The 449,866-nt window shown below is 71.6% G+C and carries 434 protein-coding genes, 2 tRNA genes and 1 pseudogene (2 of these 437 only partly in view); 191 read left to right on the forward strand and 246 right to left on the reverse strand.

The features are described from left to right. Positions 1–1,317, forward strand: the 3' portion of a protein-coding gene (locus AB5J73_RS02215; protein WP_370967578.1) for a putative bifunctional diguanylate cyclase/phosphodiesterase. 990 nt of this gene lie to the left of the window's left edge; only the last 1,317 of its 2,307 coding nucleotides appear in the window; its start codon lies beyond the left edge, outside the window; the stop codon is at positions 1,315–1,317. A 69-nt stretch (positions 1,318–1,386) separates the two neighbouring features. On the opposite strand, the gene AB5J73_RS02220 is transcribed toward AB5J73_RS02215, so the two are convergent. After that, positions 1,387–2,208, reverse strand: coding sequence for a cyclase family protein (locus AB5J73_RS02220; RefSeq protein WP_370967580.1), 822 nt, complete (start codon positions 2,206–2,208; stop codon positions 1,387–1,389). 98 nt (positions 2,209–2,306) lie between these two features. On the opposite strand from AB5J73_RS02220, the gene AB5J73_RS02225 reads away from it, so the two are divergent. The 3 genes from AB5J73_RS02225 (at position 2,307) to AB5J73_RS02235 (ending at position 7,014) form a co-directional block, all read left to right on the forward strand. Then, the gene (locus tag AB5J73_RS02225; protein WP_370967582.1) at positions 2,307–2,729 is read left to right on the forward strand and encodes a DUF5709 domain-containing protein; all 423 of its coding nucleotides are present in this window, start codon (positions 2,307–2,309) and stop codon (positions 2,727–2,729) included. 266 nt (positions 2,730–2,995) lie between these two features. Further along, a complete protein-coding gene (locus AB5J73_RS02230; RefSeq protein WP_370967584.1) occupies positions 2,996–5,767 on the forward strand; it encodes a BTAD domain-containing putative transcriptional regulator in 2,772 nt (923 codons plus the stop codon). A 23-nt stretch (positions 5,768–5,790) separates the two neighbouring features. Continuing rightward, positions 5,791–7,014: a DUF222 domain-containing protein gene (locus AB5J73_RS02235; RefSeq protein WP_370967586.1), complete on the forward strand. Its 1,224-nt coding sequence runs from the start codon at positions 5,791–5,793 to the stop codon at positions 7,012–7,014. Between the two features lie 803 nt (positions 7,015–7,817). Here AB5J73_RS02235 and AB5J73_RS02240 read toward each other — a convergent pair. After that, positions 7,818–8,186 (reverse strand): MerR family transcriptional regulator, encoded by a 369-nt coding sequence (locus tag AB5J73_RS02240; protein WP_086858471.1) that lies wholly within the window; start codon positions 8,184–8,186, stop codon positions 7,818–7,820. Between the two features lie 54 nt (positions 8,187–8,240). On the opposite strand from AB5J73_RS02240, the gene AB5J73_RS02245 reads away from it, so the two are divergent. Next, positions 8,241–9,398 carry an MFS transporter gene (locus tag AB5J73_RS02245; RefSeq protein WP_370967588.1) on the forward strand — a complete coding sequence of 386 codons (1,158 nt, stop codon included), beginning with the start codon at positions 8,241–8,243 and terminating at the stop codon, positions 9,396–9,398. Between the two features lie 60 nt (positions 9,399–9,458). On the opposite strand, the gene AB5J73_RS02250 is transcribed toward AB5J73_RS02245, so the two are convergent. Continuing rightward, positions 9,459–10,652, reverse strand: coding sequence for a glycoside hydrolase family 18 protein (locus tag AB5J73_RS02250; RefSeq protein WP_370972873.1), 1,194 nt, complete (start codon positions 10,650–10,652; stop codon positions 9,459–9,461). A 156-nt stretch (positions 10,653–10,808) separates the two neighbouring features. On the opposite strand from AB5J73_RS02250, the gene AB5J73_RS02255 reads away from it, so the two are divergent. Continuing rightward, entirely contained in the window at positions 10,809–11,201 is a 393-nt protein-coding gene (locus AB5J73_RS02255) for a hypothetical protein (RefSeq protein ID WP_370967590.1), read from the forward strand. On the opposite strand, the gene AB5J73_RS02260 is transcribed toward AB5J73_RS02255, so the two are convergent. Together AB5J73_RS02260 and AB5J73_RS02265 are read right to left on the reverse strand one after the other, a co-directional pair. Beyond that, positions 11,195–12,532: an aspartate aminotransferase family protein gene (locus tag AB5J73_RS02260; RefSeq protein ID WP_370972875.1), complete on the reverse strand. Its 1,338-nt coding sequence runs from the start codon at positions 12,530–12,532 to the stop codon at positions 11,195–11,197. The two genes, AB5J73_RS02255 and AB5J73_RS02260, sit on opposite strands and share 7 nt — an antisense overlap. Before the next feature lie 50 nt (positions 12,533–12,582). Next, on the reverse strand, positions 12,583–13,167 hold the full coding sequence (locus AB5J73_RS02265; RefSeq protein ID WP_370967592.1) for a YdeI family protein: 585 nt from the start codon (positions 13,165–13,167) through the stop codon (positions 12,583–12,585). 85 nt (positions 13,168–13,252) lie between these two features. Here AB5J73_RS02265 and AB5J73_RS02270 point away from each other — a divergent pair, with 85 nt between their 5' ends. Next, entirely contained in the window at positions 13,253–13,786 is a 534-nt protein-coding gene (locus AB5J73_RS02270; protein ID WP_370967594.1) for a GNAT family N-acetyltransferase, read from the forward strand. Here AB5J73_RS02270 and AB5J73_RS02275 read toward each other — a convergent pair. Next, positions 13,776–14,243 carry a nitroreductase family deazaflavin-dependent oxidoreductase gene (locus AB5J73_RS02275; RefSeq protein ID WP_370972878.1) on the reverse strand — a complete coding sequence of 156 codons (468 nt, stop codon included), beginning with the start codon at positions 14,241–14,243 and terminating at the stop codon, positions 13,776–13,778. The genes AB5J73_RS02270 and AB5J73_RS02275 overlap by 11 nt on opposite strands. Before the next feature lie 23 nt (positions 14,244–14,266). Next, the gene (locus AB5J73_RS02280) at positions 14,267–16,195 is read right to left on the reverse strand and encodes a glycosyl hydrolase family 28-related protein (RefSeq protein ID WP_370967596.1); all 1,929 of its coding nucleotides are present in this window, start codon (positions 16,193–16,195) and stop codon (positions 14,267–14,269) included. Positions 16,196–16,327: 132 nt separating this feature from the next. Here AB5J73_RS02280 and AB5J73_RS02285 point away from each other — a divergent pair, with 132 nt between their 5' ends. The 4 genes from AB5J73_RS02285 to AB5J73_RS02300 all read left to right on the forward strand — a co-directional run bounded on the left by AB5J73_RS02285 (position 16,328) and on the right by AB5J73_RS02300 (position 18,963). After that, on the forward strand, positions 16,328–16,957 hold the full coding sequence (locus tag AB5J73_RS02285; protein WP_370967598.1) for a class I SAM-dependent methyltransferase: 630 nt from the start codon (positions 16,328–16,330) through the stop codon (positions 16,955–16,957). Between the two features lie 96 nt (positions 16,958–17,053). Beyond that, on the forward strand, positions 17,054–18,232 hold the full coding sequence (locus AB5J73_RS02290) for a PucR family transcriptional regulator (protein ID WP_370967600.1): 1,179 nt from the start codon (positions 17,054–17,056) through the stop codon (positions 18,230–18,232). Between the two features lie 39 nt (positions 18,233–18,271). Next, the gene (locus tag AB5J73_RS02295) at positions 18,272–18,751 is read left to right on the forward strand and encodes a DUF2975 domain-containing protein (protein ID WP_370967602.1); all 480 of its coding nucleotides are present in this window, start codon (positions 18,272–18,274) and stop codon (positions 18,749–18,751) included. Further along, positions 18,751–18,963 (forward strand): helix-turn-helix domain-containing protein, encoded by a 213-nt coding sequence (locus AB5J73_RS02300; protein ID WP_370967605.1) that lies wholly within the window; start codon positions 18,751–18,753, stop codon positions 18,961–18,963. Before AB5J73_RS02295 ends, AB5J73_RS02300 begins: the two co-directional genes overlap by 1 nt. On the opposite strand, the gene AB5J73_RS02305 is transcribed toward AB5J73_RS02300, so the two are convergent. Next, entirely contained in the window at positions 18,884–19,474 is a 591-nt protein-coding gene (locus AB5J73_RS02305) for a hypothetical protein (RefSeq protein WP_370967607.1), read from the reverse strand. The genes AB5J73_RS02300 and AB5J73_RS02305 overlap by 80 nt on opposite strands. Positions 19,475–19,722: 248 nt before the next feature. Between AB5J73_RS02305 and AB5J73_RS02310 the strand changes: the two genes are divergently transcribed. After that, the gene (locus tag AB5J73_RS02310; protein WP_370967608.1) at positions 19,723–20,787 is read left to right on the forward strand and encodes a DUF3068 domain-containing protein; all 1,065 of its coding nucleotides are present in this window, start codon (positions 19,723–19,725) and stop codon (positions 20,785–20,787) included. Here AB5J73_RS02310 and AB5J73_RS02315 read toward each other — a convergent pair. Then, complete coding sequence (locus AB5J73_RS02315) at positions 20,784–21,479, reverse strand: class I SAM-dependent methyltransferase (RefSeq protein ID WP_370967610.1); 696 nt, start codon at positions 21,477–21,479, stop codon at positions 20,784–20,786. The genes AB5J73_RS02310 and AB5J73_RS02315 overlap by 4 nt on opposite strands. Before the next feature lie 145 nt (positions 21,480–21,624). Here AB5J73_RS02315 and AB5J73_RS02320 point away from each other — a divergent pair, with 145 nt between their 5' ends. Next, the gene (locus tag AB5J73_RS02320) at positions 21,625–22,779 is read left to right on the forward strand and encodes a glycosyltransferase family 4 protein (RefSeq protein ID WP_370967612.1); all 1,155 of its coding nucleotides are present in this window, start codon (positions 21,625–21,627) and stop codon (positions 22,777–22,779) included. 22 nt (positions 22,780–22,801) lie between these two features. On the opposite strand, the gene AB5J73_RS02325 is transcribed toward AB5J73_RS02320, so the two are convergent. The 3 genes from AB5J73_RS02325 to AB5J73_RS02335 are packed head-to-tail and all read right to left on the reverse strand — an operon-like array spanning position 22,802 to position 25,732. Further along, positions 22,802–23,860, reverse strand: coding sequence for a hypothetical protein (locus AB5J73_RS02325; protein WP_370967614.1), 1,059 nt, complete (start codon positions 23,858–23,860; stop codon positions 22,802–22,804). A gap of 3 nt (positions 23,861–23,863) precedes the next feature. Beyond that, positions 23,864–24,046 carry a hypothetical protein gene (locus tag AB5J73_RS02330; RefSeq protein WP_370967616.1) on the reverse strand — a complete coding sequence of 61 codons (183 nt, stop codon included), beginning with the start codon at positions 24,044–24,046 and terminating at the stop codon, positions 23,864–23,866. Between the two features lie 3 nt (positions 24,047–24,049). Then, positions 24,050–25,732: a hypothetical protein gene (locus AB5J73_RS02335; RefSeq protein ID WP_370967618.1), complete on the reverse strand. Its 1,683-nt coding sequence runs from the start codon at positions 25,730–25,732 to the stop codon at positions 24,050–24,052. 70 nt (positions 25,733–25,802) lie between these two features. Here AB5J73_RS02335 and AB5J73_RS02340 point away from each other — a divergent pair, with 70 nt between their 5' ends. After that, positions 25,803–27,005 carry a polysaccharide biosynthesis protein gene (locus AB5J73_RS02340; RefSeq protein WP_370967620.1) on the forward strand — a complete coding sequence of 401 codons (1,203 nt, stop codon included), beginning with the start codon at positions 25,803–25,805 and terminating at the stop codon, positions 27,003–27,005. A gap of 136 nt (positions 27,006–27,141) precedes the next feature. On the opposite strand, the gene AB5J73_RS02345 is transcribed toward AB5J73_RS02340, so the two are convergent. Further along, positions 27,142–31,146 carry an alpha-(1->3)-arabinofuranosyltransferase family protein gene (locus AB5J73_RS02345; protein ID WP_370967622.1) on the reverse strand — a complete coding sequence of 1,335 codons (4,005 nt, stop codon included), beginning with the start codon at positions 31,144–31,146 and terminating at the stop codon, positions 27,142–27,144. A 93-nt stretch (positions 31,147–31,239) separates the two neighbouring features. Between AB5J73_RS02345 and AB5J73_RS02350 the strand changes: the two genes are divergently transcribed. Continuing rightward, a complete protein-coding gene (locus AB5J73_RS02350) occupies positions 31,240–31,914 on the forward strand; it encodes a class I SAM-dependent methyltransferase (protein ID WP_370967624.1) in 675 nt (224 codons plus the stop codon). Here the strand turns inward: AB5J73_RS02350 and AB5J73_RS02355 are convergent. After that, entirely contained in the window at positions 31,908–33,665 is a 1,758-nt protein-coding gene (locus AB5J73_RS02355) for a hypothetical protein (protein WP_370967626.1), read from the reverse strand. The two genes, AB5J73_RS02350 and AB5J73_RS02355, sit on opposite strands and share 7 nt — an antisense overlap. Beyond that, positions 33,662–35,242, reverse strand: a complete 1,581-nt coding sequence (locus tag AB5J73_RS02360) for a substrate-binding and VWA domain-containing protein (RefSeq protein WP_370967628.1) — start codon at positions 35,240–35,242, stop codon at positions 33,662–33,664. The genes AB5J73_RS02355 and AB5J73_RS02360 overlap by 4 nt, the downstream gene beginning before the upstream one ends. Positions 35,243–35,502: 260 nt before the next feature. On the opposite strand from AB5J73_RS02360, the gene AB5J73_RS02365 reads away from it, so the two are divergent. Further along, the gene (locus AB5J73_RS02365) at positions 35,503–36,303 is read left to right on the forward strand and encodes a hypothetical protein (RefSeq protein WP_370967630.1); all 801 of its coding nucleotides are present in this window, start codon (positions 35,503–35,505) and stop codon (positions 36,301–36,303) included. Between the two features lie 3 nt (positions 36,304–36,306). Here the strand turns inward: AB5J73_RS02365 and AB5J73_RS02370 are convergent, their stop codons facing one another. After that, complete coding sequence (locus tag AB5J73_RS02370) at positions 36,307–37,707, reverse strand: PLP-dependent aminotransferase family protein (protein WP_370967632.1); 1,401 nt, start codon at positions 37,705–37,707, stop codon at positions 36,307–36,309. Between the two features lie 47 nt (positions 37,708–37,754). On the opposite strand from AB5J73_RS02370, the gene AB5J73_RS02375 reads away from it, so the two are divergent. Both AB5J73_RS02375 and AB5J73_RS02380 read left to right on the forward strand, forming a co-directional pair. Continuing rightward, on the forward strand, positions 37,755–38,210 hold the full coding sequence (locus AB5J73_RS02375; protein ID WP_370967634.1) for a carboxymuconolactone decarboxylase family protein: 456 nt from the start codon (positions 37,755–37,757) through the stop codon (positions 38,208–38,210). After that, positions 38,207–39,577 carry an MFS transporter gene (locus AB5J73_RS02380; protein ID WP_370967637.1) on the forward strand — a complete coding sequence of 457 codons (1,371 nt, stop codon included), beginning with the start codon at positions 38,207–38,209 and terminating at the stop codon, positions 39,575–39,577. Before AB5J73_RS02375 ends, AB5J73_RS02380 begins: the two co-directional genes overlap by 4 nt. Positions 39,578–39,668: 91 nt before the next feature. Here the strand turns inward: AB5J73_RS02380 and AB5J73_RS02385 are convergent, their stop codons facing one another. Beyond that, a complete protein-coding gene (locus AB5J73_RS02385) occupies positions 39,669–41,132 on the reverse strand; it encodes an MFS transporter (protein WP_370967639.1) in 1,464 nt (487 codons plus the stop codon). Between the two features lie 86 nt (positions 41,133–41,218). On the opposite strand from AB5J73_RS02385, the gene AB5J73_RS02390 reads away from it, so the two are divergent. Beyond that, positions 41,219–41,593 carry a MarR family winged helix-turn-helix transcriptional regulator gene (locus tag AB5J73_RS02390; RefSeq protein WP_370967641.1) on the forward strand — a complete coding sequence of 125 codons (375 nt, stop codon included), beginning with the start codon at positions 41,219–41,221 and terminating at the stop codon, positions 41,591–41,593. Here AB5J73_RS02390 and AB5J73_RS02395 read toward each other — a convergent pair. The 9 genes from AB5J73_RS02395 to glyA form a co-directional block, all read right to left on the reverse strand. Then, the gene (locus AB5J73_RS02395) at positions 41,590–42,876 is read right to left on the reverse strand and encodes a S1C family serine protease (RefSeq protein ID WP_370967643.1); all 1,287 of its coding nucleotides are present in this window, start codon (positions 42,874–42,876) and stop codon (positions 41,590–41,592) included. The genes AB5J73_RS02390 and AB5J73_RS02395 overlap by 4 nt on opposite strands. 106 nt (positions 42,877–42,982) lie before the next feature. Next, the gene (locus tag AB5J73_RS02400; protein WP_370967645.1) at positions 42,983–43,462 is read right to left on the reverse strand and encodes a cyclodeaminase/cyclohydrolase family protein; all 480 of its coding nucleotides are present in this window, start codon (positions 43,460–43,462) and stop codon (positions 42,983–42,985) included. Between the two features lie 3 nt (positions 43,463–43,465). Beyond that, positions 43,466–45,892, reverse strand: a complete 2,427-nt coding sequence (locus AB5J73_RS02405) for an FAD-dependent oxidoreductase (RefSeq protein ID WP_370967647.1) — start codon at positions 45,890–45,892, stop codon at positions 43,466–43,468. A gap of 9 nt (positions 45,893–45,901) precedes the next feature. Further along, complete coding sequence (gene purU / locus AB5J73_RS02410) at positions 45,902–46,744, reverse strand: formyltetrahydrofolate deformylase (protein ID WP_370967649.1); 843 nt, start codon at positions 46,742–46,744, stop codon at positions 45,902–45,904. Then, positions 46,741–47,208, reverse strand: a complete 468-nt coding sequence (locus tag AB5J73_RS02415; protein ID WP_370967651.1) for a sarcosine oxidase subunit gamma — start codon at positions 47,206–47,208, stop codon at positions 46,741–46,743. The genes purU and AB5J73_RS02415 overlap by 4 nt, the downstream gene beginning before the upstream one ends. After that, a complete protein-coding gene (locus AB5J73_RS02420) occupies positions 47,198–49,735 on the reverse strand; it encodes a 2Fe-2S iron-sulfur cluster-binding protein (RefSeq protein ID WP_370967653.1) in 2,538 nt (845 codons plus the stop codon). Before AB5J73_RS02420 ends, AB5J73_RS02415 begins: the two co-directional genes overlap by 11 nt. Further along, the gene (locus AB5J73_RS02425) at positions 49,732–50,010 is read right to left on the reverse strand and encodes a sarcosine oxidase subunit delta (RefSeq protein WP_370967657.1); all 279 of its coding nucleotides are present in this window, start codon (positions 50,008–50,010) and stop codon (positions 49,732–49,734) included. The genes AB5J73_RS02420 and AB5J73_RS02425 overlap by 4 nt, the downstream gene beginning before the upstream one ends. Before the next feature lie 8 nt (positions 50,011–50,018). Continuing rightward, positions 50,019–51,233 carry a sarcosine oxidase subunit beta family protein gene (locus AB5J73_RS02430; protein WP_370967659.1) on the reverse strand — a complete coding sequence of 405 codons (1,215 nt, stop codon included), beginning with the start codon at positions 51,231–51,233 and terminating at the stop codon, positions 50,019–50,021. After that, positions 51,230–52,504, reverse strand: coding sequence for a serine hydroxymethyltransferase (glyA, locus tag AB5J73_RS02435; RefSeq protein WP_370967661.1), 1,275 nt, complete (start codon positions 52,502–52,504; stop codon positions 51,230–51,232). Before glyA ends, AB5J73_RS02430 begins: the two co-directional genes overlap by 4 nt. 57 nt (positions 52,505–52,561) lie before the next feature. Here glyA and AB5J73_RS02440 point away from each other — a divergent pair, with 57 nt between their 5' ends. Beyond that, on the forward strand, positions 52,562–53,209 hold the full coding sequence (locus AB5J73_RS02440) for a GntR family transcriptional regulator (RefSeq protein ID WP_370967663.1): 648 nt from the start codon (positions 52,562–52,564) through the stop codon (positions 53,207–53,209). Here AB5J73_RS02440 and AB5J73_RS02445 read toward each other — a convergent pair. Both AB5J73_RS02445 and AB5J73_RS02450 read right to left on the reverse strand, forming a co-directional pair. Continuing rightward, a complete protein-coding gene (locus AB5J73_RS02445) occupies positions 53,206–54,327 on the reverse strand; it encodes an aromatic ring-hydroxylating dioxygenase subunit alpha (RefSeq protein ID WP_370967665.1) in 1,122 nt (373 codons plus the stop codon). The two genes, AB5J73_RS02440 and AB5J73_RS02445, sit on opposite strands and share 4 nt — an antisense overlap. A gap of 128 nt (positions 54,328–54,455) precedes the next feature. Beyond that, on the reverse strand, positions 54,456–55,031 hold the full coding sequence (locus tag AB5J73_RS02450; protein ID WP_370967667.1) for a TetR/AcrR family transcriptional regulator: 576 nt from the start codon (positions 55,029–55,031) through the stop codon (positions 54,456–54,458). A 91-nt stretch (positions 55,032–55,122) separates the two neighbouring features. Here AB5J73_RS02450 and AB5J73_RS02455 point away from each other — a divergent pair, with 91 nt between their 5' ends. From AB5J73_RS02455 to AB5J73_RS02480, 6 genes are all read left to right on the forward strand, one after another. Continuing rightward, positions 55,123–56,589 (forward strand): aldehyde dehydrogenase family protein, encoded by a 1,467-nt coding sequence (locus AB5J73_RS02455; protein ID WP_370967669.1) that lies wholly within the window; start codon positions 55,123–55,125, stop codon positions 56,587–56,589. 33 nt (positions 56,590–56,622) lie between these two features. After that, positions 56,623–58,191, forward strand: coding sequence for an amino acid permease (locus AB5J73_RS02460; protein ID WP_370967671.1), 1,569 nt, complete (start codon positions 56,623–56,625; stop codon positions 58,189–58,191). 9 nt (positions 58,192–58,200) lie between these two features. Further along, complete coding sequence (gene betA / locus AB5J73_RS02465; protein ID WP_370967673.1) at positions 58,201–59,868, forward strand: choline dehydrogenase; 1,668 nt, start codon at positions 58,201–58,203, stop codon at positions 59,866–59,868. A gap of 181 nt (positions 59,869–60,049) precedes the next feature. After that, a complete protein-coding gene (locus AB5J73_RS02470) occupies positions 60,050–60,370 on the forward strand; it encodes a bifunctional 3-phenylpropionate/cinnamic acid dioxygenase ferredoxin subunit (RefSeq protein ID WP_370967675.1) in 321 nt (106 codons plus the stop codon). Then, complete coding sequence (locus tag AB5J73_RS02475) at positions 60,367–61,512, forward strand: NAD(P)/FAD-dependent oxidoreductase (protein ID WP_370967677.1); 1,146 nt, start codon at positions 60,367–60,369, stop codon at positions 61,510–61,512. The genes AB5J73_RS02470 and AB5J73_RS02475 overlap by 4 nt, the downstream gene beginning before the upstream one ends. Positions 61,513–61,550: 38 nt before the next feature. Further along, the gene (locus tag AB5J73_RS02480) at positions 61,551–62,060 is read left to right on the forward strand and encodes a putative immunity protein (protein WP_370967679.1); all 510 of its coding nucleotides are present in this window, start codon (positions 61,551–61,553) and stop codon (positions 62,058–62,060) included. Here AB5J73_RS02480 and AB5J73_RS02485 read toward each other — a convergent pair. The 7 genes from AB5J73_RS02485 to pdhA all read right to left on the reverse strand — a co-directional run bounded on the left by AB5J73_RS02485 (position 62,047) and on the right by pdhA (position 68,362). Continuing rightward, on the reverse strand, positions 62,047–62,937 hold the full coding sequence (locus AB5J73_RS02485; RefSeq protein WP_370967681.1) for a hypothetical protein: 891 nt from the start codon (positions 62,935–62,937) through the stop codon (positions 62,047–62,049). The two genes, AB5J73_RS02480 and AB5J73_RS02485, sit on opposite strands and share 14 nt — an antisense overlap. Continuing rightward, positions 62,934–63,461, reverse strand: a complete 528-nt coding sequence (locus tag AB5J73_RS02490) for a hypothetical protein (protein ID WP_370967683.1) — start codon at positions 63,459–63,461, stop codon at positions 62,934–62,936. The genes AB5J73_RS02485 and AB5J73_RS02490 overlap by 4 nt, the downstream gene beginning before the upstream one ends. 76 nt (positions 63,462–63,537) lie before the next feature. Then, positions 63,538–64,524: a hypothetical protein gene (locus AB5J73_RS02495; protein ID WP_370967686.1), complete on the reverse strand. Its 987-nt coding sequence runs from the start codon at positions 64,522–64,524 to the stop codon at positions 63,538–63,540. Further along, positions 64,521–65,069, reverse strand: a complete 549-nt coding sequence (locus tag AB5J73_RS02500; protein WP_370967688.1) for a hypothetical protein — start codon at positions 65,067–65,069, stop codon at positions 64,521–64,523. Before AB5J73_RS02500 ends, AB5J73_RS02495 begins: the two co-directional genes overlap by 4 nt. A 53-nt stretch (positions 65,070–65,122) precedes the next feature. Continuing rightward, a complete protein-coding gene (locus tag AB5J73_RS02505) occupies positions 65,123–66,298 on the reverse strand; it encodes a dihydrolipoamide acetyltransferase family protein (protein WP_370967690.1) in 1,176 nt (391 codons plus the stop codon). Further along, positions 66,291–67,286, reverse strand: coding sequence for an alpha-ketoacid dehydrogenase subunit beta (locus tag AB5J73_RS02510; protein WP_370967692.1), 996 nt, complete (start codon positions 67,284–67,286; stop codon positions 66,291–66,293). Before AB5J73_RS02510 ends, AB5J73_RS02505 begins: the two co-directional genes overlap by 8 nt. Next, entirely contained in the window at positions 67,286–68,362 is a 1,077-nt protein-coding gene (gene pdhA / locus AB5J73_RS02515; protein ID WP_370967694.1) for a pyruvate dehydrogenase (acetyl-transferring) E1 component subunit alpha, read from the reverse strand. Before pdhA ends, AB5J73_RS02510 begins: the two co-directional genes overlap by 1 nt. A 125-nt stretch (positions 68,363–68,487) precedes the next feature. Between pdhA and AB5J73_RS02520 the strand changes: the two genes are divergently transcribed. The 3 genes from AB5J73_RS02520 to AB5J73_RS02530 all read left to right on the forward strand — a co-directional run bounded on the left by AB5J73_RS02520 (position 68,488) and on the right by AB5J73_RS02530 (position 72,296). Next, the gene (locus AB5J73_RS02520) at positions 68,488–68,964 is read left to right on the forward strand and encodes an Lrp/AsnC family transcriptional regulator (protein WP_370972880.1); all 477 of its coding nucleotides are present in this window, start codon (positions 68,488–68,490) and stop codon (positions 68,962–68,964) included. A 15-nt stretch (positions 68,965–68,979) separates the two neighbouring features. Beyond that, positions 68,980–69,465, forward strand: coding sequence for a DUF2199 domain-containing protein (locus AB5J73_RS02525; protein ID WP_370967696.1), 486 nt, complete (start codon positions 68,980–68,982; stop codon positions 69,463–69,465). Positions 69,466–69,707: 242 nt separating this feature from the next. Next, complete coding sequence (locus AB5J73_RS02530; RefSeq protein ID WP_370972882.1) at positions 69,708–72,296, forward strand: exo 1,3/1,4-beta-D-glucan glucohydrolase; 2,589 nt, start codon at positions 69,708–69,710, stop codon at positions 72,294–72,296. 52 nt (positions 72,297–72,348) lie between these two features. Here the strand turns inward: AB5J73_RS02530 and AB5J73_RS02535 are convergent, their stop codons facing one another. From AB5J73_RS02535 to AB5J73_RS02550, 4 genes are all read right to left on the reverse strand, one after another. Beyond that, a complete protein-coding gene (locus AB5J73_RS02535) occupies positions 72,349–72,771 on the reverse strand; it encodes a hypothetical protein (RefSeq protein WP_370967698.1) in 423 nt (140 codons plus the stop codon). 654 nt (positions 72,772–73,425) lie between these two features. Next, the gene (locus AB5J73_RS02540; RefSeq protein ID WP_370967700.1) at positions 73,426–74,847 is read right to left on the reverse strand and encodes a sugar ABC transporter ATP-binding protein; all 1,422 of its coding nucleotides are present in this window, start codon (positions 74,845–74,847) and stop codon (positions 73,426–73,428) included. A gap of 1 nt (position 74,848) precedes the next feature. Then, complete coding sequence (locus AB5J73_RS02545; RefSeq protein ID WP_370967702.1) at positions 74,849–75,889, reverse strand: sugar ABC transporter substrate-binding protein; 1,041 nt, start codon at positions 75,887–75,889, stop codon at positions 74,849–74,851. Continuing rightward, entirely contained in the window at positions 75,831–76,880 is a 1,050-nt protein-coding gene (locus tag AB5J73_RS02550) for an ABC transporter permease (protein WP_370967704.1), read from the reverse strand. The genes AB5J73_RS02545 and AB5J73_RS02550 overlap by 59 nt, the downstream gene beginning before the upstream one ends. Before the next feature lie 105 nt (positions 76,881–76,985). On the opposite strand from AB5J73_RS02550, the gene AB5J73_RS02555 reads away from it, so the two are divergent. Genes AB5J73_RS02555 through AB5J73_RS02565 form a run of 3 tightly spaced genes read left to right on the forward strand, consistent with a single transcriptional unit; the run spans position 76,986 to position 80,054 of the window. Further along, entirely contained in the window at positions 76,986–77,729 is a 744-nt protein-coding gene (locus AB5J73_RS02555; protein ID WP_370967706.1) for an SDR family NAD(P)-dependent oxidoreductase, read from the forward strand. A 52-nt stretch (positions 77,730–77,781) separates the two neighbouring features. After that, on the forward strand, positions 77,782–79,230 hold the full coding sequence (locus AB5J73_RS02560; RefSeq protein WP_370967709.1) for a GMC oxidoreductase: 1,449 nt from the start codon (positions 77,782–77,784) through the stop codon (positions 79,228–79,230). Between the two features lie 53 nt (positions 79,231–79,283). Next, the gene (locus AB5J73_RS02565; protein WP_370967711.1) at positions 79,284–80,054 is read left to right on the forward strand and encodes an IclR family transcriptional regulator; all 771 of its coding nucleotides are present in this window, start codon (positions 79,284–79,286) and stop codon (positions 80,052–80,054) included. Between the two features lie 12 nt (positions 80,055–80,066). Here the strand turns inward: AB5J73_RS02565 and AB5J73_RS02570 are convergent, their stop codons facing one another. From AB5J73_RS02570 to AB5J73_RS02580, 3 genes are all read right to left on the reverse strand, one after another. Next, positions 80,067–80,498, reverse strand: a complete 432-nt coding sequence (locus AB5J73_RS02570) for a hypothetical protein (RefSeq protein ID WP_370967713.1) — start codon at positions 80,496–80,498, stop codon at positions 80,067–80,069. A gap of 8 nt (positions 80,499–80,506) precedes the next feature. After that, positions 80,507–80,992: a hypothetical protein gene (locus tag AB5J73_RS02575; protein WP_370967715.1), complete on the reverse strand. Its 486-nt coding sequence runs from the start codon at positions 80,990–80,992 to the stop codon at positions 80,507–80,509. Positions 80,993–81,071: 79 nt separating this feature from the next. Beyond that, positions 81,072–82,196: a PucR family transcriptional regulator gene (locus AB5J73_RS02580; RefSeq protein WP_370967717.1), complete on the reverse strand. Its 1,125-nt coding sequence runs from the start codon at positions 82,194–82,196 to the stop codon at positions 81,072–81,074. A 117-nt stretch (positions 82,197–82,313) separates the two neighbouring features. Here AB5J73_RS02580 and AB5J73_RS02585 point away from each other — a divergent pair, with 117 nt between their 5' ends. After that, positions 82,314–83,177: an esterase/lipase family protein gene (locus tag AB5J73_RS02585; protein ID WP_370967719.1), complete on the forward strand. Its 864-nt coding sequence runs from the start codon at positions 82,314–82,316 to the stop codon at positions 83,175–83,177. A 1-nt stretch (position 83,178) separates the two neighbouring features. Here AB5J73_RS02585 and AB5J73_RS02590 read toward each other — a convergent pair whose 3' ends face one another. Further along, entirely contained in the window at positions 83,179–83,622 is a 444-nt protein-coding gene (locus tag AB5J73_RS02590; RefSeq protein WP_370967721.1) for a MarR family winged helix-turn-helix transcriptional regulator, read from the reverse strand. Between the two features lie 39 nt (positions 83,623–83,661). Between AB5J73_RS02590 and AB5J73_RS02595 the strand changes: the two genes are divergently transcribed. Next, positions 83,662–84,555 carry an alpha/beta hydrolase gene (locus AB5J73_RS02595; protein WP_370967723.1) on the forward strand — a complete coding sequence of 298 codons (894 nt, stop codon included), beginning with the start codon at positions 83,662–83,664 and terminating at the stop codon, positions 84,553–84,555. On the opposite strand, the gene AB5J73_RS02600 is transcribed toward AB5J73_RS02595, so the two are convergent. Then, entirely contained in the window at positions 84,552–87,686 is a 3,135-nt protein-coding gene (locus AB5J73_RS02600; RefSeq protein WP_370967725.1) for a GH92 family glycosyl hydrolase, read from the reverse strand. The two genes, AB5J73_RS02595 and AB5J73_RS02600, sit on opposite strands and share 4 nt — an antisense overlap. A 157-nt stretch (positions 87,687–87,843) precedes the next feature. Between AB5J73_RS02600 and AB5J73_RS02605 the strand changes: the two genes are divergently transcribed. The 3 genes from AB5J73_RS02605 to AB5J73_RS02615 are packed head-to-tail and all read left to right on the forward strand — an operon-like array spanning position 87,844 to position 90,740. Further along, entirely contained in the window at positions 87,844–88,539 is a 696-nt protein-coding gene (locus AB5J73_RS02605; protein WP_370967727.1) for a response regulator transcription factor, read from the forward strand. After that, positions 88,529–90,433, forward strand: a complete 1,905-nt coding sequence (locus AB5J73_RS02610; protein WP_370967729.1) for a sensor histidine kinase — start codon at positions 88,529–88,531, stop codon at positions 90,431–90,433. The genes AB5J73_RS02605 and AB5J73_RS02610 overlap by 11 nt, the downstream gene beginning before the upstream one ends. Then, entirely contained in the window at positions 90,393–90,740 is a 348-nt protein-coding gene (locus AB5J73_RS02615; protein WP_370973568.1) for a hypothetical protein, read from the forward strand. Before AB5J73_RS02610 ends, AB5J73_RS02615 begins: the two co-directional genes overlap by 41 nt. Here the strand turns inward: AB5J73_RS02615 and AB5J73_RS02620 are convergent. The 7 genes from AB5J73_RS02620 to AB5J73_RS02650 all read right to left on the reverse strand — a co-directional run bounded on the left by AB5J73_RS02620 (position 90,673) and on the right by AB5J73_RS02650 (position 97,370). Then, positions 90,673–90,873: a twin-arginine translocation signal domain-containing protein gene (locus AB5J73_RS02620; RefSeq protein ID WP_370967731.1), complete on the reverse strand. Its 201-nt coding sequence runs from the start codon at positions 90,871–90,873 to the stop codon at positions 90,673–90,675. The genes AB5J73_RS02615 and AB5J73_RS02620 overlap by 68 nt on opposite strands. Before the next feature lie 9 nt (positions 90,874–90,882). Next, positions 90,883–91,710 carry a carbohydrate ABC transporter permease gene (locus AB5J73_RS02625; protein ID WP_370967733.1) on the reverse strand — a complete coding sequence of 276 codons (828 nt, stop codon included), beginning with the start codon at positions 91,708–91,710 and terminating at the stop codon, positions 90,883–90,885. After that, positions 91,700–92,584 carry a carbohydrate ABC transporter permease gene (locus tag AB5J73_RS02630; RefSeq protein ID WP_370967735.1) on the reverse strand — a complete coding sequence of 295 codons (885 nt, stop codon included), beginning with the start codon at positions 92,582–92,584 and terminating at the stop codon, positions 91,700–91,702. The genes AB5J73_RS02625 and AB5J73_RS02630 overlap by 11 nt, the downstream gene beginning before the upstream one ends. Further along, positions 92,581–93,870, reverse strand: a complete 1,290-nt coding sequence (locus AB5J73_RS02635) for a sugar ABC transporter substrate-binding protein (protein ID WP_370967738.1) — start codon at positions 93,868–93,870, stop codon at positions 92,581–92,583. The genes AB5J73_RS02630 and AB5J73_RS02635 overlap by 4 nt, the downstream gene beginning before the upstream one ends. 73 nt (positions 93,871–93,943) lie before the next feature. Further along, complete coding sequence (locus AB5J73_RS02640) at positions 93,944–94,999, reverse strand: LacI family DNA-binding transcriptional regulator (RefSeq protein ID WP_370967740.1); 1,056 nt, start codon at positions 94,997–94,999, stop codon at positions 93,944–93,946. A gap of 48 nt (positions 95,000–95,047) precedes the next feature. Continuing rightward, the gene (locus AB5J73_RS02645; protein WP_370967742.1) at positions 95,048–96,664 is read right to left on the reverse strand and encodes an FAD-dependent oxidoreductase; all 1,617 of its coding nucleotides are present in this window, start codon (positions 96,662–96,664) and stop codon (positions 95,048–95,050) included. Between the two features lie 148 nt (positions 96,665–96,812). Further along, positions 96,813–97,370 carry a TetR/AcrR family transcriptional regulator gene (locus tag AB5J73_RS02650; protein WP_370967744.1) on the reverse strand — a complete coding sequence of 186 codons (558 nt, stop codon included), beginning with the start codon at positions 97,368–97,370 and terminating at the stop codon, positions 96,813–96,815. 78 nt (positions 97,371–97,448) lie between these two features. Here AB5J73_RS02650 and AB5J73_RS02655 point away from each other — a divergent pair, with 78 nt between their 5' ends. Then, complete coding sequence (locus AB5J73_RS02655) at positions 97,449–98,585, forward strand: YbfB/YjiJ family MFS transporter (RefSeq protein WP_370967746.1); 1,137 nt, start codon at positions 97,449–97,451, stop codon at positions 98,583–98,585. On the opposite strand, the gene AB5J73_RS02660 is transcribed toward AB5J73_RS02655, so the two are convergent. From AB5J73_RS02660 to AB5J73_RS02690, 7 genes are all read right to left on the reverse strand, one after another. Then, positions 98,551–99,516 (reverse strand): RNA polymerase subunit sigma-70, encoded by a 966-nt coding sequence (locus AB5J73_RS02660; protein WP_370967748.1) that lies wholly within the window; start codon positions 99,514–99,516, stop codon positions 98,551–98,553. The genes AB5J73_RS02655 and AB5J73_RS02660 overlap by 35 nt on opposite strands. Continuing rightward, entirely contained in the window at positions 99,506–100,273 is a 768-nt protein-coding gene (locus AB5J73_RS02665; RefSeq protein ID WP_370967750.1) for an isocitrate lyase/phosphoenolpyruvate mutase family protein, read from the reverse strand. Before AB5J73_RS02665 ends, AB5J73_RS02660 begins: the two co-directional genes overlap by 11 nt. Positions 100,274–100,276: 3 nt before the next feature. Then, positions 100,277–101,683 carry an MFS transporter gene (locus AB5J73_RS02670; protein ID WP_370967752.1) on the reverse strand — a complete coding sequence of 469 codons (1,407 nt, stop codon included), beginning with the start codon at positions 101,681–101,683 and terminating at the stop codon, positions 100,277–100,279. Positions 101,684–101,756: 73 nt separating this feature from the next. Then, complete coding sequence (locus AB5J73_RS02675) at positions 101,757–102,911, reverse strand: 4-hydroxybenzoate 3-monooxygenase (protein WP_370967754.1); 1,155 nt, start codon at positions 102,909–102,911, stop codon at positions 101,757–101,759. Positions 102,912–102,981: 70 nt separating this feature from the next. Beyond that, positions 102,982–103,719, reverse strand: coding sequence for an IclR family transcriptional regulator (locus AB5J73_RS02680; protein ID WP_370967756.1), 738 nt, complete (start codon positions 103,717–103,719; stop codon positions 102,982–102,984). 43 nt (positions 103,720–103,762) lie between these two features. Then, entirely contained in the window at positions 103,763–105,529 is a 1,767-nt protein-coding gene (locus tag AB5J73_RS02685; RefSeq protein ID WP_370967758.1) for a chitinase, read from the reverse strand. 88 nt (positions 105,530–105,617) lie between these two features. Then, the gene (locus AB5J73_RS02690; RefSeq protein ID WP_370967760.1) at positions 105,618–106,178 is read right to left on the reverse strand and encodes an AAA family ATPase; all 561 of its coding nucleotides are present in this window, start codon (positions 106,176–106,178) and stop codon (positions 105,618–105,620) included. Between the two features lie 255 nt (positions 106,179–106,433). Here AB5J73_RS02690 and AB5J73_RS02695 point away from each other — a divergent pair, with 255 nt between their 5' ends. Next, the gene (locus AB5J73_RS02695) at positions 106,434–106,856 is read left to right on the forward strand and encodes a hypothetical protein (protein WP_370967763.1); all 423 of its coding nucleotides are present in this window, start codon (positions 106,434–106,436) and stop codon (positions 106,854–106,856) included. Between the two features lie 19 nt (positions 106,857–106,875). Here AB5J73_RS02695 and AB5J73_RS02700 read toward each other — a convergent pair whose 3' ends face one another. Together AB5J73_RS02700 and AB5J73_RS02705 are read right to left on the reverse strand one after the other, a co-directional pair. After that, positions 106,876–108,747, reverse strand: a complete 1,872-nt coding sequence (locus AB5J73_RS02700) for a serine/threonine-protein kinase (RefSeq protein ID WP_370967765.1) — start codon at positions 108,745–108,747, stop codon at positions 106,876–106,878. Further along, positions 108,744–109,538, reverse strand: coding sequence for a hypothetical protein (locus AB5J73_RS02705; protein WP_370967768.1), 795 nt, complete (start codon positions 109,536–109,538; stop codon positions 108,744–108,746). Before AB5J73_RS02705 ends, AB5J73_RS02700 begins: the two co-directional genes overlap by 4 nt. Before the next feature lie 175 nt (positions 109,539–109,713). Between AB5J73_RS02705 and AB5J73_RS02710 the strand changes: the two genes are divergently transcribed. The 5 genes from AB5J73_RS02710 to AB5J73_RS02730 all read left to right on the forward strand — a co-directional run bounded on the left by AB5J73_RS02710 (position 109,714) and on the right by AB5J73_RS02730 (position 115,556). Further along, positions 109,714–110,487, forward strand: coding sequence for a hypothetical protein (locus tag AB5J73_RS02710; protein ID WP_370967770.1), 774 nt, complete (start codon positions 109,714–109,716; stop codon positions 110,485–110,487). A gap of 77 nt (positions 110,488–110,564) precedes the next feature. Beyond that, positions 110,565–111,341, forward strand: coding sequence for an ArsR/SmtB family transcription factor (locus AB5J73_RS02715; RefSeq protein WP_370967772.1), 777 nt, complete (start codon positions 110,565–110,567; stop codon positions 111,339–111,341). Positions 111,342–111,509: 168 nt separating this feature from the next. Next, positions 111,510–112,709 (forward strand): EfeM/EfeO family lipoprotein, encoded by a 1,200-nt coding sequence (locus AB5J73_RS02720; protein WP_370972885.1) that lies wholly within the window; start codon positions 111,510–111,512, stop codon positions 112,707–112,709. Then, positions 112,706–113,902, forward strand: a complete 1,197-nt coding sequence (locus AB5J73_RS02725; protein WP_370967774.1) for a Dyp-type peroxidase — start codon at positions 112,706–112,708, stop codon at positions 113,900–113,902. Before AB5J73_RS02720 ends, AB5J73_RS02725 begins: the two co-directional genes overlap by 4 nt. 31 nt (positions 113,903–113,933) lie before the next feature. Next, positions 113,934–115,556 carry a phospholipase C gene (locus AB5J73_RS02730; RefSeq protein ID WP_370967776.1) on the forward strand — a complete coding sequence of 541 codons (1,623 nt, stop codon included), beginning with the start codon at positions 113,934–113,936 and terminating at the stop codon, positions 115,554–115,556. 60 nt (positions 115,557–115,616) lie between these two features. Here the strand turns inward: AB5J73_RS02730 and AB5J73_RS02735 are convergent, their stop codons facing one another. From AB5J73_RS02735 to AB5J73_RS02755, 5 genes are read right to left on the reverse strand one after another with little or no spacing between them, the layout of a single operon-like run. After that, entirely contained in the window at positions 115,617–116,030 is a 414-nt protein-coding gene (locus AB5J73_RS02735; RefSeq protein ID WP_370967778.1) for an ATP-binding protein, read from the reverse strand. Positions 116,031–116,062: 32 nt separating this feature from the next. Further along, complete coding sequence (locus tag AB5J73_RS02740) at positions 116,063–116,419, reverse strand: STAS domain-containing protein (protein ID WP_370967780.1); 357 nt, start codon at positions 116,417–116,419, stop codon at positions 116,063–116,065. Between the two features lie 34 nt (positions 116,420–116,453). Then, positions 116,454–116,894, reverse strand: a complete 441-nt coding sequence (locus tag AB5J73_RS02745) for a response regulator (RefSeq protein ID WP_370967782.1) — start codon at positions 116,892–116,894, stop codon at positions 116,454–116,456. Beyond that, a complete protein-coding gene (locus tag AB5J73_RS02750) occupies positions 116,891–118,411 on the reverse strand; it encodes an ATP-binding protein (RefSeq protein WP_370967784.1) in 1,521 nt (506 codons plus the stop codon). The genes AB5J73_RS02745 and AB5J73_RS02750 overlap by 4 nt, the downstream gene beginning before the upstream one ends. Next, positions 118,408–119,604 carry a PP2C family protein-serine/threonine phosphatase gene (locus tag AB5J73_RS02755; RefSeq protein ID WP_370967786.1) on the reverse strand — a complete coding sequence of 399 codons (1,197 nt, stop codon included), beginning with the start codon at positions 119,602–119,604 and terminating at the stop codon, positions 118,408–118,410. The genes AB5J73_RS02750 and AB5J73_RS02755 overlap by 4 nt, the downstream gene beginning before the upstream one ends. A gap of 196 nt (positions 119,605–119,800) precedes the next feature. On the opposite strand from AB5J73_RS02755, the gene AB5J73_RS02760 reads away from it, so the two are divergent. Further along, entirely contained in the window at positions 119,801–120,151 is a 351-nt protein-coding gene (locus tag AB5J73_RS02760; protein WP_370967788.1) for a hypothetical protein, read from the forward strand. Positions 120,152–120,225: 74 nt separating this feature from the next. Here AB5J73_RS02760 and AB5J73_RS02765 read toward each other — a convergent pair whose 3' ends face one another. The 5 genes from AB5J73_RS02765 to AB5J73_RS02785 form a co-directional block, all read right to left on the reverse strand. After that, positions 120,226–121,443 carry an RNA polymerase sigma factor gene (locus AB5J73_RS02765; protein WP_370972888.1) on the reverse strand — a complete coding sequence of 406 codons (1,218 nt, stop codon included), beginning with the start codon at positions 121,441–121,443 and terminating at the stop codon, positions 120,226–120,228. Further along, the gene (locus tag AB5J73_RS02770; protein WP_370967790.1) at positions 121,440–121,778 is read right to left on the reverse strand and encodes a YciI family protein; all 339 of its coding nucleotides are present in this window, start codon (positions 121,776–121,778) and stop codon (positions 121,440–121,442) included. Before AB5J73_RS02770 ends, AB5J73_RS02765 begins: the two co-directional genes overlap by 4 nt. A 63-nt stretch (positions 121,779–121,841) precedes the next feature. Next, the gene (locus tag AB5J73_RS02775; protein ID WP_370967792.1) at positions 121,842–123,179 is read right to left on the reverse strand and encodes a DUF2252 family protein; all 1,338 of its coding nucleotides are present in this window, start codon (positions 123,177–123,179) and stop codon (positions 121,842–121,844) included. A 34-nt stretch (positions 123,180–123,213) separates the two neighbouring features. Further along, the gene (locus AB5J73_RS02780; protein WP_370967794.1) at positions 123,214–124,269 is read right to left on the reverse strand and encodes a DUF6801 domain-containing protein; all 1,056 of its coding nucleotides are present in this window, start codon (positions 124,267–124,269) and stop codon (positions 123,214–123,216) included. A 65-nt stretch (positions 124,270–124,334) separates the two neighbouring features. Then, complete coding sequence (locus AB5J73_RS02785) at positions 124,335–125,567, reverse strand: DUF6801 domain-containing protein (RefSeq protein WP_370967796.1); 1,233 nt, start codon at positions 125,565–125,567, stop codon at positions 124,335–124,337. 320 nt (positions 125,568–125,887) lie between these two features. Between AB5J73_RS02785 and AB5J73_RS02790 the strand changes: the two genes are divergently transcribed. Together AB5J73_RS02790 and AB5J73_RS02795 are read left to right on the forward strand one after the other, a co-directional pair. Then, positions 125,888–126,451 (forward strand): hypothetical protein, encoded by a 564-nt coding sequence (locus AB5J73_RS02790; protein WP_370967798.1) that lies wholly within the window; start codon positions 125,888–125,890, stop codon positions 126,449–126,451. Further along, positions 126,448–127,638 carry a lipase family protein gene (locus AB5J73_RS02795; protein WP_370967800.1) on the forward strand — a complete coding sequence of 397 codons (1,191 nt, stop codon included), beginning with the start codon at positions 126,448–126,450 and terminating at the stop codon, positions 127,636–127,638. The genes AB5J73_RS02790 and AB5J73_RS02795 overlap by 4 nt, the downstream gene beginning before the upstream one ends. On the opposite strand, the gene AB5J73_RS02800 is transcribed toward AB5J73_RS02795, so the two are convergent. Further along, complete coding sequence (locus AB5J73_RS02800) at positions 127,639–128,235, reverse strand: hypothetical protein (RefSeq protein WP_370967802.1); 597 nt, start codon at positions 128,233–128,235, stop codon at positions 127,639–127,641. Between the two features lie 39 nt (positions 128,236–128,274). Here AB5J73_RS02800 and AB5J73_RS02805 point away from each other — a divergent pair, with 39 nt between their 5' ends. Next, the gene (locus AB5J73_RS02805; protein WP_370967804.1) at positions 128,275–128,808 is read left to right on the forward strand and encodes a GtrA family protein; all 534 of its coding nucleotides are present in this window, start codon (positions 128,275–128,277) and stop codon (positions 128,806–128,808) included. Here the strand turns inward: AB5J73_RS02805 and AB5J73_RS02810 are convergent. Next, on the reverse strand, positions 128,698–129,402 hold the full coding sequence (locus AB5J73_RS02810; RefSeq protein WP_370967806.1) for a GNAT family N-acetyltransferase: 705 nt from the start codon (positions 129,400–129,402) through the stop codon (positions 128,698–128,700). The two genes, AB5J73_RS02805 and AB5J73_RS02810, sit on opposite strands and share 111 nt — an antisense overlap. 189 nt (positions 129,403–129,591) lie before the next feature. Next, complete coding sequence (locus tag AB5J73_RS02815; protein ID WP_370967808.1) at positions 129,592–130,788, reverse strand: helix-turn-helix domain-containing protein; 1,197 nt, start codon at positions 130,786–130,788, stop codon at positions 129,592–129,594. Positions 130,789–130,977: 189 nt separating this feature from the next. Here AB5J73_RS02815 and AB5J73_RS02820 point away from each other — a divergent pair, with 189 nt between their 5' ends. The 4 genes from AB5J73_RS02820 (at position 130,978) to AB5J73_RS02835 (ending at position 136,398) form a co-directional block, all read left to right on the forward strand. Next, a complete protein-coding gene (locus AB5J73_RS02820) occupies positions 130,978–132,180 on the forward strand; it encodes a PucR family transcriptional regulator (protein WP_370967810.1) in 1,203 nt (400 codons plus the stop codon). 498 nt (positions 132,181–132,678) lie between these two features. After that, on the forward strand, positions 132,679–133,611 hold the full coding sequence (locus AB5J73_RS02825) for an alpha/beta fold hydrolase (protein ID WP_370967812.1): 933 nt from the start codon (positions 132,679–132,681) through the stop codon (positions 133,609–133,611). Between the two features lie 216 nt (positions 133,612–133,827). Further along, a complete protein-coding gene (locus tag AB5J73_RS02830; protein ID WP_370967814.1) occupies positions 133,828–135,183 on the forward strand; it encodes a helix-turn-helix domain-containing protein in 1,356 nt (451 codons plus the stop codon). 18 nt (positions 135,184–135,201) lie between these two features. Beyond that, positions 135,202–136,398, forward strand: coding sequence for a PucR family transcriptional regulator (locus AB5J73_RS02835; RefSeq protein ID WP_370967816.1), 1,197 nt, complete (start codon positions 135,202–135,204; stop codon positions 136,396–136,398). 1 nt (position 136,399) lies between these two features. Here the strand turns inward: AB5J73_RS02835 and AB5J73_RS02840 are convergent, their stop codons facing one another. Beyond that, positions 136,400–137,083 (reverse strand): methyltransferase domain-containing protein, encoded by a 684-nt coding sequence (locus tag AB5J73_RS02840; protein ID WP_370967818.1) that lies wholly within the window; start codon positions 137,081–137,083, stop codon positions 136,400–136,402. Positions 137,084–137,111: 28 nt separating this feature from the next. On the opposite strand from AB5J73_RS02840, the gene AB5J73_RS02845 reads away from it, so the two are divergent. After that, on the forward strand, positions 137,112–137,495 hold the full coding sequence (locus AB5J73_RS02845; RefSeq protein WP_370967820.1) for a MerR family transcriptional regulator: 384 nt from the start codon (positions 137,112–137,114) through the stop codon (positions 137,493–137,495). Here AB5J73_RS02845 and AB5J73_RS02850 read toward each other — a convergent pair. The 14 genes from AB5J73_RS02850 to AB5J73_RS02915 all read right to left on the reverse strand — a co-directional run bounded on the left by AB5J73_RS02850 (position 137,484) and on the right by AB5J73_RS02915 (position 151,503). After that, complete coding sequence (locus AB5J73_RS02850; RefSeq protein ID WP_370967822.1) at positions 137,484–138,626, reverse strand: KR domain-containing protein; 1,143 nt, start codon at positions 138,624–138,626, stop codon at positions 137,484–137,486. The genes AB5J73_RS02845 and AB5J73_RS02850 overlap by 12 nt on opposite strands. Before the next feature lie 125 nt (positions 138,627–138,751). After that, positions 138,752–140,095, reverse strand: coding sequence for an AMP-binding protein (locus tag AB5J73_RS02855; protein ID WP_370967824.1), 1,344 nt, complete (start codon positions 140,093–140,095; stop codon positions 138,752–138,754). Positions 140,096–140,112: 17 nt separating this feature from the next. Then, positions 140,113–140,700 carry a hypothetical protein gene (locus AB5J73_RS02860; RefSeq protein ID WP_370967826.1) on the reverse strand — a complete coding sequence of 196 codons (588 nt, stop codon included), beginning with the start codon at positions 140,698–140,700 and terminating at the stop codon, positions 140,113–140,115. Beyond that, entirely contained in the window at positions 140,697–141,194 is a 498-nt protein-coding gene (locus AB5J73_RS02865) for a hypothetical protein (RefSeq protein ID WP_370967828.1), read from the reverse strand. Before AB5J73_RS02865 ends, AB5J73_RS02860 begins: the two co-directional genes overlap by 4 nt. Further along, on the reverse strand, positions 141,191–142,297 hold the full coding sequence (locus AB5J73_RS02870; protein WP_370967830.1) for an MCE family protein: 1,107 nt from the start codon (positions 142,295–142,297) through the stop codon (positions 141,191–141,193). Before AB5J73_RS02870 ends, AB5J73_RS02865 begins: the two co-directional genes overlap by 4 nt. Beyond that, positions 142,297–143,268 (reverse strand): MCE family protein, encoded by a 972-nt coding sequence (locus AB5J73_RS02875; protein ID WP_370967832.1) that lies wholly within the window; start codon positions 143,266–143,268, stop codon positions 142,297–142,299. The genes AB5J73_RS02870 and AB5J73_RS02875 overlap by 1 nt, the downstream gene beginning before the upstream one ends. Continuing rightward, positions 143,265–144,263, reverse strand: coding sequence for an MCE family protein (locus tag AB5J73_RS02880; protein ID WP_370967834.1), 999 nt, complete (start codon positions 144,261–144,263; stop codon positions 143,265–143,267). The genes AB5J73_RS02875 and AB5J73_RS02880 overlap by 4 nt, the downstream gene beginning before the upstream one ends. After that, positions 144,263–145,273, reverse strand: coding sequence for an MCE family protein (locus AB5J73_RS02885; protein ID WP_370967836.1), 1,011 nt, complete (start codon positions 145,271–145,273; stop codon positions 144,263–144,265). Before AB5J73_RS02885 ends, AB5J73_RS02880 begins: the two co-directional genes overlap by 1 nt. Further along, positions 145,270–146,286: an MCE family protein gene (locus AB5J73_RS02890; RefSeq protein WP_370967838.1), complete on the reverse strand. Its 1,017-nt coding sequence runs from the start codon at positions 146,284–146,286 to the stop codon at positions 145,270–145,272. Before AB5J73_RS02890 ends, AB5J73_RS02885 begins: the two co-directional genes overlap by 4 nt. Further along, positions 146,283–147,488: an MCE family protein gene (locus AB5J73_RS02895; protein ID WP_370967840.1), complete on the reverse strand. Its 1,206-nt coding sequence runs from the start codon at positions 147,486–147,488 to the stop codon at positions 146,283–146,285. Before AB5J73_RS02895 ends, AB5J73_RS02890 begins: the two co-directional genes overlap by 4 nt. Continuing rightward, positions 147,485–148,246 (reverse strand): MlaE family ABC transporter permease, encoded by a 762-nt coding sequence (locus AB5J73_RS02900; protein ID WP_370972891.1) that lies wholly within the window; start codon positions 148,244–148,246, stop codon positions 147,485–147,487. The genes AB5J73_RS02895 and AB5J73_RS02900 overlap by 4 nt, the downstream gene beginning before the upstream one ends. 54 nt (positions 148,247–148,300) lie before the next feature. Further along, on the reverse strand, positions 148,301–149,095 hold the full coding sequence (locus tag AB5J73_RS02905) for an MlaE family ABC transporter permease (protein ID WP_370967842.1): 795 nt from the start codon (positions 149,093–149,095) through the stop codon (positions 148,301–148,303). Next, on the reverse strand, positions 149,092–149,826 hold the full coding sequence (locus AB5J73_RS02910; RefSeq protein WP_370967844.1) for a hypothetical protein: 735 nt from the start codon (positions 149,824–149,826) through the stop codon (positions 149,092–149,094). Before AB5J73_RS02910 ends, AB5J73_RS02905 begins: the two co-directional genes overlap by 4 nt. Positions 149,827–149,937: 111 nt before the next feature. Then, on the reverse strand, positions 149,938–151,503 hold the full coding sequence (locus AB5J73_RS02915; protein WP_370967846.1) for a DUF6801 domain-containing protein: 1,566 nt from the start codon (positions 151,501–151,503) through the stop codon (positions 149,938–149,940). Positions 151,504–151,757: 254 nt separating this feature from the next. Between AB5J73_RS02915 and AB5J73_RS02920 the strand changes: the two genes are divergently transcribed. Together AB5J73_RS02920 and AB5J73_RS02925 are read left to right on the forward strand one after the other, a co-directional pair. Beyond that, positions 151,758–152,693, forward strand: coding sequence for an ATP-binding cassette domain-containing protein (locus tag AB5J73_RS02920; protein WP_370967848.1), 936 nt, complete (start codon positions 151,758–151,760; stop codon positions 152,691–152,693). Next, on the forward strand, positions 152,690–153,523 hold the full coding sequence (locus tag AB5J73_RS02925) for an ABC transporter permease (RefSeq protein ID WP_370967850.1): 834 nt from the start codon (positions 152,690–152,692) through the stop codon (positions 153,521–153,523). Before AB5J73_RS02920 ends, AB5J73_RS02925 begins: the two co-directional genes overlap by 4 nt. A gap of 69 nt (positions 153,524–153,592) precedes the next feature. On the opposite strand, the gene AB5J73_RS02930 is transcribed toward AB5J73_RS02925, so the two are convergent. From AB5J73_RS02930 to AB5J73_RS02950, 5 genes are read right to left on the reverse strand one after another with little or no spacing between them, the layout of a single operon-like run. Continuing rightward, on the reverse strand, positions 153,593–154,720 hold the full coding sequence (locus AB5J73_RS02930) for a glycosyltransferase (RefSeq protein ID WP_370967852.1): 1,128 nt from the start codon (positions 154,718–154,720) through the stop codon (positions 153,593–153,595). After that, complete coding sequence (locus tag AB5J73_RS02935) at positions 154,696–155,472, reverse strand: alpha/beta fold hydrolase (RefSeq protein WP_370967854.1); 777 nt, start codon at positions 155,470–155,472, stop codon at positions 154,696–154,698. The genes AB5J73_RS02930 and AB5J73_RS02935 overlap by 25 nt, the downstream gene beginning before the upstream one ends. Then, positions 155,460–155,750 carry a phosphopantetheine-binding protein gene (locus AB5J73_RS02940; protein ID WP_086856267.1) on the reverse strand — a complete coding sequence of 97 codons (291 nt, stop codon included), beginning with the start codon at positions 155,748–155,750 and terminating at the stop codon, positions 155,460–155,462. The genes AB5J73_RS02935 and AB5J73_RS02940 overlap by 13 nt, the downstream gene beginning before the upstream one ends. Further along, positions 155,747–159,583 (reverse strand): beta-ketoacyl synthase N-terminal-like domain-containing protein, encoded by a 3,837-nt coding sequence (locus AB5J73_RS02945; RefSeq protein ID WP_370967857.1) that lies wholly within the window; start codon positions 159,581–159,583, stop codon positions 155,747–155,749. Before AB5J73_RS02945 ends, AB5J73_RS02940 begins: the two co-directional genes overlap by 4 nt. Further along, a complete protein-coding gene (locus AB5J73_RS02950; protein ID WP_370967859.1) occupies positions 159,577–165,333 on the reverse strand; it encodes an SDR family NAD(P)-dependent oxidoreductase in 5,757 nt (1,918 codons plus the stop codon). Before AB5J73_RS02950 ends, AB5J73_RS02945 begins: the two co-directional genes overlap by 7 nt. Positions 165,334–165,538: 205 nt before the next feature. Between AB5J73_RS02950 and AB5J73_RS02955 the strand changes: the two genes are divergently transcribed. Together AB5J73_RS02955 and AB5J73_RS02960 are read left to right on the forward strand one after the other, a co-directional pair. Next, positions 165,539–166,324 (forward strand): SDR family oxidoreductase, encoded by a 786-nt coding sequence (locus tag AB5J73_RS02955; RefSeq protein WP_370967861.1) that lies wholly within the window; start codon positions 165,539–165,541, stop codon positions 166,322–166,324. Between the two features lie 2 nt (positions 166,325–166,326). Beyond that, a complete protein-coding gene (locus tag AB5J73_RS02960) occupies positions 166,327–167,292 on the forward strand; it encodes an aldo/keto reductase (protein ID WP_370967863.1) in 966 nt (321 codons plus the stop codon). A gap of 39 nt (positions 167,293–167,331) precedes the next feature. On the opposite strand, the gene AB5J73_RS02965 is transcribed toward AB5J73_RS02960, so the two are convergent. Next, positions 167,332–169,824: a CHAT domain-containing protein gene (locus AB5J73_RS02965; RefSeq protein ID WP_370972893.1), complete on the reverse strand. Its 2,493-nt coding sequence runs from the start codon at positions 169,822–169,824 to the stop codon at positions 167,332–167,334. A gap of 207 nt (positions 169,825–170,031) precedes the next feature. Beyond that, positions 170,032–170,208, reverse strand: coding sequence for a hypothetical protein (locus AB5J73_RS02970; RefSeq protein ID WP_370967865.1), 177 nt, complete (start codon positions 170,206–170,208; stop codon positions 170,032–170,034). Between the two features lie 259 nt (positions 170,209–170,467). On the opposite strand from AB5J73_RS02970, the gene AB5J73_RS02975 reads away from it, so the two are divergent. The 4 genes and pseudogenes from AB5J73_RS02975 to AB5J73_RS02990 all read left to right on the forward strand — a co-directional run bounded on the left by AB5J73_RS02975 (position 170,468) and on the right by AB5J73_RS02990 (position 173,833). Beyond that, positions 170,468–170,827 carry a VOC family protein gene (locus AB5J73_RS02975; protein WP_370967867.1) on the forward strand — a complete coding sequence of 120 codons (360 nt, stop codon included), beginning with the start codon at positions 170,468–170,470 and terminating at the stop codon, positions 170,825–170,827. 75 nt (positions 170,828–170,902) lie between these two features. Beyond that, entirely contained in the window at positions 170,903–172,573 is a 1,671-nt protein-coding gene (locus tag AB5J73_RS02980; RefSeq protein WP_370967869.1) for a hypothetical protein, read from the forward strand. A 15-nt stretch (positions 172,574–172,588) separates the two neighbouring features. Then, positions 172,589–172,972, forward strand: a pseudogene (locus AB5J73_RS02985) (NUDIX domain-containing protein); the annotation flags it as partial. A 36-nt stretch (positions 172,973–173,008) separates the two neighbouring features. Then, on the forward strand, positions 173,009–173,833 hold the full coding sequence (locus tag AB5J73_RS02990) for a DUF72 domain-containing protein (protein ID WP_370972896.1): 825 nt from the start codon (positions 173,009–173,011) through the stop codon (positions 173,831–173,833). Between the two features lie 48 nt (positions 173,834–173,881). Here the strand turns inward: AB5J73_RS02990 and AB5J73_RS02995 are convergent, their stop codons facing one another. Both AB5J73_RS02995 and AB5J73_RS03000 read right to left on the reverse strand, forming a co-directional pair. Beyond that, positions 173,882–174,409, reverse strand: a complete 528-nt coding sequence (locus tag AB5J73_RS02995) for a hypothetical protein (protein ID WP_370967871.1) — start codon at positions 174,407–174,409, stop codon at positions 173,882–173,884. 152 nt (positions 174,410–174,561) lie between these two features. Beyond that, positions 174,562–175,752, reverse strand: a complete 1,191-nt coding sequence (locus AB5J73_RS03000) for an MFS transporter (RefSeq protein ID WP_370967873.1) — start codon at positions 175,750–175,752, stop codon at positions 174,562–174,564. 99 nt (positions 175,753–175,851) lie between these two features. Here AB5J73_RS03000 and AB5J73_RS03005 point away from each other — a divergent pair, with 99 nt between their 5' ends. Together AB5J73_RS03005 and AB5J73_RS03010 are read left to right on the forward strand one after the other, a co-directional pair. After that, on the forward strand, positions 175,852–176,922 hold the full coding sequence (locus tag AB5J73_RS03005) for a DUF5937 family protein (RefSeq protein ID WP_370967875.1): 1,071 nt from the start codon (positions 175,852–175,854) through the stop codon (positions 176,920–176,922). Positions 176,923–176,986: 64 nt separating this feature from the next. After that, a complete protein-coding gene (locus tag AB5J73_RS03010; protein WP_370967877.1) occupies positions 176,987–177,850 on the forward strand; it encodes an aminoglycoside phosphotransferase family protein in 864 nt (287 codons plus the stop codon). A 312-nt stretch (positions 177,851–178,162) separates the two neighbouring features. On the opposite strand, the gene AB5J73_RS03015 is transcribed toward AB5J73_RS03010, so the two are convergent. The 3 genes from AB5J73_RS03015 to AB5J73_RS03025 form a co-directional block, all read right to left on the reverse strand. Continuing rightward, a complete protein-coding gene (locus tag AB5J73_RS03015) occupies positions 178,163–178,900 on the reverse strand; it encodes a pyrimidine reductase family protein (RefSeq protein WP_370972898.1) in 738 nt (245 codons plus the stop codon). Beyond that, positions 178,897–179,511 (reverse strand): dihydropteroate synthase, encoded by a 615-nt coding sequence (locus AB5J73_RS03020; RefSeq protein ID WP_370967879.1) that lies wholly within the window; start codon positions 179,509–179,511, stop codon positions 178,897–178,899. Before AB5J73_RS03020 ends, AB5J73_RS03015 begins: the two co-directional genes overlap by 4 nt. Positions 179,512–179,631: 120 nt before the next feature. Continuing rightward, positions 179,632–179,931: a YciI family protein gene (locus tag AB5J73_RS03025; RefSeq protein ID WP_370967881.1), complete on the reverse strand. Its 300-nt coding sequence runs from the start codon at positions 179,929–179,931 to the stop codon at positions 179,632–179,634. 179 nt (positions 179,932–180,110) lie between these two features. Here AB5J73_RS03025 and AB5J73_RS03030 point away from each other — a divergent pair, with 179 nt between their 5' ends. From AB5J73_RS03030 to AB5J73_RS03050, 5 genes are read left to right on the forward strand one after another with little or no spacing between them, the layout of a single operon-like run. After that, positions 180,111–181,019: a hypothetical protein gene (locus tag AB5J73_RS03030; RefSeq protein ID WP_370967883.1), complete on the forward strand. Its 909-nt coding sequence runs from the start codon at positions 180,111–180,113 to the stop codon at positions 181,017–181,019. Positions 181,020–181,052: 33 nt separating this feature from the next. Further along, positions 181,053–182,234, forward strand: coding sequence for a histidinol-phosphate transaminase (locus AB5J73_RS03035; RefSeq protein WP_370967885.1), 1,182 nt, complete (start codon positions 181,053–181,055; stop codon positions 182,232–182,234). Positions 182,235–182,245: 11 nt separating this feature from the next. After that, positions 182,246–183,169: a phosphotransferase enzyme family protein gene (locus tag AB5J73_RS03040; RefSeq protein ID WP_370967888.1), complete on the forward strand. Its 924-nt coding sequence runs from the start codon at positions 182,246–182,248 to the stop codon at positions 183,167–183,169. Positions 183,170–183,222: 53 nt separating this feature from the next. Further along, positions 183,223–183,912 (forward strand): TetR/AcrR family transcriptional regulator, encoded by a 690-nt coding sequence (locus AB5J73_RS03045; RefSeq protein ID WP_370967890.1) that lies wholly within the window; start codon positions 183,223–183,225, stop codon positions 183,910–183,912. A 46-nt stretch (positions 183,913–183,958) separates the two neighbouring features. Next, complete coding sequence (locus AB5J73_RS03050; protein WP_370967892.1) at positions 183,959–184,807, forward strand: LLM class F420-dependent oxidoreductase; 849 nt, start codon at positions 183,959–183,961, stop codon at positions 184,805–184,807. Here the strand turns inward: AB5J73_RS03050 and AB5J73_RS03055 are convergent, their stop codons facing one another. Both AB5J73_RS03055 and AB5J73_RS03060 read right to left on the reverse strand, forming a co-directional pair. After that, complete coding sequence (locus tag AB5J73_RS03055) at positions 184,808–185,524, reverse strand: nitroreductase/quinone reductase family protein (protein WP_370967894.1); 717 nt, start codon at positions 185,522–185,524, stop codon at positions 184,808–184,810. A gap of 174 nt (positions 185,525–185,698) precedes the next feature. Then, on the reverse strand, positions 185,699–186,526 hold the full coding sequence (locus AB5J73_RS03060) for a hypothetical protein (RefSeq protein WP_370967896.1): 828 nt from the start codon (positions 186,524–186,526) through the stop codon (positions 185,699–185,701). 61 nt (positions 186,527–186,587) lie between these two features. On the opposite strand from AB5J73_RS03060, the gene AB5J73_RS03065 reads away from it, so the two are divergent. Then, positions 186,588–188,111: an AMP-binding protein gene (locus tag AB5J73_RS03065; RefSeq protein WP_370967899.1), complete on the forward strand. Its 1,524-nt coding sequence runs from the start codon at positions 186,588–186,590 to the stop codon at positions 188,109–188,111. Here the strand turns inward: AB5J73_RS03065 and AB5J73_RS03070 are convergent. The 8 genes from AB5J73_RS03070 to AB5J73_RS03105 all read right to left on the reverse strand — a co-directional run bounded on the left by AB5J73_RS03070 (position 188,108) and on the right by AB5J73_RS03105 (position 195,181). Further along, positions 188,108–189,211: an epoxide hydrolase family protein gene (locus AB5J73_RS03070; protein ID WP_370967901.1), complete on the reverse strand. Its 1,104-nt coding sequence runs from the start codon at positions 189,209–189,211 to the stop codon at positions 188,108–188,110. The genes AB5J73_RS03065 and AB5J73_RS03070 overlap by 4 nt on opposite strands. Continuing rightward, positions 189,208–189,753 carry a dihydrofolate reductase family protein gene (locus AB5J73_RS03075; protein WP_370967903.1) on the reverse strand — a complete coding sequence of 182 codons (546 nt, stop codon included), beginning with the start codon at positions 189,751–189,753 and terminating at the stop codon, positions 189,208–189,210. The genes AB5J73_RS03070 and AB5J73_RS03075 overlap by 4 nt, the downstream gene beginning before the upstream one ends. Before the next feature lie 25 nt (positions 189,754–189,778). Next, entirely contained in the window at positions 189,779–192,091 is a 2,313-nt protein-coding gene (locus AB5J73_RS03080) for a molybdopterin-dependent oxidoreductase (RefSeq protein ID WP_370967905.1), read from the reverse strand. Between the two features lie 11 nt (positions 192,092–192,102). Continuing rightward, positions 192,103–193,128 carry an LLM class flavin-dependent oxidoreductase gene (locus AB5J73_RS03085; protein WP_370967907.1) on the reverse strand — a complete coding sequence of 342 codons (1,026 nt, stop codon included), beginning with the start codon at positions 193,126–193,128 and terminating at the stop codon, positions 192,103–192,105. Continuing rightward, a complete protein-coding gene (locus tag AB5J73_RS03090) occupies positions 193,125–193,616 on the reverse strand; it encodes an SRPBCC family protein (protein WP_370967909.1) in 492 nt (163 codons plus the stop codon). Before AB5J73_RS03090 ends, AB5J73_RS03085 begins: the two co-directional genes overlap by 4 nt. Positions 193,617–193,685: 69 nt before the next feature. Next, the gene (locus AB5J73_RS03095) at positions 193,686–194,189 is read right to left on the reverse strand and encodes a winged helix-turn-helix transcriptional regulator (protein WP_370967911.1); all 504 of its coding nucleotides are present in this window, start codon (positions 194,187–194,189) and stop codon (positions 193,686–193,688) included. Positions 194,190–194,221: 32 nt separating this feature from the next. Continuing rightward, the gene (locus AB5J73_RS03100; RefSeq protein WP_370967913.1) at positions 194,222–194,791 is read right to left on the reverse strand and encodes an N-acetyltransferase family protein; all 570 of its coding nucleotides are present in this window, start codon (positions 194,789–194,791) and stop codon (positions 194,222–194,224) included. Positions 194,792–194,800: 9 nt separating this feature from the next. Continuing rightward, positions 194,801–195,181, reverse strand: a complete 381-nt coding sequence (locus tag AB5J73_RS03105; RefSeq protein WP_370967915.1) for a cupin domain-containing protein — start codon at positions 195,179–195,181, stop codon at positions 194,801–194,803. 52 nt (positions 195,182–195,233) lie between these two features. On the opposite strand from AB5J73_RS03105, the gene AB5J73_RS03110 reads away from it, so the two are divergent. Continuing rightward, on the forward strand, positions 195,234–196,199 hold the full coding sequence (locus AB5J73_RS03110; RefSeq protein WP_370967917.1) for a helix-turn-helix domain-containing protein: 966 nt from the start codon (positions 195,234–195,236) through the stop codon (positions 196,197–196,199). Positions 196,200–196,202: 3 nt separating this feature from the next. Here the strand turns inward: AB5J73_RS03110 and AB5J73_RS03115 are convergent, their stop codons facing one another. After that, positions 196,203–201,422: a hypothetical protein gene (locus AB5J73_RS03115; protein ID WP_370967919.1), complete on the reverse strand. Its 5,220-nt coding sequence runs from the start codon at positions 201,420–201,422 to the stop codon at positions 196,203–196,205. 152 nt (positions 201,423–201,574) lie between these two features. Here AB5J73_RS03115 and AB5J73_RS03120 point away from each other — a divergent pair, with 152 nt between their 5' ends. Continuing rightward, entirely contained in the window at positions 201,575–202,357 is a 783-nt protein-coding gene (locus AB5J73_RS03120; protein WP_370967921.1) for a hypothetical protein, read from the forward strand. Here the strand turns inward: AB5J73_RS03120 and AB5J73_RS03125 are convergent. Beyond that, positions 202,354–202,935 carry a TetR/AcrR family transcriptional regulator gene (locus AB5J73_RS03125; RefSeq protein ID WP_370967923.1) on the reverse strand — a complete coding sequence of 194 codons (582 nt, stop codon included), beginning with the start codon at positions 202,933–202,935 and terminating at the stop codon, positions 202,354–202,356. The genes AB5J73_RS03120 and AB5J73_RS03125 overlap by 4 nt on opposite strands. A 71-nt stretch (positions 202,936–203,006) precedes the next feature. Here AB5J73_RS03125 and AB5J73_RS03130 point away from each other — a divergent pair, with 71 nt between their 5' ends. From AB5J73_RS03130 to AB5J73_RS03140, 3 genes are all read left to right on the forward strand, one after another. Then, positions 203,007–203,471: a GNAT family N-acetyltransferase gene (locus AB5J73_RS03130; RefSeq protein ID WP_370967925.1), complete on the forward strand. Its 465-nt coding sequence runs from the start codon at positions 203,007–203,009 to the stop codon at positions 203,469–203,471. A gap of 99 nt (positions 203,472–203,570) precedes the next feature. Beyond that, on the forward strand, positions 203,571–204,461 hold the full coding sequence (locus AB5J73_RS03135; protein WP_370967927.1) for a hypothetical protein: 891 nt from the start codon (positions 203,571–203,573) through the stop codon (positions 204,459–204,461). A 228-nt stretch (positions 204,462–204,689) separates the two neighbouring features. Beyond that, on the forward strand, positions 204,690–205,025 hold the full coding sequence (locus tag AB5J73_RS03140; protein WP_370967929.1) for a hypothetical protein: 336 nt from the start codon (positions 204,690–204,692) through the stop codon (positions 205,023–205,025). 6 nt (positions 205,026–205,031) lie between these two features. Here the strand turns inward: AB5J73_RS03140 and AB5J73_RS03145 are convergent, their stop codons facing one another. Beyond that, positions 205,032–206,522, reverse strand: coding sequence for an FGGY-family carbohydrate kinase (locus tag AB5J73_RS03145; RefSeq protein WP_370967931.1), 1,491 nt, complete (start codon positions 206,520–206,522; stop codon positions 205,032–205,034). 58 nt (positions 206,523–206,580) lie between these two features. On the opposite strand from AB5J73_RS03145, the gene AB5J73_RS03150 reads away from it, so the two are divergent. From AB5J73_RS03150 to AB5J73_RS03165, 4 genes are all read left to right on the forward strand, one after another. Next, positions 206,581–207,576: a LacI family DNA-binding transcriptional regulator gene (locus AB5J73_RS03150; protein WP_370967934.1), complete on the forward strand. Its 996-nt coding sequence runs from the start codon at positions 206,581–206,583 to the stop codon at positions 207,574–207,576. A 34-nt stretch (positions 207,577–207,610) separates the two neighbouring features. Further along, positions 207,611–208,975 (forward strand): DHA2 family efflux MFS transporter permease subunit, encoded by a 1,365-nt coding sequence (locus AB5J73_RS03155; RefSeq protein WP_370967936.1) that lies wholly within the window; start codon positions 207,611–207,613, stop codon positions 208,973–208,975. An 83-nt stretch (positions 208,976–209,058) separates the two neighbouring features. Then, complete coding sequence (locus AB5J73_RS03160; protein ID WP_370967938.1) at positions 209,059–210,552, forward strand: alpha/beta hydrolase; 1,494 nt, start codon at positions 209,059–209,061, stop codon at positions 210,550–210,552. Between the two features lie 72 nt (positions 210,553–210,624). Then, positions 210,625–211,443 (forward strand): SGNH/GDSL hydrolase family protein, encoded by an 819-nt coding sequence (locus AB5J73_RS03165; protein WP_370967940.1) that lies wholly within the window; start codon positions 210,625–210,627, stop codon positions 211,441–211,443. 1 nt (position 211,444) lies between these two features. Here AB5J73_RS03165 and AB5J73_RS03170 read toward each other — a convergent pair whose 3' ends face one another. Beyond that, positions 211,445–211,618 carry a hypothetical protein gene (locus tag AB5J73_RS03170; RefSeq protein ID WP_370967942.1) on the reverse strand — a complete coding sequence of 58 codons (174 nt, stop codon included), beginning with the start codon at positions 211,616–211,618 and terminating at the stop codon, positions 211,445–211,447. Positions 211,619–211,767: 149 nt separating this feature from the next. Here AB5J73_RS03170 and AB5J73_RS03175 point away from each other — a divergent pair, with 149 nt between their 5' ends. Next, a complete protein-coding gene (locus tag AB5J73_RS03175; protein ID WP_370967944.1) occupies positions 211,768–212,208 on the forward strand; it encodes a GNAT family N-acetyltransferase in 441 nt (146 codons plus the stop codon). Here the strand turns inward: AB5J73_RS03175 and AB5J73_RS03180 are convergent. Both AB5J73_RS03180 and AB5J73_RS03185 read right to left on the reverse strand, forming a co-directional pair. Further along, a complete protein-coding gene (locus tag AB5J73_RS03180) occupies positions 212,205–212,831 on the reverse strand; it encodes a hypothetical protein (protein ID WP_370967946.1) in 627 nt (208 codons plus the stop codon). The two genes, AB5J73_RS03175 and AB5J73_RS03180, sit on opposite strands and share 4 nt — an antisense overlap. Before the next feature lie 100 nt (positions 212,832–212,931). Continuing rightward, positions 212,932–213,627: an SDR family oxidoreductase gene (locus AB5J73_RS03185; protein WP_370967948.1), complete on the reverse strand. Its 696-nt coding sequence runs from the start codon at positions 213,625–213,627 to the stop codon at positions 212,932–212,934. Positions 213,628–213,730: 103 nt separating this feature from the next. On the opposite strand from AB5J73_RS03185, the gene AB5J73_RS03190 reads away from it, so the two are divergent. From AB5J73_RS03190 to AB5J73_RS03200, 3 genes are all read left to right on the forward strand, one after another. Then, on the forward strand, positions 213,731–214,645 hold the full coding sequence (locus AB5J73_RS03190) for a LysR family transcriptional regulator (protein WP_370967950.1): 915 nt from the start codon (positions 213,731–213,733) through the stop codon (positions 214,643–214,645). Positions 214,646–214,839: 194 nt separating this feature from the next. Then, positions 214,840–215,994 (forward strand): lytic transglycosylase domain-containing protein, encoded by a 1,155-nt coding sequence (locus tag AB5J73_RS03195; protein WP_370967952.1) that lies wholly within the window; start codon positions 214,840–214,842, stop codon positions 215,992–215,994. A gap of 5 nt (positions 215,995–215,999) precedes the next feature. After that, entirely contained in the window at positions 216,000–216,251 is a 252-nt protein-coding gene (locus AB5J73_RS03200; RefSeq protein ID WP_370967954.1) for a hypothetical protein, read from the forward strand. Here AB5J73_RS03200 and AB5J73_RS03205 read toward each other — a convergent pair. Beyond that, positions 216,248–217,018, reverse strand: a complete 771-nt coding sequence (locus AB5J73_RS03205; RefSeq protein WP_370967956.1) for a TetR/AcrR family transcriptional regulator — start codon at positions 217,016–217,018, stop codon at positions 216,248–216,250. The genes AB5J73_RS03200 and AB5J73_RS03205 overlap by 4 nt on opposite strands. Positions 217,019–217,078: 60 nt before the next feature. Here AB5J73_RS03205 and AB5J73_RS03210 point away from each other — a divergent pair, with 60 nt between their 5' ends. After that, the gene (locus AB5J73_RS03210) at positions 217,079–217,495 is read left to right on the forward strand and encodes a DUF1992 domain-containing protein (protein ID WP_370967958.1); all 417 of its coding nucleotides are present in this window, start codon (positions 217,079–217,081) and stop codon (positions 217,493–217,495) included. Between the two features lie 216 nt (positions 217,496–217,711). Here AB5J73_RS03210 and AB5J73_RS03215 read toward each other — a convergent pair whose 3' ends face one another. After that, complete coding sequence (locus AB5J73_RS03215; RefSeq protein ID WP_370967960.1) at positions 217,712–218,368, reverse strand: YidC/Oxa1 family membrane protein insertase; 657 nt, start codon at positions 218,366–218,368, stop codon at positions 217,712–217,714. A gap of 58 nt (positions 218,369–218,426) precedes the next feature. Further along, entirely contained in the window at positions 218,427–218,699 is a 273-nt protein-coding gene (locus AB5J73_RS03220; protein ID WP_370967962.1) for a DUF6412 domain-containing protein, read from the reverse strand. Positions 218,700–218,766: 67 nt separating this feature from the next. On the opposite strand from AB5J73_RS03220, the gene AB5J73_RS03225 reads away from it, so the two are divergent. The 4 genes from AB5J73_RS03225 (at position 218,767) to AB5J73_RS03240 (ending at position 222,145) form a co-directional block, all read left to right on the forward strand. Next, positions 218,767–219,888, forward strand: coding sequence for a metallophosphoesterase (locus tag AB5J73_RS03225; RefSeq protein ID WP_370967964.1), 1,122 nt, complete (start codon positions 218,767–218,769; stop codon positions 219,886–219,888). Positions 219,889–219,981: 93 nt separating this feature from the next. After that, entirely contained in the window at positions 219,982–220,626 is a 645-nt protein-coding gene (locus tag AB5J73_RS03230) for a DUF998 domain-containing protein (RefSeq protein WP_370967966.1), read from the forward strand. After that, positions 220,623–221,414 (forward strand): alpha/beta fold hydrolase, encoded by a 792-nt coding sequence (locus tag AB5J73_RS03235; protein ID WP_370967969.1) that lies wholly within the window; start codon positions 220,623–220,625, stop codon positions 221,412–221,414. The genes AB5J73_RS03230 and AB5J73_RS03235 overlap by 4 nt, the downstream gene beginning before the upstream one ends. Before the next feature lie 83 nt (positions 221,415–221,497). Beyond that, on the forward strand, positions 221,498–222,145 hold the full coding sequence (locus tag AB5J73_RS03240; protein ID WP_370967971.1) for an HAD family hydrolase: 648 nt from the start codon (positions 221,498–221,500) through the stop codon (positions 222,143–222,145). Here AB5J73_RS03240 and AB5J73_RS03245 read toward each other — a convergent pair. After that, positions 222,131–222,598, reverse strand: coding sequence for an NUDIX domain-containing protein (locus AB5J73_RS03245; RefSeq protein WP_370967973.1), 468 nt, complete (start codon positions 222,596–222,598; stop codon positions 222,131–222,133). The two genes, AB5J73_RS03240 and AB5J73_RS03245, sit on opposite strands and share 15 nt — an antisense overlap. 114 nt (positions 222,599–222,712) lie before the next feature. On the opposite strand from AB5J73_RS03245, the gene AB5J73_RS03250 reads away from it, so the two are divergent. Then, positions 222,713–223,150: a DoxX family protein gene (locus tag AB5J73_RS03250; protein ID WP_370967975.1), complete on the forward strand. Its 438-nt coding sequence runs from the start codon at positions 222,713–222,715 to the stop codon at positions 223,148–223,150. 24 nt (positions 223,151–223,174) lie between these two features. On the opposite strand, the gene AB5J73_RS03255 is transcribed toward AB5J73_RS03250, so the two are convergent. From AB5J73_RS03255 to AB5J73_RS03275, 5 genes are all read right to left on the reverse strand, one after another. Then, the gene (locus AB5J73_RS03255; protein ID WP_004561734.1) at positions 223,175–223,777 is read right to left on the reverse strand and encodes an ATP/GTP-binding protein; all 603 of its coding nucleotides are present in this window, start codon (positions 223,775–223,777) and stop codon (positions 223,175–223,177) included. After that, positions 223,758–224,129, reverse strand: coding sequence for a DUF742 domain-containing protein (locus tag AB5J73_RS03260; RefSeq protein WP_004561733.1), 372 nt, complete (start codon positions 224,127–224,129; stop codon positions 223,758–223,760). Before AB5J73_RS03260 ends, AB5J73_RS03255 begins: the two co-directional genes overlap by 20 nt. After that, complete coding sequence (locus tag AB5J73_RS03265; protein WP_086859064.1) at positions 224,126–224,539, reverse strand: roadblock/LC7 domain-containing protein; 414 nt, start codon at positions 224,537–224,539, stop codon at positions 224,126–224,128. Before AB5J73_RS03265 ends, AB5J73_RS03260 begins: the two co-directional genes overlap by 4 nt. Further along, complete coding sequence (locus tag AB5J73_RS03270) at positions 224,539–227,043, reverse strand: nitrate- and nitrite sensing domain-containing protein (protein WP_370967978.1); 2,505 nt, start codon at positions 227,041–227,043, stop codon at positions 224,539–224,541. Before AB5J73_RS03270 ends, AB5J73_RS03265 begins: the two co-directional genes overlap by 1 nt. Before the next feature lie 587 nt (positions 227,044–227,630). Further along, complete coding sequence (locus tag AB5J73_RS03275) at positions 227,631–228,287, reverse strand: transcriptional regulator (RefSeq protein ID WP_370967981.1); 657 nt, start codon at positions 228,285–228,287, stop codon at positions 227,631–227,633. Between the two features lie 196 nt (positions 228,288–228,483). Here AB5J73_RS03275 and AB5J73_RS03280 point away from each other — a divergent pair, with 196 nt between their 5' ends. Further along, the gene (locus tag AB5J73_RS03280) at positions 228,484–230,334 is read left to right on the forward strand and encodes a long-chain fatty acid--CoA ligase (protein WP_370967983.1); all 1,851 of its coding nucleotides are present in this window, start codon (positions 228,484–228,486) and stop codon (positions 230,332–230,334) included. Between the two features lie 66 nt (positions 230,335–230,400). On the opposite strand, the gene AB5J73_RS03285 is transcribed toward AB5J73_RS03280, so the two are convergent. Then, the gene (locus AB5J73_RS03285) at positions 230,401–231,300 is read right to left on the reverse strand and encodes an SDR family NAD(P)-dependent oxidoreductase (RefSeq protein ID WP_370967985.1); all 900 of its coding nucleotides are present in this window, start codon (positions 231,298–231,300) and stop codon (positions 230,401–230,403) included. 385 nt (positions 231,301–231,685) lie between these two features. On the opposite strand from AB5J73_RS03285, the gene AB5J73_RS03290 reads away from it, so the two are divergent. After that, positions 231,686–232,900, forward strand: a complete 1,215-nt coding sequence (locus AB5J73_RS03290; RefSeq protein ID WP_370967987.1) for an MFS transporter — start codon at positions 231,686–231,688, stop codon at positions 232,898–232,900. 348 nt (positions 232,901–233,248) lie between these two features. Continuing rightward, positions 233,249–234,661, forward strand: coding sequence for a GGDEF domain-containing protein (locus AB5J73_RS03295; RefSeq protein WP_370967989.1), 1,413 nt, complete (start codon positions 233,249–233,251; stop codon positions 234,659–234,661). Here the strand turns inward: AB5J73_RS03295 and AB5J73_RS03300 are convergent. Then, positions 234,639–235,694 carry a hypothetical protein gene (locus AB5J73_RS03300; RefSeq protein ID WP_370967992.1) on the reverse strand — a complete coding sequence of 352 codons (1,056 nt, stop codon included), beginning with the start codon at positions 235,692–235,694 and terminating at the stop codon, positions 234,639–234,641. The two genes, AB5J73_RS03295 and AB5J73_RS03300, sit on opposite strands and share 23 nt — an antisense overlap. Before the next feature lie 167 nt (positions 235,695–235,861). Here AB5J73_RS03300 and AB5J73_RS03305 point away from each other — a divergent pair, with 167 nt between their 5' ends. From AB5J73_RS03305 to AB5J73_RS03315, 3 genes are all read left to right on the forward strand, one after another. Beyond that, the gene (locus tag AB5J73_RS03305) at positions 235,862–238,012 is read left to right on the forward strand and encodes a phospholipase (RefSeq protein ID WP_370967994.1); all 2,151 of its coding nucleotides are present in this window, start codon (positions 235,862–235,864) and stop codon (positions 238,010–238,012) included. 380 nt (positions 238,013–238,392) lie between these two features. Beyond that, a complete protein-coding gene (locus AB5J73_RS03310; RefSeq protein ID WP_370972901.1) occupies positions 238,393–239,814 on the forward strand; it encodes an LCP family protein in 1,422 nt (473 codons plus the stop codon). Between the two features lie 182 nt (positions 239,815–239,996). Further along, positions 239,997–240,467, forward strand: a complete 471-nt coding sequence (locus tag AB5J73_RS03315; protein ID WP_370967997.1) for a helix-turn-helix domain-containing protein — start codon at positions 239,997–239,999, stop codon at positions 240,465–240,467. Between the two features lie 63 nt (positions 240,468–240,530). On the opposite strand, the gene AB5J73_RS03320 is transcribed toward AB5J73_RS03315, so the two are convergent. Continuing rightward, positions 240,531–241,988, reverse strand: a complete 1,458-nt coding sequence (locus tag AB5J73_RS03320) for a flavin-containing monooxygenase (protein WP_370967999.1) — start codon at positions 241,986–241,988, stop codon at positions 240,531–240,533. 73 nt (positions 241,989–242,061) lie between these two features. Between AB5J73_RS03320 and AB5J73_RS03325 the strand changes: the two genes are divergently transcribed. Next, positions 242,062–242,661 (forward strand): TetR/AcrR family transcriptional regulator, encoded by a 600-nt coding sequence (locus tag AB5J73_RS03325; protein WP_370968001.1) that lies wholly within the window; start codon positions 242,062–242,064, stop codon positions 242,659–242,661. Between the two features lie 205 nt (positions 242,662–242,866). Further along, positions 242,867–243,286: a hypothetical protein gene (locus tag AB5J73_RS03330; protein ID WP_370972903.1), complete on the forward strand. Its 420-nt coding sequence runs from the start codon at positions 242,867–242,869 to the stop codon at positions 243,284–243,286. 3 nt (positions 243,287–243,289) lie between these two features. On the opposite strand, the gene AB5J73_RS03335 is transcribed toward AB5J73_RS03330, so the two are convergent. After that, positions 243,290–243,511 (reverse strand): DUF3618 domain-containing protein, encoded by a 222-nt coding sequence (locus AB5J73_RS03335; RefSeq protein WP_086864478.1) that lies wholly within the window; start codon positions 243,509–243,511, stop codon positions 243,290–243,292. Positions 243,512–243,610: 99 nt separating this feature from the next. Here AB5J73_RS03335 and AB5J73_RS03340 point away from each other — a divergent pair. Next, a tRNA-Leu gene (locus tag AB5J73_RS03340) sits at positions 243,611–243,684 on the forward strand. 123 nt (positions 243,685–243,807) lie between these two features. Here AB5J73_RS03340 and AB5J73_RS03345 read toward each other — a convergent pair. Together AB5J73_RS03345 and AB5J73_RS03350 are read right to left on the reverse strand one after the other, a co-directional pair. Continuing rightward, positions 243,808–243,945, reverse strand: coding sequence for a hypothetical protein (locus AB5J73_RS03345; RefSeq protein WP_370968003.1), 138 nt, complete (start codon positions 243,943–243,945; stop codon positions 243,808–243,810). 166 nt (positions 243,946–244,111) lie between these two features. Continuing rightward, positions 244,112–245,059: a saccharopine dehydrogenase NADP-binding domain-containing protein gene (locus AB5J73_RS03350; protein WP_370968005.1), complete on the reverse strand. Its 948-nt coding sequence runs from the start codon at positions 245,057–245,059 to the stop codon at positions 244,112–244,114. A 70-nt stretch (positions 245,060–245,129) separates the two neighbouring features. On the opposite strand from AB5J73_RS03350, the gene AB5J73_RS03355 reads away from it, so the two are divergent. Together AB5J73_RS03355 and AB5J73_RS03360 are read left to right on the forward strand one after the other, a co-directional pair. Beyond that, positions 245,130–246,047, forward strand: coding sequence for a helix-turn-helix domain-containing protein (locus tag AB5J73_RS03355; RefSeq protein WP_370968007.1), 918 nt, complete (start codon positions 245,130–245,132; stop codon positions 246,045–246,047). An 8-nt stretch (positions 246,048–246,055) separates the two neighbouring features. Then, the gene (locus AB5J73_RS03360; RefSeq protein ID WP_370968009.1) at positions 246,056–246,808 is read left to right on the forward strand and encodes an NAD(P)-binding domain-containing protein; all 753 of its coding nucleotides are present in this window, start codon (positions 246,056–246,058) and stop codon (positions 246,806–246,808) included. Here AB5J73_RS03360 and AB5J73_RS03365 read toward each other — a convergent pair. Next, positions 246,802–247,884: an aldo/keto reductase gene (locus AB5J73_RS03365; protein WP_370968011.1), complete on the reverse strand. Its 1,083-nt coding sequence runs from the start codon at positions 247,882–247,884 to the stop codon at positions 246,802–246,804. The genes AB5J73_RS03360 and AB5J73_RS03365 overlap by 7 nt on opposite strands. A gap of 116 nt (positions 247,885–248,000) precedes the next feature. Between AB5J73_RS03365 and AB5J73_RS03370 the strand changes: the two genes are divergently transcribed. The 6 genes from AB5J73_RS03370 to AB5J73_RS03395 all read left to right on the forward strand — a co-directional run bounded on the left by AB5J73_RS03370 (position 248,001) and on the right by AB5J73_RS03395 (position 254,608). Then, entirely contained in the window at positions 248,001–248,894 is an 894-nt protein-coding gene (locus AB5J73_RS03370) for an AraC family transcriptional regulator N-terminal domain-containing protein (protein ID WP_370968013.1), read from the forward strand. A 50-nt stretch (positions 248,895–248,944) separates the two neighbouring features. Then, positions 248,945–249,832 (forward strand): hypothetical protein, encoded by an 888-nt coding sequence (locus AB5J73_RS03375; RefSeq protein WP_370968015.1) that lies wholly within the window; start codon positions 248,945–248,947, stop codon positions 249,830–249,832. Between the two features lie 134 nt (positions 249,833–249,966). Then, positions 249,967–250,149 carry a hypothetical protein gene (locus AB5J73_RS03380; RefSeq protein ID WP_370968017.1) on the forward strand — a complete coding sequence of 61 codons (183 nt, stop codon included), beginning with the start codon at positions 249,967–249,969 and terminating at the stop codon, positions 250,147–250,149. A gap of 193 nt (positions 250,150–250,342) precedes the next feature. Then, on the forward strand, positions 250,343–250,888 hold the full coding sequence (locus AB5J73_RS03385) for a hypothetical protein (RefSeq protein ID WP_370968019.1): 546 nt from the start codon (positions 250,343–250,345) through the stop codon (positions 250,886–250,888). Between the two features lie 117 nt (positions 250,889–251,005). Next, complete coding sequence (gene bcp, locus AB5J73_RS03390) at positions 251,006–251,479, forward strand: thioredoxin-dependent thiol peroxidase (RefSeq protein ID WP_370968022.1); 474 nt, start codon at positions 251,006–251,008, stop codon at positions 251,477–251,479. 6 nt (positions 251,480–251,485) lie between these two features. Then, the gene (locus tag AB5J73_RS03395; RefSeq protein ID WP_370968024.1) at positions 251,486–254,608 is read left to right on the forward strand and encodes an NACHT domain-containing NTPase; all 3,123 of its coding nucleotides are present in this window, start codon (positions 251,486–251,488) and stop codon (positions 254,606–254,608) included. Here AB5J73_RS03395 and rdgB read toward each other — a convergent pair. Genes rdgB through AB5J73_RS03420 form a run of 5 tightly spaced genes read right to left on the reverse strand, consistent with a single transcriptional unit; the run spans position 254,605 to position 258,243 of the window. Next, on the reverse strand, positions 254,605–255,207 hold the full coding sequence (rdgB, locus tag AB5J73_RS03400) for an RdgB/HAM1 family non-canonical purine NTP pyrophosphatase (protein ID WP_370968026.1): 603 nt from the start codon (positions 255,205–255,207) through the stop codon (positions 254,605–254,607). The genes AB5J73_RS03395 and rdgB overlap by 4 nt on opposite strands. Next, positions 255,204–255,980 (reverse strand): ribonuclease PH, encoded by a 777-nt coding sequence (rph, locus tag AB5J73_RS03405; protein ID WP_125313011.1) that lies wholly within the window; start codon positions 255,978–255,980, stop codon positions 255,204–255,206. Before rph ends, rdgB begins: the two co-directional genes overlap by 4 nt. A 24-nt stretch (positions 255,981–256,004) precedes the next feature. Then, complete coding sequence (locus tag AB5J73_RS03410) at positions 256,005–256,772, reverse strand: MBL fold metallo-hydrolase (protein WP_370968028.1); 768 nt, start codon at positions 256,770–256,772, stop codon at positions 256,005–256,007. Between the two features lie 29 nt (positions 256,773–256,801). Beyond that, the gene (murI, locus tag AB5J73_RS03415; protein WP_370968030.1) at positions 256,802–257,608 is read right to left on the reverse strand and encodes a glutamate racemase; all 807 of its coding nucleotides are present in this window, start codon (positions 257,606–257,608) and stop codon (positions 256,802–256,804) included. Beyond that, positions 257,605–258,243 (reverse strand): rhomboid family intramembrane serine protease, encoded by a 639-nt coding sequence (locus AB5J73_RS03420; protein ID WP_370968032.1) that lies wholly within the window; start codon positions 258,241–258,243, stop codon positions 257,605–257,607. The genes murI and AB5J73_RS03420 overlap by 4 nt, the downstream gene beginning before the upstream one ends. Before the next feature lie 93 nt (positions 258,244–258,336). Between AB5J73_RS03420 and AB5J73_RS03425 the strand changes: the two genes are divergently transcribed. Next, positions 258,337–259,188 (forward strand): arylamine N-acetyltransferase, encoded by an 852-nt coding sequence (locus AB5J73_RS03425; protein WP_370968034.1) that lies wholly within the window; start codon positions 258,337–258,339, stop codon positions 259,186–259,188. Here the strand turns inward: AB5J73_RS03425 and AB5J73_RS03430 are convergent. Beyond that, positions 259,146–259,862 carry an aspartate/glutamate racemase family protein gene (locus AB5J73_RS03430; protein WP_370968037.1) on the reverse strand — a complete coding sequence of 239 codons (717 nt, stop codon included), beginning with the start codon at positions 259,860–259,862 and terminating at the stop codon, positions 259,146–259,148. The genes AB5J73_RS03425 and AB5J73_RS03430 overlap by 43 nt on opposite strands. On the opposite strand from AB5J73_RS03430, the gene AB5J73_RS03435 reads away from it, so the two are divergent. Further along, on the forward strand, positions 259,852–260,700 hold the full coding sequence (locus AB5J73_RS03435) for an MBL fold metallo-hydrolase (RefSeq protein WP_370968039.1): 849 nt from the start codon (positions 259,852–259,854) through the stop codon (positions 260,698–260,700). The two genes, AB5J73_RS03430 and AB5J73_RS03435, sit on opposite strands and share 11 nt — an antisense overlap. Before the next feature lies 1 nt (position 260,701). Here the strand turns inward: AB5J73_RS03435 and AB5J73_RS03440 are convergent, their stop codons facing one another. From AB5J73_RS03440 to AB5J73_RS03450, 3 genes are all read right to left on the reverse strand, one after another. Beyond that, entirely contained in the window at positions 260,702–261,652 is a 951-nt protein-coding gene (locus AB5J73_RS03440) for a PLP-dependent cysteine synthase family protein (protein ID WP_370968041.1), read from the reverse strand. Positions 261,653–261,655: 3 nt separating this feature from the next. Continuing rightward, positions 261,656–261,928 carry a MoaD/ThiS family protein gene (locus tag AB5J73_RS03445; protein ID WP_020640924.1) on the reverse strand — a complete coding sequence of 91 codons (273 nt, stop codon included), beginning with the start codon at positions 261,926–261,928 and terminating at the stop codon, positions 261,656–261,658. Positions 261,929–261,992: 64 nt separating this feature from the next. Beyond that, entirely contained in the window at positions 261,993–262,400 is a 408-nt protein-coding gene (locus AB5J73_RS03450) for a M67 family metallopeptidase (RefSeq protein ID WP_290053640.1), read from the reverse strand. A gap of 70 nt (positions 262,401–262,470) precedes the next feature. Here AB5J73_RS03450 and AB5J73_RS03455 point away from each other — a divergent pair, with 70 nt between their 5' ends. After that, on the forward strand, positions 262,471–262,848 hold the full coding sequence (locus tag AB5J73_RS03455; protein WP_370968044.1) for a hypothetical protein: 378 nt from the start codon (positions 262,471–262,473) through the stop codon (positions 262,846–262,848). Position 262,849: 1 nt separating this feature from the next. Here AB5J73_RS03455 and AB5J73_RS03460 read toward each other — a convergent pair whose 3' ends face one another. From AB5J73_RS03460 to clpS, 3 genes are read right to left on the reverse strand one after another with little or no spacing between them, the layout of a single operon-like run. Continuing rightward, positions 262,850–263,830, reverse strand: coding sequence for a P1 family peptidase (locus AB5J73_RS03460; RefSeq protein ID WP_370968046.1), 981 nt, complete (start codon positions 263,828–263,830; stop codon positions 262,850–262,852). Beyond that, positions 263,827–264,384 (reverse strand): DUF2017 domain-containing protein, encoded by a 558-nt coding sequence (locus AB5J73_RS03465; RefSeq protein WP_160699687.1) that lies wholly within the window; start codon positions 264,382–264,384, stop codon positions 263,827–263,829. The genes AB5J73_RS03460 and AB5J73_RS03465 overlap by 4 nt, the downstream gene beginning before the upstream one ends. Then, a complete protein-coding gene (clpS, locus tag AB5J73_RS03470) occupies positions 264,381–264,680 on the reverse strand; it encodes an ATP-dependent Clp protease adapter ClpS (protein ID WP_086679752.1) in 300 nt (99 codons plus the stop codon). Before clpS ends, AB5J73_RS03465 begins: the two co-directional genes overlap by 4 nt. A 74-nt stretch (positions 264,681–264,754) precedes the next feature. On the opposite strand from clpS, the gene AB5J73_RS03475 reads away from it, so the two are divergent. The 3 genes from AB5J73_RS03475 to AB5J73_RS03485 are packed head-to-tail and all read left to right on the forward strand — an operon-like array spanning position 264,755 to position 267,289. Beyond that, a complete protein-coding gene (locus AB5J73_RS03475; protein ID WP_370968048.1) occupies positions 264,755–266,056 on the forward strand; it encodes a nicotinate phosphoribosyltransferase in 1,302 nt (433 codons plus the stop codon). A gap of 13 nt (positions 266,057–266,069) precedes the next feature. Beyond that, the gene (locus AB5J73_RS03480) at positions 266,070–266,648 is read left to right on the forward strand and encodes an isochorismatase family protein (protein ID WP_370968050.1); all 579 of its coding nucleotides are present in this window, start codon (positions 266,070–266,072) and stop codon (positions 266,646–266,648) included. Further along, positions 266,645–267,289, forward strand: a complete 645-nt coding sequence (locus AB5J73_RS03485; RefSeq protein WP_370968052.1) for a bifunctional 4-hydroxy-2-oxoglutarate aldolase/2-dehydro-3-deoxy-phosphogluconate aldolase — start codon at positions 266,645–266,647, stop codon at positions 267,287–267,289. Before AB5J73_RS03480 ends, AB5J73_RS03485 begins: the two co-directional genes overlap by 4 nt. A 68-nt stretch (positions 267,290–267,357) precedes the next feature. Here the strand turns inward: AB5J73_RS03485 and AB5J73_RS03490 are convergent, their stop codons facing one another. After that, a complete protein-coding gene (locus AB5J73_RS03490) occupies positions 267,358–267,975 on the reverse strand; it encodes a choice-of-anchor P family protein (protein WP_370972906.1) in 618 nt (205 codons plus the stop codon). A gap of 207 nt (positions 267,976–268,182) precedes the next feature. Here AB5J73_RS03490 and AB5J73_RS03495 point away from each other — a divergent pair, with 207 nt between their 5' ends. From AB5J73_RS03495 to AB5J73_RS03510, 4 genes are all read left to right on the forward strand, one after another. Continuing rightward, positions 268,183–268,773 (forward strand): biotin transporter BioY, encoded by a 591-nt coding sequence (locus AB5J73_RS03495; protein WP_370968055.1) that lies wholly within the window; start codon positions 268,183–268,185, stop codon positions 268,771–268,773. Between the two features lie 154 nt (positions 268,774–268,927). After that, positions 268,928–270,979, forward strand: a complete 2,052-nt coding sequence (locus AB5J73_RS03500; protein ID WP_370968057.1) for an ATP-dependent DNA helicase — start codon at positions 268,928–268,930, stop codon at positions 270,977–270,979. Positions 270,980–271,138: 159 nt separating this feature from the next. After that, positions 271,139–271,480 carry a hypothetical protein gene (locus AB5J73_RS03505; protein ID WP_370968059.1) on the forward strand — a complete coding sequence of 114 codons (342 nt, stop codon included), beginning with the start codon at positions 271,139–271,141 and terminating at the stop codon, positions 271,478–271,480. Positions 271,481–271,782: 302 nt separating this feature from the next. Continuing rightward, positions 271,783–271,938: a hypothetical protein gene (locus AB5J73_RS03510; RefSeq protein WP_370968061.1), complete on the forward strand. Its 156-nt coding sequence runs from the start codon at positions 271,783–271,785 to the stop codon at positions 271,936–271,938. A 3-nt stretch (positions 271,939–271,941) separates the two neighbouring features. Here AB5J73_RS03510 and AB5J73_RS03515 read toward each other — a convergent pair whose 3' ends face one another. The 4 genes from AB5J73_RS03515 to ctaD form a co-directional block, all read right to left on the reverse strand. Then, entirely contained in the window at positions 271,942–272,343 is a 402-nt protein-coding gene (locus AB5J73_RS03515) for an OsmC family protein (RefSeq protein ID WP_370968063.1), read from the reverse strand. 16 nt (positions 272,344–272,359) lie between these two features. Further along, positions 272,360–273,139: a peptidyl-tRNA hydrolase gene (locus tag AB5J73_RS03520; protein WP_370968065.1), complete on the reverse strand. Its 780-nt coding sequence runs from the start codon at positions 273,137–273,139 to the stop codon at positions 272,360–272,362. After that, positions 273,136–274,365, reverse strand: coding sequence for a phosphoserine phosphatase SerB (gene serB / locus AB5J73_RS03525; RefSeq protein ID WP_370968067.1), 1,230 nt, complete (start codon positions 274,363–274,365; stop codon positions 273,136–273,138). Before serB ends, AB5J73_RS03520 begins: the two co-directional genes overlap by 4 nt. A 116-nt stretch (positions 274,366–274,481) precedes the next feature. Beyond that, positions 274,482–276,269 carry a cytochrome c oxidase subunit I gene (ctaD, locus tag AB5J73_RS03530; RefSeq protein ID WP_370968069.1) on the reverse strand — a complete coding sequence of 596 codons (1,788 nt, stop codon included), beginning with the start codon at positions 276,267–276,269 and terminating at the stop codon, positions 274,482–274,484. A 133-nt stretch (positions 276,270–276,402) separates the two neighbouring features. On the opposite strand from ctaD, the gene AB5J73_RS03535 reads away from it, so the two are divergent. Then, positions 276,403–277,233 carry a phosphotransferase gene (locus tag AB5J73_RS03535; protein WP_370968071.1) on the forward strand — a complete coding sequence of 277 codons (831 nt, stop codon included), beginning with the start codon at positions 276,403–276,405 and terminating at the stop codon, positions 277,231–277,233. Here AB5J73_RS03535 and AB5J73_RS03540 read toward each other — a convergent pair. Then, positions 277,221–277,982 (reverse strand): alpha/beta fold hydrolase, encoded by a 762-nt coding sequence (locus AB5J73_RS03540; RefSeq protein ID WP_370968073.1) that lies wholly within the window; start codon positions 277,980–277,982, stop codon positions 277,221–277,223. The genes AB5J73_RS03535 and AB5J73_RS03540 overlap by 13 nt on opposite strands. Between AB5J73_RS03540 and AB5J73_RS03545 the strand changes: the two genes are divergently transcribed. Beyond that, the gene (locus AB5J73_RS03545) at positions 277,981–278,520 is read left to right on the forward strand and encodes a GNAT family N-acetyltransferase (RefSeq protein ID WP_370968075.1); all 540 of its coding nucleotides are present in this window, start codon (positions 277,981–277,983) and stop codon (positions 278,518–278,520) included. The genes AB5J73_RS03540 and AB5J73_RS03545 overlap by 2 nt on opposite strands. Before the next feature lie 35 nt (positions 278,521–278,555). Here AB5J73_RS03545 and AB5J73_RS03550 read toward each other — a convergent pair whose 3' ends face one another. From AB5J73_RS03550 to AB5J73_RS03560, 3 genes are all read right to left on the reverse strand, one after another. Next, a complete protein-coding gene (locus AB5J73_RS03550; protein WP_370968077.1) occupies positions 278,556–278,864 on the reverse strand; it encodes a hypothetical protein in 309 nt (102 codons plus the stop codon). A 553-nt stretch (positions 278,865–279,417) separates the two neighbouring features. Further along, on the reverse strand, positions 279,418–280,518 hold the full coding sequence (locus AB5J73_RS03555) for an NAD/NADP octopine/nopaline dehydrogenase family protein (protein ID WP_370968079.1): 1,101 nt from the start codon (positions 280,516–280,518) through the stop codon (positions 279,418–279,420). Positions 280,519–280,614: 96 nt separating this feature from the next. Further along, complete coding sequence (locus tag AB5J73_RS03560) at positions 280,615–281,739, reverse strand: alkaline phosphatase family protein (RefSeq protein WP_370968081.1); 1,125 nt, start codon at positions 281,737–281,739, stop codon at positions 280,615–280,617. 102 nt (positions 281,740–281,841) lie between these two features. On the opposite strand from AB5J73_RS03560, the gene AB5J73_RS03565 reads away from it, so the two are divergent. Beyond that, entirely contained in the window at positions 281,842–282,051 is a 210-nt protein-coding gene (locus AB5J73_RS03565; RefSeq protein WP_125312985.1) for an FmdB family zinc ribbon protein, read from the forward strand. On the opposite strand, the gene AB5J73_RS03570 is transcribed toward AB5J73_RS03565, so the two are convergent. Next, positions 282,048–283,166 (reverse strand): PLP-dependent aspartate aminotransferase family protein, encoded by a 1,119-nt coding sequence (locus AB5J73_RS03570; protein WP_370968083.1) that lies wholly within the window; start codon positions 283,164–283,166, stop codon positions 282,048–282,050. The genes AB5J73_RS03565 and AB5J73_RS03570 overlap by 4 nt on opposite strands. Before the next feature lie 58 nt (positions 283,167–283,224). Between AB5J73_RS03570 and AB5J73_RS03575 the strand changes: the two genes are divergently transcribed. Further along, positions 283,225–283,701 carry an Lrp/AsnC family transcriptional regulator gene (locus tag AB5J73_RS03575; protein ID WP_370968085.1) on the forward strand — a complete coding sequence of 159 codons (477 nt, stop codon included), beginning with the start codon at positions 283,225–283,227 and terminating at the stop codon, positions 283,699–283,701. A 2-nt stretch (positions 283,702–283,703) separates the two neighbouring features. On the opposite strand, the gene AB5J73_RS03580 is transcribed toward AB5J73_RS03575, so the two are convergent. Both AB5J73_RS03580 and AB5J73_RS03585 read right to left on the reverse strand, forming a co-directional pair. Beyond that, the gene (locus AB5J73_RS03580; RefSeq protein WP_370968087.1) at positions 283,704–284,228 is read right to left on the reverse strand and encodes an adenylate kinase; all 525 of its coding nucleotides are present in this window, start codon (positions 284,226–284,228) and stop codon (positions 283,704–283,706) included. After that, positions 284,212–284,676 (reverse strand): Lrp/AsnC family transcriptional regulator, encoded by a 465-nt coding sequence (locus tag AB5J73_RS03585; protein WP_370968089.1) that lies wholly within the window; start codon positions 284,674–284,676, stop codon positions 284,212–284,214. The genes AB5J73_RS03580 and AB5J73_RS03585 overlap by 17 nt, the downstream gene beginning before the upstream one ends. A gap of 93 nt (positions 284,677–284,769) precedes the next feature. Between AB5J73_RS03585 and AB5J73_RS03590 the strand changes: the two genes are divergently transcribed. The 4 genes from AB5J73_RS03590 to AB5J73_RS03605 all read left to right on the forward strand — a co-directional run bounded on the left by AB5J73_RS03590 (position 284,770) and on the right by AB5J73_RS03605 (position 287,052). After that, positions 284,770–285,609: an LLM class flavin-dependent oxidoreductase gene (locus AB5J73_RS03590; protein ID WP_370968091.1), complete on the forward strand. Its 840-nt coding sequence runs from the start codon at positions 284,770–284,772 to the stop codon at positions 285,607–285,609. Continuing rightward, positions 285,606–286,031, forward strand: coding sequence for a nucleoside deaminase (locus AB5J73_RS03595; RefSeq protein ID WP_370968094.1), 426 nt, complete (start codon positions 285,606–285,608; stop codon positions 286,029–286,031). Before AB5J73_RS03590 ends, AB5J73_RS03595 begins: the two co-directional genes overlap by 4 nt. Then, the gene (gene tsaA / locus AB5J73_RS03600; RefSeq protein ID WP_370968096.1) at positions 286,028–286,438 is read left to right on the forward strand and encodes a tRNA (N6-threonylcarbamoyladenosine(37)-N6)-methyltransferase TrmO; all 411 of its coding nucleotides are present in this window, start codon (positions 286,028–286,030) and stop codon (positions 286,436–286,438) included. Before AB5J73_RS03595 ends, tsaA begins: the two co-directional genes overlap by 4 nt. A 104-nt stretch (positions 286,439–286,542) precedes the next feature. Next, on the forward strand, positions 286,543–287,052 hold the full coding sequence (locus AB5J73_RS03605; protein WP_370968098.1) for a hypothetical protein: 510 nt from the start codon (positions 286,543–286,545) through the stop codon (positions 287,050–287,052). Here the strand turns inward: AB5J73_RS03605 and AB5J73_RS03610 are convergent, their stop codons facing one another. The 8 genes from AB5J73_RS03610 to AB5J73_RS03645 form a co-directional block, all read right to left on the reverse strand. Continuing rightward, positions 287,053–288,819, reverse strand: coding sequence for a 3-hydroxyacyl-CoA dehydrogenase family protein (locus tag AB5J73_RS03610; RefSeq protein ID WP_370968100.1), 1,767 nt, complete (start codon positions 288,817–288,819; stop codon positions 287,053–287,055). 118 nt (positions 288,820–288,937) lie between these two features. Next, on the reverse strand, positions 288,938–289,609 hold the full coding sequence (gene dhaM, locus AB5J73_RS03615) for a dihydroxyacetone kinase phosphoryl donor subunit DhaM (RefSeq protein ID WP_370968102.1): 672 nt from the start codon (positions 289,607–289,609) through the stop codon (positions 288,938–288,940). Further along, the gene (gene dhaL / locus AB5J73_RS03620; RefSeq protein WP_370968105.1) at positions 289,606–290,235 is read right to left on the reverse strand and encodes a dihydroxyacetone kinase subunit DhaL; all 630 of its coding nucleotides are present in this window, start codon (positions 290,233–290,235) and stop codon (positions 289,606–289,608) included. The genes dhaM and dhaL overlap by 4 nt, the downstream gene beginning before the upstream one ends. Beyond that, complete coding sequence (gene dhaK, locus AB5J73_RS03625; protein WP_370968107.1) at positions 290,235–291,236, reverse strand: dihydroxyacetone kinase subunit DhaK; 1,002 nt, start codon at positions 291,234–291,236, stop codon at positions 290,235–290,237. The genes dhaL and dhaK overlap by 1 nt, the downstream gene beginning before the upstream one ends. Before the next feature lie 67 nt (positions 291,237–291,303). Then, on the reverse strand, positions 291,304–292,311 hold the full coding sequence (locus AB5J73_RS03630; protein WP_370968109.1) for a DUF3558 domain-containing protein: 1,008 nt from the start codon (positions 292,309–292,311) through the stop codon (positions 291,304–291,306). 47 nt (positions 292,312–292,358) lie between these two features. Then, complete coding sequence (locus tag AB5J73_RS03635) at positions 292,359–292,643, reverse strand: hypothetical protein (RefSeq protein WP_370968111.1); 285 nt, start codon at positions 292,641–292,643, stop codon at positions 292,359–292,361. Positions 292,644–292,653: 10 nt separating this feature from the next. Continuing rightward, positions 292,654–294,351, reverse strand: coding sequence for a sodium:solute symporter family protein (locus AB5J73_RS03640; protein ID WP_370968113.1), 1,698 nt, complete (start codon positions 294,349–294,351; stop codon positions 292,654–292,656). A 198-nt stretch (positions 294,352–294,549) separates the two neighbouring features. Then, complete coding sequence (locus tag AB5J73_RS03645) at positions 294,550–295,326, reverse strand: hypothetical protein (protein WP_370968115.1); 777 nt, start codon at positions 295,324–295,326, stop codon at positions 294,550–294,552. Between the two features lie 415 nt (positions 295,327–295,741). On the opposite strand from AB5J73_RS03645, the gene AB5J73_RS03650 reads away from it, so the two are divergent. Further along, positions 295,742–296,434 (forward strand): ribosomal protein L7/L12, encoded by a 693-nt coding sequence (locus AB5J73_RS03650; RefSeq protein ID WP_370968117.1) that lies wholly within the window; start codon positions 295,742–295,744, stop codon positions 296,432–296,434. 2 nt (positions 296,435–296,436) lie between these two features. On the opposite strand, the gene AB5J73_RS03655 is transcribed toward AB5J73_RS03650, so the two are convergent. Beyond that, positions 296,437–296,643 carry a DUF1653 domain-containing protein gene (locus AB5J73_RS03655; protein WP_370968119.1) on the reverse strand — a complete coding sequence of 69 codons (207 nt, stop codon included), beginning with the start codon at positions 296,641–296,643 and terminating at the stop codon, positions 296,437–296,439. A gap of 1 nt (position 296,644) precedes the next feature. Continuing rightward, positions 296,645–297,304, reverse strand: coding sequence for an endonuclease NucS (gene nucS / locus AB5J73_RS03660; protein WP_370968121.1), 660 nt, complete (start codon positions 297,302–297,304; stop codon positions 296,645–296,647). A 36-nt stretch (positions 297,305–297,340) separates the two neighbouring features. Between nucS and AB5J73_RS03665 the strand changes: the two genes are divergently transcribed. Then, the gene (locus AB5J73_RS03665) at positions 297,341–297,886 is read left to right on the forward strand and encodes an NUDIX domain-containing protein (RefSeq protein ID WP_370968123.1); all 546 of its coding nucleotides are present in this window, start codon (positions 297,341–297,343) and stop codon (positions 297,884–297,886) included. Here AB5J73_RS03665 and AB5J73_RS03670 read toward each other — a convergent pair. The 4 genes from AB5J73_RS03670 to AB5J73_RS03685 form a co-directional block, all read right to left on the reverse strand. Further along, positions 297,858–298,322 carry a DUF2867 domain-containing protein gene (locus tag AB5J73_RS03670; RefSeq protein WP_370968125.1) on the reverse strand — a complete coding sequence of 155 codons (465 nt, stop codon included), beginning with the start codon at positions 298,320–298,322 and terminating at the stop codon, positions 297,858–297,860. The two genes, AB5J73_RS03665 and AB5J73_RS03670, sit on opposite strands and share 29 nt — an antisense overlap. After that, entirely contained in the window at positions 298,319–298,819 is a 501-nt protein-coding gene (locus AB5J73_RS03675) for a TetR/AcrR family transcriptional regulator (RefSeq protein ID WP_370968127.1), read from the reverse strand. The genes AB5J73_RS03670 and AB5J73_RS03675 overlap by 4 nt, the downstream gene beginning before the upstream one ends. A gap of 67 nt (positions 298,820–298,886) precedes the next feature. Further along, the gene (locus AB5J73_RS03680) at positions 298,887–299,660 is read right to left on the reverse strand and encodes an enoyl-CoA hydratase-related protein (RefSeq protein WP_370968129.1); all 774 of its coding nucleotides are present in this window, start codon (positions 299,658–299,660) and stop codon (positions 298,887–298,889) included. Next, the gene (locus AB5J73_RS03685; RefSeq protein WP_370968132.1) at positions 299,657–300,619 is read right to left on the reverse strand and encodes a GlxA family transcriptional regulator; all 963 of its coding nucleotides are present in this window, start codon (positions 300,617–300,619) and stop codon (positions 299,657–299,659) included. Before AB5J73_RS03685 ends, AB5J73_RS03680 begins: the two co-directional genes overlap by 4 nt. A 71-nt stretch (positions 300,620–300,690) precedes the next feature. Between AB5J73_RS03685 and AB5J73_RS03690 the strand changes: the two genes are divergently transcribed. Further along, positions 300,691–301,233, forward strand: a complete 543-nt coding sequence (locus AB5J73_RS03690) for a cysteine hydrolase family protein (protein ID WP_370968134.1) — start codon at positions 300,691–300,693, stop codon at positions 301,231–301,233. Here AB5J73_RS03690 and AB5J73_RS03695 read toward each other — a convergent pair. The 3 genes from AB5J73_RS03695 to AB5J73_RS03705 all read right to left on the reverse strand — a co-directional run bounded on the left by AB5J73_RS03695 (position 301,226) and on the right by AB5J73_RS03705 (position 304,392). Beyond that, a complete protein-coding gene (locus AB5J73_RS03695) occupies positions 301,226–303,241 on the reverse strand; it encodes a protein meaA (RefSeq protein ID WP_370968136.1) in 2,016 nt (671 codons plus the stop codon). The two genes, AB5J73_RS03690 and AB5J73_RS03695, sit on opposite strands and share 8 nt — an antisense overlap. Before the next feature lie 84 nt (positions 303,242–303,325). After that, positions 303,326–303,850 carry a hypothetical protein gene (locus AB5J73_RS03700; protein WP_370968138.1) on the reverse strand — a complete coding sequence of 175 codons (525 nt, stop codon included), beginning with the start codon at positions 303,848–303,850 and terminating at the stop codon, positions 303,326–303,328. Positions 303,851–303,909: 59 nt separating this feature from the next. Further along, positions 303,910–304,392 (reverse strand): PH domain-containing protein, encoded by a 483-nt coding sequence (locus AB5J73_RS03705; protein WP_370968140.1) that lies wholly within the window; start codon positions 304,390–304,392, stop codon positions 303,910–303,912. Positions 304,393–304,635: 243 nt separating this feature from the next. On the opposite strand from AB5J73_RS03705, the gene AB5J73_RS03710 reads away from it, so the two are divergent. Both AB5J73_RS03710 and AB5J73_RS03715 read left to right on the forward strand, forming a co-directional pair. After that, positions 304,636–305,262 carry a LysE family translocator gene (locus AB5J73_RS03710; protein WP_370968142.1) on the forward strand — a complete coding sequence of 209 codons (627 nt, stop codon included), beginning with the start codon at positions 304,636–304,638 and terminating at the stop codon, positions 305,260–305,262. Beyond that, positions 305,262–305,885: a LysE family translocator gene (locus AB5J73_RS03715; protein WP_370968144.1), complete on the forward strand. Its 624-nt coding sequence runs from the start codon at positions 305,262–305,264 to the stop codon at positions 305,883–305,885. The genes AB5J73_RS03710 and AB5J73_RS03715 overlap by 1 nt, the downstream gene beginning before the upstream one ends. A 97-nt stretch (positions 305,886–305,982) precedes the next feature. Here the strand turns inward: AB5J73_RS03715 and AB5J73_RS03720 are convergent, their stop codons facing one another. From AB5J73_RS03720 to AB5J73_RS03730, 3 genes are read right to left on the reverse strand one after another with little or no spacing between them, the layout of a single operon-like run. Continuing rightward, positions 305,983–307,173, reverse strand: coding sequence for an alpha/beta hydrolase family protein (locus AB5J73_RS03720; protein WP_370968146.1), 1,191 nt, complete (start codon positions 307,171–307,173; stop codon positions 305,983–305,985). Beyond that, on the reverse strand, positions 307,170–307,988 hold the full coding sequence (locus AB5J73_RS03725; protein WP_370968148.1) for an NmrA family NAD(P)-binding protein: 819 nt from the start codon (positions 307,986–307,988) through the stop codon (positions 307,170–307,172). The genes AB5J73_RS03720 and AB5J73_RS03725 overlap by 4 nt, the downstream gene beginning before the upstream one ends. Next, complete coding sequence (locus AB5J73_RS03730) at positions 307,981–308,412, reverse strand: nuclear transport factor 2 family protein (RefSeq protein WP_370968150.1); 432 nt, start codon at positions 308,410–308,412, stop codon at positions 307,981–307,983. The genes AB5J73_RS03725 and AB5J73_RS03730 overlap by 8 nt, the downstream gene beginning before the upstream one ends. Before the next feature lie 91 nt (positions 308,413–308,503). On the opposite strand from AB5J73_RS03730, the gene AB5J73_RS03735 reads away from it, so the two are divergent. Beyond that, positions 308,504–309,097: a TetR/AcrR family transcriptional regulator gene (locus tag AB5J73_RS03735; protein WP_370968152.1), complete on the forward strand. Its 594-nt coding sequence runs from the start codon at positions 308,504–308,506 to the stop codon at positions 309,095–309,097. Between the two features lies 1 nt (position 309,098). On the opposite strand, the gene murA is transcribed toward AB5J73_RS03735, so the two are convergent. Then, a complete protein-coding gene (gene murA, locus AB5J73_RS03740; protein ID WP_370968154.1) occupies positions 309,099–310,373 on the reverse strand; it encodes a UDP-N-acetylglucosamine 1-carboxyvinyltransferase in 1,275 nt (424 codons plus the stop codon). A 61-nt stretch (positions 310,374–310,434) separates the two neighbouring features. Here murA and AB5J73_RS03745 point away from each other — a divergent pair, with 61 nt between their 5' ends. Further along, positions 310,435–311,007 (forward strand): cob(I)yrinic acid a,c-diamide adenosyltransferase, encoded by a 573-nt coding sequence (locus AB5J73_RS03745; RefSeq protein WP_370968156.1) that lies wholly within the window; start codon positions 310,435–310,437, stop codon positions 311,005–311,007. Here AB5J73_RS03745 and aroA read toward each other — a convergent pair. From aroA to AB5J73_RS03815, 14 genes are all read right to left on the reverse strand, one after another. Continuing rightward, complete coding sequence (gene aroA, locus AB5J73_RS03750; protein ID WP_370968158.1) at positions 311,004–312,242, reverse strand: 3-phosphoshikimate 1-carboxyvinyltransferase; 1,239 nt, start codon at positions 312,240–312,242, stop codon at positions 311,004–311,006. The two genes, AB5J73_RS03745 and aroA, sit on opposite strands and share 4 nt — an antisense overlap. Positions 312,243–312,252: 10 nt before the next feature. Continuing rightward, a complete protein-coding gene (locus tag AB5J73_RS03755) occupies positions 312,253–312,573 on the reverse strand; it encodes a putative quinol monooxygenase (RefSeq protein WP_370968160.1) in 321 nt (106 codons plus the stop codon). A gap of 67 nt (positions 312,574–312,640) precedes the next feature. Next, positions 312,641–313,075: a DUF2550 domain-containing protein gene (locus AB5J73_RS03760; protein WP_125312947.1), complete on the reverse strand. Its 435-nt coding sequence runs from the start codon at positions 313,073–313,075 to the stop codon at positions 312,641–312,643. A 25-nt stretch (positions 313,076–313,100) separates the two neighbouring features. Next, positions 313,101–313,466, reverse strand: a complete 366-nt coding sequence (locus AB5J73_RS03765; RefSeq protein ID WP_125312946.1) for a F0F1 ATP synthase subunit epsilon — start codon at positions 313,464–313,466, stop codon at positions 313,101–313,103. A 114-nt stretch (positions 313,467–313,580) separates the two neighbouring features. Next, positions 313,581–315,008 carry a F0F1 ATP synthase subunit beta gene (gene atpD, locus AB5J73_RS03770; protein ID WP_370968163.1) on the reverse strand — a complete coding sequence of 476 codons (1,428 nt, stop codon included), beginning with the start codon at positions 315,006–315,008 and terminating at the stop codon, positions 313,581–313,583. Next, complete coding sequence (locus AB5J73_RS03775; protein ID WP_370968165.1) at positions 315,008–315,946, reverse strand: F0F1 ATP synthase subunit gamma; 939 nt, start codon at positions 315,944–315,946, stop codon at positions 315,008–315,010. Before AB5J73_RS03775 ends, atpD begins: the two co-directional genes overlap by 1 nt. 11 nt (positions 315,947–315,957) lie before the next feature. After that, positions 315,958–317,595, reverse strand: coding sequence for a F0F1 ATP synthase subunit alpha (gene atpA / locus AB5J73_RS03780; RefSeq protein WP_370968167.1), 1,638 nt, complete (start codon positions 317,593–317,595; stop codon positions 315,958–315,960). Positions 317,596–317,652: 57 nt separating this feature from the next. Then, entirely contained in the window at positions 317,653–318,477 is an 825-nt protein-coding gene (locus AB5J73_RS03785; protein ID WP_370968169.1) for a F0F1 ATP synthase subunit delta, read from the reverse strand. Between the two features lie 7 nt (positions 318,478–318,484). Next, on the reverse strand, positions 318,485–319,045 hold the full coding sequence (locus tag AB5J73_RS03790; protein WP_086861262.1) for a F0F1 ATP synthase subunit B: 561 nt from the start codon (positions 319,043–319,045) through the stop codon (positions 318,485–318,487). A gap of 29 nt (positions 319,046–319,074) precedes the next feature. Then, the gene (locus AB5J73_RS03795; protein WP_160696687.1) at positions 319,075–319,332 is read right to left on the reverse strand and encodes an ATP F0F1 synthase subunit C; all 258 of its coding nucleotides are present in this window, start codon (positions 319,330–319,332) and stop codon (positions 319,075–319,077) included. 55 nt (positions 319,333–319,387) lie between these two features. Continuing rightward, positions 319,388–320,173, reverse strand: coding sequence for a F0F1 ATP synthase subunit A (atpB, locus tag AB5J73_RS03800; protein ID WP_370968172.1), 786 nt, complete (start codon positions 320,171–320,173; stop codon positions 319,388–319,390). 522 nt (positions 320,174–320,695) lie between these two features. Beyond that, complete coding sequence (locus tag AB5J73_RS03805) at positions 320,696–321,139, reverse strand: hypothetical protein (RefSeq protein WP_370968174.1); 444 nt, start codon at positions 321,137–321,139, stop codon at positions 320,696–320,698. A 48-nt stretch (positions 321,140–321,187) separates the two neighbouring features. Beyond that, positions 321,188–322,345, reverse strand: coding sequence for a glycosyltransferase family 4 protein (locus tag AB5J73_RS03810; RefSeq protein ID WP_370968176.1), 1,158 nt, complete (start codon positions 322,343–322,345; stop codon positions 321,188–321,190). Positions 322,346–322,419: 74 nt separating this feature from the next. Next, a complete protein-coding gene (locus AB5J73_RS03815; protein WP_086861254.1) occupies positions 322,420–323,070 on the reverse strand; it encodes an L-threonylcarbamoyladenylate synthase in 651 nt (216 codons plus the stop codon). Between the two features lie 399 nt (positions 323,071–323,469). Between AB5J73_RS03815 and AB5J73_RS03820 the strand changes: the two genes are divergently transcribed. Beyond that, positions 323,470–325,443, forward strand: coding sequence for a M6 family metalloprotease domain-containing protein (locus AB5J73_RS03820; RefSeq protein WP_370968178.1), 1,974 nt, complete (start codon positions 323,470–323,472; stop codon positions 325,441–325,443). A 206-nt stretch (positions 325,444–325,649) separates the two neighbouring features. On the opposite strand, the gene prmC is transcribed toward AB5J73_RS03820, so the two are convergent. After that, positions 325,650–326,516, reverse strand: coding sequence for a peptide chain release factor N(5)-glutamine methyltransferase (prmC, locus tag AB5J73_RS03825; protein ID WP_086861252.1), 867 nt, complete (start codon positions 326,514–326,516; stop codon positions 325,650–325,652). Positions 326,517–326,612: 96 nt separating this feature from the next. Continuing rightward, a complete protein-coding gene (locus AB5J73_RS03830; protein ID WP_370968180.1) occupies positions 326,613–326,960 on the reverse strand; it encodes a MerR family transcriptional regulator in 348 nt (115 codons plus the stop codon). A 57-nt stretch (positions 326,961–327,017) separates the two neighbouring features. Here AB5J73_RS03830 and AB5J73_RS03835 point away from each other — a divergent pair, with 57 nt between their 5' ends. The 8 genes from AB5J73_RS03835 (at position 327,018) to AB5J73_RS03870 (ending at position 333,625) form a co-directional block, all read left to right on the forward strand. Beyond that, positions 327,018–327,821, forward strand: coding sequence for a TIGR03619 family F420-dependent LLM class oxidoreductase (locus AB5J73_RS03835; protein WP_370968182.1), 804 nt, complete (start codon positions 327,018–327,020; stop codon positions 327,819–327,821). 32 nt (positions 327,822–327,853) lie between these two features. Further along, positions 327,854–328,855: a glycosyltransferase family 2 protein gene (locus AB5J73_RS03840; RefSeq protein WP_370968184.1), complete on the forward strand. Its 1,002-nt coding sequence runs from the start codon at positions 327,854–327,856 to the stop codon at positions 328,853–328,855. Continuing rightward, positions 328,852–329,283 (forward strand): GtrA family protein, encoded by a 432-nt coding sequence (locus AB5J73_RS03845; protein ID WP_370968186.1) that lies wholly within the window; start codon positions 328,852–328,854, stop codon positions 329,281–329,283. Before AB5J73_RS03840 ends, AB5J73_RS03845 begins: the two co-directional genes overlap by 4 nt. Positions 329,284–329,301: 18 nt before the next feature. After that, positions 329,302–330,756 carry a hypothetical protein gene (locus AB5J73_RS03850; protein ID WP_370968188.1) on the forward strand — a complete coding sequence of 485 codons (1,455 nt, stop codon included), beginning with the start codon at positions 329,302–329,304 and terminating at the stop codon, positions 330,754–330,756. Between the two features lie 113 nt (positions 330,757–330,869). After that, entirely contained in the window at positions 330,870–331,853 is a 984-nt protein-coding gene (locus AB5J73_RS03855; protein ID WP_370968190.1) for a glycosyltransferase family 2 protein, read from the forward strand. Continuing rightward, complete coding sequence (locus tag AB5J73_RS03860) at positions 331,850–331,990, forward strand: hypothetical protein (protein ID WP_370968192.1); 141 nt, start codon at positions 331,850–331,852, stop codon at positions 331,988–331,990. Before AB5J73_RS03855 ends, AB5J73_RS03860 begins: the two co-directional genes overlap by 4 nt. Beyond that, on the forward strand, positions 331,983–333,248 hold the full coding sequence (locus AB5J73_RS03865; RefSeq protein ID WP_370968194.1) for a mannosyltransferase family protein: 1,266 nt from the start codon (positions 331,983–331,985) through the stop codon (positions 333,246–333,248). The genes AB5J73_RS03860 and AB5J73_RS03865 overlap by 8 nt, the downstream gene beginning before the upstream one ends. Continuing rightward, on the forward strand, positions 333,248–333,625 hold the full coding sequence (locus AB5J73_RS03870) for a VOC family protein (RefSeq protein WP_370968197.1): 378 nt from the start codon (positions 333,248–333,250) through the stop codon (positions 333,623–333,625). The genes AB5J73_RS03865 and AB5J73_RS03870 overlap by 1 nt, the downstream gene beginning before the upstream one ends. Here the strand turns inward: AB5J73_RS03870 and prfA are convergent. The 8 genes from prfA to argS all read right to left on the reverse strand — a co-directional run bounded on the left by prfA (position 333,622) and on the right by argS (position 343,980). Then, the gene (gene prfA, locus AB5J73_RS03875) at positions 333,622–334,692 is read right to left on the reverse strand and encodes a peptide chain release factor 1 (protein WP_370968199.1); all 1,071 of its coding nucleotides are present in this window, start codon (positions 334,690–334,692) and stop codon (positions 333,622–333,624) included. The two genes, AB5J73_RS03870 and prfA, sit on opposite strands and share 4 nt — an antisense overlap. A gap of 79 nt (positions 334,693–334,771) precedes the next feature. Continuing rightward, the gene (rpmE, locus tag AB5J73_RS03880; protein WP_003102730.1) at positions 334,772–334,999 is read right to left on the reverse strand and encodes a 50S ribosomal protein L31; all 228 of its coding nucleotides are present in this window, start codon (positions 334,997–334,999) and stop codon (positions 334,772–334,774) included. Between the two features lie 184 nt (positions 335,000–335,183). Continuing rightward, complete coding sequence (gene rho, locus AB5J73_RS03885; RefSeq protein WP_370968201.1) at positions 335,184–337,124, reverse strand: transcription termination factor Rho; 1,941 nt, start codon at positions 337,122–337,124, stop codon at positions 335,184–335,186. A gap of 401 nt (positions 337,125–337,525) precedes the next feature. Further along, the gene (gene thrB / locus AB5J73_RS03890; protein ID WP_370968203.1) at positions 337,526–338,410 is read right to left on the reverse strand and encodes a homoserine kinase; all 885 of its coding nucleotides are present in this window, start codon (positions 338,408–338,410) and stop codon (positions 337,526–337,528) included. Positions 338,411–338,513: 103 nt separating this feature from the next. Beyond that, entirely contained in the window at positions 338,514–339,575 is a 1,062-nt protein-coding gene (gene thrC, locus AB5J73_RS03895; RefSeq protein WP_370968205.1) for a threonine synthase, read from the reverse strand. Continuing rightward, a complete protein-coding gene (locus AB5J73_RS03900; RefSeq protein WP_370968207.1) occupies positions 339,572–340,885 on the reverse strand; it encodes a homoserine dehydrogenase in 1,314 nt (437 codons plus the stop codon). The genes thrC and AB5J73_RS03900 overlap by 4 nt, the downstream gene beginning before the upstream one ends. Before the next feature lie 5 nt (positions 340,886–340,890). Continuing rightward, entirely contained in the window at positions 340,891–342,321 is a 1,431-nt protein-coding gene (lysA, locus tag AB5J73_RS03905; protein ID WP_370968209.1) for a diaminopimelate decarboxylase, read from the reverse strand. Between the two features lie 3 nt (positions 342,322–342,324). After that, positions 342,325–343,980, reverse strand: coding sequence for an arginine--tRNA ligase (argS, locus tag AB5J73_RS03910; RefSeq protein WP_370968211.1), 1,656 nt, complete (start codon positions 343,978–343,980; stop codon positions 342,325–342,327). A gap of 196 nt (positions 343,981–344,176) precedes the next feature. Here argS and AB5J73_RS03915 point away from each other — a divergent pair, with 196 nt between their 5' ends. Then, the gene (locus AB5J73_RS03915) at positions 344,177–344,986 is read left to right on the forward strand and encodes a DUF3105 domain-containing protein (protein ID WP_370968213.1); all 810 of its coding nucleotides are present in this window, start codon (positions 344,177–344,179) and stop codon (positions 344,984–344,986) included. Continuing rightward, positions 344,983–345,675, forward strand: a complete 693-nt coding sequence (locus AB5J73_RS03920) for a DUF305 domain-containing protein (RefSeq protein ID WP_370968215.1) — start codon at positions 344,983–344,985, stop codon at positions 345,673–345,675. Before AB5J73_RS03915 ends, AB5J73_RS03920 begins: the two co-directional genes overlap by 4 nt. A 19-nt stretch (positions 345,676–345,694) precedes the next feature. On the opposite strand, the gene fxsT (AB5J73_RS03925) is transcribed toward AB5J73_RS03920, so the two are convergent. From fxsT (AB5J73_RS03925) to AB5J73_RS03935, 3 genes are all read right to left on the reverse strand, one after another. Next, positions 345,695–348,301, reverse strand: coding sequence for an FxSxx-COOH system tetratricopeptide repeat protein (gene fxsT / locus AB5J73_RS03925; protein WP_370968217.1), 2,607 nt, complete (start codon positions 348,299–348,301; stop codon positions 345,695–345,697). A gap of 62 nt (positions 348,302–348,363) precedes the next feature. Then, positions 348,364–349,284, reverse strand: a complete 921-nt coding sequence (locus AB5J73_RS03930) for a cation diffusion facilitator family transporter (RefSeq protein WP_370968219.1) — start codon at positions 349,282–349,284, stop codon at positions 348,364–348,366. Positions 349,285–349,438: 154 nt separating this feature from the next. After that, positions 349,439–350,551, reverse strand: a complete 1,113-nt coding sequence (locus AB5J73_RS03935) for an epoxide hydrolase family protein (protein ID WP_370968221.1) — start codon at positions 350,549–350,551, stop codon at positions 349,439–349,441. A 149-nt stretch (positions 350,552–350,700) separates the two neighbouring features. Between AB5J73_RS03935 and AB5J73_RS03940 the strand changes: the two genes are divergently transcribed. The 4 genes from AB5J73_RS03940 (at position 350,701) to AB5J73_RS03955 (ending at position 355,747) form a co-directional block, all read left to right on the forward strand. Next, positions 350,701–350,773: transfer RNA gene (locus AB5J73_RS03940), tRNA-Arg, on the forward strand. A 198-nt stretch (positions 350,774–350,971) separates the two neighbouring features. Then, entirely contained in the window at positions 350,972–353,638 is a 2,667-nt protein-coding gene (fxsT, locus tag AB5J73_RS03945; RefSeq protein ID WP_370968223.1) for an FxSxx-COOH system tetratricopeptide repeat protein, read from the forward strand. Between the two features lie 231 nt (positions 353,639–353,869). After that, positions 353,870–355,384 (forward strand): carbohydrate-binding protein, encoded by a 1,515-nt coding sequence (locus tag AB5J73_RS03950; protein ID WP_370968225.1) that lies wholly within the window; start codon positions 353,870–353,872, stop codon positions 355,382–355,384. Positions 355,385–355,471: 87 nt separating this feature from the next. Continuing rightward, positions 355,472–355,747: a YggT family protein gene (locus AB5J73_RS03955; protein ID WP_160699161.1), complete on the forward strand. Its 276-nt coding sequence runs from the start codon at positions 355,472–355,474 to the stop codon at positions 355,745–355,747. Here AB5J73_RS03955 and AB5J73_RS03960 read toward each other — a convergent pair. Next, a complete protein-coding gene (locus tag AB5J73_RS03960; RefSeq protein ID WP_370968228.1) occupies positions 355,744–356,394 on the reverse strand; it encodes a TetR/AcrR family transcriptional regulator in 651 nt (216 codons plus the stop codon). The two genes, AB5J73_RS03955 and AB5J73_RS03960, sit on opposite strands and share 4 nt — an antisense overlap. Before the next feature lie 115 nt (positions 356,395–356,509). Here AB5J73_RS03960 and AB5J73_RS03965 point away from each other — a divergent pair, with 115 nt between their 5' ends. Both AB5J73_RS03965 and AB5J73_RS03970 read left to right on the forward strand, forming a co-directional pair. After that, positions 356,510–357,691: an FAD-dependent monooxygenase gene (locus AB5J73_RS03965; RefSeq protein ID WP_370968230.1), complete on the forward strand. Its 1,182-nt coding sequence runs from the start codon at positions 356,510–356,512 to the stop codon at positions 357,689–357,691. Between the two features lie 69 nt (positions 357,692–357,760). After that, positions 357,761–358,747: an MCE family protein gene (locus AB5J73_RS03970; protein ID WP_370968232.1), complete on the forward strand. Its 987-nt coding sequence runs from the start codon at positions 357,761–357,763 to the stop codon at positions 358,745–358,747. Here AB5J73_RS03970 and AB5J73_RS03975 read toward each other — a convergent pair. Further along, positions 358,744–359,457, reverse strand: a complete 714-nt coding sequence (locus AB5J73_RS03975; RefSeq protein WP_370972908.1) for a class I SAM-dependent methyltransferase — start codon at positions 359,455–359,457, stop codon at positions 358,744–358,746. The genes AB5J73_RS03970 and AB5J73_RS03975 overlap by 4 nt on opposite strands. Then, positions 359,408–359,980 (reverse strand): PaaI family thioesterase, encoded by a 573-nt coding sequence (locus AB5J73_RS03980; RefSeq protein ID WP_370968234.1) that lies wholly within the window; start codon positions 359,978–359,980, stop codon positions 359,408–359,410. The genes AB5J73_RS03975 and AB5J73_RS03980 overlap by 50 nt, the downstream gene beginning before the upstream one ends. A gap of 64 nt (positions 359,981–360,044) precedes the next feature. Between AB5J73_RS03980 and AB5J73_RS03985 the strand changes: the two genes are divergently transcribed. Beyond that, complete coding sequence (locus tag AB5J73_RS03985) at positions 360,045–360,470, forward strand: MarR family winged helix-turn-helix transcriptional regulator (RefSeq protein ID WP_370968236.1); 426 nt, start codon at positions 360,045–360,047, stop codon at positions 360,468–360,470. Here AB5J73_RS03985 and AB5J73_RS03990 read toward each other — a convergent pair. Beyond that, positions 360,379–361,188 (reverse strand): class I SAM-dependent methyltransferase, encoded by an 810-nt coding sequence (locus AB5J73_RS03990; RefSeq protein WP_370968238.1) that lies wholly within the window; start codon positions 361,186–361,188, stop codon positions 360,379–360,381. The two genes, AB5J73_RS03985 and AB5J73_RS03990, sit on opposite strands and share 92 nt — an antisense overlap. Next, positions 361,188–362,105: a proteasome assembly chaperone family protein gene (locus tag AB5J73_RS03995; RefSeq protein WP_370968240.1), complete on the reverse strand. Its 918-nt coding sequence runs from the start codon at positions 362,103–362,105 to the stop codon at positions 361,188–361,190. Before AB5J73_RS03995 ends, AB5J73_RS03990 begins: the two co-directional genes overlap by 1 nt. A gap of 173 nt (positions 362,106–362,278) precedes the next feature. Between AB5J73_RS03995 and AB5J73_RS04000 the strand changes: the two genes are divergently transcribed. From AB5J73_RS04000 to AB5J73_RS04030, 7 genes are all read left to right on the forward strand, one after another. Further along, the gene (locus AB5J73_RS04000) at positions 362,279–362,788 is read left to right on the forward strand and encodes a PH domain-containing protein (RefSeq protein ID WP_370968242.1); all 510 of its coding nucleotides are present in this window, start codon (positions 362,279–362,281) and stop codon (positions 362,786–362,788) included. Beyond that, positions 362,785–364,320: a PH domain-containing protein gene (locus AB5J73_RS04005; protein WP_370968244.1), complete on the forward strand. Its 1,536-nt coding sequence runs from the start codon at positions 362,785–362,787 to the stop codon at positions 364,318–364,320. Before AB5J73_RS04000 ends, AB5J73_RS04005 begins: the two co-directional genes overlap by 4 nt. A 77-nt stretch (positions 364,321–364,397) precedes the next feature. After that, positions 364,398–365,093 (forward strand): family 16 glycoside hydrolase, encoded by a 696-nt coding sequence (locus tag AB5J73_RS04010; RefSeq protein WP_370968247.1) that lies wholly within the window; start codon positions 364,398–364,400, stop codon positions 365,091–365,093. 110 nt (positions 365,094–365,203) lie between these two features. Next, complete coding sequence (locus tag AB5J73_RS04015; protein ID WP_370972910.1) at positions 365,204–365,989, forward strand: IclR family transcriptional regulator; 786 nt, start codon at positions 365,204–365,206, stop codon at positions 365,987–365,989. A gap of 31 nt (positions 365,990–366,020) precedes the next feature. Next, a complete protein-coding gene (locus AB5J73_RS04020) occupies positions 366,021–366,524 on the forward strand; it encodes a GNAT family N-acetyltransferase (protein WP_370968249.1) in 504 nt (167 codons plus the stop codon). A gap of 133 nt (positions 366,525–366,657) precedes the next feature. Beyond that, complete coding sequence (locus AB5J73_RS04025) at positions 366,658–366,855, forward strand: hypothetical protein (protein ID WP_072476601.1); 198 nt, start codon at positions 366,658–366,660, stop codon at positions 366,853–366,855. Further along, positions 366,834–367,271 (forward strand): VOC family protein, encoded by a 438-nt coding sequence (locus tag AB5J73_RS04030; protein ID WP_370968252.1) that lies wholly within the window; start codon positions 366,834–366,836, stop codon positions 367,269–367,271. Before AB5J73_RS04025 ends, AB5J73_RS04030 begins: the two co-directional genes overlap by 22 nt. 48 nt (positions 367,272–367,319) lie before the next feature. Here AB5J73_RS04030 and AB5J73_RS04035 read toward each other — a convergent pair whose 3' ends face one another. Together AB5J73_RS04035 and AB5J73_RS04040 are read right to left on the reverse strand one after the other, a co-directional pair. After that, positions 367,320–368,588 (reverse strand): aspartate aminotransferase family protein, encoded by a 1,269-nt coding sequence (locus AB5J73_RS04035; protein ID WP_370968254.1) that lies wholly within the window; start codon positions 368,586–368,588, stop codon positions 367,320–367,322. Between the two features lie 93 nt (positions 368,589–368,681). Beyond that, positions 368,682–369,863: a CaiB/BaiF CoA transferase family protein gene (locus AB5J73_RS04040; protein ID WP_370972913.1), complete on the reverse strand. Its 1,182-nt coding sequence runs from the start codon at positions 369,861–369,863 to the stop codon at positions 368,682–368,684. Between the two features lie 172 nt (positions 369,864–370,035). Here AB5J73_RS04040 and AB5J73_RS04045 point away from each other — a divergent pair, with 172 nt between their 5' ends. Continuing rightward, positions 370,036–371,988 (forward strand): NPCBM/NEW2 domain-containing protein, encoded by a 1,953-nt coding sequence (locus AB5J73_RS04045; protein ID WP_370968256.1) that lies wholly within the window; start codon positions 370,036–370,038, stop codon positions 371,986–371,988. A gap of 127 nt (positions 371,989–372,115) precedes the next feature. Next, positions 372,116–374,035 (forward strand): NPCBM/NEW2 domain-containing protein, encoded by a 1,920-nt coding sequence (locus AB5J73_RS04050; RefSeq protein ID WP_370968258.1) that lies wholly within the window; start codon positions 372,116–372,118, stop codon positions 374,033–374,035. Here the strand turns inward: AB5J73_RS04050 and AB5J73_RS04055 are convergent. Further along, a complete protein-coding gene (locus tag AB5J73_RS04055; RefSeq protein ID WP_370968260.1) occupies positions 374,025–375,011 on the reverse strand; it encodes a winged helix-turn-helix domain-containing protein in 987 nt (328 codons plus the stop codon). The genes AB5J73_RS04050 and AB5J73_RS04055 overlap by 11 nt on opposite strands. 85 nt (positions 375,012–375,096) lie before the next feature. On the opposite strand from AB5J73_RS04055, the gene AB5J73_RS04060 reads away from it, so the two are divergent. Continuing rightward, entirely contained in the window at positions 375,097–375,351 is a 255-nt protein-coding gene (locus AB5J73_RS04060; RefSeq protein WP_370968262.1) for a hypothetical protein, read from the forward strand. On the opposite strand, the gene AB5J73_RS04065 is transcribed toward AB5J73_RS04060, so the two are convergent. Genes AB5J73_RS04065 through AB5J73_RS04090 form a run of 6 tightly spaced genes read right to left on the reverse strand, consistent with a single transcriptional unit; the run spans position 375,306 to position 383,347 of the window. After that, positions 375,306–375,983 (reverse strand): GntR family transcriptional regulator, encoded by a 678-nt coding sequence (locus tag AB5J73_RS04065; RefSeq protein WP_370968264.1) that lies wholly within the window; start codon positions 375,981–375,983, stop codon positions 375,306–375,308. The two genes, AB5J73_RS04060 and AB5J73_RS04065, sit on opposite strands and share 46 nt — an antisense overlap. A gap of 4 nt (positions 375,984–375,987) precedes the next feature. After that, entirely contained in the window at positions 375,988–376,773 is a 786-nt protein-coding gene (locus AB5J73_RS04070) for an SDR family NAD(P)-dependent oxidoreductase (RefSeq protein WP_370968266.1), read from the reverse strand. Position 376,774: 1 nt separating this feature from the next. Beyond that, entirely contained in the window at positions 376,775–378,475 is a 1,701-nt protein-coding gene (locus AB5J73_RS04075; protein WP_370968268.1) for a hydantoinase B/oxoprolinase family protein, read from the reverse strand. Then, on the reverse strand, positions 378,472–380,505 hold the full coding sequence (locus tag AB5J73_RS04080; RefSeq protein ID WP_370968270.1) for a hydantoinase/oxoprolinase family protein: 2,034 nt from the start codon (positions 380,503–380,505) through the stop codon (positions 378,472–378,474). Before AB5J73_RS04080 ends, AB5J73_RS04075 begins: the two co-directional genes overlap by 4 nt. Next, positions 380,502–382,124: a thiamine pyrophosphate-binding protein gene (locus tag AB5J73_RS04085; RefSeq protein WP_370968272.1), complete on the reverse strand. Its 1,623-nt coding sequence runs from the start codon at positions 382,122–382,124 to the stop codon at positions 380,502–380,504. Before AB5J73_RS04085 ends, AB5J73_RS04080 begins: the two co-directional genes overlap by 4 nt. Before the next feature lie 44 nt (positions 382,125–382,168). Continuing rightward, positions 382,169–383,347 carry an NAD(P)/FAD-dependent oxidoreductase gene (locus AB5J73_RS04090; protein WP_370968274.1) on the reverse strand — a complete coding sequence of 393 codons (1,179 nt, stop codon included), beginning with the start codon at positions 383,345–383,347 and terminating at the stop codon, positions 382,169–382,171. 80 nt (positions 383,348–383,427) lie between these two features. Between AB5J73_RS04090 and AB5J73_RS04095 the strand changes: the two genes are divergently transcribed. From AB5J73_RS04095 to pqqB, 6 genes are all read left to right on the forward strand, one after another. Next, complete coding sequence (locus tag AB5J73_RS04095; RefSeq protein ID WP_370968276.1) at positions 383,428–384,792, forward strand: wax ester/triacylglycerol synthase family O-acyltransferase; 1,365 nt, start codon at positions 383,428–383,430, stop codon at positions 384,790–384,792. 126 nt (positions 384,793–384,918) lie between these two features. Further along, positions 384,919–385,005, forward strand: a complete 87-nt coding sequence (gene pqqA, locus AB5J73_RS04100; RefSeq protein WP_086864059.1) for a pyrroloquinoline quinone precursor peptide PqqA — start codon at positions 384,919–384,921, stop codon at positions 385,003–385,005. 1 nt (position 385,006) lies between these two features. Further along, positions 385,007–385,696, forward strand: a complete 690-nt coding sequence (gene pqqC / locus AB5J73_RS04105; protein ID WP_370968278.1) for a pyrroloquinoline-quinone synthase PqqC — start codon at positions 385,007–385,009, stop codon at positions 385,694–385,696. Continuing rightward, on the forward strand, positions 385,693–385,959 hold the full coding sequence (pqqD, locus tag AB5J73_RS04110) for a pyrroloquinoline quinone biosynthesis peptide chaperone PqqD (protein WP_370968280.1): 267 nt from the start codon (positions 385,693–385,695) through the stop codon (positions 385,957–385,959). Before pqqC ends, pqqD begins: the two co-directional genes overlap by 4 nt. Beyond that, a complete protein-coding gene (gene pqqE / locus AB5J73_RS04115) occupies positions 385,950–387,014 on the forward strand; it encodes a pyrroloquinoline quinone biosynthesis protein PqqE (RefSeq protein ID WP_370968282.1) in 1,065 nt (354 codons plus the stop codon). Before pqqD ends, pqqE begins: the two co-directional genes overlap by 10 nt. Continuing rightward, on the forward strand, positions 387,011–387,838 hold the full coding sequence (gene pqqB / locus AB5J73_RS04120; protein WP_370968285.1) for a pyrroloquinoline quinone biosynthesis protein PqqB: 828 nt from the start codon (positions 387,011–387,013) through the stop codon (positions 387,836–387,838). Before pqqE ends, pqqB begins: the two co-directional genes overlap by 4 nt. Here the strand turns inward: pqqB and AB5J73_RS04125 are convergent. Beyond that, positions 387,735–388,274, reverse strand: a complete 540-nt coding sequence (locus AB5J73_RS04125) for an aldo/keto reductase (RefSeq protein ID WP_370968287.1) — start codon at positions 388,272–388,274, stop codon at positions 387,735–387,737. The genes pqqB and AB5J73_RS04125 overlap by 104 nt on opposite strands. Between AB5J73_RS04125 and AB5J73_RS04130 the strand changes: the two genes are divergently transcribed. Then, on the forward strand, positions 388,178–388,699 hold the full coding sequence (locus tag AB5J73_RS04130; protein ID WP_370968290.1) for an ArsR/SmtB family transcription factor: 522 nt from the start codon (positions 388,178–388,180) through the stop codon (positions 388,697–388,699). The two genes, AB5J73_RS04125 and AB5J73_RS04130, sit on opposite strands and share 97 nt — an antisense overlap. Positions 388,700–388,796: 97 nt before the next feature. Continuing rightward, positions 388,797–390,020 (forward strand): MFS transporter, encoded by a 1,224-nt coding sequence (locus AB5J73_RS04135; protein ID WP_370972916.1) that lies wholly within the window; start codon positions 388,797–388,799, stop codon positions 390,018–390,020. Here AB5J73_RS04135 and AB5J73_RS04140 read toward each other — a convergent pair. The 3 genes from AB5J73_RS04140 to AB5J73_RS04150 are packed head-to-tail and all read right to left on the reverse strand — an operon-like array spanning position 390,017 to position 392,709. Then, the gene (locus tag AB5J73_RS04140) at positions 390,017–390,274 is read right to left on the reverse strand and encodes a hypothetical protein (protein WP_370968293.1); all 258 of its coding nucleotides are present in this window, start codon (positions 390,272–390,274) and stop codon (positions 390,017–390,019) included. The two genes, AB5J73_RS04135 and AB5J73_RS04140, sit on opposite strands and share 4 nt — an antisense overlap. Positions 390,275–390,331: 57 nt before the next feature. Next, on the reverse strand, positions 390,332–391,714 hold the full coding sequence (locus AB5J73_RS04145; RefSeq protein WP_370968295.1) for an amidase: 1,383 nt from the start codon (positions 391,712–391,714) through the stop codon (positions 390,332–390,334). Then, complete coding sequence (locus AB5J73_RS04150) at positions 391,711–392,709, reverse strand: D-2-hydroxyacid dehydrogenase (protein WP_370968298.1); 999 nt, start codon at positions 392,707–392,709, stop codon at positions 391,711–391,713. Before AB5J73_RS04150 ends, AB5J73_RS04145 begins: the two co-directional genes overlap by 4 nt. A 104-nt stretch (positions 392,710–392,813) precedes the next feature. Here AB5J73_RS04150 and AB5J73_RS04155 point away from each other — a divergent pair, with 104 nt between their 5' ends. The 3 genes from AB5J73_RS04155 (at position 392,814) to AB5J73_RS04165 (ending at position 395,156) form a co-directional block, all read left to right on the forward strand. Continuing rightward, positions 392,814–393,554, forward strand: coding sequence for an Asp/Glu/hydantoin racemase (locus AB5J73_RS04155; RefSeq protein ID WP_370968301.1), 741 nt, complete (start codon positions 392,814–392,816; stop codon positions 393,552–393,554). Between the two features lie 134 nt (positions 393,555–393,688). Beyond that, on the forward strand, positions 393,689–394,435 hold the full coding sequence (locus AB5J73_RS04160) for a maleate cis-trans isomerase (protein WP_370968304.1): 747 nt from the start codon (positions 393,689–393,691) through the stop codon (positions 394,433–394,435). Position 394,436: 1 nt separating this feature from the next. Further along, positions 394,437–395,156: a GntR family transcriptional regulator gene (locus AB5J73_RS04165; RefSeq protein ID WP_290049529.1), complete on the forward strand. Its 720-nt coding sequence runs from the start codon at positions 394,437–394,439 to the stop codon at positions 395,154–395,156. 397 nt (positions 395,157–395,553) lie between these two features. On the opposite strand, the gene AB5J73_RS04170 is transcribed toward AB5J73_RS04165, so the two are convergent. Genes AB5J73_RS04170 through AB5J73_RS04180 form a run of 3 tightly spaced genes read right to left on the reverse strand, consistent with a single transcriptional unit; the run spans position 395,554 to position 398,603 of the window. Next, on the reverse strand, positions 395,554–396,024 hold the full coding sequence (locus AB5J73_RS04170) for a DUF4262 domain-containing protein (RefSeq protein ID WP_370968308.1): 471 nt from the start codon (positions 396,022–396,024) through the stop codon (positions 395,554–395,556). Positions 396,025–396,084: 60 nt separating this feature from the next. After that, complete coding sequence (locus tag AB5J73_RS04175; RefSeq protein ID WP_370968310.1) at positions 396,085–397,143, reverse strand: tartrate dehydrogenase; 1,059 nt, start codon at positions 397,141–397,143, stop codon at positions 396,085–396,087. Then, on the reverse strand, positions 397,140–398,603 hold the full coding sequence (locus AB5J73_RS04180) for an NAD-dependent succinate-semialdehyde dehydrogenase (protein ID WP_370968312.1): 1,464 nt from the start codon (positions 398,601–398,603) through the stop codon (positions 397,140–397,142). The genes AB5J73_RS04175 and AB5J73_RS04180 overlap by 4 nt, the downstream gene beginning before the upstream one ends. Positions 398,604–398,695: 92 nt before the next feature. Between AB5J73_RS04180 and AB5J73_RS04185 the strand changes: the two genes are divergently transcribed. Together AB5J73_RS04185 and AB5J73_RS04190 are read left to right on the forward strand one after the other, a co-directional pair. After that, positions 398,696–399,952 (forward strand): aspartate aminotransferase family protein, encoded by a 1,257-nt coding sequence (locus tag AB5J73_RS04185; RefSeq protein ID WP_370968314.1) that lies wholly within the window; start codon positions 398,696–398,698, stop codon positions 399,950–399,952. 2 nt (positions 399,953–399,954) lie between these two features. Then, on the forward strand, positions 399,955–400,452 hold the full coding sequence (locus AB5J73_RS04190; RefSeq protein ID WP_370968316.1) for a DUF3830 family protein: 498 nt from the start codon (positions 399,955–399,957) through the stop codon (positions 400,450–400,452). Positions 400,453–400,993: 541 nt separating this feature from the next. Here AB5J73_RS04190 and AB5J73_RS04195 read toward each other — a convergent pair. Further along, positions 400,994–401,815, reverse strand: a complete 822-nt coding sequence (locus AB5J73_RS04195; protein ID WP_370968318.1) for an aldo/keto reductase — start codon at positions 401,813–401,815, stop codon at positions 400,994–400,996. Positions 401,816–401,995: 180 nt separating this feature from the next. Between AB5J73_RS04195 and AB5J73_RS04200 the strand changes: the two genes are divergently transcribed. From AB5J73_RS04200 to AB5J73_RS04215, 4 genes are read left to right on the forward strand one after another with little or no spacing between them, the layout of a single operon-like run. Beyond that, entirely contained in the window at positions 401,996–403,381 is a 1,386-nt protein-coding gene (locus tag AB5J73_RS04200; protein ID WP_370968320.1) for an FAD-binding oxidoreductase, read from the forward strand. Then, positions 403,378–404,940 (forward strand): acetolactate synthase large subunit, encoded by a 1,563-nt coding sequence (locus AB5J73_RS04205; RefSeq protein WP_370968322.1) that lies wholly within the window; start codon positions 403,378–403,380, stop codon positions 404,938–404,940. Before AB5J73_RS04200 ends, AB5J73_RS04205 begins: the two co-directional genes overlap by 4 nt. A 45-nt stretch (positions 404,941–404,985) precedes the next feature. Next, the gene (locus tag AB5J73_RS04210; RefSeq protein ID WP_370968324.1) at positions 404,986–405,786 is read left to right on the forward strand and encodes an SAM-dependent methyltransferase; all 801 of its coding nucleotides are present in this window, start codon (positions 404,986–404,988) and stop codon (positions 405,784–405,786) included. A 51-nt stretch (positions 405,787–405,837) separates the two neighbouring features. Next, positions 405,838–406,644 (forward strand): SAM-dependent methyltransferase, encoded by an 807-nt coding sequence (locus tag AB5J73_RS04215; protein WP_370968326.1) that lies wholly within the window; start codon positions 405,838–405,840, stop codon positions 406,642–406,644. Here the strand turns inward: AB5J73_RS04215 and AB5J73_RS04220 are convergent. Continuing rightward, a complete protein-coding gene (locus AB5J73_RS04220; protein ID WP_370972919.1) occupies positions 406,641–408,053 on the reverse strand; it encodes an MFS transporter in 1,413 nt (470 codons plus the stop codon). The two genes, AB5J73_RS04215 and AB5J73_RS04220, sit on opposite strands and share 4 nt — an antisense overlap. 86 nt (positions 408,054–408,139) lie before the next feature. After that, positions 408,140–408,595: a DUF3761 domain-containing protein gene (locus AB5J73_RS04225; RefSeq protein WP_370968328.1), complete on the reverse strand. Its 456-nt coding sequence runs from the start codon at positions 408,593–408,595 to the stop codon at positions 408,140–408,142. Between the two features lie 80 nt (positions 408,596–408,675). Here AB5J73_RS04225 and AB5J73_RS04230 point away from each other — a divergent pair, with 80 nt between their 5' ends. The 3 genes from AB5J73_RS04230 to AB5J73_RS04240 all read left to right on the forward strand — a co-directional run bounded on the left by AB5J73_RS04230 (position 408,676) and on the right by AB5J73_RS04240 (position 412,576). Next, positions 408,676–409,740: a sensor histidine kinase gene (locus AB5J73_RS04230; RefSeq protein ID WP_370968330.1), complete on the forward strand. Its 1,065-nt coding sequence runs from the start codon at positions 408,676–408,678 to the stop codon at positions 409,738–409,740. 7 nt (positions 409,741–409,747) lie between these two features. Continuing rightward, entirely contained in the window at positions 409,748–410,413 is a 666-nt protein-coding gene (locus tag AB5J73_RS04235) for a response regulator (RefSeq protein WP_370968332.1), read from the forward strand. A 114-nt stretch (positions 410,414–410,527) separates the two neighbouring features. Then, a complete protein-coding gene (locus tag AB5J73_RS04240; RefSeq protein WP_370968334.1) occupies positions 410,528–412,576 on the forward strand; it encodes an MMPL family transporter in 2,049 nt (682 codons plus the stop codon). Here AB5J73_RS04240 and AB5J73_RS04245 read toward each other — a convergent pair. The 3 genes from AB5J73_RS04245 to AB5J73_RS04255 form a co-directional block, all read right to left on the reverse strand. Further along, positions 412,573–413,451 carry a hypothetical protein gene (locus AB5J73_RS04245; RefSeq protein ID WP_370968336.1) on the reverse strand — a complete coding sequence of 293 codons (879 nt, stop codon included), beginning with the start codon at positions 413,449–413,451 and terminating at the stop codon, positions 412,573–412,575. The genes AB5J73_RS04240 and AB5J73_RS04245 overlap by 4 nt on opposite strands. Positions 413,452–413,603: 152 nt before the next feature. Beyond that, on the reverse strand, positions 413,604–414,077 hold the full coding sequence (locus AB5J73_RS04250; RefSeq protein ID WP_370968338.1) for a hypothetical protein: 474 nt from the start codon (positions 414,075–414,077) through the stop codon (positions 413,604–413,606). 43 nt (positions 414,078–414,120) lie between these two features. After that, a complete protein-coding gene (locus AB5J73_RS04255) occupies positions 414,121–416,457 on the reverse strand; it encodes a GH92 family glycosyl hydrolase (protein WP_370968340.1) in 2,337 nt (778 codons plus the stop codon). Positions 416,458–416,562: 105 nt separating this feature from the next. Here AB5J73_RS04255 and AB5J73_RS04260 point away from each other — a divergent pair, with 105 nt between their 5' ends. Beyond that, positions 416,563–417,153: a flavin reductase family protein gene (locus AB5J73_RS04260; RefSeq protein WP_370968342.1), complete on the forward strand. Its 591-nt coding sequence runs from the start codon at positions 416,563–416,565 to the stop codon at positions 417,151–417,153. Positions 417,154–417,207: 54 nt separating this feature from the next. Here the strand turns inward: AB5J73_RS04260 and AB5J73_RS04265 are convergent, their stop codons facing one another. After that, a complete protein-coding gene (locus AB5J73_RS04265; RefSeq protein WP_370968344.1) occupies positions 417,208–419,379 on the reverse strand; it encodes a 3-hydroxyacyl-CoA dehydrogenase NAD-binding domain-containing protein in 2,172 nt (723 codons plus the stop codon). Between the two features lie 8 nt (positions 419,380–419,387). Further along, on the reverse strand, positions 419,388–420,599 hold the full coding sequence (locus AB5J73_RS04270; protein WP_370968346.1) for an acetyl-CoA C-acetyltransferase: 1,212 nt from the start codon (positions 420,597–420,599) through the stop codon (positions 419,388–419,390). A 149-nt stretch (positions 420,600–420,748) separates the two neighbouring features. Between AB5J73_RS04270 and AB5J73_RS04275 the strand changes: the two genes are divergently transcribed. The 3 genes from AB5J73_RS04275 (at position 420,749) to AB5J73_RS04285 (ending at position 424,050) form a co-directional block, all read left to right on the forward strand. Then, positions 420,749–421,927 carry a TetR/AcrR family transcriptional regulator gene (locus AB5J73_RS04275; RefSeq protein ID WP_370968348.1) on the forward strand — a complete coding sequence of 393 codons (1,179 nt, stop codon included), beginning with the start codon at positions 420,749–420,751 and terminating at the stop codon, positions 421,925–421,927. A 99-nt stretch (positions 421,928–422,026) separates the two neighbouring features. Continuing rightward, a complete protein-coding gene (locus tag AB5J73_RS04280; RefSeq protein ID WP_370968350.1) occupies positions 422,027–422,215 on the forward strand; it encodes a hypothetical protein in 189 nt (62 codons plus the stop codon). A 53-nt stretch (positions 422,216–422,268) separates the two neighbouring features. Next, on the forward strand, positions 422,269–424,050 hold the full coding sequence (locus tag AB5J73_RS04285; protein ID WP_370968352.1) for an HEXXH motif-containing putative peptide modification protein: 1,782 nt from the start codon (positions 422,269–422,271) through the stop codon (positions 424,048–424,050). 21 nt (positions 424,051–424,071) lie between these two features. On the opposite strand, the gene AB5J73_RS04290 is transcribed toward AB5J73_RS04285, so the two are convergent. The 5 genes from AB5J73_RS04290 to AB5J73_RS04310 form a co-directional block, all read right to left on the reverse strand. Next, the gene (locus tag AB5J73_RS04290; protein ID WP_370968354.1) at positions 424,072–424,329 is read right to left on the reverse strand and encodes a hypothetical protein; all 258 of its coding nucleotides are present in this window, start codon (positions 424,327–424,329) and stop codon (positions 424,072–424,074) included. 391 nt (positions 424,330–424,720) lie between these two features. After that, entirely contained in the window at positions 424,721–429,187 is a 4,467-nt protein-coding gene (gene fxsT, locus AB5J73_RS04295) for an FxSxx-COOH system tetratricopeptide repeat protein (protein WP_370968356.1), read from the reverse strand. A 1-nt stretch (position 429,188) separates the two neighbouring features. Beyond that, on the reverse strand, positions 429,189–430,250 hold the full coding sequence (locus tag AB5J73_RS04300) for an AAA family ATPase (protein ID WP_370968358.1): 1,062 nt from the start codon (positions 430,248–430,250) through the stop codon (positions 429,189–429,191). Positions 430,251–430,284: 34 nt separating this feature from the next. Then, positions 430,285–431,724 (reverse strand): hypothetical protein, encoded by a 1,440-nt coding sequence (locus AB5J73_RS04305; protein ID WP_370968360.1) that lies wholly within the window; start codon positions 431,722–431,724, stop codon positions 430,285–430,287. A 94-nt stretch (positions 431,725–431,818) separates the two neighbouring features. Then, positions 431,819–432,733: a hypothetical protein gene (locus tag AB5J73_RS04310; protein WP_370968362.1), complete on the reverse strand. Its 915-nt coding sequence runs from the start codon at positions 432,731–432,733 to the stop codon at positions 431,819–431,821. 118 nt (positions 432,734–432,851) lie between these two features. Between AB5J73_RS04310 and AB5J73_RS04315 the strand changes: the two genes are divergently transcribed. Then, on the forward strand, positions 432,852–434,060 hold the full coding sequence (locus AB5J73_RS04315; RefSeq protein WP_370968364.1) for a low temperature requirement protein A: 1,209 nt from the start codon (positions 432,852–432,854) through the stop codon (positions 434,058–434,060). On the opposite strand, the gene AB5J73_RS04320 is transcribed toward AB5J73_RS04315, so the two are convergent. Continuing rightward, a complete protein-coding gene (locus AB5J73_RS04320; protein ID WP_370968366.1) occupies positions 434,052–434,876 on the reverse strand; it encodes a helix-turn-helix transcriptional regulator in 825 nt (274 codons plus the stop codon). The two genes, AB5J73_RS04315 and AB5J73_RS04320, sit on opposite strands and share 9 nt — an antisense overlap. Before the next feature lie 102 nt (positions 434,877–434,978). On the opposite strand from AB5J73_RS04320, the gene AB5J73_RS04325 reads away from it, so the two are divergent. From AB5J73_RS04325 to AB5J73_RS04345, 5 genes are all read left to right on the forward strand, one after another. After that, positions 434,979–435,773, forward strand: coding sequence for an SDR family NAD(P)-dependent oxidoreductase (locus AB5J73_RS04325; protein WP_370968368.1), 795 nt, complete (start codon positions 434,979–434,981; stop codon positions 435,771–435,773). Between the two features lie 102 nt (positions 435,774–435,875). Continuing rightward, positions 435,876–437,171, forward strand: a complete 1,296-nt coding sequence (locus AB5J73_RS04330; protein WP_370972922.1) for an acyl-CoA dehydrogenase family protein — start codon at positions 435,876–435,878, stop codon at positions 437,169–437,171. A 15-nt stretch (positions 437,172–437,186) separates the two neighbouring features. Next, entirely contained in the window at positions 437,187–438,392 is a 1,206-nt protein-coding gene (locus AB5J73_RS04335; protein ID WP_370968370.1) for an acyl-CoA dehydrogenase family protein, read from the forward strand. 47 nt (positions 438,393–438,439) lie between these two features. Then, positions 438,440–438,673, forward strand: a complete 234-nt coding sequence (locus AB5J73_RS04340; protein WP_370968372.1) for a hypothetical protein — start codon at positions 438,440–438,442, stop codon at positions 438,671–438,673. 3 nt (positions 438,674–438,676) lie between these two features. Further along, entirely contained in the window at positions 438,677–439,549 is an 873-nt protein-coding gene (locus AB5J73_RS04345) for an N-acetylmuramoyl-L-alanine amidase (RefSeq protein WP_370968374.1), read from the forward strand. Here the strand turns inward: AB5J73_RS04345 and AB5J73_RS04350 are convergent. The 3 genes from AB5J73_RS04350 to AB5J73_RS04360 all read right to left on the reverse strand — a co-directional run bounded on the left by AB5J73_RS04350 (position 439,538) and on the right by AB5J73_RS04360 (position 442,134). Continuing rightward, the gene (locus tag AB5J73_RS04350) at positions 439,538–440,605 is read right to left on the reverse strand and encodes an alpha/beta fold hydrolase (RefSeq protein ID WP_370968376.1); all 1,068 of its coding nucleotides are present in this window, start codon (positions 440,603–440,605) and stop codon (positions 439,538–439,540) included. The genes AB5J73_RS04345 and AB5J73_RS04350 overlap by 12 nt on opposite strands. 111 nt (positions 440,606–440,716) lie before the next feature. After that, entirely contained in the window at positions 440,717–441,562 is an 846-nt protein-coding gene (locus AB5J73_RS04355) for an SDR family oxidoreductase (protein ID WP_370968378.1), read from the reverse strand. A 59-nt stretch (positions 441,563–441,621) separates the two neighbouring features. Further along, complete coding sequence (locus AB5J73_RS04360; RefSeq protein ID WP_370968380.1) at positions 441,622–442,134, reverse strand: GNAT family N-acetyltransferase; 513 nt, start codon at positions 442,132–442,134, stop codon at positions 441,622–441,624. A 159-nt stretch (positions 442,135–442,293) separates the two neighbouring features. On the opposite strand from AB5J73_RS04360, the gene AB5J73_RS04365 reads away from it, so the two are divergent. From AB5J73_RS04365 to AB5J73_RS04375, 3 genes are read left to right on the forward strand one after another with little or no spacing between them, the layout of a single operon-like run. After that, complete coding sequence (locus tag AB5J73_RS04365; protein ID WP_370972925.1) at positions 442,294–442,815, forward strand: YbaB/EbfC family nucleoid-associated protein; 522 nt, start codon at positions 442,294–442,296, stop codon at positions 442,813–442,815. A 15-nt stretch (positions 442,816–442,830) separates the two neighbouring features. Next, on the forward strand, positions 442,831–443,166 hold the full coding sequence (locus AB5J73_RS04370) for a hypothetical protein (RefSeq protein WP_370968382.1): 336 nt from the start codon (positions 442,831–442,833) through the stop codon (positions 443,164–443,166). After that, positions 443,163–444,503, forward strand: coding sequence for a hypothetical protein (locus AB5J73_RS04375; RefSeq protein WP_370968384.1), 1,341 nt, complete (start codon positions 443,163–443,165; stop codon positions 444,501–444,503). Before AB5J73_RS04370 ends, AB5J73_RS04375 begins: the two co-directional genes overlap by 4 nt. A gap of 1 nt (position 444,504) precedes the next feature. Here the strand turns inward: AB5J73_RS04375 and AB5J73_RS04380 are convergent, their stop codons facing one another. The 4 genes from AB5J73_RS04380 to AB5J73_RS04395 all read right to left on the reverse strand — a co-directional run. Further along, on the reverse strand, positions 444,505–445,659 hold the full coding sequence (locus tag AB5J73_RS04380) for an acyl-CoA dehydrogenase family protein (RefSeq protein WP_370968386.1): 1,155 nt from the start codon (positions 445,657–445,659) through the stop codon (positions 444,505–444,507). Continuing rightward, positions 445,656–447,641 (reverse strand): acetyl-CoA carboxylase biotin carboxylase subunit, encoded by a 1,986-nt coding sequence (locus AB5J73_RS04385; RefSeq protein WP_370968388.1) that lies wholly within the window; start codon positions 447,639–447,641, stop codon positions 445,656–445,658. The genes AB5J73_RS04380 and AB5J73_RS04385 overlap by 4 nt, the downstream gene beginning before the upstream one ends. Positions 447,642–447,643: 2 nt before the next feature. Beyond that, positions 447,644–449,257, reverse strand: a complete 1,614-nt coding sequence (locus AB5J73_RS04390; RefSeq protein WP_370968390.1) for a carboxyl transferase domain-containing protein — start codon at positions 449,255–449,257, stop codon at positions 447,644–447,646. 145 nt (positions 449,258–449,402) lie between these two features. Beyond that, positions 449,403–449,866, reverse strand: the 3' portion of a protein-coding gene (locus tag AB5J73_RS04395) for an SGNH/GDSL hydrolase family protein (protein WP_370968392.1). 307 nt of this gene lie beyond the right edge of the window; 464 of the gene's 771 nt are visible here — the last part of the coding sequence; the start codon falls outside the window, past its right edge — the gene reads right to left on this strand; the stop codon is at positions 449,403–449,405.

Genomic DNA, 449,866 nt, shown 5'->3' on the forward strand with positions numbered 1-449,866 from the left:
GACAACAGGTTGCTGCTGCGCCGGGTGTACGAGGGCCAGCAGCAGCTGACCCACCAGGCCTACCACGACCCGCTGACCGGCCTGGCCAACCGCGCGCTGTTCGCCGACCGGCTGGACCGGGCGGTCGAGAACGGGCCCCGGCCACTGGTGCTCATCTTCGTCGACCTCGACGACTTCAAGGAGGTCAACGACCGCTTCGGCCACGCGGGCGGCGACGTCCTGCTGCACGCCGTCGCCCAGCGGCTGCTGAGCTGCGTGCGCGCGGGCGACACGGTCGCGCGCCTCGGCGGCGACGAGTTCGCGATCCTCCTGGAAGGCGAGGTGGACGCCCCGCAGGCCGTCGCCGACCGGATCCAGGGCGTGCTGCGGCGGCCGTTCGCGGTGCACGGCACGCTGGTCCCGGTCCGGGCGAGCATGGGACTGGTGGTGCCGGACCCGGCCGAACCGCTGATCACGTCGGACGTGCTGCTCGGCCGCGCCGACACGTCGATGTACGCGGGCAAGCGGCTCGGCAAGGACACCACGGTGGTGTACCGCCCCTCCGAGGACGGCCCGCCCGACTTCCCCGCGGCCCTGCGCCGCGCGAACGGCGGCATCCCGGCGGGTTTCGGCCTGGTGTTCCAGCCGATCGTCCGGCTGCCGGACGCGAACCCGGTGGCGGTCGAGGCGCTGGCCCGGTGGACCTCGCGCGACGGCACGTCGGTGTCGCCCGAGACGTTCGTCCGCGCGGCCGAGGGCGCGGGCCTCGGCGCGGAGCTGGACGCGCTGGTGCTGGACCTGGCCTGCCGCGAGATCACGGCGGCCGGCGTGGACCTGACGGTGCACGTCAACGTGTGCGCCAGCCGCCTCGGCGCCGAGGCGCTCGAAGAGAGCGTCGGCGCGAGCCTTGCCCGCTACGGACTGCCCGCGGACCGCCTGGTCGTGGAAATCACCGAGACGGTCCCGGTCCCCGACCTCGCCGCGGGCGCCGACGCGATCCGCCGCCTGCAGGCCCTCGGCGTCCGGGTGGCGCTCGACGACTTCGGCGCCGGGTACAGCTCGCTGACCGTGCTGCACGCGCTGCCGGTCGACCTGATCAAACTGGACCGGGCGCTGACGACCGGCGTCCAGCCCGAGCGGGACGCGGCGCTGTGCCGGTCGCTGGTCGGGCTGTGCCGCGACCTCGAGGTGGCGGTGGTCGCCGAGGGCATCGAGACGGCCGAGCAGGCGGAGCTGGTCACCAGGGCGGGCTGCCCGACCGCCCAGGGCTACCGGTTCGGCCACCCGGCCCCGCTGTCGTCGCTCCGCCTGTCGGCCGCCCCGCTCACCGCGAGCTGAAGGGGACTTTCCCCGCAGGTGCGGCGAGGAAAGTCCCCTTCAGCGCGTCAGCTGAGAGGAACGTCCCCTTCAGCCCGCCGTCACCCCCGGCGGCAGCACCCCGAAGATCGTCGCCGTCGAGCCCGCGCCCTTCCGGTTGATCGGGCCGCCCGCCAGCACCCACGCCCCCGTCGTCGGCAGCGCTTTCAGGTTGGCCAGGATCTCCAGGCTGATCCGGTGGCGCCGGTAGACCAGCTTCGACACCGTGTACGTCTCATCGGTGCCGACGTCCGGGCTGTACGTGTCGGTGCCGGTGCCGCCGCGGCGGCCCAGCCGTCCCGTGTCGATCAGCCAGCGGACCGCGGGGATCGAGAAGCCGGGCTGGTGCAGCACGTCGTCCGCGTCGGCGTTCGGGAAGGCGGGGGTGCCCCACTTGGCGTCCCAGCCGGTCCACAGCACGACGACGCTTTCGTCCGGGATGCGGCCGTTGCGCCGCTCCCATGCCTTGAGGTCGTCGATCGTCACCGCGTAGTCCGGGTTGTGCGCCGCCTTCGTTCTCACATCGATCTTGACGGCGGGCCGGAACAGGTCGGCCGGGTCCATCTCGTCGGCCAGCGGCTCGCCGGTGTTGAAGTGGCCGGGCGCGCCCCAGTGCGTGCCGGTGTGCTCGCCCTCGCGGACGAACTGCAGGTAGTAGCCGTTGTCGGGGATGGTGGCGATGGTGTCCAGCTCGAAGGGCGGGTCGCCGGGGAAGACGTTGGTCGTCGCCGGGTCGTTGACGTGCGACAGGTTGACCAGGTTCAGCTGGTCGAGGCGCACCGGCGGGGTCGCCGCCTGCGCCGTCCGCCCGGAAAGCGCGGCGCCGAACACCCCGGCCAGCCCCGCGGCCAGCACCCTGCGTCTCATCGGCATGGGGATCACCTTTCACGCGAACGCCGCCCGTGCGGCGGCCTGCACGGTCCTATCACCCAGGCTCGGCACGGCCAAGGAGTTGCGCGAGGATGGACGGCATGGACGACTCCGAAGACCGCGCCGACGACGGCATCCTCGACCCCGAGGACACATTGGACGACCGCGACGAACTGGCCGAGGGGTACTCCCCGCCGGAACGCGCGCAGGCGACCGAAGGCTGGGGCACCACCGCCCGCGAGACGGCGGAGGGCGAAAGCTGGGAAGCGCGGCTGGCCCGTGAAGTACCGGACCTGTCGTCGGACGAGGACGGCGACGGCCTCGGCGACAGCGAGGACACCGACGGCGAACTGGTGGACGACGAGGTCGGCGACGTGCGCGCGGGCCGGCTGGTCGCCACCGACGAGGGCTTCGGCAAGGACAGCGACGAAGAGCTGTACGCGTCGGACGCGGGCATCGACGGCGGCGCGGCCTCGGCGGAGGAAGCGGCGGTCCACGTGATCGACCCGTCCCGCCGCTGGTGAGGCGACGGAACGGACCCGGGGTTCGAGGGTGCCCGGGCCCGCTCCGTCATCCGCCGGATCGACGGCGGCCGGTGGAGTAGCCGGCCACCACGGGGAAAGGCGATCCGGCCCGCGGTCGTGGCAGGGAAACACGAACCGCCCCCTCGACGGTTCGTGCCGGGCGCCACCGACCCGTTCCACGGTGCCGGACGGGCCTTGCGCGAACCTTTCCCGTCCCTTTCCGGGTCGGTTACAGTGGGCGCCCGGACGAGCACGGGAGGGGTTCGGTGCGGTTCAGGCTGCTGGGCGAGCTCGCCGTCCGCGCCGGCGACCGGGTCGTGGAGCTCCGGCGCCCCCGCGTCCAGGGGTTGCTCACCGCGCTGCTGACCGACCTGGGCAAGGTGGTGCCCGCCGACGTCCTCGCCGAGCGCGTCTGGGGTGAGCGGCTGCCCGCCCATCCGCGCAATGCCTTGTACAGCTACGTTTCCCGGCTGCGCACGGCACTCGGTGCCGCGCTCATCACGCAGCGCTCGGGCGGCTACGTGCTCTCGGCGGATCCCGAAACCGTCGACCTGCACGTCTTCTTGCGGCTGCTCGGCGAAGCCGGGGCGAGCACCGACGACGGGGAGAAGACGGCGCTGCTGACGCGGGCGCTGGACCTGTGGCACGGCGAGGCGTTCGGCAGCCTGGACACGCCGTGGTTCGTGAACCAGCGGGAGGCGCTGGCGAGCCGCCGCCTCGGCGCGCAGCTGGACCTCGCCGACCTGAAGCTGCGCGGTGGCCGGCCCGGCGACCTCGTGCCCGAGCTGACCGCGCTGGCCGAAACCCACCCGCTGGACGAACGCGTCCGCGGGCAGCTGGTGCTCGCGCTGCACCACGCCGGCCGCCAGGGCGACGCCCTGCGCGAGTACGACCGCATCCGCCGCCTGCTGGCCGAAGAGCTCGGCACCGACCCCGGTGCGGCGCTGCGGCAGGTGCACGAACGGGTGCTGCGCGGCGACCCACGCCCGCGCCCCGCCGCGGCGAGACCGGTCCCCCACCAGCTCCCCGCGGCCCCGGCGTCGTTCGTCGGCCGGGCCGGCCTGCTGGCGGAGCTGGACCGGGCCGCGGAAACCGCGGGCCCGGTGGTGATCTCGGCGATCGGCGGCGCGGGCGGGATCGGGAAGACCTGGCTGGCGCTGCACTGGGCGGCCGGGAAGCTCGGTGAATTCCCGGACGGCCAGCTGTACGTGAACCTGCGCGGCTTCGACCCGGTCGCCGAGCCGATGCCGGTTTCCGTTGCGGTGCGCGGGTTCCTGCACGCGCTGGGCGTGGCCGGCGCCGCGGTGCCGCCGGATCCGGACGCCCAGCTCGCGCTGTACCGCAGCCTGCTGGCGGGAAAGCGCGTTCTCGTCGTGCTCGACAACGCCGCCGACAGCGGGCAGGCCGCCCCGCTGCTGCCCGGCAGCCCCACCTGCCGCGTGCTGGTGACCAGCCGGAACCGGCTCGGCGGGCTCGTCGCGGCGCACGGCGCCCGGCCGGTCCCGCTGGACGTGCTGTCCGCGCGCGAGGCGCGGGAACTGCTCGACCGCCAGATCGGCCGCGAGCGGCTCGACGACGCGACGGCCGGCGAGCTGATCCGGCTGTGCGCCGGGCTGCCGCTCGCGCTGGGCATCGTCGCAGCCCGCGCGGCGACGTCACCGGAACTGCCGCCGTCGTCGCTGGCCGAGGAACTGCGCGACCAGGCGGCGCGGCTGGACGGGCTGGACGCGGGCGAGGCCGGCCTGAGCCTGCGGACGGTGTTCTCGTGGTCCCTGCGCCACCTCACCGAGGAGGCGTCGGGGTTGTTCGGCCTGCTGGCGACCGCCCCCGGCCCCGACATCGCCCTGCCCGCCGCTGCGGCGCTGGCCGCCCGCCCGCTTGCCGCGACGCGGAAGGTGTTGCGCACACTGGAAAACGCGCACCTGCTGACGCGAACGGCGAGCGGCCGCTACCGGATGCACGACCTCGTGCGGCTCTACGCGTCCGAGGAAGCGGAACGGGCGCTGCCGGAAGACGTCCGCGAGGGCGCGTTGCGGCGGGTGACCGACTTCTACCTCCAGACGTCCTGGCACGGCCACCTCGCGATCGAGCCGCTCCAGACGCCGATCCCGATCGAGCCGCCCCTGCCCGGCGTCGAGCCGCAGCGGTTCTCGAGCCAGGCCGAAGCGGTGCGCTGGTTCGCCGCCGAGCACGCCTGCCTGACCGCCACGACCGAAGGGGCGGCGGCGCGCGCCTGGCACACGCAGGTCTGGCAGCTGGCCTGGCTGCTCAACGAATTCCGCGCCCGCCAAGGCCAGCTGCGCGAGCGCGAGTCCGCGGGCCGGCTCGCACTCGCGGCCGCGGAACAGCTCGGCGACGTGACCGCGCAGCTGATCGCGTACCGGATCCACGCCAGCGCAAGCATTTTCGCGGGACACCCCGAAGTCGCGCTCGAGTGCCTGCCGACGGCGCTGGCGCTGGCCGAGCGCGCGGGCGACCGGCTGCAGCAGGCCCACCTGCGCTACGTCCTGGCCGGCGCGTGGGAGTACCACTCGCAGGACTACCGGGCCGAACTCGAGCAGTGCCAACGCATCTTCGAGCTGATCGAGCCGGACGACGCACCCCGCCTCTACATCAGAGCCCTCGACCTGGTCGGCTTCTGCCACTTGCAGTGGAGCGACTGGCCCCAGGCCCGGCACTGGCTCGACCGGGCCGCGGCGGTGGCACGCAAGTACGGCGACCCGGACGGCGAAGCGCACGCCATCGGCAACCTGGGTTTCGTCGCACTGCGCAGCGGGGATTGGCCCGAGGCCGTGGGAAATCTGGAGCGGGCGGTCGCCATCCTGACGACGATCGGCAACGAGCGCCACGCAACGTTCTTCCTCGTCGGCCTCGGCGACAGCTACCGCCTGGTGGGCCGCGAGGACGACGCACGCCGGGTGCTCCACGACGCGCTCGACCGCTACCGGGCCCATCCGGAAGGCGCGCAGCTCAAGGAAGTCGAGGCGTGTTTCCTTGCCCTTGAGGGTTTGCCACCTGATCGAGTGATGAACAGGTGATCGATCGTCGGTAATCTTGGTGCGTGGACAGAGAAACGGTGTGGCAAGCGGATGCGGGGGCCTTGGCCGACCGCCTCCGTGAGCTGCTCACCGTCGTACGGTCCGCTGAGGCGGAGATCGGTGCGGTGCTCGTGGAAATCGAGTCCCGCGGGGTGCAGGAACTGTTCGGATACCGTTCTGCGGCGCGGCTTTACGAGCATCTCGCCGACGTCCCCCGCGCTGCCGCCGTACGGACCGTCGCCCGTGCCCACGCCCTGCACCCCAGCCGCTCTCTCGACGCCGCGCCCTCTCTCGCTCCCGCCACCGGTACCGCCGCCCTCACCGGAGGGCTGAGCACCCCGATGATCGACACCATCATCACCGCCCTCACCGCAATCCCTCCGGAGCACCGCGACACCGCCGAAGCAGACCTACTGGCCTTCGCCGCCGACAACTGCCACAAACAAGTCGCCGCGCTCGGTGCCCGGATCATGGCCCACCTCGACCCCGACGGACCCGAGCCTGCGGACACCGAGCCCGCCACCCCCGCTCGCGAACTATCGCTGCGCCGCAAACGCACCGGAACCTGGGAACTGTCCGGCCGCTTCGACGACGAGACCGGCACCCGCGCCAGTGCGCTACTCGACGCGTTGGCCGAACGCCGCCACGCCGACGACGGCCCCGACCTGCGTTCCCCGCAGGAGCGTTACGGCGACGCGTTCTCCGACGCGGTGGACCTGGCCCTCGACTCCCCAGAGCTGCCGACCCAGGCCGGGGAACGCGCCCACGTCATGGTCGCGGTCTCCCTCACCGACCTGCAGTCCGGCCTCGGCACTGCGACCCTCGGCGACACCGGCCTGCTCTCCGCCGCCGAAGCCCGCATCCACGCCTGCGACTGCAAACTCATCCCCGCCGTCCTCGGCAGCACCAGCGAACCCCTCGACCTCGGCCGGGCCCGCCGCCTCATCTCACCCGGCTTGCGCCGGGCACTGTTCCTGCGCGACCGGGGTTGTGCGTTCCCGGGCTGCCACCGCCCACCCCGACATTGCCAAGGCCACCACATCCGCCACTGGGCCGACGGCGGCCCCACCGACCTGACCAACCTCGTCCTGCTCTGCGGACACCACCACCGGCTGCTGCACCGCTCCGGCTGGCAGGTCCGCATCGCCACCGACGGCCACCCCGAGTTCCTCCCGCCACGGTTCCTGGACAAACGCCGAAAACCCCGGCGCAACAACCTGCACCAGCCACTGCCATTCGCAGCCTGACAACCGAACACAGGACAGGCCCGCAGCCACCGGCTACGGGCCTACCCGCACGTCCGCCCCTACCGGCAGACCGCGTCAAGCCGAGTTTCTCCCCGGCGCCAGTCCCGCATCGGCCCACCGCACTACACCTGCCCGACAGAAACCCGATCCCACCAACGAGAACGCCAGCCAACAGAACCGGCAGCCACCACTAATCCCACCCACTCCCAGCGCCAACCGCCCACCTCGACAGGTCGAGAACCACCCCGCCCCAGCGCCATCAACCAAGTCCAGACCGACCCCGCCGCAGGCACGCCCCCCACTCCCGACACCAACCCCGCCCACCCCGGCAAGTCGAGAACGCTCCCGCTCCGCCGCCGGCGGCAAGCGCCTCCGCACTCCCGACGCCACTCACCTGACCGCCCCTGGCAGGCGAGGAGCACCGCCAGCCAAGTCCCGACCCGGCCCGACGGCAGGACGCCCGCGCTCCTAGCACCAACTCGCCAACCCGGTAGGCCAGGACCACCCACGCCCCGACGCCACCAGCCACGTCCAGACCGCCCCGGCAGCACGCACGCCCGCACCCCCAGCACCCGCCCCGGCAGGCCAGGACTACCGCGCCCCGGCGTCACCGGTGAAGTCCAGATCGGCGCCGATGGCAAGCACGCCCCACCCCCGCCCACCCCAACAGGTCGAGAACCACCCCGCCCCAGCGCCGCCGACCAAGGCCAGACCGGCTCGGCAGCAAGCACGTCCCCGCTCCAGCGCCACCAGCCAAATCCAGACCGCCCCGCCGGCAAGCACTCCCCCGACCACCCAACCCCCTAAACGCGGTTGTACTCCCGCACCGCATCCAGATACTCCGAAATCGCGTCCCGGTTCCGCAGCAGGCATTCCGCGCGCCGAGCCATCCGGTCGCGCTCCGCCTCCAACGTCGCCAGCATCTCCGGCGTCGCGTCCGGGAAGTAAATCGCCCGCGGCTTGTCGAGGCACGGCAGGATCTGCTTGATGATCCGGGTCGGCAACCCGGCATCCAGCAAACCGCGGACCTGGAGCACCCGGTCGACCGTCGGCTCGTCGTAATCCCGGTACCCGTTCGCCCCGCGGGAAGCGATGATCAAGCCCTGCTCCTCGTAGTACCGGAGGAGCCGGCGCGCGGTTCCGGTGCGTTCCGCCAGTTCGCCGATCCGCATGTGCGCCACCTCACCTAGACCTTCACACGTATGTGAAGGTTCCAGCATAACCGCATGACGATCTCCAGTACCCGGACGGCGACGGCCGCCCTCCTCGCGTTGACCACCGCCGCGTTCGTCACCGTGCTCACCGAGGCGCTGCCCGCTGGGGTGCTGCCCGGGATGAGTGCCGGGCTCGGTGTCGGTGAGGCCGCTGCGGGGCAGGCCGTGACGGTCTACGCGCTCGGGACCGCGCTCACCGCCGTCCCCCTCGCCGCGGCCACCTCGGCCTGGCCGCGCAAACGCTTGCTGCTGACCGGGGTGGCCGGGTTCGCCGTGGCCAACACCGTGACGACGGTGTCGGGGGACTACGCGCTGACGATGGTGGCCCGGTTCGTCGCCGGGGTCGCCGCCGGGGTTGTCTGGGCGTTGCTGGCCGGCTATGCGCGCCGGCTTGTTCCGGGCGCACCGGGGAAGGCGATCGCCGTCGTGATGGCGGGCATTCCCCTGGCGCTTTCGCTGGGCGTCCCGGCCGGGACGTTCCTCGGCGACCTGCTCGGCTGGCGCTGGGCGTTCGGCGTGATGTCGGTGCTCGCGGCCGTGCTGCTGGCCTGGATCGCCGCGCGGGTGCCGGACCAGCCCGGGCAGGCGGACGGCCGGTTCCCGGTCCGGCGCACGCTCGCCGTGCCCGGGGTGGCTCCGGTGCTCGCCGTGACGCTCGTGTTCGTCCTGGCGCACACCGTGCTCTACACCTACATCGCGAGCTTCCTGGCCGACGCCGGGCTGGGCGGTTCGGTCGACGTCGTCCTGCTGGTGTTCGGGGTCGCGTCGATGGCGGGGATCGGGATCGTCGGCGCGGTGATCGACCGGGCGCTGCGGGCGCTGACGGTGCTCAGCACGCTCCTGGTCGCGGTGGCCGCGGCACTCCTGGCGCTGTTCGCGGGCAGCCCGGTGCTGGTCTACGCCGCCGTGGCGCTGTGGGGGCTCGGCTGGGGCGGGGTCCCGACGTTGCTCCAAACGGCCGCCGGGAACGCCGGTGGCGAGGCGGCGGACAACGCGCAGGCCGTGCTCGTCACACTGTGGAACGCGGCGATGGCCGCGGGCGGGGTGGCCGGCGGGGTCCTGCTCGACGCCGCCGGGGCGGCGGCGTTCCCCTGGACGTTGCTGGTGCTCCTGCTGCCGGTGCTGGCCGTGGTGCTCGGCGCGCGGCGGCACGGCTTCCCGGCGTCCTGAGTGGACGAAGGGCCCGGACGCGCTCGCGCCCGGGCCCTCCAGTTCTGGGGAGGGGCGGAGTCAGCAGCGGCCCGCGATGGCCCGCAGCAGCTCCGCGTTCGCGGTGTCGCCGGACAGCTCCCAGGCGAACACGCCGCCGAGGCCCTGCGACTTCGCGTAACCCGCCTTGGCCGAGGCCGTTTCGGGCGTGTCGTAGCTCCACCACTGCGAGCCGCACTTCGCGTATGCCGTACCGGCGACCTTCCCGGTGGCGGGGCAGGTCGTCTTGAGGACCTTGTAGTCCTCGACGCCCGCTTCGTAGGTGCCCGGCGCCGGGCCGGTGGCGGTGCCGCCGGGCCGCTGCTGCGTGACGCCGTCCCAGCCGCGGCCGTAGAAACCGAGGCCGAGCAGCATCTTCGACGACGGCACGCCCTGGTGGCGCAGCTTCTGGATGGCCGCGTCGGCGTAGTAGCCGGCGTGCGGGATGCCCGGGTAGGACCGCAGCGGCGAGTGCGGCGCGGTGGGCCCGGTCGGCTGGCCGCCCGCGACGAAGTAGTCGTAGGTCATCACGTTGTACCAGTCGAGGTACCGGCTCGCGCTGCCGTAGTCGGTGGCGTCGATCTTGCCGTTCTTCGAGCCGTCCGCGGTGATGGCGGCGGTGACGAGCCGGTGCCCGAACTTCGCGCGCAGCGCCTTGACCAGTTCGGTGAACGCCTTCGGCCCGCTGGTGTCGCAGGTGTCGCCGCAGGCGTTGGGGTATTCCCAGTCGATGTCTATGCCGTCGAAGACGCCGGCCCAGCGCGGGTCGTTGACGAGGTTGTAGCAGGACTCGGCGAACGCGGCCGGGTTCTTCGCGGCCTCCGGAAAACCGGCCGACCAGGTCCAGCCGCCGAAGGACCACAGCACCTTCAGCTTCGGGTGCAGCTTCTTCAGCTCGAGGATCTGGTTGAAGCTGCCGTGCAGCGCACCGGGTTCGGCGCTGTCGGCCTGGCCGCTGACGCTCGTGGCGGCGTCGTAGGGCATGTCGTGGTCGGCCCACGGGTCACCGACGGCGCAGCCGCCGCCCGTGACGTTGCCGAACGCGTAGTTGATGTGGGTCAGCTTCGCGGCCGAACCGGACGTCTCGATGTCCTTGACGTGGTAGTTGCGCGCGTAGACGTCCCAGTCGGCGAAGTAGGCCATCACCTTGCCCTGGGCCGGCCCGGCCTCGGCCGGTGGCGCGATGACGGCGGCACCGGCCAGTGCAAGCGCGACAGCGGCGATGCTCTTTCTCATACGGTGCACGAAAATCTCCTTCGGCGAACCGCCCGGTCGGGTCCGCAGAGGCTAACAGGTCCAGACCACTGCGGACCAGAGCTAAACGTTGGGGTCAAAGGGTTTCCCGGTACCCCCGCAGCCGGGTGCGGATTCACGGCGTGCGATGATCGGCGGATGACCGAGTTCGGCTGCGCGCGCTGCTCGGGCGCCGACGCCCTCACCGCGCTGGCGTTCTGCACGACTCGCCTGCGCGAGACCCACCGGCTGGTCGAGCGCTCGCATTTCGGCATTTCGCTGCGCGAATGCCCCGAATGCGGCCAGGCTTTCGCCGCGATCTTCACGGAATTCGTCGACTGGAAGGGCGGGGAGGACGCGCAGTACTTCGACTTCGTCCCCCTCACCGCCACCGAGGTGACGTCGTTGGCGGCGCAGGGATCCCGCGTCGACCTCGCGGAGCTCGGCGCGCTCGGCAGCGTCCGGCGGCGGCTCTCGTCGAGCTGGCCGACCGGTGAGGAGAAACGGATCGGCTGGCGGACGGACTCCCTTTCGGTGCGCGAAGGCTACTGAGCCAGCCGGAGGATCGCGGCGGCCGAACGGTCGACGTCGGCCTCCGTCGTGGACCAGTTGGAGACCGAGATCCGCAGGTAGCGGCGGCCGCGCCAGGTGGTGCCGCCCAGCCAGCAGGTGCCGTCGTCCTGCACCTTGCGGACGAGCTCGTCCGTTCCGTCCCCGAAGGACACCAGGACCTGGTTGAGCACGACGTCGTTGGCGATTTCGGCGCCACCGTCCTCGAGCCGCCCGGCGAACCGGCGCGCGAGCCGGCAGCAGCGGTCGACGAGTTCGGCGACGCCGTCGCGGCCCAGTTCGCGCAGCGCCGCCCAGACGGTGAAGCCCCGGGCGCGACGCGAGGACTCCAAGGTCAGGTCGCCCATGCCGGAGACTTCGCCGGCGCCGGTCAGGTAGGCGGCACGGTAGGCGATCGCCTCGGCGTGGACGTCCGGCCGGGCGCAGAAGACGAACCCCGAGTCGTACGGGACGTTCAGCCACTTGTGGCCGTCGCAGGCCCAGGAGTCGGCGAGCTCGACGCCGTCGAGCAGCCCGGCCGTGGCCGGGTTCGCCGCGGCCCACAACCCGAAGGCCCCGTCGACGTGCACCCAGGCCCGGTGGGCACGCGCGGCTTCGCAGGCGGCGCGCAGGTCGTCGCAGGCGCCGGTGTTGACGTTGCCCGCCTGGAGGCAGACGATCACCGGCCCGCTCCCGGCGTCGAGGGTGGTCCGGAGGGCGTCGACGTCGATGGCCCCTTGACGGCCGGCGGCCACCGGTTGGATGGCGCCGGTGCCGAAGCCGAGCAGCCGCAGGGCGCGGTCGATGGTGGCGTGCCGTTCTTCGCTCGCGACGATCCGGACCCGCGGCGCACCGAGGAGCCCCTCGCGCTCGACGTCCCACCCGGCTTCGGCGAGGACGTGGTGCCGCGCGGCGGCGAGCCCGACGGTGTTCGCCCCCTGGCCGCCGGTGACGAACCCGGTGGACGCCGTGGCCGGAATGCCGAGCAGTTCCTTGAGCCACCGCCCGGCGACTTCCTCCGCGGCGGCCGCGGCCGGCGAGAGCACGGCGTTGAAGCCGTTCTGGTCCCACCCGGTGGCGAGGACGTCGGCCGCGGTGGCGGCCGGCAGGGCACCGCCGACGACGAACCCGAAGAACCGCGGCCCGGCGGTGGCGACGAGCCCCGGACCGGCGGCGCGGGCGAGCTCTTCGAGCACTTCGGACGGTGGGGTCGAGCCGTTTTGAAGGGGACCGCCGAAGGCCGCGGAAGCCGCCGCGGTGGCGACCGGCCGGTCCGGGAGGCCGGCCCGGTAGTCGGCGGCCAGCTCGGCGGCCCGGGTCAGGAGCGCACGCATCTCGTCCACCCGCCGACTGTAGGCCGGGCCCGCCGGTTTCGGCTGCGCGGTCAAGCCACCCCGGGGTGGGCCGCGCGCCGGTTCTGCCTGGCCAGCGCCACCGTCTCGGCGATCCGCCGGTCCCGCGTCTCCGGTCGCTTCGCCTTCGCGATCCACTCCAGGATCAGCCTCCGCGACGACGGCGGGAACCCCTCGAAGCACCGCCGAGCCACCGCCTCCCCCTCGAACGCCTGGCTGAGCTCCGGTGGCACCACGCCGTCCTGGGCCTCGGCGAGCGCGTCCCAGGTCCCGGTCCGCCGGGCCAGGTCGACCGTCGCCTGGCCCGCCGGGGTCATCAGCCCGGCCGCGGTGAGCCGCGCCACCCGCTCCCGGTTGACCCGGCTCCACGTGCTGCGCGGCTTCCGCGGCGTGAAGCAGAGGTACGTGCTCTCCGCGTCCCGCCGGAGCGCCTTGCTGTCGATCCACCCGAAGCACAGCGCCTGCTCCATCGCCTCGTGCACCCGGACGCCGGGCACCCGGCTGTGCTTGCGGCGGATCACCAGCCACACCGCCGGGACCGACGCCGTCGCCAGCCAGCTCCGCCAGCCGGCCACCGACGTGACCTCCACCACCGCGACACCCTCGATGTGCTCCATGCCCACATCATCGGCCCTGAAGTGTTCATCTTCTGAGCACTTTGCCGCGGGAACAATCCCGGTCTTCCCGGCGTAGCGTCCTGGTATGGAGACCCCGCTGAACACCGACCGGCTCGTGATCCGGGACTGGACGGTGGACGACGCCGAGGCCGCGTTCGCCGTCTACGGCGCGGAGGACGTCACGCACTGGCTGACCCCGGCCATGGACCGCGTCGGCGACATCGACGCGATGCGTTCGGTGCTGTACGCGTGGCAGGAGGCGCAGCCGAACCTGCCGCCGCCGCGCGGGCGCTGGGCGATCGAGCGCAAAGAGGACGGTGCCGTGATCGGCGGCCTCGGCATCCGGTTGCTGCCACCGTTCGAAGAGGACCTCGAACTGTCCTGGCAGCTCAGTCCCGGCGTCTGGGGCCAGGGCTACGCGTCGGAAGCGGCGACCGCGCTCATCGAGTGGGCCTTCACCCAGGACACCGAAGAGCTCTTCGCGGTCGCGCGGCCGAACAACACGCGGGCGATCGCCGTCGCCAAGCGGCTCGGGATGCAGTGGGTCGGCGAGACCGACAAGTACTACAACCTGCGGCTCCAGGTGTACCGGATCCGGCACACCGACCTCATCGGCTGACCGGCTCCAGCAGGAAGACGCGGATTTCGCGGTGCTCGGCCCGCACGGCGTAGCGGTCGTACGCGGGCCAGTACCCGGCGACGGCGTCCCACATCTCCTGGCGCTCGGCACCGGTCAGGAGGCGGCCGGTGACCTGCGCGGTCCGCCCGTGCACGGTCACCGTGGCCGCCGGGTGCGCGAGGAGGTTCGCCGACCAGGCCGGGTGGGCCTCGCCGCCCCAGTTGGAGCCGATCACGACGTAGCCGCCGGCGCGCTCGACGTACAGCAGCGGCACCTGCCTCGGCTCGCCGCTGCGGCGGCCGATCGTGGTGAGCAGCAACGTCCGCAGCCCGACCGCCGCGCCGACCCCGACCCGGCCGCCGCTGATCCGCAGCAGCACCCGGTCGGCCGGCACGAGCGCCCGCCCCACGGCGGCGAACGCCCTGCTCTTGCCGAACCCCGCGAACACACCCCGCAAACCAGCCACGGTCGAACCTTAGGTCACCACCCCGACGGCGCCGGCGGCGCCACGACCGGCGGCCGGTCGTCGCAGGTGATCGTGTTCGGCAGCAGCCATGGCGCCAGCCAGCCGCCGTCGTTGCCGCCCAGGTCCGTCAGCGAGAACTCCGAACCCGTCGGCGGGAAGGTGAACGCCCCGCAGTTGTTGACGCCCACCGCGCCGACGTTGCGCGCGTCGACGTCGCGGAACGACGCCGACCCCGCCGACCGGGCGCTGAGCACCGACGTCCCGGTGCCGTCGACGCGCAGGTCCGCGAACCGCACCCCGGTGATCCGGTACTTGTCCTTCACCGGGAAGTCGGTGACCAGCATGATCGCGTTGTAGGTGTTGTCGAGGAAGTGGTCGCCGGTCACCTCGACGTCCGCGGCGATGTCCTTCTCCAGCGCGTAGAACCAGATCGCGCCCAGTCCGATCTTCCAGTTCAGCTCGAACGTCCCGGCCCGGACGGTGGTGTTGCCGGTGATCCGCAACGACCCGCCGAAGGCCTCGGCGCCGAACCGCGAGCCCACCTGGATCGCGCTGCCCTCGCGGATCGGGTCGGCGACGAGGTTGCCCGAGACCGTGTTGTCCACGCCCCCGTACAGCGCGATCCCGTTGGCCAGCACCGGGGTCTGGATCGTGTTGTGGTCGAACGTGTTCCGCGCGTCCTGCGTCTTCTCCGACCACATCGCCAGCCCGTCGTCACCGGTGTTGCGGACGAAGTTGTTCGCCACCAACGAATCCGTGACCCCCGTGTGGAAGTTCAGCCCGTCGGCGATCTGGTCGGCGATCACGGTGTTCGTGAGGCGGAAGCGGCTCATCGGCCCGTCGAACCAGAGGCCGACCTTCGTGTGGTGCAGGTACATCGAGTCCACAGTGGAGTCGCTGAGCGCGCCGCCGATCGCGTTGACCTGGTCGGTGTCGACGCGTTCCCGGACGTCGCCTTCGATCGCGAAGCCCGAGAGGTGGACGTCGTGGCTGCCCCCGGCGGCGGCTTCTTCGCCGTAGACGCCGACACCGTGCCCCTTGACGATCGTGTACCAGCTGCCGGCGCCTTCGATCGTGACGTCGTCGACGATGACGTGCCGGTCGACCTGGTAGGTGCCCGGCGGCAGGTAGACCTTCAGGTGCGCGCGCCGCGCGAAGGCGATGGCGCGGTCGATGGCGCCGGCCGAGTCGCGGCGGCCGGTCGGGTCGGCGCCGAAGAGCACCGCGTTGGCCGCGAAGGGAACCACGCGGGGTGGCGCCACCTGCTCGGAGTCGAGCAGGTCGACGACCGTCCACGCGGCGGCGGCCGACGCGGTGAGGCGCACCTTGTCCCCCGCGCGGTACGACTTGCCGAGCAGGAGCCGCTGCTCGTCGTAGAAGTGGCTGGGGCGGAACGGTTTCGCGATCGCCGGCGCCGGCGTGGTCGCCGCGGGCACGCACGAGCACTCGGTGATCCACCAGTCCGGGTGCAGCAGGTCCGCGTCCGGGTCGTTGCTGAACGGGTACTGGTTGTACAGCCAGGAATACTGCGACGTCAGGGTCATCCGCTGCCGGTGGCCGCCGTTCACCGCGACGTCGAGGGGCGCGGTGGTGCCGCCGCCGCGCGGGGCGTCGGGGATGCTGTAGCGGACGGTGATCGCGTTCGCCGCGGCGGGCAGCGTGAACTCGACGTACTGCCCCGGCGCCAGCCGCACGGCCCGCCGGCCGGACGCCTCCGAGGGAAGCGTGTACGCCGAGCGGTCGGGGCCGATCACGACGCCGTCGGTGCGCGCGTTCTCCGCCTCCTGCTCCAGGAACCCGACGGCGGCGCCGCGCCCGGCGACCAGCGCGGGGTCGAGCGCGGCGCGCGTCACGACCGGCCGGCCGGCGGCGGCCGCCGGTGCGGCCACCGAGACGAGAGCGGTGACCACGGCGAGCGCGGCTCCGAAGGTGCGTCGCGACATCCAGGGCCTCGTTTCGCCGGAGGGACTGCGGCGGAAGAGTAGGCCACGCTCGCGTATCAAACAAGACTTTGCCCTGAAATTGCAACAGGAAGTCAATTCCTTGCGTCCGGTTCCTTCTGGCAGAGTTCAGGCATGACCCGCCCCGAATCCGCCGCCGAAGTCTTCGACGCGCTCGGCAAGGACTACGAACTCGCGTTCCGCACCGCGACCGCCCAGCGCGCGGCGATCACCGACCTCCTCGCGGACCTGCCTCCCGAGGCGAAGGTGCTCGACCTCGGCGCGGGCACCGGCCGGCCCACCGCGGAACTGCTGGTCGCCGCCGGCCACGACGTCACCGGGTACGACGTCGCACCGAAGATGGTCGAGCTCGCGCGCGCCCAGGTCCCCGCCGCCCGGTTCGAGCTCGGCGACCTGCGTGAACTGTCCTTCGAGCCCGGCAGCTGGGACGCGATCACGGCGTTCTTCTCGATGCTGCAGCTCCCCCGGGCCGACCAGGAGACGATGATCGGCCGGCTGGCGGCCTGGCTGAAGCCGGGCGGCCTGCTGGTGTTCGCCACCGTGCCCGCCGACGTCGACGGGGTCGACATCGTCTTCATGGGACACCCGGTCCGCGCCAGCAGCTTCACCGCCGAGGCGCTCGCCGAGCGGATTCGGGGCGCGGGCCTGGAGATCCTCCGCGAGGACCAGGCGGAGTTCGTCCCCGACCACCCCGGCGCCGGACCGGAGCCGCACGTCTACCTGACCGCGCGCAAACCGGCCTGAGTCCGTCAAGACCTCACCGGCACGATCACCCGGCGGATATGAATTTTGCTCAAGTTCGTGCATGTCCTGGGCCGCGGACCCGAGCTAAAGTGAGGAATGGGCATCGAAGCTCTGGCCAGGCCGGTACCTCGCGAGCACCGCGAGCTCGTGCGCGAGATGCTGGCCAGGCTGCCGGAGTTCGCCGATCGGCTCGCCCGCCTGCTCAGCGAAGAAGACGAGTTCTACCGCCAGGTCGAGCACGTCGCGCCCGGCGAGCTGCGCCAGGTCTGCCGGGCCAACCTCGAACGAGCGCTGACCGCGCTGGTCGAAGGCCGCGGCCTCGCCCTCGACGCCGCCCGCAAGACCGGGCTCGTCCAGGCGCGCCAGGGCATTCCCCTTCCCGCGGTGCTGCGCGCGTTCCGGATCGGCGGCACCTTCGTCTACGAAGCCCTGCTCGAACTCGCCGGCCCGGACTTCCTCAACCCGACCCGGACGATCGAGATCAACTCCTACGTCTGGAAGGCGATCGACCTCTACTCCGACGCGCTGACCACGGCGTACGAAGAGGTCGCGGCCGAGCCGTCGCACGCGAACGCGCGGCTGCTGGACGACCTGCTGCGCGGGCGGCTCGCGAGCCAGACCGAGATGGAGGCGGCCGCGCGCGAACTCGGCCTGCCCACCGCGGGGATGTTCGTCGCGGTGGTCACCGAACGCATCGAGCCGGAGGAGCAGGACTCCGTCGAAGCGCTGCTGCGGGCCCGCCGCTGGCGGTCGGCGTGGCGCCCCGGCGGCGAGGCGGGCCTGGTCGCGATCGACCGGATCGAGGACGTCCGGCGGCTGCGCGAGGTGCTGGGGTCGCTGCCGGTGGCGGCCGGGATGAGCAAGCCGTTCAGCGGGTTCCCCGACGTCCCGGACGCGCTGCACCGCGCCCGGATCGCCCGCCGCTCGCTGCCGTCGGCGACCGCGGGCGTGGTCGTGTTCGGCGATTCGCCGGTGACGACGCTGGTGGCCGCGGCACCGGGGATGGCCCGCGACGTCGTCCGCTCCGCGCTGTCCGGGGTGCTCGCCCTGCCCGGCGCGGAACGCAAGGTCCTGCTCGACACGCTGCTCGCCTGGTTCGCCGGCCACGGCTCGGCGAAGGAGGCCGGCGACCGGCTGTTCGTGCACCCCAACACGGTCCGCTACCGCCTGCGGCGCGTGCAGGAACTGACCAAGCGCGACCTCACCGACCCGGTCGACATCGGCGAGCTGTACGTCGCGCTGGAGTCGGTGCGACTGGACCCGGAGCTCGACTGATCTATTGACTTTCGATAGGTATCGAGCGATAGTCGTCGCATGATTCCCGAGAAGTGGGCCGTGCGCGCGCTCAGAGTCTTCCTCGTGCTGCTGTTCGGCGTCCTCGTCGTGTTCCAGACGCTGTCGCTGCCGGGCGGGATCGCTTACACGACGTCGCAGAACCCGAACGACGCGAACCTGCGCTGGCCGCTGACCGCCATCGCGGTGTTCCTCGTGCTGTGCGTCGAGGTGGTGCTCGTCGCGACCTGGAAGCTGCTGACCCTGGTCAAGAACGACCGGATCTTCACCACCGCGTCCCTGAAGTGGGTCGACGTGATCGTCTGGGCGGTGGCCGCCGCGTGGCTGGTCTTCGTCGGGATGCTGCTCTTCGTCGGCTTCAACGCCGACGACCCGGGGATGCCGATGCTGCTGTTCCTGGTGACCGTCGCGATCACGGTGTTCGGCCTGCTCCTGGTGGTGATGCGGGCCCTGCTGCGCCGGGCCACCACGCTCCAGTCCGACATGGAAGCGGTCATCTGATGCCGATCGTCGTGCGCATCGACGTCGAACTGGCGAAGCGGAAGATGAGCGTCGGGGAGTTCGCCGAAAAGGTCGGGCTGACCCCGGCGAACGTGGCGGTGCTGAAGAACGGGCGCGCGAAGGCGGTGCGGTTCAGCACGCTGGAAGCGATGTGCCGGGTCCTCGGCTGCCAGCCCGGCGATCTGCTGGAGTGGGTCGAGGACGAAATCTAGCGCCGCTCGCGTCCGCCGCCACCAGCCCGGCCAGTTCCAGCAGCGTTCCCTCGAACCCCGGGCCGGCGGTGAGCTCCACCGTGAGCGGACCCCCGCGCCGGTCCGTGCCCACCGGGAGCGCCACCGCCGGTTCCGTCCACTGGGGACGGTCCGGGGTGGCCGAGACGACCACGTCCGGCCGGGTCGTGCCGCGGCGGCGGCCGGCCGCGTCGAGGTCGAGCACCACGTTGCCGTGCAACGAAAGCAGAGCGGCGACGTCGGCCACCGCGTCGCGCAGCTCGCGGTCGGCGATCGAGTCCGAGTGGGCGCCGATCGCCGGGCGGGACGGCTCACCGCCCAGTCCCGGGACGAGGCGGGCGAGGTCGCCGGGGGCGCACGTGAGCACGCGGATGCCCGGCACGCCGGCCAGCGGGTCGGTGATGGTGATGCCCGCGCTCGCGGCCGCCGCCACGATCCGGGCCCGCCAGCGCGCGGTGGCCGCGATGGCGACCAGCGAAGGGTCCTGCGACAACAGGGAGTTTCTCCTTTGCTCTCCGGCGCGGCGGGTGGGATCGTCCGATGGTGGGGCCGTGCCCGTTGTGCCCGGGAACAAACATGTTTGGTCGCTTGGTCCGAACGGCGGCGCCCATGCGACCTTCCGGTCGCACGCGGCAGCTGTGACCGCCAGTCACACTTTGACGCACGACGTGGCGCGGGCCACTATCCGTGCACTGATTACCGCCGGGTAATTTGTGTCCGGAGTACGACCCTGGAGGACCGTTGCGACGAGCTTTCGGCCTGATCTTGCTGGCACTGGGGGTGTTCGCGGTCGCGGGGGCGGTCCTCCTGCCGACCTACGTGTACCCGAAGCTCGCCAAGGTGCCGCTGGACCAGGACTCGACGTCGGTGCTCGAGGGCACCGCGAGCAAGGTCCTCGCCGTCACCGACAAGGGCCAGGGCCCGGTCACCGAGATCCGCGAGAACGCCAAGCTGACCGCGACCGCCCACGTGCAGGCGAACTTCGCCGCGCCGGAGATGCGCCAGGACACCGATTACGCGGTCTGGCTGCTCGCGGTGAAGGTCACCGACGACGCCGACGACACCATCGTCAGCGCGAGCAAGCGGCAGGTCTGCTTCGACCGGCGCACCGGTGAAGGCTACGACCCGCGCGGCGACACCGATCCGCCGTGCGACGCCAAGAGCAGCTACGTGGTCGAGCTCAAGGACAAGGCCGACAAGGACGGCGAGACGCCGGCGGAGACGAACGACTACAAGGCGCAGCCCGGCCTGAACTTCAAGTTCCCGTTCGGCACCGAGCAGAAGGACTACCGGGTCTACGACGACAACACCGGCGCGGCCGTCACCGCGCGGTACACCGGCACCGAGACGGTGAACGGGATCGAGACCTACAAGTTCGTCCAGGACATCCCGGACACGAAGCTCGCGACGAAGGCGGTGCCCGGCTCGCTCGTCGGCTCCACCCAGCCGACCGCCGACGCCGAGCTCTACTACCGCGGCGTCAACACGATGTGGGTCGAGCCGGTGACCGGGATCCAGGTCAAGCAGCAGCAACAGCAGCACCAGGAGCTGCGCACCGGCACCACGCCCCCGACCGTCGTCTTCGACGGCACCTTGGCCTACAACGGGAAAACCATCTCGCAGATGGTGGACCAGGTGAACGCGAACAAGGGCAGGCTGGAGTTCCTCTCGAGCACCGGCCCGCTCTGGCTCGGGATCGGCGGCGGCGTGCTGATCATCGTCGCGATCGTGCTACTGGTCCGCCGCCGCCCGGCCGAGCCGCCCGCGCCGCCGCGACGGCGTCAGGTGGCCTTCGCCCGCACCTAACGCTTCTTCAGCACCAGCACCAGATTCCACGAAGCGATTTCGCGGAGGCCGGGAACCCGCACGATCCCCATCGCCCAGCCCGGGTGATAACGCGGGTACCCGGCCACCAGATCGGCGAGCGGCGTCGTTTTCGCCCAGCGCAGCGCGGCGCCGACGGAAACCGGGAACAGGCTTTCCCCGAATTTGTTCTTCGGCTGCTTCCCGAGTTTCCGGGCATAACGCCGCCGGGCGTAGTGGCCGCCGAAGAAGTGCCACGGCGCGGTCTCGTGGCCGCCCCACGGTGAATACCACGGGGTGAACGACGCGAAGACCGTGCCGCCGGATTTGGTCACGCGGCACATCTCGTCGAGCATGACCCACGGCTCGGCGACGTGCTCCAGCACGTTGGAGGAGTAGCAGACGTCCACGGATCCGGTGCGCACGGGCAGTTCCGTGCCGCTGGCGCGGATCATGTTCTCCCCCGGCTCGCCGCGCGCGGACAGCTCGCCGACGTCCGGGTCGAGGCCGAGGTAGACAGCACCGGCCGCGCGGAAGGCGTCGGAGAAATAGCCGGGACCACCGCCGACGTCGAGCACCGTGCGCCCGGACAACGGGGCGTGGGACGCCAATTGCCGGACGGAGTCGGCGGCGAGCGTGGAATAGAAGCCGTCGGGGTCCGTCTGCTCGGTGAGGAACGCCCGGAACAGCGTCACGGAACGGCCGAGCGTGGCGCGATGGGGTCGGGCCGTCGCGGAGAGCACGGGATTACCTACCATTGAACCGTCGCTTTCCCGAATACGTTCATCTACTGTGTACGCACCAGTAACCTAGCACCGTCGCTACAGTTGGGATAACCCGATGGAACGTCCTCGTGTGCTCCTCGTCAACTGGCGCGACACCGGCCACCCCGAGGGCGGCGGGTCGGAGCGGTACGTCGAGCGGATGGCCGAAGGGCTCGCGAAAGCGGGGTACCGGGTCGAAATCCAGTGCGCGGCCTACCCGGGCGCGACCGCGGGCGAGTGGCGCGACGGCGTCCGCTACCGGCGCCGCGGCGGGAAGTTCGGCGTGTACGCGCACGCGTTGCGCGCGATCCGCCGGGCCCGCGCCGACCTCGTCGTCGACGTGCAGAACGGCATGCCGTTCTTCGCCCGGCTGGTCGCCGGCTGTCCGGTGCTGGTGCTCGTGCACCACGTCCACGAAGAACAGTGGATCAGCGCGCTCGGCGAGGCACTGGGCCGGGCGGGCTGGTGGATCGAGTCGCGGCTGGCGCCGTGGCTGTTCCGCAAGTGCCGCTACGTCACGGTTTCCGAGGTCACCAAGGGCGAACTGGCCGGCCTCGGCGTCGAGCCGGAGCGCGTCACCGTGGTGCCGAACGGACTGGACGCGCCGCCGGCGTGCGACTCGGCGCGGAACCCCGAGCCGACCCTGGTCGCGGTGAGCAGGCTGGTGCCGCACAAGCGGATCGAGCACGCCATCGACGTCGTCGCACGGCTCGCCGGGCGCTGGCCGTCCCTGCGACTGGAGGTCGTCGGCCAGGGCCCGTGGGACGAGGTGCTGCGCGCGCACGCGGCTTCGCGGGGCGTCACCGACCGCGTGGTGCTGCACGGCTGGGTCGACGAGCGGGCCAAGCACGAGATCCTCGCGCGCTCGTGGCTGCACCTGTGCCCCTCGGTCAAGGAGGGCTGGGGCATCGTCATCATGGAAGCCGCGGCGCACGGCGTGCCCTCGGTCGCCTACCGTGCCGCCGGCGGGGTCGCCGAATCCATTGTGGAGGGCCGCACCGGACTGCTGGCCGACGACTTCGACCACTTCACCGCGCAGGTCGACGGCCTGCTCGCGGACGGGCTGCGCCGCGCGGAGATGGGCCTGGCCGGCGCCGAGCGGGCCGGGACGTTCAGCTGGGACCGCAGCGCGGCCGAGTTCGCTTCACTGGTGCGGGAAGTCTCCGGGCGGCCGGCGCCCCGGCCGCGCGTCTTGGCCGGCGTGCCGGAACTCGCCGAACCGCGGCCCTGACGAGCCGGAGGGGACGTGCCCGTCACCGCGGCGGGGCTTGGTCCCGGACCGCGTCGCCGAACTCGGCCAGCAGGCGAGCCGCGGCGGGCGCGTCGAAGTCCTTGCGGCGGGCCCGCACGGTGACCGTGGTGGTGCCGCCGGTGGTCGCGGCGCCGAACGCCACGCCCGACCGGCCGCTCGCGGCCGGGTAGAACGCGATCGAACGCACGGTGTCCCCGGTGGACACCACGCCGAGGTTCGACACCAGGAACGTCGAGCCCAGCCGGCCGGCCAGCAGGCGGGTGCCCAGCCGGGCGAGCCGGCTGCTGCGCGCGGGGAAGTCCGGCTCGGGCGGCCGCACCCGCAGCAGCCCGGCGACGTCCGCCGCGCGGGAACCCAGCCGCAGCCGGAAGAACGCGCTGTCGTGCACCGGTTCCGGTGCGGCACCGGAGCGCCGGGACGCGCCCAGCGCGGCCACGACCCGCGCGGTCCGGGCGCCGTGCGCGCGGTTCCAGCGTTCGGTGGCGCGGGCGGCGGCCGTGACGAACCCGGGGGCGCCGAGCCGCAGCCGGGGTTCGTGGTGGGCCGCGAAGACGTCCCCTGAGGACGGTGCGGCCCGATCCGGCACGATCCGGCCCGGCGGCGCGAAAACCGCCTCAGCGAGCCGCTGGACGGCCGAAACGGCAAAGGGTTTGGCGCCCCCGCGTTCGCCGATCCCGGTCGCCGCCGAGGAAACCGGGACGTCGAGCAGGATGCCGAGCAGGGCCAGAAGGCCGAGGCCGTCGAGCGCGCCGTGGTGCGCGGCGACGAGCAGCGCGGGTGCGTCCGCGCGGACGGCGACGCGGACGAGCGGCGCGGCGCGTTCGTAGGGCTCCGAAGCGAACCGGGCGCGCACGGCGGGCAGGTCGTCCGCCGGCTCGATCCCGGGCACCGCACCGAGGTGCGGGTACTGCTGGATCGCGGCCGCGAGGCGCGCCCGGAGCTTTTCCGGTTCCGGTGCGGCCGCGGCCAGTTCCGCTTCGAGGAGGATGCTCCAGGAAACGGTGGGGTCGCCGTAGAGCCCGACGACGCGGTGGGCGTGGTCGGAGGCGAGCCGGGTCACGCGTCAGCGGTTCCCGTAGATCTTGCCGGGGTGGTCGGCCGGGTTGTACTTCACCTGCGCGTTGAGCTTGTCCTGCACCTGGGCGGAAGCGTCCGGGTCCGCGCCCTTGACGAGGGCGAACCCCGCCCCGGTCGCCACCCCGCCGCCGATGATGACGGCGACGACCGCGCCGATGACCGTGCCCACGTGTCACTCCTTCCGCGGCGGGGAAATCCTGCCGCGGCCCAATGTACGCATCGGTAACATGCGGCACAACAGTGCGACGCACAGCAATCCCAGCGCTACTCCGTTCGCCACCAAGGCGGGCGTCCACGAGATCTCTTTCACCGACGGCACACCCGGTGTCCGGTAGAGCGTCAGCCAGTCACCCGACCACACCGTTGTCGCGCCGCCGAGCAACCGCGGGTCGACGTACCCGGGGGTCCCGTGTTCGACGAGGACCCAGCCGATCCCCGCGTCGGTCAGTTCCCGCGCGGACGTCGCGGCGCGCACGTCGCCGATCCTCGGGTCCTCGCCGGCGATGCGGTCGGCCCCCACCTGCAGCGTGTCGTCCATCAGCACGGGTTTCGGCAGCGCGCGCGGTGCCGGGTCGAGCTGCGTGCGGTCGTCGTTCCAGGCGAACCCGCGGAACGCCGAGAGCGGCAGGACGAGCACGTCCCCGGGGCGGTCGTCGAGCACTTCGGACACTGCCCGCCAGTCGTCCGGGTACTGCGCGGTGCCGAGCCGGCCCCAGCCGCCCCACGCCAGGTCCGGCATGGTGACCAGCGGGAGGGCGATCGCCGCGGTGGCCAGCGCGAGCCGGCCGCGCTCGGTCTTCAGCTTCGCGGCGGCGGCTTCGACGGCCAGCGCGAAGCCGAGCGCGAGCGGCAACGCCCACCAGGCCACCCACTTCTGGGCGTCACGCAGGAGCCCGGCGCCGGGGACGTACCGCGTCGCGGCGGTGAGCAGCGCGGTCCCGCCCGGCAACGTCGCCAGCGACGCCAGCAGCACGCCCGCGGCCCCGAGCAGGGACAGCGACCACGCCGGCGCGCGGCCCCACCGCTCCGCCAGCGGCCGGAGCCCGGCCACGGCGATCGCGACGACGACGAGGGTCAGCACCGGGACCAGCGGCATGGCCCGGCTGCCGGGTACCGTTTCGGCGTTCCAGATGCCGCCCAGCCCGAGCACGCTGAGCAGCGCGGGGCCCCAGCTTTCGGCGCGGGCGCTGAACGCCGTCACCCCGGCCGGGTCGGAGAACGTGCCACCGGCGTTGAGGAACGTGGGCACCAGCCACGGGAGGTTCAGCACGAGGGCGATCGGGATCGTCTGCCAGAGCCGCCGGGACCCGGCCGTCACCACCATGACTGCGGCGGCGAGCACGCCACCCGGCGGGGTCAGGACCGCCGCCGCGCTCGCGAGCACCAGCCTCGGCAGGGAATTCGGTTCGTGCCGGCGCGCCCCCAGTCCCGCGGCGGCGATCCAGGGCAGGCACGCGTAGGTCAGCAGCAGCGGCCAGTGCCCGATGAACAGCCGTTCGGCGACGTAGGGCGTCCACGCGTAGGCGGTCGCGGCGACGAGCCGGGTGCCGAGGCGGCCGGTCGGGACGAGCCGGCCGGCGCCGAGCGCCGCCGCGAAGATGGCCAGCAGCAGCACGATCTTCTGCACGAGGTCACCGGGCAGCACGGTGGTGGCGAGCGCGACCGCGGCGTCGGCGGGCACGGACCGCGGCAGCGTGCTGCCGAGACCGAACGCGTCCGGCACGAAGTACTGCTCCGGCGCGAACACCATGTCGTAGCCGAGGGTGAACCCGCGCCGCAGCAAGGGCGCGCAGACGGCGAACGCGAGCACCGCGGACCACGCGGGGAGCGCGAACCGCCTGCCCGGTGCGTCCACGGCCCTTCCTTTCCGGTGCGTGCGAGGTTATGGTCGCTGCTCATTACCCGCCGGTAATGGGAGCCCGCCGTTGAGCGTAGCCACCGAAACCCCGGCCCGGACCGGCAACCGGGTCGCGGCGATCCTCGTCTCGCTCGCGCTCGCGGGCAACAACGCGGCGAGTTACGTGCTCAGCCTGGTGGCCGCGCGGATCCTCGCGCCCGGCGCGTTCGGCGAGCTGAGCTCCCTGCTGGCGGTGCTGGTGATCGGCGTCGTCCCGGCGATGGGGCTGCAGACGGTCGTCGCCCTGCGGGTGGCGCGTTCGTCGTCGCCGGCCGAGGGGCCGCTGTTCGCGCTCGGCCTGGTGACGAGCGGGATCGTCGCGACGGCCGCACTGACGCTCAGCCCGTTGCTGGTGCTCCTGCTGCACCTGGGCGCGCTGACGCCGGCGCTGCTGGTGACGGCCGCGCTCGGGCCGTTGACGCTGCTGGGCCTGTTCCACGGGCTGCTGCAGGGCGCGCACCGGTTCGCGCGGCTGGCCGGGCTGATCGCCTCGGAGGGGTTCGGCAAGGTCGGCGGCTCCCTGCTCGGCCTGCTCCTGACGGGTTCGACCACCGGCGCGCTGGCCGGGACCGCGCTCGGCTCGCTCGCGGTCGTGGTGGCGGGCTGGCAGCTCTGCGGCCGCCCCCGCCCGCGCTGGGCCGACCGCCACGGCGGCGAAGTGCTCCACACGGCGCAAGCGATGCTGGCGCTGGTCCTGCTGGTGAACCTCGACCTGGTGCTGGCGCGGCACACGCTGCCGGCCGCCGCGGCGGGCGAGTACGCGCTGGGTGCGATCGTCACGAAGATCGCGTACTGGCTGCCGCAGGCGGTGGGGGTGCTGGTGCTGCCGCGGTTCGCGGCGGCTTCGGGACGGCGGCGGGTGCTGCCGGTGGCGCTGGCGGTGTGCGCCGGCCTGGATGCCCTGGTGCTGCTGGTTTCGGTGGTCGTGGGGCCGTCGTTGCTGGCGGTGATCGGGGGTTCCCGCTACGCCGGGAGCACGATGCCGGTCTGGCCGTTCGCGCTGGCGGGGTCGATGCTGGCGCTGGTGCAGATCCTGCTGTACGCGCGGCTGGCCGACGGCGACCGCCGCGTGACGCTGCTGATGTGGTCGGCGGTGGCCGCGGAGGCGCTCCTGATCGTTTCGTGGCTGCACGGGTCCGCCACCCAGGTCGTGACGGCGGCGGCGGGCTGCGCGGGCGGCCTCGCGGTGGCCGGCGCGATCCTCGAACTCCGGTCCCGCCGGACGTCTTGAGTGAGCAAGGCCGGGCCCTCGAGGACCCGGCAAGCTCCTTGCCGGTGACACCGGCTCCACCAAGGTCGCGAATGACTCATTGGGGACCTCGGAGGTCCCCAATGAGTCATTCGCGACACCACCCCGGCCGAGCCGCTCAGGTCGTCGGGTCGGTGGGGTTCTCCTTGCGGGTGAACCAGTCCACGCACGTCGCCACCATCGCCGCCGCGGCCAGCAGCAGCGCCGCCTGGGTCACCGGGCCGTACGCCCACTCCTGGCCGTGGCCCAGCACCCGGCCCGTCACCGAAACGGCCGCCGCCACGGCCATGCCGCCGAACGCGAGGTAGCGGGGTGCCCGCTCGGAGAACTGGCGCACCAGCAGGCACGCGATCAGCAGCACCACCGGCAGCATCCCGCCCAGCGCCACCAGCAGCCCGATCAGCACCACCGGCACCGCGGAACCACCCGCGGCGACCGGGAACGGCCGCCGCCGGGCCGGCCACGCCACGCCGATCAGGACCAGCAGCACCGCCACCGCGCCGATCAGCAACCCCAGCCGGTACGAGGAGTCCGGCGTGAACGCCAGCGAAACCACCCCGCCCGCACCGGCCGGGACGAGCCAGGCCTGCTGCCAGCCGTCCACGCGGGTGCGGGCCAGCTCGCGACCATCCACAGTGGCCACCCAGCCCGCGTTCGCGTTCTCCGGGATCGCCAGCACCGCCTCCGCACCCGGCCCGACCGTGACCGTCCGGGCAGTCGCGTCCCACGTCCCCACCTGCACCGTCCGGTGCCCCGGCGGCGCGGACGACGCCTTCACGGGACGCAGCCACAAATCCTGGACCACGAACGAGTCCGACCGGTCCGTCCGCAGCTCGTGCCCGCCCTCCGGCAACGCGATGCCCCCTTCGGAGTCCCGGCACATCCGCAGTTCCAAGGCGCGGTGGGCGGTGATGTCGGCCAGCGTCCCCTGCACCGACGTGCGGTAGTCGAGGCCGTCGAGGTGGATGTTCGGCCCCGACCCGCACGGCACCGTGAACGCCGGGTCCGGGCCGGGCAGCAGCCCCGGCGTTCCCGACAGCTCCAGGCTGCCGATGCCGGCCACCGCGCGGGCGGTGGGATCGTCGTCGTCGCCCGGCAGCACGAGCTGCAGCTGGTCGGTGTCCAGCGGCTCGAACGACGCCGATCCGCCCGCGTCGAGCTCGACCGTCCGCGCGCCCGACCGGCCGACCAGTTCCACCTGCCGCGGCACCCGGGCCCCGCTGGCGGGCGAAACCCCGATGTGCAGCCCCGAAATCCGCTTCGGCGCGGACCAGCCGAGGGTGAGCGTCGGCCGCAAGTCCGTGACGTCGGGGCGCCACGTCGTGCCCGCGTCGCCGTCCACGGCCGCGAAGCCCGACGCGGCCGGGTCGCCGGCGAGCTGCGACGTCGAGGCGACCGTCACCCCCGGCAGCTGCACCGGGTTGCGGCCGCCGCCCGCCGGCAGCACCGAGCCGCCGACCAGGTACGTCTCCTCGGCCGGGGTGCTGAACAGGCGCCGGATCCCGTCGGGCTCCTCGCCGTCGCGCGCGGCCGAAGCGTCGCACCGGACGGCGTCGCGCACCGGCAGGCACGCGTACCGCGGCGCCGCACCGCGCGTGAAGGCGAAGCCGGGCGCCGGGCCGACCGGCAGGTCCGCGGGCACATCGAGGGCGCGCTGCGGCTCGGTGCCGGGGATCTTCAGCTCCGCGATCCCGACGTTCCCGTCCTGCCGCCCGACCACCAGCGACAGCAGCGTGATCCGCACCTTGCGGGTGACCCCGCCCGCGACGCTGTAGTTGTGCGCGCCCGCGCCGCGGATCACCGGCTGGTCGACCGAGCCGTTGTCGGTGGTGATCCGGATCCGGGTCGGCGGCCAGCCCACCCGGATGTCGTCGACCAGCTGCAGGTCCACCGCGGTGACCAGCCGCGGGGTGTCCAGCTCCACCTCGAGCCACTGGCCGATCGGGCCGGTGAACGACGACGAGTGCCACGCCGTGCGCGGGTCGCCGTCGATCGCGGCGAACGGCTGGTGGCCCGGGTCGGACCCGCCGAACGCGTCCGCGAAGGACGCCGCCGTGGACGCCGTCACCGCGCGGATCCCCCGGTAGGCGGCCACGGTCTGGTGCTCCGGCCCGGGGAACGGCAGCACGTCGCCCGCCGCGCGCTGCTGGCGGTAGGCCTCGCCCGCGGTCAGCGTCTGGCTGAGGTTGTCCCGGACGCCGCCGACGTTCCGCTCGGCGCGGCGCAGGCCGTCGGTCACCAGGCGCGGCCCGCCGGGCGAACCGCCGTCGCCGGTGAGCACGGTCGGCGTCGCGGGGTCGAGCTGACCGGAACCGAGCAGCGGCAGCAGGTTCTCCGGGCCGCCGCTCACCGTCGGGACGTCCGTCGTGGACGTCGCGGTGGCGAGCGGCACCGGCCGCTGCACCTGGTAGACCTCCAGCGGGCCGAACTCCGCCGCCTTGGCGATGCCCGGCGAGCCGGCCAGCCCGGCGCGCAGGGTGGCGATGGGCGGCGCGGTGGTCCGCTCGCGCTCGATGTCGTTGCGCAGCAGCAGGAACCGGTACCCGGACCGCGCGAGCAGCGCGGCCAGCCCCGGATCGCCGCGGCCGTCGGCGAGCGCCGCGTCCACGGAGTCCATCAGCCGCGTGTTCCCTTCGGACCCCAGCGGCACCTGGTTGCGCACCGCCCACGGGCTCTTCGCGATCGCCTGCGCGGGCTCGTCGACCGTGCGGCCCCAGTCGTACTCGCCGAACCCGGTAGCCGGCAGCAGCAGCGTCCGGGCGTTCGGGTCGGCCTTCGCGACGTAACCCATGGCGTCGTACCAGTAGCCGGGAACCTCGTCCCAGCCCGGCCCGGACCGCAGGTTCAGCAGCCACGCCGGCGCGGCCATCACCAGCACCAGCAGCAGTCCCAGCGCGGGCCGCAGGAACCGGCGCGCGGACGTCACCCTCGCCGGGCTCGAAACGCCGTGCACGAACGCGAGCATCAGCGGCAGCCGCAGCACCGGTTCGAACTTGTGGACGTTGCGCAGCGGGGCGAGCGGACCGTCGAGCAGGTGCCGGACCTGCTCGGCGACCGGGCTGTCGAGCGTGCCGACGTAGCCGATGGTCAGCAGGGTCAGCCCGGTGAGCACGCCGAGGACGAGGAACCGCCGCTCCGGCAGGCCGCGCCGGGTGAGGCCGACCAGGCCGACGCCGGCGACCAGCCCGGTGGCCAGCATCAGCACCGGGTTGTCGATCAGCGACCAGCCGCCCGGCCACCACGGCGTGCCCTGCACGACGTAGGCGACCCACTGGTTGGTCCCGCGCAGCACCTCGAACAGCGACATCGGCGCGGTGGTGTTCGTCGCGGACTCGATGTAGTCCAGGAACGGCAGGCTGTATTCGCCGAGCAGCAGCAGCGGCAGGATCCACCACAGCGTCACGCCGACGACGAAGACGAACCACCACAGGACCAGCTCGACGTGCCTGCGCGTCCACTCGCGCGTGAGCAGCCACAGTCCCGGCAGGACGAGCGCCATCACGACCATCGCGCCGTTGACCCCGCCCATGCACAGCACGGCCAGCGCGGACAACCCGGCCGCGCGCCGCGGGGACCCGATCGTCCCGGCCCGCACCAGCGGCACCAGCACCCACGGCAGGAGCACGGCGGGCAGCATTTCCGCGGACAGACCGCCGATTTCGGTCAGCATGCGCGGGGCGAGCGCGTAGCCGAGCGCGCCGATCAGCCGCGTGCGCTCGGTGCCGATCTTCATGGCGCGCGCCAGCAGCAGCGCCCCGCCGAACGCGGCCGACAGCAGGATCGCGCCCCACAGCCGTTGCGCGATCCACGCGGGCACGCCGGCGGCCTGGCACAGCGCGAAGAAGGGGCCCATCGGGAAGAGGTAGCCGTAGGCCTGGTTCTGCAGCTCCCCCGCCGTGGCCTGGGGGTTCCACAGGTGCAGGGCGCGGCCGAGGAAGGCGAGCGGGTCGACGGCGAGGTCGAGCTTGGTGTCGAACGTCGTCTTCCCCGGCATCTGCAGGAACGACAACGTGGTCAGCGCCAGCACGATCCAGGTGCTCGGCCGCCGGAAGAACGCACCCCCGCGGCCGCGCCCGGAAGGTGGGGCGTCGTCCCGGGTTCGTTCGCGGGTGCCGGTTACCATCCGGTAGATACTAGGCGGAAACCTGGCTACCATGTGCCGACGATCCTCCCGACTTCAGGCAGGTGCGCCATCTCGTTCGACGATGCCTGGGCCTTGGCCGAGCCGGTCAAGGGCTGGATGACGCGCGCGCAGGGCGAAGCGTTGTGGAACGCCGCCTGCCGGCTGGAAAAGGGTGACGTCGTCCTGGAGATCGGCAGCCACCAGGGCCGGTCCACGATCGTCCTCGGCGCGGCGGCCCGCACGGTGGGCGCCACGGTGATCGCGGTGGACCCCTTCGTGGACGGGCGGCTCTTCGGCGGATCCCCGACGCGGCAACTGTTCGAGCGCAACGTCCGCCGCGCCGGCCTGGACGACGTCGTCGAGCTCGTCGCCGGTTACAGCACGGAACTGCGCCCTCACTGGGATCGGCCCCTACAGCTGCTTTACATCGACGGCAAGCACGACTACTGGACCTACACCGACGACCTGCGCTGGTCGGCGCACCTGCCGCCGGGCGCGGAAATCCTGGTGCACGACTGCTTCTCCTCGATCGGCGTCACGCTCGGCACGATCGCGAAGGTCCTTTTCGGACGCCGGTACACCTATGTGGACCGGGCGACGTCGCTGGCGCGGTTCCGGCTGGCCCCACCGGCCGCCCGCGACCGGCTGCGCGTGGTGGCGCAGTTGCCGTGGTTCCTGCGCAACGTCGTGCTGAAGGTGCTGCTGCGCCTGCGGTTGCGGCCGGTCGCGCGCCTGCTCGGCCACGACAGCCCGTACGACCCCTACTGAGTCACGGGCGTGCCCACCTCGGCCTTGGCGACGCAGACCGGCGCGCCCGGGCTGGACAGGCGCACGGCGACGCTGTCGAAGAGGCCGTCCACCGGCAGGTACAGCGAGTGCAGCCCGGCCTGGAACCAGACCGGCGTGCGGTCCACCAGTCCCTCGCCACCGTCCGAAGTGTAGTAATCGAGCTTGAGCAGGTGCCGGCCCAGCACCGGTTTGTCCAGGCCGACGCGCACCGGGGTCTCGGCGATCGCGTAGCCGCAGTTCGGCACCGGGCCGGGGACACCGCGGGAAACCGGGTCCACGCCGGTGATCTTGTGCGGCGTGCCGGTGGCGTCGAGCAGGTGCATCCGGCTCGTGGGCTGGTCGAAGTGCGTACCCGGCAGCAGGCCGACCACCCGGGACGCGCGCGAGTCCGCGCCGAACCATTCGTGCACCACGTCCGACGGCACGAAGGTGTCGTAGAAGACCAGGTCCGGGTCCGCGCCGACGGCGGCGCGCACGTTCCCGACGTACTGCCCCGAGTGCTCGAACCGCAACGCCGGAGCCAGCCGCGAGAACCCGGAAGCGGAACTGGCGAGCAAAAGCACGCACAGCGCTAGCGCGATCGGCCGTTCACGCTTACCGCCGGACGGCGCAACTTCCGCCGGTGGCAGGAAAGCGAACGCTCCACAAAGGGCGGCCACGAGCGCCAGGTCGGCGACGTACCGCGGATCGTCCCCGGCCGACGGGCCGACTTCGCGCAACCGGGTCAGCGCGAGCAGGGCGACGTCCACGGCGAACACGGCCGCGAGCAGTCCCCAGGCACCCCACGCCCGCCGGCCGCCGAGCCGCCCGCCGGCGAGCACCACGGCCAGCGCGGCCACCACCAGCACAGCCACGACGGCGAACGGCGTCGGCGCCCAGGTCGCGCCCGGTCCCGGACCGGACCACGGCCCGCCGGCCAGGCCCGGCAGCAGGGTGTCCCCGAGCATCCGGCCGGTCAGATCGGCCACCGGCCCGGCGGACAGCGGCGACGCGCCCGTGCCGACCTGGCTCGACGTCAGCGCGAAGAAGGCCACCACGAACGCCACCAGCACCGCGGCCTGGCCGAGCCAGTAGCGGGCGTGGCCGCGGAAGGACCGTCCGAGCAGGACGGTCACCGCGGCCAGCAGCACCGGGATCACCGCGGCCTTCTCGTAGAACGCGAGCCCGAACAGCGTCCAGGCGAAGGACCCGAGCCACCACCGGCCGCCGTCGGCCAGGTACCGGACGTGCGCGTGCAGCGCCGCGGCGGTGGCCAGCACGACCGGCACCACCTGGACGCCGAACGACCACCACAGCGTCGGCACCAGCAGCAGCGTCGACGCCGTGAACACGGTGAACGGCACCAGGATCGCCCACCGGCGGCCGAAGCAGCGCACGAGCAGGCACCAGAAGAAGACCGTCGCGAGCGCTTTCATGAGCAGCAGCGGCAGCACGAACACGCCGAAGTCCAGCGGCGCCCACCAGGTCAGCACCGCGGCGAGGAAGAACCCGCCGGGCTGCAGGTGCCCGTGGTAGTCCTGGAAGAGGAAGCCGGGGTCGAACGGGCCGGCCGCGGCCGCCTGCCAGGTCACGACGAAGTCGTCCTGCGCGAAACTCCCGTGCAGCGCCGCCCACGCGTGCAGCGCCAACGGCACGAGCCCCGCGACGAACGCGGCGAGGACCAGGGTGGACGGTCTTCGGATCGCCCGTGGCGCGGGGGTTTCCTTCTCCAGCAGCACGGGGGTCCTCACTTCTTGCAGGCGGGCGGCTGGCACATGAGCTTGCTCAGCGCTTGGTAGAAGACGTCGGAGATCTTGCGCGGGTCCGGCGTGGTGAAGGATTCGCCGCCGGTCGCGGCGGAGACCTGCCGCAGTTCGCTCGCGTCGATGTCCGGCCCGATGCCGATCCCGATGACGGGCAGCGGTTTCCGCGGGTCCTGCAGCCGGTTCAGCTCGGCGAGCAGGCCGGGCAGCCCGATCGAGTCGCTGTCTTCGTTGCGGCCGTCGGTGAGCACGACGACGACGTTGATCCGGCCGAGCTGCCAGTTCTGGCGGGCGTTCTGGTACGCGGCGAGGATCGAGTCGTACAGGCCGGTCGCGCCGCCGGGCTTCGGCTTGACCGCCTGCAGCGTCGCCACCCCGCCCGCGCCGAGCTGCTGCGAAATCGACCGCATCGGCAGCAGTTCCTTGAAGTCCTTGTCGCCGTCGAGCTTGGTGGAGAACAGCCACAGGCCGATCTCGGTGGTCGGCTTGAACAACCCGAGACCCTGCGTCGCGGCTTCGAGGGTGAGGGCCATCCGGCTCCGGCCGGTGCCCGGGACGGTGGCGGCCATCGAGCCGGACACGTCGAGCAGCACCTGGACGCGGGCGCTGAGGTTCGCGCCCGCCCACGCCTGGAGCGCGGCGTACACCGCTTCCGGCGGCGGTGGCCCGGCCGGCCGCGGTGCCGCGTTCGTCCGTGTGTCGCGCGGGCGGTCGCCGAGCAGCTGGCCGGCCGGCGTCCGGAACCCGCCGTCGGCGAACGCTTTCGTCGCGGTCTGGTCGAGCAGGAGCCGCAGGAAGCGTTCGGCCGCCGAGCGCGAGGCTTCCGATGCCCGCGGCAGCACGACGTACGGGTAGTCGAAGCCCGGCACGCCCGCCGCCGGGTACGCGGCGACGAGCTTGCGGGCCAGCACCGACTGCTCCGACGCCGGCCACGCGGTGTACGGCTCCTTCACGGCCGACAGCTCGCGGATCTTCTCGGTGAACGCCGCGGCCGGGTCGGGCGCGTCCTTCGTGAGCTGCTGCAACCCGATCAGCGCGGCGATCGCCGCGGGGTCGCGGCCCGGGTCGGGCAGCCCGACCGGGTTTCCCGCGAGGACGTCCGACCAGGACGGCGACTTCCCCGGCCAGCCCACCCGTTTCGCGACGTCGTCGGTGAGCGCCAGCACCACCGGCGAACTCGCCACCGACTGACCGGTCTCGGGCAGGTTCCACGCGCCGCCGTCGCGGGCCTGCGGCAGCCACGCGCTCGACTCCGGCACCCAGACGTCCGGGCCGGTGGCGCCGTTGGCTTCGAGGGCGGCCGCGGTGGCCGGCGACGCGCCCGGCGTGACTTCGACGGCGTAGCAGTCCTGCTGCGGCACCGTCCCGGCGAGCGCGGTGAGCACCGGCGCGATGTCCGGCGCGGCCGTGACCCGCACCGGGGTGGTCGTGTCGCAGCCGCCGCCGGCCAGCCGGTCCTTGAGGTAGTCGACGCCGGCCCAGGCGAGCAGGGCGACCACGAGCAGCGCGCTCAGGACGACGACCCGCGCGTCGATGCGCCGGGCCCGCGCCGGGTGTGCCGCCATGCACGTCCTTCCGTGGTGAAGTGCTGGCAGCTTGCCAGCCGGGTGAGCGGGAAGCCAGTACCGGCAGCGGACCGTGACCATCGCCGGGTGAAGCCGCGGTGAAGGAATTGCGCCGTGCGGCCATTTTGGTGATTGACAAGAACCGCGTAACGTTTCCCGCTTGACGCCCGTCCCACTTGGGTAACATCACCATGGCGAATCGCGGAGACGATTTCGCCGTCCCCGAAACGGCGATGTGGCACCGAACGGAGACGCAACCCGTGCGCACGATGTACGACGCGGTCACGGCCGCGAACATCCCCGCCGACGCCCGGATGGTCGCGGGGTACATCGACAAGATCAAACTCGAACCCTGGTCCGCCGCCGACTGGGCGCGCTTTCCCCAGGCCCTGAAGATCACGATCGTCAAGAAGGCGTCCACCAACGACGGCCACGTCCTGGACGTCGAGCCCGGCGACGCCACGCCCGGCGAAGCACCGGGCTGGGTCCGGATGCGCCGCGCGGCGGGCGCGGACCCGACCGTCTACTGCAGCCTGTCGACCTGGCCGTCGGTGCGCTCGGCGTTCTCGTCCGCCGGCGTCGCCGAGCCGCACTACTGGATCGCGCACTACAACGGCGATCCCACGATCCCCGCCGGGGCGATCGCCAAGCAGTACGCCGGCAACGTCGCCCCCGGCTACGACATCTCGTCGGTCGTCGACTTCTGGCCCGGAGTGGACGGAACCGCACCCGCCTCGACTGGAGTGGAGATCATGGAGCGCATCACCGTCACCCCGCCGAACGGCGAGCAGCACGCCGTCCGCGTCTTCCTGTCCGGCAGCCCCGGCGCGGCGGTCGTCATCCGGCCCCGCCTCGGCGGCGACGGCTTCTCGAAGCCGATGTGGGTCGGTGACATCTTCGCGTGGGGCAACGACCACCAGGGCGTCGGCCACAACCCGACGCAGACCCCGGGGTACAACAACAAGCTGACGTCCCACCGGCGGTACGAGTTGCCGGGCGCGGTGTGGGCGGACATCAACTACAGCTCGGCGGATCCCTTCGAGATCGACATCGTCGGGTAGCGCTCAGGCGGGCGGCAGCGCTCGGCACAAGGCGTCGAGCGCTGCCGGGTAAGCGTGCTCGGGCGGGGTCGCGTAGCCGACCACCAGGCCGTCCATTGTGGACATGGTCGCCGCCGGGTGGCGGAACGCGGCCAGCCCGTCCAGCGCGAGTCCTTGCCACGCCGCGGCTTTCACCGCCGACGGCTCGGTTCCCGGCGGCAGGCGCAGCACCGCGTGCAAGCCCGCCGCGATGCCGGTGGGCACGACGTGCGGTGCCCGCGCGGCCAGCGCCGCCACGAGCAGGTCGCGGCGGCGGCGGTAGCGCTGCCGCATGCGGCGGATGTGCCGGTCGTAGGACCCCGAGTTCAGGAACTCCGCCAGGGTCAGCTGGTCCAGCACGCCCGCCCACGCCTCGCGCTCGCCCTTCACCGCGAGCACCGCGTCGACGAGGTGCGCCGGCAGCACCAGCCAGCCCAGCCGCAGCGCCGGGGACAGGCTCTTGCTGACCGAACCCACGTAGACGACGTGCTCGGGGTCCAGGCCCTGGACCGCGCCGATCGGCTTGCGGTCGTAGCGGAACTCGCCGTCGTAGTCGTCTTCGAGCAGGACGCCGCCGGTCGCGCGGACGTGGCCGAGCACCGCGGTGCGGCGGTCGTGGTGCAGCGGGCCGCCGGTCGGGAACTGGTGGGCCGGGGTCAGCAGCACCGCCGGGACGTCGAGGTCCTCGACGCGCGCGCCGTGCTCGTCCAGGTCCACGGGAACGGTCGGGACGGCCGCCGCGGCGAAGATCGCGCGGTGGAAAGCCAGGCCGTAGGACTCGACGGCGAGCGGGCCGGGCAGCACCGCGGGGAACAGCAGCCGCAGGGCGTGCGCGAAGCCCGAGCACACCACGATCCGCTCCGGCGACGTCCGCACGCCGCGCGCCCGGGCCAGGTACTCGGCGAGCGCTTCCCGCAGTTCGCGGCGACCGCGCGGGTCGCCGGGGCCGAAGGCGTCGTGCGGGGCGACGGTCAGCGCGCGGCGCGCCGCGGCGAGCCATTCGGTGCGCGGGAACGACGTCGCGTCCGGCTGGCCTTGGCGGAGGTTGTACCGAGGGGCCGGCGCGGACGGCGCTTTTCGAGGCACCCGCACCGGTTCCAGCGGCTCGGCGCGCTCGGCGACGCGCGTGCCGGAGCCCTGGACGGCGGTGAGCCAGCCCTCGGCGACCAGCTCGGCGTAGGCGTCGGCGACGGTGTTGCGGGCCAGCCCCAGGTCCGCGGCCAGTGACCGGTACGGCGGCAGCCGGGTGCCCGGGGCGAGCCGTCCGGCGCGGACGGCGTCCCGCAGCGCGGTGATCAGCGCGGCCCGCTTGCCGCCGGTGCCCGACAGCTCCAGGTGCAGGTCGGCGCCGAGCCGCTCCCCGGAATTGACCCACGAATCCGTCACGGAAATGCACCCTACACGCGGGTCAACCAGGCCCTAGATTTCTGGTCATGACGAACCGAGTGAACTTCGCCAAGTCCGCCCCGAAGGCCTTCAAGGCCCTGATCGGCTTCGACGCCGCCGCCCGCGCCGGGCTCGACCCCGCGCTGGTCGAGCTGGTCCAGATCCGCGCTTCACAGCTCAACCGCTGCGCCTACTGCCTGCACATGCACACCTCCGACGCCCGCAAGGCCGGCGAGAGCGAGGAGCGGCTGCACATGGTCGCCGTGTGGCACGAGGCCGCGAACTTCTTCAGCGAGAAGGAGCAGGCCGCGCTGGCACTGACCGAAGCCGTCACGCTGATCCCCGGCGGCGTCCCCGACGACGTCTACGCCCGCGCCGCCGGCCAGTTCGGCGAGGAAGAACTGGCCCAGCTGCTCGCGCTGATCTTCACCATCAACACGTGGAACCGCATCGCCATCACCACGGCGAAGGTGCCCGGCACGGACGAGCGGGTGGCCCGGTGACCCGCCGCCCGGCCGCGGTGCTGGCGCTGCTGGCGTTCGCGCAGCTCATCATTTCCCTCGACTACAACATCGTGTACGTGGCGCTGCCGGACATCGGCCGCGACCTCGGGTTCACCGCGCAGAGCCTGCAGTGGGTGGTGAGCGCCTACGCCGTGGCGTTCGGCGGCGCGCTGCTGCTCGGCGGCCGGGCGTGCGACCTGTTCGGCCCGCGGCGGGTGTTCGCGCTGGGTTGCACGCTGTACGCGGTCTCGTCGCTGGCGGGCGGGCTGGCCGGGGACCCCGGCCTGCTCGTCGCGGCCCGCGCCGGCCAGGGCCTGGGCGGCGCGCTGCTCTTCCCGGCGACGCTGACGCTGGTCAGCACCAGTTTCGCGGCGGGCCGCGAGCGCAATCGCGCGTTCGCGGTCTGGGGTACGGCGGGCGGCAGCGGGATGATCCTGGGCTCGCTGCTGGGCGGGGTGCTGACGCAGGCGTTCGGCTGGGCGGCGGTGTTCTTCGTGAACGTCCCACTGGCCGCGGCCGCCGCCGCGCTCGCTTTCCCGTTGCTGGCCAAGGATCCCGCTCGCGAACCGGGCCGCCGGTTCGACCTCGCCGGCGCGCTGACCGCGACGCTCGGCACCACGCTGGTGGTGTTCGCCCTGGTCGAAGGCCCGGAGCTGGGCTGGACGTCGGGCGTGGTCCTCGGGACCGCGGCGGCGGGGCTCGCGCTGCTCGGCGCGTTCGCCGTGGTCGAACGCCGGGGCCGCGACCCGCTGCTCCCCCTGCGGCTGCTGAAGGAACGCAACCTCGGCACCGGCGTGGTCGTGACGTTCCTCTACATGGGCACGTTCGGCACGCTGCTGTACTTCTTGACCGGGTACTTCCAGGGCGTCCACGGCTACGGCGCGCTGGCGACCGGGCTCGCGTTCGGCGTGCCGATGGTCGCGATCGCCGCGGGTTCGCAAGCCGCCGGCCGGTTGGCGACCCGCTACGGCACCCGCCCGACGCTGGTGGCTTCACTGGTCGTCGGCGGGGCGGGCGCGCTGCTGCTCGGCCTGTCGATGACGCGTTCGGCGTCCTACCTCGACGTGGTGCCGGCGCTGGTGGTGCTGGGGCTGGGCCAGGGCGCCGGGTACACGCTGATGTTCGGCGCCGCGGCGGCCGGGATCCCGGCACGGGACCAGGGCGTCGCGTCCGGGGTGGCCTCGACGGCGCAGCAGGTCGGCGGCTCGGTGGGGCTGGCGGTGTTCGTCGCGGTGGCGAACGCGGGCACGTCCGAAGTGGACGGTCTCCGCACGGCGGTCCTGCTGGCCGCGGCGGGAATCGCGCTCACGGCGGTGGCCGCGCTGCGCTTCAGCGGCTCCCGGCAGCTCGCCCCGGCTCCGGCTTGAAGCGCCCCAATGTGGCGTTGGTTGCGTCAGACGCACCCAATGTGGCGTTCGGTGCGTCTGACGCACCGAACGCCACATTGGGGCGCTTGGATCAGTCGGCGAGGGCCAGGAGGTCGGCCTCGGGGACCGGCTCCGGCTCCTCGGCCGGGCGCTTGCGGGCGGCCAGGCCGCTGATCGCGATCAGCAGGCCGAGCACCGCGATGCCGGTGACCACGCTCAACGCCGGGGTCAGCCCGGTGAGCAGCGCGGCCGGGGAGGCCTCGCGGCCGCCGTTGGCGGTCAGGACCGCCGTCACCACCGCCAGCCCGATCGCGCCGCCCACCTGCAGGGACGTGTTCAGCAGGCCGCCGGCCAGGCCCTGCTCGTTGTCGGCGACGCCGGCCGTGCCCTGGATGTTGAGCGACGAGAACGCCAGCGTGAAGCCGATGCCGAGCAGGATCATGCTGGGCAGGACGAAGCCCGCGTACCCGGAGTGCTCGTCGACGCGCAGGAACAGCGCGTAGCCGATGACGTGCGCGACCACGCCCGCGAAGATCGTGCGCGGGGTGCCGACGCGGTCGATCAGCGGCTCGATGCGCGGCGAGCCGAACGCCACGATCAGGGCGGCGGGCAGGAAGCCCAGCGCCGTCTGCAGCGCGGACCAGCCCAGCACCCGCTGCAGGTAGAGCATCACGACGAACTGGAACCCGATGTACGCGCCGAAGAACAGCGCGCCGCCGAGGTTCGCGCGGGCCAGCGGCCCCGAGCGCAGGATGCCCAGGCGCAGCAACGGGTGCGGGCTGCGCTTCTCGATGACCACGAACGTCACCAGCAGGGCCAGCGCGACCACGAACGTGATGAGCGTGCGGGGCGCGGCCCAGCCGATCTCCGGTGCTTCGACGACGCCGAACACCAGCAGCAGCGAACCGGCGGCACCGGTGATGGCGCCCGGGAAGTCGTACCCACGGCCTTCTTCGCGCTGGTAGGACGGGATGAGCTTCCACGCCGAGACCAGGGCGACCAGCGCGATCGGCGCCGGGAGCAGGAACGTCCAGCGCCAGCCGACCTCGGTCAGCAGGCCGGAGAACACGAGGCCGGCGGAGTAGCCGCTGGCGCCGAACACGGCGAAGATGCTGATCGCCTTGTTGCGGGCCGGGCCTTCCTGGAACGTCGTGGTGATGATGGACAGCGCGGCCGGCGCCGTGAACGCGGCCGCCAGGCCCTTGATGAACCGGCTCGCGATGAGCAGCGCGCCGTCGTCGACGAGCCCGCCGAGCAGCGAGGCCAGCGCGAACACGCCGACGGCGACGAGGAACACCCGGCGGCGGCCGAGCAGGTCGGCCGTGCGGCCGCCGAGCAGCAGCAGCCCGCCGTAGCCGAGCACGTAGCCGCTGACGACCCATTGCAGCGCGTTGGTGGAGAGGCCGAGGTCGGCCTGGATGGCGGGCAGCGCCACCCCGACCATCGACACGTCGAGCGCGTCGAGGCCGATGACGATCGAAACGGTGAGCAGGACACCCCAGAGACGTGCGTCCCACCGCGTTGAGGTGGTGGACAAGGACACGGAAGAGCTCATGGCGGCGACAGTACATGCACACGCATCTAATGTCTAAGCATTTAATGTATTTGCATCTGATGTGCGTGCATGCTAGGTTGGTCGCTGTGAGCGACGTCGCTGAGCAAGGCCTGGTGCAGGAGTGGCACGAGCTGCTGGCGCGCTACTCGGCCGTGTTCAGCACGCTCGAGTGCCGTCTGCAGGAGCGCCACGGGATCGGCGCGAACGAGTTCGAGGCCCTCGAGCGCCTCGCGACCTGCGACTTCAAGTGCCGCTCGGCCGACCTGACCGGCGCCATCCACCTGAGCCAGAGCGCCACCTCACGGCTGGTCGCCCGGCTGGAGAAGGAAGGCCTGGTCGAGCGCGCGCTGTGCGACGTGGACCGGCGCGGCATCTTCGTGACGATCACCGACGCCGGCCGCGAGCGCTACCTCGCGGCGAAGCAGACCCACCGCGAAGTGCTGAACGAGACGCTCCGCTAACCGACCGGGCCCTCGATCGCCTTCACCGGCACCTGCCGCTGCGCGCCGCCGGCGCTCGTCACCGTCAGGGTCAGCTGGTCGTCCGGGTGGTGGGTGTCCATCACGCTCGTCAACGTCGTCGCCGAGTCGACCGCCCTGCCGTCGATGGCCGTGATGACGTCGCCCGCCGCGAGCCCCGCTTCCTGCGCCGGGCCGCGCGGGACCACCTGGCGGATCTGGGCCCCGCCCCGGCCGTCGGTGACCGAGACGCCGATGAAGGCCGTCTTGCCGATGTGGACCGTGTCCGACGCCGTGCCCGCGACGATCCGGTGGGCGATGTCGACGGCCTGGTTGATCGGGATCGCGAAGCCCTGGCCGGCGCCGCCGCTGCGGCGGCCGTTGAGCTGGTAGCCGGTGGACGCGGCCGTGTCGACGCCGATGACCTGCGCGTCCGCGTTGACCAGCGGGCCGCCGGAGTCACCCGATTCGATGTTCGCCCGGACCTGGATCAGGCCCTTGAGCTGCTCGGACGAGCCGCTCGACTCGTCCGACGCCGTGATCGACTGGTCGAGCGCCGTCACCGTGCCGGGCGCGGGCACCGGGTCGCCGCCCTTGCCGCCCGCGTTGCCGAGGCCGAGGATCTGGTCGCCGACGGCGACCTTCGACGAGTCGCCGATGACCGCGGTCGGCAGGCCGGACGCCTTCCGCAGCTGCAGGACCGCGATGTCTTCGCCGCGGTCGTAGCCGACGACGTCCGCGGTGTAGGTGTCGCCGGTGCCGATGCTGGTGACCTTGATGCTGGTCGCCCCGGCGACGACGTGGTTGTTCGTGAGCACCTCGCCGTCGGGGGTCAGCACGATGCCGGTGCCCGCCGCGGCCGCGCCCTGCAGGCCGAGCTCCGTCTCGATGTTCACGATGGCCGGGTTGACCTTGGCCGACACGGCGTCGACATCGAGCACCGTCTGGGACGCACTGGGCTGGCCGGAGAAGCCGAAGTTCTGGTTGCCGCTCGCGGTGGGGCTGTTCGCGTCGGCGATCAGGTGCCCGATGCCGAGCCCGGCGACCACGGCCAGCGCGATCGCGACCACGGTGAGGCTCAGCGCCCGCAGCGGGTGGCGCTTGCGCGGCGGCGGCTGGTACGCGGGTGGCGGGTAGGCCTGGAACGGCTGCGTGTACTGCGGGTACGGGCGGCCCCACTGGTCACGGGGCTGGTCGTAGTACTGCTGCTGCCCGTACTGGCCGTAGTACTGCTGGTGAGGCGGGTATTCGCCGCCGCCCTGCGGTCCTCGGTCGTACTCGCTCATGCACAGCTCCAGCCCTCGACAAGCCTCCGGCCCCTCCAGGAAACGCCGGTTTCCTGAGAATTTCCTGGCGCCCTTCCATGGACTTGCTGTGATTTACCCGAGGACCTCAGCCGGTAACCACCGACGCCGTCAGCCGGGCGGCCCGGTCGCGGAGCGCGGGCACCCGCGGGTCGGCCGCTCCCGAGTGGACCGCGATGCTCACCCCGGCCGTCGTCGCCGCGGCGCGGGCGGCCTCGGCCACCGCCGCCAGGTCGGTGGCCACGAGCGCGTCCGGCGGCACCCGCTCCGCCAGGTCGAGCACCGCCGCCGCGGCGGTGATCACCTCCGCCGCCGGTTCGCACGCGTGCCGGCGTGCGTCGGCCAGCGCGGCCTCCCGTGCTTCGCCCGGCGGCAGCCGGTGCGCGCGGGTGAGCCCCCGGAACGCGTGCGCCTCCTTCTCGGCCAGGCGCAGCGCGTGCATGCTCAACGTCTCGGCCGAGAGCAGGGCCGCGGCCTGGGCCACGTGCAGGGCCGCCGTCGCGCCGCCGCCCGGGGACGCTTCGGACGCGAGGGTCTTCAGGTAGTCGCTCATGATCTGATCACGCATGGCTCACCGCCGGATCCGTTCCATGCCGGGGTCGACCAGCGGCTCGGCGGCCACGGTGGCCGCGACCCGGCGGCCGAAGTACTCGATCTCCACACCGCTGCCGACGTCCGCCGACGCCGGGAGCCACGCGTAGGCGATGGGCCGCCCCACGGTGTACCCGTACGCCGCGCTCGTGACGTACCCCGAAGCCACGCCGTCGACGAACACCGGTTCCTTGCCCAGCACCACCGTGCGGCCGTCGTCGATCGTCAGGCAGCGCAGCCGCCGCGACGCGGTCCGGCCCTCGAGCGCGTCCCGGCCCAGGAACTCCCCCTTCGCCGGCCGCACCGCGAAGTCGACACCGGCCTCGTACGGGTCGTGCTCGGTCGTCATGTCGGTGCCCCACAGCCGGTAGCCCTTTTCCAGGCGCAGGCTGTTGAACGCCGCCCGCCCGGCCGCGATGACGCCGAGGGGCCGCCCGGCCGCCCAGAGCGCGTCCCACAGCCGCAGGCCGTTGTCCGCGCTCGTGTAGATCTCCCAGCCGAGTTCGCCCACATAGGACAGTCGCATCGCGACGACCGGGACTCCCGCGATCCGTGCCCGGCGTGCCCGGAAGTACTTCAGCCCGGCGTGCGAGAAGTCCTCGCGGCTCAACGGCTGCACGAGGTCCCGCGCCAGCGGGCCCCAGACGCCGACGCAGCACGTCCCGCCGGTGATGTCCCGGACCTGCACCCCGGGAGGCGCGTGCTTGACGAAGTGGTCGACGTCGATGCCGCCGTTGATCCCGACCTGGAACAGCTCCGGTTCCAGCCGCGCCACCGTGACGTCGCTGCGGATGCCGCCGGCGTTGTCGAGCATCAGCGTGTAGGTCACCGAGCCGACCGACTTGTCGAGCTGGTTGGTCGTCAGCGACTGCAGGAATTCCAGCGATCCGGGTCCGCTGATCTCCACTCGCTTCAACGGGGTCATGTCGTACAGCGCGACTCCGTTGCGCGTGTGCCACGCCTCGGCCGCCGCGATCGGCGAGTGGAACTGGGCCGACCACGCGTCCCGCGCCGGCGGTAGCCAGTCGTGCGGCAGCTGCTTCAGCAGCGGCGCGTTGGCCTCGAACCAGTGCGGCCGCTCCCACCCGCCCGCTTCCAGGAACACCGCGCCCAGCTCGCGCTGCCGGGCGTGGAACGGCGTCACGCGCAGATCGCGCGGGGAAAGCTTGGGCTGCAACGGGTGCAGGATGTCGTAGACCTCGACGAAGTTCTGCTGCGCGGTCTCGTGCACGTACGACGGCGCGAGCTGGACCTCCTCGAAGCGGTGGACGTCGATGTCGTGGGTGTCCACTTCGGAATGCCCGTCGACGAGCAGCTCGGCGACCGCCTTCGCGATGCCCGCGGAGTGCGTCACCCAGATCGCCTCGGCCAGCCAGAACCCGCGGACGTCGGCCGACTCGCCGACCAGCGACTGGCCGTCCGGGGTGAAGGAGAAGATGCCGTTGAAGCCCTCTTCGACCTTGGTCTGCCGCAGCGCGGGCAGGAGCAGTTTGCTCTGCTCCCAAGAAGGCGCGAAGTCGTCCTCGGTGAAGGGCAGCATCGACGGCATCGCGGTCGCGGTCACCGAGTGATCCAATGTGGACTCTTCGACCGGCATCGGCCGGTGCGCGTAGGAGCCGATGCCGATCCGGTCGACGTGCTCGCGGAAGTACAGGTCCTGGTCCTGGTGGCGCAGGATCGGCAGGCTCGCTTCGACCTCTTCGGTGTTGCGCCCGGCGAGTTCCGCGACCTGCCCGGTCTTGACGTACTGGTGCGCCAGTGGCAACAAGGGGACGTCCATGCCCGCCATCGCACCGATCTCGCGCCCCCAGAACCCGGCGCACGACACCACGACGTCGGCCGGGAAATCCCCCTGGTCGGTCCGGACACCCGTGACGCGGCCGCCGCTCCGGAGCACGTCGGTGACGCGGGTCGAGCCGATGAACTTCGCGCCCCGCGAACCCGCCCGCGCGGCCAGCACCTCGACGGCCTTCGCCGCCCGCGCGAGTCCGTCGGTCGGGGTGTGCAGCGCACCGAACACCTGCGAGCCGTCCAGGAGCGGCCAGCGCTCGACACATTCGGCGGCGTCGATCAGCGCTCCTTCGACACCCCACGACGTCGCCCAGCCGTGCTTGCGCTTGAGGTCCTCCCAGCGGGCCGGCGTCGTCGCCACCTCCATGCCGCCGACCTGGAGGAAGCAGTCCAGCTCCAGGAACTTCTCGACGGTGTACTTCGCGAAGTCCGTCATCGCCTTGGCCGCGTTGGTCTGGAACACCAGGCCGGGCGCGTGCGAGGTGGACCCGCCGGTGCGCGGCAGCGGGCCGCGGTCGAGCACGGTGACGTCGGACCAGCCGCGGGCGGTCAGCTCGTCGGCGAGGTTCGCGCCGACGATGCCGGCGCCGATGATCACGACTCGCGGTGCGGTCATGGCGAACTCCTAACGGAAGACGACGGTGCTGTTGCCGTTGAGCAGGACGCGGCGTTCGCAGTGCCAGCGCACCGCACGGGAAAGGGCGAGGGCTTCGGCGTCGCGGCCGACGGTCACGAGCTCGCGCGGCGAGTACGTGTGGTCGACGCGCTGGACCTCCTGCTCGATGATCGGGCCCTCGTCGAGGTCGGGCGTGACGTAGTGCGCGGTCGCCCCGACGTACTTGACACCGCGGTCGTAGGCCTGGTGGTAGGGCTTGGCGCCCTTGAAGCCGGGCAGGAACGAGTGGTGGATGTTGATCGCGCGGCCTTCGAGCTTCCGGCAGAGCGCGTCGGACAGCACCTGCATGTACCGGGCCAGCACGATCAAGTCCACTTCGTACTCACCGACCAGGTCGAGCAGCCGCTGCTCGGCCTCCGGCTTGGTGTCCGCGGTGACCGGCACGTGCACGAACGGGACGCCCGCCGCCTCGGCCATCGGCCGCAGGTCTTCGTGGTTGGACACGACCACCGCGAGCTCCGCGCCGAGCCCGCCCGCGCGCCAGCGGAAGAGCAGGTCGTTGAGGCAGTGCCCGAACTTCGACACCATCACGAGGATCCGCGGCGGCGTGCCGTCGGAGAACCCGTATTCCATTCCGAAGTCCCCCGCCACCGGCGCGAACGCGCGGGTCAGATCGTCCACAGTGGTCTCTTCGGTGCAGGTGAACGACGTGCGCAGGAACAGCGAGCCGCGGACGTCGTCGTCGAACTGCTGGTGCTCGACGATGTCGCAGCCCTGGCCGACCAGGAACGTCGTGACGGCGTGCACGATCCCGGCGCGCTCCGGGCACTTGAGCGTCAGGGTGAAGGTCACGAGACGTACTCCAGGCTCGCGTCGGCCAGCCACGCGTGGAAGTAGTCCGAGAAGGACTGGCGCACGAGGATCGTGAAGCCGTCTTCGCGGACCATCAGCACGATCCCGGTGCGGGCCAGCAGGGTCTGGACGCACGTCCCCGGCGGCGACGCCGCCAGGTCGACGGAGCACCCGTGGGCCAGGACGTCGGCCGCGTGCGCCCCGGTCAGCCGCACGACGTTGCGCTGCGCCGACACATCCACGACGGCCGCACTTTCACGTGAAAGTGCGGGTTCCAGTTCGGCTTGGCGGCCGGGCTCGGCGAGGACGAGGTACTCGTCGGGGCCCATCCAGAGGAGGTCGGCACCGTTGCCGCTGGTGTAGGTGCACGGGCCGGGCAGCGGGACGCCGAGGAGGGTGTCGCCCTCGCGGAGGCGCACGGTGAGCTGGGTGCGGAACGGTTCGTCGACCGCGTCAACCGTCACGGCGGGCTCCTTCCTTGTCGAAGAGCACGGATTCGGTCACGGTCACCGGCACGACCTGATCGCCGACGGGCACGTACAGCGTTTCGCCGATCCGCTCGCGACCCGAGCGCACCAGTGCGAGCGCGAAAGTGCGGCCGAGGGCGACGCTGTCGTAGCTGGAGGTGACGTGGCCGAGCATCCGCACCGGCGGTTCGGGTACGACGTCGGACTCGATGATCTGCGAGCCCTCCGGCAGCAGCACCGACGGGTCCACCGGGAGCAACCCGACCAGGTGCTTGCGGTCGGGGCGGTTGTTCTCGGCGCGGGCGAACGACCGCTTGCCGAGGAAGTCGGCCTTCTTCTTCGACACCGCCCAGGACATGCCGAGGTCCTGCGGGGTGACCGTGCCGTCGGTGTCCTGGCCGATGATCGGGTAGCCCTTCTCGGCGCGCAGGACGTGCATGGTCTCGGTGCCGTACGGCGTCGCTCCTTCGTCCACGATGGACTGCCAGAGCGCGGGTCCGTGCCACGACGGGACGTTGATCTCGTAGGCCAGCTCGCCGGAGAAGCTGATCCGGCAGACCCGGGCCGCGATTCCGGCGACCTCGGCGTCCTGCCAGGTCATGAACCCGAACGCCTCGTTCGAGACGTCGAGGCCCGGCGCCAGGCGGCCGAGGACCTCCCGCGAGCGCGGCCCGACGAGCGGGACCGTCGCCCAGTGCTCGGTCACCGACGTCGCGAAAACGCGCAGGTGCGGCCACTCCGTCTGGAGCCACTCCTCCATCCACTCGAGGACCATCGCCGCGTTGCCGGTCGTGGTGGTGACCAGGAAGCGTTCCTCGCCGACGCGGATGACCGTGCCGTCGTCGAGCACCATCCCGTCCACCCCGCACATCACGCCGTAGCGGATCCGGCCGACCTTGAGGGTGCTCATCACGTTCGTGTAGAGCATGTCGAGGAACCGGCCGGCGTCCGGGCCCTGGACGTCGATCTTGCCCAAAGTCGACCCGTCCATCACCGCGACGTCGGTGCGGGCCGCGCGGCACTCGCGCCGGACGGCGTCGCGCATCGACTCGCCGGGCCGCGGGTAGTACCACGGGCGCTTCCACTGCCCGACGTTCTCGAACTCGGCGCCGTGCTCGACGTGCCACGGGTGGATCGTCGTGACGCGCACGGGGTCGTGCAGCTCGCCGCGGTTCCGCCCGGCCAGCGCGGCGAACGCGACCGGCGTGTAGGGCGGGCGGAACGTCGTCGGCCGGCGGTCGGCGAGGTCGGCGCCCAGCGCTTCGGCGGTGATCCCGGCGGCGAGCATGCCGGACGTCTTGCCCTGGTCGTGCGCGGTGCCGATGGTGGTGTACCGCTTGACGTGCTCCAGCGAGGTGAGCCCGGCGCCGGTGGCGCGCAGGACGTCGGACACCGTGGCGTCCCGCTGCTGGTCGACGAACCGGGTGTCCACTTCGGACTCCGGCGCGGGCACCTGCCACAGCACCTCGGTCTCGGGCAGCCCCTCGCCCGCGGCGGCGCCGACGACGCTCACGTCCGGCAGGTCACCGGCCGGGACGTAGGAGCCGAGCTCCGGGGAGTAGCGCAGGGTGCCCCGCGCCTGGCTGTAGAGGTGCACGGCCGGGTTCCAGCCGCCGGACACCAGCAGCAGGTCGCACGGCACCCGCTCCCCTTGCGTCGAGCCCAGGGGTCCGACGTGGGCGGCGGTGATGTGCGTGTCGCCGTCGGTGCCGATGACGCCGTAGCCCTGGCGAGCGTCGACGATCCGCACGATCTCGGCCCCGGCCCCGGCCAGTTCGGTGGCGGCGTCGTACGCGGAGTCGTTGGTGGTGAACACGACCACGCGCTGACCGACCAAGACTCCGTACCGGTTCAAGTACGTGCGGGCGGCCGAAGCGAGCATGATGCCGGGGCGGTCGTTGTCCGGGAACACGATCGGCCGCTCGTGGGCACCGGTCGCGATGACGATCCGCTTCGCCCGGATCCGCCAGACGCGTTGCCGCGAGACGCGTTCGGGGGCCGCGGGCTCGCCCCGGCGTTCCAGGGCGAGCACGAACCCGTCGTCGTAGACGCCGAACGCCGTGGTGCGCGAGAGGAACCGGACGCCATCGGGAGCTTCGCCGTCGGGCTGGTCGTCGACGAGCAGCACCCGGCCGGAAGCCGCGGCAGCGGCCGCGCGGCCCGCGGGCCCGGCGCCGATGACCAAGACGTCGCAATGGGCGTGCTTCGCGTCGTACCGCGCCGGGTCGGGCTCGGCGGCCAACCGGCCCTGACCGCGCAGGCCGCGGGCGACCAGCCCGTCGTACAGCTCGACCGTGGTCGCCGGCAGCATCGGCTCCGGGAACGGCGCTTCGATCTGGACCAGCGCGTTCGAGTCCTCGACGCCGGCGCCGACGATGCCGCGCGGCCGGCCGTACTTGATGCTGGTCGCGACGTGGTGGATGCCGTTGGCCAGCAACGCGGAAGCCAGGGTGTCGCCGAGGAAACCGGTCAGCTCGCGGCCGTCGAAGGTGAACTTGAGCGGGACGCCGGAGAGCCGGGTCATGAGGTCACCGGCCTGGGCTCGTCGAGGCGGTAGATCGCCAGGAGGTCGTGCGTGCGGGTGTCGCGGACGGCGTTGAACCACCGGCGGCAGCCCGCGGAGTGGCTCCAGCGCTCCGCGTACGGGCCGCTCGGGTTGGCCCGGAAGAAGACGAACTTGGCCCAGTCCTCATCGGACAGTGCGGCCGGGTCCTCCGGGTAGGCGACGTGGGCCTGGCCGCCGTAGTGGAACTCGGCCTCTTCACGCGGCCCGCACCAGGGGCAGGGAATGAGTTGCACGGATTCTCCTAATGGGCGACGGCGGCGGCGCCGTGCTCGTCGACGAGGGCACCGGTGGTGAACCGGTCGAGGGTGAACGGTTCGGCGTACTCGTGCGGCTTCCCGCGGGCGATGGTCGCCGCGAAGACGTCGCCGACGCCGGGGGTGGCCTTGAAGCCGCCGGTGCCCCAGCCGCAGTTGAGGAACAGGTTCTCGACCGGGGTCAGGCCGATGATCGGCGACGCGTCCGGGCTGACGTCGACGATCCCGGCCCACGTCCGCAGCAGGTGCGCCCGCGCGAACACCGGGAACAGTTCCAGCGCGGCCGCCATCTGCTCTTCGATGATGTGGAACGAGCCGCGCTGGCCGTAGCCGTTGTAGCTGTCGATGCCCGCCCCCATCACGAGTTCGCCCTTGTGCGCCTGGGAAACGTAGACGTGCACGGCGTTCGACATGACGACCGTCGGGTGGACCGGCTCCAGCAGCTCGGACACCAGCGCCTGCAGCGGGTGCGAGTTCAGCGGCAGGTCGAGCCCCACCAGGCGAGCCAGCACGGACGTGTGCCCGGCCGCGCACAGCCCGACCTTGCCCGCGGCGATCCGGCCCCTCGACGTCTCGACACCGGTGACCCGGCCGTCCCTTGTGGAGATACCGGTGACCTCGCAGTTCTGGATGAGGTCGACCCCCAGTTCGTGCGCGGCGCGGGCGAAGCCCCACGCCACGTAGTCGTGCTTCGCGATGCCCGCGCGCGGCTGGTAGGTCGCGCCGAGCACCGGGTAGCGGACGTCCGGGGAGGTGTTGACGATCGGGCAGATCTCCTTGACGCCGGCCGCGTCCACCCATTCGGCGTCGATGCCGTTGAGCTTGTTGGCCTCGACGCGGCGGACGCTGTCGCGGACGTCCTGCAGGGTGTGCGCGAGGTTCAGCACCCCGCGCTGGCTGAACAGGATCGGGTAGCCGAGGTCCTCTTCCAGGCCTTCCCACAGCTTGAGGGAGTGCTCGTAGATGCCGGAGCTCTCGTCCCAGAGGTAGTTGGAGCGGATGATCGTGGTGTTGCGGGCCATGTTGCCGCCCGCGAGCCAGCCCTTTTCCAGCACGGCGACGTCGGTGATGCCGAACACCTTGGCCAGGTAGTACGCGGTGGCGAGGCCGTGCCCGCCGCCGCCGACCACGACCACGTCGTAGGCCTTCTTCGGCTCGGGGTTGTCCCAGAGGAAGTCCGGGTGCTCCGGCAGGTCGGTCATCGGGTCTCCTCCCCGGGGTACAGCGGGAACGCTTCGGCGAGCGCGGTGACGCGGGCCCGCAGCTTCCCGGCGTCGTAGCCGGGCTCGAGCGCCTCCGCGATGACGTCGGCGGCCTCGCGGAACTCGGCGTCCCCGAAACCGCGGGTGGCCAGGGCCGGCGTGCCGATCCGCAGGCCGGAGGTGACCATCGGCGGGCGCGGGTCGAACGGGACGGCGTTGCGGTTGACGGTGATGCCGACCTCGTGCAGCCGGTCCTCGGCCTGCTTGCCGTCCAGTTCGGAGTCGCGCAGGTCGACGAGCACGAGGTGGACGTCGGTGCCGCCGGTCAGCACGGAGATCCCCGGCTCGGCCAGCAGCCGTTCGGCGAGGATCTTCGCGCCGCGCAGGGTCCGCTCCTGGCGTTCGGCGAACTCGGGCTCGCCCGCCATCTTGAACGCGACGGCCTTGGCGGCGATGACGTGTTCGAGCGGACCGCCCTGCTGACCGGGGAAGACGGCGGAGTTGACCTTCTTGGCCAGCGCCGGGTCGTTCGTCAGCACGACGCCGCCGCGCGGGCCGCCGAGGGTCTTGTGCGTGGTGGTCGTCGTGACGTGCGCGTGCGGCACCGGCGACGGGTGCAGCCCCGCCGCGACCAGGCCGGCGAAGTGGGCCATGTCGACCATCAGGTACGCGCCGGCCTCGTCGGCGATCTCGCGGAAGCGGGCGAAGTCGAGCCGCCGCGGGTAGGCCGACCAGCCGGCGATGATCAGTTTCGGCCGGTGCTCCTTCGCCAGCCGCTCGACCTCGGCCAGGTCGACGCGGTGGTCCTTTTCGGACACTTCGTAGGCGGCGACGTCGTAGAGCAGGCCGGAGAAGTTGATCCGCATGCCGTGCGTCAGGTGCCCGCCGTGGGCGAGCGAGAGGCCGAGGATCTTGTCGCCGGGCTTGAGGAGCGCGGCCATCGCGGCGGCGTTGGCCTGGGCGCCGGAGTGCGGCTGGACGTTGGCGAACCCGGCGCCGAACAGCGCCTTGACCCGGTCGATGGCGAGCTGCTCGAGGACGTCGACGTGCTCGCAGCCGCCGTAGTAGCGCCGGCCGGGGTAGCCCTCGGCGTACTTGTTGGTGAGCACCGAGCCCTGGGCCTGGAGCACGCTGAGCGGCGCGAAGTTTTCGGAGGCGATCATCTCCAGCGTCGTCCGCTGGCGGCGCAGCTCGGCGCCGATGGCCGCGGCCACCGCCGGGTCGTAGTCGGCCAAGGACCGGTCGAGCACTGAGCCGAGCGTGGCGGTCATTGCGAACCTTTCGTGGTCGACTTCTGATATATCAATCGTCGATGTAGGCTAAGCGCCATGCACCCGCAGGTCAATCCCCCATCCCTGGCGGAACAGGCGTACCGCTTCGTCCGTGATCGCCTGGTCATGCTGGACATCCCGCCGGGCTCGCCCATCACCGAAGAGGAGCTCGGCAGCGAACTCGGCATGGGCCGCACGCCGATCCGCGAAGCACTGAAGCGCCTGGAGTCCGAACGGCTGGTCGTCGCCTACCCGCGACGCGGGACGTTCGCCACCGACGTCAACATCTCCGACCTCGCGCACATCTCCGAGGTCCGGCGGACGCTGGAGCCGATGGCCACGGCCGCCGCGGCCGAGCGCGCGACCGCGGCCGACCGGGCCACCCTGACCGAGCTGCGCGCGCAGCTCGACACCGGCGTCCCCGCCGGGGACAACGCCGAGCTGCTGCGCACCGACCTCGCCCTGCACCGGGCGATCTACCGGTGCGTGCACAACCCGTACCTCGAGGACACGCTGATCCGGTACGACAACCTGGCGACCCGGATCTGGTGCGTGTTCGTGCCCCGGCTGTCCGGGATGGCCGGCCACGTCGACGAGCACGTCCCGCTCCTCACCGCGATCATCGAGGGCGACGCCGAGAAGGCCGCCGCGCTGACGCTGGAGCACGTCACCGGCTTCGAGGCCGCCATCCGGGCGCTGGTCTAAGGGGCCAGCCGGGCCCGGACCCAGTCGTGGAACGCGCCGATGTGGTGCTCGCTGGGCACGAGCACCCCGCCGTTGGCGTACGACCGCGAGTCCATCGCCAGCTGGCAGCGTTCGCACGCCTCGAAGTCCTGCAGGTTGACGCGGTGGAACAGCTCGACCGAGCGGGTCAGGTCGCGCCCGGACTCGACCACCTCCGGCAGGTACAGCCAGTCGCAGCGCACCAGCGTCCGGTCCGGGGCCAGCGGGAACATCCGGTGCAGGATCACGTGGTCCGGGACCAGGTTGACGAACACCCCCGGCTTGATGGTGATCGCGTAGTACTTGCGGTCCTGGGCTTCGGTGACGCCGGGCAGCCGGTCGACGCCTTCGCCGCCGTCGATCGTGAAGCCCTTGATCTCACCGCCGAACTCGGCGCCGTGCCCGACGTAGTACTGCGCGGCGTAGCCGTCGGCGAACTCCGGGAGCACTTCGGTGAGCTCCGGGTGGATCGTCGCGCAGTGGTAGCACTCCATGAAGTTTTCGATGATCTGCTTCCAGTTCGCCTTCACGTCGTACTCGATGCGCTTGCCCAGCGCGAGCCCGCCGATGCCGTAGGCGTCGATCTCTCCGGCGCCGCCGAGGCGTTCGGTGACCGCGCCGACGACGGTCTCTTCGAACGACGGCGGCTCGTCGGCCAGGCACACCCAGGCGTAGCCGAGCCACTCGCGCAGGTGGACCTTCGTGAGCCCGAACTCGGTCCGGTCGACGTCCGGCATCCCGGTGAGGTTCGGCGCGGCGACGAGCTTGCCGTCCAGCCCGTACGTCCAGGCGTGGTACGGGCACTGGAAGGCGCGCTTCACGGTCCCGCTCCCGGCCGTGCAGAGCCGGGCGCCGCGGTGACGGCAGACGTTGAGGAACGCGGCGAGCCCGCCGTCGCGGCCCCGCGCGACGAGGACGCTCTCCCGGCCGATCTGCACGGTCTCGAACGACCCGGGCGTCGGCAGGTCGGCGCTGCGCACGGCGCAGAACCAGTCCGCCTCGAAGATCTTCGCCTGCTCCAGCGCGAAGATCTTCGGGTCGGTGTAGGAGGTGCCGGGCAGGGTGGCGAGCAGGCTGGGCGGGAGATCGATAGCGGTCACCGGCGTGGTCCTCTCCGCGGATCAGTACGGGAGTTGCGCAGAACGCGTCTTGTTGCTCACTCCGGAACAGAGTGACTGCCGCCACGCACGGCTGTCAACCCGTGTTTTTCAGTGCCCGCACAAGGGGTTCAGGCCGGCCCGTCGATCGCCCGCCGGAACAGTGTTTCGATCTCCGCGCGGCCCGGCCGGGGGTCGGCCAGCGCCAGCTGCATCAGCAGGCCGCAGAACAGGCCGGCCAGCAGGCGGCCGGTCAGCGGGTCCGTCCGGGAGCCGAAGAACGCGATGAGCGCCTCGTCCCACGCCGCGCTCGCCTTGCGGAGCGCGGGCCGGTGCAGCGCCGCGACGTACAGGTCGTACTCGACGACGGTGTCGCGGTACTGCTCGTTGACGTAGCCCATCACCAGGTCGGCGAGCGCCGCGGCGAAGTCGGCGTCCGGCGGGAGCGCGGACTCCCACTCCTTCAGCGCGTGGACGTTCTTCTCGGCGGCCTCGTGCAAGGCGACCTCCAGGAGGTCGTCCAGCGTCGCGAAGTGGTAGGTCGTCGAGCCGAGCGGGACGCCGGCCGCCGCGGCGACCGAGCGGTGGGTGACCCCGTCGATCCCCCGCTGGGCGACCACCTCGATCGCCGCCTGGGCGATCCGGGCGCGCCGCTCGGGGTCGTTCGGACCGCGGCGCCGCGTCGCGCCGGGTTCGCTCTTCGCCATCGAGCCCCCTTGTGGACATCTGTACACGCTTCGCGTACAAATGTACGCACTCCGGGCACCGAGCAGCCACTACCGATCCGGGAAGGGCCGCATGAAGGACCTCCACATCGACGGGAGCTGGGCGGACGCCGCCGCCGGCACGCACTCCGCCGTGCTGAACCCCGCCACCGGCGAAGTCATCGAAACCGTCGCCGAGGCCGGCCGCGAAGAAGTCGACGCCGCGGTCGGCGCCGCTCGCCGGGCGTTCGACGAGGGCCCGTGGCGCCGCACCACCGCCGCCGAACGCGGCGCGCTCCTGCGCAGGACGGCCGACCTCCTGGTCCGCGACCGCGAAGAGCTGGCCCGGACCGAGAGCCTCGACACCGGCAAGACGCTGGGCGAGGGCCGCATCGACATCGACGACGTCACGAACGTCTTCCGCTACTACGCCGACCTGGCGGACAAGGACGCCGGACGGCTGGTCGACGCGGGCAGCGCGACCGTAGTCAGCCGGATCGTCCACGAGCCCGTCGGCGTCTGCGCGCTGATCGCGCCGTGGAACTACCCGCTGCTGCAGATGTCCTGGAAGGTCGCGCCCGCCCTCGCCGCGGGCAACACCGTGGTCCTCAAGCCGAGCGAGGTCACCCCGCTGACCACGATCAAGCTGGTCGCCCTGCTCGACGAAGCCGGCGCGCCACCCGGCGTCGTCAACCTGCTGCTCGGCCCGGGGCACGTCGGCGCGGCGATGGTCGAGCACCCGGCCGTGGACCTGGTTTCCTTCACCGGCGGCTACGCGACCGGCGAGAAGATCATGACCGCCGCCGCGAAGGGCGTCCGCCGGGTCGCGCTGGAACTCGGCGGCAAGAACCCGAACGTGGTCTTCGCCGACGCCGACTACGACACCGCCCTCGACTACGCGCTGATGGCCGCGTTCGTCCATTCGGGACAGGTCTGCTCGGCGGGCGCGCGGTTGATCGTCCAGGATGGGATCCATGACCGGTTCGTCGCGGACCTCGCCGCGCGCGCCGAGAAGATCCGGGTCGGCGACGGCATGGACCCGGCAACCGAGACGGGCCCGCTCGTCTCGGCGCAGCACCGCGCCAAGGTCGAGGGGTACATCGAAAGCGCTCTCCAGGACGGCGCCACCCTGCGAGCGGGCGGCAAGCGCCCCGAAGGACCGGAGTACGAAGGCGGTTTCTTCCTGCGCCCCACCGTGTTCTCCGAGTGCACCCGGGACATGGCCATCGTCCGGGAAGAGGTCTTCGGCCCGGTCGTCACCGTGGAACGCTTCGCCGACGAGGCCGACGCGATCGCGCTGGCCAACGACACCGAGTACGGGCTCGCCGGAGCCGTGTGGACGTCGGACGCGTCCCGCGCCCAGCGGGTCGCCGGGGCCCTGCGCCACGGCACCGTGTGGATCAACGACTACCACCCCTACCTGCCGCAGGCGGAGTGGGGCGGGTTCGGGAGATCCGGCATCGGCCGCGAGCTCGGACCGTCCGGGCTGGCGGAGTACCAGGAGAGCAAGCACGTCTACCAGAACATCGATCCCGTTCCGCAGCACTGGTTCAAGGGCTGACCCCTCCCCCACCCACCACGTGAGGACGTTGCGATGACCACTCAGGAAATACCGGCGGGCGGGGGGCCTGCTGCCGACGACAGTTCCGACCTCGAGAAGTTCGGCTACCGCCAGGAGCTCGAGCGCTCGCTCGGCTCGTTCTCCAGCTTCGCCGCCGGGTTCAGCTACATCTCCATCCTGACCGGCGTGTTCCAGCTGTTCTTCTTCGGCTTCGGCTCGGGCGGGCCGGCGTTCATCTGGACCTGGCCGCTGGTCTTCCTCGGGCAGTTCGCCGTCGCCCTGTGCTTCGCCGAGCTCGCCGGCCAGTTCCCGCTCGCGGGGTCGGTTTACCAGTGGGCCAAGCAGATCGCGAAACCCGCGACGTCGTGGCTGGCCGGCTGGATCATGATCATCGGCGCGATCGTGACGGCGGGCGCCGTCGCGGTGGCCTACCAGATCATCCTGCCGCAGGTCTCGACCGCGTTCCAGATCGTCGGCAGCGACTCCGACGCCGGGCTGACGTCCACCCCGGGCGGCGCGCAGAACGCCATCATCCTGGCCGTGATCCTGGTCGTGTTCGCCACGATCGTGAACATCATCGGCGTCCGGCTGATGGCGAAGATCAACAACTTCGGCGTCGCGGTCGAGCTCGGCGCGAGCGTCCTGCTCGTGATCGCGCTCGCCATCCACATCAAGCGCGGCCCCGGCATCGTGTTCGACACCCACGGCACCGGCGACGGTCACTCGTTCGGGTACCTCGGGGCGTTCCTGGTGGCGTCGCTGATGAGCGCGTACGTCTTCTACGGCTTCGACACCGCCGGTTCGCTGGCCGAGGAAACCACCCAGCCGCGGCGGCACGCGCCGCGCGCGATCCTGCGGGCGCTCGCGGCGGCGTTCATCGTCGGCGGCCTGATCATGCTGTTCGGCATGATGGCCGTCGGCAACCTCAACGCCGACGAGCTGAGCACGTCCGGCATGCCCTACCTGCTCAAGAGCACCCTCGGCGAAGGCCTCGGCGACGCGTTCCTGATCTGCTCGGCGATCGCGATCACCGTGTGCTGCCTGGCCGTGCAGACCGCGGCGATCCGGATGACGTGGGCGATGGCCCGCGACGGCCGCCTGCCGTTCAGCAAGGCGATGGCGAAGGTGTCGCCGCGGTCGAAGACGCCGGTGCTGCCGGCGCTGCTCACCGGCGGCCTCACGATCGTGGTGCTGCTGATCAACCTGGGCAACCAGCGGGCGTTCTTCATCCTGACCTCGACCGCGATCATCCTGTTCTACATCCCCTACCTGATGGTCACCGGCCCGATGCTGGTGCGCCGCCTGCGCGGGCACTGGCCGCGCCCGGAGCACGGCCCGTACTTCAAGCTGGGCCGCTGGGGCACGCTCGTGAACCTGGTGGCGGTGCTCTACGGCGCCGCGATGACGGTGAACCTGATCTGGCCGCGCGCCGAGGTGTACGGCGACGACCACTGGTACTTCCAGTGGGGCGCGGTGATCGTCACCGGGCTGATCGTGATCATCGGTGCGATCATGCTCTACGTCCGGCGCCGCACCTGGGGTTCATCGCACACGAGCCCCGAGCACATGCCGGACGACGCCCCGGACACCCTGCCCGGCTGAGGAGGACGCATGAGTTCCGATACCTACGACTTCGTCATCGTCGGCGGTGGCTCGGCGGGCTGCGCGCTGGCGAACCGGCTGTCGGCCGATCCCGCCAACAAGGTCCTCGTCCTGGAAGCGGGCCGGTCGGACTACAAGTGGGACGTCTTCATCCACATGCCGGCCGCGCTGACCTTCCCGATCGGGTCGAAGTTCTACGACTGGGGTTACCGCAGCGAACCCGAGCCGCACATGAACCGCCGCCGCATCTACCACGCGCGCGGCAAGGTGCTCGGCGGGTCGTCCAGCATCAACGGGATGATCTTCCAGCGCGGCAACCCGATGGACTACGAACGCTGGGGCGGCGACCCCGGGATGTCCACTTGGGACTACGCGCACTGCCTGCCGTACTTCAACCGCATGGAGAACTGCCTCGCCGATGCCCCCGGCGGGCAGTGGCGCGGCCACGACGGTCCGCTCGAACTGGAGCGCGGCCCGGCGTCGAACCCGTTGTTCCAGGCGTTCTTCGACGCCGCCGAGCAGGCGGGCTACCCGCGCACCGACGACGTCAACGGCTACCGGCAGGAGGGGTTCGCGGCGTTCGACCGCAACGTCCGGAAAGGACGGCGGCTGTCGGCCGCGGGCGCGTACCTGCACCCGGTGCTGAACCGGCCGAACCTCACGGTGAAGACGCACGCGTTCGTGTCGCAGATCCTCTTCGACGGCACGCGCGCGGTCGGGGTCGAGTACACGCAGGGCCGCGGCGTGCCGGGCGAGGTGTACGGCAAGGAGATCATCCTCTGCGGCGGCGCGATCAACAGCCCGCAGCTGCTGCAGCTGTCCGGCGTCGGCAACGCGGCGGAGCTGGAGAAGCTCGGCATCGACGTCGTCAAGGACCTGCCGGGCGTCGGCGAGAACCTCCAGGACCACCTGGAGGTGTACATCCAGTACGCCTGCAAGCAGCCGGTGTCGATGCAGCCGTCGCTGGCGAAGTGGAAGCGGCCCTACATCGGCGCGCAGTGGCTGTTCCTGCGGTCCGGGCCGGCCGCGACCAACCACTTCGAGGGCGGCGGGTTCGTCCGGTCGAACGACGAGGTGAAGTACCCGAACCTGATGTTCCACTTCCTGCCGGTGGCGATCCGCTACGACGGTTCGGCACCCACGGAAGGCCACGGCTACCAGGTGCACGTCGGCCCGATGTACGCCGACACCCGCGGGTCGGTGAAGATCACTTCCACCGATCCGCGGCAGCACCCGGCGATCAAGTTCAACTACCTGTCGACCGAAACCGACCGCAAGGAATGGGTCGAAGCCGTGCGGGTGGCGCGGAAGATCCTCAACCAGTCCGCGCTGGACCCGTACAACGGCGGCGAGATCTCGCCGGGGCCGTCGGTGGAAACGGACGAGGAGATCCTCGACTGGGTCGCCCGGGACGCCGAGACCGCGCTCCACCCGTCGTGCACGGCCAAGATGGGCGTGGACGAGAAGTCCGTCGTCGACCCGCAGACCATGCGGGTGCACGGCACCGAGGGCCTGCGCGTCGTCGACGCGTCGGTCATGCCCTACATCACCAACGGCAACATCTACGCGCCGGTGATGATGACCGCCGAGAAGGCCGCCGACCTGATCCTCGGCAACACCCCGCTCGCCCCGCTCAAGCTGCCGTTCTACCGGCACGGGGAAGCCGCCGCGAAGTAGCCCGGACGCACGAACGCCCGTACCGCCATCCCCGGTACGGGCCTTCGGCGTGCCCGGGAAGTGTGTTGCCCGCTAACGAAAAACTACCCGGGCGTACCCCCTTGACGACGCCGGGAGCCGTGCTCACACTTGTTGCGTATCACAGTTGATGTTCCCCCATGCGCAACATAACGGAGGCGACATGATTCGCGCGTGCACGGTGGACGAGCTGCCCCCCGGTGAGTCCGTCCGGATCCCCGGGGCCCCCGCCGTCGCGGTGTTCCACACCGAGGCCGGGGAGCTGTACGCCATCGACGACACGTGCACCCACCAGGACGCTTCCCTCGCCGACGGCTGGCTCGAAGGCTGCTTCGTCGAGTGCCCGCTGCACGCGGCGCTGTTCGACCTGCGCACGGGCGTGCCGACCTGCCTGCCGGCCAAGGAGCCGGTGCGCACGTACCCCGTCCTCGTCGACGACGGGGTCGTCTACGTCCAGGGCGTGGCGGGCGAGGACGCCGCGTGAAGCGGGTCGCCGTCGTCGGTGCTTCGCTCGCCGGGGTCCGCGCCGCGCAGGAGCTGCGCGCGCAGGGCTACGACGCCGGGATCGTGCTGATCGGCGAAGAGCCGCACCTGCCCTACGACCGGCCGCCGCTGTCCAAGGCGTTCCTGGCCGGGACGGCCTCGCCGGCGTCGCTGGAACTGCTCGACGCGGGCGACCTCGCCTCGCTGGCCCTGGACTTCCGGCTCGGCGTGCGCGCGACGGCACTGGAGCCTTCGAACCGCCGCGTGCTGCTGTCCGACGGCGGCTCGGTGCACGCCGACGGCGTCGTCATCGCCACCGGCGGCCGCGCGCGCACGCTGCCGGGGTTCGAGGGCGCCCACACGCTGCGGACGCTCGACGACGCGGTGGCGTTGCGGTCTTCGCTGGTGCCCGGGGTGCGCGTGGCGATCGTCGGAGCCGGGTTCATCGGGGCCGAGGTGGCCTCGACGTGCCGTTCGCTGGGTCTGGACGTGGTCGTCCTGGAAGCGCTGGCCGCTCCGCTGGCGCCGGTGCTCGGCCCGTCGCTGGCCGCGGTGTGCGCCCGGCTGCACCGCGACCACGGCACGGACCTGCGCTGCGGCGTCGCGGTGGCGGGCATGGACGCGGCCGGCGTCCACCTGGCCGACGGCTCGCTCGTCCCGGCCGACGTGGTCGTGACCGGCGTCGGCATGACACCGGCGACGGACTGGCTGGCGGGCTCCGGGTTGAAGGTCGGCGACGGCGTCCACACGGACGCGGGGCTGGTGACTTCGCTGCCGTCCGTGGTCGCCGTCGGCGACGTGGCCCGCTACCACGCCGGCGGGACCGGCCGGCGGCACGAGCACTGGACGAACGCGTCCGAGCAGGCCCCGGTCGCGGTGGCCAACCTGCTGGCCGGGCGGACCACGCGGACGTACGAGCCGAGCGGGTACGTCTGGTCGGACCAGTATTCGGGGACCTTGCAGCTGGCCGGGCACCCGCGGCCGGACGACACGCTTTCCTACGTCGACGGCGACCCGGCGTCCTCGTCGTTCGTGGCGGCGTTCCAGCGGGACGGCGAGACGGTCGGGGTGTTCGCGCTGAACAACGCGAAGCTGTTCAACCGCCTGCGCCGGCAGGCCCTGCGCCGGCCCGCGACCGTCTGAAAGCCTCAACCGGGGTTTCAAGGATACGCTTCAGCCACATGGAGCTGACCCTCGACGAACTCCGCGCGTTGACGAGCTGGGCCGCGGCGTGCGCTTCGCGCGTCTTGCCGGTGTACGAAGCCCGCGTCCCCGGCGACACCCGCCCCCGCTCGGCGATCGAGGCGGCGGAGGCGTTCGCCGCCGGGGATCCGCGCACGAAGGTCCTGCGTACGACGGCCTGGGCCGCCCTCGCGGCGGCGGGCGAGACGACCGACCCGGCGGCCTCGGCGGCCGCCCGGTCCGCGGTGGCCGCGGCGGGGGCCGCGTACTTGCACCCACTGGAGTCACCGCACCAGGTGAAGCACATCGTCGGCCCGGCCCAGCAGGCGGCGCTGGCCTCCGAGCTGGCCGGCGGCGACGCGGCGGCGGAGATCCGGTGGGCCCTCTCGCAAGCCCCGCCTGAGGTGCCGGACCTGCTTCGCCGCTTCCCGCCGGGAAAGCCGGGCCGCACCCGGCTGGGCGAGCTGCACCGGGAGCTGGAGACCGCCCTGCGCGTCAGCGGGGGCTGATCTCCGGGAGCGCCGCCTTCTTGTCCCGGAGCATGTTCCGGACCGCGCGGACGACGGTGTCGATGCCCGCCGCCGGCAGCCGGGCCTGGTGGTCGGGGTGGCGTTCGTCGGAGATGCCGACGACGATCGCGCTCGCGTCCCCGCTCGAGACGACCAGCCGGAACTCGTGCAGCAGCGCCCGCTCGAACCGGTGGCCGCCGTCGTCGTCCGCGATCTGCGCGGTGACGCGGGTGCCCTCGCGGATCGCCGTCGAGACGGCCACCACGTCCGCGTAGTGGTACTCGTGGGTCTCTTCCTGGAACAATCCGGCCACCCGCAGGTCGATCACGCACCGGTAGAGCCCCAGGTGGTAGTCGGTCGGGCAGATCGCCAGCACGGCGTACTGCGAGAACCGCCAGATCCCGTCCCGGCCGACCACCGCGCGGGACGTGGGGACCGGACCGGTGACGATCAGCGGCTCGCGCGGGGACTCCTCACGCAGCGGTTGCGCCAGTGGGTCCCAGTCCGCGGGGTCGAGTTCGAGGTCTTCGGCGGTCAGGTCGAGCCGGTCCAGCGCGCGCCGCCGGACCTTCGCCAGCTCGTGGTCGCGGATCTTGTCGATGATGGCGTCCCGCGGCTTGGGGAGCGCCGCCTCGCGAGCGTCGCGGTAGGCCTCGAACAGCAGGAAGCCGCGCACCGCGGCGGCCCCGCCGCCCACGACGAACACGACGCCGATCGGCCAGGAGCCGGTGATCGACGTGAACACCCCGAACAGGAGCAGGGCGAGCCCGCCGAGCAGGTAACCCCAGACGCGTTGGCGTTCCCGCTCGCCCGGTACCGCCGCGAAGTAGCGGTCGACGACTTCGCGGCGGTCTTCGCCGTAGTCGGACTCGGTCATGCCCGGCCCTCCGTCCCCTGGCTCGCGGCCAGGACTCGCCACACCCGGTTCTCCGGCGCGGTCACGTGCTCGAGGATCGTCCGGACGTGGTCCGGCCCGGCCGCCGCGACGAGTTCGGCCAGCAGCCCGGATACGGGTCCGCCGCGCTCCCAGAACCGTCCCCGGTCCTCGTCGGTCAGCAGCAGGAGGAGCCGGGCGTGCGGGAGGTGCGCGGTGCGGCGGAGCCGGTCGCGGACGGCGGTCAGCTCCCGGCTCGACCGGACCCGGTGCGGCCGGTTGCCGCGCAGCAGCGCCAGCGCGAGGAAGAAGTCCAGCCCGGGATCCGCGGGCGCCGCCCGGGTGAGGTCCGCGATGGCGGTCTCGTAGTCCCTGCGCGCCAAGGCCCGCAGCCCGTCGGCCCGGAAGTCCCGCTCGGGGCTCGCGGGGTGGTGGACGTCCCCGAGGTACACGGTCCCTGCTTGGACGACCGTGCCGTGCACGTCGCCGCGCACGGTGTTCCGCGAGCTGTCGCCGGGCTGTTCCATGGCCCTACAGTCGCCGGTGCCCGCCGCGATGTTCCGCGCCGGACCAGAACCAGCCGAACGGACGAACGCGGCCGGGCTAGAGGGCGAGGTCGTCGAGGTCCGACTCCAGGCGGGCGCGCCAGGTCCACCGGCGTTCCGTCGTGTCGGCGCCGTCCGCCGCCGGCGGCCCCAGGGGCAGCGCCTGGTCCGTGACCTTGAACGTCACCCGGTACGCCAGCACCGAAGCCGCCGTGCGGAGCCAGGTGTCGCCGGTCGAGCCGGTGGGCGGGGCGACGCCCAGCGCGTGGCCGAACCAGGTGGGGAGGAGGGCGTTCGAGCCGAGGGCGTCGGTGATGCGGGTGCGGAGGCGGACCTGCAGGTCGTGCCACGCCCGTTCGGCGCGTTCCAGCTGCGGCACCACCCGCGCCTCGACCGCGTCCGCCTCGCGCAGCGCCAGCCGCGCCTGGTCCGCCGCGGCCTCCGCCGCCGGGATCTCCTCGTCCAGCAGCGTCCGGCGGCGGGTGGTCAGCGCGCGCAGGCGGGACTCCGCGTCGCCGCGGGAGCGGGAGCCGCGGTCGGTGGCCGCCAGGACCCCGATGACGTCCAGCAGGTCGGCGTCGCACCGGGCATGTGCCTCGTGCACCGAAGAAAGGCGCGCGATCTCCTCTTCGTACCGCGCGCGCTGCTCCTTCGTGACGAGTTCCTTGTGCAGGTCGTCCCACCGCGCCGCCTCGGCCGCCAGCGCGCGCGTCTCCGCGCCGACGTCGTCGAGGTCGACGCGCGGGACGCCGTCGGCCACGCGGACCGCGCGCTCCAGGGCGTGGACCTGCTGCTGCAGCCGCTCCAGCCGGCGGCCGAGCAGGTCGATCCGGTCCTCCTGCCGGGTCGCGCCGCCGCTTTCGAGCCGCTCGCTGAGGTCGGCGACGTCCCGGCGCAAGCGGTCGTCGGTCTCCTCGACGGCGGCACGCAACCCGTCCACCGCCGCGAACAGCTCGTCGAGGTCGCGGCGCGTGGTGTCGACGGGCTCGACGTACTCCTGCTCGAACTCGGGGTCGTCGCCGTAGGTCGCGTAGCCGTGGCTCACGGGATCCGGCTTTCCCGCCAGAGCAGCCCGGCCGTGGCCGCGATCCCCAGCGCCGCCAGGATCGTGCAGACCACCGCCGGCGGCCACGGGAGCAGCGCGCCCACCAGCAACCCCGCCGTCACGCTGCCCGCCCACGCCGCACGCGTCCGCTCGCGGATGACGTCGCCGACCCGGCGGACCGGCGCGAAGCCGATCCACAGGCCCGCGGCGAACAGCGGGACCAGCGCGAACAGCCACACCGGCGAAAGCACCTCGAACAGCACGAGCGCCCCGGCGACCAGCGGCACCAGCACCGGCGCGGCCGCGAACCACACGACCGCGCGCTGCGTCGCCGCGTGCCGGGCCTCGAGTTCGGCGTTGGCGAGCCGGTGCTTGGCCTCGTCGAACGCCAGCTCGGCGTCGAGCAGCCGGTGGGCGCTCGCGACGAGCCCGTCCATCGCCTCGACGTCGCCGGGCGGGGTCGAAAGCCCGTCGCGCAGGTCCTGCTTGAGCCGGGTCACCCGGCCTTCCGCCAGGTCGCGGTCGTGCTGGGCTGGAGTCGTCACGCGAACACTTTAAGTGCCGCGGCCGTCACGGCAGGCCAATGCGGCCGGTGCGTCTACAAATCACCGAGGGCGGTGACGGGTGACTCCACGCAGTCGGCGACGAACCGCAGGAACCCGCCGGCCGTGCCGCCGTCGCAGACGCGGTGGTCGAACGCCAGCGTCAGCTCGCAGACCTTGCGCACGCCCAGCTCGCCGTCGACGACCCACGGCCGGTCGATGATCCGGCCGATGCCGAGGATCGCCGCCTCGGGGTGGTTGATGATCGCCGCGGACCCGTCGACGCCGAAGACGCCGTAGTTGTTGACGGTGAAGGTGCCGCCGGTGAGGTCCGCGGGCGCCAGCTTGCCGTCCCGCGCGGTGCGGGCCCGGTCGCCGATCGCCGCCGAGAGGTCCCGCGTCGACAGCGCCCCGGCGTCGCGCACCACCGGCACGACCAGCCCGCGGCCGGTCTGCGCGGCGAACCCGAGGTTGATCTCGTCCAGCAGGACGATCTCGTCGCCCTCGACGCGCGAGTTCAGCTCCGGGTACTTGCGCAGCCCGGCGACGGCGAACCGCGCGATCAGCCCGAGCAGGCTGACCGGCCGGTCGGACTTGGCGTTGAGGGCCGCGCGGGCGGCGACCAGCCCGGTCGCGTCGACGTCCACCCAGACCGTGGCCTCGGGGATCTCGCGCCGGGACGTCGTCAGCTTGTCCGCGACGGCCTTGCGCACGCCGGTCAGCGGGATCCGCTTGCCCTTCGCGACGGGCTTCTTCAGCGCCGCCTCGACGTCGGCCCGGCGGATGATCCCGTCGGCGCCGGAAGCGGTGACCTTCGCGAGGTCGATCCCGTTGTCCGCGGCCAGTTTCCGGACGAACGGCGAGATCACGCCGGGCGCCTTGGCCTTCGGCGCGGGCGCCTCCGGACGCCGCGCGCGCTTGCGCCGGGTCGCGGGCGCGGTGCCGTAGCCGATGAGGACGTTGCCGCTGCCGGCGGACGTCGTGACACCGGGTTCGGCGAACCCGCCGACGCTCAGCAGCGGCGCGCCGACCGGCAGCAGCTGCCCCGGCGCGCCGTGCAGCGCGGACACCACGCCGGCGAACGGCACCGGCACCTCGACCGCGGCCTTCGCCGTCTCGACCTCGACGACGATCTGGTCGACCTTCACGGTGTCGCCGACGCCGACGTGCCAGTTCAGGATCGCCGCCTCGGTCAGGCCTTCGCCGAGGTCCGGCAGCAGGAAGTCAGGCACCGGCCACCACCGGGGTGTCGTGCCACTGCAGGCGCGCGATGGTGTCGAGGATCCGGTCGACGTCCGGCAGCGTGTGGCGCTCCAACTTCGGCGCCGGGTACGGGATGTCGAGCCCGGTCACCCGCAGCACGGGCGCGTGCAGCTGGTGGAAGCACTGCTCGGTGACGCGCGCGACGACCTCGGCGCCGTAGCCGCCGAAGCCGGCGGCCTCGTGCACGACCACCGCGCGGCCGGTGCGGCGCACGGACGCCGTCACGGTCTCGTCGTCGAACGGGCTCAAGGAACGCAGGTCCACGACCTCGACGTCCCAGCCTTCGTCCTTCGCCGCCTCGGCGGTTTCCAGCGCGGTGGCGACCATCGGGCCGTACGCGATGAGCGTGACGTCCTTGCCGTGGCGGCGCACGACGGCCTTGTCCATGGCCGGGCCGGTGCGGGTGAACGTGACCTCTTCGCCGGACCAGTAGCGCGCCTTGGGTTCGAGGAAGACGACGGGGTCCGGCGACTCGATGGCGTCGCGGAGGAGGTCGTAGGCGTCCTGCGCGGTGCCCGGCGTGACGACGCGCAGGCCCGGCGTGTGCGTGTAGTAGGCCTCGCTGGAGTCGCAGTGGTGTTCGACGCCGCCGATGCCGCCGGCGTAGGGGATGCGGATCACCATCGGCAGCGAAAGCGCGCCGCGGGTGCGGTTGCGCAGCTTCGCCACGTGCGAGGTGATCTGCTCGAACGCCGGGTAGGCGAAGGCGTCGAACTGCATCTCGACGACCGGGCGGAACCCGCCCATGGCCATCCCGACGGCGAACCCGACGATCCCGGACTCGGCCAGCGGCGTGTCGAAGCAGCGGTTCTCGCCGAAGTCGGCGGTGATCCCGTCGGTGACCCGGAAGACCCCGCCGAGCGCGCCGACGTCCTCGCCGAAGACGAGCACCCGGTCGTCGTCCTTGAGCGCGTCCCGCAGTGCGGCGTTGAGCGCCTGCGCCATCGTGGTCGTCATCAGACCTCCAACTCGGCTTCGAGGGCCGCCCGCTGGGCTTCCAGCTGGCGGGTCGGCTCGGCGTAGACGTGGTCGAACAGGGACATCGGGTCGAGCTCGGGCTCGGCGTTCAGCGTGTCGCGGACGGTCTGGGCGAACTCCTCGGCTTCGGCGTGGCAAAGCTCGATTTCGGGCTCGCTCAGGGCGTTCCGGTCCTTGAGGTAGGTCTCGAGCCGTCGCAGCGGGTCCGCTTCACGCCACTTCGCGACTTCTTCGGCTTCGCGGTAGCGGGTGGCGTCGTCGGCGTTGGTGTGGGCGTCGATGCGGTAGGTGTGGGCCTCGACGAGCACCGGCCCCCGGCCTTCGCGCGCGTGCCGCACCGCGTCGTCGAGGACGGCGAGGACCGCGACGGCGTCGTTGCCGTCGACCTGCTCCGCGCGCATGCCGTAGCCGACGCCCTTGTACGCCAGCGCTTCCGCGGCGCTCTGCTTCTCGAAGGGGACGGAGATGGCGTAGCGGTTGTTCTGCACGAAGAACACCGCGGGCGCCTTGAAGACGGCGGCGAAGTTGAGCGCCTCGTGGAAGTCGCCCTCACTGGTGGCACCGTCCCCGATGAGCGCGAGCGCGACGGCGTCCTCGCCCTTCCGCTGCATCGCGTGGGCGAGCCCGGCGGCGTGCAGGGTCTGCGTGGCGAGCGGCGTGCACTGCGGCGCTACGCGCGTCTCGGCGGGGTTGTAGCCGCAGTGCGCGTCGCCGCGAAGCAGCGTCAGGACCTCGCCGGGCTTGAGACCGCGCGCGATGAGGGCGACCGAGTCGCGGTAGGTGGGGAAGAGCCAGTCGTCGTCCTGCAGCGTCAGCGCGGCGGCGACCTGGCAGGCCTCCTGGCCGGCACTGGAGGGGTAGACGGCGAGGCGGCCCTGCTTGGTGAGCGCGGTCGCCTGGACGTCGAAGCGGCGCCCCAGGACCATCAGCCGGTAAGCCGCTTTGAGCCGGTCTTCAGCCGGCTCGGCGTACCCCTCGTGCAGCTCGACGCGGCTCCCGTCCTCGGCCAGGAACCGGACCGGGGTCGCGGACGGCAGCAAGGTCTTCACGGACACCACCTCTCGCAGACATATGATGCTGAAATGGTGGTTCTCGGCGGTGTTGTGTTCAAGGGTTCGGCGAAATGAGCGACAAACAGTCGTCTTCGGGGTCACCTGGAGACCAAACGTCCACGGGTGGCCTGACTCACGGCGGCCTGCCGGGACGAACGGCACCGGCGTTGGACGACGTCGATCGCGCGATGCTGGCGGAGCTGTCGGCGGACGGCCGCCTGGCGGTCCGTGCCCTGGCGGAGAAGCTGCACGTTTCGCGCACGAACGCTTACGCACGGTTGGAAAGACTGCTGGCGGAGGGCGTGATCACGGGTTTCGGCGCCCGCATCGACCCGCGCCGCGCGGGACTGGGGACGTCGGCGTACATCATGGTGACGGTCGAGCAGACGTCATGGCGGACGATGGCGACGGATCTGCACGAGATCCCGTACGTCGACCACGTGGCCCTGGTGGGCGGGGACTTCGACATCCTGCTGCTGGTCCGGACACCGGACAACCAGACGCTGCGCGACGTGGTGCTGGAGCGGCTGCAGGCCTTGGAGGGGGTGCGGTCGACGCGGACCTGGCTGATCTTCGAGGAACTCCCCGGATCGGTGCTGAGCTGACCTACGCTGCCGACCATGACCGGCTACACCTGCACGAGCTGCGGCGAGCACCACGAAGAACTCCCCTTCGCCTACAGCGCACCCGCGCCGGCCTTCTGGCGGGACGATCCCGCCGACGTGCTCGAACCCGAACGCTGCGTCATCGGCGGCGAGCACTACTTCCTCCGCGGCCGCCTGGTCCTGCCGGTCCTCGACGCCGGTGAAGACTTCGAGTGGGGTGCCTGGGTCTCCGTCAGCAAGGACAACTTCTTCCGCGCCGAAGAACTCTGGGACAGCCCGCGCCGCACGGCCGAACCGCCGTACTTCGGGTGGCTCGCGACCGAATTGCCCGGGTACGAGCCGGGGACCCTCAACCTCAAGACCAACCTGCACACCCGCCCGCCCGGGGAGCGGCCGCTGATCGAGGTGGAACCGACCGGGCACCCGCTCGCCGTCGAGCAGCGGGACGGGATCACGCTGATCCGGGTCCAGGCCGTCGCCGAACTGCTCCGGCACTCCTGACGAACGGGCAAAACCCTTGCCCGCCAGCACCCTTGTACTTCACCGCCACAGCGACTAGATGTGATCCCGTCGCCGCCCGACTCTTATTTTATGTCGAGAAATAACTACCCCGAAACCTATTGACGTCGCTCGCTCGCCCGGTGAGGATCGGCCGGTCCGCCGTTCATCGCAGAATGGACCAGACCATGGCCAGAAGATCCCGCGCGTGGGTCCGTGCACGCCGAAGTTCGCTCGTCACCCTGATGAGCCTGAGCCTGCTGGGCGGGGTCGCCCAGGCGCTCCCCGCCCAGGCCGAGGCGCCACAGCCCGTCATCGGCCAGCCCGCCAAGGACGCGAACGGCTGCGCCAAGATCGAGAAGAGCCTGCCCACCCTCGCGGACTGGCCGAAGGTCGACAGCCGGTTCAAGGGCAAGGCCGACGACGAGGCGCGCATCGCCAAGATCCTCGCGGGCATGACCCTCGAGGAAAAGGTCGGGCAGATGACGCAGCCCGAGATCACCTCGATCACCCCCGACGAGGTCAAGCAGTACGCCATCGGCTCCGTCCTCAACGGCGGCGGCGCGTGGCCCGGCGGCAACAAGCACGCCACCCAGCAGGACTGGCTGAACCTCGCCGACGCCTACTGGAACGCCTCCAAGACCAGCCGCACCAAGATCCCCGTCATCTGGGGCATCGACGCCGTGCACGGCAACAACAACATCTACGGCGCGACCCTCTTCCCGCACAACATCGGCCTCGGCGCCGCGCACGACCCGTGCCTGGTGCGCGACGTCGCCGGCGCGACCGCGCGGCAGATCCGCGCCACCGGCCAGGACTGGGCCTTCTCGCCCACCCTCGCCGTCGTGCAGGACGACCGCTGGGGCCGCACCTACGAAGGCTTCTCCGAGGACCCGCGCATCACGCGCTCCTACGGCTTCGAGGCCATCGACGGACTGCAGGACGGCGCCACCAAGCGCATCGGCTACAACGGCGTGATCGCCACCGCCAAGCACTTCATCGGCGACGGCGGCACGCTCAAGGGCCAGGACCAGGGCGTCAACCCGTCGTCCGAGGCCGACATGATCAACATCCACGGCCAGGGCTACTACGGCGCGCTCGCCGCCGGCACCCAGACCGTCATGGTGTCGTTCAACAGCTGGACCAACACCGACCTCGGCATCAACGAGGGCAAGCTGCACGGCAGCGACAAGGCGCTGAACCAGATCCTCAAGGGCAAGATGGGCTTCGACGGCCTCGTCGTGTCGGACTGGAACGGCATCGGCCAGGTCACCGGCTGCACGAACTCCTCGTGCCCGCAGGCGATCAACGCCGGCATCGACATCGTGATGGTGCCCGCCGACTGGAAGGCGTTCATCACCAACACGATCGCCCAGGTGCAGAGCGGCCAGATCCCGATGGCGCGCATCGACGACGCCGTCACGCGCATCCTGCGCGTCAAGCTCCGCGACGGCCTGTTCGAGTCGCAGAAGCCGTCCGACCGCTCCTACGCGAACTCCGACGAGGCGCTGAAGGACAACTGGCTGGCCCGTGACGCGGCCCGCGCGTCGCAGACGCTGCTCAAGAACAACGGCAACGTGCTGCCGCTGAAGCCGAAGTCGAAGGTGCTGGTGGTCGGCAAGAGCGCCGACAACATCCAGAACCAGACCGGCGGCTGGACGCTGAGCTGGCAGGGCACCGGCAACACCAACGCCGACTTCCCGAACGCCACCTCGATCCTGTCCGGCATCAAGCAGGACCTCGGCGACGCGAACGTCACCTTCGACGCCACCGGCAGCGTGGACCCGAAGGGCTACGACGCGGTCATCGCCGTCATCGGTGAGACGCCGTACGCCGAGGGTGTCGGCGACCTGACCCGCAAGACCCTCGAGGCGTCGAAGCTCTACCCCGAGGACCTGGCCGTGCTGGACAAGGTCAGCGGCAAGGGCACCCCGGTCGTCACCGTCTACGTCGGCGGCCGCCCGCTGTACATGAACAAGGAGATCAACCGCTCCGACGCGTTCGTGGCGGCCTGGCTGCCCGGCACCGAGGGCGGCGGCGTCGCCGACATGCTGGTCAAGGGCAAGGACGGCACGGGCTACCAGGGCACGCTGTCGTACTCGTGGCCGAAGAGCGCGTGCCAGTCGCCGCTCAACCCGTGGTCCCCGGACTACGACCCGCTGTTCAAGCTGGGCTACGGCCTGAAGTCGGGCCAGCGCGTCACGATCGGCCAGCTGGACGAGACCCCGGGCCCCGCGGCCTGCGGCACGACCGGCGGCGGCGGGACCGCGACCGAGGACCTGTCGATCTTCGACCGCACGGACGTCGCCCCGTACAAGAGCTTCATCGGCTCGGCCTCGAACTGGGGCGGCACGGAGATCGGCCCGGACGGCGCGGCGGAGCACCCGGAGATCAACACCGTCCCGACGGACGTCAACGTGCAGGGCGACGGCCTGAAGACGACCTGGACCGGCACCGGCCCGGCCCAGCTCTACCTCCAGAACCCGGCGGGCACGAACGACCTGCGCAGCTACCTCAACGCCGACGGCGCGCTGGAGTTCGACACGATCGTGCAGCAGGCACCGGCCAACCGGACGGTGATCAGCATGCACTGCGTCTACCCGTGCTTCTCCGAGGTGAACGCGACGAAGCTGTTCACCGACCTCGCGGGCGGCGCGAAGACGACGGTGAAGATCCCGTTGTCCTGCTTCAACAACGGGCTGGACTTCGAGAACATCAACACCCCGTTCCTGGTCTACACCGACGCGCCGTTCCAGGCGTCGTTCGCGAACGTGCGCTGGGTACCCAACGGGGCGAAGGATCCTGATGCGAGACCTTGTTCGAGTTTGACCTAGGTACCGGCCGGGCCGGGAGCGACCAGCTCCCGGCCCGGTTCCTTTCACGGTTCTACGCGCTGACTTTCGTGTGCTCCGTCAGCAATGCTTGGGCCAGCCGCCTTGCCCACGCGGCCGCCGCCAAGAGCTCGCCCGCACTCAGCTTCGTCCACGCCACCATGATCGTGTCGACCTGATCGAGCCGCAGGCCACACCCGCTCAAGAACAGTCGCACCTGACCCGGACCGGTCGGCAGCCCGGTTCGCCCGGACGCGACCAGGTTGTACGCGGAACTGCGTGCGATGGACGTTTTTGCCGCCACCTGCCCGGCAGTCAGCCCTGAACGGTCGAGAACGAGGCGCAGCGTTCCCAGGAATTCCGGAACGGTGGCCGGGGTCAGTTCGCTCGGTCGCAGGACGACTCTCTGCGTGGAACTGAAAGTATCCGGCCCCCGGTCGGTGACCGAAGTACGCCGCAACTCGAGGCCGTTGATCACCCCAGAACGACTCCAGGGCAGTCGACGACCCGCGGGCGGCCTCACATGTCCCCCGCCGATTCGACCACCGGGCGAAACACTCGGACATACATGTTCAGCGTCACGGAAATCCCCGCTACGCCACCCTCCGCTGACAAGCCGAGCGCGGTGAGGCTCGCCATGAGAAAAGGAAGGTAATTCCTGCAGAGCAAGGTAGAGCCGACTCCGAGCAACAGCAATCCGATCCGGATGGTTGCGTTCGGAAGATCGCCTGCGACGAGTGCGCACGGCCGGTACCGCTTTCCCACCATCATCAGTCTCCCGGATGTGCAGCACCCCGGGTGCCCGGGATGACGGTCCAGTCGGTGAAGTCGGAGACGCCGGGTCTCTCGTCCGACGCGAGGTGGCACTCGGCGACGGACGCTTCCCACCTGGAGGGCACCGCACCAGCGGGATCGAAACAGGCGCACAATTCCGGTATATACCAGTATTGCGAGACCGGCGTAGCTCTGGTTGCATGCAACACGGGCGCGGACACGGTCCGCCCACGTTCCGGGTGTCGAGACGGTGAAGTCGGAGCACGGAACTCGGATGGAGGCCGGTGGCACGGCGCTCCATCACCCGAAGCCTCGGCGGTCCGAACCGGATCACCGAGGCTTCGATCCCTGGAATGCGTCAGCCGCTCGCGTTCATCGCCACGCTCAACGCCCGCTCGGACAGCTCCGTCCGGGTCAGCCGCGCCACCACCCGGCCGCGCTGGAACACCAGTACCCGGTCGCAGAGCTCGCACAGCTCCGCCAGGTCCGTCGACGCCAGCACGACCGGCTTGCCCGCCGCCGCCAGCGAAGAGATCACCGCGTGCATCTCCGCTCGCGCGCCGACGTCGACGCCGCGGGTCGGGTCGTCCAGCACCAGGAGCCGGAGGTTGACCTCGAGCCACTTCGCGAAGACCACCTTCTGCTGGTTGCCGCCCGAAAGACCGGCCACGAGGTCGTCCGGGGCGCCACGGATCCGCAGCCGCTCGATGTGGCGGCGGGCGGCCGCGCGGTGGGCTTCGCGGCGCAGCCACCGGCCGCCGCGGCCGGCGCCGAGCCAGGTGGCCGCGCTGGTGTTGAGCCACACCGGCTGGTCGAGCATCAGGCCGTAGCGCTTCCGGTCGCTGGGGACGAACGCGATCCCGGCCCGGACCGCGGCGCGGACCGAACGCGGCGCGGGACGGCCCCCGATGTGGATCCGGCCGGGGCCCGGTGCCCGGCCGGACAGCGCCGCCAGCACCTCGAGGTGTCCCGCGCCCTGGAGTCCCGCGAGTCCGACGATCTCGCCCTCCGCCACGGCGAACGCGGGCTCCTCGACCACGACCGCCGGCGGCCGGTGCCGGGGCGAAGGCCGCTCCGCGACGGAACCGACCAGCCGCTCCCCCAGCATCGCCTCGACCACGCCGTGGAGGTCCACCGACGCCCGCGCCACACCGGCCAGCACCACGTGGCCGTCGCGCAGCACGGTGATCCGCGAAGCGATCCGCAGCACCTCCTCCAGGAAGTGCGACACGTACACCACGGCGACGCCCCGCGAGACCAGCTTGCGCAGCACCGCCATCAGCCGCTCGACGGCGTCGGCGGGCAGCGCCGACGTCGGCTCGTCGAGGATCAGCACCGCCGGGTTCCGCAGCAGCGCCCGGCCGATCTCGAGCAGCTGCCGGTCCGCCAGCGACAGCGACCCGGCCCGGGCGTCCGGGGACACGTCCAGTCCCAGCTCGGCCAGCACCGGCGCCGCGAGCGAAGCCAGCCGTCGCCGGTTGAGCAGGAACAGGTTCTCCAGCACCGTCAGGTCCGGGAACACCGCCAGCTCCTGCGCCACCAGCGCGACCCCGCGGCCGACCGCGTCGCGAGCGGACGAGAACGCCACCGGCGAACCACCGAGCGACAGCGATCCCGCGTCCGGCCGGAGCACGCCCGAAAGGATCTTGACCAAAGTGGACTTGCCGGCGCCGTTCTCGCCGACCACGGCGTGCACCTCGCCCGGCGTCACCGCGATGTCCACTTCGGACAGTGCGGTGACGCCGCCGTAGCGCCGGGTCAGGCCGGTCGCGCGCAGCACGTCAGCGGGCCTCGGCCAGCGGCCGCACCAGGGCCGCCGGGTTCGCCAGGATCCGGTCGATCTCGGGCTTGTAGAAGTCGTACGCGGCCTGCGTCGACGTCTGCCGCTTGATGACCGCGTCGATGTTCGACGAGTCGACGACCAGGCCCGGCATCCGCAACCAGCCCTGCGGCAACGGTTTCTTCTCCTTGACCGAGCGGATCAGCAAGGCCGTCACGACGTAGCCCTTGAGGAAGTGCTCGGGGTCGACGGTGACGAAGTCGAGGCCGTCCTTGACGCCCTGCAACGTCTTCGCGTCGACGTCCGCGCCCGCGACGAGGTACTTGCCGTTCTCCGTCTGCTTGATCTTCGCCAGGTCGTAGCTGTCCGCGTCGCCGACGCCGAGGAACGCCAGCGCGCCCGGGTTCGCGTGCACCAAAGCCGCCCACGCGCCGTAGTTCTGGTTGGGGTCGCTGTAGGTCTGGAACGGGCCGAGCACCTTGATGCCGGGCGCCTTGGCGTTCAGCGTCTCCTTGATGCCGCGGGCGCGGCTGTCCAGCACCGGCGTGCCCGGGTTCGGGACGCCGACCACGACCGTCCCGGAAGGGTTGGCGGGTAGACGCTTCAGCAGTTCCGAAGCGAGCTGCACCCCGAGGTCGTGGTTGTCGTTGCCGACGTAGAACGTGATCTTGCTGCCGTCGGTGGGCGCGGTGTCCAGCGCGACCACCGGGACGCCGCGGTCGATCGCGGTCGCGGCCGGGCGGGTGAAGATCGGCGGGTCGAGGTTCTCCAGCACCACGCCGTCCGGGTTGGTCTGCGTGAGGTTGGTGAACAGCTGCTGCTCGGCGGGGCCGTCGGTGTTGGGCGGCCCGACCGCCTTGAAGTCGACGCCACCCTCGTGCCGCGCCGCCGTTTCCGCGCCCTCGACCATCTCGTGGGCGAAGTTGAGGCTGATGTTCGCCACGGCGATGCCCATCTTGAGGGTGCCGCCGGACTGCCCTGAGCTACCGCACGCGGTCGCGGTCAGGCACGCGATCAGGGCCAGGATCGGGATGCGTTTCACGGGATCTCCTCGGGAAGAGGCCACGGCCGCGCGTGCGGCGCAGCACGCTGTCGAAGGCGACGGCGAGCAGGATCACCGCGCCGGTGGCGAACGTCGTCCAGTTGATCGGCACCTGCAGGAACACCAGGCTGGCGGCGACGGTGGTGAGGATGAGGTTCCCGAGCACCGCGCCGGGCACCGAACCGCGCCCGCCGGCGAGCGGGGTGCCGCCGATGATGCAGGCGGCGATGGCGGTCAGCTCGTAGCCGTTGCCGACCGTCGGGTCGCCCGCGGTGAAGAACGCCAGGCCGAGCACGGCCGCGACGCCGCCCATGAACCCGGACAGGCCGAGCGCGGCGATCCGCGTCCGGGCGATCGGCAGGCCGCTGAACTCGGCGGCGTCCGGGTTGGACCCGACGGCCCGCACCCGGGCCCCGAACCGGGTCCGGGTGAACACGACCGTGAGCACGGCGGTCAGGGCGAGCAGCACCCAGACCGACGTCGGCACGCCGGCCAGCTCGCCGCCGAGCACGGCGAAGAACGCGTGGTCCAGGGGCAGGCCGCTGATCTGCTTGCCGTCGGCCAGCGCGAGCGCGGCGCCGCGGAACAGCAGCGCGGCGGCGAGGGTGACGATGAACGAGGGCAGCCGCAGGAACGTCGTGATCGCGCCGTTGAGGCAGCCGAGCGCGGTCGCGACGAGCAGGATCGCGGGCAGCGCGAGCCACGGCGACCAGCCGGCCCGGATCAGCACCGCGCCCAGCACGATCCCCAGCGCGTACTGCCCGCCGAGGGACAGGTCGACCTCGCGCATCGCCAGCGGGAACACCATCCCGCAGGCCATCAGGCCGACGTAGACCGAGCTCTGCGCGGTCGAAAGCAGGTTGACCGGGCGCAGGAAGTCCGGGTGCGCCAGCCCGACGACGACCACCAGGACGACCAGGACCAGCACCACCCCGAGCTCGTCGCGCACGACGTGCCGGTACCACGGGCGCGGGGCGGTGTCGGCGGACATAGCCGCGAAGGTCACCAGCCCGTCACCGGTTCGGCAAGACGCGCGTTTCGGTGGGTGAAACGGCGGCCTTGCCCGCGGACCGGGCCGGCCGCCAGGCTGCCGGCCATGCCGTCCAGCAGCCGGGTCGCCGTGGTCACCGGGGCCGCCAACGGGCTCGGCCAGGAGTTCTCCGTCGCCCTCGCCGGGCTCGGCCACCGCGTGGCCGGTTGGGACATCGAGAACCAGGCCGAGACGTCCGCGCGGGTGATCGCCGCGGGCGGGGAGTTCCTGCCGGTGACCGTCGACGTGACGCACCCGGTGGCCGTCGAGGCGGCGGTGGAGCAGGTCGTCGACGCGTTCGGCGCACTGCACATCGTCGTCAACAACGCCGGGATCTACCCGCCGATCGCCTTCGAAGAGACCACTGTGGACGATTGGCGCGCGGTCCTGCGGCTGAACCTGGAAGGCCCGTTCCTGGTCACCAGCGCCGCGCTGCCGCACCTGCGGGCGGCCGGCTGGGGCCGGGTCGTGAACATCGTGTCCGCGGTCGTCTTCCTCGGCCCGCCGGACCTGGTCGCCTACACGACCTCCAAGGCGGGGCTGGTCGGGTTCACCCGCTCGCTGGCCGCCGCCGTCGGCGCGGACGGCATCACGGTGAACGCCATCTCCCCCGGGCTGACATCGACCGCGACCGCCGCGCGGACGACCGGCGCGGGCGGCGGCTTCGAGCGGGTCCGCGCGCGGCAGGTCGTGCCCCGCACGGAACGCCCGGCGGACCTGGTCTCGACGCTGCGGTACGTGTGCGACGAGGGCAGCGGGTTCCTCACCGGCCAGACGCTCAACGTCGACGGCGGTTCGGCGTTCCACTGAATCAGGGAAAGTGACGACGCACTGAATCAGGGAAAGTGACGGGGAGGGCGGTGTGCACCAGCTGCTGGGCGCCGGCGAGGCCGCGGTGGTGACCCGGGTCTGCGAGCTGCTCGTCCCCGGCTCGGCCGCCGCCCGGCCGGACCGGTACCTCGCCGCGGCCCTGCCGGCCCTGGACGCGGGCGAGGAGGACGCGGTGCGCGCCGCGATCGGGGTCATGGCCGGCGTTTCGGACGCGGCGGAGCTGGCCCGGCTGGCCGGCAGCGCCGCCTTCGACCGGTTCCGGCGGCTGGCGATCGAGGCCGGCTACGGCGACCACGCCCCGCCGGGGCGGCGCGGCCCCGACGGGGCGGACGTCCTGGTGGTCGGCCGCGGCGGCACGCAGCTCGCCGCCGACCTGGCCGGGCGCGGCGCGGACGTGCTGCTCCTCGACAGCGTCCCGGCGCCCGCCCGGTTCGCCGCCGCCGGGGACGACGTCACCCTGGCCGCCGAGCCCGAACCGGTCGCCGCGGAACGCGCGCCCGAGACGTTCCTCGCCGGCCTGTCGCCGTGGTACGACCACGTCGAAGCCCGGCTGGGCCCGCCGGACGGGCCGCCGCCGCGGGACCGGCGCGTCGAGCCCGGCTTCACCGCCCTCGGCACCGGGCTGCGGCCGCTGCGCACCTGGTCCCCGCGTCCGGACCCGGGCGGGGCGCGGCTGCGCACCCGCTGCGCCGTCCGCCACGTCGTGCTCGACACGGCCGGCCGCCGGCCGCGGGTCACCGGTGTCGCCTACACCCGCGACGGCGGCGACGGCGAGCTGCGCGCCCCGGTCGTCGTGCTCGCCGCCGGTCCGCTGGACACCCCGCGGATCCTGCTGCGGACCTGGGAAAACGCCGGGCTCGACACGCCATCGGGGCGGCTGGTCGGCCGCGGTGTCGGCCTGCGCCCGGCGCGGTACGTGTACGGCCGGTTCGCCGAGGAGGGCGACTGCCGGACGGGCGCGTGCTGGCAGGGCGGCGAGGTTACCGTCGAAGCCACGGTCCGGCCGGAACCCGTCGCCTTCGCCCAGGGGCTCGTCGACGCCCGGCACCGCCCGCTGTGGGGCGCGGGACTCGCCGGGGCCGTCCGGGCCTACGGCCGCTGGAGCGGGCTGCGGGTGCTGGTCACCGACGACAACACCGCCGTCGCGGACCTCGGCGTCGGCGGCGAAGTCGTCGTGGGCAAGCGGTTCTCGGCGGCCGAACGGCGGAAGCTGGCCACGGCGCTCGAGTTCGCGGTCGCGGTGCTCCGCGCCGCCGGTGCCCGCGAGGTCGTCTGGAGCGGGCTGTCCGCGGCCCACCCCCAGGGCGGCGCGCCGATGGGCGACGACCCGGCGCGCTCGGTGACCGGCCCGGACGGCCGCTGCCACGACGTCGACGGCCTGTACGTCGGCGACGGCTCGCTGCTGCCGGCCGTGCTGCCGGTGCGGCCGGCCCTGACCGTGCTCGCGCTCGCCGCGAAGGTCGCCGGGGCGATCCGGTGACCGCTCGGCTCACCGGCGTTGCCCCCGGTTCGCGGCCGGATCATCATCACGGGATGACCGGCCCGCCGAAGTCCGTGCTCGCCCGCGGCCTGCTGCTGCTGGACGCGTTCTCCTCCGCCGACACCGAGCTGTCGCTGGCCGAACTGACCGCGCGGACCGGCCTGCCGAAGCCGACCGTCCACCGGCTGGCCGCGGAGCTGGTCGCCTGGGGCGGCCTGGAACGCGGCGACGGCCGCTACCGCCTCGGCATGAAGCTGTTCGAGCTCGGCCAGCGCGTCCCGCGGCGGCGCGACCTGCGCGAGGCGGCGCTGCCGTACCTGGAGGACCTATACGAGGCGACGCACGAGAACATCCACCTCGCGGTCCAGGACGGCCCGCACACGCTGTTCCTGGAGAAGGTCAGCGGACGGCGGTCGATGCCGATCGAGTCGGAGGTCGGCGGCAAGCTCCCGCTGCACTGCACGGCGACCGGCAAGGTGTTCCTCGCGCTCGGGCCTCCGGCCTACTTCCGGCGGGTCGCCCTCGCGGGACTGGCCCGCTGGACCCCGCGCACGATCGTCGCACCGGGCCGCCTGCGCCAGGAGCTCGCCCGCGCGGCGACGAGCGGCTACGGCGTCAACCACGAGGAGTACGAAGTCGGGGTGTCGGCGGTCGCGGCCCCGGTGTTCGACGCCCGCCGCCGTGTCCTGGCGGCCCTGTCGATCACGGGCAATGCGGCGAAGCTCGACCTCGACCGCCTGGCCCCGGCGGTGCGGACGGCGGCGCTGGCGTTGTCGCGGGAACTGGCGCTGGCGCCGGTGCGGAACCCGCTGGACGGGGGCTGAGCGGCGCCGGGCTCAGTGCTGCCTGCCGTAGGACTTCTGGCACGGGTAGCCGTCGTTCGTCGCCGACCAGCTCGCCGGATAGCCGTTCTGGGCCCAGGCCGCGTAGGCCTGCGCGTAGCTGTAGCCGGCGGCGTGCAGCCACTGGCACGGTGTCTGCCCGGCCGCCGGGGTGATGGCGATCCACGGCTGCGAGGTGATCCAGCTCGGCTGGGCGTACCACTGGCTCGACGCGGCGACGCCCGCCGGGGCGGCGGTCACGGTTTGCGGCGGGGGCACGAAGACGGTCTGCGGCACGGGCGCGGTCACCGTCGGCGTGCTCGGCGCGGTCACCGTCGCGGTCGAAACCGGTGCCTGGGAAGCGTTCCCGGCGATCGTGCGCGGCAACCCGCACGAAGCCAGTGCGAGCACGGCGGAAAGCGCCGCGACTGTCCGAAGTGTACGCATGGCGGTCCTCATCCCGTCCTGGTCATGTGACTCCCGACGATGACACCGCCGGAAACGGTGTACGTACCGGAAAACGTGCGGGTCGTGCCGTCGGTCTGGGCCGCCGACAGCACCACGTGGACGGTGCTGCCGCGGACGTCGGTGACGGTCAGCGTGTCCCACACCGTCGTCGCGAAACCGCCTGCGTACTTGGCGTACCCGCCGCCGCCCGCGATGCGGCTGCCGCCGAGGGACCACGCGGTGGCGTAGTCGTGCCGGTTGATCGCGTCGTAGTAGGCGATCACCGTGCCGGCTTCCGGGGTTTCCCTCGGCGGCAGGGAAACCGGCGGCTGGACGTACACCGGTGCGGGCACCGCGACCGTCGCGGTGCTGGTGACCGGCGCCTGCGGGACCACCGTGACCGGCACCGGCACGCCGGTCACCGGGATCCCGCACGCGGCCGCGCCCAGCAGCACCAGGGCGGCCACGGCGATTCTGGTCGCGTTCACGGCCATCACCTTCTTCCGTGTCCGCCCCCTGGAATCGGGCGGCCGGCGGGATCCGCAACGGATCCGGAGAACCGCGACGCAAGCGTTATCCCGTGGGATCCTGCCGGGAGATGTCGTAAGCCGTCATCGCGGCGGTCAGGTGGCGGGCGTCCGCGGGGCGCGTCGCGTCGTAGCCGGTGATCAGCTGGACGCGCCCGAGCCGGTAGGTGAGCGTGTTGCGGTGGATGTTCAACGCCGTCGCCGCTTCGCCGCGGTTGTAGCCCGAAGTCACGAACGCGCGCAGGGCGTCGATCAGGTGCGGGTGGTCTTCCAGCGGCACCAGGATCGCGGCGAGGGCTTCCCGCGCCGGGCTCGGCCGGGCCAGCTGGTACTCGATCGCCAGGTCCGCCAGGCGGTAGAGCCGGGGCGGGCGGCGCAGGCTCTCCGCCAGCCCGAGGACCTCCCCGGCTTCGGCGTGCGCGGCCGGGATGTCCGCGAGCGCCCGCGCGTGGGCGGCCGCCGCGGTGCACGGCCGCCCGCAGACGCGGTCCACGCGCGCCGCGACGGCGTCGGCCGCGACCCCGGCGGGCACCAGGAGCACGCCGCCGTCGCCCTTGAACGTCACCAGGACGCCCGGCTGGGTGTCCAAATCGGACCGGACCGCGCGGAAGAGGTCCGTCGCCGCGCGGGCACCCGCCGAGGCGGGCAGGGACGGCAGGTGGAAGACGACGACGTCGTAGCTCTCCGCCAGGTCGCGGCGCCGCACCGGACGGCCCGAAAGCAGGCTGGCCGCCAGGTTCTGGTGATCCTCGCGCCGCTCCCAGTCGAGGTCGTCGCGCTCCTTCAGGTACGCCGAGGCGACCCGCGGCATCACCTCGCCGAGGAAGTCCAGCATCCGCGCGCCGAGCAGCGCGCGGTCGCCGGCCGCCAGGTCCCACGCGACGCTCGCGGCCAGCGGGTAGATCTTCAGCACGGCGTCCAGCGGCAGGCCGTCGCGGGCCCGCTCGGCACCCCACGCGATCGGCAGCGCCAGCTCCTGCGCGGTCGGCCGCCGGTCCTCCGCGACGGTCGTCAGGAACAGCTCGAACACCGCCCGCGCGTTCGCGACCAGGTCGCCTTCCAGCACGCTCGCCGGCAGCAGCCGGTAGGCCGGGATCTCGGCGGCGCACCGGGCGATCATCGCGGCCGCGATCTCCCCGGCCCGCGGGAACAGCGCGTCGACGGCGTCCATACCCGGCATTGTCACCGTGCACAAACGGCCACGGCAAGTTTCTGCGCGTTTTGCCAGCAGACAGCGTTGATCAAGGAGCGCATGCTGTGCATGACAACCAGACGAAGGGACTTCGCAATGGCGCGGGGAACGAAACGATGGCTGGCCGCGATCGGCTTGGCGGGCGCGCTGGCGCTGAGCGCGGCGGTCCCGGCCCAGGCGGCCGGCGGCGGCGGCAACAACGACTTCGCGTGCCGCCCGAGCGCCGCCCACCCGAACCCGGTCGTGCTGCTCCACGGCACCTTCGCCACCTACTACGAGGACCTGAACTTCCTCCAGGCCGACCTGGCCGCCCGCGGCTACTGCACGTTCTCCCTGACCTACGGCGCCTACCCGCAGTTCCCCTTCGCCGGCGGGCTCAAGCCGGTCGCGGAGTCGTCGCTGGAGATCAAGGACTTCGTCGAAAAGGTCCGCGCGGCCACCGGCGCGGCGAAGGTCGACGTCGTCGGGCACTCCGAGGGCGGCCTCCAGTCGATCTACCTGGCCAAGATGCAGGGCATCCAGAGCGAGATCGGCAAGGTCGTCGCGATCGCCCCGCCGACGCACGGCGCCAACGCGTCCGGGCTGCTGACGCTGGCCTACACGCTGCTGGGCAAGAGCACGTGGGACACGATCGTGAAGACGATCGGCCTGCCGATCTTCGCCGACGAGCTGGACGGCGGCGCCGCGATCGTCGCGCTCAACACCGGCCCGGTCGCCCAGCCCGGCATCGACTACACGGTCATCACCTCCCGCTACGACGAGCTGGTGACCCCGACCGAGACGTCCTTCATCCGCGAGCCCGGCGTGCACAACCGGTACGTCCAGGACTCGTGCCCGTTCGACCCGGTCGGGCACATCGGCGAGGCGTACGACCTGAATGTCTGGCACCTGGTGCGCAACGCCCTCGACCCGGCGAACGCGGCACCGATCAAGGTCTGCGCGGTGGGTTCGCCGGGCTGAGTCAGCCCGTCGGCAAGCCGATCCGGTCGCGCTCGAGGGTCGCGCGCAGCCGGGAGAGGGCCTGGCCGGCGGCGTCGTCGAAGGCGTCGCCGACCAGCTCGGTCAGCAGCTCGGTGACGGTCCGGCCGGCCGCCTCGGCCAGGCTCGCCCCTTCGGCGGTCAGCACCAGCAGGGACGACCGCCGGTCGGCCGGGTTCGGCTGCCGGGCGATCCACCCGCGCCGCTCCAGGCGGTCGACGCCCTTGCTGGTCGCGCCGATGCCGATGGCGAACTCGGCGGCCAGGTCGGCGACACGGGAGCCGGGGTGTTCGCGCAGGTGGCGCAGGAATTCGTACTGCGAGGTGACGATCCCGTGCCGTTCGCGCAGCCGGTCGTTGAGCGCGTTGTAGAGCCGCGTCTCACAGCGGACCAGGTCGGCGAAGACGTCGCTCAATTTAGTTGCCACGGCATATACTGTAGTGGCAGCTACTTCGGAGGGGCGACGATGAGCAGGGAACAACGCGCGAAGATCGACGCGGTGCTGCGCGCACCGGCACCCGGGGGCCCGCGATCGGTCGAAGAGATCCGGTCGGGGTTCGCGGCGCTGATGGCCACGATGATCGTGCCGAAGGACATCCGGACCGCGGAAAGCACGCTCGGCGGCCGCCGGGCCCTGCGGGTCGAGCCGGCCGGCGAGCCGCGTCCCGGGACGATCCTGTACTTCCACGGCGGTTCGTTCGTGTTCGGCTCGCCGGAGACCGCGCTCTCGCTGACCGGGAACCTGGTGGCCAGGACCCGGTTCCCGGCGGTCTCACTGGACTACCGGCTGGCGCCGGAGCACCCGTTCCCGGCCGCGAGCGACGACGCGCTCGCCGCCTACCGGGCGCTGCTCGAAAGCGGCGAGGCCCCGTCGGCCGTCGCGTTCGCCGGGGATTCCGCCGGCGGCGGCCTCGCCGTCACGACGTGCCTGCGCGCCCGCGCCGCCGGCCTCCCGCTGCCGGCGGCGATCGTGGCCTTCTCCCCCGGGCTCGACGGCACCCGCACCGGCGAAAGCATGCGGACGAAGGCGGCCGCCGACCCGATCCTGACGCGCGACGGCCTGGACCACACGGGCGCGCTGTACCTCGCGGGCCAGGACCCGCACCAGGAGCTGATCAGCCCCGCGGTGCTGGCCGACCTGACCGGCTTCCCGCCGGTGCTGCTCCAGGTGGGCACCAACGAACTGCTCCTGGACGACTCGACGCGCCTGGCCGCTCGCGCGCGAGCCGCCGGGGTGGACGTCGTCCTCGACGTCACCGCGGACGTCCCGCACGTGTTCCAGGCCTTCGCCGGCGTCCTGGACGAGGCCGACCAGGCCCTCGACCGCGCCGCCCTCTTCCTCACCCAGCGAGTCCGTTAGGCGAGGCCGATCGCGAAGACGTGCAGGTCGGGGTCCGAGGGCAGGGTCACCGACGCGATCGTCTTCCCGGCCGGGGCGTCGAACGGCGCCGTCGCGTACACCGACGCCCCGCCGCCCTGGCCGCCCGGCTGGTTGCGGTGGTCCGTGCGGGCCACCAGCGTGTTGCCGAACACCGGGTCCGTGCCGCCGCCCGGGAAGACCCAGTCGCCGAAGGACAGGTCGGCCTGGCCGGTGGTGCCGTCGGTGAACGTCACCGTCGCCGACGCCCGGTGGTCGCCGTTCGAGGCCGTGCCGATGAACGACAAGCGGGTCCCGGACACCTGGATCGGCTGCCCGGCGGGCACCACGTTGTCCGGACGTCCGGCCGGCGCCGCGGGCCAGGTGAACGACGTGCCCGCCGCCTGCGTGACGTGCCCGCCGGTCAGCCCGGCCGCGGCCAGTGCCTGCCGCGAGAGGCTGTTGCCGGCGCCGTCGATGTCGGCCGAGCCGGCGTCGCCGTCGTCGGAGATGCCCACGTTCGAGTACGCGGCCGCAAGTCCGCCCGGCGGCGCCACCAGCACGATCACCGAGCCGGGTACGGACGTAGCACCGCCGCGGACGGTCACCGGCACCTGGTAGTAGCCCTCGGGCGTCCCGGCGGCGACCGACACGTTCAGCTTCGCGGTCCCGCCGCCGGTCCGGTCGTCGAGCCGGAGCTGCCGCGGCCCGGTCACCGAGACACCGGGCGGCGCCTGCGTCGCCACGTCCAGCACGCGGTCGTGCCCGCCGAGCCGCTGCCCGCTCACGGTGACCTCGCCGGTGCCGCCGGGCGCGACGACGACCTGGTTGGTCACCGAGGCCAGGTACGGCTTCTCACCGTCGCGATAGGACGGCGGCGCCGCATCGGCCGCCCAGCGCTTGTCCGGAGTGGACACCAGCGAGAAGTCCAGCCGGCCGCCGTCCCGCGCGGTGTTCGCGGGCAACGACGTCCGGTTCCAGTCGCGGCCGTTCAGCGAAAGCGCGTGGACGTACGTCGCCGGTGCCTGGGGCGCCCGGATGTCGAGCGTCCGCCCGGACGGCAGCGACAGCACCGCGCGCTCGAACAGCGGGCTGTGCACGACCAGGTCCGGCGTCCCCGGCGTGGCCGGGTAGATGCCGAGCGCGGCCCAGACGTACCACGACGACTGCGCGCCGAGGTCGTCGTTGCCCGGCTCGCCGTCCGGGGTCGCGCTGAACAGCGTCGTCGCGATCTCGCGGACCACCTGCTGGGTCTTCCACGGCTGCCCGACGTGGTCGTACAGCCACGGGACGCCGAAGTCGGGTTCGTTGCCGGCCCACATGTACGGCTCGTTCGGGCCGACGTTCAGCTTCTGGAAGAAGGTGTCCAACCGGGACGCCACGGCGGCGGGCCCGCCCATCGCCGTCACCAGCCCGGCCGGGTCCTGCGGCACCAGCCACGTGTACTGCGCCGCGTTGCCCTCGTCGAAGCCGTCCTGCCCGAACTTGCCCGGCGGCGGCGGGACGTACGCGGGGCCGTCCGGGAAGCGCCCGTCCTGCGCGCGCGGCTGGACGTAGCCGGTCAGCGGGTTGAAGAGGTTCTGCCAGTTCTGGCCGCGTTTCGTGAACTCGCGGGCGACGTCGCGGTCGCCGATGCCCTGCGCGAACCGCGCGATGGCGAAGTCGTCGATCGCCCACTCCAGCGTGATCGACGCGCCGACGCGGGCGTGGTCGCCGCGGGACGCGTCGTTGTTCGGCAGGTACCCGCGGGCGACGTAGTCGGCGATGCCCCGGCGTTCCTGGTACGCCCCGGGCGTTCCGTCGACCGAGGTCGCACCCTTGACCAGGTACTTCAGCGCCGTCTTGACGTCGAAGTCCCGCGCGCCGAACGCGTACAGGTTCGAGAGCAGCGCGACCGAGCTGTCGCCGGTCATCTGGCCGGTGTAGTCGTTCGCCATCGGCCAGCGCGGCCACCAGCCACCTTGGACGGCGTCGTTCGTCAGCGACTGCGCCATGTCACTGGCTTCTTTCGGGAAGAGCATGGCGTGCAGCGGCGCGAGCGAGCGGTAGGTGTCCCAGTCGGAGAAGTTCGCGTACTGGTGCCGCCCCTTCGGCAGGGTCCGGACCTGGTCGTCGAAGCCGATGTACCGGCCGTCGGCGTCGTCGAACGTGTTGGGGTGCAGCAGCGAGTGGTACAGGGCGGTGTAGAACGTCTTGAGCTGCGCGGTGTCGCGGCCCGCCACGCGGATCTTGCCCAGGGCCTGCGCCCACTTGTCGCGTGTGGACTTCCGGACCGCGCCGAAGTCCCAGCCGGGGACTTCGGCGGCCATGTTGGCCCTCGCGCCGTCGACGCCCACGTAGGACATCGACACCTTCGCGTGCACGGTCCCGGAACCGAACGTCAGGTACGCGCCCGCGTGCGGCGAGTCGACGCTGTCGGTGCCCGGTTTCACCGTCGAGCCGTCCCAGGTGCCGTGCGCGGTGAACGGCTGGTCGAACGTGATGTCGTAGAAGACCGTGTACTTGTTCGGCTTGCCGCAGAAGTTGCCGGTGGTGGCCGACCCGCTCACCTCGCGGTCGCCGGTGATCCGCAAGGTGGCGGCGGAGTTGCCGGCCAGGCTGGCACCGCCCTTGACGAGCACCTGCGGCGTCGACCCGGCCGGGTAGGTGAACGTGGCGAGCCCGGTGCGGGTCGTGGCGGTCAGCTCGGCCCGGACGTTCGAGTCGGCGAGCGTCACGGCGTAGTAGCCCGGCTCGGCCTGCTCGCCGTAGTGGCCGAAGTGCTCGACGCGGTTCCAGGGCGCGCTGCCGACGTCGCCGGTGACCGGCAGGATCGGCACGTCACCGAACGCATTGCAGCCGACCGACGCGTGGTCGAGGCTGAAACCTCGGATCTGGTCGGAGTGGTACTGGTAGCCGGCGTACGCGCCTTGGGTGTCCGGCGAGAACTGCATCATCCCGAACGGCGCCGCCGGGCCGGGGAAGTTGTTGATTTCGCCGACCGAGCTCCCGCCGCGACCGGTCCCGATCAGCGGGTCGACATAGGCCGCCGGGTCCCCGACCAGCGGTGACAACGTTGTCGGAGCCGCCGAAGCGACGGTGGGCACGCCGATCACCGCCGTCGTGGCCAGCGCCACCATGAACCTGTACCGCACCCGGTGCCTCCCAGAGCCGACAGCCTTGTCATCCGACCTTTGCCTGCGCTGCACCTCCGGGTCAACACTTTGACAAAGACCTGGCTCGTGCCCTCAAGGTATGAAGATCCGGTCAGGATCGGGTGGCGGGCGTGTCAGGACGCCTAACCTCGACCCCGTGTGCGCACGTGTACTGGTCGCCGAGGACGACGAGAAGCAGGCCGAGGTCCTCCGGCTCTACCTCGAGAGCGAGGGCCACACCGTGGTGCTGGCCCCGGACGGCCGGGCCGCCCTCGACGAAGCCCGCCGCGACCGCCCCGACCTGCTGGTCCTCGACGTGATGATGCCGAAGGTCGACGGCCTCGACGTCTGCCGGATCCTGCGGCAGGAGTCCGACGTGGCGGTGCTGATGCTCACCGCCCGCGCCACCGAGGACGACCTGCTGCTCGGGCTCGACCTCGGCGCGGACGACTACCTGACCAAGCCGTACAGCCCGCGGGAGCTGATGGCCCGGGTCCGGACGCTGCTGCGGCGGACCGCCGGCCGGCGTGAACCACCGGACACCGCGTTGCGCGCCGGCGCGCTGCGGCTCGACCCGGTCCGGCACGAGGTGTCGGTCGGCGGCCGGCCGGTGGAGACCACCCCGGGCGAGTTCCAGCTGCTCGAGACGCTGATCCGGCAGCCGGGCCGGGTCTTCACCCGCCGTCAGCTGCTGGAGCTGACCCGCGGCGACGACCGGTTCGTCAGCACCCGGATCATCGACGTCCACGTGCTCAACCTGCGCAAGAAGCTCGAGCCGGACCCGCAGAAGCCGGTCTACCTGCGGACCGTGTTCGGCGTGGGCTACAAGCTGACGGCGGAAAATGACACGTAGCTTCCCGAGGCGGCGCAGCCTCGTCGTCCGGCTCACCGCCGTCTCCCTGCTCATCGCGCTCGCCTCGATCGCCGCGACCGCGTGGCTCGCGGTGCAGACCACCACCCGCGCGATCCAGCAGGAGCAGGGCCAGGCCCTCTCCGGCGACGCCACGATCTACACCGAACTGCTGGGCTACGCGGCGGCCAACCACACGTGGGGCCAGGCGGGGCCCCGGCTGAAAGCGCTCTCGGAGCAGACCGGCCGCCGGATCGTGCTGACCACCCTCGACCGGCACGTCCTCGGCGACTCCGGCGGCACCCCGGTCACGCTGCCGGTCAAGGCGACCGCGTCGGTCGACCCGCTGCACGTCGACCCGGTGCTGCTGCCCCAGGCCGGGACGAGCGGGATCGACCCGCGCGCGGCCGGCCCGTTCCGGCTGCCGGCGGCCGAACGCGAGGACCTCACTTCGCTGGCCACGAAGACCGCCGCCTGCCTCGCCACGGTCGGCCTCCCCAGCCAGGTGCGCGAGTCGCCGAGCGGGCGGCCGCAGCTCGCCGGGCTCGATCCCCTGTCCGCGCGCTACTTCGCTTCGAAGTGCGGCCTCTACGAGCTGGCCCAGCCGACGCCGACCGAACAGGCCGCGCTCGACAGCCTCAACGACGCCGTCAACCGCTGCCTGCAGAGCCAGGGCGCGGACAAGGTGCAGCTGGGCCTCGACCTGGAAATCCTCGGCGGCACCGACCAGCGGCCGGCCCAGGGCTGCCTCGACGCGGCCCGCCGCGAGCAGCTGACGCCGTTCGTCGCGCCGCCCGCGCTGCTGTTCACGCTCGGGCCGGGCGGGTCGCAGCTGCCGACGTTCACGCTGTCGCGGGAGAACCTGACCCGGATCCTCGCCGTGACCGGTGGCGTGCTGGTGCTGGCCGTCGCGCTCACGGTGCTGGTGGCGACCCGGCTGTCCCGCCCGCTGCGGGCGTTGACCGAAGCGGCGAAACAGGATCGCCCGGCGCCGGTGAAGTCCCGCGACGAGGTCGGCTACCTCGCCGCCGCGTTCAACGACCTCACCGCGCGGCGGGAGCGCATCGAGGAGCTGCGCAAGGCGATGGTCAGCGACATCGCGCACGAGCTGCGCAACCCGCTCAACGTCATCCGCGGCCGGCTGGAGGCCGCCGAAGACGGCCACCTGCCCTTCGACCGCGCGCTGAGCGCCTCCCTTCTCGAAGAAACCGTGCTGCTGCAGCACATCGTCGACGACCTGCAGGACCTCGCCGCCGCCGACGCCGGGCAGCTGCGGCTGCACCCCGAGCTGCTCGACGCGGCCGAGCTGGCCGGCCACGTCGCCGTCGCGCAGGCCGACCGGGCCGCCGCGGCCGGCGTCGGGCTCACCGTCGAAGCCGACGGCGACACCGTGCTCGCGGCCGATCCGGTGCGGCTGCGCCAGATCGTCGGCAACCTGGTGACGAACGCGGTCCGGCACACCCCCGCCGGCGGCCGCGTGACGATCCGCGTTTCGTCCACTGTGGACGTGGTCACGCTGGCCGTCGAAGACACCGGAACCGGGATCGCCGCCGCGGACCTGCCGCACGTGTTCGACCGGTTCTGGCGGGCCGAGAAGTCCCGCAACCGCCAGACCGGCGGCAGCGGGCTCGGCCTCGCCATCGTGCGGCACCTCGTGCAGGCCCACGGCGGCACGGTCGCCGTCGAGTCCGAAGTGGACAGCGGATCGACGTTCACCGTCCGGCTGCCGAAAGCGGATCCCGGTGGCGAGGGTGCCGGGGTGCGGGATCCGCAGGAGGCGCAGCCGCCGGGCACCGTCGCGGAGGAAGGTGACGGGGGTCGCGGTGACGGTCGCGGCCAGGGCGGTGCCCCAGCCGATGGTGATCGTCGCGCCGCCGCAGCGGATCGTCAGCCCTGACGCCGTGGCGCTCGCGTCGGTGCCGTGGGAGACCGGGGCTCCGCCGGCGAACCGGACGTCGTCGCCCGGGTGCAGCACCAGCGGGATCTGCTCGGTCAGCGGGGGATCCGGGTCCAGCTTCAACGCCAGCTGGGCCGAGGAGAGCCCGGACGCGTTCTGGTTGGCGTACTCGACCGGGTGCGCCCAGATCGGGCTGGCCGGGTTCAGGAACCACGTCATGCCCTGGTGCAGCGCGGCGGTCAGCTCGCCGCGCCGGGCCGGCAGTGCGTCGGCCTGCCGCAGGTTGGCGAGGGTCTTCGCGAGGTAGCCCATGCCGAACCCGGTGGCGGCGGGGCGAGCGGCGGGAACGGCCCCGCCGGCGGGGGTACCGCGGCCGAAGCCGTCCCCGCGAGGCTGAGCAAGGCGGCGGCTCCGCCGAGGAAGGTCCTGCGATCGATCACGACTGCCTCCTAGCCCTTGAGGCCGCTCTGGGCGAGCCCTTCGACGAACTGGCGTTGCGCGATGACGAACACGAGCAGCACCGGCACGACCGTCGTGGTCGCGGCGGCGAGCTGGACGTTCCAGAGGTGACCGCCGTAGACGTCGACGTACTGCGTGAGCGCCACCGGCAGCGTGAACCTGCTCTTGTCGGTCAGGTAGACCAGCGGTTCCAGGAAGAAGTTCCACGTGTTCAGGAAGGTGAAGATCGCGACCGCGGCCAGCGCGGGCTTCGCGATCGGCAGCGCGACGCGCCGGTAGAGCCCGAACCGCGAGAGGCCGTCGAGCCGGCCCGCTTCTTCGAGCTCGCCCGGGATCGTGATGAAGAACTGGCGCATCACGAACGTCGCCAGCACGCTCGGCGCCCCGAAGATCGGGACGACGACCAGCGGCCAGTGCGTGTTCGTCAGCCCGAGGTCGTCGACCACCCGGAACAGCGGGATGATCGTGACCTCGCTCGGCACCATCAGTCCGATGAGGATCAGCGCGAACAGCTTCTCGCCGCGGAACCGGATGCGGGCGAACGCGTACCCGGCCAGCGAGGAGAAGAACATCGTGCCGAGCGTGACCAGCACCGCGATGTAGAGGCTGTTGAAGTACTGCTGCGCCAGCGGGAAGTCCGTGAAGGCAGTCCGGTAGTTCTCCCACTGCGGCTGGTTCGGAAACAGCTTCGGCGGGTAGGCGAGGACCTCGTTGGCCGGCAGCAGCGACGCCGTGATCATCCACCAGGTGGGGAACACGAACGGCACGGCCAGCACGACCAGCACCGCGTAGCAGGCGATCTTCGCCCTACGACTCATGGAACACCCACCGCTTCCGCATCCGCCACTGCAGCAGCGTGAGCACGAGGATCACGAGGAACAGCACGACGGCCAGCGCGGAACCGTAGCCGAGGTCGTGGTTGGCGAAAGCCTGCTGGTAGAAGTAGAACACCAGGACGTTGGTGCTGTCCGCGGGCCCGCCGAGGGTCAGCACCTGGATCTGCGCGAACACCTGCAGCGCGCCGGCCACGGTGATGATCGCGGTGAGCAGCGTGGTCGGGCTGATCATCGGCAGCGTCACCGAGCGGAACCGGCGCCACGGCCCGGCGCCGTCCAGCTGCGACGCCTCCACAATGGACTGCGGGATGCCTTGCAGCGCGGCGAGGAACAGCACCATGTTGAGCCCGACGTTCTTCAGCACCTGCACCACGATCACCGACAGCATCGCGGTGCCGTTGCCGCGCAGCCAGTTCGGCCCGTCGACGCCGACCGCCTGCAGGAGGGAGTTGATCCCGCCGTTGTCCTGCAGGAGGAAGTTCCACACGATCGTCCAGGCGACGAGCGTGACGACCACCGGCGAGAAGAAGACCGTGCGGAACACCGTGGTGCCGCGCAGCTTCAGGTTGAGCAGCAACGCCAGCGACAGCGCGAGCGCCAGGTTGAGCACGACCAGGCCGACGCAGAAGATCGCCGTCGCGCGGGCGACCTTCGGCGCGGTCGGGTCGTCGAAGAGCTTCGCGTAGTTGTCCGCGCCCGCGAACGTCGACGTCCCGGCGAGCAGGTTGACGTCCTGGAAGCTGTACCAGACGACCGCGACCAGCGGGGCCACGACGAAGGCGAGGAACCCGAGGGCTTGCGGGGCGATGAACAGCCACCCCGCCAGCTCGTCCCGCCGCCTCGACGTGAGGGTCACCGGCTCAGCGCCGGGTCGATGGCCTGGCAGACCCCGGCCAGCGCGGCGGGCACGTTCGCGTCCGGCTGCCACATCGGGTCCAAAGCGGACTGCACGAGCGACGCGATCCGCGCGCTGCCGGTGTGCGACGGCAGCACCGCGCCGGTCTTGATCCCGTTCACCACGACGTTCTGCAGCTGTTCCTGGCTGAACAGCGGGTTGGCCTTGGCCAGGGTGGCCGCGTTGAGCAGGCTGTCGCGGGCCGGCGGGAAGTACTGGCCGAGCTTCGCCGAGTTGGCCGGGTTCGTGAAGTACGCGAGGAAGTCCGCGGCGGCCTTGGCGTGCTTGCCCTTCACCGGAACGCCGATCCCGGCCTGGCCGATGACCTGCGCGTTCGCCTTCGGCCCGGCGGGCAGCGGGACGATGCCCCACTCGAACGGCTTGGCCTTCAGCAGCCCGGCCCGGCTGATCTGCGCGATCGTCAGGCCGGCTTCCCCGGCGAAGAAGTCCGCCGTCGTGCCCGGGCCGGGCAGCGCCTTGTCGGTGAAGATCGCCTGGTGCAGAAAGGTCATCGCGGCCGTCATCTCCGGCGAGGTGAAGCCGCACGTCTTGCCGTCCGGGCCCCAGGCGTCGGCACCGAAGCCGCGCCACACCGAGGCGAGCAGCACCCACTGCTTGTACTCGAACTCGCGGATGACCAGGCCCGCCTTGCCGGTGTCCTTCGCGGCGACCTGGGCGGCGATCTGCCTGGCGGCGTCCCACGTCCACCGTCCACTCGCGACCAGCCGGTCGGGCGTCTCGGTGATCCCGGCCCGGGTCAGCAGGTTCTTGTTGTAGAACATGCCGAACGGCGACGTCGAGAACGGGTAGGCGTAGAGGCCGTCCTCCTTGGTCCACAGCTTCGTCGCGGACGGGACCAGTTCGGCCGCGTTGTATCCCGCGGCCGCGTCCAAAGTGGGCTTGAGGTTCGTGAGGGCGCCGGACTGGACGAAGTCCGGGGCGTCGCGTTCGAGGATCCACGCGAGGTCCGGCGGGTTGCCGCCGGAGAGCTGGGTGGTCAGCGCGGCCGAGTAGGCGCTCGTGTCACCCGGGACGACGTCGAATTCGACCGACGCGACCTCCGGGTGGGTCTTGCGGTATTCGGTGGCGATGGAGTCGAAGAGGGCGAGCTGGTTCTTGTCCGTCGTCCAGACGGTCATGCGCAGTGCGATGTTCTTGTCGTCGCCGGCGCCGCCCGAGCACGCCGTCGAAGCCAGTGCGACGGCGGACAGGGCCGCGGCGAGCAGCCGGATTCTCCGGTAGGCCACGATGCCTCCTGGTTATTCGAATTAGCACGGACGGTAAGCGTCGCCCCGTGCACTGTCAACCGGCCGTTCGGCCTCAGCGGGAGTCTGTTGTGGAGGGTCCGGCCGCGGTGGCGCCTGCGTGGATCGTGCACGGCAGGAGCAGCTGGCGCGGCTGGGGTTTCTTCAACAGCTCGACGAGCACGCGCACGGCGTGCACGCCCATTTCGTGGCGCGGGATGCGGAACATCGACCAGTCGGTCGCGGTGCTCGGCACCGCGTGCGCCTGCGGCTGCTGCGACGGGTCGGCGTCACCCAGCACGACGAGCGAAAGGTCCTCGGGCACGGTCAGTCCCAGCTCGTGCGCGCACGCCAGGATGCCGTCGGCCATCGCCGAGCTCTCGACGAGCAACGCCGTCACGCCTTCGTCGCGCGCCTGCCGCAACGCGATCGCCGGGTCCTCCGCCAGGAACACGAGCGGCGGACGGCGGTGCTTGCGCGCGGCGGCCTCGTACCCGGCGCGGCGGTCGAGCGTCGGCTCGTTCTCCTCGGTGACGCTGAGCAGCCCGATCCGGCGGTGCCCGAGGCCCCACAGCCACTCGTGGACCTCACGGGTGGCGGCGACGTAGTCCGCGCCGACGTAGCTGATCGGCCCGGTCGGCGACTCGCGGCGGCCGACGAACACGAACGGGAACTGCTCCTCGACCAGCTGCGCGAGCTCCTGCGGGTCGTTGTGCCTGCCGAGCAGGATCGAGCCGTCGGCGATGCGCAGCCGGTTCGTGCCCGCTTCGTAGATGCGGCGGCGCCCGTCGCGGCGGCCACCGCTGGTGAACAGCAGCAGGTCGAAGCCCTGCTGCTCGGCCTCCTCTTCGATGCCGAGCAGGAACGGCCGGTAGAAGTCGGCCACCCCGGACGGGAACACCGACTCGTAGGTGAACACGCCGAGGATCTGGTTGGACCCCCCGCGCAGCCGGCGGCCCATGATGTCCACGGTGTAGCCGGTTTCGCGGAGCACCTGCTGCACGCGGTCGCGGGTCTCCGGGGTGATGCGCAGGCTGTCGGAACCGTTGAGCACCATGGACACGACGGCCTGCGAGACTCCGGCCAGGCGCGCCACCTGGGCCTGCGTGACCCGGCCCGAACCCGCCGTCATCCGTGACTCCCTCCCGCGCGACTGCGCCAGACCTTACCGGCGGCACGGTCAGTACCCCCGCACTTCCGGCCACCGGCGTTCCACCCCGGCGGCGTCCAGCACGCGCGCGAAGTCCTCGAAGAGCCGGCTGTCGGCCTGGACCGCCCGCGGCTCGACGTCCTCGCTGACGGCGAACGCGGCGAGCAGCCCGGCGACCTCGCCGACGTTCCACTCGACGGGGTGCAGCCGGAAGCAGCCGTTCGTGATGTGCGTGGTGCCGATGTTCTTGCCCGCGGGCAGCAGGTTCGCCGTGCGGACGGGCAGCAGCGCGCCGAGCGGGATCTCGTACGGCACGCTGGCGACGTCGATGTAGTTGTCCCCGCCGGTCGACGGGTGCAGGTCGATCCGGTAGCTCCCGACCCCGACGGCGTCCGCGCGGCGGACCCGCCCGTCGACCCCGAGGATCTCGGCCGAGACGTCGTGTTCGGTGACGGTCGTGACGGCCTTGATGCGCCGGGCTTCGCGGACGTACGCGGACTTCGCGAGACCGTCCTTCGTGCCGGTGACGTCGGGACGGAGCTTGAGCCCGGGGAAACCGGTACCGCCGTCCGCGCGGGGCGCCTCGGTCTGCAGCCAGTGGAGGACGGACAGGCTCAGCTGCTTGGCTTCGTGGTGCGCGGTTTTCACGTCGGCTTCGCCTGCGTGGCCGGGGATGGTGAGGGCGGGCTTGAGCCAGTAGTCGTTGAGCGGCCAGTTGACCAGCGTGACGTCGGAGTCGAAGGCGCCGGCGGTGTGCAGGCCGCGGGCGAGGATGCGGCGGAACGTCCACAGTTCCTTGTCCCCGGCGTCGGCGCTCTGGTCGGCGCTGACGGCGAGGGGGTCGCCGGGCGGGTTCGGCACGAAGGTGCGCTTGACCGGGTCGAGGGTCCGCGGGTCGGGGGCGACGAAGCCGAGCAGCGGGCCGGGCCAGAAGTCCGGCTGGTAGTCGCGCCAGAAGCCGTACATCGCGGGCTTGTCGATGACGTGGTTTTCGCCTTCGTGGTGGGAAACCGCGAAGCAGTAGGTGATGCCCTGCAGGTTGGCGGGATCGGCCGCGTCCGGCGCGTGCGGCTCACCGTGCTCGGACTTCGCTTCCGCCCCGGTGACGTGTTCGGTCCCGGCGAGCGGCAGGAGGTCCCCGTTCTCGGTGGCGTCGAGGACGTACCGGGCTTTGACGACGACGCGTTCCTCGCCCTCGAGGACCACGGCCTCGACGCGGTCGCCGGTGGTGTGCACCCCGACCGGGCGGTGGTCGCGCAGGACGTGGATCCGCCCGGCGCTGACGTGCGGCGCGAGCATGGCTTCGACCACGGCGAGCGCCACCCGCGGCTCGTGGCAGAGCTTGCTGACCTTCCCGGCCCCGGGGTTGAGCTCGGCGTGCTTCGCGGCTTCGGCGCGGAGCGGGTAATGGCGGCGGTAGTGGTCGCGGATGCCCGCGCGCAGCTCGCGGTAGGTGCGGGTGGACCCGAACCGCTCGATCCACGGGTTTTCGTCCGGCGGAACGGCTTGCGCGGTGAGCTGGCCGCCGAGCCAGTCGGTCTCCTCGGTCAGCACGACCCGCCGCCCGTGGGAGGCCGCGGCCAGCGCGGCGGCGACCCCGCCGAGTCCCCCGCCGACGATGAGAATCTCGGTGCCCAGTTCCTTCATGAAGCCTTCCCGCAGGTGATAATTCGAATTACTACGCGGGTATGGTGCGCACGGCAAGCTCAAGGAGTCAAGAGGCTGAAGGGGACGTTCCACTCATCCCACGCGCTGAAGGGGACGTTCATCGCATCTGATGCGATGAACGTCCCCTTCAGCCGAGCAGCGACGTCGCCAGTCGCTTCGCCGTGCGGAACGGAGCCGCGTCCTGGGCGACCACCGACTGCACCGCGGCGCCCTCCAGCACCAGCATCAGCTCGTCCGCCAGCCGCTCGGCCGCCCCGGCGCGGGCGAGCTGGGCGCGCAGGTAACCGTGCAGCGCCGTCTTGTGGTGGCGGACGACTTCGCGGACCGGGTCGGCGGGGTCGGGGAACTCCGAAGTCGCGTTGAGGAACGCGCAGCCGCGGTACCCGTCGCGGGACAGCCAGGCCTCGTACGCGTCGAACACCGCCAGCACCCGCTCCCGTGGCTCCGGGTGCGCCGCCGTGATCTCGTCGACCTGCTCCTGCCACGCGCGGTCGCGTTCCCGCAGGTACGCCACGACGAGCCGGCTCTTCGACCCGAAATTGCCGTAGAGGGCCGCCTTAGTGACGCCCGCCTCCGCGGCCACCGCGTCGACCCCGACGACGTGGATGCCGTCCCGGTAGAACAGCGCCGACGCTGCCTTGAGCACCTTCCCGCGCGCGTCGCCGGGACGAGTCCGGCCCATCATACCTCCCGGTCTACCGCATTACCTGGCACAACCGTACCACCCCTTGACAGCAAACAGACCGGTCTGTCTGATGGGGGCATGGCGACCAAGACCGGAGAGACGACGACGTCGTGGTGGCCCCTCGCCGCGGCCGGCGCGGGGGTCATCGCCCTCTGCTACGGGTTCGCGCGCTACGCCTACGGGTTGTTCGTGCCCCGGTTCAGCGAGACGTTCGGGCTGACCACCGTCGGCGTCGGCGTGCTCAGCGGCCTCTCGACCGCCGGCTACGCGGCCGGGCTGCTGCTGGCCCCGCGGACGTCGGCGCACTCGGCGCGCGGCACCGTGCTGCTCGCCGGCGTGGCCGCCACGACCGGGCTCGCGCTCATGGCGCTGGCCCCGGCCGTCGCCGTGTTCGCCGCCGGGATCGTGGTCGCCGGCGCCAGTGCGGGGCTCGTGTCGCCCGGCGTCGCCCAGCTCATCGGGGAGAGCACCGGCCAGGCCCGGGCGCAGACCTGGGCCAACACCGGCACCGGCCTCGGGCTCGCCGCGTCCGCGGGCACGCCGCTGCTGGCCATCGGCTGGCCGGTGATCTGGGCGGTGTTCGCCGGGCTCGGCGCGGTGGTGACGCTGCTCGCGTGGCGGACGCTCCCCCGCTCCCGGCCCGCCGCCGCGGTCACCGGGTCCGGATCGGGCCTCAGGCCGCTGGTGCTCAACTCCGCGCTGATCGGGGTGACGAGCGCGCCGTACTGGACGTTCTCCGGCTCCCGGCTCGCCGAAGCCGGCCTGAGCCCGGTGGCCGCGACCTGGTGCTGGGGCACGATCGGGGTCGCCGGGCTGCTCGGCGGCCTGGCCGGCCGGGTCGTCGGCCGCGCCGGGCTGCCGGCCGCCACCCTCGCGACCTGGACGCTCGCCGCGGCCGGCCTCGCCCTGCTGGCCGTGCCGGGCCTCGGGCTGTTCGGCGCCCTGCTTTCCAGCGCGCTCTTCGGCAGCACCTACATGGCGTTGACCGGGTTGTGCATCGTCTGGGCGGCCCGCGTGTCACCCGCGCGGCCCGCCCGCGGCGTCACCTGGTCCTTCGCCGGGCTGGGCGTCGGGCAGACGGCCGCCGCCCCGCTGGCCGGGGCAGCAGCCGCGAGCACCGGCCTGGGACCGGTGTTCATACTGACCGGTCTGATCGCGCTTCTCGCGTGGACTCCCTGGTTCAAGCCAGCCGGGCCGGCAGACCGGCGGCCGTGACGAGGTCCGGACCGGGGAACTTCACCGCTCGCGACAAGCGCTGCCCGGTCACCGTGAACACCCACAGCCCTTCGGCGCGCAGGACGCCTTCGCCGTCCGGGCGGTAGCTGCCCGCGGCGGGCTGGCCGTTGGCGCGCGTGGGCCGCAGCCGGATCCCCCGGTCCGCCCGGAAGGCGTACCGCTCCAGGAACGGCAGGCACACGCGCACCCCCTTGAACCACACCGGGTGCGGCATGGCTTCGAGGCTGAAGTCGTCGTGGATGACGGTCCGGATGGCCGCCGTGTCCTGCGCTTCGAACGCCGCGACGTAGCGGTCGAGCAGCGTCCGTTCGACCTCCGGGTCCGGCGGCTCGGCCTCGAGGTCGAGTTCGTCGAGCCGCTGCCGGGCCCGCTGCAGCAGGCTCTTCACCGCGGGCACGCTGACGCCGAGCGTCTCCGCGATTTCGGCGGCGGACCACGACAGCACCTCCCGGAGCAGGAACGCCGCCCGCTGCCGCGCCGGCAGGTGCTGCAGGGCCGCGATCAGCGCCAGCCGCACCGACTCGCGCCGGACGACGACTTCGCCCGGGTCGCCGAGCACCGCGTCGGGCAGCGGCTCGAGCCACGCGAGCGAGCCGGCGCCGAACACCCGGGCATCGGGATCGCTCGACGGCGCCCCCAGCCCGGCGGGCAGCACCCGCCGGCTGCGGTGCGTCAGCTCGGTCAGGCAGGTGTTGGTCGCGATCCGGTACAGCCAGGTCTTGAGCGACGAGCGCCCCTCGAAGGCGTCGACCCCGCGCGCGGCCCGGAGGTACGTCTCCTGGACGACGTCTTCGGCGTCCTGGTAGGACCCGGTCATCCGGTAGCAGTGGGCGAGCAGCGCGGGGCGGAGCGCGCCGAACTCGTCCCGCAGCCGCGCGCTCCCGGTAAGCGGCACCGCCTCAGCCGACATCGCGCACTCCCCGTTCGTGGATGGCTTCCAAAGCTTCCCTCATCCCCGCGAAACCCGAGCGGTGGAACCGGGGCCCGTACGACACCCGGGCCACGCCCAGCGCCGCCAGCCCGGCGAGGTCCAGCGCCGGGCTGGTGTTGCCGTTGACCGGCCCGCCGACTTCGGTGACGACCCGCGCGAGCGCGTCGCCGGGTGCCCCGATCGGGTACACGCAGTCCGCGCCCGCCTCCCGGTAGCGGCGGCCCCGCCGGACGGCCTCCGCCACCCGGTCCGCCTCGGGCACCCCGGCGGGCGGCAGGAACACGTCGATCCGCGCGTTGACGACGAGCGGGACCCCGCTCGCGTCGGCGGCCGCGCGCACCTCGGCCAGCCGGTCCGCGTGCGCTTCGGCGTCCGCGAGCCCGCCGGCGCGGTGGTCGGTGTCCTCGAGGTTGCACCCGGCCGCCCCGGCTTCGAGGAGCCGGTCCACCAGCTCCCCCGGCGCCAGCCCGTAGCCGGCCTCGGCGTCGACGGTCACCGGGACTCCCACGGCGCGGGCGATCCGGGCGGCCGCCGCGAACATCTCCCGCCACGGCGCCGCTTCGCCGTCTTGGTACCCGAGCACGTCGGCCACGGCGGCGCTGGAGGTCGCCACCACCGGGAAGCCGGTCTCGACGACGAGCTCGGCACTGGCTTCGTCCCAGGCGTTCGGCAGCACCAGCAGCTCACCGCCGTGCAGTTCGCGCAGCAGGCCGGCGTGGGCGTTCAGGTCGGTCACGGCTCAGTTCTCCTTCGGTTCGCGACGGGGGACGAAACAGCCGGCCAGCACGCCGGCGGCGGCGAGGGCGGCGCTGAGCACGACGGCGGCCGTGAACCCGGCGGTGAACGCTTCCCGCGACGAATAGCCGCCGGCCAGCGAGAACCCGGCGACCAGGACGGCCACGCCGAACGCGCCGCCGAGCTGCCGCATCGCGCTGAAGGCGCCGGAGGCCTTGCCGAGGAACCGCGGCCCGGCCGAGGTCAGCACCGCGCTCTGCACCGCGGGCAGGCACATCGCGATGCCCGTGCCCGACAGCACCAGCGGCGCGGCGAGCACCCAGTACGTGGCCGACGGCCCGGCGACCACGGCGACCCAGAGCATGGCCAGGCCGTGCAGCCCCAGCCCCGCGACGATGAACGGCCGCTCGCCGAAGCGGCCGACCAGCCGCCCGGCCAGCTGCGGGACGACCACGGTGGTCAGCCCCCACGGTGCCAGCCCGGCCCCGGCGGCGAGCGGCCCGTAGCCGAGCCCTTCCTGCAGGAACTGGGCCATGAAGAAAGTCGCGCCCAGTGCGGAGGCCCAGTGGCAGAAGATCACCGCGTTGCCCGCCGAGAACCGGCGCGAGCGGAACAGCCCGGGCGGGAGCATCGGGTGCGCCGCCCGCCGCTGCCAGGCGACGAACGCGCCGAAGGCGATCAGCCCGGCCGCGAGCGGTCCCGCGACGCCGGGCCAGCTCGCGGTGCCGACCTGCGCCAGCCCCCACACCACCCCGAACGAACCGGCGCCGGCCAGCAGCAGCCCCGGCACGTCGAGAGCGCGATCGGGCCCGTGGCTCTCCTCGACCCGCGTCCGGGCGAGCACGACCAGGACCGCGCCCACGGGGACGTTGAGCCAGAAGATCCACGGCCAGGAGATGCCCGCCACGACGGCCCCGCCCAGCAGCGGGCCGAGCGGCACCGCCACCCCGCTCACGCTCGCGAAGACGCCGAGCGCCTTCGGCCGCAGCTCCGGTGGGAAGGCGGCGCCCAGCAGCGCCAGCGCGAGCGGCATGACGAACGCGGCGCCGGCGCCCTGCAGCACCCGGCCGGCGATCAGGGTGCCGGCGTCCGGGGCGAGGGCGCAGACCAGCGACGCCAGCGCGAACACGCTCACCCCGGCCGTGAACAGCCGCCGCCGTCCCCAGCGGTCCCCGGCGGCCGCGGCCGTCATGAGCAGGACGGCGAAGCTCAGGCCGTAGGCGTTGACCGTCCATTCGAGCTCGGCGGCCGACGCACCCGTGCCGGCCTTGATCGCGGTCAGGGCGGTCGCCACGACGAGCGCGTCGAGCACGACCATCATCGAAGCGACGGAGGTGATCGCCAGGACCCACCTTCGCTTCGCTGCTCCTACCTCCGGTACCGCCGGTGTGGGCGGGGTTTCGACGCGCACTCGGGACTCCTCGCGGCTCGGTTGCGGTGCTGCCGAGTGATGGACACCGCGCGAGCCGGAAAGGAATCGGTGGTTACAGCGGCAGTCCCGAGTAGTTGTCCGCGAGCTCGGTCGCCGCGGCCGCCGACGTCACCGTGCGGCGCAGCTGGGCCAGCTGGAGCTGGGCGTCGAAGTCGTCGCCGTGGCGGTGCAGCATCGACGTCATCCACCACGAGAAGTGCGTGCAGCGCCAGACCCGCCGCAGCGCCGTGTCCGAGTACGCGTCGACGAGCTCGTCCGTGCCGTCCTTCAGGGAAGCGGTGAGCGCCTTGGCCAGCAGGGCGACGTCGGCGACGGCCAGGTTCAGGCCCTTCGCCCCGGTCGGCGGCACGATGTGCGCGGCGTCCCCGGCGAGGTAGAGGTTGCCGTGCCGCATCGGCGTCGCGACGAAGCTGCGCATCGGCAGCACGCTCTTCTCGGTGATCGGCCCCGTCTCCAGTGCCCACCCGGGGTGCCCGAGACGGGTCGCGAGCGCGTCCCAGATCCGGTCGTCGCTCCACCCGGCGATGTCCTCGTCCGGCGCCACCTGGAGGTAGAACCGGCTCACCCGCGGCGAGCGCATGCTGTGCATCGCGAAGCCGTCCGGGTGCCAGGCGTAGATCAGCTCGTCGGCCGACGGCGCGACGTCGGCCAGCACGCCCAGCCACGCGAACGGGTAAGCGCGCTCCCGGATCTCGGCGCCGGGGATGGACGCCCGGCTCGGCCCGTGGAACCCGTCGCAGCCGACGACGACGTCCGCGTCGACCCGCTGCGCCCGCCCGGCGTCGTCCACGAAGGTCACGTGCGGCTTCCCGGTGACGTCGTGCAGGGTGACGTCGGACGCCGAGTAGTACGCCGGGCGGCCGGCCTTCTCGCGCGCCGCCATGAGGTCCTTGGTGATTTCGGTCTGCCCGTAGATCGTCACCGACCGGCCGACGAGGTCGACGAAGTCCAGGTGGTGCCGTTCGCCGGGCCACTGCAGGTGGATGCCCCGGTGCTCCATGCCTTCGACGTCGAGCCGGGCACCGAGCCCGGCCTCGCGCAGGAGGCCGACCGTGCCCGCTTCGAGCATGCCCGCGCGGATGCGCGCCTGGACGTAGCCGGCGGTCTGCCGTTCGAGCAGCACCGAGTCGATGCCTTCGAGGCCGAGCAGGTGGGACAGCAGCAGCCCGGCCGGGCCGGCGCCGACGATGGCGACCTGGGTGCGCACGGGAACGTCCTTTCGCGGGGAGAGCCCGAGCATGGAACGCCCAGCCCGGTGCGCTCTACGACATTCTCATTCACTGAGAGAGTGTCCGCGAGATTCCCCGCGCCGCCGCGCGCAACGCCGGGATCTGCATCCGCGCGGAGTCGTCGCTGGGCACGATCACCGACAGCGCCGCGACGACGTCGCCGCCGCGTCCCCGCAGCGGGACGGCGATCCCCGTGGTCTCTTCGTCGATGAAGCCCGCGCAGTACGCGTAGCCGTCCCGCCGGACGTCGGCGAGGAACCGCCGCAGCCGCGCCGGCTCGGTCAACGTCGTGCGCCGGAAGGCGTCCAGCGGGCCCCCCAGCACCTGCTCCTGCAGTTCGGCGGGCGCGTGGGCGAGCAGCACCAGCCCGGACGACGACGCGTGCAGCGGCAGCCGCCCGGCCACCCGCGTCACGTTGACGACCGCGCCGGGCGCGGACAACCGCTCGACGAACAGCACTTCGCGGTCCTCCAGCACGGCGAGCTGCGTGTGGTGCCCGACGACGGCGTGCAGATCCTCCATGAACGGCAGCGCCGCTTCGCGCAGCCCCAGCGTCGGGGACGCGCGCGAAGCCAGCTCCCACAGCCGGACGCCCACCCGGACCCTCCGATCGGTGTCGCGCCGCAGCCAGCCGTGCCCGACCAGCTCCTCGACCAGCCGCGACGCCGTCGCGACGTGCAGCCCGGCCCGCCGCGCGATGTCGGTGACGCGCAGCGCGGGCGCGTCCGGTTCGAACGTCTCGAAGATCCGGACGACGCGCGTCAGCACGGAGTCGCGTTTCACCACGTCAGGCAGTGTGCCCCACCGGAGCGGGGCACACCGTCCGGCGTCACGGCAGCGAGTTCAGGAACGGCTCGTGGCTGTTCTGGAACTCCCAGTTGTAGTACTTGTCCCAGTTGATCGACCAGGTCATCAGCCCGCGCAGCGCCGGCGACGTGCCGCCGCGCAGCGTGTACGAGCCGCAGCCGCTGCCCTTGACCAGGCAGTTCACCGCCGTCTGGACGTCCGCCGGCGACGTGTAGCCGTTGCCGGCGCTGACCGCGGCGGGCAGGCCGATCGCGATCTGGTCCGGCCGCAGCCCGGGGAAGAACTGGCCGGTGTTCGCGACGCTGAAGCCGGCCTTGAGCATGTCGGTCATCGCGATGTGGAAGTCGGCGCCGCCCATGTTGTGGTACTGGTTGTCGAGGCCCATGACCGGCCCGGAGTTGTAGTCCTGGACGTGCAGCACGGTGAGCGAGTCCCGCAGCGCGTGGATGACCGGCAGGTAGGCGCCGGTCCGCGCGTCCCCGGCGCTCGTGCCACCGTAGAACTGGTAGCCGACCTGCACGAAGAACGTCTCCGGCGCCATCGTCAGCACGAAGCCCGAGCCGTACTTGGCCTTGAGCGTCTTCAGCGCGGAGATCAGGTTGACGATCACCGGCGTGGTCGGGTTGCGGAAGTCGGTGTCCCCGGCGTTGAGCGACAGCGAGTGGCCCTCGAAGTCGATGTCGAGGCCGTTGAGCCCGTACTTGTCGATGATCGCCGAGACCGAGCTGACGAACTTGTCCCGCGCGGCGGTGGTGGTCAGCTGCACCTGGCCGTTCTGCCCGCCGATGGAGATGACCACCTTCTTGCCCTGGGACTGCTTGGCTTTGATCGCGGCGATGAAGTCGGCGTCGCTCTCGACGTTCGGGCATTCGGCGACCGGGCAGCGGGTGAAGCGGATGTCCCCCGAAGTGACCGAAGTCGGCTCCCCGAAAGCGAGGTCGATGATGTCCCAGGCGGCCGGCACGTCGGCCATCCGGACGTAGCCGGAGCCGTTGGCGAAGCTGGCGTGCAGGTAGCCGACGAGCGCGTGCTTGGGCAGGCCGGTGTCGACGCACCCGGTGGTGCTCGCGGTGGCGGTGGCGCTCTTCGGCGACTCGCCGGCGCTGTTGTAGGCGGCGACGGCGTAGCTGTGGGTTTCGCAGGCCTTCAGACCGGAGATCGTGGCGCTCGTCCCGGTGACGGTCGCGACGGCGGTGCTGCCTTCGTAAACGCGGTAGCCGGTCACGGTGCCGGCGCTCGCGCCCCAGCTGAGGGCGATGGAGTTCGTCGTGATGCTGCCGGTGGCCGGTGCGCCGGGCGCCCCGGGCGTGCCGGGGGTGTTGCCGCCCGGGCCGTCGAGGACGACGTCGTCGGCGTAGTAGGTGCCGGCGCCGTACCAGCCGTGGAGGTAGAGCTGGGCGGAGGTCTGGTTGCCGGTGGTGAAGGTGAGTTGCAGCTGGTTGTAGGCGCCCGAGTTGCCGGACCAGGTGGAGGCGCCGCCGGTGATGCCGAGGTAGACGGGGTTCCCGCGCACCCAGGCGGAGACGGTGTAGGTGGTGTTCGGCTGCACGGACACGGTCTGCGAGCACTGGGCGTAGTCCGCGCCGGCCGGCGTGGCGGCGAGGGCGTAGCCGCCGCCGTGCACGGGCGTGCTGACGGTGGTGGCGCCGGAGCAGGTCCAGCCGGAGAGCGAGCCGGCTTCGAAACCGGGGTTGGCGAGGAGGTTGGCCGCTTCGGCATGGCCGGTCACCAGACCGGAGAGTGCCAGCACGAAGGCGGCGAGGGTCGCGGACAGTCTGGAACGCCTCATCGGGTCCTCCAGTCGGGGAGATACCCGATATTGTCTAGACCAATATGTAAAATGTCCAGACCAAAGGTGCCCTTCGGCGCACCTGCGCTCAGGAACGCAGCTCCACCAGCAACCTGGTCACCAGCCGGGTCCGCCCCGCGCGGGACCGGTCGATCACCTGCACACTGCTCCAGCCCGCCGGAACCCGGTCGGCGAGCAGGTCCTCGCGCCACTTCCCCACCCGCCGCACGTGGCGCGCGAACGACCGCGGCCGCACCACCCGGCCGCGACTGCGCTGCCCCGCCAGCGCCTGCTCCGCCGGGACGTCGAGGAACAGCAACCGCACCGGCCGGCCGCTCACCGCGCCGACCACGGCCAGCAGGGCGCGGGTCGAGGCCCGCGTCGAGGGCTCGTGGACCACGATCGGGCCCGCCACCCCGAGCGCGCGGCCGACGATCCGCGCCCGGTGCCAGGCGTGCACCACCGGCCGGTAGCAGCGGTACGGCACCGAGGGGATCGCCGTCCCGAGCCGCTCGCGGACCTGGTCGGAGTCCAGCACCGGCAGGCCCGTCGCCGCGTGGCGGAGCATCGTCGTCTTGCCCGCGCCCGGGAGACCCGCCACGACCAGCATGTCGCGTGGCCCGAGTTCGATGACAGTGGGCTCGCTCATGCCCGCTCAACGCCCGGCCGATGGTAATGGTTCCTTTACCATCGACTCACGGACAGTAATGGGCACGTCTTCCGCGCGGTGCGCGCCACCCGGCCGGACGCGCGGCCGTCACACGCCGTGCCACGAGGCCCGAAACCCATGCGGGACAACGCATCCGACGACGGCCAGTTCGGGTGAAGTTCCCGTCCACCCCTTCCTCGCGCCCGGAAAATCCTTATCTTCTGAAGGGGACGCCGCTAGAACAGAGGACTCCTCATGACCCAGTCGCTGGCACTCCCGGTCCAGGAATTCTGTCTCGATTGGACGCTCACGGGCGAGGAAGGCAGCAAGGTCGCGGTCACCCTCAGCGGCCAGGTGTCGCTGCTCGACAACAACCGGTTCTACAAGATCGACGGCGTCGTCTACGTCACGGAGGGTGACACCGACATCCGCGCGGTCGGCAACCCGTGCCTGTCCGTACGGCGCAACGGCGTCGAGAAGTCCGGGCGCCAGTGGGGCTGGGAAATGTGCTCGGCCCGCAAACGCCTGGGCGCGCTCACCACGATGGAGGGCTACTTCGTCCGGACGGGCTACTGGGCGCCCGCCGACCGCGCCATCCAGCTGAGCCTCTGCGCCGAATCCGGGTGGAGCCGGCGCAAGAGCTACAGCCCGCACGTCACCGTCCGGATGGTCGACTGACCGCTGAGGCTTGGTCTGGTCAGGCCGCCGACGGCCGGACCGGCCTCGCTGTGGACGCCCGGCGCCGCGCCGCCGCGACGACCAGCCCGGCCGCGAGCGCCCCCGCCACCGCGCACCCGGCGCCGAACCCCGGCGACGGCTCGTGCAGGCGCAGCACCGAAACGCACAGCCACACCGCCGCGCCGAACAGGATGCCGAGCACCGGGCCGCCGACCGACGCGCCGCGCCAGCGGTGGCCGTTGCGGATCGTGCGCAGCCCGGATTCGAGGTAGGCGAGCGCGAACAACGCCAGGATGAGGCTGCCCGCGCCCATCGCGCTGGCCAGCGGGTGCTGGCTGGTGAGGAGCGTGAAGGTCTGCGTGATCGGGCCGGTCCGGACGGTCGCGGTGACCGCGCCGCCGACGATCCACCGCGCGATCCCGGGCAGGGTGAGTTCCGCGGTGAAGCCGTTCCCCTCGGGTTTCGCGTCGGTCTCGGCCGACCCGAGCGGAATCCCGGCCGCGGACAGGTCGATCGCGACCGGCCCGGGGTTGCCGGGACCGCTGAAGATGAGCGGTTTGCTGAGGTCCACCTCGACCGGAGCCGAAACGGAGGTCCCCCCGAGGTTCAGCGTCGGCGACGCCGAATGCGGCAGCCGTCCGGGGTTGAGCAGGGCGAGAACGACCAGCGCGAGGGCGGCGAGCCCCGCGCCGACGCGCAGCCACACGACCGTCGCCTGGAGACCACTCGCCGGATCGGCGGTTTGGCCGGGCGCACCGCCGGTCAGGTTCGGGTCGAGCTGGGCACGAGTCGCGGCCAGGGTGGGGTTCGGGCCGCCGGGACGGGGGCCGGACCGGTTCCGGGCGGGGTCCGCCCCCGGCACACCAAGCCCGGCCGCGCGTGCGCCGGGTCCACCGGCCCCGGCCATGCCGTGCCCGCCCGCACCAGCCGCGCCAAGCCCACCGGCACCCGCGCCGAGGCCGGCTGCCGGCGGAGTCGGGCCGGTCGGCGAGTTCAACCCCGCGATCACCCTCGGCGGCAGGTGCAGCACCGGTACCCCGGACCGCTCCAGCCAGCCCGGGCCGTACACCGCCGTCGCCGCCGCTGCGAGATCGGCCGCGAACGACTCCGCCTCGCGGTACCGCGCATCCAGCTCGCGGGCCAGGCTTCGCATCACCACCCCGGCGATCGGCATCGGCACACCCGCGATCGGCGCCGGGTCGGTGAACATGTGCTGGCGCATCATGCTGATCGCGCCGCGGGTGTTGTCGAACGGCAGGCGGCCCGACAGCAGCTCGTAGAGCACCGTTCCCGCCGCGTAGACGTCCGCCGCCGGGCTCAGGGCGTTGCCCATCGCCTGCTCGGGCGCGATGTACGCCGGGGTGCCGAGGATCTCGCCGCCGTGGGTCACCAGCGTCGCGCCCTCGCTGATCACGCGCGCGATGCCGAAGTCGGCCACCTTCACCACGCCCTGCGTGCTGAAGAGCAGGTTCCGCGGCTTGACGTCGAGGTGCAGCACGCCGGCCCGGTGCGCCGCGTGCAGGCCGGCCAGCATCGCCAGGCCGATCGCGCACGCCTGCTCGCCGCTCACGCCGTCGCCGTGGAAGCGGCTGTGGACCGTGCCGCCGTCCAAGCGCTCCATCACCAGCAGGTGCTCGCGGCCGGTGCGGACGTAGTCGTACACCGGGACGATGTGCGGGTGGTCCAGGCTCGCCAGCACCCGCGCCTCGCGGTCGAAGAGCTCGCTGCTCGCCGCGTGGTTGAGGATGTCCCACGGCAGCTGCTTGATCGCGACGCTGCGGCCGAGCGTCCGGTGCACGCCCGCGAACACCACGCCCATGCCGCCTTCGCCGATCTCCGCCCCGATGTCGTACTGCGGCAGGGCGGCGATCAGCTCGGCCGGTGCGCTCATCGGGTGAATTCCTGCGTGGACGGCAGCGGCAGCCGGACCGTGGCGCCGTCTTCGGCGGGCGTGACCGCCGGGGGCGCCGGGTGCGGGGTCAGGTAGCCGAGCAGGAACGCGATCGCCGCGGCGCCCAGCACCACCGGGATCTCGATCGCCGGCTCCGGCGGGACGAGCCGCAGCACCGACAGGCTGATCACCGCGACCAGGCCGGTGCCGAACCCGGCGGGCAGGAAGCGCAGGCCGCGGCGCCAGCGGTTGGGCGCCAGCCGGTGGCGGGCCAGCGCGAGCAGCGCGGCCGCCCAGGCGAGCACCGTCAGGACAAGCATCGCCAGACCGAAGACGCCGTACACCGACCAGACGGAGCCGCGGACGTCGGCGACCGTCGTCGCCTCGCCGAGCGTGGCGCGCTGCGCGTCGAGCAGCTCCACCGACGAGGGCAGCAGCCCGGTCGCCTGCCCGCTGAGGTCACCGAGGTCCAGCACGAACGTCCGGGTCGCCGAGCCGCGGGACGGCACCTCGAACGGCGCCGTCGTGTCGTAGGCGAAGAACGTGAGCGCGAGGGCGACCCCCGACAGCCGCACGCTGCGGACCTTCACCGGCGCGGTGCCGGTGTTGGTGGCCACGACCTTCAGCTCCACCTGGCCCGCCGGGTCGATCGGGACGGTGGCGTCCTCGATCGGCCGCTGGTCGATCGACACCTGCACCTCGAGCGAGCCGGAATCGGCCGACGCGGCCGGCGCGCCGAGCACCACCGCGCACAAACCCAACGCAACCCCCGCCGCGATGACACGTCCCATTGGGCATCCCCTACTTGCGTTATCCGACTGGTCCGGAATGCTACAGCGAGCACACACCGGGGAGGGACGTCCGATGCGATTCGTGGTTCGGCTGTTTTTGGGCGCCGTGGCCGGAACGTTGCTCTTGCTCACGTTCGCGGGCAACGCCGATGCACAAGTTCCGCCATCGGTTGGTTTGAAACCGTCGAGTGGCCCCGCGGGCAGTTCCTTCACCATTTCCTGGAACGGTTTCCCGGCCTGCCGGACCATCAATTTCTTCTGGGCGGGCACCACGCTCGGCTCGAAGGTGGCGCCGGCGACCAGCGGGCAGTTCCCGGCCGCCGTCCCCGCCGCCGCGAAGCCGGGCTCGTACACGGTGACCGCGACCTGCACGAGCCAGAAGCAGACCGCCAGCGGGACCTTCGTCGTCACCGGGGTCACCACCACCACGCCACCGCCGCCGGTGACGACCACCCCGCCGCCGCCCGTGACCACGCGGCCGACCCGGCCGGGCACCACCACGACCCCGCCGGTCACGACCAGCACCACTCCGCCGTCCACCACGACCACCCCGCCGACGACCACCCCGCCGCCCAGCACGCCCGGCACCCCCACCACGTCCAGCACCGAGCCCAAGCCGGGTGAACTGGTGCTCGACCGGCCGAGCATCCAGCCCGGGGAGTCGCTCGCCGCCTCCGGGCGGGGCTGTCAGCCCGGCCGGGTGGTGACGCTGACCTCCGACGGCGCCGAGGTCGGTTCGGCCTACACCGACAGCTCCGGCGCGTTCACCGCGCCCGTCGAGTTCACCCGGATCGAGGCCGGGCGGCACACCGTCGTCGCCGAGTGCGGGGTGCGGCTGACCGGGGCCGTCGACCAGGTCGTCACCCGCTCCTCCGGCGGGCAGACCGGCACGCTGGTCGTCCTCGTGTTCTTCGTCCTCGCCGGCGTCACGGTGATCCGCTTCCGGTGATCCCCGGTTGACAGGCAACCGCGCGGCTGCCTATCGTGAAAAGGCAGCCAAACGGCTGCCTTTTGGAGGAAGGCGCGATGGACGAGGTCTTCAAAGCGCTGGCCGACCCCAGCCGCCGCCGGCTGCTGGACGTGCTCAACGAGCGCAACGGCCAGACCCTGCGCGAACTGTGCGCGGGGCTGGCGATGGCCCGCCAGTCGGTGAGCAAGCACCTGGCCGTGCTCGAGGCGGCCGGGCTGGTCACGACCACCCGGCGCGGCCGGGAAAAGCTGCACTACCTCGACGCCGCGCCGATCAACGCGATCGCCGACCGCTGGATGACCCGCTACGACCGCAGGCGGGCCGGCGCGCTGGCCGACCTCAAACGAGCACTGGAGTCCGCACCGATGAACGAATTCGCTTACACGACCTACATCAACACGACGCCGGAGAAGCTCTGGCAAGCGCTTACCGACCCGACCTTCACCCGCCAGTACTGGGGTGTTTCCTTCGAAACCGACTGGAAAAAGGGGTCGCCGATGACCTGGACCGAAAGCGGTGCGAAAACCGCGGACCCGGAACAGGTCGTCCTCGAATCGGATCCGTACCGCAGGCTGTCCTACACCTGGCACACCTTCACGGCGGAATGGGCGAACGGAAACGGCATCGACGGGGAAACGCTTTCGAAACTGCAGGCGGAAAGCCGCACGAAGGTCACGTTCACCCTCGAACCGCACGGGGAAATGGTGAAGCTGACGGTGCTGCACGACGGTTTCGACGACGACAGCACGACGCTGGCGATGTGCAGCCAGGGCTGGCCCGCGCTGCTCTCCAGCCTGAAGACGCTGCTGGAGACCGGCGTCCCCCTTCCGTGATCCCGGCCAATCGGTCGTTCCTCCTGAACGCGACACATCTGGCACAGGAAAAAGTCTGAATCCTCCCCCTTTCGTGGGCGGCAGGCTGAAGTCCGGGTGAATTCCCTCCGATCGACGCCATCCGATGCGGTTTCGCGGGCGTTAGGCTCGCATAATCCGTGACCGGTGATGGTCCGATCGAGTGACGGGAGAGTGCGCGTGCCGGGGTCAGTACGTGCTCGCTGGATCGTGGCGGCGGTCGTGCTCGCCGTCGTGGCGGGCGCCGCCGTGGTGTTCTGGCCCCGCGGCGCGGCCGCCGGGGACCCGGAGATCGCGGTTTCGCGCTCGACGTGCGGCACCGGCTGGTCGGCGCCGAAGCCGGGGCCGCAGACCTTCCGCCTGCACAACACCGGCTCGGTGACCGCCGAGGTCGACCTGATCGACCCGGCGACCGGCGTGATCTACGGCGAGGTCGAGGGCCTCGGCCCGGACACCACGCGGCCGCTGCAGGTCAACCTCGGCAACGGCAGCTACGCGTTCCGCTGCCTGCCCGAGGACGCGGGCGCGATCGTCGGGCCCGCCGTGCGGGTCAGCGGCGGGGCCGAGCGGACCGGGCCGGGCGTCGCGCCGGTGACGCACAACGACCTGCTCGGCCCGCTCAAGGCCTACCAGCAGCACGTCGCGACCGGGCTCGGCGAGCTGGTCGCGAACACCGGCGCGCTGAAGGACGCCGTCCACGGCGGCGACCGCGCGGCGAGCGAGGCGGCCTGGCTGACCGCGCACCTGACCTACGAACGCCTCGGCGCCGCCTACGACGCGTTCGGCGACTCCGACGGCGCCCTCAACGGCACCGCCGACGGCCTGCCCGCCGGCCCGGCCGACGCCGGGTTCACCGGCTTCCACCGGCTGGAGCGGGGCCTGTGGCACGGCGAGGACCTGGGCGCGCTCGCCGCCGTCGCCGACCGGCTGGACACCGACGCCCGCGCGCTGCAGGCGTCCTTCGGCGACAGCCAGGTCGACGGCAACGACCTCGGGCTGCGTGCGCACGAGATCATGGAGAACACGCTGCAGTTCGAACTCACCGGCCGCACCGACTACGGCAGCGGCACCAACCTGGCCACGGCCCGCGCCAACCTCGACGGCACGCGCGCGGTGCTCGACGTCCTCCGCCCGCTGCTCACCCCGCGCTACCCCGATCTGTCCAAACTGGACAGCTGGCTGACGCGCACGCAGGCCGCTTTGGACGCCGCGCACCGCCCGGACGGCAGCTGGCCGCCGCTGACGCAGCTTTCCCTCCGGCAGCGGCAAAAGCTGAACGCCGACGTCGGCGAGCTGACCGAACTGCTGGCCCCGATCGCCGCGATCGCCGAGCCGAGGAGGGTCTCGTGACCGGCCTGCCTCGCCGCTCGTTCCTGCGCCGGGCCGCGATGGGCGCCGGTCTGACCGTCGCCGCCGGGGCCGGGCTCGGCGCCTCCTCCGCCATCGACAGCGCGGCGCCCGTTCCCTTCCACGGCAGGAACCAGGCCGCCATCCTGCGGAACCCGCCGACGCAGACGATCGTCGCGTCCTTCGACGTCGTCGCGGAGTCGAAGGCCGAGCTGACCGACCTCTTCCGCGCGATCACCGACCGGGCCCGGTTCCTCACCACCGGCGGCGCTCCCGCCGCGCTCGGCATCAGCGCGCCACCGGCGGACTCCGGGGTGCTCGGACCCGTCGTGCCCGGCGGCGACCTCGGCGTGGTCCTCGGGGCCGGTGCGTCGCTCTTCGACGACCGGTACGGCCTGGCGAAGCTCAAGCCGGCCAAGCTCAAGCCGATGACGACGTTCCCGAACGACGCCCTCGACCCCACGCAGTGCCACGGCGACCTCAGCCTGACGCTGTCGGCGAACACCACCGACACCGTGCTGCACGCGCTGCGCGACATCGCCCGCGCGACCCGCGGCGGCATGCAGCCGCGCTGGCGGATCACCGGCTTCAGCTCCCCGCCGCGCCCGGCCGGGACCCCGCGCAACCTGATGGGGTTCAAGGACGGCACCGCCAACCCGACCGGGTCCGAAGTGGACAGTCTGGTGTGGACGACCGGCGCCGGCGAACCCGCGTGGACCGCCGGCGGCAGCTACCAGGTGGTCCGGCTGATCCGGATGCTGGTGGAGTTCTGGGACCGGGTTTCGCTGGCCGAGCAGGAGAACATGTTCGGTCGCCGCCGCGACACCGGCGCCCCGCTCGACGGCACCGAGGAGACCGACGTCCCCCGCTACGCCGACGACCCGATCGGCACGGTGATCCCGCTGACCAGCCACATCCGCAAGGCCAACCCGCGCACGCCGGAGACCGACGCGAGCCGGATCCTGCGGCGCGCGGTCAACTACGACCGGGGCGTCGACAGCAACGGCAACCTCGACATGGGCCTGGTCTTCGTCTGCTACCAGCAGGACCTGGAGCGCCAGTTCGAGGCGGTCCAGACGCGGCTGGCCGACGAACCCCTGACCGACTACATCTCCCCGTTCGGCGGCGGCTACTTCTTCGCGCTGCCGGGCGTCACCGGCCCGGACGACCACTTCGGCCGCTCGCTGCTCGCCTGAACCGCGAACCCACCACGAAAGGAAATCCACTGTGGACAAGAGGACCCGCCGGCGACGGCGCGGCCTGCTCGGCGCCGGGGCGCTCGCCTCGGTGGCCACGCTGGCCATCGTCACCGGCTCCGCGGCGAGCACCGCGGACGCCCAGCCGCTGAACCTGTTCCCCGCGCACTGGATCCCCACGTCGACGCCGATCAAGCACGTCGTGGTCATCTTCGGCGAGAACATCTCGTTCGACCACTACTTCGGCACCTACCCGAACGCGGCGAACACGGACGGCACCCCGTTCACCGCCGCCCACGGCACGCCGAAGGTCAACGGCCTCGACAAGAAGCTGCTGACCGACAACCCGAACGCGTACAACCCGAAACGGCTCACGCACGAGCAGGCGCTGACCTGCGACCAGAACCACAACTACGGCGCCGAGCAGGCCGCCTTCAACGGCGGCAAGATGGACAAGTTCGTCGAGAAGACCGAGACGGACAAGTGCACCGGCCAGCCGGTGCTGTTCGGCGAGCCCGGCCTGGTGATGGACTACTACGACGGCAACACCGTCACCGGCATGTGGAACTACGCCCAGAACTACGCGCTGAACGACAACTCGTTCGACACGAACTTCGGGCCGTCGACGCCGGGGGCGCTGAACCTGATCTCGGGCAACACCCACGGCGTCCAGGCGGTCGACCCGGTCACGCACGAGCCGGTCAGCGACGCGTACGCGGTGCAGTCGCCGGACGCGAACGGCGTCGGCACGATGATCAACGACCCGGACCCGGCGTGGGACGACTGCTCGGGCAAGAACCACACGAGCAAGGACAACCTGGCCACGATGCACGGCCGGAACATCGGTGACCTGCTCAACCAGCGCCACGTCACGTGGGGCTGGTTCCAGGGCGGCTTCCGCCCGACCGGCACGGCCAACGGGTACGCGGTGTGCGGCCGGACCCACACGAACGTCGGCGGCAACGCGGTCGTCGACTACAGCCCGCACCACGAGCCGTTCCAGTACTACCCGTCGACGGCGAACCCGAAGCACCTCCCGCCGTCCTCGGTGCAGGCCATCGGCCAGACCGACCGCGCGAACCACCAGTACGACGTCTCGGACTTCGACGACGCGCTCAAGGCCGGCTCGATGCCCGCGGTGAGCTTCCTGAAGGCCCCGGAGTACCAGGACGGCCACGCGGGCTACTCGGACCCGCTGGACGAACAGCAGTTCGTGGTCAGTGAGATCACCAAGATCCAGCAGTCCCCGGACTGGAAGTCGACGGCGATCGTGCTGGCCTACGACGACTCGGACGGCTGGTACGACCACGTGGCGTCGAAGGTGATCAACGGCTCGCAGGACGCTTCGCAGGACCAGGCGGTCTGCACGGGCAAGCCGGCGGTACTGGGCGGCTACGCGGACCGCTGCGGCTACGGCCCGCGGCTGCCGCTGCTGGTGGTTTCGCCGTACAGCAAGGTCAACCACGTCGACCACACCCTGACGGACCAGACGTCGGTGCTGAAGTTCATCGAGGACAACTGGTTCACCGGCCGGATCGGCGACTCGTCGTTCGACGCGCGGGCCGGGTCGCTGACCGGGATGTTCGACTTCTGGTGGCCGCGGGCGAAGAAGGTCACCCTCGACCCGAAGACCGGAGCTGTCGCCCACAGCTAGCCCGAGCACCCCAATGTGGCGTTCGGTGCGTCAGACGCACCGAACGCCACATTGGGTGCGTCAGCCGACGGGGTCGAGGTCCCAGGACAGGGTGACCACGGTCCCGCCGTCGCCGGAGGAGATGTCCGCGTGGTCGGCGCTCGCGCGCAGCAGGAGCAGGCCGCGGCCGCGCGGGGAGACCGGGCGGGGGTCGACCACCGGGGTGCGCCACTGGCCGTGGTCGGCGATCACCACTTCGATCCGGTCCGCGTGCGCCCTCGCGTCCAGGTCGACCACCCCGGAGCCCGCGCCGTCGTAGGCGTGGTCGGCCACGTTCGCCAGCGCTTCGTAGGCGGCCAGCACGATGTCGCGTGCCCGGGCCTCGTCGACGCCCGCCGCCAGCACCCACGCCATCAGGTCGTGGCGGAGCCGCCGCAGCGCTTCGGGGACCGCTTCGACGCCGTGGCAGCGGAACGACCCGGCGGGTTCGTGCATCGGGGCTCGCCCTTCTTCCGTGCCGGGGGCCGTCACTCGAGTGCTTCGTCGATCGTCGGGTGGACGCTGATCCACGTGTCGAGACCGGTGGTCTTGAGCGGGCCGGACGTCACCGGGGAGTCGCTGACCACCCGCAGCGCGTGCTCGGCCAGCCGCCGGTGCGCCGAGGCGAGCACCTGCAGGCCCGCCGAGCAGAAGAACGTCACCGACCGCAGGTCGACCACCAGCGTCTCCGGCTCGTCGGCCAGCACCACGGCCACGACGTCCTCGAACTCCGGCGCGCTGACCAGATCGATCTCCCCCGCCACGCCCAGCACCGCGGCGCGGCCCCGCCAATCGAGCGTGACCGCCAGTTCGGTGGCGGGAAGATCCCGTGATGAAGAGCCCACGGCCCCTTATCGTGCCCCACTCCCCGGCAAACGGCTACCGGTGCGGGAGCTGGACGACCGTGACCCAGAAGTCGTCGATCTTCCGGACCACCTCGATGAACTTCTCGAAGTCGACCGGCTTGGTGACGTAGGCGTTGGCGTGCAGCTCGTAGCTGCGCACGATGTCCTCCTCCGCTTCGGACGTGGTCAGCACGACCACGGGGATCGTGCGCAACCCCGGGTCCCGCTTGATCTCGCCGAGCAGCTCCCGGCCGTCCTTGCGGGGCAGGTTGAGGTCGAGCAGGATCAGCCCGGGCCGCGGCGCCGCCCGGAACCGCCCTTCGCGGTTGAGGAACTCGAGCGCCTCCACCCCGTCGCTGGCCACGTGCAGCGCGTTGCGGATCTTGTGGTGCTCGAACGCTTCCCGCGTCATCAGCACGTCGCCGGGGTCGTCCTCGACGAGCAGGATGTCGATCGGAGCAGGCGCCTGCGTCATACTTCCCCATCGTCCTCTCGCGCCGGCAAGGTGAAGCGGAACGTCGTGTCCGCGGCCGCGGTGTCGAGCCAGATCCGGCCGCCGTGGTACTCGACGATCCGGCGGCACAGGGCGAGCCCGATGCCCGTCCCCGGGTAAGCGGACCGCGTGTGGAGGCGCTGGAACAGCGCGAACACCCGTTCGGCGTATTCCGCGTCGATGCCGATCCCGTTGTCCGACACCGAAAACACCCAGTCGTCGCCGTCGCGCTCCGCGGTGACCCGCACTTCCGGCGGGGTTTCGCCCTTGAACTTCAGCGCGTTGCCGATCAGGTTCTGGAACACCGCCGTCATCAGCGCCGGCTCGACGCGCACCTCGGGGAGGTCGACGTGGGCGACCTTGCCGCCGCTCAGGGAGAGCGCGACCTCCAGGTTCGCCAGCGCGTCGTCGACCAGCCGGTCCACACCCACCAGCACGTGCTCGCCCGGTTTCCGGCCGACCCGCGAAAACGCCAGCAGGTCGTTGATCAGGACCTGCATCCGCTTCGCGCCGTCGACGGCGAACTCGATGTACTGCTCGCCGCGCTCGTCGAGCAGGCCCTGGTAGCGCCGCTGGAGCAGCTGGCAGAAGCTGGCCACCTTCCGCAGCGGTTCCTGCAGGTCGTGCGAAGCGACGTAGGCGAACTGCTCCAGGTCGGCGTTGGACCGCTCCAGCTCGCGCGTCCGCCGGTCGAGCATGGCGTGCGCGCGCTCCAGCTCGGCGACCTCGTCGAGGATGCGCTGCCGCATGGCTTCGACGTCGGCGCCGAGCTGCGCGATCTCCCGCGGCCCGCTGCCGTGCACCGGGCGGTGGACGTCCTGGTCGGCGACCTGCCGGACCTCGCCGGCCAGCTCGAGGATCGGCCGGGTGATGATCCGCCGCAGGCCGAGGGAGAGCACCGCGAACAGCACCACGAGCAGCACGGCGATGGCGACGAGCATCGCGGTCAGCAGGTTCGCCGCGGCGTCGAGCTGGCTGCGGCCGGCGTCGCGGACCGCGGCGAGGTGGCCGAGCTGCGTGTCGAGCGCCGCGCGCACCGCGTTGAACTGCTCGCGGCCGCGCTCGACCTGCGCCGGGGTCACCGGCGGTGCGCCCGGCGCGATGGTCGGCGCGGCCGTGGCCTGCCACGTCGTGGCCGCGCGCAGCACGGTTTCGAGGTCGTCGCCGAGCTCGGTGCCCGGGACCGCGCCGGACTCCCGCAGCTGGCTCACGGCGTCGGCCTGCGCCCGGACGCCGTCGGTGTAGGGCGCGAGGAAGTCCGGCTGCCGCCCGAGCTGGTAGCCGCGGACGCCGGTTTCCTGGTTCAGCAGCGCGGTGGACAGCTGGAGGGCGCTGAGCCGCTGCGGGCCGATCACGTCGAGCAGGCGGTTGCGGGCGTCGGTCAGGTTGTTCAGCGCGATCCCGCCGCCGATCAGCGCGGCGAGGAGCAACGCGGTCTCCGTGACGGCGAGCAGGGTCAGCCAGCGGCTGATGGACCAGCCACGTGCTTCGGCGGTCATCGGGTCGGCTCCCCGGGTTCGTGGCTGAGCAGGGCGAGGGCGACGTCGTCGTCGAGCGGGCCGGCGTTGAACCGCTCGGCGCGGGCGATCAGCTCGTCGAGCAGGTCCGTGCCGTCGAGCCCGCCGCGGTGCCGGATGTCGAGCACGAGCTCGGCCATCCGCTCGTGGCCCAGCCGCTCGGACCCGGCGCCGACGCGGCCTTCGAAGACGCCATCGGTGTAGAGCAGCAGCGACCACCCGGGCTCCAGCGGGACCTCGAGGGCCTCCCACTTCGCGCCCTCGACGATGCCGAGCGGGACGCCGACGCGGCCGCCGGAGAGCAGGTGCCCGTCGCCGGGGGTGAGCAGCAGCGGCGGCAGGTGGCCGGCCAGCGACAGGCGCAGGGATCTCCGGTCCGGCGCGACGACGACCATGCAGACGGTGGCGAACAGCGGCTCGATCCGCTCGTGCACCAGCACCCGCTCGACCATGCTCAGCACGTCGGCCATCGGCAGGCCGGCCATCACGAGCGAGCGCCACGCGATCCGCAGCGCGACGCCGAGCGCGGCTTCGTCCGGGCCGTGGCCGCAGACGTCGCCGATCATCACGTGCACGGTGCCGTCGGCGAGCTCGATCGCGTCGTAGAAGTCGCCGCCCAGCAGGGAGCCGTTGCGGCCCGGGCGGTAGCGGGTGGCGAGGTCGAGGTGCGGGTCGCGCAGCAGCGGGACGGGCAGCAGGCCGCGTTCCAGCCGCGCGTTCTCCCGCGCGAGCAGCTGCTGCTGGAGGAACTGCTGCTCGACCTGCTCGGCGCGCTTGCGCTCGCGGGCGAAGCGCAGCGCCTTCACCAGCAGCGGCCCGTCCACCTGGTCCTTGACGAGGTAGTCCTGCGCGCCGGCGGCGACCGCGGCGACGCCGGTGGCCTGGTCGTGCCCGCCGGTCAGGACGACGATCGCGACGCCGGGCGCGTGCTGGCCGAGCTTCGTCAGCCCGCTGAGGCCCATCGCGTCCGGCAGCTGCAGGTCGAGCACGACGCAGTCGGCGGTGAGCGGGCCGGTGAGCGCGGCGGCGAGCGTTTCGACGCGTTCGAGCGAGAACGGCACGGCCGTGTCCGCCAGCATCTCCTCGACCAGCAGCGCGTCGCCGTCGTCGTCCTCGACCAGCAGCACCCGCAGGCGGGTGCCGGGATCCCACGATGAGTCGTGCGCGGCGGTCACCGGCTTCTCCCGTTCGGCTGCCCTCGGCCAGCACATCCAGACGATCAACCCTAGCGGCACCGGCGGCGGCCGCCTACGGCCGCGGAACCGGTCTCACCGGGGTAGCGCTTTATAGCACCCCGACGTGACACCTGGCGGGTAACAGTTCGGTTCACGGCCGTGCCGGATCCGGGTGTTCCCGGCCTAGGCTCCGGCCATGCCCGCGCCCCGCGCCGCTTTCGCCTGGTGGGGTGCGACGGCGTGCTGGTTCCTCGGCTCGCTGCTCGGCGGGCGCCGGACACCCGTGGATTCGGCCGTCCCGCCGCCGGTCGCCGTACTCGCGTACGTCCTTTGCGCCGGGCTCTGGGCGCTGCTGGTGTACGGCGTGTACCGCGGGGTCAAGGGGACCCGGACGGCGCTGGCGGTCGTCGGCGCGCTCGGCATCGTCGACCTGGTGGTGCAGCTGGTCGGCGACGTCGTGACGCGCAGCTTCGGGCACGGCGCGTTCTTCCTGGCCGCGCTGGTCCTTTCGGGCGCGGGGTTCGTGCTGCTGTTCAGGTCCCGCTGAGCTGAAGGGGACTTTCCGGCGATGTGCTGAGAGGAAAGTCCCCCTCAGCGCGTCAGATGCGAGCAACGTCCCCTTCAGCTGAGGCGCGCGGCGAGGAACTCCTGCTCGACGGCGTTGTCGCTGAGGTCGAGGGCGGCCCGGTAGGCCTCGGCCGCCTCGGCGTCGCGGCCGAGGCGGCGCAGCAGGTCCGCCTTGGTGGCGGGCAGGTAGCGGTAGCCGGCCAGCCTGCCGCCGGCCTCCAGCCGGGCGACCTCGGCGAGCGCCGCCGCCGGACCGTCCACCATGGACAGCGCCACCGCGCGGTTGAGCGCCACCACCGGGGACGGCCACAGGCCCAGCAGCACGTCGTAGAGGGTCAGGATCTGCGGCCAGTCCGTCTCGGCGTAGCTCGGCGCCTGCGCGTGCAGCGCGGCGATCGCGGCCTGGACGCTGAACCGCCCGGGCGGGCCGGTCTTCAGCGCTTCGACGACGAGTCGGTCGGCCTCGGCGATCAGCGCGGTGTCCCAGCGGGCGCGGTCCTGGTCCGCCAGCCGCAGCAGCCGCCCGGCGGTGTCGGTCCGGGTCACGCGGCGGGCCTGGTGGACCAGCAGCAGCGCCAGCAGCCCGGCGACCTCGGTGTCGGCGGGCAGCAGGGCGCGCAGCATCCGCGCCAGGTCGAGGGCCCGCGCGGTCAGCTCGTCGCGGACCAGGTCGGCCCCGGTGGACGCGGTGTGCCCGGCCGAGAAGAGCAGGTGGACGACGGTCAGCACGACCGACACGCGGGCGGGCAGGTCGGCGGCGGCCGGGACGGCGTACGGGATGCTCGCGGCCGCGATCTTCTTCTTCGCCCGCGTGATCCGGGCGGCCATGGTCGGCTCCGGCACGAGGAAGGCGTGCGCGATGTCGGCGGTCGCGACCCCGCACACCAGGCGCAGCGTCAGCGCGATCTGGGCTTCCTGCGCGAGCGCCGGGTGGCAGCAGGTGAACACGAGCCGGAGCCGGTCGTCCGGGATCGGCCCGGCGGGCTCCGGCGGGCCGGCGGCCTCGGGCTCGACCAGCAGCGGCAGCTTGCGCCGCAGGACCTCCCGGTGCCGGACGCCGTTGAGCGCGACCCGGCGGGCGACCGTGGTCAGCCACGCGCCGGGCCGGTCCGGGACGCCGTCGCGCGCCCAGCGCTCCAGCGCCCGCAGGTACGCGTCCTGGACGGCTTCTTCGGCCTCGTCGAGGTCGCGGGTGACCCGCACCGTCGCGGCGAGCACGTAGGCCCACTCGCGGCGGTGCGCCTCGGCGACGGCGTCCGCGGCGGAGGTCAGTCCGGCACCACCTGGAAGTCGATCAGCGGCCGGACCTCGACGCCGCCCTCGACGACCGGGGTCAGCTTCGCGCAGGCGAGCGCGTGGTCGAGGTCGCGGGCTTCGAGCAGGTAAACCCCGGCCAGCACCTCCTTGGTCTCCACGAACGGCCCGTCGGTGACGAGGTCGCCGCGGATTGCGGTGGCGGTCTCGTTGGGCCGCAGCGCCAGGCCGGCGGTCACCTTCCCGCCCAGTTCGCCGATCCGGTCCGGCAGTCCCAGGTGCCGGTCCATGATCTCCTTCGGCAGGTCTTCGGCGGGCACCCGCTCGTAGATCAGCACCGCGTACTGCGCCATGTCCGTTCCTCTCGTCGTGGTCCTTTCCTACCCCGTCACGCGAGAGGCGGCGAAATCGACAACTCAGAACAACGGACGTCCGGAGTTCTTCGCGGCGACGTACGCCTGCCAGTCGGTGGTGGCCTGGTCGGCGTAGCTCGTCGCGAAGGCCCGGGTCTCGGCCTGCAGCCCGGGCACCGACGCGATCGCGCCGTCGATGGCCGCGTCCGCCGAGTAAGCGAGTCCGGTGCCGGGAATGTCCTGGTCGGCGCGGGAGTGCGCGGCGGCGAGCAGACGGCCGACGTCGCGCACGGTGTCGTCCCAGATCGCTGACGACGTCAGGTCGCCGATTTCCAGGTCTTCGGCGAACGGCGACTTCTCCTTCACCAGCACCGGGGTGCTCCCGACGCTCGCCCAGCCGGCCAGCGAGTCGGACTGGTTCGCGAGCCACCGCAGCGCCAGCGCCGGGCGCTGCCCGCCGGTCAGCGTCGTGGCGTTCGGCGCGAGCTGCTTCGGGCCTGGGTCGACCGCCTGCTTGAGCTCCAGGATCCGGTCGTCGGACGCCGAGGTCGTGTCGCCCTCGACGAGCACGTACCAGCGGAACCGGCCGAGGCTGCCGGTGCCCGCGCCGGTCCGCCGCCGCACGTCCTTCACGACGGCTTCGGACGCCTTGAGCGGCTTGCCCGCCGTGGTCCGGTAGGCGGCGACGGCGTCGGCGACCTGCGTGCGGGTCGTCGCGGACACGGTCTGCAGCTCGGGGTCGGCCTTGAAGTGGCCGCCGGTGGTCCACTTCGCGACGAGGTCGGCCCGCTTGTCCGCCGCGGCGGCATCGATCAGGTCGCTGACGAGGTCGGAGGTGCTGCCCGCGGTCAGCCGCCAGCTCGCTTCTTCGCCGGTCCCGTGGAACTTCCCGATCCACTGGGCGTATTCGGCGACGAACGTGTCGACGTCGGTCGCGATCTGGCTCGCACTGCGGCCGTCCTCGCGCCCGGCGAGCACGATCGAAACGGCTTCGCGGCGCAGCTCCCACGTCCACGAACCGCGCCAGGCGTCGTCGGTGTCGGTGAGCGCGAACTGCTCTTCGTTGTCGGCCCCGCGGTCGGCGCCGGTGTTCTCGAGGTGGGCGTCGCCGGTCAGCCAGACGTCGCCGCCCGCGGTGGCGTACGCGGACGGCGGCAGCTCCCCGAGATCCCGGTAGTACAGCGGCGAAGTCCCGCGGAAGAACGCCCACGCGCCCGACGCGAGCGTCTGCGTCCGCAGCGCCAGCTCGTCGTCGGTCGCGCCGGCGTTCAGCACGTGCAGCGCGTGGTCGCGGTCGTACACCACCGCGACCGGGTCCCGGGCGAGCCCGGCCGCCTCCCCGGGCGCGGCGGTGGCGAGCAGCGTGACCACGACCAGGGTCCCCACAGTGGTTCGGCGCATCCGACCACAGTTACCGGGTCGAGGTGAACCCCGGTCAGCGCGCGGCCAAAGTGACGGCGAACGTGTTGCCGTCACTTTGGACCAGCGAACTCAGGTACGCCGTGAACGTCCCGCAGCCGGTCAGCGCCGGGATCGCGTAGCTGCCGGCCAGTGGACCGCCGGCAGCCAGGGTGAACCCGGTACCGGTGCGCAGGTCGACCGGGATCGCCGCACCCGCCCGGCAACCCGCGTCGGCGACCGGCAAGCCGAAGAGCGTCACCTGCGGGAGTGTCAGAGCCAGCCGGGAATGCGCCACGAAGCCGTCGCCTGCCACCTCGCCGGTCTGCGGGCCGTCCGGGCTGAACTGCAGGTCGGCCGTCCCGGGCACGAACCCGAAGACCTTGAACTCCGCCCGCGTCCGGTCGAACGCCGGCGTGAACCCGGTGAACGAGCCGGTGAGCGGCGCGACCGCGCCCAGCGCCTTCACCGTCGTCGTGCCGGTGACCCGGTAGTCGCGCGAAGCCGGGCTGCCGAGGTCGAAGCTCAGCAGCACCGGGTCCTGGCCGGCGTCGAGCGTGCAGTCCGAGGTGAACGAGCCGAGCCCGGTGAACGAGCCGTCGGCCTTCTTCGGCGTCAGGCGGGTGCTGAAGCCGCCGATGGTCAGCGCCGTCTTGCCCGCGTTCGGCAGCTGCACCGGCGGGACCGAGCCCGCCGCCGCCGTGGTGAACGGCCCCGACGCCGGGACCGCCGTCTTCGCCACCGTCAGCGGCAGGGCGAGCGGCAGCGTCAGCGGGCCGTTGGTCAGCGTCACCCCTGCGGACGCCGTCCCTTCGATGCTCGCCGCGCCGACCAGGGCCAGGCCGCGGGTGGACTTGTCGGGCACGGTCACCGAGACCGCGAGGTCCGACGTGGTGAACGTGCCGCCGGGCGCGGACGGCACGTCGAACGACGCCTTGATCTCGACGTCCAGCTTCTGCAGCCCGATCAACGGGAACGGGCAGGTGTAGCTCAGCTTCTTGGTGATCGGCGTCGACGCGTGCGCGGGCACGGCCGCGAGCGGCAGCACCAGGCAGGCGAGGGCCGCCGCGAGCGTCGACCGGGCGTTCGGCACGGGATTTCCCTTCGAGGGCATGGCACCGGCCCCCGCCGCGGCGCGACGGGGGCCGGTAGTCCGGGTCACTTCTTGGCGAGCACCAGGTCCAGCGAGTTGCCGTCGCTCTTGGCGAACGCGCTGATGTAGTCGTTGAACGCACCGCAGTTCTGCAGCGCCGACAGCGAGTAGGTGCCCGACAGCTTGCCGCCCTTGAGCAGGTCGAAGTCGGGACCGGTGGTCATCTCGCTGGTCGAGGGGGTGACCGTGCCGCACTTCGGGTCGCTGCTGATCGGGAAGCCGAACAGGTTCACCTGCGTGAGGAACGTGTCGAACTTGATGTGCGCCTTGAAGCCGGTGCCCACGAGCTCACCGGTCTGCGGGCCGTTCTGCACGACCTTGACGTCCGAGCTGCCCGGCAGGAAGCCGAGGAGCTTGAAGTCGGTGTGCGTCGGGTCCAGCGCCAGGTTGCCGACGAACGTCTTGGCCGACAGGTTCACGTCGGCGTCGAACGAGCCCTTGATCGGCGCGGTGCTGCCGAGGGACTTCAGCGCGGTCTGGCCGGTGATGCCGAAGGAGTACTTGATGCCACCGCCCGGCGGGGTCGTGGTGGGCGGGGTGGTCACCGGCGGCGTGGTGGTCGGGGGTGTCGTCACCGGCGGCGTGGTGGTGGGCGGGGTGGTCGTCCCGCCACCGTTGATGGTGATGGTGATGGTGGCCAGGGTGTTGTTCTGGCCGGCGTCCTGGGTGCAGGGCGCGTCGATGGTGCCGTCCGGCGTGATGCCGGTGACCGAGCCGTCCGCCTTGCGCGGGGTGACCTTGAGCTGCAGGTCGCCCACGGTGATCTTCGCCTGGCCGGGCTGGGTGAACGTCAGCGACGGCGTCTTGCCCGACGCGTTGATGTTCAGCTCACCGGAAGCCGGGATGTTCGTCTTGTCCAGCGTGATCGGGACGTTCACCGGCAGGTTGAGGCTCGGCGCGGCGACGGTCGCGGCCGCCGTCGCGGTGCCCTCGATCGTCGTGGCACCGATCAGGCTGAGGCCGGCGACGGTGTCCGCGTTGATCGTGGACACGGCCTTGATGTCGAAGGCGCCGGTCGGCTGGCCGGTGTTGACGGTGGTCGGCAGATCGGTGTTGATCACCACCTTCAACGACTGCGAACCCACCAGCGGGAGGGTGCAGTGGTAGTTCAGCGTCAGCGAGATCGGGTCGGCGGCGCTGGTCTGCGCCCCGACGAGGAGAGCGGTGGCGACGAGCCCCACCGCGCCCGCGGCCGCGGCGGCCGCGACCGTCTTCTTCTTGCCTCTTGGGTGAGTCACGATGGTCCTTCCGTGTATCAACAGTGATACGAAACGGCGCGCGTTTTCCCCGTAAATCGCTACCGGAGAGTAAGCTAACGAGCGCGGATGGCGCCGATCAAGAGCTTTACCGGAAAACGTCGCGACGCACCGGCAAATTGTCACACCGGCACGCCATCACGCACGAGTTCCTAGCAGCCCGGGGAAGGTTTCCCCAGCACAGCGCGGTCGCCGAACCGCTGACGCGCGTGACAACTCCCCGGCGCGGAATGTTGACGCACGTGCCAACCGGTCATTCTCTCCTTGCTCGCGCACAACCGCGCCGCGTAGCTTCGAAACCCATGAAAAGAATGCACAGCGCGGTGCTCGCAATGGCGGCGACCGCACTTCTGTCGTGCGCTGCCTGTGGCTCCGACGCCCCCGCCGACCCCGGCCGCCACGCCGACCCGGCGGCACTCGCCTGGGTCGACAAGGTGTGCACCGGGGTGGCCGCGGGTTCGGCGAAGCTGGCCCAGCCGCCCGCCGTCGACAACGCCGACCCGGTGAAGACCCGGGACGCGATGGTCGACTTCCTGGGCAGGCTCGGCTCCGCCCTCGACGACATGGCGGGCGGCATCCACGGGGCCGGCGTCCCGCCCGTCCCGGATGGACAGTCCGCAGTGGACAAAGCCACCGGCAACCTCACCGCGACCAAGACCAAGGTCGGTGAGACGAAGACCAAGATGGAGCAGGCGAAGGTCACCGACGACGCCAGCCTGCGGCAGGTCATCGCCGACGCCGACGCCACCATGGGGCAGCTCGCCGACCCGGAGGGCCCGATCAAGGACCTCAAGGCGAACCCGGAACTGGACCTGGCGTTCAGCGAGTCCGCGACCTGCAAGCGCGTCTACGGGAGCGGCGCGTGACCGCCCGCCGCGTGCTCGCCGCGCTGGTGGCGCTGGTCTTCGCGACGGCGCTCGCCCCCGCGGCTTCGGCGGCGCCCGCGGCCGGGACCGGCCCGTTCGATGACTCGTTCTACACGCCGCCGTCCCCGCTGCCCGCGGGCAAGCCGGGCGACGTGCTCCGCTGGCGGCCGTCGAACGCGGGCCCGCGCAAGGCATCCGTCGACGCGTGGCAGGTGATGTACCTGTCGACCGACGCGCTCGGGCGGCCCGACGCGGTCACCGGCACCGTGCTGGTGCCGAAGACCGCGAACCTGGCCACCGCCCCGATCGTCTCGTTCGACCCGGGCACGCACGGGCCCGCGTTCGCCTGCACGCCGTCGAAGATGATCGACATCGGCGCGTTCTACGAACAGCCCGGCCTCGACGACCTGCTCGACGCGGGGTACGCCGTGTCGGTCCCGGACTACGAGGGCTACCAGAGCACGCCGAAGACGACCTACGTCGTGGGCCGCTCCGAAGGCCCGGCGGTGATCGACGGGGTCCGCGCGGCCCAGCGGCTCACCGCGGCCGGGCTGTCTTCGACGTCGAAGGTGGTGTTCCGCGGCTACTCCCAGGGCGGCGGCGCCGCGGCGTGGGCCGGGGAGCTGCAGCCGACGTACGCGCCGGAGCTGAACCTCGTCGGGATCGCGGCCGGCGGCGTGCCCGCCGACCTGGTCCAGGTGACGCTGCAGCTGGACGGCAAGTTCGGGTTCGGCGTGTTCGCCTACGCACTGGCCGGGCTCGACCAGGCCTACCCCGAACTGCAGCTCGACTCGTTCCTCAGCGACAACGGCCGCGCGAAGCTCGCCGAAATGAAGCAGAGCGCGTGCACGTTCGAGCTGCTCACGACGTACGCGAACCAGAAGATCGCGGACTACACGACCGGCCCGGGCTACATCAAGCCCGCGTGGGTGGCCCGGCTGAACGAGAACAAGCTCGGCGGCACCCCGCCGAAGGTGCCGGTGTTCCAGTACCACGGCACCGGCGACCAGCTGGTGCAGTTCGCGCAGGCCGACGCGCTGCACAAGGCGTACTGCGCGGCCGGTGTCCAGGAGACGTGGCAGACCTACGACACCGACCACATCACGCTGGTCTACACCGGCAACGCCGACGTCCTGGCCTTCGTCAAGGACCGGATCGCCGGGAAACCGGCGAGCTCGAACTGCTGATCAGCGGTTCCGCCCGCCGTGCGGGCGCTGCTGCCACGAGCTGATCACCGAGCTGACGTACTCGCGCCACTGGTCCTGCGGCGGCGTCGACGACGCCGTCGCGGGGCCCGCGGGCTTGCGGCCCGCGACGGCGGGCGCGCTCGTCGGCCGGACCGGGGAGTCGTGCACCTCCGCGGTGAGCGGGGGCGGCGCCGCGGACGCGCTCATCGTTTCCACCGCCTCGCTGGAGGTCGGCGGCGGGACGGTGGCGGAGGCACCGGGCGGCGGCACGGCCGTCCCGCCGACCTGGTGCGGCTGGAGCAGCACGACGGCGGCCAGCCCGAGCGCGACCACGCCGCCCGCGGCGAGGATGAACGGCTTCGTCCGGCGTGAGGTGTCGGCCGGCGGCGCCTCCTGCGGGCGCTCGTCGCCGGGCTCCGGCGCCGCCAGTTCGGCGTCGAGGATGGCGAGCGGATCGGGCTTGGGCTCCGGTTCGGGCGCGGGTTCCGCGGCGAGCTTCGCGTCGAGTTCACCGCGGATCACCAGCGGCCTCGTCTGCGAGAGGTTCACCAGTTCGGCGACCGAGGGCAGCTCGCTCCCCTCGCCCTTGCGTGCCATCGAAAGACCTCCACCCTGTCGGCGTCACCTGGAGGAACCATGCCCGAGCCGCGAGAGCTGCTCCGCTTCGCCGTCGTCGGCTCGGCCGCGTACGGGGTCACCCTACTGGGCGACTACAGCCTGAAGCTCACCGTGTTCCGGGAGAAGCCGGTGACGGCCCTCGCGATCGCCACGATCGCCTCGACGGCGTTCGCGTACCTGCTGTCCCGGCGCTGGTCGTTCGCGGGCCGGGGCGGGCACCGGCGGCTGCGCGAGGCGACGCTGTTCTTCGCGGTCAACGCGGGTGCGGTGGCGGTGAACCTGGTGCCGCCGCTGGTGTCGCGGTACGTGCTGCTCCTGTCGGTCCCGCACGTGGGTTTCGCGGCGCAGGAGATCGCGGACTTCGTCGCGGGGATGGTGCTGGGCACGGTGGCCGGGACGGCGTTCCGCTGGTACGGCTACCGCCGGTGGGTGTTCCCGCGGTCAGCGCCACCAGTTGGCGTCCCCCAGGCCGGTGAACCCGAGCTTGTCGTAGAGCGGTTTCCCGGCCCGGGCCGCGGTCAGCGTGACGGGGCGGTCCTCGAAGTGCCGTAGGACGGCGTGCATGAGCGCCCGCCCGACGCCCTTCGAGCGGTGTTCCGGCAGCGTGGTGACCCAGTAGACCCCGCCGACGCCGCCGTGGTCCATGGTGACGCAGGCGCCTTCGCCGTCCTTGACGAAGACGGCCTGGTCCAGGAGCGCGGGCGGGAAGACCGTCCCGGGCGCGAGGGGCTGGTACTCCTCCAGCGGAAAGCCGTGGACGACGATGTCTTCGGCTTTCCCCAGCTCGGCGACGGTCCGGACGCGGCTGACCGTCGTTTCGGCCGGCACGGGCGCGGGTTCGCGGACCATGACCGGCAGCTGCCCCGCGGTCATCCCGAGATCGTCGAGGTCGAGCACGCGGAAGGGGTCCTCGACCACGACGGTCCGGCCGTCGGCCCGCTTGACCCGGGCGAGTTCGGTGAGCTCTTGGGTGGTGCTCTCGTCCGGCTCACCGGTGCGCAGCATGATCCGGAAGCGGCGGCCGTCGACGGCGGTGAAGCCAGGGCGTTCGAGGACGCCATCGCCGCGGGCCCGGGCCAGCGCGGTCCACATCGCGACGGCGTTCTCGCTGGCTTGCCGCAGCCGCTCGGTGAGCAATCCGGTCATGCCGGGCAGCTTAGGGTCGGTCGCGGTCCGGGAGGTCGTGACCGAGTCGTGCACCTCTGGTCCGGTGACCACTGCTCCCCAAGGTCGCGAATGACTCATTGGGGACCTCCGAAGTCCCCAATGAGTCATTCGCGACACCACCGCGGCCGCCGGCACCACCCGGCCTCACCGAGACACCGGCCTCAAGGGTCAGCCGCGGTCCGGGAGCGCCCGCTCGGCCAGCAGCGCCAGCTCCAGCCGCAGGCGCTCGCCCGGGTCGTCCAAGCGGGCCCCGAACAGCTCCGACAGCTTCTTCAGCCGGGCGCGGATCGTCTGCGGGTGCAGGTCGAGCAGCCGGCCCAGCTCCGGGGCGCTCCCGCGCGTCTGGACCAGCGCCAGCAGCGTCTCCGCCAGCTGCTCCCGCCGCCGCCCGGACAGGCCCGACAGCGGCTCCAGCGTCGTCTCCGCGAGCTGCGTGACGAGGAACTCGTCCGCCAGCAGGAGCAGCGTCGTCACGTGGTCGCGGCACCAGACCACCGGGCCCGGCGCGTCCAGCAGCCCGCGCGCCGCCAGGTCGACCGCGCGGCGGGCCACCCGGAACGACTCGGGGGCCGACGCGAGCGGGACCAGCGGGCCGACCGCCGCCGTCCAGCCCGCCGGGAGGGCGGCCAGGCCCGCCAGGTCCGTGTCCGGGGCCGGGGTCAGCGCGGCCGGCGGGTCGCCCGCCGGGTCGGCCGGGACGTGCTCGGGCAGCAGGCCCGGCGGGAACTCCGGGGCGCCCGGCAGCGCCCGGAACGCCACCGCGGCCACGCGCGAAGGCACCGGGAGCCCGGAGGCGGCGACCAGACCGTCCACTTCGGCCGGTGTGCGGCCGCCGAGGAGGGCGCGCAGCACGCGGCGGTGGCGTTCGCCGGTGCCGGACACCGCCGCTTCGGCCGCGCTGTAACCCTCCGCGACCGCCGCCATCGACGTCTCGACGTCGGCGAACATGCCCTCGGCCGCGCCGTACAGGACGTCGCCGGACAGGCCGGCTTCCCGTGCGATGTCGGCGATCCACCGCCAGGTCACCCGGCTCGACACGCGCACGGCCGCCTGCACGGACTCGCGGCTCAGGCCATTGTGGAACGCCGCGCGCCCGTGCCCGCGGAACTCGGCGAGCCGGTCGGCCTGCCACATCGCGGGCGTGCCGACGCGGTCGATGTCGCGCTCGATCCCGCGCCGCGCCTGCTCGATGGACGAGACGCGCAGCGGGCCGGCGGCCAAAGTCCGGGAATATTCCGGAACCTCGGCGGCGATGGCGTCGACGCAGGCCCGGGCGATCTCCGGGATCCGCGGCCGCACGGCGTCGCCGAGCTCGTGCGGCAGCCGGGCCCACACGGAGCCGTCCGAGGCAGCGGGAACGCGCATGGGGAATTCAGTCCTCCACTGGGAATTGGCGCCTCAGAAATAACCCCCGCCACCTGACACGGAGCGTAGAACCCACACCCGTCCGTGTCAAAAGGACGGGTGCGCGTCACCCTTTCAGGGAACCAGTCGTTGATTATTCCGTCACGCACCGGTCGGATACGCTCAGCTGACACCGGACTCGAAGGGGGATTGGTGGTCGAGTACCGCAGCTTCCGCCTGCTGGCCTCGCTGCCACGCGCGCTCGGCGCGGGCCTGCGCCCGCACGTCGGGCACGCCGCGGCCGCGATGATCCAGGAGGTCCAGCGCACGGTCCCGGCCTACGGCCAGCCGCTCAAGGGCATTTTCGGGAAGGTACTGGTCAAGAGCGTCGAGTACGCGGTGCAGCACTGCGTCGACTCGATGGGCGAGCCGGACCTGTCCCACGAGCACTGGCTCGAGTTCTACCGCGGCCGCGGCCGGATCGAGTTCACCGAAGGCCGCAACCTCGACGCGCTGCAGGACAGCGCCACGATCGGGGCGAGGGTGGCCTGGCGGGCGATGCACCCCGGCGTCGTCGCGGCCGGCGTCGACCCGGCGGTCATCTCGGTCGCGGCGGAGGCCATCTTCGCCTACGTCGACGAGCTGTGCGCGACCGCGATCGAGGGCTACCAGCAGGCCCAAGCCCAAGCCGAAGGCGCCGTCCCGGTCCGGCGGCGGCGCCTGCTGGAGCTGATCGTCCAGGGCCCGGAAGGCGCCGCGAGCAGCATCGCGGAGCTGGCCGGCGGTGCGGGCTGGCCGCTGCCGGAGACCGCGGCGATGGTGGCCCTCGAGCGCGGCCCCGACGCGGCCGACTTCCCGGCCGACCTGCTCGGCGACGGCGTCCTGGCCGACCTCGACGGTCCCGAGCCGCACCTGCTGACCCGCGATCCGGACACCGAGCTGGCGCCGCTGGCGGCCAAGCTCGACGGCTGGCGCGCGGCGGTCTCGCCGACGGTCCCGCTGGCCGACGCCCCGGCCGCGCTGCGCACCGCCCGCCGCGCGCTGTCGCTGTCCGGCCCGGACACCCCCGGCCCGATCATCTGGTGCCGCGACCACCTGGCCACGCTCTGGCTGCTCGCCGAGGACTTCCTGGCCGCCGAGCTGGCCCGCCAGAGCCTCGACCCGTTCGCCTCGCTCACCGAAAAGCAGCGCGACCGGCTGGGCGAGACGCTCCTGGCCTGGCTGGAGACCCGCGGCGGCGCCCCGGAGATCGCCCAGCGTCTGGGGGTGCACCCCCAGACGGTCCGCAACCGCCTGCGCCAGCTGGAGGAGCTGTTCGGCGACCGCCTCAAGGACGCGGACGACCGGCTGGGGATGCAGCTGGCCCTGCGGGCGCAACGCCTGATGCGAGCCCACCGGCCATCCGACGGCTGACCGCAGCCCGCAAGCACCCCAATGTGGCGTTGGTTGCGTCCAGCGCACCCAATGTGGCGTTCGGTGCGTCTGACGCACCGAACGCCACATTGGGGCGCTTGGGGGCACCGGCTCAGCGGCGCGTCCGCGCGGGTGCGCCGCCCCGGGGGTGGGCGGGGCCGCCGAGCACGCGGTCGAGCGCGCGCACCGGCATCGGCAGCACCCGGCGCCAGGGGCGGCGGGCGGGGCTGCGCCGCGGCAGGCCGGGGGCGAAATGAATACTCGCGCGGCAGGACATCAGCGCGTCCGGTGCGTCATTGCGACCATGCCTTCGAGAATTACCCGGATACCGGCGGAATGTCGATACACTTTCCCCACACCCCGGGAAAACCCGCACGCGCACGCGGCTTTCCGCAAAACTTCTTGTCATGCTCGGCGCGGATTCCGGCGCGGTGGTGTTCACCACACCGGCGGAAGTAGTCGGATGCCCTATTTTCGGGTTCGCGAGAAAGGCCGCCGATGACACTCGAGACGCACGACCTCACCTTGCACGGCCGGCACATCCGGTTGCACGAGCACCTGCCCGGCCCGGACGCCGGGGACGAAGCGATCGTGCTGCTGCACGGGATCGCGGGCAGCGCCGAGACCTGGGCACCGGTGCTGGAACGCTGCGCCGCACTCGGCCGCCGGGTCCTCGCGCCGGACCTGCCGGGGCACGGGGAATCCGACGCGCCGCGGACGGACTACGGGCTGGGCGCGATGGCGAGCATCGTGCGGGACGTGCTCGCGGTGTCCGGCGTGCGGCACGCGACCGTCGTCGGGCACTCGCTCGGCGGCGGCATCGCGATGCAGTTCGCCTACCAGTTCCCGGAAATGTGCGACCGCCTCGTCCTGGTCGGCAGCGCCGGCCTCGGCCCGGAGGTGAGCCCGGTGCTGCGGGCGACCGCGCTGCCCGGGGCGCGGCTCACCGTGGCGCTCGCGGTGAACCGGTGGACGCTCGCGATCGCGCGGGCCGCCGCCCGCGCGGGACGGCGGCTCGGGGGATCGTTGAAACCTGAAACACGGGAACTGGCCAGGCACTTCGGCTCGCTGGCGGACCCCGGGCGGCGGCGCGCGTTCCTCGCCATCGCACGCAGCCTGATCGACCTGCGCGGCCAGCGCGCGAGCGCCGTGGAGAAGCTCTACCTGGCCGAATCCGTGCCGATGCTGCTGGTCTGGGGCGCGCGCGACCCGCTGATCCCGGCGGTGCACGGAAGCCGGACCGCGGCACTGCTGCCGGACAGCCGCTTGACGGTGCTGGAAAACGTGAAACACTTTCCACACGTGGCCGATCCGGACGGGTTCTGCCTGCTGCTGAACGAGTTCGTCTCGGGGACCACGCCCGCGCGGCTGACGCTCGACGACGTCGTCGCCCGCCTCCTGGCCGGGAACCCCGTGCGCGAAGCCTCCTGAAAAGTTGTCACCCGCGCACCATCGGCTCCCGGCGGAAGTGTCACCTCCCCTCGCGGCGTTCCACCCGTTCGGGTGTAGTCCGGACGGGTTACCCCAAAGTCAGCGGAGAACCCGTTGACAGTGCCGTTCGCGCGAAATTATGTTGCCTGAGCCACAAAAATCGGATCGGCTTCGACGACGAAGAGGCCGATTTTGTTGCCAGCAAGGATAAAACACATGACCGACGTGGACACCGGGTTCGCCGGCCCCGCTCTGCGGGCAAACCGGCCCCATCCCGGCGAGCGCTCTTCCGGACCGGCTTACCGGCAGCAGTCCGTGTCGGCCGACCGGCCCCGGCCCGCCTACCCACCCGCCCCCCGGACCCCGGTGGACCCCCAGCACGGCCGCGTTTCCGGCGCCATCGGGCTGTGGGCTTCGCTGCCCCGCGAACTGGCCGTGCGGTTCAAGCCGCGGGTCGACCCGCTCGCCCGCGCCATCCTGCAAGAGGTCCAGCGGGCGGTGCCCGAGTACCGCCAGCCGCTCGAAGGCGCGTTCGGGCACATCATCACGCAGGGTGTGCGGCAATCGATCATCCAGTGCCTCGACAGTGTCGGCACCCCCGGTGCCGTCCCGCTCGAAACGTGGACGACCGTGTTCCGCAACCTCGGCAAGATCGAGTTCAACGAGGGCCGCAGCCTCGACTGCCTGCAGACCGCGTACCGGGTCGGCGGGCGGGTCGCGTGGCGGCACATCTCGGAGTTCGGGCAGGCCGCCGGCCTCGCCGCCGACACGCTGTGCACGAGCGCCGAGGCCATCTTCGCCTACGTCGACGAGATCTCCGCGCTGTCGATCGAGGGCTACACGGCGGCCCAGACGCGGGCCGCCGGCACCCGGGCCCGCCGCCGGAGACGGTTGCTCGACCTGCTCCTCGCCGATCCGCCGTCCGCGCCGCAGACCATCACCGCGCAGGCCGCCACGGCGCAGTGGCCGCTGCCGGCCGAGGTCACGGTCGTCGCCCTGGAACCCCGGTCCGACCAGCACAGCCTCGCCGCGCCGGACCTGCACTCGGACGTCCTCGTCGACCTCGAGGGCAGCGAACCGTGCCTGGTCACCGGCGACCCGGCCAAGCACCTGACCAACCTGCCCGAGCGGCTGCGCGGCTGGCGCGCGGTGGTCGGCCCGACCGTGCGGCTCACCGACGCGCCGCGGTCGCTGCTCTGGGCGCGCCGGACGTTGAAGCTCGTCCAGCGCGGGGTGCTGCCGGACGCGCCGGTGACGCGCTGCACCGACCACCTGTCCACGCTGTGGCTGCTCGCCGACGAGTTCCTGGTCCGCGAGCTGTGTTCGCGCAGCCTGGAGCCGTTCAAGGACCTCACCCCGAAGCAGCGGGCCCGCCTCGGCGAGACGCTGCTGATCTGGCTGCAGTCCCGCGGCAGCGCGCCCGAGATCGCGAAGCGGCTCAAGGTGCACCCGCAGACCGTGCGCTACCGCATGCACCAGCTGATCGACCTGTTCGGCGACCGGCTGAACAACGCCGACGACCGGCTCGACATGGAGATCGCCCTGCGCGCGGAGGCACTCCTCGGTTCCTGACCACGATGAGGTGGGCGGATGACGGGACCACCCGTCGAAACGACGTACGGGCCGATGCTCGGCGGCGACGGACGGCCGGGCCAGCTGTGGGCCCTGCTCCCCCGGGAGCTGGCCGCGGTGTTCCGGCCGCGGATGCTGGACGTCGCCGACGAGGTGCTGCGCGAGATCCAGCGGACCATCCCGGATTACGCGCGGCCGCTCGACGGCGCGTTCGGCAAGGCGCTGCGGGCCGGCGTGCAGGCGGCGATCCTGCAGTTCATCGACCGGATCGCCGCGTCCGGCCCGGCGCCGGACGACCGGCGGAAGCTGTTCGTCGGGCTCGGCGTGCACGAGCTCGCGCAGGGCCGCAACCTCGACGTCCTGCAGGCGGCCTACCGGGTCGGCGCGCGGGTGACCTGGCGGCGGATGGCGGAGGTCGGGACGCGGGCCGGCGTGCCGTCGGCGACCCTGTGCCTGCTGGCCGAGGCGATCTTCGCCTACATCGACGAGCTGTCCGCGTTGTCGATCGAAGGCCACGCGGCGGCGCAGGCGCGCGCGGCGGGTGCGCTGGAACGGCGCCGCCGCCGGCTGCTGGACCTGCTGCTGGCGGACCCGCCGTCGCCGTCGCGGACGGTGCAGGAAGCCGCCGCGGCGGCGGACTGGCCGCTGCCGCACCGGCTCGTCGCGGTGGCGCTCGACGGGGCCGGCGACGTCGGCGGCCTGGACGCGCTGGAGGACTTCGAAGACGGGACGCCGCGGCTGCTGCTGGCCGCGCCCGAGGACCGCGGCGCGCTGACGGCCGCGCTGGCCGGGCACCGCGCCGCGGTCGGGCCGCCGGTACCGCCGCGCCAGGCGGCCCGGTCGCTGGCGACGGCGCGGGAAGCCCTGCGCCTGGTGGCCGCCGACGTCCTCCCGGACGAACCGCTGACGTGGTGCGAAGACCACCTCGCGACGCTGTGGCTGCGCAAGGAACCCTTCCTCGCCACGGAGGTGTGCCGCCGCCGGCTGGCCCCGCTGACCGCGCTGACGCCGAAGCAGTACAACCGCCTCGCGGGCACGCTGCTCGCGTGGCTGGAGACGTGCGGCAACGTCCGGGAGGTCGCCGACCGGCTGGCGATCCACCCGCAGACGGTCCGCGCCCGGGCCCAGGAGCTGGAAACCCTGTTCGCGGACCACCTCCGCAACCCGGACGACCGCTTCGAGATGATCCTCGCCCTCCGCGCGACCTTGACGTAGCTCAGCGGCTCCCGGCCGCCACCACGAACGGGACCGCCACGAACAACCGGTCCTCGCGCGCCCTGGCCGTCTGTTCGTCGAGCCAGGCGCCTTCGCCGCCGAGGTCGGCGAGCATCGGCAGGCACGCGGCGTCGGTCCAGACCGCGGTGCGCACCTCGACCGTGACGTCGGTGAACCCGTTGTCCAGCAAGAGGTTCCGGTAGCGCCGCGCGACCCGTGGGCTGGGCACCCGGTCCGCGCGGGCGTGGACGAGCGCGCGGGTGCGCGCGGGGTCGTCGGAGTCGATCACGAAGGTGTCCCAGTCCTGCCCGGTGAGCACCGCGCGCCCGCCGGGGACCAGCACCCGGCGGGCTTCGCGGACCGCCTGCCCGGGGTCGGCGAGGGTGTGCAGCACCTTGTCGGCGCGGTAGCCGGTGACCGAACCGCCGGCCAGCGGCAGCGAAGCCGCGTCGGCGACGTGGAATTCTCCCGCGGGCCAGCGTTCGGCGGCGGCCTCGACCATGGCGGCGTTCAGGTCGACGCCGATCGCGCGGACCCCGCGGGCGGCCAGTTCACCGACCGCGCGCCCGCCGCCGCAGCCGACGTCGACCACCGTCGTTCCCAGTCCTCGGTAGGTGAGTTCTCGCAGGTCACGGGCCTGGGGGCGGTCGTCGAAGGCGTCGAGGAGAGCAAGCAGCGTGGACATGGCCGTCATCCTGCGACTTAATGTCGGCATGAAGTCAATAGGCGAGGTGGCGGCCCGGTTCGGGGTGCCGGCCCACGTGCTGCGCCACTGGGAGGCGGAGGGGCTGCTGGCGCCCGCGCGCGCCGGGAACCGCCGCCGCTACACCGACGCCGACCAGCACCGGGTCGCGGCGATCCTGGTCTCGAAGGAGGCGGGTCTCGGCCTCGCCGACATCCGGGCGGTGCTGGCGGCCGAGTCCGCGTCGGCGCGTGAAGAACTGCTCGCCGAGCACCGGCGGCGGCTGACGGCGCGGCTCGCCCGGACGCAGGCCGCGCTCGACCTGCTCGCCGGCGGCCCCTGCCCGCACGACGACATCATGACCTGCCCGCACTTCCGCGGCCTGCTGGCCGGGCGGCTGCCCTCAGACGCCTGACGCGTCCTCCCCGAACAGCTCCGTGCGCTGCACGAATTCGTCGAGGACCGCCGAGAAGTACGGCCGCCAGACCGCGGGCGAGAGCTGCCCGGTGCCGACCCGGGTGATCGCCGCGGGGAGCCCGCGGGACCGCCGCCAGGCCGCGAACGCGTCCAGCCAGGCGTCCGCCGCCGCCCCGCCGACCCGGCCCGGCGAACCGAACAGCGCCGTGGCCGGCGAGCACAGCAGCCACCAGCCGGGCGGGGTTTCCGAGGTGGCTTCGTGCAGCCGCCGCGCCCCCAGCACCCGGGCCCGCCACGCGGTGTCGGCGTCCTCGGCGAACACCCCGGCCGCGTGCACGATCCCCCGCAACGGCAAGCCACCCGACGTCGCTTCGGCGATCAGCCGGTCCGCGACGCCGGATTCGGCGAGGTCCCCGGGGACGACCACGACGTCCGCGCCGGGGAGATCGGCCGCCCCGCCCCGCCGTCCGGAAAGGACGATCCGGGTGGCCCCGTGGTCCGCCAGCCAGCGCGCGGTGGCCAGCCCGAGCGTGCCGAACCCGCCGGTGACCACGTACGCCCCCGGCCCGGCGGGGACTTCGGGGGCGACGGGGACGCGGGTCAGCCGCGCCGCGTACCGGACGCCCCCGCGCCAGCGCACTTCGTCCTCCGGTGCGTCCGCGCGCAGCTCGCGCGCCAGGGAGTCCACAGTGGAGCGGACGTCGAAGTCGGCGATGCTCGCCCGCAGGTCCGGGCGTTCGCAGGCGAGCACCCGGATCAGCCCGCGCAGGAACTCCAGCCCCGGTTCGCCGTGCGCCCGCGTCACCAGGTGGAAGCGGACGCCGCGGTCGAGCCGCGCGACCACCGCCGAGATCGTGCGCAGGAGCTCGCGCGCGTCTTCGGGGTCGTGGTAGGCGTGCGGTGCCCCGGTGAGGAAGACGACGCCGCGAACCGGCCGTCCGGCCAGGAACCCGGGCAGCTCGCCGATGTCGTCCTGCGGCAGCGAAAGAGCCTCGTCGCCGGTCTCGGCCAGGGTCAAGGCGAGCGAGACGGCCCGGGCGAGCGCGGCCGGGTGCTCGTCGGTGAGCAGCAGCCACGACCCCGGCGGCAGCGGCGGCACCGGCGGCAAGGGCGCCTCGGGCCAGGTCACCTCGAACGCCCGGGTGGCGAACGGGACGCCCGCCGACCTGTCGTGGAGGCCACTTCGAGGAACTTGAAGTTCGTCGAAGTGGCCTCCACGAACCTCGGCGGCGTGTTCGTCCTCCACCGGCCCGGTCACCGCAGGCCGTCCGGGGTCGGCAGGCCGGCCAGGTAACGCTCCCGGCACTCGGCCCGGGTCGGTGGCAGCTCGCCCGCGCTCAGCACGACGACCCGGCGCGGCGTGAGCCCGTGCCGGGTCGACAGCGCGCCGCGCACGGCCCGCTCGACCGCACCGCGCGGCGGGACGATCCCCGCGGCCAGCTCGACGACGAGGACGACCTGCGCGCCGGGGACGGCGAACGCGGCCGCGTCCCGGACCGCCGGATGGGCTTCCCCGGCGGTCGCTTCGAGGTCCCGCGGGTGGTGCCCGGCGGCGAAGTCGGCGTCGAGGACGGACAGTTCCCCGGATTCGGCGAGGACACCGAGGTGCCCGGTCCGCAGCCACCACCGCGGCTCGTCGTCCCCGGCGATGAGGGCGCAGAAGACGCGGGCGGACTCCGCCGGCCGGTTCCAGTAGCCGCGGGCGACGTTCGGCCCGCTCACCCAGATCTCGCCGGCTTCGCCCGCGGGCAGCCGCCGTCCGCCGGGGTCGACGATCGCGACGCGCTGACCGGCCGGGTGTCCACAAGCGACCAGCGCGGTCGCTTCGGCCACGGTGTAGCACACCCGCAGCTGCCCGGCCGCGAACGCGGCGCGCACCCGGGCCAGCTCCGGGTCGGCGAAGCTCACCAGAGTGGTGACGGGGCCGAGCTCCACCAGGGACTCCAGCCGCGCGGAGACCACCACCGGCCGCCCCGTCACCAGCGGCACCGCCACGCCGAGCAGCAGGCCCAGCGGATCGCCGCCCGGCAGCCGGCTCACCAGGGCACCGGGTCCCAGCACTCCCGCCGCCTGCCGGGCGTTGGCGACGACGTTCGCGTGCGTGACCAGCACCCCGCCCGGGTACTGCAGGTAGGCCACATCCCCGGCGGCCACCGGGTCCTCGGTGAAGCCCGGCGCATCGGGAACGGCGTCCACGGCGAGCACCCGGTGCCCGCAGGTGTCCAAAGTGGCCAGGAAGCGCCGGGTCGCCGCGACCGTGGCCGAAGTCGCCAGCACGATCGCCGGTTCCGCGTCCGCGAAGACGCGAGCGCGGTCCGGGCCGGCCGGGATCGCGACCAGGCCGGCGCGGAGCGCACCGAGGAACGCGACGACGTGCTCCACCGGGTGCGCGACGAGGACCGCCGCGCGCTGTCCCCGTTCGGTGACCTGGCGCAGGGCCGCGGCGACGGCGGTCACCCGGCGGTCCAGCTCGCCCCAGGTCACCGTCGTCGCTTCGCCGTCGTCGAGCCAGGTAAGCGCTTCCTCCGTTCCCGCGGCCGTGGCGCGGGCCGTCAAGAGGGTGGCGAGCGTGGTGGCCCGTTCAGAACTCGTGAGCATCGGTCCCTCGTGCATTCTCAGGCGGCGGACATCCCGGTGACGCGCCACTTCCCGCCGACGCGCTCGGCCGTGACGCTCAGCTGCGCGGCCCCGGTGCTGCGCTGCCCGTCGCCCCGCGTCCCGGTCTGGTCGAGGAACACCAGCAGCGCCGCGCGGTCGCCGTCCAGGAGCTTCACGCCGGACGCGACGGCGGTCGAGGTGACCACCAGCTTCTGGTCCGCGGCGAGCTTGCGCACCTGGCCGAAGAGCTGGTCGTACTGGGCCAGCGCGGGACCGGTGAGGACGTCCTTCGCCGCCTGCTCGCTCTTGGCCGGGTCGTCGAACCGGTAGGAGAAGACCGTGCCGAGCGCGGCACTGATCTGCTTCGCGGCGTCGGCGGTGCCGGCCACATCGGACAGTGCGCTGTTGTGCGCGACGACGGCGTTCGTGCTCCGCGCTTCGAGCGTGAACCACACGGCGAGCCCCGCCAGCACGACGGCGACCACCGCGAGCACCGGCCGGGTCCGGCGCCGGGGTGCCACGACCGGCGTTCCGGACGGCTCCGGCGCCGGGTCGTGGTGCCGGCCGGCCACCTTCACCGAGCGCTTCTTCGTGGGCACGGTCATGGCGTCTCCCCCGTCGGGACCTGACCCAGCCCGGTGACCCGCCAGCCGTCGGGCCCGCGGGTCAGCTCAGCCTGGAACCGGTTGCGTTTCGTCACGGCTTCCCCGCCTTCGGGCGCCACCACCAGCTCCACCGACGCGATCAGCTTCGCCGTGCCCGCACCGGTGTCCACTTCGGTCACCGCCGCGTCGGTCACCTTGCCGGTGGTGACGGTCTTCGCCTGCGCGATCCGGTCGAGGCTGCCCTGGCGGTCGGCGGCCAGCTCGTCGTGCAGCGCACCGCCCGACAGGTCGAGCCAGCGCTGGTACCCCGGTGCCGCCTGGCGGTAGTCCAAAGTGGTCAGTCCGGCGACGGCGCTCCGGCCCGCGCCCAGCGCGTCTTCGCGGACGACCGCGCGCGCGACACCGTCGTCGTGGGCCGCCTGCCACCAGGTGAACCCCGACCACCCGGCGGCGACGGCCGCCAAGACCGTTGCCACCGACAAGAAGATCTTCACGGCCGTCCTCCCGGTGCGTTCTGCGAGCCCCGCACGTTCGTCGGGTCGCCCTTCGGCAGCGCGCAGCGCGCGGCCGTGTTCAGCGGGCGGGTCGAGGTGTCCAGGCCGTCGCGGTACGGCGTCGAGTACCCGGTCGTGCACGGCGGCGGGTCGAAGAAGGTCAGCGACAGCCCGAAGTGGGCACCGTCCGGGCGGACCACCGCGCTGCCCGCGGCGACCGCCCGCGGTGCGGTGATCAGCAGCTGCCGGAGCCCGTCCCGCCGGCTCTCCAGGACGTCCGCGGTGGTCAGCAGGTTCGCCAGCAGCACACCCAGCTGTGGCCCGGAGTCGCGGATCAGCGCGCTGACTTCGTTCGCCGCGGCCGGCACCGCCGGGATGAGCGTGCGCAGGTCGCCGTCGGCCTGCTTCAGGGTCGACGCCAGCAGCTTCGCGTTGGCCCCGAATTCTCGGATCGCGCCGGCCTGCTGGACCTGCGTGTCGAGCACCACGTGCGCGTCGGTGACGAACCGGGTCAGCGGTGCCACGTGCGCGCTCGCCGCCTGCACGAACTCGATGCCGCGGCCGACGAGCTGGTCGAGCGCCGGGCCGGCGTCGGAGGTCGCGTTGTACAGCTCGTCGACGACCGTCCGCAGCGCGGGCTTGGGCACCGAGTTGGCGAACGTGTCCACTGTCGACAAGACGACGTCGACCGGCAGCGGGATCTTCGTGTCCGCCTGCGTGATCACCGAACCGTCCCGCAGCTTCGGCCCGCCGTCGGCACGCGGGCGCAGGTCGACGTACTGCTCGCCGACGGCCGACCGGTCCGCGACGACGGCCTCGGTGTCGGCCGGGACCGGCGCGGTACCGGAGTCGATCTCCAGGTCGGCTTCCATCCCGGCCGGGGTCAGGCGCAGCTCGCCGACCCGGCCGATCGGCACCCCGCGGTAGGTGACCTCGGCGCCTGCGAAGATGCCGCCACCGGTCGGGAACTGCGCCTTCACGGTGTAGCCGCGGTCGAAGAACACCTTGTCCAGGCCCGCGTAGGTGGCTCCGACGTAGGCCACGCCGAGTACGGCGACGACCACGAAGATCGTCACCTGGACGCGCACGAACCGGGTCAGCATCAGTGACCCACCTTGAGGAAGCCGTTGAGGTAGTCGCCGCGGATGGTGTCGAGCGCCGCGTCCGGGAACGGGAAGGTGAAGATCATCTCCATCGCCTTCGGCAGCTTGTCGCCGGAGTCGGCCAGCCGCCGCAGCAGCGGTTCGAGGGCCTTGAGGTCGGCGACCAGGTCGTCCTTGCTGCGGTTGACCGTGTCGACCGCGACCGAGGTGAGGCCGTCGAGGGACTTGAGCATCCCGACCAGCGCCTCGCGCTGCTGGTTGAGCACGCCGATGCCGGGCGTGAGGCCGTCCAGCGTCGTGGTGATCTGGTCGGTGTGCGCGTTCAGCGTCTGCGCGAGCTTGTTGACGCTCTCGATCGCCCGCGTGATCTCGGTGCGGTGCTCGTCGAGCCCCTTGACGAAGGCGTCCAAACTAGACAGCAGGCTGCGAGCGGCCGTCTCGCGGCCGCCGAGGGCTTCGTTGAGCTGGTGGCTGATGTTCTGGACCTGCGCCACCCCGCCGCCGTTGAGCAGCAGCGACAGGGCCCCGAAGACCTCCTCGATCTCGGGCGTCAGCGTGGACTGGTCCAGCGGGATGGTCGCCCCGTCGAGGAGCCGTCCCGACGGCGTCGCGTCGGGCGGCGCGGCCAGCTCGACGAACTTCTCGCCGAGGATGCTGGCCTGCCGCAGCCGGGCGACGGCGTTGCCCGGCAGGTCGACGTCGCCGTTGAGGAGCAGGTCCACGACCGCGCTGTGCCCGTCCGGCGCCAGCTCCACCTTGACGACCTGCCCGACCGGGACGTCGTTGACCTTGACGCCGGACTGGGGCACCAGGTCGAGCACGTTGGTGAAGCTCGCGGTGACGTGGATCGGGTGGTCGCCGAGCGCGGCACCGCCGGGCAGCGGGATGTCGTAGACGCTGACCCCGCGCCCGCAGCCGGTGGTGACGAGCGCGAGCGTCACCACCGCGGCGAGCTTGACCAGGGACTTCATTTCCCCTCCGGGAACTCGAGGAGGTTGCCGCGGCCGTCGATGGTCCCGTTCGCCTGGTCGTAGGCACCCAGGAGGTTGGTCAGCGCGTTCGGCGCCGCTTGCAGCGCTTCGGCGAGGGAATCCTTCTGGTCGACGAGGATCTTGGTGACGTCGGCGAGCTTGTCCACCTCGGTCTGCACCTTGCCGCGGTTGTCCTTGATGAACCCCTGCACCACGCTCAGCGCCTGGGTCAGCTCGGTCAGCGCGCCGGAGAACTGGTCGCGCTGGTCGGCCAGCACCTTGCTCAGCGACGCGATCTGCGAGATCGCCTGCTTCACCTGGCCGTCGTTGGCGGCGAGCATGGCGGTGAACTTGCTGATGTTGTCCACCGAGCCGAACAGATCGTCCTTCGAATCGCTCGCGGCACGGGCGAACTCGCCGAGGTTCTTGATCGCCGTGCCGATGGTCTGCCCGTTGCCGCTGAGGTACTCGGCCGACTTGGTCAGCACTTCGCTGACCGCGCCGTCCTTGTTGGCCCCCTGCGGTCCCAGCGCGGACATCAGCTGGTTGAGGCTGTGCAGCAGGTCGTCGACCTCGACCGGGGTCGCGGTCCGCTCGCGCGGGATCGAAGCGCCGTCGGGCAGCTGCGGCCCGCCGCGGTAGACGGGCGTGATCTGCACGTACCGGTCGGCGACCAGGCTCGGCGTGATGACCACGGCGCCGGCGTCCGCGGGCAGCTGCGCGTCCGGCTTCAGCGTCATCGTCACCTTGACGTCGGTGCCGTTGGGCTCCACTTTCGACACCGAGCCGATGGCGACGCCGAGCACGCGGACGTCCGAGTTGGGGTAGATGCCCACGGCGGCGGTGAAGTACGCGGTCAGCGTCCGCTCGCCGGGCGCGGTCGCGATCGGCCACGCCGCCGAGACGGCCAGCGCGAGCACGACGCCGACCGTGAGCGCCCGCAGTCTCGTCCGCCGGCGCGCCCGCGCTCCCAGGTCGATCAGCTGGTGCGCCATCAGCGTCCCCCGTTCTTGGGCGGCAGGCAGCTTCCCGGCGTGCCGCCGGTGGGGATCAGCCCGCAGATGTAGGTGTCGATCCACCGGCCGTTGCCGACGGCGTTGCCGAGCAGCCGGTAGAACGGCCCGGCCAGGCGCAGGCTGTCCTCGAGCTTCCCCTGGTTCTGCTGCAGCACGGTGGCGACGCGGTCGAGCTGGTCGAGCGCCGGGCCGAGCGTCTTCTGGTTGTCCGCGACCAGCCCGCGCAGCTGGATCGCCAGGTTCTTGATGCCGCTGAACAGCTGCGCGATCGCGTCCTTGCGCGCGTTCAGCTCGGTGAGCAGCGTGTTGCCGTCCCGGATCAGCGCCTGGATCTGGTCGGACCGCTCGCCCAGCGTCTTCGAGACCTCGTTGGTGTTCCGGAACAGCTTGACGAGCTCTTCGTCGCGTGACGCCAGCGTTTGCGACAGCGCGGCGATGCCGTCGAACGCGGTTCGCACGTCCTGCGGCGCCGACGCGCCGAGCGTGTCGGACAGCGTGCGGAACGCCTGCGCGAGCTGGTCGGTGTCGATCGCCCCGACCGTGCTCGCCAGGTCGTTGAAGACCGCGGTGACGTCGTAGGGCGAGCTCGTGCGCTCGGGCGGGATCGGCTGCTCCGGGTCGAGCTCGCCGTTGCCGACCGGGTCGAGCACGAGGTTCTTCTGGCCGAGCAGCGTCTTGATCTTGATCGCCGCCGTCGTCCGGTTCCCGACCCAGGTGTCCTTGACGCGGAACAGCACCTCGACGTGGTCGCCGGCCAGCCGCACGTCGCTGACCTCGCCGACCTTCACCCCGGCCACGCGCACCTCGTCGTTCGGCTTCAGCCCGGCCGCTTCGCGGAACTCCGCCTTGTACGTCGTGCCACCGCCGACCAGCGGGAGGTCGTCGGAGAAGAAGGTGGCGCTGCCGACCAGGGCCATCACCAGCGCGGTCACCGCGCCGACCGCGATCGGGTTCCGCGAGCGGAACGGCTTGATGCGAGGCGGTTTCACCGGCACCTCCCGGCCGTGACGGGGATGCCGGGCGGCGGGCCACCCGGTGCGGGCTTCGCGTCGGTCTCCACCGAGCACAGGTAGAAGTTCGCCCACGAGCCGTAGGAGAACAGCGTGCCGATCCGGTCGAGCTTCTTCGGCAGGTTGTCGACGAACTGCTGGAACACCGGGGTGTTGTCGGCCAGGTTCTTCGACAGGTCCCCGAGCGCGGTGATGCTGTCCTTGAGCGGACGGCGCCCCTGCTCCAGCAGCCCGGCGGTGGCGGTGGTCAGCTCGCCGAGGCCGCCGATCGCCTGCCCGATCGGCTTCGCGTCCGCGGCCAGGCCGGTGACCAGCTGCGCGGTGGTGTCGACGAGCGCGTCGAACTGGTCGCCTTGCGCGTTCACCGTGTCGAGGACGGTGTTGAGGTTGCCGATCACCTGCCCGATGACGGCGTCCTTGCCGGCCAGGGTGGACGTCAGCGAAGCCGTGTGCCGCAGCAGGCTTTCGATGGTGCTCCCCTCGCCCTGCAGCACCTGGATGATCTCGAACGACAGCTGGTTGACGTCGTTGGGCGACAGCGCCTGGAAGAGCGGCTTGAAGCCGTTGAACAACGCGGTGAGGTCGAGGGCGGGTTTGGTCCGGTCCAGCGGGATCTCCGCGCCTTCGGCCAGCGTGGGCGAGGTGTCGGTGGCGCCGGGGTCGACCGAGAGGTACCGCTGCCCGACGAGGTTGCGGTAGCGGATCGTGATCGACGCGGACGCGGTGAGCCGGTGCTTGCGGTCGACGGAGAACGCGACGTCGGCCAGCCGGTGCTCGACGACGTGCACCTCGTCGACCTGGCCGATCCGGACGCCGGCCATGCGGACCTCGTCGCCGGGGTTGACCGAGGTGGCGTCGGTGAAGCGGGCGGTGTAGCCGATCGTGGCGCCGACGCTGGAGTTGGCGATGGTGATCGCGAGGATCGCGGTGGCGACCGCGGTGACCAGGAAGAAGATCAGGCCCTTGACGGCGGGCCCTGCGACGCTCCTCATCGGACGGTCACCTCCGTCCCGCGCAGCGCCGGTCCGATCAGGACACTGCTCCAGTCCGGCACGTCACCCAGGGCCGGCTTCAGGAGCTCGGCGACCAGCTGCCGCTCGCCGGGCGAGTTGGCCGGGCCCAGGTCGCCGTCGGTGGCGAACGCGGCCCCCGAGGCCGCCGCGCCCCCGCCGTAGCACTTCGGGCCGCCGGTGGCGTCGAAGCGCGGGGTGTCCCGGCCGGGGACGTACTTGTCGCGCGGGTCCTGCACGGTGAGCGTCACGTGCAGTCCCGGCTCGTTCGTGCCCTTGCCGAGTGCCTTCTCCATCAGCGGCTTGAGCCGGTTCACCGCGTCGAACAGGCACGGGAACTCGGGCGAGTACTGGGAAAGCAGCTCCAGCGACGGGCGGCTGGCGACGGAGACGCCGATGATGTTGTCCTTGTTCTTCCGCAGGAAGTCGTTCAGGTGCCCGGTGGCGCTGGTGACGCTCGTGTAGAGGTTGTCCAGGTCGGCGCGGGTGTCCACGATGGTCTTGGCGGTGGTCGACAGGTCGGTCAATGCCTGCAGGATGTCCGGCGCGGCGGTCGTGTAGACGTCGGCCGCGTTCGCCAGCCCGGTGATGTCCGCCTTGAACTGCGGCATCAGCGGGTTCACCTGGGCCAGCAGGTCCTGCAGCTTGACGATGCTGTCGCCGATCGGCTGCCCCCGGTTGTCGAGGGCCTGCGAGATCGCGCCGAGGGAGCTGTTCAGCTTCTGCGGCTGGACCGCGCGCAGCAGCGGCAGCAGGTCGCCGAGGACGCGTTCGAGCTCGATCGCGCTCGACGAGCGGTCCTGCGCGATGACGTCCCCCGCGCTGAGCGTCCCCTGTGGACGGTCCGGGAGCACGAGGTTGACGTACCGCTCGCCGAAGACGGTCTTCGGCAGCAGCCGCGCGGAGACGTTGCCGGGCAGCTGGCCGATCTTCGCCGGGTCGAGCGCGAGGTCGATCTCGGCGCCGGTGCGCGTGCTGCGCACCGCCCGGACCTCGCCGAACGGCACGCCCTTGACCTTCACCTCGGCGGTCGGCGCGAGCTGGTTGCCCACGCGATCCGCTTGCAGCGTCACCAGCTCGGAGTCGTCGAAGTCCTTGTCGTAGATGGCGACCGCGAGGTAGCCGAGCAGCACGAGCACACCGAGGAAGGCGACCCCGGCGAGCTGCGTGGCGAAGCGGCTCATCCGGACACCTTCACCGTCGTCGTCGCACCCCAGATGGCCAGGGACAGGAACAGGTCGAGCACGCTGATCAGCACGATCGACGTCCGCACGGCCCGGCCGACCGCGACCCCCACCCCGGCCGGGCCGCCGCCGGCCCGGTAGCCGTAGAAGCAGTGCGTCAGGATCACGCCGACGCTGAAGACGAGCACCTTGCCGAACGACCACAGCACGTCGCCGGGCGGCAGGAACAGCGTGAAGTAGTGGTCGTACGTGCCGCCGGACTGGCCGAAGAAGACGACCGTGGTCAGCCGCGAGCCGAGGTAGGAGATCAGCAGCCCGATGACGTACAGCGGGATGATCGCGATGAACCCCGCGACGATCCGGGTGGTGACCAGGTACGGCATGCTCCGCACGGCCATCACCTCCAGCGCGTCGATCTCCTCCGAGATCCGCATGGCGCCCAGCTGCGCGGTGAACCCACTGCCCACTGTGGACGACAGCGCGAGCCCCGCGACCAGCGGCGCGATCTCGCGGGTGTTGAAGTACGCCGTCAGGAACCCGGTCATCGCCGAGATGTTGATCTGGTTCAGCGCGCTGAACCCCTGCAGGCCCACGGTGACGCCGGTGAACACGCACAGCCCGACCATCACGCCGATCGTGCCGCCGATCACCGCGAGCGCGCCGCTGCCGAACGTCACCTCCGCCAGCAGCCGCACCACCTCGCGGAAGTACCGGGTCACCGCGAGCGGGACGGCGGCGATCGCCCGGACGTAGAACATCAGCTGGTCGCCGAGTTCGAACAGCCGGTCGCCGGGTTTGCCGAGGATGGCCACTCAGGTTCCCTTCGCCGGGACGAGCTGCAGGTACAGCGCGGTCAGCACGGTGTTGACGAAGAACAGCAGCAGGAAGGTGATGACGACGGACTGGTTGACGACGTCGCCGACGCCCTTGGGGCCGCCCTTCGGGTTCAGGCCGCGATAGGACGCGACCACCCCGGCGAGGTAGCCGAAGATCACCGCCTTCACGGAGCTGACGACGAGGTCCGGCAGCTGCGCGAGGGCGTTGAAGCTGGCCAGGTAGGCGCCGGGGGTGCCGCCTTGGATGATGACGTTGAAGAAGTAGCCGCCCAGCACGCCGACGACGCTGACGAGCCCGTTGAGCAGCACGGACACCCCGACGGCGGCCTGTACCCGCGGCACGATCAGCCGGTGGATCGGCGAGACGCCGAGCACCTCCATCGCGGCGATCTCCTCGCGGATGCTGCGCGCGCCGAGGTCGGCGCAGATGGCGCTGCCGCCCGCGCCGGCGATGATCAGCGTCGTCACGATCGGGCTCGCCTGCTGCACGACGGCCAGCACGCTGGCGGCGCCGTTGAACTGCTGGGCGCCGATCTGGCTGGTGAGCGAGCCGAGCTGCAGCGAGATGACCGCGCCGAACGGGATGGACACCAGGATCGCCGGCGTGATGGACACGCTGGCGATGAACCAGAACTGCTGGACGAACTCGCGCACCTGGTACGGGCGGCGGGCCATCGCCAGGATGATGTCGAGGCCCATCGCGCACATGCGGCCGAACTCGCGCAGGCCGTTCGCCGCTCGCCGGGGCGCTTCGCTGAGCAGGGTGGTCATGCCGGCTTGCACCCGGAGCTGAAGCACCGCAACGTGAGGTTCGAGACGAAGGTGTTGCCCGGTCCCGAAACCAGGCCGGTGAGCAGCCGGCTCAGGTCCTCGTGCCCGGTGCACCCGGCGAACGCGGGCGTCGTGAACGTCGAGGTCACCTTGACCGGCGGGGCGGGCAGCGAAATGGGCACCAGCGCCTTGATGTTCACCGACGCGGGCTGGGCCGTCCGGCAGTTCGCGCCGACGTCGAGCGCCTTGCCGTCGACCCGCACGCCCGAGAGCTTGATGAACACCTTCGCGGTCACGTCGGTGTCGGCGCAGATGTTCGTCTGCGTGGCCTTGCAGTCCTTGTCCTTGCCCGTGTGCACGGTGGCCGTGCCGGTGGCGTCGCCGTCCGGGACGATCTCGACCCGGCCGGTGGTGGCCATGAACCGGAACGCGACGAAGTAGCCGTCGGTGGGCGGGATGGCGAGCTTGCCGGTGATCGGCACGGTGTTGGTGAGGCCGCCGAGCGCGCCGTCGAAGGTGCCCGGCGGGAAGGCGATGTCCGACCCGAGCTTGGCCACGTGGCTCGTGGTCGGCTGCTGCGCGTCCCCGAGGGTGAACCCGAAGGGGATTTGCGTGGCCGCTTGCGGCTGCGCCTGGGACGCGTCCTCGTTGGGCGCGGCTTGCGCGGCACCCAACGAGAACGCGGCCAGCACCAGCACGAGCGGCAGCGAGAACCGGGTCAGCACGGACATTCGGCCTTCCTCATCGAAGGTGATCCTTTCCGAAGCTACTGACGATTCTCGTTGCGGGACAAGGGTTGTTCACGTTCTTGTCACGCGGGTCTGCGTTTTCGCAGCCCTACTTCACTTCTTGGTGAGGGTCACTTCCAGCTTGTTGCCGGGGCCGGAGGTGAGGCCGCTGATCAGACCGGTCAGGAAACCGCAGCCGGTGAACTGCGGGATGCCGTAGGTCGCGGTCAGCTTGCCGCCCTTGAGCGGGTCGAACCCGGGCGCCGAGGCGAGCGGCACGTCGGCCGGCTTCACCGTGTGGCACGACTTCGACTGCAGGATCGGGAATCCGAACACCCGCACCTTGGTCAGCTGGACGTCGATCTGCGCGTTCGCCTTGACCGCGCCGCCGGTGAGCGTGCCGTTGATCGCGCCGACCTGGTCGAGCTTCACCGTCGCCGACGCCGGGATGAAGCCGAGGACGCGGAAGTCCACGTCCGACTTCGGCAGCGCGAGCTGCGCGCCGAACTTGCCGGACGCGGCGTCGAGCTTCGCGTCCAGGCTGCCCGGGCCGAGCGGCAGCGTGGCGTGCAGCTGCTTGAGGAACGACTTGCCCTTGACCGAGTACTTGACGTCGATGCCGCCCGGCGGCGTGGTCGGCTGGGTCGTCGGCTCGCTGGTGGGCGTCGACGGTTCGGTGGTCGGGGTGGTCGGTTCCGTGGTCGGCGTGGTGGGTTCGGTGGTGGGAGTCGTCGGCTCCGTGGTCGGAGTCGTCGGCTCGGTCGTCGGCGTGGTCGGCTCCGTCGTGGGAGTCGTGGGCTCCGTCGTCGGGGTCGTCGGCTCCGTCGTGGGCGTCGTCGGCTCCGTCGTCGGCGTGGTCGGCTCCGTCGTGGGAGTCGTCGGCTCCGTCGTCGGCGTGGTCGGCTCCGTCGTGGGAGTCGTGGGCTTCGTCGTCGGGGTCGTCGGCTCCGTCGTCGGCGTGGTCGGCTCCGTCGTGGGAGTCGTCGGCTCCGTGGTCGGGGTCGTCGGCTCGGTGGTGGGGGTGGTCGGCGTGGTCGGGGTCGTCGGCGTCGTGGTGCCGCCCGCCGGCTTGATCTCGAACGTGCCGAGCAGCTGGTTCTGGCCCGGGACGGCGACGCAGTCCGACGTGAACGTGCCCAGGTCGGTCGGCTGGCCGTCCGCGGTGCGCGGGGTCATCGTGGTGCTGAAGTTCCCGACCGTCACCGACGCGGTGCCGGGGCTGGGGAACGTCACCGCCGGCGCCTTGCCGCTGCTCTTGACGTGGAACGCGCCCGAGGGCGGCACCGGCGTCGAGGCGATGGTCAGCGGCAGGTTCAGGTTCAGCGTCTTGTCGACCGGGTACTTCAGCTGCGCCGCGGCCTTCGCCGAGCCGTCGAGCGAGGTGGCGCCGACCAGGGCGAGGCCCTCGGTGGCGGTCTCCGGCACGGTGACGTCGACGTCGAAGGTGATCGGCGTCGACGAGGCACCCGCGACGGCGTTGTCGGGCAGGTTCGTGTCGATCTTCACCGCCAGTACCTGGTCGCCGATCAGCGGGAACGGGCAGTTGTAGTTCAACGTCAGGGTCACCGGCGCGGCCTCGGTCGGCCCGGCCCCGACGAGCACCACGGTCGCCGCGACCCCCGCGGCGGTGGCGGCGGCCAAGCCGAACGCAGGCTTTCTCGACTTCCACGAAAATCTCACGGGTCGTCACCTCAGGGAATGGGGGAATTTCAGCGAAAAGTACCTCCGTGTTTCCGGCCGAACAAGCGACCGTGAATTCTTTGTCACCCGCGGGGGATCACCCTCGTCGGGAAGGGTCACGCAGGTCAGCGGTTGTCACACGCGTGCGATGCGCGCCGTCGAAAATTGTCATGCGCACGGCCGGTGGCCGCGATCTTCTTGCTCGCAGCTGCCGCGTCCCGTTACCTTTTCCAAAAGTAGGGGAAGGAGCGGCCATGAACCAGCCGGTCATCGCCGTGACCGACCTCGCGAAGCGGTACGGCGAAGTCACCGCGCTCGCCGGGATCAGCCTGACCGTCGCCCGCGGCGCGGTGCTGGCGGTCCTCGGCCACAACGGCGCCGGGAAGACCACGTTGGTCGACATCCTCAGCACGCGCGTCCGGCCGAGCGCGGGCACCGCTCGCGTGTGCGGCTACGACGTCGTGCAGCGCGGGCGGGCGGTCCGGCGGCGGATCGGGGTGACCGGGCAGTTCGCCGCGGTCGACGACGCCCTGTCCGGGCGCGGGAACCTCGTGCTGATCGCCCGGCTGCTGGGTGCGAAACCGCGGCAGGCGCAGGCGCGCGCCGCCGAGCTCATCGCGTCCTTCGGCCTCGAAGACGCCGCCGACCGCCCGGCCGCCACGTATTCCGGCGGCATGCGGCGGCGGCTGGACCTCGCCGCGGGCCTCGTCGGCGCGCCGCAGGTGCTGTTCCTCGACGAACCGACGACCGGACTGGACCCGGTGAGCCGGTCCGGGCTGTGGTCGGTCGTCGAAGGGCTCGCCGCGCGCGGTACGACCGTCGTGCTCACCACCCAGTACCTCGAGGAGGCGGACCGGCTGGCCGACCACGTCGTCGTCCTCGGCCTCGGGCACATCACGGTGTCCGGGACGCCGGCGCAGCTCAAGGGCCGGCTCGGGAACCGGACGGCGACGCTGACCTTCGGCACCGAGCTGGCGCTGCAGCGAGCCGTGGACGCGTTGTCCCGCTTGGGAATGGCGGCCGGGCGCACCGGGCTCGTCCTCGCCGTGCCGCTGAGCGGGCCCGGCGACATCCCGGTGCTGGTGCGCGCGCTCGACACGGCGGGCGCGCCGCTGCGGGACCTGACGGTGACCGAGCCGACGCTCGACGACGTCTACCTGTCCCTCCACCGGACGGCGGTCGGCTGGTGACCCAGGCCCGGCACCGAGCGGCCGTCTCCGCGCTCGGCGACCCGGCCGCGTGGCCGGAATCCGGCTTCTGGACCCAGGTCCGCGTGCTGGCGGGCCGGTCGCTGCGCACGGCGTTCGGCGACCGCCGGCTGGTCTTCTTCGGACTGTTGCAGCCGGTGGTGCTGCTGTTGCTGTTCAGCCAGGTGTTCAGCGGCGTCGGCGCCCTGCCGGGCGTGGCGGCGTACCAGGGTTACGTCAACTTCCTGGTCCCGGCGACGCTGGTGAACATCGCGATGACGACGGCGATGAGCTCGGGCGCGGGCCTGCTGGCGGAGATCTACGGCGGCTTCACCGGCCGGCTCCGCTGCCTGCCGATCTCGCTGGTCTCGGTGCTGGTCGCGCGCACCCTGGCCGACTCCGCGCGGCTGGCGGTCCAGCTGGTGGTGACGGCCGTGGCGAGCGTGCTGTTCCTCGGCTTCCGTCCCGCGGGCGGCGTGCTGGGCCTGGGACTGGCGCTGCTGCTGACGCTGGTGGTGGGCTGGTGCCTGAGCTGGGTGTTCGTCGCGATCACGACGTGGCTGCGCAAGGCGGAAACCCTGCAGGCGGCATCGTTCGTGGTGATGTTCCCGCTGATGTTCTCCTCCAGCGCGTACATGCCGCTGGACACGATGCCGGCGTGGGTCCGGGTGGTTTCGGCGGTCAACCCGCTGACGTACGCGATCGACGCGACCCGCGCGCTGGCGTTGGCCCGCCCGATCGGCTGGTCGGTCGTGACGGCCCTGGTGATCGCGGCGGTGGCCGCGGTGGCGGGCTCCACCCTGGCGGCCCGCACCTTCCGCAACCACGCCTGAAGGGGACGTTCAGTGCATGTGGTGAGCTGAAGGGGACTTTCCTCGCATCTGATGCCATGAACGTCCCCTTCAGCCCAGTGCCTCCAGGTGCGTCGCCGCTTCCTCCGCGCCACCCGCCGCCTCGAAGGAGTCGCGGATGCGGGCCGCGCCTTCGCGGTGCTCGCCGGCCGCCTCGATCGCTTTGCGGAGGTCGCTCGCCTTGGCGCGGCCGAACCGCACCCGCACGCCCGCCGACGCCGTGACCACCTGCTGGGCCAGCATCGACTGGTCGTCCCGGATCGGGGCCACCACCAGCGGGACCCCGGCCGAAAGCGCTTCGCACACCGTGTTGTGCCCGCCGTGGCAGACCACCACCGACGCGCGCGCGAACACCGCCACCTGCGGGATCCGCCGCGCCAGCACGACGCTTTCACTGATCAAGCTGCCGGACGGGTCCACCACCAGCCCTTGCACGGACGGCATGCCCGCCAGCGCGTCCACGCTCTCGGCGAGGAACCGGGCGCCCGCCGCCGCGTTCGACGTCCCCAGCGTCACCACGACCAGCGGCCGATCGTCCACAAGGGACCACTCGCCCGGCGCCGCGGGCAACGCCGGGCCGACGTAGGACACCGGTACCGCCAGCCGGGACTCGCCGGCCAGTGCCCGGGTCGTGAACGCCAGCACCAGGTGCGGCGAGAACCGCAGGTCGCCGAGCAGCACGCCGTGCCGCGCGCGCAGGCCCGCCTGGAGATCGTCCACCCAGGACGCGATCTTCGGCAGCGAACCCAGCGGGTCGGCCAGCTCGGTGGACGTCGACGCCGACGTCGCCCACGGCAGCCCGCACCGCGCGGCCACCAGCGCGCCCGCCATCGCCTGCTGGTCCACCACGACGACGTCCGGCTCGAACGCGGCGACGGCCGCGGAAACCCCCGGCACCATCGCGTCCGCCAGCGGCACCAGGTACGACTCCCACAGGTACTTCAGCGCCGCGAACCCGCGCAGCTCCGGGGGCCGCAGCGCCAAGGCGAACGGAGCGGAGTCCCCGGCCGGGAAGACCCGGCCGGAGACCATTGTGGACAGTGCGGGTACCGGGCCGCACCACGCCACGGTGTGCCCCCGCGCCTCGAGCACCGACGCCACCCCGTGCAGCGGCGCCACGTGCCCGGCCAGCGGCGGGACGACCAGCAGGACCTTCACGCCGCGTGCCGATCGATCCACTCGAGCACCAGCTCGCGGACCTCGCGGTGCTGCTCGACCAGCACCGAGTGCCCTTGGCCTTCGAACACGTGCAGTTCCCCGTGCGGCAGCAACGACGTCAACGCTTCGAGGTCGTCGGCCTGGTAGCCGTGGCTGCCCAAAATGGACAGTACCGGGCAGCCGATCGCCGCCACCTGCTCCCAGGTGAGCAACGGCCCGAGCGGCACCTCCTCGGCCATCTTCGTCGACGTGATCCGCTCGGCCGCCAGCCGCGCGAGCCGCCGGTGGTGCGCGCTGAAGTTCGCCTCGATCCAGTCGAAGCTCTCCTCCACCTGCAGGAACCGCACGGTGTGCGCGAGGATCTCGCTCATCTTGCCCGCCCACACCTCGGTCGCGGGCTCGGACTCGATGCACACGATGCTGCGCACGCGGTCCGGGTTCGCCACGGCGTAGCTGTAGGCGAGCGTGCCGCCGAAGCTGTTGCCCACCAGGTGCACCGGCCGGTCGACGGCCAGCTGCACCAGCAGGTCGTCGAGGTCGGCGACGAAGTCCCCGAGCGTGTAGCCGTGCACCGGGCGCTCGGTCTTGCCGTGCCCGCGCAGGTCGTAGCTGATCACGTCGATGCCCGCGGCCGCGACCGGCGGCGCCAGCGTCAGGTAGAAGCTCGCCAGGCTGTCGGTGCCCATGCCGTGCAGGAACACCACGGTCTCGGTGCCGCCGGCGGGCACGAGCTGCACGTTCGTGCGCAGCCCGTTGACGGTCATCGTGGGCACGTGCGCTCCCCCACGAACCGGGCGATGTCGCCGACGGTCAGGCCGATGACGTCGTCGAGGTCCTTCTCCGCCAGGTGCTCGGCGAGGTTGACGTCCGCGCCGAAGTGCTCGGCGAGGATGCTCGCGAAGGTCACCAGGTCGATGCTCTCCAGCTGCAGGTCCTCGTGGAACGTCGTGTCGGGCGTGATCTCGATGCCGAGCACCTCGGCGTCGCCGACGAGCTCGGCGAGCAGCTCGGCGACGACGTCGAACGTCGCGGACGCGTGGTCGATGGTCATGGCGTGCTCCTGTGGTGTGCGATGGCGGTCTCCCCGGTCAGCTCGACCGTGACGGCGTGCCCCGGCAGCTCCCGGTGCCTGCCGGACACCGTGCCGTCGTCGTGGACGCGGATTTCCGCCGGGTACACGGGTTCGGCGAGCCGGGCCCGGACGGCGTCCTTCGCGGCGATGCGCCGCAGCAGCCACCCGCGCTGCTCGCGCGGCGGCACGGCGGCGAACTCGGCCCGTTCCTCCGCGCTGAGGTAGATCCCGGCGTAGATGTCGCGCGCGGCGACCGTCGGCCAGCGGTCGGTGACCGCGACCGAGCCGTCCTCCCGCCGCTCGGACAGCAGGTTCTCCGCGGGGAAGGCGTAGACGCGGTGGGCCGCGCGGTCGCACGGGAACCGGACGTCCCGCCAGCCTGCGATGCGCGCCAGCGCCCGGCCGTCCCGGACCAGCTCGGCGTCCATCTCGAGGACCTCGGGCCGCGGCAGCCGGACCCGCACCTGGCAGGCCACGCGGGTCCCCGGCGGCGGTTCGGGGCCGTACCAGGTGAGCTTGCCGATCGAGCGCGGGAACGCGAGCAGGTCGTCGGACCGGGTCGCCATCAGCCAGCAGCCGAGCAGCTGGCCGACGTTGTCGAGCAGCCCGCCGGGCGCGGACGGCACCACCAGCTCGCCGCGGATGTGCTGCTCGCCGAGCCCGGTCAGCCGGGCCAGGCCCTGGTAGGCCGGGCCGTGGAACATCTCGCGCCGCTCGTAGATCTCGGCCGCGCTCAGCGGCGGCGCGGTCTCCGGCCCGGGCACCCCGGCCGGCGGTGGCGGGGCCGCGAACACCCCGGCCTCGACGGTCAGCAGCGCGTACGGTCCGATCTCGACGGTCACCCGGTCGCCCTCGCGGCTGAGCGACAGCGGCACCCGCCGGGCGGGCGACGCGATCAGCCAGCGCGAGAAGACGGCGTCCCGCACGGTCACCGCCTTCGTGCCCGGCCAGGTGCGTTCGACGGCCCGGCAGGCGAGGTCGACCAGCGTCGTCGCGGGCACCACCGGGCGGAAGTCGTCCTCGTCGGGCCAGTCGTCGCGCTGCCGGAAGAACCGGTGGTCGCGCAGGTACGGCATCGCGGCCAGCGAGACGTCCACTGTGGACTCGACCCGGCGGCGGGCGGCCGCAGCGACGACGTCCGCCGCGGTCCGGCGGGTTTCGGTGAGCAGCGCGGTGAACTCGGCGACGATCGCGTCCGGCACCCCGGCGGGCAGGTCGGGCGGCGCCGCGCCGTCCAGCAGGCCCCGGGCCGACTCCCCCAGCGACAGCAGGGGTTTCCCGGTGTTGAGCCGGATCCGCCGCGGCTCCAGCGCCGCGAAATCGGGGTCGCCACCCTCGGTCCACAGCGCGGTCGCGACCCGCCGCAGCTGCGCCAGCCCGGCCCGGGTGCCGGACGCGGCCGCGACGACCAGGTGCCGCCGCTCGCCGAGCGTGTCGGTGACGAACGAGCCGAGCTGCCCGGCGCCGGCCTGCACGAACGCCCGGAACCCGGCGTCGTGCAGCGCCTCGGTCAGCTGCCGGAACCGGACCGGGCGCAGCAGGTGGTCGAGGTAGAGCCGCCGGACGTCGGCCGCGGCCGCGGGGTACGGCCGCGTCGTCGTCGCCGACCACACCGGCACCGCGGGCGCCAGCAGGTCCAGGTCCGCGACGAGCCGCGCGAACGGCGCGAGGTGCGGTTCCAGCAGCGGGGTGTGGAACCCGGACCGGAACGGCAGCGTCCGGGCCACGATGCCGAGCCCGCGGCAGGTCGCCGCGAACTCCGTGACGGCGTCCGGCGGGCCGCAGACGATGGTCTGCCGGGCCGCGTTCTCGTGCGAGATCACGAGGTCGCCGGGGAGCAGCTCGGTCACCCGCGCGGCGGCGCAGCCCAGCACCAGGTAGTCCGCCTCCGGCAGCTCGAACCCGCCGGGCCAGTACCGCTCCAGCAGATCGGGCTCGGCCCGGTACATCCCGGCGGCCTGCATGGCCGTCCACTCGCCGGCGCTGTGCCCGGCGAGCGCGTCCGGGCGGATCCCCAGCCGCCGCAGGGCGTGGTCGAGCAGCAGCCCGGTCGACGACACGCTCGTGGCACGGGCGGGCACGGTCGCCGTCGACCACTGTGGCCGGTCGAGGCCGAAGTGCCGGGCCACGTCGTCGAGGCGCGGCTCGGCGTCGGCTTCCAGACCCGGGTAGAGGAACGCGGTCTTGCCGCCGGGCAGGAGCGGGTCGACCGAACACCAGATGTCGCCGCCGCCGTGCCACGACCGGCCCTCGGCCGCCACCTTCGCGAGCACCCGGCGGGCGGTGGCCAGCTTGCGCTCGTCCGCGCCGACGATCCCGAGCCGGCAGGGCCCGTCGCCTTCGCCGGGCTTCTCGAGCTGCTCCAGCAGCGCTTCCGGCGTCGCCGCGGCCAGCCGCAGCACGCGTTCCGGCTCGTCGACGCGGATCCGCCGCTTCGGCGCCGGGTCCCCGGCCTCGAGCACGACGTGGGCGTTCACCCCGCCGAAGCCGAAGGCATTGACCGCGGCCACCTTCGGCAGCTCGCCCCACGGCTCGGCCTCGGCCAGCACCCGGAACCGGGTCTTGTCCAGCAGCGGGTTCGGGTCGGCGCAGTTGAGCGTCGGCGGCAGGACCCCGTGGTGCAGCGCGAGCGCGACCTTGACCAGCCCGGCGACCCCGGCGGTCGGCAGCGTGTGCCCGATCATCGACTTGACCGAGCCGATCACCGGGCGCGTCCCGCCGGCCTGGCCGAAGACGTCGGCGACGGTGGTCAGCTCGGCGGCGTCCCCGGCCGGCGTGGCGGTGCCGTGCGCCTCCAGCAGGCCGATCTCCGCCGGGTCCAGCCCGGCCCAGGCGCGCCGCAGGGCGAGGGTCTGCCCGGCGACGGACGGGCTGAGCAGGCTCGCGCCCCGCCCGTCGCTCGACGTGCCGCTGCCGCGGATCACGGCGTACACGCGGTCGCCGTCGCGGCGGGCGTCGGCCAGCCGCTTGAGCACCACGATCGCGGTGCCCTCGCCGATGAGCATGCCGTCGGCGGCGCGGGACAGCGGACTGATCCGCTGGCTCGGCGACAGCGCGCCGAGCTGCGTGAACAGCGCCCAGAGCGTGTCGTCCTGCGTCTGGTGCGCCCCGCCGGCCAGCACGACGTCGCAGCGGCCGCGGGTCAGCTCGCCGATCGCCTGGTCCACCGCGACGAGCGAAGACGCGCAGGCCGCGTCCACCGTGTACGCCGGGCCGCCGAGGTCGAGGCGGTTGGCGACGCGGGCCGCGGCGAGGTTCGGCACCAGCCCGGCCGCGGTCTCCGGCCGGAACTCGCCCAGCGGCTCCAGCAGCGCGGTCCGCAGCCGGTCGAGGACGTCCGGGCCGGCCGAAGGCATCAGCTCCCCGACCGTGCGGGTGATCTGCCGGACGGTGCGGACGCGCTGGTCGAAGCCCTGCAGGCCGGGTGAGAGGTACCCGCCGCGGCCGAGCACGACGCCGATCCGCTCGGGGTCGCCGAGCCGGCCGAGGCCGCCGGCGTCCCCGACCGCGGTCACCGCGACGGCCAGCGCCGTCAGCTGGTCCGGCTCGGTGCCGTCGAGGGACGTCGGCGGGACCCCGTGCGCGACCGGGTCGAACTCCAGGGTGTCCGCGGTGAAGCCGCCGCGCCGGCCGTGGGTCCGGTCGGGCGCGGCGCCGTCGTGGCCGTGGAACACCGGGTCGCGGCGGTGCGGCGGGATCTCGGTGACGGCGTCGGTGCCCGCCACCAGGTTCCGCCAGTACTGGTCCACTGTGGACGCGCCGGGCAGGAACACGCCCATGCCGGTGATCGCCACCGGCTCCTGGCTCACCACAACGACGCCGTGTACAGGACCGCGCGGTCCGTGCCGTAGGCGAGTTCGCGCAGCAGGGCCGCGACGCCCTCGTCCGCGTCGAGCAGGCCGACGTCCCGGCGTTCGTACTCGCGCGCCAGCTCCGGTGAAACCATGCCGCTGTGGTCGGCCGCGGGTGCCCACGGTCCCCAGTGGACGGTCACCGCCCGGCCCGGCCAGTTCTTCGCCAGGGACTCCAGCGCGTCGTTCGCCGCGGCGTAGTCGGTCTGGCCGCGGTTGCCGAGCACCGCGGCGATGCTGCCGAAGAAGGTGACGAACCCGGGCTCGGCGCCGGTCTCCGCGAGGGCGGCGAGGAGCGTGCGGGCACCGTCCGCTTTGGTCTCGAAGACCGTCCGGAACGACCGCTCGTCCTTGTCCGCCATGAGCTTGTCGTCGAGCACGCCCGCGGCGAAGACGACGCCGTCGACCTGGCCGCGCAGGTCCTTCACCAGGTGGTGCACGGCTTCGGCGTCCCGCACGTCGAGCGACCGGTACGCGGGGTCGCCACCGGCCGCGCGCACCTCGTCGAGGGTGCGCCCGATCTCGCGCTGGGCCAGCACGGTCCGCACCCGGCGTTCGATGTCGGCGACCGAGCCACCGCGGCCGGCCAGCACCGCCCGCATCGCGGCGGGGTCGGCGGGCAGGTCGTCCGGCCCGCCCGGCCACGGCGTGCGCCCGGCGAGCTCGATCCGGCAGCCGGAAGCGGCGAACGCGACGGCCGCGCGCGCGGTGATCCCGCGGGCGCCGCCGACCAGGAGGACCACGGAATCCGGGCCGAGGCCCAGCGCGGCGAGCTCGCCGCCGCCCGGCCCGGCGCCGGAGTAGGCGATCGAACCGAGCTCGGCGGGCCGCGGTTCGATCGTGAACCGGCCGCCGCCGTCGTGGCCGACCACGGACGGCCCGTCGCTCAGCGCCTCGTCGACCAGCACCTTGCCGACGTCCTGCGTGACCTCGACGAGCCGGGTGCCGCCGTCGCGTTCCAGCGCGGCTGACCGGATCAGGCCGCGCAGCCCCGGCACCGCGTCCGGTTCGGCCGCCACGAGCACGGTCCCCCGCAGCGCCTTGAGCCGGGCGAACACGTCCGTCAAGTCGCGGGCGAGGAGCACGGTGATGTCCGCGTCCCCGGTCACGACCGCCGCGCCGGCCGCGGCGAACGCGGCCGCCACGGAAGCGTCGCCGCCGACCACCGCCACGGACTTCCCTTGCAACCGCCCGGGATCCGGGTCGAGCGGCACCGGTACCCGGTCGAGCCGGTACCGGGTCGGCGCGCTGGCCGCCGGCGTCGGGCTCAGCCAGCTCTCCAGGTGCGCGGTCAGCGCGTCGGCCGTCCGGTCGCGGCTGAGCTGGTCGGTGCGGTCGTCGGCCGGCAGCCCCAGCCGGGACAGCAGCGTGCCCGCGATTTCGGTGCGCTTGATCGAGTCGATCGACAGGTCGGCTTCGAGGTCGAGGTCGCCGGCGATCATCTCGGCCGGGTAGCCGGTGCGTTCGCTGATCACGCCGATCACCGTGCCCAGGACGTCGGCCGGCTTCTCGGCCACCGGTTCGGGCTCCGGTTCCGTGTGCACCACCGGTACCGGAGCCGGCGCCGGGGCGGGCACGGGTGCCGGGACGGGCGCGCTGCCGAGGTAGCCGAGCATCACTTCCCGTTGCGCCGCCACGAGTTCGCGGGTGGTGCGCAGGAAGTCGACGACCGCCTGGTCGCGGCCGGGAGCGGGCTGGGTCATGGCGGTACTCCGGATTCGTCGGGCCGGGGGCAGGGCGGGGACCTCGGCGCCGGGCGCGCGGGCGGATCGCCCGTCCACGGCCCAGGCGGTGGCGGACGGCGCCGGGGGCCGCGCGCGCCGCAGGCGGTCGGTGCGGACGTCGACACCGGCGGCGGCGAGCTTCCCCAACGCGGTAAGGAAGCCGGTCAGGTCGGGGCCGCAGGCGACGACGGTGTGCGGGCGGTCGCCGAGGATCTCCCCGACCAGCCGGGACAGCACCCGGCCGGGACCGGCCTCGACGAACGTCCGCGCGCCCGCCGCGTACATCGCTTCGATCTGGTCGAGGAACCGCACCGGCGCGCCGATCTGCGCGGCGAGTTCGGCCTCGACGTCACCGGCGGCGTAGGGCGCCGCGGTGCGGTTCGCCCACACCGGCAGCTTCGGGTCCGCCAGGGACTCCCCGGCGAGGTCCGCCGCGAAGACGTCCCCCGCGGCGGCGACCAGCGGGCTGTGGAACGCGCAGGCGACCGGGATCCGCTTGGCGGCGAGCCCGGTCTCCCGCAGCCGCCGGACCGCGCGTTCGACCGCCGCCACCGAGCCGGAGAGGACGACCTGCTCGGGTGCGTTGTGGTTGGCCACCACGACGTCCGGGCCGATCAGGGTGGGCGTCAGCGCGTCCCGCGGTGCCTTGACGGCGGCCATCGCGCCGGGCTCGGCGACCTCGGCGATGGCCCGCGCGCGGGCCCGGCTGAGCCGCAGCAGCGTCCCGGTGCCGAACGCGCCCGCGACCGACAACGCGACCAGCTCGCCGTAGCTGTGCCCGGCCAGGAAGTCCGGCCGGACGCCGGCCCGCTCGAGCAGCCGGGCGACCGCGATCTCGACGAGCCCGAGCGCGGGCTGCGCGATCCGCGTGTCGGTAAGGGCGTTCTCCTGCTCCTGGACGGCGTCCGCGGCGAACACCCGGGGCGGGAACGCTTTCCCGGCGACGTCGGGGGCGAGCTTGAGCAGCTCGGCCAGGTCCGGGAAGTGCACGAACAGCTCGGCGAGCATGCCGGGGCGCTGGCTGCCCTGGCCGGGGAAGAGGAAGGCGACCTTCCCGGGGTCGGCGTCGGCGCGCCGGATCCCGGCAAGGGCTTTCTCGGCTTCGGCGGGCCAGTCGCGCGGGCCGTGCCGCCGGTCCGGGGCGACCGGGCCCGCCCCGAGCACGGCGTGGAAGTTGGTGCCGCCGAAGCCGAACGCGCTGACCCCGGCCAGCCGGGCCGGCTCCGCCCACGGGCGCGCCGCGGTGGTGAACGTGAACGGGCTGGTGGCCGGGTCCCAGGCCGCGTTCGGCCGGCTCAGGTGCAGCGTCGGCGGGACCACTTCGTGCCAGAGCGACAGCGCCGCCTTGATCAGCCCGGCCAGCCCGGCCGCGCACTTCGTGTGGCCGATCTGGCTCTTGACCGAGCCGAGCGCGCAGCTGCCGGGCGCGGCACCCGCGTCGGTGAAGAACCCGGTCAGCGTCCGCAGTTCGGTCGCGTCCCCGACCACCGTGCCGGTGCCGTGCGCCTCGACGAGCCCGACGTCCACCGGGGACACCCCAGCGTCGCGGTAGGCGCGTTCGAGGGCGCGGTACTGGCCTTCCGGGCGGGGCGCGGTCAGGCCGAGCGCCTTGCCGTCGCTGGCCGCGCCGACGCCCTTGACCACGGCGTAGACCCGGTCGCCGTCGCGCTCGGCGTCGGCGAGGCGCTTGAGCACCAGGCAGGCGACGCCCTCGCCGAGCGCGATCCCGTCGGCGGCGGCGTCGAACGGACGGCAGCGGCCGGTCGGCGAGAGCGCGCCCGCCGAGGTGAACATGAGGTAGTCGTGGATCCCGTTGTGCAGGTCGACCGCGCCGCAGAGGACCAGCTCGCTCGTCCCGGCGCGCAGTTCCTTGGCGGCCAGGTCCAGCGCGGCCAGCGAAGACCCGCACGCGGCGTCCACCGTGTAGTTCGCGCCACCGAGGTCGAGCCGGTTCGCGATCCGGCCGGAGATGACGTTGGCGAGCGTGCCGGGGAAGGTGTCCTCGGTGGGTTCGGGCAGCTGCGCCAGGAGTTCCGCCGGCACTTCGTCGAGGTAGCCGTCGAGCAGGGACCGCAGGGTGCCCGCGTTGGCGAGGTCGCCACCTGCTTCCGCGCCGAACACGACGCTCGTGCGTTCGCGGTCGAAGTCCCGGTTCGCGTACCCCGCGTCTTCGAGAGCCCGGCGCGCGGTCTCCAGCGACACCAGCTGCGCCGGGTCGATGCTGCCCATCGCGGACGGCGGGATCCCGAAGTCGAGCGGGTCGACGGCCACCGGCGGCAGGAAGCCGCCCCACTTCGACGTCGACTGTCCGAAGTAGACTTCCGGGTCCCAGCGCTCCGGCGGCACCTCGGTGACGGCGTCCTCGCCGCGCAGGACGTTCGACCAGAACGCTTCGAGGTCCGGCGCGCCGGGGAACGTGCAGGCCATCCCGATGACGGCGATGTCGCAGGAGTCCCCCGCCGGGACGGGTTCCTCGGGGCGGGTGAACGTTTTCCCGGCCGTGACTTCGCGGTGCAGCCGCGCGATCGTCGTCCGCCGGTCGCGCAGCACGGCGACCTGCCCGGCCATGAACATCCCCTCGGCGAGCTGGGTTTCCTCGTCGAGCACCGCGCCGCCGTGGCGGACGCCCTTGCTCGCGACGCGCAGCCGTCCGGTGTTCAGCTCCTCCAGCCGCTGCCAGGCTTCCTGCGCGGGCACGTCCCGCAGGCTCGCTTTGACCCGCTCGAACTCCGCGGTGTACGGGCTGGGCAGGCAGCGCGTGCGGTGCCCCGGCGCGGTTTCCAGCGTGGTGGTGGCCTCGGCTTCGAGCGCCCGCCGCTGGAACAGGTCCGTGATCGCGCCGTGCGCCACGGCTTCTTCGGTGAAGAGGTACGCGGTGCCCATCAGGACACCGACGGCGTCGAGCGGTGCCGCCATCGCCCGGACCACCGCCGCCGAGCGGGCGTCGTGGATGCCGCCGGCGAAGAGCACTTCGACGTCCTTCGCCGCGCCGAGTACGGCCAGTTGTTCCTCCCACAGCTCGAAACTCGGGCGGGGGCCGACGTGCCCGCCGCATTCGGCGCCCTCGAAGACGAACCGGCGGACGCCGGCGTCGAGGTACTGGCCGAGCAGGATCGGCGACGGCACGTGCACGAAGGTCGCGATCCCCTCGGCCTCGAGCGCCTTGGCCTGCCCGGGTTTCCCGCCCGCGATCAGCACGCACCGCGGCCGGGCGGCCCGGATCGCGGCGAGCTGGGCGGCACGCAGGTCGTCGGGGACGAAGCCGAGGATCCCCGCACCCCACGGGCGGTCGCCGAGCAGCTCGGCGGTGCGGGTCAGCAGTTCGGTGGTGCGCGTGCCGTTCGCGGTCGCCACGGCGACGAACGGGAACCCGCCCGCTTCGGCGACCGAGGCCGCGAACCCGGGCTGGTCGCTGACCCGCGTCATCGGCCCCTGGACGACCGGGAGCGCGGTGCCCAGCGTCCGCAGGAGCCGGTCCGGCGAGGTCACCCCGGGGACGGTGGCGCCGGTGATCCGGCGCACGTCCGATTCCACAGTGGACCTCGTGACCACGCCGGCCGCCCCGCCGGCCAGCGCGCCGACCGCGGTCCGCGGCCCGGCCACGGTTCCCCACACCGGGACGTCGAAGGCGTTCAAGAGCTGTTGCAGCAGCACGAAGTCACTCAGCTCACCACCTCGCGCGACCAGCCCCAGCGCGCCTCGGGCCACCGCCTCGGCGGCCGTGGCGACGTCACCGACCTCGGCGAGGACACCCGCCCACGGCGCTTTCGTGCGGACGGCGAACGCCGCACCCGCGGGCAGCGGGCCGTCGGTGCGCACCCCGTAGGGCACCCGGACCCGGGCGGCGACCAGTGCCACGGCCGCCGGATCGGCGCCGTCGAGCACGCCGAGGCCACCACCGCGGGCGACCGCGGCGACGGCGTCCGGGTCGCCGATGCCGAGGCAACGCAGCCGTCGAACGTGCGACGGCGGGACGAGCTCGGCCATCGGCGGACCTCCTGAGCGCGGGGCGGGGCGATCTTCAGAAATAACGCACCGGACCGGTGAAAAGCAATACTCGTGCTAGAGTACGAAACCGTGGGACACCGCATGATCATAGCCCTGACCAGCACTTTTATCACCTGGATCGCAATCTCGGAATGCATTTCCCGCACGCAAGTGACAATTCGACTTTGAAATACCTGGAGCCCGCGTGGAACTGACTGGACGGGTCGTCGCGCTGACCGGCGCGGCACACGGGATCGGGGCCGCCATGGCCCGCCGCTTCGCCGCCGAGGGGGCGGCGGGCGTGGTGGTGTCCGACGTCGACGAGACCGGCGCGGCCCGGGTGGCGGCCGAGATCACCGCCGCGGGCGGCCGGGCCGTCGCGGTGGCCGCCGACGCGACGTCCAAAAAGGACCTGAAGGCGCTGGTCGCTACCGCGCGAACCGAGTTCGGGCCGGTGGACCTGTTCTGCGCCAACGCCGGCGCGGCGTTCGGCACCGGCGTCCACGCGTCCGACGAGCAGTGGCAGAAGTCCTGGGAGCTCAACGTGCTGCAGCACGTCCACGCCGCCCAGGCCGTGCTGCCGGCGATGCTCGCGCGCGGCGAAGGGTACCTGCTGCTCACCGCGTCGGCCGCCGGGCTGCTCGGCACCCCGGGCGACGCGCCGTACTCGGTCACCAAGCACGCGGCCGTCGGCCTCGCCGAGTGGCTCGCGATCACCTACCGGCCCCGCGGGGTCCGGGTCAGCGCGCTGTGCCCGCTCGGCGTCCGGACGGCGCTGCTCGAACCCGGGATCGCCGCCGGCCACCCGGCCGCGCTGGCCATCGCGGCGGCGGCGCCGCTGCTCGAACCCGAGGACGTCGCCGAGGCGGTCGTGCACGGGCTCGGCAAGGAGGAGTTCCTGATCCTGCCGCACGAATCCGTGCGGGAATCGTTCGCGCGCAAGGCGGGCGCGGTCGACGCGTGGATCGACGAGATGGCCGTGGGAGGCTGAAAGTGGAGTACCGCAGGCTCGGCGCGAGCGGGCTCGCCGTCAGCGAGATCGCGTACGGCAACTGGCTGACGCACGGCGGACCCGGCTGCGTCGCCGCGGCGCTGGACGCCGGCGTCACGACGTTCCACACCGCCGCGGCGTGGGACGGCGGCGCGGCCGAAGAGGCCTACGGCGCAGTGTTTTCCGGCCTGGACCGCGACGAACTGGTTCTGTGCACCGGGGTGTTCTGGCCGGAGGGCCCGGGCCCGAACGCCGCCGGGCTGAGCCGCAAGCACGTGATCGCGTCCTGCGAGGGCTCGCTGCGGCGGCTGCGCACCGACCACGTCGACGTCTACCAGCTGCTGCGCTTCGACTACCGGACGCCGGTCGCGGAGACGTTCCTGACGTTGTCGGACCTGGTGCGGCAGGGGAAGATCCGGTACGTCGGCACGTCGGAGTGGACGGCCGAGCAGCTGCTGCAGGCCCACGAAGCCGCGCAGCGGTACGACGTCCCGCTGATCGCCAACCAGCCGCACTACTCGATGCTGTGGCGGGTGGCGGAGGCGCAGGTCATGCCGGTCGGCGACCGGATCGGCGTCGGGCAGTTCGCCTCGGTGCCGCTCGCGCAGGGCGTGCTGACCGGCAAGTACCGCGACGGGCGGATCCCGGCGGGCTCCCGCGCGGCCGGGCCGGCGTACGCGCGGCCGTTGCTGATGCCGGAACTGCTGGAGCGCGTGGAACTGCTGCGCGGCGTCGCTGACGACGCCGGCCTGACGATGGCGCAGCTCGCGCTGGCGTGGACGCTGCAGCACGAAACGGTCGCCGCGACGGTGACCGGGGCGAGCACGCCCGAGCAGGTCACGGAGAACGCGAAGGCCGCCGGCGTCCGGCTCGACCTCGACGTCCTGACCCGGATCGACCACCTGCTCGGCAGCTTCGTCCAGACCGACCCGCGGCTGGTGTGGTCCCCGCCCGCGCAGCCGCGCTGAAGGGGACTTTCCTCGCATCACATCGCAGGAAAGTCCCCTTCAGCCCGCGCCGAGGCAGACGAACGGGCGGCGGAACGGGTCCACGGCGATCGCGTCGGCCAGCGCCAGCGCCGGGCTCTCGCGCTCGGCCAGCGCCCGGTAGTAGTCGTCCATCGCGGCCGCCGAGGCCAGGTCGCCGACGCGGGACAGCGGCGCGATCACCGTCCGCGAGCCGCTGGCCAGCAGCGCGCTGGCGAAGCCGAGGGCTTCGTCGCCGGGCCGGATCCGGTTCAGCGCCAGCTCGCACGCGGCGAAGACGACCTGCCGCGGCGGCTGCCGCAACCCGGCCATCTCGTGCCCGAAGAGGGCACCGTCGGCGAGTTCGAGCCGGGAGAAGAGCGCGTTCTCCGGCTCGTGCGCCCCGTGCGCGGCGAAGTGCGCGAGCTTCGCGCCGTCCATCGCGCGCAGCACGGACTTCACGGTGGCCTTGGCGCCGGTCATGGTCGTCGCGGTGCGGTAGTGCGTGGTCAGCTTCTCGAGCTCACCGCGCGCCCCGGCCAGCCCGGGCCCGCGGACGAGCACGATCCGCCGCGCCCGGGTCAGCTTGGTGAGCTCGGCGGCGAGCCAGGCGGTCGCCGAGGGCGCGACGACGGTCGGCCGTCCCCGCAGCCCCGGCAGCACGCCCCACGGCACGGCGTAGAGCGGCCCGGTCGGGACGATCACCAGGTCCCGCTCGCCGAACAGCTCGGCGAGGGGCTGGATGAGCTGCGCGTCGAGCTTGTCGGCCTGCTTGCGCGCGGACGCCATGACGACCTCGGCCAGCCGCTCGGGCAGGTTGTCCGGCGCGAGCGCGTCGAGGTCGACGTTGAGCACCCGCGCGGACTCCGCGGCGGCCCCGGCCGACCCGAGCCGCACGAGCCGGCACTCGCCCCCGGCCACGACGACGGCGACCAGCTCGTCCCCGGAGGCGGCGAAGCTGATCATTGCTCGTTCCCCGAGCCGCGCGACGACTTCGGGCAACCCGGCCACCGGCCGCGGCCGCCCCCACCGCCCGGTGTGCCAGCCGAGCCGCTGGGCCTCGCGAAGCCGTTCGTTGTACTTGGCCCGCAGCCCGGCGATCGGGTGCCCGTCGTGCTGGGCCTCCTGGATGGCCTGCCCGAGCCCGCGCACCTCGGCCACGCTCGCGGCCAGCTCGGGATCGGTGCCGGCCGAGAGCGGCTCGTACCGGTAGGTCTGCGCGCGCGTGCGTTCGAGCCAGACGAACAGCCGCCGCGCGTCGTTGCGTTCGAGCACGAGCTTCACGGCGAGGTCGGCCAGCTCCTGGCCGTGGAGCGCGGTCCCGGACACGAGGTCGAGCCCGCCCATCCGGTCGCGCACGGCGTCGAGCTCGGTGAGCCCGGACCGGATTTCGGTGAGCGCTTTCGCCTGCCGCCCCTGCGCGACGGCGAGCTCGGCCCGGCAGAGGCGGCGCAGCATCCGGTAGTCGATCGGGGTGAGCTGCCCGGGCCGCGGCACCGTCCGCAGGGTCTCGACGGCCCGCCGGAGGTTCCCCCGCCGGATGTCCAGCCGCACGGCGAGCATCCGCGCGGTGGCGGCCTGCTCGGTCAGCAGCGGCGCGGGCATCTTCGCCGCGATCCGCAGGGCGCGGGTCGGCAGCGCGGCCGGGATCGCCCCGGAACGCAGCGTTTCCCGCACGTCGGCCTGCAGCCCGATCAAGGTCGCGTTGGCGACGCAGGTGCGGCAGCCGACCTTGAGCATCCCGCGCCGGGCCGACGCGGCCATGCCCCGCGCCAGCACGAGCTCGTCGTTCATGAGGGCGGCGGACGCGCGGTGCAGCTCGGCGTTCGCGCGCTTGCGGGTGACGTTGTGCTGCTCGTTCATCATCGCGAGGGCGTCGTCGAGGTGGCCGCCGGCCTCGTCCGCCAGCCCGGCCGCCATCAGCGCCTGCGCCTGCTCGAGCCGGAGCTGGAGCGGGACTTCGAGGCCGAGGGCCTGGTAGGTGCGCTCCCCGATCTGGTACAGCCGCAGAGCCTCGGGCAGGTCGCCGGTGCGGTGCGCGAGCACGCCGAGGCTGCGGCGCACGTCGGCCGCTTCCACCCGCAGCTCGTGCTTCTCGGCGAGCTCGAGCGCCCGGGTCAGGTCGCCATGCGCCTCGCGGACGTTGCCGAGCTTCGCGTGCGACCAGCCGCGCGCCGAGAGCGTCTGCACGAACGCGCCCATGCGGGCCGCGGGGTTCGTGCCGTGCGCCAGCCGGTACTCGTGGTGTTCGAGCGACTCTTCGAAGTACCCGATGCTGTCTTCGTTCCGGCCCACGGTCATGAGCTTCATGGCGTAGTTGTGGTTCAGCGACGCGCTGAGCTCGGCCTTGAGCACGGGATCGGTGACCGCGTCGATCAGCAGGCGCACGTCGTCGAGGCCGGCCAGCCCCGCGGGGACGTCCCCGGTGATCTCCGTGGAGATGGCGGCCAGGGTGCTGGCCAGGCGGATGCGCGTCACCAGCCAGTCCGTGCGGTGGGCCGGCGCCACGGGGTGGATCGAGTCGAGCAGGTTCATCCCTTGGCGAAGCTGCCGGACCCCGTCGTGGTAGCGCCCCAGGCAAGAAGCGGCGGAGGCCGCCTTCTGCAGCGTGCGCACCCGCTCGAGCACATCGGTGGGTTGGGGGTTCGTCACAGGCACACTCCTATGACAGCACAGCCGAGGGCAGAAGGAAGCCCGCCTACCGGCGAAAGATCGGCAGACGGGCGACCACCTTCGGATGATTCAGTTCACGCGCTGGTAGCAGGGGTCGCCGCAGTTGGGCGAAACCACCGGCGTTTCGGGCTTGTGCCCGACGTGCACCCAGCCGTGCTCGTCGGGCTCCGGGTGCGGAACCACCGGGCCGGCCTGCTCGATCGGCTCCGGCGTCTCTTCCGGCTTCGTGTCCGTGGGCGTCGACATGGTCGATCTCCTCTCCCCTGGGGATCTGCATGGGGACGCTGACCGTGACGGTGAGTCCCCCGTCGCGGGGCCCTCTCCCCGCGAACGGCCCAATAGTTCCACAACGGAGCAATGATCGGGAGAGTTTTCGCTACGGAAAGTCAGCCCCAAAGCTCTGATCAGGCTAGACGCCCCCCACGGAACGTCCTAAAGGGTGAAGTCTGTAACGACGTCCACTGCGGACGTGCATCGAAGGGAGATCCGCGGGTACCACCCGATCATGAAACTGACCTCCACCGTGCTCGGCGCGCCGGAGCCCCGCGCGCTCGCCGGGTTCTACTCGAAACTGCTCGGCTGGCCGATCCGCACCGACGAGCCGGAGTGGGTGACGCTGCGCCCGGACGACGGCGGCGCGGGTCTCTCGTTCCAGCTCGAAACCGGCCACGTCCCGCCCACCTGGCCGCCCGCCGACGGCGCCCAGCAGATGCAGCTGCACCTCGACATCGAAGTCGACGACCTCGCGGCGGCGACGGCCGCCGCGGTCGCCGCCGGCGCCGTCGTCGCGGACTTCCAGCCGCAGGACGACGTGCGCGTCTGCTTCGACCCCGCCGGGCACCCGTTCTGCCTCTGGACGAGGTGACGCCCCGCGTTCGACCGGTCACAGGATCCGCTATGTTCGGCTGAGGCCTGGTCGCGGCGAACGGAGTTGAGTCCTGTGGGGGTGCACCGGATCTGGCACCACGGCCTGGTCCCCACCGAAGGAAAACGCCCCCTGGACGCCTTGCGCAGCAGGCTGATCACCCGCCAGCGGCAGCACGACGACTACACCGTCACCGATCTCGGCTCCTCCGACGACGGCGGATCGCGCCGGTGCGACCTCGAATTCGCTTACGGCGACGGCGAAGGCCGCTACTCCGTTCAGGTATTCCTGTCCCTCTGCTACCGCGCCGGCGAGGACCGGGTGACGTGGCTGCTGGCCGCGGCGTGCACGCGGCCGTGGCGCAGCTGCCACGTCGCGCCGGCGCACCGGATCGGCCTGGAAGAGCTGGGCGCCAGCGGCCACGACGAAATCCCGATCGAAACCCCGGTGCTGGCCATGCGCGGCTGGTCCCGCGAGGAGTGCGACCACCTCGCCGACCTGCTGGGCGAGGCGCTGGTGGCCCCGTGGCGGACGTCGGCGGTGCTGGTGCTCGCCGAGCCGCCGACGGTACCCGTCTCGGGCTGGCCGGGGCTGGTCAACGTCTTCGACGTCGACGACCGCTTCCGCCGCACGCTCAACCGGAACCTCCCCCTCGGCTGCGCGGTGCCGCCGGGCGCGCGGCTGTACACGCCGCCGTGCGACCAGCTCCCGGATTTCGTCGAAACCGCCAGCCCGGTGTCCGGCGAAGCGCTCGAAGGCGCGATCACGCAGCTCATCCAGGCGCGCGGCCGAACGCCGCTGCCCGAAGAGTGGGCCGAGGTGGCGAGCGTGCGGGCCTGGTACGCGGCCGATCCGTTCGTCGCGCCGGAACGGGAACCGGACGCCGAACTGACCGGGAAGCTCGGCCGCGCCGAGCGCGAGCTGGCCGAGGCGCGCCGGGTGATCACGATCCTGCGGAAGAAGGCGAAGGCCCACGCCGAAGAGCGCGATCGCCACGCGTGCGAGGTGAAGGCCCTGCGCGGCCGGCTCGAGGACGTCTCCGCGACCGACGTCGCGTGCCTGCGCAAGCAGCTCGCGCAGCTGCAGGAGGAGGTGGACGACTACGCGCGCGCGTTCGAGGAGACCGAAGCCGAGCGCGACGAGCTCCGGCGCGTCAACGGGTTGCTGGCGGGCCGCCTCGCCCGCCACCACGACGCGGACGACGAAGTGGCCGCCGCCGGCCGCCCGCCGGAGGAGTTCCCCAGCTTCGCCGAGCTGATCGCCACCGCGACGGCGTCGCTGAAGCACCTCGCGATCACCGCCGACCCGGCACCGGCAGCGATCCTCGACCACCACCCGAAAGCCGCCGCCTGGCGCCGCAAGGCGTGGGACGCGCTCCGGACGCTCGACGCGTACGCGAGCGCGCGCACGTCGTCGCTCGGCGCGGGCCAGGACCCGGGCCCCGGCTTGTCGGACGTGCTCGCGTTCGCCCGCACGGGCCAGCCGGGTTCGCTGATCAGCGCCAACATCATCGCGCTGGCCGAGTCGGACACGGTGACCACGAACGAGCGGCTCCGCCAGGCCAGGACGTTCCGCGTCGACCCCCGCACCAACCCGGCGGGCCGCGACTACTTCGGCGCCCACATCGCCTTGGAGCGCTTCAAAGCGCCGGCCCCGCGCCTGCACTTCCTCGACGACACGGACCGGACGGGCACGGTGTACGTCGGCTACCTGGGCGCCCACCTGCCGACGTCGAAGACCAACTGAGCGAGAATCGCCCGCATGACGGAGAAACACCTGGCGTACTGCTGGATCACGCGCGGCGAGCGAGTGCTGTTCCTCCGCCGCGCGGCCGGCGTGTTCCGCGCGGGCCAGTGGGAGCTGCCGGGCGGAACGGCCGAGCCGGGCGAGCCCTTCGAGACGACGGCGGTCCGCGAAGCGGCCGAGGAAACCGGCTTGAGCGTTCGCGTCACGGGCGAGCTGGGGCGCGACGAGTGGCCGGACATCGCGGGCCGCGACCTCCAGATCCACGCTGTGGTCTACGCGGTCGAGGAAACCGGCACGGGCGAGGTCGTCCTCAACCCGGCGGAGCACGACGACTTCGCTTGGCTGACGCGGGCGGAAGCGCGGGAACTGCCGTTACCGGAACACTTCCGCCGGCTGCTGTCGCCTGGCTCTCCCCGTCTCCACGTCGGCTGTGCGATGTGGACCCACAAGGCGTGGCCGGGCCGGTTCCTGCCGCCGTCGCTGCCGCCCAAGGAGCGTCTGCACGCCTACGCCGGCTGGTGCAACGCGGTCGAAGGCAACACGACGTTCTACGCCACCCCCGCCCGCTCGACGGTGGAAACCTGGGCGGAGCAAACCGGTCCGGCCTTCCGGTTCGTGGTCAAGGTGCCCAAGATCGTCACGCACGAGCGCCGGTTCCACGGCGTCGAGACCGAGATGCGCACGTTCCTGGACGCGATCGAGCCCCTCGGCGACCGCGCGGTCCTGTGGACCCAGCTGCCCGGCTCGTTCGGTCCGTCCGATGTCGACGCCTTGGCCCGCTTCCTGCGCCGTCTCCCGGCCGGCCGCCGCCGCGCGGTGGAGGTCCGCCACCCGGAGTTCTTCACCGACCCCGCGTCGACCGCGCTGCTGGAGGGAACCCTGGCCGGCGTGGACGCCGAGTGGGTGCCGTTCGACACCACGGTCTTCTTCCAGAGCCCGCCGATCAGCGCCGCCGAGCAGGAGGCGTGGGCGAAGAAACCCAGGCTGCCCCGCCGATCGACGGCGTTGACCGACCAGCCGATCATCCGCTACCTGGGCCGTGATTCGATCGAGGAGACGGTCTCGGGTTGGCGGCCATGGGTGGAGGCGGCCGCCGGCTGGCTGCGAGAGGGCCGTACGCCGACAGTTTTCGTGCACACACCGGACAACAACGACGCCCCGGCGTTGGCCCGCCGCTTCCACGACGAGGTGCGGGCGCTGGTGCCGAGCCTCGAGGCTTTGCCGGAGCCGGCCCCGATCGAGCCGGCAACGCTGTTCTGAGCGGGGCCGGCTCGATCGGCGTAGCGTGTACCGATCAGCGACGGTCGCCTAGCTGAGCACGAACGAGCTGGCTCGATCCGACCAGTTCGTCGCCACGCACTTGGTCAGATCGGTGCATCGGTCGATGAACACCGACGAGGCACCGGTCAGGGTGAACCCGTCGTAGAGCTTGATGTCGCATTTGCTCGGGTTGCTGGTGTAGGTGCTGACCGAGGTGAACGTGTTGTTCATGTTGATGCCGTTGTTGTACGAGTAGATGCTCAGGTCGTACAGCTCGTAATCGTTGTTGCTGTACGAGGCGGTGCACACGTGATCGCCGGACAGGATGTTGTACCCGCCGCCCTGGTTGTAGTTGACCCAGTTGTACATCGCCACCAGGTCGTAGTCGGCGGCGGCCGATCGGTGTGCCTGCAGCTTCGACATCGAGTCGAAGCAGACCGTGGTGTGCCTGCTCAGGCTGGTGTTGCAGAAACTTCCGGTACCGGTGCTGCCGGCCGTGGCGGCGTTCGCCGCGGCCGGTTGGGCCAGGACGGCCACGGCGATCATCGACAGGGCAGCGAGAAACCTGCGTTTCATGATCTCTTCCTCCCTCAGGACCCGGCGTCGGACCGACGCCCGGGAACGCCGGCGAGTGGCGTCCGCGAGGCCCACGCGCGGACCTTCGACCCGGTTTAGCCGGCGCGGAAAGACCCAACGGCTCGGTCACCTCGACGGCCGTGGCCGGTCCGTCACCGGTCACGTTCCTTCTCCGCGGCCACGGCCGACGCGGACAGCAGCGTCGCGGCGGCGAGGCCGCCCCACAGGGTTGCCGGGCCGCGGGTGGCGAGGGCGGTGATGACCGCCGGGGAGACGGCGAGGCCGAAGCCCGTCGAGAGCTGGAAGCGGGCGAGGGCGCGGCCCAGGACGTGGGCCGGTGCGAGGGCGGTGACGAGCGCGGTGGCGCTGCCCGCGTAGCCGATCTCGCCGATCGTGCAGACCACGGACACCGCGGCGACGGCCGGGGCGCCCCAGCCGTCGGACAGGGAAGAGGCCGCGAGGAACGCGAGGTAGGACGCGGTCAGCACGACGCCGCCGAGCACCAGCACGGTCCGGCGGGGGAAGCGGGACAGCAGCACGGTGATCGGCACCTGCAGGGTGACCACCAGCACCGTGTTGGCCACGAAGACGGCCGCCGCCCACACCGGGGACGCGTGCAGCTGGGTCACCAGGACCAGCGGGACCGCGATTTCGGGGACGTTGAGGCAGAAGGCGTAGACCACGTTGGCGGTCAGGAGCGCGCGCATCCGCGGGGCGGGCCCGTCGGCCGTGACCGCAACGTCGACCGGCCGCGCGCGGAGGCGGACCGACCACGCCAAGGCCGCCGCGGCGAGGTAGGCGAGCCCGGTCGCGGCCGCCATCGCCCGCACCGCGGTGGTGCCGCCGGCCAGGCACGCGGTGGCGAGGAGCGCCCCCACGCCCAGGCCGGCGTTGCGCAGCGCGCGGCCGCCCGCGAGCGCGGCGTCGCGTTCCCGCCCGTGGGCGACCGTGGCCACGAGCGCCGCGTGGGCGACCGGCCACGCCTGGTTGCCGATGCCGAGGAAGAGCGCCGCCGCCGCGAACGGCCCGGCGTGCCCGGGCGGCGCGGCCAGCAGCAGCGCCACGCCCACCACTCGCACCAGCATCGACGCCGCCACGACCGTGCTGCGCGCGCCGCCGTCCAGCCACCGGCCCACCACGGGCACGCACCCCAGGCCCACGACGATGCCCGCCGTCATGGCGATGCCGGTGACCGGCGCGGACAGCCCGAGCACCGTCACGCCGTAGAGCAGCAGAAAGGGCCGCAGCAGGCCGGTGCCGAGCGCGTCCACGACCACGGCGGCGGCGTAGCGGGAACCGCCGGAAGCCCGGACGAGGGCGCGCGGGTGGATCTTGGTCGTCATGACGTCCACGGTGCGGCCGCCCGCCGGTCTGGCCGCGTCGATTGACGAACACCGTCAACCGGCGCCGCGGCCGGCGATCGGGCCGGTGAGAATGCGGGGATGACGTTGAGGATCACGCTCGGCGGCCCGCCGTCCGAGCGGCTGCGGTTCGCCGCTTCGCCGCTGGCCGAGCTGACCGCGATGCTGCACGCGCTGGCCGAGCCCGCGCACCACCCGCAGTTCGCCGGCTGGGCCGCGGACGTCTGGACCGGGTTGCGGCCGGAACTGGCCGACCGGCTCAGGGAAGCGGAGTTCCTCTGGCGTTCGTCGCGGGCCGACTTCCTGGTCCCGGCCGTCCCGCGCCCCACCCTCGCCGAGGAGCTGGACGACGTGGACCGGCTCGACGACGAAACCTACGTGACGGCGGCGCTCATCACGACGTGCGGCAACAACCGCGTCCACTTCGGCGCGCCGTCCCCGTTGTCCGACGCGACGGCGCGCGAGCGGGCCCTGGACCTCGCCCAAGCCCGCGGCGCGCGCCAGGAGGCGTTCGCGGAACGCCTGCTCGCGGACCCGGCGGCCGTGCGAACGCGGGTGCGCCGCACTCTCGAACTGTGCGCGGAAGCCTTCTTCGACGCCGCTTGGACCGGCATCGCCGCGCAGCTCGCCGGGGACCTGCGCCTGAAGAACGACCTGCTCCGCCGCAACGGCATCCAGGCGGCCCTCGCGTCCGTCTCCGGTTCGGTCACCCTGTCTCCCGACGGCGGCTGCATCGTCGTGGACAAGCTGCAGGACAACACGACGGCCGGTAACGGAGTCGTCTTGATCCCCAGTGTCTTCGGGCACCCGCACCTGATCGCGATCCACGCTCCCGGCCGGGAGCCGGTGGTGCAGTACCCGATCGCCCCGCCGGATCCGGTCCCGCTGGAGACGGTCACCCGCCGGCTGGCGGCCCTGGCCCACCCGGTGCGGCTGCGCCTGCTGCGCACCCTCGCCCGCGGCCCGCACACGACCGGCGAGCTGGCCCTCGCCTGGGGACTCTCGGCTCCGGAGGTTTCCCGCCACCTCGCCGTCCTGCGCCGCGCGGGCCTCCTCACGCCCCGGCGGCAGGGCCGGTACGTCCGCTACTCGGTCAACGTGCCCGAGCTGACGGCGCTGGGGACCGACCTGCTGGCGGCCGTACTGCGATAACCGGTTGAGCGAACCGATCGGTCGCTGACAGGCTGCCGTCAGCCGTCACCCGCGGGAGCCGTCCTTGACCGTCGAAACACCCCCGCCGATCGACGCCGCGCTGACGAGGCGGCTGGTCGACACGCAGTTCCCGCAGTGGGCCGGGCTGCCCCTGCGGCGGCTCGACCCGGCCGGCTCGGACCACGTGATCCACCGGCTGGGCGAAGAACTCTCCGTTCGCCTCCCCCGCCATTCCGGCGCGATCGAGCAGGCGGAGAAGGAAGCCGAGTGGCTGCCCCGGCTCGCCCCGCACCTGCCTCTCCCCGTCCCCGTCCCGGTGGCGGTGGGCGCACCCGGCTGCGGCTACCCGTGGCCGTGGGCGGTGTCGCGCTGGCTGGACGGCGAGCCGGCGACCGTCGAAGCCCTTTCGGACTCGCACGAAGCCGCTCGCGCACTGGCGGGGTTCCTGACCGCGCTCCACGGGTTCGACGCCGAACCGGCCGAGGACCTCACGCGCCGGCCACTGGCCGCCCGGGACCGGGCGACGCGGTCCGCCATCGCGGAAACCGGGGACACCTTCGGCACCACGGCGATGACCGAGCTGTGGGCCGCGGCCCTCGCCCACCGCGACCCGCCCCGGGTGTGGTGCCACGGCGACTTCCACACCGGCAACCTGCTGACGACCAACGGCCGCCTCAGCGCCGTCATCGACTTCGGCGAACTCGGCGTGGGCGACCCGGCGTGCGACCTGATCATCGCGTTCACCCTCATGTCGGCGGAGACGCGAGCCACGTTCCGCGCCGCGCTCGGAGTGGACGACGCCACCTGGACTCGCGGTCGAGGCTGGGCGTTGGCCACCGGGTTGAACGCGTACACCACCTACGCCGCGGTGAATCCCCACGTCGCGGCGCAGACCACCCGCCAGATCACCCAGGCCCTCGCCGGCTGAACGGTCCCGGTTAGGCGCCTGATCAACTCTTGGCCACCAGCGTGACAACCGTGATCACGAAACTCACGACACCGAGCACTTCGGCGAGAAGCGTGAGGCCGTCCTTGCCGACTTTGATGGACGGCACCCGCGCACCTCCCCGACGGAGGAGCAACGCCAGGTTGTCCGAGCCGCCGCCGTCTCACCCGTGATGGGACACGACGAAGCGGAAGGCACCGGCGAGCTGGTGCGCCGCGGAGCGACGTCCGGTGCTCGATGCCGCGCCTGCGTGCCGTCCCGACCGCCGTGAACCGGCTGGGCGACGCGGTGGAGTCACCGGGCCGTCAGGTACCGCAGCAGCACGCTCTCCCCGTCCGTGAGCACCGAAGCCAGCTCCAGCGCCGCCGGGTCCACCACCCCGCCGAGAGCCGCGCGGCTCGACGTGCCCGCCACCAGGAACGGCGCCACCGTCAACCGGAACTCGTCGACCACGCCCGCCTCGATCAGCGAACCGAACAGCCGCGGGCCGCCCTCGCAGTCGATGCGGCCCATGCCCTCCGCCACCAACGTCGAGACCACGCCGGCGCCCGAAACCTCGTTGTCCCCCACCACGAACACCCGCGCGCCGTTCGAGGCCCACGCCGAACGCAGCGACTCGGGAGCCGCCGAAGACGTGAACACCAGGGTCGGGACCGGCGCTCGAGTGATCACCGGCGCGTCCGGCGGCAGTGAACGGCCCGAAGTCACCACCGCCACCGGGGCGATCGGCGCCAGCCCGAACCGACGCCGGCGCTCCGCCGTGCGCGCGTCCGGGCGCATGCCCTCGAAGCCCTCCGCCATCGCCGTTCCCGCGCCCACCAGGACGACGTCCGCGAGGTCGTTGCCGAGCCGGTAGACGATCCGGTCGGCCGGGGTCGAAAGGCCGCCCGACACGCCGTCGACGGTGATCGCGCCGTCCGCGCTCGACACGAAGTTCACGGCCAGCCAGCGCGGGTCGGCCGGGTAGGCGTACAGCTGCTCGAGGTCCTCGTCGGCCAGTTCACGCTCGGCCGGCCAGACCTGCCGGATCACTCCCACCGGACCGCCTTCGCCGGCGGGCGGGTGCCCGCGATGCTCGCCGCCATCTCGGCCACGTGCCTCGTCGGGCGCGGGTGCGCCGTGCGGATGATCGCGGCCCCGGCCGACGCCGTCAGCGCCGCCAGCGCCAGGCCCGCCGGGGTCCCGTCGCCCGCCACTCCGGCCAGCACCGGCACGTCCGGGGGCAGCGACGGCGCCTCGCGCACGACCCCGACGTCGAGCACGGCCCCCTCGGCGGGCACACCGCGCGCCACCGCTTCGGACACCGACGGTCCGGCGTACCCGGCCCCGAAGCGAGCCGCGACGTCCACCAGGTCGGCGCGGGCGAGGATCAGGTCCGCACCGGCGGAACAACTGGCCGAAGCGACCGAAGCGTCCGCGGTGTCGACCGCCAGGACGAGGTCGGGAAAGGTCTCGCGTGCCCACGCGAGCAGGGGTTCGACGCCGGTTCCGGCGAAACCCACCAGGTCGGCGCCGTCCGCGACGGCACCCGAAACCGCCTCCCGCGCCGCATCGGGCTCCGGGAGCACCTGCACCACGGCCAGCACCAGCGCGTGGTCACCGCTCAACCGGCGGCCCCGGAAGACGAGGTCGGGGGTCTTCATCGCGCTCTCCCTGCTGGACATCCGTGCTTCGCGATCATAAGCGAGCCCGGCGGGGTGAGCTTTGTTCGCCGTCAGGTGGCGGGGCACCGTCGCCGGGCCACCCGACTCGCGACGGTCTCCTCAGGAGGCGAGTGCCTCGTTGATCGCCTGCAGTTCGTGCGCCGTGCGCGAGGCCGTGAACTCGATGACGTCGTACCGGGCGAGCCGCTGGACCACGAACGGGTCGCTGGCGAGCACGGCGTCGAGCTTGCCCCGCAGCATCGGGCGGGTCAGGATCACGCGGTCGGCCGCGCCGTTACCCTTTCCGCAAACCAGGAAGAGTCCTTTCGTGAATTGTTTGCGCACCCACTCCGAATGATCCGGGAGCGCGTAGTCGACTTCTGTTTCGGGCGCTGTGTAGGTCAGCAGTGCGATGTACATGATTCGATGGTAGGACTCCCGCGGCCACCGCGCACCCGAAGTTCCGGTCAAGAAAACGGGATTTCCTTTACCAAAACTTTTTCGACATTCTCACCGATTGCCGTACGCCTGTCGTCGTACGACGCGGTGTCGCCGCCGGGCCGACGCGGCGAGGGCCCGGCGGCGCGACACTACCGGCCATGAACGCACTGACGAGGATCTGGCACGACGGCCGGCGGGCCGAACGCGTCGCCTACGCCGTCGGCGCGGCGCTGTTCCTGAGCGGCGTCGCCCACGCGGTCGCGCTGCTCGCCACCGGCGGCTCGTGGCTGGGGCCGCTGTCGCTGCGCAAGGCCGTCACGTTCGGCCTGTCCTTCGGGCTGACGCTGGCGTCGGTCGCCTGGGCGACGTCGTTCCTCACCGTTCGCGACCGGTGGCGCACCGCGCTGCTCGGCGCCTTCACCGCCGCGAGCGTCGTCGAAGTCGTTCTGGTCAGCATGCAGGCGTGGCGCGGGGTGCCGTCGCACTTCAACTTCGAGACGCCGTTCGACAACGTCGTTTCGATGACGCTCGCCGCGGGCGGCGGGGTGCTCATCGTGACCGTCATCGGTTTCACGGCCGCCGCGCTGGTCGAGCCGGGCCCGGCCGCGCCGAGCCTGCGCCTGGCCGTGCGCGCCGGCCTCGTCGTGCTGCTCGTCGCGCTGGCCACCGGCGCGGTGATGATCGGCCGCGGCGTCGTGGCGGCGCGCGGCGGCGACCCGCAGCTGGCCTACACGACGGCGGGTTCACTGAAGCCGCTGCACGCGGTGGCGATGCACGCGATCCTCGTGCTGCCCGCCCTGGCCTGGCTGCTGCGGTTCACCCGCTGGCCCGAGGCGCACCGGCTGCTCGTGGTCAAGGTCGCCGTGGCCGCCGACGCCGTGCTGACCGCCGTCGTCGGCGTCGAGTCCTTCACCGGCGTGGCCCCGCTCGCCGCGCCGCTGCCGGTCACGGCCCTCTCCGCGCTGGCCGCCCTCGCGCTGGCCGGCACCGGCGGCTACGCGCTGAGCGGCGTTGAACCGCGTTCCCGATTCGTACGTGTTCGCGATGGGAAGGCAAGGGGCCGGTAAAGCGGCGGACGGAGAACACGCGTGCGGCACGGTATGACCACCAGGGGCCTGTTCCAGCAGAGCGCGGCCCACAGCCCGTCGTTCTTCTCCGTGGCCAGGGCGATGGGACAGCACGCCGACGACCTCGCGGACTTCTGCATCCCCTGCAACCCCTACTTCCCGACCGACGAGATGTTCGGCGAGCTGGAGCGCAACCTCCGCACCATCCTGAAGTTCTACCCGAGCGACGCCGGCGCGATCACCGCGCAGCTGGCGAGCGTGCTGCGGCTCAACCCGTCGACGATTTCGCTCGCCAACGGCTCGACCGAGCTGATCACCTGGATCGACCAGCTGCTGGTGGACTCCAGCGTCGCGGTGCCGATCCCGACGTTCGGCCGCTGGACCGACCAGCCGCTGGAGACCGGCAAGCGCGTCGACATGTTCGTGCTCAAGGAGGCGGACAACTTCGAGCTCCGCGTGGACGAGTACATCGACTTCATCAAGCGCCGCGGCTCCCGGGTCGCGGTGCTGTGCAACCCGAACAACCCCGACGGCGGCTACCTTTCGCGGCGCGAGGTGATCCGGTTCATGGACGCCCTCGAGGACCTCGACCTCGTGGTGATCGACGAATCGTTCATCGACTTCGTCGAAGTGGAGATGAACGCGTCGGTGGCGGCCGAAGCCGTCGTCCGGCCCAACGTGATCGTGCTGAAGAGCCTCGGCAAGAACTTCGGGCTGCACGGCATCCGCTTCGGCTACCAGGTGTCGAACCCGGCGCTGACGCGCAAACTGTCGGCCGCGCTGCCGAAGTGGAACCTGAACTCGCTCGCCGAAACCGTGATCTTCATGCTCGCCGAGCACCGCGCGGAATACGAGGAAAGCCTCAAGAAGCTCGCGCTCGACCGGTTCATGATGAATTCGCAGCTGAACCAGTTCCAGGAGCTGACGGTCTACCCGTCGCAGGCGAACTTCCTGCTCGTCAAGCTGCCGGCTTCGGTCGACGGCGCCGAGCTGTGCGACTACCTGCTCGCCGAGCACCACCTGCTGGTGCGCCAGTGCGGCAACAAGATCGGCATGACCAGCCAGTTCATGCGCTTCGGGGTGCGGCCGGACACCGAGGTCGAGCGGCTGGTCGAAGGGCTGCGCGGGGTCGAGCGGCTCGGCGGCGGGCGGCACGCGACGCCGACGATCGAGCTCGTCTCGCACTCCCGCGAACCGGAACGGTCGATCAGCTGAGCACGTGGGCGATGGCCGACTTCCAGGCGAACACCCGGCCGTTCGCCGAGCTCGACCGCGCCGGCCGCACGCGCCGCCTGCGCCGGCTCGCCGAAGCGGCGTTGACCGCCTACGACGTGCCGGTGGCCCGGCTGAGCCCGCTGGCGCACGGGCTCAACACGACGTTCCGCGTCGACGGCGCGGACGGCCACCGGTACGTCCTGCGCGTGCAGCGCCCGGACGGTCCGGGGCCCGCGCGGGTGCGGTCCGAGATGGCGTGGCTCGCGGCACTGGGCCGGGAAACGGACCTCGTCGTCCCGCTGCCGGTGCCGACGCGCGAGCGGGACCTGATCGTCGTGGTCGCCGACCCGGCGGTGCCCGAACCCCGCACCTGCGTGCTCTGCCACTGGGTCGACGGCCGGTTCGTCGACGAGCGGCTCAGCGCGCCGCAGCTGTACGCGGTGGGCGAGTTCACCGCGCGGCTGCACCTGCACGGCGCCCGGATGAACGGCCTCGACCGCGGCCGCGTCGACGACCTCACCGAGTTCGGCCGCACGCAGGTGGACGGCTTCTCCGCGGCGGTCGTCGAGCGGGCGGTCGCCCAGACCGGCGACGAGCGGATCCGGGACGCGGTCGCGCGCGTTCGCGCGGTGCGGGCCGAGCTGGGCTTCGGTTCCGACGCCTTCGGCCTGGTGCACGGCGACCTGCGCCAGGTGAACTACCTGTTCCACCGCGGCCGGGTGCGGGCGATCGACTTCGACGACTGCGGGTTCGGGCACTACGCCTACGACCTCGCGGTGGCCCTCGCCGAGCTCCGGCACCTGCCGCAGCGGGACGAGCTGCGGGAGGCCCTGCTGGACGGCTACCGTTCGGTGCGCCCGGCCGCCGCCACAACCGACCCGCTGGTCCTGGCCGCCTTCGCCGCCCTCCGCCGCGTCCAGCTCCGCCTCCGCTGACCCGCACTTTCACGTGAAAGTGCGGCGTTACAGCTTGGCGTTACAATTGCTATATGGCTGGACGATCGAGCAACGCCACCAGTACCCGGGACCGCCTGCTGCTGGCCGCGGGTCAGCTGCTGCACGAGGCCGGCGACGGGCCGGTGTCGACGCGGGCGATCTGCGAGCGCGCCGGCGTCCAGGCACCCACGCTGTACCACCACTTCGGCAGCAAGCAGGGCCTGCTCGACGCCGTCGTGAACTACGGCTTCACCCAGTACGTCCAGGCGCCGGACGCCGGCGGCGACCCGGTGGACCGGATCCGCGCGGGCTGGGACCGGCACGTCGAGTACGGCCTGGCGCACCCCGCGTTCTACGTGCTGCTCTACGGCCAGATCGAGCCGGGCGTGCCGTGCAACCTCACGTCGAGCGCGGAAGCGATGCTGCTGGAGCTGTTCACGCCGCTGGCGCGCGAAGGCCGGTTGCGCGTCGAGGCCGCGGAGGCCGCGCGGCAGTTCGCGGCGGCCAACAGCGGGGTCACCCTCAGCCTCATCGCCCAGCCGGAAGACGACCGCGACCTGGGGATGTCCGCGCAGGTCAGGGAGTCCGTGCTGGCCGGACTGCTCGCGGACGAACCGACCGGCGGCTCGTCCGTAGGAGCGCTCGCTGTCGCTTTGTCGACCGCGCTCGCGGACGACGTCGACGCGCTCACGACCACCGAGCGCCAGATGCTGCGGGAGTGGCTGCACCGGATCGCGGGCTGACGCCGAACTCTGGGCACCGATCGCTACATTTGATACATTGTCGTCTATGGCAAATGTAGTGAACCAGTTCGGCCTGTTCCTCGCCCCGCACCGCGACGACGCGGCCCGGAAGGAGCAGGCGATCGCGGCGGACGAGCTCGGCTACGGCGCGGTCTGGCTCGGCACCGGCCGGAACTCGGTCGGCGACCTGGCCTTCGTCGAAGACCTGCTCGCCTCGACCGAGCGGATCACCGTGGCGACGGCGATCGTCAACATGTGGGTCGACGAGCCGGAAACCCTGGCGGAGTCCTACCACCGGCTGGCCGGCCGGTACGGAAAGCGCTTGCTGCTGGGCATCGGCGTCGGGCACCCCGAGTCGGTCACCGAATACCGCAGCCCCTACGACAAGATCGTCGACTACCTCGACCGGCTCGACGCGGCCGGTGTCCCGGCGGACGCCCGGATCCTCGCCGCGCTCGGCGACCGCGTGCTGAAGCTGGCCGCCGAGCGCACCGCGGGCGCGCACCCGTACCTCGTGCCGGTCGAGCACACGCGGCACGCCCGGTCGATCCTCGGCGCGGGCAAGCTGCTCGCCCCCGAGCAGAAGGTGGTCGTCGACGACGACCCGGTGGCCGCGCGCGCCATCGGCCGCCCCTACGTCCAGAACCCGTACCTCGGCTTGCGGAACTACGTGAAGAACCTGCTGCGGCACGGGTACACCGAAGCCGACGTCGCCGGCGGGGGCAGCGATCGCCTCATCGACGACCTGGTGCTGCACGGCTCGGCGGAGACGATCGCGAAGGGGCTGCGGTCCCATGTGGACGCCGGGGCGGACCACGTGGCGGTGCAGGTGCTCGGCCCGGCACCCGACGTCGAACTGGTGCACCAGCGACGGCTCGCCGAGGTGCTGCTCTGATCAGTCCGGGGCCGGGGCCAGCGCGTTCAGGGCGTTGACGATCGTGCTTTCCTCATAGGTGAAGTGAGCGTCCAATTCGGACGCCAGCCGGTCGAACTCCGCGCGCAGCCGGACGGGATCGGGCTCTTCGCCGACCAGCCGCTGGATCTCTTCCTGCAGCCGCGCGACGACACCGTGTTCTTCCTCGAGCTTCGCCAGCGCGGGCGCGAGCGCCGGGAACCGCGCGGCGAGCATGGGGAAGATCGCGCCGCCTTCCCCGGTGTGGTGGCGGGTGAGCGCGGTGCAGAACCCGGCGCACTTCGTGGTCAGGCACCGGGTTTCCCCGTCGCGCAGGCTCCGCAGTTCGGCGCGGAGCCAGTCGTGCACCTCGACGAGCCAGTCGCCCATGCGGCGCCCACGGTCGAGCCGGTGCAGCTCGACCACGGGCAGGATCCGGGTCGTTCGCGCCTGGTACTGCGCGAACCCCGGTTCCCGCTCGGCGACCGCGGCGAACAGCGCGTCGCGGTCCGGCGGCAGCGCGGCCATCGCCTCGAAGGTCTCCGCGTCCGTTTCCACGGTGACCAACGGGTTGTGGCGGATGTTGTGGTACCACGCGGGGTGCTCCGGCGAACCCATCGCCGAAGCGACGACGACCAGGCGGCCGTCGATCGTCAAGTCCCCCAGGGGAACCCGGTGCGGACGGCCGGTGCGGGCACCGGTGGTGGTGAGGTGGATCAAGCTGCTCCTTAGGCGATGAAGGTGATCGCCGGAGGCCGTCAGCCGACACGGAACGGGCGCGCGGAGGGCACACTCCTGCCGGGGAACGGCAGAACGTGTCGTCTCAAGGGGGCTGAGTAGCCACTACCTCCGTGCGTAGGCCCATCCGGGGCGCATCCGCACAGTAGCACGGGATCAGCGCGCGGCGTCAGCGGCTTTCTGCGCCTCGTTGGCGGCTTCGTCGGCCCGCTCGTAGCTTTCCTTCGCCTGCTCGAACTCCGCCGTCGCGCGCTCGGCTCGTTCCTCGGCTTCGGCGAGCCGGGTGCGCAGGTCCTCGACGCGCGCGGTCGCCTGCTCGGCGGCCCGCTGCGTGCGGACGAGGTCGCGCTCGACGACCGCGCGCTCCTTGGCCAGTTCGGCGGCTTCCTTGCGCAGGCGGTCGCGTTCCGCGCGGGCCCGGGCGCGTTCCTCTTCCTCACGGCGGTGATCGCGCTTGGGCTTCGCCGGCTCGGCCTTGTCCACGAGCTTCTTCGCCCGCTTCCCGGTGGCGGGCGGCACGGTGGCGGCGAGGGTGAACCACTGGTCGGTGTCCTGGTGCGCGACCGACGTCAAGCGCCCGGCGACCGCGAGCGCGGCGGTGTCCGGGTCGGCCGCGACGGCTTCGAGCGTCGCCTCGACCTCGCGGGAGACGGTGTCGCTCATCGACGCCAGCCCGTGCACGATCCGCCGGACGAGTTCGCCGCGGCGCCGGGTCAGCGCACGCAGTTCGTCCCCGGCGAGCCGGGTGTGGGCATCCCGAAGCTCCGCACCCAGCTCGGCGAGTTCCCGCAACTCGCTGTCGTCTTCCCGCGCCAGCCGGTTGACGATCGCCGCCGCCGTCGTCGGCTTCCGCAGCTCCTTGATCTGCTTCGCGAGCTCGGCGTCCCCTTCGGCCTTCGCCGCTTTCGCCGCCGCGTTGCGCGCGCTGACGAACTCCGCGAGGTCGCCCCCGTAGAGCTCGCCGGCCACCGTGTCCAAGTCCATCGTGCTCCAGCGAACCACATCGGACTGGTGCGAGCACCTGCGACGAGTCATCATCGGGGGCATGTTCTTCGATCTGGGTGTCCGGGACTTCCTCGACCGCGCGGAAACGGTGTACCCGGACCGCGTCGCGGTGGTCGACGAGCCGGACCAGCCCGCGCCGAGCTGGGGTTCGCTCACCTACCGCGAAGTGGCGCGCCGGGCCCGCGCGCAGGCCGCCCACCTCGACGCGCTGGGCGTGCTGGCCGGCGGGCGCGTCGCGGTGGTGTCGCACAACGCCGCGCGGCTGCTCGTGTCGTTCTTCGGCGTGTCCGGCTGGGGCCGGATCCTGGTGCCGGTCAACTTCCGGCTGGCACCGGCCGAGGTCAAGTACATCGTGGAGCACTCCGGCGCGGAGGTGCTGATCGTCGACCCGGAGCTGGAACACCTGCTCGACACGGTGACGGCGAAGCACGTGTTCGTCCTCGGCCGCGACGACGACGCCATCTGGGGCGGCGGGGGCACCCCGCGGCCCTGGGACGGCGACGAGTCGGCCACGGCGACGGTCAACTACACGTCCGGCACGACGGCGCGCCCCAAGGGCGTCCAGCTGACCCACCGCAACATCTGGCTGAACGCGGTGGTGTTCGGCCTGCACACGACGTTGACCGACAACGACGTCCTGCTGCACACGCTGCCGATGTTCCACTGCAACGGCTGGGGCATGCCGTACGCGGTGACCGGCCTCGGCGGGCGGCACATCGTGCTGCGCAAGGTCGACGGCACCGAGATCCTGCGGCGGATCGAAGAGCACGGCGTGACGATCCTGTGCGCCGCCCCCGCGGTGGTCACGGCGGCCCTGGACGGCGCCGCGACCTGGGACGGCGAGATCCCCGGCCGCGACCGCGTCCGGATCGTCGTGGCCGGCGCGCCCCCGCCGACGCGCACGATCGAGCGGGTCCGCGCCGAGCTGGGCTGGGAGTTCATCCAGATCTACGGCCTGACGGAGACGGCCCCGCTGCTGACGGTCAACCGGATGCGCGGCGAGTGGGCCGACCTGGACCCGCACGAGCAGGCCCGCCTCCTGGGACGCGCGGGCACGCCGGCCCTGGGCGTCCGGATCGACGTCGACACCGACGGCGAGGTGCTCGCGCGGTCCAACCACAACCTGGACGGCTACTGGGAGAACCCCGAGGAGACCGCCCGCGTGCAGGAGGGCGGCTGGTTCCACACCGGCGACGGCGGCATGTTCGAAGACGGCTACCTGACGATCGCGGACCGCAAGAAGGACGTGATCATCTCGGGCGGTGAGAACGTGTCGTCGATCGAGGTGGAGGACGCCCTGAACTCCCACCCGGCGGTCCGCGAGGCCGCGGTGATCGGCATCCCGGACGAGAAGTGGGGCGAGCTGGTGACGGCGCTGGTCGTCACCTCGTCGGAGGTGACCGCGGAGGAGCTGATCGGGCACTGCCGCTCGTACCTGGCCGGGTACAAGTGCCCGAAACGCGTGGAGTTCCTGGCCGAGCTCCCCCGGACGGCGACCGGGAAGATCCAGAAGTTCAAGCTGCGCGAGCCGTTCTGGCAGGGGCAGTCCCGGCAGGTGAACTAGCGGACCAGCCGGAAGAACGTCCGCACCTCGTCGGCGAACAGCTCCGGCTGCTCGTAAGCCGCGAAGTGCCCGCCGCGCTCCAGTTCGTGCCAGTGCCGGATGTCCGTGTACCGCTTCGCCGCCCACCTCCGGGACGGCCGGGGCATCTCCGCGGGGAAGATCGAACACCCCGTCGGCACGTCGACCGTGTCGTCGGTGGCCTCGGCGAACCACTTCTGCACCTTCCGGATGCTCTCCCAGTACAGCCGCACCGAGGACGCCGCCGTGCCGGTGAGCCAGTACAGCGTCACGTCGTCGAGCAGCTCGTCCCGCGTGAACGGGAAGCCGTCGGACCAGGCGTGGAACTTCTCGACCAGCCAGCCGCACAGCCCGGCCGGCGAGTCGAGCAGGCCGTAGCCGATCGTCTGCGGCCGGGTCGACTGCAGCACCGAGTACCCGTCCTCCCAGCGTTGCGCGTGCGCCAGCGCGTCGAGCGCGGCCCGCTCGGCGGCGGTCAGGTCGTCGAACGTGGCCGGGTCCGGCGCGGCGATCGGCGGGTTCAGGTGGATGCCCGCGAGGTGGGCGGCGTCCTGCTGGGCCAGCGACGTCGTGATCGACGTCCCCCAGTCGCCGCCCTGGGCGCCGTACCGCGCGTAGCCGAGCCGCGCCATCAGCTCGGCCCAGGCCGAAGCGATCCGCTCGATGCCCCACCCCGGCGACGCGGGCTTGTCGCTGAAGCCGTAGCCCGGCAGCGACGGGATCACCAGGTGGAACTCCTCCGCGAGCGGTTCGATCACCTTCCCGAACTCGAGGAACGACCCCGGCCAGCCGTGCGTCAGGAGCAGCGGCAGCGCGTCCGCGCGCGGCGAACGCACGTGCAGGAAGTGGATGCCGAGGCCGTCGATTTCCGTGCGGTACTGGGGAAACCGGTTGAACCGGGCCTCGACGCGCCGCCAGTCGTACCCCTCCGCCCAGTAGTCGCACAACGGGCGCAGGTACGCCAGCGGCGTGCCCTGGCTCCAGTCGCCGGGCCCCGCCTCGGGCCAGCGAGTCCGCCGCAGCCGCGAGCGCAGGTCCTCGAGGTCGGCCTCGGGCACCTCGATCCGGAACGGCGAGATCACGCCGGCAGGTAGGTCAGCTGGACGACGCCGTTGGAGAACGTGGCCGATTTCGCCAGCACCAGCGGGAACGACGGGCCGTCCGCCGGGAACAGCCGCCTGCCCCGCCCGACGACGATCGGGTACAGCAGCAGGTTCAGCTCGTCGACCAGGCCTTCGGCCAGCAGCCACCGCACCGCCGTGGTGCTGCCGCTGGTCATGATGTCCCCACCCGGTCCGGCCTTCAGCGCCCGGACCGCCTCGCCGGGGTCACCGGTCAGCAGCGTCGAGTTGTTCCAGGTGACCTCGGTCAGCGTCGAGGACAGCACGTACTTGCGCACGCTGTTCATGAACTCGGCACCTTCGTCGTCCTCGACCGTCCGGCCGGGCCACGCCTCGGCGAACCCTTCGTAGGTGACGCGCCCGAGCAGCATCGCGTCGGCCGCGGCCATCCCGGCACCGACCGCTTGCCCGATTTCGTCGCTCCAGTACCGGAGAGACCACTTGTCGGGCGCCTCGACCACGCCGTCGAGCGAGGTGAACAGGTTCGCGACGATCTTGCGCATGGCCACACTATAAACCGGCGAAAGGTCAGGACCGTCCACTCGCGACGGTCGCACGCACCCGCACGCTGTCCGCCTCCGCCCGCGCGCGTTCTTCCGCCGTGGCCGGCTCCAGCCGCGCCGGGACGTCCTTGTGGTGCGGCGTGCCCGCGATCGGGTCGCGGTCCAGCGCGTCGGTGAGCAGGTTGATCCGCGGGCCGCTGACCACGCGGCCACCGTCGGCGGCCGGGTGCGCCATGCCGTAGCCGTGCGGCAGCGCCAGCTGGCCCGGCCGCAGCCCGGGGTCGGCTTCGGCGCGGACGACGACGCGCCCCGCCGGCGTCACGACGGCCACCCAGTCCCCCGGCGAGGCACCGATCGACGCCAGTTCCTCGGGCCGCGCCCGCAACGCGCCGTCCGGGTCGGTGCGGCGCCAGCGCGGGTCGCGCAGGATCTGGTTCGCGTTGTGCGCCCGGCGCTGCCCGTTGAGCAGGGAAAACGGGAACTCCGGTGCGGGCCGTTCCGCGGCCGGGTCCAGCGCCGCCAGCCAGTCGAGCAGCTCCGGCACGGCCAGCCGGACGCGCTCGCGCCGCATCAGGCTCCACACCTCGTCCTGCTCGTGCGCCGAAAACGGCGTCGGACCGGCCAGGACGCGGTCGAAGAGCTCTTCGCCGAGCTGCCCCCCGGTCGACGCACTGCCGAGCGCGCGCTGCACCGGCACGGTCATCGTCTTCGCCGCGCGGTGGCACCCCGCCCACAGCGGCGCGATCGAGGCGGCACCGCCGGGCAGCGAGGCCCCCAGCGTCCGGTAGAGCAGCACCGGCAGGATCGCCGCCCGCTCCGGCATCGCCCGCACCAGCGCGCCGATCCCGGCCTGCAGCTCCGACCGCGGCCCCGCGGCCAGCTCGCCCAGCACGTCGGACGGCGGGAGCACGCCGAGCGCGTCGAACAGCCGCGTGTAGATCTCGGCCTCGACCAGCGTGCCCGGCAGCGGGTCCAGCAACGGGCGCCGCAGCTGGAAGTAGTTCGTCGGCCATTCGAACGTGAAGAGCGTGAACTCCCACTTTTCGTGCTGCGAAGCCGCCGGCAGCACGTACTCGGCCAGCGCGGCCGTTTCGGTGTAGGCGACGTCGACGACCACGGACAGCTCGGCGGCGCGGATCGCGCGTTCGACCTCCCGCGTCCCCGCGAAGGTGTTGGCGGGGTTCGACGACTCCACCCAGAGCGCGCGGACGCGGTTCGGGTGATCGGCGAGGATCTCCTCGGCGAGCGTGTTCGCCGGCAGCAGGCCGCCGATGTACTCGAACCCGGTGATCTCGGAGCGCTGCCCGCCCGCCGAACCCCACAGCGGCAGCAGCCACGAGTGCAGGTTGTTCGTGCCGCGCCGCCCGAAGTGGCCGGTGAGCAGGTACAGCAGCTTTTCGAGGTAGCTGTTGAGCGTCGAGTGCCGTCCCTGCTGGATGCCCAGCTCGACGCGCACGGTCATCGCCTCCGCCGCCAGGATCAGCTCGACCGCGCGCTCGACGTCCACCCGGGACACTTCGGCGTGCGCGATCCACTCGTCCACCGGCACTTTCGCCAGCACGGCGGCGACCTCGCCGAAGCCTTCGGCGCGCTCCGCCAAGAAGGCCTCGTCCGCGCCACCGCGTTCGAGCAGCAGCGCCAGGATCGCGCCCAGCAGGTAGGCGTCGGTGCCGGGCCGCAGCGGGAGGTGCAGGTCGGCCATCTCGGCGGTTTCGGTGCGCCGCGGGTCGATCACGATCATCCGGCGGGCCGGGTCGTTCTTGAGCGTGTTCAGCGCGTGCCGCGCGTTGCTGAACCCGTGTGCCTGCCAGGGGTTGCAGCCGAGCACGACCAGCAGGTCGCAGTGCTCGACGTCCTCGGCGGTGTGCACGAGGGCCGAGCCGAACAGCTGCCCGTTGACCCAGAAGTCGCCGGTCTTCTCCTGCGAAAGCGCGTTGAAGTGGCGGGTCGAGTTCATCCACTTCAACAGCGAAGCGCCGTACGCGCCGCCAGAGTGGTTGCCCTGGCCGCCACCGCCGACGTAGGCGAACGAGCCGGGCCGCCCGGCCGCGGTGTCGGCGTCCCGGATCGCGTGCAGCTTGGCGGCGATCTCGGTGAGCGCGGTGTCCCAGCCGATCGGTTCGTGGGTGCCGTCCGGACGACGGCGCAGCGGCGTCGTCAAGCGGTCGTCGTGGTCGCCGTACCAGGTCAGGCGCTGAGCTTTCTGGCAGAGGTACCCGGCGGAGCGCGGGTGCGCCTTGTCCCCGCGGACACGGGTGATCTTCCGCCCCTCGACCTGCACCTCCAGGCCGCAGTTGAGGTAGCAGAGGCTGCACGCGGTGCGCTGCCACTCGCCCATGGCGTTCCCCTTCACAGCAGGTCGAGCGCCCGGCCGAGGGTGGTCAAGCGCGCTTCGAGCGTTTCGCCGGCCGGGTACAGCCGGACCGTGTCGATGCCGGTGTCGCGCCAGACGCGCAGCCGGTCCCGCACCATGTCCTCGGTGCCGATCAACGTCGTGCCGAGCACCATTTCGTCGGTGACGAGCGCGGCGGCGCCGTCGCGGTCGCCGGCCTGCCAGCGCTCGCGGACTTCGGCGGCGACGTCCGCCCAGCCCTGGCGGCTGTAGGCGTTGTTGTAGAAGTTCGTGGTGGCCGAGCCCATCCCGCCGAGGCTGAAGGCGAGCTCCTTCTTGCGGCTGCCGACCAGGGCGCGCAGTTCGTCCTCGTTGTCGGCGAAGGCGACTTCGGCGCCCTGGCAGACGTCGATGTCCGTGCGCTGCCTTCCGGCCTTCGCGAGACCGGCGTCGAGCGGGCCGAAGTACGCGTGGGCGCCTTCGGGCACGAAGCTGGTGCCGAGCCAGCCGTCCGCGACCTCGCCGGTGAGCTCGAGGAGCTTGGGCGACAGCGTCGCGAGGTAGATCGGGATGTCCGGGTTCGGTGCGGTCGACAGCCGCATCGGGCGCGCCTCGCCGGGCAGCGGGATCTCGAACGCCTTGCCGGAGAAGGAAACCTTCTCGCCGGCGAACGCCCGGCGGATGATCTCGACGGTCTCCCGCATCCGCGTCAGCGGCTTCGCGAACGGAACGCCGTGCAGGCCCTCGATGACCTGCGGCCCGGACGGCCCGAGCCCGAGCGCGAACCGCCCGCCGGACAGGTCGGCGAGGGTGAGCGCGGCCTGCGCGATCGCGACCGGCGTGCGGGTGCCGAGCTGGATGATGCCGGAGCCGAGCCGGATCCGGTCGGTGCGCGCGGCGAGGTAGCCGAGGGCGGACGGCGCGTCGGCACCCCAGGCTTCGGCGACCCAGCAGACGTCGAGGCCGAGCTTTTCCGCCTCCAGCACGAAGTCCAGCGTCTCGCGGGTGTCCCGGGAGAACTCGACGGTCGTCGCGGTCCTCACCCGTTCTCCACGCGGTCCTTGATCGCGGCCAGGTTGCCGGTCATCGCCGTTTCGAACTCGCGCATCCGGACGAAGACGATCTTCTGTTCCTTTTCCGGCATCCGGTCGATGGCGAAGGACAACCCGGACCGGCCGGGCCCCATCCGCACCCACTGGCTCAGCCGGGTGCCGCCGCGGTCGGGCTCGAGGGTGAACTTCCAGACCGCGCTCGGCTCGGCGGGGTCGGCGACGGCCCACGAGAACACGCGCGGGGCTTCGCACTCCACGACGTACGAGGTGGTCTCCCACTCGCCGAAGGCGTCGTGCTTGCTGCGGCCGACGAACTTGCGCCCGGCCTCGCACCACTCGACGGACTGGAGCTCCGCGCTCAGCTCGGGCATCAGCGCGATGTCCGAAACGACCGGCCAGACGTCCTCGGGCACGGCGTCGATCCAGGTCGAGACCTCGGCCGTCGGCAGGTCGGCGTACCTCGCGCCGGTCCACTCCATCGTGGTCTCACCTCTCTCGTAGAGCCGTCTGACCACGATAGTTGCGTAGATAGACCTACGCTGTCAACGTCACTCCTGCCGGGCGAAGCGCGCCTCGACGTCCGGCCGCCGCGCCAGCCGGGGCGGGAACCCGGGGCCGCGGCGCATCCGCGTTTCTTTCGGCGTCATCGGCTCGCCGCACTCCGCGCAGACGATTTCGGCGTGCGTGTCGTGCCCGCAGGCGAGGTGGTGGACGGTGATCGGCGGGCCGGCTTCGGTGGCGAGCCACTTGTCGCCCCAGCGGGTCATCGCGAGCAGCACCGGGTAGAAGTCGCGGCCCTTCTCGGTGAGCACGTAGTCGTAGCGCACCGGCTCGGTCTGGTAGGCGACCTTCTCCAGCAGCCCCTCCTCGACCAGCCGCTTGAGCCGGTCGGCGAGGGTGTTGCGGGCGATGCCGAGCGCCTGCTGGAACTCGTCGAAGCGGTGCACGCCGTAGAAGGCGTCCCGCAGCACCAGCGGCGTCCACCAGTCCCCCAGCAGATCCATGGTGCGCGCGATCGAGCACGGCCACTGCGCGAACGATGTCCGTTTCATGCGGCCGAGGGTACGCCGTTTCGCAGAGAGACTCAGCAGGTCAGCCGCATGACCACCCGCCGGGCGGTCGGCCGGCTGACTTCGTCGAACCCGGCGTCGGCGAAGGTCTTGCGGGTACCGACGAACAGTTCACCCGGCCAGGCGACCTTGTCCCCCGGCTCGATCGCGTACCCCTCGACCGCTTTCGCGCCCCGCCCCCGCGCGAAGTCCACGGCGGCTTTGGCGAGCGCGGCGCTCACCCCACGCCGCCGGAACCCCTTGCGGGTGACGAAGCAGGTGACGGCCCAGACCCCGTCGTCGGCGGGGTCCTCGTCCCGCCCGTCCCAGACGACGCGGCTGGTGAGCAGCCGCCGGTAGGCGGTGCGCGGCTCGACCGCGCACCACCCGGCGGGCTCCCCGTCGAGGAAGGCGACGATCCCGGTGGCTCGTTCGGCGGTCTGCGCCCGCAACCGCTCAGCGCGTGCTTCGGCGGTCCCGGCCCGCCACTCGGCCGGCGTCTCCTTGAAGTACTGGCACCGGCACCGCGCGGGGTCACCGCGGTCGCCGAAGATCGCCTGCAGGTCGGCCCAGTCCACCTGGTCGGCGGGTACGACGGTCAGCATTCTCCGACGCTAAACCACGTGCCCGGTGGTCACGTCGACGTGGTCGGGCACCTCGTCGTGGTCGTCCCCGACCGAGAGCGTCCCGGCGGGCTCGACCAGCAGCACGCTCGCCCCGTCCTTCGACGACGGCTTGTGGTAGGTGCCCTTGGGCGCGACGAAAACCTGCCCCTTGGTCAGTGACACGACCCGTTCGCCCGGATCGCGAAGCCCGATCTCGATCTCGCCGTCGAGGACGAGGAAGAACTCATCGGTGTCCAGGTGGACGTGCCAGACGTGCTCACCGTCGAACCGAGCGAGCCGGACGTCGTAGTCGTTGACACGGCTGACGATCCGCGGGCTCCAGGCGGCGTCGAAGCTCGCGAGGACTTCATTGAGGTCGATCGGGTTCATGCGTCCCATCCTCGGCCTGGCTTTCCTGCGGGACGAGTGCTAGGAATCGCACATGCCGCAAGAATTCTCGCACCGGGTGGTGGCGATCGTGACGGAGGAATCGAACCCGTTCGAGATGGGCGTGGCCACGGAGCTGTTCGGCCTGCGCCGCCCGGAGCTGAACCGGCCTTGGTACGACTTCACCCTGTGTTCGGCGACGCCCGAGGTGAGGATGAACCTGGGCATGTTCACGCTGTCCGGAGTCGCCGGCCTGGAGGCGGCGGAGACGGCGGACACCCTCATCACCCCGGCCCGCCCGAACACCGGCGCCCCGACCGACCCGGCGATCATCACGGCCATCCGCAGAGCAGCCTCCCGGGGCGCGCGCCTGGTGAGCTTCTGCACGGGCGCGTTCGCGTTGGCCGAAGCGGGTGTTTTGGACGGCCGCCGCGCGACAACGCATTGGCAGTGGGCGGCGGAGTTCGCCGCACGCTTCCCGGCGGTCCAGTGGGAGCCGGACGTGCTGTTCGTCGACGAGGGCGATGTGCTGACGGCGGCGGGCAGCGCGGCATCCCTGGACCTGGGCCTGCACATCATCCACCGCGACCACGGCGCGGAGGTGGCCAACGCGGTCAGCCGGCGGCTGGTGTTCACGGGCCACCGGGATGGCGGGCAGCAGCAGTTCATCGCGCGGCCGGTGCCTGCGGTGCCGGACACTTCGCTGGCGCCGGTCCTGGCTTGGGCCCTTTCCCACCTGGACCAGCCTCTTACGGTCACCGACCTCGCGGCTCGCGCCGCAACCAGCCCGGCGACCTTGCACCGGAAGTTCCGGGCGGAGCTGGGGACAACGCCGTTGGCGTGGCTGACGACGGAGCGGGTGACGCTGGCGTGCCGTTTGATCGAGCGCGGCGAGCTGCGCCTGGACCGGGTGGCCGAGGCGAGCGGCTTCGGAACGGCGGCGAACCTACGGCTGCAGTTGCGGCGGCACACGGGGTTGAGCCCGAGTGCCTACCGCCGCCGCTTCGGCCCGGCGGCTTGAGGTTCAGAGCAACCGCTCGAGCAGTTCACGCGCCTCGGCTCGGCACAATTCGCTCACGCGCGCCAGCAACCGGGCGGCGGAGATCCGGATGTGCTGCGGAGCTTGCTCGTCGTGCGCGATCTCGCGGGCCACGATCGCCGCAGCCTCCCGGTGATCCCGATGCAGTCGTGCGGCAGCCCAAGCGCTGCGGCACCGGACAACCGGACCGAGACTGTGGTCCCGAGCCATTTCGATCAGCCCGCGCGCACCTTCGTCGGGCTCGAAGTCACCGATCGCCTTCCAGACCTGAACCCGGACGAGCGGCCTTCCCTCAGAGCGGAACCCGCGCAACACCTTGAGGACGTCACCTCGGAGGTCCGGTCGAAGCATCCCCAGGCTCGCGGCAGCATCGCGCCGCGCGGTGACCGGGAGCGCTTCGTCCCGCATCAGCTTCTCCAACATCGCCGTCCCGAGCTCGTGTCCTCGCAGCCCGCGTTCGGCAAGATCCTTGGCTGCCGACCAACGCATTCTCGGGTGACAGCTCGAATCGGTAGAAATCGAGCTGAAGAGCTCCGCGGCCGCGACACGGTCACCGCGGGTGTATCCGACCAGCTTCTTCGCCGCAGTCTGCCGCAGCGGGATCGATTCGCGGTGGTCGTCGCGGATCGCGCGGACGTTGTCCAAGCGCCCCAGGTCGAACAGGATGCACAGCCGGCGCCGATCCGCCAGCCGCTCATCAGTCAAGAGGTTCTCAAGGTGTTTCCGACTTTGCCCGGGGAGCTCGGAGGTGAGCTCGACAAGCACTGATCCGGCCACTGCCCGCTCGCGACCGGGTCGGCCGGCATCGGCAAGCACGGCCTGCGCGTCGACAACAAACTGCTTGCGCCAGCGGCGATCCAGCGATGCCAGTTCCCGTCGAGCGCGGCGGCCGGCGACCCGGCCACGACTCAGCTTCTCGAGCTCTCCGACGGCCTTGGGCTCGAGCTCCGGCGACATCTTACTCAGAGTTACAGCTGCACTGATCCGGCCAGCAGGTCCCGTTTCAGCACCGGCGAGCCGATCGAGGAGTACTCGTTCGGCTTTCGCGGCCAGAGGTCCGTCCTTCCATCGGTTGACGTGCTCCGCCCAGGTCTCCGGAGAGACAAGTCGGTCCGACAACAGAATTCGTCCCAAGAGTCGGCGGTCTTTTCCGGTGAGGTCACGAAGCAGTGCGGCGCGAACCCAGCCGGACGCGGCAGCCGGGTCATGCGCCAGTGCCAGCCGGTACCGGATGGTGGTGTTGTCGGGCCGGAAATAGCTGAGCCACCACAGCGCCTCACGACGCTCTCGTGGCGTCAGCTCAGCTGCTCCAGCGAACTGCAACAAGGTCCGGCGAGCACACCCGCCCGCCGATGGATCAATTCTTCCCAGTTCATAGGCGGCACTGCATCGCTGATCGATCGGCCTCCCTTCATCCGCCATCACCGTACGAAATTTCGAGGCAGAAGCGGGAATGGAGGCCGAGTCCACAGAAGCCAGTTCCGTCATCACCCTGTTGCGCCAGAACGTTTCGAGGTATGGGTCTTGAGCCTGCGATCTTAGTTCGGCGATAGCCTCGGACGTTCGAGCGGGAAACATCTCCGTGACAAGGACAGCCGATTGCAGCCGACGTGAATAGTCAGTATTACGATCGCCAATAACCACACACAGGTCATCGACCATATCCGCGGCAAGCTCGACCACGCCGCGGATCCACCTACTCCAGATGTAGTCAGGCAATTTCGCCCGCAGTTCGATTATTATCGAAGCGGCGACCGCAGGTGGCACGATTTTGTTCCTCGCCAAGATTGCCACCGCCTCGCATCGCGCGGTAGCCTCCGCCGAAAAGTCGGCAGCGATCTCACGCAGTGCGGAAAATACACCATCGTCATCCAAGTCGTCGAGAGCGGCCATCGCCTCCGCCGCACCGCAGACTCGACCAGGACGAGTGCCGCGGGAAACCGCCATGGTCCGCAGAGCATCAGCCACAATGCGACGCGGCTGCGCGCCAGCGCGGCTGACTTGGCGCCCGCAGAGAACGAGCTGATCATCGCCCATCACGTCCCGCGCCAGCTCGGCCATCCCCCGGACGGCCGTGGCGTGATACCGGTTGTGCATCCACAGCAGCGTGAAAACCGCGTCACACCGCTGGCGTCCACCGAGTTCACGATCGTCGATCAATCGTTCCAGCGCACATCCCAGCTCGCTTGGATCCGGGGCAGCCCAATGATAGGCGGGGATCCCTTCACTCCACGCCTCGCCGCCTTCTTGCCCGCCCTGAAGCCCAATCAGCTCGGCGAAAGCTCGCCGGTCCAGATCCGGATCGAGACATTCGAGCTGCCGCCGGCTTTCCAACCGGATCTTCATCGGAAGCGACTCAGCACTGAGGCGAATCAAGTGACCGATTGCTTCGGCATGATATTCCGGCCCGAGAGCGGAAAACTCGATCGCCGCCCGGCACCGCGTCTCGACAGTGGATTCCGGGCGGTTCAGCGCGGAGCGGAGCTTTTCGACGGCCAAAGCCTTGTTCGGCCCACCCAGCGTGGCAAGGAATCCGAGTGCGTTCTCGGAGAGCCCGTCGTACCCCTGCTCATGAGTCGCAGCACGGGTCAGCGCCTGCGCAGCATCCGGCCAATGATCGGGCCCGAGGTCGATCAGCCTGCTCCCCGCCGTGAGCAAGAATCCTGGCTGCACTGCCGGATCGTCCAGCACCGAACGGACGAGTGCCACGGCCGGTTCATGAAATTCGGGCCCGCAGTCGGCAAGCGTCGATCCGAGGTATGCCAGGTCGAAAGTTTTGGCAGCCGGTCCGTTCGCCAGTCCGAGGACCAGTTCGCCTGCTCGCGCACGGTGCTGGGGGCCCAGCTGGAGCAGGACACTGGCGCTTTGAACGCGAACGTGGCCAGGCAGCCGTGGATCGAGGACCCGGCCTTCGAGCGTTGCGGCGGCTTCCGCTAGATACTCCGGCCCCAACGACGCCAGACCGAGCGCGGCGTCCTCGATCGCGTGGGTCGACCACGACCGACGGTGCAGCACGGCTCGGAACACCATCGCACAGCGTTCGTGGAACTGGACGTCGATCTCCAGAAGACTCGCTGCCGCGGCGACGAGGTCCCGATCCGTGGAACCGGAGTTTTTCAGCACCGCAGTCAGCGTCTCGATCGCCCGGGCTCGGGGTTCCGGGCCCAAGCCCGCGAGGACGACGGCGGCGTCGCCGTGCTGCGAAGCCGTGGCGGCAGGGTTGTAGAGCACTGATTCCAAACCGAATATCGCCGCGCCGCGATCGTCCCCACCACATCGGGAGAGCGCCTCGGCGGCGTCGAGACGAGCCTGCACACCGACGCTCGCTTCCCGCACCACAGTCCGGAGTGTCTCCACCGCCTCCGCACGGGTGTCGTGACCGAGCCTCGTCCCCAACGCCACGGCCGCCTCGACGCGCGAAGGCCACGGGACCCGACCGTCGCGCATGAGGTCGTGGAGCCAGCCCACCAGACCAGGGTGATGTGCGGCCCGGCTGACCTCGGCGAGGATTTCCCCACCCGGATCCTGGGTGGTCGTGGCCCATGCGCGCGCCGTGGCCAGGAACCCACTCACGACGCTTGTTCCCGCAGGCACGTGCCAGGCAAGCAGACGAGCAGCGAGAAGGTGCTGCTGAGGTCCGCTGTTATGGAGGTACTGGATCAGCCGGTCCGCCTCCGCCGGGTATAACCGCGTGTAGTGCAGCAAGACTCGCCGGGCATAACGACCACGTTCTTCAGGCTCGGCGGCGTGCAGCAGCTCGACGAAGTCCCGGTTCGACGGATCGAAGCGCCCGGGCAGCAGGCGGCCCTTCGCGGTCGCCGCGAGGTGCTCGGCGAAACTGTGGTGCAGGAAGCCGAGTTCATCGCCGCGGAGGAGGAACGGGCCAACGGCACGCAAGTGACCGACGAGCTGTTCGCGCCAGTCCGCCAAGGCATCCAATTCGGGCTGCTCAGAGCGCATCCAGTCACATGCCGCCGTGACCAAGGATGTATCTTCCTCGAGCCTGATCCGACCCAGGTGCTCCAGGAGCCGGCCGCAGTGCCCGTCGAAGGGGCCGGGCGGCGCCGTGTGGCCGGTCTTGAGGTAGCCGAGGTAAGCCTCGTAAAGCTCGTACTGGTTGTCCGGCAGCGGGCGGTCGGCGTACTGCTCGAAGATGATCGCCGCGATCGTGGCGAGCAACGGGACTCTGACCAGTTCGTCCAGGTGAGCATCCCGGACCTGGCGCACAAACCTCTTCGCCTCGCCGGCGAACTCGGTGAACCAGTGCTCCGCGAACAGGCGGAACGCTTCCTCGTCGAACGGTAGCAGTTCGTAGCGCGCCGCCCCGATCCGCTGGAAGGGGGCCAGCGTTGATCCCTCGATCGGCCGTGTGGTGAGGACGACGCGGTAGGCGGCTGTGACGTCCGAAGCCCTGGCGGCGAGCACCGAGACCATCCGATCCCGGACGGCGGTGTCGGCAATCTCATCAAGCCCGTCCACCAGCAGCAACCATCTGCATCCGACGACCCGCCCGGTGAGGTCGTCGGGTCCCAGCGGCTGGTCGAGCATCGCCCCGTACTCACTTCGGACGGTATCGGCCAGCGCCTCGAAAAAGGGTAGTTCGAGCCTGGTCGCGAGTTCACGCGCGGTCAGTCGCAGCGGGACGACGGGCTCACCCAGGGGTGGGGATTCGTCGAACGCCTGCCACTGGTAGGCCACGTCGGCGGCCAGCCGCAGGGACAGGGTGGATTTCCCCTGGCCAGGCCCGCCGGTCACCAGCATGTGCTCGGCACCGTCGAGCGCTTCCCGCATGCTCCGCGACGGCGGCCGCACCGTGAGCCGCGCGGTCGGTCGGCCAGGGACGTCGATCAACCGCCCCTTGCTGTCGAGCACCGGGAGCGATCGCGCCTGATCGGACGGCTGGAGTTCGGACCCCGTCGTCACGTCCTGGCGCACGTAAACGGTCGAAAGCGACGGACGCCGTGCACCTCGCAACCGATACGGCATGATCTCCGCGTTCTCGATCTGCGCCCGCAACAGCGAAGCGATCTTCGCCGGCAGCTCAGGCAGCTCGTCCCACCCCGCCGGCGGGTCCACCACAGCCGGCGGCACCTCCCGAGGCACGCCGACGTACATGTCGCCGTGCACCGCCGTCACCTGGACTGCCGTGCCGTCGACCTTTCCCGAAATCACGTTCGCCGTCTCCGGGTGCACTTCCTCTGCCACGCGGTCTCCTCCTGCCCGGCCGGATCCTCCCACGCGGGACCGCCTCCGCGGCGTATTCTGCGGGACCGGTGGATCGGGTGACCGTGTGGAAAGCGGAAAGCTCACCCGCTCGGCCGAACCACACTCGGTGATGACGGACAGGGGAGGTCGGCATGACGATCAACGACGAGTTGCCGCCGTATCGGGCTTTGCTGGTGGTGGACACCAAGGGGTTCGGGAGCAATTCCGATGCCGATCAAGGGGTGCTCGCCGCGATGATTCCGGATGTGCTCGGTCAGGCTTTCGAACGCGCCGGGCTCGGCGAAGTCTGGAAGACCGCCTTGTTCCCGCACGGCACCGGCGACGGGTACGGCGTCGGGTTCGAACCGCGATTCCTGCCTGCCGTCGTCTCGAAGTTCTTCGACGCGCTCGAAAGCGTGCTCGCCGAACGGGATGTGCGGCTGCGGGCCACCAGCCGGTACCTGCGGATGCGGATGCGGGCCAGCCTGAACGTCGGGCCGATTCGCGAAGCCGACGGCGAAAGTTCCGCCGTCGCGATCGGGGCCGCGGTGATCACCACCCATCGGCTGCTCGATTCCGCGCCGGTGCGGGAGGTGCTCACCCTGTCCGATCCCGACCAGACTTTCCTGTCCGTCGTGCTGTCGCAGCGGATCTTCGAGGACGTTCTCGCCAGCGGTTACGCGACACTGCCGAAATCACGGGTAGTGCCGGCCGACGTCGAGGTCAAGGAATACCGCGGCACGGTTTACCTCTACGTGCCGAACCCCAGTGGAGAACTGCTGCGGCGCGGCGTCGGAACGGGATACGAAAAGAAACTGGCCGCCACGGAGGAAGTGCGGCCCGAAGGGACGACGAACGTGATCACCGGGATGCACGGCGGCACCGCCATCCAGATCGGCCGCGTGCACGGGAACGTGAACCACTCCGGAAGCTAACGCAGCTCGGTGAGCGCCGCCGCCAGTGCGTTCTGCTGCACCCCCGCCGGATAGCCGCGCGGGTCCGCCGCCGCCAAGACGTTCAAGCCCTCCACCAACGCCACCAAGCTCTTCGTCGTCAGCTCGACCCGCTCGTCCGTCCACTCAGGACGGCACGCCGCCACCAGCCGCCCCACCCTGGCCAGGAACGAGTGGTTGGCGGCGCGGTGGCGTTCGGCCAGGTCGTCGTCGGCCAGTGCCGCCGCCAGGAAGCCCACCCACACGCGGGATTCGTCGTGGTGGCCGTGCGGGAGGTCGACCGCCTGGCCGAGGACCGCTTCCAGCGCCCCGAACGCGTCGAGACTCGCCGCCTCGGCCGCGTCCGCGCGGACTGCCGTGCGCTCGTAGAGGAGGTCTCGCGCGTGCAGCAGCAGGGCCTTCTTGGTCGGGAACGCGTGCATGACCAGGCCCGTCGTGCAGCCGGCGCGCTCGGCGACCGCGCGCAGCGTCAGTCCCGGGAGGCCGTCCTCGGCGAGTACCCGCCACGTCGCGTTGGACAGCAGGTCCCGTTGCGCCTGGACGTCGCGCTGCTTCGGCAAGTCCGCCTCCTTCCCGGGAAGCGTAACAGATGCTACGGTAACAACTGTTACGGATAAGGGGGTACCACCTGATGCTCGACTGCACGTTCGCCATCGACCCGGTGACCTGGGACGACCCCGACGCCGTCCGCCTGCGCGCGGCCCAGCGCACCGAACTGGACGCCCGCTACGGCACCGGCGACCACGAGCCCGGCGCGGTCCCGACCGCCGAGACCGTCGCCGTGTTCCTCGTCGCGCGGGACGCCGCCGGGACGGCTCTCGGCTGCGGTGGGCTGCGGCTGCTCGGACCGGGGTCCGGCGAGGTCAAGCGCATGTACGTCGAGCCGGCGGCCCGCGGCACCGGCGTCGCGACCGCCCTGCTGCGCGCGCTCGAAGACCACGCGCGGGAGCTCGGCATCGCCCGGCTGCTGCTGGAGACCGGCACCGGGCAGCCGGACGCGATCCGCTTCTACCGGCGCGAAGGCTACGAACCGATCGAGGCGTACGGGCCGTACGTCGGCGAGCCGCTCTCGCGGTGTTACGCGCGCGACCTCTGATCGGATTTCCGATGGGCGGCCCAGGCCGGCCTATTGGTGACCGAGGGGTGCACCGCCCTACCGTCGAGGGCACGGTGATCCCGACAAGACGGAGTTCCCTTGCGCATCAAGCAGATCGGCGTCGCGCTGACCGCGGCCGCCACCCTCGTCCTCCCCGCCGCGCCCGCCCAGGCGGCCGCGCGGATCATCCCGCTCGACCTCGCCGCCGGGCAGCAGCCGGAAAACCTCGCGCTCGAGCCCGACGGTTCGGCCGATCTCACCTTCGCCTACACCGGCGAAATCGGCCGGGTCACGCCCGGCGGCCGGGTGAGCGTCATCGCCCGCGTCCCCGTGCCCGCCGACGGCGACGTCCCGGTCGTCCACAGGAACCTGTTCCTCGGCGGCATCGTGCGGGCCCCGGGCGGCGACCTCTACTTCGCCGTCTCCACCGGCACGGCGGCGACCGGCCTCTACCGCGTGCGGCCGGGCGGCACCCCGGTCAAGGTGGCTTCCCTGCCGCCGTCCGGGTTCCAGAACGGTGTCGCGCGCGATCCCGCCAGCGGTGACGTCTTCGTCGCCGATTCGTTCGGTTCGGTCGTCCGGCGCGTCTCGCCGGGCACCGGCCGGGTGACCGACTGGGCCACCGGCGACCTGCTCGCCCCGGTGAGCGGTTTCGGCGCCAACGGCGTGAAGGTCCACGACGGCGCGGTCTGGGTGTCCAACCTGGACCGCGGCACGATCGTCCGGTTCCCGCTGGACGGGGCACCGGGCCGGGTGGCCGTCACCGGACTCGGCCCGGTGGACGACTTCGCCTTCCGCGGCACCACCGTCGTCGCGGCGATCAACCAGGAGAACCGGGTCGTCGCGGTCGGCCGCGACGGCATCCGCACCGTGTTGTCCATTTCGGACGGATTGGCCAACCCCACCGCGATCGCCGTCCGCGGCGGCGAACTGTACGTCACCGACAGCGCGTACTTCGGTGGCACCCCGAACCTCCTGCGGAGCCGCTGAAAGACCGGACGGACCCTCCCATCGGCACGTGCATCCGCACGCGAGTCGTGCACGGGATGTCAAGATCCGGGCCATCGGTTGCCGCGTCCGGGGTTCCGCCGGTAAGTTGGCGGCGCGCTGCACGGTGGAAGCGGGGAGGTGACCGCCGCGGGAAGCGCTTTCCGGCCGGTACGGGTCGCCGCCGGAGTGCAGGAGGGAAGCAGTGCCTTGGTGTTGCGGGGAACGGTCATGGCCGAACGGGTGACCGAGCCGTACCTGGTCGACCTCGAAGCCATCGCGGGCGAGCTGCAACGCGGCAAGTGGTGCGTCTACCTGCACGAATGGCTGGGCGACGACTACGACCTCCCGACCTGGCGGGACCAGGTGGCCGCCGCGGCCGAGCGGTCCGGCATCGAGGTGTGCTTCATCGAGATCCCGCGCAAGGACATGACGCTCGTGGCCAACGTGCGCGCCCTGCCCAGCTTCGAGCAGGTCACCGAGTCCGTGGCGGCGCTGGAGCACTACCGGGGGCTGGCCGCCGGTCGCGGGTGGCGCGGCGCGGCCGCCCGCCGCCCGGCCCGCTGACCCGGGCTACGCACCGGCCGCGTGCTGCTGCGCGGCCAGGAAGTGCGCCGTTTCCGCCGTGGCCTCGTAGAGCGCGCGGTAGTGCCGGTAGAACTCCCCGTACCGCGCGCTGTTCGCCGGGTCCGGCTCGACCGTCCCGGCGATCGGGTTGACGCGCGGGAAATCGACCTCGACGCCGGTGGCCTCGGCCGCCAGCAGGGCGTCGCCGAGGCCGGCCCCGATCGTCTCGGCCGGGATCTGCTGCGGCAGCCCGGTGACGTCGGAGACGATGCGCGTCCACAGTCCGCCCGTGGTCCCGCCGCCGACCGCGACCAGCCGCCCGGCCGCGCCGCCCGCGGCGGCCATCGCCTCCAAGTTGTGCCGCACGCCGTAGGCCGTGCCTTCGAGGGCCGCGCGGTAGATCTCCGCGCGGCCGTGCCCGGTCGTCAGCCCGGCCAGCACGCCGCGGGCGGCCGGGTCGAACAACGGCGTCCGCTCCCCCGCGAAGTACGGCAGCAGCAAGAGACCGCGGCTGCCGGCCGGCACCGCCGCGGCCTCCGCCGTGAGCTCCGCGTACGAACCGCCGACCAGGTCCCGCAGCCAGCCGGTGACCGCGCCGGACGTCGCCATGCCCGCGGCGAGCGTGAAACTGCCCGGGCCGACCCCGCGCGTGCTCCACAGACCGGGGTGCGGGCGGGGTTCGGCGAGCACCTGGATCAGGAAGAGCGTGCTGCCGTACATGACCATCACGTCGCCCGGCTCGCGGACGCCGACGCTGGCCGCCTCGGCCCACGCGTCGATCGTCCCGGCCGTCACCGGCAACCCCGCGGGCAGCCCGGTCGCCGCGGCCGCGGCCGGGGTGACTTCGCCCGCGATCTCGTTCGGCCACAACAGGTCCGGTAGCGGCAACCCGGGCGCGACGCGCTCGGCCCAGTCCGCCGCCCACTCGCCGGCGACGAGGTCGTACAACGGCGTGCACTGGCTGGCCGAGTGGTGGTCCAGGACGTACCGGCCGGTCAGCCGGTGCACCAGGAACGAGCTCGCCATCAGGAGTTTCTCCGTGCGCGCGTAGACGTCCGGCTCGTGCCGCGCCAGCCAGCGCACCTTCGGCCCGACGGCCTGGCTGGTCAACGGCGAACCGCCGCGCGCCAGGATCGCTTCCGCACCCAGCTCTTCGTTCAGCGACGCGATTTCGGCGCCCGCGCGGGTGTCGACGCCGTAGAGGATCGCCGGTCGCAGCGGCTCGCCCGCCGCGGAAGCCGGGAGCAGGCACGGCCCGATGCCGCTGACCCCGAGCCCGGCCAGCGGGCGCCCGGCCGCGGCGCGCAGCAGCTCCGCGACGATCGTGGTGAAGTCGGCCCACCAGACGGTTTCGGCGTCGTGCTCGAACCAGCCGGGGTGCGGCGTCGAAACGGCGTGCTCGCGGACGGCCCTGGCGAGCACCGCGCCGCCGGGGTCCAGCAGCACGCCTTTCGAACCCGCCGTGCCGATGTCGACGCCGAGCAGCAGTCCCCTCATCCGGGCCACGCTATGGTGTGCCGAAAACCCCGTCAAACCAAGAGCGGATGAGGAACCGGTGGCGACGATCTCCGAAGTGGCGGCGCTGGCCGGGGTCTCGACCGCGACCGTGTCGAGGGCGCTCAACGGCAAGTCCACTGTGGACCCGGTGCTCGCCGAACGCGTGGCGAGAGCGGTCGAGCAGCTCGGCTACACGCCGAACGGGCTGGCCCGCAGCCTGCGCCGCCGCGAAACCGCGGTGCTGGCGCTGATCATCGCCGACGTCGAAAACCCGTTCTTCACCGCGATCGCGCGCGGGGTCGAGGACACCGCGCAGGCCGCCGGGTTCTCGGTGATGCTGTGCAACGCCGACGAAAACACCGCCAAGGAACGCCGGTACGTCGAAGTCGCGGCGCAGGAACGGCTCGCGGGCGTGATCCTTTCGCCGACGCCGGGCAGCGACGTCCGGCCCCTGCTCGCGCAGCGGACGCCGATCGTGACGGTCGACCGGCGGCTCACTTCGGCGGACTGCGACGCGGTCCTCGTCAACTCGCGCGAATCGGCCGCCGAAGCCGTGCGGCACCTGATCACGCGGGGCTACCGGCGGATCGGCTGCGTCGCCGGCCCGCCGGGCGTCACCACCGCGGACGCGCGGCTCGACGGCTACCGCGACGGACTCCGCGCGGCACGCCGGGAATACGCCGCGGAACTGGTGCACCGCTGCGAATTCCGCGAAGCAGGCGGCCGCGAAGCCGCGACCCGGCTGCTGACGGCACCCGACCCGCCGGACGCGCTCCTGGTGTCCGGCAGCCCGATGTCGGTCGGCGTGCTGCAGGTGCTGGCGGAACTGGGCCGCCGGCCGGGCCGGGACGTCGGGATCGTCTCGTTCGACGAGGTGCCGTGGGCCACGCTGATCACGCCGGCGCTGACGGTCGTCGCCCAGCCGGCGCACGCGATGGGCCAGCTGGCGGCCCGCCTGCTCCTCGCCCGCATCGCCGACGGCAGCCCCCGCCCGTCGACCATGACGACCATGGCGGCGCAGCTCGTCGTCCGGGGCAGTTCGACCCGGAGTTGACTTCGACCTTCCTTGAGCTTTTACCGTCGTCGGCATGACCACCGCACCCCCCATCCCGCGCACCGTCTGGATCGCCTCCGGCGTCATGGCGCTGGGCGGGTTCCTGGGCAACATGGACGGCTCGATCGTCGCCGTCGGGCTGGAATCGATGAGGCTGCGCCTGGGGGTCGGCCTCATCGAAATCCAGTGGGTGGCCACGGCGTTCCTGCTGGGCCTGGCCGCCGCCCTCCCGCTCACGCCGTGGCTCGTGCGGAAGCTCGGGGCCGGCCGGCTGTGGCTGTGGGCGCTCGCCGCGTTCCTGCTGACGTCGGTGGCCTGCGCCCTCGCGCCGGACGCGGGCACACTGATCGCCTTCCGGGCGGTGCAGGGCATGGCCACCGGCGTCATGGTCACCGCGGGGCAGACCGTGATCGGGCTGGCCGTCGGCCCGGAACGGCTGGGCCGCACCATGGGCACGCTCGGGCTCGTCGTCGGCCTCGCGCCGGTCGTCGGGCCGAGCGTCGGCGGGTTCCTGCTCGCGCACTTCTCGTGGCCGGTGCTGTTCTGGCTGAACGTGCCGATCGGGCTCGTCGCGTTCGGCCTGGCCCTGCGGTACGTGCCGCGCGGCGATCGGCGGCGGCCACCGCCGATGGACTGGCGCGGGCTCGCCTTGGTGTCCCTCGGCTTGCCGCTGCTGGTCTACGCGCTGACCGAGCTGAACGGCGGGCTCGCGGCCCTCGGCGCCGGCGCGCTCGCGGTGTTCACCTGGTGGTCGCTGCGCGTGCGGCACCCGGTGCTCCAGCTGCGCCTGGCCGCGCGGCCGGTGCTGGGCTCGGCACTGGCGGCCGTGCTGCTCGCCGGCGCCGGCCTGTTCGGCGCGGTCCTGCTGCTGCCGCTGTGGTTCCAGGTCCGGCTCGGCGCCGGGCCCGCCGAAGCCGGTGTCCTGCTCGCGCCGATGGGGCTGGCCACCACGGTGTTCGTGCTCGTGGCCGGCCGGCTCACCGACCGCTACGGCGGCGGTACCGTGTCGCTCACCGGTGCACTGGTGGCGCTGGCGAGCACGGTGCCGCTGCCGTGGTTCGGCCCGGACACGCCGATGTGGCTGATCCAGGCGCTGCTCCTGGTCCGCGGCGCCGGGCTGGGCCTGTCGATCATGCCCGCGTCGACGGCGGCCTACGCGTCGGTCGCCGCCGACGAGCTCGGGCACGCCACCGCGCTGGTCAACATCGTCATGCGCGTGGGCGGCGCGGTCGGCGGCGCGCTGTGCGTGATCGTGCTGTCCCGCGGCCTGACCGTGACCCCGTCGACCGGCTTCGGCTGGGCGTTCGGGGTACTGGGAACCCTCTGCGTGTTCAGCGTGCTCGCCACCGCGTGGCTCCGGCGCGCCGAGCGCGCGTCCACAATGGACACCACAGCCTGATCCACCTGGGAAGCTGGCGCGATCACCGGATCGGTGATTTCCTGGAGCCGAGCAAACACTGTCGGTGAGGGGAAGGGCTGGCAATGTCGGGGGTATTGAGGCGGCTGCTGACGGCCGCGGCGACGACCGCGGTACTGGGGAGCCTGTTCGCGGCGCCCGCGTCGGCGGCGCAACCGGTCGACTGGAAACCGTGCGCGGACGCACCGGACGTCGACTGCGGCACGGTCACCGTGCCGATCGACTGGGGGCACCCGGACCGCGGCACCACGACCATCGCGCTCGCGCGGCGCAAGGCCACGGATCCGCAGGCCAGGATCGGCTCGGTCCTGATGGACCCGGGCGGCCCCGGCGGCGCGGGCGCGGGTGAGGTCAAGGCGGGCTGGACGCTTTCGGCCGAGGTCACCAAGCGGTTCGACACCGTCGGGTTCGACCCGCGCGGTGTCGGCGACAGCACGCAGATCAAGTGCGGGCTCGACGAACTGATCGCCGACCACCCGAAGGTGCCGGCGAACCAGGCCGAATTCGAGCAGCTCGCGCAGTACAACCGGAAACTCGGCGAAAGCTGCGCCCGGCTCACCGGGCCACTGGCGCGGTTCGGCGACACCGCGAGCGTCGCGCGGGACATGGACGCCATCCGCGCCGCGCTCGGCGAGCGGAAGCTGACGTACTACGGCGTTTCGTACGGCACGCTGATGGGCCAGCAGTACGCGGAACTGTTCCCGGACAAGGTCCGCGCGCTCGTCCTCGACAGCAACATGGACCACTCGCAGTTCACCGCGTGGGACTTCCTGAACAGCGAAACCCAGTCGGTGCAGGCGGAATTCGGCGAGTTCGCCGCCTGGTGCGGCCGGACGGCGAGCTGCGCCCTGCACGGCCAGAACGTCTCGAAGGTGACGCGGGACCTGCAGGACAAGGCCGCGCGCGGCGAGCTGAAGGACCCGCAGAGCGGCGAGGCGGTCACGCCGCTGGACCTCGCGTCGATCTTCCAGGGCAGCTTCTACGGCCCCAGCTGGGATCGGCTCGCGACGGTGCTCAAGTCCTTCAAGGACGGCACCCCGCCGTCCGCGTCGGCGAGGCTGCGCGAGGACGTCCCGATCAACAACGTCTTCCAGAGCGTGTTCTGCGACGACTGGCGGCTGCCGGTGCACAACTTCGCCGAACTCGAGACCTACCGCCGGGCCGCCGCCGCGCTCGCGCCCGACGTCAAGGTCAACTCACTGGGCTGGACCGCCGTCACCGGCTGCATCGGCTGGCCCGAACGGGCGAGCAACCCGCAGCACCCGCTGCAGGTCCACGGCGCGCCGCCGCTGCTGATGGTCAGCAGCCGGCACGACCCGGCGACGCCGTACGCGTGGTCGCAGGCCGCGGCCCGGCAGAGCGGCAGCACGCTGCTCACCTACGACGGCTGGGGCCACGGCGCGTACTTCAAGAACAGCCAGTGCGTCACCAAGGCCACCGACGACTACCTGATCACCGGCAAGCTGCCGGCCAAGGGCACGCACTGCGCCGCGGTCGAGCCGGGTCCGGCCGAAGCGCGGATCGCCGGGCCGAAGCCGCCGTCGACGATCACCTTCTGACGCCTTCCGCCGCGTGGCCGGAACCGGCAGAATCGGTTCCGGCCACGCAGCGGTGCGCGGAAGGAGCCCGGGATGCTTCGTCGATTCTTCGCCGTCACGGCGGCGGTCCTGGCGGCGAGCGCGCTGCTCACGGCACCGGCCGAAGCCCGGTCCCACGGCGGGTACCTCGCGCTGGGCGACTCGGTCGCGTTCGGCTACCGGCCCGACGCCGGCGCGGACTACCTCGACGCGAGCAACTTCCGCGGCTACGCGGAGAAGTACGCGGCCGTACGCGGGTTGAAGCTCGCCAACGCGTCCTGCCCGGGTGAGACGACGGGGAGCCTGCTGACCGCCGGCGCGCCGAGCAACGGCTGCGAAAACGCCTACCGGCTGGCCTATCCGCTGCACGTCGCCTACCCCGGCACCCAGATCGACTACGCCGTGCAGTACTTGAAGACGCACCGGGACACCCGGCTCGTCACGCTGACCATCGGCGCCAACGACATGTTCCGCTGCCGTGACACCACACCGGACCACTGCACCGGTGCGACGTTCGAGGCCGCGCTGAAGCAGGTCGGGGCGAACCTCGCCACGATCCTCGCCGCGGTGCGGGCGCACTACCGCGGCGAACTCGTGCTCGAGTCCTACTACTCGCTCGACTACCGCGATCCCGCACAGGTCGCCCAGGTCAAGGCGATCAACGCGAGGCTGGCCGAGGTGACCCGGCACTACCGCGGCGCCGTCGCCGACGGGTTCACCGCGTTCCGGCTGGCGTCCCTGCGCACCGGCGGCGACCCGTGCGCCGCGGGACTGCTCGTGAAGCTGCCGGCCGGCGGGTGCGACGTCCACCCGAGCGCGGCCGGGCACCGCATCCTCGCCGCGGCGCTGGCCGTGGCGGTCGCGTTCCGGTAGGTCAGCCCCGGCGGAAACCGCGGCGCAGCACCTGCCACCAGCCGCCGCTCTTCACGGCGGGAACGTCCGCGGCCGCGCCGGTGCGGCGGCGCATCCGGTACGCCAGTTCCAGCACCTCGAGGTCCTCGGGACGGCGCCGGCCGTGGACGTCCGATCGGAGCATCAGCTCGCCCACCGAGACGGGTCTGCCACTGCCACGGTGCGCCGTGCGCGCCATCAGGAACCTCCGCTTGAATGCTGCCGAACGAGCGCCCTGATTCTATGAATTTGATTCGGGTTCGTCACCTTACTGGTGAGTTGTGTCCGGTGGACTAGCCTGATTCCATGATCACCATTGGGGGCCTCACCGAAAGCGACCGCGCGACCTGGGAAAACCTGTTCGCCGGCTACAACACGTTCTACGGCAGGACACTCCCGGCCGACCGGGTGGACCGCGCGTGGCGCGAGTTCGCGGCCGGCGAGCGCATGCACGCCCTCGGCGCGCGGCTCGACGGCGAACTCGTCGGCATCGTCCACTTCTTCACGCACGTCAGCACCACCTCGGACGACGTCTGCTACCTGCAAGACCTGTTCACCGACGAGAAAGCCCGCGGGCGCGGCGCCGGCCGGGCCCTGATCGAAGCCGTCGCCGGCTGGGCCAGGGCGCGGGGATGCGTCCGCGTCTACTGGCACACGCAGACTTCGAACACCACGGCCCGGCGGCTCTACGACCAGGTCGCCGTCGACAAGGGCTTCATGCAGTACCAGATCCCGCTGGACGCCTAGCTTCCGCGGCGGTGCCGGCCGCCGCCACCGCACTCGTGGTGCCCGCCGCCGTGGTGGCGACCGGCGCGGACCGCTTGCCGGTCCGGGGCCGGCGCGCGGCCGCGCGACCAGATCGGCACGTCCGGGATTTCGTGGCGCACCGGCGCCGCGTGCTCGGGTTTCGGTTTCGGGGTCACCTTCGCCTTGCCGGCGACCTTGACCGCCCGGGCGAGAGTTCCGCGATGGCCCGGCGAAATTCCGGAATCCGATTCCGGCGTGACCGCCGCCGGAGAAATACCGGCAGGTTTCGCGGGCGAAACCACGGATTCCGCATCCGGCCGGGCCGACGGGACCACGACGTCGGCCGGCAGGGGGATCAGCGCGACCGGCGGGGGTTCCAGGCCCGCCGGTGGCCAGCTCGGACCCGCGCCCCGCTGCACCGGCATCGACACCGCCGCGCCGACCCCGCCGGTCAGCGCCAGTGCCCCGGCGACCACGGAAAACACCCGCAGCCGCGCGAGCGAGCGCAAGACCTGCGGTTTCTCCCGGTGCCGCACCGGTGCACCCCGGTGTTGCGACTCAGTGGTCCGGACCAGCAGCTCGGCGACGGTGACGTGCTCCCGGCGCGGCGCCCTACGTGCCATCAAACCCTCCACCTCGGGCCGACCGGACCGCGGCGGCGCGTCCGGTCGGCCGATCATAGGAATGGTCAACCTCCGTGTAAAGGCTCGCTCACCCTGGGTTTCAGCCGAGCCGGCCGCCACCGTCCACATGCAGCACCGTGCCCGTGACGAACGGGTTCACCAGCAGCTGGAGGGTGGCCGCCGAAACGTCTTCGACCCGGCCGACCCGGCGCGCCGGGTTGGCCTCCGCCGTCCGCCGGAACAGCTCGTCCTTCCCTTCCCCGAGGCGATCCCACGCGCCCGAGTCCACAATGCCCGGCGAGATCGCGGTGACCCGGATCGGCGCCAGGTCGACCGCGAGCGCCTCCGCGAGGAAGGCGACCGCGCCGTTCGCCGTGGCCATGACCGCCCGCTCCGGCGCCGGCCGCCAGGCGGCGACCCCGGAGAACAGCACCATGGCCCCGCCTTCGCGGAACCGCGGGGCGAAGTGCTTGGCCAGCAGCAGCGGCCCGATCACCTTCGCGTCGAACGCCCGCGTGACCGCGTCCCGGTCCAGCGCCGTGACCGGGCCGTTCGCCGGCGCCGACGCGAGCGTGACCAGGTAATCGAGTTCGCCGACCGTTTCGGCAAGCGCTTTCAGCGACGATTCCTCGGTCAGATCCGCGAATGCGGCCCGCACCCCGGGCTCGGTGAACCGCGCCGGATTCCGCCCGGCCAGCGTGACTTCGGCGCCCGCCGCGTGCGCGTCCGCCGCGATCCGGCGGGCGATTCCCGAACCGCCGCCCACGACGACCACGCGCTTTCCCTCGAACGACATTTCCGTGCTCCTTTCGTCTCGCACACGTCGTTCAGCGCTCGCGGGGCCTCGGGCAATCCCGTCCTGATCTCGATGTTTCCGATGGTTGCGATAAAATCGGCGAATGCCTACGTTGCGCGCGCTCGAGTGCCTGGTCGCCGTCCTGGACGCGGGCTCGATCACCGAGGCGGCCGCGCGGCTGCACCTTTCGCAGCCCGCGCTGTCCCACCAGATCGGCGCGCTGGAACGCGAACTGGGCGCGCCGGTGCTCGAACGGCTGCCGCGCGGGGTGCGCCCGACCGCCGCGGGACGCGCGATCGTGGCCGACGCGCGAGCGGCGCTCGCGGCCGCCGAACGGGTGGTCCGGACGGGCCGCGCGGTGGCCGGCGGCGGCGCGGGCACCCTGCGCGTCGCGTGCGCGGAGACGATGACCGCCGGGCTCCTCGCCCCCGTGCTGCGGGCCTGGCACCGCCACCGCCCGGAAGTGCTGATCACGCTGACCGAAACCACGAGCGCGGACGCGCTGGTCAGCGCCCTGGAGTCGGGGGAAGCGGATGTCGCCGCCGGGCCGCGGCCGAGCCGCTGGAGCGGGCCGGTCGAGGTGCTCGGGCGCGAGGAGGTCGTCGTGGCGCTGGCCGCGGACCACCCGCTGGCCACCCGGGCGGCGGTGGCGATGACCGACTTGGCCGGGCTGCCGGTGGTGCACTACCACCCCGACAACGGCCTCGGCGGCTGGCTCGACGAGCAGGCGGCCCGGCGCGGCGCCGTGCTGGACGCGGTGATGCGGACGAAGCAGGCGTCGACGGCGGCGCAGCTCGCCGCGGCGGGCCTCGGCGTGGCCCTGGTCCCGACGACCGCGCTCACCCGGACCTTCGCCGGTGCGCTGCGGCGGCTGAAGCCGGCGCTGCACCGCGAAGTCGTGGTGTTCACGGCGACGCCGTCGGATTCGCTCGTCCGGCGGTTTTCTTCGGACGTGGCGCAGCGCGGGATCACCGTCCCGGGCGCCCTGCTGGACAAACTGTCCTCAGCGACCCGTTAAGTCCTGGTGAATGTGACAGATTCCCTACGAAGGTTTTGTGCCATCAGGACAAACTTCTCCGCGAGGGCCGGATTTCGCTGTGCCATTCGCCAAAGTTTGCTTCCATCGGATAGCTTGCTCCTACCGGTCAGTACCAGTGGGTGGGGCCGATCGGGTGAGGCGATCAGCGAAGATCGAGGGAAGCGGGGACGACCATGCCGAAGCACCGGCCACGTCGCAAGAGCTCGCGGGCGGTCCGCCGCGCCGCGGCCGCGCTCGCGGGCGGCGCACTCGTCGTGCTGCCGACGCTGACCACCGGACTGCCGGCGCCGGTCGTGGTCGCCGACACCGGCAACGCCCTCCCGGACCAGGCCGCGCCGCTGCAGCAGCCGAACATCGTCATGCCGCCGATCGCCGTCGACGGCAGCCTCCCCCAGCCCCCGCTGCCCACGCCGCTGGTCGTGCCGGGCGGGCGGGCCGGCTCGGCGGGCATCTCCGGGCCGCTCGGCATCCCGGCCAGCATGCTCAAGGCGTACCAGAACGCCGCCGACATCCTCGCCAAGGAGCAGCCGAACTGCCACCTGGACTGGGCGCTGATCGCGAGCATCGGCCGGATCGAGTCGAACCACGCCCGCGGCGGGTACGTCAACGCCAAGGGCGACACCCTCGAACCGATCCTCGGCCCGGTGCTCAACGGCGCCGGCGCGTTCGCCGCGATCCCGGACACCGACGGCGGCAAGTACGACGGCGACACCCTGTGGGACCGCGCGGTCGGCCCGACCCAGTTCATCCCCTCGACGTGGCGCGGCTACGCCTCCGACGGCAACGGCGACGGCGTGTCGAACCCGAACAACATCTACGACGAGGCGCTGGCCACGGCGCGGTACCTGTGCTCGGGCGGGCTGGACCTGTCGACCGACGCGGGGCAGCGCATCGCCGTGCGCCGCTACAACAACTCGCAGTCCTATGTGGACACAGTGCTGGCGTGGGCTTCCGCCTACCGCAGCGGGGTGGCCCAGCTCCCCGACAGCCAGGTGCCGATCGGGGCGCCCGATGCCCCGGACGCCGCCGCGGCCGGCGCTCCCGTCGGCGTCCCGGCGCCGCCGGCACCCCCGGTGACCGCCCAGCCGCCGGGCTCGCTGCCGGGCACGACGACGCCGCCGGGCAGCACCACGCCGACGTCGCCGACCAGCCCCACGACCAAGCCGACCACCCCGACCACGGACCCGACGACGCCGCCGTCGTCCACCAGCACGCCGCCGTCGACGACGACCAGCACCACCCCGCCGCCGGAGACGACGTCGAGCACCACCCCGGCCGACTCGGCGGCCCCCCCGACCGAAACCACCTCGACCACCCCGGCGGGGTGAGCCCGGTGGAGCCGTTCCTGGTGCACATCCGCTGCGACACCGACGGCTACACCCACGCCGTCACCGAAGACGAGTTCGCGACGGGGCGGCACGACGGGCGGTTCCGGGCGGTGTGCGGGCACCTGGTGCTGGCGGCGCCGATGATCGAAGCGCCCGGCCGGTTCGACCCGGTGTGCCGCGACCTGCTGCGCGGGGGTACGACGGCCGAGGTACCCCGCCAGGAGCGGCGCCGGCTGCGGTGGCGCAGCCGCCGTTAGCCGACGAGGGCTTCGATGCCGTCGAGCATGCGGTTCAAGCCGAACTCGTACGCCTTGCCGCCCTGGGCCTCGGCGCTCTGGTCGAACCCGCCGCCGAGCCAGATCCGGTTCATCGCCGGGTGCGCGTCGACCACGAAGTAGTCCTCCCAGAACGACGACCGCTGGTGCCACCAGGCCTCGGTCGACTGGCCGGTGCTGCGCTCGAGCCGGGTGTTCTCCGCGCCGAGCGCGGCGTTCGCGTCGACGTAGGTGCCGATCGCGTTGGCCGCGGCGACCGCCTGCCGCGGCGCCAGCCCCAATTCGTCCACAATGGACAACAAGTACTCCTGGCCGGCCAGCTGCCCCGGGCCGAGCGGCGGCCGGACCCGCGACACCTCGCACAGCCACGGGTGGGCGCGGTAGGCCGCCCTGGTCCGTTCGGCGTAGAGCGCCACCTGCTCGCGCCAGTCACCGGAGCGCGGCTCGCCCGGGCCCGGCAGCCGCCGCTCGACGAGCACGTCGTCGACCATCAGGTCCACCAGCTCGGCCTTGCCGGGCACGTAGGTGTACAGCGTCATCGTGCCGGCACCGAGTTCCTTGGCGACCCGGTGCATCGACGCGGCGGCCAGCCCGTCGGCGTCCGCGACCCCGATCGCGGCGGCGACGATCCGCTCCACGGTCAGCGTCGGGCGGCGTCCCCTGGTCGGTTCGGAAGTGCCGCCGCGGGCGCGCCAGAGCAGCGCGAGTGTGCGGTCGACGTCATCGGCGCCACTGCGTTCGACGGTCATGCGGTCCCCTCGCTCCTCCCCCGGAGATTACCCTGGAGAGCAGCGAGGGGGTGTGAGCCGATGAACCGACGCAAGCCGCCCAAGGTCTCCTTCCGCTGGTGGGTGGACCGGCAGATCGCCGAGGCCCGCGACCGCGGCGACTTCGACGACCTGCCCGGCACCGGCAAGCCACTGCCGAAACCGACCGGCAACGACGCGGCGACCGACTGGGTCCTGCGCGAAGTCCGCCGGGGCGGCCACGACACGAAGGCACTGCTGCCGCCGGCGCTCGCGCTCAAGCGTGAGGTCCAGGACCTGCCGGAGACGCTCGCGGCCGAGCGCACCGAGGCGCGGGTGCGGGAAGTCGTGGCCGGCCTCAACGAGCGGATCCGGCAGGCCTACCTCAACCACCACACCGGCCCGCCGCTGACGGTCGCGCTGGTGGACGTGGAGGAAGCGGTCCAGAACTGGCGCCGGCTACGAGCCGCTGCCGGGTAGGTCATGAGGGGCACCTTCATGGCTCTCATGTCCGGGGTCCCGGCAAGCCGGGGCCCCGGCCGGAATCCACCGGCGCTGGCCGTGGCAGACGAAAGGCCCCGCCCGCCCGCACGTCATGAAAGAGTCGTTCACCTCGCCAGACGACGTGAACGACCCGTTCATGACCTTGGGGGCGGTGACCGTTGTGGCCACTGGGTCCGGGGTGCCCCTCGTGACCTACGAGCCGCGTCGTAGGAGCGCGCGCTCGGCCGCGGTCCACGCCGTCGTCGTGAGCAGGTAGAGCCCGGCGGCCTGGGGCAGGACCAGCGTCGCGAGCACCGTGCCGTACGGCAGCAGCCGCAGGAGCTTGCCGCCCGGGACGGCCGGGGTCGCGTCGCGGTGGCGGTCCTGCCAGCGGACCGAAAACCACGCCACGACCGCGAGCCCCGCCGCGATCACGAACACCAGCGGACCGCCCGCCAGGCCGTGCGCGCCCAGCGGCGTCCCGAACAGCGTCGCGCCGAGCAGCGAGTTGGGCTCGCCGCCGATCGCCGGGGTCGTGAAGAGCCGGTACATGACCGTGAAGAACGGCAGTTGCAGCAGCAGCGGCAGGCAGCCGGCGAACAGCGACGTCCCGGACTCCTGCTGCAGCTTCGTCACCTCCGCGGCCAGCCGGTCGCGGTCGCCGGCGTGCTTGTCCCGCAGGGCCCGCAGCTCCGGCAGCAGCGTGGCCCGGACGCGCTCGCCGCGGGCCGCCGACCGGGCGAGCGGGTGCAGCAGGAGCCGCACCCCGAGGGTGAACAGGACGATGGCCAGCGCCGTCGAAAGCGGGCCGGTGAGGGCGTGGATCAGGTGGTACGCGCCGGAAACGGGCACGTCGAGAAAACCGAACACGGGCAGCACTCCGCACGAGTGGAAGGAATGGGGGAAGGCGGAATGGCTGCGTACCGGACTACGCAGCCGTGCTGCGGGAACCGGGTGCTCGTGGCCTGCTGCGGCCGGGTCTGGCGGGATCGCGGAGCCGGATCGACTCGGCGCGGCGGGCCCGGCGGCGCAGCGCCGTGACGCGGCTGCGCACCGGCGCCGACCACAGCGCGAGCTCGCTGCGGTGCGTGCTGCCGGCCAGCAGCACGACCAGGAGGCTCGCCGCGGCGAGCGAAGCGAAGGCGACCAGCGCGGTCGGCCCGGTCAAGGCGGGGAACGCGAGCTGCAGCAAGGTGTGCACGGCGTCCCTCCCTTCCCCACCAGAGTAGCGAAAACGCTAACAGCCCGATGGGCTGTAACCTGGTTCGATGAGAGGGCAACTCGTCGTCGTGCCGATCCTGGCCATGCTCCTGCTGTACGGCGTGCCGTGGTGGACGCTCGTGCTGGCCCCGGAGTGGGGCCTGGCGGGCACGATCGCCGGCACCGTCGTGCTGGCGGCGGGCCTGGTCACGATGCCGGTCGCGATGTTCCGCGGTCACTCCCGGCACCAGAGCGACGCCGCCGCGCGCGTGGGCGACTCCCTGCTCGCCGTGATCTGGGTGCTGTTCAGCTGGTCCATCCTGAGCCTGGTCCTGCGGGTCGCGCTGCTCGGCGTCGAAGACCCGCTGCGGTCGCGGCTCGTCGCGGGCGCGACCGTGCTGGTGGCCGCGGGCCTGCTCGTGCACGGCAACCGGGTCGCCATGCGCGTGCCGCCGGTGAAGCGGACGGACGTCGTCATCCCGCGCCTCGGGCCGGGCCTCGACGGACTGCGCGTCGCCGTCCTGACCGACACCCACTACGGGCCGATCGACCGGACGAAGTGGTCTGAGCAGGTCGTCGCGGCGGTGAACGCCCTGGAAGCGGACGTCGTCTGCCACGCCGGCGACCTCGCCGACGGCGCGGTGGCGAAGCGCCGCAAGCAGGTCGACCCGCTCGGCGGCGTCCAGGCCGCGCTCGGGCGCTTCTACATCACCGGCAACCACGAGTACTTCGGCGAAGCCCAGGCGTGGCTCGACCACATGGAAGGGCTCGGCTGGGACACGCTGCACAACCGCTCGACGCTGCTCGAGCGCGGCGGCGACCGGATCCTGTTCGCCGGCATCGACGACCCGACCGGCACCTCGTCGGGCCTGCCCGGCCACGGCCCCGATCTGGCCGCGGCGCTGGCCGACCGGCCCGCCGACGTCCCGGTGGTACTGCTCGCGCACCAGCCGAAGCAGGTGCGCGAGGCCCGCGAGGCCGATGTCGACCTGCAGATCTCGGGCCACACGCACGGCGGCCAGATCTGGCCGTTCCACCTGCTGGTGCGCCTCGACCAGCCGACGCTCTCCGGCCTGACCCGGCACGGCCCGACCCAGCTGTACAACAGCCGCGGCACCGGGTTCTGGGGCCCGCCGTTCCGCGTCTTCGCACCCAGCGAGATCACGCTCCTCACCCTGCGCCGCGGCTGACGCCGACGAGGGACACCTTCAGGCGATCGCGTGGCCCACCGACAACTTTTTTTGTCTTGACAGTTCGAATGATCGGATGTCAGGCTGTCCCGCATGACCACGACCGCGATTCCCGCCCGCACCCCCACGTCCACCCGCACCCTGCTGACCTGCGGAATCCTCGCCGGCCCCCTCTTCATCGGCACCGGCGTGCTCCAGGGCCTCAGCCGCCCCGGCTTCGACTTCACGCGGCACCCGGCAAGCGTCCTGGCGAACGGCTCGCTCGGCTTCGTCCAGATCGCGAACTTCGCGGTCACGGGCCTGCTGACGCTCGCGGCCGCGGCGGGCATCCGGCGCGTCCTGCCCGGGCGGTGGGGGCCGAGACTCCTGGCGGTGTACGGCGTCAGCCTGATCTGCGCCGGTGTTTTCCGCGCCGACCCGCAGGACGGCTTCCCGCTGGGCACCCCGCCCGGCCCGCCGTCGTCGGTGAGCTGGCACGGCGTCCTGCACTTCGCCTGCGGCGGCGTCGGTTTCGCCGCGCTGGTCGCGGCCTGCTTCGCGATCGGCTCGCACCTGCCGCCGGCGCGGGCGTGGTACTCGCGGAGCACCGGCCTGCTGTTCCTCGTAGGCTTCGGCGGCGTAGCGTCCGGCTCGGCGAGCCCGGCCGTGATCCTCGGCTTCTGGGCGGCTGTGGTGCTCGCCTGGACCTGGCTCGCCACGACGTCCGCCCACCTGCTGCCGCGAGGAGAGTCCCGATGACCACGACGATTTCCGCCGACGGCACGAAGATCGCGTACACCCGCGCGGGCACCGGCCCGGCACTGGTCCTGATCGACGGCGCGATGTGCTACCGCGGCTCGTCCCCGAACGACGCGCTGGCGAAGGAGCTGTCCGCGCACTTCACGGTGTACACGTACGACCGACGCGGCCGCGGCGAGAGCACCGACACCGGCCCGTACGCGATCGGCCGCGAGGTCGAGGACGTCGCGGCCCTGCTGAAGGAAGCGGGCGGCGAAGCGTTCCTGTTCGGCATCTCGTCGGGCGCGGCACTGGCCCTCGAAGCGGCCCGCGGCCTCCCGGTCCCGAAGCTGGCGCTGTACGAGCCCCCGTTCGTGGTGGACGCCACCCGCCCCCGCGTCCCGGCCGACTACCCGGCCCGCCTCGACGCGGCGCTCGCCGACGGGAAGCGCGGCAAGGCGGTCAAGATGTTCATGACCGAAGGCGTCGGGCTGGGCAAGGCGACGGTGGCGATGATGCGGATCATGCCGTTCTGGTCGAAGCTCAAGAAAGTGGCCCACACGATCCCGTACGACACGGCGGTGGTAAGCGACCACCAGTCGGGCGAGCCCCTGACCCCGTCGTGGCCGGAGGTGACGATCCCGACCCTGGCCATCGACGGCGGCCGCAGCCCGGAGTGGATGCGCAACGGCGTGTCGTCGCTGGCGAAGGTCCTGCCGTCGGCGGAGTACACGACCCTGCCGGACCAAACCCACATCGTGAAGGCGGCGGCGCTGGCCCCGGTGCTGACGAAGTTCTTCCTGGGCTAGCCGCGGATCACAGGCGGTGCGGGCCTTCGAGGCTCGTCACACCCCACTTGCCTGAACGATCACCGACCGGGCAGGGTTCAGGCGTGCCCACCCGCGCCCTGGTTTTCGACTTCGACGGCACGCTCGCCGACACCGAGTCCGCCGTCCTCCAGTCCTGGCAGGAGGTCTTCCGCGCGCACGGGACCGAGCTGCCGCTCGAAGCCTGGTACGCCGTCATCGGCACCCAGCACACCACGAACGCCATGTTCGCCCTGCTCGCCGAGCACGCGCCCGGCATCGACCCCGAAGCGCTGCGCCCGAAATCCAAAGCCCGGGTCTTCGAGCTCCTCGAGACCCTCGGCCCGCGCGAAGGCGTCGAGGCCTACCTCGAGACCGCCAAGGAGCACGGCCTCAAGCTCGCCGTCGCCTCCAGCTCGTCCGGGGGCTGGGTGAACCCGCACCTCGAACGGCTCGGCATCGCGCGGTACTTCGACGCCGTCCTCACCGGGGACCTGCACAAGGCCAAGCCCGACCCGGACCTCTACCTCGCCGCACTCGAAGTCCTCGGTACCCAGGCAAAAGAAACCATCGCGTTCGAGGACACCCCGCACGGGGTCACCGCGGCCAAGGCCGCCGGGCTGACCTGCGTCGCCGTGCCCAACGCCATCACCGAGAGCCTCGACTTCGGGCAGGCCGACGTCGTGCTGCCGTCCTTCGCCGCGAAACCCCTCGAGGCGCTACTCGGCCACTAGCTCCGCCAGCCGGTCCAGGAACGGCAGCTGGCCCTTCACCAGCTTCTCCCGGGCCACCTCCGGGGAAAACCACGCGACCCGGTCCACCTCGGGGAACTCCTGCTGACGGCCCGAACGCGGCGGCCACTCCATGGTGAACGTCCCCGGTACCACGGCCGCCGGGTCGAGGTCGGCCGCGACCGCCCACGCCGTGACGACCTTGCCGCCCGACTGCTTCACCTCGCCGAGCGGGACGTACTCACCGGACGGCGCCGGCAAGCCCAGCTCCTCCGCGAACTCGCGGCGCGCCGCGGCCTCCGGTTCCTCGTCCGGCTCCAGCTCGCCCTTGGGCAGCGACCACGCCGCCGCGTCCTTCTTCGCCCAGAACGGCCCGCCCATGTGCCCGAGCAGCACTTCGAGGGTCTCGCCCCGCCCGCGGTGGAGCAGGAGCCCGGCACTGCGTTTGCCCGCCATCCGCCCAGTCTGCCGAAACCCGCGAAAAAAAATCCGCCGGGGTTGTCGATCCGGGGAGAAGCCACTCGACGCGTAGGCAGAAGGCAAGGAAGAACTCAGGGAAGGAACCCCGCGATGACCACCACCACCGCCCGCGAAACCCAGACCACCGCCACCGAGAAGACCCAGGTCACCGGCATCGTCATCGGCGCGAGCCGGATCGTGATCTCGTTCCTGTTCGGCTTCCACGGCCTGCAGGGATTCGGCTTCTTCGGTGGCGTCGACGGCCAGGGCGGCGGCGTCCCGTTCGGCTCGTTCCCCGGCTGGTGGGGCAGCGTCTTCGAGCTCGTCGGCGCGCTGCTGCTCCTCGTCGGGCTCGCCAGCAGGCCTGCCGCCATCCTGCTCTCCGGCGTGATGGCCTACGCCTACTTCACCGTGCACGCGCCGATGGGCCTGCTGCCGCTGCAGAACATGGGCGAACCCGCCGCGGTCTACTCGTGGATCTTCCTGCTGTTCGCCGCGATCGGCCCGGGCCGCTTCGCCATCGACACGCTCATCAAGCGACGCCGCTGACCCGCACGGGCGCGGTCCGGTTCATCAGTAGCCACCCTGGGCGGCTGCCAGGTCGGACCGCGCCATCACGTGTTCCATCAGGCTGGTCAGCACCTGCTTCGTCGACTCGCGCTCACGGGCGTCGCACAGCAGCAGCGGGACGTCCATGCCGACGTCGAGCGCCTGCCGGACCTCCTCGGTCCCGTAGCGGTACGCGCCGTCGAAGCAGTTCACGCCGACGACGAACGGCAGGTTGCGGCGCTCGAAGAAGTCCACCGCCGCGAAGCAGCTGTCGAGCCGCCGGGTGTCGGCCAGCACGACGGCGCCGAGCGCGCCCTCGGCCAGCTCGTCCCACATGAACCAGAACCGGTCCTGCCCCGGCGTGCCGAACAGGTACAGGATCAGGTCGGGGTTGATCGTGATGCGGCCGAAGTCGAGCGCGACCGTCGTCGTGGTCTTCTGCTCGACGCCCGACAGGTCGTCGACCCCCTCGGACGCGGTCGTGATGACCTCTTCGGTCCGCAGCGGCGGCACTTCGCTCACCGAGCCGACCATCGTGGTCTTGCCGACCCCGAACCCGCCGGCGATGAGTACCTTGACCGCGGTCGCGGTCAGGTTCCGCCGGGGGTCAGAGTTTCCGGATGCCATCAAGGACCGCCTGCAATACGTGTCGGTTGGGGGTTTCCTGGACCGGTGCCGCGGTACGGAACAGCACCAGGTTCTGCTCGATGAGGTCGCTCAGCATCACCTTCACCACGGGCAGCGGGAGATCGACCCGGGCGGCCACCTCGGCCACCGAGACCGGCCGCTGGCACAAGGCGATGATGCGCGCGTACTCCGGTTCGAGCATGCCCGCTTCGTGCGCGGTGCGCAGGGCGACGACGAGCGTGATGAGGTCGAGCCCGAGCGTGTCCGACCGGGTGCGACCGCCCGTGACCGCGTAGGACCGGACCAGGGGCCCGGCCTCGTCGTCGAACCAGGCCTCGTGCCGCGCGCTCACGGCGACGTGGGCTGGACGCCGGCCCGCGGGGCCGAGGTGAGTACCTGCCCGACCCGCTTCACCATCAAGTTCATCTCGTACGCGACGAGGCCCATGTCCGCGTCTTCACGGGCGAGCAGGGCCAGGCAGGCACCCCGCCCGGCCGCGGTCACGAACAGGAACGCGTGGTCCATCTCGACCATCGTCTGACGGACGTTGCCACCGCCGAAGTGCCGCCCGGTCCCGCGCGCGAGGCTCTGGAACGCCGAAGCCACCGCGGACAGGTGTTCGGCGTCCTCTTCGGAGAGGTTTCCCGATCGCCCGATGAGCAGGCCGTCCGAGGACAGGACCACCGCCCGGTCCGCCCCGGCGACCCGTTTGACGAGGTCGTCCAGCAGCCAGTCGAGCTCGTGGGCGCCTGAGTTGACCATTACTCGCGCTCTCCGTACCTGTCGTCGTTCTCGGGAAACTCTTCGTCACGGGCCCGGCGGGTGCCCTGCTGGAAAGCGGACAGCCTGCTGCGGGCGGCCTCCGGGGAGTCCAGCCGCACCTCTTCGCGTTCCTGTGCGGGCTTATCTTCCCGCAACTGCGGCACGAGGCTCTGCTGGCGTCGCCGTTGGGGCAGCGGCGGCCGGCCGGGCGCCTCCGGGCGGCGCGGCTGCTGCGGCCGTCCTTCGGGCACCGCGGGCCGCGGTTCCTGCGGCGGCCACGCCGGCTGCTGCGCGGCCGGGCGGGCCGGGCGCGAGGTCCGGTTCGGCGGGGACGGCGGGCGGACCGGGACCACCGGCTGCGCCTGGGTCGGCTGGCTCACCGGCTCCGAGACGGACCCGACCGGGACCGGCGTCGGCGCGGACGGCGGCGAAGGCGGTGTCGCCACCGGGGTCGGCGCCGACGGCGGCGGCGAGACCGGTGCCGGCTGGGTCGGCATGGGCGGCTCGGTGCGGTGCCGGGCCGGGCGGCGCTGCGGCCGCTTGAGCGGCGCGACCTCGTCGTTGCCCGGCTCCGGCTCGACCGGGTTCGGGACGAGCTCCGGCTTCGGCGGGGTGATCGGCTGCTCCGGCTCGGTCTCGGCGAGCGGGGCCAGCAGGTCGGTGCGCACCAGGACGATGGCCCGCGTGCCGCCGTAAGCGGACTCGCGCAGGTGCACCTGGATGCCGTGCCGCGCGGCCAGCCGCGCGACCACGAACAGGCCGAGGCGGGGCTCGTCCGACAGCGCCATGATCCCGAAGTCCGGCGGGCTGGCCAGCATCGAGTTGATCTCTTCGGTCTGGTCCGGCTCGAGCCCGAGGCCCTGGTCCTCGACCTCGATCACGACGCCCTTGCCGACCACGTTGCCGCGGATCTCGACCCGCGACTGCGGCGGCGAGAACGACGTCGCGTTGTCGATCAGCTCGGCCAGCAGGTGCACGAGGTCGCCGACGACCGGGCCGCGGATGGCGATCTGCGGCAGCGCCGCGGTCTTGACCCGGGCGAAGTCCTCGGTCTCGGCGGACGCGCCGCGGACCAGCTCGGCCAGCCCGACCGGGTTGCGCCACTGCCGGCCCGGCTGCCCGCCGCCGAGGATGATCAGGTTCTCGGCGTTGCGGCGGGCGCGGGTGGAGAGGTGGTCGAGCTGGAACAGCGTGTCCAGCTGCTCCGGGTCCTCCTGCTTGCGCTCGGCCTGGTCGAGCACCTTGAGCTGGCGGTGCACGATGACCTGGCTGCGGTGGGCGATGTTGAGGAACACCGTCTTGGTGCCCTCCTTGATCTTCGCCTCGTCGATGGCGGCCGCGATGGCGGTCTGCTGCGCCTTGTTGAACGCGTCGGCGACCTGGCCGATCTCGTCGGTGCCGTGGTCGAGGAAGTGACCGCCCTCTTCGAGGTCGACCGGCTCGCCGGCCTGGACCCGGGCGACCAGCTCGGGCAGCCGGACCTCGGCGGCGTCGAGGGTGTCTTCGCGCAGCCGGTGCAGCCGGCCGATGAGCCGGTTGGACAGCCGGACGGCGACGAACACCACGAAGACCGCGAACAGGACGGCGATCACACCGGCGATCAGCGACTCGGTGAACGTCGAGTCGGCGTCCTCGATGGCGGCCTGGCTCGCGTTCGAGCTCTGCGCGACGAAGATGCCCATCAGCGCGTCGCCGACCTGGCGGGCGGCGGTGCGCCACTGGTCCTGCGCGACCGGCAGCTTGGTCAGGTCACCGCGCAGGAAAGCGGTTTCCACCTGGGTCACCGTCTGCCACGGCTGGCTGGCCAGCAGCTGGTCGTACTTGGCCTTGACCTCGGGGATCATCTTCGGCGCCGACGCGTCGAGCTGGGCGTGGTAGGCACCGACCTGGCCGACGTAGGCGCGGAAGTCGTCGTTCGTCAGCCCGCCCGCGGCGAGCCCGGCGGCGGCGAGCGCGTCACTGCGCTGCATCGCGTCCGCCGCGGTGAAGAGCGGGATCGCGGTCAGCCGGTCGAACGCGTTCTGCGCGCCACGGGCCTTCTGCGCCAGCCCGGCCACGCCGTCGGTGAACTGGTCGAGCATCTTGTTGTAGAAGGCGAAGGCCTGGCTGATCTGGATCTGACCGCTGTCGACCGCCTGGCGCGTCTGCGGCAGCTGCTGGAAGACGCCGAAGAACGTGGCGATGTTCTTCTGGACGCTCGGCGGGGTGTCGTCGTAGTCCGCGAAGTTGTCCCGGAGGTTCTCGATCTCCTTGGCGGCGGTCGAGTCGACCTTCGGGCGGACGGCCGCGAGCACGGCCCGCTGGTTGCCCTGACCGGCGAGGAGGCTCAGCGTCGCCTGGCGCTCCTGCTGCAGCGCGGCGAAGAACGGGATCGCCGGGGCTTCCGAATTCCGGATCCGCGTGGTGTAGTCGCGTGCGGTGACCGCGTCGTAGATGAGGTAGCCCGCGAGGGCCACACCGACCAGCAACAGGGCCACACTGGGGATCAGCGCGATCGTGAGCACGCGCTTGCGAATCGAGGATCCCCGGTTCCGTCGAAGAGAAATCTGCTTCACCTGGGTCCGTTTTCCTTCCGGCAGTACATGGTTTCGGGTCGCCCGAGGCGGTCAACACCCGGATTCCGACCAGCCGGATCAACATCACCGTGGTCTGCTTCGCCCGCGACGACGGTATGCAGCCGCTCAGGGCGCGTCAAGTCCGTGGCGCGAACGTGATCTTCACACGGTGACCCGTCCACACTTGCTGCCTGCTCTTGGAAAGTCCACCACCGAAAGTCGTGACGTTCGTCCCAGGTCGACTTCCGTTTCACCGCAGGGGTGCACGCTGGTACCGGTTGCGGTCCGCGCGCCGGCCCGGGCCGGGACCGCTACGTACGAAGCCGCCGGATGGTTCGGTGAGAAACGTCACGGGTTCGCGAACCCGGCCGCCCACCACCACTCCGTCCGGGCCGGACGGCTTCCGGAAAGCGGAAATGCGCGGCATTCACGAAGAGCGCCACGGATTCCCCGGAGAGCGCACCGGAATTCCCGCCATTCCGCATGCGCGCTCGTGCGAACACGCCCAGTGGCGCCGGTACCGGTTCCGCGAGCCGTCAGCCCGGGAACTCGTCCGCGAGGGTGTTCCAGAAGAGCAGTTCGTAGCTCTGGAACAGCCGCGCGTAACGACGGGCCTCGGCCTTGTCGAGCCGGTGCGCGTCGAGGCCCGCCTGGATTGCCACGAGCGCTTGTTCTTCGATTTCGGGAACGTCCGCAGCGAAAAAGTCGAAGAACGCGCACTCGGTGTCGGTGAAGCCGTAGTGCCCGCGCATCGCGGCCGCGACGTCCCGGCAGTACCGGCCGAAGGCGGCGAAGTTCGCGAAGATCCCGGCCACGGCGGCCGCCGGCTCGCCGTTCAGCGCGAGCCACGCCACGTACGCCGGGTACGCCTGGCAGCCCGCGCGCGGCAGTTCCTTCCCGTGGTCCGGACCAGTCGCCGCGAGCAACGCGTCCAGCATCCCGTTCGCCTGCTGCTCCCCCGGCGCCAGGCCACCGAAGAAGGCGCGCGCGTTCGGCTCGTCGGCGCGGGCGGCGAGCGCGTGGAAGCTCCGCCAGTCGCTCAGCGTGATCAACTTCTCTTCGGCGGCGAGCGCGGCGAACACCGCGTGCGGCGCACGTCCCGAGGCGATCAGCGGGACGAGCCGGTTGTCGCCGTCGCGCGGCGCGAGTTCCGCCTGGATCTTGGCGAGCAGTTCACGAGCCGACCGCGTCATCGCTTCCCCCTGGAGTCCGTGGTCCTCCCATTGAAGCGCGGTTCGCCCCCGAACGCCCGGGTACACAGTGGACGGTCGTGGGGGCCTGACCGGGATGTCCGGTTCGACGGCGAGGGTTGACGTGGCCGCGATTCTCTATCCACCTCGGCCGGGAGCCCCTACAGTGTGGCCATCCGGAGCACCGAGGAGGCCAGCGTTGACCACCGTCGCCGAGCAGACCGAAGGCCAGACGATCCCGCGGCTGTTGCACCGCAACGCGGTCGAGTACCCGGACCTGCCGGCGATCACCTCGCTCGACCTCGAAGGCCGGCCGACGCTGAGCTGGCTGGAGTTCCGCACGGCCATCGCGGAGGTGTCCCGCGGCCTGGCCGGGCTCGGGCTCGCCGCCGGTGACCGGATGCTGATCATGGCGCCCGGCTGCCCCGACCACATCATCGCCGACCTCGCCGCGACGCACCTGTCCGCGATCCCGTGCACCGCCTACGCCACGCTCAGCCCGGACCAGATCCGGTTCGTCGCGCGGCACAGCGCGGCACCGGTCGTCGTGCTCGGCGGCGAGGACGAGCTGGCGCGCTGGCGCCCGGTCCTCGACGACCTCCCGGCGCTGCGCCGCGTCGTCGTGATGGACGAAGCCGCGATCCCCGAAGGCGACGGCCGGTTCCTCTCCCTCGCCGACGTCCGGACCTGGGGCCGGGAAGCGCTTGCCGCCGACCCGGAAGCGTTCGAGCGGTCGTGGCAGGACATCAAGCCGGACGACCCGCTGTCGATGATCTACACCTCGGGCACCACCGGCGACCCGAAGGGCGTCGTGCTGTCGCACCGCAACGCGATCCACCAGGCGTACGCGGTCACCGAGCTGCACCACCCGCCGATGCACGCGACCAACATCGCGTACCTGCCGCTCGCGCACATCGCCGAGCGCGAGCTGTCGGTCTACCTGCCGATCGTGTGGGCCGGCCACGTGCACACGCTCGCCGACCCGACCGCGGTCGCCGGCGCGCTCGGCCAGGTGCACCCGCAGAGCTTCTTCGGCGTCCCGCGCGTGTGGGAGAAGATGGTCGCCGGCCTCAAGAACATGCTCGGCAGCGTCCCCGAAGACCGGCGCACGGCGTTGCTGCAGGCGAACGAGCTGCTGCAGCAGGGCTACAAGCTGCGCAGCGCCGGCCAGGAGGTGCCGGCCGAGCTCGCCGAGAAGATCCGGCAGACCGACGAGGCCGCGCTGGCACCGGTGCGCGGCCTGCTCGGCCTCGACAAGCTGCTCGTCGCCTCCAGCGGCGCCGCCGCCCTCCCGGTGGAGATCATCTACTTCCTGGCCGGCCTCGGCGTCGAGATCTGCGAGGTCTGGGGCCTGTCGGAGACCACCGGCGCGGCGACGTCGAACTCGGCGACGGACTTCCGGGCGGGGTCGGTGGGCAAGCCGCTCGAAGGGGTCGAGGTGAAGGTCGCCGACGACGGCGAGCTGCTGGTCCGCGGTCCGATCGTCTTCCTCGGCTACCTGCAGGAGGACGGGACGATCGCCGACGCCACCGACGCCGACGGCTGGTACGCCACCGGCGACATCGGCACGATCGACGAAGACGGCTTCGTGACGATCACCGACCGCAAGAAGGAGCTGATCATCACCTCGAGCGGCAAGAACATCGCGCCGACGAGGATCGAGGGCCTCCTCAAGGAGCACCCGCTGATCGGCCAGGCGGTCGCGATCGGCGACGACCGCCCGTACGTGACGGCCCTGATCGTCCTCGACGACGAGATCGCACCCGGCTGGGCCGCGGCGAACGGCGTCGAGGCCACCCCGGAGGAACTGGCGGAGCACCCGGCGGTCCGCGCGGAGCTGGAGCGCGCGGTCGAGTCGGCGAACAGCAGGCTGGCCCGGATCGAGCAGATCAAGCGCTACCACGTGCTGCCGAAGGCGTGGACCCCCGAGTCCGGCGAGCTGACCCCGACGCTCAAGCTCAAGCGCCGGGTGATCAACGACCGCTACTCGACGAACATCGAAGCCCTGTACGCGGCGACGCGCGACCCGGAGCCGGCCGCCGGCGCCTGAGCACCCCCGCACTTTCACGTGAAAGTGCCGACCTGGGGGCCGCACTTTCACGTGAAAGTGCGGCCCTCAGGCGGTGCGGGGTGAGGTCGACTCCGTCCACTTGCGCAGCCGCGGCGGGACGCGCTTTTCCAGGCCGTAGTTCTCCAGGTGGGCGGAGAAGACCTCGTCGAACGCCTTCTGCACGGTCTCGGTGTCCCACACCGGCCGCTCGAGGATCGGCTGCTTGAGGAACGGCTGGCCCATGACGTGCAGCTGCGGGCCGTTGCACCGGATCATCTGGCCGGTGATCCCGTGCGAGCCCTCGCCGAGCAGGAACAGCACGACCGGGGCGATCCGGGCCGGCGTGCGGTCCGGCGGGCACGCGCGCAGGGAGCGCTCGGACTTCCACACCATCCGCGTGTGCGCGAGCGGGCAGACGGCGTTGACGCGGATGCCCTGCTCCTCGAGGTCGAGCGCCCAGGAGTAGGTCAGCGACGCGACCGCGCCCTTGCTCGCCGCGTACACGCCGAGCTTGCGCTGCCCGAGCGAGGCGCCCGACGAGATGTTGACGATCGAGCCGCCGGTGCCCGCGTCGACCATCGCCTTGATCGCGGCCAGCCCGGTGTTCACCACGCCCATGACGTTGACGGCGACGAGCTCGCGCGCCTGCTCGGCGTCGTCCTCCCAGGGCAGTGCCTCGTAGTTCAGCCCGGCGTTGTTGACCAGGCCGTCGATCCCGCCGAACTCCTTGACGCAGAGGTCCACGATCTCCTGGGCCTGCCCCGCGTCGGCCACGCTGTGCCCGCTGGCGACGGCCCGGCCGCCGTGCGCCCGGATGTTCTCCGCCGTGCGCTCGGCGAGCTCGACGTCGACGTCGTTGACGACCACCGCACCGCCCGCGCGGGCGACGTGCACCGCGAACGCCTCGCCGAGGCCCCGGCCGGCGCCGGTCACCACGACCGCCTTGCCCTGCATCAACCCGTCCATCGTCCACTCCCCGCTCTGCGGCGCCGGCGGCGCAGCGTCCCGTCCACCCCGGCCGGCTCTTCGTCCAGTCTTGGCCCATCCGGCCCAGCGGGGCAGCGCCCCGACGACGAGCGGCGGCCGCCCTGCGCCGAGCGAATCCGGTTCGATCAGTCCGGAGGTACCCGCGGGCCGGTCACAGTCACCGCCCGCCGCCTCTCCGGTGCGTGACCCGATCGGCCCCTCGACGGGGTGAGTGACGCGCGTTCCGAGGACATCGGCGCGTAGTCGGCGCCATACTGTTAGTGCTTCCGGGAGGTCAGCGGTGACACCCCCGGACGGGATCGTCACTGGCGAGGCACAATGCGGACGATCCATATTCACTCGATCGGGGGACGGTGGTTACGAGGTGACGACGCGCGCGACACCGCGGCTGCGGGCCGTCCTGGCCAACCGCGAGTTCCGCGCGCTGTGGTTCGCCGAAACCCAGTCGATGCTCGGCGACCAGCTGACCATCGTCGCCCTCGCCATCCTGATCTTCGACCGGACCGGCTCGCCGCTGCTCTCCGCCGTCGTCTACTCCCTGACGTTCCTGCCCGCGCTGGCCGGCGGGCTCGGCCTCTCCCAGCTCGCCGACCGGTTCCCGCGCCGCGCGGTGCTGGCGACCGGCTCGCTCGCGCAGGCCGTGCTGATCGGGCTGATGGCCGTGCCCGGGATGCCGATGGGCTGGCTGTTCGTCCTGTTCGTCTTCGCCCGGCTGGCGAACGCGCCGTGCAACGCGGCGCAGAACGCCCTCGGCCGGGAGATCTTCGCCGACGACGACGTCTACCTGCAGAGCCAGGACCTGCGGGGGATCACGAACAACACGGCCATGCTGGCCGGCCTCGCCGCGGGCGGCCTGCTGGTCACCGGCATCGGGACGTCGTGGGCGCTGGCGATCGACGCGCTGACGTTCCTGGTCGCCGCCGTCGTCGTGCGGGTGATGATGCTGCGGCGCCCGGCCGCGGGGAACGGGAACGCACCCTGGTTCGGCGCCGTGAGGCAGGTTTTCGGCGACGAACGGCTGCGGGTGCTGCTCTACCTGTCCTGGCTCGTCGGCCTGGCGGTGATCCCGGAGGGTCTCGCCGCGCCGCTCGCCGCCCAGCTGGGCGCGGGTGACCAGGCGGTCGGCTGGCTGCTGGCCGCCGACCCGCTGGGGTTCGTGCTCGGGACGTTCCTGCTGTCGCGGTTCGTCTCGACCGAGCACCGCCGCAAGCTGCTGGGTGTGCTGGCCGCGTTGCCGCTGGCCGCGCTGGCGGCGTTCGCGCTGCACCCGAACCTCGCGCTCGCGCTGGTCCTGCTCGCGCTGGCCGGTGCGACCGGCGCGTACGTCATCACGGTGTCCGCCACGTTCATCACGTGGGTGCCCAACGACATCCGGGGCAGCGCCGGCGGGCTGTACCGGACCGGGCTGCGGGTCGCCCAGGGCGTGGGCGTCGGCATCGGCGGGCTGGTCGCCCAGGCCCTCGGGTCGGCGAACGCCACGATCGCGCTCGCCGGTGCGGTGGGGCTGCTGCTGGCCGTCCCGGTGGGGTTCGCCTGGCGCCGGGTGGGCGGCAGCGAACCGGAACCGCGGCTGCCGTGAGCCGGGGGTTCAGAGGTCACGGTTGGCCATCGCGAGCCACCTCTCCGTGGGGTCAAGATCATGAATCGTATTCAGCCGGTCACAGGTCGCGGTTGCGCACGGTCGCCACCTCTCTGGGTAATCGGGGAGGACAATTCGACGGCACATCAGAGATCGCGGTTGGTCAACGGTGCCACCTCCGTGTGGGGAGCCTGAAGATGCTTTTGGTCCGCGTTCCCGGCAGTTCCACCGAGGACTCGGCAGTTCCGTTGCAGTGGGATGGTACCCGCCAACGGAATGTGTGAACACTCTGGCAGGTACCGATGAGATTACTCAACACCCGAAGTAGGCTGGAAAGGAGGTGACCAATTGCATCCCGGACCAGACGACGCCGCGACGGGCGGCGGCGAACCGGCGTCAGGCGACCGGCCGCGGCCGCCGTCGCCGCACGAACAGCCCGGCCAGGTGACCACGCCCAGTGGTCCACCCGGGACGGTCTGGCGCGACCACCCGTACTCGCCGCGGAACTGGGCGCTCTGGCGGCGGCGCCCCCGGGTCGTCGCGTTCATGCTGGGCAGCGAGGGATTGGCCGTCGCCGTTCTCGCGATTTCGCTCGTCTATTCACAGGCGCTGGTTTCCCGCGATTGGCTGAACTTCGGAATCCTCGCCGCCGGTGCGACGGTGCACATTCAGCTGACCCAACGCCAGGAGGAAAGGCGCCGGAACCGTAAAAAGACGGTGTTGATCGACCTCACCGCCGTGTGGACGTTTTCCGCGGCGATGATCCTGCCGGTTCCGCTGACTCTGCTGGTCATTTTCGTCGTCCGGCTCCAGCACTGGTTCATCGCCCGCCGCCCCGCCCACAACTTCATTTTCTCGTCGATCACGCACGGTCTCGCGGCGGTGCTGGCGCACCTCACCTACACCGCGCTCGGCCCCCATTTCCTGGGCACCGGCTGGGACGACTTCCTCGCCGAGTTCGGCGCGATCGTGCTCACCGCCGCGATTTACGAGGCGATCCAGATCCTCTACGTCGGCGGGGCACTCGCGCTCGGCATGTCCTCCGAACCGACGCTGCGTAACGTCTTGGGCAGCCCGGCCGACAACATGCTCGAAGCGATCACCGTCGGCCTCGGCGCGGTGACCGCGATTCTGCTCGCCGTCGTCCCGCCGATGGTCGTGGTGATGGCGGTCGCCACCGTGGTCTTCAATCGGCTCGCGGAACTGGACCAGCTCCAGGACGACGTCCGGACGGACCCGAAAACGGGCATTCTCAACATGCGCGGCTGGTCGGAGTCGGCCGAGCGAGCTCTCGAACGGACTGCTCGATCGAGTGATCAGCTGGCACTCCTGATGGTCGATCTCGACCACTTCAAGTGGATTAACGACACCTATGGACACCCGGCGGGTGACGACGTGCTCCGCACCGTTGCGCAAACGCTCGACGAAGTGACGAGACCGAGCGACTTGGTCGGCCGTTTCGGCGGTGAGGAATTCCTCATTCTGCTCCCGGACATCGACGAAGAGGCGACCTGGGACGCGGCCGAACGGATACGCGTGGCGATTGCGAAGTTGCACATCGTGACCACGGACAAGCGCGGCGACCCGGCGACGATCGCGGACCGCACGACCTCGATCGGCGTCGCCCGCCACCCCCGCCACGGCGACACCCTGGAGCGCCTCCTCCAGTCCGCGGACGCGGCGGTCTACCTGGCGAAGGAGAACGGCCGCGACCAGGTCTGCTTCGCCCCGGACACGCTCACGCCCCCAGCCGCACCGTGAGCTCGAGCTTGACGAGCACATCGGCACAGGCCCGCGCCGCGGTGGGCGCGAGCCGTAGCAGCTCACCCCGGTAACCGGCGGACTCGAGCCGCAGCACCCGAGCCCCGGGCGCGGGCCGCGGGTGACACCAGTGCCGGACGACCCCGGTCCGGGCGGCGTCCTTGGCGAGGAGAAGGTACTCGTACCCGAGGTCGTCGACCACGCGGCCGAGGCCGTTCCACCAGAGCGCGCGCAGGGTCAGGCCGTCGTCGTCGAGCGCGAGGTCGACGGGCGGATCGGCGTCGATGTCGACGCGGAAGCCGAGGCCGCCGAGGTGGAGCGAGCGCACTTCGAGGAGCGCCCCGCCGGCGCGGCTGGGCGGGGGTTCGGCTGAGCGATGATTGCGGGCCGACGCGAGTCCGCTCCCCGCACCGTCAGCCGCGCCCGGCTCCGACTCACCCGGCCCGAACCCGCCGCCCCGGCCATCCCCGCAGCCGGCGGCGGGACCACCGGGCCCGCACCCGAGCGCCGAGCCGCCCTCCCCAGCCGGACCTAAATCCCCCAGTGCCAACCGCGGCACCACCGCCGCCACCGCCAGCTCCGCCGCCCGCCGGCCGTCCTCGGCCCGGGGCACCAGCGGCCGCCCCAGCAACTCGTCCGCCAGCAGCCGGTGTCCGCTCACCTCGGCCCACCCCAGCGCCGCCGCGCGCAAACCCGGCTCGCCGCGAAGCCGGTCCAGCAGCGACCCCACCCGGCCCCACGTCCGGCTGTACCGCGCCGCCCGCACCAGCCTCGCCGCCTCCGGGCGCTGGACGTCCGGGCCGTACAGGCCCGTCATCGCCTGCTCGAGCGCGGTCAGCTGCCCGGCCAGCACCACCCGCGCGACCGCGGCCGGACAGGTCCGGGCCAGCTCGGCCGGCGACCGCGAACGCAGGGCCCGCGCGAGGGCGCGCAGGTCCGGGCTCCGGGGTTCGCGCAACACTGCGCCGGGAGCCAGCCGGCGCAACGCGCGGACCGTGTTCTCCACCGGCACTCCGGGATCGGTCGAGCTCACCGCACGCCCTCCTGGTCACCGCGCCCCCGGGGACAGCGTCACCGATCGGGGGCCGGGCGGGGAAGGGGAGATCGGGCGGCCGATCGGGCAGCTTAGGGGAAACCCGCGCCGCGACACTGGGGTTGTCCCCATGCCGGGTGCGCGCCCGGGCTGGCACCCTGGACCCCATGCCAGCCGAGCCCGAGCCGCCGCGCCGCCGCCGACCCTGGTCGACGTCCGGGTGGCTGCTGCTCGTGCTGCTGGCCGTCTTCGCGTTCGGGCTGATCGCCTCGCGCCCGCCGTCGCCGCCCGACCAGGGGCCGCCGACCGGGGACGTGCTCGCCGCGCAGAACGCCATCGACGCGCTCGTGCACCCCGGTCCGCACCCCGACGCCCTCGCGAAGCTGCCGAAGGACTTCACCGCGCTCAGCGGCGTCACCCCGGGCGAGATGACCGCGCGCGACGGCACCGTCCGCGCGGTCCACGTCGACGGCGGGTGCTCGACGCCGTGGGGTGACGACAACACCAAGTGGGACTACGCCGTGCCGTGCAAGGCGCACGACCTCGGCTACGACCTGCTGCGCTACGCCGACCGCAAGGGCCACCCGCTCGGCCCGGAGGTCCGCGAGGCGCTCGACGACCGGCTCTCCTACGACATGCACCACGCCTGCGACCTCAACCCGATGAACTCGGCGCTCACCTGCCGGGTGGTCGCGTCGCTCTACTCCGCCGGCCTGGTCGTCAACTCGTGGCACCAGCGCTGGGGCCCGCCGGTCGGCGACCCGATCGGGCCGATGGTCGCCGGGGTGCTGGTGATCGCCTGCTTGCTGGTGTTCCGGCTGCGCGGCTGGCTGCGGACCCGCCGCGAACCACGGCGGCCGGCTCCCACGGCCCCCGCCGACGTCAGCCGGTGGGCGCTGCTCGGCGCCGCCGGTGTCGTCCTCCTGCTCCTCGGCGAGTCCGCGACGGCGCTCGCGCACTGGGCCGGCGCCGCCGAGACGGCGTGGTGGCCGCTCACCTGGCTCACCCAGCTCGCCCCGCTGATCTTCTTCGCCGGCGGCCACGCCAACGCCGCCGGCTGGCGCGCCGAACAGGAGCAGGGCGGCGGCTACCGCCACTTCCTGGCCGAGCGCGCCAGCCCGCTGCTGCGCCCGGCGCTGATCTTCGCCGTCGTCGCGCTGCTGACGCCGCTCGCGCTCGAACTGCTCGGCAGCCCGGCCGGGACGACGGCCACGGTCATGCGGATCGCGCTGCACCCGCTCTGGCTGCTCGGGGTCTACCTGCTGACGATCGTCTGCGCGCCCCCGCTGCTGGCGCTGCACCGCCGGGCGCCGGCGGCCGCGGCCGCCGGGCTGCTCGCGCTGGTCGTCGGCGGCGAGGTGGCCGCCGAAGCGGCCGGCTCACCCCTGCCCCGCTACGCGGCGACGTTCGCTCTCGCGCTCCTCGCCCAGCAGCTCGCCTTCGCGCACGCCGACGGCGTACGCCCGTCGCGGCGCCTCCTCGCCGTGGCCGCCGCGACCGGCGTCGCGGGTCTCGCCGTGACGAGCGTCCTGCGGGACGGGCCGCCTGTCCTGCTCGGCAGCCCGGGCGCCCCGGCGGCGTTGTCGGCGCCGCCGTGGGGCGTGCTGCTGCTCGGCCTGGTCCAGCTGGGCGTGCTCGGGCTGCTCGCCGTCCCGCTGGCCCGGCTCGGCCGGCGGCCCGGCGTCGCCACCGCGTGCCGGTTCGTGCTGCGCGCGCCGATGAGCCTCTACCTGGCGTTCCTCGCCGCGATGCTGCTGCTCGTCGCCGTCGTCTACCTGCCGGGGCGGATCGCTGACGGGCTGAGCTGGCTGATCCGGCCGCGGACGCTGGTCGCGGTCGGGCTGCTCGCGGTGCCCGCGACCGTCGTCTTCTGGTGGTTCGAGCGGCACACCCACGGCGCGCGGGCGCCGCGCGCCGCCGAGCTGCCCGGCCGCCGGACGGCGGTGCTCACCCGGGCCGCGGCCGTGCTCGGCATCGGCTACGCGGTGCTCGGCGTGTTCGGCTTCGCACTGACCCGGTTCGGCGGGGTGGCCGCCGACGCCGACCTGCTCGGCCTGCGGCTCGACCCGATCCAGAGCCTGGTGCACCTGCTGCTCGGGGTCTTCCTGCTGCACACGATCCGGATCGGGGCGGGCGCGGCGACCGGCACCTGGCTGGCCACGGCGCTCGCCTGCGCGCCCTCCCTGCTGTTCGCCGCCGATGGCAGCACGCCCGGCTTCCTCGGCGTCACGCTGCACGCGGTGACCGCGGCGTTCGCCCTGCTCGCCGCGGCCGGGACGCTGCTGCCGGTCAGACGCCCGGTAAGCGCGGCGTCCTGACCAGGCGAAAGCGCCGAGCCTGCGGGAAACTGGGTGGTGCATGACACATTCGTGGGGGGATGTGTAACGCTACGGCAACCCGGGGAAGGCACCATGCGTCCCAACCCCAGGACCACCGATCGAAGCAGTGAGGAGTCGCCCGCGTGGATCACCCGCCTCGGAACGGGCAAGGCGACCGCCGCCCCGCCCGGCCCCGGCAGGACGAGCCAGGCCGGCGCACCCCACCGCCGTCCCGCCGCCCGGCGCCCCGCCGCGAGCCCGTGGACGCCCGCCGTGCCGCGCCGCCGCCGCGCCGCCCCCAGCCGCGCCCGGTCGCGCGGGGCCGCCGCAACTCGTTCCGCGGCGCGAAGATCGCGCTGGCCGTGGTGTCGCTGCTGGTGATGGGCCTGACCGGGTACGCGTGGGCCGCCATGCAGGGCCTGGTCAACGGGCTGAACTACGCGAACGTGATCAGCGACGGCGGCGGGGGCGACAAGCCGGCCGACGGCGCCCGCGACATCCTGCTGGTCGGCCTCGACAGCCGCACCGACGCCCAGGGCAACCCGCTGTCGCGCGAGGTGCTCGACGAGCTGCGCGCCGGCGACTCCGACGGCGAGCTCAACACCGACTCGCTGATCTTCGTGCACATCCCGAACGACGGCAGCAAGGCCGTCGCGATGTCGCTGCCGCGCGACTCCTACGTCGACATCCCCGGCTACGGCAAGCACAAGATCAACTCCGCGTACGCCCGCGCGATGCTGCAGGCCCGCAAGGACCTGCAGAAGCAGGGCGTCACCGACCCGAAGGAGCTCGACGTCAAGGCCAACCAGGCCGGGGCGAAGGAGCTCATCGAGACCATCGAGAAGCTCACCGGGTCCACCATCGACAACTACGCCGCGGTCAACCTGCTCGGCTTCAGCGACATCACGAAGGCCATCGGCGGCGTCGACGTCTGCCTCAACGACAACGTCAAGGACCAGTACTCCGGCGCCGACTTCACCAAGGGCCAGCACACGATCTCCGGTGTGCAGGCGCTCGAGTTCGTCCGGCAGCGCCACGGCCTGCCCAACGGCGACCTCGACCGGGTCGTCCGGCAGCAGGTGTTCATGGCGGGCATGGCCCGCAAGGTGCTGTCGGCGGGCACGCTGACCAATCCCGGCAAGCTCAGCGATCTGATCGACGCCATCAAGAAGTCGGTCGTGCTCAACCAGAACTGGGACATCTTCGGGTTCGCCCAGCAGATGAAGGGCCTGACCGGCGGCCAGCTCGAGTTCCGCACCATCCCGGTGAAGAACATCGAGTACAAGACCCCCGAAGACGGCACGGCCATCCAGGTCGACCCGGCCGAGGTGAAGCAGTTCGTCCAGAGCCTCGCCGGGCCGCAGCCGGGCCAGACCGCGCCGCCGGCGCAGCAGGCCGACCCGGCGAACAAGGCGACCACGGTCGACGTCCGCAACGCCTCCGGCAAGACCGGCCTGGCCGCGAGCGTCGCCAAGACCCTCGAAGGCAAGGGCTTCACCTCCGGCGACACGGCGAACGCGACCTCGCGCAAGACGACGGTCATCTGGGTGCCGAAGGGCGGCAAGGACAAGGGCCAGGCCGTCGCGGACGCGCTGGGCGGCTCGCCGACGATCCAGGAGGACAAGAGCGTCCAGGCCGGCCACGTGACGGTCTTCCTCGGCGCCGACTACGAGGGCACGACGTCGGACGCGAGCTCGGGCGCCGGGGCCGGTGCCTCGTCGAGCGCGCCGTCCCAGGCCGCCGCGCCGCCGGCCGACGAGGACAAGCCGATCACGGCCGAGGGCGTTCCCTGCGTCAACTGACCCGGTCGCCGGGACTCCGTTAACCCGTTCGGCCTAACTCGCGCAATCGGTATCAAAGACATGCCCGAATTCGCGTAAGGGCCGGGCTCCTGCGCACTTACATACACGTGAGGGTGCACCTGCACGGGAAAGTTGTCACCACCGTACGGGTGCCGCGGGAGCGCACGGCAGGGGAAATTGATGTGCTGATCGACGGTGAGGAGTACCAGCGGATCCTCGGGGACGAGCTCCGCAAGCTCCGGCGCAGCCGAGGGTGGACGCGCAAGGAGCTCAACCAGCACCTGCAGAGCGAGATTTCGCTGCAGACGCTGGCCACTTACGAGCTGGGCACGAGACAGTGCTCCGTCGTGCGCCTGGTCGAGCTGTGCGTCGCGATGGACGAGCTGCCCCAGGACCTGCTGGCCAAGGTGCACCGGCGGGTGTTCGTCGACGAGCCCGGCCGGGTCCGCGTCGACCTGCGCAAGGTCGTCGCCGACGAGTCCGCCGAGCTGCTCCCGCTGCGCCGCTGGGCCGAGGACCGGCTGCGGCAGTCCGGCGACCACGGCGCCGCCGAGGTGGCGCTCGACCTCCCCGCGCTGGAGCGCATGGCCGAGCTCTGCGAGCTGCCGACCGTCGAACTGATCGCCCGCCTCCGCCGCTACGTCTCCCGCTAGTCCCCGCGTCATGAGGGGCACCCTGATGGCTTCGACGGCCACGGGGGTGCCCCTCATGACGCATCAGCCGACCCGGAAGTCCTCGCGCCGCACCTTCCGCGTGTCCAGCCAGTAGCGCCAGGTGAAGCCGGGCCAGATCGTCCGGTTCACGCCCTTGGCGTCGAGGTACCAGCTCTTGCAGCCGCCGCGGGTCCAGATGCCCTTCGCCAGCTTGCGCTGGATCGCGGTGTTGAACCGCTCCTGCACCTCCGGCTTCGGCTCGATGGCCTTCCCGCGGGCCAGCCGCAGCGCCTCCGCGACGTAGGAGATCTGGGCCTCGATCATGAACACGACCGAGTTGTGCCCGAGGCCGGTGTTCGGCCCGAGCAGGAAGAACAGGTTCGGGAAGCCGCTGACGGTGATCCCGAGGTGCGTCCGCATCCCCTCGGTCGCCCACTCCTTGCCGAGGTTGCGCCCGTCGCGGCCGACGATCTCCAGGTCGTCGAAGGCGTCGGTGACGTGGAAGCCGGTGCCGTAGACGATGACGTCGGCTTCGTGCTCGACCCCGGCCGCGTCGACGACGCCGCGTTCGCGGACCTCCCGGACGCCGTCGGTCACGACGTCGACGTTGTCCCGCGCCAGCGCCGGGTAGTAGTCGTTGGAGATGAGCACGCGCTTGCAGCCCATGGTGTAGTCCGGGGTGACCTTGCGCCGCAGCGCCGGGTCGCTGATCGCGCGGTCGATGTTGCGCTTGGCCAGCCGCTGCCCCAGCTTCATCACCCACGACTGGCCGTTGAAGCCGATCGCCCGCGCTTCGAGCAGCCAGTACAGCAGGTTCCGGTAGGCGCGCTGGGCCGGCGGGAACGCCTTGAACAGCGCGCGGGTGCGCCCGGACATCTCGTGGTCGGCCTTGGGCATGATCCACGGCGGCGTCCGCTGGAACAGCGTCAGCTCGGCTACCTCGGGCGCGATCTTCGGCACGAACTGGACCGCGCTGGCGCCGGTGCCGATCACGGCGACCTTCTTGCCCGCGAGGTCGACGTCGTGGCGCCACTGCGCGGAGTGGTAGGCCGGACCCTCGAACTTCTCGATGCCCGGCAGGTCCGGGACCATCGGCAGGTGCAGCGCACCGACCCCGGCGACCAGGGCGTTCCCCACGAACTCGTCGCCGCCCCTCGTGGCGACGTGCCAGCGGTTCTCGTCTGCGTCCCAGCGGGCGCCGGTCATCTCCTGGCCGAACCGGATGAAGCGACGCAGGTCGTGCTTGTCGGCGACCTCGCGCATGTAGCGCCAGATCTCCGGCTGCGGCGAGTAGGCCCGTGACCAGCCCGGGTTCTGCTCGAAGGAGAACGAGTACATGTGCGACGGGATGTCGCAGGCGCACCCGGGGTAGCTGTTGTCGCGCCAGGTCCCGCCGACGTCGTGCGCCTTTTCGAGGATGACGAAGTCGTCGCGCCCCTCCTTGCGCAGCTGGATCGCCATGCCGAGACCGGAGAAGCCGGTCCCGACGATGACGACCCCGGTCTCCGTGCGGTTGCCCATGGCGCGCCTCCCTGTACCTGTTACCGGTCGTCCATCTTACTCAGAGTAGGTTACTGCCGGTAGAGTGTTGCCCATGACGACCGCGAAGCGCAAGCGCATGCCCCGGGCCGAGCGGATGCGACAGATGATCGAGGTCGCCGAAGAGGTCTTCGCGGCCCGCGGCTACACGGCGGCGTCGATGGACGAGATCGCGGAACTGGTGGGCGTCTCCAAGCCGATGCTCTACGAGTACTTCAACTCGAAGGAAGGCCTGCTGCTGGCCTGCATCCGGCAGTCGCGGGCGGTGCTGCGCGAGGTCACCGAGCAGGCGACGGTCGGCGCGACGACGGCCGAGGACGCGCTGCGCCGCGGCCTGCTGGCGTTCTTCGTCTTCATCCGGGAGCGGCGCCAGGCGTGGTCACTGCTGCGCCACGAGATGGCACTGATCGGCACCCCGGCCGCGGACGAGGTCGAGGAGACCCGCCGCCAGCAGACCGACCTGATCGCCGCCCTGATGAGCGGCTACTTCGACAGCGGCGACGAGCTGCGGGCCGAAGCGGCCGCGGAATTCGTGGTCGGAGCGTGCGAACGGCTCGCGATCTGGTGCGAAAAGCACGAGGAAGTGGACCCCGCGACGGCCACCGAATACGCCATGGACGTGCTGTGGAGCGGCCTGCAGCACCGTGCACGGTAACCTGCAAGTGCATTAGGCCATTCGGTCGTTACTCACTGCTGTCGTGTCCTGTGACACAGAGTTGCTCTACGGTATCGAGGACACGGTAGAAAGTGTGCTGGACTTTTCGCAGCCGAGAGGGGGCGCGAGTACCGCGTCATGGGAATGCGGTAGCCGCGTCACGGTTGTGTAAAGCATGGTGGTGGAGGAGAGGGGCGTGAGGCAGATGGTGGAAGCGATCACGGCGACGTACGTCCAAGAGGACGCCGACTGGAAGATCACGGTCAGCGGCCGCGGCAAGGAGCTGACCGCCAGGGCACCGGGCATCATCGCCGCACGCGACCGGGCGGACCAGCTGGTCGAGGAGCTCGGCGACGGCAAGGCGACGGTGGTGCACCTGCTCAACGGCAGCGCACTGGACTTCACCAGCGCCTACATGACCGCGCGGCTGACGCTCCCCAAGCTCCCGCCGCTCGAGGTCCCGCCGCCCGGCAGCGTGCCTAAGCAGCAGAGCACGGAGGCCGCGGACAAGAAGCCGCAGCTGCCGCCGAGCAAGCAGCTCCCGAAGGCCGTCGAGGACCGCAAGGCCCCCGCCGCCGAGCCGGCGCCCGCCGCGGAGAGCAAGGCGCCGGCCAAACAGGCCTGAGCGCTACTTGAGGAGCTTGCGCACCAGCAGGACGAGCACGAGGATCCCGCCACCGATCAGCGGGTACTTCACCTTCGGGTTGTCCAGCTTGGCGCGCACGCCGTCCTTGGCCGCGTCGGCGAGCTTCTTGGGGTCGGCCTTGACGGTGAGCTGGTCGAGCGTCGCCGCCAGAGCGGTCCTGGCCTGCTCGATCTCACGCTCGATCGTCTCGGGGTCGCGAGCCACGTGTCCTCCTCGCCGAATGGGTCTTCCGCGCCCCAACTTAGTCGACCGCCCCACCGCCTCCGCACGGGCCACGCCGCACGCTACGCTTCCGAGTGCTGGGGGCCCGTAGCCCAATTGGCAGAGGCACATGGTTTAGGTCCATGCCAGTGAGAGTTCGAGTCTCTCCGGGCCCACTCGCTCGTGAGCGAGTCCTGCTCGGCGCTTTGCGCCTTCGCCGGACTCGCTCGTCGTGTCTTCCGGGGGTGCGACCCCCGGGCCCCGCCCGGCGGGCTTCGCCCCCGGACCCCCTGCCGTGGTCACGTTCGCGACGTCGGTCGCCAGTTCTCCTCGGCGTACGCCGACAGCGTGCGGGGTGGCTTTCCCGTCAGCTGCCGGAAGTCGTCGGTCACCGGGGCGAACACGCCCACACGCACCAGCTCGAACAGGTGCGGCATGCGGTCGACCCACGCATCGCGCGTGTCGGCGAAGCCGATCAGGCTGTCGCCGCTCCCCGCGAACAGCTCGCCGGTCTCGCGAAGCGCCTTCGCGAAGACCCACTCGTCTTCGTCGAAGTTCCGCAGGAACCTTCCGGCGCGAGTACCCCCGGTGACTACCGCTCGCTCAGCTGAGTTCGACGGTGATGTGCGGCGCCAGCGCGCGCAGGAAGTCCGGCGCGTCGAAGATCTCCCCCGCCGACGCCACGCCCTTCACCCGCGTCCGCCCGGTGAGGATCCGTTCCACCGCCTCCACCGCGAGCGGCGCGCTGACCGCGTAGATGTCCTGCCCGTGCGCGACGGCCCGGCGTTCCTCGCCGCCACGCCGCACCCGGACGTCCACCACGAACGTCTCCGCCGCATCGCGCTCCGCCGCCGCGGCCAGGCCCTGGGCCGCGTCCACCGTCATGTACGACGTCACCGACGGGACGTCCAGGTGCCGCGGGATCGTCACGATGTCGGACATCGAGAACTCGCCGAGCACCGGCCGGGTGCCCAGCGGCTCGGGGAAGGTCCACTCCAGCGACGGCAGGGCGTCCTCGCGGTGCTCCAGCCGGCCGCCCGCGAAGCGGACGCGCTTGCCGCCGCGGCGTTCGCGGGAGACCCGGCCGGCCGCGAGGGTTCCCGGCGTCGGGTGCCAGCCGCTCAGCCCGTAGGCGACGTGCACCTCGTCCGCCGACGGCCAGCCGCCCATCGCCGCCGTGGCCAGCAGGTCGGCCAAGCCGCCGAAGAACGCCATCGCGGGCAGCACCACGGTGTCCGCCGTCAGCGCGAAGGTGTCGAGGTTGGCTTCGATCTCCGCGGCGACGTCCACGTACGGGACGCCGGCGCGGATCGCCGCCGCGGCCAGCGGGAGCGCCGTCGCGGCGAACGGGCCGGCGCAGTTGATCACCGCCGCGACGCCGTCGAGCGCGCGGTCGAGGGCCTCGGGGTCGTCGACCGCGGCGGGCCGCCCGCCCGGAAGCTTCGCCGCGTCGCGACCGGAAAGGACCGGGGTGAAGCCGCGTTCGCGCAGCTCGGCCACAACGAAGCGGCCGGTGAGTCCGTAAGCGCCGTAAACCAGTACCGAAGTCATGCAGCAATCCTCGCGACGCTCCTTCGCGGGCGACAGTGTCCGGAACGACGTGATGCGTACACTTTCGGACATGCACGCTGTCGCACTCGCCGCCACCGACGGGATGCTGTCATTCGAGCTGACCATCGCCACCGAGGTGTTCGGCGAGAACCCGCGGTACGACTTCGCGGTCTGCGGCGGCGAGCCCGTGCGGGTCGGCCGGTTCTTGCTGGAACCCGACGACGGCCTGGACCGGCTGGCGCGGGCGGACACGGTGCTCGTGCCGGGGTGGGCCGACGTCGACGCGGCCCCGCCCGCCGGCCTCGTCGAAGCGGTGCGCGCGGCCCACGCGCGGGGTGCGCGGGTGGCGTCGCTCTGCACCGGCGCGTTCGTGCTGGCCGCCGCCGGCCTGCTGGACGGGCTGCGCGCGACCACGCACTGGGCGCACACCGACGTCCTCGCCGCCCGCTACCCGCGGGTGACCGTGGACCCGGACGTGCTCTACGTCGACAACGGCCAGGTGCTGACCTCCGCGGGCAAGGCCGCCGCGATGGACCTCTGCCTGCACCTGGTGCGCGCCGACCACGGCCCGTCGGTCGCCAACGCGGTCGCCCGGCGCCTGGTCGTGCCGCCGCACCGCGCCGGCGGCCAGGCCCAGTTCGTCGCCGCGCCGGTCCCGACGCGGGACGACCACCCCCTCTCGGCACTGCTCCCGTGGATCACCGCCCGCCTCGACCGGCCGCTGACCGTCGAGGACCTGGCCCGCCAGGCGAACATGAGCTCCCGCCACCTCGGCCGCCACTTCCGGGCCGCGACCGGCACGACACCGTTGCAGTGGCTGCTCACCCAGCGGATCCGGCGCGCGCAGGAGCTGCTGGAGAACACCGACAACGGCGTCGAGGCCATCGCGGAGGCGGTCGGCATGGGCACCGCCACGACGTTGCGCCGCCACTTCAACCGCGCGGTCGGCGTGCCCCCGGACACCTACCGCCGCACGTTCCGCGGTTAGGGTTCGGCATGCAGTCGTACGGGTTCGTGGGCACCGGCGAGCTCACCGCCGCCATCGTCGAAGGTCTCGGCTCGGACGCACCTGAGGTCTTCCTTTCCCCGCGCAACGAGAAGATCGCGCACGACCTCGCCACCCGCTTCCCGAACGTGCGCGTCTGCGGCAGCAACCAGGAAGTGCTCGACAGCGCCACGGCCGTCGTCGTCGCGGTGCGCCCGCAGATCGTCCGGGAAGTGCTGGCGGAGCTGGCTTTCCGGCCGGAGCACGTCGTGGTGAGCGCGGTCGCCGCCGTCGCGCTCGACGAGCTGCGCGAGCTGGCCGCCCCGGCCGGTCGGGTCGTCCGGTCCATCCCGCTGCCGACGGCGAGCCGCCGTGCCAGCCGCACCGCGATGTACCCGGACGACGCCGTCGCCCGTGCCCTGTTCGAGAGCGTCGGCGACGTCGTCGTCCCCGCGGACGAACCGACGCTGGCCACGTTCAGCGCCGCCACCGCGACCTTCGCCGCGCACCTGGACCAGCTCGCGACGATCGCGGGCTGGATGGCCGAGCACGGCGTCGCGCCCGAGGACGCCGACGGGTACCTCGCGCACGTCTTCGGCGAACTCGGCCGCACCCTGGCCGGGTTCGACGGCACCCTCGGCGAACTGGCCCGCAAGCACGAGACGCCCGGCGGGATCAACGAGCAGTTCCGGTCCGCGGTGCGGGACCCCGAGCGGGTGCGCCGGAGCCTCGACGCCGTCCTCGCCCGCGTGCGGGGTCAGTAGCGCACGTCGCTCTGCAGCAACGGCGGGTACACAGTGGACGGTTCGCCGTCGACCGTCGCGCCGGCGAACTGCAGCATCGCCCGCTGGGCGCCGTGCATCGGGGCCGGGTAGTCCAAAGTGGGCGCCGAAACCTCGTCCAGCGTCGCGAGCTGCGCCGCGGAGAGCGTCACTTCCAGGGCCGCGAGGTTGCCGGTGAGGTGCTCCAGCCGCCGGGCGCCGACGATCGGGACGACCGTGCCGCGCCGGGCCAGCAGCCACGCCAGCGCCACCGCCGCCGACGTCGTCCCGAGCTCACCGGCGATCCCGGCGACGGCGTCGATGACGGCGAACTCCGCTTCGGACGGACCGCCGACGTAGGCCGCGCGGGCCGAGTCGGCGACGTCGGCGCCGCGCCGGTACTTGCCCGACAGGAAGCCGTTCTTGAGCGGGCTCCACGGCGTCAGCGCGATGCCCTGGTCGCGCGCGAACGGCGCGAGCTCGCCTTCGACCGTCCGCGCCAGCAGCGAGTACTCGACCTGCAGCGCGATGAGCGGCGTCCAGCCCCGCAGCAGCGCCGTGGTCTGGGCCTGCGCGGTCACCCACGCCGGGGTGTTGGAGAAGCCGACGTACCGGATCTTGCCCGCGCGCACCAGGTCGTCGAGGGCCCGCATGGTCTCTTCGATCGGGGTGTGGCGGTCCCAGTTGTGCAGCCAGTACAGGTCGAGGTGATCGGTCCGCAGCCGCCGGAGCGACTCGTCGAGCTGGGCGGTGATCGACGCGCGGCCGGCGCCGCCGCCGTTGGGGTCGCCGGGGAACATGTTGCCGAAGAACTTCGACGCCAGCACGACGTGCTCGCGGCGGCCGGGGTGCGCGGCGAAGAAGTCGCCGAGGATCTTCTCGGAGTGGCCGTTGGTGTAGAAGTTCGCCGTGTCGACGAAGTTGCCGCCGAGGTCGAGGTAGGTGGCGAGGATCTTTTCGGACTCTTCGACGCTGCAGCCGGCGCCGCCGGGGTCTTCGCCGAAGGTCATCGCGCCGAGGGCGAACGGGCTGACGCGGAGGCCGGACCGGCCGAGGGTGACGTAGTGGTCGAGTGGCACGAAACTCTCCTTGCGTGTCGTATCGGTCAACCCAGGAAACCGCGTTAACGTGCTGTTCGGTAGCTCGATGCCCGCACGCCCTTGCACGATCCTCTCGACTTGGGTTTCCTGGAGGGGTGCTCACCGAGATCCGGGACCTCGTCGCCACCCACGCCCGCGAGGGCCTGCGCACGCCGGTACCCGGCCTCCTGCTGTCCAAAGTGGACACGAGCGAGCCGCACCACTCCCTCGCCGAGCCGCTGTTCGTCGTCATGGCCCAGTGCGGCAAGCGGCTGCTGCTCGGCGACCGCGTCCACGAGTACCGCGCCGGGCAGTACCTGCTGGTCAGCACCGACCTGCCGGTCACCGGCCACTTCGTCGGCGCGACCCTGCGGACCCCGGCGCTCGGCCTCGGCCTGACCCTGCGCCCGGCGGCGATCGCCCCGCTGCTGCTGGAGGCCCCGCCCGGCCGCTCGTCCCGCACGCTGCCGCCGTCCCCGATCGCGACCGGCGACGCGAGTCCCGAGCTGCTCGACGCGGCGCTGAGGCTGCTGCGGCTGCTCGACCACCCGGCCGACGCGCCGGTGCTCGCCCCGCTGATCGAGCGCGAGATCCTCTGGCGCCTCCTGACCGGCCCGCACGGTGCGCTGGTGCGCCAGATCGGCCTGGCCGACAGCGGCCTGTCCCACGTCAGCCGGGCGATCCGGTGGATCAGGGCCAACTACGCCGAGCCGATGCGGATCGAGGAGCTCGCCCGCCTGAGCGACCTGAGCGCATCGGCGTTCCACCGCCACTTCCGCGCGGTCACGGCGATGAGCCCGCTGCAGTTCCAGAAGCGCATCCGCCTCCAGGAGGCCCGTTCCCTGCTGCTGGCGGACGCGGGCGACGTCGCGGGCGTGGGCCACCTCGTCGGCTACGACAGCCCGTCCCAGTTCAACCGCGAGTACCGCCGCCTGTTCGGCGCCCCACCGGGCCAGGACGCGGCCCGGCTCCGGGAGGCCGCCGCCCCCGCGGGACCCCAGCTGCCCTGAGAGCCGATCCGTTCAAGACCGCCACCCCCGGCGGGTGCGACGCTGGCCCCATGCCTGTGAACCTTCCCGCGGCGGCGTCGTTCATGGCGACGCACGCCCGTCTCCTCGATCGCCGCCGCTTCGAGCTGCTCGGCGGCCAGGCCGATGCCGGGGCCGTGCTCGCGGCCGTCGACGGGTACCGCAACCCCGACGGCGGCTACGGCTGGGGTCTGGAGCCGGACCTGCGGGCGCCGGAGAGCCAGCCCGGCGGCGCGCTGCACGCCTTCGAGGTCTTCGAAGACATCGCACCCGGCACGTCACCGCACGCGGCGAAGCTCTGCGACTGGCTCGCGTCGGTCTCGCTGCCCGACGGCGGCCTGCCCTTCGCCGTGCCCGTCGCGGACCCGGCGGGCTGCGCGCCGTTCTGGGCGCAGGCCGATCCGGCGGTCGCCACCCTGCAGAGCACCGCGTTCACCGCCGGCGTCGCCCTGCGCGTCGCCCGCCACGACCGCGCGGTGCGCGAGCACCCGTGGCTGGCGGCCGCGACGCGGTACTGCTTCCGCGCCATCCGCGAGCTTTCCGCGGCGCCGCACGCGATCGAGCTGTCGTTCGCGGTGCAGTTCGCGGACGCGGCCCACGACCTCCACGCGGAGGCGCCCGGGCTGCTGGACCACCTGGCCGCGTTCGTCCCGCCCGACGGCTTGGCCCCGGTGGCCGGCGGTTCCGACGGCGAAACCCTGCGCGCGCTGGACTTCGCGCCACTGCCGGACCGCCCGGCACGCGCGTTGTTCAAGGAAGGCGTCATCGAAAACGAACTGCGGCGGCTCGCCGGCGAACAGCGCGACGACGGCGGCTGGCGGGTGGATTTCGCGAGCTATTCGCCCGCCGCGGAGCTCGAATGGCGGGGCTACGCGACCGTCCGCGCGGTGTCGGTGCTCCAGCGCAACGGCGTCGCCTGAAGATCTACACCAGCGACGACGGGGTTCACTCGGCCGTGGCATGTCGGGTCACGGGCGGTAAGCGGTTACATGCCTTTCGGTGGCCACGACCGAACCCGTACTGTGACTCCAGGTACTCGGGCCGGAGGTGGGGCATGTCGTCGCGCAACCTGTGGGGCTGGTTCGCCCGCTGGGCGGACTGGTTCGAGGAGCGCGGCGTCTACGTGCCCGGCGAAGAGAGCCGCGCAGTCGACCCGATCCGGGATTTCGGCTGGCTGATGGCTGCATGGGTGGCCGGCGTGGCGATCTTCATCCTGTTGTTCGCGCTCGCCGTTTAAGTGGCATGTGGGCAGTGATTGTCACGAGCGGTGCCGTTCCGGTCACGGATTGGCCACGGGGTGGCACCAGGTGCGCGACAACCCCCCGTCGCGCCTCGTAACCACGAGCGATCACGGCCAGAGTGGAGCGGGTTCGCCCGGCAATCCCCCGTTGCCGAACGGCACCCCCGACCCGCCGACTGGAGTACCCGCGATGGCGCTCGCGCGCACGTGCAAGATCATGTTCACCTCAGGACTGCTCGGCCTGGCGGTGGCGTGCGGGGTCCCTTCGACGCAAGGCGGTACCGCGGCGCTGGGCGCCGCCGGCTCCCCGGCGGGTGCCGGGGCCTCGGCCTCGCAGGCGGGCAACGACCTGAAGTTCGGCGCCGACCACCGGTTCGCCAGCGGTCTCACCATCTCGGTCGGCTCCCCGAAGTCGTTCCGGCCCAGTTCGTCGGCGTACCCGCAGAGCCCGCGCGGCGCGGCGTTCGACATCGAGCTGACGAACGAGGGCGCGACGACGTACAAGCTGTCGGGCCTCACGATCACCGCGACGGCGTCGGGCACCGCGGTCAAGCAGGTCGTGGACACGACGCAGGGCTTCACCGGCATCACCGACGCGGGCAAGGACGTGCTGCCGGGCCGCTCGGTGCACATCACGCTGGCGTTCGCGGTCCAGCGCGAGCAGGCGCAGCTGCGCCTGCAGATCCGTCCGAGCGCGACCGAACCCGCCGCGGTCACCTACTGCGGTCCCGCCTGACGTTCCGATCCGGCCCGAAAGCAGGCGGACACGAACCGGAGCCAACCCGCTCACCGCCACCTGTTCCGCCGTGGCTGCCGGTCGGATCGGGAACAATCGGCACAGTAGGCTCGGCCCATGACCGAGCGTCTTTCCCCGGGTGACGAAGCCCCGGACTTCACCCTGCCCGACAGCGAGGGCAAGGACGTTTCCCTGCGCGACTTCCGCGGCCAGTCCGTGGTCGTCTACTTCTACCCGGCGGCGAGCACCCCGGGCTGCACGAAGCAGGCCTGCGACTTCCGCGACAACCTGGCCGAGCTGAACGACGCCGGCTACCGCGTGATCGGCATTTCCCCGGACACGCAGGCGAAGCTGGCGAAGTTCGCGGAGAACGAGAAGCTGACGTTCCCGATCCTGGGCGACCCGGAGAAGTCGGTCATCGAGGCGTGGGCCGCGTACGGCGAGAAGAAGAACTACGGGAAGACGTACCTGGGCGTGATCCGGTCGACGTTCGTGGTCGACCCGGAGGGCAAGATCGCGCACGCCTGGTACAACGTCCGCGCGGCGGGCCACGTGGCGAAGCTGATCCGCGACCTCGGCCTCGCTGCCTGACGCGCGTTGACGAGCCTGGAGGGGCCGGCACTCAAGCTGGGCGGCCGGATCGCCTCGGCCGCGGCGAAGTCGTGGCTGCGGCGGCGGAAAGCGAGCTTCGATCGCTCCGCCGAACTGGTCGATCTGGCCGCCGGTGAGCTGAAGGGCCCGTTGGAGCGGCGCAAGCTGGAGAACCTCGTCCAGACGATCGGCACGCAGGTGGCCGAGCAGCTGGAGGAGGTCCTCGCCGACCGCTTCGCGACGCTCCCGCAGAACGAGATCGATGCCGCCTTCTTGGCCGTCGAAGACGCTCTGACCGGCGCGGACCTGTCCGACGAAGCCTTCCTGGCGGTCGACGCGGATCCCGAGCACCTGGCCAGGAAGCTCCGCGGCGACCTGCCGCGTGACCGCCTCCTCGCCCCGCAGGCCGCGGCGCTGTACGAACTGGCGCTGGACCAGGCGTGCCGCCACCTCGTGCAGGTGGTCCGCCACCTGCCGTCGTTCCAGCCCCGCGCGCTGGCCGAGGTGCTCAGTCGCCTCAGCCGGCAAAGTGACCAGCTCGACGAGTTGCTGGCCCGGGTGCCGAAGACCAGCCTCGCGGCACCCGAAGGCGTCGACCACGACGCCGAGTTCGAAGCGGCGTACCTGCGCCTGCTCGCCCGCGACCTCGACCGGCTGGAACTGCTCGGCCTGACCACGGACGACCAGCCGGCCCTGCCGTTGACGGTCGCCTACCTGAGCTTGAGCGTCTCGCCGGAGGGCGAGCCGCGCCGGGCGGACCGGCGCACGGACGAGCTGTGGTTCGAGAAGCGCCAGAGCCGGGCGGGCAGCGCGAACGTGCGCGTCGAGACGGCGTTGAGCGGCACCACCCGCGTCCTGGTGCGCGGCGAGGCCGGCTCGGGCAAGACGACGCTGCTGGACTGGCTGGCGGTGACGGCGGCCCGCGGCCGGTTCACCGGCAAGCTCGAAGGCTGGAACGGCCGCGTCCCGTTCCCGATCCGCCTGCGCAGCTTCGCCGCGAAGCCGTTGCCGCGGCCGGAGGAGTTCCTCGCGCACATCGCCCCGATGCAGGCCCCACCGGACGGCTGGGCCCGCCGGGTGCTGGCTTCCGGACGGGCGATGGTCCTGGTCGACGGCGTCGACGAAGTGGGCACCAGCCACCGCCGCGAGGTGAAGTCGTGGCTGCGCAAGCTGTCGTCGGCGTTCCCGGACACCCTGATCGTGGTGACCTCCCGGACGGCGGCGGCCGACCAGCGCTGGCTGGTCCAGGAGGGTTTCGGCTGCGTCCTGCTGGAACCGATGAGCGCGGATGACATCCAGGCCCTGGTCACCCGCTGGCACAAGGCGGCAGAGGCCGGCGGCACGGTCCGCCCGGGCACCGACGTCCCCGCGGTCCAGCGCCGGCTGCTCAACCAGCTCGACAGCCGGCCCCATCTGCGGACGTTGGCCGCGAGCCCGTTGCTGTGCGCGATGTTGTGCGCGCTGAACCTGGCGCACCGGTCGGAGCTGCCGCGCGACCGGATGGACCTGTACCGCAAGGCGTTGTCGATGCTGCTGCACCTGCGCGATGCGGAGAGGCACATCGGCGTGTTGCTGACGGAGGCACAGAAGGAAGTCCTGCTGGGCGACCTGGCTTGGCGGCTTTCGCTGGCGTCGAAGGTGGAGCTGCCGAAGGACCGGGTGCTGTCCCACGTGGCCCGCCGGCTGCCTTCGCTGCCGCACGTGGACCACACGCCTTCCGAAGTGCTGGACCACCTGCTGGAACGCAGCGGCGTGCTGCGTGAGCCGGTGCGGGACCGGGTCGATTTCGTGCACCGGACGTTCCAGGAGTGCTTGGCCGCCAACGAAGCCACCGAACAGGACCACCTGGAGACGTTGATCGCGAAGGCCCACCTGGACACGTGGTGGGAGACGTTCGTGATGGCCTGCGGCCACGGGAAGCACCACCAGGTCGGGACGTTGTTGACCGGGATTCTGGACCGGGCGGATGAGGAGCCTCGGCACGCGCGGCACTTGCGTCTTTTGGCGGCGGCGTGCTTGGAGACGGTGAGCAACGCTTCCCCGGACGTCATCGCGCGGGTGGAGGCGGTGATCCGGGAGCAGCTGGTGCCGCCGCGGAGTCTGCGGGAGACGCAGTCGCTGGCTTCGATCGGGCACCGGGTGCTGCGGTACCTGCCGGAGTCGCTCGACGGGCTCTCGGACGCGGTGGCGGCAGCGACGGTCCGAGCCGCGGCACTCACCGCGGGGGCGGATGCGCTGGCGCTCCTCCGCGAGTACGCCCGCGACTCTCGCTCAGCGGTGCAGAAGCAGCTGACCCAAGCCTGGCAGTACTTCGACCCCGAGCGGTTCGCAGTCGAGGTCATGGCCGACTCGCCGCTGGCGAACGGCGCGATCGAACTCGAAACCGCGCGGCTCCTGCCACACGTCCGCCACCTGGGTCACCTGACCGAGCTGAGCCTGAGCTTTCGCGGTTCGGACACTCCGACCGACCTCAGTACGCTCGCCGCGTTGCCGGCCTTGACTCAAATCGCATTCGACTTGAGCCAGCACGAGGTTCCCGTCGATCTCAGCCCGCTCAGCGGACATCCGGGACTCACCGAGGTCTCGATGTACTTCGCCCACAGCTTCACCGACATCCGAAGCCTGCGCAGTCTCGAACGATTGGAGATACTGACTCTCTTCAACAACCACCCCTGGCCGGATCTCGATGAATTCAGCGAGCTGGCCGGTGTCGAATACCTGGGCCTCGGCGCCCTGCAGCGAGTAGAGAGTCTCGATCCGCTGAGCTCACTCGGCAATCTCGAAGCGCTCGGCCTCAAGGGAATCCAGACGAAAACGCTCTCCTCCTCCGCTCCCCTTGCCAAGCCCACCCACATCGGCTTCTACCGCCAGAGCGACTTGACGGAAAACTCGCTGGCCGGCGACGCGGTCGCCCGCTGTTTCCCCCGTTTGACCGATCTCTACCTGTCGGGCGTGGAGATCAGCGGCCTGGGCCCGCTCGCCACCCTGCCGTTGCGCACGCTAACCCTCTCTTACCTGCCCGCGCCCCTCGACCTGAGTCCCTTGGCCGATCTCGAAATAACCGTCAAAGCCACCGAGACCGAGCTCCTCGGTACGGAGAAGCTCGGCCCCGGCGTCAAACTGATCTAAGCCAGTTCCCGCAACGCCGGCAGCAGAGCCCGCAAAGCCCGCCCCCGGTGCGAAAGCGCGTCCTTCTCCGCCGGCTCCATCTCCGCCGACGTCCGGGACTCCCCATCAGGCTGGAAGATCGGGTCGTACCCGAACCCGTTCGCCCCCCGCCGCGAGCGCACGAGCGACCCGCGCCACTCACCGCGAACGACCGTCTCCTCGCCCGACGCCAGCACCAACGCCGCCGCACAAACGAACTGGGCTCCGCGGCGCTCGTCCGGCACGTCGTTCAGCTGCCCCAGAACCAAATCCAGGTTCGCCTCATCGTCCCCGTGACGACCCGACCACCGGGCCGACAACACCCCAGGCATCCCGTTCAACGCGTCGACAGCGAGCCCCGAGTCATCGGCGATAGCAGGCAACCCCGTTGCCGCCACCGCATCCCGGGCCTTCGCCACAGCATTGCCCTCGAAATCCGGAGCCGTCTCGGGCGCCTCGGGAAACTCAGGCACATCAGCGAGACCGAGCACCTCGATCCCCGAAATCCCTTCAGCCTCGAGGATCCGCCGAAGCTCACCCAGCTTCTTGGCGTTCCGGGTAGCCAGGAGCAGCTTGGTCACTTCGACCCCTTCTTCTTGTCCGGCCGCGGCTCCGGCAGCTCACCGGGGTACGGCAGCGCCAGCGCCTCGTTCTGCAGCCGGGTCAGCTCCGCGCACCCCGCCAGCGCGATGTCGAGCATCTTGTCCAAAGTGGACCGCGCGAAGGTGGCCCCCTCACCGGTCCCCTGGACCTCGATCAACGTCCCCGCGTCCGTCGCCACCACGTTCATGTCGACCTCGGCGCGCGAGTCCTCTTCGTACGGCAGGTCCAGCCGCACCCGGCCGTCCACCACGCCGACGCTCACCGCGGCCACCGAGGACGACAGCGGCTGCGGGTCGTTGAGGCGGTTCGCCGCGCCCAGCCACGTGATCGCGTCCGCCAGTGCGACGTAACCGCCGGTCACCGCCGCCGTGCGGGTGCCGCCGTCGGCCTGGATGACGTCGCAGTCGATGACGATCGTGTTCTCGCCCAGCGCCGCCAGGTCGATGCAGGCGCGCAGCGAACGGCCGATCAGCCGCGAAATCTCGTGCGTGCGGCCGCCGATCCGGCCCTTCACCGACTCGCGGTCACCGCGGGTGTTGGTCGCGGACGGCAGCATCGCGTACTCGGCCGTCACCCAGCCGAGGCCGGAGCCGGCCCGCCAGCGCGGCACGCCTTCGGTGACGCTCGCCGCGCACAGCACCCGCGTGTTGCCGAATTCGATCAGGACCGAACCCGCCGGCCACTGCTGGAACCCCCGGGTGATCTTGATGTCACGGAGCTGGTCGTCGTTCCTGCCATCTTTTCGAGCCACGGGAGCACTCTAAGACCGCACCGCTCACACGTCGTAGACGGCACCCTGCTTGACGACCTCGGCCCCGGCGAACTCGGCCGACGCCTCCGCGAGAACCGCGCCCGCGTCGGTCCACGGCGCGATGTGCGTCAGGAGCAGCCGGCCGACTCCGGCGTCGCGCGCCAGTTCGCCGGCCTGCTTGCCGGACAGGTGCACGCCCGCCGGCCGCTCCGCCGAATCCGTCCAGGACGCCTCCGCGAGCAGCAGGTCGACGCCGTCGGCGAGCTCGTTCAGCGCCGCGCACGGGCCGGTGTCGCCGGTGAACGCCAGTATCCGGCCGCCGTAGGAGATCCGGAGGCCGTACGCCGGGGTCGGGTGATCGACCTCGACCGCGACGACGTCGAACGGCCCGATCCGGAACGGCTCGGGCCGCAGCGGCCGGAAGTCGTAGACGTCGGAGAGGTCCGTGCTGGCCCGCTCGGTCTCGTTGGGCGCGTACGCGTTCGCCAGCCGCGTGGGCGCGTCCGGTGGCGCGTACAGCGGCAGCAGGCGCGGCCGGGCGGGGTACGGCGGAGCCGGGTGGTAGCGCCGCAGGACGGTGAGTGCGCTGACGTCGGCGCAGTGGTCGGGGTGCAGGTGCGTGAGCACGAGCGCGTCGAGGTCGAACGGGTCGGCCACGGCCTGCAGCTGCGCCAGCGTGCCGTTGCCGAGTTCGAGGCCGAGCAGGAAGCCCTCGGCCTCGACCAGGTATCCGGACGCGGCCGCGTTCGGCCCGGGGATGCTGCCAGAGCACCCGAGGATGGTCAGTCGCACTTCGACACCCTAAGCGCCCGCCGCGCCGATCACGCGGTGGTGGGAGCGAGGACACCCGGCGCGAAGCCCATGAACCGCTGGGCGAGCCGGGCGAACGGCTCGGCCGAACCGGTGGCCACGAACTCGTGCTGCGGCGGGGTGTCCCGGGTGGTCAGCAGATCGAGTTCGGTGAGCACGCGGACGAGGTCCTTCGCGGTCTCCTCGGCGCTGCTCACCAGCGTGACCTCCTGGCCCATCACGATCTGCAGCACGCCCTGCAGCAGCGGGTAGTGCGTGCAGCCGAGCACGAGCGTGTCGACCTGCGCGTCGAGCAGCGGCTGCAGGTAGCCCTGCGCGAGCCCGAGCACCTGGCGGCCGGAGGTGATGCCGCGCTCGACGAAGTCCACGAACCGCGGGCACGCGACGCTGGTGAGCGTGATGGCGGGCGCCGCGGCGAACGCGTCCTCGTAGGCCCGCGACCGCACGGTGCCCTCGGTGCCGATGACGCCGACACGGCCGGTGTGCGTCGCGACGACGGCGCGGCGCGCGGCGGGCAGCACGACCTCGATCACGGGGACGTCGTAGCGCTCGCGGGCGTCGCGCAGGCAGGCGGCGGACGCCGTGTTGCAGGCGATCACCAAGGCCTTCACGCCGCTCTCGACGAGTTCGTCGAGCGCCGCGAGCGCGTAGCTGCGCGCGGTGGCGATCGGGAGCGGGCCGTAGGGGTTGTGCGCCGTGTCGCCGACGTAGCGGAGCTGCTCGGCGGGGAGCTGCTCGAGGATCGCCCTCGCGACCGTCAGCCCGCCGACGCCGGAATCGAACACGCCGACCGGGGCATCAGCGGGCGGAGACGTCACGCGTCGAGGCTACCTGCTGCCGCCGGGACGGCCTTGCGCGACCGGCGGCTGGTCAGCCACGCGGCGAGAACGCCGGCGAGCGCGCCGAAGACGTGGCCCTGCCAGGAGACACCGGGGTTGCCCGGCAGCAGCCCGGCCAGCATTCCGCTCCACACGCCCAGCAGGACTACGGCGACGAGGATCTGGCCGGCCGCGCGGTTGAAGATGCCGCGCACCAGCAGGTAGGCGAGCCAGCCGAAGGCCAGCCCGGACGCGCCGACGGTGACCGCGTTCGCCGGCCCGATCAGCCACACGCCGAGCCCGGACACCACCCAGATGATGGCCGTGACCAGGGCGAACCGGCCGATCCCGGCGGCCATCGCGAGGAACGAGAACAGCAGCACGGGCACGGTGTTCGCGAACAGGTGCGACCAGCCGGCGTGCAGCACCGGCGCGAACAGCACGCCGTCCAGCCCGGAGAGCTCCCGGGAGTGGATGCCGCCCTGGTCCAGGTCGCCGGGCAGGATCACGTCCACCAGCTCGACCAGGTAGAGCAGCAGGGTGAACGACAACGCGACGAGCGCGGCCGCCTTCGGTCGCGGCGGCAGCACGCGCTTGGCGGCGTCGGTTTCCGGGGCGGGGATCGGTGTGCTCACGTTTTCGAGGCTACGTCCGGGTCGGGCGGCTCCGCCTCGGGTGAAATCCCTGATCCGGCGGTTTTGTCGGTGCCTCCCGCTAGCGTGCGCGGCATGGACGTCACCGGTTACCTCGCGCGGCTCGGCCTCGATCCCGAGCCGCCGAGCCTTGCCGCCCTGAAGCGGCTGCACGCGGCGCACGTCGAACGCGTGCCCTACGAAGCGCTGGAGGTCCAGCTCGGGCGGCCGACCCCGCTCGACCCGCCGGCCTCGCTGGCGCGGATCCTGCAGGGCCGCGGTGGGTACTGCTACCACCTCAACGGCGCTTTTTCGGCGTTGCTGCACGCGCTCGGCTACCAGGTGACGCGGCACATCGGCGGGGTGCAGGGCAGCGCGGCGGACGCGCCGAACATCGACCGGAACCACCTGGCGCTGACCGTCACCGGGTTGCCGGACGCCCTGGACACGGCGTGGCTGGCCGACGCCGGGCTGGGCGACGGCCCGCACGAGCCGCTCCCCCTCCGGGAAGGCACCTACGTGCAGGGCCCGCACACCTACCGGGTGCGGCCGTCTGAAGTGGCGCCGGGCGGCTGGCGGTTCGAGCACGACCCCTCGGGCAGCTTCACCGGCATGGATTTCGCGCCCGGCGTCGCGGTGATGGCCGACTTCGAGGAGAAGCACGCCTGGCTGTCGAGCGCGCCGGAGTCCGGCTTCGTGCGGGTCTGCGCGCTGCTGCGGCGGGACGCGGCGGGCGTCGACACCCTGCGCGCGCTGACGCTGGACCGCCACGGCGCCAAGGAGCTGATCGAGTCACCCGGCGACTGGTGGGCGGCCGCCGGTGACGTGTTCGGCATCCGGGCGTCGCTGTTCACGGACGCCGAGCGCGAGCGGCTGTGGCGGCAGTGCGCCGCCCAGCACGAGGCTCACGTCGGCGGCACGGGCAGCGAGGTGGTGCCCAGCGCGTAGTCCACCGCCGCTTCGGCGTGCAGGCGGGTCGTGGGGAAGGTCGGCACCGGCGCGTCTTCCGGGCCGACCAGCAGCTCGATCTCCGTGCAGCCGTAGATGACGCCCTCGGCACCGGCTTCGACGAGCCGCGCGATCACCCCGCGATAGGCCTCGCGGGAGGCGGGCTCGACGACCCCGAGCACCAGCTCGTCGTAGATCACCCGGTGCACGAGCTCGCGGTCGTCGAGCGGCGGCACCAGCACGTCGAGGCCGTGCGCGGCGAGGCGGTCGCGGTAGAAGGGCTGTCCCATGGTGAACCCGGTGCCGAGCAGGCCGACCCGGTGGATCCCGGCGGCCTTCACGGCCGACGCGGTGGCGTCGCCGAGGTGCAGCAGCGGGATGCCGAGGCCGTCCTCGAGCCGGTCGGCGACCTTGTGCATGGTGTTGGTGCAGAGCACGACGAAGTCGGCACCGGCCGCCTCGAGGGCCTTGGCGGCGCGGTTCAGCTCGGCGCCGGCGTCGTCCCAGCGGCCGTCGGCCTGCATGCGCTCGACGGCGGCGAAGTCGACGGAGTAGAGCACGGTGTGCGCCGAGTGGAAACCGCCGAGGACGGCTTTCACCCGTTCGTTCACAAGCCGGTAGTACTCGCTCGAAGATTCCCAGCTCATCCCGCCGAGCAGCCCGATGACCTTCATGCTGGACAGCATGCCCGAACTGCGCACGGCGTTCGCCGGGGTTTCGAACGTGCTGGTCACCGACGGTGCGTCGGCCGTACTGGTCGACGGCTTCTTCTCGCGGCCGTCACCGCTGAAGCTGGCCACCCGGGTGGCCCCGGACCGCGGCCGGATCGACGAGTGCCTGCGCCGGCTCGGCGTCACGGCGCTGGACGCCGTCCTGGTCTCGCACTCGCACGTCGACCACGCACTGGACGCACCGGTGGTCGCGAAGCTGACCGGCGCGACGCTGGCCGGCTCGCCGTCGACGCGGAAGGTCCAGGAGGGCTACGACCTGGCGGCCGAGCCGTTCGAAGAGCTGGTCCCCGGCAAGCCCGTGGAGTTCGGCGCGTTCACCGTGACCCCCGTCGACACCCGCCACAGCGACGGCGACCGGGTGCCCGGCGAGATCACCGAGCCGGTCCGGTTGCCGGCGAAGGCCAAAGCGTTCAAGACCGGGCGCTGCTACTCGTTCCACATCGCCCACGAGGCCGGCACCGTCCTGGTCCACGCGTCGGCGAACTTCGTGCCCGGCGCCCTCGCCGGGCACCCCGCGGACCTGGCCTACCTCGGCATCGGCGCGGCCGGGAAGAAGACCGAGGAGTGGCGGGAAGAGTACTGGCGGGAGACCGTCGGCGCGGTCGGCGCCCGGACCGTCCGGCCGGTGCACTGGGACGCCTTCTGGCGGCCGCTGAGCAAGCCGCTCAAGCTCCTGCCGAAGGTCTTCGACGACCTCGACACGACGATGGCCACCTTCGAGCGGCTGGCCGAGGCCGACGGCGTCGGCCTCGCCCTGCCCGAACTCTGGACAGCCGAGTAGCTCAGGCCCAGAGCTGCCCGTCGAGCCGCTCCGCCGCTTCGTCGAGCGAACCGGCGTACGCACCCGTCGACAGGTACTTCCACCCGGCGTCGGCCACGACGAAGGCGACGTCGGCCACCTCGCCGCGAGCCGCGGCCTTCTCGGCGACGGCAAGCGCCGCGTGCAGCACCGCGCCCGTCGAGATGCCCGCGAAGATGCCTTCGTGCTCCAGCAGCTCACGCGTGCGCCGGAGCGCGTCGTACGCGCCGACCGAGTACCGCCCGTTCAGCACGCTGGGGTCGTACAGCTCCGGCACGAACCCCTCGTCGAGGTTGCGCAGGCCGTACACCAGCTCGCCGTAGCGCGGCTCGGCCGCGATGATCTGGACGTCCGGCTTGGCCTCGTGCAGGTACCGCCCGACGCCGACCAGCGTGCCGGTCGTGCCGAGGCCGCCGACGAAGTGCGTCAGCGTCGGCAGGTCCTTGAGCAGCTCCGGGCCGGTGCCGCGGTAGTGCGCGTCGGCGTTGGCCGGGTTGCCGTACTGGTAGAGCATCACCCAGTCCGGGTTGGCCTCGGCCAGTTCCTTCGCCCGCCGGACGGCCTCGTTCGAGCCACCCGCCGCCGGCGAGAAGACGATCCGCGCGCCATACGCCTGCAGTAGCTGCTTGCGCTCGGTCGAGGTGTTCTCCGGCATGACGCAGACCAGCCCGTAGCCCTTGAGCTTGGCGGCCATGGCCAGCGCGATGCCGGTGTTGCCCGACGTCGGCTCCAGGATCGTGGAGCCGCGCCGGAGCTTGCCTTCGCGCTCGGCGGCTTCGATCATGGCCAGCGCGGGGCGGTCCTTGATCGAGCCGGTCGGGTTGCGGTCCTCCAGCTTCGCCCACAGGCGCACGTCGTGCGTCGGCGAGAGCCGGGGCAGCCCGACCAGCGGGGTGCCGCCGAGCGCGTCGAGCAGTGACTCGAAGCGAGCCATCGATCAGCCACCGGCCACGGCGGGGAGGATGGTCAGGGTGTCGCCGTCCTTGACCTCGGCCTCGAGGCCACCGGAGAAGCGCACGTCCTCGTCGTTGACGTAGACGTTGATGAAGCGGTGCAGCTTCTCCTCCTTGACCAGGCGCGCCTTGATGCCGGCGTGCCGGGACTCGACGTCGTCGATGATCTCGAGCACGGTCGCGCCCTTGGCCTCGACGGACTTCTCGCCGCCGGTGTGGGTGCGCAGGATCGTCGGGATGGAGACGGTCACGGCCATGGGTTCTTACCTCCGGTGGTTTCCTAGACGCAGACGCACTCGGCGCGGCGCTTTATTCCGGTCGTCAGTCGATGATCTCGACCGGCTCCTCGGTGATCTCGGCGTCCACGATCCGGTACGACCGGAACTCGTGCACTTCGGGGTCGCGGGTGGAGACGAGCACGTAGTGCGCGCCGGGCTCGGCCGCGATGTTCGCGTCGGTCCGCGACGGGTACGCCTCGGTCGCGGTGTGCGAGTGGTAGATGACGACCGGCGCCTCGTCGTTCGCGTCCAGCTCGCGGTAGAGCTTCAGCAGGTCGGCGGAGTCGAATTCGTAGAACGTCGGCGAGCGGGCCGCGTTCAGCATGGGGATGAACCGCTCGGGCGAGTCGGACCCCTCGGGCCCGGCGATCACCCCGCACGCCTCGTCGGGGTGGTCACGGCGGGCGTGGGCGACGATCTCGTCGACGAGTTCACGGCGAATCCGGAGCACATCGACATCTTAGGTCGTGGACACAAGCGATCCATATCTTGAGATGCTGTGCTCAGGAGCACACTGGGGCATGCCGATGCCCTCGATCGCCCGCGAGCGCTGCCGGAAGTTCCTCCGGGACGGCGAGCGGATCCAGTACCTCATCCCCGGGATCTCGCTGTACGTCAACGGCGTCCGCACCCGCGCCGCCTTCTTCGTCGTGGTCACCGACCGCAGCATCACCGTCCTCTACGGCGGCCGCTTCCGGCGCTACACGCCGAAGGCCGTCTACGACCGGCTGCCCCGGCGCACCGAGATCGGCCCGGTCGAGGTCCACCCGTCGCTCGGCCCGGTGCTCACCGTCGCCGAACTGCACCTGGAGATCGACGAGGAGTACGTCAGCGCCGTCCGCGCGGCCAACCTGGAAGGCGCCCACGACCTGCCGCCGGACCCGCTGCCCGACCTGTGACTCAGCCGAACGCCTCCGGCCACACGTCCCGGTAAGCCGGCACCCCGCCCGCGGCCGTCGCCGCCAGCAGGCCGCGCACCATCGCCCGCGCGAACACCCGCGCGGCCGCCGAACACAGCGTGTCCAGTGCCATCGGGCGCGCCGCCGCGCCGAACGGGCCGCTCGCCTCCGGGAGCTCGTGCTCGCCGGTGGCCAGCGCGAACACCGTGTCGCCGTCGAACATCGTGTGGGCCGGGCGCACCGCGCGGGCCAGCCCGTCCTGGGCCGCGACCGCGATCCGCCGGGCCTCGGCCTTCGACAGCGCCGCGTCGACCGCGACGACGCCGATCGTCGTGTTCAGATCGGTCCGGCGGGACGGCAGCGAAGCGGCCCGCGAAGGCCACGTCACGCCGAAGTCGCCGTGGTCGGCCGCGTACGGCCGGCCGGTCGAGAGGTCCACCGCCTCGCCGGCCGCGTTGACCGCCGCCAGCGCCCCGACGGTGAACTCGCCGACGACCTCGCTCGCCGAGCCGATCCCGCCCTTCAACGACCCCACGGCCGCCCCCGCGCCGGCCCCGACCGTCCCCTCCGCGAACGAGTCCGAAGCCGCCGCGCAGGCCGCGTACCCGAAGGACGCGTCCGGCCGGTTGCCCCACTCGCTGCGCGGCAGGTCGAACAGCACCGCCGCGGGCACGATCGGCACCACCTCGTGCGGCTGCGCGCCGACCGGGAAGCCCAGGTTCCGCTCCGCCAGCCACCGCATCACGCCGTCGGCCGCGGCCAGGCCGTACGCCGAACCGCCCGACAGGCAGACGGCGTTGGCCCGCTGCACCAGGTTCTCCGGCTCCAGCAGGTTCGTCTCCCGCGTGCCGGGCGCGCCGCCGCGCTGGTCGACGGCCCCGACCGCGCCGCCGGGGACCAGTACCACCGTCGTCCCGGTGGCCCAGCCGTCGCCGACCCGCTCGTGGTGCCCGACCAGCACGCCGGGGACGTCGGTGATCATCCGGTCAGCGCCTGGATCAGCGTCTCCTGCACCCAGGTCAGCCAGTGGTAGACGCCCAGGTGCGGCGCCCGCGGGTCGTCCTCGGGCAGCTCGTCGGGCATGTCTTCGGTGACGTCGAGCGCGGTGCCCAGCGCCAGCCGGACGTCGTTGAGCGCGCCCAGCCAGGCGTCGGCCTGCTCCTCGGTGAGCCGGACCTGGCCGCCGTCGCGGGGCAGCGTGTCGAGCACGATCTTCGCCACGCCGACCTTGATGTCCAGCAGCTCCGGCTCGTGCAGCGACCGCATCGCCGACGCCGAGTCGAGGTCCTCGCGGGTCGGGTTGTCCGGGTCGAGCTTGTGGAAGTCCGGGAGCAGCCGCGACAGCACCGGGTCGTCCGGGGACTCGGTGGGCCCGGTCCGGATGCCGGTCAGCTCGGCGAGCTCGTCCTGCGGCGCCTCCTCGGCCCGCGCGGTGAGCATGTCCTCGAGCTGGCTGACCAGGCCGCGCAGCACCGCCGCTTCCTGCTGCTCGAACCCGGCGTGGATGACCGCGCCCTTGCGCCGCCAGCCGTTCACGAGGTCTGCTCCATGGTGGCCCACAGGCCGGCCGCGTGGAGTTTCGCCACGTCCGTCTCCACCTTCTCCTTGCTGCCGGACGACACGATCGCCTTGCCCTTGTGGTGCACGTCGAGCATCAGCTTGGTGGCGTGGTCGCGGCTGTAGCCGAACAGCTTCTGGAAGACGTACGTCACGTACGACATCAGGTTCACCGGGTCGTTCCAGACCACGGTCCGCCAGGGGGTGTCCGACTCGGCTACTTCCGCACCGGCCGGCTCGACCTGCGTCTGTTCGGATGCGACAGGCGTGGACATGCACCCCATGGTGTCACGGGGGTCACGGGGTACGCCGCGCCAGGTCCGGCCATGTGGGTGAATAGGCTGACCCCATGGGTTCACCGGAGCCGGCGACGGCCAGCACTGCGCTGCTCACCGACCACTACGAGCTGACCATGCTGGGCAGCGCGCTCGCCGACGGGACGCACGCGCGGCCCTGCGTGTTCGAGGTGTTCGCCCGCCGGCTGCCGACCGGCCGGCGCTACGGCGTCGTCGCGGGCACCGCGCGCGTGCTCGACGCCATCGCGGACTTCCGCTTCACCGACGCCGAGCTCGCGCAGCTGGAAGCGACCGCGGTCGTCGACGACGCGACGCTGTCGTGGCTCGCCGACTACGAGTTCTCGGGTGACCTCGACGGGTACGCCGAGGGCGAGCTGTACTTCCCCGGCTCGCCGATCCTCACCGTCGCCGGCTCGTTCGCCGAGTGCGTGCTGCTCGAGACGCTGGTGCTGTCGATCCTCAACCACGACAGCGCGATCGCGTCCGCGGCGGCCCGGATGTCCGGCGCCGCGCACGGCCGCCCGATCATCGAGATGGGCGGCCGCCGCACGCACGAGTACGCGGCGGTCGCGGCCGCGCGCGCCGCCTACCTGGCCGGCTTCGCGACGACGTCCAACCTCGAAGCGGGCCGCCGCTACGGCATCCCGACCCGCGGCACCGTCGCGCACGCCTTCATGCTGCTGCACGACAGCGAAGAAGCGGCCTTCCGCGCGCAGGTCGAGAAGATGGGCGCGGACACGACGCTGCTGGTCGACACCTACGACATCACCGCCGGCATCGAGACCGCCGTCCGCGTCGCCGGGCCGGAGCTCGGCGCGATCCGGATCGACTCGGGCGACGTCGGCCCGCTCGCCCGCCGGGCCCGCGAGCAGCTGGACTCCCTCGGCGCGAAGGACACCCGGATCGTCGTCTCCGGCGACCTCGACGAGCACGCCATCGCGGCGCTGCGCGCGGAGCCGGTGGACGCGTACGGCGTCGGCACTTCGGTGGTCACCGGGTCCGGCGCGCCGACCGCCGGGATGGTCTACAAGCTGGTCGAGGTGGACGGCAAGCCGGTCGCCAAGCGCAGCGCGCACAAGGAGTCCCGCGGCGGCCGGAAGTCCGCCCTCCGGCGCCACCGCGGCACCGGCACGGCGGTCGAGGAGGTCGTGTGGACCACGGCCGGCACCGCGCCCGCCGCGGAGGTCAACGACCGGCCGCTGCAGATCCCCCTGATCCGCGCTGGCCGCGCGGAAGCGGACCTGCCTACGCTCGACGATGCCAGGCAACGGCTGCGCCGCGGCCTGGTCAGCCTGCCGTGGGAAGGCCTCAAGCTCTCGCACGGCGAGCCCGCTATCCCGACGCTGTTCTTCTGATCGGAGTTCGACCATGGGTACCGCGCTGATCGTGGTGGACGTGCAGAACGACTTCTGCGAAGGGGGTTCGCTCGGCCTGCCGGGCGGGGCCGCCGCGGCCGCCGGCATCTCGAAGCAGGCCGCCGAGGGCGGGTACAGCCACGTGGTGGCCACCCGGGACAACCACATCGACCCGGGCGACCACTTCAGCGAGACGCCGGACTTCAAGGACAGCTGGCCGGTGCACTGCGTCGCCGGTACGCCGGGGGCGTCGTTCCACCCCGCGCTCGACGTCGTCCCGATCGGCGAGGTGTTCTCGAAGGGCGAGTACAGCGCCGCGTACTCCGGCTTCGAGGGCGCGGCCCGCGACGGGAAGTCCCTGGAAGCCTGGCTTCGCGAACACGACGTCACCGACGTCGACGTCGTCGGCATCGCGACGGACTTCTGCGTCCGCGCGACGGCGCTCGACGCGGCGAAGGCCGGCTTCGGCGTGCGGGTGCTGCTGGACCTGACGGTCGGCGGCTCGCAGCCGACGGTCGACGCGACGCTGAAGGACTTCGACGAGGCGGGCATCGCCTACACCGGCACCGCCGCCGTGCCGCCGGCCTCGTGAGGGACCTCCGGGCCGCGCTGGCCGAACACCGGCTAGTCGCGATCCTGCGGGCCTCGGACGCGTCGCGGTTCGCCGACGCGGCGATGGTGCTGCACGCGGCGGGCGTCCGCCTGCTCGAAGCGACGCTGACGACGCCGGGCGCGCCCGCGGCGATCACCGCGCTGCGCCTGGCCCTCGGCGAAGACGCGCTGATCGGCGCGGGCAGCGTCCGCGAACCGTCCGATGTGGACACCGCGGTCGACGCGGGCGCGGCGTACCTGATCACCCCGACGGTCAACCCCGCGGTGCTGGAGCGCGCCGCGGAGCTGGACACCCCGGTGGTCTGCGGCGCGCTGACGCCGACCGAGATCGACCAGGCCTGGCGCCTCGGCGCGGCCGCGGTAAAGGTGTTCCCGATCGCGGCCGCCGGCGGCGTCGCGTACCTGCGCGCGGTCCGGGCCCCGCTGCCGGACGTCCCGCTGGTCCCGACCGGCGGCGTCCACCTGGCCGACGTCGAGGCCTACCTGCGCTCGGGCGCGATCGCGGTCGCGGCGGCGACCCCGCTGCTGGGCGACGCCCTGTCGTCCGGCGGCAGCCTCCCGGACCTGGCCACCCGCGCAGGCGAGTTCGTCGCGGCCGCCTCCCGCTTCACCACGGTCTGAGGCCGCACTTTCACGTGAAAGTGCGGCTTTGCGTCACAAAGCGGCACTTTCGTAGGGAAAGTGCCGCCCTACTTCTTGCCGTAGGGGTCGCAGGCCGCCGTGCCGAGGTAGATGTCGCCGCTCGCCGGGCCGCCCTGCGGGAACAGCCGGATGTGCACCGCGTGCGTCACCAGGCTGCCGTCCGGCGGTTGCGGCGTCACGGTCTCGTTGAGGACCACCGTCGCCAGCGCCGTGCCCGCGGCCCCGCCGGGGATGACGATCCGGTGGTTCGGCGGGATCTGCTCGGGCACGGTGATCCCCTGGACGGCGCCGATCGACACCTCGCCACCGCTGCCGGTCTCGCTCGTCGCGCACTTCGCCGAGAAGGTGCGCACGGTGATCGCCGGACCGCCGTAGCGCTTGAGGACGGTGGCTTCGAACCGGTGCCCGGACGCCTGCGCGACCGAGACGCCCCCCGAGCGCCCGCAGCCGGACTCGCCCATCCCGAACGCGGCGACGTCGCCCGTCGCGCCACCCTGCGTCTGCGCGCTGTAAGGGCCGTCCGCGGTGCATTTCGCCAGCTCACCGGTGACGACGTGTTCGTTGTCGATCGTCACGTCCAGCGATCCCGAAGACGCCCATCCGGTGGACGTCCCGGGTGCCGCGGCAGCCAGGAGCGGCACGCCCAGCGTCGTCACCGCCAGCAACCGGAATGTCCTCTTCCTGGCGTTCCGCATGCACCGGCCTCCTCGGTTTCGTGACAGTTCGTAGTTACCCACTTCGTCATCGGCAGCCCGGCCGCCGTCCCTGATCGGGTCCACCCGGACGGGTGGCCGGTGAGGAACGCAACTTCGCGGGTTTTGCGGCGGTAACGAGCGTTAACCTCGATCGACTTGCTCACCCAGGGAGGTTTCGTGTCTTCGCTGTCCTTCGCCGGCAAGCGGCCCGTGCTGGCCGACCTCGTCCCCGGCTCGCTCGTCCGGGACATCGCGCTGGTCGCCGGCGGTGCCGTGCTCACCGGCGCCGCCGCGCAGCTGACCATCCCGGTGCCGGGCAGCCCGGTGCCGATGACCGGCCAGACGTTCGCCGCGCTGCTCGTCGGCGCGTCGCTGGGCATGTCGCGCGGTGCCGCGTCGATGCTGGTGTACCTGCTCGTCGGCGCCGTGGGCGTGCCGTGGTTCCAGCACGGCACCGCGGGCCTGTCCGGCGCGAGCGCCGGCTACATCGTCGGGTTCGTCTTCGCCGGCGCGCTGGTCGGCGCGCTCGCCGGCCGCGGCGGCGACCGGACGCCGGTGCGCACCGCGGGCACGATGGTGCTCGGCAACGTCGTGATCTACGCGTTCGGCGTGCCGTGGCTGATGGCGTCGACCGGGTTCGACCTGGTGACGGCGTTCGCCAAGGGCGTCACGCCGTTCCTCGTCGGGGACGCGCTCAAGATCGTCGTGGCCGCCGGCCTGCTGCCGCTGACCTGGAAGCTCGTCTCGGGCCGCCGTTCCGAAGACTGACGCGCGCTGAAGGGGACTTTCCTGGCGTCCGGCGCGAGGAAAGTCCCCTTCACCGCGTCTGACGCAGTGAAAGTCCCCTTCAGCGCGCGGCACGAGCGGCCCGTTCGCGACGGATCACCGATCCTGTCGGTCCCGGCGGCTAATGTGTGTCGCTGTGCCCGCCCGAACTGATTTCCCCGGCGTCCTCGAACTCCTCACCCACGCGGTGGAGTCCGTCGGTGGTGCCGAACGCCCAGGGCAGGTCGAAATGGCCGACGCCGTCGGGCGTGCCATCCGCACCGGCGAGCACCTCGCCGTGCAGGCGGGCACCGGCACCGGCAAGTCGCTGGCGTACCTCGTCCCCGCGATCCGCCACGCCGTCCAGAAGGAGGCGACGGTCGTCGTCTCGACGGCGACGATCGCGCTGCAGCGCCAGCTCGTCGACCGCGACCTCCCGCGCCTGGCGAAGGCGCTGAAGAAGCCGCTGGGCCGCGAACCGACCTTCGCGATCCTCAAGGGCCGCCGCAACTACATGTGCCTGCACCGGCTGGATTCCGGCGCGCCGGACGAGCCGGAGGACGCCCAGCTCTTCGACCCGTTCGCGGTGTCGCGGCTGGGCAAGGAGGTCACGCGGCTGCGGGAGTGGGCGTCGGACACCGAAACCGGCGACCGCGACGAGCTCGTCCCCGGCGTCACCGACCAGGCGTGGCGCCAGGTTTCCGTGACGGCGAAGGAATGTCTCGGCGCTTCGCGCTGCCCGATCGGCACGGACTGCTTCGCCGAGAAGGCCCGCGCCGAGGCCGGCCGCGCCGACGTCATCGTCACCAACCACGCGCTGCTGGCGATCGACGCGCTGCAGGGCTACCAGGTGCTGCCGGACCACGACGTGGTGATCATCGACGAGGCCCACGACCTGGTCGACCGGGTCACTTCGGTCGCCACCGGCGAGCTGACCAGCGCGATGTGCGCGTCGGCCGCGCGCCGCTGCGGCAAGCTCATCGACGCCGACGTCGCCGACCGCCTGCTGGAGGCGGGTGACGGGCTGGCGCTGATCGTGGACGACCTGCCCGCGGGCCGGATGGACGAACTGCCGCGGCCGCTCCAGGGCGCGATCCCGGCGGTCCGCGACGCCGCGCACGCGTGCATCACCGCGCTCGGCTCCGACCGCAAGGAGGACGTCGAGGGGGCCACCGCGCGCAAGCTGGCGCGCTCGCTGCTCGACGAGGTGCACGACACCGCGGTCCGGCTCCTGGAGGCGTTCGACGAAGACCAGGCGCACCAGCGCGACGTCGTCTGGCTGTCCGGCGACAAGTTCTCGTCGAACCCGCGCCCGCCGGCGTTGAAGGTGGCGCCGCTCGGCGTCGCGGGCCTGCTGCGCGAGCGCGTGTTCAACCAGCACACGACGATCCTCACCTCGGCGACGCTCACCCTCGGCGGCACGTTCGACACGATGGCGCGCCAGTGGGGGCTGCCGCCGGGCGCGGCCCGCGTGGAACAGGCGCCCGGAGCCGCGACGGAGAAGGAAGCGCCGTCGGACGTCGACAGCAGCCCCAAATGGACCGGGCTGGACGTCGGCTCGCCGTTCGACCACAAGCGCAACGGCATCCTCTACCTGGCCAAGCACCTGCCGCCGCCGGGCCGCGACGGCCTCGCGTCGTCCACAATGGACGAGCTGGCCGAGCTGATCGAGGCCGCGGGCGGGCGCACGCTGGGGTTGTTCTCGTCGATGCGGGCGGCCAAGCAGGCCACCGAGGAGATGCGCGAGCGGCTCGACTTCCCGATCCTCTGCCAGGGCGAGGATTCGACGTCGCTGCTGGTCCAGAAGTTCTCCGAGGACGTCCGCACGTGCCTGTTCGGCACACTCAGCCTGTGGCAGGGCGTGGACGTGCCGGGGCCGTCGCTGCAGCTCGTGGTCGTCGACCGGATCCCGTTCCCGCGCCCGGACGACCCGGTGTCCTCGGCCCGCCAGCGCGCGGTGGAAGCCCGCGGCGGCAACGGGTTCCTCACCGTGGCGGCCACGCACGCGGCGCTGCTGCTGGCGCAGGGAACCGGCCGGCTGCACCGCTCGGTCACCGACCGCGGGGTGGTCGCGGTGCTGGATTCGCGGCTGGCGAACGCCCGCTACGGCGGATTCCTCCGTGCTTCGCTGCCGCCGTTCTGGCCGACGATGGACCCGAAGGTGGTGCGCGAAGCGCTGCGCCGGCTGGACGCAGCCGCGCCCGCGTGACGCGGTCCACAGCACCGACCGGTACGGTGAAGCAACCCGGTACCAATCCGGCCAAAAGCAGGCCGCCCTCCACGGGGGACGTAACCGCCGCTACGGAAGTCATGCGGCCGTGGCTGTGGTCGGATTGGTACTAGCGGCACAGCAACAAGGGAGCACCGGTTGACCCAGGATTCGTCCAGCGCACAGTCCCGGACCGTCAGTGTCGACGACACCGGCGTGCGGCGGCGCCTCGCGGACGGCAGCGAAGAAGCTGTCACGTGGGCCGGCCTGTCGTCGGTGATGGTCCGCGTGATCCCCGACGGCCCGTGGAACGAAGACGTGTTCTTCATGCTGGTCGGCACGGACGGCAAGGGCACCGCGGTCCCCAGCGGCGACCCGGCGGCCGACGCCCTGATCGAGCGCCTGCAAGCCCTGCCCGGCTTCGACAACGAGAAGTTCATCGAGGCCATGACGACCGACGCCGACCAGGCGTACGTCGTCTGGGAATCCACCCAGAACTGACGGGACGCCCCGCGTAACAGATCCACCAGCACTGGTGGCCACGATCACCGGTGCGGGGACGGCTTCAGCCGGCGTGACGGTGCTGTGCTCCGGCAGTTCGTACTCCACGTGCATCTCCGGCGGCTACACAGCCGTCAACGACGCGCCCACCCCCACCTACCAGCTGGGCAACGCCTGGCCTTGGCCTCGAACGGGCACTTGGCCTACGTGGAGTCCTGGGACGACACGAACCTGGTCGTCTCCGAAGACAACTACTCCACGGGACCGTTCCGCTGGCGGATCATCACCGCCGGCGACGCGCAGTGGCCCAGCACTTCATCCACTTCAAGGACCTGGCCTCCGCCGGGCAGAACCGGATCGCCATCGTCACCCCGTGCGGTGCCGTCTACGCCAAGGACGACATCGGCCTCGGCAGCTGGATCGACCGGGGGGCGCAGGTCCTCAGCCTCGCCGGCTGACGATCAGGCCGGGAAGCTTTCCGTCACCGGGATGCCCTTCTTGAGCGTCCGGCTCACCGTGCACAGCCGCTCGATCGCGCGGTCCACGGCGCCCGCCAGCGCCTCGCGCTGATCCGCCGCCAATGTCGACACGTCGACGTCGAAAGCGACGTGCACGGCGTCAAGCTCCGAAGCCCCTTCGCGCCGGTCCGCCGTGACGGTGACGCGGAACTTCGAGTCGTCGCCGACGCGCCGGGTGATCAGCTCTTCGGCGGTCACCGCGCTGCAGCCCGCGGCCGCGATCTGCAGCAGTTCGGCGGGCGAGAACGCCCCTTCGGCGCCCGCCCGGCCGAGCCGGACCTCCGCGCCCCGGTCGTTGCGCCCCACGAACGCGTGCTGCCCGTCCCGCTGAACTTCGAGTCCCATGCCCGCTCCAACCTGCTCAGGGAGCCGCTTGTTCCGGCGCCCACTGGGCGAGAACCGTGATCGTGCCCGGGTCGACCTCGGTGAACCCGGCGTCCCGCACGGCGATGACGCGGTCCCGCCGCCACGCGCCCTCCGGGTCGTCCCCGGGGTGCAGTTCCTTCCACTGCACGGGGCTCGCGGTGCGCACGGCGGTCCGGTAGCCCCGCTCGGCCCAGCCGGCCAGCGCGGCGTCGTCCAGCAGCGCGGCGAGGATCATCGTCGCGTGGCCGACCTGCGCCGACGCCTTGCCGACGGTCATCGGCACGTGCGGGTTGAGCAGCAGCAACGGCACGCCGTCCGGGATCGGGCCCGGCTCGTCGGGCGGCAGTTCGCTGCCCGAGATCTGCAGGCGCGCGACTTCCTTGGGCGTCTCGGTGACGAGGCCCGGGACGAGCGCCCGCGCTTCGGCGCCGTCGACCTCGACGGTGATGCCCGGCAGGTCCTGCACGGCCGCCCAGTGCGCGCCGCGGGCCCGCCGTGCGACCTTCCGGATCCGGTTGTCGAGCCACGCGTGCATCGGCTCGGCCCACTCGCCACCCGGCCGGGCGCGCTCGTCGAGGCAGACGGCCAGCGCGGCCGCCGCCGCGGCCTCCAGCAGCGGCGTGCGGTCCGGCGGCTCGGCCCGTTCGATGCGCAGGATGACCGGCATCGCGCGGACTTCCTCGGGGAGCTCGTCGGAGGTGTCCGACGTGTCTTCGGCCGGAAGCCCCAGCCAGAAGGCGTAGCGGGCGCCCAGGGGGTCGAGAACGCTGCTCACGGACGCATCAGCTCAAGTCCGTCGGCGGCGTCAGCCGCTTCGACCTCGCCGCGGGTCAGCCCGAGCACGAACAGCACGGCGTCGAGGTAGGGGTGCGACAGCGCGGTGTCGGCCACCTCGCGCAGCGCGGGCTTGGCGTTGAACGCGACGCCCATGCCCGCGGCCGAAAGCATGTCGATGTCGTTGGCGCCGTCTCCCACCGCGACGCACTGCTCCAGCGGGATGTCGTACTCACCGGCGACGCGGCGAAGCACCTTCGCCTTGCCTGCCCGGTCGACGACGTCGCCGATGACCTTCCCGGTGAGCTTGCCGTCCACGATCTCGAGCTCGTTCGCCGCCGCGAAGTCGAGGCCGAGCTCCGCCACCAGACCACCGATGACCTGCGTGAACCCACCGGACACCACGCCGGTCTTGAACCCCATCCGCTTGAGCGTGCGGATCGTCGTGCGGGCACCAGGCGTCAGCTCGATGGACGCGGCGACCTCGTCGATCGCGCCGGCGGGGAGGCCTTCCAGCAGCGCGACCCGGCGTTCCAGCGACTCCGTGAAGTTCAGCTCGCCGCGCATGGCCGCCTCGGTGATCTCGCGGATCTCCGGCTCGACCCCGGCGTGCGCGCCGAGCATCTCGATGACCTCGCCCTGGATGAGCGTCGAGTCGACGTCGAAGACGACCAGCCGCTTCGCCCGGCGCGTGATCCCGGCCCGCTCCACGGCGATGTCGACCCCCGCCTCGACGGCGGCGTCGGCGAGCTCGGAGCGCAGCGCGGTGTCGGCTTCGGGGGTGTCCCGGTCGACCGAGACGTACAGCTCCAGCCCGGTCACGGGGTAGTCGGCGACGCTGCGGATCGCGTCGATGTTGGCGCCGAGCGACGCCAGCCGGCGCGCGACTTCGGAGAAGCCCCGCGCGGTGACCGGACGGCCGAGCACCACCAGCACGTGGGTGGAGTCGCGGCGGCCCAGCGCGAACGGGTCGTCCCCGATCGCCGACCCGATCTTGACGTCGACCTGCATGCCGACGGACGCCATCGCCTGCTCCACGTACTCCTGCAGGCCCTCCGGGTCGCGGTACACGCCGGCGAGCACGCCGAGCACGAGCTGCCCGCGGATCACGACCTGCTCGACGTCGAGGACGTCGACGTCGTGCCGGGTCAGCACGGCGAACAGCACGGACGAGACGCCCGGCTTGTCGGGGCCGGTCGTCGTGATCAGGACGGGGGTCTGGGTCACTGGGCATCCCTCGTTCGGCAACGCTGCACGGCCAGTCTGCCGGTCCGGGGTCGGACATAAGTAGAGCGCGTGCCCGGCTTCACAAAAGCCGGGCACGCGCTCACTCGATCAGGTACTTACTTGTCGTCCCGCTCGCTCGCGTTGTCGTTCGAGTGGTCCCCCGGGATCACGGCTTCGGTCAGCAGCTGCGACGGCGCCGCGTGGCTGTTGACCTTCTGCTTGCCGAAGAACCCGATCTCGCCCTCCTGGTGGAGGCGCTCGATCATGTGCGGGTAGTGCAGCTCGAACGCCGGCCGCTCGGAGCGGATCCGGGGCAGCTCGGTGAAGTTGTGCCGCGGCGGCGGGCAGGAGGTCGCCCACTCGAGCGAGTTGCCGTAGCCCCACGGGTCGTCCACCGTGACGATCTCGCCGTACCGGTAGCTCTTGAAGACGTTCCAGATGAACGGCAGCGTCGAGGCACCGAGGATGTACGCGCCGATCGTGGAGATCGTGTTCAGCGTCGTGAAGCCGTCACTGGTCAGGTAGTCCGCGTACCGGCGCGGCATGCCCTCCGCGCCCAGCCAGTGCTGGACGAGGAACGTGCCGTGGAAGCCGATGAACGTGGTCCAGAAGTGCCACTTGCCGAGCTTCTCGTCCATCATCCGGCCGGTGATCTTCGGGAACCAGAAGTAGATGCCGGCGAAGGTGGCGAACACGATCGTGCCGTAGAGCACGTAGTGGAAGTGCGCGACGACGAAGTAGCTGTCCGACACGTGGAAGTCGATCGCCGGCGCGGCCAGCAGGATGCCGGTCAGGCCGCCGAAGAGGAACGTGACGATGAAGCCCATCGAGAAGATCATCGGCGTCTCGAAGGACAGCTGGCCCTTCCACATCGTGCCGATCCAGTTGAAGAACTTGATGCCGGTCGGGACGGCGATCAGGAACGTCATGAAGGAGAAGAACGGCAGCAGCACGGCGCCGGTGGCGTACATGTGGTGCGCCCACACCGCGACCGACAGCGCCGCGATGGCCAGCGTCGCCCAGACCAGGCTCTTGTAGCCGAACAGCGGCTTGCGGCTGAACACCGGGAAGATCTCCGACACGATCCCGAAGAACGGTAGCGCGACGATGTAGACCTCGGGATGGCCGAAGAACCAGAACAGGTGCTGCCAGAGGATCACGCCGCCGTTTTCGGGGTCGAACACGTGCGCCCCGAGGTGCCGGTCCGCCAGCAGGCCCATCAGGGCCGCGGTCAGGATCGGGAAGGCGAGCAGGATCAGGATCGACGTCACCAGGATGTTCCAGGTGAAGATCGGCATCCGGTACATCGTCATGCCGGGCGCGCGCAGGCAGACCACGGTGGTGACCATGTTGACCGCGCCGAGGATGGTGCCGAGACCGGAGACCACCAGGCCGGAGATCCACAGGTCCGCGCCGACGCCCGGCGAGTGGATCGCGTCCGACAGCGGGGTGTAGGCGAACCAGCCGAAGTCGGCGGCGCCACCCGGGGTCAGGAAGCCCGACAGCACGATCAGGCCGCCGAAGAGGTACAGCCAGTACGAGAACGCGTTGAGCCGCGGGAACGCGACGTCCGGCGAGCCGATCTGCAGCGGGAGCACGAAGTTCGCGAAGCCGAAGAGGATCGGGGTCGCGTACAGCAGCAGCATCACCGTGCCGTGCATGGTGAACAGCTGGTTGTACTGCTCCTGCGAGAGGAACTGCTGCCCGGGCCGCGCCAGCTCGGTGCGGATCAGCATCGCCATCGCGCCGCCCGCCATGAAGAAGGCGAACGACGTGACCAGGTACATGATCCCGATCTGCTTGTGGTCCGTCGTGCGGAACAACCGCAGCAGGTACGAACCCTTGACCGACTCGCGCGCGGGGTACGGGCGCGTCGCGATCGGCTTGGGGGCTACGGCCGTCACTCCTGCCTCCAACACTGAAACCTTGTGGTGGTCATCGTCCGGCCACCGGGGCCCGGGAACCCGGTCCGGCGGCTTAGGGGGATCGTAGCCCTCGCTACCGACAGTCGCGCGCACCGGCTGGCAAGATCGGGCCGTGGCCGACGAACACACGCGGAACGCGGTCCGCGCGGCACTGGCCGTGACCTCCGGGCTGGGTCTGCCCGAGCACGCTCCCGAAGTGCTCCACGAGCGGTCGAACGTGCTGGTGAGACTGGGTCCGGTGGTCGCCAGGGTGCCGGCGACCACGGCGCTCGCCCGGCCGGAGCCGGCGGCCTGGCTGGCCCGCGACGTCGCCGTCTCGAGGTTCCTCACGGACCGTGGTGTGCGCGTCGTCTCACCCACCACGGATCCCCCGGCCGGGCCCCATTTCGCGGCCGGGCTGCCGGTCACGCTCTGGCACCACACGCCGCACGATCCGGGCCACCGGTACGCACCGGACACGGTCGCGGGTTCCCTCGCCGAGGTGCACTCCGCGTTGCGCGGGTTCCCCGGCGAGCTGCCCCGCCGCGGGCCCCTCGACGACCTGGAGCGCATCCTCGCGCGCCACGGCGGCGCGATGGACGGCGCGGCACCCCGGCTGGCGGCCGAGGCGGCACGGATCGGGGCCGCGCTGCCGGCTTCCGGCGGCCGCCCGCTGCACGGCGACGCGCACCCCGGCAACCTGATCGCCACGCCCGCCGGCCCGTGCTGGCTCGACTTCGAGGACACCTGGCACGGGCCGCTCGCCTGGGACCTCGCCATCCTGGCCGGGCAGGGCGGCCCCGAGCACCTGGCGGCGTACCCCGGCTCGGTGCCCGAGGACGAGCTCGCCGTGTGCACGCGGCTGCGAGAGCTGTTCGCCGTCGCGTGGCGCTACGTCATCGCGAAGCGGTTCCCGCACCGGCTCCCCGAAGCCCGATCCGCGCTGGCCGCCTACTTCTCGTGAGTCGCGGGGTACCAGGACAGGATCGCCTCGACGACCCCAGCGGGGTCTTCCAGCGGCGTCAGGTGCCCGGCGTCCGGGAGCACCACGAGCGTGGCCCCGTCGACGGCTTCGGCGATCTCGCTCGCGGCCGCGACCGGCGTGATCGGGTCTTCTTCACCCACGATGACCAGCGTCGGCACCTTCGAGTCCCGGAGCAGGTCGAGGGAGCCGGGCCGGGTCCGCAGCGCCAGCGCCGTCCACGAGATGCCGGCGGGCGGCTGGGATTCGACGATCGCGCGGACGGTCTCGACGAGCTCGGGCCGTCCCGTCCGGGTCGATTCCGCCAGCAGGTTCGGCAGGTTGGCCTCGGCCAGCCAGTGCTCGATCCCTTCGCGTTCGACGCGCTCGGCGACGTCCAGCCTGCTCTGCGCGGCCTCAGGCGTGTCGGGCGTGGCCTTCGTGTCGATCAGCACGAGCCCGCCGACCCGCTCCGGTGCCAGCCGCAGCACGGCCATCGCGAGGTAGCCGCCCATCGAGCAGCCGCCGAACACGACGCGGTCCAGCTCCAGCCGGTCGAGCAGGGCGACGACGTCCCGGGCGGCGTCTTCGAGACTCGGCTCGCGATCGGACTCCGGCAGCGGCGAGCGACCGAGCCCGCGCTGGTCCGGTGTGATCACCCGAAAGTGTGAAGCGAGGGGCTCGCGCACCGCGTTCCACATGCGGGAGTCCAGGGGAAAGGCGTGGAGGAGGACCAGCGGCAGTTCGGTCATGCGAGCCATTTTGTCGGACCCCCGCGCTAGCTTCGCCGATGTGTTCACCGACATCGAAACCGACCGGCTGCTGCTGCGTCCGCTCCACGAGGCGGACCGGCAGGCGATGGTCGACATCCACACCGACCCGCGCACCAACCGCTTCCACCCCGACCCGCCCGACGTCCCGCGCGCGTCGGCGATGTTCTCGGACTGGCTGGCGCACTGGGCCGACCACGGCTTCGGCTACCCCGCGGTCCTCGAACGCGGCGGCACCGAGGTGATCGGCATGTGCGGCGTCCGGCTGCGCGAGTTCCACGGCGAGAAGGTGCTGAACCTCGGCTACCGCTTCCGACCGTCGGCGTGGGGGAAGGGGTACGCGGTCGAGGCCGGCCAGGCGGTGCTCGAGTGGTGCGCCCGCGACCTCCCGTCCGTGCCGGTGCTGGCGAGCGTGAGCATCGCGAACAAGCCGTCGCTGCGGGTGGCCGAGCGCCTCGGCTTCACGGAGTACACGGAGGAGATGTACGACGGCGCGATGTCGCGGCACTACCGGCGCTGAGCCGGATGGCTGTTTGACAACTGGAGAGTGAAGGATCACCGGCGCCGGGTCGGCCGCCGCCGGGCCCGCGCGTCCCAGCAGGCCCGGTGCCAGTGCCGCCGGTCGGCGACGGACCCGGTCTCGTCGGCGGGCCAGACCACGACGTGCGGCGTCCCGGGCCGGATCTCGTGGTCGCAGCCCGGACAGCGGTAGAACTTGGTGGCCTGCGCCCCGGGCACGCTCCGCACGAGCCAGTCCCCATCGACCCCGGCCTCGGCCCGAGCCCACCCGGTAGCGGCACCAAGCTCCCGTTCAGGCGACGGCCCACCGTCCGAGCGGCGGCCGGGACGGTTGCGTCGAGGCACGAGCCCCACGGTAATGGCCACCCCGGAAGCCGACCGTCCCTGGTCCGCCTGCTCCGGGGCTGGCGCGTGGGCCGGCGCCAACCGACCCCCTCCGGCCCGCGCTGCCCTGCTCCGGCCCGGCCGACAGTCCGCCTTCAGCCCACCCTGCTCCCCGGCTGATCCACGGACCAGCGCCAACCGGTCGCGGCGGCCCGCATGGCCCCGCACCCGCCCGGTCCACAGTCCGCCTTCAGCCCACCCTGCTCCCCGGCTGATCCACGGCCCAGCGCCAACCGGCCGGCGGCGGCCCGCATGGCCCCGCACCCGCCCGGTCCGCAGTCCGACGCCGGCCGACCGCTCCTAGCTCCCCGGCCGGCCCCGCCCGGCACGAACCGGTCGCCTCCCGCCTACTCGGCCCGGGGCCTGCCCGACTCACGATCCGGCGTCGGCCGACCAGCACCGCCCGGCATCCCAGGCGCCGCTCACCACCTCGGCCCGGTCCCGCCCACCGAGGCCCACCCAGCCCCGCGAGCGAACCAGCCCGGCCGATCCCGCGCACCCGCCCCGCGAGATCTCAAGCCGCCCGCTCCACCACCCCGCCACCCACTCCCAGCCGGCGCACGATCCCCTCTTGGCCGAGCCCCTCCCACCCGAGCCGCCCGAGGGTCCGCCCGGTCCGCCGGAAGTCCTCCCCGCCGAGCACCGACATGATCGTGATCGCGGCGTCCACCACCGGCGTCGCCACCCCGGCGCACCGCGCGAGGGCCTGCAGCGGCACCAGCGTCGACCGGATGTCCTCGGTCAGGAACCGGTGGTCGAGGCTGGTCGGCGCGGCGATCGTCCGGTACGGCTCCACCGTCCGCAGCGCGTCCAGCAGCGTCGTGGCCGGGCAGCCGTAGTACCGGTCGAGCACCTCGGTCATCGGCATCAGCCGCGCGCCGTAAGCCCGCGCCACCAGCGCGAACTCGGCCTCGGTCCGCTCCAGCAACGCGATCGTGCGCGCCGAGACGCCGTCGACGTAGAAGAGCAGCTCCTCCGCGCGGTCGATGGTGCCGAGGTTGGCGAGCGCGATCGGCACGTGCGCGACCGCGCCGAAGTCGTGCAGCCCGCGTTCCACCGGGTTGCGCGCGATCTCCAGCATCGGGAACCACTCGCGCAGCAGCCCGGCCCGCCGGGCGACGGCGGCCGGGGTGCTGCCGGAGATCAGGTTCCAGCCCTTGGCGCCCAGCACGGTCACCCCGGCGGTCCCGGCCGGCCGGGCGGCGAAGAGCGCGTCGGTCTCGACGACGTCGACCTCGGGCGCCCCGGCGGCGGCGAGCGCGTGCGCGAACTCGACGCTCCCGCAGAGCTTGCTGGAGAACAGCACCACGACCTGCCCCGCGCTCAGGTGCGGCGCGAGGCGGGCGGCGACCTCCGGGTAGGCGGTGGTCACGGTGGCGATCAGCACGACGGCGCGCCCGCCCAGCCCGGCGGGGTCGGAAGTCACCTCCCGCAGCGGGAAGCGGCCCTCGAGCGCACCGTGCGCGACGATCTCCCGGCGGCGCGCGATCCCCGCCACGGCAGCGAGATCCCGCGTGTACAGGTGCACGGGCAGCCCCCGCGCGGCGAGGTGGGCGGCCACGGCCCGTCCCTCGCCGCCCGCCCCGACGACCCCGATCCCGTCCAGCACGCTCATTCCGCCCACTCCCGTCAGTCCGGTACGCAGTGGACAGGTCGGCACCGGAAGGCGGAAAGTTCCCGCCGCCGCACGTTCCCGGAAACCGGGCGCCCGTCAGCCCTGGGCGAGTGCGAGCGGCACCAGCTGTTCGGCGGTGGTCAGCGACCCGTGCTGCCCGATCAGCGACGTCTCGACGGCCTCCGCGAGCCCGCGCACCATCCCGAACCGGTCCCGGGCCGCGGCGACGACGTCGCCGATGCGGGGCAGCACCCGGTCGCTGACCGTGTGCCCGAACCAGCCCTCGGCGACGGCTTCCTCCCGCGAGCGCACCCAGGCCCGCTCGCCGAGCACCGCCCGCCAGGCCGCGAGGACGTCCGCGGTCGCACCCGGCTCGGTGTAGACGTGCCGGGCCCGCACCTCGCCCCCGAACGTCCGGACGCCGTCGAGCAGCTCCGGGGCGTCTTCGAGGTCGAGCTTGTCGTCGACGGTCACCATCCCGTGGTCGGCCACGACGGCGAACAGCGCGCCGGCCGGCAAACCCTCCACAATGGACTCGACGAGCCGGTCGACCTGCCGCAGCTGCATCCGCCACGCGGTCGAGCCGGGCCCGTAGACGTGGCCGAGCAGGTCGAGTTCGCTGTGGTAGGCGTAGCAGAACGCGCGCCCGCCGAGCACGTCCACCGTCCGCGCGGCGAGGTCGCCCAGCGCGTGCACCCCGGCGTAACGCGCACCGCTCTGCGTAGCCCTGGTCAACGCGGTGTCGGCGAACTTCGCCGCGGACACCACCGCGGCGTCGATCCCGGCCGCGGCGGCCCGCTCGAACGTCGTCGGCAGCGGCTGCACGTCGCGGGGCGGGAGGGCGCCGCGCAGGTCGCTGCCGTCCTCGTGGCTGCACCAGCGCAACGCGTTGAGCACGCCCACGCCGGGCATTTCGAAGGTGTAGCCGACCATGCCGTGTTCGCCGGACGCGAGCCCGGTGCCGATCGCGGCCACCCCGGCGGCCGTCGTCGACGGGAAGCCCACGCGCAGCGACCCGCGGGCGAGCTCGGTCAGCACCGGGGCGTCCGCGGCGTGCTCGGCGAGCAGTTCCCGGCCGAGCCCGTCGACGAGCAGCACCCCGGCACTGCGCGCGGCCGGCAGGGCGAGGGTGTTCCCGCAGCCGGGCACCCCGAGCGCGGCGAGCAGGGACGGGACGACCTGGCCGAGGTGCGGGACGTCGGCGAGTGAAGGCGGCTGCACGCGCCCAGCTTCCCACCGGCGGCCGCACGCGGCGGTCCGGGCGGCCGATCCCCTCCGCCGCCCGGCTTCCCTTCCCCCGGGCCGTCCGGCGATAATCGCGGCATGCCGACCTACGCCTACCGCTGCCGCGAGTGCACCGAGACGTTCGAGCTCCTGCGCCCGATGAGCGAGTCCGGTGCGCCGGCGCCCTGCCCGGAAGGGCACTCCGACACCGTCAAGCTGCTCACCACCGTCGCCCTCACCGGGGCCGCGAGCGGTCCCGCGGCCCCGGCCGGTGGCGGCGGCTGCTGTGGTGGCGGCTGCTGCGGCTAGAGCGCCTTCAGCGCCTGCTCCAGGTCGGCCCACAGGTCCTCGACGTCCTCGAGGCCGACGGACATCCGGATCAGCTGGTCGGACACCCCGGCGCCGCGGCGGTCGCCCTCGTCGACGATCCGATGGCTGATCGAGCCGGGGTGCTGGATCAGCGTGTCGACGCTGCCGAGGCTGACGGCCGGCGTGATCAGCCGGACCGCCCCGATCAGGGCGTGCGGGTCACCGTCGACCTCGAACGCCACCAGCGGCCCGCCGATCCGCGGGTAGTGGACGGTGGTCACGGCCGGGTGCTCGGCAAGCCGTGAAGCCAGCGTCGCCGCGGTCGCGGACGCGGCGTTGACGCGCAGCGGCAGCGTGGAAAGCCCGCGCAGCAACAGGTATCCGGCGAGCGGGTGCAGCACGCCGCCGGTGGCGAAGCGGATCTGCCGCAGGCGCGCGGCTTCTTCGGCGCCGCACGCGACGACCCCGCCCATCACGTCGCCGTGGCCGCCGAGGAACTTCGTCGCGCTGTGCAGCACCATCCGGGCCCCGTGGCGGCCGGGGCGCTGCAGCACGGGCGTGGCGAAGGTGTTGTCGACGGCCAGCGGCACGTCCCCGCAGGCCGCCGCCAGCTCGGCGAGGTCCACCTCGGCCAGCGTCGGGTTCGCCGGCGTCTCGACGAACACCAGCCCGGTGTCCGGCCGGAGCGCGGCGGCGACGGCGCCGGGCGCGGCCCAGGTGACCTCGGTGCCGAGCAGCCCGGACTCGAGCAGGTGGTCACTGCAGCCGTACAGCGGGCGCACGGCGACGACGTGCCGTTTCCCTTGCGCCACCGCGGAAAGCAGGCAGGCCGAGACGGCGGCCATCCCGCTGGCGAACGCGACGCCGTGGTCGAAGCCTTCGAGTTCGGCGAGCGCCCGCTCGAACCGTTCGACGGTCGGGTTGCCCACCCGGCCGTAGATCGGCGGGCCGTCGAGCTCGCCGCCGGCGGCGAAGTCGTCGATCCGGGCGGCTTCGGCGGCGCTGTCGCGGGACGGGTAGGTCGTGGACAGGTCGAGCGGAGCGGCGTGCACGCCGAGGTCCGTGAGATCGTCACGGCCGGCGTGGACGGCTCGGGTTCGCAGCGCGGAAGTCATGCGAGCATGGTCGAGCTTTCCCCGGATCGGGGGCAACACTCTCGGATATGATTCGCCGATGTCCGATTCCGTCGAACTGAGTCCGGTGGACCTCCGGATTCTGCGGCTGCTGCAGAACGATGCCCGGATCACGAACAAGGACCTGGCGGCCGCGGTCGGCATCGCCCCTTCGACGTGCCTCGACCGCGTGGCCCGGTTGCGCGACACGGGCGTGATCACCGGCCAGCACGCCTCGGTCGACGCGGCCAAGCTGGGGCGTCCGCTGGAGGCCTTCCTGTTCGTCCAGGTCCGGCCGCACCGGCGGCCGCTGGTGGACCCGTTCATCGAGCACCTGCTGTCCCTGCCGGAGGTGCGCGCGGTCTACCACCTGACCGGCCCGGACGACTTCCTCGCGCACGTGGCCACCAATTCGGCGGGTGAGCTGCAACGCCTGGTGCTCGACGAGCTGACCGCGCGGGACGAGGTGGCCCGCGTCCACACGAACCTGGTGTTCCAGCACTGGAGCGGCGGCCCGCTGCTGCCGCCGGGTGCCTGACGTCAGAGGGTGTCGAGCCAGCGGCGCGTCTCGCGCGGGGACGTCAGCCGGACGACCGCGGTGCACGGCGGCTCGGCGGCCCAGGCCCGGATGGTCGCCCGCTTCCTCGCGAACGACGTGAAGTGCCAGCGGATGATCGAGTCCGTGGAGAACATCTGCCGGAACGACTCGACGTTGCCGTTGCAGATCCGCTCGCGGGTCACCGCGCGCCGGGCCGTCCGGCGCACCAGTCGGCCCAGCGAAAGCCAGCGCGGGTAGTCGAGGCCGACGATGAGCTGCGTGCGGGGCAGCACGACGTCCCGCCACCTGGTGTACGCGGCGTCGAGGACCCAGGTCTCCCCCGCGCACACCTCGGCGATCCGGCGGCGCTGCTCGTCGTCCGGGACCGCGACCCAGCCCGGCTGCCAGGTGAGGTCGTCGGCCGAGACGTACGGCAGGCCGGTGCGTTCGGCGATGCGGGCGGCGAGCGTCGACTTGCCCGAGCCGGTCACGCCGTAGACGACGATGCGCTCAGGCGCCGGGGTCACGGGCGGGCTCCTGCGGGCCGCGGTAGGGCAGGGTCTGGCTGTAGACGACGTTCGTGGTCGTGCTGCCGAACTGGGCGAGCTCGTCCATCGTGTGCTCGAGGTGGGCCATCGAGGCGGCGGCGATCTTGAGCGTGTAGCAGTCGTCGCCGGTGGTGCGCAGGCATTCGAGGACCTCGAGGCGTTCGGCGAGCAGCTTGTGCAGTGCCTCGTGCCGGCTGCCGGGGTACTTGAGCCGGACGACGGCGAGCACCGCGTAGCCGACCTTGCCGAGGTCGACCTGCGCGCGGTAGCCGGTGATCACGCCGGTGGCCTCGAGCCGGCGGAGCCGTTCGGTCGTCGCCGACGCGCTGAGGTTCACCCGGCGGCCCAGCTCGGTGAGCGGCAGCCGGGCGTCGCGCTGGAGCTCGACGAGGATGGCCCAGTCCGTCTGGTCGAGACTCTCGGTCATTCGCCGAATGTACCGCGAGATCCACGGCCCGAGCCGGTCAACGCCGTGACTTTTCCCTTCCGACCAGGGCCGGAGCGCCGATAGCCTTTCCCGGTGAAGATCGGCGTGAACGTCCCCAACTTCGGTCCCGGCACGGATCCGGGTGTCCTGCGCGCGTGGGCGCGGACGGTGGAAGGCCTCGGCTACGACCTGCTGATGGTGTCCGACCACGTCGCCATCACGCCGGACGTCGCCGGCCAGTACCCGGCGCCGTTCTACGAGCCGTTCACGACGCTGTCGTGGCTGGCCGGGGTCACCGAGCGGGTGCGGCTCGGCACCACCGTGCTCGTCGTGCCGTACCGGCATCCCCTGCTGGTGGCCCGGATGGCGGCGAACCTCGACGCGCTGAGCGGCGGGCGGCTGGTGATCGGCGCCGGCATCGGCTGGGCGAAGCAGGAGTTCGAGGCGCTGGGCGTGCCGTTCGAGCGGCGGGGGAAGCTCACCACCGAGTACCTCCGGACGATCCGCGCGGCCTGGGCCGATCACGACGACTACCGCGCGGGCCCGATCCCGCTCTGGCTGGGCGGGCACAGCGACGCCGGCCTGCGCCGGGCGATCGAGCTCGGCGACGCGTGGCACCCGCTGCGGCTGACGATGGCCGGTTTCCGCGACGGCTTGGCCCGGCTGGAAAAGCTGGCCGGCGACCGGCCGGTACCCGCCTTCGCGCCGCGGATCCTGCTGCGGCTGACCGGGTCGCCGGTGACCGGACCGGACCGCCGGGCCGGTGAAGGCACCCTCGACCAGGTCCTCGACGACCTGGCGCAGCTGCGGGCGCTGGGCGCGGAGACCGTCGTGCTCGACCCGTTCGACGCGGACCCGGCCGAAACCCTCCACCCCGAAGTGGCGTGGCGAGACCTCGCGGCGATCGCCGCGTCCTGGAAGGAGAACCGGTGAAGGAAACCGAAGAAGCCCTGCTGCGGCGGGCGATCCAGCTGGCCCGCGAAGCGCGCGAGGAACACGGCAACCCGCCGTTCGGCTCCCTGCTGGCCGACGCCGACGGCAACGTCATCGCCGAAGACCGCAACACGTCGTTGACCGACAACGACATCACGGCCCACCCGGAGCTGAAGCTGGCCCGCTGGGCCGCGCAGAACCTGGACCCGGAAACCGCGGCGGCGACGACGATGTTCACCAGCACCCAGCCCTGCGGCATGTGCACCGGCGCGATCGAGCGGTCCGGGCTGGGCCGCGTCGTGTACGCCCTCTCGACCGAGCAGTTCCTCACCCTGCGCCCGCCGGTGAAGTGGGGCTACGAACTCGACGGCCCCGCCCTGTTCGACGAGGCCCGCGTGCCGGTCGAGGGCTATTACACGTGACGAGCTACGAGGTCCGCCCGGTAGCGCGCGTGGAGTCGCCCCTGACCGATCGCGGCACGGCCCCGAAGCAGGGCGACGAGGGCGCCCCGCCGGCCCGCGTGGTCTTCGACCCCGCATTCCACGCGGCAGCGGCCGACCTGCGACCGGGCGACCGCCTGGTCCTGCTCACCTGGCTGCACGAAGCCGACCGGCGGGTCCAGGCGGTGCACCCGCGCGGTGCCCCGGACCGGCCGAGCACCGGGGTGTTCTCGACGCGCTCCCCGGACCGCCCGAACCCGATCGGCCTCCACCCGGTCACCGTGACCGCGGCCGAGGCGGGCGTGCTCACGGTGACCGGCCTGGAAGCGATCGACGGCACGCCGATCCTGGACGTCAAGCCGATCCTCGGCGAGGTGGCCGGGCGCTGAGCGACTCGATCACGATCCGGGTTCGGGGGTAACAACCCCCGCCCGCGGGCCGACCTCCTTCGCACGAACGGACCAACCCGACCGTGCCGACCGGAGGTGTCACGATGACCGACGCGTTCGAACCCGTCCCCGATCCGTGGCCGCAGCCGGTACCGCCACCGGCGCGGACCCGGACGAACTTCTGGCACTTGCTTCTCGCCGGTGCTGCCGGCGCGGCTTTGGTCGGCGCCCTGTGGGTCGGCCTCGACCTGGCCCGCGCCGTCTCGCCGAGCGCACCGGCGGTCACCGCCGCGCAGTCGTTCGACCTCAGCGGCACTTTTACGCTGTACAGCACCGGGTACAGCTACAGCACCTGCGGTGGCTCCGGCGGCTACTCGGACATCACGACCGGGACAGCGGTCACCGTCTACAACGCGGCGGGAACCGTGCTCTCCCAAGGCGCGCTGGGAACCGGGCACTCGAACGCCGCCTGGACGTGCGTGTTCCCCCTCTCCGCGCCGAACGTGCCGGCAGGTGAAAAGTTCTACCTCGTCGAGGTCTCCCACCGCGGCCGGATCATGGTCCAGCCTGACGACGCGCGATACGGACGCGTCGCGCTCAGCCTGGGAAACTGATCAGTAGGTCTTGAAGCCCTTCCCGGTCTTCCGGCCCAGCCGCCCGGCCGTCACGAGGTGCTCCAGCAGCGGCGCCGGGGCGAAGCCCTCCTCGCGGAACTCGTTGTACAACGTCCGCTGGATGGCCAGCGAAACGTCCAGCCCGACGACGTCCAGCAGCTCGAACGGGCCCATCGGCAGGCCGCACCCGACCTTCATGGCCGTGTCGATGTCGTCCGCCTCCGCGTAGTGGGCCTCCAGCATCTTCACCGCGTCGTTGAGGTACGGGAACAGCAGCGCGTTGACGATGAAGCCGGCGCGGTCGCCGCAGTGGACGGCGTGCTTGCCGACCGCGGCGCAGACCGCGCTCGCCGTCGACACGACGTCCGGGGCGGTCGCGATCGTCGAGACCACCTCGACGAGCTTCATCACCGGTGCCGGGTTGAAGAAGTGGAGACCGACCACATCGGACGGCCGGGAGGTCGCGGCCGCGCACTCGATCACCGGCAGCGAGGACGTCGTCGTAGCGAGCACCGCGCCGGGGCGGACGACCTCGTCCAGCGCCGAGAACACCGCCTGCTTCACCGAAAGCTCCTCGGCGACCGCCTCGACGACGAGGTCGACGTCGGCCAGTGCCTCGAAGTCCGTCACCGGGGTGATCCGGGCCAGCGCGGCCGAAGCGTCCTCTTCGGACAGCTTTCCGCGAACCACGGCCTTGTCGAGCGACTTCTTCACCTTCGCCACGGACGCCTGGGCCTTCTCCAAGCTCCGGGCGCGCAGCACGACGTCGAGGCCGCGCTTCGCGAACACCTCCGCGATGCCGGTGGCCATCGTCCCGGTGCCGACCACGCCGACCCGCGCCACCGGCCGCGGTGGCACCGAGTCCACAGTGGACACGACGTCGGCGGCGACCACGTTCGGCGAGTCCGGGGCGTCGTAGGTGTAGAAGCCGCGGCCGGTCTTGCGGCCGAGCAGCCCGGCCGTGATCATCTGCTTCAGCAGCGGCGCCGGCGCGTGCAGCCGGTTGCGGGACTGGTGGTACATCGTGTCGAGGATTTCGTTCGCGGTGTCCAGCCCGATCAGGTCGAGCAGCGCGAGCGGGCCCATCGGGTAGCCGCAGCCGAAGCGCATCGCGGCGTCGAGGTCTTCGCGCGTGGCGTAGCGCTGCTCGTACATCCGCACCGCGTGGTTGAGGTAGCCGAACAGCAGCGCGTTCGCGATGAACCCGGCCCGGTCGCCGATCACCACCGGCACCTTGCCGAGCCGCTCGGCGAACTCGACCACCTCGGTGACCACTTCCGGCTCGGTCACCACGGTCTTGACGATCTCGACGAGCTTCTGCACCGGCGCCGGGTTGAAGAAGTGCATGCCGACGACCTTGCCCGGACGCGTGGTGTGCACGCCGATCTCGGTGATCGACAGCGACGACGTGTTGGACGCGAACACGACCTCGGGCCGGGTGATCTTGTCGAGCTCGGTGAAGACGTCGGCCTTCAGCTCGAGGCTCTCCGGGATCGCCTCGATCACCAAGTCCACATCGGACAGATCGGAAAGCGAGGTGCTGTACCGGATCCGGCCCAGGAGCGCGTCCCGCCCTGGCGCATCCAGCTTTCCGCCGGAAAGCGCCCGTTCGGTGGAGTGCCGCAGGTGCCCGCGGCCCCGCGCCACCCCCGCCTCGTCGAGCTCGACCGTGACGACGTCGAGCCCGCTGCGCGCGAGCACTTCGGCGATCCCGGCCCCCATCGTGCCCAGGCCGATCACTCCGACCGTCGAGATGTCCCGCGTCATCGAGGCCTCCAGAGATGTTACTCGCTGGTAATTGCCCCGATACTGCCACGCGGAACCACGCGAAGCCCAGACGGAATCGAGTCAGTACCGCTCAAGTCACCCGGTCGCGAACCCCGCCTCACTCGCCGAAATTGCCGTCCACCAGCTCTTTCGCCTTCGCCAGAGCCGCCGAAGCCTGCGGGCCGCGCGCCCGCAGGAGAATCCGGTCACCCTGACGGGCGCCGAGCGACATCAGGGCCAGCACGCTGCGACCGTCGGCCTCCTGGGCACCGAGCCGGACGGTCACCTCGGCGTCGAACTCGCTGAGCGTGCGCACCAGCACCGCGGCGGGCCGGGCGTGCAGCCCGACGTCGTTGCGCAGCTCCAGCTCGACCTCGGCGCCGCCCGCCGTGGACTCGACGGGCTCGAGGTCCTCCGGGATCCCGGCCGCCGCGGCGGCCTCGGCCACCGCTTTGCGGTCCTGCCCCGCCTGGGCGGCGACGGCCGCGGCGATGGCACCCTCGACCAGCGGGCCGTCCGCGACGACGGCCGCCGACGGATCGGCCAGCGATTCGACGGCGAGCTCGGCGGTCATCTGCGCGCTGCCGAGGTCGTAGAGCAGGACGACACCGTCGCCCCGGTCGGCGCGCTGGGTGGCGGCGACGACCTCGTCGTAGTCCGTGCCGATCGAGCCGTCGGAGAGGCCACCGGCCGGCACGATGGTGACGTCCGGCGCCATCTGCGCGGCCAGCTCGGCCAGGCCTTCGGCGAGTTTGGCGCTGTGCGAAACGAGCACGATACCCACGCTCACCGGGCGGCCTCCGCGAACGCGCGCAGCAGCAGCGCCGACGACCGGGCGCCGGGGTCCATGTGGCCCACCGCGCGCTCGCCGAGGTAGGACGCCCGGCCCTTGCGCGGCACCAGGTCCACTGTGGACTCCGCGCCGCGGTCGGCGGCATCGGCCGCGGCGGTCAGCACGGCGGCGACGTCCCCGCCCTCCTCGGCCGCCTTCTCCGCGGCCGAGACCGCGGGGATCAGGGCGTCGACCATGGTCGCGTCGCCACCGACGGCCTTCCCGCGGGCCTGGACGCCTTCGAGGCCGGCGCGCAGCGCGTCCAGCAACGCCGGGACGTCCAGCTCGGTGGCGGCGCCCAGCTTGGCCGAGGCGCGCAGGAAAGCCGTGCCGTACAACGGGCCCGCGGCCCCGCCGACCTTGGAGATCAACGTCGTCGCGACGAGCTTCAGCACCCCGCCCGGCGTGTCCGGCGCACCCGCGTCGAGCGCCGCGACGACGGCCGTGAACCCGCGGTTCAGGTTCTCGCCGTGGTCGCCGTCGCCGATCGCGCGGTCGAGGTCGATCAGTTCCACGCGGTGCTCGGCGACCACCGCCGCGGCGGCGCGCACGGCCGCCGCGACCCCCTCGGCCTTGCAGGTCATCAGCACCCCCACCGCAGCGCCGCGGTGTTGACCGGGGCGTCCCAGAGCTCGGTCAGCTCGTCGTCCAGTTTGAGCAACGTCAGACTCATCCCCTGCATCTCGAGGCTGGTGATGTACGGGCCGACCAGCCGGCGTTCGACCACGATCCCACGCTCGGCCAGCAGCCGCTCGGCGATGCCGTGGGCCAGGTACAGCTCGACGAGCGGGGTGCCGCCCATCGAGTTGGTGAACAGCAGGACGCGGTCGCCGGAGGTGAACGGGAGGTCCGTGACGACGGCCTCGACCATCCGCGCCACCAGGGCGTCGGCCGGTTCGAGCGGGATCCGCTCGCGGCCGGGCTCGCCGTGGATGCCGATGCCGAACTCGATTTCGCCGTCGTCGAGGTCGAAGCTCGGGGTGCCGGCGTGCGGCACGGTCGGCGCGGTCAGCGCCACGCCGATCGACCGCACCTGGCCGATCACCTTCTGCGCCAGCGCGGTCACGGCGTCGAGCGAGTCACCGCGCTCGGCGGCGGCGCCGGTGATCTTCTCCAGCAGCACGGTCCCGCCGACCCCGCGGCGGCCGGCGGTGTAGGTCGAGTCCTTAACCGCGACGTCGTCGTCGATCACGACGCTGCGCACGTCGAGGTCCTCGGCGGCGGCCAGCTCGGCGGCCGTCTCGAAGTTCAGCACGTCACCGGTGTAGTTCTTCACGATGAGCAGCGCGCCCGCGTCACCGGTGGTCGCGGTGACGGCGGCCTGCACGGCGTCCGGCGTCGGGGAGGTGAACACGGCGCCGGGGACGGCGGCGGCGAGCATCCCCCGGCCGACGAACCCGCCGTGCAGCGGTTCGTGCCCGGACCCGCCCCCGGAGATGACGGCGACCTTGCCCGCGACCGGCGCGTCGGCCCGGACGACGACATCGGGGTCGTACTGGACGCGCAGGACGTCGGAGTGCGCGGCGGCGAGCCCCCGCAGCGACTCCGCGACCACGTTCGCCGGATCGTTGATGATCTTCTTCACGGCAACCTCCGGCACATCCGCGGGTGGGGTGCCCCCTTCCTACCTCGCCGCGCGGCCCACCGCCAGGTCAGGGCTTGGGGAGCTTCGTGACGACGTTTTTGGCGACGGTCACGGCTTTGCCGCACGGGTCGTCGCTGCTCGCTTCGGCGGCGTAGCTGCTGTAGTCCACTTGGGCCAGTTCGACGTCGTCGCCCTGCCACGGCCGGTGCTGCCACTCCACCGTGCACCGCGACGAGCTCGTGCTCGTCTGCTTCCGGAACGCCGTGACCCCGCCCCCGATGTCCACCTTGGAGTACCCGTCGCCGACGATCGGGGGCAGGCCAGGCAGGAACTTGACGGTGATCGTCGGATCCGTGCCGTTGCTCTTCCAGTCGCAGGAGTGCAAGCCCGAGGGCGCGGACTTGGCCGACGGCACGGCGGCGGCCACCACCGAGGTGTCGGCCATCGCGCACGGGTCGGCGGTCAGCACGGTGCCCGGCGGCGTCGAGTACTTCTCCGGCGAGTTGTGCACCTTCTGGACGGCCGCTTCGAGCACCGCCTGCCCGGGACGGCACGGGTCGCCGGCGTAGGTGACCGACACGGTGATCGCCAGGTCCGGGTTCAGCGCCGTCATCGCCGCGACCAGGCAGTCGGTGTCGTCGGACTTGCTGACGCGCAGCGGCAGCCCGCCGATCTGGCCGGTCGTCTTGTCGGCCCGGGGCAGCAGGGTGTTCCCGAGCTCGACCTCGAACCGGATCTCCTTGCCGCCGGGGTCCTTCACCTTGTTGCTGCAGGTGTCGAAGGCGATCGACGACGGCGACGGGTCCTCCTCGACCGTGCCGAGGCCGAGCGCACCGAGGGCGTCCTTGGTCAGGAACTGGCACGGCTTGATCGCGCGCAGCGCGTTCGTCGCCACGGCGGCGTCGGTGATCGGGCCGTCGGTGGTCTGGCCGGTGCCGCCGGCCGCCGCGGGCACCGTCGTCCGGCCGAAGTTCGACCGGCCGAGATCCTGCCCGCACGCGGTCAGCGGCAGCGCGAGGACGATGACCAGCAGGAACAGCTTCGGGAGACGGCGGCGCCGAGCGTCAAGGAGCACGCGATGCACGGTAGCCGCACCTTCGCGCCGTTGTCCGGACAACCCGGCTATTCGCCCGCGGCGGGCGCCGTGTCTTCCGTCTCGGTCGACGCCGGGACGACGAGCGGCCGCACCTTCGCCCAGATGATGAAGAGCGCGGACACGACCAGCATGCCGATCCCGGCCCACAGGTTGATGTTGACGCCGGCCGCCTTCTGGATCTCCGCGTCGGAGGTGAAGCCGATGCCCATCACCGTCAGGATCACGCCGTACACGCCGATCAGCAGGGCGATGATCAGCCGGATGTCGAAGGCGCCCGCCTTGTGCGGCCGTGCGCCGGACTCGGTAGCCATGCGTGCCTCCCTAGAAGATGACGTTGAGGGCGATGGTCAGGATGAGCACGATGCCCGCGAGCAGGCCCGGCTTGCGGTACCAGCCCGCGTTCTCGCCGGTGTCGTCGTGCTTGAGCGAGTCGCGCGGGGTGAGCGAGTAGACCAGCCCGACGAGCTCCTCGTCCGGCTTCGGCTTGGTGGCCAGCGACACCACGACGCTCGCGACGATGTCGACGACGAACGCGGTCCCGGCGGCGACGAAGCTGATGCCCTGGCCGGTCAGGCCCAGCACCCCGGCCTGCGAGAGGCCCCACACCGTGATCGCCGACGCGGTACCGAGCACGAGGCCCAGCCAGCCGGCGTGCGGCGTCATCCGCTTCCAGAACATGCCGAGGATGAACGTCGCGAACAGCGGCGCGTTGAAGAACGAGAACAGGTCCTGCAGGTAGTTCAGGATGTTGCCGGAGTTCGACGCGATGAACGCGGTGCCGATCGCGAGGATCGTGCCGCCCGAGGTCACCACGCGGCCCAGGTTCAGGTAGTAGTGGTCCGGCTTGTCCTTCTTCACGTACGTCTGCCAGATGTCGTACGTGAACACGGTGTTGAACGAGCTCAGGTTCGCCGCCATGCCCGCCATGAACGAGGCCAGCAGGCCGGCGATGGCGATGCCGAGCATGCCGTTCGGGAGCAGGTCGCGCATCAGCAGCAGGAGGGCGTTGTTGAACGTGACGCCGCTTTCGGCCTTGCCGCCGTCGAGCAGCACCTGCTTGTCCTTGACGTACTCGGACACGCTGACCGCGGCGATCATGCCGGGGATGATGACGATGAACGGGACCAGCATCTTCGGGAAGGCGCCGATGATCGGCGTCCGGCGGGCGGCGGACATGCTCTTCGACGCCATCGCGCGCTGGACCTCGACGAAGTTCGTCGTCCAGTAGCCGAAGGAGAGGACGAAGCCGAGACCGAACACGATGCCCAGCACCGAAAGGATGCTGTTGCCGAAGCCGGTCAAGTTGTCGCCGGGCCAGGAGTGCAGCTGCGCGTCCCCGCCGGGGCTGTTGGTGACCTTGTCGACCAGGCCCTGCCAGCCGCCGACCTTGACCAGGCCGATGATCGTCAGCGGCACCAGCGCGATGACGATCACGAAGAACTGCAGGACCTCGTTGTAGATGGCCGCGGACAGGCCGCCGAGCGCGGTGTAGGAGAGCACGATCGCGGCGGCGACGATGATCGACACCCAGAGCGGCCAGCCGAGCAGCAGGTTCACGACGCTGGCCAGCAGGAACAGGTTCGCGCCCGCGATCAGGATCTGAGCGGCGGCGAAGCTGATGCCGTTGACCAGGTGGGCCGGCTTGCCGAAGCGCCGGCGCATGAACTCGGGGACGCTGCGAACCTTGGAGCCGTAGTAGAACGGCATCATCACGATGCCGAGGAACAGCATCGCCGGGATGGCGCCGATCCAGAAGTAGTGGACGGTCGGCAGGCCGTACTGGGCGCCGTTGGCCGACATGCCCATGACCTCGACCGCGCCGAGGTTCGCCGAAATGAACGCCAGGCCGGTGACCCAGGCGGGCAGCGACCGGCCGGACAGGAAGAAGTCGAGGCTGCTGGAGACCTGCCGCCGCGCCAGGTACCCGATGCCGAGCACCAGCACGAAGTAGAACGCCAGCTCGATGTAGTCGATCGCGCTCGCGTCGAGTCGCAGGTTCGCATCGGCTAGGACGAGCACCCGACCCACCTCCCGGCAGTACCTCTTGAATTGGACAATATCCGACAGGAATCACCATCGTCCCGTCGGATCCGGACAGTACTGCATGGATTCAGGGTCGGCACGCTGACCTGTCCAAAGTGGCCGGAGGGCGCGCCTCCCCCGGCATCTACCAGGGGAAACGCGCCCTCGTTTGCGCGCCGCGGGAGCGGCAGCCGATCACCGGTCGGTCGGGACGGCGATCTCACCTTCTTCGTCGATCAGCCGCGCCAGCACGGCGTCGGGCAGGTAGGTCCGGTGCGGGTAGCCCGGGCCCCAGGAGTTGAGGATCGGCACGGCGCCGAGCTCGTCGGCACGCGGGTTGCCGAGCACGGCGTGCACGTCGTCGACCGACTTGGCCCAGCGGAACGCCTTGATGCCCTGCTTGGCTTCCGGCGCGTACTGCTCGCGCTTCTGCCAGTCGTCGCTGCCGTAGGAGTCGTCCCACAGGACGTGCCCGGCTTCCGCGAGCACCTCGGCCGCGGCGCGGACGGACGTGCCGTTGTCGTCGCCGGGGTTGGTCTCGGGCCACTCGTCGCGCTTCTTGGCCGAGTCCCACAGCCAGCGGGCGGCGTACTCGCTGCCGTTGAAGATCGACATGCACCGCGACCACCCGAACCCGACGCAGGCGCCTTCGCGGCCCTGGTCGTAGAACGCGTACCAGGCGTCGGTGTCCGGCGTCCCGCCCGGTTCGAGGCACACGCAGTGCCCGCCGCGGACCCGGCCGAGCTTCTTGTCGCCGGCCTTCGCGATGAAGAACTCGCCGGAGGTCTCGTCCTGCTCGGGCTCGTCGAACGCGGAGTACCAGTTGACCCCGATCACGACCGGCGCCCGGGTCGGCCGGTCGTCGTCGGCGAGCGCGGACAGCGGATACCTTTCCACGTGCCGCCAGTCGTCCGGAATGAACCGCCCCAGCCGCGGGTCGGCCGGATCGGAACCGAGTGGGCGATAACGCATGACTTCCTCCTCCGTGCAGGCGAAAACGCGCGCACACCGGCCGGCTGGCGTGCGCACACCGAGCTCGAAGGCGGACTGAAACGTTGGCACGACGAAGAAAGACGGCCGAGCGCACCACCCTCCGGCCACACCGGACGCACCGGCGGAACCCCTCGAATCGAGTGTGCCACGAGCACGCGGAATAAGATCCCGGACTCACCCGAACAGCGCAGGAATCCCGCGAAAAAAGACCAGGTCACAGCGCCGCGACCGATCACGTCAATGATTTCCTTGCGGAGTAATCGAGCCGGAATCAGATACCGGAATTCGGCATCGATCCGGTATCGGCGCGGAGAACGATTACCGCACGGGCGCGTAACGGCGAAGCACCCCCCGGCGACTCCGTCTGCCGTAGCCGCAGCCGAAGGGAGCCCGGATGCCACCGTGGGCCGTAGTCGTAGTCCTCCTCGCGATCTTCGCCGGGGCAGTGGGCGTGAAGGTGACGCGTTCCGCGACGCTGGCGGGCGCGGACCTCGAAGAGGGGGTCATCGCGGCCTTCGAAGACCTGCGGCTGACCGCGACCGCCGTCGTCGAAGGCACCGGTGGCCGCGCGCTGCGCTACCCGGTGGCGGGCCTGTCCGCGCGAGTCGAGATCCGGAGCGCCGAACACAGCCGGGTCACCGTGCCGAGGGTGCTGCTGCTCGGGCTCCTGGCGCTGGCCGTCAAGAAACGGGGCTACGAGAGCGAAGCCCACCTCGTCGTCGAAGGCCCCGGGATGACGGTCGAACGGGCGGTCAGCCTCCGGAAGCGCCCGGACGCGGCCGCGGCGGGCCGGGAGTTCGCCGCGCGGCTGAACCAGCTCGGCGGGCAGCCCGGCGCCGGTGACACCACGCGTTCCGGGCCGCCGGACGACCGCGAACGGTTCGACGTCGCGCTGCTCGACGCCGGTGCGCGCCAGGTCGAGGTCGTCCGGGTGGTCCGCCGTCTCGTGCGGGGCATCGGCTTGCTCGACGCCAAGGAACTGGTCACCGGCACTCCGTCGATCCTGCTGGAGCAGGTGCCGGAGCCCCAGGCCGAAGCGGCCCGTGACGAGCTCGAGAAGGCCGGGGCCGCCGTCGAACTGCTGTGAGCTCAGCTCTCCACGCGGCGGAAGCGCGGCACCGGGCCACCGTCCGTCGGTACCGTCTCGGTGAACATCGCCTTCGGGCGCACCCACAGCCCGCGCTCGCCGTACAGCGCCCGGTACACCACGAGCTCTTCCTCGGTCTCGCTGTGCCGGGCCACGCCGAGCACCTCGTACTCCCCGCCCTTGTAGTGGACGTACCGCCCGGGGAGCACCTCAGAACAGCCTGAACTCGTCGGACTCGATGCCGCGCAGCTCGTCGTAGTCCAGGGTCAGGCACCGGATGCCGCGGTCCTCCGCCAGGGTCCGGGCCTGCGGCTTGATGATCTGGGCCGCGAACACGCCCTGCACCGGGGCCAGCAGCGGGTCGCGGTTGAGCAGCTCCAGGTAGCGCGTCAGCTGCTCGACGCCGTCGATTTCGCCGCGGCGCTTGATCTCCACCGCCACCGAACGGCCGTCGGCGTCGCGGGCCATGATGTCGACCGGGCCGATCGCCGTCGGGAATTCGCGGCGGACCAGGGTGTAGCCGTCGCCGAGGGTCTTGATGTGCTCGGCCAGCAGTTCCTGCAGGTGTGCCTCGACGCCGTCCTTCTGCAGGCCCGGTTCCGCGCCGAGGGCCTGGGTGTAGTCGTGGAAGACCTCGTCGATCGAGATCACCAGCTTCTCGCCCTGCTTGTTCTCGACGATCCAGAGCTTGCCGTCCTCGATCAGCCAGCAGGGTGGGCTCATCCAGTTCAACGGCTTGTACGCGCGGTCGTCGGAGTGGACCGACACCGAGCCGTCGGACTTCGCGAGCAGCAGGCGGGTGGCCATCGGCAGGTGGGCGGTGAGCCGGCCGGCGTAGTCGACCTGGCACCGCGCGATCACGAGACGCACCCGAGGAGGGTAGGACAGGTCCGGGATACTGGGCGGGTGGACCCCATTCAGCGTGTCGCGTCCCGCGAGGTGTACCGGAACAACTGGATGACCGTGCGGGAGGACGAAATCCGCCGCCCGGACGGCTCGCCGGGCATCTTCGGCGTGATCGACAAACCCGCGTACGCGCTCGTCATCCCCCAGGACGGCGACCGGTTCCGGCTGGTCGAGCAGTTCCGCTACCCGGTCGGCGAGCGCCGCTGGGAGTTCCCGCAGGGCACCGCGCCCGACCGGGCCGACGTGCCGCCCGCCGAGCTCGCCGCGCGCGAGCTGCGCGAGGAAACCGGGCTGCGGGCCGGTTCGATGGTCGTGCTCGGCAAGCTCGACGTCGCGCCCGGCATGAGCAGCCAGCGCGGCTGGGTGTTCCTCGCCACGGACATCACCGAGGGCGAACCCGAGCGCGAGCTCGAAGAGCAGGACATGCGCAGCGCGTGGTTCCCGCGCGCCGACGTCGAGAAGATGATCCTCGCCGGGGAGATCACCGACGCGCAATCGGTCGCCGCGTGGGCCCAGCTCATGCTGTACGAGCGGCTCCGGCCTTGAGCATCCCGCGGATGACGAGGTGGTGGAACGGCTTGATCACCGCGAAGTAGGCCGGTCCGACGCGGTTGTGGAACTGCACGATCGTGCCGAGCCGGAACCCGCGGGGCACCGCTTCGACCGTCAGGTACCCGGTCAGGTGACTGTCGTCCACGCCCGCGACCAGGTAGCGCTCCGGATCCCCGGCGCGGACGGTGAAGAACGCGACCCGGTCGCCGGGCGCGAACCCGACGTCTTCGGGCCGGAGCCGGCCGGTCCGCGGGACCGACGCGGTGTCCAGCCGCAGGGCCTTGGCGAGCAGGTACCGGACGCCGAAGAGTCCCTTCACCCACCACGGCGACCAGCCGAACACGCCCGCGACGAACTCGCGCAGGCTGTTGTCGCTCGCGATCTCCTTGAATTCCACGTAGTCGGCGCCGTCGAGAAAAGGCTCGGTCATTTCCGTCTCCCCAGAACGAGTTCCAGCGCGCTCTTGAGCTGACGGCCGGACAGCGGGGGCACGACCTGCCCGGCGCCGACGACCACCAGGTACAGCGCCTGCGCGAGATCGGCGTCGCCGCTGATCTCGGTCAGGTAGGCCACGCGGGTCCGGTCGACGCGCTCCTGGACCGCCCGCGCTTCGACGTCCTGCAGAGCCCACGCCCGGACGGCGATCTCCAGCTCCGGACCGGGTCCCGGCGCGAGGACGAGCTTCAGCAGAGCGCCCAGCCGGTCGCCCTCCGCCGCTTCGGCCTGCTCCACGAAGCGGGTCGTGCGTTCGGCCTCGAAGTGCTCCAGCAGGGCGGTGCGGAAGCCGCCCATGCCCTTGAAGTGGTGGTAGAACGAGCCCTTCGACAGGCCGAGCCGCTCGGCCAGCCGCTCGATCGTCACCGCCGGCGCGCCCTGCTCCGCCAGCAGCACCAGCCCCGCGTCCAGCCAGTCCCGTTTTCCCGCCATGGCCATACCATACCGTATGGTACGGGGAATGGCCGCGAAGCCCGCACTTTCACGTGAAAGTGCGGGCTCAGTCGGGCCAGGAAGGCTTGCGCTTCTCCAGGAACGCCGCCATGCCTTCGCGCGCGCCGGGCAGCTGCGACGCCGCGGCCATGACCTCCAGCGCGATCGCGTACGCGTCGGCCTCGGGCCGGTCGAGCTGGGCGTAGAGCGTGACCTTGCCCATCGACTTGCTCGCACGGCTGCCGCGGGTCGCCCGCCCGAGCAGCTCCGCGACGGCGTCGTCGAGCTGCTCGTCCGGGACGACGCGGTTGACCAGGCCCCAGTCGAGCGCGGTGGGCGCGTCGATGACGTCGCCGGTCAGCGCCAGCTCCATCAGCCGCTTGCGGCCGATGGAGCGCGCCACCGGCACCGCCGGCGTGTGGCAGAACCAGCCGCCCTTGCCGCCGGGGAGCGCGAAGCCCGCCGATTCGGCGGCCACGGCGAGGTCGCACGACGCCACGAGCTGACAGCCCGCCGCCGTGGCCAGGCCGTGCACCCGCGCGATGACGACCTGCGGCACGGACTCCATCGTCTTCATCAGGTCCGTGCACAGCGTCAGCAGCTCGCGCACGCCCATCAGGTCGCGCGCGGCGACGTCGCCGAAGTCGTGGCCGGCGGAGAACACCGGGCCCGCGCCGGCCAGCACGATGCCGGTCGCGTCGGACGTCCCCGCCTCGTGGAACGCCGCGAGCAGCTCCGCCAGGTGGTCCGCGGACAGCGAGTTGCGCCGCGCCGCTCGGTTCATCGTGATCGTGACGGTGCCGCCGTCCCGCTTGACCAGGATGTGCTCGTACTCGGTCATGCCCCGACGGTAACCGTTCGGAATGTGCGCCGGTAGCTGTCCGGCCCGACGCCGACTTCGGCGCGCATCCGGCGTCGCAGGTTCGCCGCCGTGCCCAGGCCCGAGCGCTCGGCCACGCGCTCCACCGGCAGCTCCGTCGTCTCCAGCAGCCGCTGCGCGTACCGGACGCGCTGCACGCGCAGCCAGCGCCCGGGCGTCACGCCGGCGGCCGCGGCGAACTCGCGGTGGAACGTGCGCTCACTCATCCGCGCGTGCCCGACGAGGTCCTCGACGCCGATCCCGGATCCGAGCCGCGCCAGCGCCCAGTCCATTGTGGACGCCATGCCGGGCTGGGAAGCGGCCGGGGGCAACGGGTTGTCGACGTACTGCCGCTGCCCGCCCTCCCGGGCCGGGGGCATCACCAGGCGGCGGGCGAGCGTCGCGGCGACCTCCGCGCCGTGGTCGCGCCGGACCAGGTACAGGCAGAGGTCGAGGCCACCGACGACACCCGCGGACGTCAGGACGCCGCCGTCGTCGGTGTAGAGCACGTCCCGCCGGAGGTCGGCCCGCGGTGCGACGCGGGCCAGCGCGTCGAGGTCGCGCCAGTGCGTGGTCGCCGGGCGGCCGTCGAGGAGCCCGGCGGCGGCCAGCGTGAACGCGCCGGAGCACAGCCCGGCGACGGTCCGCCCGTCCCGGTGCGCCCGCCGCAGCGCGCTCGCCGCCGCCGCGGGCACCGCGGCGAGGGGGTCGTCGCGGCCGGGCGCCAGCACGAGGTCGCAGCCGTCGAGCCCGGCCAGGCCGTGCGTCGCCGCGACGTTACCGAACGGCGAGACGGCGGTGCGCGCCCGGCGGCCGCTGCACAGCCGGACGGTGAACGGGCCGATCCCGCTGTCGGTCCGGTCCTGGCCCCAGACCTCGCCGATCACCGCGAGGTCGAACATCCGGGTGCCGGGCAGCAGCAGAACGCCGATGGTGCGCATGGCAGGAAAGTACCGCATCGCGCGTCTTCTGCCACTCCCGGCCGCGGCGTGGAACGGCGAAACTAGACGGCATGACGGAAACGGCACTCATCCTGATCGACGTCCAGCGCGGGTTCGACGACGCGGCCTTCTGGGGCCCGCGCAACAACCCCGGCGCCGAAGCGAACATGAAGGCACTGCTGGACGCGTGGCAGGAGCGGCGGCTGCCCGTCGTGCTCGTGCACCACGACTCCGTGAAGCCGGATTCGCCGCTGCGGCCGGGACAGCCCGGCAACGACTTCAAGCCCGAGCTCGACGGCGCGCGCCCGGACCTGGTGTTCGGCAAGAAGGTCAACTCGGCCTTCCTCGGCGACGTCGACCTCGACGCGTGGCTGCGCAAGCGCGGCATCACGAGCTTCGTCCTGGCGGGGATCCAGACGAACTTCTGCTGCGAGACCACCGCGCGGATGGGTGGAAATCTCGGCTACGACGTGACTTTCGCGCTCGACGCCACGTTCACGTTCGACCTTCCGGAGGTCACGGCCGACGAGCTGTACCGCGTGACGGCGGCGAACCTGGCGAACCAGTTCGCCACCGTCAAGTCCACAAAGGACGTCCTGGCCGGGCTCAGCTGAGCCCGTTGCGCTCCCGGACCAGCGAGACGATGCCGTCCATGATGTCGGTCAGCTCGTAGTCCTTGGGCGTGAACACCCGGGCGATGCCGCGCTCGGTGAGCAGCGCGGCGTCGTCCGGCGGGATGATCCCGCCGACGATCACCGGCACGTCACCCGCACCCGCGGCGCGCAGGCCGTCGACGACGTTCGGGACGACCTCCAGGTGCGAGCCGGACAGCACGGACAGCCCGACGACGTGCACGCCCTCCTGCACCGCGGCCGCGACGATCTGCTCGGGCGTCAGCCGGATGCCCTGGTAGACGACCTCGAAGCCGACATCGCGCGCCCGGACGGCGACCTGCTCGGCGCCGTTGGAGTGCCCGTCGAGGCCGGGCTTGCCGACCAGGATCCGCAGCCGCTCGCCGAGTTCCGCTTCGGTGGCGCGGACGCGTTCGCGCACCCGCTCGATCCCCGGATCGCCGTTGCCCGCGGCGGACGCGGAAACGCCGGTGGGCGCCCGGTACTCGCCGAACACCTCGCGCAGCGCGCCGGACCACTCGCCGGTCGTGACGCCGGACCGCGCACAGTCCACAGTGGCCTCGAAGAGGTTCTCCGTCGTCCGCGCACGCTCTTTCAGGGCGGCCAGCGACCGTTCGACGGCGTCGTTGTCGCGCCCGGTACGCCACTCCTCGATCGCCGTGACGGCCGCCTTTTCGACGGCGGGGTCGATGGTCTCGATCGCCTTCGCGCCCTCGGCCTGCAGCGGCGACGGCTCGGTCGTCTCGAACTTGTTGACCCCGACCAGGATCCGCTCGCCGTTCTCCATCCCGCGCCGGTACTCGGCGAGCGAGGTGACCAGCTGCGACTTCATGTAGCCGCTCTCGACCGCGGCGACCGCGCCGCCGAGGTCCTGCACGCGCGCGATCTCCTCGCGCGCGCCGGTCATGATCTCGTCGACCTTGGCCTGGATGACGTGCGAGCCGTCGAAGATGTCCTCGTACTCCAGCAGGTCGGTCTCGAACGCGAGCACCTGCTGCATCCGCAGCGCCCACTGCTGGTCCCACGGGCGGGGCAGGCCGAGCGCCTCGTTCCAGGCGGGCAGCTGGATCGCGCGGGCGCGGGCGCCGCGGGACAGCGACACCGCGAGCATCTCCAGCACGATCCGCTGGACGTTGTTCTCCGGCTGGGCTTCGGTGAGGCCCAGCGAGTTGACCTGGACGCCGTAGCGCAGGCGGCGCGCCTTCGGATCCGTTACGCCGTAACGGTCCCGCGTGATCTCGTCCCAGAGCGCGGTGAACGCGCGCATCTTGGACATCTCCTCGACGAACCGGACGCCGGCGTTGACGAAGAACGAGATCCGCGCGACGACCTTGGCCATGTCGGCCGCGTCGACCTGCCCGGAGTCGCGGACGGCGTCGAGCACGGCGATCGCGGTGCACAGCGCGTAGGCGACCTCCTGCGTCGGCGTCGCCCCGGCTTCCTGCAGGTGGTAGCTGCAGATGTTGATCGGGTTCCACTTCGGCACGTGGTGCACGGTCCACGCGATCATGTCGGTGATCAGCCGCAGGCTCGGCCCGGGCGGGAAAATGTAGGTCCCTCGGGAGAGGTACTCCTTGATGATGTCGTTCTGCGTGGTGCCGGTGAGCTTCGCGAGCACCTCGTCGACGTCCCGGCCCTCGGCTTCGGCCTGCTCGCGCGCCACGGAGACGTACAGCGCGAGCAGCCACATGGCCGGCGCGTTGATCGTCATCGACGTGTTCGCCTCGGCGAGCGGGATGCCGTCGAAGAGCCGCCGCATGTCGCCGATGTGCGACACCGGCACGCCGACCTTGCCGACTTCACCGCGGGAGAGCTGGTGGTCCGGGTCGTAGCCGGTCTGGGTGGGCAGGTCGAACGCCACCGAGAGCCCGGTCTGCCCCTTGGCGAGGTTGCGCCGGTAGAGCTCGTTGGACGCGGCCGCGGACGAGTGCCCCGCGTACGTGCGCATCACCCACGGTCGGTCTCGCTCGCGGTCCGTTGGGTACGGCACTGGGCACCTCCGGCGGTGGACGTTTCGTCGAGTGTACCGACCGGTAACTTGTGGTGGCAGTGGAATCCGACACGTCCGGGTGACTCAGGGTGCTTCCTGCGCCGCCACGACCAGGTCGTGGATCCGGTCGGGCTCCGGCACGGCGACCAGCCGGATCGCCGTGCGCTCACGGTGCCATCCCACCGAGTAGCCGGCAACGTCCACCACGAGGTCCGGCGGCCCGAAGTCGAGCGTGCCGAGGCCGTCGCGGCCCAGCCAGGTGACCGCTGGCGGGACCGTGCCCAGCTCCGCCTGCCTGCGGACGCGGCCCGAGACGCGATCGGCCACCACGACCCGCCGATCGGTCACCGTGTACACCGCGCGACCCAGCACCCACGGCCGGGCGAGCACGGGCCACCAGAATCCCGCGAGGCCGCCGGCCACCACCACGACGACGAAGGCGAACGGATACCCGGGGAACACAAGGGGAACCACCGCGGCGGACGCCGCCACCAAGACCGAGCCGAAGACGGGGCGCAACCACTCGAGACCGACCGGGCCGATCCGCTGCGGCCGCCCCGACCACAGCAACCGCTCACCGGGCGACAAAACGATCGAAGGCACATCCACGGCGACCTCCCCAGGCGCTCTTTCGGTGCGAACGCGCGGGAGGGCCGTGCCGGTTGCCTTCAGGCGGCCGGATTGCCCGATTCCGGCGGGGCCTGGCGGGCCTTCGCCTCGTCGATGGCCCTGGTCAGCAGGTCACGCACGCGCTTCGGCTCGCCGACGCCGATCAGCGTCACCGCGCCGGGCGTGCCGAAGGAGATCGTGCCGGTGCGCGACGGGCCGGGCTTGAGGACCGGTGCCGGCAGGCCGGCCAGTTCGCTGGCGCGTTCCTTCTGCCGGAACAGGCCGGAGCGCGCGATGATCCGGCTGTCCGTCACCGCGTACGTCGTGCGGCCGAGCGCGAGGTAGCGCACGACCGAGCGGCCGAGCGCGCCGTAGAGACCGAGAGCCAGCACGACCACGGCCGCGACCGTGGTGCCGCCCGTCGGCTGCTGGATGAGCAGGAACCAGAGCGAGGCGGCGGTGACGACGAGTCCGGCAGGGGCGAGCACCCCGTCCGCGGCGACGTAGAGCGGGCGCTGGACCGGTTCTCCCGCCCAGAGCACGCGTTCACCGGGTAGAAGATCGATTTCCCCTGCTGACATGGCCGAACACTACTCCGCCGCGGCCCCTCCCGCCGAACCTCGAGCGCGCTGCACCTGCTCGTACACCCTCTGTGGATGATCGATCGCAGGTCCTCGCCCGATTCCAAGTCGAGTTCCCCCGGTGCGCGGGGACGAAGTACGCGAGCGGCACTGTGACGGAAATCCGCGAGACCAGGGGCGATCCCGTCGGTTAGCGTGGCGGCCGTGACGTGGAGTTCGTACGGGAGTTACCTGGTCATCGTGGTCCTGATCGTGCTCGCGCCGGGACCCGACACGATGGTGATGCTGAAGAACGCGCTGTCCGGCGGGTTCCGGGGCGGGCTGCTCGCGTCGCTCGGCATCTTCACCGGCAACGCCGTGCAGGGCAGCGCCGCGGCGCTGGGGCTCGGCGTCCTCATCGCGCGGTCGCAGCCGGTGTTCCTCGCGCTGAAGTGGGCCGGCGCGGCCTACCTCGTCTTCCTCGGGTTCCAGGCGCTGCGCGGGGCGTGGCGCGGCGACTACGGCGTCGTCGAGCAGGCGCAGCGCCGCAAGGGCGGCGGGTTCCGGCGGTTCCGCGAAGGGTTCCTCTCCAACATCACCAACCCGAAGGTGCTGGTGCTGTACCTGTCGGTGCTCCCCCAGTTCCTCGACCCCGCGCGCACGACGACGTGGGACGCGCTGGCGCTGGCCTACACCGTCGCCGTGCTCGGCGTGGTGTGGCTGCTGGTGCTGCTGGCGTTCGTGCACCGCGTGCGCGCGTGGCTCGAACGCCGCCGGGTGCGCCGCACGCTGGACGGTGTCACCGGCACCGCGCTGCTCGGCTTCGGTGCCGCCCTCGCACTGGAGTCCTGATGTCACTGAGCACATACGCGGGGTTCGCCGCGATGATGGCGTTCCTGGCGATGATGCCGGGGCCGGACACGATGGTCGTGCTGAAGAACGCGCTGACGGGCGGCGCCCGCGGCGGCGCGTGGGCGTGCGCGGGCATCACGGCCGCGAACTTCCTCCAGGGCACGGCGGCGGCCCTCGGCCTCGGCGCGGTGCTCACGCGCTCCCAGCCGGTGTTCGAGACGGTGAAGTGGCTCGGCGCGGCCTACCTGGTCTTCCTGGGCGTCCAGGCCCTGCGCGGAGCTTGGCGTGGCGACTACACGGCACTGGACGACGTCCGCCGCGCCCGCGCCTCCCGCGGCCGTCGGTTCCGCGAAGGGTTCCTCTCCAACATCACCAACCCCAAGGTGATCGTGCTGTACCTGTCGGTGCTGCCGCAGTTCCTGACCCCGTCGTCGACCTTCGCCGATTCCCTGCTGCTGGCCTACACGGTCGCGGCGCTGGGACTGGTGTGGCAGGTGCTGCTGCTGTTCTTCGTGCACCGCGTCCGCGGCTGGCTGCAGCGCCGGCGGGTCCGCCGCGTGCTGGACGGCGTGACCGGGACGGCCCTCCTGGGCTTCGGCGCGGCCCTCGCCCTGGAGTCCTGAACTGCCTTTCCCGCACCGTGCGCGGCCGGGTTCCCGTGGCCGCGGCGGCGCCGGGTCCGCCGCACCTCGACGGCGGCACCGGCACCTCGCTCGAAAGCTAAAGCGTGCGGTCCAGCCAGTCGTAGACGCGGCCGGTCGCGAGGCGCTGGGCGCCGACGTGGCAGTGGGCGTCCGCGCCCTCCTCCGCGGTGAACGTCAGCAGCGTCTTCGGCGCGTTCAGGTGCGCGTACAGCCGGCGGGGCTCGGTTTCCTCCTCCCCGCCGAAGAACAGGTCGTCCGCCGCTTCGCAGACCAGCACCGGGCACGTGATCTTCTCCGCGACGCCGTCCTCCAGCGTGTACTCCAGGTACTTCGCGACGAACTCGCGGTCGGTGGCCGCGCCCAGGACGTAGCGGCCGTGGTCGCACGCCCAGCGCAGGGTCGGGCTCGCCTCGCGGCCCGCGGCGAGCATCGCGTCGAACTCCGGGTCCTCGGCGGCGTCGGCCCGGCGGACGATCTCCGCGCGGTCCCAGGGCAGGAACCCGACGACCGCCGCGCCGGCGTCGTACACGCCGTCCACCGCGACAACCGCCGCCAGGCGAGGCTCGAACGCCGCCGCGCGCGGGGCCAGCATGCCGCCGAGGCTGACGCCGAGCAGTGCGACGCGGTCCGGGTCGACGCCGTCGAGGCCGAGGACGAAGTCCACCACCGGCGTGACGACGTGCTCCCAGTCCGGCCGGAACACCAGGTCCTCGTGCCGGATCGCGCTCGGCTGCCCCGGGCCGTCGAACGTCAGCACGTGGTAGCCGCGCTCGGCGCCGCCGGCCGCGCCCAGGTAGTGGCATTCCTCGGCGCTGCCGTCGAAACCGTTGTGCATCAGCAGCACCGGCTTCGGGCCCTCGCCCGGCGCGCGGTAGAAGTAGCCGCGCAGAACCGTTCCCTCGTAAGGGATTTCGACCGGCTCGGCGACGGCGGCGCGCCGGAAGCACTCGACGCTGCGGTCGTAGGCCGCCGCGATGCGCGGGTCGGCCGGGTCGCCGTGGAGGAAGAACTCAGCCGAGAAGTAGTACGTCGACGCGCGCAGCAGCAGGTCGCGCGCGGTCACCGGGCGCGCGTCGGCCGCTTCGGCGTACAGGCGGTCGGCCAGGCCGCGGTAGGCGTCGTGCCAGCTGTCGTAGTCGCCCGGCTTCACGGTCGACGCCGCCGCGAGGACCTCGCCGAAGTCCGAGCCGCCGTAGGCCGCGTGGCCGAACAGGCGCAGGCTCTCGAACCAGAACTGGGCGTCTTCTTCGAACATGAGCTGCTTCATCGGATTTCTTCCTCCACGAAGGTTTCGAACGACCGGGCGGGCCGCCCGGTGACCCGCTCGACGACGGGGGTGACGCGGTCTTCGGCGCCGCGCCGGATGTCTTCGTCGAGCGCGGCGAGCACGCGCGCGAATTCGGCGGGGATGCCGGACGCGGTCAGGTGCGCCGCGAACTCGGCCGTGCCGACCGGGCGGTGGCGCACCGGGCGGCCGGTGCGGGCGGCGATGATCGATGTGGCTTCGGAATAGCTCAAAGCGCCGGGACCGGTCAGGACGTGTTCGGTGTTGTGCGGTTCGGGGTCGGTCAGCGCGCGGACGGCGACCGCCGCGATGTCGGCGGCGTCGACGAACGCGACCCGGCCGTCCCCGGTGGCGGTGACGACCTCGCCGTCCCGCACGCCCCGCGCCACCAGGTGCTCGCCGGTGAAGTTCTGCATGAACCACGACGGCCGCAGCACGGCCCACTCCGGCGCCGTCCGGACCAGCCGCGGCAGCTCGCCGAGGCCGGGCGTGTCCTCGGTGACGGCGGACGAGCTCAGCAGCACGATCCGGCGGACCCCGGCGTCGAGCGCGTCCGCCACGAACGGCGCCACCAGCCCCGCCGGCGCGGCCTCGCCGATCGGCGCGACGAGGTAGACGGCGGAGGCGCCGCGCAGAGCCTCGGCGTGGGTGGCGCGGTCGGTCCAGTCGAACCGGACCTGGCCGGGCTCGCCGGGCTTGCGGGTCGCCGCGCGCGCCTCGGCGCCGTGCGCGCGCAGTCCCGCGACGACCCGGCGGCCGGTGGTGCCGGTGCCGCCGACGACCAGGACGTCAGCCACGGTCGCCCCCGGTGAACGCCGCGGTCAGCTCGTCCGCGCCGCCGAGCAGCTCCGCCGCGGCCTGCGGGCTCCAGTAGTCGCGGTACCGGCGGATCTCGCCGTCCTCGACGGTGATCACGGCGATGTAGGACAGCTCGTACGGCCGCTGCGTCGCGACGACGACGCCGGCCACGGTGAACTCGGCGACGACCACGGCCGGGTCGGTGGTCTGGTGCACGGTCTTCGCCGTGACCTCCCGGATGTCCAGGAGGTTCGGGTAGTCGCGCAGGTACTCGCGGATCGCGTCGCGCCCTTCGACGCTCGCCGGGTAGCCCGGAGCGGCGAACGGGAACTCGAGGACACCGTCCTCGGCCCAGAGCCCGGCGAACCCGGCCATGTCGTGCTTCAGCAGCAGATCGAGCGCGTGCTCGACGAAGTCGCGCATCGCAGCCTCCCAACGTTCGGACGATACGGTACCGTCCCGACGTTAGAGTAGACAGGACGGTACCGTCCCGTCCACCCGCTAGACTGCCGGCATGGCACGCACCCCGACCGGCGCCGCGGTCCTCCAGCCCGAGGTCACGCAGGCCATCAGCGAAGCCGTCATGTGGGAACTCGCCGAACAGGGCTATGGGCGGCTGTCGATGGAAGCGGTGGCGAAACGCGCCGGTGTCAGCAAGAGCGCGCTGTACCGGCGGTGGGCGTCGAAGGAGCACATGATCGCGTCCGTGGTGACGGAGTTCAGCGTGACCCGCGCGCCGGAGGTCGACACCGGCTCCCTTCGCGGAGACCTGCGCGAAACGATGCAGGCGCTGATCGACTGGCTCACGCACCCGCTGTTCTCGCGGATCCTGCCGGACCTGGTCGCGGAGGACGCCCGCGCCCCGGAGCACAGCCGCGGCTTGCGCGAGGCCATCGGCGGCCCGCGCCGCGAGGTCGGCGAGGCGATGCTGCGCCGCGCGATCACCCGCGGCGAGCTCCCCGCGGACCTGGACATGGAACTGGCGCTCGACGCACTGGCGGCGCCGATCTACTGGCGCCTGGTGGTCCGCCTGGCCCCGGCGGAACCGGACTACGTGGAGCGCCTGGTGGCGTACGCCCTGCGCGCACTGGGCGCGCAGGGCGGGTGACTCACGCCCGCTCGGGCTCGCCGGCGACGCGCTTGATGTTCGCGCCCAGGCGGTTCAGGTTCTCCACGAAGTGCGGGTAGCCGCGGTCGATGTGGAAGACGTCCCAGACCTCGGTGACGCCGTCCGCGCACAGGCCGGCCAGCACCAGGCCCGCGCCCGCGCGGATGTCGGAGGCCCAGACCGGGGCGCTCGACAGCTGGGGGACGCCGCGGACCACCGCGTGGTGGCCGTCCGTGCGGGCGTCGCCCGAGAGGCGGACCATCTCCTCGATGAAGCGGAAGCGCGCCTCGTAGACGTTCTCCGTGATCATCGACGTGCCCTCGGACACCGCCGACAGCGCCACCGCGAAGGGCTGCAGGTCGGTCGCGAAGCCGGGGTACGGCAGCGTCACCCAGTCGACCGCCTTCGGGCGCTCCGGCTGCACCACGCGGAAGCCCTTGTCGCCGAACGTCTCGACCTCGGCGCCGGCCAGCTCCAGCTTGTTCAGGACCAGGTCGAGGTGGTGCGGGTTGACGCCGCGGACGGTGATGTCGCCGCGGGTCATCGAGGCGGCGAACGCCCAGGTCGCGCCGACGATCCGGTCGCCGATCACGCTGTGCTCGGTCGGGTGCAGCTTCTCGACGCCGTGGACGGTGAGCGTCGACGTTCCGGCGCCCTCGATCTTCGCGCCCATCTCGATGAGCATCGTGCAGATGTCGGCGATCTCGGGCTCGCGCGCGCAGTTGTCGATGACCGTGGTGCCCTCGGCCAGCACGGCCGCCATCAGGATGTTCTCGGTCGCGCCGACGCTCGGGAAGTCCAGCCAGATCTGCGCGCCGACCAGCGTCTCGGCCTTCGCGACGACGCAGCCGTGCTCGATCGTGCTCGTCGCGCCCAGCTTGCGCAGGCCGTTCTGGTGCATGTCCAGCGGGCGCGAGCCGATCGCGTCGCCGCCCGGCAGCGCCACCACGGCCTGCTTCAGCCGGCCGACCAGGGGCCCCAGCACGCAGACGGACGCGCGCAGCTTGCCCATCGCGGCCGAGTCCGCGCGGTGCGACAGCTCGGCCGGCGTCGTGATGGTGGCGGTGTCGCCTTCGATGACGACCTCGCAGCCGACGCTCCGCAGCACGTCGCCCATCAGCGGGACGTCGAGGATCTGCGGGCAGTTCGTGATGGTCGTGGTGCCCTCCGCGAGGAGGGCGGCGGCCATCAGCTTCAGCACGCTGTTCTTGGCGCCGACCACGTCGACCTCGCCGACCAGCCGGGCTCCGCCATGCACGTCGAAGTGCTCGCTCATGGCCGCCAATCATGCCCTCTCGCCCGGATTCGGCCCGGGCGGGGGCCGCTATGGTGGGTTCATGGTCGTTCGCATCAACCGCGTCTACACGAAGGTCGGCGACAACGGCACGACCGCGCTCGGCGACGGGTCCCGCGTGCCCAAGACGTCCGCCCGGCTGGGCGCGTACGCGGACACCGACGAGACGAACTCGGTGCTGGGCCTCGCCATCGCCGTCGGGCAGCTGAGCGGCGAAGTCGCGGACGTCCTGCGTGTGGTGCAGAACGATCTCTTCGACGTCGGCGCCGACCTGTGCCTGCCGATCTCCGACGACCCGCCGTACCCGCCGCTGCGGATCACGGAGAAGTACGTCGAGCGGCTCGAGGGCTGGTGCGACGAGTTCAACGAGCGCCTGCCGAAGCTGACGTCGTTCATCCTGCCGGGCGGCACGCCGGGCGCGGCCTTCCTGCACCAGGCGCGCACGGTGTCCCGCCGCGCGGAGCGGAGCGCGTGGGCGCTGTACGAGGCCGAGCCGGAGACGACGAACCCGATCGCGGTGAAGTACCTGAACCGGCTGTCGGACCTGCTGTTCATCCTCGCCCGGCTGGCGAACCCCGAGGGTGACGTGCTGTGGCAGCCGGGCGGGCAGCCCTAGATCCCCCAGCTCTCCCGCAGCGCCCCCAGCGCCTGGTGGAAGCCGGGGAACGTCTTCTTCACGCAGTCCGGGTCGTCGAGCGTGATGCCGTCGACCAGCAGGCCCGTGATGCTGAACGCCATCGCGATGCGGTGGTCGCGGCGGCACTTGACCAGCGCGCCGGTGGGCGCGCCCGGCCGGATCTCGATCCAGTCCCGGCCCGTCTCGACCTCGATGCCCAGCGCACGCAGGTTCTCCTCGCACGCGTCGAGGCGGTCGCACTCCTTGATGCGGGTGTTGTAGACGTCCTCGATGCGCACCGGCCCGGACGCGAACGGCGCGATCGCCGCCAGCGTCGGGACGGTGTCCGAGATGTCGCGCATGTTCACCGTGATCCCGCGCAGGCCGCCCGAGGGGCCCGCGACCGTCACCGAGTCCTCGGCCAGCTCGACGTGCGCGCCCATCTGCGCCAGGACATCGACGAAGCGCACGTCGCCCTGCAGCGCGGCCGAGCCGAGCCCCGGGACGGTCACCGTGCGGCCGGTGACGGCCGCCGCCGCGAGGAAGTAGCTCGCCGTGGACGCGTCGGGCTCGACCGGGTACTCGCAGGCCTGGTAAGGCGCCGGCGGGACGACGAACGTCTTCCCCTCGCGCCGGACGTCCACGCCGAAGCGGCGCATCATTTCGAGCGTGATCTCGACGTAGGGCACCGACACCAGGTCGGTCACCGTGATCCGCAGCCCCTCCGCGGTCAGCGGCCCGAGCAGCAGCAACGCGGTCAGGAACTGCGAGGACAGTCCCGCGTCGAGGGTCAGCTCGCCGCCCTTGACGCCGTCCGCGCGGACCGTCAGCGGGTGGTGCCCGGGCTCGCCCTCGAAGGACAGGTCGACGCCCAGCTCCTGCAGCGCGTCGGTCAGCGGCCCGAGCGGGCGCCGGCGCATCTGGTCGGAGGCGTCGAAGCGGAACGTCCCGGTGCCGGCCGCGGCCAGGGCGGGGAGGAACCGGGCGGTGGTGGCGCCGTCGCGGCAGAAGACGTCCGCCTCGGCGACCCCGGGGCCCGAAGGACGGCCCTCGATGGTCCACGCGCCCGGCTGCCGGTCGACCTGGTAGCCGAGCTTGACGAGCCCCTCGGCAAAGCCCTCGGTGTCGTCCGAGTGCAGCGGACGGCCGAGGGTCGTGGTGCCGTGCGCGGCGGCGGCCAGGAACAGGCCGCGGGCGGTGACGGACTTGGAGCCGGGGATCTCGACGAGGGTCACGAACCCCAGTTTAGTGCGGCTGGATCTCGGCCATCGGGCCCCAGTCGGAGGCGTCCTGGACGTTGATGATCCGCGGGTTGTCGCTGATGTAGGCGCCCAGGTTTTCGACGGCCCACTTGAAGTGGTCGGACCCGACGTGCGCGACGGCCGCGTCCTGGCCGTCGAAGCCCTCGACCAGCACGTACGTGTTCTTGTCCTCGAGGCTGCGGGACCATTCGAAGAACCGGTTGCCGTCTTCGGCGCGGGTGTTCCGGGTGTAGTCGGCGACGATTTCCGGCCACGCTTCGGCGTGCTCGGGCTTGACCGGGAACTTGACCACGATGAGGATCATGCGCTCAACCGTAAGCCAAAAAAGCGGCCGCAGCTGTCCCACTTTGAGACAGCACAGCGAGACCGGGTCAGGAGGCTCGCGGGAGGCGTCGCCCGGGCGGGGCGGACTCCAGCCAGGAGAGGAACCCGGTGAGCGCGCCCGGCCCCATGGCGATCTCGATCGCTTCCTGGGTCTCGGACTCACAGCGCAGCACCGTCGAGCCTTCGGGAACGGCGTAGGCCTCGCTCCCGGACGGGTCGCGCCGGTCGGCGATCTGCATGCTTTCGCGCTGGAAGACGCGGTCCGGGCCGGTCCGCAGGCTCCACACGCGGTACCAGACGAACTCATCGCCCTCGTAGCGGCCCAGCCCCAGGTGCCAGCTGGACCGCGCGGCGTCCGGACGCCACCGCAGCGCGACGCTGACGCCCCCGCCGCGACGCATCCGGATCCACCGCTGGCCGTACCAGGCGGCCAGCACGGCGAGCACGATCAGGAGCCCGACTACGACCACGGTGATCTTCACGGCCCGGCTCCTGCCCGTCTCCCGCTCAGGCCGACTGACCTGCCGCGCGGAGCTGGGCCGTGGCCCTCGTCCGCTCGGTCTCGTCGTCGGCGCTCAATGCCGCCTTCGCCGCGTCGACGTCGATCTCGTCGGACAGTTCGGCGCTCTCGGCGAGGATGCTGACCCCGGTGCCGGTGACCGACAGGAACCCGCCGTGCACGGCCGCGCAGACCGTCTCACCGTCGGTGGTCGTCACCTTGACCACGCCACCCTCGACGAGCTGCCCGAGCACGGGTTCGTGGCCGGCCATGATGCCGATCTCACCCTCGGTGGTCTGGGCCACCACGAAAGTGGCGGTACCCGACCAGAGACGGCGCTCGACGGCCACCAGCTCCACGGACATCTCAGCCACGTAGCACTCCTTAGCTCGGGGTGTTACTCCCGAGTGTAATAGGTCTGACTCAAGCTATGAGAACGGCGGGGGCGCGAGTCCACAATGGACACTGCCCCCGCCGCGCTCAGGACGTCACTTCTTGGTGATTTCCTTGTACTTCTTCTCGAGGTCTTCGAGGCCACCGATACCCAGGAACGCCTGCTCCGGGTAGTGGTCGAAGTCACCCTTGGTGATGCGGTCGAACGACTCGATGGTCTCCGACAGCGGCACCGTCGAGCCCGGGATCTGCGTGAACGCCTCGGCGACCAGCATGTTCTGCGACAGGAACCGCTCGATGCGGCGCGCGCGCTGAACGGTCAGCTTGTCCTCTTCCGAGAGCTCGTCCATACCGAGGATCGCGATGATGTCCTGCAGTTCCTTGTACTTCTGCAGGATCCGGATGACCTCGGAAGCCACGCGGTAGTGGTCCTCACCGACGATGGCCGGGTCGAGGATCGTCGACGTCGACGCCAGCGGGTCCACCGCCGGGAAGATGCCCTTCTGGAACACCGACCGGGAGAGCTCGGTGGTGGCGTCCAGGTGGGCGAACGTCGCGGCCGGGGCCGGGTCGGTGTAGTCGTCCGCGGGGACGTAGATCGCCTGCATCGAGGTGATCGACCGGCCTCGGGTCGAGGTGATCCGCTCCTGCAGCTGCCCCATCTCGTCGGCCAGCGTCGGCTGGTAACCCACGGCGGACGGCATGCGGCCCAGCAGGGTCGACACCTCCGAGCCGGCCTGGGTGAACCGGAAGATGTTGTCGATGAACAGCAGCACGTCCTGGTTCTGGACGTCGCGGAAGTACTCCGCCATGGTCAGCGCGGACAGCGCGACCCGCATGCGGGTGCCCGGCGGCTCGTCCATCTGGCCGAAGATCAGGGCGGTGTCGTTGATGACGCCGTCCTCGGACATCTCCAGGAAGAGGTCGTTGCCCTCACGGGTGCGCTCGCCGACGCCGGCGAACACCGAGGTACCACCGAAGTTCCGGGCGACGCGGGTGATCATCTCCTTGATGAGCACCGTCTTGCCGACGCCGGCACCGCCGAACAGGCCGATCTTGCCACCCTGGACGTACGGGGTGAGCAGGTCGACGACCTTGAGGCCGGTCTCCAGCATCTCGGTCTTGCCCTCGAGCTGGTCGAAGGACGGCGCACTGCGGTGGATGCCCCAGCGCTCGAGGTCATCGCCGTAGCCGGGCTCGTCGAGGCACTCGCCGAGCGCGTTGTAGACGTGACCCTTGACCTTGTCGCCGACCGGGACCGTGATCGGGCCGCCGGTGTCGGTGACCTCGGCGCCGCGCACCAGGCCGTCCTGCGGCTGCAGGGAGATGGTGCGGACGAGGTTGTCACCCAGGTGGCTGGCGACCTCGAGGGTGACCGTCTTGCGCAGCTGCTCGAACTCGATCTCGACCTTGAGCGCGTTGAACTGGTCGGGCACGGAACCGCGCGGGAACTCGACGTCGACGACCGGCCCGGTCACCGAGACGATGCGCCCCTTGGCGCGCGGGGCTTCAGTACTGGTCATCAATCATCACTTCCTGCTGCGGTGAGCGCGTTCGCGCCACCGACGATTTCGGAGATCTCCTGGGTGATCTGCGCCTGGCGGGCCTGGTTCATCTCCCGCGTCAGGTTCCCCACCAGCTCGTTCGCGTTGTCCGAAGCGGCCTTCATCGCGGTCCGGCGGGCGGCCAGCTCGGACGCCGCGGACTCGAGGAGGGCCGCGTAGAGCCGCGTGTTGATGTACTTCGGCAGGAGCGCGTCCAGCAGCTTGTCGGCACTCGGCTCGAACTCGTAGCTGGGGAGCAGCCCGGCGGGCTTCTCCTCTTCTCCCTCGGAGTACTCGACCTCCAGCGGCGCGACGCGCTTGGCCGTCGGCCGCTGGGTCAGCATCGACACGAACTCGGTGTAGACGATGTGGATCTCGTCGACACCCGTGATGCCGTCGGCGTTGCCGTGCTCGTCGTCGACGCCCCGCATGAACGACTCGACCAGGGCGTCGCCGGCCGCGACCGCGTTCGCGTAGCCCGGCTGGTCGGAGAAGCCCGTCCAGCCGTCCACGACCTCGCGGCCCCGGAACCGGTAGTAGTTCAGCCCCTTGTTGCCGGTGACGTAGACCTCGGGCTCCTTGCCCTCCTCGCGGAGGAGGGCGAGCAGCTCTTCGGTCGCACGCAGCACGTTGGAGTTGTAGCCACCGCACTGGCCCTTGTCACTGGTCACGACCAGGACCGCGGCCCGCTTCGGGTTCGGGCGCTCGACCAGCATGGGGTGGTCGAGCGTGGTGGCCGCGCCGGCCAGCGCCGAGAGCACCTTGGTGATCTCGTCGGCGTACGGCCGGGAAGCGGCAACCCGCGCCCGCGCCTTGGTGATGCGCGCGGTGGCGATGAGCTCCATCGCCTTGGTGATCTTGCCGATCGACTTGGTCGCCTTGATGCGCGACCGGAGTTCCCGGAGTTGTGCGGCCATGAGCTACCAGCTCACTTCTTCGGGGCGGGCTTGTTGACCTTGACGGTCTCCTGCCCGACCTTGTCGGATTCCATGGCGTCCGCGTTCTCCTGGAGCGGCTTGCCCTCGGAGGTGGTGAACTCCTTCTTGAACTCGTTCACCGCGGCGACCAGCTTGTCGGCCGTCTCGTCCTCGAACTTCCCGGAGTCGCGGATCGCGCCCAGGATGTCGTCGTGCTTGCGACGGGCCGAGTCGAGGAACTCGTGGTTGAAGCGGCGGACGTCCTCGGTCGGGACCGAGTCGTAGTGGCCGTTCGTGCCGAGCCACACCGTGCAGACCTGCTCCTCGACCGGGATCGGCGAGTACTGCGGCTGCTTGAGCACCTCGTACAGGCGGGCACCACGCTCGAGCTGCGCCTTCGACGCGTCGTCGAGGTCCGAGGCGAAGGCCGCGAAGGCCTCCAGCTCGCGGTACTGCGACAGGTCGATGCGGAGCGAGCCGGAGACCGACTTCATCGCCTTGACCTGCGCGGCACCACCCACGCGGGACACCGAGATGCCCACGTCGATGGCCGGGCGCTGACCGGCGTTGAAGAGGTCCGACTGGAAGAAGCACTGGCCGTCGGTGATCGAGATGACGTTGGTCGGGATGTAGGCCGACACGTCGTTCGCCTTGGTCTCGATGATCGGGAGACCGGTCAGCGAGCCGGCGCCCAGCTCGTCCGACAGCTTCGCGCAGCGCTCCAGCAGGCGGGAGTGCAAGTAGAAGACGTCGCCGGGGAACGCCTCGCGGCCCGGCGGGCGGCGCAGCAGCAGCGAGATCGCGCGGTAGGCGTCGGCCTGCTTGGTCAGGTCGTCGAACACGATGAGGACGTGCTTGCCCTCGTACATCCAGTGCTGGCCGATGGCCGAGCCGGTGTACGGCGCGATCCACTTGAAGCCGGCGGAGTCCGACGCGGGGGCCGCGACGATGGTGGTGTACTCCATCGCGCCCGAGTCCTCGAGGGACTTCTTGACCGCGGCGATCGTCGAGCCCTTCTGGCCGACGGCGACGTAGATGCAGCGGACCTGCTTCTTCGGGTCGCCGGTCTCCCAGTTGGCCTTCTGGTTGATGATCGTGTCCACGGCGACGGCGGTCTTGCCCGTCTTGCGGTCACCGATGATCAGCTGGCGCTGGCCGCGCCCGATCGGCGTCATCGCGTCGATGGCGGTGATGCCGGTCTGCAGCGGCTCCGACACCGGCTGGCGCTCGACCACCGAAGCGGCCTTCAGCTCCAGCGCGCGGCGGTCGGTGGTCTCGATCTCGCCGAGGCCGTCGATCGCCTGGCCCAGCGGGTTGACGACGCGGCCGAGGTAGCCGTCGCCGACCGGCACCGACAGGACCTGTCCGGTGCGCTTGACCTGCTGGCCCTCTTCGATGCTTTCGAAGTCACCGAGGATCGCGGCACCGATGGAGCGCGCGTCCAGGTTCAGTGCGACGCCCAGGACGCCGCCGGGGAACTCGAGCAGCTCGTTGGCCATGGCCGAGGGAAGGCCTTCGACGTGGGCGATGCCGTCACCCGCGTCGATCACGACGCCAACTTCTTCCCGGCTCACGTCCGGGGCGTAACTCGAGACGTAGTTCTCGATCGCGCTACGGATCTCATCCGAGGAGATCGTCAGCTCGGCCATGTCTTTCCCGCTCTCGCTTCGTTCTTGCCAGTATGCAAAGTCTTGTGTGACCTGGGGCTATGCCCGGGCCAGCCGCCTGCGCAGCGCCGCCAGCTGCCCCGCCGCGCTCCCGTCGATGACCTCGTCGCCGACGCGGACGACGAGCCCGCCGCCGAGCCGGGGGTCGACCTCGACGTGCAGCGCGATCGGCCGCCCGTAGAGGGCGTCGAGCTTCGCGCCCAGCTGAGCGGTCTGCTCGTCGGACAGGGCGTTCGCGCTGGTCACGTAGGCGACCGAGCGCTGGCGCCGCTCCGCGGCCAGCTTGACCAGCTTGTCGAGCCCGACGCCGACGCCGCGGCCCTTGGCCCGGCGCACGACCTGCTCGACGAGGGTCTCGGTGACCACGTCCACCTTGTCGGCGAACAGCCCGCGCACCAGCGTGCGCTTCGCTTCGGCGGAACCGGTCAGGTCCGACAGCGCCTTCTCGAGCTCGGGGTGGTTGGCCACGACCCGCGCGACCTGGAAGAGCTGGGATTCGACGGCGTCGACGTTCCCGGTCTTCTCCGCCGAGGTGAGCAGGGCCGAGCGACCGAGCGACTCGAGGCCGTCGGTCAGCTCACGGGGGCTGGACCAGCGGCTGCCCGCCACGGAGTCGAGCACCTTCAGGGCCGGTTCGGACAGCTTGCCGTCGAACAGCCGGCGCACCAGCCCGGTGCGCGCCTCCGGCGTCGCCGAGGCGTCGCTCACCGCCCGGCGCAGGCCGATCTCCCGGTCCAGCAGGTCGACGACCGAGAGCAGCTCGTCGCCGACCGTGGCGGCATCGGCTCCCGCATCGGCCAGAACCTCGCCGAGGCGTTCCTCGGCGAGGCCGAGCGCTTCACGGCTCGCAGCATGCAGCGTCATCGTTGGTCTACTTCCCCGCTCCGTTGGAGGCACCGGCGGTCTCCAGCTCCGCCAGGAACCGGTCGACGGTGCCGCGGCGGCGCGCCTCGTCCTCGAGCGACTCGCCGACGATGCGGCTGGCCAGCTCGACGGCGTTGCGGCCCATGTCGGCCCGCAGCTCGGCGATGATCTGCGCCTTCTGGGCCTGCAGCTGGGCCTGCCCCTGGGCGACGATGCGCTGGGACTCGGCCTCGGCCTCGGCCCGCAGCTCCGCCTTGATCTGCTCGGCTTCGAGCCGGGCGTCGTCACGGATCTTCGCGGCCTCGGTGCGGGCCTCGGCCAGCTGCGCCTTGTACTTGGCCAGCGCTTCCTCGGCCTCGGCCTGGGCCTTCTCGGCCTTCTCGATGCCACCCTCGATCTTCTGCGCACGCTCTTCGTACGCGGCCTCGAAGCGAGGGACGACGTACTTCTTGAGGATGAACAGCAGGATGAGGAAGGCGACGATGCCGAGGATCAGCTCCGAGATGTCGGGGATGATCGGGTTGTGCGTTTCGCCCTCTGCGGCGAGGACCAAGGCACTGTTCAGCACGGCGTCTCCTTAAAGCGATGAGCCGAAACTCAGGCGGCGGAGGCGATGAAGTAGATGACGATGCCGATCAGGGCGAGCACCTCGGTAAGCACGAAGGTCGAGAAGCCGATGCCCTGCAGCTTGCCCTGCGCCTCCGGCTGACGCGCGGTGCCGTTGATGACGGCCGCGAAGATCAGGCCCACGCCGATGCCCGGGCCGATCGCGCCCAGGCCGTAACCGATGGCCGCGAGGCCGGCGTTGAGGTTGACCTGCTCCGCGGCGGCCTGGGCCAGAACGATGTTGCTCACGTGCATTTCCCTTCACTTCGGTCCACGCGCTCGCGTGGATCGGGGGCTTGTGTTCTCAGTGCTCCGACGCCAGCGCGGCGCCGATGTACCCAGCCGACAGCAGGGCGAAGATGTAGGCCTGCAGCACCTGGATGAAGGCCTCGAGGAAGGTCATGCCGATGGCGAAGATCCACGCCACCAGCGAGACCGGCTTCAGCGCCCAGCCCGACGTCTCGGTCAGCAGGAAGGTGCCGCCGAGCGTGAACACCGCCAGGATCAGGTGACCCGCGAACATGGCGGCGAAAACACGGATGGCGAGCGTCAGCGGGTTGAGGAAGAACTTCTCCGCGAACTCGATCAGCGAGAAGAGCGGCAGCACCGCCTTGGGAACGCCCGGCGGGGCGAGTTCCTTCTTGAAGTAGCCGGCGAAGCCGTGCCGCTTGAACCCGACGAAGTGGTAGACCGGGTACACGACGAGGACCGACAGGGCGACCGGGAAGCCGAATCGCGCCATGGTCGGGAACTGCAGGACGGGGATGATCCCGTAGAGGTTGTTCACCAGTACGAAGGTGAACAGTGCGAAAACGAGGGGGACGAACGACTTGAAGTCCTTCGAACCGATCTGCTCGCGCGCGATGTTGTTGCGGCTGAAGTCGTAGATCGACTCGGCGACGAACTGCCCCTTGCTCGGAACGACCTTGAGCTTGCGGGTCGCCAGCAGGAAGTACGTCGCGATGATGACCACCGAAAGCACGACGAGCAGCATCGGCTTGGTGACCCCGCCGAACAACGCCGGCAACTCGAAGCTTTCGGCGCCGGGCGGCGCGAATACCGCACCCTCGGCCAAAACCAGCGCGCCCACTGGGCTCCTTCCGGTTCTCCCGGCCGGCGTTCACTCCGCCGGGGGAATCGTCACGATCTGGACTTAACGTACCCGATACGTATCGGGACGTCGGAGGCGGCTACCCCACTGTCCGCAGAACACGCCTTCACGTTCTGCACACGGGGTTCTCTCGCGTGAACACTGCCCTGCGGTCTACTTCGGACCAGCGGCTGACGAGGCGGAACTACACGGTCGCCACACTGCTGATCGCGGTTCGTCTTAGGGAGTGCGCGGCCGAGCCGCCACCCTTGACGCGGACCATACCAGCAGGTCAATCAGTGCCGTACACGCGTACTCCATACCCACCGATCAGCCCAGGACTTAGGTCCCGGGTCCACCAGGGACCGAGGTCCGGACCGGTCCGGGACCCGCTCCGGAACAGCCCAGTTGACGGGTCCCGGACCGGCACCTGACCGACAGGCCGTGTGGTGCCGGTCACACTCGCGTGGCCGCGCCGGAGTTCACCCAGCGTAACGGAACTGTCCGGCAAAACGGACGGGGTCAGGAGGGGATGATCGTCGGGATCTTGGTCTTGCGGAAGGCCGCGAACTCGGCCGCGGCGGCCAGCAGGATGGCGACGATCATGGTGATGCCGAGCGAAAGCGGGTGCAGCGCGGTGACGCCCTTGAGCAGCGTCAGCGCGCCGAACAGCAGGACGATCTTCACGACGTACCCGCCGAGCGCGATGACCATGACGAACATCGGGTCCTGGCCCGCGCTGAACTTCATGAGGCCCAGCGTCGACAGCGAGGCGATCATCGCGAGCGCGCCGCCGACGAGCGAGCCGAGGAAGCCGTGCAGCCCGAAGAGCACGCTGAACAGCACGATGCACACCAGCACGGCGGGCGGGGTGATCAGCAGCGAGGCCTTCGTCATCGCGCGGGCCGCCTGCAGCACCACCTTGGCGTGCGGGTTCTCCTGGTCCTGCGTTTCGGTCTCGCTCACAGCTGACTCCCTGCTCGGTTCGGCACCGAGTGTAGAGAACCCCGCCGGTCAGGTGCCCGGCTGGTTGCGCGAGCGCAGCCTCGGCACGATCGAAACCACCACCGCGAACACCAGCCCGGCGCCGATGATCCACAGCGCCGCGGCGTCGTCGAACAGCGTGACCGACACCGCGCCGAACGCCAGGATCCCCGCCCACAAGTAGATCAGCAGGACCGCGCGGCGCTGGGAATGGCCGATCTCCAGCAGGCGGTGGTGCAGGTGCATCTTGTCGGCCGCGAACGGGCTTTCGCCGCGGCGCGTGCGCCGGACGACCGCCATGATCAGGTCCAGCAGCGGCACGAACAGCACCGCCGCCACGACCACGAGCGGCGACAGCAGCGCGATCGCGTCCTTGCCGCTGAACTGCGGGTACGGCACGCGGCCGGACGCCGACGTCGTCGCGCCCGCGAGCATCAGGCCGATCATCATCGAGCCCGAGTCGCCCATGAATATCTTCGCCGGTTGGAAGTTGTACGGCAGGAACCCCAGGCACGCTCCCGCGAGCGTCGCCGCGATCAGGGCCGGCGGGTACGTGCCGACGTCGCCGCCGGAGCTGTCCAGCAGGCCCAGCGAAAACGCGCACGTCGCCGCCGCCGCGATGAAGCCGAGGCCACCGGCCAGGCCGTCGAGGCCGTCGACGAAGTTCATCGCGTTGACCATCACCACGACCATCACGACCGTCAGCAGCGCGCCCTGGTTCTTGTCGAGCACCAGCACCGAGCCGAACGAGTCGCCGCTGCCGCCCCACGGCACCCAGAACGACACCCACTGCACGCCGAAGATGACCAGGATCCCGGCGCACATCACCTGGCCGGCCAGCTTCGTCCAGGCGTCCAGCTCGAACCGGTCGTCGAGCGCGCCGATCAGCGAGATCACGCCCGCCGCGAGCAGCACGCCGACCGAGTCGAACGAGGCGTCGAACCCGTGCGACAGCGCGGGCAGCTGGTGGGCGAGGCCCATCGCGCCGGCGACGCCGAGGAAGATCCCGATCCCGCCCATCCGCGGGATCGGGGCGACGTGGACGTCGCGCGCCCGCGGGTTGGCGATCGCGCCGACGCGGATGGCGAGCCGGCGGACGAGGCCGGTGAGCAGGTAGGTCACGGCCGTCGCGGTCAGCGCGACGAGGATGTATTCCCGGATGGGGAGGAGACCGGATGTGGGCGGCACGGGTGCGTCACGCTCGCGGGGTCGGGGTCACCCGCGACACGCTATCGTGCCGCGGCTGGGACCTTGATCCGGCTTCAGGCCAACGATTCCGCGGGCACACCGAGCACCTCCGCGACCGCCGTCTTCGAGACCGAACCCTCGCGCAGCACCACCGGTTCGGTACCCGTGAGGTCCACAATGGTCGACGCGACGGGCTCGCCGCTCGACCCGCCGTCGAGGTACACCGCGACCGAGTCGCCGAGCTGCTCCTGCGCCTCCTGCGCGGTGCTCGCCGGCGGCCGCCCGGAGACGTTCGCGCTCGACACGGCCATCGGGCCGACGTCGCGCAGCAGCTCCAGCGCCACCGGGTGCAGCGGCATCCGGAGCATCACGGTGCCGCGGGCGTCGCCGAGGTTCCACTGCAGGCTCGGCGCGTGCGGCAGCACGATGGACAGGTCACCGGGCCAGAAGGCTTCGATGAGCGCGCGCGCCTGCGGCGGGACGCCGAGCACCAGGCCGTCCACAGTGGACCAGGACCCGACGAGCACGCCGACCGGCATGTCCGGGCCGCGGTTCTTCGCGCGCAGCAGCGCCTGGACGGCGCCGGCGTCGAACGCGTCGGCACCGATGCCGTAGACCGTGTCGGTCGGCAGGACGACCAGCCTGCTCGACCGCACCGCACCCGCCGCGGCGGCCAGCCCGTCGGCCCGGGTGTCGCGCTTGCTGCAGTCGTAGACCACGCTCATGGCGCCCAAGGGTAGTCCCGCCGCCGGAGGCGACGTCCGCCGCGTCACACCCCGCGCCGCCGGGGGCGCCCCCGTCTTCCACGCTACCGGCGAGCACCGACAGTTCCCGGCGCTCGCGGTGCCCGCGGCCGGAGTTGTCCACAGCGCCTCCCGCCCGGGTCCCGGCTCGGCGCGCCCGGCCCGCCCGTGCCCTGCCGCCGTGAACGACTCGTTCACCGCGCCGGACGACGTGAAAGGGTCGTTCATGACATCCGGCCGAGTGCCTGACAACCGGCCAGACTTTCGTCGTGGGGCAAGCGGGTAAACCTCGCCGCGAGGCAGAACTCCGGCAGCGCGGCTCAATACGGTCGATCACCGGGAACCGCCGACCCCCGTGGGTTCCCAGTGAAGGAGCCGCAGATGCGTTCCAGAACCCCGAAGGCGCTCGCCCTGCTCGCCGCGGCCGCCGTGCTGACCGGGCTCGGCGCGGGCACCGCCGCGGCCGAGCCGCTCACCCGCGGCTGGCCCGCCCCCATCGACTCCGCGCGATGGGAGAACCAGGACCACATGACCTGGTCCGACTACAAGAAGGTCCCCGGCACGAACTGGGCCGACCCCGCCCTCAAGCCGACGCAGCGCACGTTCAAGGGCGCCGTCGTGCTCGCCGACTACCCGGACCAGGACTTCGTCGTCACGAAGCCGGCCAACTCGACGATCTTCGGCAACCCCGGCCCCGCCGCCGCGAACATCCCGCGGGCCGGCGTCGCGCAGTACTACCAGGACTTCCTCAACAAGCCCGAGGCGCTCAACAACGGGCACACCATCAACGAGTACTGGATGGAGGACTCCGGCGGCCGCTTCGGCGTGCAGCTGACCGCGTTCGGGCCGTACCGGATGCCCGGGAAGTCCTACGAGTACGGCATGGAGTTCCAGCCGTCCGCCTGCCCGCCGAGCGCGAACTGCGACCGCGACATCCGCAAGGACGCCGGGGACGCGTGGCGCGCCGACGTCGGTGACACGGCGAACCAGTTCGACTTCGTCTTCTACCTCTCCGCCGGCCAGGACGAGAGCTCGACCTGGCAGGAGTTCGGCGAGATGAAGTTCGGCACCAAGGAGAACGTGCCGGACGCGTTCGGCCCGCCGAACCACGACCTGCCCAACTACGCGGCGACGCGGTACGTGCCGTGGACGTCGTGGGCGTCGGCCGCCAGCATCTGGCCGAACGCCGAGAACGGCAGCTCGGTGCAGGCCGAGAGCTCGGGCCAGTCGACCTACGCGCACGAGTTCAGCCACATCCTCGGCATCGGCGACAACTACAACAACCCGTTCGGCATCCCGCCGTGGCGCGACTACTCCGGGGCCTGGGAGATGCTGTCGCGCGGCACGTTCAACGGACCCGGCGGCCCGCACACGCGCTGGCAGATCCCGGCGACGCAGGGCAGCTCGATGGGTGCCCAGCACATGCTGCGCAACAAGCTGAAGCTCGGCATCGTCGACCCCGCCGACGTCCTGCAGCTCGACCGCGCCGAGCTGGCGTCGTCGGGGCCGGTGTCGGCGCGGATCACCGCGCGCGAAGCGGAAGCGCAGCCGGGCGCGTTCACCGGGCTGAACATCAAGCTGACCGGCGGCGACAAGACCCCGAAGTGCGACCGGGCGACGGACCCGTTCTGCGACGGCGGCGGCTACGACAACTACACCGTCGAGGTCGTCGACCGGATGGGCGCGGACTCCTTCGCGCCGGACTCCGGGGTGCTGATCGCGAAGACGAAGAACAAGGACGCGGCGCCGTTCGAGTGGGTGATCGACGCGAACCCGCAGGACATCGGCATCACCGACTACACGAAGCCGGACGGCACGCCGGTGAAGATCACCATCGGCGACTACCGGCAGCTCAACGACGCCCTGTTCAAGGCCGGCACGGAGGCGGCGAGCCCGTACGAGTACACCGACCAGGCCAACCGGCTGCGGTTCCTGATCACCGACCTCGCGCGGGACCGCCGCGGGATCCTGTCGTACACGGTCACGGTCGCTTCGCTGGACGGCTCGGGCAGCCAGGCGCGCGGCACCGCGGTGACCCCGGCCCCGCCGGCGTTCGCCCGCGGCGGCCTCGCGACCTGCGACTTCGGCCTGCTCAACACGGGTTCGGCGCGGGGCGCGAAGGCGCCGTACGACACGGACACGTACCGGCTGAGCGTGTCGACGGACGCGCGCGGCTGGGAGGTCCGCCTCCCGAACGAGCTGACGACGGCGAAGTTCGGCGGCCACGTGAAGGTCCCGGCGTACGCGAAGCGCGGCCAGGGCGCCGACCTCGCGGCCCGGGTGAAGCTGACGGCGACCTCGGTGAGCGACCCGTCGAAGACGGCGTCGGCGAGCTGCACGGCGTTCGGCTTCTAGCCCCGGCGGGGTGAACGCCGCGAATGACTCATTCGGGACCGCTGAGGTCCCGAATGAGTCATTCGCGACCTCCCGGGCCAGACGCGCACCCGGAACTGTCGGTGCCCGCCGGTAGCGTGGAAAACGGGGGGCGCCCCCAGGCCGGGGCGGTCAGCCGGCGTCCGGCGCACCTCGGCCGCCGAGTCGGGCGGGTCCGGCCCAAGCCCTCAGCCCAGCCGGCGCGCGGTGACGAACCGGGCCCGGCCGGTCAGGTCCGCGTGGTCCTCGACCCCCGTCAGCACGCGCCGCGCACGCACCAGCGCCGGCACCGCCGAGCCGTGCGTGTCGTCGTGCTCGATGGCCAGGCCGCCGCCGGGGCGGAGCAGGCGGGCGCCCGCCGCGATCGCGTGGCGGATCACCGCCAGGCCGCTCTCCTCGGCGAACACCGCGCGCGGCGGGTCGTGCTCGGCGACCTCCGGGGGCACCGGCGTGCCCTCCGGGACGTACGGCGGGTTGCACAGCACCAGGTCGACCAGGCCGTCGAGCTCGGCGAACATCGTCGGGTCGCTGATGTCACCCGAGTACAGCCGGATCGGGGTGTTGCCGGCGTCGGCGTGGACGTCCGCGTTGTGCCGGGCCCAGGCCAGCGCCTGCGGGTCGACGTCCACCGCGTAGACGACCGCGTCCGGCCGTGCGTGCGCGACCGCAAGTGCCAGTGCGGCCGACCCGGTGCACAGGTCCACCACCACCGGGAACTCGCGGCCCTGCAGGAACTTGACGCCCCACTCGAGCAGCAGCTCGGTCTCCGGCCGCGGCACGAACACCCCGGCGCCGACCGCGACGGTGATCTCGCCGAGCGCCGCCCAGCCGGTCAGGTACTGCAGCGGGATCCGCTTCGCGCGCTGCTGGACCAGCTGGCCGATGGCCTCGATGACCGGCGGGTCGACCAGTGGCACCATCGGCAGCCGCCCGCGTTCGACCCCGAGCACGTGCGCCGCGATCACCTCGGCGTCGAACCGCGGCGAGGCGACGCCGGCGCGCTCGAGGATCCGGGTGGCCTCGATGATGGCCAGGCGCAGCGGCTGCCGATTCACTCGTCGTCCTTCACCTCGTCAAGCCTGGCACACCAGGCGGAACTCCCCCGTGAGGACACGCGCCGGTCCTACGCCGTCCAGCGTATCGAGGCACCCTCAGCGCTCGTCGGACAAGTACCCGGCCAGCTCGCCGCGCCGCCGCTGGAGCGCGCTGATCCGGTCGTCCAGCGCGCTCAGCTCGCGGTGCAGCAGGCCGGCGAGCTCCGGGCACAGGTCGAGGTGCGCCTCCTCGCCGCTCGCGCACTGCAGCGCCGAGGAGATCACCCCGGTGTTCAGCCCCGCCGCGAGCAGGCGGCGGATCTGCCGGACCCGGACGACGGCGCCCTCCTCGTAGGCGCGGTAGCCGTTGCCGTCGCGCGACGCCGCCAGCAGCCCCTGCTCCTCGTAGTAGCGCAGCAGCCGCGTGCTGACGCCGGTGCGTTCCGCGAGCTCGCCGATCCGCAACTCCCACCCCCTGAACGGTTGACCTTCACACCGATGTGAATGCCTAACGTCGCCGTCATGACCGAACATTTCCCGGACCTCGAAGTCGTCCTGCCGAACGAGCAGCCGGACGTCGGGCCCGCCCGGATCGCCGAACTCGCCCGCCGCGCCGAAGAGCTCGGGTTCCGCGCCGCCTGGCTGCCCGACCACCTGATCCCGCCCGGCCCCTTCGGGGAGGTGTTCGGCGGGGTCCACGAGCCGCTGGTCACCCTCGCCCACCTCGCCGCCGTGACCAGCCGGATCCGGCTCGGGACGGCGGTGCTGATCCTGCCGCTGCGGGAGCCGTTCGCACTGGCCAAGCAGGCCGCGACGCTGGCGAGGCTGTCCGGTGACCGGTTCGACCTCGGGGTCGGCGCCGGCTGGAACGAGCCGGAGTTCGCCGAGGTCGGCGTCGACTTCGCCACCCGCGGCAAGCGGACCGACGCGTCCCTGGACCTGCTCGCCGAGCTGTTCCGGACCGGCCGCGGCCCCGGCGGCGGGTACTTCGAGCCGCGGCCGGCGCGGCCGGTGCCCCTGACCGTCGGCGGCAACTCCGCGGCGGCGCTGCGCCGGGCCGTGCGGGTCGGCGCGGGCTGGTTCAGCGCCGGGCTGTCCCCCGCCGAGGTCGGCGAGCGCGCCGGGAAGCTCACGGCCATGACAAACGGCCAAGAAACACGGGTCACCGCCAGAATGGATTGGGACGGGACCGATCTCGACTCCGCGACCGCGCGATTCCGCGCGTATATCCTGGCGGGGGCGGACGCGGTGGCCGTCCACTTCGGCCCGGCGGAGACCTTCGAACAGCGGATGACCGCGTTCGCCGAGGCCGTCGCCGGACCCTAGGATGCCCGAGACGCCGACCCACGGGAGCGCCAGTGCCGACCGAGCCGACCACGCGCCGCCGGGTCGCGTTCGTCTTCCCGATCTACAACGAGGAAGCGAACATCGACCTGCTGCACCGCACGGTCGACGACGTCACCGCTCCCCTGGCGGAGCGGTACGACTTCAGCTTCCTCTACGTCGACGACGGCAGCCGGGACGGTTCGCTGGACCGGCTGGCCGAGCTGTCGGCCCGCGACGCGCGGGTCACCGTCGTGGAGCTCTCCCGCAACTTCGGGCACCAGATGGCCGTGACCGCCGGGCTGGACCTGGTCGACGCGGACGCCGTCATCATCATGGACAGCGACCTGCAGGACCCGCCGCGGGTGGCGCTCGAACTGCTCGAGAAGTGGGAAGAGGGCTACGACGTCGTCTACGCGCAGCGCCGGTCGAGGCGGGATTCGCCGTTCAAGCGGTACACGGCGAGCGCGTTCTACTGGTTCCTGCGGAAGATGGCCGCGGTCGACATCCCGAAGAACACCGGGGACTTCCGGCTGATCGACCGCAAGGTCGTCGACGAACTGCGCAAGTACCGCGAACGCGACCGGTTCCTGCGCGGGCTGGTCAGCTACGTCGGGTTCCGCCAGACCGCGGTGCTGTTCGACCGCGACAAGCGCCACGCGGGCGTCACCGGCTACCCGCTGACGAAGATGCTGCGCTTCGCCGCGGACGGCATCCTCGGGTTCTCGACGACGCCGCTGCGGATGATCACGCGGATGGGGTACCTGATCTCGCTGCTGAGCTTCCTCGGTGTGCTCTACGTCGTAGGAGTGAAGCTGTTCGCGCCGGAGACGGCGGTGCCGGGCTGGGCGTTCATCACCATCGCGATGTTCTTCCTCGGCGGCATCCAGATCATCATGCTCGGCGTCCTCGGCAGCTACATCGGCCGCACGTACTCGCAGGTCCAGAACCGGCCGCTGTACACGGTGGCGTCGGTGCGCACCGGCCTTCCCGAACCCGCCGGAGCGGACGAGAACCGCAGGAGCGCCGCCCGATGAGGATCATCACTTCGACACAGCTGCGCTTCGGCATCGTCGGGATCGGCAACACGCTGGTCGACGCGCTGGGCTACGCGCTGCTGATCACGCTGGGCGTGCCGGTGTTCGTCGCGAACTTCCTCTCGACGACGGCCGGCATGCTCCTGTCGTTCACACTGAACCGGAACTTCACCTTCCGGGCGAAGGACGGCGACGTCCGCCGCCAGGCGCTGCTGTTCTTCGGCGTGACGGCGTTCGGGCTCTGGGTGGTCCAGTTCGGCGTCATCTGGCTGGTCGGCCGGCTGTTCCCGGGCGTCAACGTGCTGGTGCCGAAGGGCGCGGCGATCGTCGTCGGCCTGTTCTGGAACTACCTCCTCTACCACTACGTGGTGTTCCGGCACCGGCCGGTTTCGCCCGTTCCCGGTGCAGCACCCGCCGACTCTGCGTGATCTCGTACGCTGTTCCGGGTGCGATCCCGTGAACTGCGCTTCGGCCTGGGCGTCTTCGTCCTTTCCCTGGGCGTCCTGCTGATCCGGTTCCTCGTACCGCGGCCGGTCGGGATGGCCGACAACGGCGACGGCTGGCGCCTGCTGTGCGACCTCGGCGGCCGGCACACCGAGATCAAGCCCGAGTTCTACGTGCACTTCAGCTACGGGCCGGGCCAGGGCTGCAAGAGCGACTACATCTCGAGCCAGGCATGGCTCGACTGGTTCGCGAGCAAGCTGGGGAAGGTGCTCGGCTCGTCCGCGGAGCTCAACCTCCTCGTGCTCGGCGCGATCACGGCCGTGCTGGTCGCGGTGGGCATCGCGGCGACCGTCCTGGCGCTCGACCTCAGCGTCCGCAACCGCGTCATCGCCACGCTCCTGCTGCTGCTCGTGATGGCCGACTCGGCGTTCTTCGGCTACTTCGCCTCGGTGCTCAGCGAGGGCGCCGGGTTCCTGGGGATGCTCCTGATGGCCGGCGGGCTGCTGCTGATGCACCGCACGGGCGCGTGGCGGTACTGGGGCGCGGCGCTGACCGTGGTGGGCGCGCTGATCGGCATCAACGCGAAGTCGCAGACGCTGCTGCTGATCCCGCTGTTCGTGCTGGCGCTGGTGCTGGTCAAGCCGCTCGGGACGCGGGGGTGGGCGCGGTGGCTGCTGCCGCTGGGCGTGCTGGTGGTCGTGGGCGCGGGGACGGCGGCGGTGCAGTCCCACGGCGACCCGGCCAACGCGGAGTACCGCGAGGCGAACATGTACCACGTGGTGTTCGACAGCATCGTGGACGGCAAGCACGACACGGACGCCGATCTGGCGGCGCTGGGCCTGCCGCCGAGCGCGAAGAAGTTCATCGGCACGGGCTGGTGGGAAGCGAGCCCGTGGAAGGACGCGGACTACAACGGCTTCCGCGACAAGATCAGCCGCCGCAACGTGGTGAGCTACTACGCCTCCCACCCGCAGCGCACGCTGCAGATCCTCCAGCAGGGCGCGGTCGACACGCTGACGGCCCGCCCGGCGCGGCTGGGCAGCTTCGCCGACACGTCCGGGCTGCCGCCGATGGCGCAGGAGTTCCGGGTCCCGGTGTTCTCGGGCCTGGCCGCGCTGGCGGCACCGCTGGGGCTGTACCTGCTGGTCCCGTTCTGGCTGCTGATCGGCTGGGCCGGGGTGCGGGCGTTCCGCCGGTCGCGGCGCGAGTACGGGATCGTGGTGTTCTTCCTGCTGCTGTTCGCGGTGGGCCAGTTCGGGCTGTCGGCGCTCGGCGAGGGCGTCGAGGGCGTGAAGCACCAGCTGCTGACGCTGTTCCCGACGGTGCTCGCGTTCGTGTTCGGGGTGCTGAGCCTCTTCCCGCGCCCGGCCCGGCCGGAGCCGGCCGCGGCCGAGGAGGAGCCCGCGACCGAGGTGTTCGAGGCCTTCCGCGAGCCGGAGGAGCCGGCGGTCCGGTGATGCGGGTGGGCAACGGCGGGGCGCCCCAGCCGTCCTCTCTACGATACGAGCTCCACAGCGGGGCTTTCGGCTGATCGACGGGCCGCCCGCGCCGAACCCACGGGAGTCCCGCAGTGGCCATCGAGCCGATCGTGCGCCGCCGGGTCGCGTTCGTCTTCCCGATCTACGACGAGGAAGCGAACATCGACCTGCTGCACCGCACGGTCGACGACGTCACCGCACCCCTGGCCGGACGGTACGACTTCAGCTTCCTCTACGTCGACGACGGCAGCCGCGACAGCTCGCTCGAGCGGCTGACCGAACTCGCCGCCGCCGACGCCCGCGTCACCGTCGTCGAACTGTCGCGCAACTTCGGCCACCAGATGGCCGTCACCGCGGGCCTCGACCTGGTCGACGCCGACGCCGTCATCATCATGGACAGCGACCTGCAGGACCCGCCGCGGGTGGCGCTCGAACTGCTCGAGGAATGGGAGCGGGGCTACGACGTCGTCTACGCCCAACGCCGGTCCCGCCGGGATTCGCCGTTCAAGAAGTTCACCGCGAGCGCGTTCTACTGGTTCCTGCGGAAAATGGCCGCCGTCGACATCCCCAAGAACACCGGGGACTTCCGGCTCATCGACCGCAAAGTCGTCGACGAACTGCGCAAGTACCGCGAACGCGATCGATTCCTGCGCGGGCTCGTCAGCTACGTCGGCTTCAAGCAGACCGCGGTTCTCTTCGATCGCGACAAACGGCACGCCGGCGTCACCGGCTACCCCTTGACCAAAATGCTGCGCTTCGCCGCCGACGGCATCCTCGGGTTCTCGACGACGCCGCTGCGAATGATCACTCGAATGGGTTCGCTGATCTCGCTGCTCAGCTTCCTCGGCGTGCTCTACGTCGTCGGCGTCAAACTGCTCGCGCCCCAAACCGCCGTGCCCGGCTGGGCGTTCATCACCATCGCGATGTTCTTCCTCGGCGGCATCCAGATCATCATGCTCGGCGTCCTCGGCAGCTACATCGGCCGCACGTACTCGCAGGTCCAGAACCGGCCGCTGTACACCGTCGCGGCCGTGCGGACCGGGGTCACCGAGGACAGCCGGAGCGTCGCCCGATGAAGCTCATCACCCCCACCCAGCCGCGGTTCGGCATCGTCGGGATCGCGGTCGGCCTCGTCTGGAACCACGTGCTCCACCACAAAATCGTCTTCCGGCAGCGGGCCGGGACGCCGGTCCCGGAGGTTTCCCATGACTAGCACCGCCGTCCCACCGCAGACGACCGGCGAGGTGGCGCCCGAACGCTCCGAGGCCGCCCGCCACGACCGCTGGGCCTGGGTGAACGGCGACTTCGCCCGCGTCTTCGCGATCGTGCTCGCCTGGAACGTCGTGCTGATCGCCGTGGCTTGGCTGTTCGGCTCGTCCGGCCCCACCAGCGAAGGCCTCCCGAAGACCGGCATCGGCTCGACGCTGAGCCTCCTGTCGCACACCTACCGCTGGGACGCCGGCGACTACGGCGAGATCGCCCGGCACGCCTACACCGGCGACTACGTCCCGACGCGGGCCTTCTACCCGGTGTTCCCGATCCTGGTCTGGCTGGTGCAGACCGTCAGCTTCGGCACGCTCGGCCTGCTCGTCGCCGGTTTCGTGGTCAACCTGGCGGCCACCTGGCTGGCCGCGGTGGCGCTGCTGAAGATCGCCCGGCACTTCTTCGACGGCGAGCGGGCCCCGTGGCTGGTCGTCGCGGCGTTCCTCACCGCGCCCGCCGCCTTCTTCCTGCACTCGTTCTACAGCGAGGCGGTGTTCTGCGCGCTGGGCTTCTGGGCCTACCTGTTCGCGTTGCGCCGCCAATGGCTGTGGATGGGCCTGACGCTCATCCCGCTGACGGCGTCCCGCGTCACCGCGGTGCTGTTCGTCGGCCTGTGCTTCCTGGAGTTCTGGCGGTCGGAGGGCTGGAAGCCCCGCGGGCTGCTGTCGTGGCACCTGCTGTGGTTCCCGGCGGCCTTCCTCGGCCTCGGCGGCGTGATGCTCTACATGAAGCTCCAGACCGGGGACGCGCTGGCGAGCTTCCACGCCCTCGACGGCGCGAAGAGCTGGGCGTACCACAAGTTCGCCCCGAACTTCCTCGCCACGCTCTGGGACGAAGCCAAGATCACCGGACACGCGCTGCTCGGGGACACCCCGATGAGCGAGTGGACGCTGATGAGCCACGTGCTGCCGATGATCGGCCTGGGGCTGCTGTTCGCGTCCTCGGTCTACGTCCTGGTGGCCCTGCGGTCGAAGGGCGTCCCGCTCGCGCTGTTCGGGTTCGCGTCGATCGCGCTGCTGACGGTGAACAGCAACGTCGTGTCGGTGCACCGCTACCTGTTACCGTGCCTGGTCATGTACGTGGCGCTGGTCCTGTTCGGCGAGCGCCGCCCGCGGCTGCGCGGCGCGGTGCACGTGGTCCTGTACGCGAACGCGCTGATCTGCGCGGCGATCTACCTCCGCTTCATCACCGGCTTCTGGGCCGGCTGATGCGGATCAAGCACCAGGTCGTCACCTTCGACGCCGCCGACCTCGCGGCCGAGAGCCGCTTCTGGGCGGGCGTGCTCGGCGGCGAGGTGGACGAGGACGGCGACTGGCACATGGTCATGGTGGCCGGGGCCCCGCGGGTCGGGGTGCAGCTCGCCCCCGACCACGTGCCGCCCGAGTGGCCCGGCGGTCCGACCAAGCAGCAGGTGCACCTCGACCTGTGGGTGGAGGACTTCGCCGAAGCGCACGAGCACGTCACGGCCCTCGGCGCCACGGTGCTGAAACCGGCGGCCGGGGCCACGAGCGGGGACGACTTCCAGGTCTACGCCGACCCGGCCGGGCACCCCTTCTGCCTGTGCTGGCTGGTGCGCGGGGCTTAGCCCGCCGAAGCCGCCAGCCGCTCTTCGCGGTCCGCCGTCGCCAGCGCGTCCAGCACCCCGTCCAGGTCGCCGTCCAGCACCTGGTCCAGGTTGTAGGCCTTGTAGTTCACCCGGTGGTCCGAAATCCGGTTCTCCGGGAAGTTGTACGTCCGGATCCGCTCCGAGCGGTCGACCGTGCGGACCTGGGACTTGCGGGCGTCCGAGGCCTTCGCCGCCGCCTCTTCCTCCGCGATCGCCTGCAGGCGGGCCTGCAGGACCTGCAGGGCGCGGGCGCGGTTCTGGATCTGGGACTTCTCGTTCTGGCAGGAGACGACGATGCCGGTCGGCAGGTGGGTGATCCGCACCGCCGAGTCGGTCGTGTTGACGCTCTGGCCGCCGGGCCCCGAGGACCGGAACACGTCGATGCGCAGGTCGTTGGGGTCGATCTCGACCTCGACCTCCTCCGGTTCCGGGTAGATCAGCACCCCGGACGCGGACGTGTGGATGCGGCCCTGCGACTCGGTCGCCGGCACGCGCTGGACGCGGTGGACACCGCCCTCGAACTTGAGGCGGGACCAGACGCCGTCGACGTCGGCCGCCTTCGTCTTGATCGACAGCGTGACGTCCTTGAAGCCGCCCAGGTCGGAGTCGACCGAGTCGAGGACCTCCGCCTTCCAGCCGTGGCGCTCGGCGTAGCGCAGGTACATGCGCAGGAGGTCGCCGGCGAACAGCGCCGACTCCTCGCCGCCCTCGCCGGACTTGATCTCCATCACCACGTCGGAGCTGTCGTACGGGTCACGCGGGAGCAGCAGCTCGGTGAGCTTCGACTCCAGCTCGGGGATCTTCGCGGCCAGCTCTTCGGCCTCCGCGGCGAACTCCGCGTCCTCCGCGGCCATCTCCTTGGCGGCCGTGAGGTCGTCGCGGGCCGTGTCGAGCTCGTGGACGGCGCGCACCACCGGCGTCAGCTCGGCGTAGCGGCGGCCGAGCTTGCGGGCGCGCGCCTGGTCGGCGTGCACCGCCGGGTCCGCCAGCTGGGTCTCCAGCTCCGCGTGTTCGGCGAGCAGCCCCTTGAGCGAGCTCGAATCCACCTCTGCCACCTCTCAGCCCGGGGGAAAACAAAGCGACGGCGCCCACCCGGGAAGTCCCGGGTGGGCGCCGTCGGAAAAGCTACTTGGCGTCGGCCTTCTTCTGGCGCTTGCCGTAGCGAGCCTCGAAGCGCGCGACCCGGCCACCGGTGTCCATGATCTTCTGCTTGCCCGTGTAGAACGGGTGGCAGTTCGAGCAGATCTCGACGTGGATGTTGCCGCTGGTCTTGGTGCTGCGCGTGGTGAAGCTGTTGCCGCAGTCGCAGTTCACGTTCGTGACCACGTACTCGGGGTGAATACCGCTCTTCATGGTGTCCTCTCTCGTTGGCTCCGGGTCCCCAGTCGTTCTCGCGGGGTGAACCGGCGCCGGACTTCAGCGGGTAATTCTGCCAGACGGGCAGACGCTCACTGGAACGCACCCCGCTGACCAGGTATTCCGAACGCGCCGGAGGCCTCCCCACGCGCGGTGGGAAGGCCTCCGATGCGAACCGGGCTCAGTCGTCTTCGCTGCCGCCGAGGGCGGTCTTCGAGACCTGCATGAGGAACTCGACGTTCGTCTTCGTCTTGCGCAGCCGCGAGATCAGCAGGTCGATCGCCTGCTGCGAGTCGAGCGCGTGCAGCACCCGGCTCAGCTTCACCGTGACCGCGAGCTCGTCCGGCGAGAGCAGCAGCTCGTCCTTGCGGGTACCCGACGGGTTGACGTCGACGGCCGGGAACACCCGGCGCTCGGCGATCTTCCGGTCGAGCTTGAGCTCCGCGTTGCCGGTGCCCTTGAACTCCTCGAAGATGACCGTGTCCATCGTCGAGCCGGTCTCGACCATCGCCGTGGCGAAGATGGTCAGCGAGCCGCCGTTCTCGATGTTGCGCGCCGCGCCGAGGAACCGCTTCGGCGGGTACAGCGCGGTCGAGTCGACACCACCGGACAGGATCCGGCCGGACGCCGGGGCCGCCAGGTTGTACGCCCGGCCCAGCCGCGTGATCGAGTCGAGCAGCACGACGACGTCGTGGCCCATCTCGACCAGGCGCTTGGCCCGCTCGATCGACAGCTCCGCGACCGACGTGTGGTCGGACGGCGGCCGGTCGAAGGTCGAGGCGATGACCTCGCCCTTCACCGAGCGCTGCATGTCGGTGACCTCTTCCGGACGCTCGTCGACCAGGACGACCATCAGGTGGCACTCGGGGTTGTTCGTGGAGATCGCGTTCGCGATGTCCTGCATGATCGTGGTCTTACCGGCCTTCGGCGGCGACACGATCAGGGCGCGCTGCCCCTTGCCGACCGGCATGATCAGGTCGATCACGCGGGTCGTGAGCTTGTGCGACTCGGTCTCGAGGCGCAGCCGCTCGTTCGGGTACAGCGGGGTCAGCTTGGTGAAGTCGGGACGCCGCTTGGCCTCGTCCGGCTCCAGGCCGTTGATCGAGTCGACGCGCACCAGCGGGTTGAACTTCTGCCGCTGCTGCTCGCCGTCGCGCGGCTGGCGCACGACGCCGGTGATGGCGTCACCGCGGCGCAGGCCGTACTTGCGGACCAGCGACAGCGAGACGTACACGTCGTTCGGGCCGGCGAGGTAGCCGGAGGTGCGCACGAACGCGTAGTTGTCGAGCACGTCCAGGATGCCCGCGACGGGCAGCAGGACGTCGTCCTCGCGGATCTCGGTGTCCGGCGAACCGCCCTCGCGCTGGCCGCCGCCACTGCCGCGGCGACGACGGTCGCGGAAGCGACGGCCGCGACGGCCGCCTTCCTCGTCGTCGTCCTGCTGCTGCGCGCGGTTGTCCTGACCGCCGCGGTTGCCGCCGTCCTGCTGGTTGCGCTGGCGGTTGCCGTCCTGGCGGTTGTCGTTGCGGTTGCCACCGCCCTGGCGCTGCTGGTCGCGGTTGCCGCCCTGCTGGCGGTCGCCGCCCTGGCCCTGCTGGCGGTCGCCCTGCTGGCGGTCGCCGCCCTGGCCCTGCGGCTGGCCGTCCGGGGCGCCGGCGGCGCGGTTGGAGCCGCGGCGGCGCCGGCTGCGGCCGCCCTCCTCGGGCTGGCCGTCCTGGCCCTGCGGGCCGTCCTGCTTGTCCTGCTGCGGGCGCTCGGCCTGCGGCTGCGCGTCCTGGGACGGCGCTTCGGCCTTCGGCTCCGGCTTGGTCTCGACCGGGGCGGCGGGCGCCTCGGTCTTCGGCGCGGCGGCCTTCGGGGGCTCGCCCACGCCCTCCAGTGGCAGCGTCTCGGCCGCCGTACGCGGCTTGCGGGACTTGCCCTGACGCTCGCGGATCGCGGCGATCAGGTCGCCCTTGCGCATGCCCGTCGTCTCCCCGACGCCGAGCTCCCCAGCCAGCGAACGCAGTTCCGCCACGGTCTTCCCGGTCAACCCGCCGACCGTCTTCTTGGGAGCGGGGGTGGTGCCGTTCGACTCCGCGGCGCTGCTACCCACGTCGCTCAAAAGATCGGTGTTGCTCACACATGTCCTTCCTGACCGATCCACGCCTCCAGGTGGATCAGCGGACTGCCGCTCGCTTCTGATCGCGAACCGGCGTAACTGCCCCCCGATACGGGAGATGAGCTCTTCGGCCGTGCGGAACACAGCTGGAGCGCCTCCACCACAGGGGTTTGCGTCCTCCAAACGGAGGACACGGAATTCGGCACCGCCGAAACCGGAAACCCGCCAACGTCCTTCCGCGTTACCCCGCTTGCCAGGCGGTGCGGATTCGGCGGATCAACGAAGGATGCGATCCCAGAGGACCGGCATCGGGTGCGGAAACGCACGGTGATCGAACGCCCCCGAGGGTAGACCGCGCGGGTGCCGGGTGCAACAACCACCCCCCGCGTGGCGGCCCCTACCGCAGGCACGTGACCCAGCCTTTACTGAGCCGCAACCTGCACACCCGCGAGATCCACGGGCAGCTCGAAGACGTCGAAACCGTCAACGCCGCCCCCCGCCGGGAGTATTCCCGAGGTGGTCAGCGCGAGCACCGTCGGACCGGCGCCGGACACCGCGGCGGCCACGCCCTGTGCACGCAGCGTCGCCACCAGCTCGGTGCTGGCCGGGTACGCGGGGGCCCGGTAGCTCTGGTGCAGCCGGTCGTCGGTGGCCGCGAGCAGGAGCTCCGGCTTGGCCGTCAAGGCGTGGACGGCGAGCGCGGCGCGGCCGGCGTTGTGCGCCGCGTCCGCGTGCGGCACGACGGCGGGCAGCAGGCCGCGGGTGGTCGCGGTGGCGGAACGCACGGACGGGACGGCCACGACCGGGCGGATCGACGGGTGCGGCGTGAGCGTCTCGGCGTGGAACACGCCGCCTTCGCACCAGGCCAGGACGAGGCCACCGAACAGGCTCGCGGCGGCGTTGTCGGCGTGGCCTTCGAAGCCCGCGGCCAGCTGCAGCGCCTCGAACTCGTCGAGCTCCCGGCCCGCCAGCGCGTACCCGGCGGCCACGCCGGACACCACCGCGGCCGCGGACGAGCCGAGGCCGCGCGCGTGCGGGATCGCGTTGAAGCAGCGCAGGTGCAGGCCGGGGACCTCGACGCCGAGGTGCCCGCAGGTCCGCTCGATCGCGCGGAACACGAGGTGGGTCTCGTCGGTGGGGACGTCCGCGACCCCGCCGGCCCCGGCGTCCACGACCTCGACCTTCAGCCCGCTGCCCGCGACCTGCACCTCGACGACGTCGTGCAGGCCCAGCGCCATGCCGAAGGCGTCGAAACCCGGCCCGAGGTTCGCCGTGGACGCCGGGACGGTGACCTTGAAGCCGCTCACCGGAGCGCCCCAATGTGGCGTTGGTTGCGTCCAGCGCACCCAATGTGGCGTTCGGTGCGTCCAACGCACCGAACGCCACATTGGGGCGCTTGCGAGCCGCTGCTCACCGCAGGTCCAGCGCCGCCGCCACGGCCGAGGGGTCCACCGCCAGCGGCTCCACCTCGACGTTGCCCGCCAGCGCCGTCTGCGGGTCCTTAAGGCCGTGCCCGGTGACCGTGCAGACCACGCGGGAGCCCTTCGGGAGCCTGCCGTCGGCGGCGGTGGCGAGCAGGCCCGCCACGCTGGTCGCCGACGCCGGCTCGACGAACACGCCCTCGCGCCCGGCCAGCAGCCGGTACGCCTCGAGGATCTTCTCGTCGGTGACGGCTTCGAAGAGCCCGTCGGACGCTTCCTTCGCCTTCACCGCGGCGGTCCACGACGCCGGGCTGCCGATCCGGATCGCGGTCGCGACCGTCTCCGGGTCCGCCACCGGCTCGCCGTGCACCAGCGGCGCCGCGCCGGCCGCCTGGAAGCCGAACATCCGCGGGGTGTTCTTCACCACACCGTCGGCCGCGTACTCCGAATACCCCGCCCAGTAGGCAGTGATGTTCCCCGCGTTGCCGACCGGCAGGCAGTGGATGTCCGGCGCGGTGCCGAGCACGTCGCAGATCTCGAAGGCGGCGGTCTTCTGGCCGGCGATGCGCACCGGGTTGACCGAGTTGACCAGCGTGACCGGGTAGTCGGCCGCGGTCTTGCGGGCCAGCTCGAGGCAGTCGTCGAAGTTGCCGTCGACCTGCAGGATCCGCGCGCCGTGCAGCACGGCCTGGGCGAGCTTGCCCATCGCGATCTTGCCCTGGGGCACCAGCACGGCGCAGGTGAGGCCCGCGCGGGCGGCGTAGGCGGCGGCCGACGCGGACGTGTTGCCGGTCGACGCGCAGATCACCGCCTTGAGGCCGCTGGCGAGCGCGTGCGTGATGGCCACGGTCATCCCGCGATCCTTGAACGAGCCGGTCGGGTTCGCGCCCTCGACCTTGAGGTGCACCTCGCAGCCGGTCAGCTCGGACAGGTGGTGCGCCGGGAGCAGCGGCGTGTTGCCTTCGCCGAGCGTGACGACCCGCGCGCCGTCCGGCACCGGGACGCGGTCCCGGTACGCCTCGATGAGCCCGGGCCAGGGGTGCCTGATCACTGGTCTTCGCCTTCCACCCGCATCACGCTGACAACTTCGTGGACGACGTCGAGCTTCGCGATCTCGTCCACAGTGGACTGCAGCGCCGCGTCGGGCGCCTGGTGCGTCACCACGACCAGGCTCGCGCGGTCGCCGACGTCGCTCTGCCGCACGGCCGCGATGCTCACCCCGTGCCCGGCGAACGCCTGCGCCACCTGGGCGAGCACGCCGGCGCGGTCGGCGACGGAAAGGCTTACGTGGTACCGGGTCGGCGTCTGGCCCATCGGCCGCACCGGCAGCGCCGCGTGCGCGGACTCGCGCGGGCCGCGGCCGCCGGCCACCCGGTTGCGGGCCACCGCGACCAGGTCGCCGAGCACCGCGCTCGCGGTCGGCGCGCCCCCCGCGCCCTGGCCGTAGAACATCAGCTCGCCGGCGGCGTCCGCCTCGACGTAGACGGCGTTGAACGCGCCGCCGACGCCCGCCAGCTGGTGGCTGCGCGGGATCATCACCGGGTGCACGCGGGCCGAGACGGACTCGACGCCGTCGTCGTCGGTGACGCGCTCGCAGATGGCCAGCAGCTTGACCGTGCGGCCGAGCATCCGGGCCGCGCCGAGGTCGGCGGCGGTGACGTCGGCGATGCCTTCGCGGTGCACGTCCGAAGCGGTCACGCGGGTGTGGAACGCCAGCGACGCGAGGATCGCGGCCTTCGACGCGGCGTCGTAGCCGTCGACGTCGGCGGTCGGGTCGGCCTCGGCGTACCCGAGCCGGCTGGCCTCGTCGAGCGTCTCGGCGTAGCCGGCGCCGGTGGAGTCCATCGCGGACAGGATGTAGTTCGTGGTGCCGTTGACGATGCCCATCACGCGCGTGATGCGGTCGCCGGCCAGCGATTCGCGCAGCGGGCGCAGCAGCGGGATGGCACCGGCCACGGCGGCCTCGAAGTAGAGGTCGGCGCCCGCCGCGTCGGCGGCCTCGAACAGGTCGGCCGAGTGCTCGGCGAGCAGCGCCTTGTTGGCGGTGACCACGGACTTCCCGGCCTTCAGCGCGGCCAGCAGCCAGCCGCGCACCGGCTCGATCCCGCCGACCAGCTCGACCACGACGTCGACGTCGTCGGACGTGACGAGCTTCTCGGCGTCCGCGGTCAGCAGCTCCGGCGGGAGCTCGGGGTGCTTGTCCGGGCGGCGCACGGCGATGCCGGCCAGCTCGACCGGCGCGCCCGCCCGCGCGGCCAGTTCGTCGGCCTGCTCGGTGAGCAGCCGGGCGACCTCGCCGCCGACCGTCCCGCAGCCGAGCAGGGCGACGCGGATGGCCGGGCGTTCCTCAGGGGCAGCCACTGTGTTCAGACCTCCAGGCGGAGCATGTCGTCGGTCGTCTCCCGCCGCAGCAGCAGCCGGGAGCTGCCGTTGCGCACCGCGACCACGGCCGGGCGCGGCTGCCGGTTGTAGCTGCTCGCCATCGAGTAGCAGTAGGCGCCGGTCGCCGCGACCGCCAGCAGGTCGCCGGGAGCCAGCGTGTCGGGCAGCCAGCAGTCTCGTACGACGATGTCGCCGGACTCACAGTGTTTTCCCACGACCCGGGACAGCACGGCCTGCACCGGCTGCTCGTTGTCGCCCGCGGACCGGGAAACCACCCGGACGTCGTACACCGCGTCGTAGAGCGCGGTCCGGATGTTGTCGCTCATCCCGCCGTCGACGCTGACGTACCGGCGGACCGCGTCGTCGCCGAGCGAGACGTCCTTGATGGTGCCGACCTCGTACAGCGTGACGGTGCCCGGACCGGCGATCGCGCGGCCCGGCTCGCCGGCGATGCGCGGCACCGGCAGGCCCGCGTACGCGCACTCCTTGCGGACGATCTCGCGGATCTGCGTGATCATCTGCGCCGGCGGCGGCGGGTTGTCCTTCTCGGTGTAGGCGATGCCGAAGCCACCGCCGAGGTCGACCAGGCTCAGCTGGTCGAGCAGCTCGGTGCCGTGCTCCTTGGCCAGGTCCGCGAGCAGCCCGACGACGCGGCGGGCGGCCACCTCGAAGCCGTCGGCGTCGAAGATCTGCGAACCGATGTGGCTGTGCAGGCCGACGAGCTTGAGCGAGGACGCGTTGAGCACCCGGCGGACCGCTTCGGCGGCGTCGCCACTCGCCAGCGAGAACCCGAACTTCTGGTCCTCGTGGGCGGTCGCGATGAACTCGTGCGTGTGCGCCTCGACGCCGACGGTCACCCGGATCAGCACCGGCTGCACGACGTCGTGGCGGGCGGCGATGTCGGCCAGCCGCGCGATCTCGTAGTAGGAGTCGAGCACGACCGTGCCGACGCCCGCGACGATCGCGGCTTCCAGCTCCGCGGGCGATTTGTTGTTGCCGTGGAAGGTGATCCGCTCGGCGGGGAAGTTCGCGCGCTGCGCCACGGCGAGCTCGCCGCCGCTGCAGACGTCGAGGCTCAGCCCCTGCTCGGCCACCCAGCGGGCGATCTCGATGGAGAGGAACGCCTTGGACGCGTAGTGCACGAGCGAGGGGTCGTCGAACGCCTCGGCGTAGTCCGCGCACCGGGACTTGAAGTCGGCCTCGTCGACCACGAACAGCGGCGTGCCGTGCTGCTCGGCCAGCTCGCGGACGTCGACGCCGGCGATCCGGACGACGCCGTCGTGGGCGCGGAAGGTGTTGCGCGGCCACACTTTCGCGGGCAGCTTGTCGAGCTCTTCGACCCCGGACGGCTGGAGCCCGGAGGTGTCGGCGTGGGGGTAGACGTCGGCGTGCCGTGGGCCCGCGGGGTGCGCCATTTCTTACATCCGTTCCGGAGCGGAGACACCGAGGAGGGCGAGGCCGTTGGCCAGCACCTGGCGGGCGGCCTCGCACAGCGCGAGCCGGGCGTACGTCAGAGGGGTCGCCTCTTCGTCGCCCATGGGCAGCACGCGGCCCACGGTGTAGAACTTGTGGTAGGCGCCCGCGAGTTCTTCGAGGTAGCGCGCGATCCGGTGCGGCTCCCGCATTTCGGCGGCGCGGCGCACGGTTTCCGGGAATTCGCCGATGGTGCGGATCAGGTCGCCCTCGGCGGGCAGCGTGAGCAGTCCGAAGTCGACGTCCGAAGTGGACTTGATGCCGAGGTCGGCGGCGTTGCGCTGCAGGGACGCCAGCCGCGCGTGCGCGTACTGGACGTAGTAGACGGGGTTGTCGTTGGAGTGCTTGCGCAGCAGGTCCAGGTCGACGTCCAAAGTGGAGTCCACCGAGTACCGGATCAGCTCGTAGCGGGCCGGGTCGACGCCGACGGCCTCGACGAGGTCCTCCATGGTGATCACGGTGCCCGCGCGCTTCGACATCCGCACCGGCTTGCCGTCGCTGACCAGGTTGACCATCTGGCCGATCAGCACCTCGACCGTGGCCGGGTCGTCGCCGAACGCCGCGGCCGCCGCCTTGAGCCGGGCGATGTAGCCGTGGTGGTCCGCGCCGAGCATGTAGATGCACAGGTCGAAGCCGCGGTTGCGCTTGTCCTTGAAGTAGGCCAGGTCACCGGCGATGTAGGCCGGGTTGCCGTCCTGCTTGATGACGACGCGGTCCTTGTCGTCGCCGTACTCCGACGACTTCAGCCACCACGCGCCCTCGTCGAAGTAGAGGTTCCCGGAGTCCTTCAGCTGCTGGACGGCGGCGTCGACCGCGCCGGACTCGTGCAGCGAGTTCTCGTGGAAGTAGACGTCGAAGTCGGTGCCGAACTCGTGCAGGCTGGACTTGATCTCGCCGAACATCAGCTCGATGCCGATCCGGCGGAACGTCTCGTGGCGCTGCTCCTCCGGCAGCGACAGCGCGCTCGGCTCGGCCTTGATGACCTCGGCGGCGATGTCGTTGATGTAGCCGCCCGCGTAGCCGTCCTCCGGCGCGGGCTCGCCCTTCGCGGCGGCGATCAGGGACCGGACGAACCGGTCGATCTGGGCACCGGCGTCGTTGAAGTAGTACTCGCGGGTGACCTCGCCGCCCTGCGCGCCCAGCACCCGGCCCAGCGCGTCGCCGACCGCGGCCCAGCGGGTGCCGCCGAGGTGGATCGGGCCGGTCGGGTTCGCCGAGACGAACTCGAGGTTGATCTTCGTGCCGGCCAGCGCGTCCCCGCGCCCGAACGCGGCACCGGCGTCGAGCACCTGGCGCACGATGTCGCCCTGCGCGGCCGCGGCGAGCCGGAAGTTGAGGAAGCCGGGGCCTGCCACCTCGGCCGAGGCGACGCCGTCGTCCGCCGAGACCGCCTCGGCCAGCGCCTCCGCGAAGTCGCGGGGCTTCAGCCCGGCCTTCTTGGCCACCTGGAGGGCGATGTTCGTCGCGTAATCGCCGTGTTCGGGGTTGCGCGGGCGTTCGATGGTCACCTGCTCCGGCAGCACGGCGTCGTCGATGCCGCGTGCGGCGAGCACCTGCACGGCGGAGCTGCGGACCAGGTCGGCGAGAGCGGCGGGAGTCACTCGTCGAATTCTAGGTGTGCCCTGGTCGGGCGCTTTCATCGGTCTCGGCCACGTCACGGCGGGCATCCACGTGAGGCGTTAACCGTGATCAGACGCGTGGTCTCTACACTGGCCCGGGCGGGAATCCGTCCGCAGCCACCAGAGGGAGAACGCGGGAGCCATGGCGAACGGGACAACTCGGAAAAAGGGGTCGGCGGTGAAGGCGGCCCGCGGTTCCGTGGTGAGCAAGAAGGGCACGCCCTGGGGCACGATCATCGCCGTCGTGGCCATCGTCGCACTGGCCGCCGCCGTGATCACCTACTACATGGTGGCGTCCGCGCCGAAGCGCGAGCAGTCCGACCGCGAGGCGGCGGCCGCGTCCTTCGCGCCGACGGCGTCCGACCCGGACCCCTCCAAGCGCATCCCCGGCGTGGTGACCGCGACCTACACCGGCAGCGTGCACGTGCTCCCGACCGAGCGCGTCGCCTACGACAAGACCCCGCCGTTCGGCGGCCCGCACGACGGCTACTGGGCCACCTGCACCGGCACGGTGTACCCGAACGCCGTCCGCACCGAGAACATGGTGCACGGCCTCGAGCACGGCGCCGTCTGGATCGCCTACAACCCGCAGCAGATCACCGGTGACGCGCTGAACCTGCTCAAGGTCCGCGTCGAGGGCAAGCCGTACACCATGATGTCGCCGTACCCGGGCCTCGACAAGCCGATCTCGCTGCAGTCGTGGGGCCACCAGCTGAAGGTGGACAAGGCCGACGACGCGCGCATCGACGAGTTCATCGCGGCGCTGCGGAGCAACCCGAACGGCGTCTACCCCGAGGTCGGCGCCTCCTGCGACGCGCTCGGCGCGGGCCAGTTCGACCCGGACAACCCGCCCCCGTTCGACCCGTCGAAGCCGGGCCCGGACGCCAAGCCGATGGACTACAAGGGCACGCCGAACGCCCAGGCCGACCAGAACGGCGGCATGAGCCAGCAGCCGTCCGCACCCGCGTCGGGCACGCCCACCAAGTGAGTTCCGAAGAGGCTCAGGAGCAGCCCACCTGGTCGCGCTGGGTGATCATCGGCGGAACGCTCCTCGCGGTCCTGCTGATCGGCGCGACGGCGGGCATGTTCCTGACCCGCACGATCGACGACGCCCCGGCTGCCACCCCGGCAGCCGGGTCCGTCGAGGTCGGCTTCGCCCAGGACATGTCGACGCACCACCTCCAGGCCGTGACGATGGCCGGCTGGGCTCGCGACCACTCGACGGACCCGGAGATCCGCCAGCTGGCGTTCGACATCGAGCGCACCCAGCTGGAGCAGGTCGGCCGCATGAAGGGCTGGCTCATGCTGTGGGACCAGCCCGAGCAGCCCATCGGCGCCCCGATGAAGTGGATGACGGAGCCGATGCAGGGCCACGACGGCATGGCGATGGGCACGTCCTCGGTCAACCCGGGCGCGGGTCCCCTGATGCCGGGCATGGCCACCGAGGCCGAGCTGGCCAAGCTGCGCTCGCTGTCGGGCAAGCAGCTGGACGTGTACTTCCTCCAGCTGATGCTCCGCCACCACCAGGGCGGCACGACGATGGCCCAGTACGCGGCGGCCCATTCGAACCTGACGGCGTTGCAGGCTCTGGTGCGGAGCATTTTGACTTCGCAGGGGGCCGAGATGGACCAGATGAAGCTGATGCTCTCCGCCCGGGGCGCGCAGCCGCTGCCCTGAGCGACGCCCGGAAGCCGAGTCAGGTATCGGGGTGCTCGTCGCCGACGACCCGGTTGCGGCGGGCGAGGGTGTCCTCGTCCAGCTCACGCGCCCGCTCGTGCTCACCCAACCTCGTGAGGCCGACGACGAGGTTGTGGGCGGAGTTGAGGGTATCGGGGTGATCCTCACCGAGAACCCGCTTCCGCCGCGCCAAGGTGTCCTCGTCCAGCTCACGCGCCCGCTGGTACTCGCCCAGGTTGAGGAAGCAGATGGCGAGGTTGCTGGCTGAGACGAGGGTGTCGGGGTGATCCTCACCGAGAACCCGCTTCCGCCGCGCCAAGGTGTCCTCGTCCAGCTCACGCGCCCGCTGATACTCGCCCAGGTTGGTGAAGCAGGTGGCGAGGTTGTTGGCGGCGAGGAGGGTGTCGGGGTGATCCTCACCGAGAACCCGCTTCCGCCGCGTGAAGGTGTCCTCGTTCAGCTCGCGAGCTCGCTGATGGTCACCCAGCCCGCCGAGGTCGATGGCGAGGCTGAGGGCGGAGTTGAGGGTGTCGGGGTGGTCCTCACCGAGAACCCGCTTCCGTCGCGCGAGAGTGTCCTCGTCCAGCTCACGCGCGCGCTCGTACTCACCCAAGTCACTGAGGTCGAGGGCGAGGCCGAGGGCGGAGTTGAGGGTATCGGGGTGATCCTCACCGAGAACCCGCTTCCGCCGCGCGAGAGTGTCCTCGTCCAGCTCACGCGCCCGCTCGTACTCACCCACCCTCCTCAGGCCGGCGGCGAGGTTGTTGGCCGCCACGAGGGTGCTGCGGTGGTCGTCGCCGTGTGCGTCCTTGTAGAGCGTGTGTGCCCGTTCGCGCAGGGGCAGCCCGGCGCGCGCGTTGCCGCGGGTTTGGAGGTATATCCCGGCGTAGGTGAGCAAGGCACCGATTTCCGCTGTCACTGTTCGTATCGCGCGCGCCGGGTCGCAAACGGCGAGCACGTGCGGCAGGAGGGACTGCCACGGCGGCCAGCTCGCCGGGTTGTTCAAGGGGTTGTCGGGCAACCCCGCACGCAGCAGGCGAACTGCGATGACGGGCCAGGCGACGCTCTGGTCGTCTTCGGCGGTGTTGCCATGGCTGCTTCGAGCCCGCAGCAGCGCGGCGGGAACGCGGTGGAGCTGGATGGTGGTCGTGGTGACCTCGGCCAGGCCGCGGTTGCGCAGGGCGGCGGTGAGTTCGGCGAACGCCAGCGGATCCCGCGCGGCGGCTCCGGCGTCGCCGGCCTGGTGGGTGAGCAGGGTGAGGGGCACCGGTTCCGGCGCCAGCCACGCCACCAGGGTCAGCGTGTTCAGCGCCGCGGGGTTCTCGTGAGCGAGCTGGTCGAACGACATCGTCCAGGCCGCGGCCAGCGAGACGGGATAGCTGCTGCCGTCGTCGTGGTACGCCAAGAGGTCGTGGGCGCGCTGGGCGTGCAGGTCGAGGTAGGTGTCGGCGGTCCAGCCGGTCGACGCCAGCAGGCGTGAAGCTTGATCGACGGCCAAGGGCAGATCCCCCAGGGCGCCGGCGATGCGGTCGGCGTCGGGTTCGGTGAGCTGGTCACAGCGGCTTTGCAGCAGCTGGACGGACTCGGACCGGGTGAATTCCCGCACCGGCAACGCGGCACCGATGTCGCCCCAGTTCGGATTGCGGGAGGTGACGACGACGTGCCCGTCGCCGCCGGGCAGCAGCGGCCGCAGGGCGGCGGGGTCTTCGGCGTTGTCGAACACCAGCAGCCACCGCTCACGGGACTGCAGCGCCCCGCGCAACCGGGCCAGCGCGACCTTCGGCGGATCCTGCCCGGTGGCCAGGTCCAAGGCCTGGGCGAGGTCGGCGAGGTGACCGGCGATGAGGCCGGGGTCTTCGGAGGGGATCCACCAGGCGACGTCGTAGTCGTCGGCGTGGCGGTGGGCGTATTCGATCGCGGTGGTGCTCTTGCCGACGCCGCCCATCCCGTTGAGCGCCTGCACCACGGCCGGCTGCCCCGAGCACAACGCCGCGCGCAGCCCGGTCAGCAGCTCGTCGCGACCGGTGAACGCAACCGTGCGAGCGGGGACGTTCGAGATCCGGCCCGCGGGCATCGATGTCTGCCGAGGCCGCACAGTCCGATTCAGCGCCAGCAGCAGCTTGGTTTCCAGCTCACCGGGTGAGGAAACCTTGGTCACAGTCAGGCCGCTGTCGTGCAGCCGCTGCCGGAACGCCTCCTGCCGGGGGCCGTACCGCAGGTCCCGGAACAACGAGGCCGGCCCGTCGGTGTCCTCGGTGAGCACGAACACCAGCCGTTCCATGCCGGCCTCGGTGGCGAGCTGGAACTCCTGCTCACAGTACGAAACGTCCGGGCGATCGCGCACCGGCATGCCGTACCGGAACCCGGCGATCAGCACGTAGATGTCGGCCTCGGCCAGCATCTCCCGGTCCAGCTGCTCCGGCGCCGCGTCCCGGGCGGTGAAGTCGTCCATGTCCACGACCGCGTCCCCGGCCTTGGCCACCGCCGCTTTCGCCGCCGCCACGAACGAGCGCGGCTTCGGCAGCTCACCCAGCTCGCTCGTGTGGCTGAGGAACACCCGCCGCGCCGGCGGCTTCCTCGCGTGCCCTTCGGCAGACTCCCCGACCGCCAACACCCGCTCCCTCACGCCGCCGACACTCTGGAACAGTCTCCACGACCCAGGCGGGCGTTACGGGACGACGAAGCCCGCTACCAGGAAAGTTCCTGGCACCGCCGAGCGCACTGCGGCGCCTCCACCTGCAACGTCGCGTGCTCGATCGCGTACCGCGACGACAGCAGGTTCTGCGCCTCCGTCAGCACGTCCGATTGCTGTGCGGGCGGCGCCAGCGTCAGGTGCGCCGAAGCGACCTCCATGCCCGACGTGAGCGTCCAGACGTGCAGGTCGTGCACGTCCGCCACGCCCGGGAGCGCGGCCAGCTCGGCGTTGATCGCGCCGACGTCGACGCCCTGCGGGGCGTGCTGGAAGAGGATGCGCAGCGCCCGGCGGGCCAGCACCCACGTGCGGGGCAGGACGAACAGGCCGATCGCCACGCCGATGATCGGGTCGGCGTAGCGCCAGCCCGTCAGCAACGTCAGCGCGCCGCTGATCAGGACGCCGACCGAGCCGATCAGGTCCGCGAGCACCTCGAGGTACGCGCCGCGGACGTTGAGGCTCTCCTTCGCCCCCGAGCGCAGCACCGAGAACGACACGATGTTGGCCGCCAGGCCGGCCGCCGCGGCGAGGAAGACCGGCAGGCCGGGGACCGCGGGCGGGTCGCTGATGCGGCCGATGGCCTCGACGAGGACGTAGCCCGCGACGCCGAAGAGCAGGATCGCGTTGCCGAGCGCCGCCAGCACCTCCGCGCGGTAGAGGCCGAAGGTGCGGCTGACCGTGGGGCCGCTGCGGCGCGCCAGGATGATCGCGGCCAGGGCCATGCCGACGCCGAGGACGTCGGTGAACATGTGCGCGGCGTCGGAGATCAGGGCCAGTGAACCGGTCGCGAAGCCGACGACGAACTCGAGGACCATGAAGCCGGCGCCGATGGCCAGGGCGATGGTCAGGCTCCGCACGTACCGGCCCGACGCGCTCGCCGGCGCGATCGCGTGCCCGTGGCCGTGTCCCTGCCCCATACCGCCTCCGTTCCCGGTTCACCGTCGCCGCAAACATATAGTGAGATGCGCATATGTGCAACAGAGGGCAGCCTAAGTTCACCCACTCGGAAAGCTACCCCGGACGGCGGTGGCGACCAATCCACCAGGCGGGGTTTCCCGCCTGGTGGATCCGTCACGCTTCGCGAACCAGCCGGAAGAACCCGCGAACCTGCTCGACGAACAACTGCGGCTGCTCGAGCGCGGCGAAGTGCCCGCCGACGGGCAGCTCCTCGAACCACCGCAGGTCGGTGTAGCGCTGCTCGGCCTGCCGCCGCGACGGCCGCACGATCTCCTTGGGGAACACCGAAACCCCGGCCGGCACGTCCACCGTGGACAGATCGCGATCGTTGTTCTCCCAGTACATCCGCGCCGAGGAGGCCGCCGTCGCGGTGAACCAGTAGACGGAGATGTCGTCGAGGATCTTCTGCCGGTCGACGGCTTCCTCGGGGTGCCCCTTGTGGTCGGTCCAGGCCCAGAACTTCTCGACGATCCAGGCGGCCTGCCCGGCGGGCGAGTCGGTGAGCCCGTACCCGAGCGTCTGCGGCCGCGTGCCCTGCTCGGCGGAGTACCCGCTCCCGGTCCGCCGGAACTCCTGCAGGTCGGCGAGCGCCCGCTCCTCGGCGGCCGTCAGATCGCCCTGGTCCATCCGCACGGGCGCGAAGTTGACGTGCACCCCGGCCACCCGCTCCGCCGCGACCTGCGCGAGCGAGTTGGTGATGGCGGCACCCCAGTCACCACCCTGGGCGCCGTAGCGGTCGTAGCCGAGCGACACCATCAGCGCGTCCCACAGCGCGGCGACCCGCGGGATCTTCAACGCGGGCTTGTCGCTCCACCCGAACCCGGGCAGCGACGGCACGACGACGTGGAACGCATCGGCCGGATCACCCCCGTACGCCCCGGGATCGGTGAGCGGCCCGATGACGTCGAGGAACTCCAGCACCGACCCGGGCCACCCGTGCGTGAGCACGAGCGGCAGCGCGTCCGGTTGTTCGGACTCGACGTGCAGGTAGTGCACCCCGACCCCGTCGACGGTCGCCCGGAACTGCGGGAAGGCGTTCAGCCGCCGCGCGAACCCGAAGTCGTACTCCTCACCCCAGTCCCGGCAGAGCTCCTTGACGTAGGCCAGCGGCACCCCCTGCGACCAATCGCCCACGGTCTCCGCCTCGGGCCACCGAGTCCGCCGCAACCGCTCCCGCAGGTCGGCGACATCACTCTCATCGAGAGCTACCTGGAACGGCTCAGCCATCACGGCTCCTTCGGGTGGGGTTCCCACGCTAGCGACGCCGCGCGGAGCCGATCAACTTCATAGCGTTGACCTGGGAAAACGCGGGTGGGGGAACCTGCGCGCGAGGGGTACGGGGGATGCGCTAAGCTTTCGGAGTCGCCCAGCGATGGGCCCTCGTAGCTCAGGGGATAGAGCACTGCCCTCCGGAGGCAGGTGTCGCAGGTTCGAATCCTGCCGAGGGCACCCCTTTATCAGCGGAAACCCGCTTATCACCAATTCACATCCGGACACCGTCGTGTCCGACTCGCTCACTTCGTCGTCGTCCCGTAACGCCCGCGTGAATCGTGGAGACTGTTCCAGAGTGTCGGCGGCGTGAGGGAGCGGGTGTTGGCGGTCGGTGAATCTGCGGAACAGCGCACGCGAAAGCCACCGGCCCGCCGCGTGTTCCTCAGTCACACCAGCGAGCTGGGCGAGCTGCCGAAGCCACGGTCGTTCGTCGCCGCGGCGAAGGACGCGGTGGCCGCCGCCGGGGATGCGGTGGTGGACATGTCCTCCTTCACCGCCCGGGACGCGACGCCGGAGCAGCTGGACCGGGAGATGCTGGCCGACGCCGACGTCTACGTGCTGATCGCCGGATTCCGGTACGGCATGCCGGTTCGCGGCCGCCCGGAGGTCTCCTACACCGAGCAGGAGTTCCAGATCGCCACCGACGCCGGCATGGAACGGCTGGTGTTCATCCTCGCCGAAGACACCGAAGGACCACCGGCGCTGATCAGGGACCTGCAGTACGGACCCCGGCAGGAAGCGTTCCGGCAACGGCTGCACGACAGCGGACTCGCCATCACCAAGGTGTCCTCACCCGGCCAGTTGGAAGCGAAGCTGCAGCTGGCCCTGACCAAACTCGACCGCCCGCAGCAGAAGTCGATGCCGGCGGGCCGGATCTCCAACATCCCCGCCCGCAGCGTCACCTTCACCGGCCGCGACGAGCTGCTGACCGGGCTGCGGGCGGCGTTGTGTTCAGGACGGCCTGCGGTGGTGCAGGCGCTCAACGGGATGGGCGGCGTCGGCAAGACCACCACCGCGATCGAGTACGCCCACCGGCACGCCGAGGACTACGACCTTGCCTGGTGGGTCCCCTCGGAAGACCCGACCCTGGTAGCCGGCCACCTCGCCGCCCTCGCCCAGGCGATGACCCTGGCCACCGGCCAAGACCCACCGGACGTCGCGCTGGCGCGGCTGCGCGGCGCGCTGCAATCGCGCGAGCGGTGGCTGCTGGTGTTCGACAACGCCGAAGACCCCGCCGCTCTGCGCCCGTTGCTGCCTGGTGGCGACGGGCACGTCATCATCACCTCCCGCGACCCCGACTGGGACGACATCGGCGCCGCGCTACCGGTGCGGGAGTTCACCCGCGCCGAATCGGTCAAACTCCTGCAATCCCGCTGTCCCCGGCTCACCGAACTCGACGCCGACCGCATCGCCGAGGCCCTCGGCGACCTGCCCTTGGCCGTCGACCAAGCCGCACGACTTCTTGCGACGACCGGCTGGACGGCGGATACCTACCTCGATCTGCACACCCAGCGCGCCCACGACCTCCTGGCCCGCCACGAGAAGGGCAGCAGCTACCCCGTCTCACTGGCCGCAGCCTGGACAGTGTCGTTCGACCAGCTCGCCCGCGAAAACCCCGCCGCGCTCAACACCCTCACCCTCGTGGCGTGGCTGGCTCCCGAACCGGTACCGCTCACCCTGCTCACCCACCAAACGGGCGACGCCGGAGTAGCCGCACGAGACCCGCTGGCCTTCGCTGAAATCACCACCGCCCTGCGCAGCCGCGGCCTGGCCGAGGTCACCACCACGACCATCCAGCTCCACCGCGTCCCCGCCGCACTACTGCGAGCCCACACCCGCCACGACGTCGTGGCCGACGCCCAAGACGCCACCTGGCCCGCTACCGCAGTCCGGCTGCTGCACGCCGGTCTACCCGACTCTCCGTGGAACAACCCGGCCAGCTGGCCCCAGTGGCAGGCACTCCTGCCGCATCTGCTCACTGTCTGCGAACCGGAACGCGTGCCGCTCCGACTGACCGCAGAGATCAGATACCTGCTCAACTACGCCGGGCTCTACCTCCAGACTCGCGGCGATACCGGCGCCGCACTGCCTCTGCACGAACGCGCGTACAAACTCGTCAAAGACGCACACGGCGACGACCACCTCGACACCCTCGACTCCGCCAACAACCTCGCCATGGCCCTCAGCATGCTGAACGAACAGCAGCGGGCCCGCGAGCTGAACGAGGACACCCTCGCCCGCTACAAACGCGTCCGGGGAGAAGACCATCCCGACACCCTCACCTCCGCCCACAACCTCGCCGCCAAACTCAGCTTGCTGGGCGAACACGAGCGATCCCGCGAGCTGAACGAGGACACCCTCGCCCGCCGCAAGCAGATCCTCGGCGACGATCACCCCGACACCCTCAACTCCGCCAACAACCTCGCCATCGAACTCGGCACACTCGGCGAACACCAGCGGGCCCGCGAGCTGAACGAGGACACCCTCGCCCGCTACAAACGCGTCCGGGGAGAAGACCATCCCGACACCCTCACCTCCGCCTACAACCTCGCCGCCAAACTCAGCTTGCTGGGCGAACAACAGCAGGCCCTCGAGCTGAACGAGGACACCTTCGCGCGGCGGAAGCAAATCCTCGGCGACGACCACCCCGACACCCTCAACTCCGCCAACAACCTCGCCGCCGACCTCAGCGAGCTAGGCGAACACCAGCGATCCCGCGAGCTGAACGAGGACACCCTCACCCGCCGCAAGCAGATCCTCGGCGACAACCACCCCCACACCCTCAACTCCGCCCACAACCTCGCCATCGAACTCGGCACACTCGGCGAACACCAGCAGGCCCGCGAGCTGAACGAGGACACCCTCGCCCGCCGCAAGCGGGTCCTCGGCGAAGACCACCCGCACACCCTCAACTCCGCCAACAACCTCGCCGCCAACCTCAACCAGCTGGGCGACCACCGGCGAGCTCGCGAGCTGGACAAGGACACCCTCGCCCGCAGCGAACGCATCCTCGGCGACAACGACCCCGGCACCCTCGCCTGATCCCATCCCCTCCGCTCCGAGCTGGGTGACTCCTGCGGGGCAATCCAGGCACTCGCCCAGAGCAGACGTGAGAAAGCGCTTTCAACCACCCACTGAAAGCGTTTTCATCCAGCACAACCCACTTGGCCCACCCCACCCCCTCCACCCCGGTGATACCGTACGCCCCAACGGAAACCGACGTTTCCCGGGAGCGCTCTCACCCTCTGAAGTCCCGCTCAAGAGGAGGCGTGCATGAGTTCATACGCAGCACTGGCGGCCACCGCGGCCCTGATCGCGGCCACAGCCGCACCGGCGGCCGCCGCGACCCAACGCGTCGAGGCCGAAGCCGCCACCTGCAGCGGCACGGTCGACAGCAACTGGTCCGGCTACTCCGGCGCCGGCTTCTGCAACGGTGACAACGCCGTCGGTGCCTACGTCCAGTTCTCCACCGGCGGTGCCGAAAGCGCCGTGGTCCGGTTCGCCAACGGCACCACGAGCGCCCGGGCCGCCGACGTTCTCGTCGACGGCGTCAAAACCCAATCCCTCTCCTTCCCCGCCACCGGCTCCTGGTCGACGTGGGCGTCGCAGACGATCCCGCTGACCGCGAACAGCAGCACCGTCCGGCTCAGCCCGACCACCGCGGGCGGGCTGCCCAACATCGACTACGCCGAGTTCACCACCGGCGGCACCCAGGCGGGCACCACCCTCTACGCCGCCCCCAACGGCAAGGACTCCGCCGAAGGCACGCTCGCCGATCCGCTGACGCTGCCCGCCGCGATCGCCAAGATCGGGGCCGGCGGGACGATCTCCCTCAGAGGCGGGACCTACAGCTACTCTCAGACCGTCACCATCCCGCCGGCCAACAGCGGGACCTCGAGCTCCCGCAAGACCCTCTCCGCCTACGCCGGTGAGACGCCCGTCCTGAACTTCTCGGCCATGGCCGAAGACCCGGCCAACCGCGGTCTCGCCCTGAACGGGTCGTACTGGCGGGTCGCCGGGCTCGTCGTCGAACGGGCCGGGGACAACGGGATCTTCGTCGGGGGCAGCAACAACGTCGTCGAGCGCGTGGTGACCCGCTTCAACCGCGATTCCGGGCTGCAGATCTCGCGGATCGCGTCGGACACCCCCCAAGCGCAATGGCCGTCGAACAACCTCGTCGTCAGCTCCGAATCGCACGACAACGCCGACTCCGACGGGGAGGACGCCGACGGGTTCGCCTCGAAGCTCACCTCCGGCACCGGCAACGTCTTCCGCTACGACGTCTCGCACCACAACATCGACGACGGCTGGGACCTCTACACCAAGACCGACACCGGCCCGATCGGTCCCGTGACCATCGAGGACTCGCTCGCCTACGCCAACGGCACCCTCAGCAACGGGACGGTGAACGAGAACGGCGACCGCAACGGCTTCAAGCTCGGCGGGGACAAGATCGCGGTCGACCACGTCGTGCGCCGGGACATCGCCTACCGGAACGGGCACCACGGGTTCACCTACAACAGCAACCCCGGCTCGATGACCGTCTCGGACAACGTCGGCATCGACAACGCCGAACGCAACTTCTCCTTCGACACCGGCACCTCCGTCTTCCGCGCGAACACGTCGTGCCGGTTCGCCGTCGACGGGTCGAACGACAAGACCGTCGGGAACGCCGACAGCTCGAACCAGTTCTGGACCGGGACGAACGGGTCGCGGTGCTCGTCGTACGGCGGGACGCTGCGGTGGTCCTTCGCCTCGGACGGCCGGTTGGTCGTGACCTTCGGTTAGTTCCTGTCGAAAAGCTGTGAAACGGACGGATCCGGCACTTTCCGGGTCCGTCCGTGCGTTCTCCAGGTAGGGAGAACGGGAGGAACCATGGGTGCCCTGTGGACGCTGCTGGGGTTCGCGCTGAGCCTGTACCTGCTGGTACTGGTCGCGCGGATGGTGCTGGACTGGGTCGCGGTGGTCGCCGACACGCCGCCGTGGGCGCGGCGGGCGCGCGGGCTCGCCTACGCCGCCACCGAGCCCGTGATCGGGCCGGTCCGGCGGGTCGTGCGGCCGGTGCGGATCGGCGGGATCTCGCTCGACCTCGCCTTCACGCTGGTCTTCATCGGCGTCATCGTGCTGCGGTCGATCGTCTTCGCCCTCTAAAGCGTGCCGCGGAAGCCCGCGGAGAGCCGGTCGACGCCGCTCTCCAGCTCCGCGCGCAGGCCGCGCAGGTCGATGCCGTCGGGGTCGATCAGCGCCTGCATCGAGATGCCGCGGAGCTGGGCGAGCAGGGCCGAGGCGTACGCGTCCGCGTCGCGGACGCCGGTGATGGAGCCGTCCGCGACGCCGCTGGCCACGGTCTGGGCGATGGCGAACCGGAACCGGCGGTCGGCTTCGGTCAGCGTGCCGCGCAGGGCCGAGTACTCCGCCGCGCCGTCGCCCCAGAGCGCGAGGAACGCCTGGTTGAGCGTCGGCATCGTGCGGATCAGCTCGAAGATGATGTCGAGCAGGGCGCGCAGCATGTCCATCGGCGTCGCGGTGGCCGCGCCGGTCCGGGCCGCGACGGCCTCGCTGTAGGAGTTCGTGAACTCTTCGACGGCGAACTCGACGAGCCGCTTCCCCAGCCCTTCCTTGTCACCGAAGTGCTGGAAGACGACCGATCGCGCGTAGCCGGAGCGCGCGCAGACGGCGCCGATCTTCAGCCTGCCGAAGCCCTCCTCGGCGATGAGGTGCGCGGCGGCGCCCAGGATGCGCGCCTCGACGGCTTCATCGCCGTCCTGCGGGATCCGGTCTGCGGCGGAGCGGTCCACCGCGCCATGCTAGCCACTCGCTCCCCGCCCCACCGGCCGAACGGTCAGCGAACCGTGCGCGGACCGTCAGCGGCGCCGCGCAGTCTCGGGTCACCACGACCGAGAGGAACCCCCGATGAAGACCGTGCTCGTCTCCGGCGCCGGCATCGCCGGCCCGACCGCCGCCTGGTGGCTGCACCGCGGCGGCTACCGCGTCACCGTCGTCGAGGCCGCCCCCGCGCTGCGCCCCGGCGGCCAGGCCGTCGACTTCCGCGGTGAACAGGTCAAGCTGCTGGCCGCGATGGGCGTCCTGGCCGACATCCGCCGGTGCGAGACGGCGATGGGCGACCAGACCGTGCTCGGCCTCGACGCGCGGCCCGCGCTGACCGTGCCCGGCGCCGCCTGGAGCGGCGAGGTCGAGATCCTGCGCGGCGACCTCGCGCGGATCCTCTACGAACACACGAAGGACGACGCCGAATACGTCTTCGGTGACCGCGTCACGGCGCTGACCGAGACGGCCGACGGCGTCGAGGTCACCTTCCGCCACGGCGCGCCGCGGAAGTTCGACCTGGTCGTCGGCGCCGACGGCGTGCACTCCGGCGTCCGCGCCGCCGCGTTCGGCCCGGAGCGCGACTTCCGGCACGACCTCGGCTTCGGCATCGCCGGCTTCACCGCGCCCAACCACCTCGGGCTCGACCACACCAGCGTCATGTACAACGAGCCCGGCCGCGGCGTGTCGGTCGGCAGCCACCGGCTGCCCGGCAAGCTGCACGTCAGCCTGGTCTTCGCCGCCGACGGCGTCGAGTTCCGCCGCTCCCCCGGCGAGCAGCGCGCCCTCCTCACACAGCTGTTCGCGAACACCGGCTGGGAAGTGCCGAAGCTGCTCGAAGCACTGCCCGCCGCCGACGACCTCTACGTCGATTCGATCAGCCAGATCCACCTCGACCGCTGGTCGAAGGGCCGGGTCGTGCTGCTCGGCGACGCCGCCTGGTGCGCCGGGCCGGGCGGGTCCGGCACCGGGCTCGGGATGATGGGCGCGCAGGTGCTGGCCGGCGAGCTCGCGGCGGCGGGCGGGGACCACGTGACGGCGTTCGCGAAGTACGAGGAGCGGCTGCGCAAGCCGGCGACGGTCGGGCAGAAGAACGGGAAGGGCTCGGGCAACTTCCTCGCCCCGCTCACGGTCGCGAAGATCCGCAGCCGCAACCGCGCCTACCGGATGATCAGCACCCGCTTGTTCGGCAAGGTGTTCACCTGGATGACCGACCGCGCGGCCAACGCGATCGAATACCGGGAGTACCCCGCGCTCACCACGGCATGAGCCGACGATCTTCGTCTCATCGGGGGACTCGGCTGGCGGCCCGGCGTGGCGTGCGTCACCCTCGACGCCATGTCACCGCGCCGGGCCGCCGACGCCCCCGTCAGGACGGCGATCGCCGGGCTGGCCGTGCTGGCGCTGGGCGTCGTGGCGGCGCTGAACGTCCGGTCCCTGCCCGTGATCGGCGACGGCACCACGTACTCCGCCGAATTCAGCGAAGCGGCCGGGCTGTTCGCGGGCAACGACGTCCGGATCGCCGGGGTGAAGGTCGGGCGCGTCACCGACCTCGAGCTGCGCGGCGGTCACGTGCTGGTTTCCTTCAAGGCCAAGGACGCCTGGCTCGGCGACGCGACGGGTGCGGCGATCCGGCTCAAGACCGTGCTGGGCCAGAAGTACCTCGCGCTCGACCCGGAGGGCGAAGGGACGCTCGACCCCGGGCAGCCGATCCCGCGGTCCCGCACCACCGTCCCGTACGACGTCCTCGCGGCCTTCGGCCAGCTTTCGTCCACTGTGGACAACATCGACACGGTGCAGCTGGCGAAGAGCTTCGACACGCTGTCGGCGACACTGGCGAACACGCCGCAGAGCGTCCGCGCCGCGCTCACCGGGCTGTCCCGGCTGTCGGACTCCCTCGCGTCCCGCGACCACCAGCTCGGCACGCTGCTCGCCAACACCAGGGCGGTGTCGCAGACGCTCGTCGACCGCGACGCCGCCGTCCAGCGGCTCTTCGCCGACGGCAACCAGCTGCTCTCCGAAGTGAGCGCCCGGGAGCAGGCGATCACCACGCTGCTGGACGGCTCGCGGCAGCTCGCCACCGAACTTTCCGGGCTGATCGACGAAAACGAGGCCCAGGTCGGCCCGCTGCTCACCCAGCTCGACCAGCTGACGTCGATGCTGCAGCGCAACCAGGACGCGCTCGCCGCCGGCATCAAGGGGTTCGCGCCGCTGGTCCGGCTCGGCACCAACATCGCCGGCAACGGCCGCTTCATCGACGGCTACCTGTGCGGGCTGATCCTGCCCTCGATCGGCCCGCTGAACGAGGAAGGCTGCCACGGCTAGGGTTTCGTGATCCGCACCGTCACCTGGTTGTCGCTGTAGGTGTAGGCGACGTATTCGAACTCGACGCCGGTGCGCTCGACGTACTCGGTCCAGGCGCGGTATTCGTGCCGCTGCCAGCCGGGGAAGTTGAAGAACTCGTCGAAGTGCACGATGCTGCCCGCGCGCAGCCGCGGCCCGCAGAGGTCGAGCACGGTCTTGGCGGAGCTGTAGAGGTCGCCGTCGACGTGCAGGAAGTCGACGTGTCCCCGGTGGTCGGCCAGGAACCCGGGAAGGCTGTCGTTGAACAGCCCCACGACGAGCTCGGCGCCGGGGACGTCGGGCAGGTCGTCGCGGGCGAAGGCGCCGGCGGGCATGCCGTTGAGCCACGCCTCGGGCAGGCCGTCGAAGGAGTCGAAGCCGTAGACCTCGCGGCCGCCGCGGGCGCGGGCGATGGTCCGCAGCGTGTTGCCGGACGCGACCCCGAACTCCAGCGCCATGCCGCCTTGCGGTGCCAGGGACAGCGCGTACTCGAGCGTCTCCTTCGGACGGCCGAAGTGGCGGGAGCCGACGAGGTGCTCGCGGGCGAAGACGTTGCTCTGGAGGGCGGCGTCCTGATCGCCGGCGTAGACGATGTCGCGGCGGCTGCGGATCTCGAACTCCACCACCCGATCGAGGACCCGGTCACCCTGGCGGACGATCTCCTCGCGGAGCTCCGCGGCCATCCGGTTCAGCTGATCGGTGTACGGGTCCTGCACTTTCGAGGCCAGCGCGTGGAGCAGCTTGCCCAGGGTTTTCCTTACGGGTGAACGGGTTTTCGTGCGGTTCATCCCGGGACGGTACCTGACGGCCCGGCGCGAGCCGGGCACTCCCCTGCGCGGCGGCGCACAGCGTGACCGCGCCACTGCCGTCCACTGTGTACACCTCGCACCGGCAGGTGGCCCGCGACCGCCCGGCCTGCACGACGACCGCGCGGGCCCGCAGCGTGGCCCCCACGGCGGGGCGCAGGTAGTCGATCGTGAAGCCGGCGGTCAGCAGCTCCGGGCCGAGCACCGTGCCCGCGGCGAAGGTGAGCGCGTTGTCGGCGGCGTAGGCCAGCACCCCGCCGTGCAGATAGCCGTTCTGCTGCTCGAGCTCCTCGCGGACGTCCAGTTCCAGGGTGGCGGCGCCGTCGCCGAACTCGGTCAGCCGGGCACCGAGCAGCCGGCTGAACGGCTGGCTCGCCAGACCACGGCGTGCTGCTTCCACATCGAGCATGGCCCCTCACTTCACTAGTGAAGTGAGAATGGCGCGGCACGCCGCCGGCTGTCAAGATCGGGGCGTGCCCGAACCCGACCAGCGCCTGTTCTTCCTGCTCCAGCAGGCCGCCCACCGCCTGCGCGTGGACGCCGACCGCCGGCTGGCCGCCGCCGCGGGCATCACCTCGGCCCAGCTCGGCGCCCTCTTCGCGGTCCGCGAAGGCGGTTTGACGCAGCGGGACCTCGCCGACCGCCTCGGCCAGCGCGAGTCGGCGGTGACGGCGATGGTCACCCGGCTCGCCGCCGCCGGGCTGGTCGCCAAGCGGGCGCACCCGCGCGAGCACCGCGCGATCGTGCTGGAGCTGACCGCGGCGGGCGCGGAAGCGCTGGCCCGCGTCGCGCCCGAAGTCGAGGCGTTCAACGCGCAGCTGCGGGCGGTCCTGGGTGAGGACGGTTTCCGCCGGACGGCCGAAGCGGCCGGGAAGCTGGCTGACTGGCCGCCACGATGAGCCGGAAGCCCGCGTCCCACTCCGGGCGGGCCAGCAGTTCGGCGTGCTCCGCGTGCCACCGGCCGGACTCGAGGTCGGCCCGCAGCCGGTCCATCCCCCGCTCGACGGCTTCCGGCGACGTCTGCGCGAGCGCCGAGCAGGCCCGCCGCACGGCCGGGTCCAGGTAGGCCTCCGGCCGCCGCCAGTGCGCCGGGAACACCCCGTCGGTGAAGTCCCACGGCACGGGCAGCGGGAGCACCGACGACGTGCCGAGGAAGTCCGCGATGTCCGCCGCCGAAGGGCGCGACCGCTCGAGTTCCGCCACCTCCGGCACGTACTCCCGCACGAGCCAGAAGTCGTTGTGCAGCGCGGTGTCGTAGGCCAGCACGACCTGCCGGGGCGCGACCCGGCGCAGCTCCTCGAGCCCCCGGCGCCAGTCCGGCCAGTGGTGCACGGTCAGCACCGCCAGCGCGGCGTCGAACGTCCCGGCCGCGAACGGCAGCGCCTCCGCGACCGCCCGCACGACCGGCGCGGCACCGGCCCGGCGCTGCCGGATCATCTCCGCCGACGGCTCGACGGCGACCACCCGGCGGTCCGGCGGCTCGTACGACCCCGTCCCGGACCCGACGTCCAGCACGGACCGCGCCGCACCCAGCGCGGCGACCACCGGCGCGAGCCACCGCGGGTCGGTGCGCCGCCCCAGCGCGTAACCGACCCCGATCTCGTCGTAGCGTGCCATCAGCGCTCGGGGCCGTCGCCGCCGTTCTGCTCGGCCAGGAAGCGCTCGAACTGCGAGCCGAGCTCCTCCGCGGTCGGCATGTGCTCGACGGACTCCGCGAGCAGGGACCCCTTCTCCGAAGCCTCGACGAACGTGTCGTACTGCCGCTCCAGCGCGCGGACGACGTCGGCGACCTCGTCGGACTCGGCGACCTGGCGGTTGATCTCGGCGTCGGCCAGCTCGGCGGCCGTGCGCAGCTCGCCCTCGGTCAGGCTCAGCCCGGTCGCGCGGCTCAGCGCGTCGAGCACGACCAGAGAAGCGGCGGGGTACGTCGACTGCGCCAGGTAGTGCGGCACGTGCGCGGCGAAGCCGACGGCGTCGTGGCCCCACTCGCCGAGCCGGTACTCCAGCAGCGCGGCGAGGCTGCCGGGGACCTGCAGCCGGTTCGGCAGCGGCTGGTGCTCGCCGACCAGGTCCTGGCGGGTGGCGTGCGCGGTGACGCCGAGCGGGCGGGTGTGCGGCGCGCCCATCGGGATGCCGTGGAAGCCCGCGGTGAGCCGGACGCCCCAGCGCTCGACCAGGTTCCGGACCGCGCGGCAGAACCGCTCCCAGTCGTGGTCCGGCTCGGGGCCGGACAGCAGCAGGAACGGCGTGCCGTCGGCGTCGTGCAGCAGGTGCACGACCAGTTCGGGCGCGTCGTAGTCCTCCCAGTGGTCGACCGCGTAGGTCATCGTCGGCCGCCGCGAGCGGTAGTCGATGAGCCGGTCGACGTCGAAGCGGGCGACCACCCGGTGCTCGCCGGTCAGCAGGTGCTCCGCCAGCAGACGGCCCGCCGAGCCGGCGTCCATGAACCCTTCGAAGTGGTGCATGAGCACCGCTCCGGTCAGGTCGGGGACGTCCGAGTCCACCTCGTACAGGTCGTCGGGATCGAGTCCCACCGGGTCCTCCTGCTCTCAGACACTTGAATCCTTCAAGCACAACACACGCGTCCGGGGATTTGATTCCACCGACGGTGTCGCCGATCGTAACGGCACGCGATCGAGGCCGGACCGGATCGGCATCGTGACAAGTGTCGTGGGCGCGCAAGTCTCCGATCGGGCACGCTTGAGGCGTGAGCGAACACACCACGAACACGGCGTTGCGGCTGCGCCCGCCGGCGCACCGGGTCAGCCGCCGGGCCATCGGCTACTGGACGGTGACCGCCGCGATCTTCTGGGTCCTGCTGATCGGGCTGCAGACCGTCATCGTGGTGACCAGCGACGACCCGCCGTCGTTCCTGAGCGTGACGCTGGTGGTCTCGTGCGTGCTCGCCCCGCTGCACCTGGTCGTGATGCCGCAGTGGCGCTACCGCGTGCACCGCTGGGAGGTCACCGGCGAAGCCGTCTACACGCAGGCGGGGTGGCTGAAGCAGGAGTGGCGGATCGCGCCGGTCTCGCGGATCCAGACCGTCGACATCGAGCGCGACCCGTTCGAGCAGCTGTTCGGGCTGGCGAAGATCACCGTGACGACGGCGTCCGCGGCGGGACCGCTGCGCATCGCGGGCCTGGCGCACGGCCGCGCGCTGGAGCTGGCCGACGAGCTGACGAAGACGACCCAGGCCGTGCGCGGGGACGCGACATGAGCACCGAAGCCGTCGTGACCCCGCCCGCCGAAGGCACGCAGGACGCGCCCTGGCACCGCCTCGACCGGCGCATGCTGCTCATCCGGCCGGTGCTGGACCTGGCGAAGTCACTGCCGGTGCTGCTGGGCGCGCTGCTGTTCGGCCACGGCGAGCCGTGGCAGTGGATCGGCTTGGCGTTCACCGCGATCGCCGTGTTCACCGGCGTCTCGCACGTGCTGACTTCGCGCTACCGGATCACCGCGACGCAGGTCGAGTGGCACACCGGGCTGCTGCTGCGCAAGCAGCGCGCGATCCCCCGCGACCGGATCCGCACGGTCGACGTCACCTCCGAGCCGAAGCACCGGCTGTTCTCCCTCGCCGCGGCGCGCATCGGCACCGGGCGGCACTCGCACGGGAAGGGACCGGGCAAGGACGAACTCGTCCTCGACGCCGTCACCGTCGCCGAGGCCCGGCGGCTGCGGACGCTGCTGCTGCACCGCAAGGCCGAGGCGGGACCGTCGCAGGCCGCCGCGCCGCCGGAGCAGCTCGTGGCGGCGGTGGACAAGAAGTGGCTGCGGTACGCGCCGTTCACGCTCTCGGGCCTCGCGGTCGTCGGCGCCGTGGTCGGCACCGTCTACCACTTCGCGCACGAACTGCACTTCGACCCGATCCAGTTCTCGCTGGTCCAGACGGTCGTCGGGCACTTCACCGACACGCCGGCGTGGCTGAGCCTGGTGCTGGCCGCCGCCGGGCTGCTGGTGCTCGTGTCGGTGCTGTCGGTCGGCGGGTACGTGCTCTCGTTCTGGAACTTCCGGCTCACCCGCGAGCCCGCCGGCACGCTGCACATCCGGCGCGGGCTGATCACCACGCGGTCGGTGTCGATCGAGGAGGAGCGCCTGCGGGGCGTGGAAATCCGCGAGCCGTTGCCGCTGCGGCTGGCCGGTGGCGCCCGCTGCGTCGCCATCGCCGGCGGCCTGCGCGAAGGCAAGGGCGCGGACAAGGGCGGTGGCCTGCTGCTCCCGCCCGCGCCGCTTTCGAAGGCGCACGAAGTCGTCGCGGAGGTGCTCGGCGAGGACCCGGTCGCGACGCCGTTGACGCGCCACCCGCGCCGGGCGCTGTACCGGCGGATCTCCCGCGCCGTCGTCGGCGTGCTGCTGCTCGCCGCGGCGCTCTACGGCCTCGCGTGGCTGGGCGCGCTGCCGGACTGGCCGTGGCAGGCCGCGCTCGTGCTGCTGCCGTTCGCCGCGCTCGTCGGCTGGGACCGCTACCGCGGCCTCGGGCACGCGCTCACCGGCCGCTACCTGGTGACGCGCTCGGGCTCGCTGGACCGCGGCACGGCGGCGGTCCGCTGCGACGGGATGACCGGGATCGTCGTCGAGCGCTCGTACTTCCAGCGCCGCGCCGGCCTCGTCACGGTGATCGCGCCGGTCGCCGCGGGCAAGGGCCGGTACCGGGTGCTCGACGTCGGGGAGACCGACGGGCTGGCGCTCGCGGACCGGGCCGTCCCGGGACTGCTGACGCCGTTCCTGACCGGTGAGCGGGACCGCGGTTGACGTCCCGCCGAAGCCGCTCGTAGCGTGGATCCGCCGTCCGAAACGCAAGTCCACCGCGTTCACGAGAGGACGGCAGGATGTTCCGGAAGTTCTTCGGTGTGCTCGCCGCGGGGATCGTCGCGGCGTCGGCGTTCGCACCCACCGCGGCGGCCGCGGAAAACCCGTACGGCGACCCGAATCTGGTCTCGATGTTCGACGGCGCCGATTTGACCGCTTGGACGTCGTCCAAGCCCGGTCTGTGGTCGGCGAAAAACGGCGTCATCCACGGAAACGGCACCGCGCGCGGCTGGTTGTACTACAACAAACAGCAGGTCGGCACGTTTCGGTGGATATTCAATGTGCGGCAGGTCAAGGGCGACCACAAACCGACCGTGCTCATCTGGGGCACCACCGACCCGATCCGCGACGCGCTGAGCGCCATCCAGTTCCAGCCGCCGAACGGCGGGCACTGGGACTACCGGCCCGGCCACAACAACGGCGGCGGGACCCTGTTCCGGCAGCTGCCGCACCCCACGATCGACATCGGGAAGTGGGCCCAGTGCGAGCTGATCGGGGACGCGGCCACCGGCGTCGCGCGGATGGCGTGCTGCCCGCTCACCGGAACGGCCGTCACCTGCAAGGGCGTCGAAGTCCTGCGGTTCACCGACGAGACCGCCGGCCGGGTCGGCCCGCTCGCGCTGCAGGTGCACAACTCCGGGATCCAGGACGAGTACCGCGGTCTCTACGTCGAGTCACCTGTCGTGACGAAACCGGGCGAGTTCCTCACCCGCTGACCGCGGTTCTTTCCCGGGTGGCGGAATGCTGGCCTTCGTTTAACACAACGTGCTAATTTATTCACCCCGTGTGATAGCGAAGGTCGTTTTTGTCTCACCGAGAGGTCATGATGACGCCTGCCGTCAGTGCCGTCGACGGTCCCGCCACCTCCGCACCGCGCCGCACCCCCGGTGCCAGCAGTTCCCGCAAGGTCCTGCAACTGCTGCTCGCCTTTTCCGAAAGACGCTGGGAGGCCAGCGTCGCCGAGCTCGCCGCGACGATCGGCACCCCGGTCGCGACGACCTACCGCTACGTGGCGCTGCTCAAGGAGCTGCAGCTGCTCGAAGAAGGCCGGGCCGGGCACTACCACCTGACCAGCCAGGTGATGCCGCTGGCGCGGGCCGCGCAGCTGGCGAACGACCTCGTCCGGCTGGCGCGGCCGTCGATGGAAGAGGCCGCGCGGGAGCTGGGCGAAACGGTGATGCTGTTCCAGCAGTTCGGCGACGCCGCCGTGTGCGCGGACCGCGTCGAGTGCGACCGCGCCATGCGGTTCACGTTCGAGCCGGGGCATTCGATGCCGCTCGGGCTCGGGGCGTCCGGCAAGATGCTGCTCGCCCTGCTGCCCGAGATGGAACGCGACCGGCGGCTGCCCTCGATCGTCGAGCAGCGCGGCACCGCTGTCCGCGACGAGCTGAAGCACGCGCTGGAGAACCGGTATTCGGTCAGCTCGGGGGAAATCGACGAAGGCGTCTGGGCCTGTTCGGTGCCGGTGCACACGCCCGGGCGGCGCCCCACGGTGCTCAGCATGGCCGGCCCGGCCGCGCGGATCACCGAGGAGGCCCGGCACACCGCGATCACCGCCCTGCAGGAGTACGCGATCCGGATCCAGCGGACGATCTCGTCTTATTCGCTGTGAGAATCCCGCGCGAGCCCGTAGGAATGGCCGGGTGATCCGGCTCGCGCGCCCCGACGACCTGCCCGCGTTGATCGACATCGAACGCGAGGCCGGCAGCCTCTTCCGCGACGTCGGCATGACCGCGATCGCCGACGACGACCCCGGCTCGGTCGCGGAGCTGGCGGTGTACCAGGCCGGCGGCCGCGCGTGGGTGAGCGTCGACGAGCGCGACCGGCCGGTCGCCTACCTCGTCGCGGAGGTCATCGACGGGTGCGCGCACATCGAGCAGGTCTCGGTCCACCCCGGCCACGCCCGGCGCGGACTGGGCCGCGCGCTGATCGACGCGCTCGCGGAGTGGGCCCTCGCCCGCGATCTTCCGGCGCTGACGCTCACGACGTTCGCCGCCGTGCCGTGGAACGCGCCCTACTACGAGCGGCTCGGGTTCCGGGTCCTCCCGGACGGTGAAATCGGCGTCGGGCTGCGCGCGATCCGCGGCGCCGAAGCGGCTCGTGGCCTGGACGCCTGGCCGCGCGTCGCCCTGATCCGACCGCTCTGACCTGCGATTTTGCGGCTTCCTCCCCTACTGGGGGGATGCACTGGCGCGCACGGTCGAACATGTGTTCTACTGTGCGGGCCGGTCCCGGAGGGGGAAGCTCCGCGGGCCGGCCCACAGACTTCGGGAGGTTGTTGTGGCGGTCAAGATCACCCACCTGACGAACGGCCAGCAGGTCCGCTTCGCCAACGCCGACGGCGCCCGCCGGTACGCCGAAATCATGGGCGGCGGCGTGGACAAGTGGCGCTTCACGGTCGTCCCCGAGGACCCGGCGCTCCGGAAAATGTCGGACTCGGTCGTTAACGTGCCCGTATGGCGCATGACTTCCAGGTAGTGGTGGATTCGGCCGACCCGCACGTGCAGGCCGACTGGTGGGCCGAGACGCTCGGCTGGTCCGTGGAACCGACGGACGAAGGCTTCATCCGCGAGATGATCGCGAAGGGGTACGCGAAGGAGGAGGAAACCCGGACTTACCGCGGCTCCCTGGTCTGGAAGACGGGGGCGGCGATCCGGCATCCGGATTCGCCACCCGACGGGCCGCCACGGCGGATCCTGTTCCAGGAGGTCCCGGAGGGGAAGACGGTCAAGAACCGGGTCCACATCGACGTCTGGGTGGGGGCGGACAACGTCGAGGCGACGCTGGAGAAGCTGACGTCCCGCGGGGCGACGTACCTGCACCGGGGGCGGCAGGGGCCGCACAGCTGGGTGACCGTGGCGGATCCGGAGGGGAACGAGTTCTGCATTTCGTGAGGTGCGCGGCCGGCGGCGGACCGGGGGCCGCCGCCGGCTCGCGATCCCTCAGTGCTGGGCGGCCAAGCGGTCCAAAGCCTTCGGCAGCGCCGTTGCCAGCAGGTCCAGCTCCGGCTCCGCCGCGATCAACGGCGGTGACACCGCGACCCCGCGCCCGAGGTTCCGCACGATCACGCCCTCGTCCCGGCACGCGCGCTGCAGCTTCACCGGGGCGCCCGGGTCGGCGTCCATGACCTCCGCCGTCAGCTCGACGGCGGCCAGGAACCCGAGTCCCGCGCGGACTTCCGCCACCAGCGGGTGCCCGCCGACGCTCGAAACCGCGTCGGCCAACGGCTTCTCCAACTCGCGGCCGCGGGGGATCAGGCCGTCGCGCTCGTAGATGTCCAGGGTCGCCAGGCCGGCCGCGCACGCCACCGGGTGGCCCGCGTACGTCGCGCCGTGGCGGAAGATCGGGGCGCCCGGCGCGCCGGTGAAGAACGGTTCCGCCACCCGCGGGGCCACGATCAGCGCGCCCAGCGGGATCGTGCCGCCGGTGATGCCCTTCGCCGTCGTGATCATGTCGGGCCGAACGGCCCAGCGGTCGATGCCGAACCACGTGCCGAGCCGGCCCCACGCCGCGATCACGCAGTCCGCGACGAACAGCACGTCGTGGCGGCGGCAGATCGCCGCGACCTCCTCGATGTACCCCTCCGGCGGCAGCAGCACGCCGCCCGCGCCGATCACCGGCTCGCAGAAGAACGCCGCCACCCGCGACGCGCCCACGCGCTCGATCTCCGCCTCCAGCGCCGCCGCGCTGTCGAACGGGACGTGCGAGAAGTCCGGCGGCTGCGGACCGAAGCCGGCCGCGTTGGCCGGGATGCCGCCGACCGCGGTGCCGAAGCCGTGCGTGCCGTGGTACCCCTGCGCCCGGCCGATCACGTGCACCTTCTCCGGCCGCCCGGTGTGCGCGAAGTACGCCCGCGCCAGCTTGACGGCGGTGTCGATGACGTCACCACCGCCCGAGCCGAAGAACACCTTCGAGCCGGGTTCGGGCGCCAGCGCGGCGACGCGGTCCGCCAGCTCGATCGCCGGCTCGTTGGCGTTGTAGCCGAACAGGTTGTACGAGTCGAGCGTCCGCAGCTGCTTCGCGACGGCGTCGGTGATTTCCGGGCGCCCGTGCCCGAAGTTCGCGTACCAGAGCGACGCGGTCGCGTCGAAGTACCGCCGACCGGCGTCGTCCCAGACGTACGAGCCTTCGCCGCGCGTGATGACCATCCGGTCGCCGTCGACCGCGCCCATGTCGGCGAACGGGTGCCACAGGGCGTGCTGTGCTGACATCGGTCCTCCTCAGTCCTGCCCCCATCCCTACCAGGGCGAAGCGGCGAGCGCGAACACTCCATCGTGCACAGTTCGCGCCCCCGGACTGGCCGGTCAGTCCAGGAACTCGGCGATCTCCTCCGGCGGGTACCCCAGCTCCGCGAGCACCTCCGCCGTGTGCTGCCCCAGCGTCGGCGGCGCGGAAGTGGCCCGCGCCGGGGTGTCGGACGCCTTCACCGGAAACCCCGTCCCCACGTACGTCCCCACCGTCGGGTGCGGCAGCCGCACCACTTGGTCGCGCGCCGCCGTCCACGGGTCCGCGTAGACGTCGTCGATCTCGTTGATCGGGGCCGCCGGGATGCCCGCCGCGTCGAAGGACTTCAGCCACTCCGCGGCCGTGCGCGTCACCAGCACCGGCACCAAGATCGCGTTCAGCTCGTCGCGGTGCGCGGCCCGCCGGGCGTTCGACGAAAACCGCGGGTCCGCCGCGATGTCCAGTGCCAGCACCCCGCAGAACGCGTGCCACAGCTTCTCGCTGCCCACCGCGATGATCAGCCAGCCGTCGGCCGCGTGGTACGCCTGGTACGGGACGATGCTCGGGTGCGCCGAGCCCATCCGGCGCGGGCGGGGCGCGTCGTAGAAGTGCGCGCCCGCCGCGTACACGTGCCAAGCGAGCTGACTGTCCAAAAGGGACACGTCGAGGTACTGCCCGCGGCCGGTCGTGTGCCGCGCCTGCAGCGCCATCAGGACGGCGATGATCGCCCACGTCCCCGCGTTCAGGTCCGCCACCGGCAGCCCGACCTTCGCCGGCGCACCGTCGGGCTCCCCGGTCAGGGACATGACGCCGCCGAGGGCCTGCGCGACCAGGTCGTAGCCCGCGCGGTCGCGGTACGGCCCGGTCTGCCCGAAACCCGTGATCGACACGTGGATCAGCCTCGGGTTCGATTCGGCCAGCGCCGAGTAGCCGATCCCCCACTTCTCCAGCGTGCCCGGGCGGAAGTTCTCGACGAGCACGTCGGCGTCCGCGACCAGCCGGCGCAGGGCCTCGCGGCCGCGGTCGCTCTTGAGGTCGAGGACGATCCCGCGCTTGTTCCGGTTCGCCGCCAGGTAGTAGACGGCTTCGTCGCCGACGAAGGGCGGACCCCAGCCACGGGTGTCGTCGCCGTGGCCCGGGGGCTCGACCTTCACCACGTCCGCACCCATCTCCCCGAGGTACTGGGTGCAGTACGGGCCGGCGAGGATGCGGGACAGGTCGACGACCTTGATCCCGTCGAGCGGGCGGAATCCTTCGGGCATCAGCGGCTCCTCGTCGAGCTGGGCGGCCAGCCCCCTTTCTACCTCGCGCACCCCCGGAAATGGATTACCTACTAACGGACGTAGACGACAGTCACTCCCGTCCTGTTGTTTGTTGAGTGAGTCTGTGCAAAGTTGCGCACTCCTGGAGGGATCTATGCGTCGTCTTGTTGGAATGGCGGCCGCGATAGCCGCCTGCACCTCGGTGGTCACGGTCGCCCAAGCCACCCCCGCGGCCGCCGAACCCCAGTACTTCGCCGCCCAGCGCGTCGGCGAACGCCCGCCGATGGGCTGGAACAGCTGGAACAAGTTCGGCTGCGAGATCGACGAAAACCTCATCCGCGGCGCCGCCGACGCGCTCGTGTCGACCGGCATGAAGGACGCGGGCTACCAGTACGTCAACATCGACGACTGCTGGGCCGAACAGAACCGCACGGCCGACGGCAGGCTCGAGCCGAACCACGAGCGCTTCCCGCACGGCATCAAGGCACTCGCCGACTACGTCCACGAAAAGGGCCTCAAGCTCGGCATCTACACCAGCGCGGGCACCCTGACCTGCCAGAAGACCATGCCCGGCGCCCTCGACCACGAGGAGGCCGACGCGCAGTCGTTCGCCGATTGGGGCGTCGACTACCTCAAGTACGACAACTGCAACAACCAGGGCCGCCCGGCGGTCGAGCGCTACACGAAGATGGGCGACGCGATCAAGAAGACCGGCCGCCCGATGATCTACGCGCTGTGCGAGTGGGGCGAGAACGACCCCTGGACCTGGGGCCGCGACGCCGGCGCGCAGCTGTGGCGGACCACCGGCGACATCAGCGACAACTGGGGCAGCCTGACCGGCATCCTCGACCAGCAGGCCGGCCTCGAGAAGTACAGCGGGCCCGGTGGCTGGAACGACCCGGACATGCTCGAAGTCGGCAACGGCGGCATGACCGACACCGAGTACCGCGCGCACTTCGCGTTGTGGGCGCTGCTGAACGCACCGCTGCTGGCCGGCAACGACCTGCCCGCGATGACCCCGGCCACCCGGGCGATCCTGGAGAACAAGGACGTCATCGCGCTCGATCAGGACTGGGCGGGCGTGCAGGGCCACAAGATCCGCGACGACGGCGACACCGAGGTCTGGGCGAAGCCGATGTCCGACGGCTCGGCCGCGGTCGTGCTGTTCAACCGCGGCTCCGCGAGCACCGCGATGAGCACGACGGCGAAGGAGCTCGGCCTGACCGGGCGCGGCTTCCGCGTCCGCGACCTCTGGACCGGCACCGAAACCGAGACCGCGGGCACCGTCCGCGCCGCCGTTCCGGCCCACGGGTCGGCCACGTTCCGCGTCCGGCCGGAGAAGAAGCCGTCCGCCGCGCCGCTGACGACGCTCGCCCTGCCGAACCCGGAGTACGTGCCCGCCGACCGGCCGCTGACCACCACGCTGAAGGTCACCAACGACGGCAGCACGCCGATCGCGCAGCTGCGCGCGAGCATCGCGACCCCCGCGGGCTGGCGGCTGCGCGGTCCCGGCGCGTTCACCGTGCCGGTCGTGGCGCCCGGCAAGACGTGGCAGCAGAGCGTCACGTTCGAGCCGGTCGCGCCCACGGGTGAGCGCGTCACGCTCGCCGCGAAGGCGAGCTACCTTACGCTGTACGGCCAGCGCAGCCTTACGTCCGAAGGCAGCTCACCGCTGGTCACCCGCCCGGCCACGGGGACGACGGCGTTGTCGAAGGCCGCGTGGATGTCGTCGGACAACGGCTGGGGCCCGGTCGAGCGCGGGACCAGCAACGGCGAGAGCGAAGCGGGTGACGGGCACCGGATCACGATCGCCGGCGTGGGCTACGACGACGGGATCGGTGCACACGCCCCGTCGAGCGTGCGCGTCTACGTCGGCGCGGCCTGCACGTCGGTTCGCGCGCTCGTCGGCCTGGACGACGAGAACTCGGGCGGCAGCGCGGGGTTCCGCATCCTCGGTGACGGCAAGGAGCTCGCCGCCACCGGCGTCCTGCACCCCGGCGACGCGGCGCGGCCGCTCGAAGCTCCGCTGGCCGGCGTCCAGGTGCTGGAGCTGGCCGTGACCGACGGCGGCGACGGCAACACCAACGACCACGCCGACTGGGCGGACGCCGCGATCACCTGCTGAGCAAGGGAAAATCACGCACCACCCTGCCGTCCCCGGCCACCCGTCCGGGGACGGCACTTCTCCCCTCATGCCCGGTTCGTCCCCGATGCACCCTGGAACTCTTGTCCGCACTCCTGGGGAGGGAACCGTGCGAAGACTCGGTGTCCTGCTGCTCACGTTCCTCGGTCTGGTCACGGCCGTCGCCGCGCCCGCGGCCGCCGACGAGCCCGTCCTCGCCGCGACGCCGCCGATGGGGATCTCGTGGTCCCGCGGCTGGAACCAGTGCCCGCGGATCGACGACGCCAAGGTCCGCGCGGCCGTCGACATGCTGGTCGGCTCCGGCCTGCGCGACGCGGGCTACACCTACGTCAACATCGCCGGGTGCTGGGCCGCCAAGACGCGAGCCGCCGACGGCACGCTGCAGCCCGACCCCGCGAAGTACCCGGACCTGCCGGGCCTCATCGCGTACGTGCACGCCTACGGCCTGAAGTTCGGGCTCTACAGCGGAACCGGCGCGCTGACCTGCGGCGGCGCGATGCCCGGCTCGCGCGACCACGAAGCGCAGGACGCGCGGACGTTCGCGGACTGGGGCGTCGACTACCTCGCGTACGACACGTGCGGCGGCGAGAACGGCGTCGCGGCGGCGGCCAAGAAAATGGGGGACGCGCTGAAGAGCACCGGACGGCCGATCCTGCTCGCGATGATCGACACGTTCTCGAACAACTACCGCCAGTGGGAGTGGGCGCCCGGCGCCGGCGCGCAGACGTGGCAGCTGACCAGCGACCTCGGGGAACCGCTCGGCGTCGTCATGGACGCGATCGACCGGCAGGTCCCGCTGGCCGGGCACACCGGTCCCGGCGGCTGGAGCGATCCCGGCTACCTCAACTTCAGCTTCGTGGACCCCTGGGTGCGCCGGACGGAGTTTTCGCTGTGGGCGCTGATGAACGCGCCGCTCATCCCGAACGAGTCGTTCCCGCTGGACACGCTCGCCAACCGGGACGTGATCGCGGTCGACCAGGACTGGTCCGGCACGCCGGGCCGCAAGGTCCGCGACCTGTCCGACGGCGAAGTCTGGGCGAAGCCGATGTCCGACGGCTCGGTCGCGGTGCTGCTGCTCAACCGCGGCTCGTACGCGCGGACGATCCCGTTCGACCTCGCCGAGACCGGCATCGCGGGGGCGCCCGCCTACCGCGTCCGCGACCTGTGGGCCGGCACCGAACTGACCAGCACCGGCACCCTGCGTGCGTCCGTGCCCGCGCTGAGCAGCGTGTTCTTCGGCGCGTGGCCAGGACAGCCGTCGGCGGCCGATCCGCTGGTGACGCTGGGCGTGCAGCTGCCGGAAGGCTTCCTGGCGGGGCAGCAGGTCGACGGGACGGTCACGCTCACCAACGACGGCGACACCCCGATCACCGACGCGAGCTACGCGATCACCGTCCCCGCCGGCTGGCAGCTGGACGGGCCCGCGCAGGTCGACGTCCCGCGCGTGTCGCCGGGCAGCGCGGTCACGCGGGAAATCACGCTGCGGCCGACCGCGGCGCCGGCCGCGAAGCTGCTGGTCGGCGCGAGCGGCGGCTACACGAGCGCGCTCGGGACGCGCACCGCGACCGGGTCGGCGGAGGCACCGCTGGTGACCGCGCCACCGGCCGGCACGACGTACCTGTCGACGCGGCCGTGGCTCTACTCGGAGAACGGGTCCGGCCCGGTGGAACGCGGCAGCGTCGCCAACGGGCGCGCGATGTCGGTCGGCGGCGTCGGCTACCAGCCGAACAGCGGGATCGGGGTGCACGCGCCGTCGGTGATCCGGCTGTACCTCGGGGGCGCCTGCAAGTCGTTCTCGGTGCAGTACGGCGTCGACGACGTCTCGAGCCCGCAGGCCACGGTGGCGTTCCGGGTACTGGGCGACGGCCGCGAGCTGTACGCGACGGGGATCGTCCGGCCCGGGGCGAAGCCGCAGAAGCTGACGCTCCCGGTCACCGGGGTGCAGCAGCTGGCCATCGCGGTCGACGACGGCGGCGACGGGTCGGCGGGCGAGTACGCCGACTGGATCGCGCCGTACGTCAGCTGCTGAGCGCCCCTTCCAGGAGGACGACGGCCTGCGCGGTCCGCCGGTACAGCACGTACCGCCCGTCCCGGACCTTGCTGACGAGCCCGGCGCGGAGCAGGGCGCTCAGGTGGTAGGAGACGGTGCCCGGGCTGTACCCGGTCCGGGCGGCGAGTTCGGCGGTCGGCCGCGCGGTTTCGAGGTCGGCCAGCAGCGCCGCCCGGGCCGCGCCGACCACCGGTGCGAGCCGCCCGGGCGGCCGGTCCGCGCCCGTGCCGATCCCGAGCGCGGGGTAGCAGAGCACGACCTGGCCGGGCACGTCGACCTGGATGCTCGTGCCGGGCCAGCTGAGCACGCCCGGGGCGAGGACCAGCTCGCGGCCGGCGATGTCGACTTCGCCGTCGAACGGCTTGGCGAGGGTGATCGCGTCGCCGGCCCAGCCGATGGTGGGGTGCAACGACGCGAGCGCGGCGCCGACGCCGTGGGTGGCGATGGTCGTCGCGCGGTGGGCGATGTCGCGGTCGACGACCGGGTGCAGGGCGCCCCAGTCTTCGGACAGCGCGTCCCGCCAGAACCGGGCGAGGCCGCCGGCCAGCCGCCGCGGCATCGACCCCGACTCCGCGATCCGGCGGGCCCCGATCGGCAGCGGCCGGTTCCAGTGGACCTGCGTGTAGGCGAGGACCTGTTCCTCGAGGTCGTCCTGCGTGGTCGCTTCGATCCGCGCGATCTGCTCGTCGAGCAGGTCGCCGGGCCGGGTCGCCGTCCCCGGCTGCGGGGTGAGCAGGTCCGGCGTGTAGACCTCGCCGGCGCGCGGCAGCAGATCCAGCAGCAGGGCGACGTCGGGGTGGGCGAGCGACGCGCGGGCGAGCGGGCCGGGATCGCCGAACACCGGGTGGCGGCCGGCGTCGGCGGTGAGCTTCAGCCAGGCCAGCGACTCCGCGGCGAGGGAAGGCGAAAACCGTGTCCTGGCCACCGTCTCGACGTCGACCCGCAGCGTGAACACCGATCGACGGTAACAGGGGCCGCGGCGGATTTGAACCGGCTCGAATCCTTTCCGGTCCGGCCCTCCGCCGCGGTTGAGTGGGCGGGTGCTCCCAGGACGTGTGACCGCCGCCGCGGCCGTGGCCGCCGCGCTGCTCGCCGTCGCGCCACCCGCCGAGGCTCGTCCCGCGCCGGCCGGTTACGCCGTGTCCTCCGTCGTCCGCACGGTCGTCCGGCTCGGCTTCTCGGCCGGCGCCGACGGGGTCTACCGCGGCACGGCGCTCCACCGGCCGTACGCGGTCACCGTCGCTTTCCCCTACGAGCTCAACTCCAGCAACCGGGCCTCGGCGTCGCGCAGGTAGCGGTCGAGCGCGGCCGCCGCGGCGTCGAACCGGCCGCGGCGCAGGTCGCGCAGGATCCGCTCGTGGCAGTCGAGGAACGGCTCGTAGAACTCCCGCGTGTTCTCGTTGAGCACGAAGAACAGCCGCGTCTCGGCGAGCACCTGGCGCATCGTCGCGGACAGCCGCTCGCTCCCCGCGAGGTCCGCCAGCGCCTGGTGGAAGTGGATGCTGGCGGTGCCGACCGCGGGCCAGTCCTCGGCGTCCGCCGCCGCGCGCCCGTCCGCCAGCGCGCGTTCCAGTCCGGATAGGTCCACAGTGGACAATTCGGCGGCGCGGCGCAGGGCACCGCACTCGGTGGCGCGGCGGACGACGTAGAGGTCCTCGATGTCCTCGGTGGTCAGCTCGCGCACGAACACCCCGCGGTTCAGCTCGTGCACCGCCAGCCGTTCGTGGGCCAGCAGCTGGAACGACTCGCGCAGCGTGTTGCGCGAGACTCCCAGCGCCGAGCTGATCACCGGCTCGGACAGGCGTTCACCGGGGGCGAAGACACCGTCGGTGATGTACTGGCGCAGGATCGCCGCGACCCGTTCGGCGGTGCCGCTGCGTTCCAGCAGGTGCCGCTCGCTCCCCAGCCCCGAGGCATCGACGGTCATGGCACTACCCGACGCCGAGGTCGAAGTCGAGGCTGTACCGGTTGCCCGGCATGGCGCCCGCCGCCTTCGCGCCGTCGATCGGCAGGACGACGCCGTTGATGAACTTCGACTCGTCGCTCGCCAGGAACACGACCGCCTTCGCGACCTCCCACGCCTCGCCCACGCGGGCGGCCGGCGTGCTCGCGACCAGCTGGTGCTGCTTGGTTTCGAAGTCGTCCGGCGACGCGAGGGTGCCGCGCAGCAGTTCGGTGTCGATCGCGCCCGGGTTCACCGTGTTCGCCCGGACGCCCTGGTGCGCGTGGGCGACGGCGACCGACTTCATCAGCCCGACCAGCGCGTGCTTGGTGGCGTTGTAGACCGGGTCGCCGGGGCGGCCCATCACGCCGCCGTTGGACGACGTCGTGACGATGCTCCCGGCCCGCTGCTCGATCATGCGCGGCAGCACGGCGCGGGTGCCGAGGAACGCGGCGCGGACGTTCAGCGCGAAGATGTGGTCGAACTCGGCCAGCGTCGTGTCGGCCAGCGGCTTGCCGAGGTGGATGCCGACGTTGTTGAACAGCACGTCGACGCGGCCCGCCTCGGCGACAACGCCGTCGACGAACGCGGCCACCGCGGCCTCGTCGGTGGCGTCCACCACGGCGTGCCGGTACCCGCCGATCTCTTCCGCGGGCTCGCGGATGTCGGCGGCGTACACCGCGGCGCCCTCGGCGAGGAACTCCTTGACCGTCGCGAGGCCGATGCCCCGCGCGCCGCCGAAGACGACCGCCACCTTGCCGGCCAACCGACCCATGTCACTTCCCCGCTCTCAGTCGTGCTGTCTGCTCTTCGTCCACCGCGTAGTCCTCCGGCAGCCGGACGAGCGCGTCCGGCTGCCCGAGGTACCGCACGGCGACGCCGTACACCTCGCGCGCCGCGGCCACCGAGACGTACCCCTCGACGACGTCGGCGAGGACCGCCGCCACCGGCCGTTCGCGCGGCGGCCCGTGGCCGCCACCACCGGGCAGCGTGACGTCCACAATAGACTCGGGCGCCAGCGTCACCCGGCTTTTCGCGGGCAGGTCGGCACCTTCGCGCAAACCGAACCGTCCGGGTGTCCCCGCGGTTCCGCCGTCCACTCCGGACGCGGCGGTCCGCACGCGGTCGACGTTCCCGTTCACGCTCCAGGAATCCGCGCTCCGTGACCCCATCGTGGTCACCTGTCCGAGTCCGCCGCGCCACCGCCCCGCGCCGCCGGAATCCGGCCGCAGCTCCCGCGAAAGCTGGACCAGCGGCGCCATCGTCTCGATGACCTCGGTCGGCGTCGACCGCAGGCCGCTGGGAAATCCCGTGGTGCTGAGCCCGTCCTTGTCCACCCGGGCGCCCATGCCGCCGGTCTGGAAGACGTTGAGCATGAACCCGGGGCCACGCCAGATGGTCATCCACAGCGCGTCCGCGCTCGGCGCGATCGCGGCCCCGGGCAGCGCGCCGATCAGCAGCGACGGCAGGAAGTGCCCGATGAGGTGGCGCGACGCGACCGGCGCGGGCGGCAGGCAGTTCAGCACGGACCCTTCGGGCGCGGTGACGTGCACCGGCCGGAACGACCCGGCGTTGTGCGGCACCTCCGGCGAGATCGCCGCCTTGACCGCGAAGGACGCGTACGCCCGCGTGTAGTTCAGCACGACGTTGATCCCGCGCCGGCTCTGCGGCGACGAACCCGCGAAGTCGAGGTGGATCTCGTCGCCGTCCACAGTGGCCGTCACGCGCAGGACGACTTCTTCGTCGTCGAAGCCGTCGGTGGCGATTTCGTTGGTGTAGACGCCGTCCGGCAGTTCGCGCAGCGCGTCCCGCAGCGCCTTTTCGGACCGGTCCATGAGTTCGGCGGCTGGTTCGTCGAGCGAGTCGAGGTCCAGCTCGTCGAGCAGCCGCAGCAGGCTGGCCGCGCCGACCTCGTTGCCGGTGACCTGCGCGTACAGGTCCCCGATGGTCTCCTCCGGCGTCCGCACGTTGGCCCGGATCAGCCGCTCCAGATCGGCGTTGACCTCGCCCGCGCGCAGGAACTTCAGGATCGGCAGCCGGAGACCCTCTTCGAAGACTTCGTGGGCTTCGGCGGACACCAGCCGCCCGCCGATGTCGGGCGCGTGGCAGCAGGACGCGAACCACGCGACCAGCCTGCCGTCGCGGAACACCGGCGTCGCCACCGTGATGTCGTTGATCTGCCCGGCGGTCTGCCACGGGTCGTTGGTGAGCAGGACGTCGCCGGGTTCGAGCGTCTCCGGCGGGTGGGCCGCGACGAAGTGGTGCATGCCGGTCGCCATCGCGTTGATGTGCCCCGGCGTGCCGCCGACGGACTGGCCGATCATCTCGCCGCGCGAGTCGAACACCGCGCAGGCCAGGTCGAGCGATTCCCGCACCACGGCGGAGAAAGCCGTGTTGACGAGCGCGTTCTGCTGCTCGGCGAGGATCGAGTGCAGCCGGTTGCCGAACAACCCGACCACGATGGGGTCGACGCTCACACCGTCACCTCCAGCGCGGCGTCGTCCCGGACGACGCAGTGCGCACCGGGCGGGACGACCACGGTGGACTCGCGTTCCTCCACGATGGCCGGTCCGTCGATCCGCGTCCCGGGCCGCAGAAGGTACCGGTCGAAGATCGCCGTGTCGACAAATCCACCGGCGGCGGGGAAGTACGCCTTGCGGGTGCCCTTGCGCGCGTCACCCCCGGCGGCGCGCGCGGCCAGCCGCAGCGTGACGTCCGGCGCGGGCCCGCTCGAGACGACCCGCCAGTTCAGCACCTCGACGCCGACCTCGGGACCGGTCCGCCGGTAGAGCTCGCGGTAGGTCCGGGTGAACTCGCCGATCAGGGCCTCGGGCCAGCGGCCGCCGGACACGGGGACGCGGATTTCGTAGCCCTGCCCGGCGTAGCGCATCTCGGCGACCCGGCGGTGCGTCACGTCGGCGACCCCGGACTTCGCCAGCAGCGCTTCGCCCTCGGCCTCCATCTCGGCGAACAGCGCGTCGACCTGCTCCCACGCGAGGTCGTGCACGGCCGCGCGGGCCGAGCGCACGAAGTCGAACGCCAGCGGCGCGGTGAGGAACCCGGCCGCACTCAGCACCCCGGCGGCGGGCGGCGCGACGACCGACGGCGCCCCGAGCGCCCGCGCGACACCGGCGCCGTGCACCGGGCCCGCGCCGCCGAAGGTGTACATCGGCAGCTTCGCGGGGTCGTGCCCGCGCTCGACGGCGTGCACGCGCGCGGCGTTGGCCATGTCCTCGTTGACGCTGGTGTGGATGCCCCAGGCGGCCTCTTCGACGCTCACCCCGAGCGGATCGGCGATCTTGTCCCGGAGCACCGCTCTCGCGCCCTCGGCGTCCAGGCGCATGCCGCCGCCGAGGAAGTAGCCCGGGTCGAGGTAGCCGAGCACCAGGTCGGCGTCGGTGACCGTGGGCTCGGTACCGCCGCGGCCGTAGCAGACGGGGCCGGGCTCGGACCCCGCCGAGTCGGGCCCGGCGGTCAGCAGCCCCAGCGCGTCGATGCGCGCGATCGACCCGCCGCCGACGCCGATCTCGATCATGTCCGTGACCGGCACCTGCACCGGCAGCCCGGAGCCGGGCAGCAGCCGGTACTTGCGGTCCACCTCGAACTGGTGCGTGACCAGCGGCGCGCCGCCCGCGATCAGGCACAGCTTCGCCGTCGTGCCGCCCATGTCGAAAGCCAGCAGGTCGGCCGGACCGACCGCGGCCGCGGCGAGCGCCCCGCCCGCCGGCCCGGACTCCAGGATCCGGATCGGGTGCCGGGCCGCGGTGTCGACGGTCGCCAGCCCGCCGTTGGACAGCATGATGTGCGGCGCCCCGGCGATCCCGAGCCGCCGCAAGCGGCGTTCGAGGTCGCGCAGGTAGCGCTCGGTGAGGTCCTGGACGTAGACGTTCGCGACCGTCGTCGACGCGCGCTCGAACTCGCGGATCTCGGGGACGACGTCGGAGGAGAGCGCGACCCTGAGCGAGGGTGCGACCTCGGCGAGGAGCTCCGCCACCCGCCGTTCGTGCGCCGGGTTCGTGAACGCGTGCAGGAAGCAGACCGCGACGGCTTCGATCCCGCGGTCCGCCAGTTCCCGCCCGAGCCTTACAACGTAAGCCTCGTCGAGCGCGGTCCGGACGGTTCCGTCCGCGAGGATCCGCTCCGGAACGTCGAAGCGCAGGTGCCGCGGGACCAGCGGCGCGGGCAGTTCGAGGTGCAGGTCGTACAGCTCGTAGCGGTGCTCGCGGCGCATCTCCAGGACGTCGCGGAAGCCGGCGGTGGCGAGCAGCGCCGTCCGCGAGCCCGTGCGCTCGATCAGCGCGTTGGTCACCAGCGTCGTCCCGTGCACCACCTGCGTCACGTCGGAAGCGGCGATCCCGGCGTCCGCGAGCAGCGCGGCCAGCCCCTCCTCGACCGCGCGCGCGGGCTCGTCGTGTGTGGTCAGGACCTTGCCGACGGCGGCGATGCCGGCGTCGTCCACCGCGCACAGGTCGGTGAACGTGCCACCGATGTCGACGCCGAGCCTCATGTCCGGTACCACCGCGGCGACGTGTTCAGCGGCGGCTTCAGCTTGGCCTTCACCACCAGCACGTTCGGCTCGTCGGACTCGACGAACTCGCCGAGCAGCCGCCGGAACGCCCGCCCGAAGCCGGACACGCGGTCGGCGTGCACGCCGAAGGACCGCGCGAGCCCGACGAAGTCCGGACTGTCCCAGTCGACCCCGCGGTGCGGCACGCCCTCGCGGTCCTGGTCGTAGCGCAACATCCCGTAGCCGCCGTCGTCGACGAGCACCACGGTGACCGGCAGCTGTTCCTGCGCGAGCGTCGCGAGGTCGCCGCAGCCGTAGAGGAACCCGCCGTCGCCGGTGATGCAGATGGCCCGCCCGGTGCCGGCCGCCGCCGCGCCGAGCGACGCCGGGAAGCCGTACCCGAGGGTGCCCCAGCCCATCGGGTAGGCGAGCTTGCGCGGCGCCCGCACGCGGTGGAAGCCGCCGACCCAGTACCCGGCGACGCACATGTCGGACACCAGCACGGCGTCGGTGGGCAGCACCTCGTCCAAAGTGGACAGGAAGTCGTACGCCTGCGGTTCTTCGTCGCGGATCCGCTGGCGCACGCGGCGGCCGATGCCGGCCAGCCGCAGGGTGATGTCCCCGAGCCCCGGCCGCTGCTTCGGCAGCAGCCGTTCGACGATCGACCGCGCGTCGCCGACCAGCGTCAGGTCCGGCGCGTAGTTCTTGGCGGCGTCGTCGGCGTCGACGTTGACCGCGATCAGCTTGGGCGGCTTCGGCATCCGCCAGTTCTGCGTCATCAGCCCGTCGAAGTCGGTGCCGATGGCGAGCACGACGTCGGCCTCGTCCCACAGCTCGCCGACCTCCGGCGTGTGCACCGGGTTCGGCGCCAGGCACGGGTGGTCCAGCGGCAGCAGCCCGCGGGCGGCGAAGGTGGTGATCACCGGCGCGGCGAGCTTCTCCGCGAGCGCCCCGATCGCGTCGCCCGCCCCGGAGCGCAGCGCGCCGCCCCCGGCCCAGATCAGCGGCTGCCGCGCGTCGGACAGCATCGCCTCGGCCCGCGCGAGGTCCGGAACGTCGACGTCCGGCTTGCGGTGCGGCGCGGGCGGACGCCGGTGCGGGACGGTCTCGCGCAGGTAGTCGGTCGGCACGCCGAGGTAGACGGGCCCGCTCTGCGGCTGCAGCGCGAGCCGCGCCGCGCGGTGCACGGTGGTGCCGATCTGGTCGGCGGCCCGCACCGTGAAGCCGCCCTTGGTCACCGGCGCGAACATGGCCTGCTGGTCCGAGGTCTCGTGCAGCACACCGCGGACGACGCCAGGCCGCCGCAGCGTCGACGGGATGTCGGTGGCGACGACCAGCACCGGAGCCGCGGAAGCCATCGCTTCGCCGACCGCGCCGAGGGTGTTCGCGGCGCCCGGCCCGGTGGTCACGAGGGCGACGCCGAGCTTCCCGGTCGCGCGCGCGTACCCGTCGGCGGCGTAGCCCGCGGTCTGTTCGTGCCGCACCCCGACGAGCTTGATGCGGGTCTCGGACAGCGCCTCCCACAACGGCAGGTTGTGCACGCCCGGGAGGCCGAAGACGATCTCCGTCCCGAGCGCTTCCAGCGCGTCCACCAGCTCCCGAGCACCACTCACAGCCACGTCGCGGATACTGCCAGATCGTTGAACGATCTGGCAATCGACCCCTAGACGATGTTGTGCTCCGCCGGTGCGGTATCGGCGTTCTCGAACCGCCGCACGTCCAGCTCCGCGATGTCCACCGACGTCGGCAGACCCAGGTAGAGGTCCCGGACCAGCTCGCCGGCCGCCGGGCCCATCTGGAAGCCGTGCCCGGAAAAACCGGTCGCGTAGAGGAACCGCGACAGCAGGACGCTTTCCCCCACGATCTGGTTGCGGTCCGGCGTGACTTCGTACAAGCCGGCCCAGGCCGCGCGGATCCCCGCGTCCAGTACGGCCGGGATCCTGCGGCCCGCGACCTCGGCCAGCTTGGGCAGCCACTCGCCCGCCTCGTAGCGCGTGTCGAACCCGGGGAAGCCGTCGTCCTCGCAAACGGACATCGCCAGACCTGCACCTTCGCGGTGGAAGTAGAACGCCGACGGCAGCTCGATGGTCAGCGGGAGCGATTCCGGCAGCCCGGGCACCGGCCCGGTGAACACGACCTGCCGCCGGAACGGCCGAACCGGCAGGTCCAGACCGGCCAGCTCCCCCACCCGGCCCGACCACGCACCCGCCGCGCAGACCACCGCGCCGGTCCGGACGAACCCCGCGGTCGTGCGGACACCGGTCAGGACGGCACCGTCCCGTTCGATGCCGATCACCTCGACGCCGGTCCGCAGCTCCGCACCGCACGCCCGCGCGGCGCGCGCATACCCCTGGACAACGGCGTCCGGAGTCGCTTTCGCGTCGTCCGGAGACCAGAGCGCCGCCAGGATCCCGTCCGTCTCGAGCAGCGGGAGCACCGCCTTCGCTTCCGCGGGGTCCAGCAGGTGGCTGCGGACGCCGTACTCCCGCTGCAACTCCGCGCAATGTCCGATTGCGGTCACGTCCGCGGGGTCGGTGAGCAGGTACAGGTAGCCGTCCCGGCGGAAGTCGATCTCGACGCCGAAGTCGCGCGAGAAAGCGCTGTACGCGGCTAGCCCGCGCAGGCCGAGCTCGACGTTCACACGGCTGGTGAACGACGACCGGATGCCGCCCGCGGCCTTCGCCGTCGAACCCTCGCCGAGCCCGCCGCGCTCCAGGAGCAGGACGTCGACGCCGGCTTCCGCCAAGCGGAACGCGCAGCTCACCCCGATCACACCGCCGCCGATCACGACGCACTCGGCCATCGGTGGCAAGGACGTTTCCCCAGGCCCGCGGAAGGTCATACTCGCCAATGTAGAACGTGATCCACCCACGGCGGCCGAGCGCGTAGAGTCGGCCTGCCGAGTGCGGAAGGTGATGTCCCATGGCGATGATGCCCGTGACCGACTCGATGTTCCTCCTCGTCGAAACGCGCGAGCATCCGATGCACGTGGGCGGTCTGCAGCTGTTCAAGAAACCCGACGGCGCCGGCCCGGACTACCTGCGCGACGTCCGCCGGAACCTGCTCGAATCCGACAACATGCGCTCGGTGTTCCGGCGCCGCCCGGCCCGTCCCGTCAACACGATGGGGCACGTGGCCTGGTCCACCGACGCCGACCTCGAACTCGACTACCACTTCCGGCACTCCGCGCTGCCGCAGCCGGGCCGCGTCCGCGAACTGCTGGAACTCACCAGCCGCTGGCACAGCACTCTGCTCGACCGGCACCGGCCGCTCTGGGAGACCCACCTCATCGAGGGCCTCGCCGACGGCCGGTTCGCCGTCTACACCAAGGTCCACCACGCGCTGATGGACGGCGTCTCGGCGCTGCGTCAGCTGCAGGGCACGCTCTCGGACGACCCGGCGGACCTGGATTGCCCGCCGTGGTGGGGCAGCCGGCGCAAGCCCGGCGAAGGCCGCGTCAAGCGCCCGCGGTCCTTCCTCCAGACCGCGGGCAGGACCGCCAACCAGCTCGCGAGCCTGGCGCCGGCCGCGATGAAGGTGGCGCGCGAAGCGTTCGGTGAACACACGTTAACGCTGCCCGGACAGGCGCCGCGCACGATGTTCAACGTGCCGATCGGCGGCGCGCGGCGGTTCGCGGCCCAGTCGTGGTCGCTGGAGCGCGTCCGGAAGGTCGCCACCGCGGGCGGGGTGTCGCGCAACGACGTCGTGCTCGCGATGTGCTCGGGCGCGCTGCGGGACTACCTCATCGAGCAGCGCGCACTGCCGGACGCGCCGCTCGTCGCGATGGTGCCGGTGTCGCTGCGCCGCCAGAACGACCCCGGCGAAGCGGCGGGCAACAACATCGGCGCACTGCTGTGCAACCTCGCCACCGACCTGCCGGACGCGGGCAAGCGGCTCGTCACGATCCACCAGTCGATGCGCAACGGCAAGCGGCTGTTCTCGGAACTGACGCCGTTGCAGACGCTGTTGTTATCCGCGGTCAACGTCGCGCAGCTCGGCGTCTCGCCGATCCCGGGCATCGTCAACAACACGCGCCCGCCGTTCAACCTGGTGATCTCGAACGTGCCCGGTCCGCGCAAGCAGATGTACTGGAACGGCGCGCAGCTCGACGGCATCTACCCGGCGTCGGTGCTGCTCGACGGCCAGGCCGTGAACATCACGCTGACCAGCAACGGCGACAATCTCGACTTCGGCGTGACGGGCTGCCGCCGCAGCGTCCCGCACCTGCAGCGGATCCTGACGCACCTCGACACGGCGCTCGTCGAACTGGAAGCGGCGGTCCGGTAGCCCGCTGATCGGCACCGCACTGCGCCATCGGAAGGAAACTTTCCGAACTCCGCGGCCAAACCCTGGTCAGCCGGCTCGCCGCGCTCTTACCGTGACGGCGATCAGTTCCCGGGAGAGGAGCAGGAAATGACCGAGGTGTGGACGACTCCCGACTTCGTCGAATACGAAACCCCCATGGAGGTCACCGCCTACGCGGCTCGCATGGCGGACTGACGTGCCCGTCGAGCCGCTCGCGGAAAGCGCGTTCATCGCGGCCCTGCGCGGTCTTTCGCACCGGTACTGGGGCACGCACCCGTTCCACCACCGGCTGCACGCGGGCGAGCTCGACGCGCACGAACTGCGGCTCTGGGCCGCGAACCGGTGGTACTACCAGCAGGTGCTGCCGCAGAAGGACGCGGCGATCATCAGCAACTGCCCGCTGCCGGAGATCCGGCGCCAGTGGCTCGACCGGATCGTCTACCACGACGGGACGAGCGCCGGCAGCAGCGGCACCGAACGCTGGCTGCGGCTCTGCGAAGCGGTCGGCCTCGACCGCGAAGAGGTGCTCGACGAGCGCCACGTCGCCCCCGGAGTCCGGTTCGCCGTCGACGCGTACGTGACTTTCGCGCGCACGAAACCGTGGTGGGAGGCGGTCGCTTCCGGACTGACGGAGATGTTCGCCGGCCACCTGATGCGGCAGCGCGTCGCGGACATGCTCGCGCACTACCCGTGGATCGCGCCGGCAGACCTCGCGTACTTCACCAACCGCATCGACAAGGTCGCCGGCGAAGGCAAGGACACGCTCGACATCGTCGTCCGCCACTGCGTGACGCGCGAACAGCAGGACCGGGCGATCGCCGCGCTGTCGTTCAAGTGCGACGTCCTGTGGTCCGTGCTGGACGCCGTCGAGCGGGCGGCGCGGTGATCACGGCGGGATCGGTGCCGCAGCTCCGGCGGGGTGTCCGATTGTCCTTCGACCACGTCCGGGAGACGCACGTGCTGCTGTTCCCGGAGGGCGTCCTGGTGCCGAACGCGACCGCGGCCGCGGTCCTCGAACTCTGCGACGGCGCCCGCAGCGTCACCGACATCACCGCGGTGCTGGAGCGGCGCTACACCGGCGTCCGCGCGCAGGACGTCCTCGACGTGCTGGCGCGGCTGGGCGAACGGCGGGTCGTCGCATGGACGTGACACCGCCGCTGGGCCTGCTGGCCGAACTGACCCACCGCTGCCCGCTGCACTGTCCTTATTGCTCCAACCCGCTGGAGCTGACCAAGCGGGACGCCGAACTGTCCACCGCGGACTGGCTGTCGGTGCTGTCCCAGGCGCGCGAGCTGGGCGTGCTGCAGGTGCACCTGTCCGGCGGTGAGCCCCTGCTCCGGCCGGACCTGCCGGAGCTGGTGGCGCACGCGAGTTCGCTCGGCTGCTACGTCAACCTGGTCACCTCCGGGCTCGGGCTGACGTCCGCGCGGCTGTCCGGTCTCGTCGAGCGCGGGCTGGCGCACGTCCAGCTGTCGGCGCAAGGGTCGATACGGGACCGTGCCGACGAACTCGCCGGTGCGCGGGCGTTCGACCACAAGCTCGCCGCGGCCGCGGCGGTCAAGGCCGCCGGGCTACCGCTCTCGCTCAACGTCGTCCTGCACCGGCGCAACCACGACCAGGTCGCCGGCATCATCGACCTGGCCGAGCGGATGGGCGCGGACCGCCTGGAGCTGGCGAACACCCAGTACTACGGCTGGGCGCTGCGCAACCGCGACGCGCTGATGCCCACGCCGGAGCAGCTCGCCGTCGCAGAGCCGATCGTGCGCGCGGCCGTCACGCGGTTGCGCGGCGCGATGGAGATCGTCTACGTCGTCGCGGACTACCACGAGCCGTACCCGAAGCCGTGCATGCACGGCTGGGGCGCGCGGCAGCTGACCGTCGCGCCGGACGGCACCGTGCTGCCCTGCCCGGCCGCGTCTGCGATCACGACGCTGCGGTTGTCCTCGGTGCGGGACACCCCGCTGGCCGACATCTGGTACCGCTCGGAGTCGTTCAACGCCTACCGCGGCGAGGACTGGATGACCGAGCCGTGCCGCACGTGCGACCGCCGCGAGCTCGACTTCGGCGGCTGCCGCTGCCAGGCGTTCCTGCTCACCGGCGACGCGGCGGCGACCGATCCGGTGTGCTCGCGGTCGCCGCGGCGGGACGTCGTCGACCTGGTGCTCGCCCGCCCTCCGGTCGCCGGCCTGGTGATGCGCCGGTGAGGGTGATCCTGCTCGGCACCGCGGCGGGTGGCGGCTGTCCGCAGTGGAACTGCGCGTGCCGCCTCTGCACGGCCGGGCTGCCGCCGCGGACGCAGGACTGCGTCGCGGTCAGCGCGGACGGCGCCGGCTGGTTGCTGCTCAACTGCTCGCCGGACATCCGGGCGCAGATCCTCGGGACGGCCGCGCTGCGCGCCGGACCGGGTCCGCGGGACATCCCGTTGCGCGGGGTGCTGCTCACCGACGCCGAACTCGACCATTCGCTCGGCCTGCTGATGCTCCGCGAGGCGGGCGGGCTCCCGGTGTGGGCGCCGGACGCGGTGCTGCGGGCGCTGACGCCGTTCCGCGAGATCGTCGACGGCTACGGGGGCTGGACCTGGTCGTCCCCGGCGGACCTGCCGGGACTGCGGGTCCGGACGCTGCCGGTGAGCGACAAGAAACCGAAGTACGTGTCCTCCGCCGAGGCCGGGCCGTGGGTGGTCGCCTACCGGATCGAGGACCTCGCGACCGGCGGCGTGCTGGTGTACGCGCCGTGCCTGAAGAGCTGGCCCGCCGGGTTCGACGCGTTCGTCGCGGACGCGGACCTCGTACTGCTGGACGGGACGTTCTACGCGCCGGACGAGATGGCCGGGGTCGGCGGACCGGACCAGCTCGCGATGGGGCACCTGCCGATCACCGCGAGCCTGGCCCGGATCGCCGGGCGGCCCTGGGCGTTCACCCACCTCAACAACACGAACCCGGTGCTGGACCCGGCGTCCGCCGAGCACGCCGCCGTGCTCGCCGCGGGCGCCCTGCTGCCCCCGGACGGCACGGAGTTTTCGCTCTAGGCGATGCCTCCGGGAGCGGCCCCGGCCACCTGGACGGCATCGGCGGCGATCCGGTCGATCTCGGCCAAGCCATCCGACGCCAGCACGATGTCGGCGGCGGCGATCCTCGCCTCGACGTGTAGTTCGAGACGCCGACGTGCCGGATCTTCCCGGCGTCGAAGAAGTTCACGCCGAGGTCGCGCGCGTGGTGGATCGCCGCGATCGCGGTGTCCTCGTCGAACGCGCCCCAGTCGCCGCCCAGCTGCCAGGTGCCGAAGGCGACCTTCGGCACTTCGAGGCCGCTGCGCCCCAGGAATAAACCCCCAAATAACTCTTTGACAGTCGTGCCAGACTGTCTCCATGCCGCACGACCACCTCCGGGTACTGGCCCACCCGCTCCGCATGCGCATCCTGTCGCTCCTGACGGGCACGGCGATGAGCGCCGCCGAAGCCGCACGCGAGCTCGGCGAGACGCAGGCGAACACCAGCTACCACCTCCGCCGCCTCCACGACGCGGGCCTGCTGGAGGTGGCCGAGGAAGTCCACATCCGCGGCGGCCGCGCGAAGCGCTACCGGCACCACCCGGAGTCGGGCAAGCGGCTCACGAGCCGCGACCCGGGCGAAGAGCGATTGCTGACGAAAGCGATCGCGGCGGAGCTGGTGCGCCGCGCCGATTCGCGCGCGGCGAGCCGCCCGGCGTCCTTGACCGACGCCGAACTGTGGGTGGCCCCGGAGGTGTGGACGCGGCTGCTGAAGCAGGCGACGGAGCTGAGCCAGGAGCTGCACGACGCGGCCCAGCCACCCCGGACGCCGGGGACGGTCCGGGTCAGCGCCAGCGTCGCCCTGTTCGAGCTGACCGACGGTTCGACGGAACCGCGATGAGCGCGCTCGCCTTCCCCGGTTCCCCGGAGCCGCTCGCGAAACTCCCCGGACCGTCCCGCACCCGACCACTCGCTCCCAGAATCGGACCAGTCCTGTGATCCCACTGCTCGCCCCACTGCGCGAAAACCGCTTCCGCGCCCTCGTCACCGGCCGCACGTTCGCCGACTTCGCCAACGCCGTCGCACCCTTCGCGCTCGCCTTCGCCGTCGTCGACCTGACCGGTTCGGCCGTGGACCTCGGGCTCGTCGTCGGAGCGCGGTCGCTCGCCAACGTGCTGCTCGTGCTGTTCGGCGGCATGCTGGCCGACCGGTTGCCGCGGTCGGTGATCCTGCAAGGCACCGAAACCGCGGCCGCCCTCACGCAGGCCGCCATCGCCGCGAGTGTCCTCTGCGGATTCGCGTCCATCCCGCTGCTGGTCGGGCTCAGCCTGGTCAACGGCGCCGTCTCGGCGATCTCCCTCCCCGCGGCGGCCTCGCTGACGCCGTTGACCGTCCCGGCGTCGCAGCTCGCGCAGGCGAACGCGCTGGTCCGGCTGCTCTCCAACGTCGGCCGCATCGCCGGAGCCGGGCTCGCCGGGATCCTCGTCGCCTTCGCCGGGTCCGGCTGGGCGCTCGCCGGCAACGCCGTGCTGTTCCTCGCCGCCGCGCTGACCTACCGCCGGATCCGCCTGCCGCGCGGCGAACGGGTGCCCGGCAGCCGTCCCCTCGCCGAGCTCGCGGAAGGGTGGCGGGAGTTCCGCGCGCGGGCCTGGGTGTGGCTGGTGGTGCTGCAGTTCATGGTGGTCAACGCGGTGACCGCGGGCGCGCTGCTGGTGATCGGCCCGCTGGTCGCCGACGACACCTTCGGCCGCACCGGCTGGGGACTCGCGCTGGCCGCCCAGACGGCCGGATCGCTGCTCGGCGGCGTCATCGCCGCGCACTGGCAGCCACGGCGGATGCTCCTGATCGGCGTCGCGCTCGTCGTGGCCGACGCCCTGCCGATGCTCGCCCTCGGCGAGACCCCGTACCTGCTGCCGCTGCTGCTCGCGATGTTCCTCGCGGGTGTCGCGATCGAGCAGTTCGCCGTCGCGTGGGACGTGTCGCTGCAGGAGAACATCCCGCCCGAGAAGCTCGCCCGGGTGTACTCCTACGACATGCTCGGCTCGTTCGTCGCGATGCCGCTCGGCCAGATCGCCGCGGGCCCGCTGGCCGAGCACGCCGGCCGCGAAGCGACGCTCCTCGGCGGCGCCACCCTGGTCGTCGCGGCGACCGCGATCGTGGCCGTCCACCCCCAGGTGCGCGGGCTGGTCCGCCGGCGCCGGAGCCCGGCGGACTCGCACTAACGGCTGGCGCGGGGTTCCGGCGTCAGGTCGCGGTGGCCGTCGAGACGCCACCAGCTCTCCAGTGTCTCGCGCAGCGCCTTCAGCAGCTCCCCACCGGTTTCCAGCGGGACCAGAGCGGCCTTCCCGTCGTCCACGCGCAGGGCCGCCGACAAGCGGTTGCCCTGCTCGACCAGCCCCACCACCACCCGGGTGGGCCGCCCGGCCGCGTCGGTGGTCGGGATGGCTCGTTCATAGCGCCAGCCTTCAGCGTTCACCCGGCCGACAGTGGCACAGCTTTCCCCGCTCCGGCCGCCGGTTCACCCTAAGGAGGGTCAGCTGGGCGACCAGGGCCGCACTTCCTCCAGCAGCTTCGCGACGGCGAGCACCAGGTCGTCCGAGTGGCGCGGGCCGACGATCTGCAGGCCCACCGGCAGCCCCGCCGACGTCCGCCCCGCCGGGACGCTGATCGCCGGCTGCTGAGTCATGTTGAACGGGTAGGTGAACGGCGTCCACTCCGGCCATTCGCTCAGCCCGCTGCCCGGCGGCACGTTGTGGCCCGCCTCGAACGCCGCGATCGGGAGGGTCGGGGTGATCAGCACGTCGTAGCGCGTGTGGAACTCGCCCATCAGGATGCCCAGCGCCGCGCGCTCGGCCGTCGCGTCGAGGTAGTCGCTCGCGCTCCACGTCTTGCCGAGCTCCCAGACCTTGCGCAGGCCCGGGTCGGTGCGGTCCTCGGAACCCGGCGGGAACGTGCCGAGCAGCTTCGCCGCGCCCGACGACCACAGGATGTCGAACGCCGGTTTCGGGTCCGCGAACCCGGGATCGGTCTCCTCGATGTGCAGGCCCGCGTCACCCAGCGCGCGCACCGCCGCGGCGACGATCGCCGCCACCTCCGGGTCGACGTCGACGTAGCCGAGCGTCGGCGAGAACGCCGCGATCAGGCCGCGCACGTCCCGCCGGACGGCCTCGCGGAACGACGCCACCGGCGGCGCCAGCGCGGCCGGGTCGCGGTGGTCCGGGATCGACAGGACGTCCAGCAGCAGCGCGGTGTCGTCCACCGAACGCGCCATCGGGCCGGCGTGCGAGAGCGGACCGAACGGGCTCGCCGGGTACAGCGGGATGCGGCCGTGCGTCGGCTTGAGCCCGACGATGCCGCAGAACGACGCCGGGATCCGCACCGAGCCACCGCCGTCGGTGCCGACCGACAGCTCACCCATCCCGGCCGCGACCGCCGCCGCGCTGCCGCCGCTCGACCCGCCCGCGGTCTTGGACGGGTCGACGGGGTTGCGCGTGATGCCGCACAGCGGACTGTCCGTGACGCCCTTCCACGCGATCTCGGGCGTGGTCGTCTTGCCCAGCAGCACCAGGCCCGCCTCGCGCATCCGCGCGGCGACCGGGCTGTCGACGTCCCACGGCTGGTCCGGACTGATGCTCCGCGAGCCGCGGACGGTCGGCCAGCCCTGGGTGAGGAACATGTCCTTGATCGACGCGGGCACGCCGTCGAGCCAGCCGATCGGGTTCCCGTCCCGCCAGCGGATCTCGGACGCCTTGGCCTGCTCCAGCGCCCGGTCGGCGTCGACGAGGCAGTAGGCGTTGCACTCGCCGTCCCGGGCTTCGATGGCCTGCAGCGCGTTCTGGGTCGCCTCGATCGGCGAAAGCTCACCGGTCGCGTAGGCGGCGACGAGCTCGCTGGCGGTCAGCATCCTGTCGTTCATCCGGCTCCCTGGTTCCCCGACGGCACGTAGCCGAGCGTCTTGTCGACGACATTGCGCAGCGGCTCCCCAGCCTGCCAGCGGCGGAAGTTCTCGGTGAACACCTCGACGAGCGTGTTCCGCCAGCCGACGAAGTCACCGGACATGTGCGGCGAGACGAGCACGTCCGGCAGCGTCCACAGCGGGCTTTCCGGCGGCAGCGGCTCGGTGTCGAAAACGTCGAGCGCGGCGCCGGCGATGGACTTGCTCCGGAGCGCGTCCACCAGGTCGGACGTCACCACCAGCTCGCCCCGGCCGACGTTGACGAACCGCGCCGACGGCTTCATCGCGGCGAACGCGCGCGCATCGAACATGCCCTTGGTGTACTCGGTCAGCGGCGCCACGGCGACGACGTAGTCGGCGTGCGGCAGCACCTCGGTGAGCCGCGCGGACTCGTGCACGACACCGAAGTCGGGATCCCCGGTCCGCTCCCGGCGCCCGGCACCGCTGACCCGCATCCCGGCGGCGCGCAGCAGCCGCGCGATGGCCCGGCCGATCGGCCCGGTGCCGACGACCACCACCTCGCGGCCGGCGATCCGCTCGCTCTCGCGGTGCAGCCAGCGGCCCTCGCGCTGCAGGTCGTGCGACCGCGCGAAGTCCTTCGCGAACGCGAGGACGACGCCGAGCACGTACTCCGCGATGGCGTCGTCGAAGACTCCCCGCGAATTGGTCAGGACCACGTCGCTCTCCACCAGCCCGGGGAACAGCACCGGGTCGACGCCCGCGCTCGCGATGTGCAGCCAGCGCAGGCGATCGGCCGCGTACCAGGCGCCCGGCACGGCCGTGGAGAGGAAGTCGTAGACGAACAGCGCGTCGGCTCCGGACAACGCTTCGGGCAGGCCCGCCGCGTCCGTGTAACGCACGACCGCCCCGGATTCGACAGCACGCATGTCCGGTGGGCGCTGCTCGCCACAGAGCACTGCCAGGACCGGGGCTTCCTGGTTTTCCGAGGCGATCACGTTGACACGGTAAAAGCGGCTCGTATGATTGTCAACAATCCGAGGAACGACCCCCGGAGCACCGGACGTGTCATCAAGTGCAGACGTATTCCGGAGGCTGAGCCTTGGATTTCGACTTCCTGGCGTTCGAAGGCCCGCTCGCCCAGCGGGGCATCGGCGTGATCGCCCCCTTCGACCTCGCGCTGGAGCGCGAGCTCTGGCGGTGGGTCCCGATGGAGGTGTCCCTCCACCTCGCCCGCACGCCCTACGAGCCGGTGCCGGTCAGCATGGAGATGGCCCGCCTCGTCAGCGACAGCCACCACCTGGCCAGCGCCACCCGCGACGTCCTGCACGTCGAGCCCGAGGTCGTCGCGTACCTCTGCACGTCCGGCAGCTTCGTCAACGGCGTCGACTACGAGCGCTCGCTGACGAAGGCGATCTGCGACGCCGGCGCGCCGGACGCCGTCACGACCTCGGGCGCGCTGGCCGAGGTGCTGCACCAGCTCGACCTCCACCGCGTGTCGGTGCTTACGCCGTACGACGGCGACCTCACCAAGGCCCTGCACGACTTCCTCGGCGAGCTGAACGTCGAGACCGTCGCCAGCGACCACCTCGGGCTCGGCGGCGGCATCTGGAAGGTCAGCTACCGGACCATCGCGGAGCGCATCCTCGCCGCTGACCACGGCGAAGCCGAGGCGATCTTCGTCAGCTGCACCAACCTCCCCACCTACGACCTGATCGAGCCGCTGGAGACCGCGCTCGGCAAGCCGGTGCTCACCGCCAACCAGCTGACGATGTGGGCGTGCCTGCGGCGCATGGGCCTCCCCATCGTCGGCCCCGGGAAGTGGCTTCGTGACGTGTCGTGACAGAGCGCGCCCGCCCGGCGCCCGGAGCGACTTCGACGTGGACGAACATGTCGGGGAGCGCCCGGCAGGTCGTGAAGGTTTTCCTTGACCACCCCTCTAGCATTGTCGACAATTTGCGTCCCTCCGGAGGTTCCGTGACCACCATCGGCTTCATCTACCCCGACCACGCGGCCGAAGACGACTACCCGCTGGCCGAGCAGCTGCTCGGCGGGATGGCCGCCGACGAGGGCGACATCCGGCTCGCGGTCGAGCACATCTACGGCACCGACAAGCACGCGGTGGCGGAACTGCTCGACCTCGGCAGCGAAAGCCGCCTCGCCGATGGCGCCGCGCTGCTCAAGAAGCACGAGCCCGACGCGATCATCTGGGCCTGCACGAGCGGCAGCTTCGTCTACGGCTGGGACGGCGCCCGCGACCAGGCCGACCGCCTGTCCGCCGTCGCCGGGGTTCCGGCCTCCAGCACCTCCTTCGCGTTCGTGCACGCCGCGCGCGCCCTGGACGTCAAGCGTGTCGCCGTGGCCGCCAGCTACCCGGACGACATCGCCCGGCTGTTCGTCGACTTCCTCAAGGCCGGCGGCATCGAGGTCGTCTCGATGGCGAGCGCGGACATCATCACGGCGGCCGAGGTCGGCGCCATGCCCCCGGAGGCCGTCGTGGAGCTCGCCGTGCGCCACGACCACCCGGCTGCCGACGCCGTTCTCGTGCCGGACACCGCCATGCGCACCCTCGGCGAGATCAACGCCATCGAAGCCGCGCTGAAGAAGCCCGTGCTGACCGCCAACCAGGTCACGGTGTGGGAGGGGCTGCGCCTGACCGGGCGGCACCGCCTCGTCCGCTCGCTCGGCGCCCTCTTCCGGCACCTGCCGGACGGGGGCGCCTGACATGGCCCTGCCGCCGGGCATGCTGCCCGAGATCGAGCCGGTCAGCCGCGAGTCGACGGCCGCCGTCATCGCTCGTCAGCTGCGTGACGCGATCATGACCGGCGCCCTCCCGCCCGGCACCCAGCTCGGCGAGACCGAGCTGGCCGCACGGTTCCAGGTGTCACGGGGGCCGCTCCGGGAGGCCATGCAGCATCTGGTCTCCGAGGGACTCCTGCGCAGCGAGCGGCACCGCGGGCTGTTCGTGATCGACCTCGAGCCCGGGGACGTCTACGACATCTATGCAGCTCGAACGGCGATCGAACGCGCCGCCATGCTTCGCGCCCTGCGGGGCGGGGACCGTGACCGGATCGCGGACCTGCTCGAACACACCGTCGCGGAGATGGCGACCGCCGCGAGTGAAGACGATCCGAACGCGCTCTCCACCGCGGACCTCAAGTTCCACGAGGCCCTCATCGGCGCTTCGGGCAGCAAGCGGCTCGTCCGGATGGCCCGGACGCTCCTCATCGAGACGCGGATGTGCCTCACCGCGCTGCAAAGCACGTACCAGCGGGTCGAAGAACGCGTGGAAGAGCACACGAAGCTCATCCAGGCGCTGCGGGACGGCGACGAGGAGACCGCGCTGGCGCTCCTCGAGGCGCACATGGAGGACGCGGTGCAGCGGCTCGCGCCCGGCACCAGCCTCCGGGACGGGCACGCGCCGCCGGTACCGGGAAACGCGTGACCGGAGGGCCGCCAAGCGCGATCGCAGGGGCGACACGCGGACCGTGACGGACGGTCCGCGCACCTCGGAGGCCGGTTCCTCCGCCCAGGCCGCCGCTGCGGCCCGCTCGTCCGCCCACGCCGCCGGCTCATCCGCCGCTTCGTCCAGCCCATCCGCCGCTGCGGCCGGTTCCTCCGCCGACGGCGCCGGCTCGGCCACGGATGCGGCCGATTCGTCCAGCCAGGCGGCCGGCTCCTCTCCCCAGGCGGACCCTTCGTCCGCCCAAGCGCCGGGCTCGTCCACCCACGTCGGCTCGTCAAGCCGGACGGACACCATGTGCGCCCGGCTGGACGGCACGCGTGCGTGGACGGCCGGCACGGGTATCGGGAAGCAGTCCCTGGGCACTCTGCACGCGCAGTCAGCCGGCACGGCGCACCCCCAGCACCGGCTGGCCGCCCCGGCCGTCGCGGAAGTCGGGTGACCACGGCCAGCGGCCGTGCTCGTCCGCGTGGACCAGTTGCAGCGCACGGATTTCCGGACCGTACAAGGCGACCGCGAAAACCAGGTGCGCCGACGGCTCCGTCAGCGGGACGACCTCGACCAGCGGGCCGTCCCGCAGCGGAATGCGTTCCCCCGGCTCGGGTGGCGACGCGTGCAGTGCGTGCGACGCCAGGTCGTTGAGCAGTTCGGCGGCTTCCTCGAGCGGTAAGCCGGTGGTGACCAGTTCAGGCAGGCCGTACCCGCTGAGCCCGATCGTGTAGGCCCACGGCGGATACAGCTCGTTGCCCTCCACGCCTTGCACGAGCCAGCCCCGATCGGCCACCTTCTCCTGGAGCATCGCCAGGTAGTCGGACTGTGGCCGATCCGGGTTTTCGCATTGCCAGCACATCGGTTTCTCCTCCCCCTCGGTGGGCTTGTGGCCACCGTGCCGGAGGGCACCGACAAAAACTCAGCCCAGTGCTTCGGCCACTGCCGTGCCGAGCCGTTCTGTGGTATCCGTGCCGCCGAGGTCGGGGGTGCGCACGCGGCCCTCGTCGAGGACGCGGTCCACGGCGGCGCGGATCGCTTGCGCGGCAACGGTTTCGCCCAGGTGTTCGACCAGCATCGCGGCCGCCAGGATCTGCGCCACGGGGTTCGCGATCCCCTGTCCGGCGATGTCCGGAGCGCTCCCGTGAACCGCCTCGAACATCGACGGGGATTCACCCGATGGGTTGATGTTGCCGGACGGCGCCATGCCGAGGCCGCCCGTGATCGCGGCCGCCAGATCGCTCAGGATGTCGCCGAAGAGGTTCGACGCCACCACGACGTCGAGCCGATCCGGTGCCTGGACCATCCGCGCGGCCAGCGCGTCCACGTGCATCTGTTCACTGTGGACATCCGGGAATTCGGCGGCGACCTCGGCGAAGATCTCGTCCCAGAACGGCATCGAGTGGATCAGGCCGTTGGACTTCGTCGCCGAGCAGACGCGCGAAGACCGCGTACGCGCCAGCTCGAAGGCGTACCGGATGATCCGTTCGACACCGACCCGCGTGAAAACCGACTCCTGCAGCACGAATTCGTCCGGCCGCCCGGCGTTGTGCCGCCCGCCGATCGCGGAGTACTCCCCTTCGGAGTTCTCGCGGACGATGACCAGCTCCAGCTCCTCGGCCTTCCGCCCGGCCAGCACGGACGTCGTGCCCGGCAGCAGCCGCACCGGGCGCAGGTTGACGTACTGCTGGAACGCGCGCCGCAACGGGATCAGCAGGCCCCACAGCGAAACGTGGTCCGGCACGCCGGGGAAGCCGACCGCGCCGAGCAGGATCCCGTCGTACGCCGAGAGCTGCGCGACACCGTTTTCCGGCATCATCGCGCCGAGTTGCGCGTACCGTTCGCAACTCCAGTCGAATTCGGTCCACTCCAGCGAAAAGCCGAAGAGCGCGGACGCCCGGTCGAGGACCTTGCGGGCCTCGACCGTGACGTCCACGCCGATCCCGTCGCCGGGGATGCTCGCCAAGCGGTAGGTCGTCACAGGGCCACCGCGATGTACTTGGTCTCCAGGAACTCCTCGATGCCGACCGTGCCGCCCTCGCGGCCGAGGCCGGACGCCTTGATCCCGCCGAACGGCGCCGCCGGGTTCGACACGATGCCCTGGTTCAGGCCGATCATGCCGGCTTCGAGCGCTTCGGACACGCGCAGCGCGCGCTTGAGGTCGCTGGTGAAGACGTAGGAAACGAGACCGAACTCGGTGTCGTTCGCCTTCGCCACCGCCTCTTCCTCGGTGTCGAACGGCGTGATCGGCGCGACCGGACCGAAGATCTCCTCGTGCGTCAGCCGCGCGTCCTGCGGGACGTCGGTGAGCACGGTGGCTTGGTAGAAGTGCCCCGGCCCGTCGACGCCCGCACCACCGGTGAGCACCCGCGCGCCGCGGTCGGTGGCGTCCTTGACCAGCTCCGTCACCTTGTCGACGGCCTTGTCGTCGATCAGCGGGCCGACGACGACGTCCTTCTCGGTGCCGCGGCCCATCGGCAGCGCCTGCATGCGCTCGGTCAGCCGCCGCGAGAACTCCTCGACGACGCCGCGCTGCACGTAGAACCGGTTTGCCGCGGTGCACGCCTCGCCGATGTTGCGCATCTTCGCCTGCATCGCGCCGTCGATGGCCGCGTCCATGTCCGCGTCGTCGAAGACCAGGAACGGCGCGTTGCCGCCCAGCTCCATCGACGTGCGGAGGATCTTGTCGGCGCACTGCTCCAGCAGCTTGCGGCCGACGCCGGTGGAACCGGTGAACGAAAGCTTGCGGGCCCGGCCGTCGCGGATCAGGGGCTCCATCACGCCGCCGGAGTCGCTGGTCGTGATGACGTTGAGCACGCCCTCGGGCAGTCCGGCCTCGGCGAGGATGCCGGCCAGCGCGAGCATCGACAGCGGCGTCTGCGCGGCGGGCTTGATCACCGACGTGCAGCCCGCGGCGATCGCCGGCCCGATCTTGCGGGTGCCCATCGCCATCGGGAAGTTCCACGGCGTGATCAGCAGCGTCGGGCCGACCGGCTGCTTCGTGATGAGGAACCGGCCCACGCCGTTCGGGGCGGTCGCGAAGCCGCCGTCGATGCGGACGGCCTCCTCGGCGAACCAGCGGAAGAACTCCGCGGCGTAGGCGATCTCGCCCTTCGACTCGGCGAGCGGCTTGCCCATCTCGAGCGTCATGAGCAGCGCGAGTTCCTCCTGGCGCTTCATCAGCAGCTCGTACGCCCGGCGCAGGATCTCGCCGCGCTCCCGCGGCGCCATCTTCGCGAAGTCCGATTGCGCGGCGACGGCGGCGTCCAGCGCGGCGAGGCCGTCCGCCGAGGAGGCGTCGGCGACCTGGCACAGCTCCTTGCCGGTGGCCGGGTCGACCACCGGGAACGTCTTCCCGGACTCGGCGGCGACCCACTTGCCGCCGATGAACAGTTCCTTGCCGACCGCGTCGACGACGCCGGACTCGGTGCTCGCGCTCATCCCGACTGCTCCTCACGTGTTGTCCCGAGGGCCATGCTATGGATATTGTCAACAATCGACAACCCGCTCAACCGACCTAGGAGCACGCTGCCATGGCCCAGCTATCTCCGCTGCTCAAGCAGGCAACGCCCGTCGTGGTCGACCACGGTGAAGGGGTTTACCTCTACGACGTCGACGGCAAACGCCACCTCGACTTCACCGCCGGCATCGGCGTCACGAGCACCGGGCACTGCCACCCGCACGTCGTGCGCGCGGCGCAGGAGCAGATCGGCAAGCTCGTCCACGGGCAGTACACGACAGTGATGCACCAGCCCCTGCTGGAACTGACCAAGCGCCTCGGCGACGTGCTCCCGAACGGACTGGACTCGCTCTTCTACGCGAACTCGGGCAGCGAAGCCGTCGAAGCGGCGTTGCGGCTCTCGCGGCAGGCGACGAAGCGCCCGAACGTCATCGTCATGCAGGGCGGCTTCCACGGCCGGACCGTCGCGGCGGCGTCGATGACGACGTCCGGGACGCGGTTCAGCGCCGGCATCGGACCGTTGATGGCCGGCGTGCACGTCGCGCCGTTCCCGTACGCCTACCACTACGGCTGGGACGAGCAGACCGCGACGAAGTTCGCGCTGCGCGAGCTGGACTACCTGTTCCAGACGGTCAGCGCCCCGAACGAGACCGCCGCGATCTTCGTCGAGCCGGTGCTCGGCGAGGGCGGGTACGTCCCGGCGAACACCGAGTTCATGGCGGGCCTGCGCGAGCGCGCCGACCGGCACGGCATCCTGCTCGTCCTCGACGAGATCCAGACCGGCTTCGGCCGCACCGGCAAGTTCTGGGGACACGACCACTTCGACGTCTCGCCCGACATCGTGCTCATCGCGAAGGGCCTGGCGAGTGGCTTCCCGCTGTCCGGCATCGCCGCTTCGCAGGAGCTGATGGCGAAGGCGTTCCCGGGTTCGCAGGGCGGGACGTACGGCGGGAACGCCGTCTCGTGCGCCGCGGCGATCGCGACGCTCGAGGTCATCCAGCAGGAGAACCTGGTGGAGAACGCCGCCGAGCGCGGGCGCCAGTTGCTCGAAGGCGCGCGGGTGATCGCGGACAAGACGCCGGCGATCGGCGAGGTGCGCGGGCTCGGCCTGCTGGTCGGCTCGGAGTTCACCACCGCCGACGGCGAGCCGGACGCCGCGACCGCGGCGGCCGCCCAGCAGACCGCGTCGAAGAACGGCCTGCTGCTGCTCACCTGCGGGCCGTACATGAACGTCGTCCGCATGGTGCCGCCGCTGGTCGTCAACGCCGAGCAGGTCGACGACGCGCTGCGCATCTGGGGCGAGGTCGTCGCGTCCGTCACGGGGAGCTGAGCATGGCCCGGTACATCACGATCACCCTCGACAAGCGCGGGGTCTCCTGCCGGGCCCGGCTGCTCGACGACGAAGCGCCGCGGACGTGCCGCGCGGTGTGGGACGCGTTGCCGCAGAGCGGTTCCGCCTACCACGCGAAGTATGCGCGCAACGAGGTCTACACGCTCGTGCCGCCGTTCGCGGAGCCGAAGCCCGGACGCGAGAACCCGACGATCACGCCGATCCCGGGTGACGTCGTGTACTTCGGCTTCGAAGCCTGGGAGATCGGCAACCCGGCGTACGGCTACGACGAGGACAGCGAGGCGCACAGCGACCAGGGCGCGACCGACCTCGCGATCTTCTACGGGCGCAACAACCTGCTGATCAACGGCGACGCGGGCTGGGTGCCCGGCAACGTGTTCGCCACGATCGAGGAGGGCCTGGCCGAGATGGCGGCGGCCGCGCAGGACCTGTGGCTGCGGGGTGTGGAGGGCGAGACGCTCTCGTTCGCGCGAGCCTGATTCTCTTCTCCCCCAAGGGGACGCCGGGTGCGGATGCCGCGCCCGGCGTCCCCTTTTCGCTGCTGGCCGCCACTCGAAAGGGTGATCATCGGGAACTTACCTTTCGTGGCCGGTGATCACCGGATCGAGCTACCCACATACCCGGGATGCCGGATCAAGGCTGACATCACCGACAGTGATGATCGACTCGCCTACTACCCAGAGTGGCTGACCGCCGAAATGGGCACCCCGGCGTCGAACACGAAAGGATTACGTGTTTAGGATGGGAAGATTCCGCGTTACCGGGAACACTCGGAAATGGCTCTTTGACAGCTCGCCAGCACAGTGAAAACCTGACTCCGCTCTTACCGGAGCATCTCCAGGGAAATCATTGTTGAGTCACTAAGGAGCCATTCCATGCAGACGTTCGCCCAGCACGCGCACTACTGCCACGACATCATCTCGGGCGCGCTGGCGCACCTCGCGCACCTCATCGGCTGGCTCGTCTGATCCAGGCCTGAACCGGACGGCCCGGCCGCGGGAAACCGTGGCCGGGCCGTTTTCACGCCAGCTCTTCGAGTCGCGCGAAATCGGCGTCGAAAAGCTCGATTTCCGCGGCGCCGCAGTTTTCTTCGAGGTGCCCGATCGACGACGTACCGGGAATGGGGATCACCACCGGCGAACGGCGCAGCAACCAGGCGAGGGACACCTGGGCGGGTGTCGCGCCGAGTCCGGCCGCGACCTTTCCGAGCACTCCGCCGGCCGTCGCGTGGTCACCGCGGGCGATCGGCAGCCACGGCACGAACGCGATCCCCTCGCGCTCGCAGTAGGCGAGGACGTCTTCGGACGCGCGGTCGGTGAGGTTGTAGCGGTTCTGCACGCTGGCGATCGGCGCGATGGCCCGCGCCTCGGCCAGCTGCGCGACGCTCACTTCGGACAACCCGATCCGGGCCACCTTGCCCTCCTCCCGCAGCCGAGCAAGTGCGCCGACCTGGTCGGCCAGCGGCACCTGCGGGTCGAGCCGGTGCAGCTGCAGCAGCTCGAGGCGGTCGACACGCAGGCGTCGCAGCGAAAGTTCGGCCTGCTGCCGCAGGTATTCGGGCCGGCCGAGCGGCACCCACTCGCCCCGGCTCGGACGCGCGTGCCCGCACTTCGTCGCCACGAGCAGCCCCGGGTACGGGTGCAGGGCGCGGGCGAGCAGCTCTTCGTTCAGGCCCAGGTCGTAGGCGTCGGCGGTGTCGAAGAACGTCACGCCGAGTTCGGCCGCACGGCGGGCGACCGCTTCGGCGCCGTCGCGCGCATGGTCCCACTCGGTGAGCCGCATGGCACCGAAACCGAGGCGGTGCACGGAAAAGCCGTCTTCGAAGGTGTGCGTCAAGGTCATGGGGGAAGCTTCGCCGCCCTCCGCGTCACCCACCAGAGATTTAGTCTCAGCTAAATTCAAGCCGTTGTAACCAATAGATCACCGAGCGCATCCAGAATGTGAAAAACCTTCATGGCGGCGTACCGGCGGTACGTACTACGCTGCGGTAACCACAGCAACGGCGCGGAGGAGAAACTCTCGATGGGCGACGTGGCGGCACGGCTGGCCGGGATCGTCGGGGACAAGAACCTGCTCACGGGCGAGGCGATCTCCGAGGACTACGCGCACGACGAGGCACTGACGGCGAAGCCGCAGAAGCCCGCGTACGTCGCGAAGCCGGCAACCGCCGAGGAAGTCGCGGAGCTGCTGAAAGCGGCTTCGAAGGACAACGTCCCCGTGACCGCGCGCGGCTCCGGGAGCGGCCTGTCCGGCGCCGCACGACCTCGCGAAGACGGACTGCTGATCTCGTTCGAGCGCATGAACGCCGTCCTGGAGGTCGACACCGGCAACCACGTCGCCGTCGTGCAGCCCGGCGTCACGCTCGCCGAGCTCGACGCCAAGACCGCCGAAGCCGGTCTGAGCTACACCGTCTACCCCGGCGAGCTGAGCGCGAGCGTCGGCGGGAACGTCGGGACCAACGCCGGCGGGATGCGCGCGGTGAAGTACGGCGTCACCCGCAACAACGTGCTGGGCCTGCAGGCCGTCCTGCCAACCGGCGAGATCCTCCGGACCGGCGGCAAGACGTCGAAGATCTCCACCGGCTACGACCTCACGCAGCTGATCATCGGCTCCGAAGGCACCCTCGCGCTGGCCACCGAGATCACCGTCAAGCTGCACCCGCGGCTGACCCACGGCGCCACCGTGCTCGCCCCCTTCGGCGACTTCGGGCAGGTCATGGCCGCCGTGCCGGAGATCCTCTCCAGCGGGCTCGGACCGCACATCCTCGAGTACATCGACAACCTGACGATGGCGGCGATCGTCTACAACGAGAAGCTCGAGCTGGGCGTGCCGGACAAGATCCGCGAGACCAGCGAGGCCTACCTCGTCGTCGCGCTGGAGAACCGCGAGAGCGGACGCCTGGCCGAGGACGTCGAGACGGTCGGCGAGCTGCTCGGCGAACTCGGCGCCACCGACGTCTACGTCCTCGAAGGCAACGCCGCGCGCAAGCTCATCGAAGCCCGCGAGAAGGCGTTCTGGACCGCGAAGGCGGCCGGCGCCGACGACGTGATCGACGTCGTCGTGCCGCGGACCGCGATGCCGCAGTTCATCTCGAAGGCCCGGGAGCTGGCGATGGCCGCGGGCGGCGGCGCGCTCGGCTGCGGGCACGCCGGCGACGGCAACGTCCACCTCGGGATCTTCTGCAAGGACGCGGCCAAGCGGAAGCAGCTGCTCACCGACATCTTCGCGTACGCGATGGAACTCGGCGGCGCGATCTCCGGCGAGCACGGCCTCGGCCGCACCAAGGCGAGCTACCACCAGGAACTCGAAGACCCGGCGAAGATCGAGCTGATGCGCCGGATCAAGCAGAGCTTCGACCCCGCCGGGATCCTCAACCCCGGCGTTCTCTTCCCCGAAGGAACCGCATGAGTGAGCTGAACGGCGCCCAGTCCCTGATCCGCACGCTGGTCGACGCCGGCGTCGAGGTGTGCTTCGCGAACCCCGGAACGTCGGAGATGCACTTCGTCGCCGCGCTCGACACCGTCCCGGAGATGCGGGGCGTGCTCGCGCTGTTCGAAGGTGTCGTCACGGGGGCTGCCGACGGCTACGCGCGCATCGCGGACAAGCCCGCCGCGACACTGCTGCACCTCGGTCCGGGCCTGGGCAACGGCCTGGCGAACCTGCACAACGCGCGGCGCGCGCACACGCCGATCGTCAACGTCGTCGGCGACCACGCGACCTACCACAAGCAGTACGACGCCCCGCTGGAGTCGGACATCGAGGCCGTCGCGGGCTCGCTGGAAGGCTGGGTGCGGCGCTCGGAGCACACCAAGGACGTCGGGGCCGACGCCGCCGCCGCGGTCGCCGCGGCCCAGGACGCGCCCGGCCGCGTCGCGACACTGATCCTGCCCGCGGACGCGTCGTGGGGCGACGGCGGCGAGACCTGCGCGCCGATCCCGCCGCGCGTACCGCAGGCCGTCGACGCCACGACCGTCAAGGACGTCGCCGCGGTGTTCGGCGCCGGCGAGCCGGTCGCACTGCTCATCGGCGGTGCCGCGTGCCGCGAGGAGGGGCTGCGCGCGGCGAGCCGGATCGCCGCCGCGACCGGCGCGAAAACTTTCGTCGAGACGTTCCCGTCTCGTCTGGAGCGCGGCGCCGGGCTGCCGAACATCGAGCGGCTCGGGTACCTCGCCGAGCAGGTCACCTACCAGCTCGACGGGATCAAGCACCTCGTCATCGCGGGCACGAAGGCACCGGTGTCGTTCTTCGCCTACCCGGGCAAGCCGAGCGACCTCGTGCCCGAAGGCGCGAAGGTGCACACGCTCGCGTCCGTCGGCCAGGACGTCACGCGCGCGCTGAACGAAGTCGCGGACCTCGTCGCCGCGGGCACCGAACCGGTGCTGCAGCAGCCGTCCCGTCCCGCGCTGCCGACCGGGCCGCTGACTCCGCAGAACTGGGTCGACGTCATCGGCGCGCTGCTGCCGGAGAACGCGATCATCGCCGACGAGGCCAACACGTCCGGCCTGATGCTGCCGGCGGCGACCGCGGGCGCGCCGCGCCACGACGTCCTGACGCTCACCGGCGGCGCGATCGGCTACGGCATGCCGGTCGCGACCGGCGCGGCAGTGGCGGGACGGGACCGTCCCGTCCTGAACCTGCAATCGGACGGCAGCGCGTTGTACACGATCTCCGCGCTCTGGACGCAGGCCCGGGAGAACCTCAACGTCACGACGGTGGTGCTCAACAACCGCGCGTACGCGATCCTGCGGCTGGAGCTGCAGCGCGTCGGCGCGGCGTCGGGCGGGCCGAAGGCGAACGAGCTGCTCGACCTTTCGCGCCCGGACATGGACTTCGTGAAGATCGCGGAGGGCATGGGCGTCCCCGCGACGCGCGCGACCACCGCGGAAGAGCTCGCGGAACAGCTGCAGCGCGCCTTCGCCGAGCCCGGTCCGCACCTCATCGACGCCGCGGTGCCGCCGCTGCTGTAGAACCGGACTATTCTCCCGTCACACCCCTGAGTCCGGGAGCGGCGGATGAGCGAAGACGAACACGCGAAGCGGGGCATCGACCTCGAGCGACCGAACGCGGCGCGCGTGTACGACTACATGATCGGCGGGAAGCTCAACTACGCCGTCGACCGGATGTTCGCCGACCAGATCACCGGGGTGCTGCCGAACGCGCGGCACATGGCGCTGACCAACCGGGCGTGGCTGCGCCGCGCCGCGCGGTTCGGCGCCGAGCAGGGCGTCCGGCAGTTCCTCGACATCGGGTCGGGCATGCCGACAGTCGGGCACGTGCACGAGGTCGTCCAGGCCATCGACCCGACGGCGCAGGTGGTGTACGTCGACAACGAGCCGATCGCCGTCGCGCACAGCGAGATCGTCCTCGAGGACAACGACAACGCGGCGATGGTCCAGGCCGACGCCGAGTACCCGGACGAGGTGCTGGAGCACCCGACCACCGAGGCGATGATCGACTTCAGCGAGCCGGTGATGGTCATCATGGCCGCGTTCGTGCACTTCATCCCCGACTCCCGTGACCCGGCGGGCTTGATCGCCCGCTACGCCGACGTGCTGGCGCCCGGCAGCTACCTCGCGCTGTCTTCCGGGACGTGGGAAGGGCAGGGCGAGGAGACCCGGCGGTCGGTTTCGCTGTACGAGAAGAGCGGGACGCCGTTGACGCTGCGCTCCCCCGACGAATTGAGCGCACTGGTGAAGGGCTTCGAGATCCTGCCGCCGGGCGTGGTGTTCACGCCGGAGTGGCGCCCGGACGAGCCGCTCGAGGACCCGCCGGCGCGCTCGGGCGGGCTGGCGCTGGTGGCGCGGAAGATCTAGGCGGCCCGGCCCGGCTATCCTCGCCTGCACACCCAGAACACGGGAGCCGCAGTGAGCGAAGACGAGTACGCCAGACGGGGTATCGACCTCGACAAGCCGAACCCCGCGCGGGTGTACGACTACATCCTCGGCGGCCAGCTGAACTACGCCGTCGACCGGGTGTTCGCCGAGCAGGTGCTGGCCGCGCAGCCGAACGCGCGGGAGCGGGCGCGGCTCAACCGGCGGTGGCTGCGCCGGGCCATCCGGTTCGGGATGGACCAGGGCATCCGGCAGTTCCTGGACATCGGGTCGGGCATGCCGACCGTCGGGCACGTGCACGAGGTCGCGCAGGCGGTCGACCCGAGGTCGCGGATCGTCTACGTCGACAATGAGCCGATCGCCGTCGCGCACAGCGAGATCGTGCTCGAGGGCAACGAGAACGCGGCGATGGTGCACGCCGACGCCGAGTTCCCCGACGACGTCCTCGAGCACGACATCACTGAGATGATGCTCGACCTGGACCAGCCGGTGATGGTCGTGATGGCGCTGTTCGTGCACTTCATCCCGGACGAACGGGACCCGGCCCGGCTGATCGCCTCCTACCGCGACGCGCTCGCGCCCGGCAGCTACCTCGCGCTGTCGTCCGCGACGTACGAGCAGCAGAGCGACGGGACGGCCCGCGCCGTGGCGATGTACCAGAAGAGCGCGAACCCGGTGACCCCGCGCTCGGCCGACGAGCTCCAGGCACTGGTGGACGGCTTCGAGATCCTCGACCCGGGCATCGTGTTCATCCCCGAGTGGCGGCCGGACGACCCCGCGGACGTGCCGGCCAACCCGGCCGAGTGCGGCGGGCTGGCGCTGGTGGCGCGCAAGAACTAGGCGGGGACCAGCTCCGGTGCAGTGCGCGTCTTCGGCACCAGCCCCGCGAGCAGGACACCGGTCAGCGCGGCGAGCGCGGCCACCGCGAACGTGGCCCGGAAGCCGAACAGCGACGGCACCGGCAGCCCGCCGACGGTGATCGTCAGCTGGGCCAGCATCGCGGCCATCACCGCACTGGAGACCGCCGTGCCGACCGAGCGCATCAGGGAGTTCAGGCCGTTCGCCGACGCCGTTTCGGTGACCGGCACCGAGCCCATGATCAGCGCGGGCATCGCCGCGTACGCGATGCCGACGCCGGCTCCGATGATCACCGACGCCGTGATCAGCTCGAGGGCGTTGCCCATCAGCAGGATCGCGAAGATGTACCCGACGGCGATCACCAGCGCGCCGGTCATCAGGGTCGGGCGCGGGCCGAAGCGGGCGATGAGCCGCGCCGAAACGGGCGAGAGCAGCATCATCACGAGGCCGTTCGGCGCCAGGGACAGCCCGGACTCCACCATCGTCTGGCCCAGGCCGTACCCGGTCGACGCCGACGCCTGCAGCAGCTGAGGGAACGACAACGCCATGGCGTACATCGAGAACCCGACCATGATCGACGCGAGGTTCGTGAACAGCACCGGACGGCGCGCGGACACCCGCAGGTCGACGAGCGGGTCGCGCCGGCGCAGCTGGTAGGTGCCCCAGGCCAGCAGGATGACGACGGCCGCCGCGGCGAACCCCAGCGTCGGCGTGCTGGTCCAGCCCCACGTGGCGCCCTTGACCACCGGCAGCAGCAGGCAGACCAGGCCGGCGGCCAGCCCGAACGCGCCGAAGTAGTCGAACGGCGCGGGCGTGCGCAGCGGCGACTCCGGCACGAACTTGATGATCAGCAATGCGAAGAACAGCCCCAGGCCGGCGGCCATCCAGAAGAGCACGTGCCAGTCGGCGTTCTCGGCGACGACGGCCGCGACCGGCAGCCCGATCGCACCGCCGACCCCGAGCGTCGCGCTCATCAGCGAGATCGCGCCGCCGACGCGTTCCGGCGGGAGCTCGTCGCGCATGATGCTGATGCCGAGCGGGATCACGCCCATCGCGCAGCCCTGCAGCCCGCGGCCGATGATGTGGAACGCGAGCGCGCTCGTCGTCGCGGACACGACCGAACCGGCGATGAGCAGCGCGAGGCTGACCAGGATCATCCGCCGTTTGCCGTAGAGGTCGCCGAGCCGCCCGCTGACCGGCGTGATGACGGCGGCGGCCAGCAGCGTCACGGTGACCACCCAGGACGCGTCGGCCGGCGAGGCGTTCAGCAGCCGCGGGAATACCGGGATCAGCGGTACGACCAGCGTCTGCATGAACGAAGCGACGAGCCCGCACGAAGCGAGCACGACGACGATCGCGCGGCCGGACCGCTCGGGACGGGACACCAACACCCCCACGGTGTGTAGTTAGTACGCATCATGCAACTTCATGCACTGTACCTACGGGGTGGCGGGTTTCCGTACGAGTGGCGGTTTCGTCACAGCCAGGTGCGGACGCCTCCGTGTCCGGAGCAGGTCCCGGAGCGGTGCTGGCTGTAGCTGTAGCTGCCGTCTTTGCAGACTGCTGTCGCGCCGGACGGGTTGTCGCTGGGCCGGTGGACGCAGTTGCCATCGGAGTTGCGGTAGTAGTCGGCGCCGCACTCGGCGGGTTTCGGCGCGGCCTGCGCGCTGGTCTTCGGCGCGGGCTTGGGCTTCGGCGCACTCGTCTTCGGCGCGACGGCCTGCGGGGTCGTCGGCACGGTCGTGGCGGCCGCTTCGGACGTGGTCGCGGGCGCTTCGGTCGTGGCCGGAACCGACGTCGTCGGCGTCTGGTACGTCGACGACGGAGCGTCGAGGACCCCGACGCTCCCCGCGTCCTTCGGCGGCACCGCGCCGACGCCACAGCCCGCGACCAGCAGGCCGGCGGCCAGGACCCACCCCAGTTTCTTGCTCACGAGGACTCCTTAGCAACCCGAACCAATGCCGCCGTAGTCGCTCGCCCGAGAGCGTTTGTTACGCCGCCTAAACTCGGCGCATGTCCTGGTTGCGGCGCTACGCGGCCGAGCTCGCGGTCGTCGTCGCCGTGCTCGTCGGCTCGCTCTTCGCCGTCCTCAACGACGGTGCCAAGCCCGCGCACCACGCCGCGGCCGGGTGGGTGCTCACCGTCCTCTGCTGCGCCGCTGTGTTCTGCCGCCGGACTTACCCGCTGAGCGTCGCCGGGTTAACGCTCGTTTGCTGCGCCCTCTACTACCCGCTGACCGACCCGGACGGGCTCGTCCTCCTCGCCTTCGCGTACGCGCTCTTCAACGCCGCCGCGGCCGGGCGGATCCGCGGGGCCGCGCTGCTCGTCGTCGCCGCGATGGCCGGGGTCGCCGTCGGGGAGATCAGTTCGCGGACCGGGCGGCACGTCGACAACTTCGCGTTCTTCCTGATGACCGGCTGGTTCGTCGCGCTGGTCGCGGGCGGCGCCGTCGCGCACTACCGAGCCGAAGCCGAGCGGACCAAGGAAGCCGAAGCCCGGGCGCGCGCCACCGACGAGCGGCTCCGGATCGCGCGCGAACTGCACGACGCACTGGGCCACCACCTCGCGCTGATCAACGTCCAGGCCGGCGCCGCGCTGCACCGCCGCGATCCCGCGCAGGCCGAAGCAGCCCTCGGGACCATCAAAGACGCAAGCAAGACCGCACTCCAGGAGTTGCGCGCGACGCTCGGCACACTCCGGACCGAACGGCCCGCGCTGGACCGCGTCGCGGAACTGGCCGAGTCGGTCGGGGCGTCCGGGCTGACCGTGCGCACCGAGATCGACGGCGTCGCGCGGGACCTGCCGCCGGACGTCGAGCACGCCGCATTCCGGGTGGTGCAGGAGGCGCTGACCAACGTGGCCAAGCACGCGAGCGCGAAGACCGTCGTCGTGCGGCTCGGCTACCGGGCCGACGAACTGTCCGTGCAGGTCGACGACGACGGCCGCGGCGGGGACGCGCCACCGGGGAACGGGATCCGCGGGATGGCCGAGCGCGCGCGGGCCTTGGGCGGCGCAGTCACGGCCGCGCCGCGCGAAGGCGGCGGTTACCGGGTGCGCGCGCGGCTGCCGGTGCGATGATGGGCCGATGATCCGGGTCCTGCTCGTCGACGACCAGCGGCTGGTGCGGGCCGGTTTCCGGTCCATTTTGGACGGTGAGGACGACATCACCGTCGTGGCCGAGGCCGCGGACGGCCGCGAGGCATTGCAGGCCGCGCACGACCACCGTCCGGACGTCGTGCTGATGGACATCCGCATGCCGGTGCTCGACGGTCTGGCCGCGACACGGCACCTCCTCGAAGACCCCGCCGTACACAGTAAGGTCGTCATTCTTACGACGTTCGACCTCGACGAGGACGTCTACGGCGCCCTGCGCGCGGGCGCGAGCGGGTTCCTGGTCAAGGACACCGAGCCCGAGGAGCTGATCCACGCGGTGCGCGTGGTCGCTCGCGGCGACGCGCTGCTGGCACCGTCGATCACCCGGCGGCTGATCTCGGAGTTCGCGTCGCGCGGCACCCGACCGGCACCGCCGCCGGCGCTGGACCGGCTCACCGACCGCGAACGCGAGGTGCTGTCCCTGGTCGCGGCGGGCCTGTCGAACGACGAAATCGCGCGCGAGCTCACGCTCAGCCCGGCGACCGCGAAGACGCACGTCAGCCGCATCATGACCAAGACCGGCGCACGCGACCGGGCGCAGCTCGTCGTGCTCGCCTACGAGTCCGGGGCCGTGACGCCGCGCTGGGTGAACCCCTGATCCGTACTCCCCCGGGTGTACGGGACGAGCCTTAAGGGACACCGCCGGGAGGAACGCAAGTGTCCTCCCGTGCTCGACGCGGAGCAGGCACCCGAACGCGAATCCTTGTCCGCCATGGACACCATCACTCGCCCCACCGGGGGAAGCCTGGCGAAACTGGCCGGCTGGGCGCAGCGCCACCGGTGGCTCGCCGTCGCGCTCTGGGCGCTCGTCCTCATCGGCGTCACGCTCACCTCGCAGCTGGCCGGAGACGCGTTCCACGACGACAACTCGCTGCCCGGAACCGAGTCCCAGCAGGTCGTCGACCTGCTGCGGAACACCGCGCAATCGGACACGAGCGCGCAGATCGTGTTCAAGTCCGATAGCGGGCTCGACGCGCAGCGCGCTGCAATCGGACATCTTCTGGAGAATGTCCGATTGCAGCCACACGTGCGGTCGGTGACCGGGCCGTTCGAGACGCTGTCGGCCGACGGCCGGATCGGCTACGCGACCGTCACCTTCGACGCGGCAGCCGCCGACCTGCCCTACGACGACATCGTGCAGTTCGCCGACACGGTCGGGCACAGTCCCGTCGAGGCCGCGCTCGCCGGCGAACCCGTCGAGCGCATCTCCGGAGGCGGCGGGCCCGCGGAAGGCGTCGGGTTGCTGGCCGCGCTGGTCATCCTCGTGTTCCTGTTCCGCTCACTGCTCGCGGCCGGGCTGCCGGTCATCACCGCGGTCTTCGCCGTCGGGAGCACGCTCGGCGTGATCACGGTCGTCTCGCACTACGTCGACATCGCGAGCTACACCTCGCCGCTGATGATGCTGGTCGGGTTCGGGGTCGGCGTCGACTACGCGCTGCTCGTCTTTTCCCGCTACCGCTCGGAGATCCTGAACGGCCTCGACCGCGAAGCGGCCGCGAGGCGCGCGCTCGACACCGCCGGCCGCTCGGTGCTGTTCGCCGGGACGACGGTGATCATCGCGCTGCTCGGCCTGCTCGCGCTCGGGCTCGGCGGGCTCCGCGGCGTCGCGCTGTCGGTCGCGCTGACCGTCCTGATGACGATGCTCGCGTCGGTGACGCTGCTCCCCGCGCTGCTTTCGCTGTTCGGGAAGCGGCTCGAACGCGGGATCCGGCGGCACGCGGAGAAGCGCGAGCACGGCCGGGCGTGGCGGCGGCTCGCAGACGGCGTCCAGCGACGGCCCGCAGCTCCGCTGGCGATCGGCCTGCTCCTCCTCGTCGGCCTGTCCATCCCGGCACTGGGCATGCGGCTCGGGTTCGCCGACGCGAGCACCGACCCGGCCGGGTCCACCACGCGGAAGGCGTACGACCTGCTGGCGGAAGGCTTCGGACCGGGCTTCAGCGGGCCGCTCGCGGTCGTCGCCGCGGAAGGCGACGCCGTCGCGCTGCAGCAACGGCTGGTGTCGACGCCGGGGGTCGCTCGCGCGCTGCCCCCGATGGGCCGGACCGTCCTCGCGTTCCCGACGACGTCACCGCAGGACGCGGCGACCGCCGAGCTGGTGACGCGGCTGCGGACCGAGGTCCTGCCGGGGCTCCCGGGCCGCTACCTGGTCGGCGGGCCGGTCGCGGCCGCCACCGACTTCGCGGGTGCCGTCGCCGACCGGCTGCCGCTGTTCGTGCTGGTCGTCGTCGGGTTGTCCGCGCTGCTGCTGATGGTCGTGTTCCGGTCGGTCCTCATCCCGCTCAAGGCCGCACTGCTGAACCTGCTGAGCATCGGCGCTTCGCTCGGCGTCATGACGCTGGTGTTCGGCGACGGCTGGTTCGGCGCGCAACCCGGCCCGATCGAGGCGTTCGTGCCGGTGATGATCTTCGCGATCGTGTTCGGGCTGTCCATGGACTACGAGGTGTTCCTGGTGTCGCGGATGCACGAGGAGTGGCGGCGCACCGGCGACGCACGGATCGCCGTGCGCGAGGGACTCGCCGCGACCGGCGGCGTGATCACCGCGGCCGGCGCGATCATGGTGCTGGTGTTCGGCGCGTTCCTGCTCGACCCGTCGCGGATGCTGGCGCAGTTCGGCCTCGGCCTCGCGGTCGCGGTGCTGCTGGACGCGCTGGTGATCCGCTGCCTGGTCGTGCCGGCGATCATGCGGCTGCTCGGCGCGCGGGCCTGGTGGCTGCCGAAGTGGCTGGACCGGCGGCTCCCGCACCTAGCGCTCGAGCCTTAAGCCTGCAGGCGCCGCGCGACGGTGTCCGCCAGCTGCCGGGCCGGGGCGCACAACCGGTCCGGCGGCTCGTCGCCCTTCTCGACGTCGACGAGCACGAGCTCGTCGGTCAGCACGTGGTTCGGGTCGCTGTACTGGCGGTAGACGATCGAAACCGTGCAGCTGGTGTCGCTGCGCATCGCGGCCCCGACCCGCGCGTCGAAGCCGGGCAACGCGACCGGGGTGCCTTCGAGGTGCTCGGCGTCGCTCCGGTCGAAGAGCACCTTCACCACGCCGGGGTGGTCGGTGTAGTCCCAGTCGCACCCCCAGTTCGCGAAGTCCGCCGTCCGTTCCACCGGCCCGGCACCGACGGCGGCCGTCACCGCGGCGGCGTCCATCAACGCGCAGGCGTCCTTCCCGGCGAGCGATCCGGCGGGCAACTCGCGCCGGGCGATCTCGCCCTCCTGCAGCTTCAGCAAGGCGCTCGCCAGGACCGTCTCGGCCATCCCGCACAGGTCGACCGGCCGCTCGCCGGTCTCGCGGGCCTGGAAGATCACCTGCTCGTCGTCCGGCAGGAGCACCAGCCGGACGCAGTTGTCCGGCTGGGCCGGCGCGCGCTGGATCCCCAGCGTCCCTTCCCGGTGCACCGGCAGGCTCGGGTCCGAGACGCCCTTCGCGAACTCGACGCGGACGTCGACGAACTGCTTGCGGTCCTGCGTCAGGTACACGAGCGCGTCGCAGCGGTTGAAGTTGCCGTAGTCCTCGGACGTCTCGACCATTCCGTAGGCGTTCAGCGCCTCGGCGTAGGTCAGCGCGCACGGGTCCGCGGTGCGCGGGTCGCCCAGGAACGTGTCGTCGCCGGGCCACAGGAGCACCGCGGCGACAGCGGTGAGCGCCACGACGACCACCGCGCCCAGCCACCGCAGCCAGGCCCGTCGCGCCGGCGGCGGATATGGGTCGTCCGGGCGGGCGATCCAGGCGGTTTCGCGGGTCTCCTTGACCTTCACCTTGACCCGCCGGTAGGTGTCGGCCTTCGCGTGCGCGCTCTGTTTCACCACCTCTTCGAAAACCATTTGGACATGACGAGCGCCAGCACGCCGTCCGATTTGGCGAGTGCTTTCTTCAGCACCTTCGCGTCGAGCAGGCGAAAGGCCTTGATGATCGCCCGCGACGCCACTCCGTGCTCGTCGTAGGCGATTTCCCCGGCGTGCAGCGCGACCCGCACCCGGATCTGCGCCTGCTTGGGGTGCCGGGCGTTGTGCGCGCGCACGGCCTCGGCGAGTGCGGTCGGAAACCGCTCCACGAAAGCCGATTTGGGCACGGTGGCGGGCACGAGGACGAAGAGACCGTCCCCCGCGTCGTCGAGCCGCGACTCCTGCCAAGGCAGGCCACAGTCGAGAAAGGCCCTTTCCAATGCCCCGTACAGACCGCTCCGCAACGCGAGCAGGTCGGGTGTCGTTCTCTCCGCGGCGCCGTACTTTTCGACGTCGACCAAGAAGATCGTTCTGTGAACGGGCGAAACCACCCCGCAGACCGTACCCGCGACGGCGGTAAACCCGATCGGGTGATCAGCGCCCCCAGGTCGTCGGCGTCTCGGACAAGCGGAATTCCAGCGTGCCGCCGGTGCGCAGGAAGGACGCGTCGAGTTTCCAGTCCCGCTGCGGCCGTCCACCGCGACGGACGTCGGCGATGTACTTCCCGCTCCCTGACGTTGTAAGGCGGATCGGCGCCCCGCCCGCCGGCCGCACGACTGCGGTCGCGAACAGCGGGCTCGACAGCAGCAGCTCGCCGGTTCCCGGCGTGCGCGGGTAGACACCGAGCGCGGCGAAGACGTACCAGGCGGACATCGTGCCGAGGTCGTCGTTGCCCGGCAGGCCGGCCGGACCGGTCGTGTAGACGGAGTTCACCAGCTGCCGGACGGTCTCCTGCGTCTTCGCCGGCTGCCCGAGCTCGTTGTACAGCCAGGGCGCGTGGATGTCGGGCTCGTTCGTCGGGTCGTACTTGAGCGGTCCGCCGCCCTTGAGCTGCCAGTTGCCGTTCGCGTCGTGGAAGAACCCGTCGAGCCGGGTGAGGGCGGCCGCCTGGCCGCCCATCGCGTCGGCGAGGCCGGAGACGTCCTGCGGGACCATCCACGTGTAGGCCGCCGCGCTGCCCTGCGCGAACCCGCGGTCGCTCGCCGGGTCGAACGGCGTCACCCAGCTGCCGTCGAGGTTGCGCGCCTGCGCGTAGCCGGTCTCCGGGTTGAAGACGTTCCACCAGTACGCGCCGCGTGCGCGCAGCTCCGCGGCTTCGCTGGTCCGCCCGAGCTGTTCCGCCCAATGTCCGATTGCAGAGTCCGCGACAGCATCTTCGAGCGTCTCGGCGGCGCCGCCCCAGCAGTGGCAGACGTCGTTCGGCGCATAGTGGGACGCCACGTACTGCGTAAGGTTGGGCCGCTGGCCGACGCACTGGCCGGGACAGCCGCCGTCCTGCAGGCCTTCAGGTCGCGGGACAGTCGCCTGCTTGTAGAGGGAATCGAACGCGCCGCGGTAGTCGAAGTTGCGGACGCCCATCGCGTAAAACGTCGCGAGCGTCGCTGCCGACGGGTCGCCGGTCATCACGTGCGTCGCGCCGTTGACGTGCACCCAGCGGTCCCAGACGCCGTCATTCTGCTTCGCGTAGTTGTAGAGCGACTGCGCGAAGTTCCCGGCGACGCGCGGTTCGAGCAGCGCCAGCAGCTGGATCTGGGCGCGGTACTGGTCCCAGCCGGAGAAGTTGGAGTACTGCGCGTCCTGCCCCGGTTCGACGCGGTGGACCTGCCGGTCCATCCCGAGGTACCGGCCGTCGACGTCGCTGACGAGGTTGGGCTGCTGGAGGCTGTGGTAGAGCGCCGTGGTGAAGACGATCCGCTGGCTGGCCGTCCCGCCGCCGACGTCGATCCGGCTCAGTTCGGTGTTCCAGGCCCGCTTCGTCGCGCCGGCGACGCTGTCCACGGTGGACTTCGAGGGCTGCTCGGCGCGCAGGTTGCGTTCGGCGCCGTCGAGGGAGACGTACGAGATCGCGAGCCGCATGGTGACCTTGCTGCCGGGTGCGAAGGTGACGTAACCGCCCGAGCCGCGTCCCGCGCGGTCCTTGCCCGTCGCGTAGCCTTCGCCGCCGGTCTGGTCGAGACCTCCGGGCTGGAGCGTCGCGTCCTTCCACGTGCCGGTGCCGGTGAAGGGCTGGTCGAACCGCGCGGTGAAGTGGAGGCGGTAGTAGGACTTGCGGTTGTTGACGCCGCCGTTCGCGCGGCGGCCGCAGAACGCGCCGGTCAGCACCGACCCGGTGACCTGGCGGTTCGCCGGGTCGAGGTGCGTTTCGGCGTCCTCGCTGCCGTTGAGCGAGTTCGACGTGCGGAAGAGCAGGCTCGCGGGTTTGTCCCGCGGGTACGTCAGCGTGCCGATCGCGGTCCGCGCGGTCGCCGCGACGTCCGTCGTGACGCCGTTGGCCAGGCCGAGACGGTACCGTCCCGGCGTTGCGCTCTCGTCTGCGTGACTGAAGTTGCTGGCGTAGATCGCGTCGGTGGTGTCGGCGGTCGGCGAGGAGGTGATGTCGCCGGCGAACGGCAGGATCGGCACGTCCCCCGCGGCGCCGGGATTGCAGCCGGCGCCGTTAACGTGCGTTAACGCGAAGCCCCGGACGCGGGTGGTGTCGTACTGGTACCCGTTGGCGGCGCCGGTCGACGTCTGGTCGCCGCGCGTGCTGGTCGGGCTCCAGGAGAGCATCCCGAACGGCGCGGTGGCCCCGGGGTAGGTGTTGCCGTCCCCGGCGGAGCCGATCAGCGGGTCGACGAAGTCGGCGGGGCTCAGGTCGGCGGCTGCTGACATCGTTGTCAACGCGGAGGCGAGCAGGGCGGCGGCCAGTGCCACCGTGACGGGACGGCGCATGGGCGGAGATTAACCGGCTTCGATGGCGTTCCGGCGAATTCGAGGTGGACAAGCTGCCGGACACTTCGGCCCGCGTCGAACGCTCCGGCACCTACGTTCGCGGACATGGAGATCAAGCCGCGCATCCTGTACTTCGGCACGCCGGTGGTGCTGCTGAGCACCGAGAACGAGGACGGCAGCCCGAACCTCGCGCCGATGTCGTCGGCCTGGGCGCTCGGCTGGACCGTCGTGCTCGGCATCGCCGCAAACGGACACACCGCGGACAACCTCCGCGCGCGCCCGGACGTCGTGATCAACCTGCCGGCTTCCGCGCAATGGGCGGCGGTGGAGCGTCTCGCGCCGCTGACCGGCCGGGATCCGGTTCCGGCGGGCAAGGCGGCGGTGTTCCGCCACGAGCGGGCGAAGTTCGAGGCCGCGGGGCTGACGCCACAGCCGTCGCGGCTCGTGCGTCCGCCGCGCGTCGCGGAATGTCCGCTGCAGCTGGAGGCGCGGGCCGCGGCCGTGCAATCGGACATCTCCGGAGAGTTTCACATCGTCGAAGCGCAGGTCCTGACCGTGCACGCGGCTCCGGAGCTGGTGGTCCCCGGCACCGAACACATCGACCCGGCGGCGTGGAGCCCGTTGATCTACAACTTCCGGCACTACTTCGGCCTGGGCCCGGAGCTCGGGCACAGCTTCCGGTCCGAAACGCCGTAAAGGCCTCCTCGCCGGCGCCATCAGCCGGTGAGGAGGCCTTTACGGACCCATCAGCTATTCGTAGATCTCGCCCTTGGCGGCCTTCTCGACCAGCGAGGCCGGCGGCTCGAAGTGGTCGCCGTACCGGGCCGCGAGCTCGCGGGACCGGTCGACGAAGCCCTGCAGGCCACCCTCGTACTGGTTGATGTACTGGATGACACCGCCGGTCCACGCCGGGAAGCCGATGCCGAAGATCGAGCCGATGTTGGCGTCCGCGACCGACGTCAGCACGCCTTCGTCGAAGCACTTCACCGTCTCGAGGGCCTCGGCGAAGAGCATGCGCTCCTTGAGGTCCTCGAACGGCACCTCCGTCGAGCCGGACTTGAACGCGTCACGCAGGCCCGGCCACAGACCCGCGCGCTTGCCCTCGGCGTCGTACTCGTAGAAGCCCGCGCCGGTCGAGCGGCCCTTGCGGTCGTACTCGTCCAGCATCCGGTCGATGACCGCCTCGGAAGCGTGCGCCTTCCACGTGCCGCCCGCGGCCTCGATCGCCTCGCGGGTCTCCTTGCGGATCTTGCGCGGCAGGGTCAGCGTCAGCTCGTCCATCAGCTGCAGCGGCGGCGCCGGGTAGCCGGCCTGCGAACCCGCCTGCTCGATCGACGCCGGCTCGACGCCCTCGCCCAGCGCGGCGACGGCCTCGTTGATGAAGGTGCCGATGACGCGCGAGGTGAAGAAGCCGCGGCTGTCGTTGACGACGATCGGGGTCTTCTTGATCTGCAGCGTGTAGTCGAAGACCTTCGCCAGCGTCGCCGGGGACGTCTTCTCGCCGCAGATGATCTCGACCAGCGGCATCTTGTCCACCGGCGAGAAGAAGTGGATCCCGATGAAGTCCTCGGTGCGCTGCACGCCCTCGGCGAGGGTCGTGATCGGCAGCGTCGAGGTGTTGGAGCCCAGCACCGCGTCCGCGTTGACGATGCTCTCGATCTCGCCGAACACCTTGTGCTTCAGCTCGACGCTCTCGAACACGGCCTCGATGACGAAGTCGACGCCCGCGAAGTCGGCCGGGTCACCGGTCGGCTTGATCTTCGCCAGCAGCGCGTCCGACTTCTCCTGCGTGGTCTTGCCGCGCGAAAGGGCCTTCTGCTCCAGCTTCTCCGCGTAGCCCTTGCCCTTCTCGGCCGCCTCGAGCGAGACGTCCTTGAGGACGACGTCGATGCCGGCCTTCGCCGACACGTACGCGATCGCGGCGCCCATCATCCCGGCGCCGAGCACGCCGACCTTCTTGGCCGTGTACTTCTCGAAGCCGTCCGGCCGCGAGCCGCCGGAGTTGATGGTCTGCAGGTCGAAGAAGAACGCCTTCGTCATGTTCTTCGACACCTGGCCGGTGGCGAGGTGGATGAAGTAGCGCGTCTCGATCGTGATCGCGGTGTCGAAGTCGACCTGCGCGCCCTCGATCGCGGCGGCGAGGATCGCGCGCGGCGCCGGCATGTTCGCGCCCTTGATCTGCTTGCGCAGGTTCGCCGGGAACGCCGGGAGGTTGGCCGCGAAGCTCGGGTTGGACGGCGTGCCGCCCGGGATCTTGTAACCCTTGACGTCCCACGGCTGGACGCCGCCTTCGGGGTTCGCCTTGATCCACGCCTTAGCGGCGGGGACGAGCTCCTCGACCGTGCCGACGAGCTCGTGCACCAGGCCGAGCTCGAGCGCCTTGGCCGGGCGGTGGCGCTGGCCCTGCAGGAGGACGTTCAGCAGCGCGCTCTGGATGCCCAGCAACCGGACGGTGCGCACGACACCGCCGCCGCCGGGCAGCAGGCCCAGCGTCACCTCGGGCAGGCCGATCTGGCTGCCCTTGACGTCGGCGGCGATGCGGTGGTGCGTCGCCAGCGCGATCTCGAGGCCGCCGCCGAGCGCGGCGCCGTTGATCGCCGCGACGACCGGCTTGCCGAGCTGCTCGATGCGGCGCATCTGCCCCTTCATCAGGGTGCTGCCCTCGGTCAGCTCGACCGCGTTCTCGGGCTTCGCCTGGATGAGGTCGTTCAGGTCGCCGCCGGCGAAGAAGGTCTTCTTGGCGGACGTGATGACGACGCCGGTGATGGAGTCCTTCTCGGCCTCCAGGCGGTCCACGGTCACGCCGAGCGACTCGCGGAAGTCGGCGTTCATCGTGTTCGCCGACTGGTTCGGGTCGTCCAGCGTCAGCGTGACGATGCCGTCTTCGTCCTGCTCCCAGCGGATGGTCTTGCTCTCGGCCATTTCTTTCCTCACACCCGCTCGATGATGGTCGCGACGCCCATGCCGCCGCCGATGCACAGGGTCACCAGGGCGCGGCGCGCCTGGCGGCGTTCGAGCTCGTCGACCACGGTGCCGACCAGCATCGCGCCGGTGGCGCCGAGCGGGTGGCCCATGGCGATCGCGCCGCCGTTGACGTTGACCTTGTCCTCGTCGAGGTGCAGGTCCTTGATCCACTTGAGCACGACGGAAGCGAACGCCTCGTTGAGCTCCCACAGGTCGATGTCCTCGGGCTTGAGGCCCGCGGTCTTCAAGACCTTCTCGGTGGCGGGGGTCGGACCGGTGAGCATGATCGTCGGCTCGGAGCCGATCGACGCGGTCGCCACGATCCGGGCGCGTGGCGTCAGCCCGAAGGTCTTGCCGATCTGCTCGGAGCCGACGAGCACCAGCGCGGCGCCGTCGACGATGCCGGAGGAGTTGCCGCCGGTGTGGACGTGGTTGATCTTCTCGACCGAGTGGTACTTCTGCAGCGCGACGGCGTCGAAGCCGCCCAGCTCGCCGATGCCGGCGAAGGCGGGCTTGAGCTTGCCGAGGCCCTCGACGGTGGAGCCGGGGCGGCGGTGCTCGTCGTGGTCCAGCACGGTCACGCCGTTGATGTCCTTGACCGGGACGACGGACTTGGCGAAGTAGCCGCCGGACCACGCTGCCTCGGCGCGGTCCTGCGAGCGGACGGCCCAGCGGTCGACGTCCTCGCGGGAGAAGCCCTCGATGGTCGCGATCAGGTCGGCACCGGTGCCCTGCGGGACGATGTAGTTGTCGTACGCGGTGGCCGGGTCCATGAACAGCGCGCCGCCGTCGGAGCCCATCGGTACGCGCGACATCGACTCGACGCCGCCGGCGATGACCAGGTTGTCCCAGCCGGAGCGGATCTTCTGCGCGGCGGTGTTGGTGGCTTCCAGGCCGGAGGCGCAGAAGCGGTTGAGCTGCACGCCCGCGACGGTCTCGGGCAGGCCGGCGTTCAGCGCCGCGGTGCGCGCGATGACCGCGCCCTGCTCGCCGACCGGGGAGACGACGCCGAGCACGATGTCGTCGATCACGGCGGGGTCGAGGTTCGGGTGGCGGACCTTGAGCTCTTCGATCAGGCCGACCACCAGGTCGACCGGCTTGGTGCCGTGCAGGGCACCGCCCTTGTTCTTGCCGCGAGGCGTGCGGATCGCCTCGTAGATGTAGGCCTCGCTACTCACAGAACAACTCCTCGCGAGCGTGTGGGACGTCTTCGTACCGTGGCCGATGATACCGACCAGTAGGGCTAATGGCCATTAACATATCGCCGGATAACCCCATGGTGTCAATGGGTTGCAGGTGTGCCGTTAGCCGCTATCGTTCACTCACCATGACCGACGTCGAGCGCACCACGCGCCCCCGCGACCGCAAGGCCCAGCTGGCCGCGGTGGCGGCGGAGCTGTTCCGCGCGCGCGGCTTCCCCGGGGTCGGCATCAAGGACATAGCGGATGCGGCGGGCGTCACCGGCCCCGCGCTGTACCGCCACTTCGCGGACAAGCAGGCGATCCTGGCCTACGTCGTCCTCAGCGGCTTCGAAGACCTGGAGGCGGCGACGGCGGAAGCGCTGTCTGACTCCGTTCCGCCTTCCGACCAGCTGGAATCCCTGCTCCGCCGGCTCGCGACGCAGGCCGTCGAGCGCCGGGAGATCGCGGCGCTCTGGCGCTGGGAGGGCCGGCACCTGCCCAAGGAGGACCAGCGGGGGATCGCCCGCCGGTCGGCGCTCGCGCTGTCGGCGTGGTCGAAAGCGCTGCTCACCCAGCGCCCCGAACTGCCCGGCGAAGACGCGGAGCTGCTGTGCTGGGCGGCGCTGTCGGTGTTCGGCAGCGTGTCGGTGCACCACACGTCGGTGGCGCGCCGCCGCTTCGCCCAGTTGCTGGTCGAATTGGCGCTGGGTGTGCTGAACGCCACACTCCCCTCGCCGTCCGAGCCGCCGTCTCCGCCTTCGTTGCGGCTCGGCACACCGTCCCGTCGCGAGCAGGTCCTGGCGGAAGCGACGGCGCTGTTCGCCCAGCGCGGCTTCCACGACGTGAGCATGGAGGACATCGGCGCGGCGGCGGGCATCGCGGGCCCGAGCGTCTACCGCCACTTCCCGAGCAAAGCGGCCCTGATGGTGGCGATCGGCCACCGCGCGGCGGACCGCCTGGCCCTCGCGGCCGAGCGCGCGCTCCAGGCACCGGACGAACACACGGCGCTGCGTCGCTTGGCGGAGTCGTACGTGCACACGATTCTGCACACGCCGGAACTGCTGGTGTCGTTCTCGGCGGACCGCGTCACGATGCCCGACCGCGACAAAGCGGATCTGTTGCGCGTGCAACGCGATTACGTCGCCCAGTGGGTCACGCTGCTTTCCGCGGTGCACCCTTCCCTGCCGCCCCGGGAAGCGAAGATCACCGTCCACGCGGCGCTGACCATCGCAAACGACCTCGCGCGCACCCGCCGGGTGGCGGCCCGCCCCCACTTCGCGGCGGAGCTGACGACCCTCCTGCACACGGTGCTGGACGTAGCCTGATCGGCGCACGGCGTCCGTCCCTGTCGAAACGGCCCGGAATGCGGGACAATGAAAACGGGCCGACGGGGTCCGCTCTCCCTGCGGAAGGGGAAAAGCGCGATGCAAGCAGCTCGTTCCGGCGCAGAAGACGGAATCGAATCCGAACTCCTCGACCTCGGCGGCGTCTCCCTCACCAGACTGCGCACCCTGGACGGCGGCGAACTGCGCAAGTCGTTGCGGCATGCGGTGGAACGGGCCTCGCACGTGCAAGTCACAGCCAGCGGAAGCGAGGCCAAACGAGTCGACTGACCATGGTTTCCGGGCAAACCGAGGATCCCGCCGCGGAACTGAACCGTCACCAGTTGCTCTGGTCGGACTTCGACGCGGTGGCCCGCGGCGAGGGCGGTACCGGGCCGCTGCGCAAACTGCGGGCGACCGAACGGAGCCGACGGCTCCTGCTGCTGCGCAATCTGGTCGAAGTGGTCACGAAATCCGAAGACCTGTACCGCCCGCTCCCCTCTCCGGAAACGGCCTGGGAACTGCTGGCCCGCGTCGAACACGCGGCGCCCCAAGCACTCGAGGCGATCCTCGCCCACCCGTACACCGGAACGTGGGCCGGTTACACGACCCGGCTGTACCGCCAGGACGTCACCGGTGTCTGCCCGTTCTGGGTGCACGTCGGGCACGTGCACTGCCTCGCCGCCGCGGCCGCCGTCCGAGCCGGGATCCCGTTCGAAACGGAAATCCCGGTCTGGCTGGGCAAAGCGGCACTGCCGACGCTCGGTTCGGCCCAGTTGCGCGCCGAAGCACCGTTCTCCGTCGCCACCGTCCGAGGCGACGGCAACGACGTCGAAATCCGGAACCGCCACTCGGTGGTCCGCCTGCCGGCGCACCCGTCCACCGACGCACCGGGGTGGTCCGGGATCCGGACGACCGTGTGCTGGGCCGGTGAGCGACGGCTCGAAGTCCGGCTCGACGACGTGGATCCCTATCGCGGGCTGTACGAACCGATCCTGCCTGACCGGCTGAGCCCGGTCGAAGTCGAATCGTGGCGGACGGTGCTCGACGGCGCCTGGTCGCTGCTCGCCGAGCACCTACCGGATGTCGCGGACACGATGCGCGTCGGCCTGGACTCGATCGTGCCCGCGCCCACCGTCCCGTTCCGGCTGCCCAGCGCGTCGACCGGGGAAGCGTTCGGCAGCGCGATCGTCGCGTACGGCGAAGATCCCGCGACGCTGGCGGCCGCGCTGGTGCACGAGTTCCACCACATCCGGCTGGGCGGACTGCTCCACCTCGTCCGGCTCAGCGTGGACGACCCGCGGGAACGGCTCTACGCACCGTGGCGCGCCGACCCCCGTCCGATCGGTGGCGTGCTGCACGGGATTTACGCTTTCTTCGGCGTCGCGTCGTTCTGGCGCGCGCTGGCCGCGGCGGAACCGGACCACGAACTCGCCGCGTTCGAGTTCGCGTTGTGGCGCGGGCAGGTCCGGCGCACGCTCGACGTGGTGCACGCCGACGAAAGCCTCACCGTCGCCGGGCGCCGGTTTCTCGCGGGTATCGCCGCCGAACTCGAGCCGTGGCAGGACGAGCCGGTCGCCGCGGCCCCTCGAACCTGGGCGCGGTTCGCGGCCGAAGACCACTATGCGGCCTGGCGGACCAGGCACCTCCGCCCCGACGCCGGCGCGGTCGCGGAGCTGGCAGCGGCCTGGCGCGCCGGACTGGCGCGACCACGGTTCGCCGCCTTGCCCGAGCCGCGGGTCCCGACCCCGGTCCCGGACGGCGACTGGCACGACGCCCGCACGGACCTGATCCGCCTTCGCCTCGGCCCCGACGGTGCTACGCGGTTCGCCGCGCAGGGATCCGCGGTCCCGGGCGCCACGGAAGCGGACCTGCACTTCGTGGCCGGCCGCCCGGTGGAAGCGACGGCCGGCTACCGGAAGTCGCTGGAAGCGAACCCGGACGACCCGGCGGCCCTGGCCGGCTTGGGCTTGGCGCTCGCGGCCCGCAGCACCGGACCGGCGTCCCGCGCGTTGCTGCACCGCCCGGAACTGGTCCGGGCGGTGCATCGAGCGTTGCGCGGCGGGCCGGGAGGGACGCCGCCGGTGGAAACGATCGCCGGCTGGCTGGGTCGGTTCACTCATTGAGTGGCGTCGCCGACAGCCCCGCTAACGCAGCTTGAACCGGAATCCGATGGCAACCGCCGCGAACTCCTGGAGCAAGGTCGAGACGTCGGTGCCGCTCAGCACGAGAGCGATCACCGCCAGAGCTGCCAGTACGATGATCACGGCGGCGATGAGGCACAGCAGCCTGAACAGCCGGCCGTACATCTTCCCGCTCGTCAGCACCTCGACGACGGCCCACCAGACGGTGTGATCGGGCGGCCGATCTGGGCTGCGCTCCTCGTCGTGGTTACTCTTGGCCATACGACTGTCTCCTGTCCGTTGCGAAGCGTGCGGGGTTGTCGTACCGGGGCGCCACCTGCTGGAACAGGTGGCGCCCCTTCCACGCCGGATCCAATCCGACGAGATCGAGATATCCGAGAGTTCGGGTTGCGGTGACGAAATGCTAGCAGCACCAGCCCTGCCCGAATCGCCGAGAACCAATTTCACTGCATAGCGACCAGTACAACCTCAAAGGTTGCGCCACGACCAGCGGAAACACCGTCGGGAATTCGCGTTCCCCATTACTGGTCACGACGGCGATGAAAAATGCGAAGCGCGCCCGCCATCCTCAAGAATTTGCCAACGGGTTGGTTCGGACACGGAAAAGGCCGGGCGGTGGAGATCGCCCCCGCCCGGCCAGTTCGCCAAACGGCTACATCGGCATCGGGTCGATGTCGCAGTCCGCGCGCACTCCACGCGAAGCGGAGACCGTTCCCGGGTGGTTTTCGCCCAGCACCATGTGGTATCGGGTCAGCACGTCGTCGTACAGCAGGTCCGCTTCCGCGGTTTGGCCCAGCGAACGCAAGTCCAGGGAGCGGTTGAGCTGCACGGCCAACGTCGTCGGGTGGTCGTCGCCCAGCACTCGACGGGAACGTTCGAGGAGATCGGCGTCCAGTTCCGCCGCCTCGGCCACGCGGTCCAGTGCGAACAAGTCGCTCGCCACGTTGATCCCGCAGACGATCGTGTGCGGGTGGTCTTCGCCGACGTTCTCACGGAACTGGGCCAGCGACCGTTCGTCGGTCACGCGCGCGCTTGCTGGATCGCCGCTCAAGCGCAGGGTCACGCCCAGGTCGAGGGCCGCCGACAGGGTGTGCGGATGGCCTTCGCCGAGGTTTTCGCGGTAGAGGTCGAACACCTCTTCACCGAGCTCCCGGGCTTCGGCGAACCGCCGCGCGTGCCTCAGGTCGATGGAGTGCCCGAGGGCGCACGCCATCGCGTTCGGGTGACTGTCGCCGTAGCGGATGCGGAACCGACGCAGAGCGTCGGTCGACAATTCGAGTGCCGCGTCGTGCTCGCCGTCCTTGCGGCACGTCACCGATTGGAAGTAACGACGGCGGAGCGTGCCGACGCTGTCGCCGCCGTAAAGCCGCTCGGCGCGTTCCGCGATGCGCTCCATTTCGATGCGCGCCCACGGGTAGTGCCCCAGTTCCCGGCGCGCCAGGACGTGCAGCACCTGCGTGCCGATCGTGCTGACGTTGTCGTAGCCGAAGATCTCGGCGCGGCGGGTGTACGTCTTGTCCGCCAGCTCGCGTGCTTCCTTGTATTCGCCGGTGAGCAGCAGGGCGACGATGAATTCGTGCGCGGCGCCCAGGGTGATCGGGTCGTCGTCGCCGAACAGGCCCTTCGTCTTTTCGTAGATCTCCCCGTTGCGGTTCCGCGCCTCCGCGAAATCGCCGCGCGCCTTCAAGATGAGCGCGTAAGTGAGTTGGGCGTTCAGGGTGTCTTCGCTGTCTTCGCCAAGCGCCTCGATGTAACGCCGACGCGTCTCTTTCGCGACTTCGGCGGCCTCGTCGTACCGGCCCACCACCCAGTAGAAGAACGCGAGCCGTTCGGACGCGCCGAGTTCGAGCAGCGGCGGATCTTCCGCCGGTTCCTCACCATGGATCCGCCGTTGCTCACGGTCCGCCGCCCACGCCTTGACCGCCCGTTCCGCGAGCGTCAGCGCACCCTGGTGGTCACCCCAGTGGTAGAGGAACTTGAACAGGTTGATCACCAGCTGCCGCACCCACGGATCGGTGCAGTCGATCAGCTCGGTGTCGTAGATGTGCGGCAGGATCTCCTGGTAGCGGGTCCAGGTCTGCGGTGACTCCGGGTCGTTCGGGTCGAGGTTCGCCAGCAGCAGGTGGGCGCCGTGGCGCATTCCCAGGCGGTGCTGATCGTCCATTCTGTTGCGCAGCACCAGCTGCACCAGCCGGTGCAACAGCAGGGTGTCACTGCGGTGATCGATCTTCGCCAGGCCGTAGCGGTTGATGTCGCGGATCGCGCGGCCCAGGCGCATCGGATCACGCAGGGCCGCGTCGAGTTCGGGGGCCACCGAAACACCACGCACCCCGGCGAACACGCTCCGGGCAATCGGCTCCGGGGCGAAGAACGCGCAGACCTGCAGGAGCTGGTGGGCCGCCGGGCTGCGGGAGCTCAGCTCGTCGAACGACACGTTCCACGCGGCCGCGACCGAAACCTCGTAGTCGCTCGGGGCGGAGGTGTCGAGGATTTCGGTGACCTTCTCGTCGAACAGCCGCAGGTACTCCTCGGCCGGCATGCCCGTCTCGGCGAGCCACGCGGCCGCCTGCTCGATGGCCAGCGGCAGGTCACCGAGCTTCTCCGCGATCAGGTCGGAGTCTTCGTCGGCGAGGCCGGCGCGGCGCAGGCCGAGCAGGTTCTTGCTCTCGTCGCGTTGGAAGACGGCGACCTCAAGCGGCCGTGCGATTCCGGCCCAGCCGGGGTTGCGCGAAGTCACGAGGATCTGGCCCGGTCCGTCGACCGGGAAGAACGGGCGGACCATTTCCGGGTCTTCGGCGGAGTCGAAGACCAGCAGCCAGCGCCGGTAGGGCCGGCCGAGCCGCAGGGCTTCCCGCACCGCGGGCACGGCGGTGATGGCTTCGTCGGCGCCCGGCAGCCCCAGGTGCTGGGCCAGTTCGGTGAGCGACTTCCGGATCTGCGTGGCCTGTGTGGCCTGGATCCACCAGACGATGTCGTAGTCCTGCAGGTGCCGGTAGATGTACTCCACGGCCATCTGCGTCTTGCCGATGCCACCCATTCCGTGCAATGCCGCGGGCAGGACGGCAGTCGTTCCCGCTCCGAGCCGTTCGCCCAATTGATCGAGCAGTTCACGCCTTCCGGTGAAATTGGGGTTCTTGGGCGGAACCGTTCCCCAAACGGGTGGCGCGTCATCACCGGAACGGCGTTCGCTCCGGACGGTCGTGTCCGCGATCTCGCGGACGATCTTCGTCTGCACGGCGGTCGGCGCTTCGATCGGCGACGCGGAATACCTGCTGGTCCTGGTGTCGGGATGGACGACGGATGCAGGATCACCCGAGTATCTCTTGCTTTCGAGTTCCTGCGACATGGTCTCGCTCACCGCCGGGATACTAGTGTCCATAGTGGATCTACGTAAACCGCCACCTGGCTCCCCGATCCTACTCGCCAGACGGTCGGCACGGGAAAGGTACGGCCCCGAGAGCGCACGCATCACGTCGCGTTCGAGTGCTATCTCGGCCGCCGTCGCGGCGGCCGGCTCGGGATCCGGAGTGGCGTCCGGTTCCGCCAGCGCCGCGTGGAGCCGCGCGAGCACCGGACTGCGTTCGCCGAACCGCCGCGACGCCGTGATCACCGCGTGCGCGGTGTCCGACCGGCGCGCGCCACGCAGCAGGACTTCCCTTACCTGGGCGGAAAATTCCCACGTGGTGCGGTCCCACGGCGATCCGTCACGGGCTCGTTCCAGCAGGCCCGAGGTGAACACCTCGGCGAGGTGGCCGGGCCCGGACCCGGGCAGCAATTCGGCCTGCAAGGCCCGCGCCACGCCCACGTCCACCGGAACCGCCGCCAGCAGGGTGGCCAGACGGAACGCGGGCGGCGAAGCCATGCTGTGAAAGTGTTTCACTTGTTCGGTCGCTGTGGCGGCGACGCGTTCCGGTGCGTTTTCAGCGGGTTCCGCGTCGGCCGGGCGAGGCGAATCCCGCGCCAGGACGACCGCGGCCGGGCGGGGTCTTCCGCCGTCCCCGGTGACGAGGCCGGCCCACCAGCGGAACCACCGCTCGGCCAGTTCCAGCACCGGGACGGCGACCGCGCCTTTGACCAGCGAGGCGGTTTCCGCCGCGTCGAGCAGCGCGTCGGTGAGCCGCAAACGGTACGCGCTGTTGGCGCGCAACGGCCCGGGGCTGATCAGTTCCGCGGCTTGCACGTCGACGCCGCCACGTGACCAGAGCCGCTGCGGCAGCAGGTGCACGAGCGCGACCGGCATCGCGCGCGCCCATTGGGCAAGCAGCGGCGAAATCAGGTCGCGCCGCCAGGCGTCGCTCATCCCGTCCGTCAGCAGGAGCACCAGGCGCCGGCCCGACGGGTCGATCAGCTCCCGCGGTCCGCGCGGCGGGGTCTCCGCCGTGCCACCGTGCAGGGTCGGGCCGAGCACCACGCCACCTTCGGCCTGACCGGTCTTGCCCGTTTCGAGCAGCCGGAGCTGAATCGACCGAAAAGCGCCGAGCCGTTCCAGCAGTGTCACGAACGCCGTGACGGTCGGCGTCCAGAGCGCCATCGACGGCGCGGACTCGACGACCAGCGTCAGGTCGAGCCAGCGGTCGCGGCGGCGACGGGTGTGCGGCAGCCACATCCCGGTCGCGGCGGCCTCCTCGGCCGTCCGCTCCTCGTCGAGTTCGACGTCGTCCTCTCGGCGGGACGGGACCTTGCGCTTGAACGGCCGCAGCGCACGGACCAGGCGGGGAGCGTCGGGCAGCACCGGGAGCGTCGCGGACTGTTCGCCTTCGGCGTCGCCGTCCGGCTCCGGGGCGGTCAGCGGGCTGCGCTGTGCGAGCAAGCCGCCGTCGCCGGCGGCTTGCTCGAGGTCCGGGCCGCGGTCCGGCGGCGGATCGGGCCGCGAAGCTTCGACAGCGTGGGCGAACGACATTCCTCCGGGATCCGGCGGCGGGTCCGCACGCGGGCGCTGCCCGACGGGGCGGTGTTCACCGGCTGCGGCCTCGGCGTCGTCGCCGCGCGGACGTTCGGGCCGGGCTGGTTCGGCGAGCGGACGGGTGCCCTGGATGGTGGTCATCAGCCACATCCCGTCGGCGAGCTCGCGCCACGTCAGGTCGTGGTCGCCCGGCGTCCCGTCCGGCCGTTCCGCCATGTCACGGCACCTGCGGATTCAGCTGACGCCACAGGGAATCCACGAGGCGCGGCCACGAATCGTCGTCCGGCCGGTAGGCGCCGGACGTCGCGAGGTACACCGCGTCCAGCAGCTTGTCCGCCGGGAGCCCGCCGACCGCGGCGCTGCGCGTCACGAAGTCTTCGACCAGCGCACTCTGCGTGCGCTGCGGGTCCAGCGCGTGCGCGGCCACCATCGCGGCGAGCTGGTCGGTGTCCGGCTCCCGGGTCTCCAGCCGCAGGCAGCGGCGCAGGAACGCCGGCGGGAAGTCCCGCTCGCCGTTGCTGGTGATGACGACGACGGGGAACGCCGCGCACCGGACCCGGCCGTGCTCGACCACCGCGGTGTAGCCCGGATCGGCGGTGAACACCTCGGCCTGCACCGAGCGCCGGGCACCCCGGGCCAGCTCGGGAACCTGGAACTCGCCGTCTTCGAACAGGCTCAGCAGGTCGTGCGGGAGATCGGACTCCGCCTTGTCGAGCTCGTCCACCAGCAGCACGCGCGGCAGCCGGCGTGGCAGGAAGGCGGTTCCGAGCTCGGCGAGCCGGACGAACTCGCCGATCGGCGGCGCTTCCGGTTCCGAGCCCGCGGCCAGTGTCTGCCGCGCGGCGGCCGCCTGCACGCGGCCGATGGCGTCGTAGTCGTACAGCCCCGACTTCAGCGTGGTGTGCGAGGTGATCGGCCAGCGCAGCACGCGGCCGAGGCGCAGCTCCCGCGCGATCCGGTAGGCCAGGCTCGACTTGCCGCTGCCGGGCCGGCCGGTGACCAGCAGCGGGCGCCGCAGGTAGAGCGCCGCGTTGACCATGTCGACTTCGTGCCGGTTGACGTTCCTCGCCGAATAGCTGAGTTCGGTGCCGAGCTTGCGATCCGTTTCACCGTCGTCCGGTGGGGTCACGTCCACTTCCGGCAACGCCGGGGTCGAGAAGTCGCGCCACGGCGGCGGCGGGGGCAGACGATCCGCCAGCCGGATGTCCTGCAGCGGACGGCCGGTCCCGCGGTAGATCCACCAATCGGGCGGGCTGTCGGGATGCTCGGTCACGCTCATCAGCGCCTCCCTCGACCCGCCGGACCGTGCCGGTCTAGGCGAGGGGGAGCAGCCGGTTCGGGTCGTCCCATAGCACCACCAGATCGCGTACTACGCCGTCGTCCGTCGACGACGGCGGATTTCGAAGTGCATCCAGCCGGGACTCCCTTGCCCGCGCGGGCAAATCCCCCAATCCGCCACTACTACCGGCAAGCCAGGCTACCACTTCGCGCACGACTTCCGAAGGGGCCGTGGGATGCCAAACGATCACCGGCAGGCCCGCGCGCAATGCCGCCAAAAGCTCGTCACCTTCGGAAATGGGGCTGACCGGCGGCGATTCACTGAGCACCAGCACAACCCACTGTTCGTCGCTCAGTATCGCATCGAGCCGATAGTTGTCTTCGGATACGCCGGCCGGGCAGAAATACACCCGTTCGAACGACGGATCGCGACTCAAGACCTCCCACCGGCGCCGCCACACGCGATGCCATTTGCGGGAACTCATCCGTTCAAGTGAACGAATGACCGTCGGGTACCCGAGGTACAACGGCTTGGGCACACCGGAACCGCGGTCGGTGACCCACGAATGCACCGGAAGGTTCAACAACGCCCTCGGCAGCACGAACTCCAGTGTCACGTCAGCGGTCCCACCCGACCAGGACTCTTCCGCCGCGACGACCAGAGCGTCGACACGCTCCTCGAGATCCTCTTCGCGGACCAGTGCGGTGTCCCCGCACGGCGGTGGCCATTCGCCGGGATCGTCCTGCCGCCAGTGGGACAACTGGTACAGCCCGGGCTCGATCGCGTCCGGCCGGACCACGATCATCAGGTGCAACCGACCCTCCGGCGGCGGAGTACCGCCGATTTCTTCACGCAATTCCGACAGCGCCTTGTCGAGGCGGAGCCGCCGGGCCTGCCCGGAACACCATTCCCGCAGCTGGCCGGCGAGCGGTTCGTCGCATTCCCCAGCGATGAGTTCGACGAAGATCAACACGGGCGGCAGTTCCCCGCGCGCGGCATTGAAGTCCGCAAGGCCGGAGAACGCCGCGGCGGCGTCGGGGTACGAAGGCGGCGGGACGACGTACCGCGCGGCGCGGCGGACGGCCCCGCCGAGCCCGGGCGGGACGAACCCCTCCAACCGGCGGTGGAGCTTCTCCTGTTCGGCTTCCGGTACGACGTCGTGCATCCGCACGGAGGACACCAGCCGCCGCACCTCCGCGCACTCCTTCGTCCCGGGCCGCAGGAATTCGAGGACCTCGGCCAGTACGGCGAGCCCGTTGTCCAGCCGGCCGCAGGCGGTGACGATTTCGACGAGCTGGTCCCGCGCGGCGAGCTGGTCCGAAAAGGTGAACGGGTGGTCGAGCGCGGTGCGCAGTTCACCCACCATCAACGCGCGGATCGCCTTGTCGTCGGCGAAGCCCGCCACCACGAGGACGTCCACGAGCGCTTTGCGGATCGCGATCCCGAGCTGGGGCAAGCCTCGCCGCACGGACATCTGACGAACCACCTCCCGCCCCCGCGGAGCGCCCCCGAAGATCGTGAGTTTACCCATTCACCCGGGCGGAAGAATGGCAAAAAGTGGACATCACTCAGCCCACCGGCCGCCCCGCCTCCGTCTCGACCAGCGCCGCCACCTTTTCCACCTGCGGCGATCCCGGGTCGAGCAGCCGAATGGCGGCGAGGAGATCGGCCATTCCGCTCGCGTACCGCTCGCACGTCCGGGCGAGCGCGATGACGTGCAGACGGTCCTCGGCGTGATAGGGAACGGCATCGGCGATTTCCCGCCGGGGGAACATTTCCAGCAACAAACGGCGGCTTTCCGCCTTGCGCACACAAGGCACCGCGAGCAACGCCTCGATCAGCGCCGGGAACCCCTCGCTCTTCGCTTCGCCCGAGGCGGAGACGGCTACCCCGTTCACGGCGCCGAGCAGGCGGAGCCAAGCCCACGCGGCGTGCTCCCCCGGCTTCACCTTCACCGGAATCCGGTGGTACGAACCCGGGTCGGCGGCCGGGTCTTCGCGGACCACGTCCTGGAACACCAGGTCCGACACGATCAGCGCCAGGTCGGCCTTCGCCGCCTTCTGGGCTGCCTTCGCTTCCGGGGCGTCGAGGATGCGGAACGTGAAGCTCGCCGCCTTGCTGACGCGGCCGTGGCTGCCTTCTGCCACTTCGCCCGCGTGGAGGGCCAGGCGCAGGTGGATCTGGGCTTCCTCCGCGTGGACGTGGTTGTAGCGGCGCAGCTCGTCGCGCATGCGGGCCGGGAACTGGGCGACCAGGTCCGCCTTCGCGATGTCCGGGGGCAGCAGGATCATCGCGCCGTCGCCGGTGTTCTCCACGTAGCAGGAGTCCCACGGGATGCCCGTTTCGGCGAACGTCGTGCGCAGGACCCGCCAGAGGCCTTCGTGGACTTCGCGCAGGTGGGCCAGGGTGCGGCTCGGGTTGTTGTACCCCGCGACGTCCACGGCCATGATCGTCCGGTGCAGCGCGGCCGCATAGGAATGCACGACCCACCTCCCCACGTCCCGCACTCATTGTCCCAGACGTATGCACGCTCGGCCATGTTCGCGCAGGGCGTTACCCCGAAACGCGACGCGTGCGGGGCCGCGGCGGCCATAATTCGGCGTGCCCACGACACGCCTGCACCTGGTGAGCGCGGATGAGGACCACCGCGTCTCCACCATCGAGCTCTTCTTCGACCTGGTCTTCGTCTACGCCATCACGCAGACCACCCAGCTGATGGCCGACCACCTGAGCCCCATCGGTGTCGGGCAGGGGCTGGCGATGCTCGCCGTCCTGTGGTGGTGCTGGTGCTCCTACGCCTGGCTCGGGAACACCATCCACGTCGACCACGGGATCGCGCGGCTCGCGATGTTCGGGGCGATGGCCGTGATGTTCCTGGTGTCGCTGACGATTCCCGAAGCTTTTGTCGACCATCCCGGCGGGTTGTACGCGCCCGTGCTGTTCGTCGCCTGCTACGCGCTCGTGCGGCTGCTGCACCTCGTGGCCTACCTGGGCGCGGCGAAGCACGACCCGGGGCTGCGGCGGGTGCTGCTGAAGATGTTCGTCGGGCTGCTGCCGAGCGTCGGGCTGCTGGCCGTGGGCACGGCGCTGAGCGGGCCGTGGCAGCTGGGGCTGTGGGTCGCCGCGCTGCTGGCCGACTACCTCAACGTCTACCTCGCCGGGCCCGAGGGGTGGCGGCTGAACGCGCCCGCGCACTTCGCCGAGCGGTTCGGGCTGATCGTGATCATCGCGCTCGGCGAGTCGATCGTCGCGATCGGCATCGGGATCGGGTCGCTGCCGATGTCGTGGCTGGTCGCCGGCGCGGCCGTGTGCGGGCTGGCGCTGGCCGCGGGGATGTGGTGGACCTACTTCGACGTCGTCGCGCGCGTGTCCGAGCACCGGCTCACCCAGGCCACCGGCACCGAGCGCACGAAGCTCGCCACCGACTCCTACACGTTCCTGCACCTGCCGCTGATCGCCGGGATCGTGCTCGTCGCGCTCGGGCTGAAGAAGGCCTTCCTCTACATCGCCGACACCGAGCACCACTCGCCGGGCGAAGCGCTGCACGGGGTGCCGATCTGGACGCTGACAGGCGGGCTCGGGCTCTACCTGATCGCGCTGAGCGCGCTGCGCCGGCGCAACCTGGGCAGCTGGAACCACCAGCGGCTGGTCGTCGGTGTGCTGCTGGTCGCGGCAACGCCGCTGCTGGAGCACGTTGCCGCCGCGGCGCTGCTGCTGATCGTCGCCGCGGTCGTGCTCGGACTCATCGGCTTCGAGCGCTTGCGGTTCGCCGAGTGGCGCAAGCAGGTGCACGCCGCGCACTCACAGTAGCTCCGGGCCGACGACCGACAGCAGCCGCAGCTTCTCGGCGTCCTCGGTGCCGGGCGTGGCCGTGAACACCAGGAGCACCTGCGCGAGGTCGTCGGTGAAGAGCAGCTGGCAGTCGAGCGCGATCTCGCCGAGGCCCGGGTGCACGAGCGTCTTGCGGCGCTCGAACGGCACCGCGACTTCGTGCGCTTCCCAGAGCCGCGCGAAGTCCCCGCTCTTCGCCGCCAGCAGCCGCGCGAGGTCGGCGGCCCGGGTGTCGCTCGCGCTGGCCGCCCGCAGGCTCGCGACCAGGAACCGGCCGTGGCGCGCGCGGTCCGGCGGCGGGTAGAGCAGCTGTTCCGCCGGGTCGGTGAACCACCGATAACTTGCGCTGCGCGCCGGCCCGGTGTGGCCGGTCTCGTCGCCGAGCAGCGCCCGGGCCTGCGGGTTCTGCACGAGCGTCTCGCCGAGGTTCGACATCACCTGCGCGGGCGTGTCGTGCAGCCGGTCCAGCACGCGCAGCAGCGCCGGGCTGACGTGGTCGGCGCGCGACACGCGGCTCGGTGCGGTGTGCCCGGCCAGCCGGAACAGGTGGTCGCGCTCGTCGAGCGTCAGGCGCAGGCCGCGGGCGATCGCGGCGAGCATCTGCTCCGACGGCCGCGGCCCGCGCTGCTGCTCCAGCCGCGTGTAGTAGTCGGTGGACATCCCCGAGAGCGTCGCGACTTCCTCGCGGCGCAGCCCGGACGTGCGGCGGCGCTGCCCGGGCGGCAGCCCGACGTCGTCCGGGCGCAGGGCCTCCCGGCGGCGGCGCAGGAAGTCGGCGAGCTCGGCGCGGTTCACGGTCCCGATTATCGACGCTCGCACCCCGCTCACCCAGGGATCGCCGATCCCCCGATCGGCGCGCTCTGCCGCGCCCCTGTCCGGACAACGACGCTGAACGCCATGACCACGTACCTGATCACCGGGGCCGGCAGTGGCCTCGGCGCCATCGCCGCCCGCGAGCTCGCCGCCCGGGGCGGCCGCGTCGTCCTCGCCGTCCGCGACCCCGCCCGCGTCACGCCGCCGCCGGGTGACACCGAGGTCCGGCGCCTCGACCTCGCCGACCTGGCGTCGGTGCGGGAGTTCGCCGGCGGCTGGTCCGGCGCCCTCGACGTCCTGATCAACAACGCGGGCGTGATGGCCGTGCCGTACGCGAAGACCGCGGACGGCTTCGAGACGCACATGGGCGTCAACCACTTCGGCCCGTTCCTGCTGACGAACCTGCTCCTGCCACACCTCACCGGCCGGGTCGTCACCGTCTCGTCCAACCTCGCGCGGATGGGACGGCTCCGTCTCGACGACCTGAACTGGGCGCACCGCCGCTACTCCGCGCTGGGCGCGTACAACCAGTCGAAGCTGGCGAACCTGCTGTTCACGCAGGAGCTGCAGCGCCGGCTGACCGAGTCCGGGAGCGCCGTCCGGGCCGTCGTCGCCCACCCCGGCGTCGCACGCACCGGGATCGACCGGCACTTCGGGGGCGTGCAGGCCATCGCGTTGAAGGCGCTCTACCCGCTGATCACCCAGAAGAGGCCCGAGTACGGCGCGCTGCCGATACTGTTCGCCGCGACCGAGGACGTCCCCGGCAACGCCTACGTCGGGCCGGGCGGGCGCAACGGCGAGCAGCCTCGCCTCGTACAGCGTAAGGCGCACGCCGGCGCGCGGGAGCTGTGGGAGATGTCGACCCGTCTTACGTCGTAAGGTCAACCCTGCACTGGCGCGGCGCAGCATCCCGGGTTAACCTACTGGCGAGTAGGTAACGGGATGGAGGGCCACATGGCTGCGCCAAGGAAACGGGACGCGATGGGCTGGGGCCTGTCCGCGCTGACCCGGCTGGCCGGGAGCAAGGTCGTCGACCGAGCGGGGCTGCGCAAGCCGCTCGAGGACCTGGTCACCGCGGGGACTCGCAACGGCTTCCGCGTCGCCGGCGCGGCGACCCGGTCGTTCAAGTCGGTGCAGAAGCTGGGCAAGCCCGCCCGGCTCGCACCGTCCGCCGACACGGGGCTGTTCGACCTCACGCCGAGCGAGGACCAGCAGCTCATCGTCGAGACGGTGACGGAGTTCGCCGCCGAGCAGCTGCGGCCGGCCGCCGCGGACGCCGACGCCAAGCTCGAGGCGCCCGAGGGCCTGCTGAGCCGGGCCGCCGAGCTGGGCATCAGCCTGGTCGGCATCCCCGAGGAGCTCGGCGGCGTCGGCACCGAGCGCTCGGTCGTGACCAACGCGCTCGTCGCGGAAGCACTGGCGCACGGCGACCTGGGCCTGGCCGTCGCCGTGCTCGCGCCGTCCGCGGTCAGCACCGCGCTGGTCAGCTGGGGTGACGAGCAGCAGCAGGCGGACTACCTGCCCGCGTTCGTCGGCGAGAACGTCCCCGCCGCGGCGCTGGCGCTGCAGGAGCAGAAAGCGCTCTATGACCCGTTCAAGCCCGCGACGAAGGCGCGCCGCACGCCGAAGGGCTACCAGCTCGACGGGGTGAAGTCGCTGGTCCCGCGCGCGGCGCAGGCGGAGCTGTTCATCGTGTCGGCCGACCTCGAAGGCCGCGGCCCGGCGCTGTTCCTGGTCGAGTCGTCGAACGCCGGGGTGACCATCGAGGCCGAGCCGGCGATGGGCCTGCGCGGCGCCGCGACCGGCAAGCTGCACCTCGATCACGTCAACCTGCCCGCGGGCGCGCTGCTCGGCGGCGGCAAGCTCGACGTCTTCACCGACCTCGTCCGGCTTTCGCGGCTGGGCTGGGCGGCGCTGGCCGCCGGCACCGCGAAGGCCGTCCTCGACTACGTCGTCCCCTACGTCAACGAGCGGGTGGCGTTCGGCGAGCCGATCAGCCACCGGCAGGCGGTGGCGTTCTCGGTCGCCGACATCGCGATCGAGCTGGAGGGCCTGCGCCTGGTCACGCTGCGCGCCGCGGCCCGCGCCGAGCAGGGCAAGCCGTACGCGCGGGAAGTCGCGCTGGCCCGGAAGCTGGCCGTGGACAAGGGCATGCAGATCGGCAACGCGGGGGTGCAGCTGCTCGGCGGGCACGGCTTCGTCAAGGAGCACCCGGTCGAGCGCTGGTACCGCGACCTGCGCGCCATCGGCGTCATGGAAGGCGCCGTCCTTCTTTAGAAAGGGCTTTGACTCATGATCAACCTGGAAGCTCCCAAGAAGGCCGGCGCGCTGATCAACCAGGCGTACCAGGCCGCGGCCGAGGTGTTCCGGCCGATCTCGCGCAAGTACGACCGCGCGGAGCACACGTACCCCGCCGAGCTGGACATGTTCGCGGCGCTGCTGGACGGCCTCAACTCCTCCGGCGAGGGCGGCGCGGGCGCGGCGGGCGTCCGCCGTTCCGGCTCCGACAAGGAGGAGAAGGGGAACCGCAACGGCGCCAACCTGAACGTGGTCCTCGGCACGATCGAGATGTGCTGGGGCGACGTCGGGCTGCTGCTCTCGATGCCCCGCCAGGGCCTCGGCAACGCGGCTATCGGCTCGGTGGCGACCGACGAACAGCTGGAGCGCTTCTCCGGCATGTGGGCGGCGATGGCGATCACCGAACCGTCGTTCGGCTCGGACTCGGCCGCGGTCAGCACGACGGCCCGCCTCGACGGCGACCACTACGTCCTGAACGGCGAGAAGATCTTCGTGACGTCGGGCGAGCGCGCGGACGCCGTGGTGGTGTGGGCGACGCTGGACAAGTCCAAGGGCCGCGCGGCGATCAAGTCGTTCGTGGTGGAGAAGGGCACACCGGGCTTCGAGGTGGTGCGCGTCGAGCACAAGCTCGGCATCCGCGCCTCCGACACGGCGGTGCTGCGCTTCGAAAACTGCCGCGTCCCGGCGGAAAACCTGCTGGGCACGCCGGAAATCGACACGGCCAAGGGCTTCGCGGGCGTCATGCAGACGTTCGACAACACCCGCCCCCTGGTGGCGGCGATGGCGATCGGCGTGGCCCGGGCGGCGCTGGAGGAGACGCGCGAGATCCTGACCGCGGCCGGCGTCACCATCGACTACGACCGGCCGGCGAACACGCAGCACGCGGCGGCGGCGGAATTCCTCCGCCTGGAAGCGGATTACGAGTCGGCTTACCTGCTGACGCTGGAATCCGCGTGGATGGCGGACAACCGGAAGCCGAACTCGCTGCAGGCATCGATGGCGAAGGCGAAAGCCGGGCGTTCGGTGGTGGAGATCGCGCTGAAGTGCGTCGAACTGACCGGTGCCTACGGCGAAGAGTCTTTGCTCGAAAAGTGGGCTCGGGACGCCAAGATCCTGGACATTTTCGAGGGGACGCAGCAGATCCAGCAGCTGATCGTGGCTCGGCGCGTCTTGGGCAAGTCTTCCGCCGAACTGAAGTAGGTCGCGGGCGGCCGGTCTCCGGTACCCTGGGGTGCCGGAGGCCGATCGTGACCGAACACATCGAGACCACGCTCCTCGCCGGTGCCGTCGTGCACGGGCCCGGGGATGACACCCCGATCAAGTCACCGCAGGAATGGGACGCCGAAGGCTGGGACGCCGATCGGCAGAGCCCGAAGAACCTCGGCGAAGCCCGCGCCGCGCTCGCCGAGCGGATCGCGGATCCGCACGCGCCCGACACCGAAGCCGAATCCGGCGCCTACGACGACGTGCCGGAGGGCTGAGCGGTGTACGTTCCCTGGCTCGTCGACGCCGCTCGCAGCACCGGTTATCCCGTGGTCGAGGTGCCCGGGTGGCAAACCCGGGGGCACGGCGGCATGCGCGTCGTCGAAGGGGTGGTCGGGCACCACACCGCCACCGCCGATTCCGCGCCCGGGGACTACCCCTCGCTCGACATCGTCACCCGCGGGCGCGCCGACCTCGCCGGGCCGTTGTGCAACCTCGGGCTCGGGCGCAGCGGGACGATCTACGTCGTCGCCGCCGGGTGCGCCTACCACGCCGGTGCGTCGCGGTGGCTCGGGTTCCTCGACGTCAACGACGAATTCCTCGGCATCGAAGCGGAGTCCGCCGGTGCCGGTGGCTGGACGGACGCGCAGCGGGACGCCTACCCGAAGCTCGTCGCCGCGCTGCTGCGGTACATGTCGCGCGGGGTCGAGCGCTACGCCGGCCACCGGGACGTCTGCCTGCCCGTCGGCCGCAAGATCGATCCCGTCGGCATCGACACCGGGTGGCTGCGCGAGCGCGCCGCCAATCCCGCCGGCGCCGGCGTGCTCGGCGCGGAAGTCGAAATCCTCGAACGCATCACCGTCACACCGCCCGACGACGGGGAGCACACCGTGCGCGTCTTCCTGTCCGGCAGCGTGGGCGCGGCGATCGTCGTCCGGCCGCGGCTGGGCGGCGACGGCTCGGCGAAACCCTTGTGGGTACCGGCCATCTTCGCGTGGGGATCGGACCGCGCGGGGATCGGGCACAACCCCGGTGAAGTGCCGGGGTACGACGCGAAGCTGACTTCGCATCGGCGCTATGGCGTGCCGGGCGCGGTGTGGGCGGACGTGCGCTACAGCGCGGCCGAGCCGTTCGAGATCGACCTAGTCGGCTGAGGCGGCGGCCTGGTCGTCGAGGAACTCGTCCAGGTAGCGCCACGTCGTGCCGCGGGCCTTGCGGCCGGTCAGGACGCCGAGGTGGCCGCCCGGCGCGGTCTTGAAGCGGACCTCCGGGGCCTTGTCCAGCAGTTCCACCACCCGCTCCACCGACGGCCGCGGCGCGATCGTGTCGTTCTCGCCCGCCACCACCAGCGTCGGCACGCGCACCGCCGAGAGCGAGATGATGCGCCCGTTGAGGTCCACCTTGCCCTCGGCCAGGTCGTTCGTGCGGAACAACCGGTGGTACAGCTGGCCGAACGTGCGCCCGGGGTAGGCGTACATGTTGCTCATGAAGTGGTCGACCGCCTCGATCTGCGCGAGGTAGTCGCGGTCGTCGAGGTTCTTCAGGATCGCGATCGGCTTCGTGATCTCCTTGCTGATGCCCGTCGCGCGGAACACGCGGCTGACCAAATAGGACGGTGCGCCGCCGAACGCGCGGTAGATCGGCGTCAACAGGTGGCCGTTCGTCAGGTCGACCAGCGGGCGGAACGGCGCCACGATCGGGATCGCCGTGAAGTCCACCGGTGAGCCGATCGCGGTGATCGACGCGATCGGGAGGTCCGGCTGGTCCGCGTTCACCAGCAGCGAGAAGATGCCGCCGAGGGACCACGACACCAGGTGGACGTCCTGGCCGCCCGAATCCTGGCTGACCTTGCGGATCGCGCGCGGCAGGACCTCGTCGATCCAGTGCTCGATGCCCAGGCGCCGGTCGGAGAACGCGACCATGCCGTAGTCGACGAGGTAGGCGTTTCGGCCGCCCTCGACCAGGTGCTCGATGAGGCTGCAGCCGCGGCGCAGGTCGAAGCAGATGGCCGGCGCGGCCAGCGGCGGCACTAGCAGGATCGGCGGCCCGGACACGGGGCGGCTGCTGTGCGTCATCCGGTACAGCGAGCGGTTGGGGCCTTGGTCGACCAGCACCCGCGGCATCGGGCGCAGGTCGGCGACACCGCCGTGCAGCACCTTGCCGACCACGTTCGACGCCGCGGCGGCGAGCCGTGCGGGCGGTGAAACCATTTCGAAAGCCTCCTGCGACGTCCCCGGGCACTTCCGGTCAATCTTGCCCGGTCAGCCCGGTGGACTCAACACCGCCCACGTCCAAATCGGACAGTCGCTAGGCCGTCCGAGTTACTCCTGGGACGCTCCGGGCGCGCTTTCCGCCGCCCGCGCCTCGTACTCCGCGCGAGCCGGGGAATGGGCCGCTGAAGCCAAAAGCTGGTCCGCTTTCAACGCACGGGCGAGTGCTTCGCCTGCCCGCCGCGGGAGCAGCCGGGTGAGCTTGCCCATAGTTCCCACGGACCGGGGCACGAAGACCTCGAAACGAGGCTTGCGCAGCGTGGATACGATGGCGTCGGCCACATCTTCCGGACGCGAAGACTTGAACAGCTTCGCCTCGCCGAGGCCACTCGCGAGCTCGGTCCGGACGATCGCCGGCATCACGCACGAGATGTGCACGCCGGATCCGTGCAGCTCCAGGTGCACCGCCTCGGACAGCCCGACGACGGCGTGCTTCGTCGCGCAGTACGTCGCCGCGCCCGGGAATCCGGCCTTGCCCGCGAAGGAAGCGACGTTGACGATGTGCCCGGACCGCCGCGGCCGCATCCGCTTCATCGCTTCGCGGGTGCCGTGGATGACGGCGTGCAGGTTGATCTCCAGCTGACGCCGGGTCGTCGCGTCGCTCTCTTCCTCGAGGTGCGCCAGCGGCATGATCCCGGCGTTGTTGACCAGCACGTCGATGCGGCCGTGGCGGCGCTCGACCTCGTCGAGGAACTCGGTGAAGCCGCGGATGTCGGTGACGTCCAGCGGCAGCGCTTCGGCGTCCAGCTCGCCGGCGGTTTTCTCGGCCCTGACCTGGTCGAGGTCGCCGATCACCACCTTCGCGCCCAGGCGGGACAGCGCCGACGCGGTCGCCGCGCCGATCCCCTGCCCGCCGCCGGTGATGACGACGACCTTGCCCGCGAGCTCCTCGGCCATGGCGACTCCTTCGTCTGTTGGCGCAGTGTCAACAGTGTCACCCCTGGCCCGCGATCGCGCTACCCCACGCGTTGCTCCAGGACCTGCCCGACCCACTCCTCGACGTTGAACCGCACGGTCGGCTTGAAGCCCTGGCTCTCGTAGTAACGCTGTAAGGCACCGTCGCCGCCGGCCCAGCAGTCGACGCGCACGAGGTCGATGCCGCGCCGCCGCGCCTCGTCGAGCGCGTACTCGACGAGCCGCCCGCCGACACGCCGCCCGGTGAACCGCCGCGACGTGATCAGCAGCCGGACGTACAGTTCACGCTCGTTAACCGCCGGCACGTGCGGGTCGTGCTCCTCCGACACGATCAGCGCGCCGGCCGGTTCGCCGTCGACCACCGCGATGCGCAGCCCCGGGTCGGCGGCCATGCCCTTGACGCGTTCGACGCGCTTCGGGACGCGGCTCCACGGCTCGGCGCCCCACTGCTTCGAGCTGCCCCGCGCGACCAGCCATTCGACGGCTTCGTCGAAGAAGCCCAGCAAGGTGTCGACGTCCCCGGGATCGCCCGATCGGATGACGGTGTTGTCCATGCCCCTGTTTACCGCACACCGGGTACGCACGGGCCGACTTCGGCGATCCACACCGCGTTCAGCCGGTGGCTCGGTTCGCGTCATCCGAGCTTCAAAGAGCGCTGATTGACTTCGTCCGTTCCCCACCTCTCTCGCGACGAGGACGAATTGACTCAGTCAGTGCCCCCGGGCGATCCGTTGGCCGCGTTCACCGTCGAACTCGAGGAAATCCGGGCAAAAGCCGCAGCAGCCCAGGAAACGCTCCGGTCCGCCTCTGCCAGCGTGCAGTCGCCGGACGGGGCGGTCTCGGTGACCGTCGGCCCGAGCGGCGTGCTGCAGGACCTCCGGTTCGGCCCCCGCGCCTACGAACGGCCCCCGCAAGCCCTGTCCGGCCTGGTGCTTCAGCTGATCGGCAAGGCGCAGCAGAAGGTCTCGGCCCAAGTCGCCGACGCGTTCAGCGGCATGGTCGGCGAGAGCTCCGCCGCCCGCGAACTGCTGGACGAGTTCCTGCCCGCCCCCGAACCGGAGGCGGGACCGCCCCCGGGCAAGAGCGACGTGTTCATGCCGGAGCAGGAGGCCGAGGAGCGCCCGCCGCGGCCCCCGCACCGCCCGCCGCCCCCGCCGCCGCAACAGCAAGGTCCGCCGCGCCGCCGTCCCCGGCCCGCGCCGGACGAGGACGACGGCGAAAGCAACCCCTGGTAGTACGGAGGAGAACCGGTGGTTACCGGAGAAGGTTTCTCGGTCGACCCGGCCGAGCTGCAGAAGTTCAGCCAGTTCCTGTCGGGCACCACGCAGCCTGCGGTGCAGGAAGCCGCGAACCGGATGCAGGCCGCCAACGGGTTCGACAACGCCGCGTTCGGCATCCTGCTCGCCCAGGTCCTCGCCGTGCCCTCGCGGGTCACGATGGCGGTGATCACCGGGGAGATCAACAACCTCGTCGGCGACATCGGCAAGTCCGCCGACGACGTCAAGAAGGCCGCCGAGACGTACGCGACCCACGACACGAACACGGCGCAGGGTTTGAGCACCTTCGAAACGGAGCTGGGCAAGTGACCGTCCCCATCACGGCGTCGAACTCCACGACCGGCGCCGGCGTCTTCGACAGCTGGAAGCAGGTCGGCGACTCGATCGGCAAGGTCCAGACCGAGCACGGCGGCGACCTCGCGGCCGTCAGCGTCGAGCTGGGCATCAACGTCATCAGCGCCGTGCTCGACACCGTCGCCTTCGCCATGGACCCGCTGGCCAAGCTGATCGCGGCGGGCCTGGGCTGGCTGATCGAGCACGTCTCGTTCCTGAAGTGGCCGCTCGACCAGGTCGCGGGCAACCCTTCCGAGGTCACGAAGGTCGCCAACGAGCTGCACAAGATCGGCGAGTCGCTGCGCAACACCGGCACCGAGCTGGACGAGACGCTCAAGTCGACGATCACCCAGTGGCAGGGCAAGGGCTACGACAGCTTCCTGAAGTCGATCAACGACCGGAAGGGCTGGATCGACGCGAACGCCAAGGCGGCCGACGTCGCCGGCTACATGGTCGAGACCACCGGCGCCCTGATCGGCGCGGTCCGGTCGCTGCTGCGCGACATCATCACGACGATCCTCGGCGACATCATCTCCACGATGCTGATCGCGCTCGCGCTCGCCATCCCCACGTTCGGCGCGTCGATCGCCGTCGGGGTGACCAAGTGCGTCGCGACGGTCTCGGTGCAGGTGGCGGCGATGATGGCGAAGCTCGCCAAGGTCGTCGCCTACGCGGGGCGCACGCTGGCCCGGCTCACCGGCCTGTCGAAGCTGGTCAAGGGGAAGCCGGGCTCCTCCTCGAGCGCGGGCCACGAAATGACGCCGGTGCCGCCGCCGGGCACCGCGATCACCCACAACGGCCCGCCCACCACCGGCGGCGCCACGCCGAGCACCCGGCCCCCGGGCGACGGCACGACCCCGAACTTCTCGCGGCCGCTACCCCCACCGGGCACGGCGGTCACGCACGACAACCCTGGTGGTGGCGCCACCCCGAGCACCCGGCCTCCCGGCGACGGCACCACGCCCAACTTCTCGCGGCCGCTGCCGAAGCCACCGGAGCCGCCGAAACCGACGCCGCCGAAGTCGCACCTGAGCGACCACGACATCTCGACCATCAAGAAGCACGAGGACTGGCTGAAGACGAAGTTCGGCGACAGCTACAAGAAGATGAAGTTCGTCGACGACTGGCTGAAGGCCAAGCACCCGGACTACTACCCGATGCTGAAGGCCCTCTCCGACGCCAAGAGCTCGAAGAACTTCGTGGGCTGGGCGGGCAAGGACATCGTGCAGGTCGACCGCGGCCTGACCGACATCCAGATGCAGGCGGAAGCGGCCTGGGCCGAGGAAGACAAGCAACAGCAACAGCAGCAGTGAGTCAGGCGACGCCGAGGTGCCGGGAGATCAGCATCTTCTGCACCTCGCTCGTCCCCTCACCGATCTCCAGGATCTTGGCGTCGCGGTAGAAGCGGCTGACCGGGAATTCGTTCATGAAGCCGTAGCCGCCGAAGATCTGGGTCGCGTCGCGCGCATTGTCCATCGCCGCGTTCGACGCGACCAGCTTCGCGATCGACGCTTCCTTCTTGAACGGCTCACCCCGCAACATCTTCGACGCCGCCTGGTAGTACGCCAGCCGGGCCGTGTGCGTGCGGACCTCCATGTCGGCGATCTTGAACTGGATCGCCTGGTACTCCCCGATCCGCCGACCGAACGCGACCCGGTCCTTCACGTACTTCAGGCACTCGTCAACGCAGCCCTGCGCCAACCCCACCGACAACGCGGCGATCGCGACCCGGCCCTCGTCCAAAATGGACAGGAACTGCGCGTACCCGCGGCCCCGCGTGCCGACCAGGTTCTCGACCGGGACTCGGACGTCCGAAAAAGACAGCTCGTGCGTGTCCGAGCAGTTCCAGCCGACCTTCGAGTACTTCGGCGCGACGTCGAAGCCCGGCGTGCCCGACGGGACGATGATCGCCGAGATCTCCTTGCGGCCGTTCTCCATCACGTCCGTCACCGCGGTGACCGTGACCAAGCGCGTGATGTCCGTACCGGAGTTCGTGATGAACGCCTTGCTGCCGTTGATGACCCACTCGTCACCGTCCATCGTGGCGCGCGTGCGGGTGGCGCCCGCGTCCGAGCCGCCGCCCGGCTCGGTCAGGCCGAAGCCGCCCAGCGCCGTGCCCGCACAGAGCGAAGGGAGCCACTTCTCTTTCTGCTCCTGCGTCCCGAACCGGAAGATCGGCATCGCGCCGAGGGAAACCCCGGCCTCCAGGGTGATCGCCACCGACGAATCGACCCGGGCCAGCTCCTCCAACGCCAGGCACAACGCGAAGTAGTCCCCACCCATCCCGCCGAACTCCTCCGGGAACGGCAGGCCGAACAGGCCCATCTCGGCCATCTTCGCGACGATCGCGTACGGGAACTCTTCCTTCTCGTACAGCTCACCGATCACCGGCGCGACCTCGGCGTGCGCGAAGTCCTCGACGGTCTTGCGGAGGGCCTCGTACTCCTCGTCCAGGCGGAAGTCGATCACTGCTGCTCCTCTTGGGGCGTGACTACGGCAAGGGTTTCGTCCAGCGCGACCTGTTGGCCGGCCCGGACGGGGAGTTCGCTGACCACGCCGTCGACCGGCGCGGTGACCGTGTGCTCCATCTTCATCGCTTCGACGACCAGCAGCGGCGTCCCGGCCTTCACGACGTCGCCCGCGGCGACCTTCACGACGAGCACGGTGCCCGGCATCGGGCTGGTGACCGGCCCCGCTCCGGCCGCTTCGCCGCGCGAAGACAACACGAACTCCTGCTCCCCGAACGGGAAGCTCAGGCCGTCGCGGGCCAGCCAGACGGTCCGGTCGGGCGCGCAGGCGTGGCGGTAGCGGTGGAAGCCGCCGGCGTGCCGGACCTCCAGGACGTCGCCGTCGCGCCGGGCCGAGACCTCGACCGGCTCGGCGTCGTCGACGAACACCGTCGCCGCGCCCGGCGTGCCCTGCACCCGGACCACCGCGCGGGCGGCGCCGGACTTCAGCCGGAACGTCACCCCGCCGGAGCCGCCCATCCGCCAGCCGTCCGGCACGTCCCACGGATCCACAATGGACCCCGACGGCTGCAGTTCCAGGAACCGGTCCAAGGCGGCCGCGACGAAGAACTCCGCGGGTACGTCCGAAGAGACCAGCTCGGCCAGCCGCCGGTCGACCAGCTCGGTGTCGAGCTTGCCCGCGCGGACGTCGGCGTCCGCCAGCAGCCCGCGCAGGAACGCCGTGTTCGTGCCGACGCCCAGCAACGCCGTGTCCGCCAGCGCCAGGTCGAGCCGGTGCAGCGCCGCCGCGCGGTCCGGGCCCCAGGCGATGACCTTGGCCAGCATCGGGTCGTAGTTCGAGCCGATCACCGCGCCGCGCGTCATCCACGAGTCGACGCGCACGCCGTCGCCGGACGGCTCGTGCACCGCCAGCACCGTGCCGCCGGTCGGGATGAACCCGCGCGCCGGGTCTTCGGCGTACACGCGCGCCTCGACGGCGTGTCCGTTGAGGACGACGTCCTCCTGCGCGACGGTCAGGTGTTCGCCCGCCGCGACCCGGACCTGCCACTCGACCAGGTCGAGGCCGGTGACCAGCTCGGTGACCGGGTGCTCGACCTGCAGCCGGGTGTTCATCTCCATGAAGAAGAACTCGTCCGGGTTGTGCGCCGACATGATGAACTCGACCGTGCCGGCCCCGACGTACCCCACCGACCGTGCGGCTTCGGCCGCCGCCGAGCCCATCTTTTCGCGGGTCGCGGGATCCAGCAGCACCGACGGCGCTTCCTCGATGATCTTCTGGTGCCGCCGCTGCAGGCTGCACTCGCGCTCGCCGAGGTGGATGACGTTGCCGTGCTTGTCGGCCATGACCTGGATCTCGATGTGCCGCGGCGTGGTGACGAACCGCTCCATCAACAGGGTGTCGTCGCCGAAGGAACCCTTGGCCTCGCGCCGCGCCGACTCGATGGCGGCGTCCAGTTCGGACTCCTCGTGGACCAGCCGCATGCCCTTCCCGCCACCCCCGGCGGACGGCTTGAGCAACAGCGGGTAGCCGACCTTCGCGGCGGCCTCCGCGAAGCCCCCCTCGGGGATGTCCACATCGGACGCGCCGGGCACGACCGGCACGCCGGCCTTCGACACCGTCGCCTTGGCGCGGATCTTGTCGCCCATGGCGTCGATCGCCTCGACCGGCGGGCCGATGAACACCAGCCCGGCGGCCTCGCAGGCCCGCGCGAACTCGGCGTTCTCCGCCAGGAAGCCGTAGCCCGGGTGCACGGCCTGCGCACCCGTCGACACCGCGGCGGCCACGATGGCCGGGATGGACAGGTAGCTCTTCGAAGCCTCGGCCGGGCCGATTCGGACGGCGGTGTGCGCCTCGCGGACGTGCCGGGCTTCGGCGTCCGCGTCGCTGTACACGGCGATCGCGCGGATACCGAGGTCCCGCAGCGTGCGGATGACCCGGACCGCGATCTCGCCCCGGTTCGCGACCAACACTGAGTCGAACATCATCACATCCGGAAGACGCCGTAGTTGACATCGGAAAGGGGCGCGTTGGCCGCGGTCGAGAGCGCGAGACCGAGCACCGTGCGGGTGTCCGCCGGGTCGATGACGCCGTCGTCCCACAGCCGCGCGGTGGAGTAGTACGGGCTGCCCTGGGCTTCGTACTGCTCGCGGATCGGGTCCTTGAACGCTTCCTCGTCCTCGGCGGACCACTCGCCGCCGCGGGCCTCGATCGAGTCGCGGCGGACCGTCGAGAGCACCGACGCCGCCTGCTCGCCGCCCATCACCGAGATCCGCGCGTTCGGCCACATCCACAGGAACCGCGGCGAGTACGCCCGGCCGCACATCGAGTAGTTGCCGGCGCCGAATGACCCGCCGATAACGACCGTTAACTTCGGCACCCGCGCGCAGGCCACCGCGGTGACCATCTTCGCGCCGTGCTTGGCGATGCCGCCCGCTTCGTACGCGCGCCCGACCATGAACCCGGTGATGTTCTGCAGGAACAGCAGCGGGATCGAGCGCTTGTCGCACAGCTCGATGAAGTGCGCGCCCTTCATCGCGGACTCGGCGAACAGCACGCCGTTGTTCGCGACGATGCCCACCGGGTGACCGTGGATCCGGGCGAACCCGGTGACCAGCGTCGAGCCGTACTCCTTCTTGAACTCGCCGAACCGGCTGCCGTCGACGATCCGCGCGATCACCTCCCTTACGTCGTAAGGGGTGCGCGGGTCGGTCGGGACGACGCCGTACAGCTCCGCGGGATCGACCGCCGGAGCTTCGGTCGGCAGCACGTCCCACGGGCGCGGCGTGCGCGGGCCCAGCGTGGACACGATGGAGCGGACGATCCGCAGCGCGTGCGCGTCGTCGTCGGCCAGGTGGTCGGTGACGCCGGACTGGCGCGCGTGGACGTCGCCGCCGCCGAGCTCTTCGGCCGTGACGACCTCGCCGGTCGCGGCCTTCACCAGCGGCGGGCCGCCGAGGAAGATCGTGCCCTGGTTCCGGACGATCACGGCCTCGTCGCTCATCGCCGGGACGTACGCGCCGCCGGCGGTGCAGGAGCCGAGCACCGCGGCGATCTGCGGGATGCCGCGCGCGGACATCGTCGCCTGGTTGTAGAAGATCCGGCCGAAGTGCTCACGATCCGGGAAGACTTCGTCCTGCCTCGGCAGGAACGCGCCGCCGGAGTCCACCAGGTAGACGCACGGCAGGTTGTTGTGGAGGGCGACCTCCTGGGCGCGCAGGTGCTTCTTCACCGTCATCGGGTAGTACGTGCCGCCCTTGACGGTGGCGTCGTTGGCGACGACCACGCACTCGCGCCCCGAGACGCGCCCGACCCCGGTGATGATCCCGGCGGACGGCGCCTCATCGTCGTACAGTCCGTTCGCGGCCAGCGGCGACAGTTCCAGGAACGGCGACCCCGGGTCCAGCAGCGTGTCGACGCGGTCGCGCGGAAGCAGCTTGCCGCGTTCGACGTGCCGGGTGCGCGCCTTCTCCGGCCCGCCCAGCCGGGCGCTCCCCAAACGTTTGCGGAGGTCCTCGACCAGCTCCGCGTGTGACGTCGCGTTGCGGGCGTAGGCCTCGCTGTCCGGGGCAGCAGACGTCCCCAGTACCGGCGTGTCCATGAGCTCCCTCGAAGTTAGCAGGCGTTAACCTCCGCTCCGATGTTAGCGACCGCTAACGTGGGTGTCCAGTCGCCGGAATGCCGTGAAGGCCACCTTCCGGAAGTTGCACTTCCGGAAGGTGGCCTTCACGAACCAGCAGGGAAGATCAGCCGATCGCAGCGCGCAGCGGCGTGTAGTAGCCGCCGGACTGCCCGGCCACCGTCGGGTGGTAGGACTCGATCACCGGCCAGGTCAGGCTGTGCAGGTAGTCGTCGGCCGACGAGCAGATGTTGTGCCCGACGAACGCCGACCGGACGTCGACGAAGGTCGCGCCCGCCGAAGCCGCCCGCGACTGGATCACCGACGCCAGGGTGTCGGCGCCGGAGTTGATCGCCGAGCGCTTGGTGTCGCTCAGCCCGACCCAGCAGGAGCCGGGCACGGTGTAGAAGCGCGGGTAGGACAGGACGACGAGCTTCGCGCCCGGCGCCTTGGCCTTGATCGCGTTGTAGGTGTTGGTCAGCAGCGGCGGCAGCGTGTTGTTCACGTAGGTCTTCGCCGTGTTGACGCGGTTGGTGCAGTCGGAGTCGCTGCCGAGGGTGCAGGTCTGGATCACGTCGCTGAAGCCGGCGT

The sequence above is a fragment of the Amycolatopsis sp. cg9 genome, assembly GCF_041346945.1.
GTDB lineage: Bacteria > Actinomycetota > Actinomycetes > Mycobacteriales > Pseudonocardiaceae > Amycolatopsis.

Coding starts and splice junctions, on each gene's coding strand:
- AB5J73_RS04390 (WP_370968390.1), bottom strand. CDS start 449,257: ATGGACACGCCGGTACTGGGGACGTCTGCTGCCCCGGACAGCGAGGCC.
- AB5J73_RS02570 (WP_370967713.1), bottom strand. CDS start 80,498: ATGCGTACACTTCGGACAGTCGCGGCGCTTTCCGCCGTGCTCGCACTG.
- AB5J73_RS03690 (WP_370968134.1), top strand. CDS start 300,691: ATGACGGAAACGGCACTCATCCTGATCGACGTCCAGCGCGGGTTCGAC.
- AB5J73_RS03545 (WP_370968075.1), top strand. CDS start 277,981: ATGCGAGCCATTTTGTCGGACCCCCGCGCTAGCTTCGCCGATGTGTTC.
- AB5J73_RS02640 (WP_370967740.1), bottom strand. CDS start 94,999: ATGACGGCGGGTTCGGGCCGGGTCACGCAGGCCCAGGTGGCGCGCCTG.
- AB5J73_RS03435 (WP_370968039.1), top strand. CDS start 259,852: ATGACCTTCATGCTGGACAGCATGCCCGAACTGCGCACGGCGTTCGCC.
- AB5J73_RS04170 (WP_370968308.1), bottom strand. CDS start 396,024: ATGTGCTGGCAATGCGAAAACCCGGATCGGCCACAGTCCGACTACCTG.
- AB5J73_RS03185 (WP_370967948.1), bottom strand. CDS start 213,627: ATGTCGTTCGAGGGAAAGCGCGTGGTCGTCGTGGGCGGCGGTTCGGGA.
- murA (WP_370968154.1), bottom strand. CDS start 310,373: ATGAGCGAGCACTTCGACGTGCATGGCGGAGCCCGGCTGGTCGGCGAG.
- AB5J73_RS02810 (WP_370967806.1), bottom strand. CDS start 129,402: ATGACCGGATTGCTCACCGAGCGGCTGCGGCAAGCCAGCGAGAACGCC.
- AB5J73_RS02480 (WP_370967679.1), top strand. CDS start 61,551: ATGGAGCTGACCCTCGACGAACTCCGCGCGTTGACGAGCTGGGCCGCG.
- AB5J73_RS02575 (WP_370967715.1), bottom strand. CDS start 80,992: ATGGCCGTGAACGCGACCAGAATCGCCGTGGCCGCCCTGGTGCTGCTG.
- AB5J73_RS03355 (WP_370968007.1), top strand. CDS start 245,130: ATGCACGCTGTCGCACTCGCCGCCACCGACGGGATGCTGTCATTCGAG.
- AB5J73_RS03040 (WP_370967888.1), top strand. CDS start 182,246: ATGGCCGACTTCCAGGCGAACACCCGGCCGTTCGCCGAGCTCGACCGC.
- AB5J73_RS04335 (WP_370968370.1), top strand. CDS start 437,187: ATGATCAACCTGGAAGCTCCCAAGAAGGCCGGCGCGCTGATCAACCAG.
- AB5J73_RS02430 (WP_370967659.1), bottom strand. CDS start 51,233: ATGACCGACCTGCCGGAGCACCCGGACTTCCTCTGGGACAACCCCGAG.
- AB5J73_RS04005 (WP_370968244.1), top strand. CDS start 362,785: ATGAGCACCGAAGCCGTCGTGACCCCGCCCGCCGAAGGCACGCAGGAC.
- AB5J73_RS02835 (WP_370967816.1), top strand. CDS start 135,202: ATGACGGGACCACCCGTCGAAACGACGTACGGGCCGATGCTCGGCGGC.
- AB5J73_RS03205 (WP_370967956.1), bottom strand. CDS start 217,018: ATGACCGTCGAACGCAGTGGCGCCGATGACGTCGACCGCACACTCGCG.
- AB5J73_RS02225 (WP_370967582.1), top strand. CDS start 2,307: ATGGACGACTCCGAAGACCGCGCCGACGACGGCATCCTCGACCCCGAG.
- AB5J73_RS03305 (WP_370967994.1), top strand. CDS start 235,862: ATGCCAGCCGAGCCCGAGCCGCCGCGCCGCCGCCGACCCTGGTCGACG.
- AB5J73_RS02745 (WP_370967782.1), bottom strand. CDS start 116,894: ATGACGCAGGCGCCTGCTCCGATCGACATCCTGCTCGTCGAGGACGAC.
- AB5J73_RS04300 (WP_370968358.1), bottom strand. CDS start 430,250: ATGAGCGTGACCGAGCATCCCGACAGCCCGCCCGATTGGTGGATCTAC.
- AB5J73_RS03030 (WP_370967883.1), top strand. CDS start 180,111: ATGAACGCACTGACGAGGATCTGGCACGACGGCCGGCGGGCCGAACGC.
- AB5J73_RS02260 (WP_370972875.1), bottom strand. CDS start 12,532: ATGCGTGCGCTCCTGACCCGGGCCGCCGAGCTGGCCGCCGACTACCGG.
- AB5J73_RS04185 (WP_370968314.1), top strand. CDS start 398,696: ATGGCCCAGCTATCTCCGCTGCTCAAGCAGGCAACGCCCGTCGTGGTC.
- AB5J73_RS02645 (WP_370967742.1), bottom strand. CDS start 96,664: ATGAAGGAACTGGGCACCGAGATTCTCATCGTCGGCGGGGGACTCGGC.
- AB5J73_RS04280 (WP_370968350.1), top strand. CDS start 422,027: ATGCAAGCAGCTCGTTCCGGCGCAGAAGACGGAATCGAATCCGAACTC.
- AB5J73_RS04070 (WP_370968266.1), bottom strand. CDS start 376,773: ATGGGTCGGTTGGCCGGCAAGGTGGCGGTCGTCTTCGGCGGCGCGCGG.
- AB5J73_RS03330 (WP_370972903.1), top strand. CDS start 242,867: ATGGTGGAAGCGATCACGGCGACGTACGTCCAAGAGGACGCCGACTGG.
- AB5J73_RS02905 (WP_370967842.1), bottom strand. CDS start 149,095: ATGACCACCCTGCTCAGCGAAGCGCCCCGGCGAGCGGCGAACGGCCTG.
- AB5J73_RS03555 (WP_370968079.1), bottom strand. CDS start 280,518: ATGAGCGTGCTGGACGGGATCGGGGTCGTCGGGGCGGGCGGCGAGGGA.
- AB5J73_RS03245 (WP_370967973.1), bottom strand. CDS start 222,598: ATGGCGGGCAAACGCAGTGCCGGGCTCCTGCTCCACCGCGGGCGGGGC.
- AB5J73_RS02470 (WP_370967675.1), top strand. CDS start 60,050: ATGATTCGCGCGTGCACGGTGGACGAGCTGCCCCCCGGTGAGTCCGTC.
- AB5J73_RS03155 (WP_370967936.1), top strand. CDS start 207,611: ATGACCACCGCACCCCCCATCCCGCGCACCGTCTGGATCGCCTCCGGC.
- AB5J73_RS02700 (WP_370967765.1), bottom strand. CDS start 108,747: ATGAGCGCACCGGCCGAGCTGATCGCCGCCCTGCCGCAGTACGACATC.
- AB5J73_RS02255 (WP_370967590.1), top strand. CDS start 10,809: ATGACCGAGTTCGGCTGCGCGCGCTGCTCGGGCGCCGACGCCCTCACC.
- AB5J73_RS02265 (WP_370967592.1), bottom strand. CDS start 13,167: ATGGAGCACATCGAGGGTGTCGCGGTGGTGGAGGTCACGTCGGTGGCC.
- pqqA (WP_086864059.1), top strand. CDS start 384,919: ATGACCGAGGTGTGGACGACTCCCGACTTCGTCGAATACGAAACCCCC.
- AB5J73_RS03785 (WP_370968169.1), bottom strand. CDS start 318,477: ATGACGCTGCATGCTGCGAGCCGTGAAGCGCTCGGCCTCGCCGAGGAA.
- AB5J73_RS04350 (WP_370968376.1), bottom strand. CDS start 440,605: ATGGTTTCACCGCCCGCACGGCTCGCCGCCGCGGCGTCGAACGTGGTC.
- AB5J73_RS03585 (WP_370968089.1), bottom strand. CDS start 284,676: ATGACCGAGAGTCTCGACCAGACGGACTGGGCCATCCTCGTCGAGCTC.
- AB5J73_RS03020 (WP_370967879.1), bottom strand. CDS start 179,511: ATGAAGACCCCCGACCTCGTCTTCCGGGGCCGCCGGTTGAGCGGTGAC.
- AB5J73_RS02845 (WP_370967820.1), top strand. CDS start 137,112: ATGAAGTCAATAGGCGAGGTGGCGGCCCGGTTCGGGGTGCCGGCCCAC.
- AB5J73_RS03675 (WP_370968127.1), bottom strand. CDS start 298,819: ATGGCGGGAAAACGGGACTGGCTGGACGCGGGGCTGGTGCTGCTGGCG.
- AB5J73_RS03650 (WP_370968117.1), top strand. CDS start 295,742: ATGCCACCGTGGGCCGTAGTCGTAGTCCTCCTCGCGATCTTCGCCGGG.
- AB5J73_RS02320 (WP_370967612.1), top strand. CDS start 21,625: ATGGAACGTCCTCGTGTGCTCCTCGTCAACTGGCGCGACACCGGCCAC.
- AB5J73_RS03990 (WP_370968238.1), bottom strand. CDS start 361,188: ATGGCACGCTACGACGAGATCGGGGTCGGTTACGCGCTGGGGCGGCGC.
- AB5J73_RS03680 (WP_370968129.1), bottom strand. CDS start 299,660: ATGACCGAGTACGAGCACATCCTGGTCAAGCGGGACGGCGGCACCGTC.
- AB5J73_RS03745 (WP_370968156.1), top strand. CDS start 310,435: ATGGTCGTTCGCATCAACCGCGTCTACACGAAGGTCGGCGACAACGGC.
- AB5J73_RS04045 (WP_370968256.1), top strand. CDS start 370,036: ATGGCGGCCGCGATAGCCGCCTGCACCTCGGTGGTCACGGTCGCCCAA.
- AB5J73_RS02875 (WP_370967832.1), bottom strand. CDS start 143,268: ATGAAGTCCCTGGTCAAGCTCGCCGCGGTGGTGACGCTCGCGCTCGTC.
- AB5J73_RS03195 (WP_370967952.1), top strand. CDS start 214,840: ATGCCGAAGCACCGGCCACGTCGCAAGAGCTCGCGGGCGGTCCGCCGC.
- AB5J73_RS03310 (WP_370972901.1), top strand. CDS start 238,393: ATGGGCCTGACCGGGTACGCGTGGGCCGCCATGCAGGGCCTGGTCAAC.
- AB5J73_RS03720 (WP_370968146.1), bottom strand. CDS start 307,173: ATGAAGCAGCTCATGTTCGAAGAAGACGCCCAGTTCTGGTTCGAGAGC.
- AB5J73_RS02345 (WP_370967622.1), bottom strand. CDS start 31,146: ATGGTAACCGGCACCCGCGAACGAACCCGGGACGACGCCCCACCTTCC.
- AB5J73_RS02585 (WP_370967719.1), top strand. CDS start 82,314: ATGGCGCGGGGAACGAAACGATGGCTGGCCGCGATCGGCTTGGCGGGC.
- AB5J73_RS03025 (WP_370967881.1), bottom strand. CDS start 179,931: ATGTACATCGCACTGCTGACCTACACAGCGCCCGAAACAGAAGTCGAC.
- AB5J73_RS02580 (WP_370967717.1), bottom strand. CDS start 82,196: ATGGACGCCGTCGACGCGCTGTTCCCGCGGGCCGGGGAGATCGCGGCC.
- AB5J73_RS04265 (WP_370968344.1), bottom strand. CDS start 419,379: ATGGCCGAGAGCAAGACCATCCGCTGGGAGCAGGACGAAGACGGCATC.
- AB5J73_RS04030 (WP_370968252.1), top strand. CDS start 366,834: ATGGCGCATGACTTCCAGGTAGTGGTGGATTCGGCCGACCCGCACGTG.
- AB5J73_RS02970 (WP_370967865.1), bottom strand. CDS start 170,208: ATGTCGACGCCCACGGACACGAAGCCGGAAGAGACGCCGGAGCCGATC.
- AB5J73_RS03730 (WP_370968150.1), bottom strand. CDS start 308,412: ATGCGCGACTTCGTCGAGCACGCGCTCGATCTGCTGCTGAAGCACGAC.
- AB5J73_RS02900 (WP_370972891.1), bottom strand. CDS start 148,246: ATGTTCTACGTCCGGGCGATCGCCGCCGTCCCGCTCGCGGTGACCCGG.
- AB5J73_RS02965 (WP_370972893.1), bottom strand. CDS start 169,824: ATGAACCTGCTCGACTCGATCCACCCCGTGGCGCCGGCCCACCGCACG.
- AB5J73_RS03635 (WP_370968111.1), bottom strand. CDS start 292,643: ATGGCTACCGAGTCCGGCGCACGGCCGCACAAGGCGGGCGCCTTCGAC.
- betA (WP_370967673.1), top strand. CDS start 58,201: ATGAGTTCCGATACCTACGACTTCGTCATCGTCGGCGGTGGCTCGGCG.
- AB5J73_RS03130 (WP_370967925.1), top strand. CDS start 203,007: ATGCTCGACTGCACGTTCGCCATCGACCCGGTGACCTGGGACGACCCC.
- AB5J73_RS02990 (WP_370972896.1), top strand. CDS start 173,009: ATGTGGACCCACAAGGCGTGGCCGGGCCGGTTCCTGCCGCCGTCGCTG.
- AB5J73_RS03175 (WP_370967944.1), top strand. CDS start 211,768: ATGATCACCATTGGGGGCCTCACCGAAAGCGACCGCGCGACCTGGGAA.
- AB5J73_RS03250 (WP_370967975.1), top strand. CDS start 222,713: ATGACCACCACCACCGCCCGCGAAACCCAGACCACCGCCACCGAGAAG.
- AB5J73_RS03380 (WP_370968017.1), top strand. CDS start 249,967: ATGTCGTCGCGCAACCTGTGGGGCTGGTTCGCCCGCTGGGCGGACTGG.
- AB5J73_RS03540 (WP_370968073.1), bottom strand. CDS start 277,982: ATGACCGAACTGCCGCTGGTCCTCCTCCACGCCTTTCCCCTGGACTCC.
- AB5J73_RS03095 (WP_370967911.1), bottom strand. CDS start 194,189: ATGAAACGGACATCGTTCGCGCAGTGGCCGTGCTCGATCGCGCGCACC.
- AB5J73_RS02280 (WP_370967596.1), bottom strand. CDS start 16,195: ATGTCGCGACGCACCTTCGGAGCCGCGCTCGCCGTGGTCACCGCTCTC.
- AB5J73_RS03165 (WP_370967940.1), top strand. CDS start 210,625: ATGCTTCGTCGATTCTTCGCCGTCACGGCGGCGGTCCTGGCGGCGAGC.
- AB5J73_RS02565 (WP_370967711.1), top strand. CDS start 79,284: ATGACCGGCCCGCCGAAGTCCGTGCTCGCCCGCGGCCTGCTGCTGCTG.
- AB5J73_RS02880 (WP_370967834.1), bottom strand. CDS start 144,263: ATGGCGCACCAGCTGATCGACCTGGGAGCGCGGGCGCGCCGGCGGACG.
- AB5J73_RS03860 (WP_370968192.1), top strand. CDS start 331,850: ATGAAGCTCATCACCCCCACCCAGCCGCGGTTCGGCATCGTCGGGATC.
- AB5J73_RS03045 (WP_370967890.1), top strand. CDS start 183,223: ATGGCTGGACGATCGAGCAACGCCACCAGTACCCGGGACCGCCTGCTG.
- AB5J73_RS03265 (WP_086859064.1), bottom strand. CDS start 224,539: ATGGTCAACTCAGGCGCCCACGAGCTCGACTGGCTGCTGGACGACCTC.
- AB5J73_RS04165 (WP_290049529.1), top strand. CDS start 394,437: ATGGCCCTGCCGCCGGGCATGCTGCCCGAGATCGAGCCGGTCAGCCGC.
- AB5J73_RS04330 (WP_370972922.1), top strand. CDS start 435,876: ATGGGCTGGGGCCTGTCCGCGCTGACCCGGCTGGCCGGGAGCAAGGTC.
- AB5J73_RS03190 (WP_370967950.1), top strand. CDS start 213,731: ATGCCTACGTTGCGCGCGCTCGAGTGCCTGGTCGCCGTCCTGGACGCG.
- clpS (WP_086679752.1), bottom strand. CDS start 264,680: ATGTCCACGCCTGTCGCATCCGAACAGACGCAGGTCGAGCCGGCCGGT.
- AB5J73_RS04235 (WP_370968332.1), top strand. CDS start 409,748: ATGATCCGGGTCCTGCTCGTCGACGACCAGCGGCTGGTGCGGGCCGGT.
- AB5J73_RS03440 (WP_370968041.1), bottom strand. CDS start 261,652: ATGGCTCGCTTCGAGTCACTGCTCGACGCGCTCGGCGGCACCCCGCTG.
- AB5J73_RS02375 (WP_370967634.1), top strand. CDS start 37,755: ATGACGAACCGAGTGAACTTCGCCAAGTCCGCCCCGAAGGCCTTCAAG.
- AB5J73_RS02250 (WP_370972873.1), bottom strand. CDS start 10,652: ATGAGAAAGAGCATCGCCGCTGTCGCGCTTGCACTGGCCGGTGCCGCC.
- AB5J73_RS02895 (WP_370967840.1), bottom strand. CDS start 147,488: ATGAGCCGCTTCGCCACGCAGCTCGCCGGGGTCGCCTTCCTCGGTGTG.
- AB5J73_RS02240 (WP_086858471.1), bottom strand. CDS start 8,186: ATGCGGATCGGCGAACTGGCGGAACGCACCGGAACCGCGCGCCGGCTC.
- AB5J73_RS02245 (WP_370967588.1), top strand. CDS start 8,241: ATGACGATCTCCAGTACCCGGACGGCGACGGCCGCCCTCCTCGCGTTG.
- AB5J73_RS02270 (WP_370967594.1), top strand. CDS start 13,253: ATGGAGACCCCGCTGAACACCGACCGGCTCGTGATCCGGGACTGGACG.
- AB5J73_RS02490 (WP_370967683.1), bottom strand. CDS start 63,461: ATGGAACAGCCCGGCGACAGCTCGCGGAACACCGTGCGCGGCGACGTG.
- glyA (WP_370967661.1), bottom strand. CDS start 52,504: ATGACCGCCACGCTCGGCTCAGTGCTCGACCGGTCCTTGGCCGACTAC.
- AB5J73_RS02660 (WP_370967748.1), bottom strand. CDS start 99,516: ATGTCGGCTGAGGCGGTGCCGCTTACCGGGAGCGCGCGGCTGCGGGAC.
- AB5J73_RS02760 (WP_370967788.1), top strand. CDS start 119,801: ATGCCCGCGCCCCGCGCCGCTTTCGCCTGGTGGGGTGCGACGGCGTGC.
- atpD (WP_370968163.1), bottom strand. CDS start 315,008: ATGACCAGTACTGAAGCCCCGCGCGCCAAGGGGCGCATCGTCTCGGTG.
- AB5J73_RS03430 (WP_370968037.1), bottom strand. CDS start 259,862: ATGAAGGTCATCGGGCTGCTCGGCGGGATGAGCTGGGAATCTTCGAGC.
- AB5J73_RS02940 (WP_086856267.1), bottom strand. CDS start 155,750: ATGACCATCGACCACGCGTCCGCGACGTTCGACGTCGTCGCCGAGCTG.
- pqqE (WP_370968282.1), top strand. CDS start 385,950: ATGGACGTGACACCGCCGCTGGGCCTGCTGGCCGAACTGACCCACCGC.
- AB5J73_RS03385 (WP_370968019.1), top strand. CDS start 250,343: ATGGCGCTCGCGCGCACGTGCAAGATCATGTTCACCTCAGGACTGCTC.
- AB5J73_RS03050 (WP_370967892.1), top strand. CDS start 183,959: ATGGCAAATGTAGTGAACCAGTTCGGCCTGTTCCTCGCCCCGCACCGC.
- AB5J73_RS03965 (WP_370968230.1), top strand. CDS start 356,510: ATGAAGACCGTGCTCGTCTCCGGCGCCGGCATCGCCGGCCCGACCGCC.
- AB5J73_RS02650 (WP_370967744.1), bottom strand. CDS start 97,370: ATGATGGGCCGGACTCGTCCCGGCGACGCGCGCGGGAAGGTGCTCAAG.
- AB5J73_RS03035 (WP_370967885.1), top strand. CDS start 181,053: ATGACCACCAGGGGCCTGTTCCAGCAGAGCGCGGCCCACAGCCCGTCG.
- AB5J73_RS02420 (WP_370967653.1), bottom strand. CDS start 49,735: ATGACCCGGCTCTCCGGCGTCCCGCTCAAGTTCACCTTCGACGGCCGC.
- AB5J73_RS02825 (WP_370967812.1), top strand. CDS start 132,679: ATGACACTCGAGACGCACGACCTCACCTTGCACGGCCGGCACATCCGG.
- AB5J73_RS02450 (WP_370967667.1), bottom strand. CDS start 55,031: ATGGCGAAGAGCGAACCCGGCGCGACGCGGCGCCGCGGTCCGAACGAC.
- AB5J73_RS04360 (WP_370968380.1), bottom strand. CDS start 442,134: ATGGACAACACCGTCATCCGATCGGGCGATCCCGGGGACGTCGACACC.
- AB5J73_RS02830 (WP_370967814.1), top strand. CDS start 133,828: ATGACCGACGTGGACACCGGGTTCGCCGGCCCCGCTCTGCGGGCAAAC.
- AB5J73_RS02840 (WP_370967818.1), bottom strand. CDS start 137,083: ATGTCCACGCTGCTTGCTCTCCTCGACGCCTTCGACGACCGCCCCCAG.
- AB5J73_RS03715 (WP_370968144.1), top strand. CDS start 305,262: ATGTCACTGAGCACATACGCGGGGTTCGCCGCGATGATGGCGTTCCTG.
- AB5J73_RS03515 (WP_370968063.1), bottom strand. CDS start 272,343: ATGGGACTCGAAGTTCAGCGGGACGGGCAGCACGCGTTCGTGGGGCGC.
- AB5J73_RS02300 (WP_370967605.1), top strand. CDS start 18,751: ATGCCGATCGTCGTGCGCATCGACGTCGAACTGGCGAAGCGGAAGATG.
- AB5J73_RS03575 (WP_370968085.1), top strand. CDS start 283,225: ATGTCCGATTCCGTCGAACTGAGTCCGGTGGACCTCCGGATTCTGCGG.
- AB5J73_RS03285 (WP_370967985.1), bottom strand. CDS start 231,300: ATGGACGGGTTGATGCAGGGCAAGGCGGTCGTGGTGACCGGCGCCGGC.
- AB5J73_RS02615 (WP_370973568.1), top strand. CDS start 90,393: ATGGTGATCGTCGCGCCGCCGCAGCGGATCGTCAGCCCTGACGCCGTG.
- dhaL (WP_370968105.1), bottom strand. CDS start 290,235: ATGACCTGCAAGGCCGAGGGGGTCGCGGCGGCCGTGCGCGCCGCCGCG.
- AB5J73_RS04145 (WP_370968295.1), bottom strand. CDS start 391,714: ATGAACGACAGGATGCTGACCGCCAGCGAGCTCGTCGCCGCCTACGCG.
- AB5J73_RS02690 (WP_370967760.1), bottom strand. CDS start 106,178: ATGAGCGAGCCCACTGTCATCGAACTCGGGCCACGCGACATGCTGGTC.
- AB5J73_RS03120 (WP_370967921.1), top strand. CDS start 201,575: ATGACGATCAACGACGAGTTGCCGCCGTATCGGGCTTTGCTGGTGGTG.
- lysA (WP_370968209.1), bottom strand. CDS start 342,321: ATGGCGCACCCCGCGGGCCCACGGCACGCCGACGTCTACCCCCACGCC.
- AB5J73_RS03935 (WP_370968221.1), bottom strand. CDS start 350,551: ATGGCTGAGCCGTTCCAGGTAGCTCTCGATGAGAGTGATGTCGCCGAC.
- AB5J73_RS02815 (WP_370967808.1), bottom strand. CDS start 130,788: ATGCGCGTTCCCGCTGCCTCGGACGGCTCCGTGTGGGCCCGGCTGCCG.
- AB5J73_RS03210 (WP_370967958.1), top strand. CDS start 217,079: ATGAACCGACGCAAGCCGCCCAAGGTCTCCTTCCGCTGGTGGGTGGAC.
- AB5J73_RS03570 (WP_370968083.1), bottom strand. CDS start 283,166: ATGACTTCCGCGCTGCGAACCCGAGCCGTCCACGCCGGCCGTGACGAT.
- AB5J73_RS03755 (WP_370968160.1), bottom strand. CDS start 312,573: ATGATCCTCATCGTGGTCAAGTTCCCGGTCAAGCCCGAGCACGCCGAA.
- AB5J73_RS03425 (WP_370968034.1), top strand. CDS start 258,337: ATGGACGTCACCGGTTACCTCGCGCGGCTCGGCCTCGATCCCGAGCCG.
- AB5J73_RS03320 (WP_370967999.1), bottom strand. CDS start 241,988: ATGGGCAACCGCACGGAGACCGGGGTCGTCATCGTCGGGACCGGCTTC.
- AB5J73_RS03090 (WP_370967909.1), bottom strand. CDS start 193,616: ATGGAGTGGACCGGCGCGAGGTACGCCGACCTGCCGACGGCCGAGGTC.
- AB5J73_RS02360 (WP_370967628.1), bottom strand. CDS start 35,242: ATGGCGGCACACCCGGCGCGGGCCCGGCGCATCGACGCGCGGGTCGTC.
- AB5J73_RS03970 (WP_370968232.1), top strand. CDS start 357,761: ATGTCACCGCGCCGGGCCGCCGACGCCCCCGTCAGGACGGCGATCGCC.
- AB5J73_RS03980 (WP_370968234.1), bottom strand. CDS start 359,980: ATGCTCGATGTGGAAGCAGCACGCCGTGGTCTGGCGAGCCAGCCGTTC.
- AB5J73_RS02595 (WP_370967723.1), top strand. CDS start 83,662: ATGAGCAGGGAACAACGCGCGAAGATCGACGCGGTGCTGCGCGCACCG.
- AB5J73_RS03955 (WP_160699161.1), top strand. CDS start 355,472: ATGGGTGCCCTGTGGACGCTGCTGGGGTTCGCGCTGAGCCTGTACCTG.
- AB5J73_RS03325 (WP_370968001.1), top strand. CDS start 242,062: ATGACGACCGCGAAGCGCAAGCGCATGCCCCGGGCCGAGCGGATGCGA.
- AB5J73_RS02975 (WP_370967867.1), top strand. CDS start 170,468: ATGAAACTGACCTCCACCGTGCTCGGCGCGCCGGAGCCCCGCGCGCTC.
- AB5J73_RS02285 (WP_370967598.1), top strand. CDS start 16,328: ATGACCCGCCCCGAATCCGCCGCCGAAGTCTTCGACGCGCTCGGCAAG.
- AB5J73_RS04180 (WP_370968312.1), bottom strand. CDS start 398,603: ATGAGCGCGAGCACCGAGTCCGGCGTCGTCGACGCGGTCGGCAAGGAA.
- AB5J73_RS03845 (WP_370968186.1), top strand. CDS start 328,852: ATGAGGATCATCACTTCGACACAGCTGCGCTTCGGCATCGTCGGGATC.
- AB5J73_RS02530 (WP_370972882.1), top strand. CDS start 69,708: ATGAGCCTGAGCCTGCTGGGCGGGGTCGCCCAGGCGCTCCCCGCCCAG.
- AB5J73_RS04010 (WP_370968247.1), top strand. CDS start 364,398: ATGTTCCGGAAGTTCTTCGGTGTGCTCGCCGCGGGGATCGTCGCGGCG.
- AB5J73_RS03930 (WP_370968219.1), bottom strand. CDS start 349,284: ATGGGGCAGGGACACGGCCACGGGCACGCGATCGCGCCGGCGAGCGCG.
- AB5J73_RS04290 (WP_370968354.1), bottom strand. CDS start 424,329: ATGGCCAAGAGTAACCACGACGAGGAGCGCAGCCCAGATCGGCCGCCC.
- AB5J73_RS03145 (WP_370967931.1), bottom strand. CDS start 206,522: ATGAGGGGACTGCTGCTCGGCGTCGACATCGGCACGGCGGGTTCGAAA.
- AB5J73_RS03160 (WP_370967938.1), top strand. CDS start 209,059: ATGTCGGGGGTATTGAGGCGGCTGCTGACGGCCGCGGCGACGACCGCG.
- AB5J73_RS02220 (WP_370967580.1), bottom strand. CDS start 2,208: ATGCCGATGAGACGCAGGGTGCTGGCCGCGGGGCTGGCCGGGGTGTTC.
- AB5J73_RS03140 (WP_370967929.1), top strand. CDS start 204,690: ATGGCCGAACGGGTGACCGAGCCGTACCTGGTCGACCTCGAAGCCATC.
- AB5J73_RS03565 (WP_125312985.1), top strand. CDS start 281,842: ATGCCGACCTACGCCTACCGCTGCCGCGAGTGCACCGAGACGTTCGAG.
- AB5J73_RS04305 (WP_370968360.1), bottom strand. CDS start 431,724: ATGTCCGTGCGGCGAGGCTTGCCCCAGCTCGGGATCGCGATCCGCAAA.
- AB5J73_RS03180 (WP_370967946.1), bottom strand. CDS start 212,831: ATGGCACGTAGGGCGCCGCGCCGGGAGCACGTCACCGTCGCCGAGCTG.
- AB5J73_RS02460 (WP_370967671.1), top strand. CDS start 56,623: ATGACCACTCAGGAAATACCGGCGGGCGGGGGGCCTGCTGCCGACGAC.
- AB5J73_RS02705 (WP_370967768.1), bottom strand. CDS start 109,538: ATGGGACGTGTCATCGCGGCGGGGGTTGCGTTGGGTTTGTGCGCGGTG.
- AB5J73_RS04035 (WP_370968254.1), bottom strand. CDS start 368,588: ATGTCAGCACAGCACGCCCTGTGGCACCCGTTCGCCGACATGGGCGCG.
- AB5J73_RS02720 (WP_370972885.1), top strand. CDS start 111,510: ATGGTCCGATCGAGTGACGGGAGAGTGCGCGTGCCGGGGTCAGTACGT.
- AB5J73_RS04240 (WP_370968334.1), top strand. CDS start 410,528: ATGGACACCATCACTCGCCCCACCGGGGGAAGCCTGGCGAAACTGGCC.
- AB5J73_RS02920 (WP_370967848.1), top strand. CDS start 151,758: ATGAACCAGCCGGTCATCGCCGTGACCGACCTCGCGAAGCGGTACGGC.
- AB5J73_RS03075 (WP_370967903.1), bottom strand. CDS start 189,753: ATGCGCAAGATCGTCGCGAACCTGTTCACCTCGCTCGACGGCGTGGTC.
- AB5J73_RS02550 (WP_370967704.1), bottom strand. CDS start 76,880: ATGTCCGCCGACACCGCCCCGCGCCCGTGGTACCGGCACGTCGTGCGC.
- AB5J73_RS02775 (WP_370967792.1), bottom strand. CDS start 123,179: ATGCGCCGAACCACTGTGGGGACCCTGGTCGTGGTCACGCTGCTCGCC.
- AB5J73_RS02805 (WP_370967804.1), top strand. CDS start 128,275: ATGCCCGAGCCGCGAGAGCTGCTCCGCTTCGCCGTCGTCGGCTCGGCC.
- AB5J73_RS03000 (WP_370967873.1), bottom strand. CDS start 175,752: ATGACGACCAAGATCCACCCGCGCGCCCTCGTCCGGGCTTCCGGCGGT.
- AB5J73_RS04095 (WP_370968276.1), top strand. CDS start 383,428: ATGGCGATGATGCCCGTGACCGACTCGATGTTCCTCCTCGTCGAAACG.
- AB5J73_RS02555 (WP_370967706.1), top strand. CDS start 76,986: ATGCCGTCCAGCAGCCGGGTCGCCGTGGTCACCGGGGCCGCCAACGGG.
- AB5J73_RS04255 (WP_370968340.1), bottom strand. CDS start 416,457: ATGCGCCGTCCCGTCACGGTGGCACTGGCCGCCGCCCTGCTCGCCTCC.
- AB5J73_RS04275 (WP_370968348.1), top strand. CDS start 420,749: ATGACCGACGTCGAGCGCACCACGCGCCCCCGCGACCGCAAGGCCCAG.
- atpA (WP_370968167.1), bottom strand. CDS start 317,595: ATGGCCGAGCTGACGATCTCCTCGGATGAGATCCGTAGCGCGATCGAG.
- AB5J73_RS02385 (WP_370967639.1), bottom strand. CDS start 41,132: ATGAGCTCTTCCGTGTCCTTGTCCACCACCTCAACGCGGTGGGACGCA.
- AB5J73_RS03110 (WP_370967917.1), top strand. CDS start 195,234: ATGCCGCAAGAATTCTCGCACCGGGTGGTGGCGATCGTGACGGAGGAA.
- bcp (WP_370968022.1), top strand. CDS start 251,006: ATGACCGAGCGTCTTTCCCCGGGTGACGAAGCCCCGGACTTCACCCTG.
- AB5J73_RS02295 (WP_370967602.1), top strand. CDS start 18,272: ATGATTCCCGAGAAGTGGGCCGTGCGCGCGCTCAGAGTCTTCCTCGTG.
- AB5J73_RS02405 (WP_370967647.1), bottom strand. CDS start 45,892: ATGACCGCACCGCGAGTCGTGATCATCGGCGCCGGCATCGTCGGCGCG.
- AB5J73_RS02800 (WP_370967802.1), bottom strand. CDS start 128,235: ATGGCACGCAAGGGCGAGGGGAGCGAGCTGCCCTCGGTCGCCGAACTG.
- AB5J73_RS03255 (WP_004561734.1), bottom strand. CDS start 223,777: ATGGCATCCGGAAACTCTGACCCCCGGCGGAACCTGACCGCGACCGCG.
- AB5J73_RS02400 (WP_370967645.1), bottom strand. CDS start 43,462: ATGCGTGATCAGATCATGAGCGACTACCTGAAGACCCTCGCGTCCGAA.
- AB5J73_RS03445 (WP_020640924.1), bottom strand. CDS start 261,928: ATGGCCGTGACCGTCTCCATCCCGACGATCCTGCGCACCCACACCGGC.
- AB5J73_RS02735 (WP_370967778.1), bottom strand. CDS start 116,030: ATGCACGAACCCGCCGGGTCGTTCCGCTGCCACGGCGTCGAAGCGGTC.
- AB5J73_RS04260 (WP_370968342.1), top strand. CDS start 416,563: ATGGAGATCAAGCCGCGCATCCTGTACTTCGGCACGCCGGTGGTGCTG.
- AB5J73_RS03235 (WP_370967969.1), top strand. CDS start 220,623: ATGACCACGACGATTTCCGCCGACGGCACGAAGATCGCGTACACCCGC.
- AB5J73_RS03475 (WP_370968048.1), top strand. CDS start 264,755: ATGGGTTCACCGGAGCCGGCGACGGCCAGCACTGCGCTGCTCACCGAC.
- AB5J73_RS03815 (WP_086861254.1), bottom strand. CDS start 323,070: ATGAGCGTGGTCTACGACTGCAGCAAGCGCGACACCCGGGCCGACGGG.
- AB5J73_RS03275 (WP_370967981.1), bottom strand. CDS start 228,287: ATGACGCGGTCGGCTCGTGAACTGCTCGCCAAGATCCAGGCGGAACTC.
- AB5J73_RS03870 (WP_370968197.1), top strand. CDS start 333,248: ATGCGGATCAAGCACCAGGTCGTCACCTTCGACGCCGCCGACCTCGCG.
- AB5J73_RS03005 (WP_370967875.1), top strand. CDS start 175,852: ATGACGTTGAGGATCACGCTCGGCGGCCCGCCGTCCGAGCGGCTGCGG.
- AB5J73_RS02485 (WP_370967681.1), bottom strand. CDS start 62,937: ATGACCGAGTCCGACTACGGCGAAGACCGCCGCGAAGTCGTCGACCGC.
- AB5J73_RS03375 (WP_370968015.1), top strand. CDS start 248,945: ATGCCTGTGAACCTTCCCGCGGCGGCGTCGTTCATGGCGACGCACGCC.
- AB5J73_RS02890 (WP_370967838.1), bottom strand. CDS start 146,286: ATGAGGAGCGTCGCAGGGCCCGCCGTCAAGGGCCTGATCTTCTTCCTG.
- AB5J73_RS02440 (WP_370967663.1), top strand. CDS start 52,562: ATGCACCCGCAGGTCAATCCCCCATCCCTGGCGGAACAGGCGTACCGC.
- AB5J73_RS03345 (WP_370968003.1), bottom strand. CDS start 243,945: ATGCCGCACCTGTTCGAGCTGGTGCGTGTGGGCGTGTTCGCCCCGGTG.
- AB5J73_RS04195 (WP_370968318.1), bottom strand. CDS start 401,815: ATGACCTTGACGCACACCTTCGAAGACGGCTTTTCCGTGCACCGCCTC.
- AB5J73_RS04200 (WP_370968320.1), top strand. CDS start 401,996: ATGGGCGACGTGGCGGCACGGCTGGCCGGGATCGTCGGGGACAAGAAC.
- AB5J73_RS02685 (WP_370967758.1), bottom strand. CDS start 105,529: ATGAGGCGTTCCAGACTGTCCGCGACCCTCGCCGCCTTCGTGCTGGCA.
- AB5J73_RS03820 (WP_370968178.1), top strand. CDS start 323,470: ATGCGTTCCAGAACCCCGAAGGCGCTCGCCCTGCTCGCCGCGGCCGCC.
- AB5J73_RS02855 (WP_370967824.1), bottom strand. CDS start 140,095: ATGCTCACGAGTTCTGAACGGGCCACCACGCTCGCCACCCTCTTGACG.
- AB5J73_RS04015 (WP_370972910.1), top strand. CDS start 365,204: ATGACGCCTGCCGTCAGTGCCGTCGACGGTCCCGCCACCTCCGCACCG.
- AB5J73_RS03230 (WP_370967966.1), top strand. CDS start 219,982: ATGACCACGACCGCGATTCCCGCCCGCACCCCCACGTCCACCCGCACC.
- AB5J73_RS03080 (WP_370967905.1), bottom strand. CDS start 192,091: ATGGGCGAGTGGCAGCGCACCGCGTGCAGCCTCTGCTACCTCAACTGC.
- AB5J73_RS03480 (WP_370968050.1), top strand. CDS start 266,070: ATGGGTACCGCGCTGATCGTGGTGGACGTGCAGAACGACTTCTGCGAA.
- AB5J73_RS04210 (WP_370968324.1), top strand. CDS start 404,986: ATGAGCGAAGACGAACACGCGAAGCGGGGCATCGACCTCGAGCGACCG.
- AB5J73_RS04065 (WP_370968264.1), bottom strand. CDS start 375,983: ATGACCGTCGATGCCTCGGGGCTGGGGAGCGAGCGGCACCTGCTGGAA.
- AB5J73_RS03060 (WP_370967896.1), bottom strand. CDS start 186,526: ATGGACTTGGACACGGTGGCCGGCGAGCTCTACGGGGGCGACCTCGCG.
- AB5J73_RS02750 (WP_370967784.1), bottom strand. CDS start 118,411: ATGACCGCCGAAGCACGTGGCTGGTCCATCAGCCGCTGGCTGACCCTG.
- AB5J73_RS04090 (WP_370968274.1), bottom strand. CDS start 383,347: ATGACCTTCCGCGGGCCTGGGGAAACGTCCTTGCCACCGATGGCCGAG.
- AB5J73_RS02455 (WP_370967669.1), top strand. CDS start 55,123: ATGAAGGACCTCCACATCGACGGGAGCTGGGCGGACGCCGCCGCCGGC.
- AB5J73_RS02610 (WP_370967729.1), top strand. CDS start 88,529: ATGACACGTAGCTTCCCGAGGCGGCGCAGCCTCGTCGTCCGGCTCACC.
- AB5J73_RS02525 (WP_370967696.1), top strand. CDS start 68,980: ATGACCGGCTACACCTGCACGAGCTGCGGCGAGCACCACGAAGAACTC.
- AB5J73_RS03865 (WP_370968194.1), top strand. CDS start 331,983: ATGACTAGCACCGCCGTCCCACCGCAGACGACCGGCGAGGTGGCGCCC.
- AB5J73_RS04040 (WP_370972913.1), bottom strand. CDS start 369,863: ATGCCCGAAGGATTCCGCCCGCTCGACGGGATCAAGGTCGTCGACCTG.
- AB5J73_RS02790 (WP_370967798.1), top strand. CDS start 125,888: ATGAAAAGAATGCACAGCGCGGTGCTCGCAATGGCGGCGACCGCACTT.
- AB5J73_RS02290 (WP_370967600.1), top strand. CDS start 17,054: ATGGGCATCGAAGCTCTGGCCAGGCCGGTACCTCGCGAGCACCGCGAG.
- AB5J73_RS04080 (WP_370968270.1), bottom strand. CDS start 380,505: ATGAGGCTCGGCGTCGACATCGGTGGCACGTTCACCGACCTGTGCGCG.
- AB5J73_RS03460 (WP_370968046.1), bottom strand. CDS start 263,830: ATGATCACCGACGTCCCCGGCGTGCTGGTCGGGCACCACGAGCGGGTC.
- AB5J73_RS03455 (WP_370968044.1), top strand. CDS start 262,471: ATGCCGATGCCCTCGATCGCCCGCGAGCGCTGCCGGAAGTTCCTCCGG.
- AB5J73_RS02625 (WP_370967733.1), bottom strand. CDS start 91,710: ATGAGTCGTAGGGCGAAGATCGCCTGCTACGCGGTGCTGGTCGTGCTG.
- AB5J73_RS02395 (WP_370967643.1), bottom strand. CDS start 42,876: ATGAGCGAGTACGACCGAGGACCGCAGGGCGGCGGCGAATACCCGCCT.
- AB5J73_RS03225 (WP_370967964.1), top strand. CDS start 218,767: ATGAGAGGGCAACTCGTCGTCGTGCCGATCCTGGCCATGCTCCTGCTG.
- AB5J73_RS03950 (WP_370968225.1), top strand. CDS start 353,870: ATGAGTTCATACGCAGCACTGGCGGCCACCGCGGCCCTGATCGCGGCC.
- AB5J73_RS03645 (WP_370968115.1), bottom strand. CDS start 295,326: ATGCGTTATCGCCCACTCGGTTCCGATCCGGCCGACCCGCGGCTGGGG.
- AB5J73_RS04130 (WP_370968290.1), top strand. CDS start 388,178: ATGCCGCACGACCACCTCCGGGTACTGGCCCACCCGCTCCGCATGCGC.
- AB5J73_RS02770 (WP_370967790.1), bottom strand. CDS start 121,778: ATGGCGCAGTACGCGGTGCTGATCTACGAGCGGGTGCCCGCCGAAGAC.
- AB5J73_RS03685 (WP_370968132.1), bottom strand. CDS start 300,619: ATGCGCACCATCGGCGTTCTGCTGCTGCCCGGCACCCGGATGTTCGAC.
- AB5J73_RS04325 (WP_370968368.1), top strand. CDS start 434,979: ATGACCACGTACCTGATCACCGGGGCCGGCAGTGGCCTCGGCGCCATC.
- AB5J73_RS04355 (WP_370968378.1), bottom strand. CDS start 441,562: ATGGCCGAGGAGCTCGCGGGCAAGGTCGTCGTCATCACCGGCGGCGGG.
- AB5J73_RS04205 (WP_370968322.1), top strand. CDS start 403,378: ATGAGTGAGCTGAACGGCGCCCAGTCCCTGATCCGCACGCTGGTCGAC.
- AB5J73_RS03610 (WP_370968100.1), bottom strand. CDS start 288,819: ATGACGCGGGACATCTCGACGGTCGGAGTGATCGGCCTGGGCACGATG.
- AB5J73_RS02910 (WP_370967844.1), bottom strand. CDS start 149,826: ATGTCCGTGCTGACCCGGTTCTCGCTGCCGCTCGTGCTGGTGCTGGCC.
- AB5J73_RS04230 (WP_370968330.1), top strand. CDS start 408,676: ATGTCCTGGTTGCGGCGCTACGCGGCCGAGCTCGCGGTCGTCGTCGCC.
- AB5J73_RS03350 (WP_370968005.1), bottom strand. CDS start 245,059: ATGACTTCGGTACTGGTTTACGGCGCTTACGGACTCACCGGCCGCTTC.
- AB5J73_RS03670 (WP_370968125.1), bottom strand. CDS start 298,322: ATGACCGAGCCTTTTCTCGACGGCGCCGACTACGTGGAATTCAAGGAG.
- AB5J73_RS03605 (WP_370968098.1), top strand. CDS start 286,543: ATGACCGACGCGTTCGAACCCGTCCCCGATCCGTGGCCGCAGCCGGTA.
- AB5J73_RS02655 (WP_370967746.1), top strand. CDS start 97,449: ATGGCGACCAAGACCGGAGAGACGACGACGTCGTGGTGGCCCCTCGCC.
- AB5J73_RS04190 (WP_370968316.1), top strand. CDS start 399,955: ATGGCCCGGTACATCACGATCACCCTCGACAAGCGCGGGGTCTCCTGC.
- AB5J73_RS03735 (WP_370968152.1), top strand. CDS start 308,504: ATGGCACGCACCCCGACCGGCGCCGCGGTCCTCCAGCCCGAGGTCACG.
- AB5J73_RS02510 (WP_370967692.1), bottom strand. CDS start 67,286: ATGACGACCACGATGGCGCAGGCGCTCAACGCCGCACTGCGGGACGCG.
- AB5J73_RS04385 (WP_370968388.1), bottom strand. CDS start 447,641: ATGTTCGACTCAGTGTTGGTCGCGAACCGGGGCGAGATCGCGGTCCGG.
- AB5J73_RS02860 (WP_370967826.1), bottom strand. CDS start 140,700: ATGACCGTGCCCACGAAGAAGCGCTCGGTGAAGGTGGCCGGCCGGCAC.
- AB5J73_RS03360 (WP_370968009.1), top strand. CDS start 246,056: ATGCAGTCGTACGGGTTCGTGGGCACCGGCGAGCTCACCGCCGCCATC.
- fxsT (WP_370968356.1), bottom strand. CDS start 429,187: ATGGCGGAACGGCCGGACGGGACGCCGGGCGACCACGACCTGACGTGG.
- AB5J73_RS03065 (WP_370967899.1), top strand. CDS start 186,588: ATGTTCTTCGATCTGGGTGTCCGGGACTTCCTCGACCGCGCGGAAACG.
- AB5J73_RS03100 (WP_370967913.1), bottom strand. CDS start 194,791: ATGCTGACCGTCGTACCCGCCGACCAGGTGGACTGGGCCGACCTGCAG.
- AB5J73_RS03775 (WP_370968165.1), bottom strand. CDS start 315,946: ATGGCCGCACAACTCCGGGAACTCCGGTCGCGCATCAAGGCGACCAAG.
- rpmE (WP_003102730.1), bottom strand. CDS start 334,999: ATGAAGAGCGGTATTCACCCCGAGTACGTGGTCACGAACGTGAACTGC.
- AB5J73_RS03835 (WP_370968182.1), top strand. CDS start 327,018: ATGACCGAACATTTCCCGGACCTCGAAGTCGTCCTGCCGAACGAGCAG.
- AB5J73_RS02995 (WP_370967871.1), bottom strand. CDS start 174,409: ATGAAACGCAGGTTTCTCGCTGCCCTGTCGATGATCGCCGTGGCCGTC.
- AB5J73_RS02950 (WP_370967859.1), bottom strand. CDS start 165,333: ATGGCCGAGCTCGTCCCGCCGTCGCACGTTCGACGGCTGCGTTGCCTC.
- AB5J73_RS02695 (WP_370967763.1), top strand. CDS start 106,434: ATGACCCAGTCGCTGGCACTCCCGGTCCAGGAATTCTGTCTCGATTGG.
- AB5J73_RS02715 (WP_370967772.1), top strand. CDS start 110,565: ATGGACGAGGTCTTCAAAGCGCTGGCCGACCCCAGCCGCCGCCGGCTG.
- AB5J73_RS02870 (WP_370967830.1), bottom strand. CDS start 142,297: ATGCTGACCCGGTTCGTGCGCGTCCAGGTGACGATCTTCGTGGTCGTC.
- AB5J73_RS03105 (WP_370967915.1), bottom strand. CDS start 195,181: ATGAACCCGATCGACCTCAATGAAGTCCTCGCGAGCTTCGACGCCGCC.